Origin of the sequence: Bacillus sp. NEB1478 (assembly GCF_031582965.1) — a bacterium.
Taxonomy (GTDB): Bacteria; Bacillota; Bacilli; order Bacillales; family Fictibacillaceae; genus Fictibacillus.
In genome coordinates this window covers 1-461,373 of record NZ_CP134049.1, presented here as the reverse complement: position 1 = coordinate 461,373, position 461,373 = coordinate 1, and the positions used below count along the sequence as shown (strand labels likewise).

General features: G+C 39.1%; 447 protein-coding genes, 4 tRNA genes, 2 pseudogenes and 4 riboswitches (1 of these 457 only partly in view). Of the genes and pseudogenes, 130 read left to right on the top strand and 323 right to left on the bottom strand.

Annotation, left to right across the window (positions count from 1 at the left end; genetic code table 11):
• From RGB74_RS02260 to RGB74_RS02185, 16 genes are all read right to left on the bottom strand, one after another.
• Nucleotides 1-3,718, bottom strand: partial view of an Ig-like domain-containing protein gene (locus RGB74_RS02260; protein WP_310761370.1) — the 5' portion only. 806 nt of this gene lie to the left of the window's left edge; only the first 3,718 of its 4,524 coding nucleotides appear in the window; the start codon lies at nt 3,716-3,718; its stop codon lies beyond the left edge, outside the window.
• 228 nt (nt 3,719-3,946) lie between these two features.
• A complete protein-coding gene (locus RGB74_RS02255) occupies nt 3,947-5,335 on the bottom strand; it encodes a sugar phosphate nucleotidyltransferase (protein WP_310761369.1) in 1,389 nt (462 codons plus the stop codon).
• A 36-nt stretch (nt 5,336-5,371) separates the two neighbouring features.
• Nucleotides 5,372-6,304, bottom strand: a complete 933-nt coding sequence (locus tag RGB74_RS02250; protein WP_310761368.1) for a GDP-mannose 4,6-dehydratase — start codon at nt 6,302-6,304, stop codon at nt 5,372-5,374.
• 15 nt (nt 6,305-6,319) lie between these two features.
• Nucleotides 6,320-7,291, bottom strand: coding sequence for a GDP-mannose 4,6-dehydratase (gene gmd / locus RGB74_RS02245; RefSeq protein WP_310761367.1), 972 nt, complete (start codon nt 7,289-7,291; stop codon nt 6,320-6,322).
• A gap of 5 nt (nt 7,292-7,296) precedes the next feature.
• On the bottom strand, nt 7,297-8,430 hold the full coding sequence (locus RGB74_RS02240) for a glycosyltransferase family 4 protein (RefSeq protein WP_310761366.1): 1,134 nt from the start codon (nt 8,428-8,430) through the stop codon (nt 7,297-7,299).
• An 11-nt stretch (nt 8,431-8,441) separates the two neighbouring features.
• Complete coding sequence (locus RGB74_RS02235; RefSeq protein WP_310761365.1) at nt 8,442-9,878, bottom strand: oligosaccharide flippase family protein; 1,437 nt, start codon at nt 9,876-9,878, stop codon at nt 8,442-8,444.
• A gap of 11 nt (nt 9,879-9,889) precedes the next feature.
• Entirely contained in the window at nt 9,890-10,912 is a 1,023-nt protein-coding gene (locus tag RGB74_RS02230; protein WP_310761364.1) for a glycosyltransferase family 4 protein, read from the bottom strand.
• Nucleotides 10,884-12,380: an O-antigen ligase family protein gene (locus RGB74_RS02225; RefSeq protein ID WP_310761363.1), complete on the bottom strand. Its 1,497-nt coding sequence runs from the start codon at nt 12,378-12,380 to the stop codon at nt 10,884-10,886. The genes RGB74_RS02230 and RGB74_RS02225 overlap by 29 nt, the downstream gene beginning before the upstream one ends.
• A gap of 31 nt (nt 12,381-12,411) precedes the next feature.
• Complete coding sequence (locus RGB74_RS02220; protein WP_310761362.1) at nt 12,412-13,521, bottom strand: glycosyltransferase family 4 protein; 1,110 nt, start codon at nt 13,519-13,521, stop codon at nt 12,412-12,414.
• A complete protein-coding gene (locus RGB74_RS02215) occupies nt 13,518-14,291 on the bottom strand; it encodes a WecB/TagA/CpsF family glycosyltransferase (protein WP_310761361.1) in 774 nt (257 codons plus the stop codon). Before RGB74_RS02215 ends, RGB74_RS02220 begins: the two co-directional genes overlap by 4 nt.
• Before the next feature lie 22 nt (nt 14,292-14,313).
• A complete protein-coding gene (locus tag RGB74_RS02210; RefSeq protein WP_310761360.1) occupies nt 14,314-15,006 on the bottom strand; it encodes a sugar transferase in 693 nt (230 codons plus the stop codon).
• Nucleotides 15,007-15,033: 27 nt separating this feature from the next.
• Complete coding sequence (locus RGB74_RS02205) at nt 15,034-16,362, bottom strand: UDP-glucose dehydrogenase family protein (RefSeq protein WP_310761359.1); 1,329 nt, start codon at nt 16,360-16,362, stop codon at nt 15,034-15,036.
• Between the two features lie 287 nt (nt 16,363-16,649).
• Complete coding sequence (gene galU, locus RGB74_RS02200; RefSeq protein ID WP_310761358.1) at nt 16,650-17,534, bottom strand: UTP--glucose-1-phosphate uridylyltransferase GalU; 885 nt, start codon at nt 17,532-17,534, stop codon at nt 16,650-16,652.
• Nucleotides 17,535-17,552: 18 nt separating this feature from the next.
• Nucleotides 17,553-18,320, bottom strand: coding sequence for a tyrosine-protein phosphatase (locus tag RGB74_RS02195; RefSeq protein ID WP_310761357.1), 768 nt, complete (start codon nt 18,318-18,320; stop codon nt 17,553-17,555).
• Between the two features lie 158 nt (nt 18,321-18,478).
• Complete coding sequence (locus RGB74_RS02190; RefSeq protein WP_310761356.1) at nt 18,479-19,180, bottom strand: CpsD/CapB family tyrosine-protein kinase; 702 nt, start codon at nt 19,178-19,180, stop codon at nt 18,479-18,481.
• Nucleotides 19,170-19,916, bottom strand: coding sequence for a YveK family protein (locus RGB74_RS02185; RefSeq protein WP_310761355.1), 747 nt, complete (start codon nt 19,914-19,916; stop codon nt 19,170-19,172). The genes RGB74_RS02190 and RGB74_RS02185 overlap by 11 nt, the downstream gene beginning before the upstream one ends.
• Before the next feature lie 234 nt (nt 19,917-20,150).
• On the opposite strand from RGB74_RS02185, the gene RGB74_RS02180 reads away from it, so the two are divergent.
• Nucleotides 20,151-21,044, top strand: a complete 894-nt coding sequence (locus RGB74_RS02180) for an LCP family glycopolymer transferase (RefSeq protein WP_310761354.1) — start codon at nt 20,151-20,153, stop codon at nt 21,042-21,044.
• A 228-nt stretch (nt 21,045-21,272) separates the two neighbouring features.
• Nucleotides 21,273-21,575, top strand: a complete 303-nt coding sequence (locus RGB74_RS02175; protein ID WP_310761353.1) for a DUF3846 domain-containing protein — start codon at nt 21,273-21,275, stop codon at nt 21,573-21,575.
• 40 nt (nt 21,576-21,615) lie between these two features.
• Here the strand turns inward: RGB74_RS02175 and RGB74_RS02170 are convergent, their stop codons facing one another.
• Together RGB74_RS02170 and RGB74_RS02165 are read right to left on the bottom strand one after the other, a co-directional pair.
• On the bottom strand, nt 21,616-22,491 hold the full coding sequence (locus tag RGB74_RS02170; RefSeq protein ID WP_310761352.1) for a hypothetical protein: 876 nt from the start codon (nt 22,489-22,491) through the stop codon (nt 21,616-21,618).
• A gap of 138 nt (nt 22,492-22,629) precedes the next feature.
• A complete protein-coding gene (locus RGB74_RS02165; protein ID WP_310761351.1) occupies nt 22,630-22,932 on the bottom strand; it encodes a hypothetical protein in 303 nt (100 codons plus the stop codon).
• Between the two features lie 333 nt (nt 22,933-23,265).
• Between RGB74_RS02165 and RGB74_RS02160 the strand changes: the two genes are divergently transcribed.
• Nucleotides 23,266-24,132 carry an SDR family oxidoreductase gene (locus tag RGB74_RS02160; RefSeq protein ID WP_310761350.1) on the top strand — a complete coding sequence of 289 codons (867 nt, stop codon included), beginning with the start codon at nt 23,266-23,268 and terminating at the stop codon, nt 24,130-24,132.
• A gap of 144 nt (nt 24,133-24,276) precedes the next feature.
• The gene (locus RGB74_RS02155; protein ID WP_310761349.1) at nt 24,277-25,608 is read left to right on the top strand and encodes an Ig-like domain-containing protein; all 1,332 of its coding nucleotides are present in this window, start codon (nt 24,277-24,279) and stop codon (nt 25,606-25,608) included.
• A gap of 48 nt (nt 25,609-25,656) precedes the next feature.
• On the opposite strand, the gene RGB74_RS02150 is transcribed toward RGB74_RS02155, so the two are convergent.
• The 6 genes from RGB74_RS02150 to RGB74_RS02125 all read right to left on the bottom strand — a co-directional run bounded on the left by RGB74_RS02150 (nt 25,657) and on the right by RGB74_RS02125 (nt 29,564).
• The gene (locus tag RGB74_RS02150; protein WP_310761348.1) at nt 25,657-25,986 is read right to left on the bottom strand and encodes a helix-turn-helix domain-containing protein; all 330 of its coding nucleotides are present in this window, start codon (nt 25,984-25,986) and stop codon (nt 25,657-25,659) included.
• A 17-nt stretch (nt 25,987-26,003) separates the two neighbouring features.
• Complete coding sequence (locus tag RGB74_RS02145; RefSeq protein WP_310761347.1) at nt 26,004-26,618, bottom strand: class D sortase; 615 nt, start codon at nt 26,616-26,618, stop codon at nt 26,004-26,006.
• A gap of 2 nt (nt 26,619-26,620) precedes the next feature.
• Complete coding sequence (locus RGB74_RS02140; RefSeq protein ID WP_310761346.1) at nt 26,621-27,382, bottom strand: LPXTG cell wall anchor domain-containing protein; 762 nt, start codon at nt 27,380-27,382, stop codon at nt 26,621-26,623.
• Between the two features lie 31 nt (nt 27,383-27,413).
• Nucleotides 27,414-28,172: a hypothetical protein gene (locus RGB74_RS02135; RefSeq protein ID WP_310761345.1), complete on the bottom strand. Its 759-nt coding sequence runs from the start codon at nt 28,170-28,172 to the stop codon at nt 27,414-27,416.
• A 63-nt stretch (nt 28,173-28,235) separates the two neighbouring features.
• The gene (locus RGB74_RS02130) at nt 28,236-28,925 is read right to left on the bottom strand and encodes a TasA family protein (protein WP_310761344.1); all 690 of its coding nucleotides are present in this window, start codon (nt 28,923-28,925) and stop codon (nt 28,236-28,238) included.
• A 99-nt stretch (nt 28,926-29,024) separates the two neighbouring features.
• Nucleotides 29,025-29,564 carry a signal peptidase I gene (locus RGB74_RS02125; RefSeq protein WP_310761343.1) on the bottom strand — a complete coding sequence of 180 codons (540 nt, stop codon included), beginning with the start codon at nt 29,562-29,564 and terminating at the stop codon, nt 29,025-29,027.
• A gap of 365 nt (nt 29,565-29,929) precedes the next feature.
• Between RGB74_RS02125 and RGB74_RS02120 the strand changes: the two genes are divergently transcribed.
• Nucleotides 29,930-32,359 carry an immune inhibitor A domain-containing protein gene (locus tag RGB74_RS02120; RefSeq protein ID WP_310761342.1) on the top strand — a complete coding sequence of 810 codons (2,430 nt, stop codon included), beginning with the start codon at nt 29,930-29,932 and terminating at the stop codon, nt 32,357-32,359.
• A gap of 469 nt (nt 32,360-32,828) precedes the next feature.
• A complete protein-coding gene (gene yidC / locus RGB74_RS02115) occupies nt 32,829-33,473 on the top strand; it encodes a membrane protein insertase YidC (protein WP_310761341.1) in 645 nt (214 codons plus the stop codon).
• 362 nt (nt 33,474-33,835) lie between these two features.
• Here yidC and RGB74_RS02110 read toward each other — a convergent pair whose 3' ends face one another.
• From RGB74_RS02110 to RGB74_RS01900, 43 genes are all read right to left on the bottom strand, one after another.
• On the bottom strand, nt 33,836-35,041 hold the full coding sequence (locus RGB74_RS02110) for an acyltransferase family protein (protein ID WP_310761340.1): 1,206 nt from the start codon (nt 35,039-35,041) through the stop codon (nt 33,836-33,838).
• 78 nt (nt 35,042-35,119) lie between these two features.
• A complete protein-coding gene (locus tag RGB74_RS02105; RefSeq protein ID WP_310761339.1) occupies nt 35,120-35,353 on the bottom strand; it encodes a hypothetical protein in 234 nt (77 codons plus the stop codon).
• Nucleotides 35,350-35,478, bottom strand: coding sequence for an anti-repressor SinI family protein (locus tag RGB74_RS02100; RefSeq protein ID WP_310762774.1), 129 nt, complete (start codon nt 35,476-35,478; stop codon nt 35,350-35,352). The genes RGB74_RS02105 and RGB74_RS02100 overlap by 4 nt, the downstream gene beginning before the upstream one ends.
• Before the next feature lie 134 nt (nt 35,479-35,612).
• Nucleotides 35,613-36,701: a nucleotidyltransferase family protein gene (locus tag RGB74_RS02095; protein WP_310761338.1), complete on the bottom strand. Its 1,089-nt coding sequence runs from the start codon at nt 36,699-36,701 to the stop codon at nt 35,613-35,615.
• Nucleotides 36,686-38,527 carry an ABC transporter ATP-binding protein gene (locus tag RGB74_RS02090; protein ID WP_310761337.1) on the bottom strand — a complete coding sequence of 614 codons (1,842 nt, stop codon included), beginning with the start codon at nt 38,525-38,527 and terminating at the stop codon, nt 36,686-36,688. Before RGB74_RS02090 ends, RGB74_RS02095 begins: the two co-directional genes overlap by 16 nt.
• A 19-nt stretch (nt 38,528-38,546) precedes the next feature.
• Complete coding sequence (locus tag RGB74_RS02085; protein ID WP_310761336.1) at nt 38,547-39,002, bottom strand: signal peptidase I; 456 nt, start codon at nt 39,000-39,002, stop codon at nt 38,547-38,549.
• Entirely contained in the window at nt 38,992-39,282 is a 291-nt protein-coding gene (locus RGB74_RS02080) for a PqqD family protein (protein ID WP_310761335.1), read from the bottom strand. Before RGB74_RS02080 ends, RGB74_RS02085 begins: the two co-directional genes overlap by 11 nt.
• The gene (locus tag RGB74_RS02075; protein ID WP_310761334.1) at nt 39,264-40,052 is read right to left on the bottom strand and encodes a nucleoside/nucleotide kinase family protein; all 789 of its coding nucleotides are present in this window, start codon (nt 40,050-40,052) and stop codon (nt 39,264-39,266) included. The genes RGB74_RS02080 and RGB74_RS02075 overlap by 19 nt, the downstream gene beginning before the upstream one ends.
• A 65-nt stretch (nt 40,053-40,117) precedes the next feature.
• Nucleotides 40,118-40,333: a hypothetical protein gene (locus RGB74_RS02070; RefSeq protein ID WP_310761333.1), complete on the bottom strand. Its 216-nt coding sequence runs from the start codon at nt 40,331-40,333 to the stop codon at nt 40,118-40,120.
• A gap of 108 nt (nt 40,334-40,441) precedes the next feature.
• On the bottom strand, nt 40,442-40,870 hold the full coding sequence (locus tag RGB74_RS02065; RefSeq protein ID WP_310761332.1) for a VanZ family protein: 429 nt from the start codon (nt 40,868-40,870) through the stop codon (nt 40,442-40,444).
• Between the two features lie 60 nt (nt 40,871-40,930).
• Nucleotides 40,931-41,278, bottom strand: coding sequence for a helix-turn-helix domain-containing protein (locus tag RGB74_RS02060; RefSeq protein WP_310761331.1), 348 nt, complete (start codon nt 41,276-41,278; stop codon nt 40,931-40,933).
• Nucleotides 41,279-41,360: 82 nt separating this feature from the next.
• Nucleotides 41,361-42,509, bottom strand: coding sequence for a DegT/DnrJ/EryC1/StrS family aminotransferase (locus RGB74_RS02055; RefSeq protein ID WP_310762773.1), 1,149 nt, complete (start codon nt 42,507-42,509; stop codon nt 41,361-41,363).
• A 63-nt stretch (nt 42,510-42,572) separates the two neighbouring features.
• Complete coding sequence (locus tag RGB74_RS02050) at nt 42,573-43,226, bottom strand: acetyltransferase (RefSeq protein ID WP_310761330.1); 654 nt, start codon at nt 43,224-43,226, stop codon at nt 42,573-42,575.
• Between the two features lie 45 nt (nt 43,227-43,271).
• Entirely contained in the window at nt 43,272-43,880 is a 609-nt protein-coding gene (locus RGB74_RS02045) for a sugar transferase (protein WP_310761329.1), read from the bottom strand.
• Between the two features lie 5 nt (nt 43,881-43,885).
• Nucleotides 43,886-44,047 carry a hypothetical protein gene (locus tag RGB74_RS02040; RefSeq protein ID WP_310761328.1) on the bottom strand — a complete coding sequence of 54 codons (162 nt, stop codon included), beginning with the start codon at nt 44,045-44,047 and terminating at the stop codon, nt 43,886-43,888.
• Between the two features lie 82 nt (nt 44,048-44,129).
• Complete coding sequence (locus tag RGB74_RS02035) at nt 44,130-45,917, bottom strand: ABC transporter ATP-binding protein (RefSeq protein WP_310761327.1); 1,788 nt, start codon at nt 45,915-45,917, stop codon at nt 44,130-44,132.
• A gap of 35 nt (nt 45,918-45,952) precedes the next feature.
• The gene (locus RGB74_RS02030) at nt 45,953-46,978 is read right to left on the bottom strand and encodes a glycosyltransferase (RefSeq protein ID WP_310761326.1); all 1,026 of its coding nucleotides are present in this window, start codon (nt 46,976-46,978) and stop codon (nt 45,953-45,955) included.
• A 59-nt stretch (nt 46,979-47,037) separates the two neighbouring features.
• Nucleotides 47,038-48,228 carry a glycosyltransferase gene (locus RGB74_RS02025; RefSeq protein ID WP_310761325.1) on the bottom strand — a complete coding sequence of 397 codons (1,191 nt, stop codon included), beginning with the start codon at nt 48,226-48,228 and terminating at the stop codon, nt 47,038-47,040.
• A 24-nt stretch (nt 48,229-48,252) separates the two neighbouring features.
• Nucleotides 48,253-49,443 carry a glycosyltransferase gene (locus tag RGB74_RS02020; RefSeq protein ID WP_310761324.1) on the bottom strand — a complete coding sequence of 397 codons (1,191 nt, stop codon included), beginning with the start codon at nt 49,441-49,443 and terminating at the stop codon, nt 48,253-48,255.
• 29 nt (nt 49,444-49,472) lie between these two features.
• Nucleotides 49,473-50,930 (bottom strand): hypothetical protein, encoded by a 1,458-nt coding sequence (locus RGB74_RS02015; protein WP_310761323.1) that lies wholly within the window; start codon nt 50,928-50,930, stop codon nt 49,473-49,475.
• Between the two features lie 18 nt (nt 50,931-50,948).
• Nucleotides 50,949-51,989 carry a glycosyltransferase family 2 protein gene (locus tag RGB74_RS02010; RefSeq protein ID WP_310761322.1) on the bottom strand — a complete coding sequence of 347 codons (1,041 nt, stop codon included), beginning with the start codon at nt 51,987-51,989 and terminating at the stop codon, nt 50,949-50,951.
• Nucleotides 51,990-52,002: 13 nt separating this feature from the next.
• Nucleotides 52,003-53,181, bottom strand: a complete 1,179-nt coding sequence (locus tag RGB74_RS02005) for a glycosyltransferase (RefSeq protein WP_310761321.1) — start codon at nt 53,179-53,181, stop codon at nt 52,003-52,005.
• The gene (locus RGB74_RS02000; RefSeq protein ID WP_310761320.1) at nt 53,153-54,307 is read right to left on the bottom strand and encodes a glycosyltransferase family 1 protein; all 1,155 of its coding nucleotides are present in this window, start codon (nt 54,305-54,307) and stop codon (nt 53,153-53,155) included. The genes RGB74_RS02005 and RGB74_RS02000 overlap by 29 nt, the downstream gene beginning before the upstream one ends.
• A gap of 58 nt (nt 54,308-54,365) precedes the next feature.
• Nucleotides 54,366-55,451: an EpsG family protein gene (locus RGB74_RS01995; protein WP_310761319.1), complete on the bottom strand. Its 1,086-nt coding sequence runs from the start codon at nt 55,449-55,451 to the stop codon at nt 54,366-54,368.
• A 22-nt stretch (nt 55,452-55,473) separates the two neighbouring features.
• Nucleotides 55,474-56,358 carry a glycosyltransferase family 2 protein gene (locus RGB74_RS01990; RefSeq protein ID WP_310761318.1) on the bottom strand — a complete coding sequence of 295 codons (885 nt, stop codon included), beginning with the start codon at nt 56,356-56,358 and terminating at the stop codon, nt 55,474-55,476.
• 5 nt (nt 56,359-56,363) lie between these two features.
• Nucleotides 56,364-57,473 (bottom strand): glycosyltransferase family 1 protein, encoded by a 1,110-nt coding sequence (locus RGB74_RS01985; protein ID WP_310761317.1) that lies wholly within the window; start codon nt 57,471-57,473, stop codon nt 56,364-56,366.
• On the bottom strand, nt 57,458-58,609 hold the full coding sequence (locus tag RGB74_RS01980; RefSeq protein WP_310761316.1) for a glycosyltransferase family 4 protein: 1,152 nt from the start codon (nt 58,607-58,609) through the stop codon (nt 57,458-57,460). Before RGB74_RS01980 ends, RGB74_RS01985 begins: the two co-directional genes overlap by 16 nt.
• 61 nt (nt 58,610-58,670) lie before the next feature.
• Nucleotides 58,671-59,555, bottom strand: a complete 885-nt coding sequence (gene galU / locus RGB74_RS01975; protein WP_310761315.1) for a UTP--glucose-1-phosphate uridylyltransferase GalU — start codon at nt 59,553-59,555, stop codon at nt 58,671-58,673.
• 11 nt (nt 59,556-59,566) lie between these two features.
• On the bottom strand, nt 59,567-61,393 hold the full coding sequence (locus RGB74_RS01970; RefSeq protein ID WP_310761314.1) for a polysaccharide biosynthesis protein: 1,827 nt from the start codon (nt 61,391-61,393) through the stop codon (nt 59,567-59,569).
• A 266-nt stretch (nt 61,394-61,659) separates the two neighbouring features.
• Complete coding sequence (locus RGB74_RS01965; protein WP_310761313.1) at nt 61,660-62,346, bottom strand: CpsD/CapB family tyrosine-protein kinase; 687 nt, start codon at nt 62,344-62,346, stop codon at nt 61,660-61,662.
• Nucleotides 62,336-63,067, bottom strand: a complete 732-nt coding sequence (locus RGB74_RS01960; protein WP_310761312.1) for a YveK family protein — start codon at nt 63,065-63,067, stop codon at nt 62,336-62,338. The genes RGB74_RS01965 and RGB74_RS01960 overlap by 11 nt, the downstream gene beginning before the upstream one ends.
• A gap of 193 nt (nt 63,068-63,260) precedes the next feature.
• Nucleotides 63,261-65,057, bottom strand: coding sequence for an ABC transporter ATP-binding protein (locus RGB74_RS01955; protein ID WP_310761311.1), 1,797 nt, complete (start codon nt 65,055-65,057; stop codon nt 63,261-63,263).
• A gap of 2 nt (nt 65,058-65,059) precedes the next feature.
• Nucleotides 65,060-66,256: a nucleotidyltransferase domain-containing protein gene (locus RGB74_RS01950; protein ID WP_310761310.1), complete on the bottom strand. Its 1,197-nt coding sequence runs from the start codon at nt 66,254-66,256 to the stop codon at nt 65,060-65,062.
• An 11-nt stretch (nt 66,257-66,267) separates the two neighbouring features.
• Nucleotides 66,268-66,723 carry a lasso peptide biosynthesis B2 protein gene (locus tag RGB74_RS01945; protein WP_310761309.1) on the bottom strand — a complete coding sequence of 152 codons (456 nt, stop codon included), beginning with the start codon at nt 66,721-66,723 and terminating at the stop codon, nt 66,268-66,270.
• Nucleotides 66,724-66,736: 13 nt separating this feature from the next.
• Nucleotides 66,737-67,030 carry a lasso peptide biosynthesis PqqD family chaperone gene (locus tag RGB74_RS01940; RefSeq protein ID WP_310761308.1) on the bottom strand — a complete coding sequence of 98 codons (294 nt, stop codon included), beginning with the start codon at nt 67,028-67,030 and terminating at the stop codon, nt 66,737-66,739.
• The gene (locus RGB74_RS01935; protein WP_310761307.1) at nt 67,027-67,956 is read right to left on the bottom strand and encodes a phosphoenolpyruvate carboxykinase (ATP); all 930 of its coding nucleotides are present in this window, start codon (nt 67,954-67,956) and stop codon (nt 67,027-67,029) included. Before RGB74_RS01935 ends, RGB74_RS01940 begins: the two co-directional genes overlap by 4 nt.
• 100 nt (nt 67,957-68,056) lie before the next feature.
• Complete coding sequence (locus tag RGB74_RS01930; protein WP_310761306.1) at nt 68,057-70,120, bottom strand: paeninodin family lasso peptide; 2,064 nt, start codon at nt 70,118-70,120, stop codon at nt 68,057-68,059.
• 446 nt (nt 70,121-70,566) lie between these two features.
• The gene (locus tag RGB74_RS01925) at nt 70,567-71,739 is read right to left on the bottom strand and encodes an acyltransferase family protein (RefSeq protein ID WP_396136044.1); all 1,173 of its coding nucleotides are present in this window, start codon (nt 71,737-71,739) and stop codon (nt 70,567-70,569) included.
• Between the two features lie 206 nt (nt 71,740-71,945).
• Nucleotides 71,946-72,371 (bottom strand): hypothetical protein, encoded by a 426-nt coding sequence (locus tag RGB74_RS01920; protein ID WP_310761305.1) that lies wholly within the window; start codon nt 72,369-72,371, stop codon nt 71,946-71,948.
• A gap of 233 nt (nt 72,372-72,604) precedes the next feature.
• Entirely contained in the window at nt 72,605-73,066 is a 462-nt protein-coding gene (locus RGB74_RS01915) for a DUF2569 family protein (RefSeq protein WP_310761304.1), read from the bottom strand.
• A 20-nt stretch (nt 73,067-73,086) separates the two neighbouring features.
• Entirely contained in the window at nt 73,087-73,482 is a 396-nt protein-coding gene (locus tag RGB74_RS01910; protein WP_310761303.1) for a hypothetical protein, read from the bottom strand.
• A gap of 104 nt (nt 73,483-73,586) precedes the next feature.
• A complete protein-coding gene (locus tag RGB74_RS01905) occupies nt 73,587-73,955 on the bottom strand; it encodes a hypothetical protein (protein WP_310761302.1) in 369 nt (122 codons plus the stop codon).
• A gap of 234 nt (nt 73,956-74,189) precedes the next feature.
• Nucleotides 74,190-75,158, bottom strand: coding sequence for an NAD(P)H-dependent flavin oxidoreductase (locus RGB74_RS01900; protein WP_310761301.1), 969 nt, complete (start codon nt 75,156-75,158; stop codon nt 74,190-74,192).
• Nucleotides 75,159-75,359: 201 nt separating this feature from the next.
• Nucleotides 75,360-75,444: riboswitch (cyclic di-GMP riboswitch) on the top strand.
• Between the two features lie 28 nt (nt 75,445-75,472).
• Here RGB74_RS01900 and RGB74_RS01895 point away from each other — a divergent pair.
• The 4 genes from RGB74_RS01895 (at nt 75,473) to RGB74_RS01880 (ending at nt 78,155) form a co-directional block, all read left to right on the top strand.
• On the top strand, nt 75,473-75,625 hold the full coding sequence (locus RGB74_RS01895) for an anti-repressor SinI family protein (protein WP_310761300.1): 153 nt from the start codon (nt 75,473-75,475) through the stop codon (nt 75,623-75,625).
• Nucleotides 75,626-75,694: 69 nt separating this feature from the next.
• Nucleotides 75,695-76,015 (top strand): helix-turn-helix domain-containing protein, encoded by a 321-nt coding sequence (locus RGB74_RS01890; RefSeq protein ID WP_310762771.1) that lies wholly within the window; start codon nt 75,695-75,697, stop codon nt 76,013-76,015.
• A 196-nt stretch (nt 76,016-76,211) separates the two neighbouring features.
• Nucleotides 76,212-76,982 carry an SGNH/GDSL hydrolase family protein gene (locus RGB74_RS01885; RefSeq protein ID WP_310761299.1) on the top strand — a complete coding sequence of 257 codons (771 nt, stop codon included), beginning with the start codon at nt 76,212-76,214 and terminating at the stop codon, nt 76,980-76,982.
• 132 nt (nt 76,983-77,114) lie between these two features.
• On the top strand, nt 77,115-78,155 hold the full coding sequence (locus RGB74_RS01880; protein WP_310761298.1) for an STAS domain-containing protein: 1,041 nt from the start codon (nt 77,115-77,117) through the stop codon (nt 78,153-78,155).
• A gap of 559 nt (nt 78,156-78,714) precedes the next feature.
• Here RGB74_RS01880 and RGB74_RS01875 read toward each other — a convergent pair.
• The 12 genes from RGB74_RS01875 to RGB74_RS01820 all read right to left on the bottom strand — a co-directional run bounded on the left by RGB74_RS01875 (nt 78,715) and on the right by RGB74_RS01820 (nt 90,144).
• Entirely contained in the window at nt 78,715-79,368 is a 654-nt protein-coding gene (locus RGB74_RS01875) for a C40 family peptidase (protein WP_310761297.1), read from the bottom strand.
• A 155-nt stretch (nt 79,369-79,523) separates the two neighbouring features.
• On the bottom strand, nt 79,524-79,997 hold the full coding sequence (locus RGB74_RS01870) for a hypothetical protein (protein WP_310761296.1): 474 nt from the start codon (nt 79,995-79,997) through the stop codon (nt 79,524-79,526).
• 122 nt (nt 79,998-80,119) lie between these two features.
• Nucleotides 80,120-80,572: a GNAT family N-acetyltransferase gene (locus tag RGB74_RS01865; protein WP_310761295.1), complete on the bottom strand. Its 453-nt coding sequence runs from the start codon at nt 80,570-80,572 to the stop codon at nt 80,120-80,122.
• 35 nt (nt 80,573-80,607) lie between these two features.
• Complete coding sequence (locus RGB74_RS01860) at nt 80,608-81,018, bottom strand: GNAT family N-acetyltransferase (RefSeq protein ID WP_310761294.1); 411 nt, start codon at nt 81,016-81,018, stop codon at nt 80,608-80,610.
• A 214-nt stretch (nt 81,019-81,232) separates the two neighbouring features.
• On the bottom strand, nt 81,233-82,786 hold the full coding sequence (locus RGB74_RS01855; RefSeq protein ID WP_310761293.1) for a YndJ family protein: 1,554 nt from the start codon (nt 82,784-82,786) through the stop codon (nt 81,233-81,235).
• On the bottom strand, nt 82,755-83,366 hold the full coding sequence (locus RGB74_RS01850; RefSeq protein WP_310761292.1) for a DUF4166 domain-containing protein: 612 nt from the start codon (nt 83,364-83,366) through the stop codon (nt 82,755-82,757). Before RGB74_RS01850 ends, RGB74_RS01855 begins: the two co-directional genes overlap by 32 nt.
• Complete coding sequence (locus RGB74_RS01845) at nt 83,366-84,280, bottom strand: DoxX-like family protein (RefSeq protein WP_310761291.1); 915 nt, start codon at nt 84,278-84,280, stop codon at nt 83,366-83,368. Before RGB74_RS01845 ends, RGB74_RS01850 begins: the two co-directional genes overlap by 1 nt.
• 399 nt (nt 84,281-84,679) lie before the next feature.
• Nucleotides 84,680-85,393, bottom strand: a complete 714-nt coding sequence (locus tag RGB74_RS01840; RefSeq protein ID WP_310761290.1) for an ABC transporter ATP-binding protein — start codon at nt 85,391-85,393, stop codon at nt 84,680-84,682.
• The gene (locus RGB74_RS01835; protein ID WP_310761289.1) at nt 85,390-86,553 is read right to left on the bottom strand and encodes an ABC transporter permease; all 1,164 of its coding nucleotides are present in this window, start codon (nt 86,551-86,553) and stop codon (nt 85,390-85,392) included. Before RGB74_RS01835 ends, RGB74_RS01840 begins: the two co-directional genes overlap by 4 nt.
• Nucleotides 86,523-87,752: an ABC transporter permease gene (locus RGB74_RS01830; protein WP_310761288.1), complete on the bottom strand. Its 1,230-nt coding sequence runs from the start codon at nt 87,750-87,752 to the stop codon at nt 86,523-86,525. The genes RGB74_RS01835 and RGB74_RS01830 overlap by 31 nt, the downstream gene beginning before the upstream one ends.
• An 85-nt stretch (nt 87,753-87,837) precedes the next feature.
• Nucleotides 87,838-89,472, bottom strand: coding sequence for a DUF6583 family protein (locus RGB74_RS01825; protein ID WP_310761287.1), 1,635 nt, complete (start codon nt 89,470-89,472; stop codon nt 87,838-87,840).
• Nucleotides 89,473-89,643: 171 nt separating this feature from the next.
• Entirely contained in the window at nt 89,644-90,144 is a 501-nt protein-coding gene (locus RGB74_RS01820) for a sigma-70 family RNA polymerase sigma factor (RefSeq protein WP_310761286.1), read from the bottom strand.
• Between the two features lie 363 nt (nt 90,145-90,507).
• On the opposite strand from RGB74_RS01820, the gene RGB74_RS01815 reads away from it, so the two are divergent.
• Both RGB74_RS01815 and RGB74_RS01810 read left to right on the top strand, forming a co-directional pair.
• Nucleotides 90,508-90,726 carry a DUF1659 domain-containing protein gene (locus tag RGB74_RS01815; RefSeq protein WP_310761285.1) on the top strand — a complete coding sequence of 73 codons (219 nt, stop codon included), beginning with the start codon at nt 90,508-90,510 and terminating at the stop codon, nt 90,724-90,726.
• Nucleotides 90,727-90,771: 45 nt separating this feature from the next.
• A complete protein-coding gene (locus RGB74_RS01810; protein ID WP_310761284.1) occupies nt 90,772-90,990 on the top strand; it encodes a DUF2922 domain-containing protein in 219 nt (72 codons plus the stop codon).
• Nucleotides 90,991-91,136: 146 nt separating this feature from the next.
• Here RGB74_RS01810 and RGB74_RS01805 read toward each other — a convergent pair whose 3' ends face one another.
• The 5 genes from RGB74_RS01805 to RGB74_RS01785 are packed head-to-tail and all read right to left on the bottom strand — an operon-like array spanning nt 91,137 to nt 95,118.
• A complete protein-coding gene (locus tag RGB74_RS01805) occupies nt 91,137-91,532 on the bottom strand; it encodes a MaoC family dehydratase (RefSeq protein ID WP_310761283.1) in 396 nt (131 codons plus the stop codon).
• On the bottom strand, nt 91,532-91,912 hold the full coding sequence (locus tag RGB74_RS01800; protein ID WP_310761282.1) for an FAS1-like dehydratase domain-containing protein: 381 nt from the start codon (nt 91,910-91,912) through the stop codon (nt 91,532-91,534). Before RGB74_RS01800 ends, RGB74_RS01805 begins: the two co-directional genes overlap by 1 nt.
• Before the next feature lie 6 nt (nt 91,913-91,918).
• Nucleotides 91,919-93,025, bottom strand: a complete 1,107-nt coding sequence (locus RGB74_RS01795) for an acetyl-CoA C-acyltransferase (protein WP_310761281.1) — start codon at nt 93,023-93,025, stop codon at nt 91,919-91,921.
• Nucleotides 93,025-94,503, bottom strand: coding sequence for an AMP-binding protein (locus tag RGB74_RS01790; protein ID WP_310761280.1), 1,479 nt, complete (start codon nt 94,501-94,503; stop codon nt 93,025-93,027). Before RGB74_RS01790 ends, RGB74_RS01795 begins: the two co-directional genes overlap by 1 nt.
• Nucleotides 94,504-94,545: 42 nt before the next feature.
• Nucleotides 94,546-95,118, bottom strand: coding sequence for a biotin transporter BioY (locus RGB74_RS01785; RefSeq protein WP_310761279.1), 573 nt, complete (start codon nt 95,116-95,118; stop codon nt 94,546-94,548).
• A 187-nt stretch (nt 95,119-95,305) separates the two neighbouring features.
• Here RGB74_RS01785 and RGB74_RS01780 point away from each other — a divergent pair, with 187 nt between their 5' ends.
• The 3 genes from RGB74_RS01780 (at nt 95,306) to RGB74_RS01770 (ending at nt 97,107) form a co-directional block, all read left to right on the top strand.
• Nucleotides 95,306-95,485 carry a hypothetical protein gene (locus RGB74_RS01780; protein WP_310761278.1) on the top strand — a complete coding sequence of 60 codons (180 nt, stop codon included), beginning with the start codon at nt 95,306-95,308 and terminating at the stop codon, nt 95,483-95,485.
• A gap of 146 nt (nt 95,486-95,631) precedes the next feature.
• Nucleotides 95,632-95,772, top strand: coding sequence for a YpzI family protein (locus RGB74_RS01775; protein ID WP_310258910.1), 141 nt, complete (start codon nt 95,632-95,634; stop codon nt 95,770-95,772).
• Between the two features lie 198 nt (nt 95,773-95,970).
• Entirely contained in the window at nt 95,971-97,107 is a 1,137-nt protein-coding gene (locus tag RGB74_RS01770) for a SpoIIE family protein phosphatase (RefSeq protein ID WP_310761277.1), read from the top strand.
• Nucleotides 97,108-97,172: 65 nt separating this feature from the next.
• Here RGB74_RS01770 and RGB74_RS01765 read toward each other — a convergent pair whose 3' ends face one another.
• The 4 genes from RGB74_RS01765 to RGB74_RS01750 all read right to left on the bottom strand — a co-directional run bounded on the left by RGB74_RS01765 (nt 97,173) and on the right by RGB74_RS01750 (nt 101,824).
• Entirely contained in the window at nt 97,173-98,027 is an 855-nt protein-coding gene (locus tag RGB74_RS01765) for a CheR family methyltransferase (RefSeq protein ID WP_310761276.1), read from the bottom strand.
• 18 nt (nt 98,028-98,045) lie between these two features.
• Nucleotides 98,046-100,784, bottom strand: coding sequence for a CHASE3 domain-containing protein (locus RGB74_RS01760; RefSeq protein WP_310761275.1), 2,739 nt, complete (start codon nt 100,782-100,784; stop codon nt 98,046-98,048).
• A 596-nt stretch (nt 100,785-101,380) separates the two neighbouring features.
• Nucleotides 101,381-101,638: a carboxymuconolactone decarboxylase family protein gene (locus tag RGB74_RS01755; protein ID WP_310761274.1), complete on the bottom strand. Its 258-nt coding sequence runs from the start codon at nt 101,636-101,638 to the stop codon at nt 101,381-101,383.
• Nucleotides 101,639-101,644: 6 nt separating this feature from the next.
• A complete protein-coding gene (locus RGB74_RS01750) occupies nt 101,645-101,824 on the bottom strand; it encodes a carboxymuconolactone decarboxylase family protein (protein WP_310761272.1) in 180 nt (59 codons plus the stop codon).
• Between the two features lie 328 nt (nt 101,825-102,152).
• Between RGB74_RS01750 and RGB74_RS01745 the strand changes: the two genes are divergently transcribed.
• The 3 genes from RGB74_RS01745 (at nt 102,153) to RGB74_RS01735 (ending at nt 104,536) form a co-directional block, all read left to right on the top strand.
• Entirely contained in the window at nt 102,153-103,334 is a 1,182-nt protein-coding gene (locus RGB74_RS01745; RefSeq protein WP_310761271.1) for a S8 family peptidase, read from the top strand.
• 115 nt (nt 103,335-103,449) lie between these two features.
• Nucleotides 103,450-103,626 (top strand): hypothetical protein, encoded by a 177-nt coding sequence (locus tag RGB74_RS01740; RefSeq protein ID WP_310761270.1) that lies wholly within the window; start codon nt 103,450-103,452, stop codon nt 103,624-103,626.
• A 53-nt stretch (nt 103,627-103,679) separates the two neighbouring features.
• Nucleotides 103,680-103,783, top strand: a riboswitch (SAM riboswitch).
• A gap of 81 nt (nt 103,784-103,864) precedes the next feature.
• On the top strand, nt 103,865-104,536 hold the full coding sequence (locus tag RGB74_RS01735; RefSeq protein ID WP_310761269.1) for a sulfite oxidase-like oxidoreductase: 672 nt from the start codon (nt 103,865-103,867) through the stop codon (nt 104,534-104,536).
• Between the two features lie 33 nt (nt 104,537-104,569).
• Here RGB74_RS01735 and RGB74_RS01730 read toward each other — a convergent pair whose 3' ends face one another.
• Nucleotides 104,570-104,857, bottom strand: a complete 288-nt coding sequence (locus tag RGB74_RS01730) for a hypothetical protein (RefSeq protein ID WP_310761268.1) — start codon at nt 104,855-104,857, stop codon at nt 104,570-104,572.
• 174 nt (nt 104,858-105,031) lie between these two features.
• On the opposite strand from RGB74_RS01730, the gene RGB74_RS01725 reads away from it, so the two are divergent.
• A complete protein-coding gene (locus RGB74_RS01725; RefSeq protein WP_310761267.1) occupies nt 105,032-105,223 on the top strand; it encodes a hypothetical protein in 192 nt (63 codons plus the stop codon).
• Nucleotides 105,224-105,299: 76 nt separating this feature from the next.
• Here RGB74_RS01725 and RGB74_RS01720 read toward each other — a convergent pair whose 3' ends face one another.
• From RGB74_RS01720 to RGB74_RS01695, 6 genes are all read right to left on the bottom strand, one after another.
• The gene (locus RGB74_RS01720) at nt 105,300-107,225 is read right to left on the bottom strand and encodes a vWA domain-containing protein (protein WP_310761266.1); all 1,926 of its coding nucleotides are present in this window, start codon (nt 107,223-107,225) and stop codon (nt 105,300-105,302) included.
• Between the two features lie 65 nt (nt 107,226-107,290).
• Nucleotides 107,291-108,175 (bottom strand): ATP-binding protein, encoded by an 885-nt coding sequence (locus RGB74_RS01715; protein ID WP_310761265.1) that lies wholly within the window; start codon nt 108,173-108,175, stop codon nt 107,291-107,293.
• Nucleotides 108,176-108,321: 146 nt separating this feature from the next.
• Entirely contained in the window at nt 108,322-108,507 is a 186-nt protein-coding gene (locus RGB74_RS01710; RefSeq protein ID WP_310761264.1) for a hypothetical protein, read from the bottom strand.
• Between the two features lie 16 nt (nt 108,508-108,523).
• Nucleotides 108,524-109,258, bottom strand: a complete 735-nt coding sequence (locus RGB74_RS01705; protein WP_310761263.1) for a YdcF family protein — start codon at nt 109,256-109,258, stop codon at nt 108,524-108,526.
• A 90-nt stretch (nt 109,259-109,348) separates the two neighbouring features.
• Entirely contained in the window at nt 109,349-109,834 is a 486-nt protein-coding gene (locus tag RGB74_RS01700) for a hypothetical protein (RefSeq protein WP_310761262.1), read from the bottom strand.
• A 32-nt stretch (nt 109,835-109,866) separates the two neighbouring features.
• A riboswitch (cyclic di-GMP riboswitch) is annotated at nt 109,867-109,949 on the bottom strand.
• Nucleotides 109,950-110,144: 195 nt separating this feature from the next.
• Nucleotides 110,145-110,819, bottom strand: a complete 675-nt coding sequence (locus RGB74_RS01695) for a spore coat protein (RefSeq protein ID WP_396136007.1) — start codon at nt 110,817-110,819, stop codon at nt 110,145-110,147.
• A gap of 318 nt (nt 110,820-111,137) precedes the next feature.
• Here RGB74_RS01695 and RGB74_RS01690 point away from each other — a divergent pair, with 318 nt between their 5' ends.
• Nucleotides 111,138-111,698, top strand: coding sequence for a transposase (locus RGB74_RS01690; RefSeq protein WP_310761261.1), 561 nt, complete (start codon nt 111,138-111,140; stop codon nt 111,696-111,698).
• Nucleotides 111,699-111,818: 120 nt separating this feature from the next.
• On the opposite strand, the gene RGB74_RS20090 is transcribed toward RGB74_RS01690, so the two are convergent.
• Both RGB74_RS20090 and RGB74_RS20085 read right to left on the bottom strand, forming a co-directional pair.
• Nucleotides 111,819-112,637 (bottom strand): methyl-accepting chemotaxis protein, encoded by an 819-nt coding sequence (locus tag RGB74_RS20090; RefSeq protein ID WP_396136090.1) that lies wholly within the window; start codon nt 112,635-112,637, stop codon nt 111,819-111,821.
• 123 nt (nt 112,638-112,760) lie between these two features.
• Nucleotides 112,761-113,693, bottom strand: a pseudogene (locus RGB74_RS20085) (cache domain-containing protein); the annotation flags it as partial.
• A gap of 353 nt (nt 113,694-114,046) precedes the next feature.
• On the opposite strand from RGB74_RS20085, the gene RGB74_RS01680 reads away from it, so the two are divergent.
• Nucleotides 114,047-114,217, top strand: coding sequence for a Spo0E family sporulation regulatory protein-aspartic acid phosphatase (locus RGB74_RS01680; RefSeq protein WP_310761259.1), 171 nt, complete (start codon nt 114,047-114,049; stop codon nt 114,215-114,217).
• A gap of 124 nt (nt 114,218-114,341) precedes the next feature.
• Here RGB74_RS01680 and RGB74_RS01675 read toward each other — a convergent pair whose 3' ends face one another.
• The gene (locus tag RGB74_RS01675) at nt 114,342-115,292 is read right to left on the bottom strand and encodes a nucleoside hydrolase (RefSeq protein WP_310761258.1); all 951 of its coding nucleotides are present in this window, start codon (nt 115,290-115,292) and stop codon (nt 114,342-114,344) included.
• Nucleotides 115,293-115,367: 75 nt separating this feature from the next.
• Nucleotides 115,368-115,784 carry a thiol-disulfide oxidoreductase DCC family protein gene (locus RGB74_RS01670; protein ID WP_310761257.1) on the bottom strand — a complete coding sequence of 139 codons (417 nt, stop codon included), beginning with the start codon at nt 115,782-115,784 and terminating at the stop codon, nt 115,368-115,370.
• A 163-nt stretch (nt 115,785-115,947) separates the two neighbouring features.
• Here RGB74_RS01670 and RGB74_RS01665 point away from each other — a divergent pair, with 163 nt between their 5' ends.
• The 3 genes from RGB74_RS01665 to RGB74_RS01655 all read left to right on the top strand — a co-directional run bounded on the left by RGB74_RS01665 (nt 115,948) and on the right by RGB74_RS01655 (nt 119,122).
• Nucleotides 115,948-116,643 carry a DUF975 family protein gene (locus tag RGB74_RS01665; protein ID WP_310761256.1) on the top strand — a complete coding sequence of 232 codons (696 nt, stop codon included), beginning with the start codon at nt 115,948-115,950 and terminating at the stop codon, nt 116,641-116,643.
• A gap of 170 nt (nt 116,644-116,813) precedes the next feature.
• On the top strand, nt 116,814-118,421 hold the full coding sequence (locus tag RGB74_RS01660; RefSeq protein ID WP_310761255.1) for a hypothetical protein: 1,608 nt from the start codon (nt 116,814-116,816) through the stop codon (nt 118,419-118,421).
• 5 nt (nt 118,422-118,426) lie between these two features.
• Nucleotides 118,427-119,122: an OmpA/MotB family protein gene (locus RGB74_RS01655; RefSeq protein ID WP_310761254.1), complete on the top strand. Its 696-nt coding sequence runs from the start codon at nt 118,427-118,429 to the stop codon at nt 119,120-119,122.
• A gap of 202 nt (nt 119,123-119,324) precedes the next feature.
• Here RGB74_RS01655 and RGB74_RS01650 read toward each other — a convergent pair whose 3' ends face one another.
• From RGB74_RS01650 to RGB74_RS01595, 12 genes and pseudogenes are all read right to left on the bottom strand, one after another.
• Nucleotides 119,325-120,197 (bottom strand): AraC family transcriptional regulator, encoded by an 873-nt coding sequence (locus tag RGB74_RS01650; RefSeq protein ID WP_310761253.1) that lies wholly within the window; start codon nt 120,195-120,197, stop codon nt 119,325-119,327.
• A 194-nt stretch (nt 120,198-120,391) separates the two neighbouring features.
• Nucleotides 120,392-121,366, bottom strand: a pseudogene (locus RGB74_RS01645) (multidrug resistance efflux transporter family protein).
• A gap of 90 nt (nt 121,367-121,456) precedes the next feature.
• Nucleotides 121,457-121,936: a site-2 protease family protein gene (locus tag RGB74_RS01640; protein WP_310761252.1), complete on the bottom strand. Its 480-nt coding sequence runs from the start codon at nt 121,934-121,936 to the stop codon at nt 121,457-121,459.
• A gap of 369 nt (nt 121,937-122,305) precedes the next feature.
• Complete coding sequence (locus tag RGB74_RS01635) at nt 122,306-122,836, bottom strand: chromate transporter (RefSeq protein ID WP_310761251.1); 531 nt, start codon at nt 122,834-122,836, stop codon at nt 122,306-122,308.
• Nucleotides 122,833-123,420, bottom strand: coding sequence for a chromate transporter (locus RGB74_RS01630; protein ID WP_310761250.1), 588 nt, complete (start codon nt 123,418-123,420; stop codon nt 122,833-122,835). Before RGB74_RS01630 ends, RGB74_RS01635 begins: the two co-directional genes overlap by 4 nt.
• On the bottom strand, nt 123,414-124,985 hold the full coding sequence (locus tag RGB74_RS01625) for a gamma-glutamyltransferase family protein (RefSeq protein ID WP_310762959.1): 1,572 nt from the start codon (nt 124,983-124,985) through the stop codon (nt 123,414-123,416). The genes RGB74_RS01630 and RGB74_RS01625 overlap by 7 nt, the downstream gene beginning before the upstream one ends.
• An 80-nt stretch (nt 124,986-125,065) precedes the next feature.
• Nucleotides 125,066-126,046, bottom strand: a complete 981-nt coding sequence (locus tag RGB74_RS01620) for an ABC transporter ATP-binding protein (protein WP_310761249.1) — start codon at nt 126,044-126,046, stop codon at nt 125,066-125,068.
• Nucleotides 126,018-127,022, bottom strand: coding sequence for an ABC transporter ATP-binding protein (locus RGB74_RS01615; RefSeq protein WP_310761248.1), 1,005 nt, complete (start codon nt 127,020-127,022; stop codon nt 126,018-126,020). Before RGB74_RS01615 ends, RGB74_RS01620 begins: the two co-directional genes overlap by 29 nt.
• Nucleotides 127,023-127,029: 7 nt before the next feature.
• A complete protein-coding gene (locus RGB74_RS01610; protein WP_310761247.1) occupies nt 127,030-128,562 on the bottom strand; it encodes a glutathione ABC transporter substrate-binding protein in 1,533 nt (510 codons plus the stop codon).
• A 20-nt stretch (nt 128,563-128,582) separates the two neighbouring features.
• Nucleotides 128,583-129,479 (bottom strand): ABC transporter permease, encoded by an 897-nt coding sequence (locus tag RGB74_RS01605; protein ID WP_310761246.1) that lies wholly within the window; start codon nt 129,477-129,479, stop codon nt 128,583-128,585.
• A gap of 18 nt (nt 129,480-129,497) precedes the next feature.
• Nucleotides 129,498-130,439: a nickel ABC transporter permease gene (nikB, locus tag RGB74_RS01600; RefSeq protein WP_310761245.1), complete on the bottom strand. Its 942-nt coding sequence runs from the start codon at nt 130,437-130,439 to the stop codon at nt 129,498-129,500.
• Nucleotides 130,440-131,261: 822 nt separating this feature from the next.
• Nucleotides 131,262-132,521, bottom strand: a complete 1,260-nt coding sequence (locus RGB74_RS01595; protein ID WP_310761244.1) for an MDR family MFS transporter — start codon at nt 132,519-132,521, stop codon at nt 131,262-131,264.
• 210 nt (nt 132,522-132,731) lie between these two features.
• On the opposite strand from RGB74_RS01595, the gene RGB74_RS01590 reads away from it, so the two are divergent.
• Nucleotides 132,732-132,995: a hypothetical protein gene (locus RGB74_RS01590; protein ID WP_310761243.1), complete on the top strand. Its 264-nt coding sequence runs from the start codon at nt 132,732-132,734 to the stop codon at nt 132,993-132,995.
• A gap of 51 nt (nt 132,996-133,046) precedes the next feature.
• On the opposite strand, the gene putP is transcribed toward RGB74_RS01590, so the two are convergent.
• The 3 genes from putP to RGB74_RS01575 form a co-directional block, all read right to left on the bottom strand.
• Nucleotides 133,047-134,516 (bottom strand): sodium/proline symporter PutP, encoded by a 1,470-nt coding sequence (gene putP, locus RGB74_RS01585; RefSeq protein WP_310761242.1) that lies wholly within the window; start codon nt 134,514-134,516, stop codon nt 133,047-133,049.
• A gap of 191 nt (nt 134,517-134,707) precedes the next feature.
• Complete coding sequence (locus RGB74_RS01580; protein ID WP_310761241.1) at nt 134,708-135,400, bottom strand: SGNH/GDSL hydrolase family protein; 693 nt, start codon at nt 135,398-135,400, stop codon at nt 134,708-134,710.
• A gap of 18 nt (nt 135,401-135,418) precedes the next feature.
• The gene (locus RGB74_RS01575; protein ID WP_310761240.1) at nt 135,419-135,868 is read right to left on the bottom strand and encodes an Lrp/AsnC family transcriptional regulator; all 450 of its coding nucleotides are present in this window, start codon (nt 135,866-135,868) and stop codon (nt 135,419-135,421) included.
• A 272-nt stretch (nt 135,869-136,140) separates the two neighbouring features.
• Here RGB74_RS01575 and yhfH point away from each other — a divergent pair, with 272 nt between their 5' ends.
• The 3 genes from yhfH to aceA all read left to right on the top strand — a co-directional run bounded on the left by yhfH (nt 136,141) and on the right by aceA (nt 139,330).
• Nucleotides 136,141-136,272: a protein YhfH gene (gene yhfH, locus RGB74_RS01570; protein ID WP_310761239.1), complete on the top strand. Its 132-nt coding sequence runs from the start codon at nt 136,141-136,143 to the stop codon at nt 136,270-136,272.
• A gap of 85 nt (nt 136,273-136,357) precedes the next feature.
• The gene (gene aceB / locus RGB74_RS01565; RefSeq protein ID WP_310761238.1) at nt 136,358-137,947 is read left to right on the top strand and encodes a malate synthase A; all 1,590 of its coding nucleotides are present in this window, start codon (nt 136,358-136,360) and stop codon (nt 137,945-137,947) included.
• A 99-nt stretch (nt 137,948-138,046) separates the two neighbouring features.
• Entirely contained in the window at nt 138,047-139,330 is a 1,284-nt protein-coding gene (gene aceA, locus RGB74_RS01560; protein ID WP_310761237.1) for an isocitrate lyase, read from the top strand.
• Between the two features lie 168 nt (nt 139,331-139,498).
• Here aceA and RGB74_RS01555 read toward each other — a convergent pair whose 3' ends face one another.
• From RGB74_RS01555 to RGB74_RS01545, 3 genes are all read right to left on the bottom strand, one after another.
• Nucleotides 139,499-140,461, bottom strand: coding sequence for an ABC transporter permease (locus tag RGB74_RS01555; RefSeq protein ID WP_310761236.1), 963 nt, complete (start codon nt 140,459-140,461; stop codon nt 139,499-139,501).
• Nucleotides 140,433-141,380, bottom strand: a complete 948-nt coding sequence (locus tag RGB74_RS01550; protein WP_310761235.1) for an ABC transporter ATP-binding protein — start codon at nt 141,378-141,380, stop codon at nt 140,433-140,435. The genes RGB74_RS01555 and RGB74_RS01550 overlap by 29 nt, the downstream gene beginning before the upstream one ends.
• A gap of 102 nt (nt 141,381-141,482) precedes the next feature.
• A complete protein-coding gene (locus RGB74_RS01545) occupies nt 141,483-142,403 on the bottom strand; it encodes a DMT family transporter (RefSeq protein WP_310761234.1) in 921 nt (306 codons plus the stop codon).
• A gap of 211 nt (nt 142,404-142,614) precedes the next feature.
• Here RGB74_RS01545 and RGB74_RS01540 point away from each other — a divergent pair, with 211 nt between their 5' ends.
• The gene (locus tag RGB74_RS01540) at nt 142,615-143,529 is read left to right on the top strand and encodes a DMT family transporter (protein ID WP_310761233.1); all 915 of its coding nucleotides are present in this window, start codon (nt 142,615-142,617) and stop codon (nt 143,527-143,529) included.
• A gap of 279 nt (nt 143,530-143,808) precedes the next feature.
• On the opposite strand, the gene RGB74_RS01535 is transcribed toward RGB74_RS01540, so the two are convergent.
• Nucleotides 143,809-144,825 carry a MoeB/ThiF family adenylyltransferase gene (locus RGB74_RS01535; RefSeq protein ID WP_310761232.1) on the bottom strand — a complete coding sequence of 339 codons (1,017 nt, stop codon included), beginning with the start codon at nt 144,823-144,825 and terminating at the stop codon, nt 143,809-143,811.
• A 115-nt stretch (nt 144,826-144,940) separates the two neighbouring features.
• Here RGB74_RS01535 and RGB74_RS01530 point away from each other — a divergent pair, with 115 nt between their 5' ends.
• Nucleotides 144,941-145,210 (top strand): hypothetical protein, encoded by a 270-nt coding sequence (locus RGB74_RS01530; protein WP_310761231.1) that lies wholly within the window; start codon nt 144,941-144,943, stop codon nt 145,208-145,210.
• Between the two features lie 20 nt (nt 145,211-145,230).
• Here RGB74_RS01530 and RGB74_RS01525 read toward each other — a convergent pair whose 3' ends face one another.
• From RGB74_RS01525 to RGB74_RS01515, 3 genes are all read right to left on the bottom strand, one after another.
• The gene (locus tag RGB74_RS01525) at nt 145,231-146,280 is read right to left on the bottom strand and encodes an ABC transporter permease subunit (RefSeq protein ID WP_310761230.1); all 1,050 of its coding nucleotides are present in this window, start codon (nt 146,278-146,280) and stop codon (nt 145,231-145,233) included.
• Between the two features lies 1 nt (nt 146,281).
• The gene (locus tag RGB74_RS01520; protein WP_310761229.1) at nt 146,282-147,214 is read right to left on the bottom strand and encodes an ABC transporter permease subunit; all 933 of its coding nucleotides are present in this window, start codon (nt 147,212-147,214) and stop codon (nt 146,282-146,284) included.
• A gap of 146 nt (nt 147,215-147,360) precedes the next feature.
• Nucleotides 147,361-151,659, bottom strand: a complete 4,299-nt coding sequence (locus RGB74_RS01515) for a pullulanase X25 domain-containing protein (protein ID WP_396136089.1) — start codon at nt 151,657-151,659, stop codon at nt 147,361-147,363.
• A 316-nt stretch (nt 151,660-151,975) separates the two neighbouring features.
• Nucleotides 151,976-152,062, top strand: a riboswitch (cyclic di-GMP riboswitch).
• A 78-nt stretch (nt 152,063-152,140) separates the two neighbouring features.
• On the opposite strand from RGB74_RS01515, the gene RGB74_RS01510 reads away from it, so the two are divergent.
• The gene (locus RGB74_RS01510) at nt 152,141-153,427 is read left to right on the top strand and encodes a DUF5667 domain-containing protein (RefSeq protein ID WP_310761227.1); all 1,287 of its coding nucleotides are present in this window, start codon (nt 152,141-152,143) and stop codon (nt 153,425-153,427) included.
• Between the two features lie 313 nt (nt 153,428-153,740).
• Here the strand turns inward: RGB74_RS01510 and RGB74_RS01505 are convergent, their stop codons facing one another.
• The 7 genes from RGB74_RS01505 to RGB74_RS01475 all read right to left on the bottom strand — a co-directional run bounded on the left by RGB74_RS01505 (nt 153,741) and on the right by RGB74_RS01475 (nt 162,367).
• A complete protein-coding gene (locus RGB74_RS01505; protein WP_310761226.1) occupies nt 153,741-153,893 on the bottom strand; it encodes a hypothetical protein in 153 nt (50 codons plus the stop codon).
• A 179-nt stretch (nt 153,894-154,072) separates the two neighbouring features.
• On the bottom strand, nt 154,073-155,371 hold the full coding sequence (locus tag RGB74_RS01500) for an extracellular solute-binding protein (RefSeq protein ID WP_310761225.1): 1,299 nt from the start codon (nt 155,369-155,371) through the stop codon (nt 154,073-154,075).
• A gap of 16 nt (nt 155,372-155,387) precedes the next feature.
• Nucleotides 155,388-156,938 (bottom strand): response regulator transcription factor, encoded by a 1,551-nt coding sequence (locus tag RGB74_RS01495; RefSeq protein ID WP_310761224.1) that lies wholly within the window; start codon nt 156,936-156,938, stop codon nt 155,388-155,390.
• A complete protein-coding gene (locus RGB74_RS01490; RefSeq protein ID WP_310761223.1) occupies nt 156,931-158,733 on the bottom strand; it encodes a cache domain-containing sensor histidine kinase in 1,803 nt (600 codons plus the stop codon). The genes RGB74_RS01495 and RGB74_RS01490 overlap by 8 nt, the downstream gene beginning before the upstream one ends.
• Before the next feature lie 24 nt (nt 158,734-158,757).
• A complete protein-coding gene (locus tag RGB74_RS01485) occupies nt 158,758-160,530 on the bottom strand; it encodes a glycoside hydrolase family 66 protein (protein ID WP_310761222.1) in 1,773 nt (590 codons plus the stop codon).
• On the bottom strand, nt 160,527-161,369 hold the full coding sequence (locus tag RGB74_RS01480) for a carbohydrate ABC transporter permease (RefSeq protein WP_310761221.1): 843 nt from the start codon (nt 161,367-161,369) through the stop codon (nt 160,527-160,529). The genes RGB74_RS01485 and RGB74_RS01480 overlap by 4 nt, the downstream gene beginning before the upstream one ends.
• Nucleotides 161,370-161,398: 29 nt before the next feature.
• Entirely contained in the window at nt 161,399-162,367 is a 969-nt protein-coding gene (locus tag RGB74_RS01475) for a carbohydrate ABC transporter permease (protein ID WP_310761220.1), read from the bottom strand.
• Between the two features lie 123 nt (nt 162,368-162,490).
• Between RGB74_RS01475 and RGB74_RS01470 the strand changes: the two genes are divergently transcribed.
• Nucleotides 162,491-162,754 (top strand): hypothetical protein, encoded by a 264-nt coding sequence (locus RGB74_RS01470; protein WP_310761219.1) that lies wholly within the window; start codon nt 162,491-162,493, stop codon nt 162,752-162,754.
• A gap of 61 nt (nt 162,755-162,815) precedes the next feature.
• Here RGB74_RS01470 and RGB74_RS01465 read toward each other — a convergent pair whose 3' ends face one another.
• From RGB74_RS01465 to RGB74_RS01445, 5 genes are all read right to left on the bottom strand, one after another.
• The gene (locus RGB74_RS01465; RefSeq protein ID WP_310761218.1) at nt 162,816-164,093 is read right to left on the bottom strand and encodes an extracellular solute-binding protein; all 1,278 of its coding nucleotides are present in this window, start codon (nt 164,091-164,093) and stop codon (nt 162,816-162,818) included.
• 177 nt (nt 164,094-164,270) lie between these two features.
• Nucleotides 164,271-165,323: a Gfo/Idh/MocA family protein gene (locus RGB74_RS01460; RefSeq protein WP_310761217.1), complete on the bottom strand. Its 1,053-nt coding sequence runs from the start codon at nt 165,321-165,323 to the stop codon at nt 164,271-164,273.
• On the bottom strand, nt 165,320-166,384 hold the full coding sequence (locus RGB74_RS01455; protein WP_310761216.1) for a Gfo/Idh/MocA family protein: 1,065 nt from the start codon (nt 166,382-166,384) through the stop codon (nt 165,320-165,322). The genes RGB74_RS01460 and RGB74_RS01455 overlap by 4 nt, the downstream gene beginning before the upstream one ends.
• A gap of 120 nt (nt 166,385-166,504) precedes the next feature.
• The gene (locus RGB74_RS01450) at nt 166,505-166,993 is read right to left on the bottom strand and encodes a GNAT family N-acetyltransferase (protein ID WP_310761215.1); all 489 of its coding nucleotides are present in this window, start codon (nt 166,991-166,993) and stop codon (nt 166,505-166,507) included.
• Nucleotides 166,994-167,010: 17 nt separating this feature from the next.
• Nucleotides 167,011-167,622, bottom strand: coding sequence for an SGNH/GDSL hydrolase family protein (locus tag RGB74_RS01445; protein WP_310761214.1), 612 nt, complete (start codon nt 167,620-167,622; stop codon nt 167,011-167,013).
• Between the two features lie 140 nt (nt 167,623-167,762).
• Here RGB74_RS01445 and RGB74_RS01440 point away from each other — a divergent pair, with 140 nt between their 5' ends.
• Nucleotides 167,763-168,794, top strand: coding sequence for a class I SAM-dependent methyltransferase (locus RGB74_RS01440; protein WP_310761213.1), 1,032 nt, complete (start codon nt 167,763-167,765; stop codon nt 168,792-168,794).
• A 19-nt stretch (nt 168,795-168,813) separates the two neighbouring features.
• Nucleotides 168,814-169,857 (top strand): hypothetical protein, encoded by a 1,044-nt coding sequence (locus RGB74_RS01435; protein WP_310761212.1) that lies wholly within the window; start codon nt 168,814-168,816, stop codon nt 169,855-169,857.
• A 230-nt stretch (nt 169,858-170,087) separates the two neighbouring features.
• Here the strand turns inward: RGB74_RS01435 and fabZ are convergent, their stop codons facing one another.
• From fabZ to RGB74_RS01415, 4 genes are all read right to left on the bottom strand, one after another.
• Nucleotides 170,088-170,513 (bottom strand): 3-hydroxyacyl-ACP dehydratase FabZ, encoded by a 426-nt coding sequence (gene fabZ / locus RGB74_RS01430; protein ID WP_310761211.1) that lies wholly within the window; start codon nt 170,511-170,513, stop codon nt 170,088-170,090.
• Nucleotides 170,514-170,853: 340 nt separating this feature from the next.
• A complete protein-coding gene (locus tag RGB74_RS01425; RefSeq protein WP_310761210.1) occupies nt 170,854-171,147 on the bottom strand; it encodes a DNA-directed RNA polymerase subunit beta in 294 nt (97 codons plus the stop codon).
• Nucleotides 171,148-171,162: 15 nt separating this feature from the next.
• Complete coding sequence (locus RGB74_RS01420) at nt 171,163-171,975, bottom strand: flagellar hook-basal body protein (protein ID WP_310761209.1); 813 nt, start codon at nt 171,973-171,975, stop codon at nt 171,163-171,165.
• Between the two features lie 11 nt (nt 171,976-171,986).
• Nucleotides 171,987-172,817, bottom strand: a complete 831-nt coding sequence (locus RGB74_RS01415; RefSeq protein ID WP_310761208.1) for a flagellar hook-basal body protein — start codon at nt 172,815-172,817, stop codon at nt 171,987-171,989.
• A 214-nt stretch (nt 172,818-173,031) separates the two neighbouring features.
• Here RGB74_RS01415 and RGB74_RS01410 point away from each other — a divergent pair, with 214 nt between their 5' ends.
• Nucleotides 173,032-174,093: a DmpA family aminopeptidase gene (locus RGB74_RS01410; RefSeq protein WP_310761207.1), complete on the top strand. Its 1,062-nt coding sequence runs from the start codon at nt 173,032-173,034 to the stop codon at nt 174,091-174,093.
• A gap of 198 nt (nt 174,094-174,291) precedes the next feature.
• Here the strand turns inward: RGB74_RS01410 and RGB74_RS01405 are convergent, their stop codons facing one another.
• From RGB74_RS01405 to spoIID, 4 genes are all read right to left on the bottom strand, one after another.
• Nucleotides 174,292-175,293, bottom strand: a complete 1,002-nt coding sequence (locus tag RGB74_RS01405) for a rod shape-determining protein (protein WP_310761206.1) — start codon at nt 175,291-175,293, stop codon at nt 174,292-174,294.
• A 190-nt stretch (nt 175,294-175,483) separates the two neighbouring features.
• Nucleotides 175,484-175,750, bottom strand: coding sequence for a sporulation transcriptional regulator SpoIIID (spoIIID, locus tag RGB74_RS01400; protein WP_026677325.1), 267 nt, complete (start codon nt 175,748-175,750; stop codon nt 175,484-175,486).
• Nucleotides 175,751-176,083: 333 nt separating this feature from the next.
• Nucleotides 176,084-177,034: a stage II sporulation protein SpoIIQ gene (locus tag RGB74_RS01395; RefSeq protein ID WP_310761205.1), complete on the bottom strand. Its 951-nt coding sequence runs from the start codon at nt 177,032-177,034 to the stop codon at nt 176,084-176,086.
• 375 nt (nt 177,035-177,409) lie between these two features.
• A complete protein-coding gene (spoIID, locus tag RGB74_RS01390) occupies nt 177,410-178,438 on the bottom strand; it encodes a stage II sporulation protein D (protein ID WP_310762958.1) in 1,029 nt (342 codons plus the stop codon).
• Between the two features lie 197 nt (nt 178,439-178,635).
• On the opposite strand from spoIID, the gene RGB74_RS01385 reads away from it, so the two are divergent.
• Nucleotides 178,636-179,250: a DUF3298 and DUF4163 domain-containing protein gene (locus tag RGB74_RS01385; RefSeq protein WP_310761203.1), complete on the top strand. Its 615-nt coding sequence runs from the start codon at nt 178,636-178,638 to the stop codon at nt 179,248-179,250.
• 28 nt (nt 179,251-179,278) lie between these two features.
• Entirely contained in the window at nt 179,279-179,833 is a 555-nt protein-coding gene (locus tag RGB74_RS01380; protein WP_310761202.1) for a hypothetical protein, read from the top strand.
• On the opposite strand, the gene RGB74_RS01375 is transcribed toward RGB74_RS01380, so the two are convergent.
• The 16 genes from RGB74_RS01375 to RGB74_RS01300 form a co-directional block, all read right to left on the bottom strand.
• Complete coding sequence (locus tag RGB74_RS01375; protein WP_310761201.1) at nt 179,830-181,500, bottom strand: M4 family metallopeptidase; 1,671 nt, start codon at nt 181,498-181,500, stop codon at nt 179,830-179,832. The genes RGB74_RS01380 and RGB74_RS01375 overlap by 4 nt on opposite strands.
• A gap of 385 nt (nt 181,501-181,885) precedes the next feature.
• Nucleotides 181,886-182,032 (bottom strand): lmo0937 family membrane protein, encoded by a 147-nt coding sequence (locus RGB74_RS01370; RefSeq protein WP_310761200.1) that lies wholly within the window; start codon nt 182,030-182,032, stop codon nt 181,886-181,888.
• 363 nt (nt 182,033-182,395) lie between these two features.
• On the bottom strand, nt 182,396-183,706 hold the full coding sequence (gene murA, locus RGB74_RS01365; protein ID WP_310761199.1) for a UDP-N-acetylglucosamine 1-carboxyvinyltransferase: 1,311 nt from the start codon (nt 183,704-183,706) through the stop codon (nt 182,396-182,398).
• Between the two features lie 30 nt (nt 183,707-183,736).
• Entirely contained in the window at nt 183,737-184,483 is a 747-nt protein-coding gene (locus tag RGB74_RS01360) for a YwmB family TATA-box binding protein (protein ID WP_310761198.1), read from the bottom strand.
• A 106-nt stretch (nt 184,484-184,589) separates the two neighbouring features.
• The gene (locus tag RGB74_RS01355) at nt 184,590-184,823 is read right to left on the bottom strand and encodes a DUF1146 family protein (protein ID WP_310761197.1); all 234 of its coding nucleotides are present in this window, start codon (nt 184,821-184,823) and stop codon (nt 184,590-184,592) included.
• 428 nt (nt 184,824-185,251) lie between these two features.
• Entirely contained in the window at nt 185,252-186,781 is a 1,530-nt protein-coding gene (gene nuoN / locus RGB74_RS01350; protein ID WP_310761196.1) for an NADH-quinone oxidoreductase subunit NuoN, read from the bottom strand.
• 3 nt (nt 186,782-186,784) lie between these two features.
• Nucleotides 186,785-188,305, bottom strand: a complete 1,521-nt coding sequence (locus RGB74_RS01345) for a complex I subunit 4 family protein (RefSeq protein WP_310761195.1) — start codon at nt 188,303-188,305, stop codon at nt 186,785-186,787.
• The gene (nuoL, locus tag RGB74_RS01340; protein ID WP_310761194.1) at nt 188,302-190,182 is read right to left on the bottom strand and encodes an NADH-quinone oxidoreductase subunit L; all 1,881 of its coding nucleotides are present in this window, start codon (nt 190,180-190,182) and stop codon (nt 188,302-188,304) included. The genes RGB74_RS01345 and nuoL overlap by 4 nt, the downstream gene beginning before the upstream one ends.
• A gap of 19 nt (nt 190,183-190,201) precedes the next feature.
• Nucleotides 190,202-190,516 carry an NADH-quinone oxidoreductase subunit NuoK gene (nuoK, locus tag RGB74_RS01335; protein ID WP_310258985.1) on the bottom strand — a complete coding sequence of 105 codons (315 nt, stop codon included), beginning with the start codon at nt 190,514-190,516 and terminating at the stop codon, nt 190,202-190,204.
• Complete coding sequence (locus tag RGB74_RS01330) at nt 190,513-191,028, bottom strand: NADH-quinone oxidoreductase subunit J (protein ID WP_310761193.1); 516 nt, start codon at nt 191,026-191,028, stop codon at nt 190,513-190,515. Before RGB74_RS01330 ends, nuoK begins: the two co-directional genes overlap by 4 nt.
• On the bottom strand, nt 191,025-191,444 hold the full coding sequence (gene nuoI, locus RGB74_RS01325) for an NADH-quinone oxidoreductase subunit NuoI (protein WP_310761192.1): 420 nt from the start codon (nt 191,442-191,444) through the stop codon (nt 191,025-191,027). The genes RGB74_RS01330 and nuoI overlap by 4 nt, the downstream gene beginning before the upstream one ends.
• Nucleotides 191,445-191,719: 275 nt before the next feature.
• Nucleotides 191,720-192,721 (bottom strand): NADH-quinone oxidoreductase subunit NuoH, encoded by a 1,002-nt coding sequence (gene nuoH / locus RGB74_RS01320; RefSeq protein WP_310761191.1) that lies wholly within the window; start codon nt 192,719-192,721, stop codon nt 191,720-191,722.
• Complete coding sequence (locus RGB74_RS01315; RefSeq protein WP_310761190.1) at nt 192,721-193,821, bottom strand: NADH-quinone oxidoreductase subunit D; 1,101 nt, start codon at nt 193,819-193,821, stop codon at nt 192,721-192,723. Before RGB74_RS01315 ends, nuoH begins: the two co-directional genes overlap by 1 nt.
• A gap of 3 nt (nt 193,822-193,824) precedes the next feature.
• On the bottom strand, nt 193,825-195,132 hold the full coding sequence (locus RGB74_RS01310) for an NADH-quinone oxidoreductase subunit C (RefSeq protein WP_310761189.1): 1,308 nt from the start codon (nt 195,130-195,132) through the stop codon (nt 193,825-193,827).
• Nucleotides 195,129-195,644, bottom strand: a complete 516-nt coding sequence (locus RGB74_RS01305; RefSeq protein WP_310761188.1) for a NuoB/complex I 20 kDa subunit family protein — start codon at nt 195,642-195,644, stop codon at nt 195,129-195,131. Before RGB74_RS01305 ends, RGB74_RS01310 begins: the two co-directional genes overlap by 4 nt.
• The gene (locus tag RGB74_RS01300) at nt 195,635-196,009 is read right to left on the bottom strand and encodes an NADH-quinone oxidoreductase subunit A (protein ID WP_310761187.1); all 375 of its coding nucleotides are present in this window, start codon (nt 196,007-196,009) and stop codon (nt 195,635-195,637) included. Before RGB74_RS01300 ends, RGB74_RS01305 begins: the two co-directional genes overlap by 10 nt.
• A gap of 225 nt (nt 196,010-196,234) precedes the next feature.
• Here RGB74_RS01300 and RGB74_RS01295 point away from each other — a divergent pair, with 225 nt between their 5' ends.
• Together RGB74_RS01295 and RGB74_RS01290 are read left to right on the top strand one after the other, a co-directional pair.
• Nucleotides 196,235-196,432 (top strand): hypothetical protein, encoded by a 198-nt coding sequence (locus RGB74_RS01295; RefSeq protein ID WP_310258993.1) that lies wholly within the window; start codon nt 196,235-196,237, stop codon nt 196,430-196,432.
• Between the two features lie 28 nt (nt 196,433-196,460).
• Nucleotides 196,461-196,856 carry a DUF1722 domain-containing protein gene (locus tag RGB74_RS01290; RefSeq protein ID WP_310761186.1) on the top strand — a complete coding sequence of 132 codons (396 nt, stop codon included), beginning with the start codon at nt 196,461-196,463 and terminating at the stop codon, nt 196,854-196,856.
• Between the two features lie 513 nt (nt 196,857-197,369).
• Here the strand turns inward: RGB74_RS01290 and RGB74_RS01285 are convergent.
• From RGB74_RS01285 to RGB74_RS01270, 4 genes are all read right to left on the bottom strand, one after another.
• On the bottom strand, nt 197,370-199,034 hold the full coding sequence (locus RGB74_RS01285; RefSeq protein WP_310761185.1) for a glycerol-3-phosphate dehydrogenase/oxidase: 1,665 nt from the start codon (nt 199,032-199,034) through the stop codon (nt 197,370-197,372).
• Between the two features lie 338 nt (nt 199,035-199,372).
• Nucleotides 199,373-200,869, bottom strand: a complete 1,497-nt coding sequence (gene glpK / locus RGB74_RS01280) for a glycerol kinase GlpK (RefSeq protein WP_310761184.1) — start codon at nt 200,867-200,869, stop codon at nt 199,373-199,375.
• A gap of 21 nt (nt 200,870-200,890) precedes the next feature.
• Nucleotides 200,891-201,718, bottom strand: a complete 828-nt coding sequence (locus tag RGB74_RS01275; protein WP_310761183.1) for an MIP/aquaporin family protein — start codon at nt 201,716-201,718, stop codon at nt 200,891-200,893.
• 212 nt (nt 201,719-201,930) lie between these two features.
• Nucleotides 201,931-202,476 carry a glycerol-3-phosphate responsive antiterminator gene (locus RGB74_RS01270; protein WP_310761182.1) on the bottom strand — a complete coding sequence of 182 codons (546 nt, stop codon included), beginning with the start codon at nt 202,474-202,476 and terminating at the stop codon, nt 201,931-201,933.
• A 610-nt stretch (nt 202,477-203,086) separates the two neighbouring features.
• Here RGB74_RS01270 and RGB74_RS01265 point away from each other — a divergent pair.
• The gene (locus RGB74_RS01265) at nt 203,087-203,311 is read left to right on the top strand and encodes a PASTA domain-containing protein (RefSeq protein ID WP_310761181.1); all 225 of its coding nucleotides are present in this window, start codon (nt 203,087-203,089) and stop codon (nt 203,309-203,311) included.
• Between the two features lie 41 nt (nt 203,312-203,352).
• Nucleotides 203,353-203,568, top strand: coding sequence for a hypothetical protein (locus RGB74_RS01260; protein WP_310761180.1), 216 nt, complete (start codon nt 203,353-203,355; stop codon nt 203,566-203,568).
• A 43-nt stretch (nt 203,569-203,611) separates the two neighbouring features.
• Here the strand turns inward: RGB74_RS01260 and RGB74_RS01255 are convergent, their stop codons facing one another.
• The 10 genes from RGB74_RS01255 to RGB74_RS01210 form a co-directional block, all read right to left on the bottom strand.
• A complete protein-coding gene (locus tag RGB74_RS01255) occupies nt 203,612-204,019 on the bottom strand; it encodes a F0F1 ATP synthase subunit epsilon (RefSeq protein WP_310761179.1) in 408 nt (135 codons plus the stop codon).
• A 22-nt stretch (nt 204,020-204,041) separates the two neighbouring features.
• Entirely contained in the window at nt 204,042-205,430 is a 1,389-nt protein-coding gene (gene atpD / locus RGB74_RS01250) for a F0F1 ATP synthase subunit beta (protein WP_310761178.1), read from the bottom strand.
• Between the two features lie 57 nt (nt 205,431-205,487).
• Nucleotides 205,488-206,342, bottom strand: a complete 855-nt coding sequence (atpG, locus tag RGB74_RS01245; protein ID WP_310761177.1) for an ATP synthase F1 subunit gamma — start codon at nt 206,340-206,342, stop codon at nt 205,488-205,490.
• 245 nt (nt 206,343-206,587) lie between these two features.
• Complete coding sequence (gene atpA / locus RGB74_RS01240) at nt 206,588-208,087, bottom strand: F0F1 ATP synthase subunit alpha (RefSeq protein ID WP_310761176.1); 1,500 nt, start codon at nt 208,085-208,087, stop codon at nt 206,588-206,590.
• A 19-nt stretch (nt 208,088-208,106) separates the two neighbouring features.
• The gene (locus RGB74_RS01235; protein WP_310761175.1) at nt 208,107-208,658 is read right to left on the bottom strand and encodes a F0F1 ATP synthase subunit delta; all 552 of its coding nucleotides are present in this window, start codon (nt 208,656-208,658) and stop codon (nt 208,107-208,109) included.
• Nucleotides 208,655-209,179: a F0F1 ATP synthase subunit B gene (gene atpF, locus RGB74_RS01230; RefSeq protein WP_310761174.1), complete on the bottom strand. Its 525-nt coding sequence runs from the start codon at nt 209,177-209,179 to the stop codon at nt 208,655-208,657. The genes RGB74_RS01235 and atpF overlap by 4 nt, the downstream gene beginning before the upstream one ends.
• Nucleotides 209,180-209,288: 109 nt before the next feature.
• Nucleotides 209,289-209,504: a F0F1 ATP synthase subunit C gene (gene atpE / locus RGB74_RS01225; protein ID WP_310259005.1), complete on the bottom strand. Its 216-nt coding sequence runs from the start codon at nt 209,502-209,504 to the stop codon at nt 209,289-209,291.
• A gap of 84 nt (nt 209,505-209,588) precedes the next feature.
• Complete coding sequence (atpB, locus tag RGB74_RS01220) at nt 209,589-210,299, bottom strand: F0F1 ATP synthase subunit A (protein ID WP_310761173.1); 711 nt, start codon at nt 210,297-210,299, stop codon at nt 209,589-209,591.
• A gap of 6 nt (nt 210,300-210,305) precedes the next feature.
• Nucleotides 210,306-210,692 (bottom strand): ATP synthase subunit I, encoded by a 387-nt coding sequence (locus RGB74_RS01215; protein WP_310761172.1) that lies wholly within the window; start codon nt 210,690-210,692, stop codon nt 210,306-210,308.
• Entirely contained in the window at nt 210,689-210,910 is a 222-nt protein-coding gene (locus tag RGB74_RS01210) for an AtpZ/AtpI family protein (protein WP_310761171.1), read from the bottom strand. The genes RGB74_RS01215 and RGB74_RS01210 overlap by 4 nt, the downstream gene beginning before the upstream one ends.
• 302 nt (nt 210,911-211,212) lie before the next feature.
• On the opposite strand from RGB74_RS01210, the gene RGB74_RS01205 reads away from it, so the two are divergent.
• A complete protein-coding gene (locus RGB74_RS01205) occupies nt 211,213-211,611 on the top strand; it encodes a DUF3889 domain-containing protein (protein ID WP_310761170.1) in 399 nt (132 codons plus the stop codon).
• A 441-nt stretch (nt 211,612-212,052) separates the two neighbouring features.
• Here the strand turns inward: RGB74_RS01205 and upp are convergent, their stop codons facing one another.
• The 3 genes from upp to RGB74_RS01190 form a co-directional block, all read right to left on the bottom strand.
• Nucleotides 212,053-212,682: a uracil phosphoribosyltransferase gene (gene upp / locus RGB74_RS01200; protein ID WP_310259009.1), complete on the bottom strand. Its 630-nt coding sequence runs from the start codon at nt 212,680-212,682 to the stop codon at nt 212,053-212,055.
• Nucleotides 212,683-212,945: 263 nt separating this feature from the next.
• Nucleotides 212,946-213,692, bottom strand: coding sequence for an ABC transporter permease (locus RGB74_RS01195; protein ID WP_310761169.1), 747 nt, complete (start codon nt 213,690-213,692; stop codon nt 212,946-212,948).
• The gene (locus RGB74_RS01190) at nt 213,689-214,606 is read right to left on the bottom strand and encodes an ABC transporter ATP-binding protein (protein ID WP_310761168.1); all 918 of its coding nucleotides are present in this window, start codon (nt 214,604-214,606) and stop codon (nt 213,689-213,691) included. The genes RGB74_RS01195 and RGB74_RS01190 overlap by 4 nt, the downstream gene beginning before the upstream one ends.
• A 226-nt stretch (nt 214,607-214,832) precedes the next feature.
• Between RGB74_RS01190 and RGB74_RS01185 the strand changes: the two genes are divergently transcribed.
• The gene (locus RGB74_RS01185) at nt 214,833-215,930 is read left to right on the top strand and encodes an acyltransferase (RefSeq protein WP_310761167.1); all 1,098 of its coding nucleotides are present in this window, start codon (nt 214,833-214,835) and stop codon (nt 215,928-215,930) included.
• A 259-nt stretch (nt 215,931-216,189) separates the two neighbouring features.
• On the opposite strand, the gene glyA is transcribed toward RGB74_RS01185, so the two are convergent.
• Entirely contained in the window at nt 216,190-217,425 is a 1,236-nt protein-coding gene (gene glyA, locus RGB74_RS01180; protein ID WP_310761166.1) for a serine hydroxymethyltransferase, read from the bottom strand.
• Between the two features lie 199 nt (nt 217,426-217,624).
• Between glyA and RGB74_RS01175 the strand changes: the two genes are divergently transcribed.
• The gene (locus RGB74_RS01175; protein WP_310761165.1) at nt 217,625-218,071 is read left to right on the top strand and encodes a hypothetical protein; all 447 of its coding nucleotides are present in this window, start codon (nt 217,625-217,627) and stop codon (nt 218,069-218,071) included.
• A gap of 11 nt (nt 218,072-218,082) precedes the next feature.
• Here the strand turns inward: RGB74_RS01175 and RGB74_RS01170 are convergent, their stop codons facing one another.
• Nucleotides 218,083-219,624, bottom strand: a complete 1,542-nt coding sequence (locus tag RGB74_RS01170) for a gluconokinase (protein WP_310761164.1) — start codon at nt 219,622-219,624, stop codon at nt 218,083-218,085.
• Nucleotides 219,625-219,902: 278 nt separating this feature from the next.
• On the opposite strand from RGB74_RS01170, the gene RGB74_RS01165 reads away from it, so the two are divergent.
• Complete coding sequence (locus RGB74_RS01165; protein WP_310761163.1) at nt 219,903-220,370, top strand: GNAT family N-acetyltransferase; 468 nt, start codon at nt 219,903-219,905, stop codon at nt 220,368-220,370.
• A 263-nt stretch (nt 220,371-220,633) separates the two neighbouring features.
• On the opposite strand, the gene RGB74_RS01160 is transcribed toward RGB74_RS01165, so the two are convergent.
• The 4 genes from RGB74_RS01160 to RGB74_RS01145 all read right to left on the bottom strand — a co-directional run bounded on the left by RGB74_RS01160 (nt 220,634) and on the right by RGB74_RS01145 (nt 223,103).
• Nucleotides 220,634-221,206, bottom strand: coding sequence for a TIGR01440 family protein (locus RGB74_RS01160; RefSeq protein WP_310761162.1), 573 nt, complete (start codon nt 221,204-221,206; stop codon nt 220,634-220,636).
• Nucleotides 221,207-221,238: 32 nt separating this feature from the next.
• Entirely contained in the window at nt 221,239-221,679 is a 441-nt protein-coding gene (gene rpiB / locus RGB74_RS01155; RefSeq protein WP_310761161.1) for a ribose 5-phosphate isomerase B, read from the bottom strand.
• A 105-nt stretch (nt 221,680-221,784) separates the two neighbouring features.
• On the bottom strand, nt 221,785-222,396 hold the full coding sequence (locus RGB74_RS01150) for a low molecular weight protein arginine phosphatase (protein WP_310761160.1): 612 nt from the start codon (nt 222,394-222,396) through the stop codon (nt 221,785-221,787).
• A gap of 164 nt (nt 222,397-222,560) precedes the next feature.
• On the bottom strand, nt 222,561-223,103 hold the full coding sequence (locus RGB74_RS01145; protein WP_396136088.1) for a manganese efflux pump MntP: 543 nt from the start codon (nt 223,101-223,103) through the stop codon (nt 222,561-222,563).
• 199 nt (nt 223,104-223,302) lie between these two features.
• On the opposite strand from RGB74_RS01145, the gene RGB74_RS01140 reads away from it, so the two are divergent.
• Nucleotides 223,303-225,522 carry a PAS domain S-box protein gene (locus RGB74_RS01140; protein WP_310761159.1) on the top strand — a complete coding sequence of 740 codons (2,220 nt, stop codon included), beginning with the start codon at nt 223,303-223,305 and terminating at the stop codon, nt 225,520-225,522.
• Nucleotides 225,523-225,715: 193 nt separating this feature from the next.
• Here the strand turns inward: RGB74_RS01140 and RGB74_RS01135 are convergent, their stop codons facing one another.
• From RGB74_RS01135 to RGB74_RS01110, 6 genes are all read right to left on the bottom strand, one after another.
• Nucleotides 225,716-226,771, bottom strand: coding sequence for an L-threonylcarbamoyladenylate synthase (locus RGB74_RS01135; protein WP_310761158.1), 1,056 nt, complete (start codon nt 226,769-226,771; stop codon nt 225,716-225,718).
• Nucleotides 226,772-226,893: 122 nt separating this feature from the next.
• Nucleotides 226,894-227,334 (bottom strand): GNAT family N-acetyltransferase, encoded by a 441-nt coding sequence (locus RGB74_RS01130; RefSeq protein WP_310761157.1) that lies wholly within the window; start codon nt 227,332-227,334, stop codon nt 226,894-226,896.
• A 363-nt stretch (nt 227,335-227,697) separates the two neighbouring features.
• On the bottom strand, nt 227,698-228,384 hold the full coding sequence (spoIIR, locus tag RGB74_RS01125) for a stage II sporulation protein R (RefSeq protein ID WP_396136087.1): 687 nt from the start codon (nt 228,382-228,384) through the stop codon (nt 227,698-227,700).
• A gap of 158 nt (nt 228,385-228,542) precedes the next feature.
• A complete protein-coding gene (gene prmC / locus RGB74_RS01120; protein WP_310761155.1) occupies nt 228,543-229,409 on the bottom strand; it encodes a peptide chain release factor N(5)-glutamine methyltransferase in 867 nt (288 codons plus the stop codon).
• 1 nt (nt 229,410) lies between these two features.
• Nucleotides 229,411-230,484: a peptide chain release factor 1 gene (gene prfA / locus RGB74_RS01115; RefSeq protein WP_310761154.1), complete on the bottom strand. Its 1,074-nt coding sequence runs from the start codon at nt 230,482-230,484 to the stop codon at nt 229,411-229,413.
• 110 nt (nt 230,485-230,594) lie between these two features.
• A complete protein-coding gene (locus RGB74_RS01110) occupies nt 230,595-230,900 on the bottom strand; it encodes a winged helix-turn-helix transcriptional regulator (RefSeq protein ID WP_396136086.1) in 306 nt (101 codons plus the stop codon).
• 151 nt (nt 230,901-231,051) lie between these two features.
• On the opposite strand from RGB74_RS01110, the gene RGB74_RS01105 reads away from it, so the two are divergent.
• Entirely contained in the window at nt 231,052-231,339 is a 288-nt protein-coding gene (locus tag RGB74_RS01105; protein ID WP_310761153.1) for a hypothetical protein, read from the top strand.
• A 208-nt stretch (nt 231,340-231,547) separates the two neighbouring features.
• Here the strand turns inward: RGB74_RS01105 and RGB74_RS01100 are convergent, their stop codons facing one another.
• Both RGB74_RS01100 and RGB74_RS01095 read right to left on the bottom strand, forming a co-directional pair.
• Nucleotides 231,548-232,195 carry an MOSC domain-containing protein gene (locus RGB74_RS01100; RefSeq protein WP_310761152.1) on the bottom strand — a complete coding sequence of 216 codons (648 nt, stop codon included), beginning with the start codon at nt 232,193-232,195 and terminating at the stop codon, nt 231,548-231,550.
• 43 nt (nt 232,196-232,238) lie between these two features.
• Nucleotides 232,239-232,565: a hypothetical protein gene (locus tag RGB74_RS01095; protein ID WP_310761151.1), complete on the bottom strand. Its 327-nt coding sequence runs from the start codon at nt 232,563-232,565 to the stop codon at nt 232,239-232,241.
• Between the two features lie 155 nt (nt 232,566-232,720).
• On the opposite strand from RGB74_RS01095, the gene RGB74_RS01090 reads away from it, so the two are divergent.
• Nucleotides 232,721-234,058 (top strand): CoA-disulfide reductase, encoded by a 1,338-nt coding sequence (locus RGB74_RS01090; protein WP_310761150.1) that lies wholly within the window; start codon nt 232,721-232,723, stop codon nt 234,056-234,058.
• Nucleotides 234,059-234,101: 43 nt separating this feature from the next.
• On the opposite strand, the gene RGB74_RS01085 is transcribed toward RGB74_RS01090, so the two are convergent.
• The 9 genes from RGB74_RS01085 to RGB74_RS01045 all read right to left on the bottom strand — a co-directional run bounded on the left by RGB74_RS01085 (nt 234,102) and on the right by RGB74_RS01045 (nt 242,404).
• A complete protein-coding gene (locus RGB74_RS01085) occupies nt 234,102-234,560 on the bottom strand; it encodes a hypothetical protein (RefSeq protein ID WP_310761149.1) in 459 nt (152 codons plus the stop codon).
• Nucleotides 234,561-234,879: 319 nt separating this feature from the next.
• Nucleotides 234,880-235,503 carry a thymidine kinase gene (locus RGB74_RS01080; RefSeq protein WP_310761148.1) on the bottom strand — a complete coding sequence of 208 codons (624 nt, stop codon included), beginning with the start codon at nt 235,501-235,503 and terminating at the stop codon, nt 234,880-234,882.
• 201 nt (nt 235,504-235,704) lie between these two features.
• Nucleotides 235,705-235,950, bottom strand: coding sequence for a type B 50S ribosomal protein L31 (locus RGB74_RS01075; RefSeq protein ID WP_310259883.1), 246 nt, complete (start codon nt 235,948-235,950; stop codon nt 235,705-235,707).
• Between the two features lie 115 nt (nt 235,951-236,065).
• Nucleotides 236,066-237,352, bottom strand: a complete 1,287-nt coding sequence (gene rho, locus RGB74_RS01070) for a transcription termination factor Rho (RefSeq protein WP_310259887.1) — start codon at nt 237,350-237,352, stop codon at nt 236,066-236,068.
• A gap of 239 nt (nt 237,353-237,591) precedes the next feature.
• Nucleotides 237,592-238,560: a class II fructose-bisphosphatase gene (gene glpX / locus RGB74_RS01065; protein WP_310761146.1), complete on the bottom strand. Its 969-nt coding sequence runs from the start codon at nt 238,558-238,560 to the stop codon at nt 237,592-237,594.
• Nucleotides 238,561-238,643: 83 nt separating this feature from the next.
• Nucleotides 238,644-239,936 carry a UDP-N-acetylglucosamine 1-carboxyvinyltransferase gene (locus RGB74_RS01060; RefSeq protein WP_310761145.1) on the bottom strand — a complete coding sequence of 431 codons (1,293 nt, stop codon included), beginning with the start codon at nt 239,934-239,936 and terminating at the stop codon, nt 238,644-238,646.
• A gap of 77 nt (nt 239,937-240,013) precedes the next feature.
• On the bottom strand, nt 240,014-240,664 hold the full coding sequence (fsa, locus tag RGB74_RS01055; protein WP_310761144.1) for a fructose-6-phosphate aldolase: 651 nt from the start codon (nt 240,662-240,664) through the stop codon (nt 240,014-240,016).
• Between the two features lie 259 nt (nt 240,665-240,923).
• On the bottom strand, nt 240,924-241,787 hold the full coding sequence (gene fba, locus RGB74_RS01050; protein ID WP_310761143.1) for a class II fructose-1,6-bisphosphate aldolase: 864 nt from the start codon (nt 241,785-241,787) through the stop codon (nt 240,924-240,926).
• Nucleotides 241,788-242,026: 239 nt separating this feature from the next.
• A complete protein-coding gene (locus tag RGB74_RS01045; protein WP_310762955.1) occupies nt 242,027-242,404 on the bottom strand; it encodes a response regulator in 378 nt (125 codons plus the stop codon).
• Nucleotides 242,405-242,566: 162 nt separating this feature from the next.
• Here RGB74_RS01045 and RGB74_RS01040 point away from each other — a divergent pair, with 162 nt between their 5' ends.
• A complete protein-coding gene (locus tag RGB74_RS01040; protein WP_310761142.1) occupies nt 242,567-243,106 on the top strand; it encodes a DUF2529 family protein in 540 nt (179 codons plus the stop codon).
• Nucleotides 243,107-243,368: 262 nt separating this feature from the next.
• Here the strand turns inward: RGB74_RS01040 and RGB74_RS01035 are convergent, their stop codons facing one another.
• The 10 genes from RGB74_RS01035 to RGB74_RS00990 all read right to left on the bottom strand — a co-directional run bounded on the left by RGB74_RS01035 (nt 243,369) and on the right by RGB74_RS00990 (nt 258,537).
• Nucleotides 243,369-244,970, bottom strand: a complete 1,602-nt coding sequence (locus RGB74_RS01035; protein WP_310761141.1) for a CTP synthase — start codon at nt 244,968-244,970, stop codon at nt 243,369-243,371.
• 351 nt (nt 244,971-245,321) lie between these two features.
• Nucleotides 245,322-245,861: a DNA-directed RNA polymerase subunit delta gene (gene rpoE, locus RGB74_RS01030; protein WP_310761140.1), complete on the bottom strand. Its 540-nt coding sequence runs from the start codon at nt 245,859-245,861 to the stop codon at nt 245,322-245,324.
• 510 nt (nt 245,862-246,371) lie between these two features.
• Nucleotides 246,372-249,635 (bottom strand): fused isobutyryl-CoA mutase/GTPase IcmF, encoded by a 3,264-nt coding sequence (icmF, locus tag RGB74_RS01025; protein ID WP_310761138.1) that lies wholly within the window; start codon nt 249,633-249,635, stop codon nt 246,372-246,374.
• Nucleotides 249,636-249,651: 16 nt separating this feature from the next.
• Nucleotides 249,652-250,275: a TetR/AcrR family transcriptional regulator gene (locus RGB74_RS01020; protein WP_310761137.1), complete on the bottom strand. Its 624-nt coding sequence runs from the start codon at nt 250,273-250,275 to the stop codon at nt 249,652-249,654.
• 9 nt (nt 250,276-250,284) lie between these two features.
• On the bottom strand, nt 250,285-251,241 hold the full coding sequence (gene meaB / locus RGB74_RS01015; protein WP_310761136.1) for a methylmalonyl Co-A mutase-associated GTPase MeaB: 957 nt from the start codon (nt 251,239-251,241) through the stop codon (nt 250,285-250,287).
• Between the two features lie 283 nt (nt 251,242-251,524).
• Nucleotides 251,525-252,664, bottom strand: coding sequence for an acyl-CoA dehydrogenase (locus RGB74_RS01010; protein WP_310761135.1), 1,140 nt, complete (start codon nt 252,662-252,664; stop codon nt 251,525-251,527).
• A 16-nt stretch (nt 252,665-252,680) separates the two neighbouring features.
• Nucleotides 252,681-253,820, bottom strand: a complete 1,140-nt coding sequence (locus tag RGB74_RS01005) for an acyl-CoA dehydrogenase (RefSeq protein WP_310259926.1) — start codon at nt 253,818-253,820, stop codon at nt 252,681-252,683.
• Between the two features lie 424 nt (nt 253,821-254,244).
• Entirely contained in the window at nt 254,245-255,078 is an 834-nt protein-coding gene (locus RGB74_RS01000; RefSeq protein WP_396136085.1) for a 3-hydroxybutyryl-CoA dehydrogenase, read from the bottom strand.
• Between the two features lie 33 nt (nt 255,079-255,111).
• On the bottom strand, nt 255,112-256,293 hold the full coding sequence (locus tag RGB74_RS00995; RefSeq protein WP_310761133.1) for an acetyl-CoA C-acetyltransferase: 1,182 nt from the start codon (nt 256,291-256,293) through the stop codon (nt 255,112-255,114).
• Nucleotides 256,294-256,404: 111 nt separating this feature from the next.
• Complete coding sequence (locus RGB74_RS00990) at nt 256,405-258,537, bottom strand: 4Fe-4S dicluster domain-containing protein (protein WP_310761132.1); 2,133 nt, start codon at nt 258,535-258,537, stop codon at nt 256,405-256,407.
• A gap of 193 nt (nt 258,538-258,730) precedes the next feature.
• Here RGB74_RS00990 and cls point away from each other — a divergent pair, with 193 nt between their 5' ends.
• Both cls and uvsE read left to right on the top strand, forming a co-directional pair.
• The gene (gene cls, locus RGB74_RS00985) at nt 258,731-259,918 is read left to right on the top strand and encodes a cardiolipin synthase (RefSeq protein WP_310761131.1); all 1,188 of its coding nucleotides are present in this window, start codon (nt 258,731-258,733) and stop codon (nt 259,916-259,918) included.
• A 25-nt stretch (nt 259,919-259,943) separates the two neighbouring features.
• Nucleotides 259,944-260,897, top strand: coding sequence for a UV DNA damage repair endonuclease UvsE (gene uvsE, locus RGB74_RS00980; protein ID WP_310761130.1), 954 nt, complete (start codon nt 259,944-259,946; stop codon nt 260,895-260,897).
• Nucleotides 260,898-261,000: 103 nt separating this feature from the next.
• Here the strand turns inward: uvsE and RGB74_RS00975 are convergent, their stop codons facing one another.
• The 4 genes from RGB74_RS00975 to RGB74_RS00960 all read right to left on the bottom strand — a co-directional run bounded on the left by RGB74_RS00975 (nt 261,001) and on the right by RGB74_RS00960 (nt 264,092).
• Nucleotides 261,001-261,171, bottom strand: coding sequence for a DUF1427 family protein (locus RGB74_RS00975; protein ID WP_310761129.1), 171 nt, complete (start codon nt 261,169-261,171; stop codon nt 261,001-261,003).
• A gap of 82 nt (nt 261,172-261,253) precedes the next feature.
• Nucleotides 261,254-261,805, bottom strand: a complete 552-nt coding sequence (locus RGB74_RS00970; RefSeq protein WP_310761128.1) for a DinB family protein — start codon at nt 261,803-261,805, stop codon at nt 261,254-261,256.
• A 178-nt stretch (nt 261,806-261,983) separates the two neighbouring features.
• Nucleotides 261,984-263,654 carry an arginine--tRNA ligase gene (gene argS, locus RGB74_RS00965; RefSeq protein ID WP_310761127.1) on the bottom strand — a complete coding sequence of 557 codons (1,671 nt, stop codon included), beginning with the start codon at nt 263,652-263,654 and terminating at the stop codon, nt 261,984-261,986.
• Nucleotides 263,655-264,092 carry a YwiB family protein gene (locus RGB74_RS00960; RefSeq protein WP_310761126.1) on the bottom strand — a complete coding sequence of 146 codons (438 nt, stop codon included), beginning with the start codon at nt 264,090-264,092 and terminating at the stop codon, nt 263,655-263,657. It abuts the gene before it with no gap.
• Between the two features lie 232 nt (nt 264,093-264,324).
• On the opposite strand from RGB74_RS00960, the gene RGB74_RS00955 reads away from it, so the two are divergent.
• Nucleotides 264,325-265,338 carry an NADP-dependent oxidoreductase gene (locus RGB74_RS00955; protein WP_310761125.1) on the top strand — a complete coding sequence of 338 codons (1,014 nt, stop codon included), beginning with the start codon at nt 264,325-264,327 and terminating at the stop codon, nt 265,336-265,338.
• Nucleotides 265,339-265,554: 216 nt separating this feature from the next.
• Here the strand turns inward: RGB74_RS00955 and RGB74_RS00950 are convergent, their stop codons facing one another.
• Nucleotides 265,555-267,297 carry a PAS domain S-box protein gene (locus RGB74_RS00950; RefSeq protein ID WP_310761124.1) on the bottom strand — a complete coding sequence of 581 codons (1,743 nt, stop codon included), beginning with the start codon at nt 267,295-267,297 and terminating at the stop codon, nt 265,555-265,557.
• A gap of 237 nt (nt 267,298-267,534) precedes the next feature.
• Here RGB74_RS00950 and RGB74_RS00945 point away from each other — a divergent pair, with 237 nt between their 5' ends.
• A complete protein-coding gene (locus RGB74_RS00945; protein WP_310761123.1) occupies nt 267,535-268,158 on the top strand; it encodes an AmiS/UreI family transporter in 624 nt (207 codons plus the stop codon).
• A gap of 525 nt (nt 268,159-268,683) precedes the next feature.
• Here the strand turns inward: RGB74_RS00945 and speB are convergent.
• From speB to RGB74_RS00930, 3 genes are all read right to left on the bottom strand, one after another.
• A complete protein-coding gene (gene speB, locus RGB74_RS00940) occupies nt 268,684-269,556 on the bottom strand; it encodes an agmatinase (RefSeq protein ID WP_310761122.1) in 873 nt (290 codons plus the stop codon).
• Nucleotides 269,557-269,623: 67 nt separating this feature from the next.
• Nucleotides 269,624-270,451 carry a spermidine synthase gene (gene speE, locus RGB74_RS00935; RefSeq protein ID WP_310761121.1) on the bottom strand — a complete coding sequence of 276 codons (828 nt, stop codon included), beginning with the start codon at nt 270,449-270,451 and terminating at the stop codon, nt 269,624-269,626.
• A gap of 599 nt (nt 270,452-271,050) precedes the next feature.
• Entirely contained in the window at nt 271,051-272,337 is a 1,287-nt protein-coding gene (locus tag RGB74_RS00930; protein WP_310761120.1) for an amidohydrolase, read from the bottom strand.
• A gap of 90 nt (nt 272,338-272,427) precedes the next feature.
• Here RGB74_RS00930 and RGB74_RS00925 point away from each other — a divergent pair, with 90 nt between their 5' ends.
• Nucleotides 272,428-274,533, top strand: a complete 2,106-nt coding sequence (locus RGB74_RS00925) for a transglycosylase domain-containing protein (protein WP_396136084.1) — start codon at nt 272,428-272,430, stop codon at nt 274,531-274,533.
• 386 nt (nt 274,534-274,919) lie between these two features.
• On the opposite strand, the gene RGB74_RS00920 is transcribed toward RGB74_RS00925, so the two are convergent.
• Entirely contained in the window at nt 274,920-275,462 is a 543-nt protein-coding gene (locus RGB74_RS00920) for a YwhD family protein (RefSeq protein WP_310761118.1), read from the bottom strand.
• A gap of 392 nt (nt 275,463-275,854) precedes the next feature.
• Between RGB74_RS00920 and RGB74_RS00915 the strand changes: the two genes are divergently transcribed.
• From RGB74_RS00915 to RGB74_RS00900, 4 genes are all read left to right on the top strand, one after another.
• Nucleotides 275,855-277,168 (top strand): NCS2 family permease, encoded by a 1,314-nt coding sequence (locus tag RGB74_RS00915; RefSeq protein WP_310761117.1) that lies wholly within the window; start codon nt 275,855-275,857, stop codon nt 277,166-277,168.
• 99 nt (nt 277,169-277,267) lie between these two features.
• Nucleotides 277,268-277,591, top strand: a complete 324-nt coding sequence (locus RGB74_RS00910; RefSeq protein WP_310761116.1) for an ArsR/SmtB family transcription factor — start codon at nt 277,268-277,270, stop codon at nt 277,589-277,591.
• Nucleotides 277,575-278,027, top strand: coding sequence for an SRPBCC family protein (locus RGB74_RS00905; RefSeq protein WP_310761115.1), 453 nt, complete (start codon nt 277,575-277,577; stop codon nt 278,025-278,027). The genes RGB74_RS00910 and RGB74_RS00905 overlap by 17 nt, the downstream gene beginning before the upstream one ends.
• A gap of 23 nt (nt 278,028-278,050) precedes the next feature.
• The gene (locus RGB74_RS00900; RefSeq protein WP_310761114.1) at nt 278,051-278,446 is read left to right on the top strand and encodes an SRPBCC domain-containing protein; all 396 of its coding nucleotides are present in this window, start codon (nt 278,051-278,053) and stop codon (nt 278,444-278,446) included.
• A 65-nt stretch (nt 278,447-278,511) separates the two neighbouring features.
• On the opposite strand, the gene RGB74_RS00895 is transcribed toward RGB74_RS00900, so the two are convergent.
• The gene (locus RGB74_RS00895; protein WP_310761113.1) at nt 278,512-278,952 is read right to left on the bottom strand and encodes an immunoglobulin-like domain-containing protein; all 441 of its coding nucleotides are present in this window, start codon (nt 278,950-278,952) and stop codon (nt 278,512-278,514) included.
• A gap of 111 nt (nt 278,953-279,063) precedes the next feature.
• Here RGB74_RS00895 and RGB74_RS00890 point away from each other — a divergent pair, with 111 nt between their 5' ends.
• Complete coding sequence (locus tag RGB74_RS00890) at nt 279,064-279,273, top strand: hypothetical protein (protein ID WP_310761112.1); 210 nt, start codon at nt 279,064-279,066, stop codon at nt 279,271-279,273.
• A gap of 53 nt (nt 279,274-279,326) precedes the next feature.
• Here RGB74_RS00890 and RGB74_RS00885 read toward each other — a convergent pair whose 3' ends face one another.
• Together RGB74_RS00885 and RGB74_RS00880 are read right to left on the bottom strand one after the other, a co-directional pair.
• On the bottom strand, nt 279,327-279,752 hold the full coding sequence (locus tag RGB74_RS00885; protein ID WP_396136083.1) for a YwgA family protein: 426 nt from the start codon (nt 279,750-279,752) through the stop codon (nt 279,327-279,329).
• 434 nt (nt 279,753-280,186) lie between these two features.
• On the bottom strand, nt 280,187-281,470 hold the full coding sequence (locus tag RGB74_RS00880) for an HD domain-containing protein (protein ID WP_310761110.1): 1,284 nt from the start codon (nt 281,468-281,470) through the stop codon (nt 280,187-280,189).
• Between the two features lie 312 nt (nt 281,471-281,782).
• On the opposite strand from RGB74_RS00880, the gene RGB74_RS00875 reads away from it, so the two are divergent.
• Both RGB74_RS00875 and RGB74_RS00870 read left to right on the top strand, forming a co-directional pair.
• Nucleotides 281,783-282,583 (top strand): class I SAM-dependent methyltransferase, encoded by an 801-nt coding sequence (locus RGB74_RS00875; protein ID WP_310761109.1) that lies wholly within the window; start codon nt 281,783-281,785, stop codon nt 282,581-282,583.
• Nucleotides 282,580-283,419 (top strand): octanoyl-[GcvH]:protein N-octanoyltransferase, encoded by an 840-nt coding sequence (locus tag RGB74_RS00870; protein ID WP_396136082.1) that lies wholly within the window; start codon nt 282,580-282,582, stop codon nt 283,417-283,419. The genes RGB74_RS00875 and RGB74_RS00870 overlap by 4 nt, the downstream gene beginning before the upstream one ends.
• 274 nt (nt 283,420-283,693) lie before the next feature.
• Here RGB74_RS00870 and pta read toward each other — a convergent pair whose 3' ends face one another.
• Nucleotides 283,694-284,665: a phosphate acetyltransferase gene (gene pta, locus RGB74_RS00865; protein WP_310761107.1), complete on the bottom strand. Its 972-nt coding sequence runs from the start codon at nt 284,663-284,665 to the stop codon at nt 283,694-283,696.
• Between the two features lie 243 nt (nt 284,666-284,908).
• Here pta and RGB74_RS00860 point away from each other — a divergent pair, with 243 nt between their 5' ends.
• The 4 genes from RGB74_RS00860 to gerQ all read left to right on the top strand — a co-directional run bounded on the left by RGB74_RS00860 (nt 284,909) and on the right by gerQ (nt 287,717).
• Nucleotides 284,909-285,688, top strand: coding sequence for a sporulation protein (locus RGB74_RS00860; protein WP_310761106.1), 780 nt, complete (start codon nt 284,909-284,911; stop codon nt 285,686-285,688).
• Nucleotides 285,689-285,766: 78 nt separating this feature from the next.
• Nucleotides 285,767-286,510, top strand: a complete 744-nt coding sequence (gene hemQ / locus RGB74_RS00855; protein WP_310762954.1) for a hydrogen peroxide-dependent heme synthase — start codon at nt 285,767-285,769, stop codon at nt 286,508-286,510.
• Between the two features lie 271 nt (nt 286,511-286,781).
• The gene (locus RGB74_RS00850) at nt 286,782-287,213 is read left to right on the top strand and encodes a cell wall hydrolase (RefSeq protein WP_310761105.1); all 432 of its coding nucleotides are present in this window, start codon (nt 286,782-286,784) and stop codon (nt 287,211-287,213) included.
• Between the two features lie 12 nt (nt 287,214-287,225).
• A complete protein-coding gene (gene gerQ / locus RGB74_RS00845; RefSeq protein WP_310761104.1) occupies nt 287,226-287,717 on the top strand; it encodes a spore coat protein GerQ in 492 nt (163 codons plus the stop codon).
• A 299-nt stretch (nt 287,718-288,016) separates the two neighbouring features.
• On the opposite strand, the gene RGB74_RS00840 is transcribed toward gerQ, so the two are convergent.
• Nucleotides 288,017-288,388, bottom strand: coding sequence for a DUF423 domain-containing protein (locus RGB74_RS00840; RefSeq protein ID WP_310761103.1), 372 nt, complete (start codon nt 288,386-288,388; stop codon nt 288,017-288,019).
• A 115-nt stretch (nt 288,389-288,503) separates the two neighbouring features.
• The gene (locus tag RGB74_RS00835; RefSeq protein ID WP_310761102.1) at nt 288,504-288,731 is read right to left on the bottom strand and encodes a YvrJ family protein; all 228 of its coding nucleotides are present in this window, start codon (nt 288,729-288,731) and stop codon (nt 288,504-288,506) included.
• Nucleotides 288,732-288,944: 213 nt separating this feature from the next.
• Between RGB74_RS00835 and RGB74_RS00830 the strand changes: the two genes are divergently transcribed.
• On the top strand, nt 288,945-289,115 hold the full coding sequence (locus tag RGB74_RS00830) for a hypothetical protein (RefSeq protein WP_310761101.1): 171 nt from the start codon (nt 288,945-288,947) through the stop codon (nt 289,113-289,115).
• A gap of 406 nt (nt 289,116-289,521) precedes the next feature.
• On the opposite strand, the gene RGB74_RS00825 is transcribed toward RGB74_RS00830, so the two are convergent.
• Both RGB74_RS00825 and RGB74_RS00820 read right to left on the bottom strand, forming a co-directional pair.
• Nucleotides 289,522-289,836 carry a YwdI family protein gene (locus RGB74_RS00825; RefSeq protein ID WP_310761100.1) on the bottom strand — a complete coding sequence of 105 codons (315 nt, stop codon included), beginning with the start codon at nt 289,834-289,836 and terminating at the stop codon, nt 289,522-289,524.
• Nucleotides 289,837-290,242: 406 nt separating this feature from the next.
• Complete coding sequence (locus RGB74_RS00820) at nt 290,243-290,473, bottom strand: hypothetical protein (protein ID WP_310761099.1); 231 nt, start codon at nt 290,471-290,473, stop codon at nt 290,243-290,245.
• 360 nt (nt 290,474-290,833) lie between these two features.
• On the opposite strand from RGB74_RS00820, the gene RGB74_RS00815 reads away from it, so the two are divergent.
• On the top strand, nt 290,834-291,388 hold the full coding sequence (locus RGB74_RS00815) for a beta-class carbonic anhydrase (protein ID WP_310761098.1): 555 nt from the start codon (nt 290,834-290,836) through the stop codon (nt 291,386-291,388).
• Between the two features lie 47 nt (nt 291,389-291,435).
• Here RGB74_RS00815 and RGB74_RS00810 read toward each other — a convergent pair whose 3' ends face one another.
• Nucleotides 291,436-293,037 carry a bifunctional metallophosphatase/5'-nucleotidase gene (locus RGB74_RS00810; protein ID WP_310761097.1) on the bottom strand — a complete coding sequence of 534 codons (1,602 nt, stop codon included), beginning with the start codon at nt 293,035-293,037 and terminating at the stop codon, nt 291,436-291,438.
• 237 nt (nt 293,038-293,274) lie between these two features.
• On the opposite strand from RGB74_RS00810, the gene RGB74_RS00805 reads away from it, so the two are divergent.
• Entirely contained in the window at nt 293,275-293,625 is a 351-nt protein-coding gene (locus tag RGB74_RS00805) for a YflT domain-containing protein (RefSeq protein WP_310761096.1), read from the top strand.
• A 166-nt stretch (nt 293,626-293,791) separates the two neighbouring features.
• Nucleotides 293,792-295,003: an NAD(P)/FAD-dependent oxidoreductase gene (locus RGB74_RS00800; RefSeq protein ID WP_310761095.1), complete on the top strand. Its 1,212-nt coding sequence runs from the start codon at nt 293,792-293,794 to the stop codon at nt 295,001-295,003.
• Nucleotides 295,004-295,244: 241 nt separating this feature from the next.
• Here RGB74_RS00800 and RGB74_RS00795 read toward each other — a convergent pair whose 3' ends face one another.
• A complete protein-coding gene (locus RGB74_RS00795; RefSeq protein WP_310761094.1) occupies nt 295,245-296,042 on the bottom strand; it encodes an alpha/beta fold hydrolase in 798 nt (265 codons plus the stop codon).
• A 176-nt stretch (nt 296,043-296,218) separates the two neighbouring features.
• Here RGB74_RS00795 and RGB74_RS00790 point away from each other — a divergent pair, with 176 nt between their 5' ends.
• The gene (locus RGB74_RS00790) at nt 296,219-296,716 is read left to right on the top strand and encodes a YajQ family cyclic di-GMP-binding protein (RefSeq protein ID WP_310761093.1); all 498 of its coding nucleotides are present in this window, start codon (nt 296,219-296,221) and stop codon (nt 296,714-296,716) included.
• Nucleotides 296,717-296,753: 37 nt separating this feature from the next.
• Here the strand turns inward: RGB74_RS00790 and RGB74_RS00785 are convergent, their stop codons facing one another.
• The 4 genes from RGB74_RS00785 to RGB74_RS00770 form a co-directional block, all read right to left on the bottom strand.
• Complete coding sequence (locus tag RGB74_RS00785; RefSeq protein ID WP_310761092.1) at nt 296,754-296,978, bottom strand: hypothetical protein; 225 nt, start codon at nt 296,976-296,978, stop codon at nt 296,754-296,756.
• 123 nt (nt 296,979-297,101) lie between these two features.
• Nucleotides 297,102-297,476, bottom strand: coding sequence for an SLAP domain-containing protein (locus RGB74_RS00780; RefSeq protein WP_310761091.1), 375 nt, complete (start codon nt 297,474-297,476; stop codon nt 297,102-297,104).
• Between the two features lie 196 nt (nt 297,477-297,672).
• Nucleotides 297,673-298,221, bottom strand: coding sequence for a hypothetical protein (locus RGB74_RS00775; protein ID WP_310761090.1), 549 nt, complete (start codon nt 298,219-298,221; stop codon nt 297,673-297,675).
• A gap of 17 nt (nt 298,222-298,238) precedes the next feature.
• Nucleotides 298,239-299,798, bottom strand: coding sequence for a bifunctional metallophosphatase/5'-nucleotidase (locus RGB74_RS00770; protein ID WP_310762953.1), 1,560 nt, complete (start codon nt 299,796-299,798; stop codon nt 298,239-298,241).
• A gap of 174 nt (nt 299,799-299,972) precedes the next feature.
• Here RGB74_RS00770 and RGB74_RS00765 point away from each other — a divergent pair, with 174 nt between their 5' ends.
• From RGB74_RS00765 to RGB74_RS00745, 5 genes are all read left to right on the top strand, one after another.
• On the top strand, nt 299,973-300,902 hold the full coding sequence (locus RGB74_RS00765) for a phosphate/phosphite/phosphonate ABC transporter substrate-binding protein (protein WP_310761089.1): 930 nt from the start codon (nt 299,973-299,975) through the stop codon (nt 300,900-300,902).
• 154 nt (nt 300,903-301,056) lie between these two features.
• A complete protein-coding gene (gene phnC / locus RGB74_RS00760) occupies nt 301,057-301,827 on the top strand; it encodes a phosphonate ABC transporter ATP-binding protein (RefSeq protein ID WP_310761088.1) in 771 nt (256 codons plus the stop codon).
• The gene (gene phnE / locus RGB74_RS00755; protein WP_310761087.1) at nt 301,824-302,645 is read left to right on the top strand and encodes a phosphonate ABC transporter, permease protein PhnE; all 822 of its coding nucleotides are present in this window, start codon (nt 301,824-301,826) and stop codon (nt 302,643-302,645) included. The genes phnC and phnE (RGB74_RS00755) overlap by 4 nt, the downstream gene beginning before the upstream one ends.
• Entirely contained in the window at nt 302,642-303,439 is a 798-nt protein-coding gene (phnE, locus tag RGB74_RS00750; RefSeq protein WP_396136004.1) for a phosphonate ABC transporter, permease protein PhnE, read from the top strand. The genes phnE (RGB74_RS00755) and phnE (RGB74_RS00750) overlap by 4 nt, the downstream gene beginning before the upstream one ends.
• Before the next feature lie 219 nt (nt 303,440-303,658).
• A complete protein-coding gene (locus tag RGB74_RS00745; RefSeq protein ID WP_310761086.1) occupies nt 303,659-305,245 on the top strand; it encodes a hypothetical protein in 1,587 nt (528 codons plus the stop codon).
• Between the two features lie 92 nt (nt 305,246-305,337).
• On the opposite strand, the gene RGB74_RS00740 is transcribed toward RGB74_RS00745, so the two are convergent.
• The 3 genes from RGB74_RS00740 to RGB74_RS00730 all read right to left on the bottom strand — a co-directional run bounded on the left by RGB74_RS00740 (nt 305,338) and on the right by RGB74_RS00730 (nt 308,338).
• Complete coding sequence (locus RGB74_RS00740) at nt 305,338-306,213, bottom strand: NAD(P)-dependent oxidoreductase (protein WP_310761085.1); 876 nt, start codon at nt 306,211-306,213, stop codon at nt 305,338-305,340.
• Between the two features lie 235 nt (nt 306,214-306,448).
• A complete protein-coding gene (locus tag RGB74_RS00735) occupies nt 306,449-306,763 on the bottom strand; it encodes a hypothetical protein (RefSeq protein ID WP_310761084.1) in 315 nt (104 codons plus the stop codon).
• A gap of 225 nt (nt 306,764-306,988) precedes the next feature.
• Nucleotides 306,989-308,338, bottom strand: coding sequence for an MFS transporter (locus tag RGB74_RS00730; protein WP_310761083.1), 1,350 nt, complete (start codon nt 308,336-308,338; stop codon nt 306,989-306,991).
• A gap of 206 nt (nt 308,339-308,544) precedes the next feature.
• On the opposite strand from RGB74_RS00730, the gene RGB74_RS00725 reads away from it, so the two are divergent.
• Entirely contained in the window at nt 308,545-309,168 is a 624-nt protein-coding gene (locus RGB74_RS00725; RefSeq protein ID WP_310761082.1) for an NAD(P)-dependent oxidoreductase, read from the top strand.
• A 350-nt stretch (nt 309,169-309,518) separates the two neighbouring features.
• Here the strand turns inward: RGB74_RS00725 and RGB74_RS00720 are convergent, their stop codons facing one another.
• Nucleotides 309,519-310,052, bottom strand: coding sequence for a DUF420 domain-containing protein (locus RGB74_RS00720; RefSeq protein ID WP_310761081.1), 534 nt, complete (start codon nt 310,050-310,052; stop codon nt 309,519-309,521).
• A gap of 374 nt (nt 310,053-310,426) precedes the next feature.
• Complete coding sequence (locus RGB74_RS00715; protein WP_310761080.1) at nt 310,427-312,130, bottom strand: M3 family oligoendopeptidase; 1,704 nt, start codon at nt 312,128-312,130, stop codon at nt 310,427-310,429.
• A 128-nt stretch (nt 312,131-312,258) separates the two neighbouring features.
• Here RGB74_RS00715 and RGB74_RS00710 point away from each other — a divergent pair, with 128 nt between their 5' ends.
• The 10 genes from RGB74_RS00710 to RGB74_RS00665 all read left to right on the top strand — a co-directional run bounded on the left by RGB74_RS00710 (nt 312,259) and on the right by RGB74_RS00665 (nt 321,571).
• The gene (locus tag RGB74_RS00710; RefSeq protein ID WP_310761079.1) at nt 312,259-313,491 is read left to right on the top strand and encodes a PucR family transcriptional regulator; all 1,233 of its coding nucleotides are present in this window, start codon (nt 312,259-312,261) and stop codon (nt 313,489-313,491) included.
• 139 nt (nt 313,492-313,630) lie between these two features.
• The gene (gene ald / locus RGB74_RS00705; protein ID WP_310761078.1) at nt 313,631-314,761 is read left to right on the top strand and encodes an alanine dehydrogenase; all 1,131 of its coding nucleotides are present in this window, start codon (nt 313,631-313,633) and stop codon (nt 314,759-314,761) included.
• Between the two features lie 540 nt (nt 314,762-315,301).
• Nucleotides 315,302-316,594 carry an ABC transporter substrate-binding protein gene (locus RGB74_RS00700; protein WP_310761077.1) on the top strand — a complete coding sequence of 431 codons (1,293 nt, stop codon included), beginning with the start codon at nt 315,302-315,304 and terminating at the stop codon, nt 316,592-316,594.
• Nucleotides 316,595-316,719: 125 nt separating this feature from the next.
• Nucleotides 316,720-317,628, top strand: coding sequence for a carbohydrate ABC transporter permease (locus RGB74_RS00695; RefSeq protein WP_310762950.1), 909 nt, complete (start codon nt 316,720-316,722; stop codon nt 317,626-317,628).
• 16 nt (nt 317,629-317,644) lie between these two features.
• Complete coding sequence (locus RGB74_RS00690) at nt 317,645-318,457, top strand: carbohydrate ABC transporter permease (protein WP_310761076.1); 813 nt, start codon at nt 317,645-317,647, stop codon at nt 318,455-318,457.
• Between the two features lie 12 nt (nt 318,458-318,469).
• Entirely contained in the window at nt 318,470-319,213 is a 744-nt protein-coding gene (locus RGB74_RS00685; RefSeq protein WP_310761075.1) for an MBL fold metallo-hydrolase, read from the top strand.
• Between the two features lie 115 nt (nt 319,214-319,328).
• Nucleotides 319,329-320,114, top strand: coding sequence for an HAD-IIA family hydrolase (locus RGB74_RS00680; protein ID WP_310761074.1), 786 nt, complete (start codon nt 319,329-319,331; stop codon nt 320,112-320,114).
• 242 nt (nt 320,115-320,356) lie between these two features.
• A complete protein-coding gene (locus tag RGB74_RS00675) occupies nt 320,357-320,839 on the top strand; it encodes a DUF2975 domain-containing protein (protein ID WP_310761073.1) in 483 nt (160 codons plus the stop codon).
• Nucleotides 320,840-320,862: 23 nt separating this feature from the next.
• A complete protein-coding gene (locus tag RGB74_RS00670; RefSeq protein WP_310761072.1) occupies nt 320,863-321,342 on the top strand; it encodes a DUF2975 domain-containing protein in 480 nt (159 codons plus the stop codon).
• 10 nt (nt 321,343-321,352) lie between these two features.
• Nucleotides 321,353-321,571 (top strand): helix-turn-helix domain-containing protein, encoded by a 219-nt coding sequence (locus RGB74_RS00665; RefSeq protein WP_310761071.1) that lies wholly within the window; start codon nt 321,353-321,355, stop codon nt 321,569-321,571.
• 134 nt (nt 321,572-321,705) lie between these two features.
• On the opposite strand, the gene RGB74_RS00660 is transcribed toward RGB74_RS00665, so the two are convergent.
• From RGB74_RS00660 to RGB74_RS00650, 3 genes are all read right to left on the bottom strand, one after another.
• Complete coding sequence (locus RGB74_RS00660; protein ID WP_310761070.1) at nt 321,706-323,061, bottom strand: phage tail protein; 1,356 nt, start codon at nt 323,059-323,061, stop codon at nt 321,706-321,708.
• The gene (locus RGB74_RS00655; protein ID WP_310761069.1) at nt 323,058-323,621 is read right to left on the bottom strand and encodes a lamin tail domain-containing protein; all 564 of its coding nucleotides are present in this window, start codon (nt 323,619-323,621) and stop codon (nt 323,058-323,060) included. The genes RGB74_RS00660 and RGB74_RS00655 overlap by 4 nt, the downstream gene beginning before the upstream one ends.
• 254 nt (nt 323,622-323,875) lie before the next feature.
• Entirely contained in the window at nt 323,876-324,442 is a 567-nt protein-coding gene (locus RGB74_RS00650) for a glycerol-3-phosphate responsive antiterminator (RefSeq protein ID WP_310761068.1), read from the bottom strand.
• A 546-nt stretch (nt 324,443-324,988) separates the two neighbouring features.
• Between RGB74_RS00650 and RGB74_RS00645 the strand changes: the two genes are divergently transcribed.
• Nucleotides 324,989-325,810 carry a glycerophosphodiester phosphodiesterase gene (locus RGB74_RS00645; RefSeq protein ID WP_310761067.1) on the top strand — a complete coding sequence of 274 codons (822 nt, stop codon included), beginning with the start codon at nt 324,989-324,991 and terminating at the stop codon, nt 325,808-325,810.
• Nucleotides 325,811-326,127: 317 nt separating this feature from the next.
• On the opposite strand, the gene RGB74_RS00640 is transcribed toward RGB74_RS00645, so the two are convergent.
• The 3 genes from RGB74_RS00640 to RGB74_RS00630 all read right to left on the bottom strand — a co-directional run bounded on the left by RGB74_RS00640 (nt 326,128) and on the right by RGB74_RS00630 (nt 328,248).
• Complete coding sequence (locus RGB74_RS00640) at nt 326,128-326,628, bottom strand: hypothetical protein (RefSeq protein WP_310761066.1); 501 nt, start codon at nt 326,626-326,628, stop codon at nt 326,128-326,130.
• An 86-nt stretch (nt 326,629-326,714) separates the two neighbouring features.
• Nucleotides 326,715-327,212, bottom strand: coding sequence for a Crp/Fnr family transcriptional regulator (locus RGB74_RS00635; RefSeq protein WP_310761065.1), 498 nt, complete (start codon nt 327,210-327,212; stop codon nt 326,715-326,717).
• A gap of 70 nt (nt 327,213-327,282) precedes the next feature.
• Nucleotides 327,283-328,248 carry a YbgA family protein gene (locus RGB74_RS00630; protein WP_310761064.1) on the bottom strand — a complete coding sequence of 322 codons (966 nt, stop codon included), beginning with the start codon at nt 328,246-328,248 and terminating at the stop codon, nt 327,283-327,285.
• 104 nt (nt 328,249-328,352) lie between these two features.
• Here RGB74_RS00630 and RGB74_RS00625 point away from each other — a divergent pair, with 104 nt between their 5' ends.
• A complete protein-coding gene (locus RGB74_RS00625) occupies nt 328,353-328,820 on the top strand; it encodes an NUDIX hydrolase (protein ID WP_310761063.1) in 468 nt (155 codons plus the stop codon).
• Here the strand turns inward: RGB74_RS00625 and RGB74_RS00620 are convergent, their stop codons facing one another.
• On the bottom strand, nt 328,821-329,693 hold the full coding sequence (locus tag RGB74_RS00620) for a GNAT family N-acetyltransferase (protein ID WP_310761062.1): 873 nt from the start codon (nt 329,691-329,693) through the stop codon (nt 328,821-328,823). It lies immediately after the preceding gene.
• A gap of 154 nt (nt 329,694-329,847) precedes the next feature.
• Here RGB74_RS00620 and RGB74_RS00615 point away from each other — a divergent pair, with 154 nt between their 5' ends.
• Both RGB74_RS00615 and RGB74_RS00610 read left to right on the top strand, forming a co-directional pair.
• The gene (locus RGB74_RS00615; protein WP_310761061.1) at nt 329,848-330,489 is read left to right on the top strand and encodes a PAQR family membrane homeostasis protein TrhA; all 642 of its coding nucleotides are present in this window, start codon (nt 329,848-329,850) and stop codon (nt 330,487-330,489) included.
• A gap of 25 nt (nt 330,490-330,514) precedes the next feature.
• Nucleotides 330,515-330,700, top strand: coding sequence for a DUF6954 family protein (locus RGB74_RS00610; RefSeq protein WP_310761060.1), 186 nt, complete (start codon nt 330,515-330,517; stop codon nt 330,698-330,700).
• Between the two features lie 312 nt (nt 330,701-331,012).
• Here RGB74_RS00610 and RGB74_RS00605 read toward each other — a convergent pair whose 3' ends face one another.
• The 4 genes from RGB74_RS00605 to RGB74_RS00590 form a co-directional block, all read right to left on the bottom strand.
• Nucleotides 331,013-332,116, bottom strand: coding sequence for a M24 family metallopeptidase (locus tag RGB74_RS00605; protein ID WP_310761059.1), 1,104 nt, complete (start codon nt 332,114-332,116; stop codon nt 331,013-331,015).
• A gap of 127 nt (nt 332,117-332,243) precedes the next feature.
• Entirely contained in the window at nt 332,244-333,626 is a 1,383-nt protein-coding gene (locus RGB74_RS00600) for a glycine--tRNA ligase (protein ID WP_310761058.1), read from the bottom strand.
• A gap of 348 nt (nt 333,627-333,974) precedes the next feature.
• Nucleotides 333,975-334,925, bottom strand: a complete 951-nt coding sequence (locus tag RGB74_RS00595; protein ID WP_310761057.1) for a carbohydrate kinase family protein — start codon at nt 334,923-334,925, stop codon at nt 333,975-333,977.
• Nucleotides 334,926-334,953: 28 nt separating this feature from the next.
• A complete protein-coding gene (locus RGB74_RS00590) occupies nt 334,954-335,451 on the bottom strand; it encodes a PTS sugar transporter subunit IIA (protein ID WP_310761056.1) in 498 nt (165 codons plus the stop codon).
• 389 nt (nt 335,452-335,840) lie between these two features.
• On the opposite strand from RGB74_RS00590, the gene RGB74_RS00585 reads away from it, so the two are divergent.
• From RGB74_RS00585 to RGB74_RS00575, 3 genes are all read left to right on the top strand, one after another.
• Nucleotides 335,841-337,565 carry a PTS transporter subunit IIBC gene (locus RGB74_RS00585; RefSeq protein WP_396136002.1) on the top strand — a complete coding sequence of 575 codons (1,725 nt, stop codon included), beginning with the start codon at nt 335,841-335,843 and terminating at the stop codon, nt 337,563-337,565.
• Nucleotides 337,566-337,568: 3 nt separating this feature from the next.
• Nucleotides 337,569-338,372: an endonuclease/exonuclease/phosphatase family protein gene (locus tag RGB74_RS00580; RefSeq protein WP_310761054.1), complete on the top strand. Its 804-nt coding sequence runs from the start codon at nt 337,569-337,571 to the stop codon at nt 338,370-338,372.
• Between the two features lie 66 nt (nt 338,373-338,438).
• The gene (locus RGB74_RS00575) at nt 338,439-340,097 is read left to right on the top strand and encodes a glycoside hydrolase family 13 protein (protein ID WP_310761053.1); all 1,659 of its coding nucleotides are present in this window, start codon (nt 338,439-338,441) and stop codon (nt 340,095-340,097) included.
• Between the two features lie 256 nt (nt 340,098-340,353).
• Here the strand turns inward: RGB74_RS00575 and RGB74_RS00570 are convergent, their stop codons facing one another.
• From RGB74_RS00570 to RGB74_RS00560, 3 genes are all read right to left on the bottom strand, one after another.
• Nucleotides 340,354-340,674, bottom strand: a complete 321-nt coding sequence (locus RGB74_RS00570; RefSeq protein ID WP_310761052.1) for a hypothetical protein — start codon at nt 340,672-340,674, stop codon at nt 340,354-340,356.
• A gap of 31 nt (nt 340,675-340,705) precedes the next feature.
• Entirely contained in the window at nt 340,706-341,503 is a 798-nt protein-coding gene (locus RGB74_RS00565) for an aminoglycoside adenylyltransferase domain-containing protein (RefSeq protein ID WP_310761051.1), read from the bottom strand.
• 197 nt (nt 341,504-341,700) lie between these two features.
• Nucleotides 341,701-342,801, bottom strand: coding sequence for a Delta(10) desaturase DesB (locus tag RGB74_RS00560; RefSeq protein WP_310761050.1), 1,101 nt, complete (start codon nt 342,799-342,801; stop codon nt 341,701-341,703).
• Nucleotides 342,802-343,297: 496 nt separating this feature from the next.
• Here RGB74_RS00560 and RGB74_RS00555 point away from each other — a divergent pair, with 496 nt between their 5' ends.
• Entirely contained in the window at nt 343,298-344,953 is a 1,656-nt protein-coding gene (locus RGB74_RS00555) for a hypothetical protein (RefSeq protein ID WP_310761049.1), read from the top strand.
• 59 nt (nt 344,954-345,012) lie between these two features.
• On the opposite strand, the gene RGB74_RS00550 is transcribed toward RGB74_RS00555, so the two are convergent.
• Both RGB74_RS00550 and proC read right to left on the bottom strand, forming a co-directional pair.
• Nucleotides 345,013-346,128 (bottom strand): DEAD/DEAH box helicase, encoded by a 1,116-nt coding sequence (locus tag RGB74_RS00550; RefSeq protein ID WP_310761048.1) that lies wholly within the window; start codon nt 346,126-346,128, stop codon nt 345,013-345,015.
• A complete protein-coding gene (gene proC / locus RGB74_RS00545) occupies nt 346,128-346,934 on the bottom strand; it encodes a pyrroline-5-carboxylate reductase (RefSeq protein ID WP_310761047.1) in 807 nt (268 codons plus the stop codon). The genes RGB74_RS00550 and proC overlap by 1 nt, the downstream gene beginning before the upstream one ends.
• Before the next feature lie 185 nt (nt 346,935-347,119).
• Between proC and RGB74_RS00540 the strand changes: the two genes are divergently transcribed.
• From RGB74_RS00540 to ade, 6 genes are all read left to right on the top strand, one after another.
• Nucleotides 347,120-347,323: a hypothetical protein gene (locus RGB74_RS00540; RefSeq protein WP_310761046.1), complete on the top strand. Its 204-nt coding sequence runs from the start codon at nt 347,120-347,122 to the stop codon at nt 347,321-347,323.
• A 217-nt stretch (nt 347,324-347,540) separates the two neighbouring features.
• Nucleotides 347,541-348,935: a dipeptidase gene (locus RGB74_RS00535; protein WP_310761045.1), complete on the top strand. Its 1,395-nt coding sequence runs from the start codon at nt 347,541-347,543 to the stop codon at nt 348,933-348,935.
• Between the two features lie 121 nt (nt 348,936-349,056).
• Nucleotides 349,057-349,548 (top strand): hypothetical protein, encoded by a 492-nt coding sequence (locus RGB74_RS00530; protein WP_310761044.1) that lies wholly within the window; start codon nt 349,057-349,059, stop codon nt 349,546-349,548.
• A 15-nt stretch (nt 349,549-349,563) separates the two neighbouring features.
• Nucleotides 349,564-349,740 (top strand): hypothetical protein, encoded by a 177-nt coding sequence (locus RGB74_RS00525; protein ID WP_310260182.1) that lies wholly within the window; start codon nt 349,564-349,566, stop codon nt 349,738-349,740.
• Complete coding sequence (locus RGB74_RS00520; RefSeq protein ID WP_310762948.1) at nt 349,737-349,934, top strand: YwbE family protein; 198 nt, start codon at nt 349,737-349,739, stop codon at nt 349,932-349,934. Before RGB74_RS00525 ends, RGB74_RS00520 begins: the two co-directional genes overlap by 4 nt.
• Nucleotides 349,935-350,207: 273 nt before the next feature.
• Nucleotides 350,208-351,950, top strand: a complete 1,743-nt coding sequence (gene ade / locus RGB74_RS00515; RefSeq protein ID WP_310761043.1) for an adenine deaminase — start codon at nt 350,208-350,210, stop codon at nt 351,948-351,950.
• Between the two features lie 11 nt (nt 351,951-351,961).
• Here ade and RGB74_RS00510 read toward each other — a convergent pair whose 3' ends face one another.
• From RGB74_RS00510 to RGB74_RS00485, 6 genes are all read right to left on the bottom strand, one after another.
• Nucleotides 351,962-352,591 (bottom strand): response regulator transcription factor, encoded by a 630-nt coding sequence (locus tag RGB74_RS00510; RefSeq protein WP_310761042.1) that lies wholly within the window; start codon nt 352,589-352,591, stop codon nt 351,962-351,964.
• Nucleotides 352,588-353,628 (bottom strand): sensor histidine kinase, encoded by a 1,041-nt coding sequence (locus tag RGB74_RS00505; RefSeq protein WP_310761041.1) that lies wholly within the window; start codon nt 353,626-353,628, stop codon nt 352,588-352,590. Before RGB74_RS00505 ends, RGB74_RS00510 begins: the two co-directional genes overlap by 4 nt.
• The gene (gene liaF, locus RGB74_RS00500; protein ID WP_310761040.1) at nt 353,625-354,356 is read right to left on the bottom strand and encodes a cell wall-active antibiotics response protein LiaF; all 732 of its coding nucleotides are present in this window, start codon (nt 354,354-354,356) and stop codon (nt 353,625-353,627) included. The genes RGB74_RS00505 and liaF overlap by 4 nt, the downstream gene beginning before the upstream one ends.
• Before the next feature lie 84 nt (nt 354,357-354,440).
• Nucleotides 354,441-355,085, bottom strand: coding sequence for a PspA/IM30 family protein (locus RGB74_RS00495; RefSeq protein ID WP_310761039.1), 645 nt, complete (start codon nt 355,083-355,085; stop codon nt 354,441-354,443).
• 42 nt (nt 355,086-355,127) lie between these two features.
• Nucleotides 355,128-355,475, bottom strand: coding sequence for a lmo0954 family membrane protein (locus RGB74_RS00490; protein ID WP_310761038.1), 348 nt, complete (start codon nt 355,473-355,475; stop codon nt 355,128-355,130).
• A gap of 420 nt (nt 355,476-355,895) precedes the next feature.
• Nucleotides 355,896-356,375 carry an NUDIX hydrolase gene (locus RGB74_RS00485; protein WP_310761037.1) on the bottom strand — a complete coding sequence of 160 codons (480 nt, stop codon included), beginning with the start codon at nt 356,373-356,375 and terminating at the stop codon, nt 355,896-355,898.
• A gap of 119 nt (nt 356,376-356,494) precedes the next feature.
• On the opposite strand from RGB74_RS00485, the gene RGB74_RS00480 reads away from it, so the two are divergent.
• Nucleotides 356,495-356,971, top strand: a complete 477-nt coding sequence (locus RGB74_RS00480; RefSeq protein WP_310761036.1) for a glutathione peroxidase — start codon at nt 356,495-356,497, stop codon at nt 356,969-356,971.
• Between the two features lie 51 nt (nt 356,972-357,022).
• Here RGB74_RS00480 and RGB74_RS00475 read toward each other — a convergent pair whose 3' ends face one another.
• On the bottom strand, nt 357,023-357,718 hold the full coding sequence (locus RGB74_RS00475) for a pseudouridine synthase (protein WP_310761035.1): 696 nt from the start codon (nt 357,716-357,718) through the stop codon (nt 357,023-357,025).
• A 147-nt stretch (nt 357,719-357,865) separates the two neighbouring features.
• Between RGB74_RS00475 and eis the strand changes: the two genes are divergently transcribed.
• Complete coding sequence (eis, locus tag RGB74_RS00470) at nt 357,866-359,023, top strand: GNAT family N-acetyltransferase (protein WP_310761034.1); 1,158 nt, start codon at nt 357,866-357,868, stop codon at nt 359,021-359,023.
• A gap of 84 nt (nt 359,024-359,107) precedes the next feature.
• Entirely contained in the window at nt 359,108-359,308 is a 201-nt protein-coding gene (locus RGB74_RS00465) for a DUF4025 domain-containing protein (protein ID WP_310761033.1), read from the top strand.
• Nucleotides 359,309-359,695: 387 nt separating this feature from the next.
• Here the strand turns inward: RGB74_RS00465 and RGB74_RS00460 are convergent, their stop codons facing one another.
• Nucleotides 359,696-360,142, bottom strand: a complete 447-nt coding sequence (locus RGB74_RS00460) for a MarR family winged helix-turn-helix transcriptional regulator (RefSeq protein WP_310761032.1) — start codon at nt 360,140-360,142, stop codon at nt 359,696-359,698.
• Between the two features lie 210 nt (nt 360,143-360,352).
• On the opposite strand from RGB74_RS00460, the gene RGB74_RS00455 reads away from it, so the two are divergent.
• The 4 genes from RGB74_RS00455 to RGB74_RS00440 are packed head-to-tail and all read left to right on the top strand — an operon-like array spanning nt 360,353 to nt 363,591.
• Nucleotides 360,353-360,988, top strand: a complete 636-nt coding sequence (locus tag RGB74_RS00455) for a biotin/lipoyl-containing protein (RefSeq protein ID WP_310761031.1) — start codon at nt 360,353-360,355, stop codon at nt 360,986-360,988.
• A gap of 44 nt (nt 360,989-361,032) precedes the next feature.
• Nucleotides 361,033-362,652 carry a DHA2 family efflux MFS transporter permease subunit gene (locus RGB74_RS00450; RefSeq protein ID WP_310761030.1) on the top strand — a complete coding sequence of 540 codons (1,620 nt, stop codon included), beginning with the start codon at nt 361,033-361,035 and terminating at the stop codon, nt 362,650-362,652.
• Between the two features lie 34 nt (nt 362,653-362,686).
• Nucleotides 362,687-363,214, top strand: a complete 528-nt coding sequence (locus RGB74_RS00445; RefSeq protein WP_310761029.1) for an NAD(P)H-dependent oxidoreductase — start codon at nt 362,687-362,689, stop codon at nt 363,212-363,214.
• Nucleotides 363,215-363,225: 11 nt separating this feature from the next.
• Entirely contained in the window at nt 363,226-363,591 is a 366-nt protein-coding gene (locus RGB74_RS00440) for a hypothetical protein (RefSeq protein WP_310761028.1), read from the top strand.
• Nucleotides 363,592-363,975: 384 nt separating this feature from the next.
• Here RGB74_RS00440 and RGB74_RS00435 read toward each other — a convergent pair whose 3' ends face one another.
• Entirely contained in the window at nt 363,976-364,623 is a 648-nt protein-coding gene (locus tag RGB74_RS00435; protein ID WP_310761027.1) for a glycosyltransferase, read from the bottom strand.
• A 188-nt stretch (nt 364,624-364,811) separates the two neighbouring features.
• Here RGB74_RS00435 and RGB74_RS00430 point away from each other — a divergent pair, with 188 nt between their 5' ends.
• The 6 genes from RGB74_RS00430 to RGB74_RS00405 all read left to right on the top strand — a co-directional run bounded on the left by RGB74_RS00430 (nt 364,812) and on the right by RGB74_RS00405 (nt 371,759).
• Nucleotides 364,812-365,822, top strand: a complete 1,011-nt coding sequence (locus RGB74_RS00430; protein ID WP_310761026.1) for a LacI family DNA-binding transcriptional regulator — start codon at nt 364,812-364,814, stop codon at nt 365,820-365,822.
• Nucleotides 365,823-365,972: 150 nt separating this feature from the next.
• Nucleotides 365,973-367,313 (top strand): L-fucose:H+ symporter permease, encoded by a 1,341-nt coding sequence (fucP, locus tag RGB74_RS00425; RefSeq protein ID WP_310761024.1) that lies wholly within the window; start codon nt 365,973-365,975, stop codon nt 367,311-367,313.
• A gap of 81 nt (nt 367,314-367,394) precedes the next feature.
• Nucleotides 367,395-368,408, top strand: a complete 1,014-nt coding sequence (locus RGB74_RS00420; RefSeq protein WP_310761023.1) for an aldose 1-epimerase family protein — start codon at nt 367,395-367,397, stop codon at nt 368,406-368,408.
• A 12-nt stretch (nt 368,409-368,420) separates the two neighbouring features.
• Entirely contained in the window at nt 368,421-369,338 is a 918-nt protein-coding gene (rbsK, locus tag RGB74_RS00415; protein WP_310761022.1) for a ribokinase, read from the top strand.
• Between the two features lie 164 nt (nt 369,339-369,502).
• Nucleotides 369,503-369,625: a hypothetical protein gene (locus RGB74_RS00410; protein WP_310761021.1), complete on the top strand. Its 123-nt coding sequence runs from the start codon at nt 369,503-369,505 to the stop codon at nt 369,623-369,625.
• Nucleotides 369,626-369,878: 253 nt separating this feature from the next.
• Nucleotides 369,879-371,759 (top strand): acyltransferase family protein, encoded by a 1,881-nt coding sequence (locus RGB74_RS00405; RefSeq protein ID WP_310761020.1) that lies wholly within the window; start codon nt 369,879-369,881, stop codon nt 371,757-371,759.
• 638 nt (nt 371,760-372,397) lie between these two features.
• Here the strand turns inward: RGB74_RS00405 and RGB74_RS00400 are convergent.
• The 3 genes from RGB74_RS00400 to RGB74_RS00390 form a co-directional block, all read right to left on the bottom strand.
• The gene (locus tag RGB74_RS00400; RefSeq protein ID WP_310761019.1) at nt 372,398-374,443 is read right to left on the bottom strand and encodes a catalase; all 2,046 of its coding nucleotides are present in this window, start codon (nt 374,441-374,443) and stop codon (nt 372,398-372,400) included.
• Between the two features lie 590 nt (nt 374,444-375,033).
• A complete protein-coding gene (locus RGB74_RS00395) occupies nt 375,034-375,603 on the bottom strand; it encodes a hypothetical protein (RefSeq protein WP_310761018.1) in 570 nt (189 codons plus the stop codon).
• Between the two features lie 16 nt (nt 375,604-375,619).
• Nucleotides 375,620-376,804, bottom strand: a complete 1,185-nt coding sequence (locus RGB74_RS00390) for a ParM/StbA family protein (protein ID WP_310761017.1) — start codon at nt 376,802-376,804, stop codon at nt 375,620-375,622.
• 370 nt (nt 376,805-377,174) lie between these two features.
• Here RGB74_RS00390 and RGB74_RS00385 point away from each other — a divergent pair, with 370 nt between their 5' ends.
• Both RGB74_RS00385 and RGB74_RS00380 read left to right on the top strand, forming a co-directional pair.
• The gene (locus RGB74_RS00385) at nt 377,175-378,740 is read left to right on the top strand and encodes a glycoside hydrolase family 55 protein (protein ID WP_310761016.1); all 1,566 of its coding nucleotides are present in this window, start codon (nt 377,175-377,177) and stop codon (nt 378,738-378,740) included.
• Between the two features lie 178 nt (nt 378,741-378,918).
• A complete protein-coding gene (locus tag RGB74_RS00380) occupies nt 378,919-380,802 on the top strand; it encodes a PhoX family protein (protein ID WP_310761015.1) in 1,884 nt (627 codons plus the stop codon).
• A gap of 50 nt (nt 380,803-380,852) precedes the next feature.
• On the opposite strand, the gene RGB74_RS00375 is transcribed toward RGB74_RS00380, so the two are convergent.
• The 3 genes from RGB74_RS00375 to rlmN all read right to left on the bottom strand — a co-directional run bounded on the left by RGB74_RS00375 (nt 380,853) and on the right by rlmN (nt 385,331).
• The gene (locus RGB74_RS00375; RefSeq protein WP_310761014.1) at nt 380,853-381,398 is read right to left on the bottom strand and encodes a GNAT family N-acetyltransferase; all 546 of its coding nucleotides are present in this window, start codon (nt 381,396-381,398) and stop codon (nt 380,853-380,855) included.
• Between the two features lie 27 nt (nt 381,399-381,425).
• On the bottom strand, nt 381,426-383,387 hold the full coding sequence (locus RGB74_RS00370; protein ID WP_310761013.1) for an endonuclease MutS2: 1,962 nt from the start codon (nt 383,385-383,387) through the stop codon (nt 381,426-381,428).
• An 864-nt stretch (nt 383,388-384,251) separates the two neighbouring features.
• A complete protein-coding gene (rlmN, locus tag RGB74_RS00365) occupies nt 384,252-385,331 on the bottom strand; it encodes a dual-specificity RNA methyltransferase RlmN (protein ID WP_310761012.1) in 1,080 nt (359 codons plus the stop codon).
• Nucleotides 385,332-385,643: 312 nt separating this feature from the next.
• Between rlmN and RGB74_RS00360 the strand changes: the two genes are divergently transcribed.
• Both RGB74_RS00360 and RGB74_RS00355 read left to right on the top strand, forming a co-directional pair.
• Nucleotides 385,644-387,137: a peptide MFS transporter gene (locus RGB74_RS00360; protein WP_310761011.1), complete on the top strand. Its 1,494-nt coding sequence runs from the start codon at nt 385,644-385,646 to the stop codon at nt 387,135-387,137.
• A gap of 718 nt (nt 387,138-387,855) precedes the next feature.
• Complete coding sequence (locus tag RGB74_RS00355) at nt 387,856-388,353, top strand: GNAT family N-acetyltransferase (protein WP_310761010.1); 498 nt, start codon at nt 387,856-387,858, stop codon at nt 388,351-388,353.
• 98 nt (nt 388,354-388,451) lie between these two features.
• Here RGB74_RS00355 and RGB74_RS00350 read toward each other — a convergent pair whose 3' ends face one another.
• A complete protein-coding gene (locus RGB74_RS00350) occupies nt 388,452-388,631 on the bottom strand; it encodes a hypothetical protein (RefSeq protein WP_310761009.1) in 180 nt (59 codons plus the stop codon).
• A gap of 308 nt (nt 388,632-388,939) precedes the next feature.
• A complete protein-coding gene (locus tag RGB74_RS00345; RefSeq protein WP_310761008.1) occupies nt 388,940-390,184 on the bottom strand; it encodes an MFS transporter in 1,245 nt (414 codons plus the stop codon).
• Between the two features lie 203 nt (nt 390,185-390,387).
• Between RGB74_RS00345 and RGB74_RS00340 the strand changes: the two genes are divergently transcribed.
• Both RGB74_RS00340 and RGB74_RS00335 read left to right on the top strand, forming a co-directional pair.
• Nucleotides 390,388-390,807 (top strand): MarR family winged helix-turn-helix transcriptional regulator, encoded by a 420-nt coding sequence (locus RGB74_RS00340; RefSeq protein WP_310761007.1) that lies wholly within the window; start codon nt 390,388-390,390, stop codon nt 390,805-390,807.
• A gap of 25 nt (nt 390,808-390,832) precedes the next feature.
• Complete coding sequence (locus tag RGB74_RS00335; protein ID WP_310761006.1) at nt 390,833-391,636, top strand: DUF817 domain-containing protein; 804 nt, start codon at nt 390,833-390,835, stop codon at nt 391,634-391,636.
• A 377-nt stretch (nt 391,637-392,013) separates the two neighbouring features.
• Here the strand turns inward: RGB74_RS00335 and RGB74_RS00330 are convergent, their stop codons facing one another.
• From RGB74_RS00330 to RGB74_RS00320, 3 genes are all read right to left on the bottom strand, one after another.
• Entirely contained in the window at nt 392,014-393,930 is a 1,917-nt protein-coding gene (locus RGB74_RS00330) for a fructose-specific PTS transporter subunit EIIC (RefSeq protein WP_310761005.1), read from the bottom strand.
• Nucleotides 393,931-394,069: 139 nt separating this feature from the next.
• On the bottom strand, nt 394,070-394,846 hold the full coding sequence (locus RGB74_RS00325; protein ID WP_310761004.1) for a 3-hydroxybutyrate dehydrogenase: 777 nt from the start codon (nt 394,844-394,846) through the stop codon (nt 394,070-394,072).
• A 22-nt stretch (nt 394,847-394,868) separates the two neighbouring features.
• Nucleotides 394,869-396,155: a GntP family permease gene (locus RGB74_RS00320; protein ID WP_310761003.1), complete on the bottom strand. Its 1,287-nt coding sequence runs from the start codon at nt 396,153-396,155 to the stop codon at nt 394,869-394,871.
• Between the two features lie 195 nt (nt 396,156-396,350).
• Here RGB74_RS00320 and RGB74_RS00315 point away from each other — a divergent pair, with 195 nt between their 5' ends.
• Both RGB74_RS00315 and RGB74_RS00310 read left to right on the top strand, forming a co-directional pair.
• A complete protein-coding gene (locus tag RGB74_RS00315) occupies nt 396,351-397,232 on the top strand; it encodes a LysR family transcriptional regulator (RefSeq protein ID WP_310761001.1) in 882 nt (293 codons plus the stop codon).
• Nucleotides 397,233-397,344: 112 nt separating this feature from the next.
• On the top strand, nt 397,345-397,758 hold the full coding sequence (locus RGB74_RS00310; protein WP_310761000.1) for a carboxymuconolactone decarboxylase family protein: 414 nt from the start codon (nt 397,345-397,347) through the stop codon (nt 397,756-397,758).
• 64 nt (nt 397,759-397,822) lie between these two features.
• On the opposite strand, the gene RGB74_RS00305 is transcribed toward RGB74_RS00310, so the two are convergent.
• On the bottom strand, nt 397,823-398,599 hold the full coding sequence (locus RGB74_RS00305) for an isocitrate lyase/PEP mutase family protein (RefSeq protein ID WP_310760999.1): 777 nt from the start codon (nt 398,597-398,599) through the stop codon (nt 397,823-397,825).
• A 191-nt stretch (nt 398,600-398,790) separates the two neighbouring features.
• Nucleotides 398,791-399,132 carry a zinc ribbon domain-containing protein YjdM gene (locus RGB74_RS00300; RefSeq protein ID WP_310760998.1) on the bottom strand — a complete coding sequence of 114 codons (342 nt, stop codon included), beginning with the start codon at nt 399,130-399,132 and terminating at the stop codon, nt 398,791-398,793.
• Between the two features lie 107 nt (nt 399,133-399,239).
• On the opposite strand from RGB74_RS00300, the gene RGB74_RS00295 reads away from it, so the two are divergent.
• Nucleotides 399,240-400,337: a TDT family transporter gene (locus RGB74_RS00295; protein WP_310760997.1), complete on the top strand. Its 1,098-nt coding sequence runs from the start codon at nt 399,240-399,242 to the stop codon at nt 400,335-400,337.
• 135 nt (nt 400,338-400,472) lie between these two features.
• Here RGB74_RS00295 and RGB74_RS00290 read toward each other — a convergent pair whose 3' ends face one another.
• The 8 genes from RGB74_RS00290 to RGB74_RS00255 form a co-directional block, all read right to left on the bottom strand.
• Nucleotides 400,473-401,636, bottom strand: coding sequence for a CaiB/BaiF CoA transferase family protein (locus RGB74_RS00290; protein WP_310760996.1), 1,164 nt, complete (start codon nt 401,634-401,636; stop codon nt 400,473-400,475).
• A 2-nt stretch (nt 401,637-401,638) separates the two neighbouring features.
• Nucleotides 401,639-403,213 (bottom strand): fatty acid--CoA ligase, encoded by a 1,575-nt coding sequence (locus RGB74_RS00285; protein ID WP_310760995.1) that lies wholly within the window; start codon nt 403,211-403,213, stop codon nt 401,639-401,641.
• Nucleotides 403,214-403,258: 45 nt separating this feature from the next.
• Nucleotides 403,259-404,398, bottom strand: a complete 1,140-nt coding sequence (locus tag RGB74_RS00280; RefSeq protein WP_310760994.1) for a thiolase family protein — start codon at nt 404,396-404,398, stop codon at nt 403,259-403,261.
• Nucleotides 404,399-404,420: 22 nt separating this feature from the next.
• Nucleotides 404,421-405,569: an acyl-CoA dehydrogenase family protein gene (locus RGB74_RS00275; protein ID WP_310760993.1), complete on the bottom strand. Its 1,149-nt coding sequence runs from the start codon at nt 405,567-405,569 to the stop codon at nt 404,421-404,423.
• Nucleotides 405,570-405,603: 34 nt separating this feature from the next.
• Entirely contained in the window at nt 405,604-407,130 is a 1,527-nt protein-coding gene (locus tag RGB74_RS00270; RefSeq protein WP_310760992.1) for a long-chain-fatty-acid--CoA ligase, read from the bottom strand.
• Between the two features lie 164 nt (nt 407,131-407,294).
• The gene (locus RGB74_RS00265; protein WP_310760991.1) at nt 407,295-409,355 is read right to left on the bottom strand and encodes a sigma 54-interacting transcriptional regulator; all 2,061 of its coding nucleotides are present in this window, start codon (nt 409,353-409,355) and stop codon (nt 407,295-407,297) included.
• Between the two features lie 283 nt (nt 409,356-409,638).
• Complete coding sequence (locus tag RGB74_RS00260) at nt 409,639-410,406, bottom strand: 3-hydroxyacyl-CoA dehydrogenase (RefSeq protein ID WP_310760990.1); 768 nt, start codon at nt 410,404-410,406, stop codon at nt 409,639-409,641.
• Nucleotides 410,407-410,585: 179 nt separating this feature from the next.
• Nucleotides 410,586-411,470: a radical SAM/SPASM domain-containing protein gene (locus RGB74_RS00255; protein WP_310760989.1), complete on the bottom strand. Its 885-nt coding sequence runs from the start codon at nt 411,468-411,470 to the stop codon at nt 410,586-410,588.
• A 212-nt stretch (nt 411,471-411,682) separates the two neighbouring features.
• On the opposite strand from RGB74_RS00255, the gene RGB74_RS00250 reads away from it, so the two are divergent.
• From RGB74_RS00250 to RGB74_RS00225, 6 genes are all read left to right on the top strand, one after another.
• Nucleotides 411,683-412,873 (top strand): MFS transporter, encoded by a 1,191-nt coding sequence (locus RGB74_RS00250; protein WP_310760988.1) that lies wholly within the window; start codon nt 411,683-411,685, stop codon nt 412,871-412,873.
• A 214-nt stretch (nt 412,874-413,087) separates the two neighbouring features.
• Complete coding sequence (locus tag RGB74_RS00245) at nt 413,088-413,681, top strand: TetR/AcrR family transcriptional regulator (RefSeq protein WP_310760987.1); 594 nt, start codon at nt 413,088-413,090, stop codon at nt 413,679-413,681.
• 50 nt (nt 413,682-413,731) lie between these two features.
• Nucleotides 413,732-414,394, top strand: a complete 663-nt coding sequence (locus tag RGB74_RS00240) for a DJ-1/PfpI family protein (RefSeq protein WP_310760986.1) — start codon at nt 413,732-413,734, stop codon at nt 414,392-414,394.
• A gap of 69 nt (nt 414,395-414,463) precedes the next feature.
• A complete protein-coding gene (locus RGB74_RS00235) occupies nt 414,464-414,886 on the top strand; it encodes an HXXEE domain-containing protein (RefSeq protein ID WP_310760985.1) in 423 nt (140 codons plus the stop codon).
• A 281-nt stretch (nt 414,887-415,167) separates the two neighbouring features.
• Nucleotides 415,168-417,099, top strand: a complete 1,932-nt coding sequence (locus tag RGB74_RS00230; protein WP_310760984.1) for a DUF2075 domain-containing protein — start codon at nt 415,168-415,170, stop codon at nt 417,097-417,099.
• Nucleotides 417,100-417,142: 43 nt separating this feature from the next.
• Entirely contained in the window at nt 417,143-417,469 is a 327-nt protein-coding gene (locus RGB74_RS00225; protein ID WP_310760983.1) for a nucleotide pyrophosphohydrolase, read from the top strand.
• Between the two features lie 479 nt (nt 417,470-417,948).
• On the opposite strand, the gene RGB74_RS00220 is transcribed toward RGB74_RS00225, so the two are convergent.
• From RGB74_RS00220 to RGB74_RS00130, 19 genes are all read right to left on the bottom strand, one after another.
• Nucleotides 417,949-421,170, bottom strand: a complete 3,222-nt coding sequence (locus RGB74_RS00220) for an AAA family ATPase (protein WP_310760982.1) — start codon at nt 421,168-421,170, stop codon at nt 417,949-417,951.
• The gene (locus RGB74_RS00215; RefSeq protein ID WP_310760981.1) at nt 421,167-421,853 is read right to left on the bottom strand and encodes a hypothetical protein; all 687 of its coding nucleotides are present in this window, start codon (nt 421,851-421,853) and stop codon (nt 421,167-421,169) included. The genes RGB74_RS00220 and RGB74_RS00215 overlap by 4 nt, the downstream gene beginning before the upstream one ends.
• Nucleotides 421,816-423,219: a hypothetical protein gene (locus tag RGB74_RS00210; protein ID WP_310760980.1), complete on the bottom strand. Its 1,404-nt coding sequence runs from the start codon at nt 423,217-423,219 to the stop codon at nt 421,816-421,818. The genes RGB74_RS00215 and RGB74_RS00210 overlap by 38 nt, the downstream gene beginning before the upstream one ends.
• Entirely contained in the window at nt 423,186-424,430 is a 1,245-nt protein-coding gene (locus tag RGB74_RS00205; protein WP_310760979.1) for a toprim domain-containing protein, read from the bottom strand. The genes RGB74_RS00210 and RGB74_RS00205 overlap by 34 nt, the downstream gene beginning before the upstream one ends.
• Before the next feature lie 237 nt (nt 424,431-424,667).
• Nucleotides 424,668-425,147: a 23S rRNA (pseudouridine(1915)-N(3))-methyltransferase RlmH gene (rlmH, locus tag RGB74_RS00200; protein ID WP_310760978.1), complete on the bottom strand. Its 480-nt coding sequence runs from the start codon at nt 425,145-425,147 to the stop codon at nt 424,668-424,670.
• A gap of 81 nt (nt 425,148-425,228) precedes the next feature.
• Entirely contained in the window at nt 425,229-425,393 is a 165-nt protein-coding gene (locus tag RGB74_RS00195) for a CxxH/CxxC protein (RefSeq protein ID WP_396136000.1), read from the bottom strand.
• Nucleotides 425,394-425,689: 296 nt separating this feature from the next.
• Nucleotides 425,690-426,889, bottom strand: a complete 1,200-nt coding sequence (locus RGB74_RS00190; RefSeq protein ID WP_310760977.1) for a S1C family serine protease — start codon at nt 426,887-426,889, stop codon at nt 425,690-425,692.
• 159 nt (nt 426,890-427,048) lie between these two features.
• A complete protein-coding gene (locus tag RGB74_RS00185) occupies nt 427,049-427,846 on the bottom strand; it encodes an MBL fold metallo-hydrolase (protein ID WP_310760976.1) in 798 nt (265 codons plus the stop codon).
• 16 nt (nt 427,847-427,862) lie between these two features.
• On the bottom strand, nt 427,863-428,711 hold the full coding sequence (locus RGB74_RS00180) for a two-component system regulatory protein YycI (RefSeq protein ID WP_310760975.1): 849 nt from the start codon (nt 428,709-428,711) through the stop codon (nt 427,863-427,865).
• Nucleotides 428,712-430,127, bottom strand: coding sequence for a YycH family regulatory protein (locus RGB74_RS00175; protein ID WP_310760974.1), 1,416 nt, complete (start codon nt 430,125-430,127; stop codon nt 428,712-428,714).
• Nucleotides 430,124-431,947: a cell wall metabolism sensor histidine kinase WalK gene (gene walK, locus RGB74_RS00170; RefSeq protein WP_310760973.1), complete on the bottom strand. Its 1,824-nt coding sequence runs from the start codon at nt 431,945-431,947 to the stop codon at nt 430,124-430,126. The genes RGB74_RS00175 and walK overlap by 4 nt, the downstream gene beginning before the upstream one ends.
• 5 nt (nt 431,948-431,952) lie before the next feature.
• Complete coding sequence (gene yycF / locus RGB74_RS00165) at nt 431,953-432,657, bottom strand: response regulator YycF (RefSeq protein ID WP_310260385.1); 705 nt, start codon at nt 432,655-432,657, stop codon at nt 431,953-431,955.
• A 195-nt stretch (nt 432,658-432,852) separates the two neighbouring features.
• The gene (locus tag RGB74_RS00160; protein ID WP_310760972.1) at nt 432,853-434,304 is read right to left on the bottom strand and encodes a peptidoglycan DD-metalloendopeptidase family protein; all 1,452 of its coding nucleotides are present in this window, start codon (nt 434,302-434,304) and stop codon (nt 432,853-432,855) included.
• 243 nt (nt 434,305-434,547) lie between these two features.
• Nucleotides 434,548-435,138, bottom strand: a complete 591-nt coding sequence (locus tag RGB74_RS00155; protein ID WP_310760971.1) for a glycerol-3-phosphate acyltransferase — start codon at nt 435,136-435,138, stop codon at nt 434,548-434,550.
• A 304-nt stretch (nt 435,139-435,442) separates the two neighbouring features.
• Nucleotides 435,443-435,518, bottom strand: a tRNA-Phe gene (locus tag RGB74_RS00150).
• Between the two features lie 146 nt (nt 435,519-435,664).
• A tRNA-Asp gene (locus RGB74_RS00145) sits at nt 435,665-435,740 on the bottom strand.
• Between the two features lie 30 nt (nt 435,741-435,770).
• A tRNA-Glu gene (locus RGB74_RS00140) sits at nt 435,771-435,845 on the bottom strand.
• Nucleotides 435,846-435,859: 14 nt separating this feature from the next.
• A tRNA-Lys gene (locus tag RGB74_RS00135) sits at nt 435,860-435,935 on the bottom strand.
• A gap of 634 nt (nt 435,936-436,569) precedes the next feature.
• Nucleotides 436,570-437,856: an adenylosuccinate synthase gene (locus RGB74_RS00130; protein WP_310760970.1), complete on the bottom strand. Its 1,287-nt coding sequence runs from the start codon at nt 437,854-437,856 to the stop codon at nt 436,570-436,572.
• 232 nt (nt 437,857-438,088) lie between these two features.
• Between RGB74_RS00130 and RGB74_RS00125 the strand changes: the two genes are divergently transcribed.
• Nucleotides 438,089-438,493 carry a UPF0158 family protein gene (locus RGB74_RS00125; protein ID WP_310760969.1) on the top strand — a complete coding sequence of 135 codons (405 nt, stop codon included), beginning with the start codon at nt 438,089-438,091 and terminating at the stop codon, nt 438,491-438,493.
• Nucleotides 438,494-438,511: 18 nt separating this feature from the next.
• On the opposite strand, the gene dnaB is transcribed toward RGB74_RS00125, so the two are convergent.
• The 11 genes from dnaB to RGB74_RS00070 all read right to left on the bottom strand — a co-directional run bounded on the left by dnaB (nt 438,512) and on the right by RGB74_RS00070 (nt 449,402).
• Nucleotides 438,512-439,876 (bottom strand): replicative DNA helicase, encoded by a 1,365-nt coding sequence (gene dnaB, locus RGB74_RS00120; RefSeq protein ID WP_310760968.1) that lies wholly within the window; start codon nt 439,874-439,876, stop codon nt 438,512-438,514.
• Between the two features lie 67 nt (nt 439,877-439,943).
• Nucleotides 439,944-440,387, bottom strand: coding sequence for a 50S ribosomal protein L9 (gene rplI, locus RGB74_RS00115; protein WP_310760967.1), 444 nt, complete (start codon nt 440,385-440,387; stop codon nt 439,944-439,946).
• Entirely contained in the window at nt 440,384-442,357 is a 1,974-nt protein-coding gene (locus RGB74_RS00110; protein ID WP_310760966.1) for a DHH family phosphoesterase, read from the bottom strand. Before RGB74_RS00110 ends, rplI begins: the two co-directional genes overlap by 4 nt.
• Before the next feature lie 11 nt (nt 442,358-442,368).
• Complete coding sequence (locus tag RGB74_RS00105; protein ID WP_310760965.1) at nt 442,369-443,313, bottom strand: YybS family protein; 945 nt, start codon at nt 443,311-443,313, stop codon at nt 442,369-442,371.
• A gap of 447 nt (nt 443,314-443,760) precedes the next feature.
• The gene (gene rpsR, locus RGB74_RS00100; RefSeq protein ID WP_310760964.1) at nt 443,761-443,994 is read right to left on the bottom strand and encodes a 30S ribosomal protein S18; all 234 of its coding nucleotides are present in this window, start codon (nt 443,992-443,994) and stop codon (nt 443,761-443,763) included.
• Between the two features lie 65 nt (nt 443,995-444,059).
• Complete coding sequence (gene ssb, locus RGB74_RS00095; RefSeq protein WP_310760963.1) at nt 444,060-444,602, bottom strand: single-stranded DNA-binding protein; 543 nt, start codon at nt 444,600-444,602, stop codon at nt 444,060-444,062.
• 21 nt (nt 444,603-444,623) lie between these two features.
• Nucleotides 444,624-444,914 carry a 30S ribosomal protein S6 gene (gene rpsF / locus RGB74_RS00090; protein WP_310260412.1) on the bottom strand — a complete coding sequence of 97 codons (291 nt, stop codon included), beginning with the start codon at nt 444,912-444,914 and terminating at the stop codon, nt 444,624-444,626.
• Between the two features lie 200 nt (nt 444,915-445,114).
• On the bottom strand, nt 445,115-446,212 hold the full coding sequence (ychF, locus tag RGB74_RS00085; RefSeq protein ID WP_310760962.1) for a redox-regulated ATPase YchF: 1,098 nt from the start codon (nt 446,210-446,212) through the stop codon (nt 445,115-445,117).
• Nucleotides 446,213-446,348: 136 nt separating this feature from the next.
• Nucleotides 446,349-448,352, bottom strand: coding sequence for a molybdopterin-dependent oxidoreductase (locus RGB74_RS00080; RefSeq protein ID WP_310760961.1), 2,004 nt, complete (start codon nt 448,350-448,352; stop codon nt 446,349-446,351).
• 17 nt (nt 448,353-448,369) lie between these two features.
• Nucleotides 448,370-448,570, bottom strand: coding sequence for a DUF951 domain-containing protein (locus RGB74_RS00075; protein ID WP_310760960.1), 201 nt, complete (start codon nt 448,568-448,570; stop codon nt 448,370-448,372).
• 13 nt (nt 448,571-448,583) lie between these two features.
• Nucleotides 448,584-449,402 (bottom strand): mechanosensitive ion channel family protein, encoded by an 819-nt coding sequence (locus RGB74_RS00070; RefSeq protein WP_310762944.1) that lies wholly within the window; start codon nt 449,400-449,402, stop codon nt 448,584-448,586.
• Nucleotides 449,403-449,691: 289 nt separating this feature from the next.
• Here RGB74_RS00070 and yyaC point away from each other — a divergent pair, with 289 nt between their 5' ends.
• A complete protein-coding gene (yyaC, locus tag RGB74_RS00065) occupies nt 449,692-450,324 on the top strand; it encodes a spore protease YyaC (RefSeq protein ID WP_310760959.1) in 633 nt (210 codons plus the stop codon).
• A 199-nt stretch (nt 450,325-450,523) separates the two neighbouring features.
• Here the strand turns inward: yyaC and RGB74_RS00060 are convergent, their stop codons facing one another.
• The 12 genes from RGB74_RS00060 to rpmH form a co-directional block, all read right to left on the bottom strand.
• The gene (locus RGB74_RS00060; RefSeq protein ID WP_310760958.1) at nt 450,524-451,258 is read right to left on the bottom strand and encodes a DUF554 domain-containing protein; all 735 of its coding nucleotides are present in this window, start codon (nt 451,256-451,258) and stop codon (nt 450,524-450,526) included.
• 89 nt (nt 451,259-451,347) lie between these two features.
• Nucleotides 451,348-452,190: a ParB/RepB/Spo0J family partition protein gene (locus RGB74_RS00055; RefSeq protein WP_310760957.1), complete on the bottom strand. Its 843-nt coding sequence runs from the start codon at nt 452,188-452,190 to the stop codon at nt 451,348-451,350.
• Nucleotides 452,171-452,944 (bottom strand): ParA family protein, encoded by a 774-nt coding sequence (locus RGB74_RS00050; protein ID WP_310760956.1) that lies wholly within the window; start codon nt 452,942-452,944, stop codon nt 452,171-452,173. The genes RGB74_RS00055 and RGB74_RS00050 overlap by 20 nt, the downstream gene beginning before the upstream one ends.
• 160 nt (nt 452,945-453,104) lie before the next feature.
• Entirely contained in the window at nt 453,105-453,968 is an 864-nt protein-coding gene (noc, locus tag RGB74_RS00045) for a nucleoid occlusion protein (RefSeq protein ID WP_310760955.1), read from the bottom strand.
• Between the two features lie 129 nt (nt 453,969-454,097).
• The gene (gene rsmG, locus RGB74_RS00040) at nt 454,098-454,814 is read right to left on the bottom strand and encodes a 16S rRNA (guanine(527)-N(7))-methyltransferase RsmG (RefSeq protein ID WP_310760954.1); all 717 of its coding nucleotides are present in this window, start codon (nt 454,812-454,814) and stop codon (nt 454,098-454,100) included.
• Nucleotides 454,815-454,830: 16 nt separating this feature from the next.
• Nucleotides 454,831-456,717: a tRNA uridine-5-carboxymethylaminomethyl(34) synthesis enzyme MnmG gene (gene mnmG / locus RGB74_RS00035; RefSeq protein ID WP_310760953.1), complete on the bottom strand. Its 1,887-nt coding sequence runs from the start codon at nt 456,715-456,717 to the stop codon at nt 454,831-454,833.
• 18 nt (nt 456,718-456,735) lie between these two features.
• Complete coding sequence (gene mnmE / locus RGB74_RS00030) at nt 456,736-458,112, bottom strand: tRNA uridine-5-carboxymethylaminomethyl(34) synthesis GTPase MnmE (RefSeq protein WP_310760952.1); 1,377 nt, start codon at nt 458,110-458,112, stop codon at nt 456,736-456,738.
• 311 nt (nt 458,113-458,423) lie between these two features.
• A complete protein-coding gene (gene jag, locus RGB74_RS00025) occupies nt 458,424-459,056 on the bottom strand; it encodes an RNA-binding cell elongation regulator Jag/EloR (protein WP_310760951.1) in 633 nt (210 codons plus the stop codon).
• Nucleotides 459,053-459,826, bottom strand: coding sequence for a YidC family membrane integrase SpoIIIJ (gene spoIIIJ, locus RGB74_RS00020; RefSeq protein WP_310760950.1), 774 nt, complete (start codon nt 459,824-459,826; stop codon nt 459,053-459,055). Before spoIIIJ ends, jag begins: the two co-directional genes overlap by 4 nt.
• A 37-nt stretch (nt 459,827-459,863) precedes the next feature.
• Nucleotides 459,864-460,091 carry a membrane protein insertion efficiency factor YidD gene (gene yidD, locus RGB74_RS00015; protein ID WP_310760949.1) on the bottom strand — a complete coding sequence of 76 codons (228 nt, stop codon included), beginning with the start codon at nt 460,089-460,091 and terminating at the stop codon, nt 459,864-459,866.
• A gap of 5 nt (nt 460,092-460,096) precedes the next feature.
• On the bottom strand, nt 460,097-460,444 hold the full coding sequence (gene rnpA, locus RGB74_RS00010) for a ribonuclease P protein component (RefSeq protein WP_310760948.1): 348 nt from the start codon (nt 460,442-460,444) through the stop codon (nt 460,097-460,099).
• Between the two features lie 187 nt (nt 460,445-460,631).
• Nucleotides 460,632-460,766, bottom strand: coding sequence for a 50S ribosomal protein L34 (gene rpmH, locus RGB74_RS00005; protein ID WP_007201576.1), 135 nt, complete (start codon nt 460,764-460,766; stop codon nt 460,632-460,634).
• Nucleotides 460,767-461,373 lie beyond the last annotated feature (607 nt).

Here is a 461,373-nt window from a genome sequence, read left to right as displayed (position 1 = left end):
ATAATGCAGTTCCTTCATTAAATGTTACTGTCACGTCTTTATTGTAAGAAGCGTTGTTTGTTACTCCACTAACTGTCGGTGCTGATTTATCGATGACAAAACTCACCGATGTTTGGTTCCCAGCTGCATCCTTAACCACTAGATTATAAGTTCCTTCTGTTTTTACAATGGATCCTGACTTAAACTCAGTTCCATTTAATTTCGCATTGCCTTCATTAAAGGTTATTGTTACTTCTTTATTGTATACACCTTCATTTTCAACGCCACTTACTAATGGAACTGTTTTATCAATTGTAAAGTTGATCGTTGCTTGGTTACCTGCTTTGTCTGTCACAATTAATTTATATATACCTTCATTAGTAACGCTAGTACCTGAAGTAAAGGCATTACCATTAAGGGTAGCCGTTCCGTCATTAAAAGTTAATGTTACATCTTTGTTATAAGAACTATTGTTTGTTACTCCGCTTACTGTTGGCGCAGTTTTATCAATCGTAAAAGTTAAAGTCGTCTGATTTCCGGCTTTATCAGTTACTATTATTATATGCTGACCTTCTTTTGCTACCTTTGATCCAGATACAAAGGCTGTTCCATCTAATGTTATTGATCCTTCATTTACTGATATCATAACATCTTGTTTATATAGTCCTTGATCCTTCACTCCTGTTACTATTGGTGCTGTCTTATCAATTGAGAAGTTTGCTGTAGTTTTGTTCCCGCCAGCATCAATTGCTTCAAAAGCATAACTTCCTTCTGCACTTACAGTAGTTCCATTAATAAATGTTGTACCATTTAACTTAGCAATTCCTTCATTAAAAGTAGGGGAAACATCATGATTATAAGCTTTATTGTTTTCTATACCTTTAACAATTGGAGCCGATTTATCAATGCTAAAGTTTACTGCTTTTTTGTTTCCAGCTAAATCCGTAACCTCTAATGAATATTGTCCTTCATTACTTACAGTTTTTCCTGTCGTAATAACCTCATTGTTCAATTTCGCACTGCCTTCATTAAATGAAATCATAACATCCCGATTATAAACCTTATTATTTTCAACTCCAGAAATTGTTGGAGCTGTTTTGTCTATCCCAAAATTAACTTTCGTAATATTCCCCGCTTCATCCATAACTTGAAGTGTATAACTTCCTTCTGTCACAACCGTAGTACCACTTACAAAAGGATTTCCATTTAATGTCGCTGTTCCTTCATTAAATGTAATCGTTTTATCAGAATTATAGATTCCGTTTTGCTCCACTCCATTTACTTGAGGCGCTATAACGTCTTTTACTTGTATTTCATAATTACTACTTATGTTTCCTTGTTGGTCACTAGCAACAACTGAAATCGTCTTCTGATCTTTCAGGTTAGGTACTTCAACTTCAAAAAGTCCATCTGAATTGATAACTGTAGAATATGATTTATCTTGAAATGTAAAAGTTACAGTTAAATCAGGGTTACCTGATCCTTTTATTACTTTACTGTTATTAGTCACTTCATCCAATTTAAACAGTTGGAAGTTCTTCGTATAAATTTCGGACTTGTTGCCAATCTCATCCTCACCAACAAACTTAAGAACAGATGATTGATCTAGTGTAATCGGTCCACTATATACAGCACTATTGGATGTCGGATCATTTCCGTCCAAGGTATAATAAATCTTACCGTCTTTTGAAAGTGAAAGTTCGATGTATTGTGTGCCTAAATAAATACCTTCTGGTTTATCAATAGATACAACAGGTTGGTCATTGGTATATACTTTATAGTTCTTGTATGTTGTGTTTCCAAATACATCAATAAAAGTAAAAGTAATTTCTTTTCTATCACCAACATAGTAATCAGTGAATCTAAACGTTCCATCACTTCTTACATTTAGTTTTTGGTTATCTAAATAGACATCAACAACCGGTATTGTTGCACCTCGAAGATTTATTTTGCCATCTTCCTTAATTAAAGGAGTGTCATACAATTGAATTGGTACTTCACTCAATGGATAAGTAGTAGCAACCATTGAATAGATTGAATTACTTCCACTTAAAGAAACATCTCCATTAAAGTAAGAGTATCTATAACCCATATAAAAGCTTCTAGCATTAATATAGCCATTTATTTTTAAACCACCATAACTCCTTAAAGCTCCAAGAACATATACATTTCCATTAATCGTTACATTTTGATTGATGGTTAAGATCGCTTGTGGTCCGATATATACATCACCGTTTATTGTTTGATTCGACCATGATTCGTTATTCATGACAAACTTATGTCCTAATGATGTTATCGGTTTTAATACTATAAAATTACCAGAATCCAATCCAATTGATATTGTTGTTTTATTATTGTTTAAATCGGTAATTTCTGCATAGGCAACCTTCCATTCTCCATACTCTGAATCTGATGGAATATAGTAGTTATTTCTAAATAATCCATCTGAATCTTTTGATAGAGTAATCGATTCTGTTTCACCTGATATAGGCTTTACATAATTCACAACAACACTCTTCACTAACGTATCGTCGGATGCGTCAACTGTTATACCTAGATTATCGTTTGTTTCGACTGTTGATTTATCAATATTTATACTATTAAATGTTGGATTTATGTGGTCTTGCGTGTAATCATGAAATGTGAAATTTGTCCCAGCAAACGGCCCCATAAATCTTTCGTAATTACCTGCATTGTCCATCAAATCAAAAAAGTATATTTGCCATTCCCCAGGCTCCATAGATTCTTTCATCGTTATAGAACCTTCATACCCTCCAATAGAAGCATTATACGGTAAATACACCCATTGATCCTTGTGAGTAATAGGAGATTTATAGATTACAGGCAAGGATGAGTTTACTAATCCCGATTCTGTATCCTTAGCTTTAATCGTGATTGTTACCTTATCTCCTACTCTTACATCTGTCTTATCTATATTAATGCCCTCAAGGATAGGCTTGGTAACATCAGTCGTTGTTCCTGTAAGAGTAAAACTACTCCCATCTACTGGGCCCATGATTCTATCGTAATTACCTGCGTTATCCATCAGATCAAAGAAGTATATTTGCCATTCCCCTGACTCCATAGAGTCTTTCATCGTTATGGAACCTTCATACCCACTGATAGAAGCATTATAATGTAAATATACCCATTGGTCCTTGTGAGTTATAGGAGACTTGTAAATTACCGGAACCTCTGATTCTACTATTCCTGACTCTGTATCATGTGCTTTAATCGTAATCGTTACTTGATCTCCAACATTTACATCTGACTTATCTACACTAATTCTATCAAGGATAGGCTTGGTAACATCAGTAGTTGTTCCTGTTAGAGTAAAACTACTCCCAGCTATTGGACCCGTGATTCTATCGTAATTTCCAGCGTTGTCCATCAGATCAAAGAAGTATATTTGCCATTCCCCTGACTCCATAGAGTCTTTCATCATTATGGAACCTTCATACCCACCTATAGATGCATTGTAAGATAAATAAACCCATTGATCTTTGTGAGTAATAGGAGATTTATACACTACAGGTAAGGATGACTCGACTAATCCTGACTCTGTATCATGGGCTTTTATCGTAATTGTTACTGGATCTCCCACTTTTACATTTGTTTTATCTATACTAATACTTTCAAATACAGGTTTTGTAACATCAACCGCAGCGGATATTTTTAAGCCTGAAAATTGTGAGAATATCAAACAGACTAATAAAAACTTTAAGCATTTCTTTTTCATATTGACTCCCCTATTTATACAATCTCTTTTTCTATCAACCTTATATATTATAATTTTTCTATAATTTAAACAGTAGTATCTGTAAAAAATAATATTAATTTGTTTTTGTAATTCTCTTTGATCGCATAACAAACACACCCAGGCTTTGGTTAGCCTGGGTGTGTTAAATAATTCCTACATTTACTAAGATGATTTTATTAATATATTAATTACTACATGTAGGCTCTCTTATCTTACTAAGATTTTTTCAAATTCTAAGATATTCTCTTGGATTTCTTCCCACGTCATATATAAACGGACAATATCTTCTTCAATAAGTTGTGATCCAGTTTGTACTTCAATGAATTCTAAATCTGTAATTGCTCTAACTGCATGTTTATCCCCAGATTTAATTTGCAGGACATCACCAGGTTTAACAAAACGAAGTTTATCATTAATAATAAATTCACCTTCACCTTTAATGATTGTCCAAACCTCATCTCGATAGTCATGTAGCTGATAACTTAAGTTTTTACCAGCAGCTACGCCTATACGTCTTGTTAAAACTTCTTTTCCTTCTTTAAACTTTGTGTAATCTAAAACACGGTACCATCCCCAACGACGCTCTTCATACATTGGACGGTTATTAAACTCACCTACTAATTCTTTTATGCGAGGACTAGCCTCTTTATCGGAAACTAGAATTCCATCTGGACTAACTGCCACTACTAAGTTAGAAACACCTAATACTGTAACTGGAATATCTAATTCATTAATTAAATGGACATTGTTACTATCTTTACTAATAACACCTTTGCCAATTTGGGAGGTAGCCATTTCTTCTGTTAGTGTATTCCAAGTTCCAAGGTCTTTCCAGTATCCCTCGTATGGAAGAACAACAATATTTTTTGTTTTTTCAACGACTTCATAATCAAAACTTATCTTAGGTAATTGATTATATTGTTTTAATAGTTCTTCATATTGAATGGGTAATCCTTTTTGTTCTAGGATAGATATAATATATCCTAATTTAAATGCAAAAACACCACAGTTCCATAATGCACCATTGCTAATTAACTCACTCGCTTTATCTTCAGATGGTTTTTCCGTAAACCGAGCAACTGAAAGAAAATCTTCTCCACTCTCATTAACATCAGGAACAATATAACCATATTTAGAAGAAGGATAAGTAGGTTTAACTCCAATTAATGCTAGCTGAGCGTCACTATCCTTAATGGTTTGCTCTAGATCTTTTATACGATTAAAAAATTGATCATCTACATATGGATCAACTGGTAAGATAGCTACAACTTCACCTAGGTTAGCACCCTTATGGCTATATAGATAAGAAGCGGCTAAAGCAATAGCTGGGAAAGTATCACGTCGACTCGGTTCAATAATTAAGCCAGCTTGATTATCAAGCTGACTTTTAATCATATCTTCTTGTGATTTTCCTGTTGCTATTATTGTAGAATCTTCTAAACCTACATTTTCAATTTGCCCCCAAACCCTTTGAACCATAGATTGCAAGTTATAATCAGTATCCTCTAGTACTTTTAAAAACTGCTTTGAACGTGAATCATTTGATAATGGCCAAAGTCGTTTTCCAGAACCACCAGATAACAAAACTATTTTCATTATGAAAATCCCTCCATATAAAATGAAAAAGCCAGGTTAATTAACCTGACTTCTCCACCAATTTAATGTGTCTTCTAGACTTTCGTTTAAGTTATATTTTTGACTCCAACCGGTTTGTATTTTAAGTTTAGAGGAGTCACCAGCAAACTTCTTAATATTGGAAGGCCTAATTTTTTTTTCATCTTTTTTTATTTTTATTTTCTTGTTCGATAGGCTGATCAATATATTAAGTATACTTTTAATTTCAATAGGTATACCTGAACTAATATTAAAAATTCCAGATTCAATATCTGATTCTATTAATAGTACATATGCTTCTACAATATCTCGAACATCAGTAAAATCTCGAAAACTACTTAAATCTCCTACATTTATCTCAGGTTCTATGAGACCAGCTTCAATCTCAGCAATTTGCGAAGCGAAGTCACTTACTACAAATCCTTTCTTTTGCCCAGGACCAAAGTGATTAAACGGTCTTAAATGTATTAATTTTAGATTTTCTTTTTTCGCAAACTGAAAAGCAATTTGACAACCTAACATTTTACTTGAAGCATAAGGATTTTGAGGGTTACAAATTACCGATTCATTAATTATTTCATTATGCATAGCTGATAACCCGTATTCTTCACTTGACCCCACTGTAATAATTTTTGAATCAGGTACTACTTCACCTACCATTTGCACTAAATTAATAGTTCCAATAGTATTCGTATTAACTGTCTCAGCAGGGTATTTCCATGAATTAGGCACACTACTTTGAGCAGCCAGATGAAATATTACATCTGGTTTTATTTTTTGCAAAGCTTTCTTAATACTGTCTTTAGAAGTGATATCAATTCTAATAGAATTAAAACTATCGTTTAGATATTTTGTTCTATAACCAACAATCACTTCATGATTTCTTTTCAATAATTTAGTTACTAAATGTTCACCTACAAACCCACTTCCACCAGTAACTAAAACTTTCATTTGTTTTTTCACCTTTTATATTTCTTTCTTTATTCTTTCTAAATCTGCATCTACCATCATAGTAATTAATTCATTTAATGAAGTCTTAGCTTCCCATCTTAATTTTTCTTTAGCCTTTGCTGGGTTACCCAATAATACATCAACTTCAGCTGGCCGATAAAATTTAGGGTCGATAACAACATGGTTTTCATAATGTAAACCAACATGCTCAAATGCAATTTTACACATTTCTCTTACAGTCGTTGTTCTTCCAGTGGCTACGACATAGTCATCTGGTTGATCTTGTTGCAACATTAACCACATCGCCTCAACATAATCACCAGCAAATCCCCAATCACGTTTTGCATCAATATTACCTAGTCTTAAATCTTTTTGTAATCCTAATTTTATTCGTGCTACTGCATCAGTCACTTTTCTTGTTACAAATTCAATTCCTCTAAGTGGCGATTCATGATTAAACAATATTCCACTTGATGCATGCATGTTAAAACTTTCCCTATAATTCACAGTAATCCAATGACCATACAATTTAGCAACTCCATATGGACTTCTAGGATAAAATGGAGTAGTTTCTGATTGCATTTCTTCTTGAATAAGTCCGAACATTTCACTTGTAGAAGCTTGATAGAACCTAATTTCTGAATTTGTTAAACGAATAGCTTCTAGTATATTCGTTACTCCAACACCTGTTACTTCAGCAGTTAGTATAGGTTGCTCCCAAGAAGTACCAACAAAACTTTGAGCAGCAAGATTGTATACTTCTACTGCTTTTGAGATATGTAATGCACGAATTAAAGATGTTACATCTGTCATATCACCTTCTAGAAGTTCAACATCATTTTTAATACCTAAATAATCTAGTCGCCAAGAAGTGTCAGTACTCCGCCTAGCCATAACTCCAAATACTTTATATCCCTTTTCTAGTAAAAATTTTGCTAAATACGCCCCATCTTGTCCAGTAATTCCTGTAATTAAAGCAGCTTTCATGTTTTTTATCCTCCAATAGTGATTTTATTATAAACTCTTTTATATTCTTCATTAATTTTGTGAGCAACTTCATTCCAAGAAAAATGAGTTTGTCTTTCTAAACATTTTCTTTGAAGTTCTCTATAATTGTAGCTCTCATTTATCACTCCTAATAATGCTGTTATAAGGCTCTCTTTACTTTTAGGATTAAAATATATAGCTGCATCACCCCCAACTTCAGGTAAAGAAGATGAATTTGATATTATTACTGGTGTCCCACAAGCCATTGCTTCCAATACTGGAAGACCAAAACCTTCGTAAATTGATGGAAATACAAAGTAATCGGATAATGAGTAAAGACTTCTTAATTCATTATCTGATACATAACCTGTAAATATAATTTCAGAATTCATATTATGGGATTGCACCATTTCAAATATCTCACTTTTTCCCCAGGCATTTCTACCTGTAATCACTAATTTATAATTATTTTTATTTTGTTTTTTAAATTCAATAAAGCTTTCAATTAAAAAAACAAGATTTTTCCTTGGTTCGAGACTCCCTACAGTCAAGAAGAAATTAGTTGGTAATTGATATTTTGTTTTAATCTTACTTAATAATATTTTGTTTTTTTCAGGAAAAAAATTTTTAGAAATTGAAATACCTGAGTTAGTGATTTTTTCTTTTTCACCAGGGAACATCTCTTCCAAATCATTTTTTGAGGAATTAGATATTGTTATAATTTTATTTGCAATTTTAATCCCTCTATTAGTTAAAGGTTTCATATAAAGACGGTTTTTTAGTGATAATGTATGGACGTATTTCCACATAGTTGCATCAAATACAGTAAATATAGTATTTTTTTTTACCAATAGGGGAGGTGGAAATGCTGGGAAATGAATTAAATCGGGCTTCAATTTATACGTGATAAAAGGGATCCATATTTGTTCTGTTAATAATTGCGATTTAAAAGGGCTTAATATTGTTTTGAAATTTTTAGGAAACTTAATATCTTTAGGGACTTCATTTCTAAACAATATATAATAAGAATTTTCAGGATTATAATCTAATTGTCCTAAATGTTTTATTAAATTTAAAGTGTAATTTTCTATCCCAGTTATCTTTCGAGCTAAGCTGGTTCCGTCAATGATAATTTTCACATACATACTCCTTAAATATGTTTAACTTTCAATGGTTTTTTAACAAACTTAATTAATTGTACAGACATTTCTTTATTAAAAACTAAAGAAAAAATAATATAAGATAATGTTCCTACTAAGATTAATAATACCAATCTTAATAAAGGGAGCATGCTCAGAGTAAAATATTTTGCAATGTTAAGAACTATCAGCATTCCACACGTGGAATATATAATTTTATTAAAGCTTTTATAAAATGCTAAATTGTTTAATAAGAGTAATTTATTAACCAAATTCAACTTAATGAAATCAAATATTAATGTTCTAAAAAGTATTCCAAAAGAAATTCCTATTAATCCATATTTAGATGTTATAACTATAACTATAAATAATGTAATAAATGAAAACACATTTAACCACATTTCAATTTGCGGCTTGCCTAACCCATTAAAAACAGAACCACCAATTGTACTTATCGAAGTAATTAGTCCAGATAATAATAACAATTTGAGAACGGTAACTGATTGTAACCATTCAGATCCATATAACACTAATATAAAGTCATGAGCAATAACTATTAATCCACTACAAAATGGAAATGAAATAAAAGACACAGCTTTAACAATGTTTATATAAATTTCTTTCACTTTTAATATGTTAGATTTGTTATTAGATATTTCTGGAAATGCGATCTTGTTAAAAGAGCCCGATATATAGTATCTTGCAAGAACACTCCATTGAAATGCAATTGTATATAAACCCAAACTTTTGCTTCCAAGCATTCTCCCTATTAGTAAATAATCTATATTGTTATTAAAATATATAAAAGTTTGAGAGCTTAGAATTTTACTACTATAAGGAATCATATTCTTAAATAAATCAAAATTAAATTTTGTAAAATAAATTAATGATTTCGAAGTTATTAAAAATAATATTGAGCATATAGCTGGTTTTATAACTAATCTTGATGTTATTGCAAATAAGGGACTTCCATGATAAGCAAATATAATAGCTGCAATACTAGAACTAATCTCTCCGATTATTTCAATAATTGTTATTTCCTTAATTTTTTTATACTTTAGAAATAATGCTTTACTTGTAATACCAAAAGAGCCCAAAAATAATCCAACTGAAATTATTTTTATCGTTTTTTCGACTAATTCAATATTGTAAATATTTGAAACTGGAAAAGAAATTATAAAGAGGAGAGTAGATAAAAAAATGGTAAGAAAAACATTAGTCCAGAAAGCTGTTGCAATTTCATTTTGATTTATTTTATTTTTATATATTAGGTATGAATTCACACTTGATTCTTGAAATACCTGAGCTAAAACTGTAAACACTTGGGATATGGCTAATATTCCAAAAATTTCCGGATTTAAAAGTCTTGCTAAAACGACATTGGTTATTAAAAAAACAGATTGGTTTCCTATTAAATTAATAAAAGACCAAATAGAATTTTTAAACATATAGAAATCTCCTAATTATATAATCCTAAGTATATTTTTTTCATCTGATTTCCTATCCTCTCCCAATCTAAGTCTATAATTCTTTTATCAAAAGTACTTTTATCAATTGTCAATTTCATGATTTTTTCCATTGCGTACGATAAACCTCCTATATTATTGAATAACACGGAAGTATTATCATCAAAATATTCTCTAAAAAATGGAGCATCTAATGCAACTATAGGTTTATAAAAGCTTAAAGCAAGAATTGCTGATGAAGATGTCGTAATATTTTTAAAAGGTAAAACTACGGCGTTACAATTATCTAACAAGGTACTTAATTCATCATCAGGAATAAATCTTAGATCTAAATATATATTTTCAGTCCCTAAATATTTATTAAGCTTTTGGTTCATAAAATAATCTGGTTTCCCAGCAATAATTAGAGATATATTATTTTTTTTCTCTTTTAACTTTATAAAACTTTCTAGTAATTCAATTACACCTTTGTATTCTTTAATTGCTCCACAAAATAAAAAGATAAAATTCTTCTCTGGTATATTATATTTTTGTCTAATGTCATACATTGATCTTTCTTGATTGTATAATTCAACATAATTACCTATCGGAATAACCTCAATATGTTTATTTTCTATATTAAACTCATTAATAGCTTCCTTCTTAATGAATTCACCTGCAGTAATAATTAAGTTGGAAATACTAATAATTTTTTTTCTTATAATTTTTTCCATAAACTTATACTTATATTTATGAGGATATAAATTGTGTAGTGTCCATACAATTTTACTTCCCTTAAGTTTCAAAACTGATAATACTAATATTAAAGCTATTGCTTTAAAAGTCATAACCATTAAAGAATTACTTTGATATAGTGAATGAGGCCAATGTAAATGAAGTATTTCATTTTTTTTTATATCTAAAAAATTTCTTTGACGGAAGTTCGTTACATTCACACCATATTTCTCGATAGATGAGGAAAGCATATTATTGTATGGGTTTTCTTTATTAGTTTTTGGAAACATCCAAACTTTCATTTTTATCCTCCTTTGTTTTCTTAAATTCTGCATAAACAGATATTGATAGAGTTAAATAAATAATGAAAAACCAATAAAGTTGTTCTTTATATAAAGTCCAATCAGAGAAATTAAATATAAGTATTGTTACTAAACCAATTAAAATACTGATTGCTTTTAATACCATTTCACCTTTTCCTCTAAACAATATATTTAACATTTTAATTATAGACATTAAAAGAATGATTAAATAAATTATTAAATAGAAAATGCCGTTTTCTGCCCAAAGTAATAAATAGAAATTATGAACTGGCTGTGTAAATGCAAATCCACTATTTCCCTTTAAACTAATATATTCTACATAATTATTAGCCCCTACTCCAAATAAAAAATTCTTGGTGTTCTCGGATATAACAGAAACTGCCAATTCAGAAAGGTAAAGTCTATCATAAAATTGTTTAATAAAATCCGACTCAATTAACCTTGTATATAGGAAAGAATAAATAATATAAATTAAAAATAAAACAGAAAATCCAATTACTAAATTCCGACTAATATTATTAAAACTAAATAGTTTGTTTTTTTTTCTATTTAATAAATAATTTTTTAATGTAAATATTAAAAGAAAAATAATTATCAATAACATTATAGATATTCTAGCGTTTGATAAAATAATTGAGATCGTCGATAGAATAATAGAGAACATTATTAATACTTTAATGTGAAATTTTTTATTTAGTTCTTTTGAGGTATTAGCAATCATAATTGGTATACATAATAATAGAAAAAAAGCATATGATGCGGGATGACCTAATGTACCACTTATTCCCCTCTCGCTTTCATCCACTCCTTTTCTAAAGGGATTAATGTCTTCCCCCAGAAAACTTATACCTAATGGTCCATCTAAATATATTTGCATAAAACCTATAAAAGTTTGCAAAATAATATTTATAACTAAACCTATTGTAATTAAATCCCATATTTCTTCTGTCTTCTTTTGTAAAATAGAAAATAAAAACAGAATAACAAAAAAATATCTAATAACTATATAGAATGGAGATATTTTATTTAGAGAATAAAACGCAGATATTAAAGTTAAAAATAATAATCCAATTAATAAAATCATCTCTAAATTTAATGTGAATCTAAAATTCCCCTTAATAATATTTATAAAAAAAAGGAAACACGTTAATAAATATAATTGATTTATTACAATACTTGTATTTATTCCTCCAATATAATAATTACTATATATAGTAATACTAAAATCAAAAGATAAAGACGAAAAGATTAATATTAATAATATTTTTTCTAAACTATAATTAAGTACGGAATAAAGTATTATAGTAATAAAAATTATCAGACATAGAAGACCATACTTTTTAAAGTAAACAATATAAGGTAATAAACTAAATATAAGAGAGATAAAAAAGACTGTTAATAAAATAAATATTTTTCTGTTAAAAGGGACTTTTGAAATAGAAAACAAAAAATATCACATCCAATACTACTAATAGTTCTTAGATTTCATTATATATATTCATAACTGAATTTACATGTTGACTTATATGAAAATTCTTTTTTGTATACATTATTTTATACTTTTCATCTGTTTGAGTTTTATTTTGTAAAACATTAACAATTGCAATAGCTAGGCTACTAGGGTTAGAACATTCTGCAATAAGTCCACATTTTGGTGAATTAATAATAATTTCTGGTGCACCACCCGAATTTGCCACTACAACTGATGTTCCCATCGCTAACGATTCAATTATAACTCTTCCAAATGGTTCATTTTTTGAATAGTTAACTACTACATCTAAAGATTTCATAATGTTAGGTATGTCTTTTCTTTGACCAAGAAAATATACATTTTCACTTATTTTTAGCTGATTAACCCTGTAATGCAACTCATTTAAATAACCTTTCTCTCCAGTTAAAATTTCATCACCAACAATAATTAATCGAAAATCATCTATATATTTTTTAATTATTGGGATAGCTTCTATCATATGGTGAAAACCTTTCCATCTGTTCAGTCTACCAATCATTCCTATCAATACTGTTTTCTCATCTATATTCAATTCTTTTCTGAGATTAGAAGAAGTTAATTCAAAATTAAAAACTGAAAAATCTATTGCATTAAATATCGTTTGACATTTTCCGGTATGTGGAAATTGTTTTTCTACAGCTTTAGAAATTGTTATTACCTTGTCTGATAAGAAATAAAAAAAAGTTTTAAACATCCTGCTTTTATAAAAATCTCTAACATGCCAAATAGATTTTACACGCGTTATTTTAGCTGATATTAAACCATATATTGCTGAACGATATGTGTTTACATGAACAATATCTATTTTTAATCCTTTGATTATTTTACAAATTTTAATAATATCAACAAGAAATAAAGGGAGTTTTTTTATGCTATCTTGCTCAATATGAATTATTTTTACTTCTTTAAAATTTTTAATATCATTAATGATTTTCTTACTCAATTCACTATTGGTTGGTGAAATTAAGATCGGAATAAATCTTTCATAATCAAGATATTTTATTAAGTAGTAAAGGCTATGCTCAGCTCCACCCATTTCTTTAGCATGATCAATAAATACGATTCGCTTTTTTTTCAATTCATATATTCCTTTCGTTTGCTTATATAATGCCAAATTTCTTTTAAAATAATTATTAAAAAGTATGAATCATTAACGATATACCTTTTGAATAGCCTTTTTGGTTCTCTTAATAATCTGTAAAACCATTCTAAACCGATATTTCTTAAAAGTAATGGTGCCCTATCAATTTCACCGGCCATGAAATCTATTGTAGCGCCAACACCAATATTGACATTAGTAATTAACTTTTCTTTATTCTCATTAATCCAATATTCTTGTTTAGGAGTGCCCAGTGAAACCAACAAGATATTGGCTCCAGAACTATTGATTCTCATTAAAATTTCATCATTTCTTTCGATTGACAAAAGCTCTTCTGGTGAGGGCGAATACAAATCAACTATTTTTAAATCAGGAAATTTACTCAATAGATTTCGTTTTGCTTTTTCTGCTATTCCTTCCGCAGCACCTAATAAAAATATTTTAAAATCATATTCATTTGATTTTCCACAAATTTCATACGATAAATCAACACCTGTAACTCGTTCAGGAATGCTATTTTTTATTAGCTTTGATGACCAAACTATTGGCATGCCATCAGCAACTACAATATCTGCATCTTCAATTACTTTTTTAAATTTTAAATTTTTATTAGCTAATACAACATGGTCTACATTAGCTGTATGAATATGTATTCTTTTATTATTTTTAACTTTATTGTTAATTTCTTCTATAAGTTCTTTCAAAGTTATTCTATTAAAATTTATATTAAATATTTTTGTTGTTTCCAAAGTAAGTCTCCTATTAATAAAATTAATATGCACTATTATCCTTACATAAAATAACTAAAAATGTTTTAAATATTATTTTCAAATCTAATAGTGTATTCCTTTTAGATATATATCTTAAATCTAATTCAACCATCTGTTCGAAACCTATATTATTTCTTCCACTTATCTGCCATAAACCTGTGCAACCAGGAGTAACCAACAGGCGTTGATTATGATAATCAGTATACTGTTCTACTTCTCTAGGAAGTGGAGGTCTTGGACCGACTAAACTCATTTCTCCTTTTAAAACATTCCAAAGTTGGGGTAATTCATCGATGCTAGTTTTACGAATAAGTTTTCCTATTCTGGTAACGCGTGGATCTTCTTTCATTTTAAACATGGCCCCAGAAATTTCATTGTATTTTAATAGTTCTTCTAACTTTATTTCTGCATCTGATACCATCGATCGAAATTTATACATGTTAAACTCTTTACCATGTTTACCTACACGTTTTTGTGAAAAGAATACTTGCCCTTTTGGGTCTTCTAGTTTTATTAATATCGATACAATTATAAATACCAAAGATAATGAGATAAACCCTATAAATGCTCCAAAAATGTCTAAAATTCTTTTTAATATAAGATAAATTCGTGTGTCATTGTCAGATACAAAAGCTTGTTTCTGAGGAGCAGCATGCGTGCTAACAGCTAATTTTCTTTCTGCTACTACTGGCATTTCAAAACCTCCCCTTTAAGATTTTATTTATATAATTCCCACTACTTCTTTCATGTTTACAGTTGGTCTTCCCATCGAATAATATTCAATATTTGATCTGTTAATTGTTTCGATATCAAAACAATTACGACCATCAAAAATAATAGGTTGTTTTAAGTTGGATTCAAAAATATCGAAATTAAATTCTCTAATTTCTGACCACTCAGTAAGGATTAATACTGCATCTGCATCTTTTATTGCATCAATGATGTTAGTTTTAAAAGTAACCTTTGGATCCAAAATTTTCTTTGCATTATCTGTAGCAATTGGATCATAAGCAATAACTTTAGCACCTTGTCTGATTAAATGGTTTGTAATCGGAATCGATGGAGCTTCACGCATATCATCTGTATTAGGTTTAAATGCCAACCCTAGTACAGCAATATGTTTTCCTTCTAAATTCTCAAATCGTTTATGAAGTTTCGTTAATAAAATACTTTGCTGTTTTTTATTTACTTCTATAACACTTCTTAAAAGCTCAAAGTCATATTCAACATTTCCAGCAATTTGAACAAGAGCTTTTGTATCTTTAGGGAAACAAGAGCCACCATAACCGATACCTGCATTTAGAAATTGAGAACCGATTCGTTTATCTTGTCCCATTCCTGTTGCAACATCTTCCACGTTAGCTCCAACTTTCTCGCAAATATTGGATATTTCATTAATAAAGCTAATTTTCGTTGCGAGAAACGCATTAGCTGCATACTTTATCATTTCAGCACTGCGAATATCTGTTTTAAAAATAGGAAGACCAAAAGGTTTATTAATTTCTTCTATTACATTAGCTGCTTCTGGATTTTCAGCACCGATAACGATGCGATCTCCATTGAATGAATCATAGATAGCAGCTCCTTCTCTAAGGAATTCAGGATTTGATACAAGTTCAACCTTCACATCATTTACTAAATGATTTTGAATTGTTTCTTTAATCCAGTGATTCGTTCCTACAGGGACGGTACTTTTTGTAACGGCTACTATATCTCTTACGGCATGTTGAGCGATATTAACAGCTACTTGTTCAACGTATGAAAGATTAGCGGATCCATCTTCCTTTTCAGGTGTTCCTACTGCGATGTAAATGACTTCAGCAGATTGAAAAGCCTCAGAATAATCTGTTGTAAAGTTTAACCGCCCTGCTTCTAAGTTTTTTTTCATTAGTTCTTCAAGACCAGGTTCATAAATAGGAGAGATACCTTGTCTCATTTTGTTTATTTTTTCTATATCAATATCTATACATGTAACGTTATGGCCTATTTCGGATAAACAAGTTCCTGTTACTAATCCAACATACCCAGTGCCTACTACAGCAATTTCCATGCTTTTCAATTGCTCCTTTAATTGTTTGTAATGTTTTTTACATATTTAATACCTAACGAAAAAGCACTTATTAAGTGTTCTTTCATTAGGTATCAAAAGTTCCTTTTTGTTTGTAAAGCGTTTTCATACACTTCATCTTTTGAATTTAAAAATAGAGAGGGGCATTTAACCCCACCTCACACCACACCTTTGACGACTTGCGTCTAAGGTCTAAACTACTTCTTCACCCACAATGTGACCGAGTGCCTCCATTGATATAGGTAAGGAGGCATCACCTTTTAAAACAATTAGATTGTTACTTTAATTTCTTCTAGTAATTTTTCAAGTTCTGGTAACAGTTGACGGCTGATCTCTTTGTCTCTTAATGCGAAATCAATCGTTGTCATAATGAAGCCTAGTTTTTCACCAACATCGTATCTTGTGCCTTCAAAGTTATAAGCGAATACGCGTTGGAAGGTGTTTAATTTCTGGATGGCATCTGTTAACTGAATTTCCCCACCTGCACCTGTTTCTTGTGTTTCAAGGTGAGTGAAGATCTCAGGTGTTAATAAATAACGGCCCATGATTGCAAGGTTAGATGGTGCAGTACCTGGCATTGGTTTTTCTACAAAGTTGTTTACGCCATACAAGTTTCCGATTTGGCTCATCGGATCAATGATTCCATAACGGCTTGTTTGTTCGTCTGGTACTTCTTGAACACCGATGATGGATGAACCTGTATTTTCATATTGTTCAATGAGTTGTTTTAAGCAAGGCTTTTCACCTTGAACGATGTCATCGCCCAGTAATACAGCAAAAGGCTCGTCCCCAATAAATTTTCTTGCACAATATACGGCATGACCCAAACCTTTTGGTTCTTTCTGACGAATATAATGTATATCAGCCATTTTTGAAGTGTGTTGAACTTTTTCTAGCAACTCGAATTTTCCTTTTTCATATAGGTTTTGTTCGAGTTCGAAGGCATGGTCGAAGTGATCTTCGATTGCACGCTTTCCTTTACCCGTTACAATAATAATGTCTTCGATGCCTGATTCGATGGCTTCTTCAACTATGTATTGGATAGTTGGCTTATCCACAATTGGAAGCATTTCTTTAGGCATGGCTTTTGTTGCAGGCAGAAAACGGGTCCCTAATCCCGCTGCCGGTATAATCGCTTTTCTTACTTTTTTCATTTTTAAGATTGTCCCCCTTTAAAAAATCCCTAAAAATTTCTTTTTCTTTATATGTGAAGGCTGTTCGATTAGAACACTTTCGCCTTTCCAAACGAGTTCTGCGTTTTCTTGTAAATAATATCTAGTTTCTGTTCCGAACTGTTTTTGAACAGTTTCATAGGCTTGCGTCAAATTAAAGCTGCGACCCGTTACATTATGGGCATCAGATGCAATAAAGTGACACATGTTTGCTTTGATTAAGTCATGGGAGAAATTCATTATTTTCTTCCCGAAGTTTCCGTTAATGGAGTTGGCTGTCAGCTGTGTGAGTGCACCCGAAATGATAAAATCATATAACTGATCTGGATTTTCGATAATTGCACTATTTCTCTCTGGATGAACAATAATGGGTTGATAGTTTCTAAGGCTAAGTTCATAGAGAATTTCTGCGGCATAAGTTGGGACACTGCTGGAGGGAAATTCAATTAATAAATATTTTGCTATGTGATGTAATGGCATTAATAAACCCCGATCAAGATCCTCAATTAGTTCTTTGTACAAGCGGATCTCTTGTCCGGGTATGATGTCGAGAGGAATATTTCTTTTATGTAATTCCTGATTAAAGTTCTCTACTTCGAATTCAATGCTTGGTTTGTCATTTTCATATCTTCCATTTCGATGATGCGGGGTTGCATATAGATGTGTGATTCCTTCTGCTACAGCAGCCTCTGCCATTTTGATAGCATCTTCCAGTGTCTGTGCCCCATCATCAATTCCCGGTAAAATATGACTATGTATGTCAATCATAAAACTAGTTCCATCCTTTTTAGTGACTATAGAACTAGTACTTCAGAAAACTAGTTCTATAGACTTGATTTTGGAATCATAACGCTATATTACCATAGCTACCATTTTTTACAACAGGGGTATTTTGTCGAATATTGTATTTTTACGTAAAGATATTGCTAATTTTTTCCGTAATAGTAATAATAGTTGTCATTTTGTATTTCTTTGCCGTTTAATACCGTTCCAATGATGTTCGCTTGGGCATGTACCAGTAATTCCTTTGCCTTAACAGCTGCATCTATTTCTGTTTTACCACTCGATACCACTAAGATTACACCATCCACTTTATGTGAAAGTAGTTGACCATCCGTTACAGCCAATACTGGAGGGGTATCAAATAATACATAATCATACATAACACTTGCTTCTTCAATTAAGTTATCCATAGATTTAGAATTAATTAGCTCTGAGGGATTTGGAGGTACAGGACCACTTGGCAGTACATCAAGATCAGGAATATTAGTAGAAACTACAGTATCCTTTAAAGCTACCTGTCTCGTTAATACATTTGTTACTCCATAAATGTTACTTACTTTAAACGTATAATGGACGGTAGGTTTACGAAGATCGCCATCTACAAGAAGAACTCTTTTCCCTTGTTGGGCAAGGACTACCGCTAAGTTTGCTGCAGTGGTCGACTTCCCTTCGCCAGGCCCTGATGAGGTGACCATTAATTTTTTGAAATCCTTATCAATTGAAGCAAATTGAATATTCGTTCGAATTGTTCGGTACTGTTCTGAGATCGGAGACTTCGGATTATTATGTGTAATTAGACTTCTTTGCGTTAAGTCTTGTATATTTTTTCTGAATTTACGACTCAAGGCTTCCACTTCCCATCCGTTTTCTTGCTGCTTTTTTCTGAACCGGTGCTCTCTCATCCTCTGTTGAGATTTTAGGAATTACACCTAAAACCGGTAATTGAAGAATCGCTTGAATATCCTCTTCTGTCTTAATCGTGTTGTCTAGGTACTCCAATAAGAAGGCAAGCCCTACACCTACCATTAATCCAACTACTAAAGCAATTGCGATATTTAAGAGTGGCTTCGGATTAACTGGTGTTGGATTTTCTTTTAGTACAGCCGGTGAAAGAATCTTCACATTATCGACGTTCATGATTTCGGGGATTTTTCCACTAAAAGTTTTAGCGATTTTATTTGCGATATCTACCGCTTCTGCAGGGTCTTCATTTTCAACCGTTAAGTTAAAAACTTGGGCGTTTTGCTCACTATTAACGGTAATTTCTTCATTTAGCCCTTCTACTGATTGGTTAAGGTCTAGATCTTTAATCACATCATTTAATATAGTAGGACTTTTAATAATGACACTATACGTATTAATCATTTCAACATTTGTCCGTACTTGGTTAACGTCAAGAGCAGGCTGCTCACTTGTTTTTTGGTTTACGAGCAGTTGAGTTGAAGCCTGATAAACAGGTGTAAGAACAAAATAAGAGATAATACCGCTGACCGCTGCAGCTATTGCAGTGATCAGAACAATAAGCCTTAACCGTTTTCGAAGTGTAACGGCAATGTCTTTTAAAGAAATCGTTTCTTCCATATATGCCTCCACGTTGCTTTTGTAAGATTTGTAATTTCGATGTATTATAGCATATTTATTTGTAAAAAAAGGGACTATTTTATAATAATTTGAAAAAAATGGTCGTATCGTAATATTATCTAAGCATAATATCGGCAACGTAATGTAAAGTTTAAATTAGAATATTCAATCTTACTATCTTCATGGTATACTCCAACGTAGATGAAAAATTTTACAAAGAAAGAAGCGAATAGGATGAAAAAGTTTTTCCTAGTACTAGGGATAATTGTGGGTATCGCTGTTTTAGGTGTAGGAGGATATGCCTATTACTTATATGATTCGGCGAAAGATGCTGTAAAAGAAATGCATGAAGAAGTGAAAACCGATAAACCAAAGCCTATTGTAAAAGGAACTGACGCAAAACCCATTTCAATTTTGCTGCTTGGTGTCGATGAGCGCCCTGGGGATAGAGGAAGATCGGATACGATTATCGTAAATGTAATCAATCCGAAAAAGGGATCTATGTTAATGTTTAGTATTCCTCGTGACACTCGTACAGAGATCGTTGGTAGAGGAAAAGAAGATAAAATCAATCATTCTTATGCTTTTGGCGGCACCCAAATGGCAATGGATACGGTAGAAAATTTTATCGGTAACCCTATAGACTATTATGTAAAAGTAAATATGGAATCATTTAGAGATATTGTGGATGAGGTTGGCGGTGTCGAGGTTAATAATCCACGTGCATTCGATTACGAAGGTTTTTCGTTCCCTGCTGGTTCTCAGGAGTTAAACGGAACTGAGGCATTAGCTTATTCGCGAATGAGATATCAAGACCCTAAAGGTGATCTAGGCAGAAATGATCGTCAACGCCAAATAATCACGTCTATTATTGACAAAGGTGCGCGTGTATCATCCATTTCAAAGTTTGATAATATCCTAGAGATCTTAAGTGAAAATGTAAAAACAAACATGACGTTTGAAGAAATGAAGGATATTCAGAAAAACTATAAAAACGCCAGGAACAACATAGTATCCACTGAGTTTAAGAGCTCTGGAAAAATGATAGATGGCATCTATTATGGAATGATCTCTGAAACAGAAAAACAAAGAGTACATGATTTAATGAATGAATATCTGCAACAGTAGGTATATTGAACCAGTCTGCATAACGGGCTGGTTTTTTCTATGTTTTTTTACCAAAGTATTTTTATTCATATTTTAGAGTTTTCACTGATGTTCATTATAAAAGATATTTTGTTAAGAAAATGATAATTTTTTAAATATTTCGACATAATCATACAATTTTCACCTGTTTTCTATTATACAGGTCTATGTTACCATGAAAAAGGAACTAATTTTGAAGGAGGTAATTTTTTGTCGACAATATCTGTATTAATGGTTGAACCATCTAAACGTCCAGCCATCGTTTCTATTGAGAATGATTTAAAAACATTCGAAAACATTGTAAACGGACCACTTGATATGCAACCGTTTTATCGATCACCCTTCAAGATAATTTGCAACATTGATAATGGTTATGAACTTACATATGGAAACAAAAAGCCTCAAGACACATTTTTTATCGTTAAACATGACGGAAGTTTCGAAAGCGTAGATCGGATGGATGCTGAAGAGATTAGGGATTATATTAGAGAAAAAATGAAAAAATGGAAGTAATGAAAAGTCTGCCACAACCGTGCTGGCTTTTTTCTTTTGCTCAAACATCTAACCAATTATAGTTTGGCCGTTTTCTATTTCCTCTATTTTCTCTTCGTTTTATTGCACTGAACATTCCCATAAGAGTTCCATAGTAATACTGTATAAAGCTTTTTTTAATCTTACGGTGTTTTAAGTGAAAGACTGTCGTCTTAAATGCGTTAATAACTACAGAAGTCATACTTTCAAGGGGTACATCAAAATTAAGCTTCTTGTGAGCTATTAACGCTTTTCCCCAAAATGTATAAATTTCTACTGCCCGATCAAAAAAGGGTTTAACTGTTTGGATGAAGTTTTGTGGAATTGTATCTGGAACGAAGGTATAATCAAGGTCTTTGTCTTTTATAGAAGATTGATCAGAGGATGTATGGTTATGGACGTCTTTTTCCTGACGTATGTTTAGATCTTTATTTTTTAGATTTAAAGAGAGATTCATAGATTCTCCAGCAAAAACTATGTTTTCATCCTTATCCCCACAAGTGGTTTCAGGTTTTTCCCGTTGTGTCATTTCTGTATCACCCGGTGGTTCAAATTTCTGAAAAACAAAAATATTATGTGCGAATCCCCCACTCGATCGATACGTTTTATGTACCTTTAATATCCCTGCGTTTTTAGCTTTTCTTAACATCCGTATGTAAGTGGATCTTGATACTTTACCTTGTTTCTTCATACAAGCTGTAACGAGTGTATCAATTTTCGCATTGGCTACTCCTGGTACGACAACGCTATATTGACTTAGTACTTCGAATGCTATGAATTCTGATTTTGTAAACAAATCAGGGTGTTGCTGCAGGAACGTCTCCTTATGCTGATTAAATTCCTCTACATCTTTAAATTTGCTTAGATTTTTAAATTGATAAATGTTCCCTGCTCTCAATTTTTCTTCCTCCTTTTATCATTGACTCACCTAGTAAGTCCCTAAAAGGATGCAAAAAGAGCCATTGAGGAAGAAAAATTTATTTTTTTATTCATTGCAACTGATCTCACAAAAGCAGAAAATATTTTTGGGTCTTATTTATTTCCACTTCTTCATCTTTCCTTTTAAATATTCACGTATTTCTTCCGCTTCTTGTCTATCAATACCGTGAAAATCACCATCATGTTTTACAACAAAAAAGCATTCACTAGGTTTTCTTTTTGCATATGAAAGTTCATATCCGTTGTCAACATTAAGTATAATCTTGAAAGGTGAACGGAAGAAAGACTGCATATCAAGTGGTCCTTTAACGATGTTTTCAAACTCTTTAAGATCGTTTTGAATCGTTACGATTGAAGGCTGTTTTTTTGGCTCAACCATTAATACAGAAATAGTAGACATTAAAAGTTCCTCCTTAAGATTACTGCTGATTTTGTAAAAATAATAGTTAAAACCAATTGTTCTTAATAAAGAACGTCGTTACAAAAAAAATTTACTGAACAATAAATCCGGGTAGGATTTCGTTTATAGAACGATTATCACTTTATTGTTCTTTATAACGAATTATATCTATTATAAAATTAACATATATTTGGTAAATGTCAATTTTATTTTGAATTTTTTCCCTTTTTATTTATTCCCTATAATATATTCTTACTGACATGTTTATTCATCTGTGAGTTGGGAATGGTAGATTTAGTAGAAAAATTTTACCAACAAGGAGTGGATATGCACATGTCAAATCAAAGTCATCCAACTGGACAACCCGCACAACATCAAAATCATCAGCCTGGTATTGAATCAGAAATGACTCCACCGCCTCAAACTGAAAATCGAACATATAAAGGAAGCGGAAAATTAGAAAATAAAACAGCCATCGTGACAGGTGGAGACAGCGGAATCGGAAAAGCCGCTACGATTGCTTTCGCCAAAGAAGGTGCGAATGTCGCGATTGTATATTTAGAAGAATCGAGTGACGCAGAGGAAACAAAAAGACTTGTAGAAGCAGAAGGAGTAAAATGCTTACTGTTCGCAGGTGACATTGGTGATGAGTCGTTTTGTCAGCAAATTGTCCGAGATGTTGTAGGATCATTCGGCGGTCTAGATATTCTCGTAAATAATGCAGCTGAACAGCACCCTCAAAAAAACTTTGAAGATATTACAACGGAACAGCTTGAAAAAACGTTCCGAACGAATATTTATTCCATGTTCCATCTGACAAAGGCTGCTTTACCCCACTTAAAACAAGGAAGCAGCATTATAAATACAGCATCCATTACGGCTTACCAAGGACATCCTGAATTGATCGATTACTCTTCCACTAAAGGAGCGATCGTTTCATTTACCCGTGCCTTATCGAACAACTTGGTGAAAAAGGGAATCCGCGTGAACGGAATCGCTCCTGGTCCAATCTGGACACCGCTTATCCCTTCTACTTTCTCGGCCGATCAAGTCGAACAGTTCGGCAAAGATACACCAATGGGACGCCCAGGACAACCAGAAGAACTTGCTCCAGCTTATGTGTATTTAGCAAGTGATGATTCTTCTTATGTATCAGGTCAGGTTATTCATATCAATGGTGGTAAAGTAGTAAACGGATAAATTCACTACTTAATGATTTTGGACTCAACTGTTTTTAGTTGAGTCTTTTTTATGTGGATATATTTAACTCTGAAACCACTTTTTTATTCCATCTTTTTACAATACATGTTAAAATATCCAAGATTACATTACATAGGAGGCATTATGAAAAAGTTAATATCTTTTTGTATAGCTGCGATTTTAATTATTTTACAGTTTTCTAGTTTAAGTGTTTCTGCAAGTGATTTAAAAAGTTCATATCGAAAGGAAGTAACAAGGCAACGAAATATAATGGATCAAAAAACTCACAACCTAATTTCAAATAAAAGCATTACTGCTAATCCATTTTCTGATATAAAGAAAAATGATATTAACTATTTTTATGAAATTGAACCAAATGACACGCTAGAAACAGCTGATAGTATCCCATTTGAAACATTGGCACTTGGGCAATTTCTTACATACGATGATATCGATTATTACAAAGTCGTTGTTCCTTCAAATGGAAATTTGACAGTAGCTGGAACAACAGGTCAATATTCATATATTGACTTAGTTTTTGGATTATTAAATAGTGATGGAGATGTTTTGTTACCAACTGACTCCTATTTTGGAGATAGTGGCTATTTATATAGCTATGAGTTAACTCCTGGTAATTATTACATTTTAGCTTTCGAATATTATGGACTTACTTCAGATGAGGACACATATGGTCTAAAGGCTACTTTTACTAGCAACGATACGACACCTCCTGCAAAACCTGTGATAAACGCTGTCGACAATAATGACACTATGATCACCGGAAAGGCGGAAGCAGGATCTAAAGTGAGCGTTTATCGATCCAGTACTTACATAAACGCCGGTACTGCAGATTCGAGCGGCAAGTTCAGCATTAAAATACCAATTCAAAAAACAGGTACAACACTCTCAGTATACGCAAAGGATGAAGCAGGCAACAAAAGCGCAACGGCAACAACAAAAGTATTAGATAAAACGCCGCCATCAGCACCAACTGTAAACTCGGTTGATGATAACGATACGACCGTTAAAGGTAAAACAGAAGCAAACGCGACGATCTCTGTAAAAAAAGGAACGAGTGTGATTGGTACAGCTAAAGCTAATTCAAAAGGAGAATTCAGCGTTACAATAAAGCCTGTAACAGCAAAAACATCCTTAACTATTACTGCAAAAGACACTGCGGGTAATACAAGTAAAGCCACAACAATAAAGGTACAAGACAAAACAGCACCTAAGATCATTAGCATCTCTCCTGTCGATAATAATGATCAATATGTAAAAGGAAAAACAGAAGCAAATGCTACCGTAACAGTAAAGACCAATTCAAAAGTTCTGGGTTCAGCAACCGCCAATTCAAAGGGTGAATTCTCTGTTAAGATTGCTGCACAGAAAACAAACACAGTTTTATCTGTCACTGCAAAAGATGCGGCTGGAAACACAAGTAAGGCTTCAACGGTCACCGTAAAGAAAGCGAATTAAATACTATCAAAAAAAGCCGTGCAATAAGCGACGGCTTTTTTCTATACTTCAAATCTCTTCTTTTACGGATTGTTTCCATATTTCATAAAAAAGATAATCTCTTATATCGTCTTTATCCAATCCTAGTTCTCTGGCTTGAACTATAAGGTCTACCCACTCTTGATCAAGTCTCTCTGCCTTATAATTTAACAATTGTTCCACAGGAAGCTCCAGCGCTTTAGCAATTTTTTGTATCGTTTGTGCAGAAGGATTTGTTTTAAGGTTTTCAATACTGCTTAAATATCCTTTAGAAATATCTGCTTTGATCGCTAGGTGGGATAAGCTAATTTTTTTATTTAACCGGTGTTTCTTTATCAGTTTCCCAAGTTTTTTCTTCACATTGACGACTTCCTTTTCTATAAAACCTCCTCTTTTTTCAGAACGGCTTTAACGATAAATCGATGGGTAGGATTCTTCATCGGATGACATGTAATCAAGGTAATCATGCTTGCTTTGTTTGTACGCTGGAGAATAGATAGATTCGTAGGTTTTACCAGTTGCTCGTCTGTTATAGCGTAAGTTAGCTTTTTCGTTGTCGTTACGATCTCAATGGTGTCACCTTTCTTCACTTCCATCAAACGATTAAATTGCTTTCCGTACGTATAACTGCGATGAGCAGCAATCGCAGCATTACCAATCTCACCAATAGGAGAAGTGCCTTTAAGATGGCCGGCAGCTGTTTTCATATTTTTGAGAGAGGCTCCTTCAACAATCGGCAAGGTTAGATCGATCTTCTGAATCGATAACTTTCCGATCACGCCATTCTTTATGGACTGAGCGGTTTCAGGAAAACGGTTTTCTAAAAAAACCTGATCTAATTGCTGATAGCTTTGTTGTGCGACTGGGCTTACTGATGATTCCCAATCCTTTAGCAATTGATGTTCTTGATAGGAATAGTACATACTTTTTGCCTTCGGATAGACCATGATTGCTATTCCTAGTACGATTAACAAATACGCTAATCGTTTCATTTTTATCCTCTTTTAAATGACTTTGAATTTGTGTTTTTTCTTACTAACAACAAGCCGAGACCTGCGAGTGATATAAATAGTCCTGAAAGAATCATGGCCATTGGATTTTCTTCACCCGTTTGCGGCAATTTGCCTGAATTGTTTCCTGGTGTCCCACTATCACCTTTAGAAGGCGGCTTCTGACCTGGTGTGTTATTTCCATCATCATTCCCTGGAGTGCCAGGATTGCTGCCATCATCTCCCGGAGGATTACCGCCGTCATCTCCGCCTCCATCCCCAGGAGTGCCGCCATCATCAGAATCTTCCCCTTCCCCTTGAACTTGGAACTTAAATGAAGTTGCTGCATCTTGAAATTCATTACCAGCTTCTTCAGTTAGTCCAATTGAAAAAGTTAGATCCTCATGTTTATGTGCCGAAAGATTTCTTGAATCAATCGTTAAATCACTTAACTTCCCATCATATAATTCCTCGTTTTGCTGCATAACGGTAAGATTTAGTTGATTATATAAAGATTCTCCCGATATATTCTCTGATTTAATTTTGTATTTGATAGCTTGATTACCGGTATTTGTTACGGTCAATGTATAATTTTCAACATAACCTGGACGCATATTTTGAAAATTAAAACTCGCAGGATTAATTTCAATACGATATTGATCCTCGTTAAACGAATAGATTTTATCTGGGTGCACCATAAATGTACTTACTAAAAAAGCAGGAATTAACCCAAATACTATCCTTTTAAGCTTTTTTTTATTAAACAATTAAACCTCCTCCATCCCCTTATAAGATCATTTAACTGGCATCTTCTTTCGTGCTATCAGTATTTGTTATTGCTTCAATCTGATCTTGGGAATCGGATGGTTTGTTTTCATTTTTTACTTTAGAACCTGTATTTGTTGCATCATCAGTTTCTGTATTTGTTGATTGATCACCTTGAACGGCATCTGTTTTTTCACTATTTTGAGCTGGATTTTCTTCATTCGTTGCAGTTTTTTCCGGTTGGTCATTTTCTTTACTTGCTTCAGGCTGAGGGTTCTTTTTTGTCGATGTTGCAGCTTTTTCTTTGTTGTCTGCTACATTCTGTTGAATCGTTACATTCATTTTTTGATGATCTAATGGTATAGATAAGTCCTCATCGATGTAGCCTCCTGGAAACCCTGTAAGATGATAAGTGAGTGAATTACCTTCACAACCTGAAGGAGCTCGTCCGTTAAAATTACTCTTAATCGACTTCCCTGGTTCAAGAGAATTTGTATTGAATGGAATACCAAAAACATTCGTTAGCTTAATAGGAATTTCCATATCAGATATATTTGTAATAGTAATACTGGTTTTCACCTTGCAATTTTTTAAATACTCAACATCACCATATGTAACTTTGAATAAGTCAGATGTTGTTGCGTTCTTAATCGTTCCCTCTGCAGATGTTTTAGAGGTTAACCAGGCATACGTACCATATTTTGAACTCAATATGATTAAGCAGTAGACAGCAAGCAATAGTTTTATCACTACATACCTTTTTTTGTTTCTTCGCTTTCTTTTCAACTCCAAAAGTACACCTCCTACTCACCATTTGTATAAAAAGGCAGCCGGGTTACGACTGCCTCTCATTTTCTATTTCTTCAATTCCATTTGCGGTGCATATTCTGCTCCGTTATATGTTTGTTTTGCTTCTACTTTAAATGTTGCATTATATTGAGCACCTTGGTATTCGTTCCCTGCTGAATCCAATAGTTTTACAGCAAATAAAATATCAATGTTCTCTCCTTCTTTAAGGTTCCAGAACTTCCCGTGACCAAGGTTAATTACCTTGCTCGTATTTGCAGCTCTTGCTAATCCCTTAGCTTCTTCTGCAGAAAGCGTACCACTAACAGCAGTTACTCCTGGGCCCTCATCCATAACTGGATTTGTTACACCTTTTTCAAAACCTTTCTGGAACTTTTCTTTGTAAGCCGCTTCAGTTCCAGCATCAGGTTTTACTGAATATTTGATCGCCATATATCCGACTTTGTATTTTCCAATTGCTGCGTCTTTATCAATAGAATGTGTAAAAGTTGCTCTAAGCTGCTGGTCAAGAGTTCCCGTATTTTCGATTGTTTTCCAGTTGCTGATCAGCATTTGTGAAGGAGCGAATTTTTGATGATTAAAGAGATAGGAATCCATGCCTACAGTCAGTGTCCCGTTCTGGATTGTGCCAGAAGCTTCTTTTACATCCGTGAACCAAGAGTACGTTCCAAAACCAGCAGATACGACCATTGCACCTGCAAGCGCAGTTCCTAATAAAGCTTTTTTTGCCTTTTTCATTTTTGTTCCTCCCGAAAATTTTTATTTTTTACTAGGAATATGTAATACTCCCCCTATCACACAGTTAGAGACCCCACCTCCTCAACAGAATTGTTAAGATCAGACTGCTTTTTGTTTTTCTTTTTTTTCTATGAATCTCGTTAGGAATTCGTAAATCTCTAAAAGCAGATAAGCTAACAATGGAATAAAGATAAGCAGTGTAATACCTAATGGACTGCTTACGAACTTAGACACATAACCTAATTTCGGAAGTGTAAAGGCGAGCTCCCCTACAACATTTTCTGGAGATACATACCCATCATCTTTTACGTTGTTGTAATCACCTTTTGTAACAAAACCTTGATCTGTCACTTCAACCACTCTATGAGTAATGAGTTTATTACTGTTTTCTTTAAAGGTGATGACATCACTAGGTTTAATCTTAGAAACCTCCATTTCCTTAACGAGAACCATATCCCCCGCTGAAAATGCTGGTTTCATAGAGTTGGTGAGAACCGTAAATGGCTTGTAACCAAAAAGAGATGGAATTTTATCCGGATTTTTATCTCCTTGATAGGAGATGTACAAGAGAAAAACAATACTAGATAACATAAAAACAATAGCAACACTAGAAATGATTCTATAAATCATTTTGTTCATTTTAACACACCCTTTTGTTCTTTATAAAGAACTTACAACTATCAATTTACATTACTAGATTATTTCCGTCAACCTATATAAAGAACATTTTATTCGTTAAAATTCGACAAAATCATAACTGTTCTTATCTGTTTCCTTATTAATATAGCCATGATAATTTTTTTGTTCTAAATAATGAAAGATTGTTCTTTTAATTTTTTTCCGAAAATTACAATTAATTCACTTTACAAATGATTGCTAGTTTCGTATTATTCATATTAGAGAACTAATTGTTCTTTATTAAGAACTACATACAAGGGAGTTGATGATGTACTAGTCATTCAATGATAGGGTTAGGAAACTATTGAAAAACAGGAGGAGAAGAAATGGGAAAATGGAGTAAAAAGCTTGGTACTTCCTTGTTGCTAACTAGCCTTTCTATGAGTCTATTAGCACCTGCTACTGTGATGAAGGGGGAAGCAGCTCCTTTGAAAGATTATTCAAAGGCTTCTGCTATTTTAGAATCTGCACCGATTGATCTAAACGTGGTCGATCAGGATCGTTTGGCTAAAGCATTAAAAAAGCAAGGGATTATTAAGAAAAATGCTACTCAAGCTGAAACAGCAAAATCCGTTCAAAAATATATTCAATTAAAGAGCAAGAAGCCGGAAGTAAGCCAATCCACGGCTAAAACTACGAAAGCAAATGGTAAAGATGTCTCCGCCAAATCAAAACAATTCTTAACAGCACAAAAAAGCAAGCTTACTAAGAAGCTTAATGACAGCCATAATGTAACAGCAAAGTCTGGCAGCTCTACTAGCCTTATTGGTGTAGCCCCTGCTAAACAAGCTAAATATAAAGGTGAAGTACGCAAAGATAAGGTTCTAGTTCTTTTGGCTGAGTACTCTGATTTTAAACATAATAACATCGATCAAGAACCAGGATATATGTATTCTAACGACTTCAGCCCTGAACATTATAGAAAAATGTTGTTTGGTAATGAAGACTTTACATTATTTGATGGATCAAAAGTAAAAACGTTTAAACAATATTATGAGGAGCAATCCGGTGGAAGTTATACAGTTGATGGCACTGTAACAAACTGGCTAACTGTTCCTGGCACAGCTAAAGAATACGGTGATGACAACCCTGCAGGGGGACATGATAACCTAGCTCCAAAAGGACCTCGTAATCTTGTTGCTGATGCCCTAAAAGCAGCCGTTGCAAGTGGTCTTCAATTAGCAGATTATGACCACCTTGATATTTATGATCTAGATGGCGATGGCAATATGAACGAACCGGATGGTTTGGTTGACCACTTAATGGTTATCCATGCAGGTGTAGGCCAAGAAGCTGGCGGGGGTAAGCTTGGAAATGACGCTATCTGGTCTCACAGATGGAATCTAGGTGGTATTTACGCAGTTCCTGGTTCTACAGGCGGTCCTTATAATGGTATGATGGGTGCTTTTGATTATACTGTAGAGCCTGAAGATGGAGCAACTGGCGTTTTTGCTCATGAATTCGGACATGATTTAGGTCTTCCTGATGAGTATGACACACAATACACAGGTGATGGAGAGCCTGTAGGGTCTTGGTCCATCATGAGTGGCGGAAGCTGGAACGGTGTTATTGCAGGAACTGAACCAACAAGCTTCTCACCACAAAACAAAGAGTTTTTCCAAAAGACGATGAGCGGAAACTGGGCAAATATCGCTGAAATCGACTATAAGGATATAACGAAGTCCGGAAAAATGATTCAAATCGATCAATCTGTAACAAAATCCAAAAATGCTGGTGTTGTTAAAGTTAACCTTCCTAAAAAAGAAGTAAAAGGGATTGCACCTGCATTTGGCAGCAAATATTACTATAGTACAAAAGGTGATGATCTTCACACTAGTATGAAGACACCTGTATTTGACTTAACAAGTGCGACTTCAGCAAAGTTTGATTATAAAGCGTATTATGATGTTGAATTTGATTATGACTATATGTATATCAGAGCTGTGAAAGAAGATGGAACAAAAGTGTTATTAGATACAATTGGTGATAATGACACTGACGGCGACGCACGAGCTGAGTCTTCTAAAGGGCAATGGGTAGATCGTTCTCATGACCTCTCACAATTTGCGGGTCAAAAGATTTCTTTAGAATTTGAATATGTTACGGATGGCGGTTTAGCTCTAGATGGATTTGCAATGGATAATCTATCACTTAAAGTAAATGGCCAGGAAGTATATTCTGATGATGCTGAAGGAACTCCGACCGTTACACTAAATGGAGCTATCGTTTCTAACGGTATTTCTTTAGTTGACCACTATTACTACATTGAGTGGAGAAATACAGCTGGTTCTGATAAGGCATTACAATCTAGCCGTGGTGTTAAATACGGAACAGGTATGCTTGTATGGTACGGTGATGACAGCTTCACTGATAACTGGGTTGGTGTTCACCCAGGTGAAGGATTCCTTGGAGTAGTAGATTCTCACCCGAAAGCAATTGTTGGTATGCTTAACGGAAAGCCATCTGTTGAAGATTCAACTCGTTATCAAATCGCAGATGCTCCATTCTCATTAGATAAAACAACTCCTTGGTATATAAACTCTCCAAGCAGAGGTATTTTCGATTATAAATCTCAAAATGGTGTACGTGTGTTCAACGACTCATTAATGTACATCGATAATACAGATTATAACGGAACTGCTACTGATGGTGTAATTAACGACGCAGGTAGAAAGTTACCTAAATACGGTCTTAAGTTCACTCTTATGGGTGAAGCGAAAGATAATTCTGCTGGTGTGGTAATGATCAGCAAATAAGTTAAAAAAGAAATTTTAAGAGGCAGTCCAATTGGGCAGCCTCTTATTTTTGTATGTTTATCTCTTTCCTGTTTAAGAGTTTAAAAAATTTTTGTAAAATCTCTTTTTTGAAACCTTTTATTTCCAAAATCGTAATGATATAAAACAATTCAGGGAGATTAAACATGTTAGATTTTCTTACCTATTTTGATCAATTGTTATTCATCACTACCTTACTCAGCCTTTTTATTGGGTTCTACCATACACCTTCTATTATTAAATATTGGAAGCATGACTTTTTACATTCTGGAGAACATTTAACTGATTATAATCTTTCGTCCTGTTTGGTTATTAAGCTTTCTCGTTTAGTACAGGAAAATAAGAATGTGATTTTCACATTTCAAAGGATGAAAGTGAAATACACACCTAATAAAGATCTGGAGGATTGCTGTCCCCTTCTCTAATTAACACAAAAAGAGGAGGAGACAAATTGAAATTTATTGAGACTATTACGCATCCATTCAGTGAATCATTGTATTTTATTGCCAATATTTTTAACGGTAATTATGGTTTAGCGGTGATTGCCATTACGCTAGTCATTCGCCTTGTATTGTTCCCGCTTTTTGTAAAGCAGGCCAAACAGCAAAAAGAGATGCGTGTTAATATGGACGCAATGAAAGCAGAATTAGATATGATCCAGGAGAAGTATAAGGCTAGTAAAAAGCCTGAGGATAAAAAGATGCAGCAAGAGGAAACAATAAATCTTTACAAGAAACATAATATAAATCCTTTATCTATGGGATGTCTTCCGATGCTGATTCAAATTCCGATTGTGACGGGGATGTATCGAGCTGTAGTTGAAACTTCGGCCATATCCAATCACCATTTTTGGATATTTAATTTCGCCCATTCAAGTCTACTATTGGCATGTATCGCCGGGTTGATCTACTATTTTCAAGGGAAATTTGGTCAGGATGCGGCATCAACTCAGTCAAATATGAAATGGATGATGCTGCTATCCCCTATTTCTATCTTTGTATTTTCGATTACAAGTCCTGCAATACTGCCTTTTTATTGGGCGATTAATGGAGTACTTCTTTGTATTCAATCTCTTTTAATAAAAAAAATGATTTAATTAAACTATCACGACCATCTATAAGAAAAGAATTACAAAGTAAATAAGCTGCCTCCTTGAAGTTAGGAGACAGCTTATTTTTCTAAGCATATAATCTAAATCAGAAAGATTAATGGGTTTTCCATACTCTTTCCCAGCAATTATTCTGTTCAATCCATTTAAACACCCTCTTGCAGTTGAAATCGCTGTTTCAAATTTTATTTGATCGTGATGAAGAATTAGAGGCTCGGTATAGTTTTGTTTTATTCTTTATTAAAAACATACATTACCATTTTAAGATGCAAACCTTCATCTGTTTTTTGTTACTTCAAAATTAAAAACAGCCTAATTGACTGTTTTTTTTCGTAGAATATGGCTTCTCTTTAACCGGCAAGATTTTGTTTGTTTCGAACTTGATTTCGATTTGAGTTAGTTTTAACTTCAAGAAATCTTCGTACTCTAAATGTTTGGGCTTCAGTTATTCTCGAAAAGTAAAAGGCAATCATACAAATTAATATAATTAGAAGCATTTCTAAAGCTATTGATCCTAAGTTCGGCTGTAGTCCTGAAAAACCATTTTTAGCAACCCAGTAATAAACTGTATTGATAATAGGGTAATGAATGAGATAAAGACTAAATGAAAACCCGGCTAAACGTCTAGATCCTCCCCCAATCCAATTGAATTCTATGTTTTTGATTCTATTAGACGTAACGTGCAGTAGTGAATATATAAATAAACCAAATACTAACCCGATTAAAAGATCGACAAGAAATAAATTCTCTGTCCACTGATCAGTAAATAATCTCCCCGTCATCACAAGGGGTCTCACAGGCAAAACGACAAGTAATAAAACAAATGATGCAATAGGAACGAATCGATGCTTTAATAGATTCGCTTTTGGCAATAACAGAATAGACGTACCTATTAACCAAATCACAAAATATGTATTCATCCTCATCCCAACTGTAGAGATAATTAAAATTGCTAACGAAAAATAAAAAAACATAACTAATTTCCTTTTTTTACTAAATAAAAGCAGTAAAAGAGTAGGGAACAATATATAGTACCAAAACTCATAATTAAGACTCCACAGAGGAGCATTGGATCCATAAACACCTACATATACGTTTTGCAGAAAAAATAAATTACCAACGAAGTTCTTTAGATTAATATAAGCATTCGTGTAACCTTCGTATTCAAAGAATTTAACAGCAATAATGTCTAAAACTAAAGTAAGTAATAAAGCTGGAACCAATACGACCAATAGTCTTGAAAGCCGGTTTATCAAATAGGTTTTCCATGACCATTTATCGTCGTAAAACGCTTTTAATACAGATCTCGAAATGAATAAGCCACTTAAGACAAAAAAGACGATAACTGCTGGACCACCTAGAATGTTAAGCATGTACAATAAATTGACTAGAATGTTAGGGCTTTCTATGTTACCGTATCCCACAAACAATCTGGAACTTAAGTGTTCCATCACTACTAAGATTGCCGATAATCCGCGAATAAAATCTAAGTAAATTGAAACATTACTGTCTAGTAATTTGTCCACTTTTGAGAAATTGGAATATAATCTTTTCATCTTTCTCCCCTTCATATTTTTCATTTTTTTTTTTAAAAATCCAGTACTATCACTGGGTATTAACATACTACTTAGCGATTATATCGATTGATCAAAATTTGATAGGAGTTCTTTAAAATGATAGTTTTTTACTTTATGCGTACCCCATTTTTTCTCAAGTTCAGAAAGTTTCTTTTTTACATATTGAAAGGAAGCTCTGCCTTGGAACTCATTCTCCAGGTATAGTTCGCAAATATCATTCCCTTTATAAATAATCTTCAATTGATGACCATTTAAGTGGCACATATACACCCCATCACCTAACCGAATCATGATTGCACCTCTCCTGTCTTGAGGAATGCTTGAATTTCTTCTAACGTAATTCCTTGTTCCTTTGCCTGTAAAATAAGTTTCATCCACTCCTGATCAAAACATTCAGCATAACGAACGATGAACATCTTCACTAGTACCTCCAACAAATGTATTTTTTATTCTATGCAAATTCTGATAAGTAATATGACATTTCCGTTCAATATATAGAACGACATGTTAAAAAAATTACACTGCCTATAAATTAGGAACAGTGTATATTTTATGACCAAAACACCTTAAGAATTGTAAACAGCCTTTTTTTATAAAGAATTACATAATTACCGAAAAGGGATGAGCCACTCTTTCTTCCTAACAAAAAGGAAATTTCCTTCTTGGATGGAAAAAACCATAGCTTTAATTCTCTCAAACGATGTCCAAAGGAATCATAACTTAGAAACTGATAATCCAGAAAAGTGGCATACCTTTTTAAAGACCTTTCTTCAGGAATTGCAACTGTTTTTTTATGAATAAAATCAGGAAAAGTTTTAATACTTGTTAAAAAAGGATAACGCTCATATAAAATCGATAATGTTCTAATAAGTCTTCTTTTAGTAAGTTGAATTTCTGCATCATCTATTAATCTTTCATAATTCAACCTATTTGTAAGGACCGTAATCATTTGTACAATGTCAAAATCATACTTGAGACTATCTAAATTATGCCTCCAGCCATGAAGAACAATCATGTAAAATGTATGATAATCTGAAAGTTCTTTCACATATGTACATGTGGACTGGTATGCTTCAGAACTCTTCCAGATCACTTCCAAGTTAATATTTGAAGTGTTTTCATCCACAAGGTTCCAATGTAATTCCACCGCTAGCGGACATGGAGAGTCCGGCAGCTCTTTATAGAAACCACGATTAAAATGAGAAGGAAGCTCATTTTTTTCATGTGAAAAACCTAATTTCCTAATACAAATTGCCGCTTTATCCAAGTCTTTTTTTCGGATTAACAAATCAATATCCGAAGAAAAGCGTGCCCCAATGTCTCCGAAGTATCTTTCTGTGAATAATGGTCCCTTTAATGGAATTACCTCGATTCCTTGATTTTCAAATTCATTTAAAAGTTGACTTGTTTGGTTTTTGATAAAGATATTTTTATAAAATGTATGGGTGTAAATGTCCTTGAGTTTGTTCTGAAAAAATTCAGGAGTTAGATGAAGTTTATTTTGTTTTTTCAGAAGAGAATATACTGTTGCACCTATCGTTAAAAAGTCATTTTGCTGCATAAAGTCTTGGTAATCGCTATCATCTGTCGGCAGTTTCACGTCCTCGTCAAATAATGATTGGATTATGGATTGATCCAAGGCAGATTTTCCCCCTTAACGTAATTCCCTTCGTAAACTTTTAAACGGTTGTTTAACGGCTTACCTTGAAGTTTTCGATATAACCCCTTTGCTTCTATTAATTCTTGATGTGTACCGCTTTGCACGATTTCACCTTTATCAAGAACCATAATGAGATCAGAATCCTGAATAGTAGAAAGACGGTGGGCAATGATTATGGTTGTACGACCTTTCATTAATTGCTTGAGTGCTTTTTGAACGTGATGTTCAGTTTCATTGTCTAAAGCAGACGTTGCTTCATCAAGCAATAGGATCGGAGTATCTTTTAAAATGGCACGAGCAATAGCAATTCGTTGTTTTTGTCCGCCTGACAATTTAATACCCCGCTCACCAATTTCTGTGTCATATCCTTCTGGAAGAGAACAAATAAAATTATGAATATAAGCAGATTTTGCAGCAGTTATTAATTCATTGTCCGTAATACCTGAACGTGCCAGCAACAAATTTTCTCTAATCGTTCCGGCAAATAAATATGTTTCCTGAGGCACATATGAAATGGCACTTCGGAGTTCAGCTATACTTAGCTTTTCAGTTGATACACCATTCAATAGTATTTTGCCTGATTCTGGCTTGTAAAATCCTTGCAAAAGATTGAACAACGTACTTTTTCCTGCTCCGCTAGGACCAACTAGTGCGATTGTTTTATTAGCAGGGATTTCTATCGAAAAATCTCGAAAAACACTTATATTTTCTTCATAGCTGAATGTCACTTTATTTAATGTTATGGATGTACCTTTATCGAAGGATTGATGGAAGGATGGTAATTCATTAGAATCCGGCGGCAACTCCAATATTCTAAATATCCTTTCTAACGCAGATATAGAATGCTGAAAACCTGCCCATTTAGAAGCTATGTCTGTCAAAGGATAAACAAGATGGTGTACCAAATTAATAAAAGTCAGTAACGCTCCCACCGTCATCACTTTTACCGACACAAAATAAGCACCTAATGAGATACTAATTAAATATGAAAGCGAACTTACTAATTGACCTCCCGAACTGAACCACCCTTGAAGTTTTGCATTTTGCAGCTCCAGTCGATAGAGCTGCTCATTTTTATGTGTATGTTTTTCATAAAAACTTTTCTCCATTAGAAACGAACGAATAACAGGTAATCCTTGAAAGATTTCATTCAATATACTATTGATCTGCGCGTATAAATCGTGAATTAACCTGCTATTACGTCTAAGCAGCATGCCGATTCCAATACTTGAAATCATAGCAACAGGCGCAATCATCATACTCAGTAAACACAAAACCCAATTAATTTTGATTAAATAAATAAAAACAGCAACATATATTAAAGGTAGTTTGATAAAGTTAATTAAACTGCTTCCTATTAAACCATCAATACTATGTATGTCATTCGTGAAATGCGATAGCAGTTCGCCAGAATGTACTTTAGAAGTAGAAGCTTCCGGTAAACGCAATATATGATTTAAAAGATGGTTCTTTAGATCTTTTTTAATCGCGTTCGTTGCGACCATGTCACAATAAATACTTAAGAAATTGGAGCCAATACTTATGGATGTCAGCATTATTCCGATAAATGCCAAGTCTTTAATTTGTTCTAGATCCGCATGAACAGCTGCATCTGCAATGTTTCCAAAAAACCATGCAAATCCTAGTATAGATGCAATATCAACACCAAGTAATATAAATAATACAACATAAGATTTCCAATATTTTCTGATAAAAGGAGCCACTAATCGAAAGGTTCTCAAAACATCCTTCATGGATAGGTATGGTTTTATTGCATGGAATAACCCTCTAATTTTTGAAATCATAATCCAGCCCCACGTCCAGTTAATATTGGAAATCTTCCTTCCTGTATGTAACTTTTCGCAAAATCTTAGACATCATTGGAAGGTGAATGATTAATAAGCCCCAAAGATTACTCCAATTATTACTCAAATCTATTGATTTATTTCTTCTTTCGATCATTATCATCTTTCCAATAATTTGATCTGATAAGACAGGTTCATCAAATAGTAGATTTGTATCTCCTTTAAATAGATAAGATACTCGATTGTCTACATGTATCGTTTTAATAAATCTGTGAGCAACCAGTTGATTAGAAGGCATAACAAATAACACTATGTCCCCTTTTTTAATCATCGAAGGATGACAAGCCTTAAAATGACAGATGTCACCTTGTCTAATGAAAGGGAACATGCTTTTTCCGTTGGCGGGAAGAAGTATATTCCCATTTACCTTTACTACTCGTTGAATTAAATCTACCGTAACTTGATTAACTAGCATGTTTCACCAAACCACATTTTATTAACTCAGATAGGAACCTTTCTAAGTCTTGCTGAACCTTTAATTGCGAATCCTCTATATCATATTTCTTTCTTACCGCATCTACTAAAAGATCAATGGTCACTGGTTCAGACAACAAAGACCAGCAAAAGCCCCCTACATGATTTAGTTTTGTTATCGTATGATACTGTGTATCTAGTATAATCAGTTCATCATCTAATAAAGTTACATCACATTGTTTTTGCTGTATAAATGTCTTCATTAAGAGATCATCTCCCAAAATGTATTGTCCTTTTTAAAATGAAGGTCATAGATCGGAACCAGTGTCACCAATTGCTTTAGCATACTAAAAATGCTTTTCATATCTTTAGAACCGTTTGGCCAATAAAATACCTTATCAATGATTTGAATAAATGCATCTGATTGGTTAATCAATATCCTTTGGTTAAGCATCGCCTGATTTAAAAATTGGATACTTTTTAGTGGATAGGATTTTATTTTTTCTCCTAACGGTGTACTGTCACTTCTAAATGGGGAATCAAAGATTGTGATTTTATTTTCTGTGATTTTTACAATTGTCGCTTCATCGGATAAAAGATCACGTGGATTAGATAACATAGCTACAGTCGACTTACCAGCACCAGAGTGTCCAGAGAAAAGATGTGCTCCTTCATTATCAACGACACATGAAGAATGAATTAACAATCCCCAGTTATGATGAACGATAAAAGCACTAAATAAATTCATCAGTGCATGCTTTAAAGCAAGCTCGTTATATGCAGAAATTTCGGCATTTTCAAAGGTGTTATCTACGTTAATTAAGTAATCCGCTCTTTTATAAACAATATGGTTAGATTCTCTCGTTGTGGAAACATTATAATTTACAAATGGAATTCCGTAGCTATCTTTAATAGTCAACTTAATATCTGGGATTTCATTCTGAACACTAATATGATTTAAGAAGTTAGTATGAAGAAATTCCGTAAATGTTGTGTTCTTACAGTGCATATGAAATATGAATTCTCCTATCTTAACAGGGAACAGTCTCATATTTTAAAACCCCTCTATGTCATGTTTAACAGAGTCAAAACTAAGTAACATATAACTCATTTTGTTTACTTATTTCCTTTGCCCTTCCCATTTCCCCCACCATTTCCATTATGAGGTCCAGTATAAGGTGGAAGTGGATAGTTAATACCGCCATTACCAGTCCCAGGATGATCAAGGTTTCCGTGACCTTTATTCCAGCTTTGTGCCGTTTCAAAACGTATTGGCTGATGATGAAGTACCTTAGGCTGCTGGTATTCTGCAGTAGATTCATTTTTTTTCATATCCATATCCCCTTATTATTTTTTTTAAGTACACATTTGTTATATTCATTATATTGTTACTTTCGTTCTTTTTAAAGAACATTTTTTCGACATTAGTCGCCTATCTTTTTATTGATTGATAACGGTTGACATATATTTAAGTTTTCTTCCTAGTTTTGATTTTATTTTGACGAAATAACTTCGGTGAATGATATACCAAACTACTAGAATACCAATTGCGTTCTTAATTAAGTCAAACAATGAAAACGACCTAAATGGTACAAATATTTGGTGAAATTCATCAATGATTCCGTATATCAAGGCTATTAAAAAGCAGAATATTTCTTTATTGTGTGTTAAAAGACCAAAACTTAATAACATTAGTATCAACAACATATATAAAATCCCAAACTCAAAGAGGTGCCCCGCTTCTAAGATTATCCCTAGTAATAAAAGGACCCGCTTATCAACATTTATAGCCAATGTATAGATAGATTCCGGGTTAAAGTAACTAGATTGTAGCCATATGAACCACATATAAAAAATGGGTAGAAGCATCAGACAAAAACGACTTAAAAGGGTAATTATTCTAATACATATCAACTCACTTTTCACTGTTTATTCTTGATTTCCAGCTTCACTTTTCTTCCATTTAATAAATTCTATTAACTCACGATATTCATGAATAATTTCTTTGTTGATTCCTAAACTTTTTAGTTCAACAACAAATTCCACCCACTCTTTTTCTACCTCCATATGCTCACTATCTAATTTATTGCTTAACAGTGCTTTTACCTCTACATCTAAAACAAGTGCAATTTTTTCAACGACTTGAATGGAAGGATTTTTATTTAACCTTCTTTCAATATTACTTAAATACGATTTTGATACTTTTGAGCGATCTGCAAGTTCAGTAAGAGTTATGCCTTTCCGTTTCCGAAGTTCATAAATGTTTTTCCCAATCATATTGTGTTAACCTCTTTTATCATTATTGGGCATTGCTTTTAAGTTCCCTATGTATATAAAAAAATAAGATAAGTTAGATAACCTATCTTATTTCGCTTGCAGTTGATAATAAACTAGAGTCATTTATGATGAGTGCCGATTTTATGCAATTGATAACATGCAGCTGCTCTTTTTTCGTCATATTTGTCCCAGAAGGAAGGCAGATTCCTGTATTAAAAAGTTTTTCTGATACACTATAATTTTTTTCATGTGGAAAATATGCAGCATCTTTGAACAATGGCTGAAGATGTAACGGTTTCCATACCAGTCTGGCTTCAATGTTCTCCTCTGCCAAAGCTATTATCAGATCATTTACCGAGATTCTAGTTATTTTTTCATCAACAGTCATTACAGAAAGCCAACGATTTGAGAAAGTTCCCTCTAATTCTGGCATAAACGAAATGCCCGGCACCTCACTTAATTCTTCCGCATAAAAATCAAAGATATCTCTTTTTTCGAATACTCTTTGTTGTAAAACTTCTAGTTGCCCCCTACCAACTCCAGCAAGAATATTACTCATCCGGTAATTGTACCCCATCTCACTATGCTGGTAATGAACGGCTTCATCCCTTGCTTGTGTTGATAAAAACCTTGCCTTTTTTACAGCTTCATTTTTATTGGAAATCAGCATTCCCCCACCAGAAGTCGTAATGATTTTATTCCCATTAAAAGAGTAAATACCAAACTTTCCAAATGTCCCGCTAGCTTTTCCTTTATATGTAGAACCTAACGATTCAGCAGCATCTTCAATGACAGGAACGCTGTATTCATTACACAAGGATAAAATCTCATCCATTTTTGCACTTTGGCCGTATAAGTTTACAACGATTATTGCTTTCGGCAGCTTTCCTTTTAATTCCGCTTCTTTCAATGCATTTTCAAGAGCTTGTGGTGACATGTTCCACGTATCAGGTTCAGAGTCAATGAACACAGGATCTGCGCCTTGGTAAAGGATCGGATTAGCACTAGCGACAAATGTAAAAGTCGAACAAAAAACTGTATCTCCTTTTTTTACCCCTAACAAAGAAAGAGCAAGATGGATGGCAGCTGTACCAGAACTCAATGCAACTCCTTCACTTGCTCCAACATATGCAGTTAATTCTTTTTCAAAAGCATCAACATTTGGACCTAAAGGGGCGATCCAATTTGTGTGAAACGCTTGTTCAATATACTTCTGCTCATTTCCACTCATATGCGGAGAAGCAAGGTAAATACGTTTTTTGTTTGTATGAGTTTGCACTTCAAAGCCTCCTTATTACAAATATTTTTCTCCAGTTGTTCTTGTTCTAATAACTTTTGCCGGCGCGCCGTATGCAATAACGTTTGATTCAATATCTTTTAAAACCGTTGATCCTGCGCCGATAATGGTGTGCTGTCCAATTTTTACAGAATGAATGATCGATGATCCTAATGAAACTGCTGAATGCTGACCTATTGCAACATTTCCACCTAACGTTACTCCTGGTGCTAACGAAACATAATCTCCTATTCTACAATCATGATCAATTGAAGCTTTCGTATTAATAATGCAATGTTCACCAATTTTACTGTCGCTGTTTATTATCGCTCCTGGCATAACGGCTGTACCTTCACCAAGTTCAACACCTCTTGCTATAATCGAAGTTGGATGAACAGCAGTGATAAAGTTGAATTTTGGATTTATTTCTTTAATTTTTTCAACCATAAGACTTCTAACAAAATTATCACCGATGGCGACTATACCACCAGCTATTTTCGAGTTCGCTTGAAGTGTCGTTTCATCCCCTAATACTTCATATCCAAAAACAATAGTACCCTCAGCAACAAAATGATCAATGAATCCCAATATGTTAAATTCATTGCTTTTTTCGAGGATATCAATGATAACCTTAGCGTGTCCTCCACAACCAAACACGACAATATTTTTCACAGCAACAATCTCCTAACAATAAAGGATAATTATTCATACTCTTCATTACATTTCTTTATGTCTACTTGCAGTCCCATTAAATATGGGCATTGTAACTGAATTACTATTAGATATCCCTTCACTTCTGATTACTTTGTTCAAGGTTAGAAAAAGTATTTTTAAATCTAGTAAAAAGTTTTGGTTCTGTACATACCATAAGTCGAGCTGAAATTTCTCATCCCAAGAAATTGCGTTTCTACCATTAATCTGCGCCCATCCTGTAATACCTGGCCTCACATCATGGCGTTTTTTTTGTTCTTCGGTATATAGCTCCAAATAACTCATCAATAGAGGTCTTGGTCCAACAAGACTGATATCCCCTTTTAGTACATTCAACAATTGGGGGAGTTCATCTAGACTATATTTTCTTAAAAAATGACCAAATGGAGTTAGCCGATCTTCATCAGATAACAGATTTCCAAAACGATCTTTTTGGTCTGTCATGGTTCGGAATTTATATAGATAAAACGGCTTGGCACGGAGTCCAGGCCTTTCCTGTTTAAAGATAATAGGTGACCCAAGCTTGTTTTTTACTAAGATGGCAAGGATGCCAATCACAACAGAAAATATAATCAATAAAACAAGAGAGGTAAATAAATCAAAAGTTCTCTTCACAATTTTTAAGCTCCTAATCTATTAGATGTAATTGAAGCTAAAATCTGTTTTTTTAGTTCATTAATCATATCCATTGCATCTTCAATTAGTAGATTCTCTCCTTGTTGCTGAACATCTATCAAAATTCTTTTTAGTTTTTCTTGAGTCAGTAATTCGAATGAATCCATCTCGATCCCTCTCTTTTTCAAATTAAAGACATAAAAAAAGCATCTTAATTTTTTAAGATACAATGTCTGTAAAACTATATTCTTAATGTGCAATTGTTTTCTGTTCCCGTTTATTATCGATAGATATCAATTTACCTTTATTCATTTTAAATACGATATCACAATTTTCTATCGTACTCAATCTATGAGCGATAATGATCAACGTCTTTTCGCCTTTTAACCCATCAATCGCCTTCATGATTTCTTTTTCGGTTTCATTGTCCAATGCTGACGTCGCTTCATCCATAAATAAGATTTCCGGGTTGTGATACAATGCTCGTGCAATTCCTATCCGTTGACGTTGCCCACCAGAAAGCCTTACTCCTCTTTCCCCGACTTCAGTTTCTAATTGATCAGGAAGAGCTTCAACAAATTCCTTTAGTTGCGCTTGTTCTAGTGCACGCCATACTGCTTCGTCATCAATTTGATTTTCTGCTATTCCAAATGCTACATTCCCCCGTATGGTGTCGTCAGTCAAAAATATAGATTGAGGGATATACCCAATTTTCTGCTGCCATAATGATTTTTGTTCAAATATACTCTTCCCATCAATTAGAACATTTCCTTTTTCAGGCTGAAACAGACCAAGAATGATATCCACTATCGTTGTTTTCCCAGCACCTGATTCACCGATAAATGCAACGGATTTACCAATCGGGATTGTTAAAGAGACATTTTTAGCGGAATAGTCTTTTTGATTAGGGTATCTAAAAGAGACTTCATTTAACTTAATTGAACCTTTGAATGTTTTTTCTCTTTTGTTTATGGATGTTAATACGGAATCTTCTTGAGAAAAAAAGATATTTGAGTTCTTATCTTTGCTAATAAATAGATCTTCATAAACAACATCTAATGCAGGCTGATTGTAACGAATTGTTGTAATCAAGGCTATTATACGTGTAATAGATGGCATTAAACGGAAAGCTGCCATCGTAAATAGTGCCATTGTCGAAATGAGTTGTGAAGTACTCTTTTCTTGAAAAACGATAATTAACATTGTTATAAGTACGATTGATACAAGTATTGTTTCAATAAAAAGTCTCGGAACCTGTTCTAACATTTTCATATAACGACTATTATTCGCCTTAGTTTGGCTGTGCTTGGTGTACGAATTAATAAAAAGATTTTCTCTTCCTGATACTTTAACTTCCTTACTAGCTCCTAATCCTTGATTAACCCATTTAATCATTGATCCATTTACTTTTTGTTGCTCTTTACCTAAAGAAGCTATTTTTTTTCGAAAAGATTTAAAAAACAGAAAAACACTTCCAGATAATAAGATTGCTGAAGTTATTGTTGCCTCAGGAGCCGTTATTAACAGAAGAAATAATATACATGTCGTAACTAAAAGTTCAGTAAAAAGTTGAAAACCTGAAATAATAATACCTTGGAATATTTTAGGGACTTCATCATTTACATTTCTAAGCAGATCTGCTGTATTCCGTTGGAGATGGAAAGTATATGGTTTAATTAAATATTCTTCAAATAACTTTCTGGAGAGCTTAACTTGCTGATTTAGGATAACCTTTAGTTGTGCAAAGTTAAAAAAAAGTAAATAGAAGTTTTTAAATACAAAAATCGCAAGCAAAACCACGACACTAAATACAGTAAATGCTGATGTTGATTGAAAGTTAAAAAGTTTATATATGTAAGACAAAAATTCTTGTTGATGTATTATTTGAGGGTTTGTTACAAGTCCAACAAAAGGAACAATTAATCCTATACCAATCGTTTCAAATAGAGCTGCTGCTACCATCATGAATAATAAGATTATTAATTTTTTTTTTTCTTTTTTATTAAAAAGCAATAGAAGTTTTTTTATTGTGTCCATCATTTATTCACCTTCCACTAAACTAGACATTTTTATTAAAATTTATTTAATAGTAATTGAAATTTATTCTTAGTAAATATGAACTTGTATAATAGCTTTTCGTTTTTGTTAAAACAAAATAACTTTAATATTTTATAATACACGGATGGACATTTATAACATTTAAGATCTTCTTTAAAATGTATATCATTTAAAATCGAAGATATGATTTTGTATTTTTCATTAATAATTAAAGGACTTTGTACTACTTCGTGAATATAAGATAAGGTTACACTTGTATAGTGATTTTTTACATAATTAGTGTATTCTTTGAGCTTGTAACTTTTACATATCTCTATTAAAAGATTTTTATTATCAACAATATAATCGTAAAAGTTTTCTCTGAAAATCTGAGTAAGTGATTCTCTTTTGTGTTTATAGTAATTATATAAGGGCTGTTCTACAAACACTAATCTATTAGTTATTGTTAAAAACTTAAAATTAAGTCTCGCATCTTCACTATGATGCTTATGTTCTTCAAATTTAAAAGAGTCAAATAACGACTTTCTATAAAGTTTATTTACACTTGATACAATACTAAAAGTTTTGTTTTTTAGTATTGATGGAATTATATAATCTTCAATTTCTTTTTTATCAATAACAGAATTGGTATTTTTCCAAATTGATGAAGTAGAATAAGTGTTTGTTTCTACATTTATTGTCTTTATGGGACAAACAACAATATCAGCGTTAAGATCTAACGCATTCTCTAATAACACTTCATACATATTTGGCTCAATAGAATCATCAGGGTCAACAAAAGCTATATACTCCCCCCTTGAAATTTCAATTCCTTTGTTACGTGCTGAAGACACACCTCCATTCTCTTTATGAATAATTTTCACTCTTTTATCTTTTCTTTTGTAATACTCACAAATTCCCCCACAATTGTCTGGAGAACCATCGTTCACAAGGATTAGTTCGAAATCCGAATATGTTTGAGATAGAATTGAATTAATACAATTTGCTAAGTAGCTTTCCACGTTATATATTGGTACAACTATACTTATGACTGGACTCATAGAATCTTCACCTTCTTTTACAAAAATCACAAAATTTTCATTTAGAATGCATCAAATACTTAATCAAAGATTAAACTCATATTTTTATCTTCTATCGAAGTTTTAACACTTTCTTCTAATAGATTGGAAGTGAACTTGTTTCTTAATTTCTGATATGTTAATAGTTTTGATACCGCGTCAAACAATTCATTCTCATCGATGTTAACTATAAGGCCAGTTACTTCATTTTTTATTTGTTCATTTGCGCCATTTACATTAGTTGTTATGATAGGTTTTTTCAATGTTCTAGCTTCAACAAGAGATATACAATAACCCTCGTATCTAGATGGTTGAACATAGATATCACATTGGTCAATAAAAGGATATGGATTTGGATTGGAACCTAACAAAATAAAATGGTTCTGAAGATTATGTGCTGCTATTAATTTTTCATATTCTTCTCGAGAACTTCCTTCCCCTACACAATACCATCTAACGTTATAACCATTTCTTATTAACCGCGCCAAAACTTTTATAGCTAAATCCTGGCCTTTTTCAGGTGTTAATCTTCCTACTGTTAAAATTCTTTCACCCTCAAAATTATCGTTAAATCCAGTTCCTTCTTTTGATTGTTTAAAAAGTTCATTCTTTGATACCATGTTGAAGAAAATGTCTGTTTTCCCTTTAATAGTAGGAACTGTATTAATAAGTTTATTTTTTGCTTCTTTCGAAACAACAAATATTTGGTCAAACTTATTATAAATTTTCGAGGCGAAATGTTTGTTAAATCCCACCTTAGTAATATCAAAATGAATCCACTGAATCTTCTTTTTAGCTTTTATTTTCTTTACAACAAAATAACTTATGAAGTCCATTGGACCTGCATAAGCTACAGCGATATCATATTCATTTTTAAGATCAGGGATATTCTTTAAAAGATATCTAAATAATATGGATCTGTCATTTAAGAGTTTTGAAAACAAAAATAAAAGAGATAAATATAACCCTTTTATAATCTTACCGTTTTTAATTAAATTCAAAGTGATTGTTTTTGGGGGAATATTCAATATCTTTTTAATCTTAGAATACCCCTCAAGATATTTCACATGAACTGTCTCTGGAATTAAATCTAAAAAACCACCATACTTTTCTAACATAAGGATTGTTATGTCATACTCCTCTTTTGGCATCTCGGATATCATGTTTAGTAGTGCTTTTTCAGTACCGCCAACATTCATGTTTATTACCATAAATAATATTTTCTTTTTCATTTTTACTCACTTCCATATTTAAAATTAACCGATTAATTGATAAAATTTCTCGAGCTCCTCTACATTTCCTTTTTTTTCAGATTTCAAGTAATCAACGATATTTTGATATAATTCATTATTTTTTATTAATCTACTAATTGCTTCACACACAGCATCCGCATTCATATCGACAACAAGACCATTCTTTCCATCAATCATTTGATTATAAACAGCATCAAATCTTGTAGTAACAACAGGAATATTTAGCATTCGCGCCTCAGCAATCGCCAGTCCAAAACCTTCAAATTTTGAAGTTTGTACATAAATATCTGAATTTTTAATATAAGGATATGGATTAGATCTAATACCTAATAATTTAAAATGGTCTGAGAGGTTATTTTCTTTAATAAAATCTTCAATTTCCTTTTTTAAAGGACCTATCCCTAAAATATACCACTTGAAATTTATCCCTTTTTCTTTGAGCAATTTACAGGTATTTAAGGCAATATCATAACCCTTTTGATAATCCAATCTTCCAATAGTAAGAATTTTTATTCCATTAAATTTGTCTTGATAGTTTTCTCCTATTTTACTCATTTCAAATATTAATTTTGGATTATTGATATCATAAATAACATCTACTTTATCTTTAAAACTTGGAAATGTTTCTGTGAAAATATCTTTTGTGGAGTCAGATACCGCTATAATTTTATTAAAATTATCATAATATTTCCTTTGGAATTCTTTATCTTGATCATCTAGTCTATAACTAACATTTACCCAAGCAAACTTCTTTTTTGCTTTTACTTTTTCTGCTACATAAAATGTTGGAACACCTTGGGCATAACTAATCGCTATATCATAAAAAATTGAATTTTTTTCAATTACATTAGAAACACTTTCCCAATAAAACCTTGCTTTTTGAACGTTGCGGTACTGTTTTTTTCTAATTTTAGTAGAATATTTTAATCGAGAATAAAGCATTTTAAAATCTAAATTCTTTAATGAATACAGGATAGCTTTTTTCAGATTAAATCTTGTAAATTCAGAGTATTTTATGGGTTTTAATATTGTAACTTCCTTTGGAACCAATTCTTCAAGTAAAGTTCCATGTGCAAAAAGCATTAAATCTACAGAATATAATTTATAGTCAATTAGCGACAAAAGTGTTACTAGACTTTTTTCAGCTCCAGCACAGTTTAAAGAATCAATTACAAATAGTATTTTTTTTTTCATATTAAACAAATCTCCAATATAAAAAATTTTTATAATATATTTTGCTCATAGATTTTCTTAAATTTAAGTTTGATATTTATGATTTTAAATTTCAGAATTTTTAGTTTTTTTATAATATAATAAATCAATAATTCTTTGTTAGCATTGTTGGTCCAGTTTCCTGTGTATTCTTTTATCATTCGAATGTCTTTTTTGCTTAATATTTCTTTTGAACTTTTTTTCATGATTTTAAGTGTAGTAAACTTAATTCCATCATAATAAAAATGGTTTTCAGGATTAAATATAATATCATCAATTGGTTTTCGAAAATGAAGATTATTATTATTTACAAGTCCCTCATAAACAGTAAATTCTTTTTCTAAGTCTGTATATCCATAATAAATAAAACCTAAATTTTCACAATCTCGTATTCCATATGCAGCAAGTACGGCATCAGATACTAAGCAAATTCTTTCAGGATCAATATTTCTGTGTTTTATGAAGTAACTGTAAGTGTTTTTAATCTTTTCAAAGATAAAAAAATCCTTATTAAATTCGGCATTATTTAAAAAATGAATACTATTCTCGTTAAACATCATTTGAGAAAGTCGAATGGTTTCTGAATGGTTACTATTTATATAGAATGAATGTTTACTATAACCATAAAGATTTTCTAGCTCTTTCTTCACCTGTATTAAATTGCTTTTTAAGTCTTTAGGTTCAAAAACAATTACATTTATTGTGCTTTGATCGTTAAAAAAGGATTTAACTGCACTAACATCTTTTTCGACAGTAGTTAATTTACTAAACCATTTATCTTGTTTAAATAAATAGTTTAATAAATTTTTCGGACCATTTTTTATTAATTTAATTTCTTTTTCATAATAAATGGAACCGAATTCTTTAAGAATATCTTTTGCTTTTTCTTTTTTACTGAAAGCTTCTGGGAATAAAATAACGATAAATATATCATGTTTTAATTTACAATATTCATAAGCGATAGCGTCACTCCATTTTGAAAGCAACCCCCTTTTATTAAAAAATTCATAATTGTAACAAATATTACTATCCTTCATCTTAATTACCTTGACTTTTTTCTTGTAAAGAAGTGCCGCAGTTAATCGGTGGGCTCCATCAAGTGGTACACCATTATTACTAATAGGTATAAGTGAAACATTATCATCGAATCCATGTTTTTTTATAGAATCTAATGTGGAATTAAAATTTTTAACGAATGATTTTATTCCTTTTTTACCCGAACCATCATCCTCATCATATCTATTAAAAGTCCAAATATGATCATCATATAGTCTAGTTCCCCAGTTGCTATTCCACTTATTTTCGTAGAATTTACCATATATATACTTTGCCATTATGTCAAATCTACTATGATTTATTATCGTATATGGGTCCGCATCTAATACATTATTAATTTCTTCATTTATGTTTATATGACCTATTCGATTATGGTTTAATTTTTTCGAAACATCACTTTTTAATGTAACCATTTAATTACTCACCACTTTTCACATATAAAAAGTATCTTGTTTTAGTAAAACTGCTTTAGAATTTATTTTATTTACTTTTAATAACTTTTTTAATCCTAGATAAAAGATATTAATGTAAGGATGTAGAGAAAATAGAAATAATTGATTTCTTAAGTTTCTATCGTTTCTTACCGCCTTTTTAAAATTTTTATAATTTAAAAGTACGTATAATTGAATTTCTTTCCTAAAGACCCCCCTTATATCTTTTTTTCTATTTAAAATCAATAAATTATAATGAATTAGACTTGCCTTTAAAATATTTTTATAAGACTCATTAATTAATTGGTTATAATTTTCTTCTATGAAATGATGCCTCTCCTTTAGCCCTGCAATCATATCAAGATTTCGTATTGTGTAAGTGGCAACAATACTGTCGTTTCTTTGGTAATAGTTGTAATACGGTTGTTTTAAAATCAGAAAATTATTTACTCTGTGCATAACTTGATGTGCCCAAAATACATCTTCAAAAAGAACACCCTTTTTAAATGGAATATCTCTGATGATCTCCGTTTTATATAATTTTCCCCAGGCAAAATTTTTCACTTTTTCATTAGTCACTAACTCGTGCATTAATGTTTTCTTATCCAATATTTCAGGGGAAGCATTTTGCGAATCGTATATTCGATCCAGCATAAGCTTATCTTCATAGGCATAATAAAAAGCTGATTGAACGACATCAGCTTCATACGTTATTGCACGATTCACCATGTTTTTTATCATCTCTATTTCTAACCAATCATCACTGTCTACGAACATGGTAAATTCACCAGTTACCTGTTTCATACCATAATTTCTAGCATCCGATAATCCACCGTTTTCTTTATGAATTACCTTTATACGGTTATCTTTAGAGCCATAATCGTCAGCAATCTTACCACAACGATCTGGGGAACCATCATTTACTAAGATGATTTCTAAGTTTGTATACGTTTGATTACGAATACTATCTATACATCTATGAATATATTTTTCTACCTTATAAATAGGGACAACGACACTCACTTTTGTCTCCTCTTCCATTTATTGTCCCCTCCTAAATCAATTCATATAATTTCTGTAATTCATGACTATTATGATAGTTTGTATCAAGACAATTATGCGAAAGCTTTTTTCTAAATTCTTTATCCTTATACATCCGTTCTATTCCATCTGCTATTCCTTCAATTGACATTTCACATATTGATCCATCAAATCCATTCTTTACTTGACTGTTTGCTGTGGCATAATTTGTGATCAGTACTGGTTTGGAAAGAATTTGAGCTTCTCCCACTGTAACAGCTTTCCCTTCATATCGAGATGGTTGCATGTATAAGTCAGCTGCTTTCATGACCGGATATGGATTTAATTGTTTCCCTAAAAGGATGAACTGCTCTTCCAGTTCATTTTGTTTGATTAATTCTTTCAACATTCCTTCATCTCCCCCATATCCAACCACATACCAGACGATATCATCATAACCCCTTTGTTTTAATAACTTTAATGCTTTAACCGCATTATCTATTCCCTTTGCATAGGATAATCGAGCCACTGTTACAATCTTAAACCTTGAATCCTGAAAAATTGGACTATCCACTTTCTCGGCTGCTAGGTTAAGGATAAATTCTGGAGAAGTAATATTTTCAATGACGAGTACCTTATTTTCTAAAGCCTTATATTTGCTTAGAAAAGCGTTTTTGCATTCCTCAGATACTGCCATAATGTAATCAAATTTATTCCACATTTTAAAATCTAACTCTTCATCTGTATCTACTATTGAAAAATCTGTATGTATCCAGGCAATTTTGGTTTTTGCTGAAACTTTCTCTGCAACAAAATAATGCGGCCACAAATAACTGATAGCCATATCGTAGTTCTTTTTTAAACTTGGTAAAAAAGGAAGTGTGTACACCCACATATACTGTAGTTGCTTATAACCGTTTTCAGCAGATTGATTTAAATTTGCTTTATATTTCGCTAACAATCTTGCTAAAGCTATTGGAAGTTTCCCAGATTGCAGTATTTTTCCGATTGGCATTCTAACTGTTTTATAAGCTTTGGATTCTTTCAATAATTTCGCTTGTTTTGGGAGTAAATTCATGAAGTCACCTGTATGACTGTATAACATAAGATCTACTTCATGATTATTATAATCAAAGTTATTTAACATACTGATAAGACTTCTTTCTACTCCACCAACTTCCATGTCATATGAAGCTATTAGCAGTTTTTTCATACTCTTCTCCATCATTCGTTTTATAAAAGTCTAATAAGCGTGATATTCCTTCAGTTAAGGAGTATCCATTATCATCAAAGCATTGAATAATTTTATTTATATCTTTTTCTTTTTTACCTGCTAGTTCCATAATTTTATCTGTCCAAACATTGCTGCCATCTGCTAACGAGAGTTGTGTCACTAAACCCAAATTTAAATCCGCTTCTGGTTGTATGGCTTCTGATACAATACAAGGGATACCACATGCTTGTGCTTCTAAGAGTACGAGTCCTAATCCCTCGTATAAAGACGGAAAAACAAATACATCCATACTATGCAGCATTGTTGTCACGTTTTCTTTTACACCTGCAAATCTAATATTTTCATGTATTCCCTCTTTTTCCGCCTCCTTTTCGATATGATCTCTTAGGTCACCTTCACCAACTAGCAACAATTTAATGTTTGGATCCTTTTTGATTGCACTTTTCAATATTTCTAATAAAAATATGTGATTTTTCGCTTCTATAAACCTGCCGATGTGCCCTATAACTAAAAACTCATCTAGACTTTCTTCATCTTTATATTGTTTAACAGCTCTACTGGAAACATTTAAGAATCGCGAATAATCAATCACATTGGGGAAATAGACATATTTATCACTCAATATGCCTTTCTCTCCAAATAAATATTTTCCAGCACCTTTACTGCATGCGAGCAGATGTGTAGAAAGATGATTTATCATTAATCTCATAAAATGAAAGTAAATCTTTCTTATCATGCTTTTATCATGGTCTAATGTTGTATGAGCATGGGATAGTCTTATTTTCACACCTGCTAATAAAGCAGCGATAATTGCTATCCCACAATGAAAAAGAGTATGAGCGTGGACAGCATGATAAGGACCATGTGTTTTCATCGCATGACAATGTTCCTTTATTGATAGTGTCCGGGATATTCTAATAACCTTGCCACCCAAACTTTTAATTTCCTCATCATAGTGAGCTTCTTTTTGACTATAAGATATAAAATCAAACTGGACTTTCTTTCTATCGATGTTTCTATAAATATTCATTAACATGGTTTCGGTTCCAGCTCTATTCATAGCTCCAACAACATGGAGAATTTTTATAGGTTCATCGTTATTCATAACTATCTCCTTTTAGATCAATTAAATAGCTAACTTCAGACTTTGTTAGTTGATTTATCTACCAAGTTAAGAAATTACTTTTATATACCGTATGCAAACTTATTACATTCTCAAAAAAATAATAAGCGCCATAACAAATTAAAAGACCATAATAAACGAACCTCTCGTCTTGCTTTCTAAATAGCTTCACAATCCAAGAAATTAATATCAGTAAATACAAATCGAAATAGATTGAAAATCTGGCAAAAATCCAGTTCTGAGTTGATATAATCATAAAGACGAGGCCGATTATCGACATATTTACGATATAATCACTTTCCGGAAATATCTCTCGTAGTTTTTTTCTTCCCAAAAACGCGATGAATACTGGAGCAACATTTACAACCACTCTAATAATATTTGCCCCTCCTTCCGCAAAATTTTCGTAATGACTATACTGAGTATCTTGAATGCTTGAAAATAATAACGAGGAAAATTGGTCAAACACGAGGGTTATGGCTACTGAGAAAAAAATAAGCAGCCATGTAGCCTTTGACCATGATTTTGTTCTTGCTAGAAAATATATCGGAATTAAAATAAGTGCACTTTGGTGAAACGTTGATGCAAAAAGAACGATTAAAATGTATTTTTTCCAATTTCCTTCAATAAGATATTTTGTTGCTGTAAAAATGATAGATGCTGCAAAAACTTGCCTGATCCCGTTCATTGAGATTAGAAACAAGCCTCCTGTGATATAGACATAGAGACTTAATTCGAAAATCCTTGAATATTTAAATAAGACTAAAACAATTAATACATTTGTAATAAGTGCCGTCGTAAAAATCATAATCTGGGGATCATCCGAGTACATTTTCAAAAGCATTTGGAGAATCCCAAATCCAATATCTTTCTGGCTCAATATAAAATCCCAAGTAAAATCATTTATTTCATAGATGTGCTTATAAAAATAAGTGTCTCCAATATTGGAACGAAGACCTGAAACAAAGACTAGAGTTAACATAGCCAGGAACATTAATAAACGATTTGGTTTTATAGGCATGTATGTTGAGAAAGGACTCGTACTTACAGAACTAGCAACAGAAAAATATCTGGCAAAAAATGAAAAAATAAAAACTATGGCAAGATTAATCCATAGAATAGTCATTCTTTATTTCCCTTCTTTTAGATCAGACTGTTTTTGTCTTATTCGATATATAAAGATATAATAAAAAACCAAAGGGTATAGCCAATATTGTTAAGTCTTTTCTTGGTGTATCATTAAGAAATTTCCAGTTTTTCATTAATAGATTGCTGGACACAAAGTGGATAGCCTGCCTAAATTTAAATGAGAGACTTGCAAAAGGTAACTTCATGAGCTCTTTACGATAAAAAGCAAAGCCTCTTGGGTTTCTCCGATATTGGTTCATCATATTTAAGGAAGAACCGTCCGGTAAATACTCTACGCAACATAGGACCTCATTCATGAGCAACATGTTAAACTCTTTATCTAGCATGTAATATTTATAAGCTAATCCAACATACTTTTCATTTTCAAATACAGGATATGGATTTTTCTTCGCTAGTTCCGAACGATAAACAAGCTTCTTATCTCCAGTTACACTATGTTTGTTATATAAATCAAATAATGTAGAATGCTTTATATGATCTGGTAACTTTGAGCCAATGATTTGGTTTTCAGTATCGGAATCAAGAGCAATAATTCCACTTACTTGATCACTTCCATACTTATTCCAAAATGTAAGGATTTTTTCAACAGCATCCTCTGGCATATAATCATCGGAATCGATACACACATTTAATTCTGTTTCAATGAGTTCATATGCTGTATTATGTGCGCCATGCATCCCTTGATTCTTCTGCCAATGATAACTAATTTGAATCGCTTTTTCATCGATCCAACTTTGTACCAGATCTTTTGTATCATCTGTAGAACCATCGTCGATTACTAACCAAATAAAGTCTTTACTCGTTTGTTGTTTTAGACTTTCATAACATTTATTTAGGCAATACGCTCGATTAAAGGTAGGCGTGAACACAGTTAATTGCTTCATATGTATTACCTCACCAACTTCAAATACAAATCCTGGGTTAGACTTGCTGCAGTGTTAATATCATATCCATTGTTTTTTAAGGCTGTTTTTGTATGATGATTTCTTAATACTGAGCTCCTTACAGATTTTAATGATGCTTTCCATTTGTTTATACTATTTATTGGTAACCTTTTTACCATTTCCAAGCCCATATCCACCTCACTTGTAATAGTATCTGAGATAAGACATGGAAGACCTGAACATTGAGCTTCTATAAGAGTTACTGGCAAACCCTCATGAAATGAAGGGAAAACAAATACATCAAATGCCTGAAATAAATGATTTACATCATCTCGTACCCCTAAGAACTTCACACAGTCATTGAGATGCAGATCATCTACCTTCTTTTTAATCGCAGGAAGTAAGCTGCCCTCTCCAACTAATAGAAGTATGGATTTATGATTTTCTTTTAATGATTCAGCAAAAATATCAATTAGAAAATGATGATTCTTTTGCTTATTAAATCTCCCTACATGACCAACCACAAAGTAATCTTCGGGTATTCCTAATTCTTTCCTTACTTTTTCCCTTATGTCATTTGAGAATTCAAACTTATTACAATCGATTCCGTTTTTTAATATGAATGCTTCATTCGCATTTTTACGAAAGAGCCAATTTGCTGCTTTCTGTGAACATGCTATCTTGTGAGTAGCACTTTTATTGATTTTATTCCCTGCATACCATTTATAAAGTTTAGCTATACTTCCACCCTCACTATTTGTGTTATGACTATGAGAAACCCTACATGGGATCCCTGCTTTTGCTGCGGATTGGAGAACAAGCCCACTCATCTTATCCATGTGAGAATGTACAATTTTATAGTCTTTATGAGCTTTGAAAAAATAATCTAATGACTTTATATATTTAATGTGTCCGATTTCTGTTACATAAGGAATTCTATAAATTCTTCCGCCTAACCGGGTAATTTCAGAATCAAAGACACCTTTTTTACTTGTTAAAAAATCGAATTGTACTTTCGATCGATCAATATTCCGATAAAGATTCATAATCAGTGTTTCAGCACCACCACGGTTCATGTTTACAACGACGTGCAGAATTCTTATTGGGCTATCCATTCTCTTTTTTCCAACCCTTCCATATAAGCCTTATAAATGGAAATATTCTGTTCAAGCACTTTGTTAACCGTATATTTGTTTTGAATCATCTGGCGTCCTTTTTTCCCAAACGATTGGATCAACATTCTATCTTCAGCAATTCTAATGATTTTTGAAGCTATTTCTTTTGTGTTATCACTCTCTAATACCCAACCGGTTTTATTATTTAGTACTAACTCTTTATGACCTCGATTAAGTGTCGCGATAACCGGCAGTTCACAAGCCATAGCTTCCATAACGTTAACTGGCAATCCTTCACGCAAACTTGATGCCACCGCAAGATCACACATTGGTAAAATCATAGATAAATCCTCTCGATATCCTAAAAAATCAATACATTCCATAACACCAAGACGAGCAGCTAATTTTTTGCATTCCTCTAGTAATGGACCTGTTCCTGCCAGTAAAAGTTTTGCATGTGGTATTTTATCTTTTAATAAAGATATTGCTTGTATTAACATTTGCTGATTTTTGTTCTTATTAAATTCTGCTGCATAGAACATAAGAAAATCATTTTTTTTATAACTGAATTCTCCTCTTAAACTTAGCTTTTGTTCCATACTTACTGGTTTAAAGAGATTCGTATCTACTCCTACACCATGAACATGCTTAATTTGTTCTGCAGAGAATCTATGTTTGCGAGATAAATTGTAATCTTCGTTATTAATTGTAATTAGACAATCTGTAATAGATGATAGAACCCTTTCAATAGGATAGTAGATTAGCCAATTAGCAATAGGTGCTCCTTTATAGAAATGAAAGCCATGTGCCGTATATAAAACTTTCGCACCCTTTTTTCTTGCTTTTCGCGCAGCTAATCGAGTAAGAACTCCTCCCATCGGAGTGTGACAATGGATGATATCAAAATCATTTTCACAAATAATTGATTTAAGAGATTGATATGCTTGAATATTTTTGGGATGAAAAGGCGAACGCTGAATAGAAATGTTATACTTTTTATCCACAAATGGAAGGTTCATCGTTCCTGATGCTGCCACATGAACTTCCCAACCTTGTTCTTTACACCATTTCATTAGTGGTATATGAAAGGCTTTAAAATGATAATCAACAGTCGCACATAACAAAATTTTTTTCATCCTGGCTCATCCTTTATTTTGCATAAAAAATACAGCACGGTTATCATCACCGGCTGTTTGTTTAATTAATATTGATCTGCTCCTTTGTAAGGATTTGTGCGAAGTAATTCAAAAGATCATATTTTAATTCATCCTGCTGAAGTGCAAAATCTATCGTTGTTTGAATATAACCCAGCTTTTCTCCGACATCATACCTCGTTCCTTCAAAGTTATAAGCATAAATGGCTTCGAAATGATTCAGCTCTGCAATTGCATCCGTTAATTGGATCTCACCGCCAGCACCAGGTCTTTGATTGGCTAACAAATCAAAGATTCTTGGATTTAATATATAACGTCCCATAATCGCAATATTAGAAGGTGCTTCATTTTGTTTTGGCTTCTCAACTAAATGATTAACTGAATATAATCGATCTGTTAAGCTTTTCCCGCTCACAATGCCATAGCGAGACACTTGATTATCAGGAACTTCCTGTACTCCAATTATGGATGAACGGTATCGCTCATATTGTTCAATCATTTGCTGTAGACATGGTTTTTCAGCTTTTACGATATCATCGCCAAGCAAGACAGCGAATGGCTCATCTCCTATAAATTTTCGTGCGCACCAAATGGCATGCCCAAGGCCTTTTGGTTCTTTTTGTCTTATATAATGAATATCTACTAGCTTTGATGACTTCTGTACTTCTTCAAGCAATTCTAGCTTTCCCTTTTCTAACAAGTTTTGTTCCAATTCAAACGAATGATCAAAGTGATCTTCAATTGCTCTTTTCCCTTTTCCAGTTACGATAATAATATCTTCAATTCCTGATTGAACAGCCTCTTCAACGATATATTGAATTGTAGGCTTATCAACGATTGGAAGCATTTCTTTAGGCATTGCTTTTGTTGCTGGTAAAAATCGTGTTCCGAGACCCGCTGCTGGAATAATCGCTTTTTTTACTTTCATAGAATTCTCCTTTAGCTTGACAATGTCATTAATGATTCCGACGTTTCTCTTTGGTTAGCTAGTTTTAATAACTTTTCGCGCAACTTTTCTTTGTCCATATCTGGAAAAGTGTTTAATAGTTCTTCAATTTCTTCTATATACAAATGAGATGTTTTTCCGATATAAATTTTTGGATAAATTTGTTCATTGTGTATTTCTTCTTTTTCCAATAATTCTTCAAACAACTTCTCACCAGGTCTAATACCAGTAAATTCAATGTGTATCTCATCAGTGGAATAACCCGATAATTTTATTAGATTCTTGGCAAGGTCTACTATCTTTACTGGCTCTCCCATGTCTAATACAAATATCTCTCCGCCTTTAGCTAATGCTCCTGCTTGAATGACAAGCCGTGAAGCTTCAGGAATCGTCATGAAGTAACGGATCATATCTGGATGTGTAACCGTTACAGGACCGCCTTTTTCAATTTGTTGTTTAAAAAAAGGAATTACGCTTCCTCTGCTGCCTAAGACATTGCCAAACCGAACAGCTACAAATTTCGTCTCACTTTTATTATTTAAATCCTGAATAATCATTTCTGCTAATCGCTTTGTAGCCCCCATCACACTTGTGGGATTAACCGCTTTATCTGAAGAAATCATCACGAATGTTTGAACCCCGCTCCAGCTAGCAGCAGTAGCAGCATTTAATGTTCCAAGTATGTTGTTTTTTAAAGCTTCTTCGGGATTTCGTTCCATTAGCGGTACATGCTTATGTGCAGCAGCATGGTAGACTACATCTGGCCGATATGTATGCATTACATCCATCATTTTCTTAGCATCCTGCAACTCAGCAATTTCAGTAATGAATTGTATATCGCAATCTTTATAAATTTCTTTTAAATTCATTTCAATAGAATAAATGCTATTTTCACCGTGCCCTAAGAGAACTAGTTGCTTTGGTTTAAATTTAGAAATTTGACGGCAAATCTCCGAACCTATTGAACCACCAGCACCTGTTACTAAAACAACCTTATTCGTTACATAATCGGAAATACTTTCAAGATCTAATTCCACTGGATCTCTTCCTAACAAATCTTCAACTCGCACTTCTCTAAACTGGTTTACAGATACTTTTCCGGTTACTAAATCTTCTAGCATTGGGAGTATTTTTGTTTTTGCTTTTGTTTTGGCACATTCCTGGAAAATGATATTTAACTCTTGTTTTCTTAGTGATGGTATGGAAATCACGATATTCTCAATATTCTCTTCTTGAACGATTCCCTCTAATTTCTCAACACCACCGAAAACAGGGATACCATAAATATCAAGATTATGTTTTTTACTATCATCATCAATAAATCCTACTGGCAATAAATCAGACTCTTTATTCTTTAATAATTGCCTTGCTACCATAGTTCCTGCAGAGCCAGCTCCAATAATTAAAGTTCTTTTTCTGTTATCTGCTTTTTTCATAAGAGAATCTCGATATAACCTCCAGCAAAAACGAGAACCTCCGATCAGCAGCATATGAAGAAGCCATGCAACTAAAAGGAGACGAAAGTGTGCTTCTTTTAGTACAAATTGCTGAAATAAACCACCGGCAATGATTGAGCATGTCACTACATTAAATATAATGATAAGTTCACCGACACTTGCATATTCCCAAACCTTTTTATAAAGTTTGAATTTTAGTGCAAAAAAATGATGGCCGAGCATTATCGCCATTGCACTTAATGAGACCATTGGTGTTATGACATGAATATCAGCACTGACTAAAAATAGGCTAAAATAAATGGCTGTTAAGACTATACATGAGTCAATCATTAAAAATAACGACATTCTCTGTTTGTAGGTCATTATTCTCCTCCTTTCTATTACAAGTTTTTTTAAAAAAATTAATTTTTAAAGTTCTTAAAGATATACTCTCTGAAAGAACCGATCTTTAAAAACTTTAAAATAAAAAATGGGCATTCAACCCGTCCTCACATCACACCACCGACGACTAGCGTCTAAGGTCATCCAACCCACAGCATGATCGAGTGCCTGCGTTTTTAACGGTAAGCAGACATCACCGACATAAATTCTTATTATCAAACGAAACGTTCTAAATAAAGAACGTAATGTTAAAAAAAATATTCTTCAAGCCACGAAGTATTCTTTTCGTTCAACACCACACCAATAATATTGGCTTTAGCAACTTCAAGTGCTTTTTGGGTTTTTGCAATTTCTTCGATCTTGGTTACATATTTATTTGTAATTAGAATAACACCATCACTTTTACTAGCAAGAAATCTCGCTTCAGCTGCTTCCAGTACGGAGGGAGCATCTATTAATATGGTGTCGTATATAGATGAGATATTCTCTAACAAATTACTCATATTTTTAGTACCAAGTTCTTCTAATGCACTGGTCCGCGTATCACCGCTTGTTAAAACATCTAAGCCTTCAATATAGGTTTTATGAACTGCATTTTCAAAAGAATGGACTCCTTTGACTACATCTATTAAACCCTTTCTATTCTGTAGTTTAAGAATTGTATGGATAGAAGGGTTTCTAAAATTCGCATCAATGATCAGCACTTTCTCATTACCTTTAACCATGGATATAGCAAGATTGACAAGTGTCGTTGTTTTACCTGCTCCTTTTTTTGGAGATGTAACCAGCAAAATTTTCTTTTCACTTTTTTTTGTAAGAAAAAATAAATTAGTTCGCGTACTTCGATATTGCTCAGCTATATTAGAATAAGGGTTGGAATAGGAAAGCAAACTTCTCATTTTTGCAGCAACAGGATTTCTTTTATTAAATCCCAACTGTTTCACCCCTTACTTTCATTTCTTCAATTTTGTTAATGTCAGTCTTTAAGTTTTTCTTTGTTATTTTTGAAATATTACCTATTACAGGCAATCCAATTAATTCTTCAATATCTTCTTCTTTTTTTACTGTTTCATCTAAAGAATTTAAGAAAAATACCAATCCAATCCCAATAACAATTCCCATTACCATTGAAATAAATAAAAAACGATGTTTATTATCATTAATCGGATATGGATTTTCTTGTGCTTCTTTTAATGATTGAATATCATTAAAATTTAGTATTTTTGAAACTTCCTCTTTAAAAATATTGGCAGTAACATTTGCAATCATAGCTGCATTAGTTGAGTTAGTATCCACAACTGTTATTAAAACAACCTGAGATTCACCAATGTTTTCTACTGAAATCTGTGATGCTAATCCTTCAGGGGATCTAGGAAGCTTTAAATTCGAAATAACCTTTTCCATGATTGCCGGATCTTTTACCATGACCACTAGGGTTTTCATTTGGTCTGCATTAGCCTTGATTAAGAGACGCGTAGAAGATTGATATAAATACGAGGTAGTATATTTATTGTAAATTCCACCGCATACCGTTAATATCATGGCAGATAAAACAACAATCCAGATTTTTCTTTTTAATACTGTAAATATCTCTTTTAAATCAATTTCTTTTACCTTCGACTTATTTTTGTTTACACTTCCATTTTGATCCGTCATAAAAACCACCTTATTAAATATGACTTCATCTCATCTTATAAGAATGTTCTAAATAAAGAACTAAATGAGTAAAAAAAATATTTTGCTGCATAAAAGATTCTTTTATCGACAAAATGATGTAATTTCCATATATAATATCCTTATTATAGTTCTATATAAAGAACAAGTCAACTAAAATAGTTCGTTTTGTTCACTACTTTATGACCATTTGTTTCTCCAGTAAAAAACTGAACGTCTTTTGTTTTTCTTTAGCCAGTACTTTGAAGTTTCCATTTTGTATTACCTGACCATTTTCTAATACAATGATTTGATCTGCGTTACGAATTGTAGATAATCGATGTGCAATTACAATAATAGTCATCTTTCCTTTTAACTTTTCCAAGGCTTCTTGTATTTTTGCTTCATTCTCAGAATCTAAAGCACTGGTAGCTTCATCTAAAATCAATACAGATGGATTCCTTAAAATTGCCCGTGCTAATACAATTCTTTGTCTTTCTCCTCCAGAAAACTTTACACCTCTATCACCAATTAATGTATCGAGACCATTAGTAAGGGTAAACACAAAATCAGCGGATGCAAATTTTAAAGCATTTAACATTTGTTCTTCACTAGCATTTGGATCAATTAATAATAGATTATCTCTTATACTTCCATTAAATAAAAAAGGATCTTGTGGGACATAACTTATAGCTTTCCTTATCGACAATAAGTCTTCTTTTGTAACAAGCTCTCCGTCTATAAGAACTTCACCTTCATTTGGCTGAATAAGTCCCATTAAAATATCGGTCAGTGTACTTTTTCCTGCACCAGATCGTCCTACAATAGCTGTCATCTCATTTGCATTAATTTTTACGTTAATATTCTTTAAATCATACTTTGCTTTAGAGTCATAACTGAAGTTAACATTTTTACACTCTATTTTACGATTAATTTTTTTAGGGATAATTGGGACATTTCTATTTATAATCTGTTCACTTGCCTTTGTACTTTCAGATTGTAAATGTAGCAAAGATTTAAATGCAGGTATACTATTGTATATTTGTTGCAGGTATGTTTGAATACCCATAAACCTTGGCCACAGTCGTGAGAAAATTAGAATGATTAATAATAATTGGGTAGGCTGATCTTGAAAAAGAGTAACTGAAATCATAATAAGAATTGCTATTAAAAAAGCTGACATAATTTTATAAAATAATTGGGAGTTGTTTAATAGTTTAACAAATTGAATTTGTTCCTTTTCAATACTTTCACACCAATTTTTAAGCCATAAGTACCTTGAGGCTTCTAAATTATTACACTTAATATCTTTTATTCCACTAAAATTTTCAGTGAGACCACCTATATAGCTCTTAGATATTTCAGATTTCTTTAAACCTGCTTTTTTAGAATTTTGAAGATTTTTTTTCAAAACATAGGCTAGAATGCCTCCTGTACATAATACAAATGCAGTTATTTTGGGAGATAACCAAAAGGCTATTATCAATTGGATCGCAGTAAATACTATAGAAGTTAGTAATTGTAAAAATAAATTCGTTCCACTCATAACTCTACCAATATCATCGGTCATTACATTAATGAAGTCTGATTTTCTTTTTTTCATGCAAAAAAGCCAATTCGCTTCTAATAATCCTTTATAAGTATTTAATCTAAGCTGGTTGATAAAACGTACATGAATCTTTATATTACGTAGAGCTAAACTACGCTTCAAAATTGCTTGCCCGCTTACTAACATAACAAAAAGGAAAAGTATTATTAACAATGCATAACGATCTGGCAGTGAATCAACTGCATTAAATAACTTATTTAATGTTACAGATGATGTAAAGGTTTGATCGACATCTATTACTTTACTAATCTGCAGCATTGGAACTAATAAAATTAATCCTATTCCTTCTAACATACTTACCAAGGCAATAGCAAATATGTTTATGATAAGTACATTCCCAGTAAACTGGTAAAGCTGTTTAGTAATGTACAATATACTTTTCATTCTTAATCCTCCAAATGAATTGGCTGTATCCTACTACGCGTTTTATTCCATATCCATAAAAAAGGGCGTAAAACAAAATATAAAAAGTGAAGAGATTTAGGTAATGGCAAGATTTCCTTATCTTCTGGATATGGGAAAAGAAAGCTTAAAAGAAATAAAATTTTTTGAGTTTTTGTCTTCATAAAAAATAAATAATCACTGTGATAAACAGAAACAAATTTCGGTACTGGATTTGTGTGTAAATTTACCTTGTTTTCCAAATAAAAAAGAGTTCTATTTGCTAGTTCAATTGAATGATTATTTTTCATTAAATTATTAAATTCTATTTTTATAGGTTTGTTAAGAAGTTCAGAGATTAAAATAAGAATTTGACCTGCAAGTTGCAAAGCGTGATATTTTTTTAAAATTAAAAAAAGCTGAGTTGTATCTAATTTTCTATTTAATATCTTATCAATATCTAATAGCCACCTTAATCTTGACCAGCCATGTCTTGCACCATGAGAAACCAAAAATAAAAAGAGGTCTTCTGATCCTAATGTGTAAATTGGATGAGAAGTTATTGAGCTTTTTCTTTTTCGAGTCCATAATTCATCAAAAGAAGGTTCTTTGCCAGGTCCAGGGTTTAACCTCCAGTGTATTTCTAACTTTACTTTTTTGATTGGATGAAAGTATGTTACATGATGGTGACGCCACTTCCAGTCATTAAGAACTGTTTTTATGTAATCATCCTTAACATACCCCTCTAAATACAATAGCTGATCAACTTTATTTAAATCTTCAATTGGAACAAGAACATCGAGATCACCAGAAGTTCTTAGTGATATATCTCCATATAAATCTGTTGCCAAGAACGGTCCTTTTAGAAAAAGAATACGAATTCCTTTTTCACTTATTTTGATATTTATTTCATTCATCTCCGCAGTTAAATACAACATTTGAAAAGTATTTCTTTTATAATAATTAGATAATCTGGTTATAACGAATGGAGGGATTAGATTTTCATTTACACCTTTTATTTTGGGGTATAGACAGGTATATGTACGATGATGGAGGACTAAGTTAATAAATTCCTCCCAGTCGATTTTTTCGAATTTTTGTCTATCCATTTTATTAATTTCCGTTGCACTTTCTTTTTTTAATAGCACAAATTGCAATTGCAATTCTTTAGAAATATTGGAGAATACATTACAAAATTTCATTGGATCCACCTTCAACTACTAATTTTATTTGCAAATTTCCCAACGACAGTAAACCTGCTCATTCCTTCTGCACCTGAAATATAAAATGGACCACTTCTTAGCCAAGCATGTGCAATTAAATTTCCCTTTTCATCTCTTCCGGTTCCAAAATAAATAGTACTTTCGATCTTACGCCTATTTAACATTTTCATTCCAGCAATAGCTTTTACCATACATTGACTTTCCCAAAAAGTATAACGACTCATGATATGAATAGCTTGAGAAACTTTTTTTAGGATACTCCTGTTGTATTCCTCTACCTCAGTAGATGTCTCTTCCATATAACTGCCTAAATTTGATGAAACTTTTACAAACGGCATTTTTTTCATAAATCGAGCCCACATCAAATATAAATAGGCTTCTATTAGTAAAATCTTCATTTCACGATTAAATAAGTAATAATTACGTATTTTTTTTATTAATCTCATAAAGTAATTCCTACTATCTCTCTTTTTCATTAGAAATCATTATTAAATTCTCTTCCTTTAGTTTTTCAATAAAAGCCACTACCTGGTTCTGGCAATTTAGCTTTTCAATTTCGTATTCATCGGTTAACATTTCTACAAGATTTGTAATTGAATTTACTTTTGCGATTTTATCCCAAATGATTCCTCCCATTGAACCTAAATTATAATATTTACCATTTTTAATACTCATCATTACTTTTTCTCCATCCATATCACTCACAATGTTACCTTCAACTTGTCTAATCAGACTTTCGGATGTTATTTTCATAATAATATTTCCTCCTGATCGTTTATAGAATCTAATATTAGCTCCCTCAATTGATTGGCGGTGAAAGGTGTGGTGGGGCGGTGCATCTGCATTACTTGAATTTCTTTAATAACTTTAAGGCATTCTTTAAAGTGCCAATCAATCAAACCTAACTTAGGGATAAATGAACGACGATATGTATGTTGAAGAAGGATACGCAGTCGTTCAATGCCATATATTTCTCTTAACTGAATTTGCGATCCATCAGTTTTATCTAATTCAATTACACCAGCAAAAGGAATAGGTTTTAAAACAAAATTGGTTACGGGTACTTGATACTTAGTTTCTCTTTCAAACAATGGATTGAATTTCTTATAATCCATTCCAAATTCAATTAAGCTTTGTTGCCAGAGCTTTTGGTGTGGATAAGAAGGTTTAACTATGGGAGTTCCCTCTACAAAAGACACAGGTATAACATCATCACTAATTAATCTAAAACCTTGTTTGATAAAAGATGAAGCAAGAGTAGATTTTCCAGCTCCAGAATGTCCTACAATAGCATAGGCTTTACCATTTATCTCAACTGCACTACCATGTAAAGGGAGAATTTTCCTTTGTAGTAATAATGCTCCAATGCAAGATCCTAATAAATAAAGTCTTATTTTCCCTTCACTAGCCCCATTAAACGGATCGACAATTATTTTGTTTCCGTCTTTCACACAAAAAATTGCTACATTCGGAACTTCAAAAAGTAAAAAATCCTTCTTTATAATTATTTTTTTGTTCGATAACTGATCTCGAAAATCAGAGACATCACAAACAATCTTTATTTCAACAGTATCCTCTTCAAAAATATCCTTTTTAGGAAATAGTTCTGGAAGAGATATCTCACTAATAATATTTAATCCAAATGATTTGTAATGGTACCTATGCATTGTTAATTCCATAAGTTTAGTACCCTCTCATTTCAATTATTTACGTAAAAGCCCCTATACAAAATTAATTAGTATAAGGGCTTTAAACACTTAGGTTAAGTATGAATTCGGTTTAACTTTCATGAAGTTGAACAATTTCATCTTCATCCTCATATGTCGCGTCGACATCTCTTATTCCAGGGCCATTCATTGTCATATTAATATTAAGTACTTCTAACTCTGGAGCTTTCCATTCTTTTTTCATTTTTTCACCTCCTTTCAATGTTTTTAGGAATCGATATACTATGATACTTCTCATTAAAATTCGGAAATGAGGATCTAGAGCAAACTCTTGACGTATTTCATTATTTAGTTTTGTTATTGCAGTTTTAATCACGTCTATATTTAGGTATTGCCGAGATAGCTCATCATTACATAATTGATTAAGTTCTTCTAAAAATAAATTCCACGAAGGAGACATTCTTTGAATTGAATCTACACCTTGTACTCCACGAGTACGTTGATTTAAGCGTACTTTATCAGGAAGAAATCCTTTGGTAGCTTTCCTAATTAATCCACGGTCTAAGCCATCACCGAAAAATTTATCAATAGGAAGTGATAAACAAAATTTTATTACTCTTAAATCATTTGTAGGATCGTGTGACTGCATAGAATGCCTTAAAGAAAGTTTTGTTCCACATGTTCCGGTAACATTCCAAACATTTAATTGTTCAAAATGTTTTAAACGTATGTCATATATATTTTCTTTAAATGAACTATCCATGTTTATTCCCTCTTCATTTAATCTTTCATAGACATTCGTCTTTTTTTCCAGTTCTTTACTAATTAATTTAGGGAACTCATATGGTTTGTTTTTAGAATAAATAGATGGATAGGCTTTGTTAAATATGACTTTTAATATTCTAGATTTTTTTGCTCCTGTATTCACACTATATAAATTCAGTTCACGATACAGCTTAAGCCATTTCATTTTTTTAAATATTTCGGAGTAATAATCCAGTGCCGGTCCCCAAGAAATCGTCGTATTACCTCTTGAGCCAACTAAAAGTACACCTATATTTTTTTTATGCGCAGCATCATAAATACCTTTTATCCATACAGAATTCTCAAAAAATTTATATGGCATTTCCATAATATTTAACCAATTATCAATTTCTGAATAAGGTGATTGATTTTTGAAGTCTAAATATAAATCAGATATATTTCCAGTATAATTTACAATTGCTTTAATATATTCTCTTTCATCAGGTACTCTATGTTTATGGGTCCAATCTATATATTCTGATATTGGAACAAAGCTGAAAGTATGTAATTTTTTATCTATTTTTTTTAGACTTCTGGCACCAATACTAACGACAGACCCTGAATCAAGTCCACCACTCAGTTGTGCTCCAATTTCTTTATGTGACCTTAACCGGGAATTTACTGCTGTATTAAATATTTCTTGAAACGCCTCAATATACTCACTTTCAGATTTATATTTAATCTTTTCATCAACACTTATTGTGCAGTATCTACTTAATGTAACCTTTCCTTTATATACTGTTATAAAATGGGAAGGGGGAATTGATTGTATATCTTTAAATACTGTTGTAAAACCATTTGGGGAATCAATTATATTTGGTATCGCTAAATAATCTGCTATCCAATGATCGTTTAATCTGTTTGATACATAAGGAAGCTGTAAAAGCGGTTCCATTACTGTACAAAATGCAAATAAGTTTAAATCATTATAATAATAAAGTGTACGCGATCCGGAAAAATCCCTTGCTCCAAAAAGTCTATTATTTCTTTCATCCCATATCATAAAAGCAAAGTCTCCAATTAAATACTTTGGAGTATCTTCCTGCCATTTACAGTAAGCTAACAAAATTAATTCACAATCCGTAATCTCATTACGAACTGCCATTGGAACTTTCAGATGCCGAAATAAGTCTTCTCGATTATCTAAAATTACATCACCAGTTATAGCTAATCTTTTTTCATAATCATAAAAGCATTGTTTTTTATTAATGTTTTCTGGCATGATCCATTGTGCTAAACATCCAAAAAAAATTTTATCTTTGGAGTAATTATCTATGCTATCGAAAGGAAATTGTTTCAAACTCTCCAACATTGAATTTCCTTCATAAGAAACTGATTTATTTACATGAAAAACACCAGTAATAGCACTCATATTTTCTCCGCCTTACTCCTTAAAAATTCTTAAAAAAGAATATTTTAGTTAATTTCGTTCTTTATAACGAACGTTATATTTTTAAAATTACCATCATTTTTCAGATATGTCAAAGTTTTTTTGTGTGATTATCTAAATTTTAAAAAGCCCTTTTCTAAAAAATTGTTGCTTCTGGGGCATTTTTGTAATTTGACTCCAATGACAGGTTGATTGGAGTGTAAGGTGCGAGATACAGGATAGGAGCAGCGTGACAGGTGAGACATAGAAGGTAGAACGTGCCAAGATGGCTCACCATAAGCCTCGCGGAAAGCGTGCATCCTGAAACGGAGATCAACTACTTCCAAAAATAACAAAGCTTGCGAAAAACAGGCTTTTAAAAAAAGCCTTGGGTTTTCTACACCAAAGCTCAAACAATGTTTTTTTGTATGTAAACTGTCTTTTCATTTCTAGGAGCTCTGGCGAAGCTTTACAATATCACTCGTTTCTTCATAATCTTGTTTTATTGACTTTGCCCTTGTTAAGAATTTCCCAAGTGTTATTGCAGGTTTTTCGACTAGGTAATACATAATAGTTGAAACAACAAAAGTTCCTAATACTACAACCAAGCAGATAGACCATATAGGTATAACTCTATTTAAAAAATGTATGCATGAGAATAGTACAACCAAATGTGTTAAATACAAACTATATGAAATCTTTCCAATAAAATTTAATATATTATTTCTTAAAATTTTGGACATATGACCTGGTGAAATGGCTAAGACAATTAAAATCATTGCCCCAAAAGAGGTTACCCAAGTATCAATTATTGCTCTATAATATGGATTAAAATCTTGAATAATTATGTTTAATATAAAAGAAGGGTGAGCATAAAGATATAAGACGATTCCAAGTATAAACAAGGAAATTTTTTTAATGCCACTTATATTTAACATTTTATTAATTATGTTTACTCGATATTTTGCAAGTAGCGCTCCTAAAATAAATAAGGAAGTGCAATGAATTGTATAATAAAATTCAGTACCTAAAAAAGGCTTTTTAGCTATTAAAGAAAAAAGAATACTTATCAAGGATAATATTATGGCTAATCCCAGACCTTGTTTTAAATTTGTTTTTATTATTAAAAACATTAATATTGGAAAAACAAGAGAAATTCTTAATTCATGTACTAATGACCAAATTACATTATTTAGATTACTTGTAAATGTACCAATTAATAAAATGTGGTCCTTAATAGAATTACCATTTATTTCAAATGACCAATTCACATTAAACCATTCTGTAAATCCTTCTATTTTTCCTGTATAGAATATTTCTCTACAAATAAATGCAAATATAATTGCAATTATGTACGGAACATAAATTCTAAAAAAACGTTTAATAGCGTATTTTCCATAATTAAAATTCTTGTTAATATAAAAAGGTAATGATAATACAAAGCCACTTAAAACAAAAAATAATGTTACTGCTTCACTCCCTGCAATTACTCCGCGTAGTAATCCAAATTCAAAAATTAATTTCGAAAAAAAAGTTTCATTAAACATTAGATACATATGACCAAAAAATACAGATAAAGAAGCTAATCCCCTCAGTGAGTCTAGTTCGTCATATCTATTGATAAAAATCCCCCCTTTTTATATTCTTTTTAACGAACAAACGATAATTTATTTACGTTTATTTTTTCAAAAACATTACAATTAAAGATAATTTTAGTTCTTTATAAAGAACATGTCAATAGTTGCTATTTATCATATAAATAACTCATCCTAACATCCACTATACAAAAAAGACTGTCGGCCAATGGCCGACAGTCTTTAAACATATACTATTTCGCTGTTTTTCTAAATTTGAATACGAATCCAATAATGAATGACAGAATTGTTGTAACCAATACTGCTGTTGTAAGTGTTGTGATTCCTGAGTTGATTCCTACCGCATTGTACACTTGTACACAAACGCCGAATGGAACTGCAAAGAATAAAAACACCATCCCGAACAAAGCGTTTTTTGTATTATAAAGTGCTGTCTTATGAGCAAAGTCGAGCACTTTCAAACTTAAAATCCAAAATACACTTGCTATTGACCAGAATAGGAGCATGGATGTAATAAATGAAGTAGAAGTCATACCCATAATTCGATCAAGGACAAGGTTCATATTCTCCCAGACCATCACCGTCTGATAAAGTCCTAGTGCAAATAGTGCTGCTAAAAAAACAAATGCGTATTCAAATCCTGATGTATTATTTTTCATCCCCAAATATACTCTCCTTCCCTAATTCCGGTAAACCGAAACATCATTTTCAAATTATTTTACAATATTTTTTCCGAAATTTAAACCCCTTAATTTTTTAAATGTGCTTTTTTGGGGGACAGACCCCACAAAAAGACATATTTATCTTATTTGTTCATTCAGGAAGGACACTCAGTTTGATAACCAAAAAGCAGCCCCTAACCACTTCTGGGTGGTTAGGGGCTGCTTTTACCTTAGTTTACGAATGTATTTTTAACTCGAATGGATTTTGTTGCATATGAGCCCCAGATCAATAGAGCGATTCCTGCCATAAATGTGTTAAAGAAAGCCGGCAGTCCAGTATCTATATCGTCGATAAAAAGTAATGCTAAATCAAATAGTGCAATGGTATATAAGTTAATCTGCAATAATATTAACCATGTTTTCACGAAAGATTTTTTCTTTGAAAAAAATAAATATAATAAAATCACATTAATCACGAGAAGGACAATATTCACAACTAATTCTCCATAAATTAACACTTTTATTAAAGTGGATTCCAATGTATATGATTTTATGGCATCTATTCCCGTGATGATTGAATTGAATTTATCTGGAACTGCTAAAAGTAATCCTACCGCAACTAAAATTAGCCAGCCGCCAAGTCCTTTTAGTTGTTTTTCTTTTACGATTTGCTGAACTGATTTATTCTCCACAAAAATGTCCCCTTAACTTCTTAATTGAAAAGTTCTTCCTTGATGTCCATCTGAATGACGCCTTTTGTATCGATTGCTTGTAATGTTATCATCGACTCTCCTGAATATCCCTGCTCGAAATATCCAATCACAGTTTTAGTATGTAATGTCCCTTTGTCATCTGTATAAAGGAGCTTCATCGTATTTTCTCCAAACTCTTCAGTTGGTGTTACTTTGAGCTTATATTCTTCTTTTGGTTGGATTGAAGGGATTTCAATATCTGACGTTATGTTCTGGTACGTAATTTTCAAATCCGAGATATTCTTATTGGTTTGATTTTTTATTGTGATGTTAAATCCAGGTTGGTCCCTCGAAATGATATAGGCTCCAACAGTTAGAATACTTATAAATAAAACAACAGCTATAACTCTTTTCATCGTTTAACCTCATCATTAAATACTAAAAAAGCAGTGAGACCATAAATAAAATCTACTGCTTTCGTTTTATCCTATAGGTTTTTTAGGTTATCTCTTCTGGAATCCTATCTTATTGCTGGGGAAGCTAACAGTTTTTCGATATGACTCTTTAGAAGATCTGACTTCGTGTAGATCGTTTTTTCAAATTGCTCAATTGTCGTTTGGTTGCCATTGCTTTTGATTCGATCTTTATTAATCATTTCTTCTAGATGATATTTGCTCGTTTGCTCTAAAAGTTTCCCGTTTTCTGTTTGTGTGATAAAAACAAACACATCCATATCCCGATAATTGAGTTCGATCTCGATTCCAATATCTTTATTTTCATATAAGAAGGTGGTCTTCCAGCTCCCATCTGTCGCAATAGGATTTGTAAACCCATAGTTGCTTACAAGAAAAGAAAAGCTTTCTTCTGTTTGTGATGAGAATAAATTCATGATGACACCTCCATTATTTTTAGATTTTAATCAAATCATCTTCTATTGTTACCTATATTTTCTTCCTTTTGTTCATTAATCCTCTTTTGTAATGATTATGTAAAGAGATATTTTATTAATGTGCTTACATCATAGCAAACTATTGTATGCTTTTTCTTAATTTGTTGTGGATAATCTAACAAAATCCCCCATTTCCAGTTTACAAATTCTTGAAATAGGGGATTTGTTTAATAGTTATTTAGAGATTAATAAATCTTTTGTTTCCAGAGCTTCTTTATATTCTACAACAAGTTCTTCAACAACGTTTTTTATGGTAGATATTTTTTTGATGCTTCCCACCCCTTGGCCAGCAGACCAGATATCTTTCCATGCTTTTGCTTTAGATTCTGTGAACGATAGGTCCACTGCATCTTTTTTCTTGAGATTTTCAATATCGAATCCTGCTCTTTGCAAGGATGGAAGAAGATAATTTCCATTAATTCCGCTTATTGCATCTGTGTAAATGAGATCTTCGAGTGTCGATTCAATCAGCATCTGTCGGTATTCTTCACTAGCTGAAGACTCCTCAGTTGCGATGAATCTCGTTCCCATGTACACGAGATCTGCTCCAAGTATTTTCGCTGCAAGAATGTCCTCACCTGTCGAGACCGATCCTGCTAAAACCGTAATGCCATCCCAGAATTCTTTCACAGCTTTTAAGAATGCAAATGGATTGAGTGTACCACCATGTCCCCCTGCCCCGGCACAAACGAGAATAAGTCCGTCTATTCCTGTTTTCGCGGCTTTACGAGCGTGATCTAGAGAGATTACATCAGAAAAAACCAATCCCCCATAACTATGTACGATTGCAGCAACATCTGTAGGATTTCCAAGAGAGGTAATCACAACTGGCGGTTTGTATTTTTGTATTAACTCCAAGTCTTCTTGAAATCTTTTGTTTGTGCGATGAACAATTAAATTGACTCCCCATGGCGCGACTTTTTCAGTCGGATTTTCATTCTGATATTGTTCAAGTTTCTCAGTAATATGAATCATCCAATTTTCAAGGAGTTCTGATGTTCGTGCATTTAATAATGGAAAAGTTCCGATGATACCAGCCTTACAGCTTTCCATCACCATTTCCGGGCTGGAAACTAAAAACATCGGAGCATTTATTACAGGTAATAATAATTGTTTCGACAAATTCGTTGGTAATTTTGACATCAAACTGAACCTCCTCAGAAGATTAACGTTAAAATAGTTTTCCACAGTTATTGTCAGAATCCTTCATATTTAACTCTTTTATGATTCAATAGCCTCAATTTCACCATGAAATATTACATTTTTGTAACAGCCATTTTCTGACAATTTTTTCTTTATCGCTTGTTTATAATCAAATTATATTAGGAAATTCGAACTAATACCTTCAGACAATGGCAAACATTATCGAAAGAGATGGGCGCAAAGCCACGGGTCTAAAGCAAATTGCTATGATCGCCGGGTTACCTGAAAAATCACCTATCTGGAGGGATCTTTTAGTGGAAAACACAGTAACGTTAGATCGTGAGTGGATTGATTTAATGAAAGAAGCTAGAGATCAAGGTTTCACTAAAGAAGAGATTGTTGAATTTTTAAAAAACCCAGTCGCTAAATTAAATGAAGTCTATATGCAGAAAATCGTCAATTCCTAATTATATTTACTTCATCTGTGCAAAAAGTTATAATATAGTCAAATTATTCACAAATGGGGAACGCACATGATGATTGGTGAACGAGTAAAAAAATACCGTATGGAAAAAGGGCTCTCCATAACAGCTTTAGCTGAAAAAGCTGGAGTTGCTAAATCCTACATAAGTGCATTAGAACGAAATATACAACAGAATCCATCCATACAGCTCTTAGAAAAAATCGCTGATGTTCTAAATATTTCAGTTGATCACTTGATTAATCAAGAAGTCGATACAAAGAATTTAGACCACGAGTGGGCAGAGCTTGTAAAGGAAGCTATGGGTTCAGGTGTGAGTAAAGAACAATTTAAAGAATTCCTAGAGTTTAATAAGTGGAAAAATAAACAAAACTAGCCAATAGGTCTCCCTATTGGCTAGTTTTTTTATAATTTTTTTTCTGTTATCGAATATGACGTATTCTGTTGGATTTTCAATGAAAACGTCATTTTAATTTGATTTACATTCTCCTTTATAAAAGGTACGATTATCTTTATAAAGAACGTTTTTGTTCTTAATAAAGACTATGTGTATATAAGGAGGATATTCATTAATGCATTTCGTAAAAAAACAGCTTCCATTACTGCTCTCATTACTATTGTTGTCTTTATTCTTTTCTCCACTTAAAGCAAATGCAGCTACAAACGAGAATAATCACATTACTTATGTAGCTTTAGGCGACTCGTTAGCTGCCGGTGTAACCCCTACTAATTCGCTAGGACTCGGATATCCGCATTATTTAACTGGAATACTTCAACAAGCTAACTATACAGTCACACCTGGTTTTTTTGGAATCCCTGGTTATACAAGCTCTGATGTATTAAATGATCTTACAGTTCCAACTCGACCACTTTATTACCCATTACAAAATGCCATAAAACAAGCTGATATTGTTACGATTGATATTGGAGCAAATGATATCCTCAAAAAACTAACAACTGGTCAACAAGTTAAAAATACGGATATCCAAAAAACAGTAAGTAATTTAACAGCTATTTTGGTAGACATAAAAAAGAAGAATCCTTCTGCAAAGGTTTATGTTATGGGTTATTACAATCCTTTTCCGCATGCTAATTCTTTGTATGCCCCATATGTCCCTACCCTTGTAAGTGTACTCAATAAATATAATCTAATGGCTGAGGGCATCTCAAAATTGTTAAATGCCACATTTGTACCAACAGCAAGTATAATTCAATCAAACTATGTAGTGTATTTAACAAATCCAAATAACATACACTTAAGCCCTGCTGGTTACCAAGCAGTAGCTGCAGAGTTTTTTAAAGCGATTCAATCCAACAAAACAGGGCAAGTCTCTATAAAATGAAAATAATAAATTGTATGCCTTTTCAACCTTGTTGATCAGGCATATTTTTTTATTTTACTTTTGTTTCATTCGTTTCAAAACAGGGTATAGATTTTAGATGTCAATTATTTATGAGTTGTTGGAGGATAATTTATGGATGTGACACCTAAAGATCGATTAAATTCTCAAAAAAGCATAGATGTTGGCGGTTCCTCTTTTTATTGGGATTTAGATCAAGGTACTTTCCAATTTGAAGGCGGAGACGTCATGTTGTTTTGGATTGATTCTGCATTCAAAGTTTTCCTTAGTACGATTGAGGAAATCACTGGTGAAGGTACGGCTGATCTTGTTTTTGAAACTGCTGGTTATCGTACAGGTCTCGTGGTCAGTGATTTTTACAAAAATTCAATTAGAGATATTGCGAAATCCATTGAAGCTCTGCCGAATATCTATATTACGGCCGGTTGGGGAAAAACTTACATAGAAGCTGATATTGAAAAAAAAGAAGCGCTTATTACGATTACGAACAGTTGGGAAACAAAAGTAAAAGCGTCCCAAAACAGTAAACGGATTGGCCGATTTCTTCCTGGTCACTGGGCTGGCGTGTTCACCGGCTTATTCAACACAAACATGTGGTACAAAGTGATTAATGAAGAATGTGATGAAAATAGATTAAAAATTAAAGTGTCCGAGTCAGATATTACACCTAGTGCGAATATTCGTGATCTGATTAAACGTGAAGAACAAAATGAGATTATGAAACTTGAAGCGATGGTTGAAAACAGGACACGTGATCTAACAGATTTAATAAAAGAAATATCATCGCCAATCATTCCGGTGACAGACAATATCGTAGTAATACCGTTGATTGGAAAATACAATGAATTGCGTTCAAGAGATATGCTGGAACATACCCTATCTGCTCTCCCAGATCACCGTGCGCAATTTGTCATTTTAGATTTAACAGGCGTCAAATCGATCGATACAACGATGATCGATATGCTGAATAAATTGGTTTCCTCTGCACGTTTGTTTGGAATGGAAACACTGCTTGTAGGCATCTCACCAGAAATGAGTATAGAGATCACTAAAAATCAATATTGTCTTGGGGAAAGTACTTATTTCCGAAATTTAAAACATGCGATCTATTTTGCTTTTGCTAAAGAAGGCATGCATATACAAGAACCAAAATAGAATGTGGGATAAAAAGAAGCGTCAGTGCAGATTTGCACTGACGCTTCTTTTTTGTCTTTAATTTCAGTTTTGTTGTCCTCCTGAAAAACACAAAAACACCATAAATGTATTTGTATGGGGTCTGTCCCCACCCATTTTTAAAAATACACAGCATTCGTCTATGCAACTCGTCTCTACGTTCATATGATATACAGAAACCGATACACACGTGAGATCGGTTACCATGTTGTGAGGTGAATTTATTAATGTGTTATAAGTGTGGAAATTTTGACCACTGTAAGTTCGACGAAAAGCACGACAAGAAGCATGACAAGAAGCACAAAAAGAAGCACGATAAGAAGCACGACAAATGTGATATGAAAAAGAAAAAGCATGATTGCCATAAATGCGAATCTTCTTCTTCATCTTCCTCATCCTCTTCTAGTTCTGTAGTTATCAAGTGCAAGAAATTTAAAAAGAAGCACCACTGTTGCTGCGATCCTTGGGCGAGACTCTTGTTCTAGGATTAGAAAAGGAGACCGGTTGTTGGATCGATCTCCTTTACTCTTATACTTATAAACTACAAACGTTTAGCCCCGAGATAACGCGGCTTCCAGTATGTGTTACTCATTTCAGCAATACTCACACCCTTAGAGGATGATGCACTAATAAATTTCCCATCACCAATATAGATTCCCACGTGTGAAGCACCTGGTTCATACGTTTCAAAAAAGACTAAATCACCAACACCCAAAGTAGTGACTTTATATCCAATGTTTGCCCACATATCTTTAGCTGTTCTCGGTAAAACAATATTGTGAGATTGCTTAAATACATAGTCCACATAACCTGAGCAGTCAAAACCGCTCGGGTCTGTTCCACCCCATTTATAAGGCGTTCCAAGGTAACGTTTTGCATAATCTACTAAGTAAGCGTTATTAACATTGTAAACTCCTAATTTATTGAAAGTACTGCGTCCGGCAACCCCATCAGCCGTTAACCCTTTTGCACGCTGAAAATTAACAACAGCACTTTTCGTATAAGAACCAAAATAAGAAGTAAACGAACCGCTATATGTAAAATAACCTTTGTCTTTTAACATTGATTGTAACGTTTTTACTTCTGAAACCGTCATTCCTTGATAGAGTGTTTGATCCCCTAAATTAGCAAATGCTTGTACTGGTGATAGTAATAAAGTTGTACCTAAAACCGTTGTTGCTATCCATTTTTTCATATTCTTCCGTAACCCCTTTATATTTCCAAGTAATCTATAATTATCCTACTATATTAAAAAGTGGTTGTGTTTTACACTTGGATTACGAAAAATAGGAATTTAGTCTATCTTGTTTTTATCTTAAAAATATATTAATAGTTTTCTGTTCTAAGAAATTAAAGTGGCATTAAATTCTTTAAACCATAACCCATATACATTTCGACACAATAAAAACCAATTGCCATAAACAATAGCAGTGCCGCACCCTTTATGATGAGTTTATTGTTTGAATTGTTCTTTTTCCGTTTTTGCCATTCATCTGACAAAAGAAAGAACACTGTACAAATAATGCTAAATAACGCTAAGCCTTTAATTAACAACATTGTAAGTACTGCAAAGAATATATGGATAAAAGCTGAACCCATAAAACGATATTTCCCCATTTTTTTAGTTAAAGAGTCAGAAAAAAGCGAGACTGGAATCATATAAACAAAGTTTCCGATCAAGAGAACAATTAATATTATAATGAAAACTGGCCAAAAGTTTTGATCATATGCATCCAAAATAACAATCACAGCATACCAAATACCAAGAAAAAGAAGTGTCGAAAACCAAGCTGCTCTCACTTTTCTAGGAATAGATTTCTCCATGTTTAACTCTCCCTAATCTTTGTTTGTGAATTACTTCACATAACAAATTATACCATATATTTCATTTTGAGTACTTAATAAAAATAGACCTCTCGCTTAAGTGAAGAGGTCTACTATATCCTTTATAAGGTTTTCGCATCCTCTAAGTATTCCTTTGCCGGTGCGGGATGATTATATCTTGCCATGGCCGTTTTATGCTTTCTCAAACCTAGTTTTTCATAAAAGCCTTCTCTGCCAGTAGTGGCCGTTAAATGAATGAAAAAGATGTCTTTAGCCTTTGTTAAAATATCATTCATGAGTTTCTTACCAATGCCCATCCCTTGATACTCTGGATGAACGATGACATCATAAATCGCTCCATAGAAGACACCATCTGTCACTACTCTTCCGCAGCCTATCAATTTTTCATTCTTATAAACGAGAGTCACATGATAACTAGCGTTAAATGCTTTGATTAACTTTTCTTTCGGAAAACCATCCCAATTCACTGCTTTGAATAGCTCTTCAAGTTCAACCCAATCAATGTTGTCTAAATGATTAATAATTGTAATATCAGAAATAATTTTAGTTTCCATAGCCAGTCCTCCTAAACGATTAAACAAATTTTCTTTTAGGCTCGCCTCATCAATTGGCTGCCATTCACTTCTGTAGAAAATCCAAATTTTTCATAATAAGAGGTCAACCGGTTTGGACAATACAATTCGACTCGTTCGACATCCTTTATTAACGGATGATTTAATAGATTTTTCATTAGTATTTTTCCAATTCCATCATTGCGATGGTGTGAATGTGCGATCACATCAAAAATTAATGCTCTAAAGACCGAGTCTGTAATAGCTCTTGCAAATCCAACTAGCTTTCCATCATTCTCATCGATTAGTCCTATGACCACATTGCTGTTTTCCAGCATTTTTTCGATATCCGCCTTTACTCTATGTTGTGTCCACCATTCATTTTTGAAAAGCAGAGTGAGTTCTTCTATTTGATTTTCATCAAATGAACTGATTACTTTATAACCCAAAACTAAGTCCCCCTTATCATCTAAGATAATTTGACATATTTTTCATATTTCCTTTTTATAAAAAGATGTTTTGGTAAACTTCGTTACTATTGAGTAGTTGATTTCCCTCAGTAGTCTCCCACCTTCCACTGCCATCAACTTTTTATCAACGGTTTATTTTCATATATTTTAGAGAACAGCCTTCACAAAAAAAATAAAGACCTCCTAAGGGTCCTTATTTTTGATAAATCTCGTAATCAATCCGCAGAAAAGGTATGCCGAATATTTTCATTTTATGAAGGGCTTTGAGATTCCCTAGCTTTGCTTCTTGGAGGGTAAAGCGCTCTGATAATGGCAGTGCAAAAAGGGTTTTTCCTGCTGCAAAATAAATCCCTACATCTCCCTCTCCTTGGCTCGTAAGGATGAGTGTGCCATTTCTTTCTTGCAGCTGCAAAATACCGATCATTGAAGAAAAAGGCAGTGGAAGTCCAATATTCATGTACGTTTTCCCAGCCGATTCATGCTGCGAATAAATGGCCGCAAATATGATACTACCATTCTCTTTTCGAATCCAGACCCTTGGATTCTCCCTTCCGTCCAGAGAAGAATCAACAGTAAGAATTTCTCCTGTCATTTCAATCTTTTTACTTGAAATCGGCAAGTTTAATTGCTGCATTTTTTTACTCATCCCTTTGTAGCATATTGCAAAGGGCTTAAACCATGCTGACCATTTTACAGAAGCAAATAATTGATATTGATCTGTATGCTCATAAAAATCGACAATTGTTTGTGGCAAAGTTTTTGTATCCACCAAAACACTCAAATCATCCACTAGTCCAGGATGCGTTTTTCCTGTTCCTTTAAGCTTTCCACGAATTCGACTCACTGGAAAAACAGGCTTTTTAAATCTTGTTTCTGGAGGCGCTAAAGCCCAGCCAATCACGCCTATCATGCCAAAAACAACACAGTTCACAAAACCATGAAATGCCAGCATAAATTCAATGGTGACTGGCCAAATTCCAAATGCGTTATTCGCTGCATACAGCATGGAAAATAAAATGGTGACACCTATTGCAACATAAGAAATCCGGATTAATACAGCCTGTAATGTTGTGTCAAAACGGGTACGAACTGCAAGTATAATTAATGTATAAATGGCAGCAATATACAGGGTCACTGAGATTACTTCTAGTAAAGGCCAGAACGTGATTCCGACCGCAACGAGCATTGGTCCTGCTAAAATCACTGAAACAATCCATGGATACCATTTTGAATTTTGTAATCTTCCAAAAAAGCCAAGCGATATGGGCAGCAAACAGGCAGAGTAATGAAAATGAATGGCGGTCAGCCAAGTGATCAAAGGACTAAATCCAGTATCCATTCCTGCAATATACGCAAAAAACCATAACCCTCCTACAAATAAATACATCATCCCGAAATCTATTGAAATTTCTGCCCAGTTTTTAAAACCACGCTGGAGAAATCTCTGAAAGCCGAGAATCGCCACAAAGAAAGTGAAAGCCAGATAAACAAGAGCTAACACAATTTGCCCGGTGTTCGATGGGACTACAAACAAGAAAAAGACAGAGAGCATTGCAATCCAAGTAACAACGATATGTATTTTTGTTATGTTAATTACGAGTTGGAGTATGATCGGCACAAAAATCAACTGAGCCGATGTCAGCATCAGCAAATAGGGTTCCTCAGCTCGCAAAGTGCTTGCTATGAAGAGAATTATTCCGGAAAGTGTGATTGGACTAAAGAGATTCTTCTTTATATTCGCCTTCATACACCATCACCTTCCCTACGATTCGGTTTTGAATATGCACTTGGACCGTATACACGTCCCGGTCATCATCATATCCGTCCTCGACCGTCACAACTCCTTCCAAAATCTTTGGAATCGGTATTTCGAAAGGCCCTAAAATAAAGCGCTGACGACCTGAATGAATCATTTGATGTCCTTCAGCAGTCACTTCAAATTTTAAGTCTGAATAAAAAAGACTGGGCTCTCCTAAGTAATCTTTTACGATTTTCCGCTCCGGATCTATGGTCATAAACGCATTAAAATGACGCGTTACTTTTTCAAAATAAAACGTACGCTCCCAATAGATTTCTGATTCTCCTGTCGGCAAAGTCCTGCACGTATTTTTTACGGTAAAAGGTACATCTTCTCCTGTTTCGGGAAAAAGAAACTGCCAGCGAGTCGCTAATTTCAAAAAAGGCTTCAGCCAGCTTGCACCTGATTCAATTTTCGTCATCTTCCCTGCAGCATAAAAGGGCTTCTCAACAGGAAGTGCGTAGCGTTCTTGCAGTTTAGGGTGCAACTTCTTGAAATCCTCACCTAGAAGGGTTTGGTAGATTGTCATTATGAATCACTCTTTCTCGTTCGTTTGCAGCTCGTCGCTGTAGGCAGATCTTTTGCTAGTAAATAGCCTATTATGGAAAGAATCCACAAGCTGGCGTTGAAAGTTACAGGATTAAACGGATGTGATGAGATTGATGGATCTCCGATTACTGCGCTTATCGTTAACAATGGAAACACAATAATCTGCAGCATGTGTAAATGTGTTTTCTTGCGATAAAATAGCCAGACTAGTCCAAAAATCATTTCCGCAACGCCAATGATTTCAACTGCTTTTACTGCAGCTGCTCCCTTTATGGAGGACAAGCTGGAAAACATGGCGATTTCCTCAGGATGATGGGCAATAATCTTCGGAACAAGTCCTTGATAAAACCAAACAAAGAAAAATAATAAAGTGATAAGGGCACTGCCAAAGAAACGGATGTACTGGGTTCTCGGCGATTCTCCTTTTTCCAGCCAACGTTTCAGCACGTCAAAACTAAGAGCTGTAGCCCAACCCATCATTGGACGGAAAAAGAAATCTAGTAAACTTCCAAACCAGCCATAACGCACATCATAATCATATTGAGTAAGAAAAGTTGTACCTTGATCAGCCGGTATGTACTTCCAATAGCCTCTTCCTTCGGATATGGGCGAGATTTTTTGATTGGTACCAAATTGCAATGAAGAGGTTTTGGAACCATCTTCTTTATTGTGCGTGCCGATACTTTTACCCCAGCCCGCTACTTTCATTCCGAATCCAATTTTCGTTTCGTATAAAAAAGATTGCGGTTCGTCTTCGTTCTCTTTCGGCAAATAGGTAATGGATGAAAAGCGAAGATCCCATTGTTCATGAAGTTCAGGCTTTTGAGACTTATCCCACACTTCTTTAACATCTGCATGTATTGGTATTTCTACATAAATCGATTTATTTTTCATAAAAAGCACCTCTATGTATAAAGTAACATAAATTACCATGGGAAATTGTACAATAAAAAACTTAGCAAATACATTTCTCATCTGGTCATCCACTCTGAGCGTGTGAAGCATGACCAGATAGATGGTAATTGGCGTCGAATGATGTCGGTTCTTGGTTATCCAGAAATTAACGTGGGTATATGGCCATGAGGATAACCATGGATATATGTTTTGCAGGGTCTTATTAAGACTGGAAAAGTTCTAATTTTTTAGGTTTTGAAGATGAAATGGTCCATCTTCTTCCATATTGGTCTTATTTCGGACCGGTTTTTCACCTTTTTTGACTGGAATCTTGCATTTAATTACTAGGTAAGCAATAAAAAAGAAAGACTCCAATTGGCGTCTTCCTTTTCATATATTTCAACCTACAATCGCTCCAAGTGTTTCGGCAAAATTTTTTGATTGTGCGATGGATCCGAATTGGCGGACTTTTTGCTTGGATCCGTAAAAGACCAGCTCGCCGTCTTTTAAAATGAGAAAGGATGTGCAGAGTGACTCAAGCTCTTGTGCGTCATGGCTTGAATAAAGGATCGTCTTGCCTTCATTCCCGAGCTGCCGCAGATCGTTCACAATTTCCTGTTTTGCTGTTATATCAATGCCGACTGTTGGTTCGTCCAATATTAAAATCTCAGGGTTATGCAATAAAGCGACGAGAATATTTAGTTTCCGCTGGTTGCCACCTGACAGATGCTTCACCTTTTTATCGAGGTGTTCTGCCAGTTTCCATTCTTCGCACCGCCTCATCCAGCTTTGCTCTGACTTGCATTTCGCGAGCTTTGCAAAAAAACGTAGATTCTCGCGGGCTGTGAGCTCATGATACAACGCAATTTCCTGCGGAACGTATCCGATTTTTTCGCGAATCTTTTTCATGTCTTTTTTTGCGTCCAAGCCACTGATTTGTATCGTTCCATTTGTCGTTCCCATGATTGTCGCTAAAATCCTTAAAAGTGTGGACTTTCCTGCGCCGTTTGGTCCAACAACGCCGACTGTTTCCCCTTTCTCTATAAAGAAGTTCATCTCTTTCAGCACTTCTTTTTTGCCGAATTTTTTTGTAAGTTGGTTGGCTGCAATCATGCGTTGTCACCTGCCTTTATCGTTGAAAGTCCGAATAGAATGATGCTGATTCCCATAAAAGCTGCTGGAATCAACGGTGTCTCTTGATGCAGTCCAGCCATGATCCAGTATTGCGGCGTCCATTGTGCTGCTTTTTCTAAAAAGATTGTAAGCTCATCACTCGGAAAAAAGGTTCCGCTTAAGAGTGATGTTGAGAGTACCACAAAAAGAGTGATCGCCTGCCATGTCCGGTTAGCTGAGACGAAATAAGCGAACAAGAGGGATAGTGCGTTCAGAAATAATACATATCCGATTAATGCTGTGACAGTTGATGAATTCACGACGAGTTCACCTTTCCACCAGCCAAATCCAATCAGCAAACCAAGCAGTTCTAACTGTAAAATCAAAACGCCGAGCGCGTTCCCGCTCCAATATATGAAAGATGATCTTGCTGTATAAGGAACTCGAAATCGCATGCCCGCATCTCTGTCTTTGATCGGCCAGCTGTTCCATAGAAAACTGAACAGCATCAACAGTAATAGCATGCCAGGCACGTAAATCGATAGTGTTTGATTCTCAACCGTTTCTGCTTTTTCTTTCGTTGCGCCGACTTTATAATCGATCGTCATTAATGGATTGGGTTTCCACTGATTATCGCTGTATTCCCATGCCTCTTTCCACACCGTCTTTTGTTGTGAAGCATTAAGATTCTCGCTTTTTCCGTATGTTTTTATGACTGTACTCGCGCCATAAGAATTACTCGATAGCCGCTTTACTTCACTCGCAAAGTTTTCACGGACTAACCCGTGTGAGACTGAACCTGTGGAAAGCCACATCGTCACGAGTTCGTCTGTGTCATTTTCTTGAATGTGTTCCATAAATCCTTCTGGAATCAGAAATCCGAGTGAAGCATTTTGAGTTTCAATTTCATTTTTCGCTTCAGTTCGGCTAACGGTTTTTACAGAAATGGTAGGATTTTTTCTGATCCTTTCGATGACCAGTTTTGAATAATCAGATACATCCTCATCCACGATGACGACGGGAATTTTACTGTTTTGAGCTGTTTTTTCTACAGACAGGTCTAAGAAACCGAGCAGAAGAACAGGAACAACCAATCCTAACCAGCTCCATGGACTTTGAAGCAATAATTTTATACGTGTAACGGCAATTGTCCAGACCATAGCAACCTCTTCTTCACAATAATTAGGAATAGACCGACTATCCAAGTGATCACGGAAAATCCAACCAAAATTAGGATGGGAGACCATTCAGTCATGCCAATAAACAGCGACCCTATCAAAGCTTGATGCGTATGATGCATGATATTAATAAAACTCATGCTCCGCCAGATTTCAGGCAAGTACGATAATGGCAACAGTGTTCCGCTTGCTGCTGTTATTCCTCCAACCAATAGTAATCCCGCTCCCCATTTTGCTCCGTTTTTTTGAAAAAGCTCCTGACAGAGTGCAAAAAGTGAGCTTACAGCCAAACAATAAGCTACAACGATTCCAATCGCAGACAAACTCCACGTTTTTGTGATGATAAACAGCAGTGTGCATAAAACCAAACTTTGAAAGGCAAGAAGCATAAAGATAGACAGAATATTTCCGAAAAAAATGACGGAAGATCTGACACCTTGCAAAGAAAGCCTGTCTCTTAATGCAGTTTGTTCTCCTCTCGCCGTTAAACTCATGCCAAATAAACCGCCGATCATTAAAAGGATCAGAATGCCAGACAGACTGTAAAACTCCAAGGGCGTAATTCCGCCAAATGCGCTTAGGGTATAAGTTTCATAGATTTTATTTCGATTTAGTGCCTGCAAGGTGAAATCAGGTATAATGACGTCCCGGTATTTTGAAAACTGAGCTGAACTTAAATCCATTTTTCGCAAATAATGAAATACGGTATTTGCTCCGCTTTGCGCAGCTGAAATTAAATTCGCATTACTGACCATCACTTGTCTTAACAATTCCGCTTGAAAAGGCTTGGCTGGATTTCCGATGACGGTAACGGGAATGTTTTTGCCGTTTCGAATTCCTTCTGTAAACCCCTCTGGAACGATTACCATCCCTGCGATCTCATTGTTTGCTAACTGTTTGCTTGCAGCTGCTGGGTCCGTCTTTTGAAACGAAAGAACGCTGCGGATTTCTTTTGAATTTTCGTATTGCTTCATCAATAATTTCGTTTCGAAGGTGTTGTCCTCATCTACGATTGCAACTGCAAATGGCTCTATCCATTGTTTGTCTTGCAATAACGGCTTCAAGCCAAGGTAAGTAATTGAGAGCAGCAGGAGCGGAAACAGCATCATCGCGAAAAGCGGGAACGGCTGCTTCAGCCAGCATTTCATGGTTAAATGGGCAATGAGTAACGTTTGCCTCATAAAATAATTCCTCTCTCTTGTTGTGTTTAAAAAAGGACAAAGATAAGTGAGTTACCTTTATCTCTGTCCTTCTTATTTTTATATATTATAGCCCTTCCATAAACTGAGCGTTTTCACCCATAAACTGCTGGAGGTTGCGCTGGATTTCGGACATTAGGCCCATCATCTCTGCATCACTCATTTCGGCTAAGTTATCTGCTTTTCCTTCTGCAAGTTCAGGGAATTTTAATTTTTTGCCGAATGTTGTTTTCGTTTTAATGGTTAATCCTACATTCAGATCGCCAAGTGAAGGGTCATTTGAAATAAGCCTCACTTTGTAATCGTGATTCGCAAAGTCTTTATCCAGGTTTTGGTCGCCTTTATGCTCAATCTCAAGTGTTCCTTGAGGGATTTGAGCCGGCATGTCTCCTGCTGGAACGAGCTCAGCTGTCCAGTTTGATTTTTCACTTGTTCCTTCACCTTTTACGTGGAATCCGATGCCTTGTGTTGACCCATTTTCATCTGATTCGAATTTTGCTTTAATATCGCGTTTCGTACCTTTTCCCTTTGGTTCACTCGTCATTTTTATATCCACAAGAACTGTTTGCCCTTCTGGACCAGCATTCAAAGTCCACGAAGAGTTGGTAACATCGTCCTTCGTCCAGCTTTCAGTCGCGTAATTCAGCGGAATCACTTCTCCGCCGTTTGCTGCTGCACTCAGTTTCAAATCACGTTTTACTACGTTTTCATCGCTGTCGATCAGCACAACCTGCTTCATTCCTTCTGGGAAAGCTGCCTCTTCTTTCACTGCTCTTTGTGCTTCTTTCAATCCGTTTTTCAGTTCCTTTTTCGTATCTTCTTTACTCATCGTCCCCGGTGCCGGCATCATCGTTCCTGTTGGCAGTCCGCCGGACAAGGAAGCTTGTTCAGCCATGGCATCTAGGAAATCATCATCAGACTCCATTTTCTTTAAGAAGTTCACGATCAAATCTTTTGTTTCTTTTTCAGAAAGGGTCACGGTTAACTGGCGAAGTTTTTCTCCTTTAAAATCAACATCTTCTTTTAGTTTTACATTGTTCTCTTTAATGCTGTCTGCGTACACTTTTGCGTACTCTTTGAACAGATCTTCACGCTCTTCTTCACTTGCTAGGTAACCGTCGTAAGCTTTAAAGAAATTTTCAAGCTTCTCCATTCCAGCATATGCCGGGTCAAACTTTCGCATCACGTCGCCAAACTTTTCGTTTGGAAAATAAACGCGGTTTTTGTACGCTGCAGGTACATTTAATGCTGTTTCTTTATTGTTTTGGTAAAACTCTGCTTTCACAAGGTCTGCGCCGTTTACGGTCAAAGCCATGTCAGCTAAACCCTCTTCTTTTTTCGGGTCATGCTGTGTCGTGAATTTCAGCTCACTCGACTTTAAAATCGAACCAATCATCGCCGCTTCCATTCCGCCTGCTCCCAGCTTATCCGTGTCCATATCTACACTGACACGCGCTTCAGACTTATAGGCTTCTTTCGATTGTTTTTCTTGAAGTGACAGTGCATCCTCAAAGCTTTCGTTTAGCGATTCGTTCAATGTTTTAAACGTGTTCAGCTCTGATTTTAAATACAGTTCACGCGGCGAGAGATCGATAAACATCGCATAAGCAGTAGCACCAATCGCAAGTAATGCGATGATGACGAGCCCGATTATGATCGGACGTTTTTTACTTCCAGGATTCTGATTAACTTGTGTTTCCATCGTTTGGTTGTCCCCCTCTTAGTACATGTATAAGCTTTTCCCTATCAACTTAGTACACTATATTTCTACTTACAATTATGGGTAAAATTAGTAAATTTACCATCACAGATTCTAACTATACCTTAATTAATGAATTATATCCATGAATTCAAGTAGTAAGAAAGTTACAATTTATTTGGTGTTTAAAACCGATCGAAGCTTTTTGATAGCCGCTTTTCGCCATGATTTTACCGCGTAAACGGAAACATCAAACATCTCTGCGATCTCCGCTTCACTCTTCATTTCACATATACGATGGATGACCCAGCGCTGCTGATTTTGGGTGAGGTGAACTAAGTAAAGGTTCAACGATTCATCTTCTAAAAAGGGAATAGTGTCCGTGTGTGAGAGATTTTTAAATACAAAAGATTCATGGGGATCTTGATTATCTTCTTTCTCCAGCCGTCTCATTTCTCCTCTAAATTCTTGTAAAATACGTCCCCTCACTTTAAGAAATGCATATGAAGAGAACTGCCCCTTCTCCGGATCAAATGTTTCATAAGCGTTCCAAAGTCCGAGTAAACCAGCTTGATAGTATTGGTCAAAACGTGACCGTAAATTGTAGTTTCGGATTTGAGATTTAATTAGCGGATCAAACTGAGAGGCAACTTGTTCAAAAGTCATTTCTTTCATCGGATAATGTCCTTTAGGAATGTGCGCACATTCGGGGAATTCCGCGGTAATCCTACTATAGAAATGAAGTAGATATTAAACAAATCAGCATGTTTTAGAAATGATATTGAGCAAACGATCAGAGAGCGGTACTTTTTCCTGACATATGGGATTAGTTATCCACAGATTGAAGATGATATGGAGTATTGCTACACATTTTTGTGGCGGTTTTGAGAAAAACGAGGAAAATAAGGGTGGATTTTCGTGAAAATCGCGTCAATTGTGGATAAGTCTATGAATCTGCCATGTGAAAAATAATCTTTTTTAGCGATGGCTCTTTCTTTCACTTTTCAGGAACTTATAGAGTGAAAGGAGGTGAGGCACATGGCTACAGCAGCTTTAGTCGATTCGTCCATGCGCTTGGAGCTTGATGGCGGTTTAGACGCTGACAACAAACCGGTTGTGAAGTTCAAAAACTTCGCGAACGTAAAAACAGCTTCTACCCCAGACCAGCTTTACGCAGTGGCAACAGCACTTTCTGGTCTTCAGCAATACCCGCTTCTTATGATCAGACGCAATGATTCTTTCGCGATTAACTCTTAATACGAGTGGCGTGAAATGAAAATATAATGGAAAGGAGGGATTTTGATGGCCAAAGTACTTGAACTGCAGTTTCTAAACACTGAGAACAAAACGGTGACCATCCGACTGGATGCTCCTGTTGAACCCGTTGATCCGGCAGCTGTAGAAGCAGCGATGGACACAATTATTGCTCAAAACATCTTCATTTCGTCTGGCGGTGATTACGCAGCGAAAAAAGGTGCGCGCATCGTTGACCGAACTGTGAGCGACATCGTGTTAAGCTAACTTTGATTAAGTAGAGCGACCGCAAAAAAAGGCTGATCCCAATGGGTCAGCCTTTCGTGTGTCGAGCGATTCGGTTTATGATCCATATTTGTGAGATTAAGTTAAAAAAGTCTGTGATTACAAATCAAATGTGTGGAAATAATGAATCACAGCTTGTTTAAGATGATTTTTCCCGTTAATATTTTATCGTTTGAGGAGCTTTTGGCGATTATCTCGATCGTCAGGAGCTCTTTTTCTATTTTTGTGATCGTTCCATGTATGGTGAGCGCTTCTCCAGTAAATACCGGTGAGCGGAAGGTTGTCTCATACTGTTTTACCCAATAGCCTTCATTTAAAATGGGTTCAGCGATTTGAGCGGCAAGTCCCATCGAAAGCATGCCGTGAATAATCGGTGAATGAAACCCCATTTTTTGTGCAGCTTCTTGGTCCAGATGGATTGGATTGTAGTCACCTGACACTTTTGCATAATCCTCAACCATTTCTTTTTTGATCTCTGGAAAGTAAAGCTGCTCTAAGGTTAAGCCCTCTTTTAGGTGCTCCATTATTCCGCCTCCTTTAAAAGAATCGATTTTGCTGTAAAAACGATGTGATTCTCTTCGTTTTTGCCAATAAGCTCTTGGTGCAAAACGAGAAAACGGCGTCTTTTTTCAACCGAAATTAAGGAAACGGTACATTGAAGTGAATCGCCTACCGAGATAGGATGTTCATACGAGAACACTTGTTCTTTATGTATGAATGATTGCTGCTCCAGCCAAGGTACTTTTATATATTGATAAAAAATCATAGGAAAGGCAGGCGGAACAAATTGCGAATCTATTAAAGTTGAACCTTTTGTTGCTTGTAGATAGTTATTTAGAAGTTCATTCGTAACTTTAATCGTCACTGGAGCTGTTTCTGTTCCTTCATATAGTTTGAAATCCATTGATGATCACCCTTTCCTCATGTTTTCAAAAAGCGTTGCGATTCCAAGTCCACCGCCTATTCCTAATGTGGCAATACCATAACGGTCTTCATCTGTCATTTCTCTTAATAACGATGTAACCAAGATGGCTCCAGACGCACCATACGGATGGCCAAATGCGATGGCTCCTCCGCCTTTGTTCAGTTTATCCCAAGGAATATTGAGCTCTTGGGCTGAAGCCACAACTTGGGAGGAGAATGCTTCATTTAATTCAAATACGTCAATCTCCTCAATAACATTGCCGTTTCTTTGTAAAATTGAATTAACAGCAGGAACAGGTCCGATCCCTGGAAGGTTCGGGTCTACACCCGCAGATACACTGTCTATGAATTTTAATTTTGGCAGAAGATGCAGCTCTTTCGCTTTTTCTTCGCTCATCACTAAAACGACGGAAGCTCCATCATTCACACCGCAAGAATTTGCAGCTGTTACGGTTCCGGTCTCTTTGAACGCAGGTCTCGATCGTTTAATAATTCTCTCTAAAGTTGGCATGGGCTTTATCCCTTCATCTCTTAGAGGTGTATCTTTAAAAGGAACAATCTCATTTAAAAATCGTCCTTTTTCGATAGAATGAAGAGTCCTTTTATAGCTTAAGAGGGCATATTCATCTTGCACTTCACGCGTAATTTTGTAGTATTCAGCTACATTCTCAGCCCCGACCCCCATATCTGGATCTCCATTGACATCAGGTGAAAAGCGAGCTCTTTTTGGATAAGTTGAGGTACTGGCAGATTCAACACCGCCCGCAATATAAATATCACCCGCTCCAGATTGGATCAGTCGGCACGCTAAATTGATCGCTTCAAGCCCTGATCCGCATTGTCTGTCTACCGTGAATCCCGGAACTGAAAAGGGAAGTTCTGCCGTTAATGCGGATAATCGTGCCAGGTTTCCACCTGGGCCAACGGTGTTACCTAAGATGACATCAGTGACCATATGAGATGGAATGTTATTTTCTTTTAGAATCGCTCGAATGACTGCTGCTGCAAGGTTTTCAGGCGGAACATCCTTAAAATAACCATCTTTTTTCCCGATTACTGTTCGTTTTGCATCAATAATGACTGCTGTTTTCATCAGTTGAATACTCCTTGGTCGTAGTAATCTTTTATTTTAGTACGTGCTATTTTTCCGCTTTCGGTATAAGGAAATTCTTCTGTAAAAAGAATTTGCCTCGGAACTTTATAAACTGATAAATATTGCCTGCAATAACGCTGGATTTCTTGGGATGATAAGTTTGATCCCTTTTGAAGTTTTACAGCTGCTAAAACTTTTTCACCCCAATAAGCATCTTTTTTTCCGAAAACCACTGCTTCATCGATTCCTGCCATCGAGTGAAGAACATTCTCGATTTCTTCTGGATATACGTTTTGTCCGCCCGTAATCAACATATTGTTTTTTCTTCCGATGATGTAGAGATGCTTGTCCTGATCCCGTTTTGCAAGATCACCGACGGTTAGCCAGCCGTTCTCAGCCCAGACCTCCCTATTAGCATCTGGCCGGTTCAAATAATGTGAAAACAGCATCTCACTTTTAACGTACAGTGTACCGATTTCACCACACGACACTTCACTTCCATCTTCATCACGAATCGATAATTGCACATTATGAAAAGGCTTGCCCACTGATAAAGGATTAAAATCGGTTTTTGTATGATTGATATAACTCACAAAACTAAGTTCTGAAGCTCCGTAAAATTCGATAAGCTCAGTCTTTGGAAACAGCGTATTAATTTTATTTTTCAATCCTGGCTCCCACTTAGCTCCTGATGAAATGATCTTCCTTAATGAACTTGATCGATCATCTGATTTTGTCATTTCGTTCGCAAGTGCTGCAAGCATGGTTGGAACGGCATATACCCCTGTTAACTTTCCTGATTGAATCTCATTAAATGTTTTTCTCGATGAAAACTTCGGCAAGAGTTTAACGGTTCCTCCTAAATACAACGTACTGACCGCAGCATAAAGAAACAGAGAATGTACAAGCGGTCCAGGAACTAATACAACATCTTTTGCAGAAAGTCCGAAGTCTTTTTCACTGCATTCAAAGCTCCTCACCCATGACCGGTGGCTGCGAACGAAACATTTTGGTTTGCCCGTAGAACCTGAAGTAAATCCCATATAAAAAAGGGATTCATCATTGATCGAATGCTTCGTATTTACATGCTGAGCTGCACCCATTTCGGAGTCCAAGATTATGATTTCATTCCAGGAATCGATTTGATTCATTAGTTTTTCAGTTGTTATGATAAGATCCAGGTCACTTTGTATAAGTCTCTCTTGAAGTTCATTTGCCTTCCATTTTGGATCTAGTGGAACCGCAATCCAGCCAGCAGCTATAGCTCCAAAGAAATATTGTAAAAAAGCAATACTGTTTGGCAAAAATAGACCAACCTTGCCTTGATCACCTTTAAAAGACTGTGAAAAGAAAAAGTTTGTCGTATTTTGGACGGTACTATGTAAATTTTGATAAGTTATTTTTTCCTCGCCCATCTGAATTGCAGTTTTCGTTGGATGATTTAGGGCATTTAGTTGTATCGTATCAGTGATGAGCACAAGACTTCCTCCTATAATAAAAAGACTGCCCGAAGGCAATCTTTACTCATTGATTGTTTTGTTTTGTGTATACGAATGATTATTTATCTTCAATCTTTCTCTAACCTTAACTCCAAGTATTGCTGCTATTACTGCTTTAGTCAAATCACCAGGCAAGTATGCTAAAGATGGAATGGCAGCAGCTTTAAAGCTTATGTCCATAATCATTGCCTGAACTGGAATTCCACAAGCATAAACAAAAATAATTCCTGCGATTATATTATATAAAAAGACCTTCCAAACACTTAGCGACTGTCGAGATTTATCAGTTAACCAGCCGATTAAAAATGCTGAGATCGGCCAACTGAACAGATAACCGGCACTCGGTCCAAAAAGAGCGCTCAAGCCGCCTCTTCCGCCAGCGAGTCCTGGGACACCGATTGCAATAATTAATAGGAACACAATCATACTGATTGATCCCAGTCTTGCACCTAAGACGACTCCGGCCAGCATAACACCTAATGTTTGTGCGGTAATCGGAACAGGTGTAAACGGTAAGGCAATTGGAGGCAATAAACCAAGTACAATCATAATTGCTGCAAATAAAGATACATATGTCATTTCTCTTACTGTCATGTATAAAGCACCTCTGTTTTTTAATGTTAACTTATATTAATTTTAAGTTAACATTAAATGCCCTCAATTGGCAATAATTAATCTTTTTCGCTATAATTACTTAACAAATAGAAATTTTGTCGAAATCAAGTATTTCTCTAACAATTATGGTAAAATAGAACAAATTTTATATTTTGGGGGATAAATGATGGAATTTAAAATCGGTGACATTATAGAAACAAATGACGGTTTAAAAGGCGAAATTACATCTTTATTAACAAATACTGCGGTTGTTGATTTTTCTTTAACCGAAGATTTCGAAATACATTTCGAAGATGCTAAACAAGTTGTGCGCCTAAACAACATTAAACAAATTGTAAATGGATAATTTATAGATCAAACTTCAGAACAGCCCTCTTAGTAAAAACAAATAAGAAGGCTGTTTTTCTTTACCCTCAATTTCTTTTACCATACATAAAAACGTCCCTCTTTCTCCATACTATAAGGAAATGATGTAAGAAAGGAGAATTTCAAATGGGTCGAGACAGACAAGAAAAAAAGCTGAAAGAGTCAAGACGTGTAGAATCTGACCGTGATCAAAGCTTGAAATATTCAGGAGCTGCAAAGATGGAAAGTCCAGACGAAGCTCGAGCGCGTAACCACCAAGATCAATAACAACAAAGGGCTGAGTGATGGACACTTCTTGTGTGTAAATCGCCAGCCTTTTTAAATTACATTCTTTATCCAAGTGCACAAAATAGGCGTTTAAATCAAAATTTTGTATAATTAACAAAGTACATACTTGGATTTACGAAGAAGTAATTTTCAGGCTGACTTATCAAAAAGGACAGCCGCTAAGGGGAAAAGCAACAAATGACAATTCTTATGGTTGATGATAATCCTGTAAATTTATTTGTTATAGAAAAAATCTTGAAAAATGCAGGATATGATGACTGTGTTTCCTTATCTTCCGCTCAAAAATTATTCGATTATCTTGGGCATAACGAAAAAGAAATCAATAAAAAATCAGTTGATCTCATCCTACTTGATATTATGATGCCGGAAATCGATGGTGTAGAGGCATGTCGCCAAATACAGCAGATTGATGCTTTTAAGGATATTCCTATTATTTTTATTACAGCTTTAGAAGACTCTAGTAAACTAGCAGATGCTCTGGACGCTGGAGGAATGGATTACGTTACAAAACCAATCAACAAAGTGGAACTTCTTGCCCGTATACGAGTAGCACTCCGCTTGAAATATGAAAAAGACTGGCACGCTGAGCAAGAACAAAAAATTCAAAATGAGCTTGATCTGGCTATGCAAGTTCAAAAAGGTTTATTGAATCCTCCTTTAGAGGAAGAAAACATTACGATTAATATCTCCCATCTGCCTTCTTTTAAGCTTGCCGGTGATATGTATTATTGGCATAAATTCGACGAGCATCGGTATGGTGTGATCCTTTTAGATATGATGGGTCACGGCATTTCTTCATCACTCGTTTGTATGTTTATTTCATCTGTTATGAGGGATACCATTAAAGAACTCGCAGATCCGGAGCTGGTGATTAAAGAGTTAAACCGCTACATGGCACTTCTTCACAATCCTGGAAACGATCATAATTATTATTTTACAGGAATTTATCTTTTGATTGATACGAAAAAGAAAACGGTTGAATATGTAAATGCCGGCCATCCTGAAGGTTATATTTTAGTAGATAATCATTCGCTTCTGCCGATTGAAAGAGGCAGTTACGCCGTAGGATTTTTCGAAAAAATCGATGTGAAGAAATCTATGATTCATTACGAAGATAACATACAGCTTCTTTTGTTTACTGACGGTGTGTTAGAAGCGTTAGGGTCTGATGAAGAAGTTATGATGAGCAAACTTCGGTTACTGGCTTCCGAAAAATGGAGCAATATCCGTTCTCCAATTCATCTTGTTATTCCTGAAGAACATCATTCTGGTCAAGGCGATGATATGTGCATCCTTATGATTCAGGCTAATTAAATAATTCTCACCATGAAAAAAGCAGAATGAATCGGACTCTTGATGAACCCTTTCCATTCTGCTTCTTATTTTTTTTGATAGATTTTCATGCTCTCCACAAACTCAACATACTTATCTGCATTGTTTGCAAATTGAAGCGATTCTTTGTCTCCTAAACCTAAAAAGCCTTTCGGACCCAGGCTTTCATAAAATAGCTCATGCACTTGATTTTGAAGTCCTATCGTAAAATAAATGAGTACGTTGCGGCATAAGATGACATGAAACTCATTAAAGGATTGGTCAGTAACTAAATTGTGCTGAGCAAAGCTGATTTGCTTTAAAATAGATGATTTCAAGTAAGCAAACTGTCCATCCGCGGTATAATAGTCAGAGAAATCTTGTATCCCGCCTGATAGCATATAGTTTTTCGTGTATGTCCGCATTTTATTGATCGAAAAAATACCTTGATTTGCTTTTTTTAGAACAAATTCATTCATATCTGTCGCGTATAACTTCGTTTTAGTTCCTAAGCCTTCTTCTTCCATTAAAATCGCCATCGAATAGACTTCTTCACCAGTTGCGCATCCTGCATGCCATATTCTGATTTCTGGATAGTCTCTTAATTGAGGAACAACTTTTTCCCGAAAGGCTTTAAAGAATTCAGGGTTTCTGAACATTTCTGTTACGTTAATGGAAAGATCATTGAGTACTTTTGTCAAAAATGCTGGTTCATGTATGATTTTATCAAGAACTCGAGAAATGGTTTCAATGTTCTCGATCTTCATTCGATTTTGAATTCTTCTTACGATGGAAGACCGCATATACTGGCGAAAATCAAAGCCAGACATACGGTACAACCCTTCTAACAATAAATCAATCTCAATATTTTCTGTGCTGTCGGTATGGTATTCCTCTTCTGTAAACCGTTCTTTATCATCCATTGAATTGCAATACCTCGCTTATTTCGTCATCCAAACATGCATGACTGAAAATAACTGTTCTAACTTTAACGGCTTACTGATGTAGTCAGATGCTCCTGCCTCTATACACTTTTCACGGTCATTTTTCATGGCTTTTGCCGTTAAGGCGATGATCGGCAGCTCGGAATATTTATTTATTTCTCGAATACGCTGCATCGTTTCATAGCCGTCCATTTCAGGCATCATGATATCCATTAGAATAAGGTCAACTTTTTTCTTTTCATCCAGAACTTGAAGACATTCAATTCCGTTATTAGCGACAAGAATGTTCATGCCTTTACTTTCAAGAGCTGTTTTTAACGCATAAATATTTCGGTTATCGTCATCTGTGATCAAGACCGTTTTCCCCAAAAATACATTTCCTTCATCACTGTCTTCTGGATCTACATTTTCTTCTGTTTCTGTGTTTTGCGGTACTTCTAGAAAAGTAGAACTTGTCTGTTCAATGGTAGAGGCAATTTCTGCAGCAGCATCCGCAAATGTTGCGGTAGAAATACTTTCGTCTGCAATGCTCGGAATGAGCAGAATAAACGTACTGCCTTTTCCTTCTTCACTAACCAGCTGGAGTTTGCCTCCTAGCAGTTTTGCAAATTCATTACTGATCGACAAACCGAGGCCGGTTCCTCCATATTTTCTGATTGTAGCGCCGTCCGCTTGCTGGAAGGCTTCGAAAATAAGACTATGTTTTTCTTGTGAAATACCGATTCCTGTATCTATAATGGCGATTTCAAGCCAATATTCGACTCCGTTGTTTATCGCGTTTGCTGAACGCTTTTGAATGTTAACAGAAACAGAACCTTTCTCAGTGAACTTAAACGCGTTCGAAAGAAGGTTTTTAATAATCTGCTGGAATCTTTTTTCATCGGTTTGGAAGATCATCGGAACATCCGGACTCATGTTAATTTTAAACTCAAGACCTTTTTGATTTGCAACATGTCTGAAATTCCTTTCCATATGGGCAGGGAATTCACTCATATTGACTTCGTTGATCATAACATCTAATTTTCCGGCTTCGACTTTCGAGAGATCTAGAATATCGTTGATCAAGTTTAATAAATCTTGTCCTGATGAGTTAATGACTGTAGCAAATTCTAATTCTTCATCCGATAGTTTGTTGCTTGTGTTTTCAGCAAGCATTTCTGATAGGATTAAGATGCTGTTCAACGGTGTTCTCAGTTCATGTGACATGTTTGCCAGGAATTCTGATTTATATTTGGATCCTATCGTAAGTTGTTTCGCCTTTTCTTCGAGATCTTTTTTAGCCAGTTCAAGCGCTCGTGATTTTTCTTCTGCCTCTTGTGAACGGGATTCAAGCTGTTCGTTGATCATCTGAAGTTCTTCTGACTGCATTTGGAGTTCTTCTGATTGGGTCTGAAGTTCCTCTGATTGTGCTTGCAGCTCCTCTGTCATCGCCTGTGATTCAGACAATAGTCTTGCGATTTCCATGCGGTCTATTACTCTATTGATCGTAAGTCCGAACGTTTCTAGTACCGTTTGAATGAACTTCTTGTGCTGTGATGTGTATTCATTCAGGCTTGCGAGTTCAATAACCGCTACCACTTCATCTTCATGAACAATCGGAGCAATCAAAAGGCTTTTTGGTTTTGCTTCTCCAAGTCCTGAAGAGATCAGTTGATATTCGCCTTCTATTCCATTGATCACTTGTACACGTTTCTCTAGAGCGCACTGTCCGATCACGCCTTGTCCAAGCCTAAAGCTTTCTCTTCCAACATCACTCATCAAGTCGGCAAAGGCCGCTTTCTTCGTAAATTTGATATGTTTTTCTTTTCCTTCACGAATATAAAAGGCACCGAATGATGAATCGGTAATTTTGGCAATGCCAGAGATACATGTATCGGCTAACTGATCTAGTGAGGAAATGCCTTGGTTCATACTGACCACTTCCGTCACACTTGTTTGAAGCCAATCTCTTTGTTGGAAGGTATCGAGCAGTTCGTTTGTAACGTCGCCAAGTTCTTTAATCTCATCATTTGTCTTTACATGGATCCGTTTTGATAGGTCACCGCCATGTGCCATGGCACGAATGGTTTCGACTACGGCCTTTATCGTTTTTATGATAGAGCCAGAAATGATGTATGCAAGAGTGATAGATGCGATAATGACAAATGCTAAAAGGCCCATCAACCCAATTCGAAGGTAGGAGTTTTTATCATTCAGTTTATCTGCGCGCTGTTCAGTTAAAGCTTTCTCTGTGCTTCTAAATGTTTCAAACTGACTTTTAACTTGTTCTACTTCTTCTCTGCCCGGGTCTTTCTTAAAAAATCTCTGAATGCCCTTTGTGTCGCCTTTTTCCTTTAGTGCAATGGATGGTTCCCCTGCAACTGCGACCCAGCGCTTGATGTTATTGTTAATGGTTGCAATGTCTTTTTGCTGCTCGGGGTTGTCCGAAAGAAGCTCATTCAAGTTATTGAAGTCTTTTCTCCATTGAGAGCGTGCTTCATTATAAGGATCCAAGTAATTGCGATCACCTGTAATGATATATCCGCGCTGACCGGTTTCCATTTGTAAAAGATCTTTTTCGATTTGATTCGTTAAGTCTCGTACTGCAAAATCATGCTCTATGATGAAATTTCTTTCTCGCTGCATCGTGTTCAGCTGATCGTTTACAGCAATGATGGCCATGATTAAACAAATGATAATAATAATGTAACCAGTTATAATTTTAGGTCGAATGCCAAATTTAAATTTGTTTCCCATATTCATCCTGCCTTTTTAAAAATATACAATCTGTATTTAATTATACTGTTTGGCCGCTTATATAGATAGTTTTAGAGCATAGAAGAATGTGCTATTTAGACGATTGTACTATTATTTTTATATAAAAATGAAAAAAGAGACTCAAACGGATGCAAAACCTGCATCTGCTTGAGTCTTTTTTGTTTTTATTCATCAACAAGGCGCGAAAATTATATTCAAGTGATACTCAGAGGTCTTCATTTGAGCAGAACGGAGCTATGCTCGGCCACGAAGGGACATAATCTCGCGAAATCCGCAGATAATCTCGCGGATTTTAATTAGAATCTCGCGAATTTAGTCCAATCTCACGGATTTTTTATAAAGTCCCGAGTCGACATGTTCAGACAATTTCTGCACCTAGTTTGATCTTTAAGCCATTAGTGGGACTAGGGAAATTGTTTCATAAAAATGAAGTTGAAATTTAAAATGAATAAATTTCAACAGCTATTATTGAGCAAAACATTCTATACAAATCGGCAATAATGGAAAGGGAAATAAATTGTTTGGGGTCAGTCCCCAATGCTTTTGTTTCTTTGTTTGTGCAATGCTTGTTATTGTTATTTGTTTTGGATGCCCATGGCGATGATGAACCAGTTGGCGCCGTTCTTGCTGCCAATCTGGAAATACAGCGCGATGATTTCTTCCTGAGTAAAATGCTCGGTTAATCGATTGTAAAGGTCATCAGGCAGCTGGCCATGGTACGCCATTGTATGATCTGCCAGTTCTAATGCAAGCTTTTGGCGTTCTGATAGTTCGGTTTCGCCTTTTTTCATAGCATGTTCTTTTGTGGATTCATCCAGAATCCCGTAGTCCATACTTTGTCAGTAGTCACAGCCGTTGTTTGACGCAGATCTCAAACGCAGCATTTCCATCAGTTCAGGTTCGAGTAAATTGTTCAGGGCTTTGTCCATCTGCCCGAACGCCTCAAGAATTTCGGGAGCATTGGCGAGTACTTTTTTAAAAGGTGTTCCTTCCACATCTAATTCAGGTAATCTTGCCATTGTTTTTGTCTCCTCCTTTATTAAATCCTTTTCCTTTTTATCTTATCTCACTTATGGATGATTCCCCATTTTTTTGCTTTGTAAATGCTTTGCTCTTTCCATTTACATTTTCTTCATATAACAAATTATTCTGTAACTTTTTCTTAAGATATTAAAATAGTTGGACGTGTTATGCTTTTGTCATAGATATATAGACTTACAAAATGCTAGAACCTAGTAAATAATTATTATTTTAGGATAATTATAAAGGGTTTTGTCGTATTTTGTTGAATTGGTAAGCCAACCTCGCATCCCTTTGCTTGGTAAATCATCTTGAAGGAGTGATCATATGTTCAAGCGTTTCGTGGCATACGCCGCAGCTTTACCCCTTTTAGTATCTTTAGCTCTCCCGGCTTCCGCTGCAGAGCCACAAGAAAAGGCAGCTTCGTTTTCACCGTCTGTTGATAAACAGACTGCTCCAAAGGAATTAATTGTCCATTTTAAAGATTCGGTAACGAACACTGCCGCTAAAGAGATTGTTTCAAAGAACGGCGGACAGATTACTGATAAATCGGATCACTTTTATGTTGTAAAGGTTAACAGCAGTAGCACAAATGATGCTGTAGAGAAATATGAAAATTTGAACACAGTCGAGTACGCTGAACCTAATGCGACTTTTCACGCAACTTATGTGCCGAATGATCCATTCTACAAGACTCAGCAATATGCACCACAAAAAGTAGCGGCTGAACAGGCATGGGATGTTACACAAAGTTCTTCTTCCGTAAAAATCGCTGTCGTTGATACAGGTGTAGACTACAATCATCCCGATTTAGAGGGAAAAGTTATTAAAGGACATGATTTTGTGGCCGATGACGAAAACCCGATTGATGAAAATGAGCACGGAACGCATGTTGCAGGTATCGCTGCGGCTAACACGAACAACGGCGTTGGTGTGGCAGGTCTCGCTCCAAAGGCTTCTATTTTAGCAGTTCGTGTATTAGATGCGGAAGGCAGCGGCTCATTGGATGATGTAGCACAAGGTATCCGGTATGCTGCAGATCAGGGGGCACAAGTCATCAACTTGAGCCTCGGTGGAAATCTGGGAACAAAAACGCTTGAAGATGCTGTAAACTATGCATGGAATAAAGGTTCTGTCGTGGTTGCAGCTGCTGGTAATTCAGGTGTGGCTCTTCCTAGCTACCCTGCTTATTACGAGAATGCGATCGCTGTTGCAGCGACGGACCAAAACGACCAGAAGGCTTCTTTTTCAAACTTTGGAACGTGGGTTGATATTGCCGCTCCTGGTGTCGATATTTACTCAACGATTCCGCTCAACCGATATGCCAGTTTTTCAGGTACGTCGATGGCATCACCAGTCGTTGCCGGGGTAGCCGGATTGTTGGCTGCACAAGGTAAAAATGCTTCACAAATCCGTTCTGCTTTAGAAAGTACGGCCGATCCTATAACAGGAACAGGCACATTGTTCCAAAATGGACGCGTAAATGCAGCAAAAGCTGTACAACAATAGATCATATTAGACTCCGGAAGTTTTGCAGAATAAAGCTTTCGGAGTTTTTTTGTTTAAATCCTCTTCTTTTTTCCCACACTATGTACAAATACTGCAACTGGAGTGGAGGATTTGTATGTTTGGAAAGAAGAAAGCAAATACAGATGATACAGCACAGTCTCCGGATGCTAGGCAGAGATTGGAACAAAGCGAAGGAAAAGCAGAGGAAAAGTTTATTTATTTTTTATTAATCAGTTTAGCCGTTTTCGGCGCGGTCATTATATATTTAGGAATGGCAAAAGAGTTTAATTGACCGGTTGATTTTTCAGTTCGATATGGGATAATAAGCATAATTTAATGATTGATCTCTTATTGCGAGCAGGCGGAGGGAATTAGCCCGATGAAGCCCGGCAACCACCTTTTACAGGTACGGTGCTACTTCTAACAGTTATCAGACTGAAAGATAAGAGGATGTCGATATGATCGGGTAAGCGTCCTCTTTTTATTTTAAAAAAGGGCGTTTTTTTATTTAAACCTTAGGAGGGTGATGAATGATGGGGCTAAATAAAGCTGACAGAATCAAAAAAATGCGTGTTCCTGAAGTGGATAAAAGTTTAGAAGGAAGACTTCCGCCTGGTCAGGTTTTGACAGAACGATTTCCGATTTTGCATGAAGGGGAAGTTCCCGTTTATGACATGGAAAAATGGACGTTTTCAGTTGAAGGACTTGTGGGGAAAGAAGTCGAATTTTCTTTTGAAGACATTATGAAGATGCCGCAAACAAAAGTGGTCCGCGATATTCATTGTGTAACGCGATGGTCAAGATTCGACAACACGTTTGAAGGAGTAACGTTCAAGGATTTTTTGAAAGGGATCGATGTTGATCCTGCAGCAAAGTTTGTGATGGTTCACGGTGACTATGATTATACGACGAATGTTCCGCTCGAAGATATGCTGCGAGATGACGTTTTACTGGCGCATTCCTTTGAGGGCAAACCACTGACGGAAAAACACGGGTTTCCTCTTCGCCTTGTTGTACCACATCTTTATTTTTGGAAAAGTGCGAAGTGGGTCCGCAAGTTTGAGTTTCTAGCTGAAGATCAGCCCGGCTTTTGGGAACAAAACGATTTTCATATGTATGGTGACCCGTTTAAGGAAGAACGATTTTCTGGCGAAGGGTTCGAGATGCCTGAAGATGAGTGGAAAAAGAAAGATTATGATTGAGAAAACAAAAAACGCTTAGGAGAATGATAGAAACTATTTCCCCCGAAGCGCTTTGATTTCTTTTTTCATTGCAGCAAGCTGGTCTTGTATATCTTTCATCTGGGTTTCTTGTTCTTTTTCTGCTTCTAGCTGCTCAACCCTGTCGATCTGTATTTGTCTCAATACGAGTGCAGCACTTATAGTTGCCAGAAAGTCACCGACTGTTACAAGTGCTGATGCAAGCAGTGCTAATTCTGCAGCGAACGTTTCAGCATCTTTATTGTTGACTAAATAGTCTTCTTCCGCTGCTGCTAATACGGCATCTACAACACGTTGATTCAAAAGGTCCACCCCTTACTTCTCCTTTTTATTACAATATGCGCTATTGGAAATGCGGTGCTGATGGTTAAATTCTTTGTTATGTTTTTTTGTTGGCAAAATTTTGGTTTTTTCGTCATGTTTTCTTTAATGACTAGGTATTTTGTCCGATATAAAAATTAGGGGGAGGTTAGGAAGATGGAAAAATGGCTTTCTTTTCACATACCATTTGATATCATTTCGATTTATATCTTGGTTGCAGCTTTTATTTTAGTTGGAATTTTCACAAGCCTGCTTCGATCTGCCTTGCCAGAGTGGTCGGTCCGAATCGTAAGTTACACGGGGTTTTTTGGTGTGATTTTTGTTTGGCTGAAGCTCTTAGAGTATTAAAATTTCTACATAAAAAAAATGCCCGTGGCCGGTATGGTCATTGGGCATTTTTATATGGTTAAGGCATGAAATAAAACTATATCGCTTTGAAAAGCAGTTTTCTTAGCACCGGCATGAGATAGTCTACAAGTTCTTTTGCGCTAGGTACGACTACGTTTTGCGGTCCGTAAATGTTTTGCATGAGCTTTTCTTCTTCCTCAGATACTTCTCCGTTCGCGATAAACATTCCAATCGTTTCGATTCCAAGCTTCCGTGTTTTCGTAACCGCTTCACGGGTGTCTAACACTCCGTGAGTTTCATAGTCGAAAGCGGCTGGCTCTCCGTCAGAGAATACGAGAAGTATTTTTTGCTGTTCGGGGCGTTTGAGAAGCTCCTCACCCATCCGCCGGATCGAATAGCCGTCACGGTTATCTTCTTGCGGTTCGAGCTGGATGATCGATGCCCCTGTTTGATGAAGTGAACTCCGGTATGAGATGACTTCGTGAAAATAATTCGGCTGATCTGCTGATGTTGCGTCTGCTGCATCTTCCCAAAAACCGACGACTGAATGTGGAATCCTGAGTGCTTTTAGAGTCTCGTGAAATAAGACGATTCCTTTTTGGGTTTCTTCCATCTTGTTAAACATGGAGGCTGAACAGTCTACGAGCAGTGTAAAAGTTGTGTCGAGCTCGTGCTGCGATTCTGTTTTTTTGCGAAAAAGTCTCGGGTTCTTATCGGTTGCAAGACGCGTGAGCTTTTTCCCCAACCGGCCAAAATGCAAATCTTCACGCGGGCTTGTGCGTTTGTGCTCCATTGTTTTCAGGAAGTTTTGCTTTAGCTGTGTGACAAACGGTGCGATTTCCAGTTGAAACGCTTCGTACTGAGCCAATTCTTCTAGAGATGCTGTCTTTGCTGGCACGAAATGCTCGGTTACATTTTTGTTCACTTCACCGTAAGGATAGTTCGCCTTCGAGTCAGATCCAGACTGATCGCTGTCGGATTCGGCATCGTGTTCGTTTTGTGTGTTGAAGTCGTTGTTTTCTGTCGATTGAGCGCTCGTTTGGACAGATCCAAAAACAGCGTCACCGGAGTCGGCTTCCCGTGCCCCTTCTCCTAACAGATCTGTATTCGTTCCTTGATCGAGATCCATTTGTAAAAAAGAATCTTGCGGATCGGATGTTTCGTCATGCCAAGAGGAGTGCTCTTCTTTCTCCTGCTCGTCTTTGTTTTCTTTGTCATCTTCTTTAGTGATGGACTTTTTTGTTTTCGTTTCGTTATTTCGCGTTAAGTCATCGAAATCCTGATTGTTGTTTTCGGCGTCTGATGGCTGCGGTTTGTCGCTAAAACTGCGATACGCCGTCTTCATGTCAGGAAGTTCACTGTGCTCTTTAGTGATTTCGGCCATTTGTAAAATAATTTCCGCGATGTCTTTTGTTGAATGTGCGCTTGTAAGTTTTGTTAAAATCGGCCGTAATTGTTGATAGAGCTGCTGTGTCTGCGGCGGAACAGCGACAAAGCGTTTATTAGCTAAAAGAATGATATGACAAAACAAAGCGTCAAGTTCACGCTTGTTTTGGATGTGTTTTCGGTACTCACGATTGTAGTGAATTTGGAACGTTTCTCTCCGCAATTTAAAAGCACGCGCCATCCCGGGCCGTTTCACCGTGCAGATTTCTTCTAAACGAAAATCTTCAGAGAAAAGAAACACTTGCTTATAAAACTCCCCATGCGGATGATTTTTGAGCTGATCCAGTGTATCCCAGACACAATCGTCATCTGTATGAAATTGTGTGCCGAAGCTGCGTAAATACACGTCTGATTTCCATCCTTCCAGCTGGATCTCACGCGGGTAAGGGTTCCAGAATTGACTGACGTGCACGATGTCCTTATCTCGTTCCAGATTTGAATGGTACGAGAAAGAAACGTCCATCTTTTCTACTTTAGAAAGAGAACGTGAGAGGTCGATCAATTGCATATGAACGAAAGAATCGATCTTTGTGTCTGCAAAAACTAGGAATTTCATCAGGGCGAAACCTCCAAAATCATCGTGGGAAATAAATTGTAGGGGGTCTGACCCCATTTCCCAGCTTACATAAACAGCGTCGCGGCCACGTTGGAAACGAGGGCGCGTTCGCGGGCGTCTTCGAGCTTGTCGGCGATTGCGCGCTGGATGGCGCGCTTCGCCGGCAAGTAGACGGAGAGGTCGGCCGCATCCAGCAGTGCGCGGATGGATGCGGCGTCCTCGGACAGATGGCCGGCTTTCGCCTGACCGATGAGGTCAGACGAAAGCTGGACAAATTGATCCAGAATAGCGTCATCTTTTTGCTGGGACTGAGTTTTCAGCATCTCTTTTAACGTCCCGCCTTGAATATACGGCACTTCTATTACTACAAAACGGTTTTTCAACGCTTCGTTTAAGGGTACCGTACCGATATATCCTTCATTAATCGCAGCAATGACGTTAAATCCAGGATCTGCTTTTATCACTTCACCTGTAAACGGGTTGGCAATCGTACGACGGTAATCGAGCATTCCGTTTAAGATCGGCAGTGTTTCAGGCTTTGCGATGTTGATTTCATCAATATACAGAAAATGTCCGTTGTTCGCCGCTTTAGTAACGGGTCCTGGAATGAATTCAATTTCTTGCTTTCCGTTCCGATAGCTTAATGTTTTGTGCCCTAATAACGCTTCCGCATCTAAATCCACAGAGGCATTGACTTGGTGCAGCGGCTGACCGAAAATACTCGAGAGCAGTTCAGCGAGTTTCGTTTTACCTGAACCAGTAGGACCCTTCAGCAGAACATTTTTTCCTAAGGCAAGGGCGATCACCGCATCTTCAACAAGCGATGTGTCAGGTGCTGTATAGCCAGGCTTTCCGATCAAATCTTTATAAACATCAGGCAAATTTTCTATGCGTTTAGCCGCTTCTTTTTGCAGCTTTTCTTTTATTTCAATTGGGATCTCAAGGTTCATTGTAAATAATCCTTTCCTTCATCTACCACTATTATTTCCACTAATTCCGTTACGTAAATCCTTACACACTTTAACATTGTAAGCTTTTTCAAGGCAAGTGGTTGAACTGCAAAGAAAAACGCTTTGATATACGATATATCAAAACGTCATTCAGTCTGTTCCTTTTTAATTAACTTCACAATATGCGGTTTCGGCTCCCAGCAATTAAACTGGTAGTCTGGCTTAGTATCATATCCAAGCCGCACACAGAAATAACGCATCCCTACAGATGTTTTCTCAGGTTTGAAATTTACACATGTCGCACAGCAATGATATCGATTTTTGTTATTCATGTATGTCACATCCTTCTTAGCGGTCTGTGAAATAGCTCTTGAAAATGGCCATGTACTCTCTTACATGCGCCTGAGGTACGGACGAAATTCTTAGCGGCGACCCTAGACCTTCTGCATCCACTCCTAAGCGCTTAGCGATCATCTTCGTCCGAAAAAGATGAAAATCACTCGTTACGATCAGCACTTTACTGCCAGGATCAATCATTTGTTTCGTATATAATAAGTTTTCGTATGTACTTGTCGCTTTTTCTTCTATCTTTATTCGATCTGGATCCATGCCGTGTTTCACAAGGTAGTTTTTCATAATGAAGCCTTCACTTTCCGTTTTCCGAAAACCGAGACCCCCGCTCACAACAAAATGAAGATCCTTGTGATTTTGAGCATAAGCGAGTGCTTGATCAAGTCGTCCTTTCAATACGGCACCTGGTCTGTTGTTTTTTGTCCCGCCTCCTAATATGAGTACTGTGTCTATTCTATCGGAAACCTTATCGGGATTGGTATTCGCAGATAAGAGAATAAGAGTTTCTAACGTGCCTGCAAAAAGGATGGCCAGTGTTATTATGACCGTTGTCGTTTTTCTGTACTTTTTAAAAAGATTCATCATGGTCTGATACTTGTAAAACAGCAGAAAAAAGAAAACACTAAGCATGAAAAAGACGGCTAATCCCATATCCATGTTGGTCGTTTGGATCAGCATCGCTGCAGCATAAAGAAAAAAGCAGAGACTTAGAAACAAAAATAATTTTTTCATAGTATTAAGCTCCATTACCATTTAATTGAGGTTCCAAATTCTAGTATATCGAAAAATAGAAAAAGAGCGGAGATTTTCCGCTCTTTTGATTTATTTATTAATATCTTGTTTTTTGATCTCTTTTTCGATTTCTTGTGTGATCTGTTTTTTATAGTTTTCAGATGTCGTTGACGCTTCTTTTGTCATTTCTGCTGTCTTTTTATCAACAGCTTCTTGCTTTCTTTGTGTAATCTTTGCTACTTCATCATCGTAATGTTTTTGAAGATCAGATTTCTCTTCTTGAATAATGTCTTTCTTCTTATCGTTCAGCTCTGTTTTTGTTTCTGAAAAAATAGTTTGCACTTTACTGCTTAACCCGCTAAGCAATTCATCTTTTTGAGTTTTCAGCTGATTTTGGATATCATCCTTAAATGTGTAGGCAAGGATTTGTGTGTATAGCTGATCTGCAAGCTCTGGTTTCGCTGCAAATGCCGAAGTAGTCCCTATTGTAAAAGCAGCAACTGTAGCCAATGCTACCTTAGTCCACTTCCGCGCTTTCTTCTTTGTACTAAACTTTTCTTTTCGTGATATTTCCATAAAAAATACCCCTTCCTTTTATCGGTTTGATTAAAAGAAGCGGCCGGTTGCGCTACTAGCTCTGATTATTCCAAGCGCCCAAATAAAGAATAATCTTCACAGCTCCACACTTATTTAATTATTTCCTAATATTAAATTTACCATCAAAGGGATTTGCTGTAAATAGAATTTTGATATACTAGTAAATTAATACAACAAATTTATTTGCATACTTATAGGTGATTTTCTTGCTAAAAAATTATTTAAAGAAGCAAATTTATTCAAAAAACACTTGAGAAAATTAATTCTCAAGCGTTTTAAAGTACTTAAACTATTGCAGTGGCGGCATTGTTTGGGCTTGACCGTATGCATTTATCATTTGTTGCATATCTTGTTGGGCTAATTGTGGCACTTGATAAAAATGCTTTTTGTTTTGCCAAATTGATAATTCGTAAGCCATTTCAATCCAATTTGGTATCCCGTCTGCTAATACACGGCGAAGGACAGGGTTAGTAAGTTCCAAAGTAGCCATCCCTCTCAGGGACGCATTAGACTTTAATGTTCCAAGAATTAAGGAAGAAATCGCTTCATCATTTAACTGAGATGCATTTTGAATTGGAGTTTTAGGCTGTGCAGGACTCAACCCATAAACAAAATCATTTTCTTGAGTCATTTTATAGGTTTGAGTTGGCATAGATGGATCTTTTCCTGTTTGAAAAGCTTGAACACATGCATTATATTCGTTCGTAATATGCTGATAATGACGATCTAACATTGCTTTTAATTCTTGATCCTGGATGTGGTCTCTGCAAAGGATGTACAAGTTTAGTGTGCTGATTGTTCCTCCCAGCATTTCATGAACATCGAACAGTTCGTGTCCACCATGGTTAAATTGTGCAGGCACCTTGCCCGTCTGCATGTTTTGATGCACAAACTCAGAGCTATTAGCATTTTGGGACTGATTATTTTGATTTGGATTAGATTGATTCGGATTAATAGGGTTCATATTCTTACCTCCGTTTTTAGAAATACGGGGTTATTTTGTGTAGATTGAAGTCATATATACAATAAAGGTGCAATTCGCAAAAAAATTTCCGGGGAAATTCGATAAAATGATTCAGCAATATCCCACAATCGACAAATTGAAAGCTGAATTTTTGAAGTAAAATGATGATATTTGAAATTCGTATAATAAAATCGTTTGTATTCAGAAACCGACGGGAAGGTTTACTCAAAAACCGTAAAGGAAATAAATTGTTTGGGGACTGTCCCCATTTCCCAAATCCAGCTAAAAGCCTTACACTAGAATTATTACTGGAAGGAGGTGAATCCCATTTCTAGGACGAAACGTATCTGGTATCCCGATGCTGTTTACCATGTCACCACTCGCGGTAATCGACGAGAACCCCTTTTTTACTCTCATCTCGATTATCATCATTATTTAAAAATACTTAGTCACTGCATTCCTAAGTATTCCGTTAAACTTTTCTCTTATTGCCTCATGCCGAACCACACCCATTTACAAATTCAATGCTGCAAGTCCCCGCCTGGTGATTTCATGAAAGAATTAAGTGAAACTTATGCGATGTATTTTAATAAAAAATATGAACTCACTGGCCATGTCTTTCAAGGTCGATACGGAGCAGAATTAATCGAAGATCGATCTTATCTACTAGACACTAGCCGCTACATCCACATGAACCCTGTTGCTGCAGACCTTGTTATGTACCCTCTTGAATATCCTTGGAGCAGCTACCGTTATTATGCAAGCCAATCCGTATGTTCCTTCTTAGATACCTCATTTATACTTGAACAGTTTCAAAAATCAAAATCACTATATCGAGATTATGTCGAAAGCAGAATAACACCGGTCGTAGAGCAGTAATGGCGTTGTAAAATTACACTCTATCAAATTTATAAAGCTTGTTGTTTCAATGAAAAAGCCGGTTATGTCCTTCTGAAGAAGACAAAACCGGCTTTTTTGTATTTGTCTGGGGTCTGTCCCCTAGATCTTGAATCTCATAACGTGGTCGCGCATTTGTTCTGCATATTGTTCTAGTTGTTCTGCTAGGTGGTTCAGTTGTTCCATGGATGCTGATTGTTGTTCGGTTGAAGCCGAAACTTCCTCTGTGCCAGCCGCTGTTTCTTGCGTGATAGCTAGTATATTTGAGGCGTTTTCCAGTAAAACATCTTTTTGCTTCGTCATTTCTTCAACGGATTCAATGACGTCTTGTAATTTTTCTGAGTTACCATGGATAGCTTTAGAAATCTCTTTAAACGTCTGCTCTGTTTCTTCAACCGCTTCGCCTTGTTCTAAGATCAGTGCTGCAGCTTCCTGAACTTGTCCAACAGTCGATTGTGTAACAGCTTGCATATCACTGATTAATACACTAATTTCTTTTAATGAACCATCTGTTTGTTCTGCTAATTTTCGAACTTCATCCGCAACAACTGCAAATCCTCTTCCAGATTCCCCTGCGCGAGCTGCCTCAATTGCTGCATTCAACGCTAGCAAATTCGTCTGGTTCGCGATTTCACTGATCGTATGGACGATTTCCTGGACACTGCCAGATGTTTCATCCAGTTTTTTAATAGATGTGATCATATCTTTTGTCATTTCAGTAGTGAGTAACGATTTTTCTTTTAAGAACGTTACTTTTTCAACACCTGTTACAGATGCATGATTCATCTGTTGTGTTGCTTTTTCAATGGCTTCTCCCTTTTCCTGCACTTGTGTAATACGATCTGCTAGAACACCTGCCGCTTGAGCATTTCCATCCATTAACTCTGCTTGGTATGAGGAACCCTCTGCTATTTGTTGCATTGTTCTTGAGACTTCGTGGGCAGAAGCTGAATTTTCTTCAGCACTCGCGACAACCGTTTGTGACGCATCAGTTACATGGTCTGTGATTTGTGCCATTTCACCGATCAGCATCCGCATTTGACCTGACATATCTGTAAAGCTATCAGCCAGTTCTCCTATCTCATCTTCTCGATTCATAGAAACTGCTACTTGCAAATTTCCATTTTTCATTTCGTTCATGGCTTCTTTTAATGTGCGAACAGGATTTGTGATTTTTCTTGATACAAAGACTGAGATGACCGCCGCTACAAGAATCGTGATCAAGAGAGCAATACCGATCGGCAACAAAATGACCGATGCTTTCTTTTCAAATTCACTGACTGCAACTGTTCCAGCTAGCTTCCAGCCGGTCGTTTCATTTTGCACGTAGCTGATCACGCGCTTATCTCCGTTAAGTTCAGTTGTTAAAATACCTTGTTCTTGATTCATTTTTTTATAGAAAGATTCATTCGCAGCGCTTTTACCTGCCATTTTCGGATTTGGATGCACCATGTAGGATCCGGAATTATCAAGTAACAGTGCATATCCAGAGTCCCCGATTTTCATATTTTGCATGATTGTCAATATATCACTAACCGCTATATCGATTGCTGCAACACCAACAAATTCCCCGTTATTTTCAATTCCTTTAACAGCCTTGATTACGAGTCTGCCTGTTCCTGTATCGGTAAATGGATCTATCCAAATAACCTTCTCAGGATTTTTCTCGGCTTTTTTGTACCAGTCTGTAAGTGTAAGATCATCTATTTTTGATGCAGGAACCGGGTACATAATTACGTTTTTATCTTTTGAAACAAAATAACTATTCATAATTGATGCGTTAGATACATGATAGTCCTCGAACTTTCTAAGAACATAATCGGGATCATCTCCCGTTTTGTAAAGTTTGATCCATGCATCATCCGCATACGCCAAAACAAATTCAGCATTGTTACTTAAAAAACGATCCAAGGATTGGTTCAAATCTTCCATCCTTGCAGATGTGTCAGCAGATGAATTATTAACCGTTGTTTTCATACTATAAAAATAACCAACACCGCTTATGATCAACCCTGTCATGAATATAAGCAATAAAAAAGGCACCAAAATCTGCCTTTGTAGACTTTTCTTAATCATTTTCTTCCTCCATGTGATAGTTTCTAGGTCAGCAAAAGGTATATCGACATAGTTCTGCAAAGTTTTTAATAAAAAATGCCAAAAATGTCTTTGGAGAAAAGACATTTTTGGCATTACTGTATTTTTATGGGGTCTGTCCCCCTATATGTACAAAAAAATGATAGACTCGACACCAAATATGGTATATAATGTTAGTATAATTTACCGATATTAATAGTGCAGAAGTGGTTATTATATATGAGGGGGTATGGACCATGAGCCGAACCAACGCTCTTGTCTTAACTACAGAGATAGATGCCATTCGCACGACCATGTATGAAGTAAGTAAAAAAGTAGATAATCTTGCTGACCCGCTCCTTGTAAAGCTCAGCCAGATTTTAGATGAGAAACTTAACAAGCTGGATCAAATTAGAGAATGTGCATAATTCTATAAACAATTAACCGGAGATGTCTGCCTGCAATCGGACGCTTCGGTTTTTATTTTGTTATTCTTCATATTGCATTTCAATTAATTGCTCTCACTCTAAATTAATAGTTTTATATAATACATCAATAGCGAAATTTTTCACCTGTCATCGTGCTCATAAAATCGTTGAAAAACTTGGTGTAATCAAAGTCAAACGCGATTCTATGTTTTTTTTCATTCTCTCCGAATTGAACATACTCTCTGATATCTGCAATACTTTGTCCTCTGGCAATCATTTCATCTCTCACTACAATATGGACAGGCAAACGTTTAAACGAAAACATATCTTCCCTGACACTTGCCATTAAGGTGATGGCATCATGAACAGGGCTTCCTAAAATACGAGGGTTCTTTTTTTTATAAAAATCATAATAAAAGTCCAGCAAAGGCTTGATTACCGGTGCTTTCCCTTTATAATCGATATAATTGACCATTTCTGGTGTCACAATTGCACGATCGGTCACATTCAAAGGGATGATCGTTGCATTCTCCGCATACGTGAGAACCACTCTGACTGCTATTGGATCAGCATGAAAATTCGCCTCAGATACGGCTGTTACGTTCCCCGGCACCCAAAAGGCACCACCCATAATGTAGAATGCTTTTACTTTTTTCATTAGAGACTGATATAGAATAAACATTGTTGCAAGCGACGTAAGCCTTCCTACATTCACTATAATGAGTTCATTTTCATATTTATTGATCAAGTTTACAATCTCGAAAAAATTTTCGATTACCCCTTCATAAACGCCAGGTTCTATAGGCCCTAATCCATACTCTCCATGTACTTCTGGATAAAAGATAGGCTGTTCCCCTGTCATGGGCACTTCTGCACCGCCTATAATTTTCACTTCACTCGGAAAATTAAATAATTTAGCTAGATAATGTACATTATTTATCGTTTTTTCTCTTGAGACATTTCCATAGTCAGCGACAACACCGACGATATCAATCTTGTCACTCAAATAGGCGTAGGTCAGTGCTATCGTGTCATCAATTCCCACGTCACCAAAGAACAAGACTTTTAACCCCATAAGAATAGTCCCCTTTTTCTTTTTGTTTTATTTTATTAAGGGGTGTCCTTGTCCTATGAAAATTTGCATACAAAACTATTCTAGGAATCTTTTTCTTAAAGCCGGGGTAGGAATCATGCAGCTCTCTTTTTTTCCAAACCACCGATATCTGTTCTTAGCAATTCTTTTGTATAAAAAATCTCTTAACGGTCGTGGGAACACCAGGAAATTCTTGCTTAAGTTCCATGGGGATCTTAAATATCGAGTGAGCGTCAAGACTGCATCTGACATGAAATAAACCTTACCGTTTTCTATAAAAATGACAGAATCCGTTTGTGCTGTATCAATATGATAGCGCGATAACAATTCTTTTCCCGATTCTGATTGAATCGCCGCAAATTTCAGCTCTTCATTTTTTTCGTGTTTTAGTATGAATTGCACACTTGAATTACATAGGTTGCATACTCCGTCAAAAAGAAGTACTAGGTCATGGCTTTTTTTAACATTCTTCACGTTAACCCCTCCTTTTTTTGCAATTCGCTTTCCAGCATATTACTTACATTTTATACAAGCAGGAGGTTAGAGTAAAACGAATGAATTACCCATAAAATTCACCTTCCAACAATAGGATTAGTAGTATACACTCGAATGTAGAGACAAGGAAAGGTGAAGATCAATGAAAATTAGAGATTTTAAGAAAGAAGCAAGACTACAATTGGAAGGTCAATGGTCTGTTGCAGCAATGGTTACACTCGTGTTCGCTGCGGTTTATGTTGTTCTCCCGATGTTCGTGGAAATAAAGCTAAGCGGCGGATATGAAAATTGGATGTACACAACTGGTAATGAAGATGGGCAGTCTTTAAGCACATTCCTCATTACACTTGTTTTACTTCCATTATCGATCGGTTATTCATGGATGTTTCTGTCAGTTATTCGCATTGGGGAACGAGTTCGATTCTCTGGGCTATTCCAGGCTTTTTCCGAGATCAGCATGTATCTTAAGCTGTTAGGCACCTATTTGCTCATGATGATTTATGTGATTTTATGGACACTTCTTTTCATTATCCCAGGTATTATTAAAGCATTAGCATACTCTCAAACGTACTTTGTTTATAAAGACAATCCGAAAATGGGAATCAATGCGGCGATTACGGAAAGCCGAAAGCTTATGGTCGGATACAAGTGGAAGTTCTTTGTTCTTCAATTAAGCTTTATCGGGTGGGTATTCTTGGGTCTTATCACTTTTGGAATCGGATTCCTCTGGATCTATCCATACATGACCGCGACGTATGCTTCGTTTTATAATGCTTTAGTAGAAAAGAAAAAAGGACTTGAGCCTGTCGATGATGACGGATACGGAAAAGACGAATAATATATAATCGGTCACTGAATTTTTGGAGACGTGAACCCCTGAATTGTCCACCTGAAGTGGACAATTCAGGGGTTTTTGTATTTCTTTGGGGTCAGACCCCATTTCCTAAAATATTTCCCGCAGCTGGGACATATTTATCAGTAAGACGAGACTTCTTGAGGGGTGGCATAATGGATCAGATTACACTCATTGTTGTGGCAGCCATTGGTATTTTAGCTTTTGTAGGCATTGTTGGATATACCCAGACAACCTTTTATTTTCGAAAATGGAGCAGGGAACTGCAGCAGCTGGAAACACATCCTGAGCAGCAGCCTTACTCCCATTGGATTCAGCGAGTTACATCTGATTACAAGCAATTTCACCTTGCAGGTGTCCCGCAGCTGAACACGCAAGCACTAATTGAAAAACATCTATACAATGAAAAAATTCCAGTACTTGGCATATTCAGAGTGCCGGTCGGAAACATCCAGCGTTTTCTCAGCCAGCTTCCGTCCTTCACCATTATTTTAGGTGTACTCGGAACCTTTATCGGACTTACTCTCTCTCTTTTATCGATGCAGGATACGTTAATGACGCTGGGTACACAGCCGGCTGATGCCAATCTTACGCTCAATTCCATCATCTCCTCCTTAACCGCTCCCTTTAAAGGAATGAGCGTCGCCTTTTTTACAAGTATCGCCGGTATTACTGCTGCTCTTTTTCTGAACTTGATTCAGACGGGTTTTTTTTCTCAAGGTTCTTCCCTTTCCTATAAACAAGGGAAACTTTTATCCGATTGCGAAGTGTATTTGGATCATCATTTCAACAGCTTGCTTATCAACGACAAACCGCAGGATTCCGTAGAACGATTGCTAGACCGTCTTGCTGCGCGTGTTGAAAGTTCGTTTGATAAAACACTCGGTGAGTTCGCCTCACAAATGGTGAACTTCACAGCCGGACTTCAAAAAGCCATGGAAGACGTGAACGGTATTTTCGAGGCGCAGCGCCAGCATTCTGAACGTTTTGCCGCTTCAGCCAGTCAGCTGGATCAGTTCGGCAACCGATTTAACGAAACGACGAAGGAACTCGGCACGATCCAAAAGACTGTCGATTCCAGCATTAACGCTCTTGCTCAAAATATTTCAGCTTTCGAGCAGCAGATGAAGGTGGCAAACGAGCGGCATACACAAGGTCAGCAAAAGTTCGAACAGCTCATGCAGCGTTCTGATAAAGTTTTACAAGAATCACAGCGCCGATCTGAAGAACATGCCCAAACGCTGCTTCGCGGCATGCAAGAACAGCTGCAGCACTATCAAACACAGCACGAAAATCTCGAAAACCGGCTCGCGCAAAAACAAGACGAATGGTATTATCGCTATTCCGAAAAGCAGGGCGAATACGGCCGGGCTTCCGCGGACTTCGCTTCGAGTGTGCAGCAGCTTGAAAAAGGATTTTTTGCTGCAGTAGAACATGTTAAGCGGGATTTTACCGACCAAGTACGCAACATCATGGACAGTCAGAGCAGACAGCTCGGAACGATTTTAAACAACTCGCAAAATCAGCACGGACGTGAAGATGATATGCGGGAACTTTCTCGAACTCTCGAAAACTTGTACCAAGGCTTAACACGCAGCATTACTGACAACAACCGCACCCTTTCTGACATGTACCACCTGCTGCAGCGAATCTATCAATCTGCCATGAACCAGCCCTCGCAAGTGATTTATGAATCAAGGGAACCGCGGCAAGCGCAATATGTGGAAGATGATCGAGCTCCGATCATCACTAGGAGACGGTGAGCGGAATGAAGGCGCGGCAATCGTATTTTCATAATGAGGATCAAGAAACAAGTGAGATTTTCTGGCCAAGTTTTACCGATATGATGGCTATGATGGTTCTCGTCATGGTGTTCATTGCGATACTAGCCTATGTCCAGAGTATATACAACGCATATGATCAGGCACAGATCAAGCGCGAACTCGGCCAAGTGGCAGAGGTAAAAAAACACATTTCAGACCTCATTCAAAAACAGCTTGAAGAAAACGTCGGAAAAGATAAGATCATTCGCGGACCAAACAATACTATTTCCGTAGAAGGAAACATCCTTTTCGATACGGGAAGTGCAGACATTTCGGAAAAAGGAAAAAAAGTGCTCAATCCCCTTGCTGATGCACTTGCTGCCATTATCGAGGAAAAGGACATGAGCCAGTACCTCTACATCATTTTAATTGAAGGTCACACAGACTCTGTGCCGTATGACAACTGGTCGCTATCCACCCAGCGTGCGGTAGCAGTCGTTGATTATCTTGGTAAAGCGAATCCGAAACTCGCGAAAAAAGAGTATGCACAGTACTTGGCCGCAACCGGATACAGCGAGTATAAGCCGATCGCAAAAGGAAACACCGTTGAAGCTCTGCAAAAAAACCGCCGCATCTCGTTTCAGATCATATTGGATGACGACAAGTGGCAGAGCAAGCTGAAAGAGATTGTGGATCAATAAAAGTATGACCCAGAAGATCATTCTTTTGGGTCATTTTTCAGCTAACGTGGATATATTTGCTTTGACCGTGGATATACCGAATTGCATCGTTTCAAATCGCCTAACAAAGATAGCTTTTTACATAAAACAGACTTTCCCAAAACAAAAACAGCTCAAAAGTGAATGTTTCTTGCACTTTCAAGCTTGTTTTTTCATTTTTATTTTACTTTTTCATAACTGGTATCCATATTTCACTTTTAAATGTTGGAGAAGTTATATCCTTGTGCTCGTTCCATAGAATTTCCGGTCCTTCTGCCTGCTCAAAGCTTGAAGATGGAAACCATTCTGAGTAGATCCGTCCCCAAACATTCTGCAAAGTATCAGGAAATGGACCGACCGCTTCAAATACTGCCCAATTGGAGGCTGCAACATCCAGCTTTTCGAAGTTTTCAGGACATTCACTTGTCGTTGCTGCACCAATAAAATGATCGAGCTCCCCTTTTTCTTCCATCCGTTCTTCTGAAAAGTTCGTTGAAGCACTGAGTAAGCCCATTGGCTCTATATTTGATAGACTTTTAAGCTGATGTATCTCCTCAGGCTTTAAGTTTTTCCACATTGCCGCAATCTCAGGATTAACTCCTTCAAAAACGATTGGAACCCTTTTTTTGAAGCCCACGATTTTAAATGCTGTTTTCTCAACGATTCGATAATTCATCTCGCTATCCCCTTTTATCGTTAGTTGAAAGGTTAGGCGCGGGAAGGCTTTTAAGGATTGGCCGTTAATTCTAGCTTCTGAAGGTGTGACACCATGCAAACTTTGAAAAGCTTTTGTAAACGAATCAGGCGAGTTGTATCCATACTTGATTGCGGCATCGATCACGCGAACATTACTGTTGTTGAGCTCGAACGCAGCAAGCGTCAGACGCCTCCGCCTGATGTATTCAGACAAGGGAACACCGGCAAGAAAAGAAAACATTCTCTTAAAATGATATTCAGAACAATATGCCAGTCTTGCTGCTTCTTTATAATCCACTTGATCCGTGAGGTTTTCTTCAATATAGCTTAATGCTTCATTTAGCCTTTTAAGCGAATCCATTTACCTAACCTCCTCTCACAACTAGAATATCAGGGGTTTTACTTTATTATCCGATATTCGGTGCCCAAATAAAACGTATAGTTTTATATAAAAAAACGACAAAAAACAACCGCTGCTACGGGCAACGGCTGTTAAAGTTACTATATAAAAAGGGGGGGTAGTACTACTATTCCCAGATAGATATTTTTTAATCATCATTTTGCAAGATTCATAGATTTTTTTTTCACAACTTCTGTTTTTCCGAAATAACTATGCAAAAACATGCCTAACATGATTACCGCAACACCTGTTAATGACAGGAAACTTGGTGTGGCTACGGAAAGCAGCCACATTTCACCTAACAGCACAAAAATGATTTCTGCGGATTGGGTTGCTTCAACACCTGCTAGTTTTACAGGGTCATTGGCGCATAAATCGGTTGCCTGGAAAAAAAGGACGGTTGCAATCACCCCTGAAGATACTGCAACAATTAACGTCTGCCATAACTGACCGGATGTTGGCGGTCCACTTTGAACCTAGCCTGCTGCCGCAAGAACGATCCACCACGGCAGTGATGCGATCGTCATACCAAAAGCACGCTGAAACGCATCCAGCCGCTTGTTTGTCTCTATCATCATCTTCCGGTTTCCGAGCGGATATGCGATTGCTGCGATAATAACGGGAATGACAACATGCAGCCATAATGAGCTGTTTACACCACCCGCGTCATGAAACTGAACAAGCGCAACTCCTGCTAAAATCAGCAAGGAGAATCCCAAACCTTTGAAAGGAATCTTCTGTCGAGTCAATTTTCCTTTTGGTGTTCCTTTGTCATTTCCGTCATAAAAAAACGGTACGAGCAGTGAGCCTGCAACAATTGTAATCTGCCACGTAGAAGCCAAGAGCCATGCCTCTCCAAATCCTGCTGCATATGTAATCGGCGCATAAAAGAGAACAAATCCCACGGAACTCCATAAAAACCATACGCCGAACCTTGACCGTAATTCCTGGAAAACAGGTCTTACATTTCCTCTCATCCATACGATGATCCCTAATAACGGTACCATATAAAAAAAGCGGAGTGCTGCACTCCAATGCCAGCTGCCGCCTGCTAAATCCATGGATCGGTTCAATAAAAAGGTGACTCCAAAGAAAAATGCCGCCGCAATTCCTAATAATATAGGTTTCATGCTGATCCCTCTTCCCCGTTGTAATAAATCACTTTCATTATACAACGAGAACAGTAAAAAGTTGTTTTTAAAGTTGTTGATTTTGCGTAATTATCCAAGTGGATTATTTTCCACAGTTCCTTTTCTGATCACATCCCACGCGGCTTTTCCGTCTGTTGGGTATCCGTTATTTTCAATAGGAATCAATGAAAAGAACATAAAGTAAAAAGAAAAGTATTCAAACTGATATGTAAAAATACCAGCCTCCAGATATCCCGTTTGAACAACCACATTTAACAGAAACATGCTTAATACTGTAAACAATGGACCGCCGAGATAAACGAGTACTAAGTGACGCTTTTTATGATTCTTCAAATTTTCATATTCGCACCAGCCATCCCAAAAATAAACTTTACGAATGTTAAACGCTCCTATTTTTAAGAAACGATTGCCGATCCCAATATGAATCCTAACCTTGCCGCCTGTAATTTTCCCAAAAACCAAATGCCCAGCTTCATGTATGAAAGTAACGATTGGCAATACAAGAAAAAACGAAAAGATAAACTTCACGACATCATCAAAGCCAAACATAGTAATCCCTCCCCCGAAGTCTGGAATTCTATTGCATCTTTAGGGTTAACATTTCCTATATAATGAAGGTTCACACTAGGCTTTTGACCTGTCTTTTTACCAATTTTTTTATTTTTACAAAATTTACATGAAATCATAGAAAATCAAAGGTAATGATTTAAAATAAAAAGCTCAAACTTGATTAATTCCACGGTAAATCCAAATATATCCACAAAAAAAACGGTTTATTTCCACGTTATTTTCAATAATTCCACGTTAATTCGCGAATAACCACGAACCGACATCATTCGACACACTTAAGCCCCAGAGACATCAACGTCCCTCCCTGAAGACAAAAAAAAACAGAACCTCCTCAAAGGTTCTGCTCATTTAAGCTAAGAAAAAAGCGCCATATCCGAGTGATCCGATAATGACAAATACGGGCGAGACTTTCAACCTTTCCATCAGCACGAAACTTGCCGCTGCAAGAAATAGTGTGTGCATCCAGCCAGTTCCTTTATAGGATTCGGCTAAAAACTGATACGCCATAATTCCGAGCAGCACGGCAATGGTGGGTTTCACGTACGTACTCATGTTTTTTACGCGAGGTGAGTCTTTAAATTTATAAACAAGACCTAGGAAAGCGACCATCAGCAATAGGGACGGTGCGACAGAAGCAAAAACACCGACGAACGAACCGAGTACTCCGCCTTCATGGTAGCCAATATAACCCGCCATTTTGGTGGCGATCGGTCCTGGAAGTGCGTTTCCGAGGGCGAGTACTTCTGTAAAATCATTAACGGACAGCCAGTGGTAACGGTCCACAACTTCATTTTCGATGAGAGGAATCGAAGCGGGTCCGCCGCCGTAGCCTAATATGCCTGGCAGAAAAAAGGCGAGAAAGATGTGCCAATAAATCATCCTGTTTTTTCGCCTCCTCGCACTTTTAATGTATCTTTGTTTTTATCTTTTGATGGACTGAACAGCGCGTATAAAAGCAATCCGGCGATAATAATTCCGGGATGGACGCCCAACAGCTGCAATAAAATAAAACCGATCACGACATGGACGAAACTTACTTTGAACCCGAGGCTTTTTTTCGAACTCTGAAAAAACTGCCACGTGAGTACGGCAAGCATGACACCTACAACGGGGACGACGCCTTTTGTCATCCCGATTACCCATGGCTGATCCTTGTATTCACGGAGCGAAGTGAGCAGTACGACCATCAAAATAATCGTCGGCAGAGTCGCTGCGATTACAGCCGACAAGAGACCGAGAACACCTGCTACACGGTATCCGATATAACCTGCCATTTTTGTCGCAATCGGACCTGGCAAAGCATTTGCGAGGGCGAGCACATCACCGAATTCTTCGTCGTTCATCCATTTAAACGTTCTGACGACTTCTTTATGCACGAGCGGAATGGAAGAGGGGCCGCCGCCGTAGCCGAGCATGCCGCTTCGGAAAAAAGCGACAAAAAGATTCCAATTCTTTTTTACCATGCGGCGATTGATCCGTCCGTTCGTGCTTCGGTTCCGCCAGCCAGTACACCTGTCTTCGGATCTCTCCAGATGATCTGTCCTCTTCCGAAATTCCCGGAATCCATCGCAACCTGTACCTCATGCCCTCTTCTTGCTAGTTCGTCTGCGATGTGCGGCGGAACGGAGCGTTCTACCATAACCTTTTTATCCTCGATCCATTGCCAGCGCGGTGCATCAAGTGCTGATTGCGGATTCAGGTGAAAATCGACCACATTCATAATGACTTGGACGTGTCCTTGCGGCTGCATGTAGCCTCCCATCACCCCGAACGGCCCTATTGCTTCATCGCCTTTTGTTAAAAATCCAGGAATGATCGTATGATACGTTCTTTTTCCAGGTTCCAATGCGTTGTCATGATCCGAATCGAGCGAAAAATCGTGGCCTCTGTTTTGCAGCGAAATTCCTGTTCCCGGCACTACGATTCCTGAACCGAATCCCATATAGTTGCTCTGGATGAACGATACCATGTTGCCTTCTTCATCAGCCGCTGCTAGATAGACCGTTCCTCCGCTCGGCGGTAGTCCTGGTTCAGGCTGGATCGCTTCTGTACCGATTAAGTTTCTTCTTTCCACTGAATATTGTTCAGATAAAAGTCCTTCCACAGAAACTCGCATTCTCGCAGAATCGGTTACATATTTTTTGGCATCCACAAATGCCAGCTTAATGGCTTCGATCTGCTTATGGTATGTTTCGGCTGATTCTTTTTCTGTAAAATCAAATCCTTTCAGTGTGTTGAGTGCCATTAACGCCACAATTCCCTGACCGTTCGGCGGAATCTCCCACACATCATACCCACGGTAGTTCACCTTGATCGGATCGACCCACTCGGGGTAAAAACCTGCTAAATCTTCACTCGTTAAAAATCCGCCGTGATTCGCAGACGCTTCACCGATCTTTTGAGCAAGAGCACCACGGTAAAAAGATTCTGCGTTTGTTTTCGCAATTTCTTTTAACGTTTCAGCATGTCCCGGCGAACGCCACAGCTCACCTACTTCAGGAGCACGGCCATCTGGTGCGAATGTTTCAAACCACGCCTTGAATTCCACTCCTTTTAATTCCTTTTTAAAAATTTCATACGCACGCTTCCAGTACTTTCCGAGAATTGGCGTTAAAGGATAGCCTTCTTCCGCATATGAAATGGCTGGTTTCAATACTTCTTCTAACGGAAGTTTTCCAAATCGGCTCGATAACTCTGCCCACGCAGATGGTGCTCCGGGAACCGTCACGGGCACCCAGCCAAATTTCGGAATCTTTTCGTGTCCTGCCTTTTTCACTTCCTCGATCGAAATTCCTTTTGGTGCCGGTCCGCTAGCATTGAGTCCGTGCAGCTTTCCGTCTTTTGTCCAAACAAGAGCAAAAGCGTCTCCGCCGATTCCGTTCGATGTTGGCTCCACAACAGTTAAACAAGCCGCTGTTGCGATAGCTGCATCAATTGCGTTCCCGCCTTTTTTCAGGATATCCAGCCCCGCTTGTGCTGCGAGTGGCTGTGATGTGGCCACCATTCCTTTTTTTGCGTAGACGGTCATCCGCTGAGAACCGTATGGATAGTTTTGTTTATGATATGGAATAGTATGTGTTGATTTTTTTATCGTCTCGTTCAATATTTTCACCTCTCATGACAGGCTATGAAATGGCCCTCGTCGATCTGGCGCCAAGCCGGTCGTTCTGTTGTGCAATGTTCTTTCGCGATCGGGCATCTCGTATGAAACGGACAACCGCTTGGGGGATCTGAAGGACTCGGAAGATCACCAGTCAACCGAATTCTTTCGCGTTTTTTTCCGACTCCGACTACAGGTCTTGGAATGGCCGACAATAATGCTTCTGTATAAGGATGTGTCGGATTACTGTAAAGTTTTTCGACGGGTGCGAGTTCCACCATCTGTCCTAAATACATGACGAGGACTCGGTTACAAAGATGTCTCACCACACCGAGATCGTGGGAAACAAATAGATAGGTTAAATCATGCTTCTGCTGAAGATCTTTTAGCAGTTTAATCACTTGTGCCTGAACGGAAACATCGAGTGCGGAAACGGGTTCATCACACACGATAAAAGAAGGATTGATCGAAATGGCGCGTGCGATCCCGATGCGCTGCCGCTGACCCCCGCTGAACTCATGAGGATAGCGGTCATAATGCTCTTCTTTTAAACCGACTTCTTTTAAAAGATCGATCACCATTTCACGCCGTTTTGAAGCTGGATGATCCGTGTGAATGATAAATGCTTCCTCGATCGCGTCACCAATCCGCTGCTTCGGGTTTAGTGAAGCGTATGGATCCTGAAAGATCATCTGCATCTCTCTTTTAAACGGTTTCAGCTGTCGGGAATTAAACTTGCTGATGTTTTTTCCATTAAAAATGAGTTCACCGTCTGTTAAGGATTCAAGACCTAGGATTGTACGGCCGAGTGTTGATTTACCGCATCCCGATTCACCGACGACACCTAGTGTTTCTCCTTTAAAAATATCGATTGTGATCCCATCGACCGCTTTTACATGGCTCTTTACCGTTTGTAAAATACCGCCTCTTACAGGATAGTGTTTCTTTACATCTTTTACACTATAAAGAACATGCGCGTTTTCCGCCATTCGTCCCCACCTCCTCCTGCAGCCAGCACCGTACATGTTGATGTTGAGAAACTGTAAAACGTTTCGGTGAAGCTGTTACACATTTTTCTGTTGCATATGGACAGCGAGGATGAAAACGGCATCCGCTGATTTCTTCATTTAGCATCGGCATGCTTCCGGCGATCGGTTTTAACTCAAAAAACGGATCGTCCACATTCGGAACAGAAGATAAAAGTCCTTTCGTGTAAGGATGCTGCGGATTGTTGAAAATCTTATCCACCGTTCCTTCTTCAATGACTTCTCCCGCGTACATGACGATCACCCTGTCCGCAATTTCGGCGACAACGCCCATATCATGCGTGATCATGATCATGCTCATATCGAGTTGATCCTTTAAATCGTTTAAGAGATCGATAATTTGTGCTTGGATCGTTACATCGAGTGCAGTCGTTGGTTCATCAGCAATCAACAGTGATGGATTACATGATAAGGCGATCGCAATCATGACACGCTGTCTCATCCCGCCGCTCAGTTCGTGCGGAAACTGCTTCATTCTTGTTTCCGGCGAAGGAATACCGACCATTTTCAACAGTTCGATGCCTCTTTTATGTGCTTTGCTTTTTGAAAGTTTTTGATGAATCATCAACGGTTCACGCAATTGAAAACCAACTGTAAAAACTGGATTAAGTGCAGTCATCGGTTCTTGAAAAATCATCGAAATTTCGTTGCCGCGAAGTTTTCGCAACTCTTCCCGCTTCAGTTTTACGAGATCTTGATTGTTATACTGAATGGATCCATTTGCGATTTTTCCGTTTGACGGCAGAAGCCCCATTAAAGAAAGGGCTGTGATACTTTTACCACAGCCGGATTCTCCTACAATACATAACGTTTCGCCTTTTTGTAAGGAGAAGGAAGCCCCGCGCACTGCCGGGAGGGGACCTTCTGCCGTTTTAAAGGTTGTCACCAGGTTCTGAACGTTCAATAAGGTTTCCTTCATTTCATCCCTACTCTCTATATACGCTGTATAATGACCATTGTCCTGTAGGTTCTATCTCAAATCCTTTAACCGATTTATCGTAAGCTGCTGAAGCTATGCCGTGGTACATCGGCAATACAGGAAGCTGAGTCATTACGTATTCATCCGCTTGGGCTAAAATTTCTTTGCGCTTATCCTGGTCGACAACAGATCGGGATTGTTCGATCAGCTGATCCAGTTTCGGATCTTTATTACGGCTTACGTTTGTTGCACCGATGTTTGCTGAATGAAGTCGAGGGAACAGCAGCTCACTTCCATCGCCTGTTACATTCGACCATCCGGCGATCGTAATATCAAAGTCTCCTTTTTTCGAAACGTCTAAATATGTTCCCCATTCGATCGTTTCAATTTTCGCGTTGATTCCGACTTCTTTTAATTGGGATTGCACGACTTCAGCCATGTTCATATATTGACTCGTGTTTGCTGCAAGAAGCTTAACTTCCTTTTTGTCATAACCGTTTTCTTTCACAAGTTTCTTCGCTTTTTCTTGATCAAAATCAGGTCCTTTGTCGCTCTCTGTGTGTCCGAATACTTTCGGTCCAATAAACGTGTTCGAAAAGACTCCTAGACCATTCAATTTTTTCAGATATCCTTTACGGTTAACGGCATGTGATACCGCTTGTCTGAACGGCAGTTCGTTCATCGGTGCTTTTTCCATGTTAAAAGCTAAGTAATAGACCGGCGTTCCGTCTTTTTTCTGGATGTCGACGTTCTTGATTTTTTCCAGACGAGGCATCAATTCTGGGGCCAAACCGTCGATCAGCTGTACCTTTCCTGTCTGCAGCATCGAAATGGCTGTAGATACTTCAGGAACAACGGTAAACGTGATCTTTTCGAGTTTCGCAGGTTTTTGCCAATACTTATCGTTTCTCACAAGAACAATGTCATCACCGTTCACTTTTTCGGAGAACTTAAATGGTCCAGTTCCAACCGGTTCTTTCATTAAATCTTGTTTTTGATCAGCCGTCGGCGAAACGATCGATGCGTTCGTATGCGTAAGGGCTGCCAGCATTGGTCCGTAAGGCTTTTCTGTTTTCAGCACGACAGTGTAATCGTCCTTTGCTTCAATGGATGTAACAGGTGCTAAAAGTGAAGCACGCGGTGCAGCTGTTTTTGGATCTTTCAGCTTATCAAATGTATATTTAACCGCTTCTGCATTAAATGGGGTGCCATCTTGGAATTTAATATCCTTTTTCAGCTTAATTACCCAAGTGTTCTCATCTGGCGTTTCATAAGATTCCGCAAGGTGAGGTTTGATTTCTCCAGATTTCGCATCACGTACAAAAAGAGTTTCATAAACTTGTTCTATAACAGTTGAGGATACTGAGTCATTTGTTAAGATCGGTGACAGTCCAACAACTTTTGAAGTTGTCGCATATGTGAGTTCCTGTTTCGCATCACCGCCGCTTCCTCCTGATGAAGAATTGCTGCTGCAACCCGTTAAAGCTAAAGACAAAACAAAAAGTACCGTTAGCAAACTAGCAAACCACTTCTTTCCCATGTTATATCCCCCTTGATTAATTATTTATCGAGACTCATACCCTGATCTAAAGCATCTCGGAGTGCATCGCCGACTACGTTGAACGCGAACACAACAAGCATGATCGCAATCCCTGGAACAACGATCATATGAGGCGACGTCCACATAAACTCTTGTCCAGCCGCAATCATAGCTCCCCATTCTGGAGTAGGAGGCTGTGCTCCTAAACCGAGGAAACTTAACGAGGCGGTTGATAGAATAGCAGTCGCCATTCGCATTGTGGCAAACACAATGATCGGTGCCGCGCAGTTTGGCAGTACATGTTTGAACATAATTCGCAGGTCACTTGCCCCCAAGGATTTCATCGCGATAATGTATTCTTGTTTTTTTATAGAAAGGACACTCCCCCTCACGATCCTCGCACATGTTGGAATCGACCAAATGCTGATCGCGAAAACGACATTGACAAGGCTTGTCCCTAAAATCGCGATCACGAGCATCGCCAGCAAAATGCCAGGAAAGGCAAACATTAAATCTACAATTCTCATAATGATGCCATCTAGTTTTCGGTAATAGCCGGACAGTAATCCTAAAAAAATGCCTCCTATTAAACCGAGACTTACAGCACCAATGCCGACGAGCAGCGAAATTCTTGCCCCGTACACAATCCGGCTCCATATATCACGACCATGATTGTCTGTACCGAGCCAATGTCCGTCTGTTCCTGGCGGAAGTTCACTCATTTCCAGGTTTTGCTTGTTTGGATCAACTTGTACGATGACAGGTGCCGCAACCGCCATTACGAGCTGAAAAGCGATAATAACCAACCCTAGTACAGCCATTTTGTTTTTGATGAGCCTTTTCCATGTTTTTAAAAAGAATATTTCTTTCTTTTTCCTTTGTGCCGGTACATGCTGTGTAACGACTTCGGCTGACATGCTATCCCCCCTTTTCGCTTATTCGTAGCTAATTCTCGGATCAATAAAGGCGTACACGATATCTACAATTAAATTGACTAAAACAAACAGCGTCGCCACTAATAGGACAGATCCTTGGACCATCGGGAAATCACGGGCTGATATGGATTCGATCATAAGCCTTCCAACCCCGTTAATCGCAAAAACTGATTCTGTAATGATCGTCCCTCCCAGCAAAAATCCGAAGTTCAAACCGATTACCGTAATAACGGGAATCATGGCGTTTCTAAGGCAATGCATCATGATCACTGCTTTTTCCCGGACTCCCTTTGCTCTTGCTGTTCGTACGTAATCTGCGCGAATCACTTCAAGCATGGCTGATCTGCTCATACGGGCGATCATGGCTGCTGAACCTGTTCCAAGTGTGATCGCTGGCAGGGCAAGCTGTTTCATCCCTTCGATCGTCCAAAAAGGTTCTGTTAATCCCCCAACAGGGAACCATTGCAGATTGACGGCAAAGATTAATATTAAAATCGCACCTAACCAGAAATTTGGAATGGAGATTCCCCCAAGCGCGATGATCGTACTTAGTCCGTCAAACCACGTGTTATGTTTTAATGCTGAGACGATCCCAGCGGTTACACCGATTACGATTGCGACGATAATACTCGCAATGGCCAGATTCAGCGTGTTAGGAAACCTTTGAACAATCGCTTCTGAAACGGATTGTTTCGTTTGATAAGAGAACCCTAAGTCACCTGTGACAACACCTTTAACATATTCGAAATACTGGGTGAGCAGCGGTTTGTTCAAACCAAGGTTTTCTCTGATCGCTTCAACATCGTCCTTTGTTGCGGTCGGACCCCCGATAATACTGGCTGGATCTCCTGGGGCGATGTGCATACTCATAAAAACAATGAATGAAATACCGAGCAATAAGAGCAAAAGCTGTAAAATCCGCCTTATAATCAAACCTGCCAAATCTCCAACCCCCTTCACCTTTTTGTAACTTTTCGATACTAAATAACATAAATACATTCCGTTTGTTAGTTGATTATCAATTTTTGATTAACAAACGTTTTTTAATATTGTTTCTGATTATAAAATATATTCAGAATATTTTCTATACGATTTCCATAACAAATTAAAGTTGGTTCTTTGTTCTTACAAGTAAAGGAAAACCAAGGTTCAAAAGACCTAATAGATGGGGGACAGAGGGGGGGACAGACCCCACTCGTGGACATTTTCACTATTTGTCCATGCTGGATGGACAAACACCAGGTATTTCCTGTTTTGATTGATGAATTGAAGTATGGTGATGCGCGAAACATGTTGAATCGTGTCGGTCCGTGGTTAAATCGAAATTAACGTGGGAATATGGCAAATAACGTGGGAATATTATGCATTTCCGTGGAATTATGTGGATTTACCGTGGATATATGGGGTGGAGGAAGCTTATGTTGCAAATCTTGAGCTTGTTTTTAGGTCAATGGAAGATGGAATTGTCCATCTTCCTCCTTTTTTGCGTTGGATCTGCATTTTTATTGTAATTTCTATCTATTTTAAGAGATTTCGCTGCTTCAAGAGCATATTTAATTGCTTTCAACGGTAAGTTGACCAAGGTGAAGATTAGTTAGCTATCTCACCTTGTCCTTTTTCAGAAAATGAGCATCCTGAAAAGGAGATCAACTGCTCTCACAAACAACAATGATTGCAAAAACAGCACTTTTCACAAAAAAAAAGATGGTCTAAGCCATCTTTTACTTTATTAATCTTGAGTCAAGGCGCTATCCATCAAATAACTCAAGTGGATGAAGTGACTGTGCTTTTTACTCGTTTACCCGTACTGGACTTTTTCACGAACAATCCTGTATACGCTAAAAACATCCCGCACATTATCGTCACTCCAATGTAAACTGACATCATCATCGGCATTAAATAAGCGCCTAGAATAATACTTCCGCGGGCTAAGAAGTCTGCTCCGCTGAATGAAATGTTGGAGAAAGCTGAGTACGATCCTCTTTTATCAGCTGGAATCATGTTGGCTTGTTCGGTGTTCATGACTGGCGAATAGATCAGCTCACCCAATGTCGCGATCAAGCTGAACAGGATGAGAATGTACCATACGTTTGCCGACGTAATGACGGAATAGCCAACTGCGTAAAGTACGAGGCCCAGAAGCAGCACCTTTGGACGGCTGAACCGGTCTGTCCATTTGTTCACGAGAAATGTAAAACAAACGACTAAAAGCATGTTCTCGATGTTAAGTATACTCAGCATCCGCACTCCTACTAAATCAAAACCCCCGATATGTATAGGTTTGAACGACTCTGCAAGGCGTACTCCGATGTAGCTGTTTAATGTAAACTCCGCTGCCATAATAAAGGTCATGCCGATTACGGTTTTTACGAATGGTATGTCTTGAAAAGCAATTTTGTAGTTTTGAATCAAATCGATGATTACGTTCTGATGCTTTTTTTCTAAAAGTTGTTTGTGCTCATCGATCAACCAGATCTTATAGGCGATCGGAAGACTACTAGAAGTTACGGTAAGTAATACAAACAGCTCCATTTGATAGTTTAAGAACAATAATCCGCCTAATGCTGCTCCGATTGCCATTGATAAGTTAACCATCCAGTACTCAATCGCATAGACTGCTTTCCGATTTTCAGGAGTGGTTGAATCAATAATAATGGCATGCATAGCCGGTCTGCCAAGGCTGCTCGTCACGACGAACAACACATAAGCGGAAGCAAACAGCCAGATGAGGTTGTTCTTAGGATACAAACTAAGCGTCATAACAAAAAACATGATGGCACTTAGCCCTGATGTGAGCAGCAATACTTTCTTTCGATTGAAACGGTCTGAAATATAGCCACCGATTAAATTAACAAAAAAACTGACGATAACCGTAAATAATAAAAACGTTCCTGCCCAAACTTTATTCTTTTCCTGCGCGAAAAATAAAGCCATAAAAGGCATTACCGCTGAAGATACAGCCCGGTTAAAAAATGATGTAATCAAACGGACTTTAATGTTTTGCGGGTAATCTTTCCATCTCATATGAAAAACCTCCTCTGCCTAATTAATAGTAAACCAGACTAAGAGAAATAAATATACAAATTTGTTAATACAATCCATTTAAAAAGGACCATTTTATACAGTAAGCCCACACCCTTTTTGTAATTCGACAAAATTTATATCCATAAGATTTCACTCATAATCCAGAGTGTATGGTAATATATGGTTTAAAAAGAAGCGAAGGTGTTGATCATGAAACAATTTTTTTTCTTCAGTTTACTTCTGATTAACTTGATATACGTAGCCGATTTTTTAATGAATTATGGTTTGTTTCCTTTTGGACCCTTATGGTTAGTCATTTTTATTTTTAGTTTCGGTTTATCCATCGTCTATTTATGGCGTTCAAAAAAAGAACCTCATTACAATCCCTATTTATCGATCGCACTTTTAGTCATGAGCTTTAGCTGTATTGGAACTTATTTTTTTCAATACTTTTTAGCTAATCTAATGGGTTGATATCTTGTCACTAAAAAGAACCTCTCTGTATTCAGAAAGGTTCTCATTTTTTTATGAAACTAATCGCTGTGCTTCTTCAAATTCACGGTTGATCTCTGCACTTGGCGCTTTTGTTAAGAGACTGACGACAAATATCGTAATTGTACACGCAATGAATCCTGGAATGATTTCATAAACGTCCGCAAATCTCGGAATCAGCTCCCATACGATAACAGTGATGGCTCCAACCACGATTCCAGCAAACGCCGCCCATTTCGTCATGCGCTTCCAATATAAGCTCAAAATAACGACTGGTCCGAATGCTGCTCCAAATCCAGCCCATGCATATCCAACAAGGTTTAAGATCGTTTCACTCGGATTCAGTGCCATAATAAAAGCAATCACGGAAACGACTAGTACAGCTAAACGGCCGACAAACACAAGCTCCTTGTCGGAAGCTGAACGTTTAACAAACGCTTTATAAAAGTCTTCTGTCAGCGCACTTGAAGTGACTAGCAGCTGAGACGAGATCGTACTCATGACCGCCGCAAGGATCGCCGCTAACAAGAATCCTGTAATGATCGGATGAAACAACACTTCAGATAATAAAATAAAGACTGTTTCCGCTTTCGATGCATCGAGCGGTGTTCCTGCTTGATTGAAATACGCGATTCCCACAAGACCTGTGAACATAGCTCCAACGATCGAAAAGATCATCCAGCCCATGCCGATTCTGCGGGCACTCTTCATGTCTTTAACAGAAGTGATCGCCATAAAACGAACGATAATATGCGGCTGACCAAAATAACCAAGTCCCCACGCAAGTAATGAGATGATTCCGATTAAGCTTGTCCCTTTAAATGCATCTAAAAGTGCCGGACTCACACTTTGGATCTCGTTAAGTGATGCACCCCATCCGCCAACATGCATGATGGTCACAACCGGCACGAGAATTAAAGCTAAAAACATGATAGTTCCCTGAACGAAATCCGTGTAGCTTACTGCTAAAAATCCGCCGAATAATGTATAAATAATAACGACTCCAGCTGTCAGGATCATTCCCCACTGATAGCTCATTCCAAAAGCAGTTTTAAAGAGCTGACCGCCAGCAACCATGCCCGATGATGAGTAAAAAGTAAAAAAGATAATAATAACAAAAGCAGATGTGATTCTTAAAATACGAGATTTGTCCTTAAAGCGATTCTCGAAATAATCCGGAATCGTAATGGAGTTATTTGAAACCTCCGTGTATGTTCTTAAGCGCGGTGCCACAAACAGCCAGTTTAAATAAGCACCTGCACACAATCCGACAACGATCCACCCGCTGCTCAATCCGGACGCATACATTGCCCCGGGCAGCCCCATTAGCAGCCATCCGCTCATATCTGATGCACCGGCACTTAACGCTGTAACCGCAGGACCCAAGTTTCGCCCGCCTAGCATATAATCGGTAAGATTGTTTGTTTTTCGATAAGCATACAACCCAATAAGCACCATGCCGATCATGTAAACGCTGATTGAAAAAATAACACCATAATCCATATTCAGTTTTCCTCCTGCCTTCTCTTGTTGTAAAACGCTTTCAATTTATGAAACTTTCAAACAACTTTTATTATAATCAGGAAAAGCATTAAAGGAAATGGTAGATTTGGATGTTTTTGTTTTTAACACTATTGTTGAATATAAAAAAGCAGCTTTCCAATCTCTGGAATTCTGCTCTCAACAAAACTTTATTAATAGATCTCCATAAACCCTAGGGCGCTATCGGCGATTCTTTCATAACCGCTGTTGATAGGGTGCAAGCCATCATATGTATAGATATCTAAATTTAGTTTGTTTATTCCGCTTAATCGGTATAAATCTAAGACCGGGATGGCGTACATCTCGCCGATTTGTTTGACAGCATCCACATAATCAATCAGCCTATGTCCTGCTTTGTTTATAAAATTCACATCATAGCCTGCATTATCCCGCTGCAATGGCGTCCATAAATAAATTTTTATTGAAGGTTTTTTCATTAAAAGGTCTTCAATCAAACTTCGATAGGCACCAAAAAATGTAGCAGTATCTAAAATTTCATCCCCAACCATACCAAGTGAGCCCAGCGGCACATCAACTCTAAAATCATTCGTACCCGAGAAGATCGTTATCACGTCAACGTCATCAATGATTAGCGTTTTACCAGATACGGTCGTGGAATCTTCATCAACATCAGACATCGTAGCACCTGGACAACCCACATTGCGGTATTCTTTAAATCCGATTTTTTCATGCATGACTGTTTGATAACCTCTAACTAGAGATCCCTCTAAAGTCATTTGATCAAAAGCAGTAATACTGTCGCCGATCGTAAGCCAGATTTTATCATTCCATTTACTTATTGACTGAACTGGTTGTTGAATGATCTCTTTATCGGTTGATTTCATCTCTATACTCCTTAAAAATTACAGTTTCAATCCTGAACGGCTCTTGAATCGTCTTAATAGAATGTGTGATTCTACTCGGGATATCCCTTTGATTCCATATAGCTCGTTGTTGATGAATTTCTCGAGTGACGGAAAATCTTCTACAAGGACGTGCATATGCAGCGTGCTTGGACCTGTCATTTGATAACAGCTTGCCACACTTGGGTTGTTTACGAGTTTTTCAGCTACTTTTACTAGATACGCTGGTTCGCAATCGACTTCGAAAAATGCAGAGACTGTTTTGCCAACTGCTTCAGAATCAATGACAACACTGAACTTTTCAATAATGCCGGCATTCTTCAATTGGTTGACCCGCTCGCGTACAGACACTCTGGAAAGGCTGAGTTCCTTACCGATCTCGGCATACGACATCCTTCCATCCTGTGTGAGAAGCTCTAATATTTTTCGATCTGTATCATCTATCTTCAATACTATCACCACGCCTAATTTGAATGTAATCATTGTAAGCATTATTTTCAAAAAATTCAATAAACCACTGTTTTACCATCTGTTTTATAACAGAAACGGTACATCGCAGTAAAATACTAGAATTATTTGTTTGATCATGTAAAAATAATGGGTCATTTGCCTTAAAAAACGCAAATATTAAAAATAATTATATAACAGCCGTTGCATTTTAATAACTGTTATAATACAATGCTATTAATCAAATCAAAACAAATCCAGGGAGGAATTTAAAAATGAAAAATTATCTAGAATTTTACCGCAACATGCCTAAGAAGACCTGTACAGAATGTGGATGTGAAATCGAAGAACAGCATGAATCTTATCTATATGAATGTGAACGCTGTATTGGAAAACACGAAAGATAAACGTTTTTTTGTTCATGCTGTTATATAACATGATAATTTATCATTAATTGTATCATAACAAATTCTGGAAAGGACTGTTGTATACATGCAAATCGACACCTCATCCCTTACTGTAACAGGGAAAATCACCCCAGCTTTTGAGAAGATCCTAACACCTGGCGCAACTTTATTTTTGAAATCGCTTCATCAAAACTTTAATGCAGCGAGACAAGAATTGCTCGGAAAACGTAAAGAAAAGCAGCAAGAGATTGATTCCGGGGTGCTCCCCACCTTTTTACCTGAAACAGAGCACATAAGAAACAGTGAATGGACGATTGCTCCTATCCCGGATGATCTTCAGGATCGGCGCGTTGAGATAACTGGTCCGGTTGACCGAAAAATGATCGTTAACGCACTGAACTCTGGTGCAAAGGTGTTTATGGCAGACTTGGAAGATTCAAACTCACCAACGTGGGAAAACACGATCGAGGGACAAATCAACCTTAAAGACGCTGTTAACCGCACGATTTCCCTTGAAGGAGCTAACGGCAAAAAGTATGAGCTTAAGGAAAAGACAGCGACTTTAATCGTCAGACCTCGTGGCTGGCATCTTGATGAGAAACATATCTTAGTGGACAACGTACCGATGTCTGGGAGTTTAGTAGATTTTGGATTGTATTTTTACCATAATGCAAAATCATTAATCGAAAGCGGATCCGGTCCCTATTTTTATCTGCCTAAGATGGAAAGTCACCTGGAAGCCCGCCTTTGGAATGATGTTTTCATTTATGCGCAGGAACAACTCGGAATTCCGAGGGGGACGATTAAAGCAACTGTACTCATCGAGACAATCGTTGCAGCTTTTGAGATAGATGAGATTTTATACGAACTTCGCGATCATTCGGCAGGTGTGAACTGCGGCCGCTGGGATTATATTTTCAGCTATATCAAAAAGTTCCGCCATCAGCCTCACGTTATTTTGCCTGATCGTTCTCTCGTGACGATGACTGTCCCATTCATGAGGTCGTATTCGCTGCTTGCGATCAAAACATGCCATAAACGAAATGCACCTGCAATCGGGGGAATGGCTGCACAAATTCCAATTAAAAATGACGAAAAAGCAAACGCGATCGCTTTCGAAAAAGTTCGTGCGGATAAGGAACGGGAAGCAACAGATGGTCATGACGGAACATGGGTTGCCCATCCAGGACTCGTGCCTGTTGCGATGGAAGTGTTCAACCGTGTCATGCCGCAGCCAAATCAAATTGATCGAAAACGGGATGACGTTGTTGTAACTGCTGACGATCTGGTCGCTGTTCCAGAAGGTAACATTACGGAAGAAGGTGTACGTACGAACATAAGTGTCGGCATTCAATACATCGCGTCATGGCTGAGAGGAAAAGGCGCTGCGCCGATCAACAACTTGATGGAAGATGCGGCTACCGCTGAAATTTCACGAGCGCAAGTATGGCAATGGATTCGGCATCCAAAAGGGATTTTAAATGATGGCCGCAAAGTGACATTTGAGATGGTGGAACAGCTGAAGGCAGAAGAAATGCAAAAAATACGGCAAGGGCTGAATGAGGATTCATTCACTAATGGTCGTTTTACTGAAGCTGCTCAGTTATTTGATGAATTGATTAAGAATGATGATTTCCCAGATTTTCTAACGTTAAGAGGCTACGACGTACTTTAAAGAAAACTTGGCTGACGCCATTCATTATCCGGCAGCCCTATTGAGAGATTGAAAAATTTTGCTTTTAAAAAATCATACACTTTAAAGGAGAGATTTTACATGAGTCAATCACGTGTACAAAAGCTGCAAGAAATGTGGGAAAACGAAAGCCGCTGGGAAGGAATCACCCGACCTTACTCTGCTGAAGAGGTTATTCGATTAAGAGGTTCGATCGACATAGAACATTCGCTTGCTAAGTATGGCTCCGAAAAATTCTGGAATCTGCTTCAAACGGAACCATATGTAAACGCTTTAGGTGCTCTAACGGGGAACCAGGCGGTGCAGCAAGCAAAGGCCGGTTTGAAGGCCGTATACTTAAGCGGGTGGCAAGTCGCTGCTGACGCCAACCTTTCTGGAAACATGTATCCTGACCAGAGTCTTTATCCTGCAAACAGTGTGCCATCTGTTGTAAAACGCATCAATTCTGCTCTTCAGCGCGCTGATCAGATCCAGCATCTAGAAGGCGGCAATGAGGTGGATTACTTCCTGCCGATTATCGCCGATGCGGAAGCCGGTTTTGGTGGGCAACTGAATGTTTTTGAGCTGATGAAAGGCATGATCGAATCTGGTGCATCTGCTGTTCACTTTGAAGATCAGCTGTCTTCTGAGAAAAAATGTGGTCACTTAGGCGGTAAAGTCTTATTGCCAACACAGACAGCTGTACGAAACTTAATCTCCGCTCGCCTAGCAGCAGACGTTATGGGTGTTCCGACGATATTGATCGCACGTACGGATGCCGACGCAGCTGACTTAATCACGAGTGACATCGACCCTGAAGACCAGGCGTTCATTACTGGCGAACGTACTGCTGAAGGATTTTATCGAACAAAATCAGGCATCGATCAAGCCATTGCGCGCGGTCTAGCTTATGCTCCATATGCAGATCTCGTTTGGTGCGAAACTTCTGAACCGAACCTAGAGCAAGCTCAGCGATTTGCAGATGCGATACATGAAAAGTTCCCTGGCAAACTGCTGGCTTACAACTGCTCGCCTTCATTTAACTGGAAAAAGAAATTGGATGATGCGACGATCGAGACGTTTCAGCAGCAGATTGCTGAAATGGGTTACAAGTTCCAGTTCGTTACGCTTGCTGGCTTCCACGCCTTGAACCACAGCATGTTCGAGCTGGCAAAAGGATACAAGGCTCGTGGCATGGGCGCTTATTCGGAATTGCAGCAGCGTGAATTCGATAGCGAAGTGGACGGATACACAGCTACCCGCCACCAGCGTGAAGTAGGCACAGGCTTTTTCGACGAGGTATCACAACTCGTTTCAGGAGGAACATCTTCAACAACCGCTTTGAAAGGTTCGACAGAGGAAGATCAATTCCAGCAAGCACAATAGATTGATAGAATAATGAGAGTTTGTATGACTTTCAGTAGCAGATCCTCCGATTCGTAAAACTGCTCATGAAATAGAAAAAGGACAGGAGTACACGTTCTCCTGTCCTTTTGGCGTGGACAAATCAGGGATTTGTCCACGTGTGGGGTCAGACCCCTTCTTTTGTACTACTTATGCCTTCACGTCGCGCTTTTGGAAAACCATAAACGTAATGGCAAGGAAGATTGCTGTATAAATGGCCAGCATGCTGATCGAGAACGGCAGTGATAATCCTTCGATCACCTGGTTTTGACCATCTATTAAATGGGTCAAATCCATGTTTGCAAACAATGAGTAGATGATCCACTTTTTCGCTGCAAGAAGCATGACGATTGTATTTCCGGCAAACATCGTGAACATCGCTACACCGATCGCGACTGAGTTACTCATGAACAAGGTGGAGATCATGAAACACAAAGCTACAACTACTGCTAACTCGATAAACTCGAGTCCAATATTCGTAAACACGTATTCCACGAGTAATTTTTCTTTCATTTGTCCATCAGCATTCACAAAGTATGTTTGATCCATACCGCCAAACCCATAGGCAAGTCCTCCAACGAGCCATGAGGCAGCAATCACGACGATCCACATCACAAAGGCAAAGCCCAGTGTAGCCAGTAGTTTGGATAAAAGAATTTTCCACCGGCTGTATGGTCGGATAAGCAGCATTTTAATGGTTCCTTTTGAAAACTCGCTCGAAACAATGTCACTTGCGACAACGATTACGAACAATCCGATTAATGAAGAAATTGGCGCCATGTCTTTCATGAACTGCCATGTCGTTCCTTCATATGGCGAAATATCATTTTTTATCATGTATTCGTTTTTTTCAATTTCTGTTTCCAAATAGTCAGTATAAGAATCAGGAGCATCATTGTCTGCTTTCTTCATTTCAGCTAGTTCTTTTTTATCGTTGTCAATCTGAACCTGCAGCTCTTGTTTCCAATTGGCGTGATCCGTTTCATCAACGGTTACTTTATCGTAAACCGCAACTCCGATAATAATCAGAACGGGGATCGCCAAGAAAAACCACGTTCTCATTCTGCTGAAAGTTTTAATCCACTCATTTGTTAACAGGGACAGCCATTTCATTCAGATCGCCCCCTTTCTTCGTCATTTCAAGGAATCTTTCTTCCAATGTCTTCGTTTTGCGCAGAATACCGACAACCGGAACTCCTGCCAGCACGAGCTGTTTATTGATCTCTGCAATCACTTTTATATCAGCTGTTTCCACTACAAGCTCATTCCCTGACTCTTCAACCACTAACTCAGGATTCAGATCGGAAAGTACGCGCTTCGCATCAGAAACATCACCATCGATCATGAAATGCACTTTTACATCTGTTTCTTCATGATGTGAAATTTCATCGATTCGTACAAGTTTTCCGTGCTGGATGATTGCCACACGGTCACACATAAGCTGCATTTCAGCTAGAATATGGGAAGAAACGATAACAGACGTGCCGTTGTTTGCGAGCATGCGCAAATAATTCCGAAGATCGTACATTCCTTGTGGATCAAGTCCGTTTGTCGGCTCGTCCAGAATTAAGATGTTCGGCTTATGTAATAGCGCTTGTGCCACGCCAAGACGCTGTCTCATACCGAGTGAATAGGTTTTCACTTTGTCATGAATCGCATAATCTAAATCTACTAACTTAACAACTTCATCTACTCTTTCTTTTGTTACGCCTGGCATGATTCTCGCGTATTGCATCAAGTTTTTGTAGCCTGACATAAAATCATAAAGCTGCGGATTCTCGACGATTGCACCAACGCGTTCCATCGCTTTTTCAAAGTCTTTGCTGACGTTATTGCCGTTCACAATAACATCGCCGTCCGTAATTGAGATCAATCCCACAATCATCCGGATCGTCGTCGTCTTTCCAGCTCCATTCGGACCGAGCAAACCAAAGATCTCCCCTTCTCTCACTGAGAATGAAAGATCATCTACGATCGTTTTGCCTTTGATTGTTTTCGTTAAATTTCTAAGCTCCAACGTATGTTTACTCATGACTCCTCCTAACCAAACTCCAGTATCTTATTTACCTTCTAGTTTACGAACAATAAAGAAATAAAGTTTCATATTTTTGTAAAAAATATCCACTTTTCCAGTTTACGCTTCCTCTCTTAGAACCGCAATCCTCTGTTTCTCTATTTTCGTCAACCGTGTGGAAATATAGACTCCTAGAATCACAAAAATACCGCCTGCCAGCTGATACCAGGCTAGTTTTTCATGAATAAAAAGAACGGCAAAAAAAGCAGCAAACACAGGAATCAAGTTTAAAAAGACCCCCGCTTTGTTCGCTCCGACTCTCGCTACCGCTGTGTTCCAGGACATAAAGGCTACTATCGAAGCAAAAATTCCGGTATACAAAATCGTTAAAACGGAACCTACTGACCAATGGACTGGAGTCGTCGCACTCTCATGGATAAAGAACGGAAGAAGCAAGATGATTCCTAAAACCATACAAACCGCAAATGTACTGAATCCAGGAAGTCTGCCGGCAAACTGTTTGATTAATAAGGAATAGATCCCCCAGCAGATGACCGCTGCGATGACGATCAAGTCTCCGCTATTAAAAGAAAACTTCATTAAAAGAGCGAGCGATCCTTTTGAGAGGATAAAGAGAATTCCTAAAAGCGAAAGAACCGTACCGATGATCTGATTTTTATTCAGCCTCTCTTTTAACACGATAAACGACAACAAGTAAATCACGATTGGTGTTGAAGTATTTACAAGAGATGCGTTGATAGAAGTAGTATAATGAAGGGCAATGTACAATAAAGTGTTAAAACCGGTAATTCCGGTTATTGCCATCAGAATGACGATCGGCCAATACTTTTTTACAGAATCCCATTCTTTTTGAAGCGAGCCCCAAGCAAACGGAAGAAAGATCAGTAAAGCTGTGCACCAGCGAAAAAAAGACAGCGTAAATGGAGGCAGGCTGCTCGTAACCGCTCGTCCAATGACAAAATTCCCTCCCCATAATAAGGTCGCTAAAATAAGCAGTGCATATGGGTTAACCTTTTTCATAGAAGTCTCCACCACTTTTCTAAATGTTTCTCTTACTATATCAATTTCCTGTTGTGACAGAAAAACTTTTGCCTGTTTCAAATAATTTTAGGAAATATGCCTCAATTCCAGCTTTTTTCCTTTAAAATTATTCTCATTGCGTTACAATGGAAAATAAAAATTCATTTACAATAGCCCTCCTATAGAAAAGCTAAAGAAAGAAGATGACACAATGAAAGCCTACCAGACATACATCATTTTGGTGCTCGTCATGATCGCATGGGGATTAAACGTAATAGCAACGAAAATTCTCGTTACGAATTTTTTACCGCTCACCATAACTGGGATCCGTGTATTAACCGCTGGATTAAGTGTATTGCTGCTTCTGGCGATAATAAAAAAAGTCCGCAAGCTATCCCGGAAAGAGTTTTTTTACGTATTTCTCGCGTCCCTTTTTAATGTTGTTGCCCATCACTACTTTTTATCGATTGGATTAAGTGAAACAACAGCCACGCACGGCGGATTAATCATGGGGATGTCGCCGATTCTTACTACTATTTTGGCTATCCTATTTTTAGGAACTCCCTTAACTTTGCTTCGATCACTCGGACTCATTTTAGGATTTACCGGAGCTGCGATCATCGTCCTTCAAGGCAGTGCACTGAATGGCATATCTTTTGGTGATGCCTACATTTTTCTTTGTGCATTGGCTCAAGCTATCAGCTTTATTATGATTAAAAGAGTTTCACATACGCTCGACCCGCGTTTGATGACAGGCTATATGCTTGTGATTGGATCGTTGTTTCTGATCGTGATCAGCTTTTTCGAAGAACCAGGGGGTTATGCAGAACTGGCTGCTGCGACACCAAGCATCTGGCTCATTTTCTTAGGTTCAGCAGTAATCGCAACTGCGATGGGTCACATGATGTACAACGATGCGATGGGGAAAATCGGAGCTGCAGAAGCTTCCATCTTTATCAACTTAAATCCTTTTTTCGCCCTCGTCGGCGCTGCCTTATTCTTAAACGAAACGATTCGTTTCAATCATGTATTAGGATTTTTGCTGATCATATCAGGTGTTCTATTAGGATCAGGGGCCATTGAGGAGTTCAGGAATAGAAGAATACGAAGAAGAGATGCTGCTTAAAGTGAAGCTAACCTGATGATTTTCGGGTTAGCTTTTATTTTTGGAGGCTGGCGTCTTTCTCAGATGGACACCTTTTGTTAAGGAAGTCATTTTTGTTTGATGGTAGTCTTTTTTTGTTTGATGAACCTTAATAATTGTTTGATTGTCACTACTTTTTGTCTGAAGATGACACATTTTTGTTTGATAACATACTTCTTTACTCTAATGTGTTTTTCTCACAAAGAATATACCTGCAAAAAAAACACTCCGGATACAGATCTACTCGGAGTGTTTCATCATTTATCCTAAATATCTATGATAAAGTGTTTTAGCTTCTGCGGTACTTTTTGTGCCATGTATTAATGCGCGCCCGTCTTTGAATAAAACGATTCGGTGTTCGCCGCTCTCAAACGCGAGCAAATACGCATTCCGCTGAACATTCCCTTGTGCGAGCAACGATTTTTCAATTTGTTCTAAATCAATCGTTCTTCCGGCTGCTGGCCGGATCTGTACGGTATCCCGCCCGCACAATACAGCGGCTTTCAGCTCAGAAGATTTTTCTAAATAAGGATATGTTCGGTTTTCGCCACATGAAGGACAATCTGTTTTTTTCGCTTTGTCCATATTCATCTTCATTTGCTGGTTATTCCACAAATCAAAATTGACGATGCCTTTTCTTACGGCGCCAAAATCTTCGACTAAAATTTTTAAAGCCTCTGTTGTTTGATACGCCACCACCATTTGGACAGTTGGGGCGATGATCCCAACGGTGTCACACGTTTGACCGTTCGCAGGAATTTTATCTAATAGACAGTTCAGACACGGACCTTCTCCTGGAAGAATTGTATAGCTAGTTCCAAAACTGCCAACACAAGCGCCATAAATCCATGGAATTCCATACTTTTGCGCCAAGTCATTGATCAGCAAACGTGTCTCAAAATTATCAGTCGCGTCCATGATTAAGTCGATACCTGAAACTAGTTCTTCTGCTTCCTCAATGCCCATATCCATGACATGTGCCTCGATTTCCACATCCGAATTGATTTGAGAAAGTCTGTTCTTGGCGGCTACTACTTTCGGAAGATGATTCTCGGCATCCTGTTCTGTATATAATTGCTGGCGCTGCAGGTTTGTCCAGTCGACATAGTCTCTATCCACCAGCACTAAACGCTTCACACCGGCACGGGTCAGAACTTCAGCACTAGCCGCTCCCAATGCTCCAGCGCCAATGATAAGCACACTCTTTTGACGTATTTTTAATTGCCCCTCTTTACCGATGGGGCTAAATAATTCTTGTCTTGAATATCTCTCGTTCAATCCACACTCAACCCTTCTTAGGACTGCTTTCTTCTATTTTAACAGTGAACGAAGTCTGATATCCAGTAAATTGGGGAATACAAAAGGTGTAGACTTTCATTTAGGAGCTGTTAACATGCGCTATTTTATTAATGTGAACAAAAGTGTGGAAGAAGAGTATGCGAGAATGTTCGTGCATGATCCAGGTAAAAACAACGAGAACGAAGATGAACTCGAAGTCGTAAACAACCTCGATGAACAAGATGCCGGAAAGCCGTACATCTTCCCGAAAAACTTTTTGTTAGAAGTGTCGGAAGAAGACTATGAAAAATATGCAGAAGCCAAGATGACACATCGTGACACAAAGCCCGTTACGGAGTCGATTTTAGAAAAATACCGGAAATAAAAGAAGGGTTGATCCACGGATTAACCCTCTTTTTCTTTTAAAGAAGAAATGTCATGACCTTGTTGAATGAATTGAAAGCCAGTCCTATCTAAATTCGTAATGTTGGCCGCCACAGCTTCCACCTTCACTTGTTTTTGAACATCGATACCATTCACATTATTGATTCCTGCAATAATCAAGTTTACACATAAGATGACGAGTGCAAAAGCAGCAACTGGTCCAAATACCAGCCATGGAGAACTTATGATTTCATTCCAATGAATCGCAATCAAACCGCCCCATTCATTACCAAGCGTGAACGTTTTAAGGATTGGATTTCCGTAATCGTCATAATCCATCACCAATTTCTTCATTCCACCAATAAAAATTTCAAACAGACCTAAATGGGCAAATAATGTTAGCACCTGACCTACTTGCTGGATGAAAACAACAACAATTTTAGGTTTTAGATGTGCAGAGTAGTGTTTAACAATAATCCTTAACCGATTAGCACCTAACAGTTCTGAAGCCTGAATAAACTCGTTTTGTTTTAATTGGTACATTTCATTCACTAAATAAATCGTGATGATCGGAAAAGCCAACAATATAGCGACTGTTGCCAATAGGGTGATTTTCACCGCATCCGAATACGTCCAACTGAATACCACGAGTGCCGGCGCGACTAAGAAATATCCAAACAAGGAGATCGGTGCATAATGATATGCGTCTGATATGCCTTTGAAAAATTGAAAAAAACGTTGTGGAAGCAAATAAATAATGATGCTTGCAAGGATAGAAACGAATACACGAGCTACGCTAATGATTATGGCAAGACCAATCGTATATTTGGCACCTTGTAGAATGCTGTAAATATAATTTTTTCCTTCTAAATCTGAACCGAACGGATATTGGAGAGACGGTTCAAATGGAACATTGTCATAAGGGTATTTATTTTCATCATAAAGGACTTTAACTGGTTCAGGCAGAGTTGGCTCTATAAACGGCTCATAGGCAAAGCTCCCAACCAAGAGCAAGATCAGTACAGTTATGCCAAATAAAAAAGGAGGCTGTTTTATTAATAGTTTGATCACATTATCCTCCTAGTGACTCGTTATTTTTTTTTATCAAAATTTGACCGGTAAGGAAGAAAAAGTAAAATGGAATAAAAACCATAAGCAAAGAGTACGTGATGATATCAGGATTGCGGATGGCGATGCTTTGGACAAATGTCGTAAATCCTCTTAAGTTAAAAATGAATTCTAGCATTAAGAGGTTCGAAAGAGCGAACCAGAAAATGCTTTTAAAATGATTAAAAAACGTAATAATAGAGTTTTTAAAAATATGGCTAATGATTATCGCACTGAATGAAATTCCTTTTGACCTGGCGAATACGACATAGTCTTTCTTTTCTTCGTCTTCAAAGGTTAACAGTAAATATTTTGTGATATAAACTGCTGGAAGAACACTTAAACATATGATAGGAAGAGCATAGGCCGGGTCTCCATAGGAGCTGTAGATATTCAGCAGTCTGAGGTTTGTATGTTTAAAGAACCACATAATCAGTAATTGAAAAAGAAGAATAACAAAAATATCAGGCAATGATTCCACGACTAATAAAATACTTTTAATTCCCTTTTTTGATCTACCACCTAACAGCATTGTTAAATAGACAATCAATATTCCAGCCAAAATCCCCAAAGCCAAAGCACTCACTAAAAATAAAAAGGATTTTAAATAAAGGTGCAGAAACTCAGGAAACAAAGGCAAGTAAGCCCCTTTCTCGTAATATTCCAGGTTCCCCAAATTTGTCATGTTCGTTAAAGTATGTACGATATGATGAAGATAACTTGAAAAATTCAAAGTGAAATTATCATAGAGAAAATTTGCATTATCGATCTTTTGCTGATCAATCAACACTAATATTTTTAGAAGTCTATCATAGTTAAACAAAAGATAAGGCAGCGAACCTATTAAAAAGATTCCTAGTATCGTTAGAGAAAAAGAATAGATTTCACGTTTAAACATTTGTTTACTTCACCCCCTAGTTTCAGGTGTTCGATATATTAACAATTGTAAAATTATAGAAATTTAATGTCAAATTATTTCTGAACATTCAATCTTTTGCAACAAAAAAATGCCCCGAAACCTCGAGGCACCTTTCCTTCTCACATTTAATTCTTAATGATCGTCATTACGATATCCTTCGTATTCTTTCCAATCGCACCGCCATCGTTTTTAAAGATGGTGGTTTTATTTTCTTCTGAAGGCTCGATGTGGATGTTCAGCTTATTCTCGCCATTCGTCAAATTTACGGTAGCGGAGAATGTCATGTCATCGTTGATCGTAACAGGCTGACCATTGATCGTCATCACGCCTTCTTTGATCGCATTTCCTTTTAACGTGATTGTGTCAGATGTTACAGTTTGGCCGTCTGTATGAGATGTAACCACAACCGGCATGTCGATCCATCGTAAGATTTTATCCTGAACCGTCATTTCGTTGCCGCCTTGGTTTGTGACGACAAAATTCATATCCGTTCCAGGTGCACCGTAACCGTAGAGACTGATGTCGTCATCGTTCGAATTGCCAGGCGTGTGATCAGCAAGACCTTCTTGATCCCACGAACTGTTCTTCGCGTACTTATAGGTGATGACTTCCCCTTCTTGTGCTTCAAACGTGTATTCGTAGTCGTTTGTTACAGCACCGCCTCGCGTCATCTTCCATGCTCCAGTGTTCCAGCCATTTTTGCTGCCAGGCATCGTAACGTCCACGCCTTGTGGAGTGTACGCAGGTGCATTCACTTTCATCGTTACTTTTACCATCACAAGGTCAGGTGTAACACTCACAGCGTTCGACTTCACACTGTTTCCTGCTTTATCGTAAATGTGCACTTCGTAAGCGTACGTTTTTCCGTTTGTGACGTTTCGATCTTTGTAATTGATCGCATTTGTATCAAGAAGTTGATCGATCACTTCTCCGTCACGAAAGATCGTAAACAAATATGGCTCGTTCGCTCCATCCACAGTCCATTTCAAGTTCACTTGTCCCGATTCTTGCGCTGGCTGTTCGAGACTAACTGCATTTGCTGGTGCAGTCGTGTCACTTCCTTTTGTGAACGTTACCGAATTGGATTCGCTCGTCACCCATGTTCTGCCGAGATCCGTTGTAAAAGCAAAACGGTATTCATACGTTCCTTCCTTAAATGGAAGGAAAGAGCTGCTGAATTGGTTGGATTGGCCGTTTTGAGCCGTATAGTTTGCAGGGTGGCTTGTCCAGCTTGTTTTACCAGGTTCCTTCACTTGAAGTTCTGCTGTTAACCCTTCCGCTTGATCTTTTTCGGTTTCACCTTTTATAAAAAGATCAGCCGATACGTTTTGTGTTTTCGAAAGATCAATCACACCATTTTCAAGCTTTGTCACATTTGTAATTTCATAGTTTCCAGTCTTCAGCTCAACGTGCGGAATCGCAGCTGTTTTAATTTCTGTTTTCACAGATTCATTGTTATCTTTATCGACTGCTACAACAGCAAAATAATATTTTCGTCCGTTATCTAGCCCGTCGATTTTTACAGAATTCATGCGTGTATCTGTCACTTTTTCATAAAAAGCACCTGAAACCGTCGTTTGGTAGACAGCATAATGTTTGGAGTTGCCCTTCCAAGATAAAGATACGGAATGGCTGCCCTCCGTTACTTTCACATGCTTAACCGCTTTTGGCTGCTTTAGATTTTGTCCCTTGTCTGTAACGAGCATACGTCCACTCATTGCTGGAACCGTAATTGTAAGCTTGCTATTTTTTACAGTGGCATTGTACTTTTCGTTCAGTTGATCAGTAAGTTTTACATTGTTTACGATCAGCTTCTTCACATCAAGTTCTACTGTTTTCTCTTCGTTACCACGGTTTGTGACAACGATTGCTGCATTCTTTTTATCTGTACGCGAATAAGCGAGTACATCATTTTCAGCGTAAAGGTGGTTCAATTCGCCATAGCTGAAAAGGTCATGATAGTCAGTGCGCACTTTTCCGATTGCTTGATAGTGTTTCACAAGATCCTGATCTTCATGACCCCATGGGTAAGTTCTACGGTCATCCGGATCTTTAGACCCTGTTACGCCTGCTTCATCTCCGTAATAAACGGTCGGTGCACCTGCATATCCCATCTGTAAAATACTTGCGAGCTTTAAACGCTTCTTTCCAAGCTCTGAATCGTAATTCGGATCGAGTTCAGCACGCTCGTATGAATCCGTTCCGTTCCCTAGAACGAATGCTGCACGCGGTGTATCATGTGATCCCATTAAGTTCATCAATGCGTAAAAAGCTTCTTGCGGATAGTCTTCAAATACAGCGTTTAGCTGATTTTCGGCACCTTTTGCATTACCGTTCTTCAAGTAATCAATCATCGCTCCGCGGAAACGGTAGTTCATGACCGAGTCGTAAAGATCGCCAAGGAAGTATTCTGATGCATCATCCCAGATCTCGCCTAAGATCAGCGGCTCTTCTTTTTTCCCTGTTTTCAGTTCGTTTCTGAATTCTCTCCAAAACTCTGTATCTACTTCATTCGCTACATCCAAACGCCAGCCGGAAGCACCGCGGTCCAGCCACGATTTTGCGACTGAGTCTTTTTTATACATGATATAGTCTGCGAACGATTTGTTGTTCAGTTCAGAATCATAGTCTACTGCTTCACCTGGAATCGATTTGATTTCAGGCAGTGAGTCAAAGCCCCACCATGCTTGATATTTGTAAACACCGTCCACTTTTTTGTTTTCGATGTTGAACCAGTTTTCAAATCCGTACGGACTGAATTTCTGGCCTTCTTTTATGAATGTATCTTCGGTTTTCTTTTTTGCTTGTGCTTCTGTTAATCCCTGACTGTTCATTAAGTCATAGACGCTTGACCAATATTCGTATGCTCCAACCGTTTCGTACTTGCTGTAGCGGTCAAAGTAGATGGAATCATCCCCGACATGGTTGAACACGCCATCTAAAATAAGATGCATGCCGCGCTTTTTCAGTTCTATTGTAAAAGCTTTAAACTCTGCTGGCGTCCCGAACATCGGATCGATTGCTTTATAATCGGTCGCATCGTATTTATGGTTCGATGAGGCGTTTGCAATTGGGTTCAAATATAACGTGTTAACGCCCAGTGACTGAATGTAGTCGAGCTTCTTCTGAATGCCGGCAATGTCACCGCCGAAAAAGTCATTTGACCAGATCAAGTCGCCATCATAGCCTTCGTTTTCAGCTAATCTCGGGTTATCCGGTAGCTTGCTCCAATCACGGTGCTCGATTGGTTCCGTTCCACGTGCCGTTGTTTTGTCATCATCGTTCTTTTTGTTGCCGTTGAAAAAACGGTCAGGGAAAATTTGATAAACGACCGACTCTTTCATCCAGTCCGGTGTTTTATAAGCTGGGTCATAGACGGTCATTTGGAATAGACCTGCGTTCGTATCGCTAACAGCGCCTTTTCCGCCTTCTTGTGTGTCTTCTCCGTATTCTTTTATCGCATCTCCATCACGTGCTTCAAACTTATACCCGTAAACACCTTTTTCGTCAGGTGTTACAGTTGCTTCCCAAAGCTCGACTTCCTCGCCGTTAATGGTTGTCCAACCGGCGTTCTCCATCTCTTTTACAGTCGTGCTGCCAGAATTGTAGTTTCTAAGGTAGAGCTTAGCTCCCGTCAGATCGCCTTTTTTAGATTGAAGGCGAAGGGTTACGTCTTGACCAGCCTTGATTGCCCCGAATGGTGCACGGTACGCTTCATTCCAGGTGTCATGGAAAAGCTTGTCCCCTTTCACACTTCCGTCTGGCAGACCTGCATCGTAATCTGTGTACACTTCTTTCGTGTCATGGTTGTAGAAGAAAGTGATAGTCGCATCTTTTACAACATTTAAGGCGAAATTGTTTCCAGGATAAGCTGGAGCATCCCAGCTGTTTCCGAGAACGATCTTAAATTCGTATTTCCCTTTTGGAACTTGTGTTGTATATGTGTAAATGTTATCTGTATCTTCATCTTTTAAGAATGCGGTGGACTCACCAGGTGACCATTCACCACCCGCACCGATTGCGGGTTGAATGCTCCCTACAATACGCGGTGTTTGTTCTTGTGGAAGAGGTTCTAGAATCGAAACTTTGTGCGTCGTGTCATCATACACAAATGTCACCTCCTTATCGGAATCGACGGTGAGTTTGTAGTTATCGCCGCCCGCTTTTCCATCCACACCATAGTTCTCATCCCAAGAGCCATTGATAGCGATTTTATATTCATAATTCCCTGCAGGCAATGTCCCTTTCAGCTTGTACTTTCCGTTTGCCTGCCGTTCCATTTTTGTCGCTGTATCAGCCGGGTTCCAATCACCTGAAGCTCCCAGTTCCGATTGCAAATCACCAACGAGTGTGACTGTTCTTTCAGCTGCTGTCGTTTTCGCTGGATGAAATAGTATCGTTGATGCAAACGTTTGCAAAATCATCGTAAAAAGTAAAAGCCACGAAACTGATTTAAATGATTTTCTCTTCCTCACAAAAATCCTCCCTTTAAAGTTGATCCATATTGGAGAAAGCGTTTGCACAAACAAAAAAGATAGCGCTTTCACTCCTATATTATGGCATGTTTTCTTTTAATGGAAAATATGACTTTCGGCTGAGATTTACATTTTTTAATAGGCATCAATTACCATTAAAATGAAATATTTTATAACTCATCTTTTAAGAAAATAGGAAAACGGTTACTTGTTCGACATATTTTTACAGTTTAAAGTGAATTGAATACATTTTATTTGGAACTTAAAAAGATAAAGGCAAACCTATGGAAACATAGCGACGCAAAGCTACAGGGGCTTCTGCACAATTTTGCATTGCCAGCCAGCTGCCGTTTTTCCCGGAGCACACTCCGCCAAACGGCATAAGTGTGTCTTTTTAATTTCATTTTATTTGAGAAAGGGAGAATAAGAAGTGAAGAAGATTTTGAGTTCATTTTTAGCATTAGGATTAGCAACAACATCATTCGGACCCGCCGTTTTCGCGAACACAAACGAAACGACTACTACAGAAACACAGAATGACGAAACAGAAGTAAACGATACAGTTGACACTCCATCAACTGAAGCAAGTGGAACTACAGATGAAAATACATCAGATGATGTGACAGCAGAAGATCCAACAGATGCTGAAGAGCCAGCAGAGGAAACACCAACTGAAGAAGCTCCCGACTTAATTCCTGGAGATTTCTTTTATTTTGTTAAAATCATGATGGAAAAAATCCAGCTCGCTATGACGACCGATGATATGGACCAAGCTAAGCTATTGGCCGATTTCGCCGCTGAACGCATTAAAGAAGCAAACGCCCTTATAAAAGAAGGAAGCTATGATGATGCTGCCAAACTATTAGAGGAAGCGGTCGCACAGCAAGAAGAAGCAGTGAAAAAAGAGGAAGAAGCTGCAAAAGACACAGATTCTGAAGCAAATCCAGAAACAACGACAACGGATGATGAAGCAACAACAAATGATGAAACTGCTGATGAGAATACTTCTAGTGAGGAATCATCCACAAATAATGATGAATCTGCAACTAACGACGAGGAAACAACATCAGACGAAAGCGAAAAACCCGCTACCGAATTAGAGAAAAAATTCTTTCAAAACATCGTGTCGCTAATGGCTGCACTTGAAAAAATCGATAACCCAAAAGCCCAAGAAGCACTGTCTAAAAACATTGCAAAAACTTTTGGAAAACTGGAGAAAAAGATCGCAAAGCATGAAATGAGACACAATAAAAAAGCTGAAGATGAAGATCAAGATAAAGAAGAGGAAACATCAACAGACGTCCCAGCAACAACTGAAACACCTGAAACACCTGAAACAACAGATTCAGAAGAGCCAGTAGTTACGGAGCCGGCTGATGAAATGGATGAAACAGAAGAAGCTCCAGCGCCAGCAATCGCTGTTCCCGTGAAAAAAGTAACGGATCATAAGGACAAAAACGTTTATCCAGTAAAAGATGAGCCTAAAAAGCCTGAAGTTAAAAAAGAACAGCCTAAAAATGTACAGCCAAAGATTGAGAAACCGAAAAAGGCAGAGACTCCGCAACAGCGTAATAAAAAAGATGAGCTCGGTGAAAAGAATCAAGACAAAGATGAACGTGATCACAGTGAAAATCATGATCAAAACAACGATGATCATCAAAAAAATAAAGAAAATCATGATGAAAAAGGTAAAGATCAAGGTAAAAAAGATAAATAATGAGATTATTTTAACTACTCAAAAGTGGATTAAGCCACTTTTGGGTTGTTTTTTGTTATAAAGTGCCTTTTGAAGCTATCATTTTTAATTAATTCCACGGTAATGTCCAATAATTCCACGTTATTTCAATTAATCCCACGTTATTTTCGATATTCCCCGCTTTATTTTCGATAATTCCACGTTATTTTCGATTTAACCACGAGTCGACAACATTCGACTCGCGCAGCTCATGCATAGCTTATCACTAACTCACCTTAAACTTAAAAAACCGGGTCCTCTCTGGTAGGTAGAGGCCCGGCTTCTTTTCAATCTATTATTGAGATGAGTCATCAGATGAACCTTGATCAGTTGAAGATTGTTCTGTTTTTGATTCGTCTTTTTTGTCGTCGTCCTGATTTCCGCATGCAGTAATTAACATAATGGCCATAAGAGATGCTCCGATTTTCGCTAAAAAGATTTTGCTCATTTCTAACTGCTCCCTTCGGATGTTTATTATGATTTAAATGCATGAGTTTCGGGATTTGTCTGTCCCTTGCTCAGAATATATCACGAAAAAACACCGAAAAGACTGAATTTACCAAGTTCTAACGAAGGCTTTACATGCCCTGCATAATATTAACAGACGCTTAACAATTTCTAGAAAAATCATTCACGATTTAACAGCTGATCCATTTCAAAGGCGGCTTTGTTTAAAGTCGTTTGTATATCTTCATCACGATAAATCATGGCTTCCATTGCTTTTGTATAGATGTTTTCCATGCGGGACCAGCTTTTCACTGGCGGCCGTAAGCGTGCATTTTCTAATCCGTCAACATACGCTTTAATATAGGATGTTTTCAATACAGCTGATGAATTGGCTGCCTCTTTATTTGCTGGAAGAATGCCTGATTTAAACATGTGCTGCTGAATTTTTTCATTGGTCATCCACTTCATGAAAGTCCAAGCGGCTTCTTTTTTCTTCGTTCCTTTCATCATAACAAGGTTCTCACCGCCAAGTATGGAGCCTTTCCCTTCTTGATCCAAAGGAAAATGAAATGGAATCGTGACATTCATGAGCTGATCCACTTTATAATAGGAACTCGATAAAACACTATAAAACCACGGGCCGTCTTCTGCCATAAAAGCATGTCCCTGCAAGATGGCGTTCCACGTATCAATTGAACCCGATGGCAAGTCCGGATGAAGCAGTCCGTTTTCGTTCCAGTTCTTTATCGTGGCGACCGCATTAACACTCTCCGGGCTATTTAAATACCCGGATGCTTTCGAGTAATCGCTATTCGTCAGCTTCCCGCCAAGACCCCAGAAATAAGGCAGGCTGTCCCATGCGTTGAGTCCTTTCATTCCAATAAAGCTTTTACCTTTCATATTTTCCGTCAGTTTCAGAAATTGTTCCATCGTTTCTGGCGGTGAATTTACTCCTGCGAGTTTTAAAGAAATTCGATTGTAAATAGCCGCTTTCGTTGTAAGATTTACAGGAATTCCATAGTACAGTCCTTTGTAAAAATTCGTCTCCAGTGCATTAGGAAATAGCGTTTTTTTCTTATCGGTAAAACCTTCAAAATTATCGAGAGGTACTAAAAGTCCAAGGGAAGCAAATTCAGGAACCCAGGCTATGTCCATTCTTACAACATCTGGCGCCTGGTTGGATGAGCCTTTTGAGATGAGGGCTGTCTTTAAATGATCGTTGTAAGGCTGACGGACTGATTCGATCTTGATTGCCGGGTGTTCTTTTTGAAACAGCGGAATCAGTTCCTCTTCAAATACCCTCGTTTCTTCATCACTGTATGTGTGCCAATAAACAACTTTTGTTACTTTATCCTCTTTTTTAAGGGACGAAACGGTTTCGTTGTTTGAAATGATCTGATCCGAACAGCCATTTACGAGAAAAGCTAAACATAGAGAAAGAAATAACATAAAAATTTTCAAAGTTTGCTGTTTAGCCATCCCGCTCATCCTTTTCTTATTTCGTCGTCATCTGTGCTTTTTCCCGATAATCCACTGGACTGTAACCCGTCAGTTTTTTAAATAATTTGCTGAAATATTTTACATCGTTAAAACCTGATTTATAAGCGACCTCATACACTTTTAATGAAGTATTGCCTAAAAGTTCCTCCGCCTTTTTTATTCGCAATGAAATGACATAATCCAGAAAGTTTTGGTTCATGTATTTTTTAAATAGAATACTGAAATAGTTTTTACTGATAAACGTGTAGTCAGCTATTTTTTGCAGCGTGATCTCTGATGTGTAATGTTGTTGGATATAATGGATCGCTTTCTCCATGAGCTGCTGATGGCTCGTGAGTGAATCGAACGAAATGTGATATCCCTCTTCCCATTCCACAATGGTCCTAAATAGCAGTTCTTTCATTTCAGCTAATGATTCCGTTTGAGCAAGTTCATCCACTTTTTGCATCAGTAATGGAATATCTACCTTCCTTTGAAAACGGCTGCTCAGAAGTTCTCCTGCTTCACGCTTTATATCTTCAGGCGGTCTTGTCCCTGCTTCCCAATCTTTAAGCCATTGTTCTTGCAGCATGTTAATTCTCGTTTCATCACTTTCATTCATGGCTTCTTTAAACAAAATCGAAAAATTATTTTTCTCCTGATTGATTTCAAATTTGTTTTCAAAGTGATAAATTTCATCATGGTCAGGGTGATAAAAATGATAGTCACACGCCTCTTTTGCCTGAAGGAAGCACGTCTGAAATTCGTTCATGCATTCTCCAGATTGATAGCCCATCGATAAGGTGATCTCTGTTTCATTTTCCAATTCATTCTTAATGTGGTGAAGCTGTGATTTCATTTCACTTGAATACGGCATCGTAAGAACAACATCCGCGTTGTATAAAGAAAACATGACACCTTCGTCAAAATGTCTATAAAACGTTTCTGCTGCTTCTTCTGACTTCATACTCAAATAGAGATCACCTTTTTTCTCTTCTAAATCTTTTTTGTTGTTTAGCGAGCCATAACACACTGTGTATCCGTCAGGAAAGGAAGTATTCCATTCAGCCTCATCATATTCATACTGTTTTGAAGTGAAAAGCAGCTTTAGTTTTTGTTCGAGCTCTTTTCGATGATACCCTTGCTGATTTTGCTTATATTCGTCTAGATTCTGCTGAATCTTTTGCTCTTGTTCAATCAAATGGGTACATTTTTTTAATAGATTCACTAAATCTTCCGGCTCTAATGTTGGTTTCAGCAAATAATCAACGGCGCCAATTTTAAGGCCTTCTCTCACGTAATCAAAATCGCTGTAACTGCTTACAAAAATGATTTTTAGCGAAGGATGGATCTGCAATGCTTCCCTGGCCAGCTCAATTCCATCCATGATCGGCATTTTAATATCGGTGATTAAGATGTCTGGCCGCTGCTCTTCAAAATATGCCAGTGCTTCCTTTCCATTCGCAAATGCTCCTGTTAATTCAAAGGGTTCACGGTCCCAGGGTATCGATGCTTTCAATCCGTTCCGAATAACTGGTTCATCATCCACTATCATCACTTTATACATGTTCCTCACCCTCCTTGCCCGAATAGAGAAGCAAAGTAATCTTTGTACCCTTTCCTTCTTCGCTCTCAATCAGCATCTCAGATTTTGGGGCGTAATATAAATGAATGCTTTCATGTACGTGTGCAAGACCTATCCCGACGAAACCATGTTGTATGGAATCTTCCATATTTTTCACAAGCTTTAGTTGAGTCGGATCGAATCCTTTGCCGTTATCAGAGATCGTAAACTTCACTGCACTGTCCCATTTCTCTGCCTTAATATGAATCATGCCATCTTTTTCTGTTGGAACAATGCCATGGAAAATCGCATTTTCAACGATAGGCTGTAAAAGCATTCTTGGTATAGTGAAATCGCTAATCTTCTGATCGACTTCAACCGTAATATGAAATTCACGATCGTATCTGATTTGTAAAATAACTAAATATTTTTCAATAATATCTAATTCTTCTGCAACTGAAATAAAATTCCCTTTCTTGCCCATGTTGGCATCCAATAGACGAGTTAAAGCTGTTATTGCTTCATTTGCTTTTTCGTTTTGCTTAAACTGGATCAGCCATTTGATCGTGCTTAATGTGTTAAATAAGAAGTGAGGATTGATTCTGTGTTTGATCGCCCTTAACTCTGCCCGCTGCTTTTTGCTTCGCTCCTCTTCCACAGTTTCCATTAAGTGCTCTACCCGGATAATCATTTTATTGAACTGTTCACTCATGACGCCGATCTCATCAAAGGAAAACACATTCGTTCTAGCTTTTAAATTCCCTTTTCCTACACTTTCCATTTGATTCGTGAGCTGTTTGATCGGGCGTGTTATTTTGCCTGCGATATAAAGTCCCACTAGAATTGCTGCAATCGTCAGCCCTATCGAAGAAAGAAGTATAAGCTGGTGCAGCTCATCCATCTGGTCGGTGATTTCATGGATCGGAACCGTACCTACAATGAGCCAGCCGTTGCTTAACGGCTGCTTCACCCCATAATAATCAGTATCCTTTTGAACGAATTCGAACTCCGCTTTGTTCTCTTCTATGACAGAATGATAAAGCTCTTGATTATCCAGTTTCGTGCCAACCTTAGAAAGATCGGGGTGAATCATGATTTCGCCGTGTTCGTTCACAACAAAAAATTTACCGGTCTTCCCTAGTTTCAATTGATTAATCTTGGCTAAAATGTTCTTGCCGTCCAGATTCACTAAACAATAGCCGATGTTTTCCAGTGTTTGAAAATCCTTTAATACCCGGCCGACAGGAAGAACGATCTCTGTGTTGCTTCCTCCTCCGCTGTATTTGTCTTTTTGCAAGCCCATCCAAACGAGTTCGCCCTCTTTTTCTCGAGCATCCTTCAGCCACTGAAGCTCATTTTTACGTTCATTATCCCATTTATAAAACGAGAATGTACCGCTTCCCCAGCTTGTATTCTCCTCTTTTAGCACGTAGATGATTTTGACGAACGAACTGGAAAAAACATAGTTGTTGAGCTTATCCGTCAAATTTTTGTTGTTTATTTGTCTTTCCAAACCCTTAACATCAGGGTTGCTGTCCATTTTAACGATACTCTGAAGTGACGGGTCTCCGTAGATCAGATCTGAAGTGTCACTGCCAATTGTAAAAATATAAGAGAGGGTGTTTGCTGCTTGTTTCGTAATCTGAAGAGATGATTCGCGGACATTTTGTTTAATGATGGATGAAGATGAATTGTAATATAAAAAACTAAGGAAAAAAGCTGGAATCAAGATGACGACAAGGAATGCTGCGATTAATTTAACCGCAATACTTTGCTTTTGCCACATGTGTCGGATCATCCGTTCCAGCCCCTCTGTTGATTTTTATTTCGCGTATTCTATAACAAGCATATCCCAGTATTTAAGGGATGGTAGAGTTACAGTCATTTTATCATTCTTTTGCTTGAAATCTAGCGAAAGTGGAGAACCCAAATATTGGTCCGGAGAGGCCATCCATACCTTTTCTACTTTTTTATCAGTAAAAATATCCAACTCGATCTCTTTCTTTTCTTTTGGTTCCGCCTGTATGCCTTCATTATCCTGCCAATCCATTGTTGAAGCATCCGAAAAATTGATGAGATGCACGATTTCGTTATTTGCTTTTTCATATGCAGAATAATAGACTTCAACTTTGTTGAACTCAGGAGAGAGTTTCAACGAGTCAGCGCGCACTTCCAATGAAGATGGTTTCACTCCATCTCTCAAGAAATTTTGATATCCTGTCAAAAAGTCATAGTAAGAGATTAATTGTTTCTTTAACTTTTCAGTGATCTCTAATTTTTTGTGCGGAAAATATTCTTTGGAAAGCATGTTCTCTCCAAGTTCAAGATGAGATCCACCCGATGAAAAGATCACTGCGTTCGTTAAAAGGACTGCTGGTGTGTTAAATTCACCTAAGCTATTTGAGAGATCATAGTTCATATAGGCCGCGAGTACCGTATTTTTCTTAAAACCACTGAAGTTATTATTTTGATCGATGATTTGTTTAAGATGGCTGTATTTCGTATAAGGCTCCCAAACTTCTGTATATAAAAAGTCGACAGGCGCTTTCTGGCTGATGTTGATTTGCCCATACTGGTTGACAGCATTCATAACAAGTGGAACGTTTAATTGTTTCTTCGCTTCCTCTAAAAACGAGACATACCCTTCTTCAAGGGAAGTTATTTCTCCATCATAGTTCCAGCGCATTCCTCGGTCGCCTAACTGATCGACATGCCAGCCATCAAAAGGAAGTTTGCTGAACACTTCCTGCTCTTTTTCTATTAAAAAAGATTGCCACTCTTTGTTGGCAGGATCCTGAAGCATAATATTACTTGCCCAAGAATCCGGCAGAGGATGAAAGTCTTGTGTCTCATGGGCTGAATCTTGATAAAGCCCCCATTCCGGCTTCACACCTTCTTTTTCTGCCCCTTCATACGCGCCAAATAATAGATTATAATTCATCGCCTTCATGTTGAATTTGTGGGAAAGATCAATATAGTTTTGAACTGTATCATGTGAAACCGGGCGGTTCGCAATATCTGGCCATTCTTTTTGCAGCGGGCTTCCCTCAGAAGGAAGAGGCTGGTGATGCTTGTATTGCCAGTCGTAAAATTGTATACCGTTTATATGGTACCGGTTTAACCGCTTCATAATTTCTTCCTGTTCTGTTTTGTCCATTGCTTCAAAGTCAGCTAAATAACCATACCGAGGGAATTTAGACCAATCTTCAGAAACATCGACTGCAACATTTACATGATCCACATAATCTTTTCCTTTTTTTAGAAGGACTTCAACCATGTATCCTTTTTCGTTCTGAGCGGGTGGTTTCCACTTCCAGCTGAACGTTTTACCTTTATCCAGTTTCTTCTCTTCTTCTTTTACAATTTTGTTTCCAAATCGATATCGGATCTGCAGTCGCTCACCGCTTAAATCCCGCTTCAGATTGACTTTTAGCAGAACTGTATCACCTGGTTTGTAGACCGCTTTATCGGTTTCAATTGATGATACGTACGTTTTTTGTTCCTTGTTTTCATCCACTTCAACGACTGCACTTTTTGATGAACAGGCCGCCAGCAATATCATCACACCTGCAAACAGCACCAGCTTCTTCATCATCCTTTTACACTTCCTTCATTCAAACCACTTTTCACAAAATGCTTCTGGAAGATGATGTACACCAATACAACCGGAAGCAGTGCAATGATGGAGGCTGCAAAGATCCATGCCCAGTTGCTTGCATGCTGTCCTTGGAACATCATGAGTGCGATCGGCAAAGTTCTCATTGCTTCATCTTTAATGATCGTAAGCGCGACAAAGTACTCATCCCACGTACCTGAAAATGAGAAGATCGCCATCGTTCCAAGTGCCGGTTTTGAAAGCGGCAAGTAAATATTCCAGAAGATACGCCAGTTCCCTCCGCCATCCATGCGGATCGAGTCTTCTAGTTCTTTTGGAATCGTTTCAAAAAACCCACGCAGAAAAAAGGTGGAACCCACGACTCCCCCGCCGATATAAAGCAGCCATAGTCCTGCATATGTGTTTACGAGTCCGAGGCTGTTGATTACTGTGAACTGAGGCACGATTGCCAGTACAACAGGAATCATCATCGTAAAAAGAAACACGCGAAACAGCAGTTCTTTCATCGGAAACTGAAAACGGGCGAACGCATAGGCGGTCATCGCTCCCAAAAATAAACTGCCTACCATCGAAACTCCGGCTATCAATAAACTATTTAAAAAATAACGGAAAAAGTGATTCTTTTCCCAAACCGTTTCATAGTTATCCAGATTAGGTGTTACCGAGAAAACCTCACTAGGACGCGGCAATGTATAGGCGTTATCGACAAAAGTCGTTAAAATCATATAAATAAACGGAATGATGAACACCGCCACACCTAAAATCAAAATCGTGTAAACGACGCTTTTCCAAAACAGACTTGTTTTTGTTGTATACATGTTCGTTCCTCCTTTCTAATGATCAATGGTTAAAAGAATCGCTGTCTTCCGATTTTCTTCTGTTGTGTCCATGTGATCAAGAAGATGGTAAGTCCCATCATGACACCTAATGCTGAAGAATATCCGAATTTAAAATTATTGAAAGCTTCTTTATAGATCATGCTTTGTAAAACTTCTGTTTGTCCGATCGGCCCGCCATTCGTAATAAAGTACACTTGCGGGAAGATATTAAATGCTCCGATTACGAGATTGATCAACACAAAGATTGTGACAGGTCCCAGCAAAGGAATGGTTATGTTTCTGAACAATTTCAGACCATTAGCACCATCAATGCTTGCCGCCTCGTACAGTTCTTTTGGTATACCTTGCAGTGCAGCTAAATAAATTACGATCGTCCATCCAACCGTTTTCCAAATATGAAATGCCCAAATCACGATCATTGCTGTCCATTGATTCTGCAGCCAGCTGATCGGTTCATCTATAACTCCAAGCTTGTTATACAGAAGATAATTAATCAAACCGTTTTCTCCATCCGCAAACAAATAACGGAACAAAAAGGCGACTACGATCCAGGAAGTAATGATCGGTAAATAATAAAGAGTACGGAATGTTATTTTATATTTAATAAATTGCATGTTTATGAGCACCGCAAATACGAGTCCTAATATCCAGTTGATCGGTACGGTTACAACCGTATTTAACAATGTATTTCTGACGGCGTATCTGAATTGTTCATCTTGAAAAGCTTGTTTATAATTCTCAAGACCAACAAAAGGACTATCAGCTCCCGGCATGATGTTGTAGTCTTGAAAACTCATAATAATCCCTTTAATTAAAGGATAGATGACAAAAACAGCGGCTCCGATTAATCCAATAATGATAAAAGGAAACACTTCTCCCCATTGTTTTAATCCTTTTGTGAACGCACTTTTTTCTTTTCGTCCTGGATTTGGAACGGGGTGCTTAAGCTGCTGCGTCTCTGGTTTTGGAATTGCCATTGTTCTCCCCCCTTGTTTTTGGATGGCTGTTTTCGCAATCTTTGTTGCTCTTGGAAGTGGTTGATTTCCGTTACAGGATGCTCGCTTTCCACGGGGCGTGCGGTGAGCCACTGTGGAACATGGATGAAGATCCATATTCGAGGAAGCATGTGTGCTCCTGCGTCTACAAGTAAATCCTGCCGAAAAGGGTTTCCTCGTCGCATGCCTTGCGAGAAGAATACTCAAGTGGCTGGCACGCTCCTCCCGCAGGACAAGGAAGGCTACGGCAGCGATATATCGCACGAAGAAAATGTGATTTTCATTTTCGAGGAGTCTCGCACCTTGCACTCCATTCAACTTTTCAATGAAGAGGATAAACAAGATGCGCCAAAAGCAACAATCTTTTAGAAAACAACCTTTTAGATTGAATAAATGCACCCCACACAATGTGAAGTGCATCTATTGTTCTTTATTTCTTTAGGATGGCTTCACCTTGTTTAGCCGTGTCATCCAATGCTTGCTTTGCAGACATCTTTCCGCGTATTGCTTTTTCAAGATTCAAGTTAAACACTTGTTCAAATTCAGACCATTGAGGAATTGGTGTACGTGGTAATGCCGTTTCGAGCTGGTCCACATATTCTTTTACAAATGGAACTTTTAAAAACTCAGGATCTTGTGCGGCATTCTTGTTCGTTGGAATTAAGCCTGTATCTGCCATTAACTTCTGAGGCTCTTCTGTCAGCATCCATTTTGCAAATGTCCATGCTTCTTCAGGATGTTTCGAGTTGGCAAAGATGACGAGATCTTCCCCTCCGATAACTGAACGGCTTCCCCCAGGTCCTTCAGGAATAAGTCCGCGAACCGTATATTCTAATGGATCTTCTTTTTTCTTTTCTTCATTCATCAGGACACTGTAGAACCAAGGTCCATCATCGAGCATCATATATTCATGTTTTTTGATTCCATCCCATGCACCTGGCTCTCCTCCAAGGATCGTAGGACTTAGGATTCCATCTTTTTTCCATTGGATAAGCTGTTCCAATGCCTTTACACTCTCAGGACTGTTTACATATCCATCAATCTTTGTATAATCTTCGTTCGTTAACTTCCCGCCTAAGCTCCAAAAGTAAGGGAGGACTCCCCATGCATTTGCGCCGCCGATCGTGATTCCGCCTTTAGCACCTGCATCTTTTGCTTTTTTTGCAGCAGCTGCAAGTTCTTCCATCGTTTTTGGTGTTTCAGTTACACCCGCTTTGTCTAATACTTTCTTGTCATAAATCGCAACTTTCGTGTTTGTATTCACCGGAACACCGTAATATTTATCTTCAAACTGGTTCGTAGCTAACGGTCCTTCAAATACTGAGGATTTAACCTCATCAAAACCTTTTAAACTGCTGACATCCTTTAAAGCTCCCATTTTTGCAAACTCAGGTACCCAAATAATGTCCATTCTCATTAGGTCAGGAGCAGCATTTCCAGATACGCCAGCAATGACTTGCTGTTTTAAACCTTCATAAGGCATGCGTGTCAATTTCAACTTAATATTTGGATGTTCTTTTTCAAACAAAGGTTTTATCTTTTCTTTCAAAACCTTTTCTTCTTGATCACTGTAAGTATGCCAATATTCAATCGTTACTTTATCACCTGAACTCTTGTCCGATGTGTTATCAGAAGATGAACAAGCACTTACTAATAGCAATGCCACAATAGATAGTACACCTAATAGTTTTGAAAACAGCTTTTGCATCTTTCACTCCCCCTTTATTGTTACTTTCATTATTCAGAAATTACGCATTATTTGTAACCGCTTTCATTACAAGGATGGTGTACTATCTTCCAAAACCATCCACATCTTTTTTTGATCAATTAAAAAATGGTGTACAATTTCTCTGATTGAAGAGAAAATATACACCATCTTGCTTATCTATTTTTCAATTTTGCTGTAAACAGCCTTTTCAAGAATTTGTTCCATTACGATTTGTGTTGCATGACCGTCATAAAAATCGGGTTGATTGACTGGGACATATGGCTCTGTCATTCGATCTGCCCACTTCCATATTTCGTTTTGTGACGTTAAGCGCCAAGGACGGAAATTTTCTTCACAGTTGCCTTCTTTTACATTCCACACATGCGTCTTTTTCGTCCCATCGTGCACAGTGAGTGAGATGCCAAACTCTGTGGAAAGCAGCTCCATTTTTCCTTTATCACCATAGACATTAATTTTAATTGTTTGCCCATTTCCACCTTGAAACCGAACCCAGCTTGTCTGGAAACTGGCAGGAGCTTGATTTGGAAGCGAGGCTGTAAAAAAGACCGAATCAGGAGCTCTGTCTAAATCATTTGAGATTCTGTTTATAACTTGATAAGAAGCACTTTGCGGCTGTATTGGTCCATCGAATAGATAGTGTGCCAGATCGATAAGGTGCGAGCCTAAGTCAGCCAGCACTCCGCCCCTTCCTCCAAGATGTACATCTCCTCTCCAGCCAGGTGAGGACTTAATTCCATAATCTCCGGAATATTCAAAATCAGCTTCTATAATGGAACCTATTCTTTTATCATTCAAATAATCTTTCATCTGTTTAACAGCAGGGTTTTCACGATAGGTAAAGTTCACAGCATGAACGATGGCTGATTTTTGCACACTTTCTATGATTCTCGCAGATTCTTCAGCATCCATGGCTAGCGGCTTTTCGCATATAACGTGCAAGCCTTTCTTTACGGCCGTTAAAACGATATCTGAATGTGTGTTATTCGGAGTAATAATGCAAATTCCGTCTAATTCTTCTTGGTTGAACATTTCTTCATAAGAAGTATATGTGGCAGGAATGTTATATTTCTCTGCCATCATTTTGGCGTTTTCTCCGTTCTTACTGCATATCGCAATAAGTTTTACTGACGGATGCATTTGAAGAACGGGCAAATACCACAAATCCGCAAACCAGCTCGCTCCTACAACGCCAACATTAACACTGCTCATTTTATTGCCTCACGTTCATTGAACATTTTGGCGCTTTCGATGATTTCATGTAATACTTTTTGGTTCTCATAGCCATCATAAAAGTTCGGACAGTCTTCCTGAGAATTTCCTTTTATTAAATCTATAAAATCTTCCAACTGATTCCGCCTGTAAGTCACTGGCACTTCTACAGTCGTCTTCTCTCTTGTCTTTTGTTCATGATTAAATTGTACGAGGTTTATTTCATCTGGACGTTCACAAGAAAGCTCCATCGTTCCTTCCTCACCAAATAGCGTCACTTCCAGAGCGTTTGAAAAACCAACTGCATTTCGTGTTGTCATGAACTGTCCGACAATATCATGATCGAGCTGCGCAATAAAGGCTGAATAATCATCAACATCTACTTCTTCAAGTTGAGATGGCTGATCGATAGAGGCTCTTTCTTTAACAAATGTTGTGTTTAGGCTTCTTACTTGTTTAAATTCCCCTGCAAAAAACCGCGCAGCATCTATCATGTGTGAACCAAGATCACCGAGTGCACCTGTTCCAGAAAGCGCTTTCTTAAAACGCCATGTTAAAGGAGTTTCCACCGCTGGTATGCCCCAATCTTGTAAATAACGTACGGAAATATGCCTGAGTTTTCCTATTGTATTTTGGTGCAAAAGTTTTTTTGCATAGCGAAACGCAGAAACATAACGATAAGAAAACCCAACCATACATGGAATTGGCTGTTTTTCGTATAAAGACTTAAGATCTTTCGCTTCTTCAAAATTCAGGGTGAACGGTTTTTCTGTCATGATCGGCTTTTGATGCTCAATACAAGAGCTGATAATCCTAGCATGTAAGATGTTTGGAACAATCGAGATTACGGCATCCACTTCTGAATCCCTAATCAGCTCCTCGTAATCTTCATATCTTTTATGCAAAGGGATATCCAGTTTATCGCCAACCGTTTGAAGCTGTTCTTTATTCACATCCGATATGGCACCAACGGATACGTTCTCTAATTGCGACAAAAGGTACATGTGGTGATTCGCCATACCACCCAATCCAATTAAACCTATCGAAATATGACTTTTCATCTCATTCATTCCTCCTTGTATGGTTACCCCCTCTATACAAGAGAAATGATAAAAAACCTTCCCCTTTTCATAAATTTAGTAGAAAAGACACTAAAATCGGATGAAAAAACGAAAGTATAATTATTGTTTTTCAATATCATAATGCATCACATATTGAGGGCCGGCTGGACCGTGTTTGACCTGTCCACGATCTTGAAATCCTGCTTTTTCATACACTTTTTTTGCGGTTTCATTTTTAAAATTTACGGAGAGAATCAGCTCGTTGATTTCCGGGAATTTTTTTGAAACGAACTCGGGAAGCCGAATCATCGCTTCCTTCGCATAGCCTTTTCCCTGTTCTTTATTATTGATGGAGAGCGCGCGCACCACCATCGCATTTGTGTTGGCCGTATAGTCTCTTATGTTTTCTCCTTGATGCAGCACGAAAAAGCCAACTGCCTTCCCGATGGTATTTATAATTACAATGGGATACCGCTCCTGGTCTTCTTCACATTTTCTTATCGCGTCTACCGGCAGCGCTGTAAATTTCTCTTGTTCTAAAGGCAAATAGAAGGAGAGTAAATCTTCATCATAAGTTTGATCGTAAAATGTAAGTGAGCAATTTTTCATATGATATCCCCGATTCCTTATAAAATTTCATTTGCTGCTTTTAACCAAGCGTTCGCCATAAGTTCGTTGCCTAGCACTTTCATATGTACACCATCTGTTGTTAATGCTTTTTCGGGTTCACTTTTCAGATGCGTGATAAAAACAGCGTGTGTTGGAACTAAAACGGCATCAAACTCTTTGGCTAATTTTTGAACGATTCCTACATATGGAATGAGCATTTGGTTGCCTTTTGATTCAGGATTTTCCTCGATAATGGTAGGTTCCATGAGGACGATTTTTGCTTTTGGGTTTGCAGTTGTAAGCTGCGTTAAAAGATCTCTATAAACATGCTCAAATTTTTCAATGTCGACTTGTGGGAGATTTGCTGCATCGAGCTGTCTCCATACGTCGTTGACTCCGATTGAAATCGAAACAAGGTCAGGCGCAAGGTCAATTACGTCCCGCTTCCAACGAAAAGCAAGGTCTGTGATTCGATGGCCGTTCACCCCTTTGTTCATGATCTGTAGGTTTTGGTCGCTTCTTTCAAGATGCTCTTTTATCATCCGCACGTACCCGTTTCCAAGTCGATCAGGGTCTGTATTTTTATTAGAAGCTGTAATGCTGTCTCCGATAAAAATAATTTTTTTCATTTTCGGCTCCTTTTTTAGGGGTCTGTCCCGGGTCAGACCCCTAAATAGTTTTCTTATATTTTAGCATGATGCCGTAAAATTAAAGGGTTTTGCGCACTTTTTTGGAATTAGTAAGGTAAGATCCTTAAGGAGTGAAAAATATGCTTGAAACGGCTGTTAATCGACCTGTAACGCTCGGCCAAACGGAAATGACGCCTTCTTTTCGTATGGATTTGCGTCAATATAATCAGAAAGAGTACAACAAATTTGTAAAAGTAAATACGGTGAATGATTGGTCTCAAGTTTCTTGGAAAAATATCGGCAAGCCTTACGAGGTTACTAGTTTTTCAAAAGAAAAAACGGAGTGGGAAAAGGAGCATGGCGAGATGCTGCCAGTTCATACTTCATGGACGATGTTTAATCAATCGTTTCATGAGTGGTTCATAAAGGATGTCCCCGCTGAAATGGATGCTAAGAAGAGCGCTTTTTTTCATAGTTTAAAAAGCTTTAAACCTTCAGAGGTAAAGGCTGCGCTTGGTGATTATGCGAGGATCCATCTTTGGAATTATGCTCATCGCATTCAAGATGGCATTTGGGATCCTCGAGGAAAACGAGCATTGTTTGAGGGATTGGACGTTCAAAGGCCCCGTATTCTTTTTCTTGGTGCTGCTGAAGGATATGAAGCAATGCAGTTATCAGCAATGTATCCTGGAGGAGAAGTGGTTTTAGTTGATTATGATCCGTTTTGCAGGGATGAGCGCTTTGGTGAGTTTCCTGATTCCTATCCGTTTTTAGGAAAAAATCCAAGCACAGGCGGCGACAAAGTTTATTATAAAGATGATTTTAATATTTCATATGTTGTGGATGATATTCGCAACCTTCCATTTGGCCAAGAATTTGATATTGTTCTGAGTGTCGGCTTGCTCGAACATTTCCCTGACTCGATGAAAGCGGAAGTCGTAGAATGGCACCGGAAGTTTTTAAAACCGGGCGGCTATATCGTGATGACGACACCGCGCGCACAGCTGCGGTCGAAGCTGTACTATGAGATCATGGCTGACGTGATGAACCATACGTACCGCGAGCTGATGACACTTGAACAGATGGGTCTTTATTTATACGAGAACGGATTGGATATTATGAAGCACGGATATATAAAAGTTCATAACGGAATCGTGGCAAAAGCGAAATAAAAAAGTGCAGGTGATACGAATGAAAATTAAAACAGCGCGCGCGGCCGCATCTGATTGGGTGATGCAGTTTGCAAGTGATGAAGCTTGGTTTCGCGGTGCTTATTTTAGCGGATCTACTGTATCTATGCCTTCAAATGCGGAACTGCCTGTTGGATCTGACGTAGACGTTGTGATTGTTACAGCTCTGGACGATCCTCCTCTGAAACTTGGAAAATTTATTTTTCAAGATGCATTAATCGAAGTTACTTACTTGGCTTGGAACCAGTTGAAGTCGGTCGATGAGGTGTTATCATCTTATCATTTAGCTGGAAGCTTTCGCGTTAATACAATTATTGCTGATCCGACTGGTCATTTGAGCAAGCTTCATAAACTCGTATCGCGCCACTTTGCGGAAAAAGTGTGGGTGCGCCGCCGCTGTGAGGATGCTAGAATCAGGGTTGAAAACGGATTGAGCGATTTTGATATTTCTTTACCTTGGCATGATCAAGTGACGAACTGGATGTTCCCTGCTGGGGTTACAACGCATGTCCTTTTAGTGGCGGCGCTAAGGAATCCAACGATCCGCTTGCGCTATCTTGCCGCACGGGAAGTATTGATGGAATATGGATACGAAGATGTATACGCGAAGCTGCTTCATTTATTAGGATGTGCGGATATGAGTGCCGAACGTGTGGAAGAACATCTTGATGCGCTTGAACGAACATTTGATGCAGCAGCCGCCGTTGCGAAGACGCCGTTCTTTTTTAGTTCCGATATTACAGCGGAAGCACGGTCGATCGCGATTGATGGAAGCCGTGAACAAATTCGGAATGGAAATCATCGGGAGGTCGTGTTCTGGATCGTCGCGACATTCGCACGCTGCCATAAAATATTGGCTGTTGATGGGGATGCGGAGCTGCAGCGCGAACTGAATCCTAATTTCGATGCTGTTTTGAGAGACCTTGGCATTACGAGTTCGGATGACTTACTGCGCCGAGGCGAAAAAGTTTTGGAGTTTCTTCCACGATTGTGGGAGACGGCTGAAGGGATTATGCGTAAAAATCCGTGTGTGGCTGCGAAATAGACTAGTTAATAGAGAAATATAGAAGAAAAGAGCTGGCTCAATGTGGTGAACACCATCATGGAGCTGGTTTTTTGTGTTGTAAAAACAGTCTTCAAAACAAGTAAGTAAAAGAAAGAGCCAAAAGTGCATTCACTTTTGGCTCTTTCCCTTTCCTCGGTGTCCAGTGTCCACCCCACAAATACAAACTCTTGGTTTTGTATTTGTCTGGGGTCTGTCCCCCTGTCTGTCTCCTACTTACCTAACGCGAACGTGATTTCCACTTCGCATGCGACTTGACCGTCAACGGTTGCGATGCCTTTACCTTTTCCTATTGATCCGCGTACTCGCGTCATTTCTACTTCCAATCGAAGCTGATCTCCAGGAACGACCTGCTTTTTAAAACGGCAGTTGTCGATGCCTGCAAAGAATGCTAGGCGTCCGCGGTTCTCTTCTTTTTTCAGCATAGCCACTGCACCTACTTGTGCCAAAGCTTCAACGATGAGCACACCAGGCATGACCGGATATTCCGGGAAGTGTCCGTTAAAGAACTCTTCATTAGCTGTTACATTTTTAATTCCGACTGCACGCTGTCCCTCATCTACTTCTAAGATGCGGTCAATCAGCAAAAATGGGTAGCGGTGAGGGATAATTTCTTTAATTTCTTCAATCGTTAACATGGTTCTTCCACCTTTCATCTTCTTCTTTTTTATGTTTTATATAGTTGTTTTGGGTTGTATTTTGTGAATTCTCTTCATTGATTAGTTGATTGGAGAGGAAGGTGCGAGAATCCTCGAAAATGAAAATCTTATTTTCTTCGTGCGATATATCGCTGCCGATGCCTTCCTTGTCCTGCGGGACAGGCGAGCAGCCTGCAACGGAAATCAACTACTTCCAAAACAACATAGCTTATCGATACGCATTATAACTTGGTACTGTTACCTGGTACTAATTCAACGTCAAAAGAAAAACAATGACAGGTGCGAAAAGCATTAAAGCCATTGTTTCCCTATTATATCTTTACATGTCTTTTTCTACAAGGTCGACGATATGCGTCCATGTTTCTTTTTCAAACACATTCATTGGTTTGCCGTCGCCTAGAACGCCATACCCTACCATTGTGCCCACAACAAAACATACGATAATCCCGCATACCAATAGCAGTAACCGCAGCCAAATCGGGAAGCTTCTTTTTCTTCCACTGTTGACCAGCTTCTTTTTCTCGTCACGCGAAGATTTCTCGCGCTCTTGATAACGCTGTGTTTTCGGTTTATTTTCATTTTTATTCATATCTTGAATTTCGTTCGGCATCATATAAACCTACCTCATTTAGCGAAGCCCGTTAACTAACCCCATCATCTGGTCAGCCATTGTAAGAGAACGCGCATTAAATTGATAAGAACGTTGTGTTTGAATCATGTCAGTCATTTCTTTAGAAATATCCACGTTAGATGACTCCAGAACTCCTTGCTGCACAAAGTTTCCTGATCCGGCATTTACTTGCTGAAGCATCTGATTCAACGGGATACCTTGCGGAGCTTGAAAATTTTGCCCAACTGCAAGCATGAGCTGCGGCCGAACAATATTTACGAGTGAAAGCTGCCCTGATTCAACAACTGTTCCATTATTTAACGTTACCGAAACTTGACCATTTTGTCCAATGGAAATTTTCTGGTGGTCAGCTGGAATCGTAATCGGGCCATTTACACCCATTACCCGATTGCCTTCAGATGTTACGAGTTCCATAGAGTCAGGACTATTTGCAGAAGGTGATAAGTAAAACGCACCATTTCTCGTGTATTGTGTACCTTCTGCAGTCTGAATTTGAAAAAACATTCCCGGCTGATTCAGCGCGATATCCAGTGTACGTCCAGTTTGCTGAAGTGTACCAGCATCTAGACTTACAGAAGTAGAAGAAGCGCGTGCACCCGTTCCTAGTCTTATTCCATTAGGAGTCGTACGTCCTTCTTCAGCCTCATTCAGCTGCTTACTTTCAATCTGCTGAACGAGCAGATCGGAAAATTGAACATCGCGTCGTTTATAGCCGTTTGTGTTGCTGTTCGCCATATTATTTGAAATGGTATCGAGCTTTTGCTGAAGCTGCCCCATTGTCACCGCTGCTGAAATCATAGATTGATTCATGAATTTTCCTCCTAGCCTATTCGGCCGACTTCGTTTACTGCTTTTTCCATCGAACGATCATAAGCTTGCAGAACTTTTTGATTTGCTTCAAAGGCACGGTACGCCGTCAGCATATCTGTCATCGTAGATTCTACATTTACATTAGAACGCTCCACAAATCCTTGCTGCAGCTGAAAAGCCGCTCCTGGGTTACCGATCGCGCTCTCTGCAGTTCCGCTGTTCAGCTTGAAAAGTCCGTTTCCTTCTTTTACAAGATTATTAGGGTTTGCTACAAGGGCAACATCGATCTGACCTGCCACCCTTCCGTTATCGAGAACTGTACCATCTTTATTCACTGAAAAATTTTCATTCGTTACGTTGATGCGGTTTCCATCTTTTCCGAGAACATAGTAGCCTTCAGCTGTCACTAAATCGCCTGATGCATCAACGGAAAAATGTCCGTTACGGGTAAAGCGCTCTTCACCATTAACATTTATTCGAAAAAACAATCCGCCTGGTGTGTTCGTTTCAGGATCTAATGGTACTTGGCTTTGTAAAAGCGCGAGATCCGTTTTGATCCCTGTTTCACTAAGATCGCCTTGCAGGAAGTTCGGAGTCGTTTCTTGAACATAGACTCCTGTTCCAAGCCCGACTTGCCCTAGTGAGTAGTTGTTCGGAATGGACTTGCCGTTCATTTTTGTATTTCCCATATGCTGCAGCAGCATTGTAGGAAAAGTGCGCAGACTCGCAGTGTCCGCTTTATATCCAGGTGTATTGGCATTTGCCATATTGTTTGTTAATATCTCTTGTTTGCGCTGCTGTGCCAGCATTCCGGATGCAGCGTTGTAAAAACCTCTTAACATGGAGTATTCCTCCTGTAATCGTAATATGGACACAAAATGTCTCTTCGTAAATATCGACAGTTTTTTACATTCCTTAATACAATTCTGCGAACATTGACGATTTCCTTTTTAAAATGAGGAATTTGTACTAAATTAATGTTCCCATAAAGATTGGCTGCTGCTCATGATAGAATAAAAGAAATCTTTTACCAATTGATTAGAAGGTGATTGCTTTATGTTTCATCAAAAACGAATACGAGATTATGGAGTAAAAATAGGACGCCTTAAAACAGGTCCCTTAAATGCAATTACAGATATAAAAGGCGTTACAGTCGGTCATGTAACACTTAGTGAAGGCGGCATGCAAACGGGAGTTACGGCTATCATTCCCCACCCCGGCAACACCTTTAAGGAAAAATTGATTGCCTCCAGTCATGTCATCAACGGTTTTGGGAAAACCATGGGAACGATTCAAATGCAGGAATTAGGTGTTTTAGAAACGCCGATCATTTTAACGAATACATTAAGTATCGGAACAGCCGCCGACGCATTGATCCAATACATGCTTAAGCATAATCCGGAAATCGGTCGTTCAACCGGAACCGTAAATCCGATTGTTGGAGAATGTAACGACATGCTGCTTAATGATGTCCGCGCTCAATTCGTTAAAAAAGAGCATGTTTTCAAAGCCATTCACAATGCTTCTACTGAATTTTTGGAAGGAAGTGCCGGCGCGGGAACGGGCATGCTTTGTTATTCCTTAAAAGGAGGAATCGGATCTGCATCCAGACGCCTTTCATTTGAACATGGGGAATATACAGTTGGCGTGCTCGTGCTATCTAACTTTGGTATTCTTAGTGATCTTATGATTAACGGCAGAGCGATCGGGCAAGAACTGAAAGAAGCTCTGCTCAGATCTTGGGAGGAAAAAGATAAAGGATCGATTATGATCATCATTGCTACCGATCTGCCGGTTTCAGAACGTCAGCTCAATCGAATCAATAAAAGAGCTGTTGCTGGGTTATCGCGAACAGGATCGATCATCACTCATGGCAGTGGAGAAGTCGTTATTAGTTTTTCAACCGCCACTAAAATTCCTCATAACAAGCCATCTCACTGTTTAACGATCCCAACCATTCATGAGGAAGATATGGACGAGACCTTCCGCGCTGTCGTAGAGTCGGTGGAAGAATCCGTGTTAAATTCATTAGTGACGGCTGCACATGTCATCGGAAGAGATGGGAATGAACGACCTGCGTTTCAAGATCTATTAAAGAAATTTGATATTCATTTGTGAGTTTTTGAAATTGCGCGCGAGAGTCGAATTTTGTCAGTTCGTGGGTTTTATCCCATTTAACGTGGAATTAATCGAATTTATCGTGGATATATGGCCATAACAGCTCACTTAATCAAATTTGGGATCGGATCAAAGCTACATAAACAAAAAACTGGCTAACTCGTGCAAAATCCACACGTTTCAGCCAGTTTCCCTTTATTAAAACACTTTTCTTTTCGCGATTTTATCCATATGTTCAAGCATTAAGCCAGTTCCTTGTGCTACTGCTCTCATTGGCTCTTCTGCAATCAATACAGGTACTTTTAACTCTTCGGCAAATAACTTATCGATTCCGTGAAGGAGGGCTCCTCCGCCAGTCAGCATGATGCCGCGGTCGATGATGTCAGCTGAAAGTTCTGGTGGTGTTTTCTCCAAAACGCTTTTCGCTGCTTGTACAAGGACCATTACAGGCTCCATTAATGCCTTTTGAATCTCTCTTGAATGCACTGTGATCGTGCGCGGCAATCCAGAAACCATGTCGCGTCCGCGGATTTCAAGCTCTTCTTCACGAGCACCAGGATAGACTGTCGCCACGTTCAGCTTAATGTTTTCAGCCGTACGTTCACCGATCAATAGCTTATATTCCTTCTTTATGTACTGAAGAATTTCAGCATCGAACTTGTCCCCTGCCATTTTAATAGAAGAGGAGGTGACAATATCGCCCATACTCAAGACAGCAATATCAGTTGTGCCACCACCGATGTCCACAACCATATTACCGCTCGGCTGGAAGATATCCATCCCCGCCCCGATCGCAGCTACTTTAGGCTCTTCTTCTAAAAAGATATGCTTCGCGCCGCACTTTTGCGCCGCTTCTCTAATGGCTTTTTGCTCAACAGACGTGATGTTAGTCGGTGTGCAGATTAAGATTCTTGGTTTGGCAAACACGCCCTTCACTTTAATTTTGTTAATAAAGTGTTTCAGCATTTGCTCTGTTACTTCAAAATCTGCGATAACGCCGTCTTTCAACGGGCGAATCGCTACGATATTACCTGGTGTACGACCTACCATGCGGCGTGCTTCTTCTCCAACAGCAAGCGCTTTCCCAGTGTTCGTGTCGATCGCGACGACTGATGGTTCATCGAGTACGATCCCTTTTCCTTTTACGTAAATCAGTACATTAGCGGTACCAAGGTCAATTCCAACGTCCCTTGTAAGCATTTTTTTATCCTCCCTGTTAAACAGTCCATACATTATAATGACATTTATAGTAAAAAATCGAAGTTCTATCCAATTTATCATTATAGCATAAGATTGTCGAACAAGGAAAAAAATTGTCAAAAATTCAACAAATAGACGTTTTTACATGGCACTTAACGTTTTTAGTGTCAATTTGCATATACTTGTAGGGTTATTGAACAACTTCCTCTGCGCCTTTTTTATATTTTACGCGCGTTGCTTCTCCACCCCTTAAGTGGCGGATGGACTTATGGTATTCGAGGATTTCTTTTACGTTATTTGCAAGATCTGGATTAATTTCAGGCAGCCGCTCGGTGAGGTCTTTATGCACCGTGCTTTTGGAAACCCCGAATTCTTTTGCGATCATGCGAACTGTCTTTCTTGTCTCCACGATATACCGTCCTATCTTGATGGTTCGCTCTTTGATGTAATCGTGCACACCACTCGCCTCCCTAAAATGGATGTGAGAGATGCGATAGAGACTTGTATGATCAAGCTACGTGACAAGTTTTGTTGTCATCTTCGGCTTATAAGTTACAACATCCATTCCCCTTTTTCCACCGCAGCCATAGTACGATTTCTCACCGCTCACCCTCAATTGAATTGTAGGTTTTGTAACATCTTATTAACCAAGTTTTCGTTATATGCCTAAATCTCAACTGGGACAAGGGGAAATGTCCATTTTCGTGAAAAAACCCACATAATTCCTTGTAAAAAATAAAAAACTGACTCCATTGCGGGATTAACCACATTAGAGTCAGCTTGTCTTTTATTAATCATTTGCACCTGAATCATCTGCAGATGTTTTTGTATCTGATGGTGCAGCGTCACTGTCTTCTGAAGACTGGGATGAAGATTCTTTTTCCATGTTGGCATCTTTGCCATCTTTCCCGCTTTTGCCTTCATCTTTCATGTCTTTGCTGCCTTTATCATCAGCTTTTGGTTCTGCTGGTTTCTTTTCTTCAGCTGGTTTTTGCTCTTTTTGCTCTTCGGCTTTCTTTTCTTCTTGCTTCTTCATTTCCTTACGCTGACTGTTTACGTCGCTCGCAAGCTGTGCAACGGATTGGTTTACAGCCATCATAGGATCAACTGCTTCACCGTCTTTGCGTACTTCAAAATGAGCATGAATTTTTGAATCCTTGTCATATGCATTCTGACCAGCTTGTCCAAGAACCATGCCTTGTTTTACTTGGTCGCCTTCTTTAACAGACGCTGCTGCGAGTGATGAATAGTGTGTTACAACACCTTTGTCATGTTCAACTTCTACTACCCAGCCTAGTGCAGGGTCTTTTGCTACTTTTACAACATTCCCGCTTAAAGCGGCAGTTACGTCAAACGTTTTTCCGTTATCAGCTGCTAGATCCACACCGCGGTTTTGATAGTAGATATTGTTATAGAATACTAGAGCTGCTTCTTGTTCTTCTGCTGTAGAATCACTGCTGAAGAAATCTTTTACCACTTCAACGGCTTCAGGGTCAGCTACTGGCATTTGGAATTTTTCCTTTGTGAGTGAAACAGGTACAGCTGCTCCATTATCTTCTAATGCACTTTTCGGAGTTGTGTTCTCCTTTTCGTTTTTCGCATCGTTTTGATACCATAGAACAGATGTTAAAATGACTGCGGCAAAGCTAAGATAAACTGCAGGATATACCCAACGTTTTTTCATCATCTTCTTACCTTTCATAGAAACTGGTTTTTTTGTTTGTTTTTCTTCTTCTTTCATTTTTCATCACCTCAGCAACAAGTTTGAACAGAATTCTGAAAATATATACTTTAGTGGGAAATTTTTTTGAAAGTTTTTTTCGACATAAAGAAAAACCTTGTTTTGAGAGCTAAAACAGGGCTTTGTTGTGATCCTAAATGGGCATATCCATATTTATTAGTTGTGTATCCACATTTTTTCATCACATATCCATGCTTTTGAAGGACAATCTCACACTTTTAATAGATAATGGCACACTTTTGTCCAACATAAGCACGAACAGACAATATCCGACATACTCACAAAAGAAAAACCGCATCATCCCTCCTGGCACAATGCGGTTTTAAAGAAGGGGGTCTGTCCCGGGACAGACCCCCCTTCTTTTTTACTATTCTTTTATTTTTGATACGCTACTCCTTTGTCCACGAGTGGTTTGTAGTCAGCAATCGCGATTCCTTTATAATAATAGTTTAGTATGTCTTTATACGTCTTTCCTTCTTTCGCCATTCCGTTCGCACCGTACTGGCTCATTCCCACTCCATGGCCGTATCCCTTTGTGGTGATCGTGACTTGCTTGCCTTTTTTCGTCATCTGAAAATCGGTTGACCGGAGTTCTAGCTTCTCTCTTATTTCTTTACCGGTAAACTCCTTTTTACCGATTGTGAATTTACCGATCCGCTTCCCGCTCGTAGACGAAACTACTTTTCCGATCTTCCCATCCTTCGATAATGAAACGCCTAACTTTTCCTCTACCGTTGTTACTGGAACTTGCACCGTCTGTGTGAATTTCGGTGCTTTTTTATCCCATGGGCTTTCGACACTTCTTAAGTAAGGGTACTTATTTTTCCAATAGTCTTCAGAATCGACCGTGAACCCGTTGCTCATTGAGAAAAAACTCGCTTGGATCGGCTGCCCTTCATACGTTAAAATCTGACCTTTTGTTGCGGTAACCGCTTTGACGACTTTTGACAACTTTTCAGCATATTCGTCGCCCCATATGTTTTTGAGTTCTTCGTTTCCTTTATACACTTGATGCATGACCGTATCGGAAACGACCGCTTCTGCTGGCAGGCTATCATCCTTTGACTGAGCGTACATCGTTTTTACAATATACGTTCTCGCTGTCAGGGCTTGTGCTTTTAATGCTTCGAGCTCAAACTCTGCCGGCATCTCACTCGCTACCACACCTGTCACGTATTCTTCAAGTGGAATGTTTTCGACCGTATCGATGGATTTACGAAAGACAGGTACCACAATGTCCGAGTGCGGGATTTCCAAAGCTAGCATTCTCTCAGCTGGTTTAGCCTGGCTTTCTTTCTTCCAATCAGGAGGTGCTGACGAAAATGGCAGGACAAGTATGGCAGGAATGAGGACGATAACAGCAATAAAAATGGCGATGATCCAGAGCAATGGCTTCATTTTCATATTCACTTTTTCGATGCCCTCCTATAACGTTTCTACCATACAACTTATACAAGACAGCTAAGAATTAGAACATGAAAACTAGTATTTTTATTATTTAATTAGGTCTATTATTTTTTTACGAGTTTTGTTTACACGGTGTCTGTTACAAGCCTAACATCGCATAAAATAAATGGATGATCATTAAAGGGGTGACTGTGATGACAAATTTCGAAGCTCCTGTTTTGGTTCAGACACATACGTATTCGCATAATCAAATGAGGATTTATTATCCGCAAATAGACGGGCAGATCAATCCGCGAATTAAGCAGCACGTGAATCAGCAAATCATTCACATGAACCAGCAGCTAGGTGAGATGCAGAATCCTGAGGCAAGACCTGGCATGTATGGAGAGTACGCTGTAAAAACTAATGAAAAAAATATACTGAGCATCGGTTTTAGCAATTATGCTTACACCCCGCATGCCGCACATGGCATGACATACATTAAGTCTCTGACGTGGGATTTGACGACGGGAAGAACGTACAGCTTGAAGGATTTATTTAAAACGAACAGCAATTACGTGCAGGTTCTGAATCAGAACATTAAACAACAAATTAAAAGATTAAACATCTTCACACTCGAACCTTTTAAAAGCATCAATCCGGATCAAGACTTCTATATTGCGGATAAAGCTCTTGTTATTTACTTTCAGTTGTATGATTTAACTGCATATGCTTTTGGGTTTCCGATGTTTGTTATATCTGTATTTGATCTTCAGGACATTATCGATGAGAACGGACCATTAGGAAAAATGGCAGTGAATGGGTTATAAATGAAGTTTATTAAAAATGAGGCAGAATATGAAAGACAAGTTGCTCCGTACCTTTTTTCAAGGCTGTTTTCGTAAACTTTGTTGCTCTTGTAAGTGTTTGATTTCCGTTCCAGGTTGCTCGCTTTCCGCGGGGCGTGCGGTGAGCCACTTGGCACTTTGCACCAGATGTGTCTCACCTGTCCCGCTGCTCCCGCAGGACAAGGAAGGCTTCGGCAGCGATATATCGCACGAAGAAAATGTGATTTTCATTTTCGAGGAGTCTCGCACCTTACACTCCAATCAACTATCTATGATGAAAAGGAACAAATACGATCCAAAAACAACTATCTTTAAGAAAGCTATTTTTAATGATAAAGCTCATTTAATTGATTGTATTGATAATCCTTGGAAGTCAGAAAATCCATTCCCTTTCCTCGGACGAACCGCCAAGTCTCATCGTCGTACCTCCTGTGTGTCCCGGCAGCCTGTTTTTCCGCAGGAGTGTCGCAGTTTTTCTTTGCCATTTCAACAGCGATATTTAAAAGAGCCAATGATGAAAAAAACCCTGATCCGCATTGCACAGATCAGGGCTTTCTTTATTTAGTTTACGCCAACTGCGTCGTAAGATTTTTTCACGGAATTCACTTCTGCTGAAGTAGCGCCGTAAAGGTCAGAGGCTGCTTGTACTAACGCCGCTCTCGCTTGGCTGAAAGTAGAAGAAGCTGTTAAATAAACCGTGTTTGCTCTGTAATAGATCGCTCCTACTTTATCGTTTCCGATACCCGATACTGTTACACCGTAATGTGTGCCGCCAGCAGCCAGCAAGTAGGCTGCCTTATTGATGATACCGCTGTTCGTATGAACGCCGCCGTTGTCACTAGTTCCTGTGTAGCGCTTAGAATAGTGATCTGGATCGCCGTATTTAGTCGGATCACTCATTGAACGAAGGGCATCGTTTGGCGTGTTTGGTGTATAGATATCTTCACCAATCTCGTAATCCGGGTTGTTATTTTTATAGTACTCAACTAGTGTACCGAAAATATCCGAAATTGCTTCGTTTAGAGCACCTGATTCGTTTTGATAAATAAGATCTGAAGAAGTGTCTGTTACCGCATGCGTTAATTCATGGGCAACAACATCCAGACCGCCGGATAAGGAGATGAACGTCGACCCGTCTCCATCGCCGTATACCATTTGTGAACCGTTCCAGAATGCATTGTTATAGTTTCTGCCATAATGAACAGTCGATTTTAGCGCAGCTCCATTATTGTCATAAGAGTTGCGGCCAAATACGTTCTTATAATAGTCGTAAGTTGATCCTGCATAGTAATGTGCATCTACAGCAGCTCTATCATAAGTGGCGTTGAACTGATTATCCGCATCTGCCCAAAGCTTGCCGGGAAGCTGCTGACGATTAGCACCATCGTATGTAAAAATACCGTTGCCTCTCGTATTGTCCTGTAAGTAATACACTCCGCTGGATAACAATGTGTTGAGAGATTTCGTATCTCCTAAAACACCTGTTCCAGATCCCACTGTGTTTGTGCCCACTAATGTTCCACCGCCGCCTCCAGGAGGTGCTTTCGTGCCGCTGCTTGCTTCATCTAAATCATTATAGGAATTTAGGATCTCACCTGTTTTAGCATCTACGAAATAGTTATAGTTCCCTGGTTTCGGAGATAAGAAGTTTAAGTTAACGAGATAAGCGTAATTTGCTTGATCTCCATTTGTATACACCACTAAATCTGAAGTTGGTGTCTTTTCATAATCTGGTGTAAAGCCAAGATCATCAACCGCAATTGTTACTGCTTTTGATGACGGAATCTTTTTACCGAATCCTAACCCAGGCTTGTCCTGCAGATTCGGAATCACAGTTCCTGAGAAAACAACCAGCTCCCCTTTATCATTTACATGAGCGACTTGTGTTGATCCCCAAACCGGTACACCTTTATATGATTGTTGAAGGCGAACCACTTGACGCCCTGATTCATCTTTCGTTACAGATTTTACTACAAATGCATCTTGCGCTTTTTGACTTCCGATCTTAAATGTTTTCGATTCTTTTTGTATATAGGACAAAACTACATCTTTAGCTGATTGACTGGATGCTGCAGTTAATTTTCCTGATACGAATGAAGGTGTACCTGTTACGCTGTTGTACTCTTTTACAGACAAAACATTAAAAGGTGTTTCTGCAGAAGCTTGTCCCCCTGCAAATGGACTCACTGCCAGTCCAAGCGTTAAACCCCATGCAACTAGTTTCTTGTTCATCCTTTAATCCCCTTGCTCCACTGTATATTCTAAGCTTTTTTAAGCCCAGTGAACTTATATTACCACCATTTATATAACTTTCAAACTATTTCAAAAATTTTGATAGTTTAATACTATTTATTCACTGATTTGCTAAAAAATAGGCTTTTAGGGCTAGTTTCGTTCGATATTTGACTAGTGCAATGGGAAGAGTAAAAGCCAATTAACGCGTGGATCTGTAATGATATTTAGGTAAAAAAGAACAAGATAATAAACGTTTCGTTGAAAAACGTCCATTCAAATAAAAAAGCCGGCTTCTCACCCTAAAATTAAGGTGAAAAACCAGCTCAGCCATTCTATAAAAAATTAAAAAACAGCTAACCCTATTAATGGGTTAGCTGCTTCGTCATCTCGACTTCCTGCCTCTAAAAAGGTTGATCAAAAATACAATCAGTGCAATTACGAGAAGGATATGAATAATACCGCCTGCCACTTTAAATACTACACCTAATAACCAAAGTACGACCAGAATTCCGATTATTGTCCAAAGCATGAGTTCGACTTCCTTTCTAATTTGCTTGTATAGAAAATTGGTTTACGGTTATGATTCCCGAACTCGATTTGAAATAAACACAACAGTTTATATAATTGAAAGCTGGCTATGGCCTGTCCCTTTACTTTTTGGTTGATTTTACGGTACGTGTTATTTTATCTGTTACACGAATCCACATTAACGCATGAGTTTGGCACACAAATCTACCAGTTTCGCACATAAACGCATAAGGTGATAATCCAAAGAAAAAAGGTCATTTTTTTAACCGAAAAATTGCGCTCTGATAACAAATGAAAACAAAAAAACCGCCTCGCCAATGGAAATTCCACTTTTTGAGCCGGTTCCTTCTTATATAATAGAATATTATGCTAAATTACTTTTTAATGATTGCTCTTTTGCTGGTTTTGTTTGTACATCTTCATTAACACGCTCGATATCAGCGCCTAATGCTGCTAGTTTTCCTGTAAAATCAACATATCCACGATCAATATGCTTCAATTCAGTAACACGTGTGTAACCGTCTGCGACAAGCCCAGCAAGTACAAGTGCTGCGCCGGCACGAAGATCAGTAGATGCTACTTCTGCACCTTGAAGGTTAACAGGTCCGTTAATTACTGATGAACGGCCTTCGATTTTGATATCCCCGTTCATACGGCGGAATTCTTCCACGTGCATGAAACGATTTTCGAATACAGTTTCCGTAATAACGCTTGTTCCGTTTGCACGAAGCAACAGCGCCATCATTTGAGACTGAAGATCTGTCGGGAACCCTGGGTGTGGCATTGTTTTAATATCAACAGGTTTTAATTCTTCAGGTCCGCGAACACGAAGTCCTTGACCTTCCTCATGAATCATAACACCCATTTCTTCCATTTTGGCAATTAATGGACGTAAATGCTCAGCAATTGCATTCTCGATTAAAACGTCACCTTGTGTGATTGCTGCTGCTACCATATATGTTCCTGCTTCAATACGGTCAGCGATTACTGCGTGCTCTGCGCCTGCAAGTTCTTCGGCACCGACGATACGGATTGTTCCTGTACCTGCACCAATTACGGTTGCGCCCATAGCATTTAAGTAGTTCGCTAAGCAAACAATCTCAGGTTCTTTTGCTGCGTTTTCGATTACTGTCGTTCCTTCTGCAAGTGTTGCTGCCATCATGATATTCTCAGTAGCTCCTACACTTGGGAAGTCCAGATAGATTTTCGCGCCTTGCAATCTGCCATCGATTTTAGCTTCGATAAAGCCATTCCCGATCTTAACGGAAGCACCCATTGCTTCAAAGCCTTTAAGATGCTGGTCAATCGGACGTGATCCGATTGCACATCCGCCTGGTAATGCGATACGGGATAGTCCCACACGCGCAAGCAACGGTCCCATTACTAGGAATGATGCTCTCATTTTTCTTACATATTCAAAAGGTGCCTCTGTTTTCAGTTCGTTTGTAGCATCCACATGGATTTGACCATTTTCAAAGACAACATCAAGATTTAAATAACGTAACACTTCATTGATAGTAAATACATCAGCGAGTGCTGGTACTTCTGTAATCGTACTCTTGCCTTTACTTGCTAAAATGGATGCTGCGATGACAGGAAGTACGGCATTTTTAGCTCCTTCAACTCGTACAGAGCCTTCTAACCGCCTACCACCACGGACAATGATTTTTTCCAACGATATTCCCCTCCGCGTCCAATTTGTATATTAATATTCAGACGTAATTATTGGTGTGCCAATTGTGACAGTAGTTTTACTGCCCATTCCTTCAGTTCTCAACGCCACCTGAAGATTCATTTTATGGTTATGACCAGTGTAAATCGCTTGTTCCCACTGCTCAGTATATGCAGACAGTGACACAAACGTCTCTTCCTTTAGTTCTTCTACAGAAATTCCAGAAAAAGATTGTACCAGCTCATTTGCTTTAAAATACAAATCAACCACCATTTTATCACCGTATGTACCCGTGACACAAGAGAAAATATTGGGATTTCCTCCAATTGAGTCTTTAGTACGGTTATTCATCAAGTGTTTAATTTCTTTCCAATTTTGATTTGTATTTACAAGTCCTTCAACCGCATAAATAAAATACGATTCCATTTGCTGTTTTTGGGGGTAAGTGATAACCGTAACCTTCTCGGTTACTTGCAGGTCGTCGTTTCGTAGCTCTCCGGATAATTTTTCATGTCCAGATGCATCTTCTGAAACCACCCAATTAAATTCAGGCCACTGGCGTTTTAGCTCTTCTGCTTGATTTAAATACCCTAGTCCATTAGAATCAAAACCTAATTTCCCTCTGAAATACATCGTCCATTTGTCAGGCTTTGCACCATCTTTTATTAAAACGTCTATTATATGTGGAATTTCGTTGGTTTTATCGTCTGTTTTCGCATATCCAGAAGTTATCCATATTGTAAGCAAAATTGCTGTAATCGCTAATGTCCATTTTTTCATCCCCGGCACATCCTCTCTATTTCTCATTGTTGCCAAAGAGATGAAGGATATCCGTGGAACTTGTAGTCATATTCCGACAATTCTGTTTACTTATAAGTGAACAAAATCATCCAAATAATTGACTTAAATTCGTGGAAAACTGTAAATACTTTAAAAAGAAATCGCTCACCAGACTCGCTATGCTGATAACAAACAAAATATACAGCACTCGTGCCTGAACGACTTTTCCTTTTCTGATCCATGCATCAAAATTGAAAGCTTGCATAGCCCACCAAACAATAACTAAAAAAATCAAATGTACGATAATATGCAATAAAGCTTCTTGACCTATTTGAACCATGTCGTACAGACCTCCTATTACATATTTCGACAACCTTAATATTAATTCTTTCCTCATATATTAGATAGTTACTTTTTCACTAGTTTTTTGTTATGAAAACGCTTTATTAAACATTGTTCATTTTTTTGTAATAATTGTGGGATGTAGCCCGCTATAAAAGCTGAATTTATCACTTTTTTGAGTTTGAAAATGAGTTTTTTTTGCTGATGTTTCAATGCTCGGTTTGTCGAATTTTGTTGTCTCGTGGTTATTAAGAATAAAAGTGTGGGATTCCACCGAAAAAGTGTGGAATCTCTATAAAAAAGTCTTGGATTAAGAGAAAAAAGTCTGCGATTCCTCATCAAAAGTGTGGGATTAACTTATTTTCAAACAAAAAATTCCCCTGCCATCTCTATCAGACAGGGAAATCCAAGAAAGTATAGTCTTTGTTAATGAACATGCTCTGTGATATCTTCAATTCGCATGAAAAATTCGTTAATATCGAAGTTTCCGTAAAAGAAATTCAATGCGAGATCTGGCATGATGCCGAGTATGACTGTTGAAACAGCACAAAATGCTAAAACCGCTGCCAAGCCCGGAGGAACGGAAATCTTCGCCACTTCCCCGTCACGGAAAAACATAACTGCCATGACATTAAAGTAATACACATAGGAGATCAGTGTTCCTATCATCATAACACCTGCGATCCAGTAATGAGCCGGCTGTCCGCCGAGTGCTCCCATGAAGATTCCAAACTTTCCGACAAACCCTGCAGTGATCGGAATACCGGCAAGCGATAAGAGGAAGATCGTCATCGGTACAGCGAGCCATGGCGACCGCTTGAACAGTGACCGGAACACGCTGATGTCATTGGATTTCGCTTGTGTTGTTAAAACTTGAATAATGGTAAAGGCACCGATATTCATAAACAAGTAAGCCAGCAAGTAGAACCAGATGAGCTCAAACAATAAAGACGAGTTGGATACGAACGGCACTAAAATGTATCCCGCTTGCGCAATAGATGAATAAGCAAACATTCGCTTAATGTTTCGCTGTTTTAAAGCGGTAACGTTACCTACGATCATCGTCACTGCTGCCAGTACCATTACATATGGCTGAACTTGCAGCAATAACGGATCGCCATCGATTCCAGGTGCGGCAATAAATGTGATGATAATGAACCTAAGCAAGATTACAAAGCCAGCTGTTTTTGATACAACACTCAAAAATGCGGTAACTGGAACAGGTGCTCCCTCATATACATCAGGTGCCCACATGTGAAGTGGGGCTGCTGCAATTTTGAAGGTTAACCCGGCAAATGTCATAAAAAATGCGAATACGAGCAGAACCCCATGCTTTAATATTTCTGGATCCTGCATATTTTGTGCAATCAAAAACAAATTTGTTTCTCCGGTCAGACCGAAAACATAACTCATTCCAAACAATGTGATCGCTGTTGCGATTCCGCCTGAAACAACATATTTAAAGGCTGACTCGTTGCTTCTTTTATTGCGTTTCTCAAGCCCTGCCATGATATAAGATGATAGTGAAAGCAATTCGAGACCGACAAATAGTGTGATCATGTCCGCACTCGACGCCATCATCATTGCTCCTAATAATGCAGTCAGAAGCAAATAGTAAAACTCACCTCGATTTTCCTCGATATCATCTTTTTTATAGCTCGATGCCAGAACTAAAACGAGAGCCGTACCAAGGAGCATCAAGATCTTAAAGGCAATGGAAAACGAATCAAGCCGATACGTATCGAACAAAATTGACGTTACTTTGTGATCAAGTTGCATTAAAACAGAAACGAGCGCCGCGATAACACCCGCACCTGCAAGCCACGCGATCGGCTTTCGGCTCGCCTCTTTTTTCATAAAAAGATCGATTACCGATAACAATGTTGCTGTACCTAAAATAATAAATTCTGGAGCCATTGCCCCCCAGTCGAATGATAAAAGCGTATCTAAATCCATCGATTAGCCCCCTAACCCTAGCAGAATAGCATCCAATGCTGGACGGAGCATGTCGCTTAGCCAAGCCGGATAGATTCCGATAAAAAGGATAGCCGCGAGTAAAACAAAGGCCGAAATCCGCTCTGCAGAAGATAAATCAGCAAACTTGGATTGCTGCTCTTTTTCTGTTCCGAACGTGATTGCCAAAACCGCCCTCAACACATATACAGCTGTCAAAATGAGACCTAGCGTTCCGACAGCAGCCAAGATCGGCATCTTATCAAACAATCCTAAAAAGGCCATGAATTCACTGATAAAGCCGCTCATTCCAGGCAAACCTAATGAGGCGAGACCTCCTGCTAAAAGAACACCTGCCAGGATCGGCATGTTTTTCGCCATACCGCCAAACGCGTTTATCTCAGACGTTCCAGCCCGCTCATATAAAGCACCAACTAAGAAAAACAGAAGCGCAGAAATGAGACCGTGTGAGACCACTTGAAAAACCGCTCCGGTTACACCAGCATCATTTAATGCCGCAAGTCCGATCAGCACGATTCCCATGTGCGAGACAGAAGAATATGCGAGAACTCGTTTGATGTCTGTTTGTGTAATCGCTAAAAAAGCGCCGTAAAGCAAGTTGATGACGCCAAACAGCCCGATGACAAAGGCTAACGAATGAAACTCTTTCGGAAACATCCCTGCCCCAAACCTGATCAATCCGTATGCCCCGATTTTTAAAAGGATTCCAGAGTGGATCATTACGATTGCAGGCGGTGCTTGAACGTGCACACGCACCATCCAGCTATGTAACGGAGCAACGGGCAGCTTAACTGCAAATGCGACCAACAACGCGATCAGAATTCCCATTTTGAACGACTTTGTTATAAACATTTGATCCAGCTGAGCTTGAGGCAATGCTAACGTTTCTGCCAGCTTATCAAAATTCATCGTACCCGTCTTCATAAACAGAACCACGAAAACGATCAATAAAATCGCAGATCCTATTCCGTTATAAATTAAAAAGCTGTATGCTGCTTTTTCTTTTTCTAAATAGCCCCAGCGGCCGATCAGGAAAAACATCGGAATCAGCGTGAGTTCAAAGAAAATGAAGAATAAAAATAAGTTTTGAGACGCAAATACCCCAAGCATCCCGACTTCTAAAATGAAAAACAAAATGAAATAGCTTTTCCAGTTTTGCTTGATTGAAAATGAAGCGATAGCCGCGAGCAAACTTACGACCGCTGTCAAAAGAATGAGCACCATTGAAAGCCCATTAATCCCGACTTCATACAAAATCGGATAGCTCACTTCCCCTTTTGACTGAAACACTTCATACGAAATCCAGCGGTACGTCTCTGTCAGCTGAAGGTCAGCACCTTTTATGTCGAATGCCGATAAAGTTACCAATGCCGTACCAAGTACAAACAGTGTCCCTAATACGCCGATCGTTTTGATCGATTTCTCATCGCTTGAAGGTACGAATAAAAGAACGAGTACACCTAATAAAGGGGAGAAAATCAAAATTGTTAACAGCCATGTATTCATGAGAAGTACCCCCCTGTCAATGCCACGATCAGCAATAAAAGGACGATGCCAAAGATTGCAAAAGTTCCATAAGATTGAACTTGACCATCCTGAATGCGTGAGCCAATTTTGCTCAAAGACCGAACGCCAGCAGTTACGGCCGAAACAAGACCTTCAACAACAAAACGGTCGAAAAGAACACCGAGTTTGCTGAGTCCTCGCGTTCCCTTTACAACGGTTTGATCATAGCTTTCATCCACGTACCATTTGTTATATACAACGTCTGAAAGACTCGGCAGTACTCGCGTAAACCAATCTCTGGAGATCGTTTTCTTTTGATAGATCAAATAAGCGAGCAAAATACCTAAAAGAGCCACGCCCGTTGCCACAAATGGGATCCAGACAGGTGCATGATGTTCAGCGTGTGAAAGGTCGACTGGACCCCTCGCCAAGTAATCTGTCAAAAAGGTTCCGAACCATGTTGTATTCAAGTAGCCTGTTAAAATGGCAAGTATGCCGAGCACGATCATCGGAAACGTCATGACACTTGGTGATTCGTGAACATTTTCCATGTTCGAATTTTCTGTTGAACGCGGTTTCCCAATAAAAACAAGGAAGAACAAGCGGAACATATAGAAAGCCGTCATGAATGCTGCGATAACCGCCAGCCAAAACAGTCCATACTTGCCATCTGCATATGTGCTCGCTAATATTTCATCCTTACTGAAAAATCCTGATAAAAGCGGTACTCCTGAAATCGCGAGTGCCCCGATCAAAAAGAGAGGTCCTGTCAATTTCAGTCTTTTCCAAAGCCCGCCCATTTCCTCAATGTTTTGTGTATGTACAGCATGTATAACACTGCCTGCCGCTAAGAACAGCAGCGCTTTAAAGAAAGCATGTGTCGTTAAGTGGAAAACGCCTGCTACATAGCCTGATGCACCAAGTGAAAGCATCATATAGCCTAACTGACTCACAGTGGAATAAGCCAGAACGCGTTTAATGTTTTTTTGCATGAGACCGATTGAAGCTGCAAATATCGCTGTAACCCCGCCCACAACCGCTACAACGGTCAGCGCTGTTGCTGAAGCTTGAAATAATGGGTACATCGTTGCGACTAAGTACACTCCTGCTGCTACCATCGTCGCCGCATGTATGAGTGCGGAAACAGGGGTTGGACCTTCCATTGCGTCAGGCAGCCATGTATGAAGCGGCAGCTGACCGGATTTCCCAATCGCTCCTACAAAAATACAGATCGCTGTTAATGTCAGCATGTTTTGTGCGATTTCTCCATTTTTTACAGAAGCGAATATTTCGTCGTATTCGAAACTGCCAACCTGCCAATATAGCAAAACCATCCCGATAAATAGACCGACGTCACCGATCCTCGTCATGATAAAGGCCTTTTTAGCAGCAGCCTTCGCTTCTGGCTTGAAATAGTAGAACCCGATTAATAGAAATGATCCTAATCCAACAAGCTCCCAAAAGATATATAGCTGCAATAGATTAGGAGAAAGGACTAACCCTAGCATTGCAAATGAAAACAATCCTAAATAAGCGAAAAATACAGGGAAACGCTCGTCTCCGTGCATGTACCCTTTTGAATAGACGTGAACGAGGAAACTGACAAGTGAAACGATGACGAGCATGAGCGCGTTAAGAGGATTCACTTCATATCCCATCGTTATCATTTTTTCTCCTAATTGAAACCAAGTTCCTTCTGCTTTTATCCCGTCGCCCTGCCAAACCGATAAAAAGATTCCGATCGACATAACGAGAGAAAGTCCGGTTAATAGAATGCCGATCCACGCGGTGCTTTCTTTCGCAGATCTTCTAAAAAGCAATAATAGAATGAAGGATAAAAGCGGGAACAACGGTATAAGCCAACTCATCTGCAACATTTTATCGCCATCTCCTCTCCTACCGCTTCATCGTATCCATTTCGTCCACATTTACCGTCTGTCTATTGCGGTAGAGCGCAATTAAGATCGCCAGCCCGACAGCTGCTTCAGCGGCCGCGACCGTTATGGTAAACAAAGCGAAAATTTGTCCCTTTAATCCCGGGAACAAAGAATATTTTGCAAAAGCTACTAGATTAATATTAACGGCATTCAGCATCAATTCGATCGAAATCAAAACGATAACCGCGTTTCGTTTCGTGAGTGCACCGAACAAACCGATACAGAATAAAATCAAGGCAAGCATCAAGTAAGCTGTCAAAGGAACACTGCTCATTTTTTTGCCTCCTTTTCATCGTCGCTGTCCCGTTTTGCGAGAATAATAGCCCCGATCAGAGCCACTAAAAGCAATACGGAAGTCAGTTCAAACGGAATCACATAATGGGAATAGAGCTCCACTCCGATTTTCTTCGTATTATCCACGTGCAGCTCCACATTTTGCTGTCCAAAATCAAGATCTTTAATCTTCCCGTACATGATCAGGAAGAAAAGTCCGATTGTCAGTGCAGTCAGCCACACTTTTAAACGCGGCACTTTCTTTTCTTGTTCCTGATGCTTTGTGAGCATGATCCCAAACAGCATTAGGATGGTTATCGCGCCGGAATAGATCAGAACCTGCACGACCCCAACAAATTCAGCGGACAATGTAATATAAATTCCTGCGATCGCAAGAAACGTAAAAATTAGCGCAACAACCATGTGTACAACATTCGTCAAATTAATGAGAAGAACACCGCCGGCAATGGCTGCAAGCGCGAGCAGGAAAAATGCAATCATTTCACCGGTCATGCTTTGTTCTCCTTTCGAATGTTTTCATCGTTCTCGTCAAGCCACTCCAAATTTTTGAACAGCTCATCACGGCTGTATTCAGCGAGTTCGAACTGGTTGGTCATGACGATTGCTTCTGTCGGACAAACCTCTGTACATAAGTCGCACAAAATACAAATCTCGAAATTAATATCGTACGTATCGATGATTTTTCCCTTTTTAGCCGGGTCCGGATGCGGCTTGCCCGTTAACTGAATGCAGTCTGTCGGACAGATCTGTGCGCATTGGTTACAGACGATGCATTTTTCCGGATAAAACTTTTGAATGCCGCGAAAACGGTCTGGCATGTTGATCGGTACATCCGGATAGCTTGTTGTGACGTTTTGTTTCGTCAGGTTTTTAACGGTATAACCTAATCCTTTTACAAGACCTTTCATTCTCTGATCACGCTCCTTCTGCTTTGGTCTTCCTTTGCAGCTATGAGAGAAGTTGATCTCCGTTCCAGGCTGCTCGCTTTCCGTGGGGCGGGCGGTGAGCCCACTCATTCCGCAGGACAAGGAAAGCTTCGACAGCCATACATCGCACGAAGAAAATGCGATGTTCATTTTCGAGGAGTCTCGCCCTTCCGCTCCTATTAACTTGTCGATGAAGTTTTGAAACCAAACTCTTTTAGTGAAAAGCCTTTTTGAAAAACAAATTTTAAAAGAGTAATCTATAAAAACAGTTCTTTTACAGCCGCACTGACAAAAATATTTAACAGGGCAAGCGGCAGAAGCACTTTCCAAGCGAAGCCCATCAGTTGATCGGCTCGCAGACGAGGCATTGTTCCGCGGATCCAGATCATAAAAAACACGACGATGCTGAACTTTAACCCGAACCAGATCATACCTGGTATAAAACCTAAAAACGGAATCGGGTTCCAGCCGCCTAAAAACAAGACAGTCGTCAGTGACGCCATCGCGAACAGATACACGTACTCTGTCAGCATGAAGAATGCCCAGCGGAAGCCGGAGTATTCAACATGGTATCCCGCTACAAGCTCTGATTCTGCTTCAGGCAAGTCAAACGGAGTACGGTTCAATTCAGCGATCGACGATATTAAAAAGACAATAAAGCCGATCGGTGTTAAAAAGATATAGGCGATATTTTGCTGTCCTTCCACAATATCGTTTAAGTTCAGACTGCCCGCAAATAAAATGACACCGATCACCGAGATGACAAGCGGAATTTCGTATGAGATCATCTGTGCCGCTGAACGCATGCCGCCTAATAATGAATACTTATTGTTAGAAGCCCAACCGCCCATTAAAATACCGATTGTTGATATCCCCGAGATCGCAACATAATACAGCAGACCAACACCAAGATCGGCAAACTGCATGTTCTTTGAAAAAGGAATCGTTGCAAGCACCATGAACGCAGGCGCAAAAGCGAGTACCGGTGCCAAAATAAAGAGCGGACGGTCCGCAAGCTTCGGAATGGTATCTTCTTTTATTAATAATTTAAATACGTCCGCAACCGTCTGAAGCAGTGCGTATTTTCCTCCAACACGGTTTGGTCCGGTACGCATCTGCATGAACCCGAGCACTTTCCGCTCTGCTAAGATAGCATACGTCACAAATCCTAATACCGTCATTAACAGTGCGGCACCAAGCGCGAAAAAGATGGCTACGTGCGTCCAGCCAGGCTGTGCGTGTAAAAGGTCTTCCATCATCAGCCATCAACCTCCCCGAGCACAATGTCAATTCCGCCTAAAATCGTAATCAAGTTGGATATGTTTTCACCGACTAAAAGCTTTGGAAGGATCTGCAGGTTATAAAACGACGGCCTGCGGAACTTTAAGCGGTAAGGCTCTTTCTTTCCTTCAGAAGCGATGTAACAGCCAATTTCTCCACGAGGGGATTCGATTCTGACGAACGCCTCTCCTTTTGGAGGCTTGATGATACGCGGCACTTTCGCCATGACTGGTCCTTCTTCAGGAAACTGTTCTACCGCTTGTTCTAAAATTTTCAGTGACTCTTCAATCTCCTGCATACGGCACTGATAACGCGCCCATGCATCTCCTGTATGAAAGACAGGAACATCAAAATCAAAACGGTTATAAATCGAATAAGGCTCATCTTTTCGAAGATCCCATTGTGTTCCGGTACATCTTAAGTTAGCGCCGCTAAGCGAATAATTCAGCGCCTCTTCCTTCGAATAATAGCCGATTCCTTTTACACGGTTGAGGAAGATCTCATTTCCTGTAACGAGGTCATGATAACCCGCAAGTTCTTCCCTCATATATGGAATAAAATCGCGTACCTTCTCGATCCATCCTTCTGGGGCATCCCATTTCACGCCGCCGACACGCATGTAATTGAATGTCAGGCGTGCACCGCAAATTTCGTTCAGCATATTAATGATGGCTTCACGTTCACGAAACGCGTATAAAAACGGGCTCATTGCACCAATGTCGAGCAAATATGTACCAAACCAAACAAGGTGACTCGCGATTCGTCCAAGTTCCATAACGATGACACGCAAAAATTCTGCACGTTCCGGAATTTCAAGACTCATCATCGTTTCAACAGCATGACAGATCACGTAGTTATTCGTCATCGCAGCTAAATAATCCATCCGGTCTGTGTACGGAATAATCTGCGTGTATTGCAGGTTTTCAGCTATTTTCTCTGTTCCGCGGTGCAAATAACCGATTACAGGTGTCGCTTCAATGATCGTTTCTCCGTCAATTTTGAGTACGATCCGGAAAACACCGTGTGTACTAGGGTGCTGTGGACCTACATTGAGGAGCATTTCTTCTGTCCGGATCATACTTTACACCTCCACGTCGTGCGGTTCATAATCTTTTCGGAGCGGATAGCCCACCCAATCATCTGGCATCATAATGCGCGTCAAATTCGGATGACCTTCAAAGATGATTCCTAATAGATCAAACGTTTCGCGCTCTGGCCAGTTTGCACCCTCCCATAACGGGGTAATGGAATGGGTAGTGGCGCTGTTTCTGTCAATTTTCACTTTTAAAGCGACAGACTGCCGAATTTCATAAGAATAAAGGTGGTTGTACACTTCGAAATGTGTTTCAAAATCGGTGCCGTGCATTTCAGAAAGATAGTCAAAACGCAACTTTTCATTGTTTTTTAAAAGATCTGCTATTTTATAATAGCTCTCTGGTTTCGCGACTAGTGTCGGCACATCTTTTGATAGCTTATTGATATAAGCATCCTCTAAAACATCTGGTCCGAGCTGCTCTTTGATGACTTTTACGTAGGTGTCTAGGATTGGCTGATTAGGTGATGGTTTTTCTGGTTCTGCAGGCTCTTCTGCGGCTGTTTTTGCGTTTGCAGCGGCACGCGCTTTTGCGGCTGCGGCAGCTTTCGCTTTCGCTGCTGCAATGGCTTTCGCTTTTTCATCGTCACCTGCTCCGCCTGCATCTGTAGTTTCTGCTCCGCCTGCTTCTCTCAGCGCTTTTGCTTTAGCAGCAGCGGCGGCCTTTGCTTTTGCGGCTGCAGCAGCTTTCGCCTTAGCGGCAGCTTTTGCTTTTTCGTCGTCTCCTGCACCTGCTTCTTGCACAGGTTCTACTCCGCCTGCATCTCTGAGCATTTTTGCTTTGGCAGCTGCGGCGGCCTTTGCTTTTGCGGCTGCAGCGGCTTTCGCCTTAGCTGCGGCAAGTGCCTTTTGTTTCGCCAGATCATCTGTTTCTTCTGATGGAGCTTCTGCCTGTGAAATTGATTCGGCTTCTTTTTCCGCTTTACGCTGTTTTGCGAGTTCGAGCGCTTTTGCTTTTGCTTCTGCGGCTGCTTTTTTCTTCAGCTCTTCTTTTGTGAGCTCAGGTTCTGATGCTGTCGCTTGTACCTCAGCTTCTTTTTCGGCCTTACGCTGTTTGGCGAGTTCGAGTGCTTTTGCCTTTGCTTCTGCGGCTGCTTTTTTCTTCAGCTCTTCTTTTGTTAGCTCTGGTTCTGGTGCGGAGGCTGTCGCTTGTGCCTCAGCCTCTTTTTCGGCCTTACGCTGTTTCGCGAGCTCGAGCGCCTTTGCTTTTGCTTCTGCGGCTGCTTTCTTTTTTTGCTCTTCTATTGATAAACCGTCATTTGCGATCGGGTTTTGATCATCACGCTCATTTGTCATTCACTCATCACCTTCTTGCCGGTCTTTGCTTCATAACGAATTTTTTCTTGAAGTTTATTGATTCCGTAAATGAGTGCGGCTGGGTTCGGCGGACATCCTGGAATATAAACATCTACAGGAACGATCTGGTCGACCCCTTTTACAACCGCGTAAGATTTTATGTAAGGACCACCTGCTGTCGCGCATGATCCCATTGCGATCACCCATTTTGGTTCTGGCATCTGCTCATACAAACGCTTAAGAACAGGAGCCATTTTTTTCGTTACTGTACCCGAAACGATCATCACATCGGATTGCCTTGGAGATGTCCGGAATATACTGCCGAAACGGTCCAGATCATAATGTGAGGATCCAGTACCCATCATCTCAATCGCACAGCAAGCAAGACCGAACGTCAGCGGCCATAATGAATTACTGCGTGCCCACGCTTTCACTTGTTCGAGTGTGACCATAAATACGTTGCGATCCAGTTCAGCTCGTTCTGCTGCTGTCAGTTCCCATTTTATGTCCATTTAAGCACCTTCTTTTTCCATGCGTATACGAGTCCTAGCGTTAATAGAACAACAAAGATTGCCATTTCCATGAGTGCAAATATTCCAAGCTTGTCATAGGCAACAGCCCATGGATATAGAAATACTGTTTCAACATCGAAGATCACGAACATCAGTGCAAACAAATAATAGCGGACATTAAACTGAACCCAGCTTTGGTGAAAAGGTTCAATCCCGCTTTCGTAAGTGGTGTATTTTTCTTTCGTCGGCTTATAAGGACGCAATAAACGACCTGCTGTCAAAGCAACAACCGGCAGAAGAATCCCTAACAAAAGAAATACGGCCACGATGAGGTAATTGTTTTGATATAGATGATAAAGTTCCATTCTGGCTACCCCCATAAAAACTCAGAATTTTTCAAATTGTGAAACCGCTTTAATTATAACAAATTCCAAATTTTGTGTCGATGAAACCTATTTTAAATCTATTCACTATAAAAAGGTTGTTACCTTATTTTTCTACAGAAAAGTTCACAATCCTGTAAATTCTAAATGGGTTTATTTACAAAAACAGCAGTATGATTAAAGGAAAAAAAGTAAGGGGAGATCTTTATGAATTTATGGTGGATTGCTTATTTTTTAATTGTTGTCATTTCAATAGGCGGTTTAGTGGGAACAATCTTGATTTCCCGCACGCAGGATGAGAAATACAGCAGCTCTACGAAAGAAAATCTCGTACGGCTGACGTCTATTTATGCAGTTTTAATCGTGATTTCATTGATCGCACTTGCTCTTTATGTTTATATGTAAGACAACTGCCTTTAAGGAGTGATTTCTTGTGAAAAAAGAAACCGAATTGCGATGGGCCAGTGAGAAATACGCCATTATGGCAAAGGGTTATGCTTTTTATAAGGACATTCAAAGCAAAATGCGGGACGCTTTGTGTGATGAGGATTATAAAAAAATTCAGCATCTCATCGTAAAATATAGAAATGAGCCATATAACGTAAAAGCGACGGTAAATACACTTGAGCACATCTGGGGCTATTTTAAAAAATCTGCGGCTGAAGAGGACAAAAAACACTTTTTTTCTTTATTGGATCAAATGAAAGACTTAGAAGCTGAATCAATAGATGAAATTCCGTATGAAATGATGCTTTTCCTTCAATATTTGTTAGAAAAATATCCATCTGACTACTTAAACAAATCTACTTTGTCTAGCTACAACGTCTAGCCCCTCGAGGTCAAAAGTTATATGGTCCTGAAGGCAAAAAGCGCCTTCTTAGCCCATCCCCTTTTGCTTGTCGGGGCTGTACCAGCCATTTCCGCATTTCGGATTATTAAAACAAAAGGATGTTCCCCGAATTTGAGCGGGAACATCCTTTTGTTTTTCCCTTCAAGGGCAACATATCCACGGTAATCTTCAATATATCCACAGTCAAACGATTTTTACCCACGTTATTTTCCATAATTCCACGTAAAAATCGAGTTAACCACGAACAGACAAAATCCGACACGTCGTGCAACAAAGTGGAATAGTAGATCTCCGTTTCAGGATGCTCGCTTTCCGCGGGGCGTGCGGTGAGCCACAATGTGCTTTGCACCTACAGGGTCTCACCTGTCACGCTGCTCCCGCAGGAGTCTCACACCTTTCACTTCAATCTACCTGTCAATGAAGAGAAATAACAAAATAATCCCAAAGAAAAAACCTGTATCTCTACAGGTTTTCCCCTTCTCCTTCTTACGCTTACGCTTTCATCGCTTCTATAGACAGTATCAATTGTTCTTCAAATGCTTCTAAATGTTCGCGTTTTTGGTCTTCATTCCAGTTCAATTTGTCTGTCATACAGTTGATGACGCCTTCTTTCCATTTGTAAACGGTGTCGATATCGAAATATAGTGCAGAGATTCGGCGAATTAAAAAGTCTGAAGGCGTAGATGCCATTTCGTAATCCAATGCGTATAAAAGTGAAGCATATAAACTCTTCGGGATGTTATAAGCTTTCGCTTCACCTCCGCGCTCTTTTAAATATCCGTACACGATATCAGTGTTTGTTCCATAGCGCCGAACAAGCTCGCTTGCCTTCGCTTCCTCCAATCCTAAACCTAAGCCTTCTTGCACTTTTGATAGGAAAAAGTCAGCAAAGTTTGCGCTGCCGCCAATTTTACCACCGGACAATTCCATATGCTCTGTTCGGCAGTCGGGGAATTTAGCATTTTCTTCTTCACGAAGCTGATCGCGAACGATATCTACTACTTTTTCAGCCATTTTACGGTATCCTGTAAGCTTGCCTCCTGCAATCGTCAGCAATCCTGACGGCGAATGGAACACTTCATCTTTTCTGGAAATCTCAGATGGTCCCTTTTTCGGTTCATGGATAAGCGGGCGCAAACCTGACCATGATGATTCCACATCGTCACGTGTGATTTTTACGTCAGGGAACATAAAGTGGATCGCATCCAGTACATAATTTAAGTCTTCCTCTGTCATACCAGGGTTTGCAAGGTCTCCCTTATAATCCGTATCCGTTGTTCCTACGTAAGTTTTGCCTGCTCTTGGGATCGCAAACGCCATACGGCCATCTTCTGTATCAAAATAAACCGCTTGTTTTAGAGGGAATCTTGAACCATCAATTACAAGGTGGATACCTTTTGTATGATGAATTTCTTTGCCTGTTTTCGAACGATCCTCTTCACGAAGCAAGTCAACCCATGGTCCTGTCGCATTGACGATTTTCTTCGCATATATCTCATGGTTTTCACCTGTTAATTGATCTTGAACTTTGGCCCCGATTACTTTTTTACCGTCGTAAATAAAGCCCGTTACTTTCGTATAGTTAACAGCTGATGCACCCTGGTGAACGGCTTCTTTCATAATTTCAAGCGTTAATCGGGCATCATCTGTTTTGTACTCTACATAATAGCCGCCGCCTAAAAGACCGCGCTTTTTAAGCAATGGCTCATGCTTTAATGTTTCTGAAGCTGATAGCATTTTCCGGCGTTCTTTTCGTTTTACGCCTGCTAAAAAATCATATACTTTTAAACCGATCGAGGTGGAAAACTTTCCGAAGGTACCATTTTTATAGATGGGTAGAAGCATCCATTCTGGTGTTGTTACGTGTGGCGCATTTTCATAGACAACAGCACGCTCTTTCCCCACTTCTGCTACGAGCTTGATTTCGAACTGCTTTAAGTAGCGCAATCCGCCATGTACAAGTTTCGTTGAACGACTAGAAGTACCTGCTGCAAAATCCTGCATCTCCACAAGTCCTGTCTTCATCCCGCGCGTTTGTGCATCTAACAAAATACCAGCACCTGTAACACCGCCCCCGATTACAAGCAGATCAAGCTTTTCCTGCTTCAAATTCTGTATCGTTTCCTGTCTTTTAAAAGTCGAAAATGCTGATGCCATTTTCTCTTCACTCCTTATCTGTTTAAACCGATCAGTATCATTAGCTACTTATAGTTTTCCCGTAATTGCTTAGGGCAAACAAAACAAAAGAGACCACAAGAACCCCGCATTATTGTACGAGGTTTTGTGGTCTCTCCTAATCTCCAACCGGTCCGTTATTAACTTGTATTTAGTATAACGCACTTACCGTTTATTTCAAGGTTTCTGCCTACTTTTGCACGATCAGTAATCATAACTTGTTTGCAGTGGGAGATGATCGACGCAAAAACGAGTTAAAGTAGATCGTATAAGTGCAGCTAAGACTGGCGGAAAAAGGCTGGGTGCCAGCCAAGTTTTCTTTATTTTTTATATGAAATCGTTGCTTCTACAGCATTTTTCCAGCCGCTATAAAGCTCGTTGCGTTCCTCTTCTTCCATGTTTACGTCGAAATCTTTGTCCACTTTCCACTTTTCTGCAATTTCGTTTCGATCTTCCCAGAAACCTACAGCTAGACCTGCCAAGTAAGCTGCTCCAAGTGCTGTCGTTTCGTTGATTTCAGGACGTTCAACCGGAACGTTTAAAATATCGGCTTGGAACTGCATAAGAAAATCATTTTTAACAGCCCCGCCATCTACTCGCAGTTTTTTAAGTTCGATGCCAGAATCAGCTTCCATCGCTTTTAGTACATCTTTCGTCTGGTAAGCTAATGACTCCAGTGTCGCACGAATGAAATGTTCTTTCTCTGTTCCCCGTGTTAAACCGAAGATTGCACCGCGTGCTTCTGAATCCCAGTATGGTGTTCCTAATCCAACGAACGCCGGTACAACGTATACCCCATCAGTTGATGAAACGCGTTCAGCATACTGTTCACTGTCTGCTGCGTTTTTCAGCATTCGTAATCCGTCACGAAGCCATTGAATCGCAGAACCTGCTACAAAAATACTTCCTTCGAGTGCATATTCTACTTTCCCGTCGATCCCCCATGCGATCGTTGTTAGCAGTCCATGTTTAGAAGGAACCGCTTTTTCACCTGTATTCATGAGCATGAAACAACCTGTTCCGTACGTATTCTTCGCCATTCCCTTTTCATAGCAAGCCTGCCCGAATAATGCTGCTTGCTGGTCTCCTGCGATTCCTGAAATCGGGACGTTTGTGTTGAAAAAATGGTAGTCAATCGTTTCTCCGTATACTTCTGAAGACGATTTTACTTCTGGCAGCATGGATTTTGGTACACCTAGAATATCTAGAAGCTCCTCATCCCATTTCAGGTCGTAAATATTGTACATTAACGTTCGGGATGCATTGGAATAGTCTGTTACGTGCGCCTTACCGCCCGTCAGTTTCCAGATGAGCCACGTATCGATCGTACCAAATAGCAAATCACCGTTTTCCGCTTTTTCTCTTGCTCCATCTACGTTATCCAGAATCCATTTCACTTTTGTCCCTGAAAAATAAGCATCGATCAGCAAACCTGTTTTTTCACGGAATTTGTCGTTGTGCCCTTGCTCTTTCAATTCATCACAGATCCCGGCAGTTTGACGTGATTGCCATACGATCGCATTGTAGACTGGTTTTCCTGTGTTTTTATCCCAAACTACTGTTGTTTCGCGCTGGTTGGTTATTCCGATTGATGCAATTTCTTTCGGATCAGTATCTGTTTTTGAAAGGACTTCTGCCACCACAGCCAAAATTGTCCCCCAGATTTCTTGCGGATTGTGTTCGACCCAGCCTGGCTTAGGAAAATGCTGTGTAAATTCTTTTTGGGAGATTTCAACTACTTCCCCTGCTTTGTTAAATAGTATAGCTCTTGAACTGGTCGTTCCTTGATCGAGTGCAATGATATATTTTTTCTCCATACTAAAACCTCCTCGTGTATTTTAGTTTTCGATTCTATCTCCATGTGGAAGTGCATGCGTTCCTTTTTTCCCTAACATGAAAGTCATTCCTAAAATTCCTAATGAAATAGCTGTCCATATCCAAAAAAGCGAAGTTACTTTTCCTGTGAATACAGCTTGATAAAATAACGCTCCAAAAACTCCGCCAAGCACTGGGCCGACAACTGGAATCCAAGAATACGTCCAGTTTGAACCGCCTTTTCCTGGAATCGGCAAGATAAAATGAGCAATTCTTGGTCCAAGGTCACGTGCAGGATTAATAGCATACCCTGTCGGCCCGCCAAGTGATAGACCGATTGCGACAACTAAGAATCCGACGATCAATGGGTTTAGCCCTTCTGTGAATTTATTCGCTCCGATTGATAAGATTCCTACTAATAAAACGGCTGTCCCTATAAATTCCGATAACAAGTTCGAAAACGTGTGCGGAATCGCTGGGTCTGTTGAAAATACACCAAGCTTAACCGCCGGATCTTCCGTTGCCTTCCAATGCGGCAGGAAATGAAAATAAACAACCATTCCGCCGAGCATACCGCCAATAACTTGTCCGATTATATATTTTGGAACATCACTCCAGGCAAAATCGCCGATAGCAGCCAGTCCTAATGTAACTGCCGGGTTAAGATGTGCACCGCTAAATTTACCTACTGCATACACGGCCATTGCAACTGCAAGCCCCCATGCGAGAGCGACAACGATCCATCCTCCGCCATGAGCTTTAGATTTACTCAATGAAACGTTTGCAACAACACCGCCGCCAAATATGATTAAAATCATTGTACCGATTAATTCACCCATAAATGCAGACATCTCTTCTCCTCCTTATATCCAGACGAAATATATTTTCGTAGTATAGTTTATTTGTAAACGCGATCAAAAAAAACAGAAAGAGACCCAGCAAAAGACACCTATAGTTTAGCTATAAGTTACCTCTTGTGGATCTCCATGTTCTCCGTCACGTTTATGAACTTGTCTCCATTATACCAAGGATGTAAACGTTGTCAAATTATTTTAGAAGAACATTAAATCCAAAGCTGAGGATTTGATGTGGTTACTGCTTCAGCTCCAGCATTAAGCGCTTCAGAAACATTTTCCTTTGTACGAATGAGTCCTCCAGCAATAATCGGAATTTCCGCCTTTTGCCTCACCTCTTTGATTATTTCCGGCATAATGCCTGGCAAAACCTCTAAATAATCTGGCTGAGCACGTTCTATTACTTTGTAACTCGTTTCCAGTGCCAATGAATCGAGTAAAAATAAACGTTGAATAGCAATCATGTTCTTCCTTTTTGCCCGGATTATACAGTTCGACCGGGTTGAGATGATTCCTGCGGGTTTCATTTCCTGTGCTATAAAATCTACTGCGTATTCATTTGCTTTTAGGCCGTTAACCAGATCAAGATGAATTAAAACCTTCTTATTTCTTTCGTTTGCCATACTGATCATAAATTTTAACTGACTAATGTGCGTGTCTAGACAAACGATATATGTATATTTGCTTTTAAGCAGTTTTTCAAAATCTTTCATCTTTCTTGCAGCTGGCAGTATCGATTGTCCATGAAAGCTCATCTTGCTCACTCCTTATCTTCCCTTAACATTGTCTTTTCGATTGGCTATTTTCGCAACCATTGTTGCTCTTGAAAGTGATTGATCTCAGTTAAAGGATGCTCGCTTTCCGCGGGGCGTACGGTATTCGTGGAAGCATGTGTGCTCCTGCGTCTTCAAGCAAATCATTTTTATAGCCTCTTTTTTTATAATTTGATATTAACACATACCAGGAAGAACATTTAATCGAGTATAGCTTATAAAGATATAGCTAATTATCTTGATTTCCCCTACTTTGAAATGAACGTTGTTTTACCTTCCAAGTAGTATCCTCTACTCGGAGAGAATGCAGACGGGGTTGTTACTTTTTGCAAAACCTTAAATAAAAGATGAAGCTGACTCAAAAGTATTTTTGAGCAGCCCTTTTCTATTATCTCTATCATTTTTGAGGTTTACTGTCTTCATTCATGTAATTATCAGGTTTTACGATTCAGCCTTCAAAATGAAACTATTTGAATTTTACATGTTTTTTACTGATATTTGAGCCCTTTTTTTATAAACGTGACAATGATACAAACATCCTTAATAGGACAAGCATTTAATAGAGTATACCTTCTAAATGAGGTGATTTACATTGAATTTTTCTAATAATGTCACTGTTTTATTAGCATTCACAAAGATGTATTCAACAGAATATAAAATTTCGGCACTAAGTGTTATTGGATTCTTAGATAATGAACTTACAGTTGGTATGCCACTCGATGACGCCCTGAAGTATTTAAAAGAAAGTGGCTTTAAAATTAAATGGAGACAAAAGATTGATAAAAACAACGGCAGAATATTATTAATCCGTAGATAGAAAGCAGTTTTCTATCCCTTTTTTTAAAGGAGGTGATTATTATGCCGAAGAGTTATAAAGAGGAACAATATTCTAATAATGGTTCAGCTGCAGCAGCTGCAGCGGCAGCAGCGGCGGCTGGAGATTCTTCAGCGGCGGCGGCAGCAGCGGCTGCGGCTGGAGGTTCTTCAGCGGCAGCATCAGCGGCAGCGGCGGCGGCTGGAGATAATATAAGAGCAGGTTATAAAAAACTTTCTGGTCCTCCACCCCTGGTATAACATAAAAAAAACCTTTCAGTTCTAAGAACTGAAAGGTTTTTAATTAACGCTTTTCTGCTACATCGATACGGTTTACCGCACGTTGTAGTGCAAGCTCTGCACGGACTGAGTCTAGCTCACCTTGTTTGTTGCTTGCAAGACGCTGTTCGGCACGTTCTTTTGCTGCACGTGCACGATCTACCTCGATATCGCCAGCAACTTCAGCAGCTTCTGCTAAAATTGTAACTTTTTCAGGTCGCACTTCAATAAATCCACCGCTAACGGCCACGTATTGTGTTTTCCCGTCAACCTCGTGCACACGCACGGCGCTGATCGTTAAAGGAGCTACAAGAGGGATATGACCTGGAAGAATTCCAAGTTCCCCACTTTTTGCTTTCGCGCTGACCATTTTCGCATTTCCTTCAAACACAGGACCATCAGGGGTTACTACACTGACTTGAATGGTTTTCATTCGGGTATACCCCTTTCAGGCATTAGGCCAAAGTTTTTGCTTTTTCAAGAGCATCCTCAATTGAGCCTACGAGATGGAATGCTGATTCCGGAAGATCATCGTATTTTCCTTCAAGGATTTCTTTGAATCCACGAACTGTATCTTTAACAGGAACGTAAGAACCTTTTTGTCCTGTAAATTGTTCTGCAACGTGGAAGTTTTGAGATAAGAAGAACTGGATACGGCGCGCACGGTGTACAACTAGCTTGTCATCTTCAGAAAGCTCGTCCATACCAAGGATCGCGATAATATCTTGAAGTTCTTTATAACGCTGTAAAGTCGCCTGTACTTTACGAGCTACTTCGTAATGCTCTTCTCCAACGATTTCAGGAGATAGTGCACGTGAAGTTGAAGCCAATGGATCTACCGCCGGATAGATACCCATAGCTGTTAATTTACGCTCAAGGTTAGTCGTTGCATCCAAGTGAGCAAACGCTGTAGCTGGAGCCGGATCCGTATAGTCATCGGCAGGTACATAGATCGCTTGGATAGAAGTTACTGAACCTTTTTTCGTAGATGTGATACGCTCTTGAAGCTGACCCATCTCTGTTGCAAGTGTAGGCTGGTAACCTACCGCTGATGGCATACGGCCAAGAAGGGCAGATACTTCAGAACCTGCTTGCGTGAAACGGAAGATGTTATCTACGAAGAAAAGAACGTCTTGTCCTTCTTCATCACGGAAGAATTCAGCCATTGTCAAACCGGAAAGAGCGATACGTGCACGTGCTCCAGGAGGCTCGTTCATTTGTCCGAATACCATTGCCGTTTTTGCGATAACACCAGAGTCGCTCATCTCGTGGTAAAGGTCATTTCCTTCACGAGTACGTTCACCAACACCAGCGAATACAGAGATACCGCCGTGTTCTTGAGCTATGTTGTTGATTAATTCTTGGATAAGAACTGTTTTACCTACACCCGCACCACCGAAAAGACCGATTTTACCACCTTTTACGTATGGAGCGATTAGGTCAACTACCTTGATTCCTGTTTCAAGAATCTCAGTTTTTGTTGTTAGTTCTTCAAAAGAAGGTGCTGAACGGTGAATCGGGTCGCGGCGAACATCTGCCGGTACAGCTTCACCAAGGTCAATGTGATCTCCTGTTACGTTGAATACACGACCAAGAGTCGGTTGTCCTACAGGTACAGAAATCGGTTTACCGCTGTCTGCGATTTCCATTCCACGAACAAGACCATCCGTTGAATCCATTGCAATTGTACGAACCATGTTATCACCAAGGTGAAGTGCTACTTCTAGTGTCAAATCAACACCCTCAGCGCTAACAGTTAAAGCGTTAAGCAATTCTGGAAGCTGGCCTTCAAACTTTACGTCAACGACCGGTCCAAGAATTTGAGTAATATAGCCTTTATTCATCGGTTTCCCTCCTATCTTACTTTGCACATGATGCACTTTTAAACTTTATTAAAAAGTCTATTCAAGTGCTGCTACACCGCCGACGATTTCCGTAATTTCCTGAGTGATGGCTGCTTGACGCTCACGGTTGTACGAAAGGTTCAATTGGCCGATCAGTTCATTAGCGTTATCCGTTGCATTTCTCATCGCTGTCATACGAGAAGCATGCTCGGCTGCTTTAGCATCCAGTAAAGCACCATAGATCAAGCTTTCTGCATATTGAGGAAGAAGCACTTCGAGGATCTCATCCTCTGATGGTTCATACTCATAAGAAGAACTTGATTTTTTTCCTGAAGCGATATCTGTTAACGGTAAAAGTTTCTTTTCCGTCAGATCGCTCTGAATGGCACTTACATAATGGTTGTAATACATGTAAAGCTCATCAAACGTACCGTCCGCATAAAGACCGACTGCCTTCGATGCGATTGCCTTAATTTCAGCAAAAGATGGCTGATCTGCCACACCTGTGATGCTGTCCAATATAGACATCTTACGGCTTTTGAAAAAGTTTACACCGACTTTACCTACAACGATCAATGCATACTCGTCAGGTGACTTGTGACGCTCTTGAATCGTGCGGTAAACGTGACGCAAAATATTTGAGTTATAAGCCCCTGCCAATCCACGGTCAGCTGTAATGACGAAGTAACCCGTCTTCTTAACCGGTCGTGTTAAAAGCATGGAATGTTTAGCGTTGCTCCCAGATGCAATGCTTCCAACCACTTCCTGGATTTTATCCACGTAAGGGCCGAAAGAACGTGCATTTTGCTCAGCACGGTTTAGCTTTGCGGCTGAAACCATCTCCATTGCTTTTGTGATCTGCATGGTCTTTTTGGTTGAGTCTATTCTTGCTTTTATATCTTTTAATGCCATTCATTTTCACCACCCTTGTAAAGGAAGTTCAAAGAATGCGGAAAACATTGCTGTCGAATTTCTTCGTTGGTTTTGTTTCTCCGGTTCTCATTTAGCTAACTAAAATCCGATCCTCGAAACTTCACCGCCTCGAACTTCTCCGCCCTGTTTGTCCTCTCTTTGAACACCCTCTTAATTTCCAAGCTGGTTGTACGTTCTAAGCAGTAATTTGCAAGAAACATACCTGTTGTTTATTTATAAAAAACTTACGCGAATGTCTTTTTGAACGCTTGAATTGCTGTGTCTAGGCTGTCGTCTTCTGGAAGTTTACCTTTTGTCTTGATTGCATCAAGAACGTCTTTAGAGTTTGCTTCCATGTGTGCGTAAAGTGCTTCTTCAAAGCGGCTTACATCTTCTACAGCTACATCATCAATGTAACCGCGAGTCAATGCGAATAGAATTGCAACTTGGTGTTCAACTTTTAGCGGCTTGTGAAGTCCTTGTTTAAGTACTTCTACTGTACGTGCACCACGGTTAAGTTTTGCTTGAGTTGCTTTATCAAGGTCAGAACCGAATTGAGCAAATGCTTCAAGCTCACGGTATGAAGCAAGATCCAGACGAAGTGTACCAGATACTTTACTCATCGCTTTAATTTGTGCTGCTCCCCCTACACGAGATACGGAGATACCTGCGTTGATCGCCGGACGAACACCGGAGAAGAACAAGTCAGATTGTAAGAAAATCTGTCCGTCTGTGATAGAGATAACGTTTGTCGGGATATAAGCAGATACGTCAGATGCTTGCGTTTCAATGAACGGAAGCGCAGTGATCGATCCGCCGCCTAAGTCGTCATTCAACTTCGCTGCACGCTCTAGTAGACGTGAGTGAAGGTAGAATACGTCCCCTGGATAAGCTTCACGGCCTGGAGGACGACGAAGCAGCAAGGAAAGTTCACGGTATGCAGCAGCTTGCTTAGAAAGATCATCATAAATGATCAAAACGTGCTTGCCGTTCCACATGAACTCTTCAGCCATAGATACTCCAGCATATGGAGCAAGGAACAACATTGGTGCAGGTTGAGAAGCAGATGCTGATACAACGATTGTGTAATCAAGCGCTCCGTGTGAACGAAGTGTTTCTACAACGCCAGCAACTGTTGATTCTTTTTGTCCGATCGCTACATAGATACAGATCATATCTTGATCTTTTTGGTTAAGGATCGTATCGATCGCTACAGCTGTTTTACCTGTTTGACGGTCACCGATGATAAGCTCACGTTGTCCGCGTCCGATTGGCACAAGAGCGTCAATCGCTTTAATACCAGTTTGCAAAGGCTCATGAACGGATTTACGCGCCATTACGCCTGGTGCTTTTTGCTCGATTGGGCGAGTCTTAGTAGTAGCAATTGGACCTTTGCCGTCGATAGGCTGTCCAAGAGGATTAACTACACGGCCAAGAAGCTCTTCACCTACAGGAACTTCCATGATGCGTCCTGTACGTTTTACTTCGTCACCTTCACGAATTTCTTGGTAAGGCCCAAGAATGATGATACCTACGTTGTTTTCTTCAAGGTTTTGGGCCATACCCATTACACCGTTAGAGAATTCAACTAGCTCACCAGCCATTACGTTATCTAATCCATGGGCACGGGCAATACCGTCACCGACCTGGATAACTGTACCCACATCATTAACTTCGATCTCAGACTGATAGTTCTCAATCTGTTTTTTTATTAAAGCACTGATTTCTTCAGCTTTAATGCTCATGAATTTCACCCCTATCCTTCTAGCTTCCGTGCGAAGCTAATTGACGTTCCATTCGATTCAACTTTCCGCTGATACTTCCGTCAAAAATACGGTTACCAATACGGATCTTAACGCCTCCAACAAGTGAAGGGTCAACAATATTATTAATGCGCAATGCTTTTTTACCGACTTTAGCAGCAAATGTTTGCTCCATTCTTGATAGCTCTTCGTCTGTTAAAGGACGAACAGAGTATACTTGTGCGTCAGCAATGCCTTGTGCCTCGTTTGCTAATTCAATGAACTGTGCCGCCATTTCTGTGATAAACAGATAACGGTTGCGATCTACCATTAAGAAGATCGTGTTCATTACAGGTGTCGAAAGTTCAGCCCCAATGCTCTCTTTGATCAATTCTTTCTTTTGACCCTTCGTAACTTTAGGGTGAGATAAAACTTTCTGAAGGTCTGTGTTGCTCTCTAAAACATGTTTCACAACGCGAAGTTCTGCTACTGTTTCTTCGAGTTTCGCAACTCCAGCGACATCAAAAAGTGCTAATGCATAACGTTTTGCTACGATTACTTTATCTTTGCTCATCGAGACTCGCCTACCTCTTGAAGGTATTCGTTAATGAGCTTCTCTTGACTGTTCTCGTCAAGTTCTTTTGCAATCACTTTAGAAGCGATCTTAACGGATAAAGCAGCAACTTCTGTGCGAAGTGTAGCAACCGCTTTTTCTTTTTCAGAAGCAATCTCAGCCAATGCACTTTCCTTCACACGCTCAGATTCTTCACGTGATGCTTTAATAATTGCTTCACCTTGAACTTCGCCTTGTTTTTTCGCATTATCGATAATTGCTTTTGCTTCTTCGCGTGCCTTTTTCAACTCTTCAACTTGCTCTTCAAGATAGCGTTTTGCTTCTTTACGAGAGTTTTCAGCCGCATCAATCTCACTGCTGATATGTGATTGGCGCTCCTTCATGATCCCCATCAACGGGCCCCAAGCGAATTTGCGCAACAATACTAATAGGATTAAAAATGCAGCCAACTGGTAAACGATATCACCTGTGTTCAAGCCTGCGTGTTCACCTGCAGCAGCACCTAGAATTAAGAATTGCACAGCATTTCCTCCTTTCAGTCGTCATACATAAGGAATGGCGAAGGGTAGTCCCATACACGGAAACTTGCTTCGCCATTATAGAAATCATAATAAACAATGCTTATTATGATTATTTAGATCCAAGTGCGATAAACGCAATAACTACACCGATGATTGGAAGTGCTTCAACTAACGCAACCCCGATGAACATTGTTGTTTGAAGAGTACCACGCAGTTCTGGTTGACGAGCGATCCCCTCAACTGTACGACCTACGATTAAACCGTTACCGATACCAGCACCAAGTGCCGCTAGACCTACCGCGATTGCAGCTGCAATAAGATTCATGATAAAATTTCTCCCTTCTGATTCCCCAAAAAATTTTTATGAAAATTCGTTTCTATGTATATAGAAACTTGATATTTCCCAAGATTAATGATCGTGGCTCACTTTGTGCGCCAGATAAACCATTGTCAGCATCGTAAAGATAAATGCCTGGATTGCTCCTACGAAAACGGAGAAACCTTGCCAAACGATCAATGGGAAAATCCCAAGAACGCCCGCAAAAATACCGATTTTCGTTAAGCCGACTAGAAGCCCTAAAAGCATCTCGCCTGCAAAGATGTTTCCGTAAAGACGAAGACCCAGCGTTAATGTGTTCGCAAACTCTTCAATGATCTTTAGCGGGAATAAGAACTTCATTGGTTTGAAGTACTCTGCTCCATATTCTTTGAATCCCTTCATCTTCACACCGTAATAGTGTGAAAGCACCACTACCATAACTGCTAGAGTTAATGTAATAGTCGGGTCTGCAGTAGGTGATTTCCACCATAAGTTTCCATCCACTGCCACTGCAAAAGGTAATCCCAGCATGTTGGCGACAAAAATATACATAATAAGTGTAAGTCCTAAAGCAAGAAAACGTCCGCCTGTTTGCCAGTCCATTGTGCTGTTGATGATTCCTTTTACGAAATCGACTACCCATTCAAGGAAGTTTTGCATTCCACCTGGTCGCATTGACAGAGTTCGAGTAGCCAGTACCGCAATAAGGAAAACAATAACGGATGAAACTGTGATCATCAGTACGTTAGACATGTTAAATGTCAAACCGATAAATTCTTTTGTAACTGCACCATGTTCCATCTATGTTCACCTCTTTTCCTTTGGAGTACGTATAGCAATAGTTAGTGAATCTATTAACATGATAATGTAGATTGAGACCAATCCAATTACCACACTTAATAAATGAAAATGTTCTGGGTATTTCATCGCGATGAGCACCGCTAACCCAGCGAGCATGAGTCTGGAAAGTGAACCGAGCGTCTTCACTTTTCTTTTTTGGATAACCGCTTGTCCAAGTCGTTCGATCTTCGCATACATACTCCATAAGTTATAGAGGCTGAACACAGTACCGAGAGCTAGTCCTAAAAATATCGACTTATAGGGCGTTAACGCATAACCGAGGAAAAAAATTGAGAGTACATACAAAGTGTACTTTATGTATCTAAAGAAAACTGATTTGTACTCATTCATCATTGCCCGTCCCCTGAAAACTTCGATATTAAGCGGATCATTCCGAAAACACCTGTTCCAAGACCTAGAAACAACCCGATGATAAGGAAAAGTGGAGTCGTACCAATGGCTTCATCCAGCCATTTTCCTCCAAAAAGTCCAATTAAAATACAACCAACAAGCTGAGAAAGAATGCCAGTCATTAAAGCCATTGCTTTATAGGGGCGTTTCCCGTTGCTCATAAGGCGGACTCCTTCCAATTCGGAAATAGGTAATATTTTCATCAAGAAAATTTATGAAAAACCCTTGAAATGACAAGAATGTAAACCTTACCATATTCCCTTTGTAAGAATACAATAGTGACATTTCTATGTCAACGACTTACGGGACGGTTTATTAAATAAATTGTGGAAATTTTGTGGCTTGTTTTATTTGTTTATTATTCACTTTGTTTACTATCTTCTTCCATCTTTTGCTTCTATCTGAATAAATAAACCTATTTGATAAATACTTACATTAAATATATGGAAGGAGCTTAGTTATAATGAAGCAGAAAGCAACAATTTTTATGATTATTTTTGCTCTTTTTTTATCCGTGGGCTGTATGAAAAAAGAAGATAAAAAGACTTCAATGCCGAAAAGAGAAAATATGGGTACGTACGATGCCCAAAACAGAAATACACCACTGAACGTTGATACGAATTTAAGCAGAAAAGATTATGCCAAGTGGGGCAAGCTTGCGCTGGAGGAAACAAAAAAAGAGTATCCGAACAGCCGGATCAGCGACTATCAATACGATGTACGCCGAATAGCACCTGATGGAACCATCACCGATTGGTTTGATTTTACGGTTTATCAAAAGAATAGGAAGCATCTCGTAAAAGTCGGAGTTATGCATTCAGAGGACAAGCTTATCGATTATAAGTTTGAAGAAAGAACATAATTGATATGAAAAAAGCTCTAGTTCCGAGTTTGGAATTAGGGCTTTTTTGATGGAAGTAAGATTCATTAGTGATGTTGAGCGAAAAAATGGCTTATTCAAAGCGAAATTTCAGCTCCCGTTATCATAATTCCAGACTTTGTGATGATAATTCCAGATTTTTAGCCGATAATTTCAGATTTAACGCTCATAATTCCACACTTTTAATGAATATGTTCGACAAACCGATGACCACTTCTTACGTAAAAACGATGCGAATATCGCTAGTTTTTTTGTGATGAGTATGAGGATTTTCCGTAATTGAGTCTCTTTCGTATCGAATTGAGTCTCTTCGAAAAGGAATTGAGTCTCTTTTCATCATAATTGAGTCTTTTGACAAATTTCGACAATTTATCTTCAAAATAAAAACCCCTCTGAAAAATATTCCGAGGGGTTTCTTACAATTTATTTTGTTCCGAACAAACGGTCGCCAGCGTCACCTAGGCCAGGAACGATGTATCCGTGGTCGTTTAATTTTTCATCTAATGCTGCTAAGAAAATATCAACATCCGGGTGCTCTTCCTGAATGACTTTTACACCTTCAGGAGCTGCAACTAGGCACATAAGCTTAATGTTCTTTGCACCGCGGTTTTTAATCGATGTGATAGCCGCAGATGCAGATCCGCCTGTTGCTAGCATTGGATCGATTACGATGAAGTCACGCTCTTCTACATCAGTTGGAAGCTTCACGTAATATTCAATCGGTGTTAATGTTTCAGGGTCACGGTACAAACCAACATGTCCAACTTTTGCAGCCGGGATCAGTTTAAGGATTCCGTCAACCATGCCAAGACCCGCTCTAAGGATTGGTACTAGCCCTAATTTTTTTCCGGCGATTGTTTTCATTGTTGCTTCAGCTACTGGCGTTTTCACGGTTACTTCCTGCAATGGAAGGTCACGCGTAATTTCAAATGCCATCAGCCCTGCTACTTCGTCTACAAGCTCGCGAAATTCTTTTGTACCCGTGCGTTCGTCTCGAATGTATGTTAATTTATGCTGAATTAACGGGTGGTCCAGGACGTATACATTACTCATGTTAAAGCACCTCTCCTTTATGTATCTTTTTATTCTTTTCGTTCATTTCTAAAAGCATCTCTAGAATTGTACAGAAAATCATCATCCACTTCAAGCGAAATCAAGATAATATCAATAAAGGTTTAACTCCAAATATTTCATATCAATCACATCTACTACTATACCCCTTTTTTCGGATGGAAATTATAGCCTAGTTTAAGCAAAAAAGAGTATTGGCAGCTCCCAATACTCCAACACCAGCTGTTTTCATCTCTATAGAGACCTTATTCTGCTTTCCCGCTCCATCTAAAAAATTTTGAAGACAGCACGATCGAAACCACTGAGATACACGATAATACGATTACGGGCGTCATGTTTTCCCATATAGGTGATGTGTTCCACGTTGCACGGACTAACTCGATTACATAGTACAAGGGGAGCACCTTAGCGACATACTGAAGAACATCAGGCATCATTTCCAGTGGAAACGTGGCACCTGATAAAAAGAGCATCAAGTTTAAAAAGAGTGAACTGATCGCCGCTGCTGTTCCTACGTTTTTTGCTAATGACGTTAGAAAAAGCGCGAATGGAAAGAATGAGACGATGCTTAAAAAGAGTGCAATCAAAGTACTTCCTAAATAGGCAGGAGCTTTTAGATCAAACATTAGTGCTCCGAAAACAACAAGAACGACTGCCGAAAAACTAAAAATTACCGTTCCTTGGATGGTGTGAGCAAAAAGAATTTTCCATGGTGCGAGCGGAGTAGACTGATATCTTCTAAGAACGCCGGTTTCGCGATAGCCGGCAAGAACGGTACCTAATGTAAAAAAAGCTGTGGTAACAATGTTCACTCCGATCCAAGAAGGAATGTACAAGCTGGCAAAAGATAATCCTCCCATTTCTTGATTATTGAACATCGAGCCAAAGAGCCAAATCATAAGTACAGGAAATAAAAATGTCCAGAAAACCTGCAGTTTATCGCGAAAAAACATTTTCGTTTCAAGTACTGTCAATTGCCATAGTGCCGTCATGCCGATTGCCCTCCCTCCAAATAGTGCACAAACAAGTCATCTAAAGTGCCTCTTTCAAATTTAAAATCCGAAATGTGATAATTCCCTTCTTGTGCTTCTTTAAAAAGATAATACGAACATGTTTGAAGATCCTCCGCATAAATGCGGTAGGAATCCTGATCCCCGTCATGTTCTACTTTTATAATGCCGGCAAGACCCTTCAATTGATCTATTGGAAAATCTGGACTTCGGAAACTTAAGAAATGAATAGATAAATCTTCAACCAGCCTGCCCGGTTCATCCAGCGCACGTAGTTCTCCGTTATAAATCATCGCTACCCGGTCACAAAGTTTTTCTGCTTCTTCCATGTAATGAGTTGTAACGACAATTGTCGTTCCTTCGTCCCGCAATGAACGAATGATGTCCCACATTTCTCTTCTTGCATGCGGATCGAGCCTCATGCTCGGTTCGTCTAGAAATAGGATGTCAGGTCTATGTAGTGTCGCAAGCGCCAATGTTACACGCTGTTTCCATCCACCCGATAAGTCATCAAAGTACGTATTCATTTTTTCTTCAAGTCCTAAAAGTTTAATAATATGATCGTTCGTATTATCTTGATCATAAATCGACCCAAAAAGCTGGATTGCTTCTTTTATCTTCATTTTTTTCTGAATGGATGTTGCTTGAAATTGAACACCGATCCTGTTGTTCAATTTTTTCCGGTCTTTTTCTGGATTCATTCCTAAAACTAAGACTTCCCCTTCGTCCTTTTTGCGGAGTCCCTCTAGAATTTCAATCGTGGTTGTTTTTCCAGCGCCATTTGGCCCGATAATGCCGAATATTTCACCTTTTTTTACAGAAAAAGAAAGATTGTTTACCGCCTTAGTCGATCCGTACATTTTACTTAAGTTTTTGACCGAAATAACTTCTACCATAAACACCACTCCCCCTTTCCTTAATCTTACATTATGCATGAGCACCATTCAAAATTTTCCATTTTTTATTTTCTGATTGTAAAGCTGTTATTAAGGAGCTGTAAAAGATACGATATTCCTTTTATTTACAGCGATTGGACCCTAGTTTTATACAAATCTTCCACGAACGCTATAGAAGCGAAATAATTAAACAGTTTAAATATATGTTTACGGAGAGGATGTAAAGGTGAATACACTAAAAACCAACAAAGAATATTTCAATGAAATTCACTTTTTAAGAGCGTTTGCGTGTATAGGTGTACTTTTTGTGCATATTTCAGCAACCTATTTCACTCAGGCAGGAGAAGTTTTTAACTCGTTTACGTACTTCTTTAATCAGATCGGGCGTTTTGGCACACCAACATTTGCGGTTATCAGTGGATTTTTACTTTTTAATCAAGTGAATAAAAAAGGATTTCACTTTAAGAAGTTTGCGGTTTCTCGGACAACGAAAATCATCATGCCATTTGTCATCTGGAGTATTTTTTATCAATTCGTAACTGTGTTTCTTGTCGGGGCTAAATTACCAGAAGATCCTAAAGTTCTTTTATATAACTTTACAATGGGTGAATCTTTTTACCATCTGTATTTTATGGCGATTGTTGTTCAATTTTATTTCATTTTCCCTATTTTACAGTTCATTCGAAACGGCTATGGCTGGTGGATTGGTTTGCTCGTATCTGCAGCAGTCAGCCTTTACTTTTCAAACGTAACTGAGGTTCCTATCTTTACAGGTATACTTGAACGAGTCATTATCGATAAGGTATTTCTATTACACTGGATTTTTTATTTTATTTTTGGGGGATTCATGGCTTACTATTGGAAGCCTATCTCTCTGTGGTCAAAAAAATACTCACATATACTAGCTCTATCCGTTATTGCTATTTATATTGGAGCAGTAGTTGAATATAAGATGATTGGTTCTGTTTCCTCACAAAGAGAAACGAACCTGATTAACATTCCTTTATTAAGCTTTGCAACGATCGGTTTGTATTATTATTTAGCGAAGTTCGATTGGATAAAAAACTCCCTTCAGACGATCGGACAGTTTTCGATGGGGATTTATTTAATTCATCCTTTTACCTTAATCATGCTAAAAAAGGTTCTTCCTGCTGACGTTTGGCAGACAGAGATGATGCCGATTATGTTCTTTGTCGTCCTTTTCGGAACACTTGCATTCGTGAAAATCATTCAGCAGCTGCCAAATGCTCAATACATTATTCCGATACCTGCTAAAAGAAAAGCAACGGATCAACCTATACAAAGAAAACCAGTTTCTGCTTAGAAACTGGTTTTCTTTAGACTGTTTTCGTAATCTTTGTTGTTCTTGAAAGCAGTTGATTTCCGCGCTGGTTTGCTCGCTTTCCGCGGGGTGTGCGGTGAGCCCATTCGTCGCCATGCGACATTGAATGGTCTCACCTGTCCCACTGATCCCGCTGGAGTCTCGCACCTTGCTCTCCTATCAACTTGTACATGAAGTCTCTTTACACCTATGACATCAAGCAACAATCTTTTAGAAAAAGCCTTTCTTTCTCACATCTATTTTATTCGTAAAGCTTGTATTTTCCTGCTAGTTTTTCTACTCTTGCTTCTGCGTCTTTTAGTACTGTTTCATCTTCAACGTTTTTCAATACAGATGCCATGATAGATGCGATCTCATCCATATCTTCTTCTACAAATCCGCGTGAAGTAACAGCTGCTGTTCCAATACGGATTCCGCTTGTTACAAACGGGCTTTCTTTATCGAATGGAATCGTGTTTTTATTAACCGTGATTCCGATATCATCCAGCGCTCTTTCAGCAACTTTACCAGTTAACGCAAGCTCGCTTACGTTGATCAGAATCAGATGGTTGTCCGTTCCGTCAGAAACGAGTGTCAGTCCTTCTTTTTTCAAAGAATCTGCAAGACGTTTTGCGTTTTTCACGATTTGTTCTGCGTATTGTTTAAACTCATCAGTTAATACTTCACCGAACGATACCGCTTTTGCAGCGATCACGTGCATTAATGGTCCGCCTTGAATTCCTGGAAAGATCGATTTGTCGATTTTTTTCGCGTACTCTTCTTTACATAAAATCATACCGCCGCGGGGTCCGCGAAGTGTTTTATGCGTTGTTGTTGTAACAAAGTCAGCATAAGGCACTGGATTTTGGTGAAGACCAGCTGCAACAAGTCCTGCAATATGAGCCATGTCAACCATTAAGTAAGCTTCAACTTCATCCGCAATTTCACGGAATTTCGCGAAATCGATCGCACGAGGATACGCACTTGCCCCTGCAACGATCATTTTGGGACGATGCTCGAGAGCTTTTTGACGAACATCTTCATAATCAATTAAGTTCTTTTCTTTATCAACACCGTATTCAACAAAATTGTATTGAACACCCGAAAAGTTTACTGCACTTCCGTGAGTTAAGTGGCCGCCGTGAGATAAGTTCATCCCAAGAACAGTATCACCAGGCTCTAGAACTGTGAAATAAACAGCCATGTTTGCTTGAGCGCCTGAGTGCGGCTGCACGTTTGCGTGTTCCGCTCCGAAAATTTTCTTCGCACGGTCTCTTGCAAGGTTCTCTGTCACATCGACATGTTCACATCCGCCATAATAGCGGCGTCCTGGATACCCTTCTGCGTATTTATTCGTTAAAACGGAGCCTTGAGCTTCCATTACGGCTTGGCTTACAAAGTTTTCAGAAGCAATTAATTCTATTTTCGTACGCTGGCGATGCAGTTCGTCCATGATGGATTGATAAACTTCTTGATCAGCTGATTGTAAATGTTTCATTTTTCGCTTCCCCCTCACCTTATGTCTAAAATTTTTTGTGTAACATACGTCTTCTATATTACACATTTCTGCTCCAACTTGTAAGAGTTTTGCGCAATCTTTCACAAACGTTTGAAAATTCATTTTATTTGTATACCTTTTCCATGATATGATGGACTAAACGAGAGAGATAGAAGATTTTAAAGGGGAGTCATACATCATGTTGAAAAAATGGTTTGGAGCAAGTCTCCTTATTTTAGTATTAGCCTTAACGGGTTGCAGTGAGGATAAAGCAAAACCAGAAGAAAAACCGAAGTCTGAGCAAAAAGAAAAAAATACAACAGCCGATAAAATGGAGAAACAGCAAGCAGACGTCATCAAGCACATGAAGAAAACGGCAGTAGTGCTTGATCCAAAAACGCTGGAATCCGATTCAAATGCATACGACAAGAAAATCATTAAAGCAACTGGTACAGTAAGTTCAGAAGCGCAAAAAATGGGTGGCAGCTTTGAATTCAAAGTAGGCGACGCGAAGTATAAGGTTATGAATTTTACGATGGATAATTCTATTGCTCAAGGTGCTGAAATCACGATCTACGGCAATGTAAAAAATGGCAAAGATGCTAAAACGGGATTACCTACCTTAAATGCTACTTATGTAGAATAGAAAAGAGCGGATTATTGTCCGCTCTCTTTTTTATTTTGGAAACGATGGATAATCGGATAAAGCGGCTTGATCGCTTTGGACAAACCTTCATAAATACCGAATAATTCTTCATAGATTTCTTTATTTTCGGGATTTGGCTGAACCGCCTCATATTGCTTCGTTTCTTCCTTCACTTCTTGCAGTTCGCTCGTCAATCCGATTGCAAATCTGCCTAGAAGAACTGCCCCAAGGCACGAGCTCTCTGTATTCTGCGGAATCGATACTTCTTTTTGAAAAACATCTGCCAGGATTTGCTTCCATATAGCCGATTGCGTGAACCCGCCTGTCGCGAAAATTTTTATGTCGTCCGTTTGTGTTTTTACAAGATTGTACACGGAATAGAGATTTAATATCGTACCTTCTAACACTGCCCGAACGAGATGTGCTTTTTTGTGGCGTAAAGTTAATCCAATAAACGATCCTTTCGCCTGCGCATCCCATAAAGGCGCCCGCTCGCCTGTTAAGTGAGGGAGAAACACCAATCCTTCAGCCCCAGGAGGAACTGACTCTGCGTATTCCGATAAAGTTTCATACTCTTCTTCTTCATCAGCTTTTTCTTGTAAATGATCTTTTTCTTGTAAAAGATCATGAACCCATTGAAACGCAATTCCTCCGTTATTGACTGGACCACCGGACACCCAGTGGTTTTCTGTGAGCGGATAACAAAAGGTTCGGCCTTCCTCGTCCAAAAAAGGCTTTTGTGAAGTAGTTCGAATTGCCCCGCTTGTTCCGATCGTAACGGCAATATCTCCAGGGGAAATCGCTCCTACACCGAGATTCGACAACGGACCATCTGTTGCTCCGATGACCACTTTCACGTCAGAGCCGAGACCGCAATCCGCTGCAATACTCTCAGACAACTGTTCCCAAAAATAAGTAGTTGGCTGGATTTCGGGCAGTCTTTCAGCTGTCACACCAGCCATCTTTAAAGATTTTTCATCATACTGCAACGTTTCCATGTTCCACAGCCCAGTTGCTGCGGCTGAAGCATAATCAGTCACCCACTCGCCAAACCAGTGGAAAAGTATGTAATCTTTAATTCCTGCGAACTTAGCAGCCTTTGAAAAAATTTCGGGCTGTTCTTTTTTCAGCCACATTAATTTAAACAACGGAGTCATTGGATGTACGGGCACGCCAGATCTTTTGTATAGTTCAAGGCTTTCGGTACTTGTCTTTTCTTGCATCACATAAGGTTCACTGCGCGTATCTGCCCACGTAATACTATTCGTTAACGGATTCCCTTCCGCATCTACTGCGATTAAGGAGTGCATCGCCGTACTAAACGATATAAAGCCGATACGATTCGCCATATCCGCACTTTTCTTTACGGTTTCTTTCAATGAGTGAAGAACCGCTTCGTAAATTTCATCAGGGTCTTGTTCGGCCGCCCCTGGTTCTTTTGATAACAAAGAATATTTTTTTGAATGGTGTGCAACAGCAGCACCTGATTCATCAAATAAAACAACCTTTGTGCTCGATGTTCCGATATCAATTCCAATTGCATAATCTTTCAAAATGTACTGCCCCTTTCAAACGCTATAAAAAACTTAGCTGACGCAAGGACATTCCTGCTAGTGCACCTAAACTTGTAAATCGTCGCAATCCTTCCTTGTTTCTTAAAGTACAAAAAGAAAATGCGGTCATGTTCTCTATCTCTTATTCTAATCATTAATGCTATAAAGAATCCTAACATAAAAACTAAGGGCATCCGAATTAAAGAGTACCCCATTCCTGTCATAATCCTGTATGCTAGGATTAATAAAAATACCAAATGATAGGAGATGTGTTTCACTTGACCACTTTACAAATCCGCCCTGCTGTGAAAGAAGATCTGGATCAGCTTCGAGCTTTGATGTTTTCGTACATCGTTGATTTTTATAAAAGTAAATGGCCAGATAGTGAAAAGGTTGATGAACTTATTGTTCATCTGTTAGAAAATCCGAGCACCGGCAAACAGTTTGTCGCAGAAACGGAAGACGGAAAGCTAGCCGGATTCGCCACTCTCTATTACTCGTTCAGCACAACGCGAGTGAAGAAAATAGCGATTTTGAACGACCTTTTCGTAGATTCCTCGTTTCGTGGAGAGGGATTGGGCGAGGAGTTGTTTCAGCAAGTGCTGGCTTATACAAAAAATGAAGGTTTTGCTTATATGTCATGGCAGACCGCTGCTGAAAATAAGCCTGCTCAGGCACTTTATAGCAAAATGGGCGGAAAAAACATCAATCCAGAGTGGATTCATTACGAAATTGAACATAATTAGGAATCTTGGCAGCCGCCAAGCCTCTTTTTTTTGTTTGATTGCTCGTATGGGTTAATCAATCCCGCGAAAAATCGTGTTAATCCCACGAATTTTCGGATAATCCCGCGAAAAGGTTACATAATCCCGCGAAAATTTTAATAAATCCGCGAATCGACATTATTCGCCAAAATTCGACACCTGCGCCAACAAAAGATTCGACCCCGCGGGGAAATCCCAACAACTCACAAAAATAAAAAAGCCCTCATCAGGAGGGCTTTTCAAATTTAAAAACACCGTATGTCTTCTTTGCTCGGATAGACTGCGCGTTCGCCGCCGATCAGCTTCGGTCGTGTTTTTGCCAGCGTCACATGGGCTTCGCCGACTTTTTTCACTTCGCTTCTCACAGGAACGGCAACATGCTTGAGGTGCATACCGATAAAGGTGTCACCGATATCTATGCCTGCGTCCGCTTTTATATATTCAACGATTACGGGCTCATTCATATGGTGAAAGGCGTGTGTAGCCAGTGCACCGCCTGCTGAACGAGCGGGAACAACCCGAACCTCATCATAGCCTCTTTTATCTGCTTCCTCACGCTCCATGACGAGAGCGCGGTTTAAATGTTCACAGCATTGAATGGCTAAAGCGACACCTGTTTCTTCTTGGAACGCTACAATACCGCGGTATAGCGCACCTGCTGTGTCCATTGTGCCTGACGTACCAATTCGTTCTCCAATTACTTCGCTCGTACTTGCACCTACCACTAATAATTGTGAAGATCTTAATTGTGCTTGTTTTTGCAAATCATGCAAAACACTCAGGACTTGGTCTTGAATCTGTTGGAGCTCGTCGCTCATTTGTGGTCTTCCTTTCGTTTTTGGGTCAAAAGTTATTGACCTTCATATTGAGAGATTTTGTCCACTCGGCGACCGTGGCGTCCGCCTTCGTATTCAGTTGTCAGCCACACTTTTGCAATTTCTAAAGCGAGACCTGGACCGATGACACGTTCACCCATGGCGAGCACGTTGCTGTCGTTATGCTGTCTCGTTGCCTTTGCACTGAACAGATCATGAACAAGCGCACAGCGGATTCCTTTTACTTTGTTTGCTGCAATACTCATTCCGATTCCCGTTCCGCAAATTAAGATTCCACGATCCGCTTCACCGTTTGCTACTTTTTCAGCTACAGGAATGGCATAGTCGGGATAATCGACAGATGTGCTGCATTCACAGCCAACATCTTCTACTTCCATGCCAAGTTCTTCAATCATGGCGATAATTTCTTTTCGTAATTCGACTCCAGCGTGATCTGAACCTATTGCTACTTTCATGCTGAATAGCACCTGCTCTCTCATCTTTTTTCCATTATATTCTGTCCAGATTGCCTATTCAATGTCATTGCACACCAATTTAGGACAGCCTCATTCGATTATGATTCACTCATGAGTCATATCGTCTTTTTTCACTAATTTTTCAATAAGCGCTTCAATTTCGTCTCTTGTTTCTTTATAAATATCCAGCGGTCCGCCAAAAGGGTCCATGATATCTAGCGACGGGACCGTGTTCTCAAGTGCCATTCGTCTTTCAACGAGTGGTCTGACGGCTTCGGCAAACCCTTTTTTCACGTCTTCACTCTCCGAATCTTTTCCCATAAACTCAAGCTTAATCATCTCAATCTCTGTATACAGCTGATAAATTTCTTCTATCTTCTGCTTCTCATCATCGTCGAGAACGTACTCTTTTAATGTATAAGTCTTATTTACCGCATCTGGCCACTTTCCAACAAGCGCATGTTTGTGGTTCTCCGTCATTGTTAAAATCAAATCTGCCCAGCTGATCAAAAATTCAGAGACACTTTGGGACTGATGGTTTTCTTTAATTTTTCTCTCTTTTAATGCGTGAGAAGCGTTCGAACTCATAACCGCTCCGTTTCCCGCGTACACACCAGCTGATTTTACATGAAACTTCCCTTTGCCTTTTTCACGCAAAAGAGCTTCCGCCATCGGACTTCGGCATGTGTTCCCAGTACAGATAAATAACACATTCATGGGGTGTCACCTCATATTCTAACTTTCCCTATTTTTATGAATAATAACGGATATCTCTAGTATAGTAAAAACGAAATGCTCTGAACCACTATTTTTAAAGTAAACTTGTATGACAGCGTGTCTTTTTTCATCAGACTTAGCTGCACTTACACTTTCTTAGCGTATTAAAACGGCAAAAGAATTTTCATGCCGAATGCCAGCAATATACAGCCGCCGAGTGCCTCACTATACGATCCGAGCCATTTTTGAACTTTTCTTCCCATCATCAGCCCCAGCCAAGTCAACAGCATGCTCATAAATCCAAACATGAAGATCGTGACCCATGTTTTTGCACCGTAAATCCCTAAACTGAGTCCGACTGAAAAACTATCAAGACTTGCACTTAACGCAAATACTAACAGACCAATTCCTACTGGGTGAACAAAAGGTTCGTCGCTTTTGGAAAAAGAAGAACGAATCATGGTCAGTCCCAAAATGACGAGCAAAATGCCCCCAACTACAGCGGCGATACTTCCAAAATGAACCGAGATTTCCTTGCCGATTGTCATACCGCCAAGCGGCATCAGCATGTGGAACAAACCAATTGTGATTCCTATTTTCATAATTTGATTTATCCTAAGTGACAGCATCCCCATACCCAGACCGATCGAAAAGGCATCCATTCCGAGTGCAAAGGACATAAACCATAGTGTCATCCATTCCCCCATCGTCCCCAAAATCGCTTCCACCCCTTTATCGCTCACTACTCTCAGCCTATGCATGTCTTTTTTTAAAAAGACTACAAAAATATACAAGCTGTAGAACGTTTAAGAGATGAAGACTTTCACAGGGCTGAGAAGGGATAAACCGATTGATAGCGTATATAAAATGTATAATAACTTTTCTTCGCTAAAGGGAGGAACGAACATGGTCCATAACGCATCGGCCATTCCGGCAATAGGAGAAAAACCGTGGCAGCTTTCCCCATATAAAACCGGTATTTCCCAACAAAAAAGCATGACTTTCCGCTTCATCAAAAAAGACGGCTCCATCATAATGACGGAGAGTGAAGGAGAACTTTTTGACTTGTTCGGGCTCAAGCAAAAAGAAGTGCTGCAAAAAAAGATTGAAGAAATCTTCCCGCCTGAAATGGCCGATTTTAAAAGAAAGGTATATGAACGGGCATTGAACGGAGAAAGCCTGACGTATGAAAGCGAACTGAACGGCATTCCTTTTTTAGCGGCAATCGGACCGGTCCATAAAAACGGAGTCATCGAAGAGGCTTACGGTTTTTGTGTCGATTTAAGCGACAGGATACGGATTGAAACGCAGCTTGCCGAAAGTGAACAACGCTTCCGTTCCCTAATGGATCATAATATCGATGCCTTGTTTTCATTGGATTTAGACGGGAAATTCACAACCGTTAATCAAGCTTGCACCGAGCTTACAGGCTATGACGAAAAAGAACTGCTGAATATGACTTTCGATCCGCTAATGATGCCTAATCGAAAATCATTGGCGATCGACAATTTTAAAGATGCGCTGCTAGGAAACTCTCAAATGCACGAAGTCCTCATTCGTCAAAAAGGCGGGGGTATTCGTCAAGTTACCTTTACACTCACACCGATCATTGTTCTTAATCAAGTTCATGGAGTTTTCGGGATAGCAAAAGACGTTACCGAAAAACGAGAAGCCGAAAAAGAATTGAGGGAAACAAAAGAATTGCTGGAAGCGGTCATCTATCACTCCAGCGATGCTATTTCTGTCATCCACCTAAAAAATTTCTCGGTAAAATTGAATCCTGCTTTCGAGCAGATCTATGGCTGGTCTGAAAATGACTTAGTCAACCTTTCTTCACATATGCTCCCCGTCGTGCCAGAGGACAAGGCCGCGGAATCAGAACGGCTCATGACAATCGTAAAACATGGAGGCTATGTGAAAGCGGTAGAAACGATCCGTTTAACGAAAAGCGGCAAGCGGATAAATGTCAGTCTTTCGCTTAGCCCGATTTATGACGAAAGCGGCGAGGTTGTTGCCCTGTCCGCGATTTCACGCGATATTACAGATAAAAAGCTAAAAGAAAAAGCGTTAAAAGAAAGTGAAGAAAAGTACCGAATTATAGCGGAAAATACAAACGATTTAATAGGTGTTGTCGACCTAAAAGGAAATGTAAAATATTTTTCTCCTTCTAACCGGCTGCTGCTTGGCTTCGATCCATCCCTTTATGACGGAAAAAGAATTCAAGGATTTTTCCACCCGGAGGATCGGCCAAAAGTAAGAATCGCCATAAATGAAATGGTCAATACACAAAAGCCCGTGAAGTTCGAAGTAAGATGCAAGCATGCTCATGGACACTGGGTAACACTGGAGGCAAACGCGACTCCCATACTAAATGATAATGATCAGCCTGCTTCTTTTGTTGTTGTTGCCCGTGATCTTACTGAGAGGAAAAAGACGGAAGAAATGCTGCGGAAATCCGATAAACTCTCCGTACTCGGCCAGTTAGCTGCTGGTGTTGCTCACGAAATCCGCAATCCACTCACGTCTATTCGAGGATTTTTACAGCTGCTTCAAACAAAAGCGACTGAAAATGAAGAATACTATCAAATCATGCTGTCTGAACTTGATCGAATAAACAGCATTGTCGGTGAATTCATGCTTCTTGCTAAACCGCAAGCGATGAATTTTATGAAAACCGACTTAAGGCTGCTGCTGAATCATGTCATATCAATTCTTGATACCCAAGCCATTTTAACAAATGTGCAGATTCACTTTGAATGTGAATCTGACACCCCTGAAATCTGGTGTGTGGATAACCAAATTAAGCAAGTGTTTGTTAACATGTTGAAAAACGCGATAGAAGCTATGCCAACTGGCGGTTCTGTACATATCAATCTCAAAAAACAGGGAGATCATGTGATTACGTCTTTCAAAGACCACGGCTGCGGAATATCTGAAGAGCGCATTGCCACGTTAGGTGAGCCTTTTTATACAACAAAAGAAAAAGGCACAGGCCTCGGGCTTATGATCTGCTATAAGATTGTTGAAAACCATTACGGCAAAATCTTAATCGATAGTAAAATAGACGAAGGAAGCACTTTTTCCATCATGCTTCCGATCGAAAAAAACAAACCCGCGACAGAATAAATCGCGGGTTTTTCTTCGTTTGGGATTGATGCAGAGCCCAGATCGTCTGACCGCTTATTTTCGGTATGGCGCTCGTATTTCTCGTATGGCGCGTTCAGCGAGTATAAATCTCGCTGAACACGCAGCGATTAATAGAAAAAGGACCCGAAATAGCGCATCTTCTGCACCTTCCTAAGTCCTTTTTCTGAAGTTACTACTCTTTTATCACATTGCCGCCAGCCGATTTTTCTAAACGGTTCATGATCGCCACGCCTACTCCAGTCTTCGGAAAAACCTCTCCAAAAATCTTATCCACACCCGCTTCATTAAACGAACGAAGTGCTTCGTATAAATGCTGAGCTACTGTTTCTGGCTCCGACCGCTTACCGGCAGGGATCACGGCATCTGCCTTATAAGAAGAAACTCTTTCTTCTGTTGTTAATATCCCGATTTTCTTTCCGGCTCGCCTTTCGTTATCCACAAGCTGCTGAATAAATTCCGCAGAACCGTCTACTAAAACAAAGGGTGCATCAGGTGCATAATGTGTATATTTCATACCTGGCGATTTTGGTGCCAGTTCTTTGTTTTCAATTCCCGGATCAACTGCAACGTTTCCGCTGCCAACTACCTTTTCCAAGTCCTCTAAAGTAACTCCGCCAGGTCTTAAGATCGTTACTTTTTCCCCTGTGCACTCTACGACTGTTGACTCTACGCCTACACCAGTAGAACCGCCGTCAACAATTCCTGGTATCCTGCCTTTTAAGTCTTCGTAAACATGGTCAGCTGTTGTTGGACTCGGCTTGCCCGAAAGATTAGCACTTGGCGCAGCAAGTGGTACGCCAGATGCTTCAATTAAAGCTAATGCCACGGGATGATCCGGCATTCTGACGGCAACTGTGGATAACCCTGCCGTAACTTTTTCGCTAACGTGTTTGCCTTTAGGTAATACAATCGTCAACGGTCCCGGCCAGAAGGCGTTCATCAGCATTTCGACCGAGTCAGGAACGGAAGATACAAGTCCATCCAACTGTTTTCGGCTGGATATGTGAACAATTAACGGATTATCGCTCGGTCTTCCTTTCGCTTCAAAAATACGTGAAATCGCCTGATCACTCTCGGCGTTCCCCGCTAATCCATATACGGTTTCTGTAGGTAATGCTATCACTTCATCTTTTTTTATCCACAAGGATGCTTGGATAACTTGTGGATGAGTTGTTAAATTTTTTTCGTTTTTATCCACAAACCAACGTTCAGTTTGGAATGATTTCATGATTTTAACCCTTTCTACTGCTCAGGTTAACCTTATTTCTAAATGGTCTATGCACAAAACTTTTATATCCACAGAGTTATGCACAATTTGTCTTAAAATGTGGACAAGTTGTTGAAAACTCATTATGAATCTAATGCGTATGCTAAAAGCTCTGCTCCTGACGCTGCATTATTTTTTACATGATCCGCATTTTTGATATGTGAAGGTACTTGATCTTTTGGAACGATTTTAAAAGATAAAGCTTCAAACATATGAACGGCTTTTGTAAGCAAGTAAAGAGTCTCGACTCCTTTATCTTTTGAGTATACCAAAATTTTATCGATCAGTTTAAGGAGAAGCGTTTCAGATGAATACTTCTGCTTTAATACAAAGGACCTGAGCAGCCCATCATTTCCGATCCGTTCAAGACCGACTGTCCCGATCGTTTCTCCTTCTCCGCTCACAACAACTAAGTAATTTTCGATGCTGTCTGTAATCCCTTCAGACTGAAGCCCCGCCTTTCCTACGAGCTGCAGCAGATCTTTCGCTTCGTGCCTCATCGCTTGCCTTATAATAATTGTCATCTCAACCTCTCCCTTACTATTGTAGCAGTCAACTGACTGTTTTCTTATTTTTTAAACGCTCTTTTCTAGAAGATTGTTGCTTTGGAACATCTTGTTACTTTTCTCCTTTGACAAGTTGATTGGAGTGCAAGGTGCGAGACTCCTGCGGGACAGGCGGGCAGGTGAGACACTTAAGAGTGAAACGTACGAATGTGGCTCACCGCCTGCCCCGCGGAAAGCGAGCAGCCTGGAACGGAAATCAACCACTTAAAAGACGATCAATGCGAAAACATTCTTTTTAAATGAAAAGAAGGCTTACCTCCAGTTAAGGCTTACCTTCATTTTTTATAATCTATGAAAATAGGGAGGAAGTTATGCAGAGATTTAAGAGAATAGCGAACCGACTGCTTTTACTAGGCTGCTGAATAGTTCTACGACAAAGAATTTCGTTTCGATTTGGTCTGAACTTGAATCTGGCTGATCTTGTGTTTGGTCTGCAGAAGCAACAGCAGCATTATCTGTTTTCCCGTCTTTGTCTTCCTTTACAGCATCACCATTTTCAAAGTCTAAGAAACATAGCGGTGGAAAAAGCACACACCACCAGTTCTTGCCTTCTCCTTCACCAAGCTTGATCAGTACTGCTTCATATTTACCAGCAGGATAAATATATTCACCATAGATTTTAGTAGGAAAAGCAACTTGTCCAAGTTCAACAGAAAACTTTTTATTCACACCCGATTTCGTTATTTCGTTTTGTACGATTTGTTCGATTTCCGGAAGCTGTTTACGGATAATTTTTCGTGCTTCTTTTATATCCGTCAGCTCACCGACCCAAGTAGTAATCTGTGCGTTCACTTCATCTCTAATTTTGCGCTTAAGTTTTTGATCAGCATCTGTATCACTGTTTGCCAAGATTCGAAGTCTGATAGATTCATCTGGAATCTTTACTGAAGCGTTTATTACTGATGCATTCATTGATGCATTTGCTACCTTTGTCTGTGTTTCAAAAAACAAAAATAAAATAGCTAATGGAATTAAAAAATATATAAGAATATGATTGCGTTTTTTCATTTGATTTTTCATTTGTAATTCCTCCCCTTCGCCTCTAACCACAGTTTGGACAGAGGGGGGGAAAAACATACTAGCAAACTATTAAAATCTTTTCTTTCAGATTCGACAGAAATCATTGGGAAATAAAATGGGAAATGGGGTCAGACCCCATTTCCCGATTATTTCCCAATGATCGCAAACACCATGCGGTCTTTGCCGTTTATGTCTTCTTTTACGTATACATCGGCTCCTGGGAAGGTGACTCGCAGCATTTCGGCTACGGTCGAACCTTGCCCTGCTCCTACCTCAAATCCTACAAGGGCTTTTTCTTTCAGGACGAGCGGCAGTTCCTTCATGAACCTTCTGTAAAAGTCGTACCCATCCTTACCGCCGCTTAATGCTCTCATTGGTTCTCTGTCTTTTACAATCGTATCGAGTACAGCAATTTCCTCGTCTGGAATGTAGGGAGGATTTGAAACGACAACATCCAATTTAGCGCCCTGTCCGATGAACGGCTGAAGAAGGTCACCAAGAATAAACGTGACGTCGGCTCCTAAACTGTCCGCATTTTTCGTCGCCACTTCTATCGACTCTTTTGCAATATCGACCGTAAACACATCCAGACGGCGATCTTCCAGTGCAAGTGTTACGGAAATTGCTCCGCTCCCTGTTCCAATATCAGCGAGCTTCACTTCCGTTTCCTCAGAAAAGTGCTCCTGGAGAAGCATCAATGTATGTTCAACTAATTCTTCTGTCTCTGGTCTTGGGATCAGAACTTCTTTGTTCACATGAAACGGCCGGCCGTAAAAGTCTTCTTTTCCTATGATGTACTGAACGGGCTCGCCTTCAACATGCTTCTCGACCGCTGATTGTAACTGCTCCATTTCATGAGAGGTTATCTCATCATGCATGCGCATCATCATATCGGTCCGGCTGATTCCGCCTAATACGTGCCGTACTAACAGCTCTGCCGCAAATGCTTCTCGATTATTTTCAGCTAAAAAAGAAGAAGCCCAAGAGAGGGCTTCGTGTACTTTATGACTCATTTTACGCGTCCGCCTGTGCTTTCATCTTGCTCGTCTGGTCTTCTGTGATGAGTGCTTCAACAAACTCATCCATTTTACCAAGAAGAATTTGATCCAGCTTTTGAATGGTCAGACCGATACGGTGATCTGTAACACGGTTTTGCGGGAAGTTGTACGTACGGATACGCTCTGAACGGTCGCCCGTTCCAACTGCGCTCTTACGTGTTTCATCGTACTCTTTTTGCTTCTCTTGCTGAATTTTATCGTAAACACGTGCACGAAGAACTTTCATCGCTTTATCTTTGTTCTTGATCTGTGATTTTTCATCCTGACACGATACTACTGTACCTGTCGGAATATGCGTTAAACGAACCGCAGACTGAGTCGTGTTAACTGACTGTCCCCCAGGACCAGATGAAGTAAATGTATCAACACGAACATCTTTCTCGTGAATCTCCACTTCCACTTCTTCCGCTTCAGGAAGAACAGCTACTGTTGCTGTTGAAGTATGAATACGTCCGCCTGATTCTGTTGAAGGAACACGCTGAACACGATGTGCGCCGTTCTCGTATTTAAGCTTCGAATAAGCGCCGGCTCCATTAATCATAAAGATAATCTCTTTGTAGCCGCCAAGCTCTGTGTAAGAAGCTTCAATAACTTCAGACTTCCAGCCTTGCATCTCCGCATAACGGCTGTACATACGGTATAGGTCTCCTGCAAACAATGCTGCTTCATCTCCGCCAGCAGCACCGCGCACTTCCACGATAACGTTCTTGTCATCGTTCGGATCTTTTGGAAGCAATAACACTTTCAGCTGAGCCGTGAGCTCTTCGATTTGATCAGATAGACCTGAAATCTCTTCTTTTACCATCGCCGTCATTTCAGCATCAAGCTTTTCTTCAAGCATCATTTTGGCTTCATCCAGCTGCTCTTTTACTTCTTTATACTCACGATACACGGTGACTTGTTCTTGAAGAGAAGATTGCTCTTTCGAATAATCGCGCAGTTTGTTCGTATCATTTATCACTTCAGGATCACTTAATAATTCATTCAATTTGTCGTAACGTGCTTCAATTGTCTCTAAACGTTCTAACATGGTTTTTCACCTCTGTTTTTAATGCATAACATGATAATTATAGTCGTAACAAACCAAACTCTCAATCATTTTCAGGATATTTCCTGCTGCATATACATTCTAACTAATTTTCAGCTGTTTAATTCCACTTTATTAACGTGATTTCTTCCCCATTCACTCATCATGTTTAAAGTAGATTCTAATTCCTCGCCGTAATCGGTTAATGAATATTCGACCTTTAGAGGAACTTGCGCGTAAACCTGGCGGTTGATCAGTCCATCCGCTTCCAATTCTCTTAGCTGCAGGGTTAACGTTTTTTGTGACACTTTTGGTATCAGCTTTTTTAGCTCACCAAACCTTAAGATTTTATTTTGATGCAAATGGCAGAGGATTACGCCTTTCCATTTTCCGCAAACGACATTTAACGTGATTTCAATTGGATGAGAATAATCTTTTTCAACCCAAAACTCCCCTTAGTTTCATTTGGTTGCCTAAGTAACAAAATTGTACCTTCTTGCGTATTGAAACTATATCTTATTATAATTAATTATACTAGAATTGACTATAAAAAATATTGGGGACCTGCCGATGTCTAAAACGATACGAATCGTAAGGAACGGGGAAAACCGGAAAGTTCATCCCGAAGACTTGCCCTGGGTCATACTTCAATTAGAAAAAGGAACGGAAAAAGGTCTAATTGAATCCATCCAGCATTCTTCAACGATTAAAGCTTACCGAAAAGTAGATTACGCTTTTGGTTCAACAATTTTTAGCTGGAATCAGCAAAACGAAGGACAGATCTATTTCGACTATTATCAATTTAAGGTTTTCTGCGAGGACCTGGAATTGCAAGTTCGGTATAGCGAAGTAAGATAACTTGGACTGCCTCGAAGAGCATATTTACATACGAAAGAGCAGACGTTCCAATTGGAATCTGCTCTTTTTTAGTTTTTATTTTTAGTTGTTCGTAAAGTTTGATGCTGCTAAATAGTAGAGCGTTTCAGGATTCGCAGTACGTGAGGTAAGGCTCATTCGCGCTTTGCACCTGCAGGCTCACAAACCAGCGCTCTAATCATCTTCTAAATCAACCCAAACTCTTTTTCAATAACGACTGCCTGAAACTTTCAGCGAGTTCTTTCACTTCAAGTAACTGTTTAATTTTCTCCGTATCTTTTTCAAATCCGTATTTGATCTGGTTCGATTTTGATACTGTAATACCCATCGGATGCTTTTCGATGAGAAACATTTCATCATCTGCCCTAACCAGCCCTTCTTGCAGTACACGAAGGTAATAACCAGTTCTCCCTGTTTGAACGCATTTTTTGATCATATCCGGTCTGTTTAAAATGCAAGCAAGAGTGGAGCACGGCTGTCTTGGCTGTGTGATTTGGACGATTGCTTGCCCCATTTGAAAAACGTCCCCGATACAAGCATCGTCCTCTAGAAAGCCCATAGGTGTTATATTCTCTCCAAAAGATGGGACATGAAGCAGTTTTGCCAGCTGTAATTCCGAATTCCATTTTTCATAATGCTCAAAAGGATAGACACAAACAGCTTGATCCAGACCTCCGTGATGAACGACGTCACCTTGTCCATCGCCTTCAAAATGGGTTTTATGTAAAAATACAGACTCTTGCTGCGGTTTTTTATTATAACCGGTAAAGAAAGTCTGCCCGGAAGCTTCCACATGTACGGGAAGACTGACATTTAACGAAACAACTTTCCCTCTCATCTCAGATCACCTCATCCAAAGCATAGCACACCAGAAAAGGAAATTAATAGGAATAAATGTTTCGGCGCAATGTCTCATAATCCAATCGTTCCTGATTCATCCTAATCGCTTTCGTGAGTTCTTCGATAATCACTTTTTCATCTGTAATCACACTGAATACATAAGGTATGGTTGCAAAATGTCCTAAAAAATGTGTGCAGCCAATATAACGGCGTTGATCTACTTGTTTTTCATTTTTGTATTTAATAATAAAGTTCCCCATGTTCTCATAAACAGGATCTAATGGTTTTTCGTTTAGTTTTTTCAATAATGTATGAATCGGTTGGACAGGTGAATTCCAGTCTGTTCCGTTTGATTTAATTTCTAGCACAGGTCAACACCTCTTTCTACTATTATTGTTCGTTTTACAGACCGGCTTCTTGTTGGTCACTCTTAAAGACGACTTAGATTATTCAAACAAATCGTTACATTTTTGTTTAAGATGGGAATACTATATCGTTAGAAGCAAGAGAAGGAGTTGATCAGATGAAATATTGCATTATTGGAGGAGACGCAGCGGGAATGAGCGCGGCGATGCAGATCGTGCGGAATACAGACAATGCCGACATCACTGTATTGGAAATGGGCGGAATTTATTCATATGGCCAATGCGGACTTCCTTATGTTATCGGCGGCCTCATCCCTTCCACTGATAGACTGATCGCGAGAAGCATCGAAACATTTCGTGAAAAATACGGTATCGATGCCCGAACATATCATGAGGTAAAGGCTGTAAATACAACGTCAAAAACGGTTTCCGGCATTCACACGAAAACGGGAGAATCATTTGAAGTTTCATATGACCAGCTGCTTGTTGCAACTGGTGTTAGAGCAGTCATGCCTAAAAGCTGGACAGGTGTTCATTTAAAAGGGATCTACTCTTTAAAAACGATTCCCGATGCTGAAAATCTTATGGCCGGGTTAAAAAAAGACGTACAAAATGTAACGATTATCGGTGGCGGCTATATCGGACTTGAGATGGCAGAGAACGTGAAGAGGCTCGGAAAAAGTGTGCGTATCATCCAGCGGAGCAAGCAGATTGGCAATCTCTTTGATGAGGACCTAGGACACTTCATACATGAAGAAGCAATCAAACACGGAATCGAACTTTGCTTGGAAGAAGAAGTGCTGGGCTTTAAAGGTGACGACTACGTTCAATTTGTCAAAACGGCAAAGAAGGATTATCCGACGGACCTCGTCATTGTGGCAGTTGGGGTCACACCAAATACGGACTTTCTAAAAGACACGGATATTTCTCTGACCGAAAAAGGGGTCATAACCGTAAACGAACAAATGGAGACAAATGTTAAAAACGTTTATGCTGCTGGAGACTGCGCGACACATTATCATCGAATAAAAAAACAAAATGACCACATTCCATTAGGTACAACAGCGAACAAACAAGGTCGGATCGCAGGGCTAAACATGGCAGGTATCAAAAAACCGTTTAAAGGGATCGTCGGTTCATCGATCATTCAATTTATGGATTTAACGCTCGGAAAAACTGGACTTTCAAATAAGGAAGCTGAAAAACTGGAGATTCCGTATGATGAAATAAAAATTACTGCAAAAAATCATGCAGGCTATTATCCGAACGCAGAAAAATTAGATATAAAATTAACGTACCATAAAGAAACGAAGCAATTGTTAGGCGGTCAAATCATTGGCGGAGAAGGTGTCGATAAACGCATCGATGTGCTTGCTACTGCACTTTATCATGAGATGAAAGTCGACGAGCTCGAAGACTTGGATCTATGCTATTCACCGCCGTATAATGGTTCATGGGATCCTATTCAGCAAGCCGCGCGCAGAATCGGGAAATAATATGGGAAATGGGGTCTGACCCCATTTCCCGTTTTATTTCCCACTAATGATCGATTTTAATGGAATAGTTATACCGCGGAACAGTTGTTTCTACCGCATCCAAAATCTTGCGGTACATAGCTGCTCGCTCCTTTTTCGATACATTGTTTGGTACATTCACGTGTATATGCGCATAATTCCCGTTAATGGTCACCATCTGCGGATTAATTCCCGACACATCTTTAACGGTCCGGCGAATCGTATCCTGGTCATCACCTAAATCAAAACGAGTTGAATTCATCGTTCGATAATCGCTCGGATTCATATTTGTATCGTAGCTGTAATTATACTTTGGTTCATTTTTAGTTAAATGATAGTTAATTACGCCATGACCCAAGAGGTTATCACGCATATTCCGCTTGTTTTCATAAGCGGCAGGCTCTGTTTTATCCTTAAGGGATTGCATTGGAGAACATGCGGTAATCGTGAGTGCCAAAAGTGGAAACAGGAAAGCTTTTTTCATTTAAACCCCTCCCATATCTTTAGAATTTCCGATAAAGGAGGGGATTATTAATAAATTGGTCGGGTTGGGGGACCGAAACCTAGCTTTCGATTAGCTAAAATCACTCCTCGAGCACGTAATCCACCGAGTTCTGCTCATAATCCACCGGAATTTACTCATAATCCACCGAGTTTTTACCATAATCCACCGGAAAAACAGTATATACTCCCGATTCGACAAAAATTCCTAAATTCCGACACACGCATCACCCGCCAAACAAGCACGAGAGCACAAAAAAAAGCCCGGGCGCACCGCTGCTCCCGGACCTAATCTTCATTAATTATTTCCGTCCTTCTTGGCCCTCTACGCCTGAAAGGAGGTTTCTTTTTTTGCCTGGGACTTCATGGCAATGACGGCAGCGCGGTTCGTACGATTCTGAAGCACCGACTAAGATAACCGGATCATCATAAGATGCAGGCTTTCCGTTGATTAAGCGCTGTGTACGGCTCGCTGGAGATCCGCATGACATGCAGATCGCCTGAAGCTTTGTCACATGTTCAGAAAGAGCCATCAATTTAGGAACAGGTCCAAAAGGCTCCCCTTTAAAATCTTGATCCAATCCAGCTACGATTACGCGGAGACCTTGATCTGCAAGCTCTTGGGCAACTGGAATGACATCTTCGTCAAAAAATTGTACTTCATCTATAGCAACCACTTCTGTTTCAGGTGATACATTTTTCAAAATTTCTACAGATCGCCCTACAGGTTCAGCCAGAACGGCTGTTCCATTATGGGAGACAACTGATTCTTCGCTGTATCGATCATCAATAGCCGGCTTGAACACCTGTACTTTTTGTTTCGCATAGGTTGCTCGTCTTACACGGCGAATCAATTCCTCCGACTTGCCAGAGAACATGCTTCCGCAAATCAATTCAATCCAGCCATTTTGTTTCATCACATACATGGCTTGCTCCCCCTTTGTCACAATCTTTCTCTTAGTATGTACTTTTTTGAACCTTTACTAAAGGTTCTGTTTCGGAGCGTTTTACTCCTTTTACGCGTATAAAAAACCCGGTCCATCACAAACAGTTACCGAGTTTAAAAATTCGTTTTTATGAAAGAAAAAAAAGGGCAAGAAAGACCTTGCCCTTTTGCTTGCAACAAATTACTTAAGATTGTATTTCTTCTTAAAGCGATCCACACGTCCACCAACATCAGAGAACTTCTGACGTCCAGTGTAGAACGGGTGAGTATCAGAACTTACATCCACTTTGATTACTGGATATTCGTTACCGTCTTCCCATTTCATAGTCTCGTTTGAGTGCAACGTAGAACCTGAAAGGAAGCTGAATCCGCTTTGAGCATCAACAAAAACAACCTTTTTATAATTCGGATGAATTCCTTGTTTCATGTCAATTTCACTCCTTCTGCCCTGATTCCTTAAGAAACAGAGTTAAATAAACACATAAAGACAGTATAACAGGGACAAACCCCATTTGCAACCACTGTTTAAGACGATTATTCCGTTAGTTTGTAACGGTTTTTACGCGCTTCGTGGTTCCCTTTTTCTCCGATTCAAACAACTCGAAAAATTCTTCGTTATTTTCTGTTTTACGCATACGTTTCATAAATTTATCAACGAAATCAAATGAGTCATCCATCGTTTTACGAATGGACCATAGTGCCTCAAGATGATCTTTTGCAATAAGCATTTCTTCTTTTCTCGTTCCAGATCGGCGAATATCGATCGCTGGGAAGATACGACGTTCAGCAAGCTTACGGTCTAAGTGAAGCTCCATGTTACCTGTACCTTTGAACTCTTCATAAATGACATCATCCATACGTGAACCTGTATCCACTAATGCAGTTGCTAAAATCGTCAAGCTGCCGCCTTCTTCAATGTTACGGGCAGCACCGAAAAATCGCTTAGGACGATGGAAAGCTGCCGGATCGATACCGCCAGAAAGGGTACGTCCGCTTGGCGGGATCACCAAGTTATAAGCACGAGCAAGACGTGTAATACTGTCGAGCAAAATGACAACATCTTTTTTGTGTTCAACCAGTCTCATGGCACGCTCTAAAACAAGCTCTGCCACTTTAATATGGTTTTCAGGCACTTCGTCGAAAGTAGAGCTTACAACATCCCCTTTTACAGAACGCTCGATGTCCGTTACTTCCTCCGGGCGCTCATCGATTAAAAGGACGATCAGTTCAACTTGCGGATTGTTCGTTGTAACACTGTGTGCGATTTCTTTTAAAAGACTCGTCTTCCCTGCTTTTGGCGGGGCAACGATCAAACCACGCTGACCAAAACCAACAGGTGCCATCATATCGATGATACGAGTTGAAATATTGTTACTCGTCGTTTCCATAACCATTTTCTTTTCCGGATAAAGAGCTGTTAGTGCCGGGAAGTGAACGCGTTCCTTTGCTGTCTCAGGATCTTCACCATTTACAGCATTTACTTGTAAAAGACCATAGTAACGCTCATTCTCTTTTGGCGGTCGAACTTTCCCCGAAACTTTATCTCCGTTTCTAAGATCGAATCTGCGGATTTGTGACGCAGATATGTAGATATCCTGAGAACTCGGTGAATAGTTGATCGGTCTTAAAAAACCGAATCCTTCATTAGGAATGATCTCTAAAACACCTTCCATGAACGAATAACCGTCCAATTCTGCCTGTGCTTTTAAAATCGAAAACATTAATTCCCGCTTTGTTAATTTACCGTAATACTGGATATTGAATTGTCTAGCAAGCTCATAAAGCTCTTTCAATTTCTTTGTTTCTAAAGTTGCTAAATCTATCCCCATAGTGACACCACGCTTTTCTATTTTTACTATTTATTTATGTTTTAATAATGAATTGGAATTAAATGTGTTTGTTATTGGAAGGAGACGTTAAGTTAAGGGTTAATAGTGGGTTTGAAGAAAATGAAACATGTAATCATACTTCTTATTTTAACCACAAAAATAGCGTTTAATCAAGTGACATCTTATCTGTAAAAGAGTGGAAAGACCGAACAGATTGTCCGGCCTTTCTACTTATTTATTTAAGGTTTAATAACAAGATCTGGCTTCTTTTGCAGACTGTGTCTACCGTCAATAAAACGAACTGTTCCTGACTTAGCACGCATGACGACTGATTGTGTTGTTCCGATTGATCCGTTGAAACGAACACCTTTTAATAGCTCACCATCTGTTACTCCAGTTGCAGCAAAAATGGCATCGTCCCCTTTTACAAGGTCATCCATATATAGTACACGGTTCACATCTGTGATGCCCATACGCTTGCATCGTTCTAATTCCTCATCGTTCTGAGGAAGCAGCTTACCTTGAAGCTCTCCGCCAAGACACTTTAAGGCAACAGCTGCGATTACACCTTCTGGAGCACCGCCTGACCCGAATAAAATATCAACACCTGTGTCATCGAACGCTGTGTTAATTGCTGCAGCAACATCGCCATCAGAAATGAGTTTGATTCTAGCTCCCGCTTCACGAATATCTTGAATGATCTGAGCATGACGAGGACGGTCAAGTATTACGGCAACTAAGTCTTCAATATTTTTGTTCTTCGCTTCTGCTACCGCTTTTAAATTATCAATAACTGGCGCATTGATATCTACTTTACCGACACTTTCACGGCCTACTGCAATTTTGTCCATATACATATCAGGTGCATGTAGCAGGTTACCGTGGTCAGCGATCGCTAATACGGCAAGTGCATTCCAAGTCCCTGAAGCAACAATGTTCGTTCCTTCTAGTGGATCAACTGCAACGTCCACGCGCGGTCCGTAGCCTGTACCAAGTTTTTCCCCGATATACAGCATCGGAGCTTCATCCATTTCTCCTTCACCAATGACAACTGTTCCTTTCATCGGTACTGTATCAAAAACATTTCTCATAGCGGTTGTTGCTGCGTCATCCGCTTCATCTTTCTTTCCTCTTCCCATCCATCTTGCTGATGCCAAAGCTGCCGCTTCTGTTACACGGACAAGCTCCATTGATAAACTTCTTTCCATCACTTGGTCCCCCTTCCAAATCTAAACCGCTTACAATTATTCTCAAGAAAAATCACCCTTAACAGGTGATTTCTCAATATTCATTATGAGTTCTTTAATTCTTCCAACTCTTCAACGTCCATATTTTCACGCCACACTTTAGCACCAAGACCTTTTAACTTGTCAACTAAAGATTCATAGCCGCGATCGATATGCTCAAGACCAGAGATTTCTGTAACTCCTTCAGCCATCAGTGCTGCGACAACCAGAGCTGCACCTGCTCGAAGATCGGAAGCTTTCACTTTCGCTCCTTCCAGCTTTGCAGGTCCGTTGATGATCGCTGACCGGCCTTCGACTTTCACGTTCGCCCCCATGCGGCGAAGTTCATCAATATGTTTAAAACGTGCACTGTAAATTGTATCCGTTACAATGCTTGTTCCTTCTGAATTGGTTAACAGTGATGTGAATGGCTGCTGAAGATCAGTCGGGAATCCTGGATATACGAGTGTTTTGATATCAACACTTTTTAACGGATCTTTTCCGCGGTAGACAAGAACCTGATCATCCTTCGTTTCAATAAATACACCCATTTCTCTTAATTTTGCGATAAGAGATTCTAAATGAAGCGGGATTACGTTATCCAGCAGTACTTGCTGACCCATTGAAGCAGCTAAAATCATGTACGTTCCTGCTTCAATACGATCTGGGATGATTGAATGACGGCATCCATGTAAACTTTCGACACCATCGATTCTGATTACGTCCGTACCCGCACCTTTAATCTTAGCACCCATACTTGTCAACAATGTCGCTACATCAATGATTTCCGGCTCTTTAGCGGCATTTTCAATGATGGTCTGCCCTTTGGCTCTTACTGCAGCAAGCATAATATTAATGGTCGCTCCAACACTTACAACATCCAGGTAGATTCGTGCACCGACAAGCTCATCAGCACGTAAATAAATCGCGCCCTGCTCGTTCGTTACTTTTGCACCAAGAGCCTCAAAGCCTTTAATGTGCTGATCGATCGGACGAGGTCCAAGGTTGCATCCGCCAGGCAGGCCGATTACAGCTTTTTTGAACCGTCCCAGCATCGCACCCATCAAATAATAAGAAGCGCGAAGCTTTTTGACCTTTCCGTTCGGAAGCGGCATTGCAATCATTTTTTCAGGATTAACCGTAAGAGACTGATTTTCATCAAGGTGAGCTTCCCCTCCGATTTCCTCTAACAAATCACGTAAAATACGCACGTCAGATATGTTAGGTAAACCATCAATGGTAACGGTTGATTCTGCTAGTATTGTAGCGGGGATCAGCGCCACCGCACTGTTTTTTGCACCACTAATTTGGACCGTTCCTTCGAGAGGATAGCCCCCCTCAATCATCAGTTTTTCCATGGTAAACTCCTTTCAGTAAGAGTCACAAATGACATATATATTAGTATTTACCAAAATTTTCTTGTCATGTATGTGAATTATTTATTATTTGCTGCGTTATAATCAGCAAGGAATTTCTCGATTCCTTGATCTGTTAATGGATGCTTCACAAGACCTTTAATGACGTTCGGCGGAATCGTTGCAATATGAGCACCGCGGATCGCTGCTTCTGTCACATGAATAGGATGACGAATTGAAGCCGCAATGATTTCAGTCGGAATCTCATGGATCGCAAAAATTTGCGCCACTTGTGATATAAGCTCCAAGCCATCTTGACCGATATCATCCAGTCTTCCTAAGAATGGTGATACATACGTAGCTCCAGCACGAGCAGCCAGCAACGCTTGATTCGCATTAAAAATAAGCGTAACATTCGTCTTAATGCCCTCGTCAGAGAACGTTTTTACTGCTTTTAACCCGTCCAGTGTCATAGGAACTTTAACTGTAATATTAGGTGCGATCTTCGCAAGTTCGCGTCCCTCTTTTACCATATCTTCATAAGAAGTTCCAATCACCTCGGCACTTACTGAACCCGAAACAAGACTTGTTATTTCTTTTAAACGTTCTGGAAAATCAACGCCTTTTTCTTTTGCAACAAGCGAAGGGTTCGTAGTTACTCCTGATAAAATGCCCAGGTCATAGGCTTCCTTAATATCGTCAATGTTAGCTGTATCGATGAAGAATTTCAAAATAATCACTCCTGTTTTTTTAGGTTATCTCGATCTTTATTATTCTTTTATAAGATGTACTCTTTCATTCACTCGCCGAGTACCTATTTGCAAACACAATACTACATTACGCACACGATTTAAAGTAAAGCAACTGACATTCAGTACGAAAAACATCAGACTGCAAAAATTTACACTCCTATAGTGTAAAGGAAACCGCCTACAATGTATAGGCGGTTTCCTTATAAAGTATAATTTTCAGGTGTAACAAATGAATTGATTACGCTTTGTTTGAAGAACCAAATTCACGCATTTTCCCTTGAACTGTTGTTTGGATCGCATCGCGCGCAGCAGTTAGGTATTTACGAGGATCATATTGGTCCGGATTAGCTGAAATATATTCTTTAACAGCTTTTTGTGAAGAAATTTGGTTTTCCGTATTTACGTTGATTTTCGCAGTCCCTAAAGAGATCGCTTTTTGGATATCTTTAGTTGGAATGCCAGTACCACCATGAAGAACTAAAGGTATACCAGTTAGCTCCATTACTTCTTTCATGCGGTCAAAGCCAAGGTTAGGCTCACCTTTGTAAGGTCCGTGAACAGATCCTAAAGCAGGTGCAAAGCAATCTACTCCAGTTTCACGAACTAGCTGATCGCACTCAGATGGAACAGCGTAAGCAGCTTCAGCATCGTCAACGATTAAATCATCTTCTTGTCCACCGATACGGCCAAGTTCTGCTTCTACAGAAACACCGTGGATGTGTGCAAGCTCAACAACTTTTTTCGTTAATTCAATGTTTTCTTCTAACGGGTGATGAGAACCATCAATCATAACTGATGTAAAACCAGCGTGAATCGCTTCGGCACATTTTTGGAAGCTTGAACCATGGTCTAAGTGAATCGCTACAGGAACAGTTACTTTGTACTCTTCCATAAGTGCTTTTACCATAGCAACAGTAAGCTTAAATCCGCCCATGTAACGAGCAGCACCTTCAGAAACCCCAAGAATTACAGGAGAGTTTTCTTCTTGTGCAGCTTTCAAGATCGCTTGTGTGAACTCAAGGTTGTTCAAGTTAAATTGACCAACTGCATAATTTTCCGCTTTTGCTTTTTCAAGCATTTCCTTCATTGAAACTAAAGGCATGTTACAGTCCTCCTTATGATTTGGCACGAGCAAACCAACTACATTTTTATATTTTTGAAACGTCTACAGCAAAAAGAAGCCATTTTAGTTTACCTTTCATGGCGGCTTGCTAAACATTTCATTTTGCTCATTTTCATTCCTAGTATAGCATACCAATATCGCCGGAAAACCGCAACAAATCAACGTTTTCGGAGTGTAACCGCTACCATTGGCTACATGACTGACTTTTTCTTTTTTTATTAAGAAGGTGTGTTTAAAGGAAGTTCTTTCCTGACTGCTGCCCGTATTTCGTCAATGTCAAAAGGTTTTGCAAAATGAGTGATCGCTCCGAGTTTCATTGCTTCGTGAATCATGTCTAATTCACCATAAGCAGTCATAATGATAACCTGGATCGTCACGTCATGCTTTTTAACACGGCGCAAAATCTCAAGTCCATCCATACCTGGAATTTTCATATCCAAAATAACGAGATCCGGACGGTCCTTCTCTACAATTGACAAAGCCTGTACACCATTTGCTGCTTGGTACGTTTTATAACCTTCCTTTTGAAAAATTTCGTTCAAAAGAATCCTGATGCCATATTGATCGTCGACAATTAATATTTTCGCGCTCATTATTGCTCACCTCATTAAGTTCATTTGTGTATGTAATACCATTCGCTATATTCTAAGATTTTCCTGCTGCTTATCGTGAAATGAATTGTTAAATTAAGTATACTAAATTCATGAGCATATTACCGATAAATAATTGATATTTAAATACTGCAAGGGAGTTTTACAATGTTAAAAATATTTTCAACGCAAGTATCAGGACTGTTAAAATCCATTTCCGACAAAGAAGAACAGCAGATCGAGGAAAGCTCCAGGCTGCTGGCACAATCCATCCTGTCTGACGGAACAGTATATTTTAAAGGCTTTGGTGAAATGGAAGCGGTTGTGAGCGAGGCACTTCTTGGCGAGAATCCTTTTAAAAAAGCCGAAAGATTTCGTAATGATTCGTTGGATGAGCTTCTTCCAGTCGACAGTGTTGTCGTAGCTTCAAGGTTTCAAAATGACGAAGGAGCACTGGCTTTTTGCGAAAGAGTAAAGGAAGTTGCCGATTGCCATGTCATTTTAATCGGCGGATATCAAAAAGAGGAAGTAAATTCGGATATTAAAGCCGATATCGTCATTGATACGAAAGCCGTTCGCGGTCTGGTGCCGCTGGATGACGGATCACGTGTTGGATTTCCATCAGGATTGAGCGCTTTGTTTGTTTATTACGCACTATTTTTGACGACAGAAGAAATTCTTGAAGAATATGAATTGGATGAGGAGTAAGCTTGGCCGCGAGCCAAGCTTTTTTCGTTATAGAAGACAGTTGAAAGCAGGAATCCTCTTGAGACATACATTTTATTTGAAAATGTATTTATGAGAAGAACACTAGGAGCCGTCTTATTAAATATCGATAAAAAAACAGTGTATATCGAAACTTTTCTGTTAGATATCCACCTTTTTAAATGTGATATCGCCAAAAAACAATATAAAATCGACGAGATACAAAAAACCGGCATGCACATTATGCGCACTGCCGGTCTCAATATTAGTTCTTCAATTGTGTTACTGCACCGATAAAATCACGGAATAATGCTTGCGGGCGAGTTGGTCTTGATGTGAATTCCGGGTGGAACTGAGACGCTACAAACCATGGATGATCTGCTAACTCGATGATTTCAACAAGTCTTCCGTCTGGCGAAGTTCCGGAGAATATGAAGCCCGCTTTCTCCATTTGTTCACGATACTCGTTGTTGAACTCGTAACGGTGACGGTGTCTTTCATAAACTACTTCATCATTATAAGCATCGAACGCTTTTGTATCCTCTTTAATTTTACAAGGATACAGACCAAGTCGAAGTGTTCCACCTAGATCTTCAATGTCCTTTTGTTCAGGAAGCAAATCGATTACCGGGAACGGTGTTTCAGGCATAAGTTCTGCAGAATGCGCACCTTCTAAACCAAGAACATTACGCGCAAATTCAACAGAAGCCAGCTGCATGCCTAAGCAGATTCCTAAGAAAGGAATTTTATTTTCACGTGCGTATTGAGTCGCTAAAATCTTTCCTTCTACCCCTCTGTCGCCAAATCCGCCCGGTACTAATATACCGTCAGCGTCTTTCAGCAATTCAGTCACGTTCTCAGGTGTAACTGTTTCAGAGTTGATCCAGTCGATTTCGATATCTGTATCGAAGTTGTAACCCGCATGACGAAGCGCTTCAACAACTGAAATGTACGCATCTTGAAGAGCTACATATTTTCCGACTAATGCAATCTTCACTTTTCCAGAAAGGTTCGTTACCCGCTCGATCAATGCTTTCCATTCGTTCATATCAGGCTCGTGTGTTTCAAGTTTCAAATGCTTGCAAACAAGCTCGTCCATCTTTTGTTCTTGAAGGTCGATCGGCACTTGGTAAAGCGTATCAGCGTCACGTGCTTCGATAACCGCTTTTGGATCGATATCACAGAACAGACCAATTTTGTCCTTCATATCTTGAGGAACTGGGAATTCCGTACGAACAACGATGATGTTCGGCTGAATTCCTAAACTGCGAAGCTCTTTAACACTATGCTGAGTCGGCTTTGTTTTCATTTCACCAGCTGCACGGATGTATGGAATCAGCGTACAGTGGATGTACATAACATTCTCAGAACCAACGTCGCTCTTGATCTGACGAATTGCTTCTAAGAAAGGTAAGCTTTCGATATCCCCTACAGTACCGCCAATTTCTGTGATTACAACGTCTGCATTTGTTTCACGACCAGCACGGAATACACGTTCTTTAATTTCGTTCGTAATGTGCGGGATAACTTGGACCGTTCCACCAAGATATTCGCCGCGGCGCTCTTTTCTAAGTACAGTAGAATAAATCTTACCTGTTGTTACAGAGCTGTATTTGTTCAGGTTAATATCGATAAAACGCTCATAGTGACCTAAATCCAGATCCGTTTCAGCACCATCGTCAGTAACAAAAACTTCACCATGCTGATAAGGACTCATTGTCCCTGGATCAACGTTGATGTATGGATCGAACTTTTGCGTTGTTACTTTTAGACCGCGGTTTTTAAGCAATCGTCCAAGAGAGGCTGCTGTGATCCCTTTTCCTAAAGAAGATACAACCCCGCCTGTTACAAAGATGTACTTTGCCATGATTTATTCCCCCTAATTTTTCTAAAATAAGTATGTGCTTTTAATCCTTTTTCTACTAACATGGGAGTGCCTGATGCACAAAATTTGTAAAAATAAAAAGCAAAAGTGACACTTCCCCTATGGTTAGGGGGCACTTTTGCTCGATTCATCATATCATTTAAATCATTATTTAAATAAGCTACAGGAATAGCCCAAAAATGATATTACCCGACTCCACTCACGGTGTCAAGATGCTAGAAGTAATGCGACCATATTTATCATTGATTTTTTTTACGGAACGAAAGGATATCCCACCGTTCTATAATTCCATATAAAAAACCGGTAATCTGCCATTACCGGTTTAAAACAGTGTTAGAGCTTATCTTCATCCTCGTCTGTATCTTCATCGTCTTCGTCGTCGAAGTCTTCATCGTCGTCTTCGAATTCAAGCTCTTCATCATCATCATCTTCATCATCATCATCGTCGTCACTGTCATCATCAGACAAGTCGTCGTCTTCCTCCACGAACTCGTCATCAGCGTCTATTTCATCAAAGTCTTCATCATCGAAGTCCTCTTCGAAATCATAATCATCTTCAGAAGCTTTTTTGCGTTTTGTCGGTTTATTAGTAGCCCCCAGCTCTTCTTCACTGCTTTCTACAGGGTACCACGTTTTTAATCCCCATTGGTTGTCACCTAATGAAACGAAACGTCCATCAATATTCATATCTGTGTAAAAGTAAGCAATACGAGCTTCAACAGCTGTTTTAGTTAATCCTTTAATTTCAGTAATTTGTTTTACTAAATCATAGAATTGCACAGGTTTCTTTTGATCTTGTAAGATTTCGAATGCGATTTCTACCATAGACATTTCAGAAACTTGCTCTTTCGTATACGTCTTTAAAATAGCCACAGCGGCACTTCCTTTCCTTCTTCTCAACACTCATTTATATCAACACATTGTGCTCATTCTCTAGAAGAATCATACTCTTCATTATAAACAAAATAAAGGATGATTTGCTAGTGTAATCCACTTAAAATTTTATGCAGTGTTTAATTGTTTAATATTCTCTCATTTTATGAATGGTCATATAAAAGATCAAGGTGAACTTGACAGGTTGAATCTAACGTGGAATTATTAGGCATTACTGTGGAATTATTAAAATGAACGTGGATATATAGGACTTTACCGCTGAATTATTGAAATTAACGTGGATATATGGAACTTTACCGTGGAATTAATTAAAAATGAGCGTTTCAAAAGCGTAGAAACAACAAAAACTTTAGGATAGGACGACCTGTTTAACGGCTTTGTCTTGTTTTTCAATGAAATGGCAGCCAAAAGCGGCAAAATGTCTTTAATATAAAAAAAACGGCTCTCAGAGATTAATTTCTCTTTTGAGCCGTTTCCTTTTTAAAAAAACTACATATTTCTGCGGTATTTCCCGCCTACTTCATAAAGAGCACCAGTTATCTGGCCAAGACTAGCGAATTTAACGGTTTCCATCAATTCCTCAAAGATATTGCCGCCGTTAAGTGCAACGGTTTTCAAACGCTGGATCGCCTCAGCTGTCTGATCCTTGTTCGAATTCTGGAATGCATTTAAATTCGTGATTTGCTGTTCTTTCTCTTCTTTCGTTGCGCGAGCAAGCTCCATGTTGAACTCTTCATCTGATGGCTGATTCGGATTCAAGTACGTATTAACACCGATGATTGGAAGTGAACCGTCATGCTTTTTCATTTCATAATACATCGACTCTTCTTGAATCTTTCCGCGCTGGTACTGTGTTTCCATCGCACCTAGCACACCGCCTCTTGTGTTCATTCTTTCAAACTCTTGAAGAACCATTTCTTCTACGAGGTCTGTTAATTCTTCAATGATGAACGAACCTTGAAGAGAGTTTTCGTTACGTGCAAGACCAAGCTCTTTCGTAATGATCATCTGAATCGCCATCGCACGGCGGACCGATTCTTCCGTCGGTGTCGTGATCGCTTCATCGTAAGAGTTCGTATGAAGTGAATTACAGTTATCCTGCAGAGCCATCAGCGCTTGAAGCGTCGTTCTGATGTCGTTAAAGTCGATCTCTTGTGCGTGAAGAGAACGGCCTGACGTTTGAATATGATACTTCAGCTTCTGACTTCGCTCGTTCGCTTTATATTTATCACGCATAACCGTTGCCCAGATTCTTCTCGCTACACGACCGATCACACTGTATTCCGGATCCAGTCCATTAGAGAAGAAGAATGAAAGATTCGGAGCAAATGCATTGATATCCATGCCGCGGCTTAAATAATATTCCACATACGTAAAGCCGTTCGCGAGTGTAAACGCCAGCTGTGTAATCGGATTTGCTCCCGCTTCTGCGATATGATAGCCAGAAATCGAAACCGAGTAATAGTTGCGTACTTCATGGTCAATAAAGTATTGCTGTATGTCGCCCATCATACGAAGTGCAAATTCAGTGGAGAAGATACATGTGTTCTGTCCTTGATCTTCTTTTAAAATATCAGCTTGAACCGTTCCGCGAACAGATGCCAGCGTTTTAGCCTTAATCTCAGCTGCTTCTGCTTCATTCGGCTCACGACCGTTCGTTTCAGCAAAAACTTTCATTTGCTGTTCAACAGCTGTGTTCATAAACATCGCTAGAATGATTGGCGCAGGTCCGTTGATCGTCATCGAAACAGACGTGGAAGGCGCTATCAGGTCAAAGCCGTCATATAGCTTTTTCATATCATCAAGCGTACAGATGCTTACTCCGGATTCTCCAACTTTACCGTAAATATCAGGACGGTGATCCGGATCTTCGCCATAAAGCGTTACAGAGTCAAAAGCTGTACTTAAGCGTTTCGCATCATCGTCTTTAGAAAGATAATGAAAACGGCGGTTCGTTCTTTCAGGTGTTCCTTCACCCGCGAACTGACGCTTCGGATCTTCTCCTTTACGTTTGAACGGGAAAACACCAGCTGTATAAGGGAATGAACCTGGAACATTTTCTTTCATGATCCATTTCACGATTTCTCCCCAGTCTTCAAACTTTGGCAGAGCGACTTTCGGGATATCGAGACCCGATAGACTCTTCGTCGTCAGTTCCGTTACGATCTCTTTATCGCGAATTTTTGTAACAAACTCTTTCCCGCTGTACATTTCTTTCAGCTTCGGCCATTCTTTTAACATTTTTGAAGTCAACGGATGTATTTGTTCTTCTACCTTTTCAAGGGTGTTGTTCAATGAAGATTCTATTTCTTCACCCGCTGCGTTATATTCTTTTACCGTTTCAAGTGTTCCTTTAAGCTGGAATGCTTTTCGTGCAAGCTTCGATTGTTCTTCAACCGTTTCGTGATATTTACGGACCGTTTGAGAAATTTCGTTCAAATATTGAGCACGCTCACCAGGGATGATGACGTTCTTCTTTGCTGTCATCGCCTCAGCAGCTGACTGGATTCCCCAATTCACACCGCTCTTTTCTTCGATTGTTTTCATCAAATGATAGAACAGTACGTTCGTACCGGCATCGTTAAATTGACTTGCGATCGTACCGAACACAGGCATCTCATTCAAGTCTTTATCAAACCAGTTACGAGAGCGCTGATATTGCTTTTTCACATCGCGAAGCGCATCTTCAGAGCCTTTACGCTCAAATTTGTTGATGGCGATCAAGTCTGCATAATCGATCATGTCGATCTTTTCCAGCTGGGAAGGAGCGCCGAATTCACTCGTCATCACATACAACGCAACATCAGAGATTTCAGCAATGCCTGCATCCCCTTGACCGATACCGCTCGTTTCAACAACGATCAAATCGAAATTAGCTGCCTTCGTTACAGCGATTGCGTCTTTAATTGCATCTGAAAGCTCCGACCGTGAACCGCGTGTTGCCAAGCTTCTCATATAAACGCGAGGATGATAGATTGCGTTCATACGGATTCTGTCACCTAAAAGAGCGCCGCCTGTCTTTTGTTTCGTAGGATCAATCGAAATAATCGCGATCGTCTTATCATCACATTCATTTAAGAAACGGCGTACGAGTTCATCCGTAAGTGAACTTTTCCCCGCTCCCCCAGTTCCTGTAATCCCTAAGATAGGTACTTTTTTCTCAAGACCTTTTAAAGCAGATAGTGTCTGTTCAGCCGTTGCTGCAATCTCTTCAGTTGCCTGCTTCGCATTTTCAGCAAGTGTGATCAGACGTGAAACAGAACGCACATCGCGCTCTTGAAGTTTTTCCACTTCGTCAGTTAAAGATGTAACCGTCTGAAAATCACATTCTTCAACCATTACATTGATCATACCTTGAAGGCCAAGCAATCGACCGTCTTCAGGAGAGAAAATACGTGTCACACCATATGCATGAAGTTCCTTGATCTCAGGCGGGATAATAACACCGCCACCGCCGCCAAACACTTTAATATGGCCTGCTCCGCGTTCATTTAAGAGATCGATCATGTACTTAAAATATTCCACGTGCCCGCCTTGGTAAGAAGAGATCGCGATTCCTTGCACATCCTCCTGAATAGCAGCACTCACGACTTCGTCAACCGAACGGTTATGTCCAAGATGAATCACTTCACAGCCATTTGACTGTATGATTCTTCTCATAATGTTGATCGAAGCATCGTGTCCATCAAAAAGACTGGAAGCGGTTACGAAACGCACCGGATTTTTCGGCCGGTAAATGTCTGTCTGGCTCATCGTTTTCATCCTTTCGTTATGCTCCTTTTATGCCGTGAAGCAATTGCTGGAGCTGTAATTGTGTATATTCTTCAATCGTGTACATCTTTTGCAAGGCCCACCGTCTGAACGTCCACATCTGACCGATGATCAAAATGTTATGAGCAGCGGCCTGAATCTCTTTATCGCTTAAATCCAGCTCACCTTCTAAAACGGATTTAGCTAAAAGTTTTTCAAAGATTGCTGTCATCTCTAGTTCTTTTTTCAACACATACGGCAACGCTTCGGCAGATAGAGATTTTGCTTCCTGATACATGACGAGCACCTCATCCTGCATGTCATCCATCACTTTAAAATAAGCCGTGATTGCTCGTTCCACGCCTGTTATTCCGCTGTCATCCTCATTGATATCCTGCTTCAGTCTTGCCTTTACGCCGTCATAGATGCTGTCACAGACGAGATACAAAATATCTTCCTTTGAGCGGATATATTCGTAAAGCGTTCCAATGCTGAATCCTGAAGCTTTTGCAATTTCACGGGTCGTCGTCCTGTGAAATCCGTTCTTTTTAAAAAGGGATACCGCCGCTTTTACCATTTCTTCACGGCGTTTTTGAATTAATTTTTCGTCTTTAACAAGTGAAGGTACTTCTTTTCTTCCCAATGGCCTCCCTCATTTCTCTTCCCTGTCTGCCGGCTGATTTCGTTGTAACAGGATTTGTTCTGCTGCTGTATAAGGGTCTGTAGTGCCATCTTGTAAGTCGGTCAGCCAGGAGAATCCGTTTTTCTGTTCTTGTGCCCAAACTTGCTGGAAAAGTTCATGCTGAACCACTTCCATCACTTCAACTTTTAAATTGGCAAGCTTCCGTTCTGTTCCTTCTCCACTATCTATTAAATACGTTTTGTGAGCTAAGAGTGCATCCCACATCTCTTGTAATCCTATATTTTGTGTAGAAATCGTCTGTACGACAGGCGGTCTGTACGGACTATCATGCTTCACAAGATCGAGCATCGCTTCAATCTCCGCTAATAGCTTCGGTACACCTGGCATATCAGCTTTATTGACGACAAAAAGATCCGCGATTTCCATGATTCCCGCTTTGAACACTTGAACGACATCCCCGCTTCCCGGATTCAGTACAACTGCTACCGAGTCTGCAAGTTTCATAATGTCGAGTTCAGATTGGCCGACTCCTACCGTTTCAATCAGTATCACATCAAAACCATACGCATCCATCAGCCTTACCGTTTCCTTCGTCGACCGGGACAGGCCTCCGAGACTTCCACGTGTCCCCATACTGCGGATGAACACACCCGGATCTGTAAAATGGTCAGCCATTCTTACACGGTCTCCGAGGATCGAGCCGCCGCTAAAAGGACTTGTCGGGTCAACTGCTACGACCGCAACCGTTAATCCTTTTTTGCGAAGAAAGGTAATAAGACGGTTAACGAGTGAGCTTTTCCCGGCACCAGGAGAACCTGTAATACCGATCCAGTGAGCTCCTTTTTGCATCGGATAGATGCTCTTTAGCAGCTCTAGCCGATTAGGACCGTTATTTTCAGCCACTGTGATTGCCTTGGCAAGTGCCCGTTCGTCTTTTTTCTCGAATCTTGCAGCTAATGGATGCATGGTTTCCTCCAGACGTTTTTCGTAAACTTTGTTAGACCTATTAAAATGGGTGGTTGATTTGCGCTTCAGGATGCTCGCTTTCCGCGGGGCAAGCGGTGAGCCACATTCGTACGTTTCACGTATAAGTGTCTCACCTGCCCGCCTGTCCCGCAGGAGTCTCGCACCTTCTACTCCAATCAACTTCAAAGGAGTACTGTCGCAAATATTTCATAGAAAAAACTTTTCACGGAAGAACTGAAAAAAACTTCTTCCTAACATCCCACTCCTAAACCTTGAGCAAAATCTATTTTAAAAGCATCTTAGAAATAACGAGACGCTGAATTTCTTGTGTTCCTTCGTAGATCTGTGTGATTTTCGCATCACGCATGTAACGTTCTACTGGATACTCTTTTGTATACCCGTAACCGCCGAATACTTGCACGGCATCTGTTGTAACTTCCATCGCAATGTCTCCTGCAAAAAGCTTCGACATCGCAGATTCTTTTCCGTATGGAAGACCTTCAGACTCTCTCCAAGCCGCTTGATAAGTTAAAAGTCTTGCTGCTTCTACTTTAGTCGCCATATCGGCAAGCTTGAATCCAATTCCTTGGTTCGCCCCGATGGCTTTCCCAAACTGTTTGCGTTCTTTCGCATAAGTAACGGATGCATCGAGTGCACCTTGCGCGATCCCGACAGCTTGAGCTGCAATTCCATTACGTCCGCCATCAAGTGTCATCATTGCAATTTTGAATCCTTCGCCTTCTTTACCAAGCAAGTTTTCAGCAGGAACACGGCAATCTTCGAAAATGATCTCTAATGTCGGTGATGAACGAATCCCGAGTTTCTTTTCTTTTTTACCAAATGAAAATCCAGGTGTTCCTTTTTCAACGATAAATGCTGAAACGCCTCTTGTTCCTGCTTCAATATCTGTACGCGCAAACACAACATAGATCTCAGCATCGCCAGCGTTCGTGATGAAAATTTTTGATCCATTGATGATGTACTCATCGCCGTCTTTTTTCGCTGTTGTTTTCATATTTCCAGCATCAGAACCTGAACCCGGCTCAGTTAAACCGTATGCTCCGATTTTCTTTCCTTCTGCCATTGGACGAAGGAACTTTTGCTTCTGCTCTTCATTTCCGAATTTGAAGATCGGCCACCCAGCAAGTGATGTATGTGCAGAAAGGGTTACCCCTACTGACGCACAAACGCGTGAAAGTTCTTCTACTGCAATTACGTAGCCAAGAAAATCGCCGCCAATCCCGCCGTACTCTTCAGGCCACGGAATCCCGCAAAGTCCAAGCTCACCCATTTGATCAAAAATCGCACGGTCAAAACGCTCTTCCTCGTCTCTTTCTGCTGCAGTCGGTTCTACTTCGTTCTTCGCAAAATCACGTACCATCTTACGGATCATTTCATGTTCTTCTGATAATAAAAATTGCATAACTATTCTCTCCCTCTTACCCTAGTAGGTGTTTACTGAGTACCATACGCTGAATCTCGCTGGTTCCCTCATAGATCTGACACACTTTCGCATCCCGGAACAATCGCTCAACTGGATATTCCTTCGTGTAGCCATATCCACCGTATATTTGCACGGCTTCGATTGCCGATTTCATTGCCGTTTCTGAAGCATACAATTTAGCCATCGATGCTTCTTTTCCACATGATAAATTGTTTGTTTTCAAATCTGCTGCTCTATACGTTAAAAGTTTAGCCGCCTCCACCGCCGTTGCCATATCCGCCAGCTTAAATGCTAACCCTTGATTTGCACCGATCGGCTTGCCAAACTGTTTTCTTTCTTTTGCATATTTTGTTGCATATTCGAGAGCCGCTTCAGCGATTCCAAGTGATTGTGCCGCGATTCCGATCCGGCCAGTGTCCAAGTTGCTCATCGCGATTCTAAAGCCTTCCCCTTCATTGCCCAGCAAGTTTTCAGCAGGTACACGCGCATCCTCGAAAACGATTTCGCACGTATTCGATCCGTACAGCCCCATTTTTTTCTCTTTTTTTCCTACTGAAAATCCTGGTGTATCTTTGTCTACAATAAAGGCGGAAATGCCGTAGCTTCCTTTATCAGGAGCTGTTGAAGCAAACACGATATACACATCCGCTTCGCCTGCATTCGTGATGAAAATTTTTGAACCGTTCAGCACATAATGATCACCATGTTTTACTGCTCTTGTTTTTAAGCTTGCTGCATCAGAACCTGAACTCGGTTCTGTTAATCCGAACGCACCAAGGTACTCTCCACTCGCTAGCTTAGGAATGTATTTTCTCTTTTGTTCTTCATTTCCAAAATAAAGGATCGGATTCGTTCCAACGCTTGTATGAACTGATAAAATGACACCAACTGTCGCACTGACCTTCGATAACTCGTTGATCGCGATGATGTAGGAGGTGAAATCCATCCCTGCTCCGCCATACTCTTCAGGAATTGGTATCCCCATCAGCCCAAGCTCTGCCATTTTATTGATCAGATGACGCGGAAACTTTTCCGTCTCTTCCATTTCTTCGATAGCCGGTCTAATCTCTTTTTCTGCAAAATCCCGTACCATCTTCTGCATCATCTTTTGCTCTTCCGTAAACACGAGGTTCATGGACTCTCCCCATTTCTCTTTGAAATGCTGAAATGACCGTTTAGCCATGACAAGCACATAACTCTTGACTGAAGACACGCTTTTTGTGTCATAGGGAAAGAGGAATGTGACCTCGAGGGGCTGGTCATTGAAGCTGGACATCTCGAAATGCTGAAGCGGCTCGCCCAAAAGCGACAAGCACATAATCTCCTGACAACGGATACGCTTTTTGTATCCTAGGAGGGAGAGAATGTGACCTCGAGCTTTTAGCCGCTGAAGCTGGATCTATCTATCTTAAGATCCAGCAATATATAACTATTAAAGAGCTTTCCTTCTCAAAAAGACAAAATAGCGTTTTGTCTTTTTGTGGGGTCAGACCCCTTTTGCTCTACATGAGCACCGCAAGGACAAAATTAACGCCGAAATTCGATGTGTATACTAGTTTTTAAGCGTAGGTGTAGAAACCTTTGCCAGACTTCTTACCCAACCATCCAGCTTTAACGTATTTTCTTAAAAGCGGACATGGACGATACTTATCATCACCGAAGCCTTCTTGCAGTGTTTCCATAATGTACAGACATGTGTCGAGTCCGATAAAGTCTGCGAGTGTCAGCGGTCCCATCGGGTGGTTCATTCCGAGTTTCATAATTTCGTCCACTGCTTCTGGTGTTGCTACTCCTTCATAAACCGCGAAAATCGCTTCGTTGATCATCGGCATTAAAATTCGGTTTGAGATGAATCCTGGAAAGTCGTTTACTTCTACAGGTACTTTTTGAAGCTTTTTCGAAACCGCTTCGATCGTTTCATACACATCATCGGCTGTTTGCAGACCACGAATGATTTCTACAAGTTTCATAACCGGTACCGGGTTCATGAAATGCATACCGATTACTTTTTCCGGACGCGCTGTCGCTGCTGCAATTTCTGTGATTGGAAGAGATGATGTGTTTGACGCTAAAATCGTATGATCTGGTGCATATTGGTCCAGCATCTTAAACAATTGTGTTTTTACTTCCATGTTTTCAACGATTGCTTCAATAACAAGGTCAGCTTTAGAGGCATTTTCTAAAGAGACAGAAGAAGTCAGGCGAGAAAGGATTTTTTCTTTTTCCCCCTCTTCCATACGGCCTTTTTCAACTTGACGGTTTAAGTTCTTTTGGATATTTCCGATCCCTTTTTGTACAAATTCCTCTTTAATATCATGCAAAATCACGTCATAACCTGCCATCGCGCATACTTGGGCGATACCTGAACCCATTTGTCCTGCGCCGATCACCATAATTTGTTGAATGCTCACTTCTTTTTACCTCCCTTATTTCACTTCTACTAAGATAGCGTCGCCTTGGCCGCCGCCTGAGCAAATCGATGCGATCCCAAGTCCGCCACCTCGTCTTTTAAGCTCATGTATTAATGTAAGTACGATGCGTGTGCCGCTAGCCCCAATCGGGTGACCGAGTGCAACCGCACCACCGTTTACGTTCACTTTTTCAAGATCAAGACCAGCAAGCTCAGCACTTGTTAATGCTACTGCTGCAAATGCTTCATTGATTTCAAAAAGGTCGATTTCTTCAAGTGATTTTCCTGTTTTCTTCAAAAGTTCTGTAATTACAAGTCCTGGAGTCTTCGGAAAATCTTTCGCTTCAACTGCGATAGCCGTATGTCCTAAAATCGTCGCCATCACTTCTTTGCCTTCTTTAGCTGCTCGTTCCGCACTCATAACAACAACCGCGGCAGCCCCATCATTTACACCAGGTGCATTACCTGCTGTAATCGTGCCATCTTGCGAAAATACTGGACGTAATTTTGCAAGTGATTCTACTGAAGTATCTTTTCGTGGTGACTCATCTCGAGAAACCAGAATCGGATCTCCTTTCCGCTGCGGCACTTCAACCGGAACAATCTCTTCAGCAAAAATGCCGTTTTCGATTGCTTTATTCGCTAAATCATGACTGCGAAACGCCCACTCATCTTGACGCTCACGGGAGATCTCCATCTCTTTCGCTACATCGTTTCCGTAGATCCCCATATGCACGCCAGTAAATGTACAAGTTAATCCGTCATGAACCATCAAGTCTTTTACTGTGCTGTCACCCATACGAAAACCCCAGCGGGCTTTCGGCATAATGTACGGTGCGTTGCTCATCGATTCCATTCCGCCTGCTACAATCACTTCTTCATCACCAGCTCGGATAATTTGATCTGCAAGTGTGATCGAACGAAGTCCTGATGCACAGACTTTGTTAATCGTTTCCGTCTTTGTTTCCCAAGGCAATCCCGCTTTTTGCGCCGCTTGACGTGAAGGAATCTGACCTTGGCCGCCTTGAAGGACACAGCCTAAAATGACTTCATCAACTGATTCAGGTGAAACATTTGCACGGTGAAGTGCTTCTTTAATTGCGATACCGCCAAGATCTGAAGCAGTTAATGTACTTAATCCCCCGCCAAACTTACCAACAGGCGTCCGAGCACCACTGACGATAACTGACTTTGTCATATTAAAACCTCCCAGTGTCATTTAGTAAACGCTTACAAAAACCGAGCGAACGCTCAGTCGACTTCTGTTCATTAGGGAAGCCGCCAGATTTAACTGGCGACTTTTATTCATTTATTGAACCATTTCTTGCTTTTGTGAGCCGAATAATGATTTTTCTAAGATTTCTACTACGTCTAAGGTTTGAACTTGATCTTCTACTTCTTTTGCTTTTGTTCCATCACTCAGCATCGTTAAGCAATAAGGACATCCGCTTCCGATCATGGTTGGGCTAACCGCAAGAGCCTGCTCTGTACGAGCCACGTTCACACGCGATCCTGCTTTTTCTTCCATCCACATCATTCCGCCGCCTGCTCCACAGCACATGCCGTTTTGACGATTTCGATCCATCTCAACGACCTTCACACCTGGAATGGCTTTTAAAATATCGCGCGGTGGTTCGTAAACCTCGTTGTAACGGCCTAAGTAGCATGAATCATGGTACGTGATTGTTTCATTCACTTCATGCTTCGGCTGAATCTTTCCTTCTTTGATCCACTCAGCTAAAAGTTCTGTATGATGATACACTTCTGCTTCCAGACCAAATTCAGGATATTCATTTTTAAACGTGTTATAAGCATGCGGATCAATCGTAATAATTTTCTTCACTTCATGCTTTTTAAACAATTCGATATTCGCATTCGCCATCTCTTGGAACATGAACTCATTCCCAAGGCGGCGAGCTGTATCACCCGAGTTTTTCTCTTTGTTTCCTAAGATCGCGAACGTAATGCCTGCTTCGTTCATGATCTTCGCTAATGAAAGAGCAATCTTTTGCGAACGGTTATCATAAGCACCCATGGAACTTACCCAGAACAGATACTCGAATTCCTCACCCGCTTTTTCTTTCTCTTTAACCGTCGGAATTGTGATTTCTTCTTTTAGTTCGCGCCAGTTTTCGCGCTCTTTTTTCGAGATCCCCCAAGGGTTTCCTTGCTTCTCGATATTTTTAATTGCACGCTGTGCTTCAGGGTCCATTTTACCTTCTGTCAATACGAGGTAACGGCGCATATCGATGATTTTATCAACATGTTCGTTCATAACCGGACATTGATCTTCACAGTTACGGCAAGTCGTACACGCCCAGATTTCTTCTTCTGTCATGACTTCACCGATCATCGCCACATCATAAGAAAGTGCAGATGATCCGTCTGTTGCTGCAGCGGTTTCTTGTGCCCCTTTTCCTCTTGCTTCAAAAGCAATCTGGTTGCCTTTTGTGTTTGAGAAAGCAAAGGCAGGCATCCAAGGTGTACGGGATGTAACAGCCGCACCTTTCTCGGTTAAGTGATCACGCAATTTAACAATCATGTCCATTGGAGAAAGCATCTTTCCTGTTCCGGTAGCCGGACAGACATTTGTACAGCGCCCGCATTCTACACAGGCATATAAATCAACTAATTGCTTTTGATTGAAGTCCTCGATTTTGTTAACGCCGAAAACTTCTTGTGTTTCATCTTCAAAATTAATTGAAGCAAGCTTTCCGACCTTATCTTTTCGGCCCAGCCATACATTCAGAGGACCGGCGATTAAATGTGCATGTTTCGATTGAGGTACATACACAAGGAATGTTAATAAGAATAATAAGTGAATCCACCAAGAGATGTAGAAAAGGACGACCGCGCCTGTTTTCCCTATAAAACCAAGGACAAACGCAAGCCCTGATGCAATAGGTGCTGTCCATTCATACGGCATGTCATGCCAGATGATCTCGGAAGCATTCCCTAATAAAACGGAAAGCATCAGACCACCGATAAATAATAGAACCATCCCTGCTTTGAAACCGCGTTTCAGACGTACGAGCTTTTCCACGTACCTTCTATAAAAAGCCCACACAACCGCAACCATAATCATGAAGGTTACAATTTCCTGAAAAAACGTAAACCCTGGGTAAAGCGGGCCTAGAGGCAAATGAGATCCTGGATTAAGTCCTTTCCAGATAAAATCAATCGCTCCAAACTGGACAAGAATAAATCCGTAAAAGAACATAACGTGTATGATTCCGCTTTTTTTATCTTTCAAAAGCTTCTTTTGTCCAAATACGTTTACTAAAACAGCTTTAATTCTTTCTTGTACTGTGTGATCAAACTCTACTTTTTTCCCCAGCTTGATATATTCGTATCTTGTTTTAACCACATATGCGAATAAATATAGTCCGTAAGCGGTTACAAAAAGAAATGCAAGCCAGTTAGCTATCATTAAGCCGTTCATCCCTTATCTCTCCCTTCCCATCGCTGCAAAACTTTATTCTTTCTCTTTCCATTATTCAAAAAGAAATCAATTTTCTGACATCATTATATCACAAAAAATAAATGAATGAGCATTCAGTCGCCATCATCCTAAAAATTTTTTTCTTTCATGAGGGTATACTAAAAAGAATGTATGTAATGAGGAGGAACCTATTATGTGGATCGTACTGATACTGGCAGTCCTATGCATTTTAGCAGGGATTGATTTTTATTATGGACACAAAAGAATGATCAGTCTGGAAAAACCTCCTTACTGCGCAAAAGGCGACATGCAATTTTTATCAACTGGTTATCATTTGTTTGATGCCTTATTTGAAGATGTTAAAAAAGCCTCTCAATATATACATATGCAATTTTATATCTTTCGCGATGATGAGCTTGGCGATGAACTTTGCCAGCTATTAATTAAAAAGGCTCAACAAGGTGTCGAAGTACGTTTGCTTGTTGACTATTTAGGCAGCAGATCGATAAAAAAACAAACGATCTCTCGCTTAGAACAAGCAGGGGTTCACTTTCAATACAGCAACAAGCCTGGTTTCCCCTATTTCTTATACCGGACTAACCATCGGAACCATCGGAAAGTAACCGTAATCGACGGTGAAATCGGTTTTATTGGCGGTTATAATGTCGGCAATGAATATTTAGGTAAAGACACAAAACTTGGAGACTGGCGTGATTATCATCTCAGACTGAATGGCCCGATTATCGGCGGATTGGAAAGAACATTTATAGATGATTGGAATCTGGCATCAGGTGAGGAAATACAACCGAAATCTTCAAACCAAGAGATGACAGCCTGCCTAAAAAAAGACTATATGCTTGTAGGTTCAAATGGAAAAGCAATCTACCGGTTCTTTTACGAAAAAATACAACGTTCAAGAAAAAGTATTTTAATTGGTTCACCTTACTTCGTTCCGGGTAAAAAGATGAATGAGGCCTTGCTTCGTGCAATCAAAAGAGGCGTTTCCGTAACGCTGCTCGTACCGATGCACCCCGATCATCCTCTTGTACAGGAAGCTTCTTATCGATATTTAGAGCCTCTTCTGCAAGCAGGTGCTGTTATTTATCAATTTCATGAGGGGTTTTATCATTCTAAAGTTTTTATTTTTGATGAAGTGTGGTGTGATATAGGAACAGCCAATTTTGATCTCAGGAGCTTCTTTTTTAATGACGAACTCAACTGTATCATTACGGATAAGAACGATATCCAAGAAGTAAAAAAAGGCATCGAATCCGACCTTGCCCGCTCCGAAAAATTAACATTAAAACGGTTGAAAAAAATGAGGACGTTCTGGGTGCGGCTAAAAGAAGGCATCGCATTTATCATTTCACCGATGCTCTAAACATAGAGATTAGAGGGGGACATACATGATTGTTTCGTTTGGGTTCGTTTCGACGGCCTTAAATATATATGAAGCTTCACCAGCCAAAACGATGACATTTGCAACATATCAAAAACGCGAAAAGAAAGAACGGGAAGCACAGCTGCTTTCGATTACAAAAAACAACCTGCAACGAACATTGCGGGTTCTTCATTATTGTATCGCACACGAACTTCCACTTTATCGGATGTCTTCATCCATCGTTCCATTAGCCACTCACCCTGAAGCGGCATGGAATTTTTTAAAGGAAACCTCTGAAGAGCGGAAAGAAATTGAACACATTGTAAAAAAACATGACTTACGAACAAGCATGCATCCTAATCAGTTCACATTATTCACGAGTCCGCGCAAGGAAGTAACATTGAACGCTGTTAAAGACATGCAATATCATTATGATCTTCTAAAAGGCATGGGGATTGAAGACCGAAGCTACATCAACATTCATGTTGGGGGTGCTTATGGGGATAAAGAGTCTGCCTTAGAACGATTTTATGAAAATATTAAATTGCTGCCGGCTAATGTGAAAAGCCGGATGACACTTGAGAACGATGATAAAACATTCACAACCGAAGAAACATTGGGAGTATGTGAAAAAGAAAATATTCCGATGATGTTTGATTATCATCATTACAAAGCAAATTCTGGTGAAACCCCATTAGAGGAATTATTACCGCGATTTGTACAGACATGGGAAAACACCGGCAGACCGCCTAAAGTCCATCTTTCCTCACCGAAGAACGAAAAAGCGTATAGAAGTCATCACGATTTTGTAAGCTTGGATTATGTCCTTCCGTTTTTTAAAATGGTTTCCAATTTTACAGACAAACTGGACGTTATGATCGCAGCTAAACAAAAAGACCGCGCAGCACTGAAACTCATTGAAGAGCTATCAAGCGTACGCGGTTTTAAGAGGATAAATGGCGGTTCCATTTTGATGTAATTATTTAGGCTGTTTTCTAAAAGAGCGCGATTTTTTAAATTTGTTTTGGGAAAGCGAAATCAGCCACTACTTTTTAATAGCCATAAAGTTTACGAAAACAGTCTTATTTTAAAATATTAGCCGCAATCCAAATGTAAAATTGATAGCCTAAATAAATACCGATGATCCCCATAATCCCCGGAAGAGCTGGAGGAGCAGGAATCGGTAATTTAAACAAGGCGAACACAAAACCGACGAGTGCGCCTGTGATCAAAGATAAAAGGATAATTTTCAAAAGAAATAGCCCCCATACTCATTTAATTAGCAATCTTATTTTATTAATATGGCACGAGCGGATAACATTATCCCTATTATCCTTATGTTTCCTGCGATAGCTTGTAGTATTTTTTTAGCAAACGAATCTGTCCGCAATGAGCGATTTCATCTTCAAAAACATGAAACCACTTAAAGTAATTATTGCTTGGCAGCCCTTCCCACCAAGGTGTCGTCTCATATAGCCAGGAATCTGGAAGCTCTTGAAAAAGATTCAACGTTTTTTCGCGCGTTTTTTTCAAATCTTCTATGTAAAAATCCGCTGTGTTTCCAGAAATGACAGTCGCTGCTTCCCCCAAACTTATTGCGGGTTCAAGTGTTTCTGCATATCGGTCAATCTCTTCTTCAGATAGGTGTGCACCCTCAATGCTTAAATATTGATAGATTTTCTCGACCGCATTGAAATGAGCAAGCAGCATCCCGATTGAGTTGCCTATTCCATTGATTTTGAAGTCCAGCGCTTCAATTGATAAATCCTGAACGTGTCTTATTGTCATTTCTCTCGCATAGTTCATCATACTGATCAAAATGGAAAAGTCTTTCGAATACCCCTCGATCTCATCGATGATATACCGGCTTCTGTTGGACGTATGCATTAAAAAATCCTCCTTTACTCTACTTATGGATTCAAGATAATAGAGAATTTTCCTTTTTTGTGATGGAGTTTGAGTGTATTTTCTGTAACTCGCCCGTATTTTTCGCATAGCGCTCGTATTTCCTCAAACCTCTCCTTTAAATAAGGAAAAAACCTGCCAAATGACAGGTTTTTCATATTTACATACGCTCAGGTGCTTCCACCCCAACAAGGTTCAATGCGTTTTGAATCGTAATTTGAGTTGCTTTCATCAACGCGAAACGCGCTTCTGATTTTGTTTTGTTTTCTGAATCAAGTACACGCTCTGCATTGTAGAAACTGTGAAGTGCAGATGCGAGTTCAAATACATAGTTTGTCACACGGTGCGTTAAAAGCTTATCCGCCGCTTCTGTAACAACCGCAGGGAATTCACCGATCTTCTTCAGCAATTCGAACTCTTTTTCAGAGTCGATTTGTGATAAATCCAGATCCCCCGTATAAGAAAGACCCATTTCTTCACCTTGGCGAAGCATGCTGCAAACACGTGCATGTGCGTATTGCACGTAGAATACTGGGTTTTCGTTCGATTTAGAAACGGCTAAGTCCATATCGAAATCCAGATGAGTATCATTGGAACGCATTGCAAAGAAATAACGAGTTGCGTCAATTCCCACTTCTTCCATCAGTTCACGTAATGTTACAGCTTTACCCGTACGCTTACTCATTCGAACTTTTTCACCGTTTTGGAATAGAGAAACGAGTTGGATGATCATGACATCCAATTGTTCTTTTTCATAGCCTAACGCTTGGATCGCCGCTTTCATACGTGGAATGTATCCATGGTGGTCCGCTCCCCAAATGTTGATCAGCTTATCGAATCCGCGGTCAAACTTATCATTATGATACGCGATATCAGGAGTTAAGTAAGTGAAAGATCCGTCATTTTTAATAAGAACGCGGTTTTTGTCATCCCCGTAATCTGTCGTACGGAACCATGTTGCTCCTTCTTCTTCATAAACAACGTCCTTAGCTTTTAACTTTTCTAATGCAGCATCGATTTTACCATTTTGATAGAGAGAAGTTTCAGAGAACCACACGTCAAAAGGTACACGGAACTCCGCTAAATCGTTCTTAATCTTTTCTAGTTCACGCTTCAAACCGTATTCACGGAAAAAACTGATGCGTTCGCTCTCTTCTTTTTCTAGTAAAGAATCTCCGTATTCCGCAGCTAAGTCTTTACCGAACTGAATGATATCCGCTCCGTGGTAGCCGTCTTCTGGCATGTCTTTATCTTGACCAAGCGCTTGAAAGTACCGTGCTTCAATAGAGAACGCCATATTGTTGATCTGGTTTCCTGCATCGTTAATATAAAACTCTCGGGAAACTTCATAACCCGCAAAATCTAAAATGTTGCAGATCGAGTCACCTACTGCAGCACCGCGTGCATGCCCTAAATGAAGCGTTCCTGTAGGATTAGCAGAAACGAACTCGACTTGTATCTTTTTATTGTTGCCATACTCTGTACGCCCATAATCTTTATCCGCTTTAATAACAGTCGGAACAAGATCTGTTAAATAAGCATTATCCATGTAAAAGTTGATAAAACCAGGACCCGCGATTTCAACTTTTGCAATAGAAGCTTTTGATTTATCAAAGTTTGCAACCAATTCGTCCGCGATCGCACGTGGTGCTTTTTTCGCGATACGTGCAAGCTGCATTGCCATGTTTGTAGCAAAATCACCATGTGCCTTATCTTTCGGTACTTCAAGAACAACTTCTGGAAGCTCTTCTTTTTTAGCAAGTTCTGCTTTTACTGCTGCATTTTCGATTTCGTCTTTTAATAGCTGCTTGACCTGGTCAAGGATATTCATTTATTTTGCCTCCTGAAAATTTATTTTGATCCGATGTTTTCCTGTATGTTCACCTTGAAGAACCAGTTCATACGAGAGGTTCAGTTCCCCTGTCTGTTTTTGCTGGTTCCAGCGAAAATTCATTTGATGTGTGGTCGTTTCCATCCAAAGCTGGCCATATGGGCTGTCGTACATCCCTTTTGTTGTCTGGCCAATCAAATATTTTTGTTTCATAGATACACTGCCTGAGCGAATGATCAGAATTCCAGCGTGCGTTATTTTAATCACATTGTTAACCATTCCTGCACCTTCGATTTCTTCTTTATACTGCAGGTATGTGACATCGCCTTTTTTATAAAGTTTGCCCTCGGTTTCCGTATGATGCTTTTCTTTCTCGCCGCTAAAATGGACTTCTGAGCTTATCGAAAGCGCAACAGACAATTCTGTATCTTGATCCATGCAAACAACACTTCCTTTTTTGTGTATAACCTTGTCTATAACCTATCCATTATAAAAGATTTAACACGTATGCTTCAACCTTCTGAGGCTTTTTTAGAGAAACTATTTAAAATTTATATTCTGATCGAAACCTTTGATGATAAGATGAGTGCTTTTTTTTGGATTAGTGATGAATAAAGCGTATGATTACAACGTGAAGATGAATTTAGATCTAAGGAGGATGAGGATAAAGATGAATAACGAACGAATTTTACTTGTGAGCAGACCAAAAGGAACTCCAGCAATGAGTGATTTCAGATACGAAGAGGCTGAAATACCTGAGCTTAAAGGTGATCAAGTACTCGTAAAAACAATCTATTTATCTGTTGACCCCTATATGAGAGGCCGCATGAATGACACAAAATCATACGTACCTCCATTTGAATTAAATGAAGTAATTTCTGGCGGTGTTGTCGGACAAGTCGTACAGTCTCTTTCAAGTGACTTAGCTGAAGGGGATTTTGTCATCGGCAACCTTCCTTGGCAAAAATATAATATCGTAAACGATATTTCGGTGCGAAAACTCGATCCAAACATCGCTCCACTTTCAGCTAACCTTGGTGTTCTTGGCATGACAGGATTAACGGCTTATTTTGGATTACTGGATATCGGGAAGCCTCAAGAAGGTGAAACAGTTGTCGTGAGCGGAGCTGCAGGTGCAGTTGGTACGATCGTTGGACAAATCGCTAAAATTAAAGGCGCTCGCGTTGTCGGAATCGCAGGATCAGAGGAAAAAACAGCCTATTTGAAGAATGAGCTAGGGTTTGACGAAGCGGTTAACTATAAAACAGAGAATGTGCGTGAAGCTTTAAAAGCCGCTTGTCCTGATGGTGTCGACGTTTATTTTGATAATGTCGGCGGAGAAATCTCTGACGAAGTTCTTAGCCTCCTCAATCACGGTGCTCGTATTCCAATCTGCGGGCAGATCGCTCTTTATAACCTTGAAAAAATGGATGTTGGTCCACGTATTCAAAGTCAGCTTCTGATCAACAGTGCCTTAATGAAAGGTTTCATCGTGAGTGATTATGCTGCTCATTTTGAAGAAGGTGCCATGGAACTCGCAAAATGGCTCATGGAAGGCAAGCTTTCTTACAAAGAAAATATCGTTGAAGGCTTTGAAAACACGATCGATGCATTCCTCGGATTATTTAAAGGTGAAAATACAGGAAAACAGCTAGTAAAAGTAGCTGATCCTGAGAATGTATAACACATTGAGATTGCTTGTATGAGAAAAGACTCAAAAGGTGCTGAAAGACAGCATCCTTTTGAGTCTTTTTTTGTTTGTTGAATGATTTGAGGGAAATAACCCTCTTTTAAAACCAGTAAAAATGAAACGAGTATACATTCATATGTGAAACCAAGAATACACCCTGTACAAATTTAGAATAACGGCAAGGGAAATAAATTGTTTGGGGTCAGACCCCTATGGTAATGGAAGGATCATTTTCACTGTCGTTCCTTCTCCTACTTCACTAGAAAACTCAAGATTTCCTTTGTGCTCTTTCATAATCTTTGAGCTGACCATCAGACCAAGTCCTGTGCCTTTTTCTTTCGTTGTGTAGAATGGCTCACCGATTTTTTCGAGGCACTCAGGCGGGATTCCGCATCCTTCGTCTTTTATTGTAAGCTCAATTTTATTAACAAATACTTCAGCTTTTATATGAATGGTGCCCCCATCTTCCATGGCGTCCATCGCATTTTTCACCAGGTTGATCAGCACTTGCTTCAGCTCGTTCTCTTCTGCCTTAATGAACGGCAATTCCTCGCTTAAATCAATTTCAAATTTTATATCTTGAACAACTGCCTCTGGCTTCAGAAGCGCTTCTACAAAAAGAAGCAGTTCATTTATTGATGTTTCTTTAAACAATTTCGCCTGTGGTTTTGCGAGCAAAAGCAGCTGACTCATGATTTGATCGATTCGACTCAATTCTTTATCCATGATTTTATAATAGTGAGAAGCATCGAGTTCCTCATTTTCTTGTATGAACTGGATAAATCCTTTAAGTGAAGTTAGTGGATTACGGATTTCGTGTGCGACAGATGCAGCAAGCTGACCGACGATCGAAAGCTTATCCGATTGTCTAAGGATCGCTTCTGATTTTTTTCGCTCAGAGATATCCCGGGTAACCCCAATAATTTCTGTTACTTGTCCCTGTTCATCTGCAATACTTTTACAAGAAGTTTCAAGCCACACGTAATGCCCATCTTTATGCAACAGTCTAAACTGAACTATGCAAGAGGAAGGACCATGCATCAGTTGTTCGTGACCTTTCAAAGATGCTTCTTCATCATCTGGATGCAAAATTCCATAGCCGGTTTTCCCGATCATTTCTTCAGGGTCTCTGCCTAGAAGCGCTTTGCAAGCAGGAGAAACATATGTGTACGTTCCATCTGGTTTATGAGTTGTGATCATATCCATCGCATGTTCCGCTAACAGCCTGTACCTCGCTTCACTTTCTTCGAGCAGAACTCTCGATTCAATTTTTTCAGTAACTTCCCGTCCAAAAACGAGGAGGTTTTTCCGTGAACCGTCTGCATTAAAAACCGGAATTTTATACACATCAAAAAAACGAGTTCCCCCGTCTTTTGAAGGAACACATTCATCACATCGAACAATTTCTCTTGCTTGCCAAACTTGTTCATCTGTTTGGATGCAATACTCAAAAACTTCGCGATAGAACGGTCGGATCGCAGCTAAGTCTGCATCGGTCTTTCCAGTAAATGAAAATCCTTGCAAATCAAACAGTTCTCCTACAAATTCGTTCGCGAAAACAAAGCGCCCTTCCCCATCTTTTATTCCTATAAAGTCAGGTACGATATTCATGATTGTTTTTAGCAAAGGCTCATGTGCGGAAGGAGTAATCGCAGGTTGCAGTAAGAATACAAAATAATGATAATTTTCATCTTGAACAGGCAAAGTTCCCTTTTTTATTTCTACAGGAACGACGCCATTTGCAGTCAGCAGCGTGCCTTCCTTATTTTCTCTATGAATCATTAAAAGGTCATGAACCGAACGCCCTGCTGTACAATTTTCTAAACCGCACAACAACTGAAACTTCTTATTCCCAGCTACAATTTGACCATTACGATCAGCAAGAAGTACAGGGTCTGACAAATGATTGATGAAATCATATACAAATTGCATATCTTTTACATTCGCATCCACGTCGATATCCCTCCTTTTTCTTTTATTTTCATAATTTTACTATAGCAAAAAAGCCGGTGAGGCATAACAAAATTCGACAAAAGTTGATAAAATTCATTCAAGATTTATACATTTCAACTTATTTTGCTTCAAATTCCCATTGCTTTCCTTTAAAGCATTCGATATATTTATTATTTGTAAGAGGTCTGACCTCTTTTTGTTTTTCATAAAACTTACCTATTAGTGAGGGATTTTTATATGGGTGCTATTGGATTATTGTTTTCAGGTGGAGCATTATTTTTAAATAGCTTAATGCTGCTTGGAAAAGCGGAAGAAAAAAGTGTCGCGTTTTTTAATATATTGGTCGGACTGCTCCAAGTCATTACTCCAATCTATTTAATAATTACATCCGATCAATCAAATTGGTCGATGTTTAACAATGGAGCCGTCTTTTTGTTTGGTTTTACGTATCTTTATTTAGGAGCGACCATTCTAAAAGGTTTCGATTCTAGCGGACTTGGCTGGTATTCATTGTGGGTGGCCATGATGGCACTCGTTTATGCAGCAGTTTATTACATTCAGGAAAATGATGTTTTGAACACGTTTATTTGGGTGATGTGGGCATTTCTTTGGTTCTTATTCTATCTTTCATCCGCACTTAAAAAACCGTATGAGGCATATATCGGAAAAGTAGCTTTCGTACAATCGTGGGTAACATTAACATTGCCATCCCTTTTCATGCTGCTTGATCTTTGGCAGATCGAGAAGCTTCAGCAGATCTGGATCTATGTATGTGCAGCATCATGCCTATATTTTGCCGTAACAGCCGTTTTGTATTTCAAAACACTGCAAAAAGAAGAAGTACTGCAGGAAATTTTATAACCGGCGTTAAAAAAGGAGACCGATCTCAATACAGATCGGTTTTTTTTATGCTTTGAAGAGCTTTTTTGCTTTATCTCATACTTTAACAATGTAAAAAAGGAAGATTCCAGCCGGAAAACTTCCTTTTATCTTAAACTTTGAATGAAAAAGTCCAATGGTGAGTGACTTGTGATGAAAATCAATAGACTGATTTTCTGCAATAAGTCTGATTAGGTATAAATTGAGTCTGTTTAACCTTGAATTGAGTCTGTTTTTGAAAAATTGAATCTGTTTGCTCCATAAATGAGTCTAATTCAAAAAAATTGGGTCTTTCTACAAATTTCGACATCGTTCACGCGCTTATTTAATCAAACAAAAAATCCCGAAACGCAGCTAAAAAGCCAACGTGCCGGGATTACCTAATTATCTTGTTGATTCAGAGACGAGCAAAACTTGCATGAAGCCTGCGAGTTGCAACGAGTAATCGCAGGAGCAGCGCTTTTACCTTCAGTTAGTAATAGAGGAACGCTTATCAATCAACGAATGTTATTTCACCCAGCCAAGTAAGATCTCACGAAGAAACTTACTTGCTGCGATCGGAGTTTGTTCTGATGAATCGTAGATTGGCGCTACTTCTACTAAATCAGCTCCAATAATGTTGATGTCTGCTTGAGCAATTGCCTGGATCGCTTCCAAAAGCTCTTTTGACGTAATTCCGCCTGCTTCAGCTGTACCTGTTCCAGGTGCTGCTGATGGATCAAGCACATCGATATCAATCGTCACATAAACGTTGCGTCCTTTTAATGTAGGAAGAACTTTTTTCAATGGTTCAGCCACATCAAACTTGTACATGTGCATGCCGCTTGTTTTTGCAAATTCGAACTCTTCGCGCATACCTGAACGGATACCGAATGAATATACGTTTTCTGCTCCAATCAAGTTACACACTTTGCGGATCGGTGTAGAGTGGGAAAGTACTTCTCCTTCATACTGTTCGCGAAGGTCCGCATGTGCGTCAATATGAATAACCACATAGTCATCATATTTTTGCTTTAATGCTTTAAATACAGGCCATGTTACTAGATGCTCTCCGCCAAGACCTAATGGAAACTTGTTGTCGTTCAACAAAGTGGATACGTACTCTTCGATCATATCAAGAGAACGCTGCGGGTTTCCGAACGGCAATGGAATATCTCCAGCATCAAAATAATTAACTTCTTCTAAATGCTTGTCCATGTAAGGACTGTACTCTTCCAGACCAAGAGAAGCTTCGCGGATTCTTGCAGGACCAAAACGGCTGCCAGGGCGGAATGATACTGTCCAGTCCATCGGCATTCCATAAATAACAGCGTCGGCACTTTTATAATCTGGCTTACTTAAAATAAATACATTTCCAGAATAAGCTTCATCAAAACGCATATTCAAACACTCCTTTTAACGTAAAAAATTAAAATGCGGGGAGCTTAAACAAAGCCCCCCTCACCTCTTATTTCAGCAGATCACTTACAAACTTCGGCAGTGCGAATGCAGCTGTATGAAGCTGTGGTGTCCAATATTTTGTTTCGATATCGTGGAAACGCTCAGCAGGCACTTCTAACGGATCGTGTTTCTTTGATCCGATCGTGAACGTCCAAAGTCCGCTTGGGTATGTTGGAATGTTTGCTGTGTAAAGACGTGTGATCGGGAAAATTTCGCTAACATCTTTGAATACTTGAGAGATCAACTCAGGTGTGAACCAAGGGTTGTCCGTTTGAGCAACAAAGATTCCGTCTTCTTTTAACGCTTTAGAGATTCCTTCATAGAATCCTTTTTCGAAAAGCTTAGCAGCTGGTCCAACAGGCTCAGTTGAGTCAACCATGATTACGTCATACATATTTTCGCTTGTCGCGATGTGCATGAAACCATCATCTACTTTTACATCAACACGCGGGTTCTCTAACTCACCAGCGATTTCAGGCAAATACTTTTTAGAGTACTCGATTACTTTTCCATCGATCTCAACAAGCACTGCTTTTTCAACAGATGGGTGCTTAAGCACTTCACGGATAACTCCGCCGTCTCCGCCACCGACAACTAAAACGTTCTTCGGGTTCGGGTGTGTGAAAAGTGGTACGTGCGCTACCATCTCGTGGTATACAAACTCGTCTTTTTGCGTTGTCATAACCATGCCATCAAGGATCAGCATGTTTCCGAATTCTGCCGTTTCAACCATATCCAGCTTTTGAAATTCCGTTTGCTCAGATACGTACGTTTTTTTGATATTCATTGTAATTCCAAAGTTCTCTGTTTGTTTTTCAGTAAACCAAATACTCATATTGGTCTCACTCCTAATCTATATTTGAAATGCCAGGCATCAAAAGTTTCATTTTTTCACAAACAAAATGATTATAGCATTCTCACCCTTAGATTCCAATTTAATTTTTGGTAAAAATACATCTGTGCCTATGAAGACTCTTCAATAACGGTACCCTTCTGCATCGATTCGTATTCGTTTCATGATAAAAATAGGCATTTTACCCTGTTTCTTTAGGATGACTTATGACTTCCCTCAAAAGTGCTATAATGATAATAGCGTCAGAAGGACAGACGGCCGGCGCATTCCCTTTTTAAAACTGGAGCTGAACAACTTGCTGGTTTTGCAGCTTTTCAGTTAAGGGGGGTGATGCCTCTGACGATTTTTGAGGCGTTGATGTTTGCGGTCGCTTTTAGCTCGCTTATCGTTACTGTCCTTACGTCTAAAAATAAATAGGCCTCTGTCATACTCGTAAAGGCGCCCTTAGTCTACTACAGGCTATGCGGTCTGCTTTTCCGGCTCGTGTGTCTTCTGGCGCAAAAATGCCCGTGTTTTTATGCACGGGCGTTTTCTTTTTTAAAATTGTCTGTTTTCACATACTAAAAAGATGGATTCTTGAATTAAGCCCTCGCTAGCAGCTGTTTCGTACGCTCTTTCGCTTCTGCCATCACTTTCTCTTCATCAATCGTTGTCAGTTCACGGCCGCGCATGACGATTTTACCATCAATGATAACCGTATCCACATCTTGTCCCGTTGCCGAGTAAACAAGCAAGTTCACAGGTTCATGGCTAGGCGTTAAATGCAGTTTATTCATATCTATCAAGATGATATCTGCTTTTTTCCCGATCGTTAACGAACCGACGTCTTCCCCAATCCCTAAAATATCTGCGCCGTTTTGTGTTGCCATTGTCAGCACATCATGTGCACTTAAACTAGCAGCATCTTCATACTTCAGCTTTTGGAACCAACTCGCCGCTTTCATCTCGAAAAATAGATCAAGAGAGCTTGCACTGGCAGGTCCGTCCGTTCCTAGACCTACTTTCACACCTGCATCTACTAACCTCTTAACATCGCTTATCCCACAGCCTAATTTGGCGTTGCTCACCGGGTTATGAATGATCCCGCCTTTTATTTTCTCTAACGTTTTGAAATCATCGTCATTAAAATGAACCCCATGAGCGAGCAATACCCGGCGCCCAAAAACGCCTGCGCTCTCCAAATACTCTACAGGTCTCATCTTATATTTTTCTAAAATCATGCGTTCTTCATCTTTCGTTTCAGCGAGATGAATGTGCATCGGAACCTCTTTCGCTTCAGAAAGCTTCACCGCTGCTTTTAAAAAGTCAGGTGGACACATATACGGGGAATGAGGCGCGATCATTGTTGTAATACGTCCGTTTCCTTTTCCGTGCCAGCGATCGATCACATCCGCTGCTTCTTTCAAGCGACCTTCATAATCGTCATCCATCGCGATCAACCCTCTTGCAATAACCGCACGGATTCCTGACACTGCTGCCGCTTCAGCCACTTGGTCCATACCTATGTACATATCCGCGTAAGACGTCGTTCCGCTTTTGATCATTTCAGCCATTGAAATCATAGCACCAGAGTAGCGGTCCTCATCGTTCATCTTCATTTCAAGCGGAAGCATTTTTTCGTTCAGCCATGTCATAAGAGGAACGTCATCACTAAAACAGCGCAGCAGTGACATTGGCGTGTGCTGGTGCCCGTTCACGAGTCCTGGTAACGCCAGCATCCCTTTACCGTCCACCGTCTCTTCCGGCTCATCATAAGAAAAATCTCCAATGTTCTCGATCCGATTTTCACGAACCAATATATCTCCAGACTTCACTTGCCACTTTCCGTTTTCACCGATCTTCATATATTGAATGTTTTGTATAAGCATTACCGTACCTCCTGTCTACCTGCCATTATAGCATTTCGTTTCTTGATTACGTTTAAGAGCCGCACTTTTTCACCATACTATCTAATAAAAATGGCTAATAAAAAACGTTCGGATTATAAGGAGGGTCGGAAGGTGAAGTTTTGGCAGATTATTAAAGAAGCGACAAAAGAACAAAAAATACGCTGGATTAAAAAATGGGGTGCCATCACCTTTGGAAGTTTTGTTTTAGGTTTCATAGGATTGCTGATGCTGGCTAAACTGATGGGTCCCCCAGAACTGCTCGTTCCGCAGACAACGACCCTTTATGCAGCAGACGGTTCGAAAATCGGTGAGATCAACAACAAAGCCCAAAACCGGTATTGGGTTCCCCTGAAAAAAATAGATAAAGATGTAATAGACGCAACCATTTCCATCGAGGATAAAAGCTTCCGCAAGCACCATGGTTTTGATCCGAAAAGAATCGCAGGAGCTCTATTAGCGGATATAAAAGCTGGAGCTAAAGTGCAAGGTGCGAGCACGATCACTCAGCAATATGCACGGAATCTTTTTTTAACGCACGAAAAAACGTGGCGAAGAAAATTTCAAGAAGCCTTTTACACGATGCGTCTGGAGATGAGTTATTCGAAGGATGAGATTTTAGAAGGCTATTTAAATACGATTTATTACGGTCATGGTTCTTATGGAATCCAGTCCGCTGCACGCTATTATTACGGGAAAAACGCCGATGACCTGACGCTTGCTGAAGCAACGATGCTCACTGGCATCCCGAAAGGTCCGAGTTACTACTCTCCTATTTATAATGAAGATCATGCAAAAAAGAGACAAGACATCATCTTAACATCCATGGCGGAAGACGGATTGATAAAAAAAGAGGCTGTCGTTCAAGCTGAAAATGAAAAATTGAACTATGTACGAGAAGAAGATGAAAAAGTCATCGCGGTTGCTCCTTATTTTCAGGACGCTGTCATGCGCACATTGAAAAGCGAGCTCAACATCAACGCCAATTCCATTCAATTCGGCGGACTGAACATTTACACAACATTGGATCCAAACATGCAGGAAGTTGCCGAACATACTGTCGAAAACCGAATTATCGATAATGAAAAAATCCAAACCGCACTCGTTGCGATGGATCCGCGAAATGGAAACGTGAAGGCTCTCATTGGGGGAAGAGATTTTGAGAAAAGCTCGTTCAACCGGGCGATTCAAGCGAAACGTGCTCCCGGTTCAACATTTAAGCCTTTTCTTTATTACACAGCATTAGAACATGGCTACACACCGTCGACACCTATCAAATCAGAACCAACAACGTTCGCGATGGCAGACGGGGTAACAGAATACAAACCGAAAAACTTCAAAAACCGCTACGCCAACGATTTTATTACGATGGCTCAAGCGCTCGCTTTATCCGATAACATTTATGCGGTAAAAACAAATCTATATTTAGGACCTGAGAAACTCGTCAAAACCGCCAAAAAATTCGGCATAAAAAGTCCGCTCGCAAGCATTCCTTCCCTAGCCCTCGGATCAAAAAGTGTAGGTGTGATGGAATTGACGAGTGCATACGGTGTTTTTGCCAATGGCGGAAAGAAAGTCGACCCTGTATTTATAACGAAGATCACCGACTCGAAAGGAAAAGTTCTTTATAAAAAGGACTACAAAAGCGAGCAAGTGATCGATGAAAATAAAGCGTTCGTGATGACCGACCTGTTAACGGGAACATTCGATGAAAAGCTGAACGACTATACGAGTGTAACTGGTTCCAGCATTAATCAATATTTAACGCGGCCGATGGCTGGAAAATCAGGATCGACTCCGTCCGACAGCTGGATGGTCGGCTACACCCCTCAGCTCGTAACAGGCGTTTGGGTCGGATACGATGAAAGCAAAGAGCTTCATGATATTAATGACACGGGCTACTCCAAGCGAATCTGGGCGTATTTTATGGAAGGAGCATTAAAAAACAAACAAATTCTCTCCTTTCACCAGCCAGAAGGAGTCGTTGCGGTCACGATTGATCCGCAGGACGGAAAGCTTGCAACCGAAAGCTGTCCGGTTACTCGCATCTCTTATTACGAAAAAGGAACAGAACCCATCGAATATTGTGACGAACATGGCATTTCAAAGAAAGTAAATGAAAAATTGGAGAAAACTGAAGAGAAAAAAGGATTTTTCAAACGGATTTTCTCTTGGTAAGCTGAAAACCCCTGCCATTTGCTGATCGGCAGGGGTTTTTTATTATGATGAAAGCTTGATTTTTATGTAATTCCATGAAAAATGGTGATAAATCCACGTTATTTGCGATAATTCCACGTTTAGAGCCAATATATCCACATTAATTTCCATAATTCCACACTTATCGCCCATATAACCACGAACCGACATGATTCGACAAACGACAAAACCGCCTAACTTCAAACTTCCCGGACAAAATAAAATGCCCGGAAGCTCTATACAAAGCCCCGGGCACTTTATTGTCCTAGCACATTGTGTGTACAATGCTAACCTTAGTTTAATGGAAGTGCTTTCTTGTCACAAGTTTTTTAAAAAATGTTCAAAAAAGGTTCATAACTTTGCCATTTTTATTCCACTAATGACTTGATTTCTTCTCCAGAACGGCTGAACATATCTTCATCATGCTCTTTTAAGAACTCACCGAGAATGCGTCTTGCATGATCGTCCATGTTCTCAACCATCACACGGCCCTTCATGGATTTGTCCATGCGGTTTACGTGTTCTGGCAAACTTTTATAGCCGCGTCGAGCTTCCTTATCGACCTGCATCTCACAAGCTGTCAGTCCAAAATAATAGGGTCCATTAGCTCCGCGGTTGATCGTTACCCAAACTAGCCAATACAATCTTGGGTTTGGTGTATTTTCACGGTTTGGCGTGAACTTCACTCTTTTTTCGACTTCACTTCTTGCATGCATCGCGCCCATATCGATATAAGCAACTGCGTCCTCCACGTCAACAATTACAGGTGTAACATGATCCAGCGTTAAACTTCCGACACCGTAACCGCCATGTCCATCTGTAGAGTCACCGCTGATGATAGTGAATCCCATGCCCTTTTTCTTTTTATCGCCGTCTTTGGCGTTATCATTGGAATTGAAAAAATCTTTCATACTTCCAGCTCCTCTAAACATTCATTATTAACACGTATTGTATCACAAAATGAAAGAATCTCTCAGTAAGATACATTCTAAAAGGGTGGTTCAAAAGCTTTGTTGCTCTTGTAAGTGGTTGATTTCCGTTCTAGGTTGCTCGCTTTCCGCGGGGCAGGCGGTGAGCCACATTCGTACGTTTCACGTATAAGTGTCTCACCTGCCCGCCTGTCCCGCAGGAGTCTCACACCTTACACTCCAATCAACTTGTCATTGGAGTCAAATTACAAAAATGCCCCAGAAGCAGCAATCTTTTAGAAAAAAGCATTCTAAAATAAGGTTGAATATTTTCCTAAAAACGAATATTATATAACTTGTACTCATAAATCGTTCGTATTTCGGAGGTAAACACAATGCTTTCATCCTTTTTTAAGTTAAATGAACTTGGTACAAATGTAAAAACAGAATTAATTGCCGGTCTTACAACATTTTTAACGATGGTCTATATCGTGATTGTAAACCCGATTATTCTTCACTCTGCTGGTGTACCATTTGATATCGTATTTATTGCAACAATCATCTCAACCGTAGTTGGGACCCTTTGGATGGCCCTTTTTGCCAATTATCCAATCGCCATTGCACCCGGAATGGGATTAAACGCGTATTTTGCATTTTCGGTCGTTGGAAACCATACAAACATTAACTACCAAACCGCTTTTGGCGCCGTTTTTGTTGCCGGTATCTTATTTGTCATCTTATCATTAACACCTTTCCGTTCTAAACTGATCGAGTCGATCCCGGCTAACCTGAAACACGGAATTACAGCGGGTATCGGACTTTTTATCGCGTTTATCGGAATGCGTTTATCAAAAATTATCGTAGCACATCCGGAAAACTTAGTAGCTCTTGGTGATTTGCATTCCCCAACTGTTATGCTGGCACTTGCAGGTCTTGCCATCACATTGATCTTAATGGCTCTTAACGTTAATGGTGCTTTGTTCTTCGGCATGATCATTACGGGAGCAATCGCATACTTTACTGGAATCCTGGAATTTCATAAAATCGTGGCGGCTCCAAAAATGCCGACTGAATTTTTTATTTTTGGTGATCCGATTGCTGCCTTTGCAGACGTGTTCCACTATGGATTATACGCTGTTGTCTTCTCATTCTTGCTAGTCACGATCTTTGACACAACTGGAACGATGGTCGGTGTTGCCGAACAAGCCGGTTTGATGAAAGGAAACAAAATGCCTCGTGCACGACAGGCCCTTCTCGCTGACTCTATTGCAACGACAGTCGGTGCTGCTTTCGGGACAAGCCCGACAAGTGCATACATCGAATCTTCATCAGGTGTAGCTGCAGGCGGACGTTCAGGATTAACTTCCGTTGTTGTTGCCCTATTGTTTGTCGTCTCAGCCTTTTTCGCACCGCTCGTAGGTACGATCTCTGACCTTGCTGCGATTACAGCTCCAACTTTAATCATCGTTGGAAGCTTAATGCTTGGTTCACTTAGCAAAATCAACTGGAACGAGTTAGACGAGGCGTTCCCAGCTTTCTTAATTATTTTAACGATGCCACTCACATCCAGTATCGCGACTGGAATCGCGCTTGGATTCATTTCTTATCCAATTTTAAAAATCGTAAAAGGCAAATGGCGTGAAGTTCCATTCTTAGTGTACTTGTTTGCTGTATTATTCTTATATCAATTAGCGTTCTTACCGCACTAATTCCAAACTGCCCTAAGGAGACTCCTCTCTTTTGGGCAATTTTTTTGAAGTTTTTTAAATTAAGTTGACACTTAATTAAGTGAATGCTAAATTAATACCATGATAGAAAAAATAATTGCATCCTTATCCGTTCCCAGCCGCAGGGAAATATTAAATCTTTTACGTAATGGTGAACGAACATCAACATCTATTGCAGAGCATTTCGACATATCGGCTCCTGCGATCTCCCAGCATTTAAAAGTACTTGAGAGTTCTGGACTGGTCTCTGTTCGAAAATCAGGTACTAAGCGCTATTACAGAATAAGAAAGGAAGGGTTCAAGGATTTAAAAGAATTTGTGGACCAATTTTGGGATGATAGCTTATTGCGCTTAAAAGAAGCCGCAGAAGAGGAGGAAAGAAGAAATAATGAACGGAGATACTAGCAGACTTACAAAAGAAATTTTTATCGAATGTTCACCCAAAACATTATTCTTTTTCTTTATTGAGCCGGATAAAATGGTTCGCTGGATTGGCCAATATGTAATGTTGGAACCGAAGATAGGCGGCAAATATCGGATTGACATCGACGGAAAAAATATCGCATTAGGAGAATATAAAGAAATTAACCCCTATGAAAAAGTAGTCTTAACCTGGGGTTGGGAAGGATTAGAAGTAATGCCCCCAGGATCGAGTACGGTTGAATTTATATTAACCCCTCAAGATAACGGAACGTTGCTTACTTTAAATCATATAGATCTCCCAGTAGAAAAAATGACATCCAATGACCAAGGATGGACTCATTATATGTCCAGACTTCAACGTCTAGCAGAGGGTGAAGATGTTGGCGCCGATCCATGGTCTACACGCAATAAATCGTAACAATATAAACAGGAGGTACTAATATGTCTACAAAAATACAGCAAGAGATCGTATTTGAAACAAGCCGTGATCGTGTTTATCAGGCTCTATTAAACGAACAGCAATTCAGTAAAATGTCTGGAGGCGCACCAACATCCATTGTCGCTGAAGAAGGTGGCAGTTTTTCATGTTTTGGAGGTATGATTTTAGGAAGAACGATTGAACTTGTTCCTAATGAACGTATCGTACAAGCTTGGCGTGCAGCGAACTGGGAACCTGGCGTTTATTCAATCGTCACTTTCGAGTTGAATGAGAGAGGTAACCAAACACTTCTTAAATTCACCCATTCAGGTTTTCCAGAAGGACAAGATAAGCATTTAGCAGCAGGTTGGCATGAGAATTATTGGAATCCGCTTCAAACTCTTTTATCAAAATCTTGATAGAAATAGAATTAAAGATGAAAGACCGGACACCCCGTGTCAAATGGGATGAGCCGGTCTTTTTTTTACTTCTTATCAAACACAACAGCTATATCATGCTTTTTTTCGTCTTCAAAAAAGGTTTTCGTAATGCGGTATGTCCCTGCTTTTTTTTCCTTTAATTCGACGGTCTGTTCATAATCTCCGCCCGCTTTTACTTCGATCATCTGCTCTGTAAACATTTGATCCGCATTCACCTTTTCCCATTTTCCATCTGTCCATTTTTCAATCTTATAAGCGGTTCCTGTACCTACCGTCTTTTCTGAGCCATTTTTCAAGAGCAGCTTCCCTTGATCATCGCTGTCTTCTAGCTTCCATTCAGCTTTAACGCCTGCTTGTTCGGCTGGAATCTCATTTTTCACTTCAAATGACCCGCTATTTTTATCTTCTGTTGACGCAGGTTTATTTCCGCAAGCCGCCAAAAGGACCATTAGACATGATAGGATAATTAACCTTAAATTTTTCATCATGATGCCTCCTTTTGTCATTTAGTCGTAAATTTGTATTCAAAAGTTTCAATTAAGCGCTCGTTTATCTTTGCTAACGAGTGGATATGCTGATAAAAAAGAGGTGTACTCATGAAATTCTGGCTGGCTGTTTATCTCGTTTCGCTCAGTTTACTAGGTCTCGGGATTGGTTTTTATGCAACGAAACTTTATGAAAAGAATATATCCTTAGGATTTATCACTACGCTGTGCGCAATCATCATTCCTTATTCTTTATTCATTTTCAGTGTTTATCTGTATGGACTATACAATCACGGCCACCCGCTGCAGTTTAGATGGTAAACAAAAAACCTGTCCTCTAGCTGGTCTTAATCGCTATCAAACAGGTTTATTTTCTATTGAATTTGGTTTTTCAAGCCGGCAATATAACCGAAAGCCTCTTCCATTTCTTCATCTGTATACTTCTGTTTTGCTTTCACCGTCTGTACTTTTTCTTTAATTTCTTCTTTATCCAGCTTATCAAAATACATAATCGTCGAAACGAGTTCTAAGAAACGTGAAGACTGCTCATTCATCGAACGGACACACGTCCCAAGCATCTCAATTGCGGTTCCATACGTGGAAAGAAGCTTCGATCCTTCTGCGTTTACCTCATAGCGATATTGGTAATAGCCGCTCACCTTTTCTTTCACTTCATGTATGTATCCCATGTTGCAAAGCTCTTCAATCTTCAGCGTCAGCTCTTCTGAATACGGTCCATAAAAGTGGAACTGATACTTTTCTTGAAAAGGAAAATTCAGCTTTTTTGCGATGTACACCATCTTTTGAAGCTTTTTTCGCCCGATCACTTCCCCGGCTTCTTGTATGAGTGTGACAACCTTTAAATGATCCTCAAACACAGCACTTCCCCCTAACATCCTTTTTCGTTCTATTTATTTGGCTTTTTTCGTAAACTTTGGTGTCATTGTAAGCAGTTGATATCTGTTCCAGTTTGCTCGCTTTCCCAGGGGTGTGCGGTGAGCCCACTCGTCGCCTTGCGACATTGAATGGTCTCACCTGTCTATCTACAACGTCTAGCCCCTCGAGGTCAAAAGTTAGATGGTCCTGAAGGCAAAAAGCGCCTTCTTAGCCCATCTCCCTTTTGCTTGTCGGGGCTGTACCAGCCGTTTCCGCTTTTCGAACTGTCACACTAATCCCTAAGGAGTCTCGCAACTTCCTCTCCAATCAACTTAAACATACATGCACGTTAGCCTTTTTATTTATATAAAATGTCTTTAATCTGCTTTTTCAGCGTTTGGTCTTTAATTTTTTCAATTAAATCAAGCGGATAATACAGCTTGTGGTCTGTGCGCCGTTTACCCGAGATCGCTTCCACCACATCAGATTCCCGTGACAGCTCACGAATTTCACCGTTTGGCTTCATCAAATTGATCGGCAATCGTTCTTCTTTCTCACCTGGTCTGTAAAAATCGTACGGCAGATCAGATGATGAATCGATGACTAAATAATATTTCGGGTTAATACCCGCCTGGTCAAAATAACCAGATAACAAATGGCCGTCTGTAAATGAAACCATCTCTGTATATTTAAACAGCTTGCGATTAATAAATCTGTGGCATAAATCTTTTAAAATAGGATCCTCTTCGTCCATCCATGCCTGAAAATAAAAATGAATGGTGCCTTCGTCCAGCGAAATGTAATCTTCTAATGAAACATTTCCTTCAAAGAGTGTTTTAAAATGAGTGATCTCTCTTTTAAACGTGTAGCCTGTTTCGTAAAGCTCTTTCGCCCGATGTAAAATTTTACTCAAAATCACTTCCGCACTTCGCGTAACAGGATGGAAGTAGACTTGCCAGTACATTTGGTAGCGGCTCATAATATAATCCTCAACCGCATGCATACCGCTGGATTTGATCACGACTCCCTCTTCAGTCGGACGCATGACACGCAAAATACGCTCAATATCAAAGTTTCCGTAGCTTACACCTGTAAAATAAGCATCTCGCAGCAAATAATCCATTCTATCCGCATCAATCTGGCTCGAAATCAGACTCACGATCAGCTTGTCCGGATGTGTTTTCGCAATAACTTCCGCAACTTGCTTCGGAAAATCATCTCCCATTTGCATTAGGATCTCATTTACTTCTGTATCGCCCAAAATAATCTCACGGCTGAATTCCTCATGATCGACGCCAAACACTTTTTCAAACGAATGCGAAAAAGGTCCATGTCCCACATCATGAAGGAGTGCAGCAGATAAAACAAGCAATCGCTGCTCGGGATCCCACGTTTGTTTTTCTTGAAAAATATCAATGATTCGCCTTGTAATCTCGTAAACACCAAGAGAATGGCTAAAGCGACTATGCTCTGCTCCATGAAACGTTAAATAGGTCGTACCAAGCTGCCTGATTCTGCGCAGTCTCTGAAATTCCCGTGTGCCGATCAGCCGCCAGATCAGCTCATCTCGAACGTGGATATAGCGGTGAACGGGATCTTTAAACACTTTCTCTTCGTGCATCTTTCCTAATGGTTTAGCCATTGATTTTTTCCCTGCTCCTTCTTACAACATTTATAGGTAAGAGTTCTAGTAAAAAATAAAAATCCCTTCCTCAATCACTTTGCTAAAGAAGGTATTTTCTGCTCGAATTTTGTCATAGATTCTATTAGAGTATACCCATTGTATCGTTTTACTAACTCTTAAAACAACCACTATTTTTTTCTAGCACTTCTCATTTAATATCGGTAAAAAAAGAACAAAATCCACATTTTCTTCCCCTTAAAATTTGGGTTATACTAGATAATGCTTAATACGGAAATGATAGATTTATATAGATTGCAGGAGGAACAAAAGATGGATCAGGAAAGAAGAGAAAGAAATGGACAAGCGTGGAGCAACAGTTCTTACCAGGCATGGGTCAACCGTTTTGGCGCGCCTGAAAAAGCAGTGACCCGCATACAAAAAGATCCAAAACGCCGCTTGCAGCCGCTCGATGCTTATATCGGAGACGTGACGGGTAAAAAGGTCGTAAATTTGCTCGGCTCTCACGGCAGTAAGGCTGTTGCACTGTCATTGCTCGGGGCACATACGACCGTCATCGATATTTCAGAATCAAATGCAGCATATGCACGCGAGCTTGCTGTCGCCGCAAATGTAGACGTCAGATATGTGGTGAATGATATTTTAAATCTGCCAAATGAAGAAATGACCGGCGATTATGATATGGCTTTTATGGAAAACGGAATTCTTCATTATTTCACGGATCTAAATCCCTTTTTCGAAGTGGCAGCAGGATTGCTAAAGCCTGGGGGAAAACTAATTCTTCAAGACTTCCATCCGGTTTCGACTAAGCTCATAGAGTCACAAGGTAAAAGCCAGGCTGTTCGAAAACATAGAGTAGCTGGTGATTATTTTAGCGAAGAGCTAGTTACAATGGATGTCGCCTATTCAAAATTTTTACCTGAGCTGCAATATGCGATTTCAGAGGAACGTGCTCCGTTTCAAGTTCAGATTCGCCAGTGGACGCTTGGTGAAATCATAACGGCAATCGGCAGCCAGAAGTTATGGATCAGGCAGCTCGTCGAAGAACCGCACCCAGATGAGCTCGACCACGGCATCCCGAAATCGTTTATCATCGTTGCGGAGAAATTATAATGACTGCGAATCACTTGCTGCACCAGCCAGTCTGGCGCCTGATCGACCAATCAACGCTCGGTCCAACCTTTGATGCGAGGCAGTCATTTGCGACCGATGATACGTTATGTACATCGATTGGAGGCGGCAGTTCCCCAGCAACAGCACGTACATGGGTGCATCATGATACGATCGTACTCGGCATTCAGGATACCCGCCTTCCTCATTTACTCGACGGAATCCAATTTTTAGAGGAACAGGGCTATCGTGTGATCGTTCGGAACTCTGGCGGACTCGCGGTTGTTTTAGATGAAGGGGTGCTCAATATCTCGTTAATCCTTCCCGAAAAAGAAGGAACAATTGATATTAACCAGGGATACGACACGATGAAAGTACTTGTGGAGCAGCTGCTGGACCCTTATGGAGCAACGTTCGAGGCTTATGAAATTGTGGGGTCTTACTGTCCCGGCAGCTATGATCTTAGTATCGGCGGACAAAAATTTGCTGGCATCTCTCAGCGGCGCATGCGCGGCGGTGTTGCGGTGCAGATCTATTTATGTGTAGACGGGAGCGGTTCACAGCGTGCCACGTTGATCGGTGAATTTTACAAACGCGGGTTAGCTGATGAGACGACGAAGTTTCAATATCCCGAGATTCAGCCTGAAGTAATGGCGAGTCTCGCTGAATTATTAGGAGTTCAGCTGACGGTAGCGGATATTCATGTTCAGCTGATGAACGTCTTGCATAAAAACAGTGAATTATTTTACAGCGGACAGCTTTCTATCGAAGAAAGCGATCTTCTTCCAGCGAATATTAAAAGAATGTGGGATCGGAATGAGAAGGCACTGACTCTATAGGAGGCTGTGTCTTTTTCGTGTGGACACAGTTTCTCCAAAAGAAGATGTTTGTTTAAAAGAGTGCATTTTTTGTTTGAAAGAGGTCCTTTTTTGTTCGATAAACTGCTTTTTTTGTTTAATAAAGGTCAATTTTTGTTTGATTCTTTTAAAATGTGTATTTCTCAAAAAGAATGCCCAATCTTGATAGATGGAAGATTGACCCTCCTTCTTCTTTCACACAAAAAAACCAGCTCAATTGACAGAGCTGGTTCTCATTTTCCAATTTTATAGAGGTTTATAGTGCTTGCATTGCTGTAATCAGCGCTAGTTTATAAACATCTTCAGCGTTACATCCGCGTGATAAGTCGTTTACAGGCATGTTCAATCCTTGGAGGATCGGTCCGATCGCTTCAAATCCGCCAAGGCGCTGAACCATCTTGTAGCCGATGTTCCCTGTTTCTAAGCTCGGGAAGATAAACACGTTCGCCTCTCCTTTTAAAGGAGACTCAGGTGCTTTTTTGCTAGCAACCGACGGCACGAACGCTGCGTCGAATTGAAGTTCGCCATCAAACACAAAGTCAGGATTCATTCCTTTTAATACTTCAAGTGCTTCTACAACTTTTTCTGTCTCAGGAGATACAGCAGATCCTTTAGTCGAGAACGAAAGCAATGCTACTTTTGGATCGATTCCAAAAACACGGGCCGTTTCCGCACTCACCATAGCAGATTCTGCGAGATCTTGAGCTGACGGTGCAATATTGATCGCGCAATCTGCGAACACATATTTTTCATCGCCGCGAACCATTATGAACGCACCAGACGTTTTTTTCACGCCTTCTTTTGTTTTAATAATCTGAAGTGCAGGACGAACGGTATCAGCTGTTGAATGAGCCGCACCACTCACAAGTCCCTGTGCTTTTCCTGTATAAACTAGCATCGTTCCGAAATAGTTGCCATCAAGCAATACTTTGCGCGCTTGTTCTTCCGTTGTCTTTCCTTTACGTCGCTCGACAAGTGCCTCAACTAAAGCATCAAACTCCGTATACTCTGATGGGTTGATCACTTCAACTCCATCAAGAGAAACACCAGTTGAATTGGCTTTTGCCGTAACCTCTTCTTTGTTTCCGATTAGAATCGGCTTTAAGATTTTTTCTGCTGCCAGACGGCTAGTTGCCTCTAGAATTCTTTCATCTGTACCTTCTGGAAAAACGATCGTCGGGTTTTGCTGCTGAACTTTATTTTTCAAATCTATAAATAAATCGCTCATGATATCATCCTCCTAAATACTAATTTTTACGCTACATTTTGCATTCCCTATTAGAGTACTCCTTTTCTATTACCTTTTAAACCTACTGATACAGTTGTAAGCGCTGTATGCAAAAAGTTATTAAATTTTGAATTTTTAAACGCTAATCGTTATTCTCAGCTTATCGGATGAAATTTTTTACATACTTTGAATCTTTTCTTTTTTTCCATCGTAATGATTATCAGAAAATCCTGAGGAGGAATTATGATGTCGTTTGTAAACCGCATGTTAGCAAGTGTAGGAATTGGAGCAGCAAAAGTGGATACGATTTTAGAAAAAGATACGTACTCACCTGGTGAAAAAATTACCGGAACCATAAAGATTGAAGGCGGAAAAGTCGACCAAAACATCGATCACATTTCTTTGTATGTCATGACTGAATTTTATCGGGAAGTTGATGACAAAAAAATTCGTGATACCGCAGCGATCGCTAAAGAGAATGTAGCTTCCTCTCTCACTGTAAAAGCTGGCAGCTCTCAGGAAATCCCGTTTTCCCTAACGCTGCCTTATGATACACCCTATACACTGGGGGCTACTCCTGTTTGGATTAAGACCGGACTCGATATTCAAATGGCAGTTGACCCAACAGACAATGATCAGATTCGTGTACACCCTGACGCAGAAACATCTGCTATTTTTGAATCGATCGAACAGCTTGGGTTCCGTCTTCGCAAAGCATATTGCGGATCTGCACCAAGATACATGCGCCGCAGACTTCCGTTTTTGCAGGAGTTTGAGTACGTACCAACATCAGGTGCTTATGCAGGCAGACTCGATGAACTCGAAGTCATTTTAGTTCCACAGAACGATAGCATCGAACTATTCCTGGAGATCGACAAGCGCGGAAAAGGGTTGTTCGGCATGCTGGAAGAAGCGATGGATATGGACGAAAGAAAAGTCCGAATGACACTGACACGCGACGAACTTCGAAACACAGCGCATGTCCGCAATAAAATTGAGCAAACTCTCCGAACGTTCAGCTAATGTTCATTTTTTGATATGTCCCTATTGTGTTATATTGATAGGGACGTGTTAATTATGAGCAAGGAGTGGACATATACGATGAGTGAAGCAGCGATTACATTAGAAGGCTGGTATTGCCTGCACGATTTCCGTACGATGGATTGGGCCGCTTGGAAAACGCTTTCGAGTGATGCAAGAGAATATGCAATCAATGAGTTTTTAACTTTTCTTGAAAAATGGGAAAATGTAGAGGCAAACAAAGCTGGAAGTCATGCACTATACAGCATTGTCGGCCAAAAAGCTGATTTTATGATGATGCTTTTGCGTCCTACGATGGAAGAATTGAACGAAATCGAGAATGCATTCAACAAAACTGCTTTTGCACAATATACAGTAAAAGCTCATTCTTACGTTTCTGTAGTTGAACTAAGCACATACAATCCGCAAAATGAGAGCGGCGAAATGGATCCGATGATTAAAGCTCGTCTGTTCCCTGAACTGCCAAAGTGGAACCATGTTTGTTTCTATCCGATGGACAAGCGCCGTGACGGTGACGACAACTGGTATATGCTCTCGATGGAAGAACGCAAAAAGATGATGTACTCTCACGGTATGATCGGCCGCGGCTATGCAGGGAAAGTGAAGCAGATCATCACAGGATCAGTCGGCTTCGACGACTGGGAATGGGGCGTAACATTATTCGCGAACGATGTGCTTCAATTTAAAAAATTAGTTTACGAAATGCGCTTTGATGAAGTAAGTGCACGCTACGGCGAATTCGGATCTTTCTTCGTTGGGAACATCCTGAAAAAAGAAGCAGTGCCATCTTTCTTACAAGTGTAATTTAAATAAAAAATGTGAAGCCCTCAAAATAATTCCGATTATTTTGAGGGCTTTTTTTGTTCGTTTTTTTAAATGCGAGAGTAAATCTATGTGAAATAGAGCAAACCCGTAGTGCATTATGAGCAAACGGCTGCGGGAAATAAATTGTTAGGGGTCAGTCCCCTAATTTTTGCTTAGGTGGTCTAGTTTTCCAAAACGGCTCATACACATATATCGAATGTTCTGTTTCCCTGCTTGTACATCAAGACTTTCACATTGAGGGGGAAGAAATTTGGCAGTCATTAAAGCTACAAATAAAGATGTCAGCCTGCTTGCCCGATTAATAAGGGCTGAAGCGGAAGGAGAAGGAGACCTAGGGATGCTTCTCGTTGGAAATACAGGTGTTAACCGGATCCGCGGCAACTGTCTTGATTTCAAAAATATCCGGACGATGCAGCAGATGGTCTTTCAGAAACCTGGAGGATTTGAAGCCACCATTAAAGGTTATTTTTATCAAGGTGCTCGTGAGAATGAGAGAAGATTAGCAAGAAAAGTCATTAACGGTCAGCGTTTTAATCCCGCTCGCAATGCCTTATGGTTTTTTGATCCGAGCGGTGCATGTCCACCCAAATGGTACAATCAGCCGCATTCTGGAAGCTTTAAAGCTCACTGTTTTTATCAGCCGAAACAAAGTGATTGTCCTTCCGTTTTTAGTACCTTTTAAGGAGGTTTATTGATGAGCTATTATAATCCGTATAATCAGAATTACAGAGTGCAAAATGGTATGGGAACGATGGGCCAAATGGGAGGGATGGGCTCCATGGCCGGAATGGGAGTACCTTTAGATATGGCACAAACCCAGCAAGCACCTGGTATGGGTGGAGCCCCGCTTGCCGATATCGGAGCACCTGGCCAGCTGCCTATCGAGCAGTCGTATATCGAAAACATTTTACGTATGAACAAAGGTAAAGTTGCAACCGTTTATATGACGTTCGAGAACAACGAAAAATGGAACGCAAAAGTATTTAAAGGAATCATTGAGGCAGCCGGACGCGACCACATCATTTTAAGTGATCCTCAAACGGGAAAACGATATTTACTATTAATGGTTTACGTAAACTATGTAACGTTTGATGAAGAAATCAATTATAGCTATCCATACAACGGAACACAGCAGCAACAGCAAGGCGGACAATCCGGCCAGATGGCACAATATAGCCCTCGCTGATAAAATCTTTCTTTGTCTAGGTTAGACAGCAATCATACAAAGAGGTTCCTTTCTTTTAGGTAAAGCAACTCTGCCTATTTGGAGGACCTTTTTTCTATTGTTTGATATTGCTCCGTTTACGGTATGTGTTTTTTTATTTTATTACACGTTCGCACACAAAAATCCCCTATTCACTCTCAAAATATCAATGATCACTCACATGCTGATTTTAAGACTTCCAACACAAAAAAAAGAAGCCAAAAACGTGATTTGGCCTCATATTATTAGATTTTTATGATGAAAACATCTGATTCAATTCTTTAAGCTTTTACAACCGAGATAATGAGCAAAATCCAGCCTACAATAAATGCCAGACCTCCTAGTGGTGTGATCGGACCGAAAAATTTCATCCCTGTGTTGGATAGCGCGTATAGACTGCCTGAAAACAAAAGGATTCCGATAAAAAACGACCAACCCGCTCCGTTTAAAAGGGTTGACGCTGGCCATTTCCCAAGCAGCACACCTACTGCCAATAAAGCTAAAGCATGATACATATGATATTGAACACCAGTCTGATAGACGTGCAGCATGTTGCGCTCAGTTAACTTCGCTTCTAAAGCATGTGCCCCAAATGCCCCTAAAATGACAGCGAGCATCGCATTAATGGCTCCTAAAATTAGAAAAAGCTTCATAGTTCCACTCCTGTTTTTCTTTTATCTTACCATTGAAAACCTAGAATCAAAAGCATGCCACAGGATTGTCAAATAAAATTGGCGGACGGCTTGTCCATGATAAAAAAGGCGAACGCTATCTTTTTTTCAGATCACGCTCGCTGTCCAAAACACGGACATATTGATCAATCTTTCGTTCTAGTTCTTCTTTTTCGACCAGTTCTTCATGCAGCTCGCGAATAATCCCCTCTAAGCTTTGAATCCGCTTTTCAAATTGAACGAGCAAATACCCTGCAATAACAATAGGAAAGCCCACATTACCGAGGAGATTTACTAAGTTCAGCCATTCATTTGCTTGATTCATTTCTGATTCACCCCTCTATTTTTATCGAACATATGTTCGTTTTATGTTCGTAAAAATAGTATAAAACGATGGAGGAAAATTTACCATCATTCCTTTTACATATTTTAAAATTGAATCCTTTGACCCATACAAATAGTGGTTTAAAACTTACTTTTAAGTGGAAATAAACAAACTAAGACAGAATCAGAAACTTCAAAAGGAGGATCACACAATATGGAACTCTTTACTACGATGATATATACAATTCTAGGATTAGCTGCTCTTAGTTTAATAGCAACCGCTACTGCAGTTTACTTTTCTAATAAAAAATTGAACGAAAAGATTGAAATCGAAAAACTTAGAGATGAAAGAATGGAAAACAGAAACAGTTACCTTTCGATCTAAAAGCGCCTATATTGGCGCTTTTTTTATTTTCGAGTAGTTGAATTAGTGCAAAGGGGTCAGATGTTGTCGACTCGTGGATATTTAATCAAAAAGTGTGGCAATCTCGAGAAAAAGTGTGGGATTCCTCATGAAATTTCCTGGTATAACCCTATTTAATCTGAATATCACTTATCGAGAACAAAATTTGTTAATCGAATCAGCCTTAATTCCTCTGAAGTAAACACAATTCTGGCGACAGAGTCCCTAACCTAACAAAAATGAGCTTCCATCAAACAAAAAACCATCCATACATAAAAAATGCCCTCCCCCGAGAATGGCACTGGCTACAAAAGGCATTCCAAATGAAAAAAGACTGTCCGAAAGTATCTTTCACTTTGGACCAGTCTTCTTTTTTCTCAAACCCTTTTTAAAAATCAAAAATAGAATCGCCATTTCCGTCTTCTTCTTCATTAGTTTGATCTTCCATATCAAAATCCATCATGGATTTTTTCGGTTTTGCAGAAGTAGCTGTTATCATGCTTTTTGGCTTTTGTACTGGATAGCCAGGAACCCATTCTTTCACTTCCAGATGATCCTCAACACCCGCTTCCAGCATTAATTCACATAAAGCTTGAATTGCTGAAACGTGCTCGCGTAACTTTGGAGAGTTTTCTCCGAGCCGCTTGATCTCCGTGACGTGTTTTTCTATTTTTTTTGCAAACTGTCCAACAGGTATATTCATCTTCCAATCACCACGACTATCTTTTTTTCCTATTCTACCAAACACGATTCAATAAAGAAAACTTGTTTGACACTAATTTTTTATAGTGTCAGCCTTAGTTGCATTTATACTTTATTCCTTTACTTATCACTGAGCAGATAACCACCCTGGTAACAAGCTAAAGTGTAAAAAAATTTGCTAATAATATTCGTATCATGAAACGAAAATAACGCAAAGAAGACAGCTCTCCTAATAGCTGCCTTCTCCCTCCAATATCCGCACATTAACCCCATTAACCAGCACGCTTCCGGTGATCCAGGCCGCAAGCAAGCGCAAGTGAATGTTTTTTATAAAGCTCGTTATCGGTAATAGAAATCCCCCTTTTAATGAAATTTATTTTTCTCAACAAATACACACATATGTTTAGTTACGACGTATCAATCCAGCTGAACATCTGCTTATTTTGGGTACGCTTAACTGCCAAAGCAAAATCTATGACCTTCTCGTTCTTTTCCTGCTTGCCACTCTTGGGAGACACCTTTTTTCCTGCCGCTGGAACAGCATGTCCTGATTTAGGCGCAGAAATTAAGAGAAGATGATTTTTCATAACAGACCCTACTAATAAAAGCATCCATAGAACGTACGTCATAACCTCCATTGCCCCTACCCCTTTCAATTTTAAAAAATAAAAGTTAAAAGTCCAGATCTATTTAAAACCTACTGGCAAGCCTTTAAATTTCTTCCCCCTTTCGAACTTACCAATTTATGTGGTGTTAAGTGTGATTATACGTACCTTATGGTAAAATGTTTGTCACAATCTCGTTTTCTTTTAAAGTTTCTATCAACAAAAAGACAGGTTTACAAACAAAATACTGCAGATTGAGCACACTCTTTTGTATAATGGGATAATAGTCAGTGAATAAGTTAGCGAGTTCAGGCTTATTATGAAAGAAAAAGACGCATGTTTTAATACCATTTTATTTGTAGAAGATATTCTGTAGAAAAGCGGAGGAAAATCATGTCCATACTGAACGAAATATTAGAATATAATCACCAATTTGTTGAAAACAAAGAATACGAACCTTTCTCAACGACGAAATTTCCGGATAAAGGCCTCGTAATTGTATCTTGCATGGATACGCGATTAACTCAACTATTGCCAAATGCGATGAACATTAAAAACGGAGATGTGAAAATTGTAAAATCTGCCGGAGCCGTCATCTCGCATCCGTTCGGCTCGATTATGAGAAGTATCTTAGTTGCCATTTATGAGCTTAAGGCTGAAGAGATCTGTGTTATCGGACATTATGATTGCGGGATGAGCAGTGTTGATCCTGACAAATTCGTGGCTAAAATGAAAGATCGCGGAATTAGCGATGACACGCTCGATACACTGAAATATTCTGGACTCGACCTAAATAACTGGTTAAAAGGATTTGACAATGTCAGTGATTCTGTACAAAAAAGTGTTGATCTAGTAAGAAATCACCCGCTCCTTCCTAAGGGAGTTCTCGTGCACGGGCTTGTTATCGATCCTTCAACAGGTAAGCTGGATGTTGTAGATAAAGGCTGAAAATAAAAAAAGGCAAAGCAGAATCTTCCGCTTTGCTTTTTTTCTTATTATTGATTGATTTTGGTAATACGGCCTTCAACAGCTCCTGTTACTTCTTCACGATTCTTAAAGTAGTTTACAAGTGCATCGAGGTCAGTCACATTGATTGTTTGATTTTTTCCTTCTAATAAAACCGTGTAGCCGTCACCGCCGCCAGCCATGAAGTTGTTCACCGTTAGAGTATACTCAGTACCAGACTCAATTGGTGTTCCATCTGTCTTTGTCATTGAAACTGTGCGTTCTCCTACAGGCTTAGCCATATCATAAACCGCTTTAAGTCCAGAAATCTGAAGAATTTTTTCTTCGCCTGTAGACCATTGTGATTCTAGCAAGGTCTTTATTTGTGCGCCTGTTAACGACATCGTTACGAGGTCATTTCCGAATGGCTGAACTGTAAACAACTCACCCCAAGTTACATCGCCAGGTTCAATAACGGCGCGGATTCCTCCTGGATTCATGAAAGCAAAATCCGTTCCGGTCTGTTCCGTCATGGAATCAGCGATAATGTTTCCAAGTACCGTTTCTCCATTATAAGAGCCTTCACCAGATAAAAGTACCGGAGCTTTCCCTACCACTTCATTAATGATTGGCGCTACTTGCTCTACTGCTTTATTAATGATCGCCGAAACGTTTGCATCCGGTGTCACACCATTTTGATAGGTTGTTACGATTTCTGCTTTTTTCTCAACGATATCTTTTGTACGGCGGTCAATCTTCAAATCTACATCTGAAAAAGCTGTTCCGTAAGAATACGACTCTACTAAAAGTTTCCCGTCTACGATTGCATTAGCACTTCTATGGTTGTGTCCGCCAAACATGACATCAATCTCATCATCAACACCATTTGCCATATCGACTAATTCGCCTGACACTTCATCTCCATTTTGATCAATCGGGTTATGAGCAAGAACGACCATTGCTTTAACACCTTTATGTTTAAGTTCATTTGCTGCTTTATTAATAGCTTCCGTTTCATCCGTAAACTCTACTCCAGCTGTTCCGCTTGGTGTTACGATATCAGGTGTATCCGAATAAACGACTCCGATAAATCCGATTTTTACACCTTTCACCTTTTTAATTACGTACGGAGGCAAGATCGGCTTCTTCGTTTCTTTATCCACAACATTCGCTGCAACATAAGGGAAATCAGCACCTTCAAAGTAACCTGTTTTCGGATTCGATCCACCATAGATCAAGCGCTTTAATTCATCAACGCCTTCATCAAATTCATGGTTTCCTAGAGTTCCTACATCAAAGCCAATCTCGTTCATGATCTCAACAGTCGGTTCATCCTGCAATAATGCAGAAGAAGGCGTACTCGCCCCTACCATATCACCAGCGTGAACAATTAATGTATTTTCATTTTCTGTTTCTCTTTGTTTTAAATAAGCCGCTAAGTAGTCAGCTCGTCCCACTGCCTGTCCAGCTACTTTTCTAGTAACATCAATCTGTCCATGAAAATCATTCACACCCAATAGCTGTACATTTAAGTAATGATTTCCTGTGTGTTTTGGTTTGTGCTCATGATGTGTTTGTCCCTCTGCGTTCACCACTGATCCCCATGGTGTTAACGCCAATGATAACGCTAAAGCTGTTAACGTTTTTTTCATTTTCCCTACTCCCCTATCATTTTAATAAAATCACAAACTCACAATTTCCATTATATAGTCTCTTTTTGCTGATCCATGTAAATTTATTGTGGTTTTTATGTAAAAGAGGAATAAATTACTATGAAAATTAAGACTTTTCTCAAAAATAGTTCTATTCTCATATTCGCAAAGATGTTTAGAAAATAACGATTCAGTGAATACATACTATAACTTCTTATAAAGGAGAGGATCTAACGAATGGGTAAACCAGTAGTACATGAATTTAAATCTCAACAAGAATTGATTGCTGCGGCAACTGATTTAAAAGCGAAAGGTATTCATGAAGACGATCTCTATGTTCTTTCACACGAAAGAGATGACACTCGTGATCTTGCGGATGACGCAGATGTAAACACGATTGGCTTAAAAGAAGAAGGTCTTGGAACGGCGATTTCCAATGTATTTGAGTCCCGGGGTGATGAACTCCGCAAAAAAATGACGGAGATGGGATTATCCGATGTTGAAGCAGATCAATACGAGAAAAAATTGGACATGGGTAAAATCCTGTTGATTGTTCAAGATGGTGACAGAGTTACAAGCATTCCATAAGCTTAAAAACAGAAAGAGCCGCGGAACCCTTACTGCAAAAGGGTTGGCGGCTCTTTTTTTGCTTTTACACTCGATAATTACCATTAATTTAATAAAAATACTATGGTCATCCTAGTTTCTGCACCGGTATTACGGGGAATGAATAGAGGACTAGGAGGAATGAAATATGAATTTGCACAACGGTAACCTATTTTGGCCTACCACATATAGCAATGAAACCCAATACCCAATACTCGATGAAAATATAAACTGTGATTGTTTAATAGTCGGCGGAGGAATGTCCGGAGCGTTGTGCGCTTATCTTTTAAGTAAAGAAACGGATCTCAATGTAGCTTTGATTGATAGAAGATCCCCTGGCTGCGGAAGCTCATCTGCTAATACAGGCCTCCTTCAATTTTCAAGTGATAAAATGCTTCATGAACTTATTGACGAAATCGGCGAACAAGATGCCGTTTATTTTTATAAACTTTGTCAAGAAGCACTCGAACAGCTAACAGATGCTGCTAATGACCTTTCAGAAGATGCAGAATTCAGACCCAGCAAGAGTCTCTATTATGCAAGCACCAGTGAAGACATCCCAAAACTCGTAAAAGAATATGAAGCATTAAAAAAATATGATTTTCCCGTAGAGTTCTATGAACCCGAAGATATCGCCTCCCGCTTTCCCTTTTCAAAAAGGGCAGCTCTTGTAACAAGCGGTGATGCTGATGTTAATCCTTATAAATTTGTTCAGCTGCTTCTAAAAAAAGCTGCAGAAGCTGGTGTAAAAATATATGAACAGACCCCTTTAATCCGGAAAACGAAAAATGTTCATGGCTTCAACTGTGAATCAGAAAAAGGAACCATTCAAGCCCGAAATATCATTTTCGCAACGGGTTATGAAAATGATTTCCTCGCACAGCAATTAGGAGCAGATCTTAACCGCTCTTATGCCATTGCGACAAAGCCTCTTTCCTTAGAATCCTGGTACAAAGAATGGATGATTTGGGAAACTAAGCGCCCCTACTTGTACATGAGAACAACAAAAGACGGAAGAATTGTTGCTGGCGGATTAGATGAAGAAAAATCAGAAGCGCCATTAAATGAAGAGATTATTGCTGAGCGTGGAGAACGTTTGATCCAAAAAATCAAAGAACATTTTCCAGATCTAAATCCTGAACTATCCCATTCATGGTGTGCCACATTTGGTGAATCCCATGATGGAATGCCTTATATCGGTGAACATCCAAACCGGCTCGGTGAATATTATTGTTTAGGATTTGGCGGAAACGGAACTGTCTATAGCATGATGGGAGCTCAGATCATAAGGGACATGATCACAAAAGGTTTTCATCCTGCTTCCCGCCTTTTCACAATCGCTCGTGCGGTAAGCTTGTAAATAACCTCCCCTGTTCCGGACGATAGGAACGGGGGTTTTGTGATGTAAATTGGTTGTTCAACCATTAATTTTGTATTTACTCACACTTTTTTCCTGATTCCTACAATTCCGAAAGAGAATTCCACCTTTTAAACGAGAATCCCACAATTTTTCTCCATAAAATCTCGAACCGACATCCCTCGACATGAATCTTTCTCACTCAAAAAAGCCCCTGAAAAGACAGGGACCTCATTCGATCGTTTTATGAAGCAGTCGGTGCTGCTTTTATTTGTTTTTGAATAAATTGAATGGATTTTTTATTAAAAATCTCTGGCTGATCCACATTACAAACATGACCGCAATCTTTAATCGTCATCAAGTTAGAATGCTTTTTATTACCAATAAACGCTTGGATCGGCGGTAAAAACATATAATCTTCCTCACCCATGATATATAGCGTCGGAATCGGTATTTCTTTCTTTCGCAACGTTTGTAAAAACGGATTGATTTTCAGCGTTAGCTTAAACCAGCGTTTGAATTCGTTCTGACATAACTTTTTTGCTTCCCCAATAAAAAGGGAGCGAGATGCTTCATGTCTTTTCTTCGGCATGATTACCCAGGCAAATAAACTATACAGCCACATATAAGGTATAAATGACTTGCATAGGTTTCCGACCGCAATCAAAAATTGTGAACGGAAATTCATCTTCGTTACTGCCCCGCCAAGTGTCATGGATGCTACACGTTCAGGGTGATGTTCTGCAATCGTCTGAATCAAAATCGTTCCAAGCGAGATACCCACAAAGTGCGCTTGTTTAATCTTCAGATAATCCATAACTTCAATAACGTCCATACTTACTTCTTTAAACGAATATTTTTTCAGCAGAAATTTATCTGATTTCGATTTTCCGTGTCCTCTTAGATCAACAAGCAATATATTAAAGTGCTGCTTAAATTCTTTTAATTGTTTATACCAAATGGATGAACTGCCCCCTGCTCCATGGACAAAAATCACCCATTGATGATTTTTTTCGTGTTTATATGTCTTGTAATGAAGCAATCAGTATTCCTCCTAGTTGACAAGCATCTGTGAAATTCCAGCCTTCATTTTATCATAAAATTTTAAGTTTTGTACGCAATTCTCCGAGAAAGAATGTGGACAAACTGGAAACAGAACTCGATAGTCTTTATACTATAATTATATTAACGTATACAACGCTAGGAGGTTTCAAAAAAATGAGTAAAGAAAGCTCTTTTGATATTGTTTCACAAGTAGATTTATCTGAAGTGGACAATGCCATCAATATTGCAACAAAAGAAATCACAACACGCTACGATTTTAAAGGCAGCAAAAGTGAAATTTCACTTGATAAATCCAGTGAAGAACTTGTTTTAGTGTCAGATGATGAGTACAAACTCGAGCAGCTGAAAGATGTATTAATTACAAAGCTAATCAAGCGCGGTGTTCCTACGAAAAATCTGGATTACGGCAAGATCGAGCAAGCTTCAGGCGGTACTGTCCGTCAGCGAGCGAAACTCGTAACAGGAATTGATAAAGACAACGCTAAAAAAATTAACACACTTATTAAAAATTCCGGTCTAAAAGTTAAAAGCCAGATTCAAGATGATCAAATCCGTGTTACCGGTAAAAACAGAGACGACCTTCAGCAAATCATCTCTGCCGTTCGTGAAGCAAACCTTCCGATCGAAGTGCAATTTATCAACTACCGCTAAAATCAACAAAAAAGCCTCTCATCTAATGGAGGCTTTTTTATATGGATTTTTTTTGATCGGGTGACTGCAATAGTTTCGACTGTTCCAGCTCAAGTCTCATCTTTTGTGTCTCAATAACATAATTGTCATGTTTCAACCGTTCTAACTCTAGTTCATCTTTAATCATTTTATGCTTAAGCTTAGTCTGAGATTGAAAATGACTCGTAATAATAGCGACTAACGGTATCGAGAAAATCATGATGACTGAGATTATTCCTGTCATACTGCTCCCCCTTAACGATAATTAGAATAAAAAACTTACCTAATATACCAATAATAACAAATATATACAGTTAAATATAGAAAAAGAAACCTGCTAATTATATTGATTTAACAGGTAATTCAATCATTTAAATCTCAATTCCCCAGAATCTCCCGTAGGTTTTTCTCCTAAAAAATCTTCAGAGAAAATAAATGTCCATGGCATACTCGTTTGTCCGGGAATTTCTAATGTATAGGCTGAATCTAATTTTGCCAAAATCTTTCCACTCTCTGCATATTCTACTTTTTGATTCCAAAGAGTAAAAGGTTCATTTGAATAATTATTAACTAATACGGTGACTAAGAATTCTTGTTTATGGTTGAAAGCAGTTTTTAATATGACAGCTGTTCGGCATTCTTTTTGATCATGGTTCAAATCAGAAAAAATCTCTTGAATTTCCAGTCTATCTTTTTCTGCTATTGCTTTGTCCCAAGCTTGCTCAAATACTAATTTTTGCATAGCTCATCACCTCTTGGCTACATCATAACATAATCTGACACATGAATTATTTTGGCACACAATCTCATAAAGAAACTTGGCTGACACCAAGCCTTTTACGTCAGCCTTAGTTGCACTTTTACTATCGACTTTGACTTGATACTGCCTTATACTTTCTGATAGAGTAAAGCAAAAAAAGCCGATCATGTCAGCTTTTTTATTCTTCATATATGGAGCTAGCCGCTTTCAGAAGTTTTTCTTTTTCCTTCTTGGTGTCAGACCCTTCTTTAATTAGATACTCCATTTTATGATACAATCCATCTTCTTCCCATATTAATATTGGAAGATCACGGTTTCCGGAAAAATAAGCTTTCGTGCCGTTTTCTAACTCTACTTTTTCTTTCGATGCTTCTTCATCCCCTTGAGGCAGGAAATTTGAGATGCGGTAAGCCAAGTACACATTCTTCCCCTCTTGTCTTGGAAAAAAGACAGTATCGAGCAGAATGTTTCTCTTTTCTCCCCAATCGGAAATTTGATAAGTTGTCAGCACCACTTTAAAAGGAAGCTTTTTCGGCAATTTCATTGAAAAAGGAAGCGCCTTGTCTGCGACCTCTTTTGATACAGGCTCATAATACCTCGGATATTTGCCTTTTGCGTGATCCTGAAGCTTTAACTTTTTATCGTTTAATGTTCCTTCCGAATTGCTTTGACAACCTACAAGAAAGACTATCGCTAAGAAAAAAAGAATCAGACTTTTCCTGTTCAATCGCCCCACCCATTCTTTTATTTATTAGTGGAAGATGGTACTATCACTTTCCAGTTGTCATCACATGCTGCCTTTATCTTGCCTCGTTTTAACAAATAATTCGCCATTAATTCTGAAACATCAGTCGAGAGATCTTTTATGACGGGTTTTCCTTTAAACATCTGATAATCTCCGCCGCCGCCTGCCCGGTAATTGTTCATGACAACACGATAAGTTTCTGTGCCTGTCACTTCTTTCCCTTTATAAGACAGTTCAACGATCCTTTCACCGAAAGGCTTTGATAAATCGATCGTGTAGTGGATGCCCTCCCACATATCGTAATTGTAATGCTGTGGCTTTGGAACCGAAAAATCTGGGTTGACTGTGACTTCTCCAGTTTCTGTAAGTACAAAATAAGAAGCGGAGCGCTCTAATGCTTCCCTCATGTCTTTGCCTGTTATCTCAACCACTTTTAAGGTGTTTGGATAAATGTAATTGGACACGATATCGCGCATCGTTACATGACTGCCGAACCCTTTTGACCGGTTATCAAACAAGGCCGTGCTCGATATATCTACACCGGCTGCATCCATCTGTACTTTGTTAATGAACTCAATCAGCGGATTATCCCTTAATCGGGTTTCCATCGGATTTGTAATTTCCATATTACCTTCTATAAATCCAATCGGCTGATCCAGCCATGTTTGTGTTTTTGCCTCATAGGGTGCTATTAAATCCATGATTTTCTTATCTGGCTCATAACCTTCCGTAGAAAGCAGACTTGATTTCTTTTCAATCACTTTCCATGATGCATTCTCGCTTGTTATTTTTAATTCTACATAACCCACATCAGTTCCTTGTGTACCTGGCTGGACCACCGTAACACCGTTAACTTCAAAATCCTCGATCAAACGATGCTGATGTCCAGTCAAAAGGACGTCGATTCCTTCAACTTCCATACATAACTGGTAGCCTTGATTTTCACCGGTCAACGTTTCAGTCGGTTCCCCTGTCACTAAATCCCTCTCAAAACCGCCATGATAAGAGACGATAATCAAGTCTGCTTTCTCTTTTAAAACAGGAATCCATTTCTTTGCCGTTTCAACTGCATCTAAAAACTGAATCCCTTCAATATGCTCAGGATTTTCCCAGTTCGGGATATAATGGGTCGTTAAACCGAGCACACCCACCTTTAATCCGTTCTCGAAAGTTTTAACGAAGTAAGGCAGTCCAAAAACCGGCTCTCCTGATTTTTGCCAAACGATATTCGCAGACAGCCATGGAAAACGGGATTGCTCTACCGTTTCCTTCAGCAGCGGAAATCCATAATTGAACTCATGGTTGCCGATCACTGCGCCATCGTAATCGAGCTCATTTAGCAAAAGAATCATCGGGTTCGGCAATTCACTGTCCAGTCTTGCGTAATGATAGGTTAGCGGTGTGCCTTGAATCAAGTCTCCGTTATCTATCACTAAACAATTTTGATTCTTCTTTTTTTCTTCTTTTAATAAGGAAGCTGCTTTCGCAAGACCCAATTCAGCTTCTGCATTATTTCCATATGTTAATGGAAGTACGTTTCCATGTACATCACTCGTCATATAAATATGTATCGACTGTTCCACAAAAAATCCCCCTGCTTTCTCTTATCCTCTTATGTCAATTATACTAGTTTCCTATTGTTTTCTCCTTTACAAAATTTTTACTTTGAAATTGATAAATTATGGTATTATGAAAAAGTAAGAAAATTTTACATATTATATGGGGGTTCGACAATGTTTACAAAATTAGCAACAGTCGGCATGTCCGTATTACTTGCCGGGTCAGTTTTAGCCGGATGTAGTTCCGACAAGAAAGAAACATCTGGGAAGACTAGCGAAGCATACGCGCCAAAAGAATTAACGGTGCAATTCGTTCCATCTCAAAACGCGGATACGCTTGAAGCAAAAGCTAAACCGCTTGAGAAATTATTAAAAGACGAGCTGGGGATTAACGTAAAAGTAAGCGTTTCCACAGACTACAACACGATTATCGAAGCAATGAAATCTAAAAAAGTTGATGTAGGGTTCCTTCCTCCAACAGCTTATGTACTAGCTAAAGAAAACAACGCAGCTGATGTTATTCTTCAAGCTCAGCGTTATGGTGTAAATGAAAAAGACGGATCACCTACAGATGAACTAGTTGATAGCTATAAATCTATGATCATCGTAAAAGCTGATTCTGATATTAAAGAACTTAAAGACCTTAAAGGCAAAAAAATGGGCTTCCAAAACGTAACTTCTTCTGCGGGATATGTATGGCCTGCAGTAGAAATGATGAAAGCTGGAGTTGACCCAATGAGTGATGTTGAAACAACAACATTAAAAGGACATGACCAAGCAGTACTTGCTGTTCTTAACGGCGATGTAGACGCTGCTGCAGTATTTGAAGATGCTCGTAACATTGTAAAGGGTGATTATCCAAAAGTATTTGACGATGTTCGTGTACTTTATCGTACTGAGCCAATTCCTAACGACACAATTTCTGTTCGTTCTGATATGAGTGACAAATGGAAAACAAAAATCCAAGAAGCATTCATCAACATCGCGAAAAGCGATGAAGGAAAACAGATCGTTAAGGACATCTACTCTCACGAAGGTTATGTGAAATCAAAGGATAGCAATTTTGACATCGTTCGTGAATACGGTAAAAAAGTATCTGAGTAATCTGAAGCTGCAACCGACAAAACCGCATGAGGATACTTCCTCTTTGCGGTTTTTCTTTGCCTTATCTTTTTCGTGAGAATTGCAGGGAACGGGTGTAATTTTGTCGAAAATTTCTATAATTACACGAATCTAGCAGAAAGTTGGTTACACATACATGATAGAATTTAAAAATGTCTCGAAGGTATACCCGAATGGAACGGTTGGTTTAAATGATATTAATCTTACTATCGAACCTGGCGAATTTGTGGTTATCGTCGGCCTTTCAGGAGCAGGAAAATCGACAATGCTCCGTTCAATTAATCGACTTCACGAAATCACGGATGGTGAAATTGTTATCAATGGACAATCCATCACATATGCTGCAGGGAAAAATTTATTAAAAATCCGCCGCGACATCGGAATGATCTTTCAAAATTTCAACCTAGTAAAACGTTCATCCGTATTAAAAAACGTTCTATCTGGACGTGTAGGCTATCATTCTACATTACGAACAGTTCTTGGCATGTTTCCTAAAGAAGACGTAGACCTTTCACTTCGCGCTTTGGAACGCGTAAATATTTTAGAAAAAGCTTATTCGCGCGCAGACGAACTTTCAGGCGGACAGCAGCAGCGTGTATCCATCGCACGTGCACTTGCTCAAGAAGCAAAAATCATACTTGCAGACGAGCCTGTCGCATCTCTGGATCCATTAACAACTGTTCAAGTAATGGATGATTTACAGCGTATTAACCGTGAACTTGGAATCACAACGATCGTTAACCTCCACTTTATAGATCTCGCCAGACAATATGCGACTCGAATCATTGGACTACGCGCTGGTAAAGTTGTCTTTGATGGTCCTGTATCAGAAGCAACAGATGACAAATTCTCTGAAATCTACGGGCGTGAAATCAGTAAAGACGAGTTATTAGGTGAACCTGTATGATTAACACAGAACTAAATGCTGAAAAAAAGACTCAAAAGCCACTTGGCAGCATTCCTGCACCGCCTAGCAAATTGAAACATTATTTATCTGTACTGATCGTTATCGGCCTCCTTTGGGCGAGTGCTTATAAAACAGATGCAACTTTTGAAGAATTGATCTTAGGATTTCCCGAAATGGGAAAACTTTTTAACGAAATGCTGCCTCCGGACTGGGCTTATTTTGAACCCATCATCGAGCCTATGCTTGAAACAATCCGTATGGCTGTCCTTGGAACAACATTTGGTGCGATTTTAGCCGTACCACTCTCGCTGCTCGCAGCATCAAACGTTGTAAAGAACAAAGTACTTTTTTATCCGACACGTATGTTGCTGAATTTAAACCGTACTATTCCAGATCTATTAACCGCAGCAATATTCGTTTCCATTTTTGGGCTAGGAGCGTTCCCAGGAATTCTGGCTTTAACCTTATTTTCGCTAGGACTCATTTCTAAGCTTTTATATGAAACAATTGAAGCGATTGACAAGGGACCGCTTGAAGCAATGACAGCTGTAGGTGCCAATAAAATTCAATGGATCTTTTTCGGTGTAGTACCGCAAATTTCAGCACACTTTATGTCATATACGCTATATACATTTGAAGTAAACGTGCGTGCTGCTGCTGTCCTAGGACTGGTAGGTGCCGGCGGGATTGGTCACTATTATGAAAAGACACTCGGATTCCTTCAATATGACCGAGTTGCATCAATCATTATTTTCACGCTCGTAATTGTTTTAATCATCGACTATACAAGCACGAAGATACGGGAGAAATTGCTATGAGTACGTATTCAGTTAAACGACCCCCTCGAAAAATATTTTTTAAATTAACTATTTTTGTATTATTGACTGCACTTTATGTTTGGTCTTTTGCCGGAATTGATTTTAACGGCTTTAAAGAGACAGCGGCAATTATCTCAAAAGCTATTATTTCTGGAATTTTTCATCCGGATTGGGATTATGTATATTTGCCAGAAGGAGAAGATCTGCTGAGAGGACTGCTCGATACACTTGCAATTGCTATTCTCGGGACATTCATATCGGCTATTCTTTGTGTTCCTTTTGCTTTTTGGGCAGCAAACAACATCAGCAAGCTCAAGCAAATTTCGGGCACGGGGAAATTCGCATTGAGTGTCGTTCGTACGTTTCCAGAGATCATTATGGCCATCATTTTCATCAAAGCTGTTGGCCCTGGATCATTTGCAGGTGTATTGGCACTCGGACTTCATTCAATCGGTATGCTCGGCAAGCTTTTTTCTGAAGCGATCGAAAACATGGACCTTGGACCAACAGAAGCTTTGCTCGCCACTGGAGCAAATCGTTTTCAAATTCTATGGTTTGCCGTACTTCCGCAAGTATTTCCTGACTTCTTGTCGTATACGCTGTATCGCTTTGAGATCAACGTCCGATCTGCAACGATATTAGGCGTTATTGGTGCGGGCGGTATCGGTACTCCATTAATTTTCGCTTTAACCTCCCGTGACTGGAACCGCGTAGGTATTATCCTGCTTGGAATTGTTGTCATGGTAACACTGATCGATATGATTTCAGGATTTATCCGCAGAAGAATCGTATAGTTAGCTTAGATGATTAACCAGACGTACTGATCATGTGCTGTCTGGTTTTTTCGTGAAATTAACAGAAATTCCGACATTATTTCCAAGGTAATAATATGTTTTTTGATTCATAACTCATCATTATTTGTTAATTTCATATGATTTTGAAACATTTTACAGGGATATCCGTCTAACCTATCGAATACTATTATGTTGTTCTTTTATAAGGGGGGCCTTTCTATGAACATAGATTCGAAAAAAAAGAAAAAGAAAAAACATTCGAGTCGCAATCGTAAAGCTACGTTTCTTCCAATTACAATCGTAATCCTGTTATTCGGCTTAGTAGTTTGGAACAATATTCGCCAAGAAACAAAACTGCCAGCTGAAAACTGGAGCCGATCAATAAGTGTACCGGCTAATTCCAACAGCACGGAGCCGATCGTACATAAGGAAGATGATCAGTATGTCGTTTATACACATCAAAATGACGGAATTAAAAAAACAATATTAGATGAAAAGCTTGATGTAAAAGCAGAAAAAACAATTAATCTGCCAATTGATGAAAGAAGTCACTTTTGGTCAAATGGTGAACAATACGCATTCATTTCAAGCGGTGGAGAATTAATTGTTTCTGAGGGCGGCAAGAATAAGGTTATAGACAAAAACGCAGAATATTTAGCTGCTGCAAAGGACCGTTTTGCTTATTCAAAAGGAAATGAAGTATATGTGTATGATCCAAAGACAAGTGAAAGCAAACTAATCTTTACTGCCAATGAGAGAATAGCTGAACTAACCGGTCAACCGGAATCTTCTTCATTTCTCGCTGTTGCTGGTGAAAAAGTTAAAATGGAATCCTTTTTCCTGCATGATCAAAATGGAAAGTATGATGCTTCAAACATTTTAAGTTATGAAAAATCGAGCACAGACAAAATTTACAACTTCCGTTTTGCAGAATCAAAGGAAAAACTCCATATTATTTACACTTTTTACTCTTCCAAACAAGGAACGAAATCATTTAAAACCTATTATGGAGCTGCACCTCTCTCAGGTTTAAATGAATTATCCTATAAACAGATCTCCTATAAAGATCCAGCTTATAATTACAAATTAGAAAACCCAAAATATCAGGAGCTTTATGTTCAAGATGGTAAACCAGCTGTACTTTTCGCAGCCGCTGGACCTGTTTCGAACAAAAAAAAGGCAGGAAATATTTATAACGCCGTATTGGCAGATGGAAAGTGGACAGCAAACCGAATCAGTACAACAAAAGACTTCTCCTCTTACCCATTAAAAGCAGATGATCAAACGGTGTTCTGGCTTAATGCTAAATCTGTTACTGATTTTCAGGTCTATGCTGCAAGTAAAGACCCAGAAATCATTAAAGAAAGTCAATCCATTCAAAAACAAGATATTTATAGTGCACTTTTTGATGCATGTACAGCTTCTATAATTTCGTTTATTGCGATGACTAACGCATTCGTGTGGGTTGTACCGCCTATCTTATTTTTAGGGATTCTGTATGTTGTAAGAATCGATATGATTGAAGATGAAAAACCATGGGTAAAATGGCTATCCATCGTCTTGTTCATCCTTACTCAGGTATACGTGATCCAATCATTGTTTAATCACCAGTTCTACACATTTGCACCAGACTATTTAACGTTTAAAGGAAGCTCATTTGTAATCCCGGTAGTTGTTTCCATTATTGCGTTATACGTCATGCAAATCGTTAAAAATAAAGATTGGGGACTCTTTGCTCAAGTATCTTATTTTATTGGGGTCACCGTCTTATTTCAGTTGTTCGTAGTAGGAACTTACGTATATTAAACAGCAGCAGCCCGGAAGATGTTTCACAAACATCATCCGGGTGTTTTTGGTTGGAGAGTGAAACCTAATTTCCAAGGAAAAAACCAGGGCAATTACCCCTGGTTTTTTAATCTTTTATATAGCGCATGCGTTCCGCTGTTTTCTTCACCCATTTCAGCAAGCTCTTCATATAGCTTTTTCGTTAGTGACAATCCTGGTGTTACCAATCCCATTTCTTCAGCAGAGTTTAAAGCAATGGTCATATCTTTTATAAAATGTTTCACGTAAAATCCAGGTGCAAAATCTCCTTTTAGCATACGTGGTGCTAAGTTGCTTAACGACCAGCTTCCTGCCGCTCCAGATTCGATACTTTTTAGAACAGTCTCTGGATCAAGCCCCGCTTTTTCTGCATAAAGAATCGCTTCACAAACACCAATCATTCCAGACGCGATCGCGATTTGGTTGCACATTTTTGTATGCTGTCCTGAACCCGCTTTACCTTGATACACAACGTTCGATCCCATTAACGAAAAGACAGTTTTAAGTTCTTCAAATGCTGGTTGATCTCCACCGACCATAATAGATAATCGCGCTTCTTTTGCGCCTATATCGCCACCCGATACAGGTGCATCGAATGCCTGCACGTCTTTTTCGGCTGCGGCAGCTGCTATTTTTTGTGCGAGCTGCGGACTGGAAGTTGTCATATCAATCAAAAAAGAACCTGGTTTTGCATGTGCGACTAATCCTTCTTCGCTCAAGTAGACATGTTCAACATCTGACGGATAACCAACCATTGTAATAATGATGTCTGCATTTTGAGCAATTTCAGCTGGTGAAGATGCCCATTTTGCACCTTGATCGATCAGTTCATCTGCTTTCTCTTTTGTTCGCGTATATACGTATAACGGATAGCCAGCTTTCATTAAATGACCAGCCATGCTTTTCCCCATCACACCAGTTCCGATAAAACCAATTGTTTGCAAAACCAACCCACTCCTTGTTCTATATTTTTATTTAGAGTCCGATATTTTCTCAATAATTCTTTTGATGACCTTATACTATCGCAAATTTAGCCATGAAGTCGAGCGCGACACAAAACTGTTCTTTAGGAGATCGGTTTTTTCTTGTTTAAGGATATATCTATTGCAAAAAGGATGGGATACTTGTGCTAAACACGGCTTTAATAGATTCTTTTTCGTAATCAAAAATAAAAGCCACTGCTTTTTAAGCAATGACTTCTCCCATCAATATACGGTCAATTCTAGAGACTGCATGATCATAATCCATATTTAAACATGTGAGCATGATTAGAATGTCATCTTTCGTATATCGCTTTAGCATATAAAATAATTGCGGTTTTCTCTTTTTAAAAAGAGTCATCATCTCGATGGTCGGCAATGTTCTTCCGATCGGTTTGATTTTTAAAAAAGAGCGAATGTGTGCTGTGAATACCGGGATGGAATCAGGATGATCTGGCTGTGTGTCTAGTAGCTCCTGAAATCTCATTAATGATTCGATCAGTTCCTTATTTCTTTCCACGAAATTTTTCTCTTCCTTTCCCTGTCTGCTGTGAATTAACCCTCCTATAACAATATCGGCGTAATTTGACAAAATTCTACAACTTTTTTAAAGGAAATGGGAAAAGGGGACAGTCCCGGGACTGTCCCCCAACAATTTATTTCCCGCTTTCTTTTCTAGTATTCTCTCAGGGTATTTGCTCAAATTTTCGCCACAAAAGTGTACATTTAAAAATCCACCTGGCAATCAGGTGGATTTTACGCTGTTTTTCTTTATTTTTAAGTAATAGATTACGATGGCGATACACAACAGCGCCGTATAAAAAAGGAACACATTGCGGTAAACGATCGATAAATCTAATCCTTTTTGTCCTTGGATTAACAAACCAGCAACGGCTACTCCCAATGCGCCTCCAAAAAACTGTATCAGCTGAAGCATTCCCATACCTGAACCAACTTCATCTTCATGCAAAATTCTGGAGTTTTCATTCGCTAGACTTGATGTCAAGCTCGAAAACCCAATACTCGTAAACATATAAAAGATGGCTGTTAGATAATACGCTTTTGTCGCAAAAAGACAAAACAAAACGGCTGAAACTAACAAGGAGAAAAGCCCCATCCGCATAACAGGCAGATTTCCAAACCGGTCAATCCACCGTCCTACAAATATGGCAGCAAGTGCGGAAAGCATAGCTCCCGGAAAGATAACAAAACCAATTACAGCCGGCTCTTTATGAAATAAATTAGAAAGCATAACAGGCATCACAAACAAGAAAGCAAAGTGCGTCATAAAAGCAAACAAACCGATAAATAAGATTGATACATATTTAACGTTTTTGAAAAGGTCCACACGGATAAAAGGGTCAATCTTTTTCTTCGAATAAAAAACAAGGCCGGTAAAAAACAAGCCACTTAGACCAAGCAGCAAAAAAGAAAAAGAAGATAAATATAATAGAAAACACGTTACTCCTCCGCCTGTTAAGCATGCACCTGCAACATCAAACGTTCCCGGCCGTCTCGTTTCGGGCGGCAAATATATTTTATAGACAGGCAAAAGCAATAACACAAGTCCTGTTACGATGAAAAGAACATTCCACCCCATCAACTGGGTCAATCCACCACCAATAACTGGACCTAATCCGAACCCGAGCGAGGCAGCGGATGAAATTAAGGACATTGCTTTACCCCGTCTTGAAATCGGGATATAGCGGGTCGCCAGCACCATTCCAAGACCCGGAACTGCTCCTGCTCCCATCGCTTGAACGAGCCTGCTCACTAAAACGAAGATAAAACTATTCGAAAAATACCCGATGATTGAAGCAATCCCAAGTATAATAAGTCCGGTAAATAATAACTTTTTGATAGGAATAAAATCAGATAATCTGCTAAACGTGATGGTCGATAAAGCAAATACGATCGAATAGCCCGATACAATCCAGGAACCCGCTGTAGGACTTAAATCAAATTGTGAAATGACACTTGGCAGGGCGACATTAAACATCGTTGTGTTCATAACCACGAGCCATACCGTTAAACTCCATAACGGAATTACTCTGTTTTCCTGAATGACCCCATACTGTTCTTCACTGCTAGCCACGCTGTCCACCTCTTTTTTGCCAAAATAATATCCCTATCTTACCATGCGCTATACACAAACGGCTTTTATTTTGCTTTGTTTATTTTTCACTTTATTAATTATGATATTTTCATTACTACGATTGCTAAAACAATACATACTAGACATGCTATGATGAATTAAGAGAAATTCATAATATGTACCATATTTAAAAGGAGAATTCTTTCATGAAATTATACATGCTAGGGCTGACAGGAAGAGTTGGAAGTAAAATAGCAGAATACGCTTTAGAAGATGGGATCCATGTTCATGCACTAGTGCGTGATGCGGAAAAAATACCATCCGATTTAACTCAGCAGATCAGCTTTACAAAAGGCAATGTATTACATAAAAATGAAGTTGAAGAATCGCTTAAAGGGTGTGACCTTGTGATAAGTACACTTTCAACGGACGGCGGAAATGTACTTTCTGAAAGCATGCCTATACTTGTTGAGGCGATGAAAAAAGAAGGGATTTCCAGAATTATTACAATCGGAACTGCAGGTATTTTAGAAAGCCGCACAGAACCTGGCGTATTGCGGTACCAATCTTCAGAATCAAAGCGCAAATTAACAAGAGCGGCTGAAGACCATCATAAAGCTTTTACTATTTTAAAAGAAAGCGGTCTAGATTGGACGATCGTTTGCCCTACCTATCTCCCAGATGGAGAAGCAACGGGTGTATACCGGATTGAAAAAGACTTTCTGCCAATAGACGGAACACGCATCACAACTGGCGACACAGCGCACTTCGCCTTTTCTCTGCTAAAGGAATCACGCTTCCTGCAATCAAGAGTCGGAATAGCTTATTAAAATAAAGACTTTTTTCGTAAATGTTGGTGCTATTGAAATTAGTTGATTTCCGCTCCAGGTCGCTCGCTTTCCGCGGGGTGTGCGGTGATCCCGCTGGAGTCTCGCACCTTGCCCTCCAATCAACTTGCACATGAAGATCATTTGAAAAATAATCTAAAAGCAACAATCTTTTATAAAAGAGCGTAAAATAAAGACTATTTTCGTAAATTTCACTGCTATTTGTTGTCGATTTTTCTACTTTCTCTACACTCAGCACTTTTACAAAACTTGCTTAAAACCACAATCTTTTAGAAAACAGCCCAAATAAAAAAGGTTTTGCTGCATTTTCCTAGCAAAACCTTTTGTTTTTATTACGTATAGTAAGGTGAGATCATCAAGTATACAAGTACACCAGTTAGACTTACATACAGCCATAAAGGCATCGTCCAGCGCGCAATTTTACGGTGTTTTTCAACCTGCATGTTTAATCCGCGTGTCACAGTAATTAATGCAAGCGGCACAATTACAATTGCAAGCAGTATGTGAGTGAGCAAAATAAAGAAATAGATATACTTAAGCGGACCTTCACCGCCATATTTTGTGGATTCCGTCAAATAGTGATACGTCACATATGACAGCAAAAAGAGCGTCGTGCTCGTAAATGCTGCAAAGATGAAGCGCTTATGAAGCGTTATGTTTTTCAGCTTAATAAAATAGAGGGCAGCTAATAAAAACACAAACGTAAAGCTGTTAAATATAGCATTCAAGCGCGGAAGCAACGTTACATCGAATGTAATTTCTCCCTCATATTCCGGCAGAAAGAACAATATTGCTACTAAAACGTTGATCGCGATCGATAATCCAATAATTAAAGGTGTATAATTACGCTGTTTCGGTTCAGCCATGATTTTATAACTCCTTCTCTACTAAAAATAAAATAGCAGATCAATTCTCGTTAAACTGCTATTAACAATCTCTCATTATTTTACCACTGTAACCACTATACACAAACCCAATACATACTGAAATCAGCATTCCCAAGCCAAGTGTCATTAATTCTTCAAACATAGAAGAAAACAAATGGGGACTGACCCCAAACAATTTATTTCCCTTAGCCATATTCAAATACATCTCAGGCGGTTTGCTCCATTTCTGCACATGTTTTCTTCCGTTTTCGTTTTCCCCTCTCTACATCAAGATATTTCCCTACATAAAAAGACTCAAAAAGCAGCTAAATTACGCTTTTTGAGTCCTTCGTTTCTTCTTCTATCCTAAAAAATCAGGCTTTGACAAACTTCTTTTCATCAACTGATTCAATAAACTTCTCTACTTCCCCGACAACTGACGCGACGCAGCCTTTTTCAAATGGTGAGATCAATCCAGCTTCTTCTACTAGTTTTGTAAATGGAAGACTTCCTCCTTTTTGGCAAAGAGCGAAGTAGTCTTCCCATGCACGATCGCGGTCTTCCACGGAAAGCTTCCAGAACTGCAGTGCACAGATCTGAGCGAGTGTGTAGTCAATGTAATAAAAAGGCGAACGGAAAATGTGGCCTTGTCTGTGCCAGAACCCTCCGTTTTCTAGGTATTCCAAACCATCAAAATCACGGTGCGGCAAGTACGTTTTCTCTAATGCACTCCACATCTTGCGGCGCTCTGCTGGCGTCGCGTCCGGATTGTCGTAAACAAAATGCTGGAACTCATCCACTGCTACACCGTATGGAATGAACTCAACTGCCCCGGTCAGATGGGAATACAAATATTTTTCAGTATCTTGTTGGAACAGTTCTTCCATCCACGGATACGTTAGAAACTCCATGCTCATTGAATGAATCTCACATGCTTCCAAAGTCGGGAACTGATATTCCGGCACTTCATAACCGCGGCTTGTATACATTTGGAATGCATGACCGATCTCATGCAGCAACACGCGCACATCATTATCTGATCCATTAAAGTTTGTAAAAATAAACGGAGCCTGATAATCGTGAATGAAGGTGCAATATCCGCCAGGCGCCTTGCCTTTTTTGCTCTCTAAATCCATCAGTTCATCTTCAGCCATGTAGTTAAAGAAAGCTCCCGTTTCTGTCGAGAGGCCAGAGAACGCTTTTTTTGCACGTTCAACGATCCAATTTGCATCACCTTGTGGTTTTGGATTGCCAGTTGTAAAACTGAATGGCTCATCATAAAACTTAAACTCATCGAGACCGATTCGTTTTTGCTGCCGCTCTTTTAATTTTGTGCAAAGCGGAACAATGATCTCTTTTACTTGATCACGAAAAACTTTTACATCTGACGCATTATAATCGGTTCTGCCCATTCGGTCATAAGCTAGTTCTGTAAAATTGTTATAGCCTAATTTGTGTGCAATTTTTGTACGCAGCTTCACTAATTCATCGTAGATTGTATCGAAACGTTCTTCATTCGATTTTAAAAATTGATTACCTGCAAAAGCCGCAGCCTTACGAGTTTCACGGTCTGGTGACTGAACATATGGCGCTAACTGTGCCAGGTTAAGCTCTTTTCCGTCAAATTCAATTTTTGCGGACGCCATCACCTTTACATATTCAGAGCTTAATTTATTTTCCTGTTTCAAGTCTTCCAATACATCATCAGAATACGTTTTAACTTTTAATTCTGCTAAACGAAACAGCTGGCTGCCCCATTTTTGTTCCAGCTCAGCTTTGTACGGAGACGCAACAAGAGCTTCATGAAAGGCTGTAACCATCCCTTGATAAACGGGAAGGTTTTCATCCATGAATGCTTGTTCGTCTTTATAAAACACATCTTCTGTATCAATCGTATGACGAATTTTCGCTAATCTTGCCATAGATTCAAAGCTATTTCGCAACGAAACGACTTTTTTCATCGCTTCATTTTGTTCGTCGGCGGATGATGCTTCACGAAAAATTTTCACAGCCTCTTCAAAAGCAGACTTCAAATTATTTATATCCGGTCTTTCATATGTAAACTCACTAAACTTCATTATAATTGCCTCCCAACAATATTTTGTATTTACAAATTCTACATATCGTCCCCAACCCCTTTTTATCCTGTTAACTTTCCTATATTTTGTTAAAATAAAAGTAATAGAATGTGAGGCAGGAGATTCGTATGAAAGATTATCAAACAGACCCTTTTAAAGGGACCTTCGGAAGCCTTGAAAACCTGGCCGATAAAATTAGTGATGTTCTCTCTTGTCCTGTAACGATTGAGGACCAGAACCATCGGCTTCTTGCTTACAGCACACATGAAGATGGCACAGATCCGGCGCGTATCGCAACGATCATCGGCAGACGCGTTCCTGAAAAAGTTGTGAACAGTCTCTGGAAAGACGGCGTTATTCCAAAATTACAAGAAAGTGATGACCCCGTTCGGGTTACTTCTATACAAAAAGTCGGGCTTGGAGACCGGGTAGCTGTTTCCATTCGAAAAAACAGCGAAGTCCTCGGGTATATTTGGGTTCTTGAAGTGGAGAAAAAACTTTCCCCTGACGAGATGGAAATGCTAAAGCTTGCAGCAGTCTCCGCTAAAAGCCAATTACTGCAAATGCAAATCGGTACAAAAAGGAAGGAAGAAAACCGCCAGGAGCTATTTTGGAAAATGCTGACCGGAAACCTTCCAAAAGAAGAATTAATAGTAGAGAAACTGCATGAGTTAAATATATTGCCCGTTTTACCGGCATCCGTTTTTATACTGCAGCTTCAAGAAGAGATTACACCGTCATTGGAAAAAGACATTTTATACATTGCAGCAGTCAACCAAAAAATCAATGTCCTTTTATCAGCAGCTGACAGCAACCAAATGCTATTGTTAGCTTCACCTGTCGGTAAAGAACCTTCATTAGATCTAGCAAAATCTTTTGTTGAATCCTTTTTCACACATATGAAAGAACGTTTTTCTGTTTCAGATGTAAAAGCAGCGTATGGCAGCCTCGTTACTTCTTTTACACAAGTTGAGAAAAGCTATAAAGAAGCTTCAACTGTTTTAGCTGTACAGGAAAAGCTTGGTGGAGAAACCTTATCGCTGAACGGTTATCACGAGCTTGGGATTTATCAATTTTTAGACAGCATTTATGAAAAACAACAAAGACAAGGTTATCAAAACGAAATGCTCGCAAAACTGCAGCATTATGACCGCCTTCATAAAACCGAGCTATACTACACGCTCGAAACGTATTTAACAATGGATGAAAACTTAAACAAAGCAGCGGATGTACTCCACATCCATATGAATACACTCCTCTACCGGCTGAAACGAATCAGCGAAATCACGAACATTGATCTGAAAAGCCCTCATCAAAAGATCATGATCTATCTGGATTTTAAATTAAATAGAATATTTTAGGACTTGCATTTGTGAATATTCACAAATGCTTTTTTCCATTTTTTGATTTCCTAACAATGAAATACGTCTCTTCCCCTTTTATACTGAAATCACAATTGAAAACGCAATCAACAGTTTATTTATATAGGAGGATTCACAAATGATTATTGGAGTTCCAGCAGAAATTAAAAACAACGAAAACCGCGTAGCGATTACGCCATCTGGTGTTGTAACATTAACAGCTTCAGGCCACAAAGTATTAGTCGAAAACAACGCAGGTGTCGGCAGCGGATTTACAAACGAAGATTATGCAGCAGCAGGAGCAGAAATCGTAGCAGAAGCAAAAGACGCTTGGGCAGCAGAAATGGTAATGAAGGTTAAAGAACCTTTAGAATCTGAGTACAAGTATTTCCGTTCAGACCTCATTCTTTTCACTTACCTTCACCTTGCAGCTGAGCCAGCATTGGCAAAAGCTCTTACTGAGAGTGGCGTAACAGCAATCGCTTATGAAACAGTTGAATTCAACCGCACACTTCCGCTTCTTACACCTATGAGTGAAGTAGCTGGACGTATGTCTGCACAAATCGGTGCACAATTCCTTGAAAAGCCTAAGGGCGGAAAAGGAATCCTGCTTGCAGGTGTACCTGGAGTTCGCCGTGGTAAAGTTACAATCATCGGTGGTGGTGTTGTTGGAACGAACGCAGCAAAAGTGGCAATCGGACTTGGCGCTGACGTTACAATCATCGACTTGAGCCCAGACCGTCTTCGTCAATTAGATGATATTTTCGGTAACAGCATCCAAACGTTGATGTCTAACCCGTTAAACATCGCTCAAGCAGTGGCTGAATCTGATCTTGTTATCGGAGCAGTTCTTATCCCGGGGGCAAAAGCACCTAAACTAGTAACAGAAGAAATGATCAAAGCAATGACTCCAGGTTCTGTAATTGTTGACGTTGCGATCGACCAAGGCGGAATCTTTGAAACTGTAGACCGCATCACAACTCATGACAACCCAACTTACGACAAGCACGGTGTTGTTCACTATGCTGTAGCTAACATGCCTGGTGCAGTTCCGCGTACTTCTACAATCGCACTTACGAATGCAACAGTACCTTACGCACTGCAAATTGCGAACAAAGGTGCTCAAAAAGCAATCGCTGAAAATGCATCTCTTAGATCTGGACTTAACACTGCTAGCGGATTTGTAACATATGAAGCAGTAGCAATAGACCTTGGCTATGATTATGTAACAGCTGAAATCGCTCTAGAAAAAGCAGTTCAAACTGTATAATTACACGATTTTCAACCTCCCTGTCTGCCAGGGAGGTTTTTTTAGGCTTTTTTCTAAAAGATATTTGCTTTCAAATCTCATTTATCTTGTCATCATTGACAGTTAATCTGAGTGTAAGGTGCGTGCCAACCACTTGAAATTCTTCTCGCAAGGCATGCGACGAGTAATCCTGGTTCGAGAGGATTTGCTTGTAGACGCAGGAGCACAATACATCCTTGAACACATTGTGGCTCACCGCTTGCCCGCGGAAAGCGAGCAACCTGGAACGGAAATTAACCACCTTCATAAGCAACAAAGTTTACGAAAACAGCCTTTATTTTATATATTTTGTAAGCGCATACAAAAAATGATTGCTAACTAGAAATAATTGTTTTATTATTATAAATAATCAAATAATTTACAGGACATTTATTGTCTTGGGGTAGAGATGAAGAGAACCCTGTGATCAATAAAGTGTATTACGTTGTTGTAATACGTTTTATTGTTCATGGGGATTTATTTATTTTATTTATAAAACCATTTATTAAGGAGGAGTTATGGATGAAAAAGTTGTTCTCATTGTTAACTGCTTTGCTGCTTGTATTTCTTGCAGCTTGTAGCAGCGGTACAAGTAATGGCAATGGAGGGTCCAAAAAGGATGTCACAGAAATAGACTTCTATTTCCCTGTTGCTGTCGGTGGAGATGTTGCTAAAATTGTGGACAATTTAGTGGCAGACTTCGAAAAGGAAAATCCTGATATCAAAGTTAACGCCAGATATGGGGGCAGTTATTCCGAAACAATGACTCAGGTAATGGCTGCGGTCCAAGGCGGAAATCCTCCTGAATTAGCGGTGTTGTTTTCTATCGATCTATTTACGCTCCGGGAGAATGATGTCATTGAAGAAATGACGCCATTATTTGATAAAAAATATTTTGATGATTTTTATGATGCTTTTATGGCAAATTCAAAAGTTGGCGATAAAGTTTGGAGCCTTCCATTTCAAAGAAGCACAATCGTCCTTTACTACAACAAAGACGCTTTCAAAAAGGCAGGACTTAATCCTGATGCTCCTCCAAAAACATGGGATGAGCTAGTCGATTACGGCAAGAAATTAACAGTGAATGGCGGAAAAGATCAATGGGGGCTGGAGATTCCAAGTACTGGTTATCAATATTGGATGACTCAAGCACTAGCTTTGCAAACAGAGAAAAACATCATGTCCGAGGATGGCAAGAAAACGTATTTTAATGCGCCATATACGAAAGAAGCTTTGCAATTTTACCTGGATTTAAGCAAAAAGCACAAAGTAATGCCTGAAGGAGCAATCGAATGGGCTACGGTTCCATCTGATTTCTTAAGCGGAAGAACGGCCATGATGTATCACACCACCGGAAACTTAACAAATGTTAAAGCGAATGCTGATTTTGACTTTGGAGTAGCCTACCTCCCTGCAAATAATCAATACGGTTCCCCGACTGGCGGAGGAAATATTTATATGTTTAAAGGGGTACCAAAAGAAAATAAAAAAGCAGCCATTAAGTTCATGAAGTTTTTGACAGAACCTGAGCGCGTAGCACAATGGTCGATCGACACAGGATATGTAGCTACGAGAAAGTCAGCTTATGAAACAGATAAGCTAAAAAAATATGTAACTGATTTCCCGCAAGCCGTTATCGCACGCGAGCAGCTGGAATACGCAGATAGTGAACTGGCAACCTATCAAAACGGTGAAGTCCAAAAAATATTCAACGATGCCATCCAGGCTGTATTAACTGGAAAAAGCAGTGTGGATGAAAGTTTAGATAAAGCCCAGAAAGACGCTGAAAAAGTTTTAGAGCCTTTTCAAGACTAAATAAAAAGGAAGAAGCATAGAGAAGCTCAAATGAACGATAAATTTGGGCTTCTCCCTTCATCAAGGGATAGGGGGTTGTCATAACAATTATGGATAACACACCAAGAACGTATAAAAAAAATATTATGCTGGATCATGCCCCATTAACAAAGGATAAAAAAAAGTTTCGTCCTGGTTTTAAGCAGAATATATTTGCTTATTTATTATTACTGCCTTCTTTTATCTTCCTGTCATTATTTACATTTTATCCGACGCTTAAATCCGTTTATTTAAGCTTTTACAGCGGTCCGATGACCAGGCTTAAATTTTCAGGTATGGATCAGTACAAAGAAGTCTTAACAGATGAAATCTTTAGAAAAGTGATCATGAATAACATCATTTTTATCATCGGGACTGTTCCAGCCAGTTTGTTTTTAGCTATGTATCTAGCGATTTGGTTGAATAAAAAAATGGCTGGCAGCGCATTGCTTAGAACCTCTTTCTTTTATCCAACAATCATTCCATTGATCGCAGTGGCCAACATCTGGCTTTTTATCTATACACCACAATACGGTCTTCTCGCTAAGTTTTTGCAGGGATTAGGGGCACATGGACCAAACTGGTTAGGTGATCAAAGCACAGTCATGATCGCCATGATACTAATGATCATTTGGAAAGATACAGGTTTCTATATGATTTTTTATTTAGCCGGACTGCAAAATTTGCCGAAAGATGTTTATGAGTCTGCCATGATTGAAGGAGCTAAACCTTTTCAGATGTTCCGTTATATCACCTTTCCTTTATTAATGCCGACTACTCTTTTCGTCATGATAGTAGCCATCACAAATGCTTTTAAAAACGTAGATCACCTATACATCATGACAAAAGGCGGACCTGATAATGCCAGTAACCTTTTGCTTTATCATATTTATGAAGCAGCCTTTACGAATTGGGACCTAGGTAAAGCAGCCGTTTTAACTGTCGTTCTAATCGCCGTTCTATTAAGTATTACCGCATTCAATTATTTGTTCTTAGATAAAAAAATCCATTACTAGGAAAGGAGGGATTTCATTGTATAAAAAGCTTAATTACCTCTTCATCATTCTTTTAGGAATCATATTCTTTATTCCTTTGTTCTGGGTACTCATTACTTCCTTTTCAACGAGTAAAGAAGTGATCGGAAACTCTTTTCCGCTTTGGGTTTCTCATCCAACTCTACAAAACTATAAAGATGCCTGGCATGTCGCCCCATTCCTAACCTATTACTTAAATACTTTTATTATTGTTTTCGGAATTTTAATCGTTCAATTATTTACGATTACTTTGGGTGCATATGCTTTTGCAAGATTAAATTTTAAAGGGAAAAATGTATTGTTTCTCTTATTTTTACTTCAATTGATGATCCAGCCTGAAATCCTTCTCTTTCCAAACTATCAGATTATGAGTCAGTTAGGCTTAGTAAATACGAAGCTTGCCGTAATGCTCCCTTATTGGGCATCAGCGTTTGGGGTGTTTTTATTAAGACAAACATTTAAGCAAGTTCCTTATGACTTAGACGAAGCGTCTAAAATCGATGGCTGCAAATGGTGGCAGACATTATGGCACGTCTACGTTCCATCTGCCAAACCCACCTATCTCGCTTTTGCATTAGTTTCAGTCAGTCATCACTGGAGCAACTTCATGTGGCCGTTAATTATTACAAACTCTGATGAAAACCGTCCATTAACGGTCGGTTTAGCTTTATTTGCCCAATCTTACGAAACAGGAGCTCAATGGGGCATGGTAACAGCCGGAACCGTAATGGTTATCTTCCCGTTACTTATAGCATTTTTTATCTTCCAAAAACAGTTCGTATCCAGCTTTATGCATTCTGGGATTAAATAGGCGGTGGTTTGAATGGACATACATTTTCTAGGTACGGGCAGTGCCTATCCTGGCATTGAACGGGACAATACGTCAATTTGTTTTTCTCATAATAACTTTCATGTTCTCGTCGACGTAAGCGGAAATCCCTGCAGAAAACTGAAACAGCTCAACGTGGAATTAGAATACCTTGACGCCATCATCTTCACCCATTTTCACATTGACCATATTTATGGACTGCCTTCTTTATTATGGGGGATGTGGCTGGAAAACAGGCAAAAGCCGCTCACCGTTTATTGTGATGAAAGGAATAAAGAAAAACTCGACAGCTGGTTAGACACGATGGGTATCGATGATTGGGGAATAAAATTTTCGATCCATATCAGAACATTCAATGGTGATCGAAACGAAAAACTGCTAACAGATACCGATATGTGTATTTCCTGCTTTCCGGCACTCCATTCTGTACCAACTGTTGGACTGGAAATAAAAGCGGATCATCAACTGGTGGTTTATTCGGCAGACAGTAAAATCAATGCACACATCCAATCCTATAAACATATTGATGTACTAATTCATGAAGCGACCACAGCTAAGAAGCATGATCCCAATCATACCAGCTTAACTGAAATTGCCGAATCCTATGAACTAAACGCTATTGATAAAGTGATTTTAGTTCATTTAAGTGATCAGGAACCATATGATGAGGAACTCACTCGTTTAAATACAAAAGGTAAAATTCAAAAAGCAGAAGAAATGATGAGCATTAAACTATAACCAAATATGAACAAGGATGGAGAACAGGAGAATCCCTTGGGCAATGAATAATCCAATTAAGTTGGATTATTCGTCAAGCTCAAGGGATTATTTTTTTCCTGAGATGGAGGAAGATATGAAGGATATCAAAGGCTATATTTTTGACTTGGATGGAACGATTTATCTCGGAAATCAATTAATTAAAGATGCTGATATGGTGATTAAAAGTCTTCAACATGAAGGGAAACAAATTTTGTTTTTGACGAATAAAACCATTGAATCCAGGCAGAAATACGTAGAAAAGCTCAGGAACTTTAATATTCATGTGACGTTAGACAATATCTTGAATCCAACGATAACCTTAATCAACTATTTGAAAAGACACCACCCTAGGGCCAAACTTTATATCATCGGCGAGCAGATTATTAAAGATGAAATTTATCGTGAAGGATTTGTAGCAGCTCAAAAGCCAGAGGAAACAGATATCGTCATTATTTCATGGGATAGAAGCTTTCATTATGACCATCTGAACTTTGCTTACCAGGCGGTTAAAAATGGAGCTATTACAATCGCAACGAACCCAGATCGAACATGTCCAGTAGAGTTCGGAGAGGTTCCGGATTGTGCAGGTATGATCGGAGCATTGGAAGGGGTTACCGGGAAAAAGATCGATATTCAAATTGGGAAGCCATCTATAGTAACGGTAGAAGCCGCGATCAATATCCTTAACCTTCCTCCAGAACAATGCATCATGATCGGGGACCGGCTTGAAACGGATATTAAAATGGGACTTGATGCAGGGATGAAAACCGCCCTCGTATTGTCAGGGGTTACACAGACTGACGATGTTCTAACTTCTGAATGGCAGCCTGATTATGTCTTTTCATCAGTCAAAGGCATATTATTCAACAAAGTTGTTTAATGAAAAGAACAAAATATAAAAAGAGAACGGATATTTTTTTAATGGGTTGAAATGCAAAATTTAATTCCACAATATATTTTAAGCGTGAATTCACATGTGAATTCACTTTTTTTATTGCCTTTTGTAATTACATACATATTGCAATACAATAATCATATAATAAAAAACAATATTAATTTATTGTAAAACGATAAATTAATATGATAAAATCATCTTGTCATTAAATAAGTGAGGTGTTTTAAATGGATTTTAAACAATCTTCAACCACTTTCTTAAAGGTAATAATTTTTCTAATTGGAATTGCAGTGCTTGCCGTGTGTATCTTTTTGTTGCCTGAAGCAGCCAGAAGAGACGCGATAGAGCGTCCAGGTGATTATTCGCTATATCCACTTTTGGTATGTGCATATGGAATATGTATTACCTTTTCTGCAGCGTTGTATCAAGTATTTAAACTTTTAACCTATATCGAAAAGAACAATGTTTTCTCTGAGTTATCTCTTCAATCTTTGAATGTAATAAAAAAATGCGCTTTTACTGTCATTTTCTTTATTTTGGCAGCAATCGTTTATTTAAGGGTGCATGCTCAATTCACAGGTGATGATGCAGCAGGTCCAATATCTCTGGGGCTAATGGGAGTTTTAGCAACAAGTGTCGTCATAGCTTTTGTGGCCGTTCTTCAAAAACCAATAAAGAATATCTTGGACTCACAGCCAAAAAACAATTAACATTTATATGAGAGGTGTTTTTTATGAAGATAGCAACCACATTATTTATGAAGATAGCTGTTATTCTCATTGGAATTCCGGTTCTCGCTTTGTGCATCTTTCTGGTTCCTGAACTGGCAGATGCGGTATCGGATTACTTAGGAGTTCATTCCATAAAATATATCATTTTCATCCTTTTATATGGAGGGGCATTACCTTTTTACTTCGCCCTTTATCAAACTTTTAAACTGTTAAGTTATATTGACAAGAACATTGCTTTCTCTGAATTGTCTGTTCGAGCTTTAATGAGAATCAAATACTGCGCTATTTCCATTTGTAGTTTGCATGTCTTAGGTTTGCCGCTCTACTATCTCGTGGCAGAAAAAGACGATGCCCCAGGTCTCATATTTGTTGGAATGATCATTCCTTTTGCTTCGTTGGTTATCGCCGTTTTTGCTGCTGTTCTCCAAAGACTTTTGCAAGAAGCGATTAATATAAAATCAGAAAATGATTTAACGGTCTGAGGTGGAGAATATGGCCATTATTATTAATATTGATGTGATGCTGGCAAAACGAAAAATGAGTGTAACAGAGCTTTCGGAGCGGGTTGGCATAACTATGGCGAATCTTTCCATTCTGAAAAATGGGAAAGCAAAAGCCGTTCGTTTTTCAACATTAGAAGCAATATGCAAGACTTTAGATTGTCAGCCAGGGGATATTTTGGAGTACAAAAGCGACGATGACACTCAATAAAAACAGATAACAACTTTTATTTAACCAATGGGATTAGATAGTGAAATGAGATAAAGGGATAGCGATTAAGCTATCCCTCCTCTGTGTTTATTATTGTTATTTAATCCGAGAATTCCCTTCACCTTTTTTCATAATCAATCCATTTGTTTATCATCTTTCATTAGCGTTTTTAAATCTATTTTAAGCATCCGATCCATCGGATAAGTAGTCGTATACCGATACTTATTTGCACCAGATTCAAAAAGGACATAAAGTTCTTTTTTCACCGTTACAATTCCCTCTGGCATAGGTATTGCCGCTATACTTTCACGAGGTTTAGAAGTTGCACCATCGAGGAACCATAGTGGAACCTCTTTTCCATTTACCACAACACTACTATGAGGCTCTTCTTTTAAAGGATGTTCATAGCGATACAAGACGCTGTCATTCCCTCTTCCATAAGAAGTACTTAGAGCGATACCCATTTTCTGAACAATGGCACCCTGGACTTTATCCGTAGTCGATAATACGTAATCAGGCGTTGCTGTTTTTGCCGGATCCCCATTCCATTGATCCTTCGAAAGATTATCGTTATTTCGCTCAAGATCGTAACCTACCATCCAAGCATATTGCATAACACCATCCCGGTTTACGATGTGATGAGATGGATCTGTCGGATAATCGTTCGCCTCGTAAAATTCTCCGACCCATAAAATACCTTCATCATACACATTGTAAGCAGCTTCTACTGGAAGCGGAATTTGGTTAATAAAATTGATTTCCGCATTATTATCAGCATTAACAACATCACTGATTTTCAGCTGATACAAGAATTGTTCTGAGGCTATCCAAATATGGTCTCTACTGACCGTAATCCCGCCAGCATGACCCGTGTAAGGTGTGCCGTCTTCGTTATATAACAAGACAGATTTAATTAATTTTTCACTAGTAGCATCCGTTATGGTCAACGTTCCAGGTCTGCCGTCATCTAAATAATTAACGGTGATCAGCCAGTCCTTTTTCTTATAATACGTAATTCCCTGCGGGACAATATCTTGAGCCAATCCTGGAATAACGGGTCCATCTTCACTTATGTCCCAAAGTTCCTGATATTTTGGATCTTTGACGTGAGGTGATCGTTCTTCCTGCGTAATGATTTGATGAGACGGCCGTACAACAGCCGGGACTGATTTCTCAGATACATTTCCTGAAGTATCTTCTGCCGACATTTGAATCACGTAATCTCGGTTACCCATAAGACCAGAAACAGTAAATTCATTTTTGGAAGGATCCACTGAATATTCCAGCACTCCATCCTTATAAATATGATAACGATAAATGTCAGCGTCTTTATTCAAATCCCACTTTACTAAAAATTCACCTGCTCCAGCCTTTGCTTGAATATTAGACGGAACTGCTGGAGTCACGTTATCAGACACTGGTCTTGCAGGCGCTTGTCCTGGAACAATCCAACCTGGTGTCGGATTCGCACCGCCACCTAGCTTTCTCATCGTTGTGCTCCCGTTTTGCGGATATCCGAATTCAACTGATTTTTCAAAAGAACATCAGCACCGGTATAAACCACTTTTATGACTTCAATTCCTTGTGGATTTAATAGTTTAATCGTTTGTCCGCCATTCACAATCCCTGGAACATTATCTAGCATTCTTATTTGGTTTTCATTCATATACTTACTTTTGTATGAAGAAAAATAGTTGTGATTGAAAGCTTCTAGACTAATTGGCTGAACCTGTGATGTTCTTGTCCAAAAAAGATGTGTCGACCATGGTTCAATAATAAGTGGATCAGAAATAACAGCATTCATATTTCCTGATTGGATACGATACCCTTTTAAATCAATCGGCTGATCGCTATTATTATAGATTTCCAAATACTCAAAAGCATCGCTGCCCGCATAATTATCCGTGTTCGGAATGATTTCTGTAATGAGCAGTGATGGAACACCTTCTAAAGCGCTGGTTTTTGGAGCTGGAGCAAATGAAAAAACACAACCCATCACGAGTACAAGTGTAGCTGCATACACAATAAAATTTTGAGATCTCGCTTTCATTTTTTCCTCCTTGAATAGAAAGTTTTCTTTCCAAACATGATCCTGCACTTTCCAAAAAACAATAAAACCCCATGACGATTAACTGTATTACTAATACGTAATACACATTAATGTCACAGGGTTCTCCGCTTCTCTACCTGAAGACTATATTTGTTTTATGGAATTAAATTACGATTTAATCATATTATAATAGATTAAAGAATTCAATATATTTTTATAATTTTCAGATTATTTATAACTAATTCTTTAACAAATTATAACTCTAAATTCCACAATTTTGGATCACCAGATGAAATAGCCAACGCCCCTGCTTTAAGACCGTTCAGGATTTCTTCTTTATTACTGATCAATCCTCCGGCAATAATCGGCAAATTTGTCAGTCTTGTTAATTCATCAATTACTGAAGGCATTAAGCCGGGCAATACTTCAATGGCATCGGGTTTGCAATTATGAGCAATTTCTATTCCTCTTTTCAATGCATTTCGATCAATGAGAAACAATCGCTGAATCGTCATTAACCCTTCTTCTTTCGCATACTTAATTAGGTTGCTTTTTGTTGTAATAATCCCCATCGGTTTCCAAATCTTCGCTATGTATGTAATCGCACTCTTCGTATTTGAAAGTCCTTCAATAAAATCAAGATGCACAAATGTCATTTTGCCAGCTGCTTTTAATTGGTCTATATACCCTTTCCCCGTAATGATATCTCCGGTCAAAACAAATGTGATATTTGCAGTCGCCTTAATTGCGCATTCAATGTCTTTTTCATTTTTAATTGAGGAAATCACTTGTGATTGGACTATATCTACAATATTAGGCATCGCTATTCTCCCTCATATATTTATAGACTGATAATCCTGTATTCCACAATTTTCGATAAATCCCTGTGTTTCTTCTCAAAATTTAACAAGAATAACCTCTTGGAGGCTGATTTTATGGATTATGTTTTATTTTCCGGGAAATTTTTTGTCGAAAAATTGGATAAGACCTATTAAAGGGCTTTTTTCACTAGCTTTAAGTGGTTGATTTTTTCGCAGTATGCGATGACCGTCCACCACGTAAAAAAAAACAGGCATTTTTTGTTGTGTTGAACAAGCTCTGCACCAAATGTCCCATATCCTATATTAATTTTCCTCATTCTTTATGCCTCGGCCTTCTTAACATCATTCACAAAATATTAAAGGTGTCTTAAAGTCAGCTGTAATTGTTAATATTCGTGCGCATATAGGCCTTTCATTCTTTAAAATAACCATGATGATCTGACCATTCCGTATCCATTTACTTTTGCTAGCATTATTGATGTGGGTTCTGATTGTTTGCATGAGGCAATCAGGATGACCACAAACCAATAAAAGGGGATGGATTTGATGATCATCAAGAATGCAGCTTTTGCTTCGGTCTTATCTGTTGGTATTATGGGAACTTTATTTGCTAATCCAAGTATTGCTTATGAACCATCTAACCAAGTAGAAACGGTAGCTCATCGTGGTGCTTCGGGCTATGCTCCAGAAAATACGATGGCAGCTTTTCAAAAAAGTGTAGATATGAAAGCTGATTATATTGAACTTGATGTTCAGGAAACAAAAGACGGAAAGCTTGTTGTTATTCATGATGTTACTTTAGATCGAACAACAAACGGAACGGGATATGTAAAAGATCATACTTTACAAGAAATCCGCCAGCTGGATGCGGGGAGTTCTTTTTCATCAAAATATGCTGGTGAAAAAGTGCCAACCTTTGAAGAGGTGCTTGATAAATTTCGGGGCAAAACAGGAATACTTATCGAATTGAAGGCAACTTATTATTATCCTGATATCGAACAAAAAGTAGCCAAAGCATTAAAAGAACGCCAAATGGATTTACCGAAAAACAGCCAGATTATCATCCAGTCCTTTGAATTTGATGCTGTTAAAAAAATGGACGAGCTTCTGCCAGCTGTACCTGATGGAGTTCTCACTGGCAATTCCGCTGACCTTACAGATGAAAAACTCGCAGAGATCTCAGCATATGCGGAATATGTGAATCCGTATCAAGGATTAATCAACCCCCCAATCGTGAAGAAAGTTCATGATATGGGCATGGGTGTTATGGGATGGACAGTACGAAAGCAAGAAGAAGTACAACCCCTTATAGATGCAAATGTAGATGCTATCATTACAAATTATCCGGATTATGTTCCTTCACATTAACTATATAGGCTGTTTTCGTAACTATTGTTGCTCTTAGAAGTGATTGGTTTCCGTTCCAGGTTGCTCGCTTTCCACGGGGCGTGCGGTGAGCCACCTTGGCGCTTTGCACCAAAATTGTCTCACCTGTCCCGCTTTTCCCGAAGGAGTCTCTCACCTTGCACTCCAATCAACTTGTCAATGAAGACTCTTTAGGAAAGTGATCTAATACCTTCAATCTTTTAGAAAAGTGGTTGATCTCCGTTCCAACCTTTTATCAACAGTTTGCTTTCATCAAATAGAAGTGCTGCAGTCTAATTTACGGCTGCAGCACTTTTATGTTATTGATGTTGTGCAATGATCTCATCTAGCTTAGCTACTTTTTCTTTTAGCTTATTATTGATTTTTTCATTGATTACCAGTGATTGTTCTATTTTCTCAGAAACAAGTTTCGTATCTTTCGCCTTCATCGCTTCTCTCATGGCTTTTCTTGTTTCATGTGATTCTTTTCTTAATGCTCTTAAATCTTCATGGATTTGTTTCATATCTTGTCTGAATGCTGCTTTTCCATTCTTTTTGTTTAAAGCACCGCTTTTATTTTCCTTCATATGAAGATCAAATAACTTGTCCTTCTTTTGAACAATCTGTTTTTTTAGTTCAAGCTGCTCGATTTTAAGCTGGTTTGCTTTATGAATATTCTCTTGAAAATTTTCTATTGTTTTGAATTTCATTTCTTTTTTCTCAGCAGCTATCTTCACATTCTGTTCTGTCTGTGCTGAAACGATGACAGTACCTCCTGTAACCATTGCGAATGCTATTGCTAATACGATTAACTTTTTCATAACTTTCACTCCTTTTAGGTTTGATATTATCATTTGTAAAAGTTGCGAAAATCTTGCGTTCACATGTATGTAAATTCTTTGACAATCTAATTCATCTTTTTAAGTACCCGATTTACAGTCTCTCGTCTCAATCCTACAAACTGGCCAATTTCTTCTTGGGTCAGCACCTTTTCAACAGAAACATCCGGAAAATAGCTCGAAAACCATTTTTGAAGTTTTAGCACTTTACCCTCAGGTGTCAGTGTAGACATTTGATTGATTCTTTGCTGCATCATTCGCAGTTTGTTCTCTAGAAGGTGTGCAACTTCCTTATACATTTTTGGATCCTCATCCAGTGACTTATACCAGTGATCCGGTTCTATTTTTTCAACTTCTGACGGGAGCAAAGCTATTGCCGATCCATTGTACTCTTTTGGGCTCGTTAACGAATGATGCGGTATGACTTCACCTGGTACAATTAAATTTAAGAGCACCTGGCTTCCATCTTCATGAATGCGTATGATTTTTAATAATCCCTTTTCCAGTCTGAATAAAGGCCCTTCTTCTCCTTGACGAAATAAGGTTTCTCCTTTTGTTAGGAACATGAAAAACTCTCTCCCTTTTGTGCGGAATTACTCTTATTGTACAGCATCACACAATGGAAGAAAGCTATGATTAATAATCTCTTCCCTTACCTGAATCCGAAATTTCCAAGAGAACTTCTGGATAAGGCTGAAAAAAGGTTTGCTGCAACAGCTGCTCGTCTTCAAAACGAATGGCGTGGGACTTTAAAAGAGTAGTAATACTTGAGAATGGTTCTTTTTTTTCACTGTATTTTTGCAATAAATCCTGAAAAAATTGAACTTCATTTGGAGACAGCCTCGACTCAAATCTTTTTAATATTTCTTTTGCCACATTCCGGTTCGAATCATTCCGTGCAGCACGGTTAAAAACTTTATGCAGAGCTTTAGAATAGAGGTCAACGGTTTTGCGGTCACTATTTTCTTTTGTGTTAAGTAAGATTCGATCCATCACCTTTAAAGTAGGTCTGCTATATGCCATCAATAAATAATAATTTTTATCGTGAAACTCCTGAACTGCTTTTAACCCTTTTGGGAGCTCCCTTCTGAATGAAGCTAACGTGAACAACTTTGTATAAAATCGGTCACGAATCGTGAAATTATTCAATCGTCCTTCTTCTTCGACCGCTAATTGTGAAAAACGGTCAGCTACTTTTCCGCCGAACAAACCACTTGTATTCCCTATCGCTGGACCCTTTTCAGTCGAGGCATACACTCTTACTTCTTTTATGCCGCATGATGGCGAACGCGTTTTTAATATGAATCCATCTGTATCGCTTACAGCAGATAAATATTGATCGGTAAATGAATGCATATCGCCCGTTACATCTCGCCCGGTTGAAGGCTGAATCAACAAGTGTTCATCACCCTTTTTGACGATACGAATCGTTTCCCGAGGTGTGCCGAGCCCTATTTCCACTTCAGGACAAACAGGTACAAAGTCTACATGATTCATTAGTTTTTTTATCACATCATTATAAATAATATCACCGTTATATCGGCATGCCTCAAACTCTAAACATTTACTAACGACGACTCGCGGTCTAGCATACACTTCCATTTGCCAAGCTCCCTTTTACTATTTTTTTTTATCATTCTGTCCATTTACACGTGAATTTTTATCATGAATTCTGTAAAATGTTGGGTAACGAGAGGGGAGATCGTATGGCTTATTATGAAGAATTGCGCAAACATGTCGGAAGCTCACCACTCATTTTACCTGGTTCAGTCGTAATTATAACGAACGAGAAAGATGAGATCTTATTGCAGCATCGAAGAGATGGAGGCTGGGGACTGCCTGGCGGATTGATGGAGCTTGGTGAAAGCTTTGAAGAAACAGCAAAGCGCGAAGTAAAAGAAGAGACCGGACTCGATATCGATGATTTAGCACAACTGCACGTATACTCGGGTGCTGACCATTATTTACAGGCTCCGAATGGTGATGAAATGTACTGTGTAACAGCTGTTTATACAGCTGGTAAAGTGAATGGCGAATTATCGATTGATGAGGATGAATCTTATGAATTTCGCTATTTTGCATCAGACCAGCTTCCAGAGGGTTTATTAAAAGGGGCTCGTAAATACATTGCTTTATTTCTTGAACATAAAGAAAAGAACAGAACGAACCGGTAATTAGGCCGGTTTCTCTGTTCCATTTTGATTAAACTTCAATTCGATATAGTCACATACCGGAACATATCCGATGTTTTGATAGATTTTATTAGAGGTTGGATTGGCGAGATCCGTATACAATGTGCAAAATTCATAACCTTCTTTTAAAAGACGATCGCTCAACGCAGCTACAAGTGCACTCGCATAGCCTTTTCCTCTCCACTCTTTAGGCGTATAAACAAGGTTAACAGACACGCCTCTTATATTCGGTCTCGCTTTTGCTGCCATTGAAACAGCCCGCCCCCCTTCTTCCCATATGAAAAGAGAGCCATTCTCTATTCTTGCTTTTGCCAATTCTTCTGCTTCCGTTCTGGTAAGGATCTGGCTCGTTACTGCGGTCATATCTTTCACCCAATCCGTTAAAAAAACCAAGTCATCTGCTGTCGCCTGTCGCAGTTTACCATTACTTGCAGCAGGCTGTATGACCGACTTCAGTGTATAGAGTCTGAGATCCATGAGTACTTTTTCTTCTAAACTATTCTTTTTCGTCCATTGTTCAGAAAAAGCTTTGCCTACCATTTTCGGAGATACGATTTTATGGATTGCATAATCTTCTTTTATTAAATAGTCAATGAGATAAGGAACGGCAGCGATACCCTCTGCTTCCTCTTTTTCAAGCAACAGCATCGCATACGGCGGGACGAGCATTGCCGCCAGCATAATCTTCCCGTTCTCTTTCACTGTGGCTAAGAACGGTTCTTCTTCTTTCCATTCTTTATCTTTAAAACGTATTGTATTTCCAAGCATGATTGCCGCTCTATCCTCTTGGCTGAGCAAAAAGGTTTCTGCATCTTCATAAAAAGCAGTTATCGATGAATACCGTGTAACTTTCATAAAAATGACCCTCTCTTTTTTTCTTTCTATAGATTGGTATATTTCAATTTTTTACAAATTGATTCCTTCTTTTCACATAATCTTAATGGCATTATTTGAATAAAGCGTGTGGATTTCTGCTATACTTGCGATAACGTAAAGGAAGGTGATCGGAATGGGTACACATGTATTTTCGAAGCGGGAAGAGATTGCAAATGCCATTACTCATGGACTTGGCGTTTTATTAAGTGTTGCCGTAACTTCTATTTTGCTTGTGTTTGCTGTCTGGAAAGGAACAGCAGTTCATATCGTAAGTTTCGCTGTATTTGGCGGGACAATGCTTTTACTATATACGGCTTCAACGCTCGTGCACGCTTTTCCTCAAGGCAAAGTGAAAGATCTATTTGAGATTATGGATCATGCCGCTATCTATTTATTTATCGCAGGAACATATACACCGATTGTGCTGATTGTCGTAGGCGGTGTGTTAGGATGGACGTTGTTTGGCACCGTTTGGGGATTGGCACTATTCGGAGTTTTATTTAAAGCCTTTTTCACGAAAAAATTTGTTGTATTATCTACGCTCGGTTATGTTGCAATGGGCTGGCTGATCACATTTGCTTTTCAAGACATATCTGCTAATATGCCTGCAGCAGGAATTCACTTACTTATAGCCGGTGGAATTATTTACACGTTAGGCAGTATATTTTATGTATGGCGCAGCTTTCCGTTCCACCACGCCGTTTGGCACGTATTCGTATTAGCCGGAAGCATCGCACATTTCCTTATGATGTTTTATGTGTTGCCTCTTTCCTAGAATGATTTTTAAGGGGTGATAAAAAATGAAAATCGTACTGCGGATCGTTTTTGGTATTGCCTTTTTGCTGGTAGCTTTCTTCGGCCTCGGACCCGTGCTATTTGCAGATGGCGGAGCAGGAGAACGGATCGTGACATTAATTGTTGTTTTCATTATGTTTATTTTGTTGTACATCATTTATAAATGGGCGATAAAAAAGAGCAGAGATTAGATCTGCTCTTTTTTTTAGGAGAAAAGGTAATTCATACGTAAAACTCCTTAATGAGGAGTTTTTTTCATTTATAAATGTAACAGGTTGTTGTCGAATTTGGTCGACTCGGGAGTATCTGACCAAAACTCGTTGGATTATGACAATTTTCCGTTGGATTATAGCGTTTTCTCGTTGGATTAAGGGCTAAACTCGTTGGATTATCATCGCGAGCACTCATTATTCAAACCATTCCGTGTAGAATTCCACTCAAACATTGCAAAAATGAAAACGAACTTCCTCAAAACAGAGGAAGTTCGATCATAATCACAATTTTTATTTAATAATCTGCAATTCTTTTGGGTATTTCGTCAATGTTTCGTATCCGTTTTCTGTTACGACTACATCGTCTTCAATTCGAACGCCACCGATGTCATCGATATAGATGCCAGGCTCGATCGTGTACGTCATCCCTGCACGCAAAACACCGTCGTTATTATCACTCATAGACGGGAATTCGTGAACATCGATACCAAGGCCATGTCCAATTCTATGCGGGAAGTTTTCGCCGTAACCTGCTTCAGTAATATGATTGCGTGCAACCACATCAAGATCACCGATACGCGTTCCTGGTTTAGAAGCTTCAAGAGCTTTCAATTGCGCCTGAAGGACCGTATCGTAAATTTCACGACGTTTTTCATCCAGATCACCAAATGCTACAGTACGCGTGATATCTGAGCAATAACCATCTAAAACTACACCTAAGTCAAAAAGAACAAAATCGCCATGCTGCAGCTTTCTTAAACCAGGCTTACCATGCGGCTGCCCAGCCTTCTCTCCAAACAGCACCATTGTCGAGAACGACATTTGGCTGATGCCTTTTTTCTTCAGTTCGTACTCGATTTTCGCGAGTACTTCCATCTCCGTTACGCCTTCTTTAAGCGCCGCAACACCTACTTCAACGCCATAATCGGCTAGCTTTGCCGCTTTACGCAGCGTTTCAAGCTCACTCTCTTCTTTAATGAGTCGGAGTTCGTTCAGCAGCTCTTCAGCTCCAACTAACTTAGCACCCGTAAACATGCCAGCCAGCTTTTCTCCGCGTGCATATGGAAGTGTTTCTTTTTCTACGGCAACAGAAGAAGCTGAATTTACACCGCGGCTTTCTAATGCCTCCTGCACTTTTACCCAAGGATCTTCAGAATCACTGTATCCAACGATGTCATATGTCCAGCCGGCACCTTTTGCTTGCGAGCGCTCCATTCCAGGACAAACCATAAATGGCTCACCATCAGGAAGTACAACAACGCCTAACACACGTTCATGAGGATCTGTAAATAGTCCTGACAAATAGAATACGTTTGCTGTCGTATGGATGAATGCAAATGTATGACTCTCTTGCTGCAGCCAGTTCTTTACCTTTTGAATACGTCCTTCGTTCATCTGTATACCTCCAACTAAAAGCCATTGTTCGGCCAGAATATTTTCTCTACCTATCCATTGTAAAAGAAATACGCTTAAAAAAACAGAAACACACATCGCTTTCATCGCAATGTGTGCCTCTTTTTGATTAAAATTGTACTTTTTCTTCAATAAAGCTCTTAAGGTCTGCAATCTTTACACGCGTTTGTTCCATCGTGTCACGGTCACGAACTGTAACCATGCCGTCTTCTTTTGAATCAAAGTCGTAGGTGATACAGAACGGTGTACCGATCTCATCCTGACGGCGGTAACGTTTACCGATCGATCCCGTTTCATCGTAATCAACCATAAAGTCTTTCGCTAGTGAACCAAACACTTCCGTTGCTTCTTCAGATAGCTTTTTAGATAATGGCAAAATTGCTGCTTTAAATGGAGCAAGTGCGGGATGCAGGTGCATGACCGTTCTGCTCGTGCCGTCTTCTAGCTCTTCGTCTTCATAAGCATCAATCAAGAATGCTAATGTTACGCGGTCAGCACCTAATGAAGGCTCGATGCAATAAGGAACATAGCGGTCGTTCGTTTCTTGATCGATATAGTTAAAGTCTTCACCGGAGAATTCCATGTGGCGCTTCAAGTCAAAGTCAGTTCGGGATGCTACACCCCAAAGCTCGCCCCAGCCGAACGGGAATTTGTATTCAAAGTCCGTCGTCGCATTTGAGTAATGAGAAAGCTCATCTTCATTGTGGTCACGAAGACGAAGGTTTTCATCTGTCATACCTAGTGACTTCAGCCATTTTTCAGCAGTATCTTTCCAATAGTTGAACCACTCAATTTCCTCGCATGGCTTACAGAAAAACTCAAGCTCCATTTGTTCGAATTCACGTGTACGGAACGTGAAGTTACCTGGCGTGATTTCGTTACGGAAGCTTTTTCCGATTTGTGCAATACCGAACGGAAGCTTTTTGCGCATCGTACGCTGAACGTTTTTGAAGTTTACGAAAATACCTTGTGCTGTTTCAGGACGCATGTAGATTTCGTTTGAGCTGGATTCTGTTACACCTTGGTGTGTCTTGAACATCAAGTTGAACTGGCGGATGCTTGTAAAGTCATGGCTGCCGCATTCCGGACAAGCGATATTGTATTCTTTAACGAGTTCTTCCATCTTTTCGAATGGAAGACCATCTACGATAATTTCTTTTCCTTCTTTTTCAGCAGCATCTTCAATCAATTTATCAGCACGGTGGCGCGCTTTACAGTTTTTGCAATCCATCATCGGATCATTGAAGTTACCGATGTGGCCAGATGCTTCCCATGTGCGAGGGTTCATCAGAATCGCTGCATCTAGACCTACGTTATAAGGAGATTCTTGTACAAACTTCTTCCACCAAGCTTTTTTCACGTTGTTCTTTAACTCAACACCTAGAGGACCGTAATCCCATGTATTCGCAAGACCGCCGTAAATTTCAGATCCCGGAAATACAAAACCGCGGTGTTTCGCATGATTTGTGATTGTTTCCATGTTTTTGGACATTTTTTATTCCTCCCATTTTGGTTTTTGCCTTTATGGAAAGGGTTTTTTATAGAAATAAAAAACTCCCGTCCCAAGGCTCGATTGGCCAGGGACGAGAGTTATAGCTCCCGCGGTTCCACCCTAGTTGATCCGTTAGAAAAATAACGAATCCTCTTTTCATAAAGCAGCTCCAGATTGCCGTTTCACCCATGTCTCTTACCAGGCTTCCACCGCCCCTGGCTCGCTTTAAAGAGTTGCATACAGTTACTATTCATCTTTCATGGCTGCATATTCGTTTATATAATAAAGTAATATTACCAAAAAATAAAAACGTTAGTCAAAAGATTTTCGTATTATATGTGTAAATCTTTATTTTGGTGCAAGCTCTTGCTGAATTTGTTCTAAAGTCGGAAGTGCTGTCATTGCACCTTTAACTGATACGGCAAGCCCGCCGGACACACTTGCAAACTGTGCCATTTCACACGCTTTTTCAAGTGTTAAATCTTTGAGTTCACCATTATACGCGTTCAATCCGTATAATATGCCCGAAACATAAGCATCCCCAGCACCGGTCGTATCAATGGCTCCCGTTGTTTTTGCAGGAATATACTCGCCGCCATCTTTTGTTACAGTATAGCTTCCGTCCTCGCCTAATGTAATGAAAAGGAGCGGAATATCGTATTGCTGAAGAATTTTAATGCCTTCTTCTACCTTTTTAAGTCCTGTGATAAACTCGAGCTCTTCTTCAGAAATTTTCACAATATCCGCATGAGGCAGCATCGAAAGAATTCTTTCACGAGCTAATGCAGGTGTTTTCCATAGAGAAAGCCTTAAGTTAGGGTCATATGAAACCCACATACCGTTCTTACGGGCAAGTTTTACCGCTTTTTCAGTTGCACTTTTTGAAGGATCATCAATAAGTGAAATCGATCCGAAATGCAAAATTTTATGCTCTTGGAACAAGCTCGGCTGCACTTCTTTTTCATCCAAAAAACGGTCTGCACTCGGGCTGATATAGAAATCAAATTCCCGCTCGCCGTTTTCAGATAAAGTCACAAATACTGCACCTGTCCGCACATGATCAGTTTTGTACATATGAAATGTGTTTACGCCATATCCTTTTAGCGTATCAATCATAAAACGGCCAAGTACATCATCGCCGACCTTCCCTAAAAAAGTAGATGGACAGCCGAGTCTTGCCAGTCCAACTGCCACATTAGCGGGTGCACCGCCTGGACTTTTTTGATACGTCATATTCGTTTCATCCGTCGGGATAAAATCAACGAGGGCTTCACCTAGCGATATGACTCCCTGTTTCATGAAACTCCCCCCTTTTTTAAAGGATAAATTATTTCATTTTCAGCTGCAGCAGAGAGGTTTCACCTTTAACTGCTTCAGAAGCTGCACGCTTGTCCAATGATTCAACCGCATCACCGTTTGTAATCACAATCGGCGTAATCGTGCTGGATGCTTTTTCTTTGATTAAATCAATATCAAAGGTTAACAGTCTATCGCCTGCCTTGACTTTGTCACCCACATTTACGTAGCCTTCAAAGCCTTCACCATTCATGCTCACTGTTTCTAAGCCCACATGAATAAGAATTTCTGCACCGGTTTCAGATTTGATGCCGATCGCATGTTTCGTATGAAAGAACTGCACAATTTCTCCATCAACAGGTGAAACGACAGTACCCTCAGATGGTTCGATCGCGATTCCGTCTCCCATCATTTTCTGTGCAAAGGTTGGATCTGGAACTTCTTCTATCGGAACAATTTTCCCCGTTACTGGAGCAACTACGGTTTCTTCTTTTTTCACTTCTTTTTTCCCAAATAATTTATTAAACATGAATCAACACTCACCTTTCTAATTCTATACTTGTTAATTTACACCTGTCCGGTTGCTTTAAAACATTTTAATTAAAAGTAATGCTAGCGTAATCATAAAGTCAAACGGTATGCCTAATACCAAAATGATCAGTTCGTATTTTTTTCCTATTAAATGTGGATTTATGATTTGTTTTTTCTGAAGTAACCAACTATTTTTGTGGGAACCCTCTTATTAATTCTGGAAATCTGCCTAAATGAGGTGATCTGTCCAATATTTAATCATCTTTTTTAGAATAACGCTTGTAAATGTAACCGTTTTATTTTACAATCACTTCATGCAAACGATTGCACCGTACTTGTCTATACAAATTTATAAGCATTTGGAACATTTATCTTGCAATCTTATGAATGCGATTTCAAAACACCGAAGAAAGATATATACTAAAGGAGGAAATCGTTTTGAAACAACGTAAAAAACTCATTTCGTTTGATTTTTGGCAAAAGCTTGGAAAAGCGCTGCTCGTAGTAGTAGCAGTTATGCCCGCTGCCGGTTTAATGATATCACTAGGTAAGGTTATCGCCATGACGGCAGATGACATTGTATTTGTGCAAGCGATTGCCCGTGTAATGGAAGATATCGGATGGGCGATCATCACAAACCTTCACATCTTGTTCGCTGTAGCCATCGGTGGTTCATGGGCAAAAGAACGTGCTGGCGGTGCGTTTGCCGCAGTTATCGCCTTTATTCTGATCAACCGAATCACAGGTGCTATTTTCGGAGTAAACAGTGCCATGATGCTCGAAGAAGGAGCAAAAGTTAAATCTCTTTTTGGGGAAAGACTTATTGTTGGTGATTACTTTACATCTGTACTTGGTGCTCCGGCTCTAAACATGGGTGTATTTATCGGAATCATTTCTGGTTTCCTTGGTGCAGTACTTTTCAATAAATACTATAACTACAACAAGCTACCTAATGCACTAGCATTCTTTAACGGAAAGCGCTTTGTACCCTTTGCCGTTATTTTATGGTCCGTGATCACAGCTTTAGTTCTTGCAATTGTTTGGCCGTTCATTCAGTCGGCTCTAAATGATTTCGGACGCTGGATTGCCACATCACGAAATACAGCTCCGGTTATTGCACCGTTTGTTTTTGGTACACTGGAGCGTCTGCTATTGCCGTTCGGACTTCACCACATGCTGACAGTACCGATCAATTACACAGGACTCGGTGGAACTTATCAGATCATGACAGGTTCCGGAGCTGGTTCATCAGTTGCCGGTCAAGATCCCTTATGGCTTGCATGGATTAATGATTTAAACAATTTCCGTGCTGCTGGAGATACAGCATCTTATAACGCTTTATTAAATGATGTTGTACCTGCTCGTTTTAAAATGGGACAAGTCGTCCTTTCAACTGCTTCACTTGTCGCGATAGCTCTTGCCATGTACATGAATGTTGATAAAGATAAGCGTACAAAATATAAATCTATGTTTTTATCTGCTGCACTTGCTGTCTTTTTGACTGGGGTAACAGAACCGATCGAGTTTATGTTCATGTTTGCAGCACCTCTTCTTTATGTGGTGTATGCAATCACGACTGGTCTTGCATTTGCAGTAGCTGACTTGATTCACGTTCGTGTTCACGCATTTGGTTTTATCGAATTATTAACTCGTACACCCTTGCTCGTTAAAGCAGGGTTGACACGCGACTTAATTAACTTTGCTTTCACATGCATTGTATTTTTCGGACTAAACTTTTCAATCTTTTATGTATTGATTAAAAAGTTTAACTTGCCGACTCCTGGACGTGCAGGGAACTATATCGAAACAACCGAAGCTGATTCTGCTTCAGCTCCTGCTCAAAACGAAGCTGCTGCAGGACTAGGACTGGATAATTCTCAAGCTTCTGCAATCATTGGCCTTTTAGGCGGATCAGCAAACATTGAAGACGTTGACGCATGTATGACTCGTCTGCGTATAACGGTTAAAGATATTAATAATGTTGCGGCCGAAAAAGAATGGAAAGAAAACGGAGCACTTGGTCTTATCCTTAAAGATAGAGGAGTTCAAGCGATTTACGGACCAAAAGCCGACGTATTAAAATCTGATATTCAAGATCGTTTGGAGATGTAATCCATGAAACTATTAACGTTGAATGTCCATGGCTGGCAAGAAGAAAACCAGATGGAGAAGCTTCAAAACCTCGCTCGCGACATTGCTAGTGAGCGTTACGATGTAATCGCGCTTCAAGAAGTCATGCAATCGATTGACGCTCCTGTTGTAAAAGGGAATATTAAAGAAGATAACTATGCGTTAGTGCTTATTCAGCTTTTACAAGAACACGGTGTTCACGATTACGATTTTGTCTGGGACATGGCGCATTATGGTTTTGTTACGTATGAAGAAGGACTGGCTATCTTAAGCCGTCACCCTATTCACTCTCATAAAAGCTTTTTTGTAACTGAACTGCAGGATATGAACATCTGGAAGACTCGAAAAATCGTGCAGGCAAACATCTCTTATCAAGAAAAAGAACTTCACTTTTTTTCCGGTCACTTCGGCTGGTGGAATGATGAGGTTGCACCTTTTAAAGAACAGATTGATGCATTCTTTAAACAAGTTCCTGAAGATGGCTTGTCATTCTTGATGGGAGATCTAAACAACGACGCAAACGTAAGAGGCGAAGGCTTCGATTATGTAAAAGTGAACGGATTTTCTGATACGTACGAAATGGCTGAGGAAAAAGATGATGGCATTACGATCAAAGGGGCAATTGCCGGCTGGAACCAGAACGGCACTGAAGACGGCCGCAGAATCGATTACATCTTAAGCAATCAGCCACTAAACGTTCAGTATTCATTAGTTCGTTTTAACGGAAAAGAAACACCGGTCGTATCCGATCATGCCGGTGTCACAGTGAAAATAGATTTAGAAAACTAGGAGACTATGGGGAGCCATAACGCGGCCTTCCCTCCCCTGTTATAAAGAAACGATGGAGGTAACATTATGGAAAGAGTTTGGTGGAAAGAAGCCGTTGGCTATCAAATATACCCTCGCAGCTTCCAAGATTCAAACGGAGACGGAATCGGTGATTTAAAAGGAATCATACAGCGTCTGGATTACATTAAGGATCTAGGAATCGATGTGATCTGGATCTGCCCGATGTACAAGTCACCAAATGATGATAATGGATATGATATTTCGGATTATCAAGACATTATGGAAGACTTCGGTACGATGGAAGATTTCGATGCGTTATTAAACGAAGTGCATAAGCGCGATATGAAGCTCATCATCGACCTTGTTTTGAATCACACGAGTGACGAGCACCAGTGGTTCATCGAATCACGTTCATCTAAAGACAATCCGAAGCGTGACTGGTACATTTGGAAAGACGGCAAAGACGGTAAAGAGCCAAACAACTGGGAAAGCATCTTTTCAGGCTCTGCTTGGGAATATGATGAAAAAACAGACCAGTATTACCTTCACGTTTTCTCCACTAAACAGCCTGATGTGAACTGGGAAAATCCTGAAGTACGCGACGCTCTTTACGATACGGTTAACTGGTGGCTAGATAAAGGCATCGATGGATTCCGAATTGATGCGATCAGTCATATTAAAAAACGTCCCGGTTTCCCTGATATGCCGAATCCAAAGAAAGAGAAGTATGTCTCTTCCTTCGATATGCACATGAACCAAAAAGGAATCCATACATTCCTCCAAGAGTTCAAAGACCGCACATATGCCAACTACGATGTGATGACGGTTGGTGAAGCGAACGGTGTAAAAATTGACGAAGCTGACCTTTGGGTAGGCAAAGAAAATGGAAAGATGGACATGATCTTCCAATTCGAACATTTAGGTCTATGGGATGCTGAAACAAATCCTGATTTAAATATCGTAGAATTGAAGAAAGTGCTGACCCGCTGGCAAAAAGGTCTTGAAAAAGAAGGCTGGAATGCCCTTTTCATCGAAAATCATGACAAACCTCGAGTTGTTTCCACTTGGGGGAACGATGATGAGTTCTGGTATGAGAGCGCAACAAGCATGGGTGCAATGTACTTCCTTATGCAAGGTACACCATTCATTTATCAAGGTCAGGAAATCGGGATGACAAACGTTCAGTTTGAATCGATCGACGACTATGATGATGTTGCGGTTAAAAACATGTACCGCATCAAGCGTGAGGAAGGCGTGCCGCACGAAGACATCATGGCCGTAATCTGGGCTTCATCCCGTGACAACAGCCGTACACCGATGCAGTGGAACAGCGATGTTAATGCTGGCTTCTCAGCTGCTGTTCCATGGATGAAAGTAAATCCAAATTATATTGAAATAAACGTAGAAAAGCAGGAAAAGGATGAAAAATCGATCCTGAACTTCTACAAAAAGATGATTTCCTTGAAGAAAGAAAACGAGATTTTCACGTATGGACCATATGATTTACTGCTTGAAGAAGATAAGCAAATCTATGCTTACACACGTACATTAGGTGAAGAAAAAGTTGTTGTAATCACGAACTTGTCAAAAAGTGAAGCAACGTTTGAATCAGAGCTTATCTTAAATTCAGATAAATTGCTGCTGGCGAACTTAGACACAAAAGCACACGATAATGCAACAAGCATCACACTTCAGCCTTACGAAGCACGTGTTTATCGCGTTTAATAGTTAAGAAATAGTGAAAGTTGGCTCGATACAGGTGCAATCCTGGACAGAGTCAGCTTTTTTTATGTTTATTACGTTTGTTTTTAATTGGAGTTTCTCTGTTTAGAAGATTGAGTGTGAAAATGGAAATTCGAGAGTGGAAACATGAATTTGAGTGCGAGAAAAGTATTTTTTAGTGGAATCATGTTACATATAAAAGAACACGTACCGTAAATATTTCCAATAAAAAAACTGCCACAATCGTGACAGTCTCGCATTATAACGGAAGTTTCTTTTCATAAGTAAAATAGGAATACAGCCGGGTTAAAACAATCAGCACACAAACTACTGTAATTCCTGCAGTTATCTTCGTAAATAAAGGGATCCAGGCAAGAAGAAACGCAACAATCGCAGTAAAGTTTCCAGAAAATCCGTTAATTGGAGTATTGCTAACAAAAAAGGTCGCTGCTCCTTTCAACGAGTTCGCATAACACGCAGAATGATAAGGTCTCATTTTAAAATACGCCCAAACTGTGACCAAATCGTCTCGATGTTTAATCGGCATTAAACAACTCTCACAATACATTTCTTCCTTCATTTTTATCCCCCAGCCTCAAACTTTTTTATTATTACGTTTTTTCAAGTTTATAAGTTTCATTACAAAACGAAATAATGTACGTCAAAAAGCGTTTCATGTCTTCCCTTCGAATCGCTTTTGAATGATAGTACGACTCTGATTCAGGATTTGTTCTTATCCGTGACCCCTCTAATAGTATCGGGTGATACAGTGATGGTAATAGAGGTAAGGTCTTTGCGACTGCTTCTGTCTTGCTGAAAATGGTTTTGTGTTTTAAAGACAAGAGGATTCTGCACACAGTTATTACACAAAATTCAATCCAGTCATCATAAAAGAAACACATGTCTCGTTCTAATTTTTCGTTCCAGTATGTATTTAAGTTATCATTCAGCGTGTTTTCAACATCGCTCCACTGCACATTTAAATTTAGCGCGGCAATAGGCTCTCCGTACACGACAATTCCTTTTTTCTGGAGAAGCCACCAAGTAATATTATTCAAATCATAATGCCCGCTATGCATTTTTCCTTCTGCATAAAACGGATATTGTGCTAGTTCATGATTATGCTTTCCGATCTGATCAACCGTTAAGTAGCAACCATCCATTTTCTCCCCATAACGATTGGAATTGCTTCTTAAGTGAACAAACTTCAGCAGCTCCTCATCCCGCTTACTAATCTTATCATTTAACACCGTTATAAAATCAATATCACTCTTATCTGGATCAAACGCGCCAAGAGCAAGAGAACCATATAGATAGATACCATGAATCCGATCTGCAGGCATGACCTCTAATAAAAATGCGGTGTAAAGCTCTAAATATTCGCGTACATCGTCTCGTAAATGTTCCATCCTATCCCCCTTCCCTTTAATTATAAAGAAAACTGACAATAAAATGGGAAAAGGTTTTTTTGAGGTTCGTAAACTTTGCTGATATGGAGTCGTTGATTATTGTTTTCCGGCTGCCACGCTACTAGTCCAGGAGTCTAAAACATCCGCCCTCAATTCAACTAGAAACCAGCTTTTTATAAAAACAAAAAGCATCCAAATTAATGGATGCTTTTCGGCTCTTGGTTTGGAGTTTCGATTTCTTGATCGCGTTCACCTTTTTGGTAAGTGATGCGATTTGGATTAAGTCCATGTCCAAGTGATTGGTAAACGTTGCCCGGTGCCGGATCAACAAATTGATGATTGTTCATATAAATACGCGGCGTTTTCCACAGCGTTACGAGAGCTTGCCAGTGAGGCATTTCGTGATAACGCTCAGGCCACATTTCTTTAATATATTTTTTCACGAGCGGATAATATTTCGGACTCATTCCAGGGAACAAATGATGTTCCGTATGATAAGAAAAGTTGAAATGCAGTACATCCACCCATTTTGGTACCGTAACCGTTAAGCTGTTTGCCAGTGGATCGTTCACATCCGTAATCGGATTTAAGCGGTGATTCGTTGAAATGTAGCTCATGACGATTGCATTTGCAATCAAGAGCGGAATTAATACCGCAAAGAACCACTTAACAGGACCTAGCCAAATTAACAAACCAATCCAAGTTGCCCATGGCAATAACAGCTGGATCCAAACTGATGGTCGTTTGCTCGGCTTAAATTCTTTTATAAAACGTTTAAACATGAATAGTCCATGCGTCGTAAACGAAATCGATAAAAATGCAAAACTTACGATTGAACGCATCCACATCGGAAGCTTGTACACCTTTTGCAAGAACGAATTGTGTGACAAGTTTTCCAGTGTCGGCCATGCATCAGGGTCTTTCTCATCATGCTGTGTGTGCACGTGATGAGTCGTGTTATGCCATTTGCGCCATAGCTTCGGTCCAACACTTAACGGCCAAAAAGCAACAGCGCCTAAAAAGTCACGCAGCCACGGCTTGCGAATAACCGTTCCGTGCAGGATTTCATGTCCTAAAAAGCCCATTCCAGCAAAACATGTTCCTAAAATGATCGCAATTCCAATTCCTAATCCAGGATGTAAATTATTTAATAAGCCGATTACTAAAATACCGGCGATAGCTATCAATAAATATGCTAATCCTCCCCATAACCGTGATGGTACTGGCTTGAATGCCTCTTTTGGCAATTTGGGAGCGATTTTGGCTGCATACCAGCCAAAAGATTGTAAGTCTTTCAAATGCCCAACTCCTCTCAATCTAACTCTTCCGACTTGTTGTACTTGTCCATCGTAACAGGCTTTATTTTATGAAGCAACCATTTTTAATACCAGGTAATAATAGTTGGTATAATCTACCCAAGTTTAAAACAGGGGAGGGACTGACCCCAAACAATTTATTTCCAGTATGGTTTTCCATTTTATTTTTTGGGTTTTTCACTGTAATTTATACATGAATTTTGCTATTTTCCTATTTTCGTTTTCACAGCTTAAAAATATTTCCTAGGCGCTATTGGATAAATCAAAAAAAAAATAATTTGTTCATTCATAAAATGCACAGGTAAAAAAATAAGTATAGCACTTTCCAAAAAATGTAACATTATACCTAAGACAAACTCCCTGTTTTCTTTTTAATCAATAATGGACATTTTATAGACGTGTCCACTCTTGTTAACTATTAACATAAAACACAAAATATTGAAAAAAATGTGTTCAAAATTTTGAGGGAGGATTGTATATGAAAAGAACCGGTTTTTTTATTCTTATCACTTCAATCATGTTAAGCCTTTTCACCGGATTTACATTTTCTAAGCCTGCTTCTGCAGAGGAAGGTGATCCAGGAAAAATTCTCGCTGATTATGCAGGAGAAATCAGAGAAACTTCACCCCGCGCAGACGGCATTTATCACATTGACACACCTAGATCTATAGAAAAAATGAAGGAATTGAATATTAACACTTACTATTATCTCGTCTGGCATGAAAGAACGGATTGGGATGATCTGAGAAATGAGTTTCTTCCCGCAGCTAAAGCAGCGGGGATTAATGTGGTTGTTTACCTTGTACCGCCAACGGAATCAACGGGAGAGCGAAAATCTTATCCCTATATGACTGATTACCTTGCATGGTCACGTGCAATTGCAGAACTATCTGTTCAATATTCAAATTTAATCGGCTGGGCTATCGATGACTTTAACCACAACTTGAATACATACACACCAGAATATATGGCTCAGATGAAAGAAATATCCGAAGCTATTAACCCAAAACTCTTTTTCACTCCACAAATGTATACTGATTCATTAACAGAATCTTTCCTCCAAACAAGAGGAGAATATATTGACGGAGTTGTTCTTGCTTTCAGAGACGGAATCTACCGCAATACCCAAGTTTACGAAACCGCCCAAGCGCAAATTGACAGTTCATTTAATTTGTTAAGTCAATACAACCTGAAATTATATTGGATGCTATATGCTTCCCAGCTCTCCAGAACCCCGGCAAATCCGTCCGCAGACTATGTTAGAGAAGTCATACAGATTGCTTTGGATAACATGAAGCAAGGAAAAGTTGAAGGCGTCATCACATACGTTTTAAAGAAAAACTTTGAACCTGAGCCTGACGATGATAAATCATTTAATGACAAAGGTTACCTAAACTTTTTTATTGGTCTTGGTGTACCAAGTACAGCCGGAAGCTACACACAGGCTACCCAAAGAGTACAAGTAGACAGACAGGCCGGCAGTTATTTGTTGACTTTCCAGACGATGGACCATGGACCGAACGTTTTTGGTTATCATAAAAAGCAGCTACTAATTGATGGACAGGTCGTTTGGGAACAGGACACCTCTGAGATTGTTACCGATATGCTTTGGGATACGGTTACTGTCGACTTGACCCCTTATCTGGAAGGTAAATCAAAGGCTGATCTTACCTTCAGATTGTATGAAAACAAAGGAGTAAGTAATTACTGGACATATGCAGGATTTGATGCGCTTGAATCAACAGGGTTTTCCATATTAAACAACAATTTTACGGACAGCAGCGAATGGGAGTTTTCTTCCAACTACGCCGGCATAATCGGGGAAATTCTGCAATATGATGAACAGCGAAGTTTAAGGGCTTATGAGAATACAACTGCATCTTATCTGACATATGCCCTCTACCTTTCAATCTATGGGGCACAATTCGAACCAGAAATAAAAAAGGAATTGCTTTTTAAAGCCGAAAAATCCATGGAACTTTACTTCTCCGAGAATAACGATGCTGCTATAAAAGAACTTAACAACATGAAAAAGAAAATCAGCGGCTATACTGGTGAGTATCTTCCTGAAAACCTTGCTGAAAAATGGAATGCTATGATTGACAGGCTTATTCAGCTGTATAGCAGCAACTAATAACTAAAAACGGCCCAATGCAGTTATGCTGGGCCGTTTTCCTTTTTTTATCTTTTCTATTAAAACATATCAAGCTCTAATGTTCTCAGCGTCTGCTCCGTGTCTCTTTCAATGATCTGCAATAGCTTCCGGTCTTTTGGGGCAACAAATGTTACCGCCAAACCTTTTCCGCCTGCTCTTCCTGTTCTTCCAATCCGGTGGATATAGCTCTCTGAATCAAGTGCGATGTCATAGTTAAACACATGAGTGACACCCTCTACATCCAGTCCGCGTGCCGCTACATCTGTTGCGACTAGAAATTGAATCTCACCCTCACGAAACCGCATCATCACGTCTTCCCTTTTTGCTTGTGACAAATCTCCATGAAGTTCATCACTGTTATAGCCCATCGTCTGCAGCGCTTCATTCAGCTTGCTGACACGCCTTTTCGTCCGGCAAAAGATGATCGCTAAATACGGACGAAGCAGCCGAATAGAGCGAACTAAATCATTTTGCTTCCCTCGATCCGTCGTCACCACTACCCTCTGGCGAATTTCTTTTAACGTAATCCGTTTTGTTTTGATTTGGATGTCTTTCGGATTTTTCGTATACGTTTCAGCCAGTTTCCTCACTTCATCAGGCATCGTCGCTGAAAAAAGCAAGGTCTGCCTAGTCTCTGGAACTTGATCCATAATATCTTCAATATCGTCTAAGAATCCGATATGAAGCATCTGATCCGCTTCATCCAACACAAACGTGGATACTTCTGAAAAATCAATCGTCTCCCGTCTGATATGATCTAGAATTCTTCCGGGTGTTCCCACAACAAGATGTACTTTCCCTTGCAGTTTGTGCATTTGCGCAATTACATCTTGTCCGCCATATACAGCAAGCACATGGATTTCACCAAGTGATTCCGTTAACTTTCGCACCTCAGCTGTGATCTGAATCGCAAGTTCTCTGGTAGGGGCTACAATCAGCCCTTGAATTGCATCTTTTTCAGGATCTATTTTTTGCAGAATAGGCAGTACGAAAGCAAGCGTCTTTCCTGTTCCCGTCTGCGCCTGACCAACGATATCCTGTCCTTCTAAAATGAGCGGAATTGTTTCTTTTTGAATAGGTGTCGGTTCAGCAATTCCGTACTGCATTAACAAATCTGAAAAAGCAGCACTCACTCCCAAATCTTGAAAACTCATTATTTTTTCCCCAATTCTTTAACTTTCTCTGTGCAGCTTTCCATAGCAGCGAGTATTGCCCCGCGAAAACGCTCTTGTTCAAGCGTTGAAACAGCTGCGATCGTTGCGCCGCCTGGTGAAGTGACTTGATCCTTCAACTCACCTGGATGTTTGCCTGTTTCTAATACCATCTGTGCAGCGCCTAACACAGCCTGCGCTGCCAGTTGATAAGATTGATCTCTTGATAGCCCTTGACTTACTCCGCCATCTGCCATCGCTTCAATCATCATGTACACATAAGCAGGTGACGATCCGCTAATGGCCGGAATCGCATCCATCAATGACTCAGAAATGAATTCCACTTTTCCAAAACTGCTTAGCAAACTTTCAACGAGTTTCTGCTCATCATCTGTTACTTCAGTGTTCAAAGATACAGCTGTCATTCCTTTACCAACAAGGGATGGTGTGTTAGGCATCGTACGCACGACCTTCATTTTTTTACCGAACGCTTTCTCAACATCTCCGGTCGTAATACCTGCTGCAATCGTAACGATGATTGCGTCTGATTTGATATCTTTCTTAATTTCCTCAATAACTTCTATGTAACTGTATGGAGCAACAGCTAAGAACAAGACGTCCGCCGAACGCGCTACCTCATTATTAGAAACTGCTTCAATTCCAAACTCCTGTTTCGCTAATGCTTTTGACTTTTCCGTACGCATACTCACATAGATTTGTTCTGGCTTAACTAAACGAGAGTGGAGCATCCCGCCTGCCATTGCTTGTGCCATTTTCCCAAAACCAATAAAACCGATTTGTATATCCATTTTCTACACTTCTTTCTATCTATACTTTTATAAAGGGAATGATGTCGTCATATCGAATATCTTTAACTGTAGCTTTACCTTAAGTAAACCACAAATGCATAAGGTGTGTGAAATCCATGGACAAGTTCACATTAGAAGGTTGGCATCGCAAACAGGCAGTAGAAAATTTTAATAAAACGTAGGATTTGATCGAAAAAGAAAATCGTACAAAAGAAGAAGATCCCGAAATGATCCATACGGCACATGCTTCCCGTTTTCATTGGGGAATAGCTGGCAGTCCATTAAATTTAGCACGCGGAGAATGGCAGATTTCAAGAGTCTATTCCATTTTAGACATGGGCGACTCAGCATTATTGCATGCTGAGCATTCATTAGATCTTTGCCTTTGAAAACGGGTTTGCTGATTTTGACTTAGCTTTCGCTTATGAAGCTGCAGCACGCACTCATATGGTCAGTGACAACAAAATGAAAACAGAAGAATTCTTCGTCCTTGCTTTAAAAGCATCAGAACATATTACAAAAAAAGAAGACACAGATTATTTCCTTTCAGAGCTGAACTCTATTAAAATTGAAAGTAAAGCGTAACGTACATAAGGAGGACTAAAAATGACGGATAAAATTACAAGCTATTTGAAGAAGAACCGTGATAATCATTTAAAAGAACTGACGAACTGGCTTGCTGTTCCGAGCGTCAGTGCACTGCCTGAGCATAAAGAAGATGTTCGTAAAGGTGCAGAATGGATCGCAGACGAACTGACTAAAATCGGTATGGATAACGTAAAAGTCTATGAAACAGAGGGCCATCCTGTTGTTTATGGAGATTGGCTAAAAGCGGAAGGAAAGCCGACCGTTTTAGTGTATGGCCACTATGACGTTCAGCCCGTTGATCCGGTCGAACTATGGGAAACGCCTCCGTTTGAAGCAACGGTTCGCGATAACAAGCTCTATGCACGCGGCGCGTCAGATGATAAAGGGCAGACGTTCATGCATTTAAAAGTGTTACAAGCCATACTAGAAAGCGAAGGCACACTTCCACTCAACTTCAAGTTCTGTATCGAAGGTGAAGAAGAGATCGGAAGCCCAAGCCTTCCAAAGTTCATCGAAAACAATAAAGAGCTCTTAGCAGCTGACGTACTTGTGATCTCTGATACAGGTATGCTGGACCGCGGAAAACCAGCGATTTGCTACGGCCTGCGTGGAATGTGTGCAATGCAGGTTGATGTGACAGGACCAAACAGTGACCTTCACTCCGGGCTATACGGCGGTGCCGTTCAAAATCCGCTTCACGCTATTACCGAGCTTCTGCAATCATTCCGTGACGACAACGGCCGTATTTTAGTAGACGGCTTTTATGATAATGTTCAAGACTTAACTGAAGAAGAAAGAGAAGCGTTCCGCGCCCTTCCGTTAACCGAAGAATCTTTGAAACACCAATTAGGAGTAAAAGAACTTACAGGGGAAGAAGGCTATACTCACATCGAACGCACATGGGCTCGACCGACATTAGAGCTTAATGGCGTTTGGGGCGGCTTCCAAGGTGAAGGCGTTAAAACAGTTATCCCGGCAAAAGCGCATGCGAAAATCAGCTGCCGCCTTGTGCCAAACCAAGATCCAGACGAGATCATCGAAAAAGTTAAAAAACATATCGACAAGCATAAACCAGTCGGAGTGGAAGTCACAGTTACTCTTTTTGATAAAGGCGCTCCGTACGTAACACCATTCGATCACCCTGCCATCCAAGCGGCAGCCCGTTCGTACGAAAAAGTATACGGTGTTCCGACTGCCTTTACGCGCGGCGGCGGCTCAATTCCGATTGTGGCGACGTTCGATCAAATATTAAATATCCCTGTTGTATTAATGGGCTTCGGTCTTTCAACAGAAAACTTCCATGCACCAAACGAACACTTCCATCTCGAGAACTTCGACCAGGGGATGCTAACACTGGCTGACTATTGGTTTGAGCTCGAAAGATCACTCAAAAAAGAATCAACAGTACGTTAAATAAGACATCAGAGAACATCAGACAAAATTCTGGTGTTCTTTTTTAAAAGGTCATTTTTGTTTCCAACCTACTGTGTGATATAATCAACCAATCACAACAATAGAAACGGAGAGTATAAAAATGCTTTCATTTGAAGATAAAATGGCTTTAATTCAAGAAAATTTTCCAGAGTTAGAAATGCGTGAGGTTTCACTCGGCCGAGTAAACTATCATTACGAAGAAAGTGTACAAGAGAAGAAAACAGTTGTTTACCACCTTCACCCGAACGGAAATGGCTTTGTTTATGGAGGACACCTACCAAAAAGCGTGAAGAACGAAAAAGGGTATGTAAACATTCGTGATTATGAAGCGGAAGAATTAATCGCTTTAATTCAAGAATCAATGGAATTCCTTTCAAAACGCCACGGCTGGCAGCAGCCGAAAAAAGAACAAACAGATGACGAGCGCCGCGAAGAGCTTTGGTTCAGCCACAGCCACGAAGAAATCAAACTCGTTGGAGAAGATGAAATGTGGTTCATTTTTGACGAAGATGATGCCCTTGAAGCTGCATTTGAAACGTATGCAGAAGCTGAAGCATATCTAAAGGAATCAGGATTTAAGAAAAGAAAATAAATTGAGGTGATACCGATGGCAGAGGAGAAAAAGAAACTAAGTTTTCAAGAAATCGCTAAGCAGCGTCTTGCGGAAAAGAAAGCCCAGCAATCAGGCGGCGGGTTTCAAAAAGGACCTGTAAAAGTGGCAAATCAGATGAAAAACCAGCAAACGAAAAAAGCGAACAACCAAGCTAGAAGAACAGGTGTATAATGCATCGCAAGCGTTCGAATATTACACCTGGCCTTTCCGTAAACGTTATTTTAAAAGCTGACCAGCGATCTGGCAAAAAGACAAAAGGAATCGTGAAGGACATCCTGACAAACTCACCGAATCACCCTCACGGAATCAAAGTTAGATTGCAGGATGGACAAGTCGGCCGCGTTATTGATATTTTAAGTGAATAATCACACCAACTCCCTGTCCAAGTCTTGGATCTGGGAGTTTTTTTAGGCGATTCCCACACTTTTAGGCGACAATTCCAGATTTACAGTTGTTCATCCCACATTTATTTCAACAATTCCACACTATCCTCGGACATAACCACGAGTCTACAAAGTTCGACACCACACATCCTCACCACTTCACCAACTTCAAAATCAAGATTCCTTATTAATGGTTTCTTTTTAACGCTATTACATACTATAAAACAAAACGCTGCGTAAAAAGGAGACTACATAATGGACCAAGATCGTCTAAAGAGACGGATTGATGTAAGTTCAAAACGCATACCTGCTGATCTCGTCATCAAAAACGGAAAGATTATTGATGTATATAATCTTGCAATTTTAAAAGGAGATATTGCAGTTGTTGACGGATATTTTGCGGGAATCGGAGAGTTTGAAGGACATCAAACCATTGATGCGAAAGGACGTTATATATGTCCAGCTTTCATCGATGGACACGTTCATATTGAATCGTCTATGGTCACGCCTGCCGAATTTTGCAAAGTACTTCTTTCTCATGGTGTAACCACTGTTATAACAGACCCGCACGAAATCGGAAATGTATCAGGAAATGAAGGTATATCATTTATGCTGCAGCAATCAGAGAGTTTGCCACTGGATGTTCGTGTGATGCTCCCTTCATCTGTACCTGCGACACCTTTTGAAAATTCAGGAGCGGAACTCACTGCTCAAGATCTTAATTCTTTCTATAAACACCCGCGTGTTTTAGGTCTTGCAGAAGTTATGGATTATCCAGCTGTCTTGAACGGCAATTCAGATATGCTCGCTAAAATCATTTCTGCAGCAAAACAGGCGTCGTCTATTGATGGACATGGAGCAGGTCTGGATTCAACTGGTTTAAACGTGTACAGATCCGCCCTAATTACGACAGATCACGAATGCACAACAGCTGAAGAAGCATTAGACCGCATCCGCCGCGGCATGTACGTTTTAATTCGGGAAGGCTCGGTAGCGAAAGACTTAAAGCCTCTTATAAAAGCAGTAACTCCTTCGAACGCACGCCGATTTCTGTTTTGTACGGATGATAAACATTTGGATGACCTTGTAGCGGAAGGCAGTGTTGATCATAATGTGAGGCTTGCTATTTCTGAAGGCATCTCCCCTCTTCAAGCGATACAGATGGCTTCATTGAACGCCGCAGAATGTTACGGATTACATGATAAAGGAGCAATCTCACCTGGGCTGCAGGCAGACTTTCTTTTACTTGAAGACTTGGAGACGATCCAAATCAGTGATGTGTTTGTATCAGGAAGGTGTGTTGCTTCGAACGGTGATTTTATCGTGAAGCTTAAAGGTGCAGCAAAACCCACCTCATCCCTCATGAAATCTGTAAATTTCCTTCCAGTAAAGGCAGGAGACTTACGTATAAAGGTTGATGATGGAGAATCTTTTCATGTGATAGAAATCATTCCAAATCAGCTGATAACGAAGAAAAAAATCATAACAGCAAGCGTACAAAACGGTGTATTTCAGCCATCAATCACAGAAGATTTGTTGAAAATGGCAGTCATAGAACGCCATAATCGAACTGGAAATATCGGACTAGGAGTTGTGAAGGGACTTTTATTAAAAACAGGAGCAATTGCATCAACGGTTGCCCATGATTCACACAATCTAGTTGTTGCTGGAACAAACGATGAGGATATGCTGACAGCGATTGAAGCGATAAATGACATGCAAGGCGGGTACGTGATCGTAAAGAATTGTAAAGTCCTCGCATCTGTCCCGCTCCCCATTGCTGGATTGATGGCAGATCGTTCTTTTGAGATCGTGAACGACGAAATCATTACACTGAAACAAAAATTAAGCGACCTTGATTTTAAAGGGAATTTCGATCCTTTTCTAACTTTGTCGTTCTTAACCCTGCCGGTTATTCCTGAAATAAAATTGACGGACTTAGGGTTATTTGATTTTCACGCGTTTCAGCATATTTCTATAAAAGCCGAAAATAAGTGAGCTGTATTATCCTAGACAAGGGAATGGTGAAACGCGTAGATCACCGCTTGTGTACGGTCTTGAACATCCAGTTTACTTAAAATATTACTCACATGAACCTTTACTGTTTTTAGAGCGATAAAAAGCTCATCCGCGATTTCTTGATTCGTTTTCCCTTTTGTCATCAACAATAAAATTTCCATCTCGCGTGCAGTCAGTTCTTCATGCGGCTCTCGTATTTGTTTTTGTCTCATCTTGCTCATCATCTTACCCGTCACTTCAGGCTCGAGAACCGATTTTCCGTGAAACGTATCTCGAACAGCTTGTGCGATATCACTTGCCTTAGATGTTTTGAGCATATAGCTCGCCGCTCCGGCTTCTAGAGCAGGATACACTTTTTCATCATCCAAAAAGCTTGTTACGACAATGATTTTTGCTTCTGGCCAAGAATGTGTGATCTGTCTTGTTGCTTCAATCCCATCCATTTCATCCATCACAAGGTCCATCAAAATGATATCTGGCTTTAACTCAAGTGCCCGTTCAACGGCAACCCTTCCATTCTCTGCTTCACCCGTTACTTCGATATCCGGCTGGGCTGAAAGGTAGGCAGAAACCCCAATCCGAACCATTTCGTGATCATCTACTAACAATACTTTGATCATGCTTTATCCTCTCCTGCTGATAAAATAGGAACTTTCACTTCAAGACGAGTACCTTCACCTGGTAAACTTACGATTTTAAGCGTACCTCCAATTTCAGCTGCTCGCTCATGCATATTCTGCAATCCGTAGGAGCCCGCTTTTTCTTGATTCAGCACAAAACCAACACCATCATCTTCTATCCGCAGAATGATAAGATCGTCTCTTTGCACTAGTAAAATTTGCGCTTGATTCGCTTTCGCATGCCGAAGAATATTGGAAACCGATTCTTGTAAAATACGAAACAGATGATCTTCTACCCCTTTATCAAGCGGGATCGTTTCAATTTTCCATTTCAGTTCGATCGGAACTTTTTGAAGCAGCTCTTGCAGCAGTTCTTCCATTCCTTTTTGAAGTGACTTTCCGTTTAATGCTGCAGGACGAAGATGCAGCAAAAGTGCTCTCATTTCTAACTGTGTTTGATGTATTGTTTCTTCAACCATTTTTAATTGCTTTGATTCACGGGTCTCGGTTTCCTCTCGAACTTCGTTGATCGCAGAAAGAATCATGCTGGCTGCAAATAGCTGCTGAGAAACGGAGTCATGCAGTTCCCTAGCTAGACGGTGCCTTTCTTGCGAGATAATTTCTTGAATCCGCTTTTCCTGGTCGACTGCTTTTTCAGTTGCCATCTTCTGAGACTGGCGGATTTTTTCCCCGAGCTGACGCTGAATTCCTTCTATGCGTTTTGTGATTGCTCGCAGTTCAAGACCGGATAATTCTTTTATATTGACTTGCCTTCCATCTTCAATAGACTTTAATGTCTGATCAATCATGTTTAATTGTTTTCGAGAAGAAATCCCTGAATTTAATCCGAAAAAGGCGCCTAGAATAAACACAAAGAATGGAATGACGAACGCGAGCGGAAAATCTAATAAACTTTCTTTTAATAAAAATGTCCAGTCATCAATCGGAAAGAGGAAATAAACGATAGATCCTAATAAGACAAGGATACCAAACGCTAATATAAGGCTGGAAAGCATGTGACGCAGAACGGTACTCATACCCGTTTCACCTCCAGACTTCCTGCTATTAAGCTTGTCATGATCTTCAGTTTTTTCTCAGATTCTATATAATTTTTTGTACGAAAAAACATATTCTGATTAAACATCTTTGGATCATGATGCTCAAATATTGTCGTATTGCCCGCTATTCCTGAATGGCTAACGGCTATTTCAATTTCATAAGGGATTAATATGGAAATGTTTCCGATCAACCCTCTTATGAATATAACTGATTCCCCATGCGGCAGAATGGTCTGGCTTAAATCAATTACTGTATCACCAACACCGCATTGTATGTTGATGTCACTCCATTCATAAACATGGTCAGCCGTCTGTTGCTGTCCAAATCCTATATTTTTCAATAGGGGTTTTTTAATAAAAAGTTCTTCCGTTGAATCCGTTGTTGATTTTTCTAATTGAGGATTTATCACAATGGGATTTTGTTTTGATTGATAAAATTGAACAATGATATAAAGAATGATAGCCACTAACAAAAATTTAAACGCATATAAATTGAGGATGCTGATTAATAGAATAAGCATTCCTGCCCAAAACATTAACTTTCCAAGGCGTTTCGGCATTTTTTTGCGTCCAAAATAAATAAGTGCTGCACTGAATAAGACAGTGAACACGATACCTTCTCCATTAAAACTGGCTTCTAAAAGCAGCAATACACAGGAAATCAGAAGCATCCAGCTGATAAAATCGTTTTTCTTTTTTATAGGCATTCGCATTCACTCTCTTCTAAGTTTCATAGGTAAAAGGCGCAGTGAATGCGCCTCGTTTTCTATTTAATCGTATCACATACTGGGTTAAACGGTAGTAGATGTTTCTTCTTTTTTCCAATCTTTTTCTAGTTTCGCTAACTTTGCTTCCATCGTGCTCGCATGGTATTCTGCATTCACTTTTTGCTCCAGGCGGTCCATGTAATTCTCAAGTTCCTCAAAACGAAATACGGAATTTTTTAGAGAGTTAGAAGGTTCTAATACACGGTCCATTTTTTTATGAGCTCTTGCTACGTTCTCTCGGCCCATTAATTCCATTCGCTTAATTTCCATATCTTTTAATTTATGTTTCATCTGCTCATATTTTTGTTCGAGCTCCGTTAAGTCCTTTTCAGCTGTTGCTGCAGATTCTTTTAGCAAACGAGCACGAGCTTCATGCTGTTCTTTATCCTGGATAGCAAATTGGTAAAGTTCTTGTTCATTTGCTTGCTGAGCCAGTTCTGCTTGACGGGTACGCATTGCTGCTTTTTCTTCCGCTTCTTTTCTCTCACGGTCAAACTGATCTTTCAAAAGCTGCTGACGCTCCACTAGCTTACGAGTTTTATTTACTTCTTGCTCACACTGTCTTAAATATTGATTCAATAGAGATAATGGATTTTTTGATTCTTTTTGATCCAGTACTTCGTGAAAATCCGCCGCGATTGTGTTTTTAATTCTTTCTAATAAATTCATTTTTGGTAGCTCCTTTTTTCTTTTTTAAATTGAACAAGTTACTTAGCTGTTTTTTAACTTCGACCATTCTCTTTCAAAATTTGTGAATGGGTCGTTGTCATGTGGCTCATGGATTGATTCTTTGTTGTTCCATTTTTTGTACACGATATATAATACATAAATGGCAACTGCCCCTAAAATCGCTGGCAGGTTCGCAACAGAGATGCATAATCCAACAACCGCAAGAGCTCCCCACCAAAATTTCTTTCCTCCTGTTTCAGCACGGGTACATTTCTTAAATCCGTAATACATAACAGCAAGACCAATCGCAAGTCCGACCATCGGACCTAAGTTCGCCATCAGCACGATTGCTGCAATTCCTCCAATAATAAGCAAGCCTAATTTTTTCATAAGTGGCTTCCTCCTTTCGTACTCTTAGCTTACCTCGATTCAAAGAAGCTCAAAACTGACCTTGGCTGTATTTTCCAATAAGACCTGAGGCTTAGTAGGGGTCAGACCCGGGGTCTGACCCCCTACAAAAACAAATCACCTATTTGTTCACCTCACATGGACACTCGCTCAAGCGGTACTTGGATAAGCACTATATGTGATATGTTTTCCGATAAAATATTTCATCATTTAGGAAAATGCAATTTCAAGAGTGAAAACAGTATTTTTGTGTGGAATCATGTAATAAACCAAAGAACACTTATCGTAAAAATGCTCCAATCAATAAAAAAAGGCTATCTCTAAAGTGTCGTCTTAAGAACAACCTTTTGGACAGCCTCTTTTAAACTTCAATTCATCATTATTTAATAACCATTTGACTGGTTAAACTCTCTGCCATTCGCTCACAAAGAAGTAATCCGATTCTAGTGAACCAGAAAGCAGCTTATTTTTCACAATCGTCGGGTTTAAATCATAATCATTCAGCATTTGAAGCGGCACCCATTTAAATACAAGACGATCTGCTTCTTCTACAGTAAACTCTTTCCCGTCATGAAAGGGCAGAATTTGTTCTGCTTTCACGCTAAAATAAAGTCCAATTTCATGAATCTCTTTTTGATTGTATGTAAAAAAGTTTTCCACTGTCCACAGATGGCGAGTTACATCCACTTTTAATGCTAACTCTTCTTGCATTTCCCGCTTTAAACTAGACTTCGCATCCTCTCCAAGCTTAACTCTGCCGCCTGGCAAAGACCAATGCGTTTCTCGTTTAGAACGGTGTATTAGAACATGATTATTTTCGATGAAAACACCGGCCGTACGGTAATTAAAGACCTTATGTTCCACATGAAACACTACATCCATTTATGGTATCCCCCTTTTTAGTCACCTAATTTTACCATTTTGAGCAGTATGTATGAAAGCGCTGACGATACAAGGTATGATAAAGTTGTAAAACATATATAAAAAAGGAGACGTAACACATGTCTATTTATGATATCCCCGTACAAACGATTAAAGGAGAAGAAAAAACGCTGGATCCCTATAAAGGAAAAGTGATGCTAATTGTCAATACAGCGAGCAAATGCGGTTTTACACCTCAGTACGATGGTCTTCAGTCTCTTTATGAAAAATACAATGACAAAGGACTTGCTGTACTTGGATTTCCTTGCAACCAGTTTGGTGCACAAGAACCTGGAACAAGCGATGAAATTCAAGAGTTTTGCCAATTGAATTTTGGAGTAAACTTTCCGTTGTTTGCAAAAGTGGACGTTAATGGGGAGAACGCACATCCCTTATTCAAACTTGTAACAAAAGAAGCTCCTGGATTGTTAGGCTCAAAGGCGATTAAATGGAATTTCACAAAGTTTCTGGTAGATCGAGAAGGTAATGTAGTTAAAAGGTTCGCCCCTACAGATAAACCAGAAACGATTGAAAAACACATTCAAGAATTGCTTTAAGAAAAAAAGCTGTTCAAAGTGGCATTTCTTTGAGCAGCTTTTATATCATTTTTATTTATTTGCTAGCTGAAGCTTTAGTTCTTCTACTTCTTGTTTCTCCAGTTCTCTCCAGCTCCCGATCTGTAACTCACCAAGCCAAATGTTCATAATCCTTATTCGTTCTAACTTTTCAACTTCATAACCTAATGTTTTGCACATTCTTCTTATTTGACGGTTCAATCCTTGCGTTAAGGTGATACGAAAAACATATTTGCTCACCTTACCCGTTTTAGCAGTTTTCGTCACCGTATCTAATATCGCAACTCCATCCGCCATTTTATCAAGAAAAAGATCTGTGACCGGTTGATCTACCGTTACTTCATACTCTTTTTCATGACCGTAATCTGCCTGCGAAATGCGGTTAGCCAACTCTCCATCATTCGTCAGCAATAGTAAACCTTGCGAATCTTTATCTAAGCGCCCTACCGGAAAAATCCTCTCTGCTGATGGAACTGCATCAAATATATTGCCTTCAATCTCTGGGTTTGACGTACAGATGATTCCGACCGGTTTATGATAAGCGATATAAATCATCATTTGTTTCGTTGGTATGGATTTGTTATCGATCAACACAGTATCTCCATCTTCCACAACCGAATCTTTATTACATAAATGTCCGTTTATTGTGATGCGGCCCGCTTGGATGAGACGCTGCGTTTCCCTTCTCGAACAGAAACCAGTTAAACTGATATATTTTTGAATCCTCATTTTAACCTCTATATTTTTATATGGATTTGTAAAATTTGATTTTAGCTTACCACGGATTAGACATTTCATGAGATAAATTCATACATTTCACTTCCCTCCATTCAACCATAACCTGTAAAATAAAGGAATCAAGGGAGGGTGTCGGCAATGATCATAAGAAAACTTTCAGAAAATGAATTAGACCGAGCAATACAGCTATCAGAGTATGCTTTTCAATACAAAGTAAAACAAGAAGACCTTGAAAAGCGATATGAAATGCTTAATAGGCACGAAATTTGGGGAGAGTTTGAAGAGGACGATGAACTTATCTCTAAACTGCACATTCTTTCACTAGAGACAAACATTGAGGATCAGCGCTTCTCTATGGGCGGAATTGCAGGAGTGGCTACATGGCCTGAACACCGGCGCAAAGGCTCTGTCACACGATTATTGAAGCAAGCTTTACAGATCATGAAAGAAAATGGACAAACCATCAGTTTGCTTCATCCCTTTAACATTGAATTTTATCGCCGGTTTGGGTGGGAACTTACAGCATCTGTTAACAAATACACCCTTGAAAAAAACGACCTGTTTCGATATTCAGATGTCCCTGGAAAAGTAATTCGTTTAAGCAAATCAGATGGAAACGCTCTATTAAATACCGTTTATGAACAATGGTTTAAGAAATATAACCACTTGCTCATTCGTCCTGACTATTGGTGGGACAATCATGTATTTACGGAAGGATATAACCGAATTTTATATTGTGATGAACATGGTGAACCACAAGGATATTTATGCTGTAAAGCGGCAGAGAGATTATTGGACGTTCAGGAATTTGTTTATGTTACGGAGACTGCTAGACGCGCACTTTGGAACTTCATTGCGCAGCATGATTCGATGGTCGATAAAATAAAAATCGTAGCTCCGTCATCTGACCAGCTTCCCTTTTTGTTGAGGAATCCAAGAATTCAGCAGGAAACCTATCCGTATTTTATGGCAAGAATTGTTGATGTGGAAGGCTTTTTGAAACAATATCCATTTAATGAAACTGGCGATTCTTTCACTCTTTCCGTGAAAGATGAAAAAGCCGAGTGGAACAACGGTACAATAACAGTCAGTCCAGAAGCTATTTCTTTCGACCGAGAAACATCCAGCGGTGGTGATCTTCAACTCGACATCCAAACACTGACTGTTGTTTTACTCGGGGCACAAAAACCAGCATTTTTATACGAATGCGGCGAACTAAAGGGCAATTTTGAAAAATTAAAGATCCTTGAAAAAATCATTACGAAGCATTCAACAGCATTTATTGATTTCTTTTAAATATATAAATGTTTAGGTAAGCACCTAAAGGGAATTCTATTATAGACCATCATTTAAATAGGTAAATCACTAGGAGGTCTAAAAATGGATAAACAAAAAGAAAAAGATACACAGACGAAAAAGTCAGAAAAAGTAGCTGAAAACAATTACGAACCTGATAAGAAAAAGGATTCGGATACGCAAAAAGACTTAGAAACCGTTCATGAACAAATTAATGATACATTTAATCAAGGTACAATAGACGAAAAAGAGAAACAAAAAAAGAAAGATGATAAAAAGAAATAATATAAAAGTTAAAAGAACCTGCTCTTAAAATGATCAGGTTCTCCCTTGCTGCACCAAAGATTAAAAAGAATATAAAAATGCTAACCATGACGAGGATGACCCAAAAGACGAATATCTTTTCGGTCATTTTTTTGTTGGAAATCGGATCATTAACAGTAACGTGGAATTATTGAAATTAACGTGGATATATTTGGCTTTACCGTGGAATTAGATAAAAATGATAGCTTAAAAAGATGAAACACCATGGATTTATAAGCTTTTGACGAGCAGTCTAGAAGTCCTGTCCCGTTTTTCAATAAAATGACGGCAAAGGTGGGAAAATGGTCTTTAAAATAGCAAAAAACGACTCAATAGATTAATTTCCTTTTGAGTCGTCTTCTTGTTAAATTAATCTCTCTCAATTCCTGACTCTATTTTTTTTAATAAGCGGATGTATTCATTTTGTTCTTCCTTTGTCAGTATTGAAAGCATTTTCGCCCAAAATTGATTATTTTTTTCAACAATAGCAGAAATCAATGAATCACCTTCCTCTGACAACTTGATCCAGACTACCCTGCGATCCTTTTCATCACGATATCGGCATATTAAACCTACGTCCTCGAGCTGGTTCAGCAGCGTTGTTGCAGCTCCGGAAGTCAACCCCATTGTATTTGAAATATCAACAACCATACACTTCTGCTTATTAAATAGATATTTTAGCACTGAATACTTTGTAGCGGTTAATTGATAGGGAAAAGTTTTAATTTGTTTTGAAATAAATAATCTATTTGATCGAAAAATCGTATCCTTAATATGGTCAAGCAACTCGATCTGAGTTTGTAATTCACTGTCCATTAAAAAATCTCCTTTATGCAATCCATTCACAAATTTATTTCTTTTTTTGTTGTGCAATACAACTAGTTTGTGTTAATGTATTCTCTTGTATAATACCTTTATCATAAAGTATCTTTGCGATAAAGTGAACATTTCTTAAAGGTGGTACCATTCTTTAACTGTTGCTGTACCATACACTTAACAATATTAATAATTAAGGAGGACAACTAAATGTCTAGAGGTCGTTTAATCATTACCAACATCATCGCATTTATCGTAGTACTTGCTCTTGTTGCAGGAGGAACTTACTACTATATACAAAACAGTAACTATGTATCCACAGATAACGCTAAAGTAACAGGTGATTTATTCAGTATCACCGCTCCTGCAAACGGAAAACTATCCGACTGGAACATTGAAGAAGGAAAGACAGTGAAGAAAGCTGATCAAATCGGTACCATTTCCGGTGAAAAAACAGCTGAAATCGTTTCTCCTGCAGATGGAACGATAATTAAGAAGCAAGCAAACACAGATCAAATGGTTCAAGCGGGCCAGACTCTTGCCAGTGAAGTAAACATGGATGCGCTCTATGTAATAGCCAACATTAAAGAAGATGAGATAAAAGACATTCACGAAGGTGACCAAGTGGACATTACCGTTGACGGTGATGAAAACACTGTACTTGACGGAAATGTTGAAAAAATCGGTTATGCTACAAACTCACTATTCTCATTAATGCCTAAGTCAAATGATGACGCCAACTACACAAAGGTAACTCAAACGGTACCAGTAAAAATTTCAATCACAAATTCAACAGACAAAGTATTGCCAGGTATGAACGCAGAAGTGAAAATTTCTAAAAAATAATCATCGTTTAGAGCCCTTACTTTCTAGAAAGGAGGAAGACATAAATGACAAACGAATTTCAAAAGCCGCAAGATTCACATGATATAACACGATATATTCCTTTATTGGTCATACTGATGATTGGATTGTTCCTTGCCATCTTGAACCAGACGTTATTAAATGTAGCGATTCCTCATTTAATTACGGAATTCGGAGTTTCAGCAAATACGGCTCAATGGTTATTGACAGGATATATGCTGGTAAATGGGGCACTTATTCCATTGTCACCTTTTTTGATTGAACGTTTCGCGGTCCGCCGTCTATTTTTGTTTGCTATGTTCTGCTTCACACTTGGTTCATTAATCTGCGGAATAGCAACAGGATTCCCTGTAATGCTGATCGGACGTTTGATCCAAGCCATTGGCGGAGGAGTACTCGCACCACTTGTCATGACGATCATTATCTTTATATTCCCTCCTGAAATCAGAGGGAAGGGAATGGGGATTTTCGGTCTTGCCATGATGTTTGCACCAGCGGTAGGTCCTACTCTTTCGGGATGGGTCGTACAAAACTATGACTGGCACCTTCTCTTTACAGGTATGGTTCCACTGGGAGGAATCGTACTGATCTTTGCCTTTTTCAGCTTGAAAGATATTCAGCCTCCTAAAAAGGTTAAAGTTGACGGATTGTCTGTGTTTACGTCCCTTGCAGGAATGTCGCTTCTTCTCTATGGATTCAGCGAAGCAGGCAACGATGGCTGGGATGATCTTATTGTTCTTTCAACAATGATTACAGGTGCGTTCCTTCTTATCATATTTACGATCAGACAGCTTCGTATTGAAAAACCGCTGCTTGATATGCGGATTTTTAATTACGGAATATTCTCCTTATCAGCGATTATTAACATTGTATTGACCATCAGCTTATTTTCAGGCATGTTTTTGCTTCCAATCTACCTGCAGTCACTCCGCGGGTATTCTCCTCTGGATTCAGGGCTGCTATTGCTGCCGGGTGCAATCATCATGCTGATCATGTCGCCTGTTTCAGGAATTCTGTTTGATAAAGTGGGACCACGTCCTCTTGCGATCTTCGGGATGGCGATTACAACGGTGACCACTTATTTATTTACTAGACTGACAATGGAAACGCCATTCTCGTTCATTGTAGTGATTTACATGTTTCGTATGTTTGGAATGTCATTCTTAATGATGCCAATCATGACTGCCGGCTTAAACCAGCTCCCGAAGCATTTGAGCAGCCATGGAACGTCTATGTCCAATACACTGCGACAAGTCTCAGGTTCAATCGGTATCAGTCTGATTACGACGATCTTTACAAACCGTACCACTTTTCACATGAATGAAATGCAAACGTCCATGAATACGGCGGATCCATTCTTTATGAACTCATTTAATGAATTTGTTCAAAAAATAGCTATGAGCCTGCATCTTCCTTTGGCTCAAGCTCAGCAGCAAGCAGCAAAGATCCTGTTCGGTAAAGCAAGTCAGCAATCCAGTGTATATGGCATTAATGATGCCTTTATCTGGGCAACCGTCATTTCTGCAATTGGTCTCATTTTGAGCTTTTTTCTTAGAGATGTTCGGAAAGACAAGGCAAAAGCAGCTGCAGCAACACCACAGAAAGATGAAGTTCTTTTGCTGCCATCGCCTAAAAATGTATCCTAACACGTAACTCTACAAAGATTTGGAGGAAAGTTTCATGAAAATATGTATTGTCTACGATAGTGAAGGCGGTCATACAAAAGCACTTGCAGAGTCCATCGCAGCTGGAGCACAGATCGTGAACGGAGCTGAAGTCTACCTCCAGCATGTAGATGAAGCAGATGTTTATACCCTTCCAGAAATGGATGCGATTATCTGGGGATGCCCCGGACATTTCGGCACCATCAGTTCAGGATTAAAAAGCTGGATTGATAAGCTTGGCTATCTATGGGCTGAAGGAAAGCTGATTAACAAAGTAGGCGCTGTATTCTGTACAACAGCCACAACTCATGGTGGTTTGGAAGCTACTCTCTTAAACCTGATTACTCCAATGCTGCACCAAGGTATGATCATTGCGGGACTTCCAGGAAATGTCCCTGAAAACGCGCTGTACGGATCTTATTATGGCGTTGGCATAACTTGTCCGATAGAAGCGGATGAATTTATTACCGAAGACGACCAAGCTCTTGGACGTGCATTGGGAGAGCGGGTAGCAAAAGTAGCACAGCAATTTACGAAACGGTAGGTGATGAATCAATGATCGGCATATTACTTTTTGTAGTCGCCGTGATTATCATTGCAGTCTTGATTGTAATTAACACGCGGGCACTTTCTGCTAAAAGCAGAGGCACGAAGCTTGCTGATGAAGAGATAATGTCTCATGATTCAGTTTCAGAAGAACCGGTAACAGAAGCTTCACGAAAAGGAGAAGCAGAGACAGTCCAAGAAAAAGCGACTGAAAAAGACCCGAACACGATGGACGACCAAGAATACCGAAATGCTCTGAAACGGCTAAAATCAGCACAGCCCGCCTCAGCAGAAGAAAAACCAAAAACAAATTCAATGAAAGACGACGATTACCGTAACGCACTGAAATCAATGAATGAAAAGCGCGATCACTAAGATAAATAAATAATAAGTAATAAGTGGCAACGCATAAAAACTCGGGACATCTTCTTCATCGCAATTACTTGATTGCGACTTGGCTTTTACTCATTCAGATATGTGCGCTTTATATGTTCAATAAGGAAGCCAAAACAGAGGTTTTGGTTTCTTTTTCTGTTTGGAAGTGTCAGATTAGTCGAAAAAGTGGTTTATGTGACTTCATGAGATGTTAATGTGGGTTCGTGAGTTGTTTATGGGGCTTCACATCATTTTTATGTGGCGTCAAGAGTGTTTTATGGGGATTCGTGTTTCAACTAAAAAAAGGCATAATCAATAATAAGGAGAGAGGCTGCAGCCAGCCCCTTTCCTTTTCCAAGTTTTCAGCATCCGTGTGAGTTTATTTTATCTAAACTTTCTCGGAAACTGTTTCATGATTCCATTCGTAATCTCGTCTGCTAAAACCATGATGTGTTTTTCTCCTGCATCAAATGCTTTGATTTCGCCTTCCCAATCCCCTTTAAGCCTTGCCGCTACTTGGTCTGTTAAAAGCTTCAAATGCATGTAAAGCAAGTCTTTCATCTTCTTCTCTTTCCAGTTTGGATTGATTTTGCTCATGAATTTTGCGATATCATCAGCATTTCTATACCAATCTGCATTCAGCTTGTGAGCACTTGCTTGATCACCTTTTTTCAATGCATCCACTAACTTTCCAGCAATGACAATATGCTCTGTTAGAAGCTTTGATAACTGATTTCCTGTAGCATCACCATAAAAAGGTTTGATTGTATTTCCGATGTCCACTTGGTTTTGCAGCAGTCGTTTTAAGTTGGCATCTTTATCTTTTAGGTCTCCTAATGCGCTCACTACATAACTTTTTGTCCAAAAGACATGGTTCTTCCATTCTCTTCTTTGTTCAGAATATAAATCAATCGCGTTCTGGCTGAAACATTGCCCTTGTGCCCTCTGCTGTGCTTCTGCTTGATGCGGTATAATGAGCAGTGGAAAGCTGATTACGAATACCATCAGCAAGCCTATTATTTTATTTTTCATCGTCATACTCCTTTGCTATTTTTTTATACTTCATTTGTAGTTTGGATATTTCGTTACATTTCATTCTTTTTTCTGAAATAACGTTTTTTTGAAAGCGCATACAAAAAATCCTTGCATTCATGCTCAATCGGTGTTAACTTATTTCCAAGCAATAAAAATCTAAACGTTTACATTTAGGGGAATAGACTATGGAATCAAAACCAAATATTCAGGCGGTAGCAAAACTTGCCAATGTTTCCATTGCAACTGTTTCAAGAGTCATTAATAATCAGGGAGGCGTCAGAAAGAAAACAGAAGACAGAATCCAAAAAGCAATTAATGAACTTGGCTACATTCGGAACGCTGCAGCTAGAACCATGAAAAAGAAAGAAACAAAGACAGTCGGAGTCATTGTTCCGGATATAAAGAACCCTTTTTTCCCTATCGTAATGGCGGGTATTGAACAAAAAGCACGTGAAAAAGGTTATTTTACAATACTCAGCAGTACAAGTGAATCTCAGGTGGTCGAAGAAGAAATCGTTAAAAACTTCATAGAACGCGGTGTGGATGGTGTGATCATTACGACGGCTAACGAAGACAGTGACCATCTTAAGGTACTTGAAAATCAAAGAATACCTATTGTAGCCGTTGACAGAAGCATTCAAAATTTAAATGTGGATACGGTCTTAGTCGACAATGAAAAAGGCACATATCAAGCGGTACAGCATTTGATTCTTCAAGGTCATAAAAAAATTGCAATTATTTGTGGTCCTTTAAACACGACACCTGCATTCAAGAGATTAATCGGATACAAAAAAGCGCTAGATGATTATGGTATTCCGTTTAATGAACAATATGTCATTCACGGGGATTTTCAAGAACAAAGCGGTTATGAAGGAACAAAAGAACTCTTTTCATTAGATGAGCGGCCAACAGCCATCTTCTCATCAAACAACTTAATGTCGATCGGTTCTGTCAAAGCTCTGCAAGACTTAAACTGGATACTCGGTAAAGAAGTTTCATTTATTGGTTTTGATGACATTGATATCGCTACTTTTATGAACCCAAAACTGACTGTTGTCGCACGGCCAATGAATACGCTTGGAGAATTAGCTTTCCAGCTGCTGCATGAACGGATTTCCTTTAAAGGAAACGTCCCAAAGCGGGAATACATGCTATCACCCGAATTAAAAATTAGAGATTCCTGCAGGCTAACTTAATGCCTGCAAGCAACTGTCAATTTTTCTAAACGTTTACATTTTTTAATATTCAGAATTCTAATAAATTTACTATGTCAGGATTTACTATTCAATCCATATAAAAACATTTTTGAAAGCGCTTAACTAACGAGAATAAAGGAGATGTCTACTATGAAAAACCTGATCCAATTGCCTGATGGATATTTGAACAAAACCCCTATCTTCCAGTTCATTTTACTATCCTTTCTATTCCCTTTATGGGCTGCAGCAGCAAGCTTAAATGATATTCTTATCACACAATTCAAACATGTATTTGAACTAAGTGATTTTGCGAGCGCTTTAGTCCAAAGTGCGTTCTACGGCGGATATTTTCTAATTGCGATTCCTGCTTCAATCATAATAAAAAAGACCACCTACAAATTAGGGATCATTATCGGATTAATTTTTTATATCGCAGGCTGTGCTCTATTTTTCCCAGCTTCGCACATTGCAACGTATACCATGTTTTTGTTCGCGTTGTTCTCAATTGCAATCGGCTTAGGATTTCTGGAGACTGCTGCTAATACGTACAGTTCCATGATCGGACCGCGTAAATTTTCGATTCTCCGGTTAAATATCAGTCAAACATTCCACCCGATCGGAGCAATCGCAGGAATTCTTTTAGGGAAATACCTTGTTTTCCAAGAAGGGGCTAACTTAGAGGCACAGATGGCGAACATGTCCCCTGCAGAGGCAAAAGCATTCGGACTGGAGATGCTGCAGCATACTCTACAGCCATATAAATACATGATTTTCGTACTCATCGTAGTTCTTATTTTATTTATCATTACGAAGTTCCCTGCATGTAAACCGACAAATAGCGCAGGGGAACAAGAATCACCGAGTATAAAAGAAACATTGCATCACCTTGGTTCCAACAAACGTTACCGTAAAGGAATTATTGCTCAGTTCTTATATGTTGGATTGCAAGTTACAGTCTGGTCCTTTACGATTCGTCTTGCACTGAACTTGGATTCTACACTTAACGAACGTAATGCATCGAACTTTATGATTTACAGTTTTATTGCTTATTTCGCTGGTAAGTTCATAGCCAATTTCTTGATGACCCGGTTCTCACCGTCTAAAGTATTATTCTTATATTCGGTTATCGGCGCTTTGCTATTGTTCTACGTTTCCTTTGTACCAAATATGACAGCGGTGTACGGGGCCATAGCTGTAAGTGTATTGATGGGACCTTGCTGGCCGACGATTTATGCAGAAACACTCGAAGTAATTAAAGACAAAAAATATACAGAGATGGCTGGTGCCATACTCGTAATGGCAATCATTGGCGGTGCAGTCGTTCCTGCTATCCACGGTGTCGTTTCGGACATGCTCGGATCATTGCAAACAGCGTTTATCGTACCTGCAGCATGTTTCATTTATATTGCTTACTACTTCTATAACGAAATGAAAAATCAGCAAAGTGTTAAAGAATCAGTTCCAGAAGCTACAAATTTAAAAGCTCAATAAATAATGATAAAGATCATTTGGGCAGTGCAAGATTAACATCCATTGTACTGCCCTTTTGTTCATGCAGAAAGGATGCTTCATATGACCGGAACTATAAAATTACAGCGTGATTTTTTCAAAGACAACAAAAATGTAATTTTCAGCAACGATGATTTTTCCATTACCTTGTTTAAATACTCATCTGGGATTGAAGCTATTGAACTCTTGAACTCACGCGGTAAAATGACAGTGCTTCCCTATTATGGTCAAATGATTTGGGATCTTGAATTCGATCAAGTCGATTTAAAAATGAAAAATATGTTCCAGGAGCCTAAGAAGGCAGATGATATAACCGGTACGTACGGTTGTTTCGCATTCCATTCAGGCTTAATTCGCAATGGCTGCCCAGCACCCAAAGATGATCATCCCCTGCATGGTGAAATGCCATGTGCGGATATGGATCATGCTTGGCTGGAAGTTGCAAATGACCATGTAAAGATTTGCGGATCTACTGAATATGTTATGGGATTTGGGCATCATTACATGGCAAAACCAAGCGTTAAGATGTATGCCAAGGAAACATACATTGAAATGAATATGGAAGTAGAAAATCTTGCTGCAACCAATATGCCGCTTCAATATATGTGTCATACAAATTATGCTTATTTAGATCAAGGTGAATTCAAACAAAATATACCGGTTGATGCTTTTGCGCTTAGGGAATCGATTCCAGAACATGTGAATCCTACTGAAAAATGGCTGTCATACAATTCCGCCCTTCGTAACGGTGAAGCCAGCCTTGAAAAACTGGATCAGCCTGAAATGTATGATCCTGAAATTGTCTTCTTTGCCGATAAACTTAACCAATATGGCGAGCAAGCCGAATTTGAAATCACTTCACCGGACGGAACTGCATTTTTCACAAGCTTTTCAACAGCAGAGTTGAATTATGCAACAAGATGGATTCTTCACAATCCAGATCAGCAGGTTGCAGCGTTTGTACTTCCGGCAACGTGCCGTCCAGAAGGATTTCTGGCAGCTAAGAAAACTGATACACTGATAACATTAAAACCAGGTGAAAAAAGATCATTTACAGTAGTAACGGGTAAGAAATAAGGAGGAAGCAGCATGGATATCGCAATTGTAGGTTCTAATATGGTAGATCTTATTTCATATATTGATAAAATGCCTAAAGAAGGTGAAACATTAGAGGCACCTGACTTTGAAATTGGCTGTGGCGGAAAAGGGGCCAACCAGGCAGTAGCAGCTGCTAAGCTAGGTTCAAAAGTTATGATGGTAACAAAAGTCGGCGATGATTTGTTCGCTGATAACACAATCCAAAATTTGAAAAATTTCGGAATAGATACAGAGTTCACGAACAAAGTTCCAGGTACATCGAGTGGAGTTGCGCCAATCTTTGTTGACCCAGAATCCAAAAACCGTATTCTGATCATTAAGGGAGCTAACAAGCACTTGTCTCCTGAAGATGTCGACCGAGCAGCAGAAAAACTAAAGAAATGCTCATTGATTGTACTTCAGCTTGAAATTCCGCTTCCAACGATCTATCGAGCCATTGAATTTGGAAATGAACACGGCATTCCAGTGATAATGAATCCCGCTCCCGCTTCAAAAGAATTAGATTTTGAATACGTTCGCAGATGCGATTTCTTCATTCCGAACGAAAGTGAATTAGAAACATTAACAGAAATGCCCGTTGAAAACGAAGAGCAAATTCAAACAGCTGCCTTAAAACTCGTAGAACAAGGAGTAAAAAACGTAATCGTCACGATGGGCAGCCGAGGCGTGATGTGGGTAACCAAAGATCATGTACAAACAGTTTCTTCACATAAGGTAGATGCAATTGATACGACTGGCGCAGGAGACGCATTTATCGGCTGCTTCTCACATTACTACGTACAAGATGGAGATGTGCTTCAAGCGATGAAAATGGCAACAGCATTCGCTGCACTTAGTGTAACAAAACGCGGAACGCAAACCTCCTATCCAACTTTAGAACAAACAGAATCTTTTACTAAAGTAAAATAATATTCTTTGCCTTTAAGACCGAAAACTCCATTCGGTCTTTTTATTTGGCTGTTTTCTAAAAGATTGTTGCTTTCAAATCTCTTTTTTATTGTCTTCTTAGATGGTTGATTGGAGTGGAAGGTGCGAGACTCCTGCGGGACAGGCGGGCAGGTGAGACACTTAACGTGAAACGTCCGAATGTGGCTCACCGCTTGCCCCGCGGAAAGCGAGCAACCTGGAACGGAAATCAAATACTTTCAAAAGCAACAATGAATACGAAAACAGCCTTTTATTTTTCCCGCTTATAGGTCGGATGGATTATTTCTTTTGAAAGTGTAAATATGTGTGACAAAAGTGGTGTCGATGACGACTACTATAGTTGGAACATTATACCGAAAATTGGAACTAAAATTACTTTTTTAATAAATTTTTATTTTCTCCTTGCTTGCATAGAATCTAGTTCTTTATAGTGAATAGGTATATAAGAGAAAGTAAAAAGTTTATTCCTAAAATAGAACATTTTACTAACCGGGAATCGCATAGACTATTGGAGGAATTTGTATGTCAGGAAAGTCAGGTCTTCGTTACATACCTGGATTAGATGGACTGCGGGCATTTGCAGTGCTCTCCGTAATCGCATACCATTTTAATTTCAGCTGGGCTTCAGGTGGATTTCTTGGTGTGGACTTCTTTTTTGTATTATCCGGCTATTTAATTACATCGATAATACTTCCGTTAAAAGGAAACGAAATCACATTAGATCCGCGGGATTTCTGGATGGGCCGCATACGCCGTTTATTACCCGCTTCCTTTATCATGATTATCGCCACCGTCATCTGGGTCGTGCTTTTTAACCGTGAGCTGCTCAGCACTGTTCGCGGTGATGCTATATCAGCCTTTTTTTATATAACGAACTGGTGGTATATCTTTCATGACGTATCTTATTTTGATAGTTTTGGTTCACCGTCACCTATTAAAAATTTATGGTCTTTAGCGATTGAAGAACAATTTTATATCCTATGGCCGATCGTGCTCATTACCGGGCTTCGCCTATTTAAACGAAGAGGCCGTTTTTCTATATTCGTTTTCGCTGCCATACTTGCTTCTGCCTGGCTCATGAGTACTTTATATCAGCCTGGAGCAGATCCCAGCCGTGTATACTATGGAACAGATACACGCTCATTCGAACTCATGATAGGGTGCTGGCTCGCTCTTCTATGGCCGATGAAACGGCTCTCTACGAAAGAATTGCCTTTCAGTACTAGAAGTTTTTTAAATGGGCTCAGCATTTTATCTTTTGCACTTTTTATAATATCTGTCTCCTATTTTGACGAGTTCCAGCCATTTATTTATAAAGGCGGCATGCTGTTGTTCTGTTTAAACGCAGCCGTCCTAATCGCATGTATTTGTCATCCCAGCAGTTACTTAGGCGTCCTGCTTGGCAAAAAACCGCTAAATTGGATCGGTACTCGTTCATATGGAATTTATTTGTGGCACTATCCCGTTATCGTGCTAAGCACACCTGTTCAAGAAATCGGGAATCCCGTATACTGGCGAGTCGGACTGCAACTAGCCTTGACGTTTATAATTGCAGATCTTTCCTATCGGTTTATCGAAACACCTATTCGTAAACACGGCTTTAAAGGATTTTTCCAAAAATACTTTTCTATTAATCACATAAACAGTCTTCCTGCAACGGTTGTTTCCCTCCCTGCTCTAATAGTTTTCATTGGAGGTATAACAGGCGTTATCGACGGCAAAAGTCAAAGCGAAGCAGCCAGTACACATCCTACTCAAATAAAAATAAGCAGTAGCCAGCAGTCTGTAAAAAATAATGAAACAGACAATTCCCATTCTTCTTCTTCAACTAAAGATAATGAGGATGACAAGATCATAGATCAAATTAAAGAACATGACGCTAAAAACAAATCTGAGGTCAATAATAAAGGTCCAGAAGGTGGTGCAACAGCACCTGCGAAGACTTATAACAACGTATTGGCCATTGGAGACTCTGTAATGCTTGATATTGCATCGAGATTACAGAAAACACACACTAAGATCACTATTGATGGAAAAGTCGGCAGACAGCTTTCTGAAGCCTTACAATTCGCACCAGATTACGCTAATTTTAATCAGCCGAATAAAGCTGTCATTATTGAATTGGGAACAAACGGATACTTTACGGAAGACCAATTGAATACTCTGCTGAACAATTTTTCAAAAGCCGATATTTATTTAGTGAATACACGCGTTCCAAGATCATGGGAAAGCAAAGTAAATACGTTATTGCTTGAAAAAACAAAAAAAAAAGACAATATTACACTCGTAGATTGGCATAGTGAATCAATTAAACATCCAGAATACTTCGGTTCTGACGGAGTCCACTTAGGTTCAAGAGGGAAAGATGCCCTCACAAACCTTATTAATAAGGCGATGAAATAATGAAAGCCCCTTGGCTGCAAGGGGCTTTTTATTTTTGATTCTGGGCAGTATTACGGTACGTGTCCTTAAATCTGTTACACGATTCCATATAAAACCATAATGAATCCACATATTTCTGTAACTTCACCACATAAAGCACTTTTACCATATTCCAAAGCAAATAAAAAGATCCGATTCGAAAGTTTTAATAACTTTTGAACCAGACCTTCTTCATTTTCCTTTTATTAATGGCTCTTTTCTAAAAGATTGTTGCTACAGAGAGATTTTTAAAAGTTCTTCATTGAATAGTTAATTGGAGTGGAAGGGTGAGACTCCTCGAAAATGAAAAATCGCATTTTCTTCGTGCGATGTAACGCTGTTGAAGCTTTCCTTGTCCTGCGGTACGTGTGGGACAGTCCGAAAAGCGGAAGCGGCTTGTTCAGCCCCGACAAGCAAAAGGAAAGGGGCTAAGAAGGCGCTTTTTGCCTTCAGGACACTTTCACTTTTGACCTCGAGGGGCTAGCCGCTGCAGCTAGACAGGTGAGACACTTAAAAGTGAAACGTACGAATGTGGCTCACCGCCCGCCCCGCGGAAAGCGAGCCACTGCAACGGAAATTAACCTCTTTCAAAAGCAACAAAGTTTACGAAAACAGCCTTATTAATTTATTTGTCGATCCCAGTGACGGTGTTCTGAAATTGCTTCAGCAAAATCTTTGGCGAATTGTTTCATATCGTCACCACTCACAACTCCCGGTTGATCAACTAACCCTTCTTCTTTCAGCCATACTGATCCTTCGTGTGTGCCGCCGATTGGCTTATAGTGTGAATAAGCTTCATTCACAAAATATAAAGCGTCTTGTTTGAACTTGTTATTCACATCGCTATCACCAATTAAATAGATAGCGTCAAAGAGAACAGATGAAGCGGTAAGAAACGTATGCATCACTTCATGCTCATTACCATCTGAGCTCTCTCTTTTTCCTAGCTTGTCGCTGATCAGCTCAGCCTGAATTCCTTCATTTTTCAACGCATTCAAGACAACCGCAGCTTCTCCATCAACATTGTGCCCGACAATGATACCGACTTTGCGCGTATTCGGTTTTTTCACTGTGTTTAATTGGCTAAGAGCTGGAGAAGATTTCTCAACATTAGATCCCAGACCTTTAGGCGGAGTTGCATCGATTGCTTCTGCAAACGCTGCAGCTAATTCTAAGCTCACGTTTTCAAACATGTCCACAACTTGCTGCTGAACTGATTTGCTTTTAACTTTTCCTAATTCAAAGCTGAATGCATCCTTTAAATGCTGCTTCTCAGGCTCGCTCATACTGTTCCAAAAAAGGGTAGCTTGGGAGAAATGGTCTTTAAAGCTTTCACTTCTGCTGCGCACTTTTCTCCCTTCTACTTTTTCTTGATAGTGTACATATCCGCCTTCTTCCTCTGATGCAGGGGCAGGAGTATTAGCTGCGAGAGAATTTTTATGATAGCTCACTTGACCTTTATTAATGGTTTGACGAGAGATGCCATCACGCTGATTATTATGGAACGGACAAACAGGTCGGTTGATCGGCAGTTCATGGAAATTAGGGCCGCCGAGTCGTGATAGCTGTGTGTCAGTGTATGAAAATAAACGTCCTTGCAGTAACGGATCATTCGAAAAATCAATTCCTGGCACGACATGTCCAGGATGGAATGCTACTTGCTCTGTTTCGGCAAAAACGTTATCTACATTGCGATTCAATGTCATCTTCCCAACAATCTTTACCGGTACATCTTCTTCTGGCCAGAGTTTCGTGGGGTCCAGAATATCAAAATCAAATTTAAATTCATCTTCTTCTGGAATCAGCTGAAGACCTAATTCATATTCAGGATAATCACCTTTATCAATGGATTCCCATAAATCCCGACGGTGAAAATCAGGGTCTTTACCTGAAATTTTTTGCGCTTCATCCCATACTAATGAATGTGTGCCTAGGACTGGCTTCCAATGAAACTTAACAAAATGAGCTTTGCCTTCGTCGTTAACAAGACGGAATGTATGAACGCCAAAACCTTCCATCATGCGGAAACTTCTTGGAATGGCCCGATCTGACATCGCCCACATAACCATATGTGCTGATTCCTGATTGTTTGCTACGAAATCCCAAAACGTATCATGGGCACTTGCGGCTTGCGGCATTTCATTATGCGGCTCTGGTTTAAGTGCGTGAACTAAATCTGGAAACTTAATCGCATCTTGTATAAAAAAAACGGGGATGTTGTTCCCTACTAGATCGTAGTTACCCTCGTCCGTATAAAACTTTGTCGCAAAACCGCGAGCATCACGTACGGTTTCAGCAGACCCTCTAGAACCTGCGACCGTTGAGAAACGTACAAATGTAGGAGTCTTTTTAGAAGTATCCTGCAGAAAGTTCGCTTTCGTAAAGTCTTTTAAACTCTCATATAATTCAAACTCTCCATGAGCTGCAAATCCTCTTGCATGCACGATCCGCTCTGGAATACGCTCATGATCAAAGTGTGTCATTTTTTCGCGAAAGTGGAAGTCTTCCATCAATGTTGGTCCACGTTCACCGGCTTTTAAGGAGAACTCATCTTCAGAAACTTTAAGTCCTTGATTTGTCGTCAGTTTTTTTCCTGCATCCTCTGCACGAAATTGCTCCAGCTGTTCATCTTTACGATTTCCGTCTGCATTGTGTTTTTCGGCCATTCCATCTTCCTCCTTGTAGGTTGTATGCAATATATACCTCTTATACCGTTCCCTACTGAAAGATAGGACAAACGACAATCTTTTAAAAATACTTATTTCTAAAAGATTGTTGTTTACCCACTCCGAACATGTGAGGAATGACCATCTAGATGGTGGAACATCGAATTGGTGTCGAATGATGTCGGTTCGTGGTTATCCAGAAATTAACGTGGATATATGGCCGTTTAACGTGGAATTATTTGAATTAACGTGGATATATTGAGGATGACCGTGGATATATGGTTTGCATGGTCTTATTAAGGCTGAAAAAGTTTTAATTTATTAGGTTTTGAAGATGGAATGGTCCAACTTCCTCCATATTGGTCTTGTTTAGGACCGGTTTTTCACCTTTTTTGACTGAAATCTTGCTTTTAATTCCCAAATTGGTTTGGTAATCGCTTATGACGAGATAGCACCACTTTTGCATCTGTTACTACTCATATCGTTCTCCAAAAAATGATACGCATATGTTAATAAATATATCCTCAGATCTAGTTTTTTATAATTTCCTAAACAATAAAAAAGCCGGGATTTCTCCCGGCTTTTGGTCGTTACTTATTCATATGTGCCAGGAAATCTCCTAGCAGATCTTCCATTTCTCTTTCTTCGAGTTCTTCTTCTGAGTCTGATGCTGTTTCTTCGTGTTTCACTTGATTCCAGTCAAACTCACTTAAATCATCATCGAGGGGATCATTCGTTTGAACTTCTTCTGTGAACTGAGGCTCTTTCGATTGTTCCATCTCTTCTTGTAGATACAGTGCTTGATCAATATCTGTCGAATTACTGTTTAAGGACGTTAGCAATGAGGCTGTCCGAACAGGGTTTGTGATCAACTGATAAATAATACTGCCTAGCAATGCCTCAGAATGTTCGTGCTTCAGCCAATCTCTTTGAATCTTGCTAAGCTGTTTTGGAAGGGGGATCGTAATCGTCTCTCTTTCTTTGTGAAGAGATTGTCCGACTCCCTGCATGACATACTCTGATATTTTGCTAGAGAAATTTCTTCTTTCTGTTTCTTTCAGTTTTTGAAGCTGCTTAATGACATGATCAGGTGTGTCGGAAGGAATACGAAATGCGATTGTTTTCCCTCTCGTAATTTCGTTTGCAGCCTTTTTATCCATTTCATCACCTTATTTATTAAGCTTTAACAGCTTTTTTCTCTTTATCCTCAACTTTTTCATCTTTAGTTGTTCTCTTTAGGTGATCGGAAATAAGTTTGTAATAAGCATTTGCCATCATCCAGATGCTTTCTTTTTCATCTTCAAAAAAGTCGATGTTGTAGCCATCTAGATTGTTGTTCAATGTTTTAATGTAATCCTTTAAGAGAGCAGAGCCGCCGCCGACAAAATAACAGATTTCTGTTTGAGAATTTTTTGCCCAAACATTACGAAGCAATCGGTATTGTTTCTTAGCCAGGTCTACTAAAATACGGTCTGTAATATCATGAACGCTTGTACGGCTTCCGCGCACCATGATGTGGTTACGGTTCGTTTTCTTCGTTACGATGTCAACTACATCAAGTCTGCTGTCTAATTCTACACCATGCTTGGAGCGAATCTCTTCTCGTATTTGTTCTAATGCTTCAGACACACCAAGGTTAAAGCCTTGTGCTTTATCGTCATCTACATTGCGGTTGCGGATCACTGCGATATCCGTAGAAAGTCCGCCAATATCTTGAATAAGAACTTGCTTATCAATTAAGTCTTTGTTCGTGATCTTCAAGTCATTATCCATTACAAGGTTAATAAATGCTGCAAAACCTTCCGGATATACTTTCACTTCCTCGAACTTCAAGTTTACTTTAATACCTTGATACTTCGGTGTTACAAGGAATTCTACTTGGTGAACAGATCCTAATAGCTTAGAACGGTAACCTGCATCTTTTCCTTCCTTTACTTCGCGAAGGGGGAGGCCAGTACCAAGTACATAGCTTGAATCGATAACGTTGTTTTTCTTAGGGAAAATATCAGCGTTCTCTTCTTTTACAGCATCCAGTGCTAGGGCTGTAAATAGCATGATTAACGTTTGATCTTCTTCTGACTTGCTGCTGCCTGGATCAAGTTCAGTTGAGTTATCACTTTTTGTAGCAAGCTCTCCAACTCGGTAAATTGCGTTATTTTCCTTTAAGGCAGGGGAGTGTACTTTAATATGTATACCTTCTAATGGATCTTTGCTGTCTAACTCCTCAATACCGATTACCGGACGGTCTTCAATATCTCGTGCAATGACATTTGGTATGTTTAGTTCGTTTTCTAATTTTCCAAAAATCCCTTTTAATGAATCGTTCCCAACATCTACGGCTGCAATTCTTGATTTACTCATGAGCATGCATCCCTTCTTTGTTTTATAGTTTATGTTTTTTTACTATATAAATAGAGTAGAGGGAAATGAAAGATTTAACAATGCTTTTCTTTCGTTTTAACAAAATTGTAAACATGCAAACAAAGCTGTAAACAAAGTCGTCCAGAACTCAAAAACACTGATACACCAACGTGTAAACGTTTTTGTAAACTTGCAAACTTAAATGCAAACAATTGCAAACATTTTTGTAAACTTGTAAGCATATTTGTTTGCAATCCATTTTATTTCCATCCCCCCTCCCCTGCTCTCTTAATTTTACAGATTATATTTTTATAGAAAGGGAAAGATTTAATGATAAATACATCGATATGTTAAGTTGAGGTGTTTGAAAATGATTCAATTAAATAAAAATCACGATCCCAAAACAAATGATGCAATCATTAAAGAATTGCTTCAAAACAAAATATCATTAAAGGAAATCCTTAAAGAAACAGATCTGCTTTTTAAAGGGAACTGCACAAAATTACCGCTTATAAGTAAGAAGTTATTTTCATTTTCAGAATGGCTGAGTTTTAGTTTTAAAAGATTTTTAGTTAAAAAAGCGGATTATTTTGATGTAGAATCTACACAGCTTTTTATCGATTCCAACGATCAAGTGTTTCCTGAATGGATAGGCATATTAGATAAAGAATATAAGAATTTGCTGAAAAACATACAAAGAGAAGTAAATGTAATTGAATATGGTGCTAAAGGAGATGGGATTACAGACGATACAGAAGCATTTGAGAAAGCAATAGGAAAAGGAAGTGTTATCGTTCGTGTCCCTAAAGGAATTTACCTTGTAAAAGGACTAAAATTGCCTTCGTATACAAGCATATTAGGGGAAGGAAAAGGGGTAACGACAATAAAACTGCACGATGGTGCTCCTGTTGGGCAATGGCTGTTAACAAACAAAAACCATATACGCGGCAATCGCAACATCCTCGTGGAAAACATGACTTTAGATTGGAATGTCGAACGTCTAAGGGATATCAAGAAAACAAGCTCAGGTAATAACCGCTCCAGCTGTCTTACGTTTGCAAATGTAACGTATGGGTGGGCAAAAGGGGTAGAAGCTATCAATCCTGGCTTGCACTGCTTTGATATTTCATCCTCTATCTATACATACTTTGGTGATGGAACACGGTCGCGAAGAGGCAGCAAATATATTTGGTTAGACGATCTTACAGGATTTGGTTTTGGTGACGATGGAATTACTACCCATCATAGTGACTACATTTTCATATCTAATTCTCATATGTGTGACCCTAGCGGAAGATCTCATCAAAAAGGTTTCTCTAACTCCAATGGTTTTGAAATTGATGATGGATCACGGAATGTTTGGCTATTAAATAATTCCTCCACACGCTGCTTTGGCGGGATTGAAGTAAAAGCTCACCATAATGCGTCAGCTGCAGCAAATGTCCATATCATTGGTCATTTGTCCGTAAACGATAATCGTGCATATAACTTCCGGCATATCGGTCATCACAAAGGCACTGAGCCTGAGTCAAAAACCGCTTACCACATTTCAGCTACTAATATTGTTGCTATAGCTCCAGTTGTAACTGATCTCTACAAGGGCTCTGAACCTCGTGGAATGGTTATATCAGGCTACAAAAATGTCTTGATTAACAGGTTCCTATTACTTGGTGACCCTTCCTATGACTTTCAAACAAATCCGCTCATTGCCATACAATACCGGGCAAGGAATGTTTCCTTATTTAACGTAACTGTGAAGGACTTTCATAATAGCGGCGCATCCATTAAAGTTTTTGGTGGAAGTCAGCGGGCAGATGATATATTGATTCAAAATGTTGTTTCCTATTTATCTACTCCCCCGGTTGAAATCGGTTCAAATGTTGTGAATGCTGCAGTAGATAATATAGTCCAGAAAACAACTCCCCTATTTATTTAAAACTAAAAAAATGCCCTTTAAAAGAGAGAACCTTGCAAAAAGTTCTCTCTTTTTTCTATTGTTATCGAACGGTAATCGTAAATTTACTAATCCTCAATAATCATCAGCATAACTTTAACACTAGCTTAAAATTGGGATGTTTATATATAAGAGTACGATAATTTTAGGAGGTTTGAATATGAAACGAAAAGTTACAGTTGGCTTATCTTTAGCATTACTATCCTCATTTTCATTAACAGCATTCGCCCATTCAGGGTCTGATCATGATAAACAAATACAAAAAGTAGAATTCAATTCAATGAAAGCACCTTCTACTATTGAAGATATGGTTAAAACATATACAACTTCAACAGTAAAAGTTACGTATAATGACGGCAGTGTAAAGGAAAAGCCGCTTAATTATAATCAGCTTTTTCTTTCAAAAGATAAAATTGTTGATAATAAAGGTGAAAAAATCCCAGCTGGAACACCAATTGATGTAAATGGAGACCCGATTGTCGATAATAGTGTTCCCGATAAACCATCTTATTACCTATCAGATGCCCCGGATTCTAACAGTTTAATCAAAATGGGAGATGAATTATATATGATCTCTCATTATGAATATGATTCAAAAAATAACGCGGGTGAAGAAGTTAAAGGACTTCCTGCTTCCATGACACTAACTAAGCTTGATCGTGATGAAAAAACAGGCAAGCTTACAGTTAACAACTCTAAGAAAATTGATTTTGCTAATGTAAATGGTCTTTGGACTCCATGTAATGGATCTACAACTGACTGGGGTACACACTTAGGGTCTGAAGAATACGAACCAGATGCTCGTGCATTTGAAGATAAGACTTCAGATGCTTATAAAGAAGTAACAAACTATGCAAATCATTATTTTAAAGATCAGTCTAAAGCAAACCCATATTACTATGGCTGGATTCCGGAAATTTCAGTATCTAAAGACGGTCAGCCATCCGTTGAAAAACATTACAGCACTGGCCGATTCTCACACGAAATGATGCAAGTGCTGCCTGATAATAAAACTGCCCTATTTGGTGACGATGGCGGTAACACAATGATGTTTATGTATGTGGCTGATAAAAAAGAAGATTTCTCTTCTGGTACACTTTATGCAGCAAAATTTGATCAAAAAAGTACTGAAAATGGCGGTTCTGGTGACCTGAAATGGATCAAACTTGGACATGCTTTAGATAAAGAAGTAGAAACTATAATTAATAGCGGCATCAAATTTAGTGATATTTTTGAAACAGCAGACGAACCAACTGAAGGTTTCACTGCAATTAAGACAAACTCAAGCAAAAATGTAGAGTATTTAAAAGTAAAACCTGGGATGGAAAAAGCAGCAGCCTTCTTAGAATCACGCCGTTATGGAGCCATTTTAGGCGCTACTTCTGAATTTAATAAGATGGAAGGTCTCACGGTTAACAAAGAAGACAAAAAAGCTTATATGGCTATTTCTTACCAAGAAAAAAGTATGGAAAAACAAGAAGGCAGCATTCAAGACGATATTCAGCTTCCAAAGCGTAAATCTGGTGTTACCTATGAACTTAATTTAGATGGAAATCAAAAAGACAAAGATGGTCTTCCTATCCTAAGTAAATATGTGGCTTCCAATATGCACGGATTTGTAGTTGGAGAAGATCTAAAGAAAGCAGACGCATACGGCAACACAGCAGATCCAAACAAAGTAGCAAACCCAGACAACCTTAGCTATTCTAAAGATCTAAACACATTGTTTATCGGAGAAGACAGTGACATGCATACAAATAACTTTGTATGGGCTTATAACCTGGATACAAAGAAACTTTCCCGCATTTTATCTGTCCCTGTCGGAGCTGAAGCGACAGGACTAAGATCAGTAGATACTGTCAAAGATTCTCGATATCTCTTAAGCAACTATCAGCACCCTGGTGAAGATATCAGTGAAAAAGAAATTACTGCTGTAGATAAAAAGAAGCTTGAAGAAGAAATGCAAGAGAAAATCGGTATCATGGAAACTGGTGGTGTCGGCTATATTGACGGTCTTCCTGGTGAAAAAGTGACAAAAAAATAGCAGCTTTCAGAATAAATGAAGAAGGTGCCCAGATCATAGGGCACCTTTTTTTAATGCAAATGTTTTTCTAATTGGATATCTAAAGGTTCTTTTGCAAGAATGATAAGGTTAATTTCTGTTGCTAATATACATCCTAATCTTTTATAAAAGGCTTGTGTTTCAACGGAAGGATGAGCTGCGATATATAGTTTGTCAGCCCCTAGCTTCTCGGCTTCTAAACAACAGTAGTGAAATAGTTTTTTTCCTATTCCCATACCCCTCACTTCATTGGATACATGAATATAAGGGAGTTCAACATATTGATATATCGAACCAAACAGCATCCCTTCGACGTTTGCAAAGCCTATTAAACGACTATCTTCAAAAGCGCCGATAACTGCGCCGTTCCCCGCAATGCATTGCTTTAAGGAATCAATAACATCTTCCTTCTTATTATCATCCCAACGATCAATGAAATAGTCTTCTTTCTGTTCCAGAGCATCTTTATTTAGAAATAAAACACGCTTTGTCTCTTGATAGCGGTTAAAATGCTTTAAGAGGTTCGGAGTGAGATCTTCCATGTTTAAGACACTATAATTTACATTGCCTTTTCCCATAATCACCATCCACGCCCCGTTGAGTTTTTATTGCTGATTTTCCCTTTTAATCGAAAGTCCTTCCACATGCCGCTTTGTCATAAGCTTATCTTTTTTCCGATTCTCTTTCGTTTCAAAAACAATATCCAGATCATAGTTGTCTGGGTAGAGCATCTTGCTTTCAATGTGAAGTTTAAGGCGTTTTTTGTGAATAAGTACCTTTTCACCGTTTACTAAAACACGATACTCACCTTGATTATTCTCAGTTTCTTGGATAATTCCTGCAGTTTTTAGACTCGTAACAATTACGCGGTCACCGATTTGAAAGATATCATTCGTCATTGTTTGTGATTGTGCTTGTTGAATAGCAGGTTTTTTTATTTTCGATATTGCTTTCTCTCTCAATAGGAACAAATTTTCTTGTTCAGCTGTGGATAAATGAAATGTTTCACGGTTATCCACATGTTGATAATCTATATTTTTATGATAAGTTATTGCTTTTGCCCTCTGAATAACCGCCTCATCCATTCCCAGCTTCATAGCAATAGCAAAAGCCTGGCTGTTTCCCGCTTTTCCAATAGTTAATCGATACAAAGGCTGAAGAGTATCCAAATCAAATTCCATTGATCCGTTCTCGAATCCAGGTGTGAGGTCTGCAAACTCTTTTAATTCACTGTAATGAGTAGTTGCAAGAATCATTGAGCCTTTGCTGAATAACTTCTCGAGAATGGACACTGCGAGCCCCATTCCTTCTGCTGGGTCTGTGCCTGCTCCAAGCTCATCTAAAATGACTAAATCCTCTGGACCAGCCTGTTTTAAGATCGAAATGATGTTCGTTATATGGGATGAGAATGTACTTAGCGACTGCTCAATGCTTTGCCCATCACCAATATCAACAAATATTTGCCGGAATACAGCAAATTCACTTCCTTCACCAACAGGCACATGCAAACCTGATTGCACCATTAACGTTAAAAGACCGACCGTTTTAATTGCAACTGTCTTTCCACCTGTATTTGGTCCTGTAATCACAAGCGCTTGATAATCCTTGCCTAAGCGAAATGTTAATGGTACGCATTTATCCCCCAAAAGTGGATGTCTGCCAGATTGGATCACAATTCTATTTTCGTTGTTTATCTGAACGGTTTTTCCATCAATCGCTCTGCTGAATTTCGCTTTTGCAAAAATAAAATCGTAGTGTGCCATAGCTTCTATCGTAATACTGATTTCCCGCTCATATCCAGCAACCATGCCTGTAAGCATACTTAACACAATCGAAATTTCAATTTCTTCTTCTGCTTTTAACATACTCATTTCTGTTTGCAGCTTACGTACATCTTCCGGTTCGATATAAACTGTTGCTCCACTCGATGAACTGTCCAGAATTTGGCCATCAATATTCCGTTTAAATTTACTTTTAACAGGAATGACATAACGTCCATCTCTCATGGAAATCATTTGTTCCTGCATCATGTCACGATAGGTTGATGACTTGAGAATATGATCTAGTTTTGATTTAATTCTCTCTTCCACAACAGTGATTTTTTTGCGGATTTTTAATAAAGCTTTACTCGCATGATCATCCACTTTGCCATTACGAATACAGCGTGATATTTCATCCTTTAAGTCGTTAAGATCAAACATGGAATATGCATAGTTCACAATAGCTGGAGCTAAATAGGCTTTATCATTCATAAAGCGCTGCATCCTATATACATTTTCCAAAAGCCCATATATGAGTGAAAGCTGTTCTGGTGTTAAATTTAATCCTTTTTGAGGTATCTTAAGCACTTGTTCAAGACCGTTCAGGTTAGCAATTGGTATACTTGAGCTTTTTTCAAGAATATTTCGTGCTTCAGATGTTTCCTTCAGCCAATTTTCAATCACAGAAAGATGCGTAGAAGGTTCAAGCTTTTCAATTGTTTCTTTCGTTATATGATTTATAGCGTAATTGTTTAGAAGTTCTTTGATTTTGTTATATTCCAACATGTTTGTTGTATGAATGTTCAATGGTAAAGCCTCCAAATTTTTATTTGTATAGTCGTTTAAATGACACTCTATTTTGAAAGATTGATTTTTAAATAAGTGATTATCCCTCCTCTAACAGAGGCCAGGAATATGCCAAATAAAAAAGGGCAGAAATGAACATGTCATTTCCGCCCTTATAATAGACTTCACCCTTTTAAAAAAATGCATAAAAAAACGGCTCTATAAGAAGAGTCCGGCAGCATCAAGGGGATAATTATGATGGCTTGTATTCTGACCGCTGTTCTTAACTAATGAATGGCATCAAAAGGGCATAACAAATAAACGGCTACCCGTTATAAAAATTTCCTTTCGATTGCCTGTATCCAATTTGTTTTAGTTAAGAACGCTCACGCTCACAAACACACCATCCTTTCCATTGATTACCTTTATATTATGTAATTAATTGACAATTGTCAATTGAATAGGTTGTTTTCGCAATCTTAATTGCTCTTGGGAGTGGTTGATTTCCGCGGGGCGTGCGGTGAGCCTCCTCGGCGCTTTGCACCTGTGGGGTCTCACCTGTCTAGCTCCAACGTCTAGCCCCTCAAGGTCAAAAGTTAGATGGTCTTGAAGGCAAAAAGCGCCTTCTTAGCCCATTTCCCTTTGCTTGTCGGGGCTGCACCAGCCGTTTCCGCATTTCGGACTGTCCCGCTTTTCCCGCAGGACAAGGAAAACTTCAGCAGCGTTACATCGCACGAAGAAAATATGATTTTCATTTTCGAGGAGTCTCACACCTTGCTCTACAATCAACTTTTCAATGGAAAGAATGAACAACATGAGTCAAAAGCAACAATCTTTTAGAAAACAGCCATAAAAAAGACCGATCGGCTAAAATCGGTCTTTTTCTTATGAATTTAAGGATATTCCTTTGTCTTTCTTAATTTGTTTACTTCTTAACTGCCCGCACGCTGCGTCAATATCCGTTCCGTGTTCCTGGCGGATCTTGCAGTTGATTCCTTGTTTTTTGAGCGTATCGTAAAACGCTAAAACCGTCTCCTGTGTACTTCTTTGATACTGACTGTGCTCATCTACCGGATTGTAAGGTATGAGATTGATGTAAACTCGATTCTTAATATCTGCAAAAAGTTCACCTAACTGAATGGCTTCCTCAACATGGTCATTCACATCTTTTAACAAAATGTATTCGATCGTGATTCGACGGTTCGTTTTATCGATGTAATAACGCATAGCATCCATCAATTGTTCCAGTGGAAATGCACGATTGATCTTCATGATCTGAGTACGCAGTTCATTATTTGGAGCATGTAATGAAATAGCGAGGTTAACTCTTTGTGAAGTATCTGCAAATTCATAGATTTTGTCTACAATCCCGCTCGTAGATACAGTAATATGTTTGGTCCCGATTGCAAGCCCTTTTGCATCAACCATGATATTTAAAAAGTCATTCATATTATCAAAGTTATCGAACGGTTCTCCAATCCCCATAACAACGATGTGGCTGACCTTTTCACCATCTCCCTTTTGATCGAGATGATGCTGGACATTCATAATTTGTTCTACTATTTCACCGCTTGATAAATCACGGGTCTTTTTTAACAATCCGCTTGCACAAAAACTGCAGCCGATATTACAGCCGACTTGAGTAGTTACACAAACAGATAAACCGTATTTATGTTTCATCAAGACCGTTTCGATCAAATTGCCGTCCTGCAATTTAAACAGAAATTTGACTGTTCCATCAGAAGCTTCCTGTTTTACATGTTCTGTTAAAGTTTGTATCACAAAATTCTCTTCTAATAATGCCACACACTCTTGATTCACTTCTGTCATTTCAGAAAAATGAGTTACGCGTTTTCTATATAACAGCTCCCATACTTGGGTCGCACGAAATTTTTTATGTCCACGTTCCAGCAGCCATGCTGATAATTGCTCAAACGTTAATCCATATATGGAATGTTTCATCATTTTTAAAACCTTCTTTCAAGCCCTTTTGGTACCTCTCTATACTACTTAAAACTCCGTCATTTCACAACGATATCATAAATTTTTTTACATTCCTTAAGATAGGACATTTTCTTTAGAAAATCTGCATTTTTTGTCGAATTTTACGTACTTTTTTAATGTATTTTTATCAAATTTATAAGACATTATACCCATTATGGATGCGTTTACCATTTACGAATAATAAATAACCTGTAATAATAAATATGCCAAAAACTTTTGACAACGTTAAATATTTCAAAGTATTATGTTTAAAGAATGAAGGAGGTCGTTGGTATGTCAACGCAAAATAGACAGAAAATTGTGGATAGTGTACCTCAAAAAGGGTTCTTTGGTCACCCTAAAGGTTTGTTCACACTTTTCTTTACTGAGTTTTGGGAGCGCTTTTCTTACTATGGAATGAGAGCCATCCTTATTTACTACATGTACTACGAAGTTTCAAAAGGTGGTTTAGGTCTTGATGAACAAACCGCATTAGCTATCATGTCTATTTATGGTTCACTTGTATATATGTCTGGAGTTATTGGCGGCTGGTTAGCTGATAGAGTTTTTGGTACATCGAAATCCCTATTCTATGGCGGAATTTTGATAATGTTTGGTCATATTGTGCTTTCTTTCCCAGGAAGTATAACAATGCTATTTGTCTCTATGGTACTGATCGTTCTTGGTACTGGTATGTTAAAACCTAACGTTTCAAGCGTTGTAGGTGATATGTACAGCCCTGAAGATACTCGTCGTGATGCTGGTTTCAGTATTTTCTATATGGGTATCAACCTTGGTGCATTCCTTTCTCCACTAGTAGTTGGAACGGTTGGAATGAAATACAGCTTCCACTTAGGATTCGGTATTGCCGCATTAGGTATGTTACTTGGTCTTACAGTGTTCGTTTTAACGAAAAAGAAAAATCTTGGTTTAGCTGGTACTTATGTTCCAAATCCATTATCTCCAGCTGAAAAGAAAAAAGTTGGAACCATTGTTGGTATTGTTGTAGTAGTATTAGGTGCTATTTTAGCTTATACAATCCCAGCTGGTATTTTCACATTAGATGTGTTTGTTAATCTTGTAGGTATTTTTGGTATCTTGATTCCAACAATTTATTTCGTTGTAATGTACCGCAGTCCAAAAACAACTGCAACTGAACGCTCAAGAGTAATCGCTTATATCCCATTGTTTATTGCTGCTGTTATGTTCTGGGCGATTCAAGAACAAGGATCAACTATTCTTGCTTCTTATGCGGACAAGCGTACACAACTAGACTTTGCAGGGATTCATATTTCACCAGCTTGGTTCCAGTCATTGAACCCGCTATTTATTATTACATTAGCACCTGTATTCGCTTGGATGTGGGTGAAGCTTGGAAACCGTCAGCCGACGATTCCAAAGAAATTCGCTCTAAGCTTGCTGTTTGCAGGATTGTCATTCCTAGTTATTCTTCTACCAGCTTACTTTGGCGGAGACAACACACTAGTAAATCCTTTATGGCTTGTTCTTAGTTACTTCATCGTAGTTATCGGGGAGCTATTATTATCACCAGTTGGACTTTCTGCAACAACTAAGCTTGCTCCGGCAGCTTTCTCTGCACAAACAATGAGCTTATGGTTCTTAGCAAGTGCAGGAGCACAAGCACTTAATGCACAGCTTGTTAGATTCTACACACCTGCTAACGAAATGGCTTATTTCGGGTCAATTGGTGGAGCAGCAATCGTTCTAAGTTTAATCCTTTTCGTTCTTGCTCCAAAGATTCAGGGAGCTATGAAGGGCATTCGCTAATCTATTTAAAACCAAAACCATTGACATGTTTCATGTCAATGGTTTTTTTGTGTTCCTATTCGTTCAATCATGGCATGGCAGAGGTAGACTGGTCAGCTTATGCCGCGGCTCGTCGGTTGTTGATAAATTAATAAATGTGCTTCATTCTCTAAACGAAGACGTTTCACATATTGTGTAGGTGTTTCACCCACTATTCTTTAAACGTACGCTGAAAATGATAGGGAGAGTAAGTGGAGACTTTTGCTAAGTTCTCAAGCGTAAGTTATTCCTCTAAATGTTGTTCTATGTAATCGAGCACCTTAAAAATGTGTATGCGTCCATTTTTTAAAACAATTGTTTGTCCAAACATTTTAGACAAGCTTACGTAAGATATAGAAGAGAAGAGGATGTTTGATATATTCTCTTTTCTAGTTTCTCACAAAGGGGGGAACTATCTTGTTAACTGGAATGCACCATTGGTTATCTTCTAAGAAAAAGAAGAAAAAGAAGAAAAAGAAGAAAAAGAAAAAACATGATTCCTGATTCGAAACCTGTATAGTGTGAAAAACAAAAAAAACCGGGGCTTCCTCCGGTTTTTCCTTTACATAATTCAATGTCTTCAATGGAAAATTTTCCCCATCTGGATATCTATCCAAACAAATTCGGACAACCCTCATATATTATTAGAAAGGGGAATCAATCATTGTCTACCCTTTGTTAATGTTAAGGGGGAATATCATTGTATATTCGAAATAGGATTCCTGGCGAAGATGATCCTTATTTAATTGATATGGTTGTTGATAATTTCAAGGTGAAAAAAGAAACGATTCGGGCTATATTAAAACACGCAAATGAAGTTCTTATTGTTTGTGATGAAGACGATCAAATCGCAGGCTTTGTATCCTATCGCTTTAGATTAGGCGATATGGTGTATGTCGATTATGTTGTTCTCGATGACAAACATCAAGGAAAAGGAATAGCGAGCTCTTTTCTGCCGGTCTTTGAGAAGCATTTATTAAACCAAGGTATACGAAAAGTCTTCGGAACAGTAGATGAGGACAACCGGGAAGCACTACGACTCTTTTTACGTTGGGGATTTAATGTTATGGGACAATTAGGATCAAGTATTATCATAGAAAAACAGCTAACTTCACATTATGAAAAAAATGGACAACCTGTCGCTAAAGAAAATAATGTAAAAAGGCTCAATACGCCTCCAATACTTGGTGGTCGTTAAGAATTCTAATTAACTTTCATCTAAAAACACCTTATCCAGCTTACAGGATAAGGTGTTCTTTCATTCGTTTTATAATTTTTTTAATAAAGCTTGTCTTATCAATCTGCAGATTCAGATGAGTCCGTTCTTCTTCTTAGTTTCTTTGGTGGGCGGCAAATTTCACAATCACAATCGAAAAATGATTTATGCGGATTATTGATGCTGCATTCACGCGTATGATCCTGTTTTGGACAGCTGCAGTCACTGTGAGATAAACCACAAAGCGGGCAATCACTCAATTCATATCACCCCCTGTTTCTCCATCTTCTATTCTATGAAAGGAACCTTCATATGGATACTTAATTAAATAGATTCCTTATAAATTTGAGTAATAGAAAGGTCATAAATTTGTTGTTTTATAAACAATAAGGTCAATAAGCTCAAGAAAGTGAAAATTTGAGGAACGGACGCGTATTTACAAAATAAATGAGTACCGCAGAAGCAAAACCGACGATGAGATTCGGCGCTTATCAATAACAAAAAAGCTGACTCTAAGGCATTTTTTTTATTCCTTTGGCCAGCTTCTATAATTATTTCATATATTAAATCAATGTCCTGCTCCAATTTCATCCACATGCTTTACGTGCTTTTCATTCATCATTATAAAGACGACTGATAGTAAAACAAACCCTGCACCAACGAAGAATGGCACATGCGGATTGAAAATTTCCGAGAGTTTTCCTGCCATAAACGGTGCGACTGCTCCACCTAAGAAACGCAAGAAACTATAAGCTGCAGATGCAGTAGAACGTTCAACTGGTGCTGCATTCATTACGGCTGTTGTAATCAGTGTGTTGTTGTTGCCTAACATTGCCCCTGCCAAAATAACAGCTGCAATTACAACCCATTGTGTAGAAGTCCAGATTCCCATAACAGCTAAAAGCACAGCGAATAAAAAAAGCATGATACAAATAGATTTTATCGTTCCAAAACGAAGTTGAAGCATTGGTGCCATGAATACCGAAGTAACCGCTAGCAAGATTCCCCATCCTAAGAATACAAACCCTAAACCATGCTCATCTAAATTCATCACAAATGGAGAATAGGCTAACAATGTAAAGAAGCCAAAATTATAAAGAGCTGCTGTGATACCAAACACGAACAATGAACGGTGTTTCAGTGCACGAAACGGATCAAGCAATGACGATTTTGTTTTTGCTGTATTCGTTGGTTTCTGCGCTGGCATTAAAACAGAGAGTCCGATAAATGCAATGACCATAAGTGTCGCTACTCCCAAAAATGGTCCTCTCCAAGTCATTGCACCTAACCATCCTCCTAAAAGCGGGCCCACAGAAATTCCGAGCCCGATCGCTGCTTCGTACAGGATGATGGCTCTTGCTGTTCCACTTTTAGACAGAGATACGATCGCCGCTAATGCTGTGGCAACAAACAATGCGTTTCCAAGGCCCCAGCCCCCTCTAAGTGATACAAGCGTCCATATATCGTTGGAAAGACCTCCAAGCGCTGAAAAAACAGCAATAATTAAGATACCAGAAAGCAGTGTCCATTTTATTCCGATTCTCCCTGAGATCCAGCCTGTAATAAGCATTGCTATTGCCATTACTGCGTTATAGCTCGTAAAAAGCAAGGTTACTTCACTGTGAGATGCGTCTAACTGTTCGGCTAGTGCCGGGAGGATTGGATCAACTAGACCGATTCCCATAAAAGCAATGATACAAGCAAAAAAGACAGCCCACACCGCTTTTGGCTGTTTAAGCAGACTTGCCTCGTCCTCTACAAGGGATGCAGGCTGTTCCTCTGCATGTGCTGCATTTTGAGATAAAGATGACATAATAAAATTACCCCTTTTCATATAAAGAATTTATTTATTTTATTCACTTTATTTATTATTGTATGATACAACTATAATATTGTATGATACAACTGCATGTTATGTCAACATTAAAAATTAAATAAAAAGACAGTGAATTGACAATTCTTTTCGATAAGCTATCATGCTATATAGAAAGTATTTTGTGAGGTGTATGTTTTACAATGAATGCAAAATCAATAGAAACGATACAATTTGAAATGGCTACCCTAGTTCGTTATATAACTTCTGTCTCATCCGATAAAAATGGAAAGCTTGACCGATCAGGATACCTTTTACTGCATCGTTTAGCCTCTCAAGGTCCCACTGGAGTCAAGACATTAGCGAACGAATTCCATCTGGACATTTCAACGGTAAGCAGACAAGCGTCCTCTCTTGAACAAAAGGGATATGCATCTCGAATTCCTGATCCAACTGACCGCAGAGCTTACTCTTACCAAATCACGGAAATCGGTATAAAAGAATTAGCTGCTTATAAAAAGGAACGAATAGCCAAAGTGGAGAATTTACTTAATGGATGGTCTGAAGAAGAATGTGAGATGTTTGGACAGCTGCTGAAAAAGTTTAACAGCTCTTTTAGCTAATATACGGAAAAGGTGATTTTCTTTCATGAAAGCCTTGTTTCAATTCGCTTATTTACAGGCATTATCGTGCATTTTCCCTGTTATCATCTTTTTAACATTAGCCGTATCGAAGTTTTATCCCGTCCCATTTCTGCCCCGGTATGACTTCATTCTTTTGATATGTCTCATTTCACAAGCTTTTATGTTATTGGCAAAACTAGAGACCGTTGATGAACTGAAAGTCATTTGCATGTTTCACGTAATTGGACTCGCATTAGAACTTTTTAAAGTACATATGGGTTCCTGGAACTATCCAGAAGAAGGATATAGCAAGTTTTATGGGGTTCCTCTCTACAGCGGTTTTATGTATGCAAGCGTGGCAAGTTATATCTGTCAGAGCTGGCGCCGGTTAAATCTGCAGATTAAAGGATGGCCGTTACCTGTATATGTCTACAGTATCTGTATTTTAATCTACCTTAATTTTTTTACACATCACTTTCTCTTTGATTCAAGATGGATCCTTATCTTTCTTCTTTTTCCTACTTTTTATAAAACAGTCGTTTATTACGAAATAAATAAAAAAGTCTATAAGATGCCGATCATACTTTCCTATCTGCTTATTGGATTCTTTATTTGGATTGCCGAAAATATCAGTACCTTTTTTGGAGCGTGGCAATATCCAAATCAAGAAAAAACATGGTCATTCGTTCATCTCGGGAAAATAAGCTCCTGGTTCCTGCTGGTGATCATCAGCATTATTATTGTGGCTCAGCTGAAAAGAATTAAAGAAAATCAAACCGACGATTACCCATTGCCTTTCGATCATAAGAGCGAACTGACTCAAAAGTGAAAATAACCACTTTTGAGTTTATTTTATGGCTATTTTCGAAATCATTGTTGCTCTTAGAAGTGGTTGATTTCCGTTCCAGGTTCTCACTTTCCGTGAGGGATAAGGTGAGCTTGCTAATTGCACCTACTGTGTCTAATCTGACCCGCTGGTCCTAGCCTGAGTCTCAAATCTTGCACTGCAATCAACTTGTCAATGAAGGCTCTTTAAAAAACAGACTAAAAGTAACACTCTTTTAGGAAAGAGAATTGGTGCAGGAAAACCTGCATGCCAGCCCTGAGCTCATGAACGCTTTACGAAAAGAAAAATGGCCCGTTGTAAAATATGATTGAGTAAAGCTAAAAGAAGGATACCGATCATTTTCGGTATCCACTCATTTTTTACTCTATTTCTTTTAAAAGCTCATAAGCTTCTTGTTTCGTATTCACTTTTAACAATTTTTCTCTAAAACTTTCATCCATAAGTTTTCGTGACAGCATCTGCAGGATTTTTAAATGCTCATTTCCTTCACTCTTTTTAGGAACCGCAATCATAAATATCAATTTTGCTTCTGTTCCGTCTAAGCTGTTCCAGTCCACTCCATCCCGCTTTATACCGAACACAACAGCCGGTTTTTTAACAGCATTTGTTTTACCATGCGGTATTGCTATATTCATTCCGATTCCTGTAGTGCTCTCATTTTCTCGGTCCAGAATAGCTTGTTTAAATGCTTCCTTGGAATTTAATAAACGAGCAGCATCTATTTTTCCAATCATTTCATCCACTACTTGGTCACGTGTTTCTCCCGATAGATCAATATCAATCAGGTCAAGGGAAGTGATGTCAGTAAGCTTCTGAATCTCTTGTTCCTTTTTGAATGTTTCATGTGGAACATTTTGCTTTTTCTCTTCATTTACAGGCTCGTCTTCAGTCTCAACGTCCTTTTTAAGTACATGAATCATAGCTGCTGTCACAAGGACTCCTGCAATTACTGCAATAAAGAACATCAGCACATGATCTACAGCACCTAATACAGCAACAATTGGTCCGCCGTGAGCTACTCTGTCCCCTACATTTCCCAGCATGGCTATGACTGATCCCGTCATGGAACCGACCATAATACTCGGTATAACACGCAATGGATCTTGTGCTGCAAACGGAATAGCACCTTCTGTAATTCCAAATAACCCCATTGTGAAAGCTGCTTTTCCAGCTTCCCGTTCAGTCTGCCGGAATTTTCTTTTACTCAAGAAAGTAGCTGCACCCATTCCGATAGGAGGGATGCAAATCGCGGCTGCAATAGGACCCATGATTTCGTAGTTTCCTTCTCCAATCATGGCAGACCCAAACAGAAAGGCTACTTTATTCACAGGCCCCCCCATATCAAAGGAAATCATTGCGCCTAAAATCAGGGCTAATAACAAAGAACTGCTGCCCTGCATGCCAGCTAACCATGTTGTCAGCACCTCAAACACTTTAGCTACAGGTGCACCAATAACAAAGATAAATGCTAATCCAACAATAAGTGATGACAATACCGGAATGATAATAATCGGCATAATCGGCTGAACAGCACTTGGTACTTTTAACTTCTTTATCGCTAATGCAACATAACCGGCAAGGAAACCGGCGATAATTCCTCCCAGAAAACCAGCTCCCGCTTCACTTCCATAAAAGCTTCCGGTCGCTGCAATATACCCGCCGATGATTCCCGGAGCCAGTCCTGGACGATCAGCGATACTATAAGAAATGAACCCTGCTAAAATCGGAATCATGAACGTAAAGGACGCGCCTCCGATCATCTCAATCTTTTTCCAGAACGAGTCATCTGGTATGACGATGCCACCTGGCGTTTTGTCTCCGCCCAGCGTAAGTGCGATCGCGATTAAAAGTCCGCCAACAACAATAAAAGGAATCATATACGAGACGCCATTCATGAGATGCCGGTAGATCGGATTTTCCTTTTTATCTTTTTTATTATCATAAGAAGCCCCTGAGTTCGATTGATAAACAGGAACATCACCATCCATTATTTGCTGAATAAGATGTTCAGGTTTTCTAATTCCCTCTTGAACACCCGTCACCAGCAGTTTTTTTCCATTGAATCGATCTTTATTTACTGTTTTATCAGCAGCAATGATGATACCGTCCGCTTCTTGAATGTCCTTTTCCGAAAACTCATTCTCTACCCCTATAGAACCTTGAGTTTCAATCTTCATCTGAACGCCTAAACGGTCCGCTGCTTTTTGAATATTTTCTGCCGCCATGTAAGTATGGGCAATTCCATTTGGACAAGATGTTATCGCTAAAATTTTCATAAAATCCTCCTTGAACTCGGATAGTGGAAGCGTTTAAAAATCTCCTTTCCATAAGCATTCGTATTTTAATAAAGATTTCTGAAAACAAAAAGAGTACAGGTTTATTTAACCTATACTCTCTTTGCCAGTCCTATTAATATTATTGAGCTGTATAACCGCCATCGATGACGATGGCTTGTCCTGTTACACTTTTCGCTTTATCGCTTGATAAGAACATTGCATAATCCGCGATCTCACTTACGTCCAATAAACGTTTTTGTGGAACTAATGGATAAATAACCTCTTCAAGTACTTTTTCTAAAGAAACGTTTCTTGTTTTCGCTAGATCTTCCATCTGACCGCGTACTAACGGTGTGTCTACATATCCAGGGCAAAGAGCGTTAACTGTAACGCCATGTGCAGCTGATTCTAATGCCGCCACCTTCGTAAGACCGATAACACCGTGTTTTGCACTGTTGTACGCCGCTTTACCAGCAAAACCAATTAATCCGTTGATGGAAGAAACATTGATGATACGTCCGAAAGATTGCTTCTTCATGATTGGAAGTACATGCTTTGTCGCGATGAATGGAGCAGTAAGCATGATTTTGATCATCAATTCAAATTTCGCTGTAGGAAATTCTTCGATTGGAGATACATGCTGAAGACCAGCATTGTTGATCAAAACGTCGATTCGGCCATATTTTTCATGTGCTGTCTCAATCATATTTTTGATATCTTCTTCACTTGTTACATCTGCTTTAAGACCCATTGCTTCAAAGCCAAGTGTTCTAAGGCCTTCAGCAGCTTTTTCGACACCTTCAGCATTTAAATCAGTAAGAACAACTTTGCTTCCGTTTTCAGCAAACATTTTTCCGATTTCAAAACCAATACCACTAGCAGAACCTGTAATCACTACTACTTTATTTTCAACCATTTCGAAACACTCCTTCTGTTTTTTAGATAATCCCTATACTAGCCATAATAATTCCAACAATTACTGCAATTGTTGGAATAACAAGACCAACCATAAATACATCCTTGTAACAGTCCTTGTGAGTGACTTTCGTTACTGCAAGGAGAGTCAACAATGCCCCATTGTGCGGAAGTATAGACGCACCTGAAGCGACAGAAGCCATTCGGTGGAAGGCTTCTGGACTAATACCAGTTGATTGTGCTAAATCATAATACGTGCCGCCCAAAGCTTGTAATGCTATACCCATTCCGCCTGAAGCAGATCCGGTAATCATTGCCAAAATCTGAATAACCAAAGACTCTGAAACAAGAGGATTGCTCGAAATACCTAACAGCATTTTTGTGATATGGGCAAACTCGGGAACACTTGTTACTACTGCACCAAACCCAACGGCAGCACTTGTGTTCATTATAGCCATTACCGAACCTTTTCCGCCTTCGTTAATGGATCCAATGAACTTTTTGTATTGCTTCACATTTATTAAAAGGATGGCCGCGATCCCTGCTAATAAAGACGGAATCGGCTCTAATTTAAATAAGTTCAGCAAAATAACTACAATCGCTAGTGGTGCAAGAGAAAGAATCCAGTTTGGTAATTTCTCATTCTCAGTACTTTCTTTTTCTTCTCCTGTATCCGCTTCTTTAAAATGAATACCCGCAGCCGTCATCTTCTTCTCTCTAAACGTGAGCCAGAAATAACCGCCCACCGCCATAATTAAAGTAGCTGCGATTCCAATAAAAGAACCTGCCATCGGTGTGGTTTTAAACGAATTCATAGGAATCAAGTTCTGAATCTGCGGTGTCCCAGGAACTGCCGTCATCGTGAAGGTGAATGCCCCTAAAACGATTGTCGGAGCAATCAGCGTTCTGGAAATATTCGCTTTCTTAAATAACGCTACTGCGATCGGATAAATGGCAAACACAACGACGAACAGGCTGACACCGCCATATGTTAGAACAGCTGATGCAACCAATACGCCTAATATTGCACGCTTTTCTCCGATAAACTTAGTAATTTGAAAAGCAACCGATTTAGCAGCACCCGTATCCTCCATGAGCTTTCCAAAGACCGCTCCAAGCAAGAAAATTGGGAACCATTGTTTTGCAAAGTTCACAAAACCGGTCATATACGTATTTGTATATGCATCCATGAGATCAAGGCCGCTCAACATCGCAACTATCCCAGCTACGATTGGTGCCACCCAAATGATAGACCATCCCAAGTAAGCAAAGAACATAAGAAGTGCTAGACCTATCAAGATACTAACCAATGATGTATCCTCCTTTTAAAACGAAGAGTCCGCTTACAACTTTTCGCGTTTCACAATTTCGAAATAAATAACGAATAAAAAATAGTTTCTTTTTACGAAAAGAAATTTTACTCTTATGTTTTAAATAAGTAAAATGAATTAAAACTATAAGTAGTATGCAATAAAGTTATAGGAAGAGATGGGAGCTTTTTTACAATGGATATACGTCAATTAACTTATTTTAACGAGGTAGCAAAATACAAAAGTTTTACTAAGGCATCTAATGTTCTTCATTTATCCCAGCCGACACTGAGCAAAATGGTAAGGAGCTTAGAAGGTGAATTGGATATTGAGCTCATCGACCGATCTGCAAGGCAAATCGAATTGACTGAAGCTGGTGAGATTGTTTATGAGCAAGGAAAAATGATTTTAGAGTCATTGGATAACTTGTCTGCCAATCTATATGATCTTATGAATCTAAAGAAAGGGAAGATTAAGATCGGGATACCTCCGTTGATCGGTTTTTTATTTTTTCCCCGGATTATTAAAGAATTCAAAAAGCAGTACCCGAATATTCAATTACATCTTATTGAGCACGGAGCAAACAAGGTTGAGCAAGAAGTCAGTGATGGTTTACTGGACCTTGGAGTGGTTGTTCTGCCGATGGACGAAGGAGAATTTGATATCGTTTCTTTTATTTCAGAGCAGCTCATGCTCTTTGTTCATGTTTCTCATCCTTTATCAGAAAAGGAAAACGTGGAAATGAAGGATCTACAAAAAGAGTCCTTTATCCTTTTTAGTGAGGGGTACGCACTGCATGACCGGATCATCCAGGAATGTTCCAATGCCGGATTCATCCCGCAGATTGCTTATGAAAGCTCTCAATGGGATTTTATTAGTGAAATGATTGCAGAAAACCTAGGTGTTTCTATTTTCCCTGAATCGATTGAAAAAAGAGTAGATAAAACCATCATCAAAGCTATACCGATAGTAAACCCAATCCTTCCTTATAAACTCGGAGTCATCAAAAAGAAAGGAAAGTACGTGTCATACGCAACACGTGAATTTATAAGGATGCTTCCACAGTTTCCAAAATAATTAATTATAACTAAATTGCATAGTTTGAATAAGTTATATGTATTTTACGCATGATAAAACCTGGGTTATAGTGGTTCCTAAGACGAAATAAATTTATTAGGAGGCGCTATTAATGGAGAATAACCGATATAAAAACGGCCTGGATAAATTAATGGAATACACTTTAACAGATAACAACGACATCTCTACACACTTGAAAATATCAGAGGATCTGGAAGATATAGCACCAGATGTAGCCAAGTACATTATTGAGTTTGCATACGGCGAGATCTACTCGCGCGCGGGATTAACAAATAAACAGCGTGCACTGGTTACAATCTCTTCCCTTGTCACACAAGGAACTGAGCCGCAGCTCGAACTTCATATTAATACAGGTTTGACAGCAGGCTTAACAAAAGAGGAAATCGTTGAAAGCATTACTCACTTAATTCCATACACAGGGTTTCCGAGAGTATTGAATGCCTTAACTGTTGCGAAGAAAGTTTTTACGATGAGAAAAGAAGGAGATGTTCCTAAAGCTCACTAATCGAACAAAGAAAGAAGAAGCCTGTTTGAATAACATGGCTTCTTTTTTTAATGAAGATTGCTTTTTAAACAACTGTTTCGTATAGATGTGAAGTATCCTTCATCTCCAATAAATGTGCTGCACTTTTTTCCATAACAGCAATGACTTTATCAGATAACGCATTGCCAAAGCTAAAACGCTTAACGCCTAATTCTTTTAGTTTTTTACCATTTGTAAGTCCGGGCAATGATAAAACATTTAGAGGGACTTTAAACGCTTGAACCATTTCATGAATCTCCTCGTAATCGGTTAAACCAGGAACAAAGATACCACTTGCCCCGCTCTCAATGTAAGCTTTTGCTCGTATAATCGTTTCCTCAAATGGAGCTTCTCTTTGAAAATATGTATCAATTCTTGCATTAACATAGAAATCCTTAAAACCGTGATGATCAAGAGAGGACCTTATTTTTGATAAAAGATCAGCGTGTACAGCTATCTCTTTCAAACCTTTTTGCTGCTTCATTGAATCTTCAATATTAATACCAGCTACACCAATGTCAGCCGTTCTTAAAACGTTCTGAACAATGGTTTCTGCGCTTTCTCCATAACCTGCTTCTATATCAGCAGAAACAGGGATTTTCACATGAGTTGCAATGGTTTTAATAATATCTAAATGTCTATTAAAATCAATCAATTCTCCATCTGCAAAACCTAGTGAGTTTGCAATTCCCCAACTCGTTGTACCTATTGCTTTGAATCCCATTTTTTCAAGAGTTAATGCCGACAATAAATCCCATGCATTTCCTAACATTAATATTTCTTCTGAATTGTGAAGCCTATTAAATTCCTGAATTTTGTTCATTTTAACCCCTCCAATATTTGTTACCTTATTTTAACAAGAGGGGAATGGTCTTTTCGTCCTCAATCTTGCTCTTATAGTCTGTTAAAAGGAGGCTCAACTATTTCCAAAAGCAACAAAGATTGAGAAAAAATAGCCCAAAAAAAGAAGCTGCGATAAGCTTCTTTAGTACGTACGATAAGATTAAAGTGTAATTATATCTTTTTAACAAACTCCGATTTTAACTTCATGGCACCGAAACCATCGATTTTACATTCAATATCATGATCCCCGTCAACTAAACGAATTCCTTTTACTTTAGTACCAATCTTAATAACGGATGAAGTTCCTTTTACTTTAAGGTCTTTGATTACAGATATAGAATCGCCATCATTTAAGACATTTCCATTGGAATCTTTAACGATTTTCTGATCGCTGCCCGTTTCTACATCTGTTTCTGAACTCCACTCATGCGCACATTCAGGACAAACAAAAAGGCTTCCATCCTCATATGTGTATTCGGATTTGCACTTTGGGCAGTTTGGTAAGTTAGACATTATTTATTTCCTCCGTTTTTATTAACGAAATTAGATCATTCATTAATCATTTTGTATTTGGTGCATATGGTATACTTTTTATGAATCTTATAGTGTTGGTGATTGAAATGCCTTATTTATTTTTACTGATCATTCTTTCCGTTTGTCTTGTTATCTTTATCACTTTGAAAAAAATTCATGTTAAAACCTCTTCAATGGCTGCAGTCATGTCTTTAGGGATTATGATTCAAGGGGTTTTATTAAACTACTTTGGAAAACCATTTTTTCTAAGTGTTTTTGGTAAATTATTAAGCATTATAAATCTAGCTTTGTGGCTCGCTTTTATTTTATCTTTTTTTATGGTTTACGCTGGCGGAAAGTTTAAGGAGTTACATTATTCCGATCGAATAAATCGTTTTGGAATAGGAACATGGATTGCAGGAACGTCCATTAGTACGATTTTGATTTATAAACAGTTTAATCATTTGAGTTTTATCCCTCAAATCATAACATATGTAGATATTGGCATGTGGGTCGTTTATATGTGCTTTTGCTTATATACATTTATTGAGATCTTCCGGACGAAATTATTCAGCAAGGTACATGGCATTCTTCTTTTAACAACAGTCAGCACACAATCTATCGTTCTTGTATCAAATACTGTTTTTGATACATTTCCCTCTCAGTTAAATATTCTATTTCTTATAATCGGGTTTTGTTTTTATTTTATTGGTATCCTCTTTATTTTATATAGATACTGCAAGAATTCTTGGTCAATTGAATTCGATTGGAACAATACAAACTGTATATTACATGGCGCTTTGTCGATCTCTGGAATCGCTTGTATCATTACAGATCTAGTCAATGACAATATCATTGAATGTCTTTGGTTATCAGCATTGATTATTTTTTTATTCGTTGAATCCATTGAGATTTATCGACTCATTAAGCGTATCCAAAAATACGGATTAAAAAGAGGGCTTTTCATTTATGATGTAACTCAATGGGCAAGAATTTTCACATTTGCTATGTTTTATACTTTTACATCTTCCATCAAGACCCATTTAGAAGTGATCGTTTTTTTAAAAAAGGAAATTGTTCATTTCGGTATATGGTTTGTGATTTCTCTGCTGTTTATTGAACTCTTACTTTGCTTATCTTTTAACATTCGAACTTATTTTATAAAAGATAATCGTAATGAAAATGAAGTAACCTCCCACTTTTAATGGAAGATTACTTTTTTGTTTCTATCACTTATGAGTCGTTTTAATATTTTCGAAAGAATTGTTAAATCAATCGAATCAGCTGGAATAAAAGAGAAGAAGCCGGAGTTTTGATTCACCCTGGCTTCTTTTTAAATATCAAATAATTCCTGCTTCTCTCCAGAATGAGAGCTCACTGGTTGAGACGTTAAGCAGTTCTTTTAGTATCTCTTCCGTATGTTCTCCCTTTTCCGGAGAAGGGACCAATTCCTCTGCCCCGATCCCACTGTGCATCCTTACATAACCGTTTGCATTTATCTGTCCTTTTTCCAAGAAATAAGGGTGTCTTGAAAGTTCTTCTGCTTCAAGAACAGGAACCAGACAGCAATCTGTCTTAATGCCAAATTCAGTCCACTCCTCCAGACTTCTGCTCCTGAATAATTCAGTCATTTCTTTATAAACGGGATAATCAGACGAAATGCTCTTAAACTGAAAAGGGATCCAGTCCAGTCTACCAACACCATGGCAAAAATTACTCCAAAATTTTGCCTCTAATGCTCCGAGACTTACAAACCGCCTATCACTTGTTTCATAGAGTGCGTATGAAACGGTATTCCCATTTAAAACCTCGATTCCATTGCCAATGCCCGATTCTTTTTCAACCAAAACATGATTGACCATAAACGTGGCCATTACTTCCGTTATAGAAATAGAATGATAGCTTCCTTTACCGGTTAATGCGCGTGAGACCAAGCCTGCTAAAATCCGTTCGTTGGCAGCTATACCACCAATAAAGTCAGCAAACGTATTGGAAGGATGAATCGGACGGCCATTATCATCTTTCAGTTGGGCAAGCGCCCCGCTTAACGCCAAATAATTAATATCATGACTACCGAGTTCGCTCAGCATACCATCCTGACCAAACCCTGAAATAGAGCAATAAATCATTTTCGGATTTACTTCCATAATGTGCTCATAGCCAAGGCCGAGTTTTTTCATCACACCCGGGCGGAAACTTTCAATCAGCACATCTGACTCGCGAGCAAGTCGAAGGGCAATTTCCCTGCCTGATTCTTGTTTCAGGTTAAATGTTATACTCTTTTTTCCACGGTTATTTGCTTCAAACACAATTGCTTTATTATTGCTTTTGGGACCTGCAGTTCGGGCAGGATCGCCGGAAGGGGGTTCGACTTTGATGACTTCTGCTCCCATTTCTGCAAGTCTGAGAGATGCGAAGGGACCCGGCAAATAATGGCTGAAATCAAGAATGCGAACCCCTTTGAGTAACTTGCTTTGGAGCTGCTCAGTATTTTCAGTAAGCATATTTAAACCGCTCCCGGTCCTGGTACTGACAAATTCTCCAACTGTTTACGAAGTATGAATTTTTGAATTTTACCGCTCGCATTTCGCGGAAGCGCCTCAAGAAATACATATTTACGAGGACGTTTATAGTTAGCGATCTGGTCACTGCTTTTGCACCACTCATCAAGTTCTTCTTCTGAGAGAGAGCTCTCTTTTTTTACAACAAACGCTGTTACTGTTTCCCCCCATCTGTCATCCGGCTGCCCGACAACCGCCGCATCGAGGACACCAATATGTGCATGCAGAATATCTTCTACCTCTCGCGGATAAATATTTTCTCCGCCAGATATAATCATATCGTCCACCCGGTCCTTCACCCACAAGTAGCCATCTTCATCCAGAAAGCCGATATCGCCAGAATGATACCACCCCTTGTATAAAGCTTTTTCTGATGCCTCTTCTCTTCGAAAGTACCCTGACATCATACAAGGTCCCTTCACGATAATTTCACCCGTTTCCCCTGACGGCATTATATCGTTAGGATCAGAAGGACCGTTTTCATTTGGACGGACTATACGGATTTCGTGGTTCAAACAAGCCTGTCCGGCTGAGCCTGCTTTTGTCAGCTGATCTTTTTCTCCAAGAAAAGTAATAGCAGGACCCATTTCAGTCATTCCATACGCTTGCACAAGCGATATTCCCAATTGATCGTGGCAGGCATGAACGAGTGCAGGAGCCATTGGAGCTGCACCGTACAAACCAATCTTCAGGCTTTTTATGTCATATTGCTTTAAATCCTCCTGCAAAAGCATGTTCCACATTGTTGGAGCTGCAAAAAGCTTTGTGATCCTTTCTCCTTCTATAAGGCTGAGCACCTTTTTCGGTTCAAATTGATGCAATATGACGTTGCTCGCTCCGACATGAATCCTTGGCAAAAAGGCACAATGCAGTTCAGCACAATGAAACATCGGTGCTGTTACAAGCCCCACATCATAGGAATCAAGCCTTGTTGCTCCAATAATAATTAAACTTTGTTCAACAATCTCTCGATGGGAATGGAGCACACCTTTTGGTCTTCCTGTTGTCCCGCTCGTATACATGATGGCGTATAGATCATCTTCATCAACGGAGACGTTAGGGGGTTCCACAGGTGCCCGTGACACTTTCTGCTGGTAACTCATGGCGTAATCAGGAGTTTCATCGTCTATATACCAAAAAGAAGTGCCCGAAAAGCGGTCTTTGATTGCTTTGACAGTCGGTTCCAAGGCTTTTTCAAATAAAACGACCTTCGGGGCTGCATCCTGAAGAATAAAAGCCACCTCTTCTGCCGTCAGCCGGAAATTGATAGGATTAAAAACAGCTCCGATTTTCGTGCAGGCAAAAAATGCTGTTGCGAGTTCTTCGGTATTAAACAAAAAAGTCGAAACACGGTCTCCCTTAGTCACCCCTTCTATAGCGAGTGCATTGGCAAGCTTATTGACTTCTGTGTTCCATTCTCGGTAGGACAAGCGCAAATTCTTTCTGACATCATAGATCGCCTCTTTGTTAGGAAATTTCTGCACGGTCAAATCAAAAATTCTGCCAATCGTTGTCCCCATGTTAATCCCTCCGATATAGATAGATTTACAACATTCCTGTACACATCAGTCCAGCCGTTCAATAATCGTCGCATTTGCCATGCCGTGACCTTCGCACATGGTCTGCAAACCAAATCTGCCGCCGGTCCGTTCTAGCTCGTGCATCAGTGTTACCATCAGCCTCGAACCGCTTCCTCCTAGCGGATGACCGAGTGCAATGGCACCGCCATTCGGATTCAGTTTCTTTGGATCTGCACCCGTTTCTTTTAGCCAGGCAAGTGCAACGGACGCGAACGCCTCGTTCACCTCAAAAATATCAATTTCTTCAATCGTGAGACCCGACTTTTCCAGTGCCTTTCGTGTCGCTGGAATTGGCCCCGTCAACATCAGTGTTGGATCAGATCCAACGACAACTCGGGTATGGACCTTGAATCGCGGCTTAAGCTCTAGTTCCTCTGCTTTTTCCCTGCTCATCAAAAGTATTGCTGAAGCACCATCACTGATTTGGCTGGCATTCCCCGCATGAATAACACCATTCTCGGTGAACGCAGGTTTTAGATTTCCAAGCGCTTCGAGTGAGGTTTCTTGGCGAGGCCCAGAATCTGTGTTAAATACGTTTCCACCTGCAAGCTGAATAGGAAGGATCTCCCTTTTAAAATAACCCTCCGCCTGTGCACGCAAAGCTTTTTCATGACTTTCAAGCGAAAACTGATCAAGATCTTTTCGTGTGAAGCCATATTTTTCAGCAATCCGCTCTGCCGACAACCCTTGATGGATGACTTCATATCGTTCCTTAAGGGCAGGGCTAAAAGCCGTTCCTTGATAATTAGAACCCATTGGTACACGCGACATGCTTTCCACTCCGCCTGCAATAACAATGTCCATATCTCCGGATAAAATGGCTTGTGCCGCAAAATGGACAGCTTGCTGGCTCGATCCGCATTGACGGTCAATTGTCGTTCCTGGCACTTCGATCGGCAAACCGGCAATCAATGCAGACACCCTTGCAATGTCCCCGGCTTGTTCGCCTGACTGAGTAACACAGCCCAGGATAACGTCTTCGATTAATTTAGGATCTATACCTGAACGGTTCACCAGCTCCTTTAAAACGACAGCTGCCAGATCATCCGGACGAATATCCTTTAAAGCACCATTCCTTCTACCTGTTGCTGTCCTTATACCATCAACAATAACTGCTTCTCTCATCTGCTTTTTCCTCACTTTCTGCTTACTGCAATCCCAGATTTTTCGCGATGATGACTTTCATAATCTCATTTGTCCCGGCGTAGATGCTCGCAACCGGAATGTCCCTGTATCTTCTCGCAATCTCGTATTCTTCCATGTATCCATAGCCGCCATGAAGCTGCATGCACTCTGCAGCAATTCTTTTTGCCGCGTCTGTCAGCTTCCATTTAGCCATCGAAACCTTCGTCACGATATTTTCACCTGCTATATGGTCGGTGATTAAGGAATCTAGGAAAGCTCTACCCATCTCGATTTCAGTAGCGATTTCTGCCAGCTTGAATTGTGTATTCTGAAATTGACTTACAGGGCGTCCAAACGCCTCTCTGCTTTTCACATAGTCGAGTGTCAGCTTGAACATTTCCTCTGCCGCTGCTTGTGCTGCAATAGCCACAACAAGCCTTTCCTGCTGCAGTTTCTCCATCAAATAGACGAAGCCCTTCCCTTCTTCCCCTAGGAGGTTATCCTTATGAACCTTGCAATCTTCGAAAATAAGCTCTGCTGTATCCTGACAATGAAGCCCTACCTTATCGAGCTTTCTTCCTCTTGAAAAACCAGGTGTGTCCCGCTCCACGACTATCAAACTAACTCCTTTATGCTTCGGCTGCGCGTTAAGATCGGTTTTGCATGCCACAATAACGAGATCCGAATGGATGCCATTTGTAATAAACGTCTTTTGACCGTTAAGAATATAATGGTTTCCTTCAAGTTTCGCTGTCGTTTTGATGCCCGCAAGATCAGACCCTGTTCCCGGTTCTGTCATCGCAATAGCGGTAATGATTTCTCCTGTCACACAGCGCGGAAGCCAGCGTTTTTTTTGCTCTTCTGTTCCATAAGCCGTGATATACGGTACGACGATATCGTTGTGCAATCCAATTCCTACAAGCCCTGAACCAACCCGCTCCAGCTCCTCATTAATAACTGCTGAAAAGCCCCAGTCTACTTCGCTCCCGCCGTACTTTTCATCGATATCAGGACATAGAAAACCTTGTTCCCCCATTTTTCTCCAAAAATTACGAGGGATCATTCTGTTTTGTTCCCATTCGTCATAAAAAGGATAAGCTTCTTTTTCTAAAAACTTTCTTAAAGATTTTCGGAATATCTCATGATCATCCGTTATAAAAGAACGCTTCAATTCTGTCACCCTCCCAAAGCTGTTTTTTAATAATCTATGATTTTGTGAGTTCATTCATCTTTTCTCGCAGCTGATATTTTAGTATTTTTCCTGATGCATTACGTGGAAGCTGCTGTTCGATGAAAATACGTCTCGGTACTTTATAGCCTGCGAGCCGCTGACGGCAAAAGCTTTTTAGTTCCTGCTCGTCAATCTGAGCACCTTCCTTCAATACAATGACAGCAGTGACTGCTTCTCCCCACACTTCATCAGGCAAGCCGATGATCGCCGCATCGAGAATGGCTGGATGCTCATAAAGAAGAACTTCTACCTCTGCGGAATATACATTCTCCCCGCCTGAGATAATCATGTCTTTTTTTCGGTCGACAAGTGTGATATACCCTTCCTCGTCCACAGTTGCCAAATCACCTGTGTAAAGCCAGCCATTTTTTAATGCTGTTTTAGTTTCTTCCGTTTTTTTATAATATTCCTTCATAATTGTTTCTCCGCGGAGGATAAATTCCCCAACAGTGCCGGGTGCGATATCTTCCCCATTTTCATAAACGACACGCGCCTCAGTCAGGAAACCCGCCTTACCGCTCTTGCCAAGATGCTGTTCATGTCCTTTTGGATCGAGTAAAATACCACCAGGACCAGCTTCTGTCAGCCCGCAAAGGTTATAAAACTGATTTGTTTTAAATGCTGAAATACTTTTACGGACAAGTTCTGGCGGCATTGGAGCGGCACCATATCCGCATCTCCTGATGGACGACAAATCAAAATCTGACACATTGGGAACCTGCAGCATGAAATTATACATGGCAGGCACAGCGAAAAGATGGGTAATCTTGTGTTCTTGAATGGCTTCTAGTGCTTTCAATGGATGAAAGTCCCGGTGAATAAAATGACTGCCGCCTAGGATGACGCCTGCGATCATAAACAGGTTCAGCTGTGCCGAATGAAATAATGGGGCTAAGTGGAGGAAGCGTTCATCCTTTTTTAACTCCATATTCACGAGCATGGTGAGGCTGACTTTGAAAATCCTGTCATGATCAAACAGCGCTCCCTTTGGTCTTCCAGTCGTCCCTGAGGTATATAGGATTTCCAGATCATCACTTTCCGAAATATCTACAGCCGGTTCATCCTCATGGTTCGAAAGGATTTGATCGTACGCCAGACTCTCATCCATTGATGGAGTTCCCGCTACAATGATGGATTGTACGCCTGTTCCTTCTTTTGCATTAATTACGGTCTCTTCAAATTCGCTGTCACATATTACGAGGAGAGTGTCAGACTGATTAAAAATATACTGAATTTCACTCGCAGCAAGTCTGAAATTAACGGGCACCACAACTGCTCCGATTTTTGCGGCAGCAAAAAAAGAAATCATAAAATAGTCGGAGTTCTTCATAAAAAGGGCAATCTTCTCCCCTTTTTTAACGCCGAGACTTATTAATCCATGTGCAAGCTTGTTTACGGACCGATTCAGTTCCCCATATGTATATGTCCGCCCTTCACATTCAACCGCAAACCTCTCAGGAAAATTTCGTGCGTTCTGAGCTAAAAAACCGCCGATATGCATTTTCCATCCCCCTCACATAAATTCATTCCTTATTTTTTATGCAATAATTGTGCCAACTTGCCCTTAACGAAAAATAAATACTGCCGGCTCTTTTTACATGATTGGTTGTTTAGTTGTTTGACAGACAAATAAAAAAGTGTCCCGAATATGGACACTTTTACACACTATTGAAGTTGATATTTTCTAATTTTTTCGTATAGACCGGATCTGCTTATTCCTAACATACGAGCAGCCTTTGATTTATTGCCCTTCACCTGCTCCAGTGCTTTTTTTATCGTTTCCAGCTCAGCGTTTTCAACGAGCGTAATCGAACGATCGGGTTTCTTTTCAGGCAGCGTGTTCAGCAAGTAATCAGGCAAATCCTCGAGTTGTATTTTGCCGTTTTCAGCAAAAGTCATCGCCCGCTCCAATATATTTTTCAGTTCGCGTACATTACCCGGCCATTCATAATGAAATAGCGCTTCTTTCACGTCATCTTCTAAGCCAGTTATGGAGGTGCCAAGCATTTGGTTCAGTTCTTCCATCAGTTTTTTTATTAAAAAAGGAATGTTTTCACGCCTTTTCCTTAGTGGAGGAACTTGCAGTGAAATGACATTTAAACGGTAATATAGATCCTCCCTGAACGTTCCGTCACTCACCATCTCTTCTAAATGGCGGTTCGTAGCGGCAATGATTCTTACGTCCACATGGATTTTTTTTGTTCCTCCAACCCTGTAAAACTCCCGCTCCTGCAGCACCCTTAAAAGCTTAGCTTGAAGTGCCACAGACATGTCTCCAATTTCATCAAGAAACAGCGTTCCTCCATTTGCGAGATCAAACTTTCCGATTTTGCCCTTTTGCCTCGCACCTGTAAAAGCCCCTTCCTCATAGCCAAAAAACTCTGATTCGAGCAGCTCCTCTGGTATGGCAGCACAGTTGACAATCACGAATTTACCGTTGCATCTGGCACTGCTATTATGGATCGCATGAGCAAAAAGCTCTTTTCCAGTCCCGCTTTCCCCCCGAATAAGCACGGTTGAACGCCCCTTTGCTGCCTTTGCAGCACTTCCTTTCAGCTTTTCCATATACGGGTCTGCGCTCCAAATATGATCCCATGTAAACCGGGCCGATTCTGATTGATTGTATTGCTGGTGATAATAGTTCGCCTTATGTTCGGCCCGCTGCAGCTTTTTAAACAGTTCACTGACTTCATTCAGCTGCCTGAACATCACTTTCCCTAAAGCACCTATAACCTTATCTCCTTCTTTGATCGGGATGCGCTGGACGATATATTTAATGCCTTTCATCTCCATCAATTCGCTGATCTCTGCAGCGTGTGTTTTGTACACTCTGTTTAATTGTATGTGTGGCACTATTTTATTGACAGGTTTCCCAAGCAAGTCCTTTTCCTGTAGGTTGAATAGATCCAAAAACGGAGGACTCACCATTTGGATACGTTCATGTTCATCCGTCATGATGATGCCGTCATAGGCAAATTCAAGTGCCGTTTCCAGCGATTTTTTCAGCGTTTTGACCGTTTGCAGTTCTGATGCCATCTTTTCAATTTCGGACGTATCTCTAAAAAGAACGATGTAACCTTTTCCTTGTTCGCTGGAATGATAAGAGGAGACGGTTGCAACGGTTTTTACAGCTCCAGCTGCAAACGAAATGATTTCGTCTTCTCCAGAAAATATCGTTTTTAACTCTGTAAAAACGGTGTCCGCTTTCTTCCTGACAATATTCTCTTCTTTTATCCCAGTCATATCCTGTAATTTAGGATTCATGAAAAAGATTCTTCTATCTTGATCAGTCAGCATAACACCTAAATTGGAATGTTCCAAAATAGTCTCCAGCTGATTTTTTAAGGAATTTACTGAATCAAGCAGTGACATCACCATATCGGTTTTTGTTAAAATGCCTGCTACAGTCCCATCTTCATTCAAGACGACTCCCGTTCCGACTTTACTGGATTTTACTCTAATCTCGATCTCATCAGCAGGTGTATGAATCTCAATCGTTTCAACATGACGCTTTATGTATGTGCCTATGGCTGTCGATAAATCACATCCATCTGTTAACATCCGGAACAGACAGCTTCTTGTAAAAACACCGACTGGCTGTCTTTTTTCATTCATCACAGGAAGAAGGTTCCACTTTTTTTGATACATCAGCTCAATTGCTTTCAACAATGTGATTTCTTCTGTGACTAAAAAATCAATTTCCGTCATGATGTCTCTAAGTTCCACGTCACCCACCTCCATATCACTGCTTTTATTTTACCAATGTTTTTTGAATTTTCTAACTCTATTCAATAAAATTGTAGATTGTGGTCATAATCCAACGAGTTTTACACTTAATTCAACGGGTTTTTGCAATAATCCAACGAGAAGTTGTAATAATCCAACGAGTTTTCTTCATAAACTCCCGAGTCGACAAAAAAATACAAATTTCGATAAGTTCCACAACATAAAAAAACATGACCCCAATATTTAAGAGTCATGCTGTCAAATATATTCTTAAATAAAGAGCTTATCTCGGCTGCATTCGTATTGCACCATCGAGCCGGATGGTCTCTCCATTTAGCATTGGGTTCTCTACAATACTCTGTACGAGTTGAGCGTATTCTTCCGGAAAACCCAATCGAGAAGGGAAAGGAACCATCTTCCCTAGTGATATACGCGCCTCTTCAGGCAGCATTTCAAACATTGGTGTATGAAAAAGTCCTGGTGCTATTGTCATCACCCGCACGCCAAATCTGGCAAACTCCCTTGCAAGCGGAAGTGTCAGCCCGACAACTCCGCCTTTTGATGCGCTATAGGCAGCCTGGCCAATCTGCCCTTCAAATGCAGCCACAGAAGCCGTATTAACAATAACGCCTCTTTCACCATTTGCATTTTCCGAGTTTTGCATCATACTTTCTGCGGCGAGGCGGCAAACATTAAACGTACCGATCAGGTTGACTGAAATTACTTTCGAAAAAAGATCCAGACTGTGCATCCCTTTTTTTCCAAGCACTTTTTCAGCAATACCGATTCCAGCACAGTTTACCGCGGCATTAATAGAACCCATCTGATTGATTGCTGCATCGATTGATTTCTTTACACTTTCTTCGTTCGTCACATCCGTTTTCACAAAAGAAACAGCTGAACCAAGCTCATTTGCTAAACTTTTTCCACGCTCTTCAGAAAGGTCAAAAATAACTGCCTGACCGCCATTTTCAATAATTCTCCTGATTGTTGCCTCCCCAAGTCCAGAAGCGCCGCCTGTTACAATAGCCTTACACTCTTGAATGTTCATCATCATCCCTCCCACCTGACAAAGATGCAAGTTTTGTGCCAATAGAAAAAGACAGGATTAGCCCTGCCCTTCATGTCTAGTGTATGAACATCTTATTCGAATGCTGACCAAAAAATGAACATGTTTTCAAGTTTAAAAGGAGAGATTCCGCCTTAATTCAAACTAATTTAAGTAACTATTTATTTTCCAAACCTTTTGCGATAACCGCATTTCCTGCATAATTCCTCTACCGCTTCTCTTCGTGAAAACCCATCTACAAGGTTATTTGCTCGATCGCCTTCGATAATATCAGCAAAGTGAGCATCATTAATATTTCCAAGGTTAATAACACCTTCACCGTCTAAACAGCAAGGGATAACCGTTCCATTTGCCAAAATACCCGCTTGATTTCGAAGACCATAACAGAACCCTTTTCCATCATCTTCTTCCTCATGCAGTGCAGGCCACTTAAACTCATAATCCTGATTGATGAAGATACGGTCAGCAAGTTTAATGCCGCTTCCTGGAGTAATCTTTTCCTCAATTTTATAATCTAGGCTAAATTCATTTTCAATGATTTCGAGCAGTTCGCGATTTCGCTGTTTTTCAAGGTTCGTAGCATTGTCAGGCGTGAGGTTCCATAGCCTTAGTGAAACAATCAGCTCTGATTGACTCGTTGCTTCTTTAATAAAAGAAAGAACGCTCCTCACATAGCCTTCCTTATCCGTAGAACTCGTACCGACATGGCCATCAAAGCTATGAAGGGAAAAATTCATCTGTCTAAGTGCTGGTTTGTTTAATAATTTGTGTCTATTTTTATTAATCAGTGTTCCATTGGTCGTAATATTAACTTTAAATCCTTTTTCATGACTTAAATCTAATAACTGATCTATTTTAGGATGCAGCAGCGGCTCACCTTTTACATGCAAATATATAAAATCTGTATGAGGTTTGATCTGGTCCAACCTCTTAGAAAAATCCTCTAAAGAAATGAACTGTTTCTGCCGTTCAGTGGGCGGGCAGAAATGACATGCGAGATTACATATGCTTGTGATCTCTAAGTAAAACTTCTTAAATTTTTTCAATCGTATATCCTCACTTCTATAACTACTTAGAACTGGATGAATTATTGTTCTGTCCCTATTACAGCACAATTTTTTATAAATGGGAATGTGTATATTTGTGAAATCAAGACCAAAGTCTGCTGGGAAAACAAGGATTTTCCTCTTAAAATTTTTTTGTGGTATGATATTTAAATTGCTTATATTTATTCCCTGCATCTAGAAAAGAGGTATTTATGCACGACACAGAATTATCCAAACGGCATTGGCTGCTTATCTCAACCCTTACTTTACTAACATTTGTACTCGGGACTAGCGAATTTGTTATCGTCGGAATCTTAACCGATATTTCCTCTGGTCTTCATATTACTAACGCAAAAGCTGGTACGCTTGTTTCAGCGTTTGCTATTACTTTTGCCATTGCCACACCAATCGTGATGTCAGCAACAAGTCATTTTCCAAAGCGAAAATGGATGTTGTTTTTAATAGGAGCGTTCATCATCCTGAATGCTTTATGTGTGATTTCAACGAGCTATACCATACTTCTTTCACTTCGGATGGTAACCGCCATTGTGACAGGAGTCTTAATCTCTCTTGCTATGATCGTTGCAAGTGAAACGATGCCACCTGAGAAACGTGGACTTGCGATTTCATTTGTTTTCGGTGGTTTTACAATGGCAAATGTTGTTGGCGTACCGATTGGCACAGTTATCGCTGAATGGTACGGCTGGAATGCAACCTTTATGTTAACAACCGTATTTGGTGTTATCGCCTTTTTGGCCTCTTACTTTCAATTGCCACATATGAAAAGTCAGCATCGCAGTTCGATGCGTGATCAATTTTCTTTGTTGACACACCCGCGGATTTTAATGGCATTTTTCATTCCTTCTCTTGGATTTGGAGCGACCTATGCGGTGTTTACGTATCTTGTTCCGATTCTAAAAGAAATGGAAGCACCAAGCCGTTCAATTAGTTTGATTTTGTTTGCCTATGGATTCATTTCCATCTTCAGCAACATTCTCGCTGGAAAAATCGCCAGTCACAATGCGATCGGCCGGCTTCGGTTTGTTTTTCTTGTACAAGCAATCGTTTTGTTCACTTTGTATTGGACGACAAATCATTTTATTATTGGATTGGTTAACATTGGCTTGATGTCGTTAATGGCTATCCTATTAACAACTTCTACCCAGCTTTATCTGATAGATCTTGCCGGTATTTATCAGCCGCAAGCAAAAGGACTCGCAGCTTCACTCATGCCAGTCGCAAGCAATGTCGGCATCGCCTTTGGTTCAGCATTAGGCGGAATGGTTTACCATCAAGGAAATTTAATGAATGTAACATGGGTCGGTGGTTTGGTTGCAATCTGTGCAAGTCTTCTCACTTTCCTAAGTCATCGTTTGGATAAAAAACAATTGAAAACTGCATAGATAATAAAAGAAAAAAGTATCCAGAACGGTGTATTGTTCTGGGTACTTTTTTATGAATGACGAATAAGTGATTATAGTTTACTTTTAATACGATTTACCGTGATATATCTATATGAGTTTTTTAAAAAAAATGAATAGGATAAAACTATTGACTAATTTTTACAATCGAATTACCATAAAAGAGAACGTTCGGTTTCAAAAGTGAGGTTTTTTTATGAGTAAAGGAAAAGAAACTAGAAAAATGATTTTAAGAAAATCAGCAGTAATCTTTAATCAGCAAGGGTTCACGGGATCTTCTATGTCAGATATTATGAATGCTACTGGTCTTGAAAAAGGAGGGATTTACAGGCACTTTAAGAATAAAGATGAACTAGCATTGGAAGCTTTTGAGTATGCTATTGGTGTGTTACGAGATAGATATAGAGCAGCGATAGCTGGAAACAAGTCAGCTGAGGACAAGTTAATCTCAGTGTTATCTGTGTATTCTAATATTGATAAAGAACCACCACTTGAGGGAGGATGCCCTCTTTTAAACACAGCTATCGACACAGATGATACACATCCACTTTTACACAAAAGAGCTCAAGAGGCAATGAATGAATGGTTAAGATTCTTAAAATCTATACTTAAAGAGGGTATTGTATCTGGTGAGTTTAGACCGGATCTAAATATTGAGGATGCTGCAATTTTTTTATCCTCAGCCTTCGAGGGAAATATTATGATGGGGAAATTGTTTAATAATAGTGTTTATGTCCAAAAATATATAAATCAATTAAAACAATATATAGAGTTATGCATCAAAAAATAATTTTTTAACCAAAAGAGACCGTTCGGTTTTTATTTAGAGGAGGGATAAATATGATAAAAACGCAATGGAATGTAGGGATACTACTTTATGAGGGTGTGGATGTACTTGATTATGCAGGTCCATATGAAGTATTTACTCTTTCTGTTTACGAGGAAAAAGATGTACCACAGTTACTAATGAAAGGCTTCAATAAAAAAGAAAAGCCCTTTATTGTTAAAACATTCTCACAATTCGGAGACCTTATTACATCCAATAATGGTCTAAAAGTCAAACCTGACTATAGTTTTGAAAATGTTGATGATCAATTTGATATAGTGATTGTACCAGGAGGGCCCTTATTCTCAATTAAAGAGGTTGCTAAAAATAAAGAGATCCTCAATTGGATTTCCGATTTTCATAAGTCAGGTAAAATGGTTGCTTCAGTTTGTTCAGGTGCAATTTTATTAGCAGAATCTGGCTTATTATCTGGTAAGAAGGCAACAACACATTGGTTTGCAGTTGATTATATGAAATCTAAATATGAAGAAATTGAAATTGTGAAAAATACTCGTTTTGTGGATCAAGGTAATATTTTGACATCTGCAGGAGTGTCTGCTGGAATTGATATGTCACTATACATAGTAGAAAAGTTAATGGGAGAAGAGGTTGCACGAATAACTGCTCGTACAGAGGATTACCCGTATTGGTCCGAAACTAAAAGAGACAAAAAATAAGGCTTTGTGATACTCAAAAAATGGTTTTCTAAAATATAAAATCATTTTATAAGCGAGGAGAAATGAATAGTGTTCACTCTCGAGTTATATAATGCACTTTGGTTATTTGTTGTAATATTTATGTTACATGATTTTGAGGAAATTATAGTTGTTGAAAAGTGGTCTATGAGAACCGAAAGTAAAATAAAAGATACAAACAGCTGGATGATAAAACAAGTTTGGAAGTTTTGGAATATTAATTCCTATTCATTTGCTAAAAGAGATGTTTTTATTTTTTTAACAATATCAACTATAACTTTTATTAAGAATATTACTTTAGATAGTTCATGGAGTTCTACACTATATCTTTCTTTTTTAATATTTGTATTAGTACACAATATCGCCCACATCTTACAAACCTTCTTACTAAAGACATATACACCAGGTCTCTATACTTCTATTTTATTAGTAAGCCCCTATACGATTTATTTATTAATTCGTCTATTATCCTAATATTATTGTGTGAATTGAGACAAACTTAAAAATAATACGATACAAGTGTAAACTCAATTCTTAAAAATAGATAATAGTGTGTTAACTAGACTAACGGTGAGATTTAATACAACATGTACGGTCCTACTGTCTACTGCTTCCTTTAAAGTAAGAGTGATATCTAATCCTATATACTCTATTAATAAAATTAATTTACATATTTTTGAATCTATTTCTTCTACTACCTCTTACAATAAGTGATAAAATATATTCACTAGACTCCCTAATGAGGTGACACCAACTTGATCATTTACGAAGCGACAAAAACTGAATTTATTTCAGATGTTACGAACGAGCTCCTCGTTGAACGTCTTTACGAGTCATATCAAAAGAAAATTGGTCGGACTTCTAAAAGTGAAATTAACTCTTGGGAGAATTCACTCCATCGCATGTCGAATGTCATGCAGGATAAGGAGATTCCTGATGATACATCTGTTGCTATAGAATTTAAGATTCCTAATACTTCTAAACGAGTGGATTTCTTGATAGCGGGGCATGACGGCATTCAGGATCATGTTGTAATTGTTGAATTGAAACAGTGGTCAAAGGTTGAAAAGGTAACCTCTAAGGATGCGCTTGTGTCTACCTATCTTGGAGGAAGTGAGCGAACCGTAACACATCCTTCTTATCAGGCATGGTCATATGCAGCTTTGATTCAAGATTTTAACCAGAACGTACAAGATCAGCATATTGTGTTGAATCCATGTGCCTATTTACATAATTATCGAAAGTTAGAAAATGACCCGCTGATGGATCCCCATTACGTGGAGCATCTTGATAAAGCACCTGTTTTTGCAAAAGGTGAAATTCAGAGATTAAGAGATTTTATAAAAAAGTACGTTCGTTACGGTGACCGTAACCAATTGATCTATCAGATTGAGCATGGTAAAATTCGCCCATCCAAGTCCTTACAAGATTCTCTTGCAAGCTTGCTTAAAGGGAACCAAGAGTTTGTACTTATTGATGAGCAGAAGGTATTTTATGAAGATGCCTATCATTTAGCTCTCGAGAGTATTAAAACAAGTAAGAAGAGAGTAATGGTAATCGAGGGCGGACCGGGAACTGGAAAATCTGTGATGGCTGTAAACCTTCTTGTGAATCTTATCAATCAAGGTTTAACTGCACTATATGTTTCAAAGAATTCAGCCCCACGTAATGTTTATGCTTCTAAACTGAAAGGGACGATCAAGAAAACACAGATTGATAACCTGTTTAAAGGATCCGGAAGTTTTTATGAATCCGAAAAGAATGAATTTGACGTGCTAATAATCGATGAAGCACACCGTTTGAATGAAAAGTCAGGACTATTCAGCAACCTAGGAGAAAATCAAATAAAAGAAGTGATCAATTCTTCTAAATTCACCATTTTCTTTATTGATGAAAATCAAAAGGTCACATTAAAAGATATCGGAAGTATTGATTTAATTAAAAAGTTTGCCAAAGAGTTAGATACCGAACTGATTCAGGGCAAACTCGTTTCGCAATTCCGCTGTGACGGATCTGATGCGTATATTGCCTGGTTGGATGACGTCCTTCAAATCAGGGAAACGGCTAACGCAAACGACCGTGGGGTGGATTATGACTTCAGGGTATTCGAGGACCCGAATAAGATGCTTAAAGAAATTGAAGAGCTGAATAAGAAAAACAACAAAGCACGCATGCTGGCTGGCTACTGTTGGGAGTGGCCGAAAAATGGCCGGACGAATTCACTCCATAAGGACATTGAGATCCCGGAGCACAATTTTAGTATCAGCTGGAATCTCTCTGACAGCATCTGGGCAATTGAACAGGATTCTGTTTCTGAAGCAGGCTGCATTCATACCTCTCAAGGACTTGAATTTGATTATGTCGGTGTTATCATTGGACCTGACCTTAGCCTTAAGGATGACCAGGTTATTACAGACTACACGAAACGCGCTAAAACCGATCAGTCCCTTAAAGGAATTAAAACAATGGCAAAAGAAAATCCGGAAAAAGCTCATGCTCTAGCGGAACAAATTATAAGAAATACATACCGAACGCTTATGACTAGAGGACAGAAGGGATGCTTTATCTTCTGTACAGATCCAGAATTAAATGAATATTTCAGAGAACGGCTGAACAAATCTGTTGTTTATGAAAACTTGTCACCTAGTCAGGCAGTGGTGGCTGCGGAAGATCGAAGTAAGTATTAAAGGTAGGTTCAAAACAAAGACAACTTACAAAAGGATGAGCAACATGAATGAAATTAAACAGCTAATGAACGCAATCAATGAATTTAGAGATGCAAGAGGATGGGGACCATATCACAATCCAAAAGACCTTGCCATCTCCCTTTCTATCGAAGCTGCTGAACTCCTGGAAGATTTTCAGTGGATTAGCAGTGAAGAAGCTATTGAGAAAAACATTGAAAACATTAAAGAAGAAATTGCTGATGTATTTATTTACGGACTTATGCTCTGCAGTGAGTTAGATTTGGATGTCGAGACAATTATTAAGGATAAGATTGAAAAGAATGGGTTGAAATACCCTATTTCTGATACAAATGGTAGAGATCAGGGATAAATAAGTGTTATTTATTCACTAATAGAAACTCAGAAAAATTAGAGAAAAGTAATTCTCCTTCTTCATATATATGGGAAGAACGAGACCCGTCCCCGTGCTTTTAAACAGGAGAATGAAGCGAAAGGAATCTCGTGTCGACATTGTAGGTATTAAGATCAATCTCAGAATTTCTCGCTCTTCGCAGAAGAATATTCACAAAATGACAAAAAAAGTTTGTACCCGACTTTATCGCAGCTTGGGTAAAAGTAATGACACAAATCGTTTAGATGTTAAACAAACAAATAAATAACCAAAGCGCACCTTATCATAATGTTTGATGCAATTTATTTGCTTCATAAGGATAAGGTGCTTTTTTGAAACTAAAATGAGAGAGTTTTTTTCAAATGGCTAGAAAGGTTTATAAAAAACTTACCTATTTGTGATTCATGTTCATTTTAGCCTGCAATTGTTATAATATGGTGAAAATCTTCCCTATACTTTCATCTGGGTGCATTATTCAACAAACGTTCTACCCTTACACCTTTTACTTTGCTTTCCGGTATCAGCGGGTCATGCGAGACAACGTGAACGATGGAAAATTCATTATAATAGGCATCATCATGCGACTTTGGTGAAAGAATAATTAATTTTCGCTTTAGTTCTTTCGCATAAAGCTGGAATACTTTTGCTTTCCTTTCTTCATCCAGAGCACTATCAAATTCATCCAGCACAATAAATCCAGGTCGGTTAGAAAGACTTTGCAGCAATGCAAGTGCAAATAACAGGGAACTCAGTGATTCTTCCCCGCCTGATACACCTTTACCGACACGTCCTCCTCTTGCCTTTACACTAACATCTTCCATAGTACCTCGATGTCCTGCTTTCCTCGCCTTAATATAAAGTTTAAAATGTATACGGCCACGGCGATCCTGTACTTTTTCATGCTCAATCTGACCCTCAAATTGAAAAAGTCCAATATAAGTCTGGAACAAATTACGTATGTTCAAAACATTTTGATTAATTGTTGTATCCAAACGATCTTCTAGATTTTGTGCACGAAGTTCATTTTCTTCTAATAAATATGTGGCACGTTCAAGATCTTCCTGCTTACGGTCAAATTCTATTTTTAGCATATTATAATTCTGCACTGCTTCTTGGTTAATGCCTGCTTGCGTTCGAGCTAAATTAAAATGAATTTCAGCTTCTCCTCGATTTTGTTCTAATTGAGCACGGGAAATTTGCATAATAGATTCTTTTTCTGCTTCTTCATACCATTCAGGAATCAGAGCGCGTAACTCTTCTAGAGCTTGTTCATTTTTAATTAATGATTGTGTACACAAGTCAATATCATCACTTTTAACCACTATTTGTCGATGCACTTGTTCATGTGTCCGATTCATTTTGATTAAGTTATCATCAACCTCCATTAAAATACGTTCCATTTTCTTCCGACTATTTTTGAGTTCATCTAGCTCATCATTCATGTCTTTTCGAATTCGGCGAATACGGTCAATGTTACGCTCAAACTCAGCTGCATCTTTCTCTAACTGTTGCAGACGTTCAAATTTTTTCGCTTGTTCTCCAAGCTGTGCATATATGTCAACGTCCTTCTGATGTTCCCGCTGTTCTACAAGAGCCTGTTGGTGTCTCCCATGCGTTGATTCTTGTTCTTGCTCTAAATGTTCTCCCTGATTCTTTATCAAATTAAGCTGTTTCTCTATATTTGTAATATATTCAAGGCGTTCATGTTGCTTAGATTGGGTGAGTGAAAAAGCTTCTGCCTCTTTCACTTGTTGAATAATGCTGTGCAGCTCCTGCATATCAGCAATATCTGCGTCATATTTTGCTTTATACTTTACATTCCTTTCAATCACCTGTTTACGCTCACGAATGACAGTCTCTTTCCTCTTTTCAACTGCCTTCTCGCTTAATATGTAAGCATCAGACTCCTGTGGACCACGTATTCCTCGATCGTCTATCAGTTGTTTTTGACGAATGGATGGAAAGTTCCCACTAAAAAATTGATCAATCCACCATAACACACGCGATGCAAGATTTTGTTCTTCTAAAGATAATCCTTGCTTAGTTAGCAATTGTAGTTCTGGCAAAGAGGTTACTAGACGGTCTGGCACAAGTGTCTTTAGTGAAACATGATATAAATCGTTAGGTACTTGAATCGGCTTGGCATCATAAAAAATTGTATACTTGATTGAGTTAAGTTTATCTTCTGCCTCAATTGATGCATCCGGCTCAAGTTCTACCAATTCTCTCAGTGTGAAACCTCGAATTCCTTGTTGAGTTAATTGTTTGAGCGATTGCTGCTGACGTGGCGATTCAATTCGCCTTGTATTAAGCAAATTTAATTCTGTATCAAGCTGTTTCTCTCTTTCCTTCAGTGTGTTTATTTGGTTAAAGAGCTGAGTAGTTTGTATTTTAAATTCATTAATACGTTGCTGTACATGATAGGTACTCGTATAACGGGTAAGTAAAGAATTATAACGAGTAAAGTTCTTTTTCCATTGCTCGCTCTCTTGCTCAAGTTTAATTTTATCTTCCATCAATTTGTTTTTTTTATCTTCAAGTTGTTTTTTTTCAGTCGACAAATTTATTAGTTTTTGTTCAGATGTTGACACTGTTAAAGTTGCTGTCCTTAAGCGTTGATTCGTTTCCTCTTGGTCATACCGCAAGTACCGTGCTTTTCCACTTAAATCAGCAAGTTCATCCTTTAATATATCTAATTCTTCCTCACTCGTCCTTTTCGCTTCACGAACCTTCTCTAAACGATTTTCTTCCTCATCTAAACGCTTTTGTAATTCATCTTCTTCTATTATTATAGATTGCAACCTTTCCTTCTCTATCTCTTCTTTGTGCAACAATTCTTCCTGCTCTTCTAATAGCGTTTCAGCATCATACAAAAGGGATTCTCTATGGTTAATCATCTCCGCTCTTTCAAGTTGATTAAGCGTCTGAAGAGATCGTGTCGCCATTACGAGTTTTGTTCCATTGCTTTTTAATCTTTGTTGGTTATCAATAAAAAGATCTAGTTCATTTTTTGCAAAAGAGAGTTTATGCTGATGGTTCCTTTGGTCCTGTGTCGCTGCTATCAGCGATTCTCGGGCATCTCTTACTTGCTCTAGACTTTCTTCCCATGCACGCTGTGTTTGATCAATTCCGTGCATTTCACTAAAAATTCGAAAGCGTTCTTCAGGTGTCATTACAGCAAACTGATTTACCTCTTGTTGATACCAAATAAGATAAAACTTGTCTGGCTGGATTTTATACTTAAGCTGAAGATCTTCGTGATATTGCGTAAAGTTTTGTTTGTTAATGTCTCCAGATCGGTACGTTTTTGTAATTGCTAAATCATTTTCTGTCTCACCTTCTGCAATACTATAAACCCGCTTAATCGGTTGTCCTAATTCTTGTTCGATTTTAAGCGTAAACTCAATCCAAAGTGGACCATCAATACGTGAGGTACCTTCGTTTTTAAATAGCAACGAAATCGTTGCTCGCCATGTTTCATTCAGGGACAAATTGCGAGATTTAAGTCCTTCAATATCTACTTTTCCAGAGTAGAGTACTGCACCCAGACAAAAGCTAATAGTTGATTTACCGGCTCCATTTGGACCGGTAATTAAAACATGATTAGTTGCTGAGTAGAACCGTAAATTAGTCGGTCTATAATCACGAATTCCACTAAACTTTAGTTGCTGGGGTATCATATCATCCCCTCCCCAATAAATAAATTGTAGCGCTTGAAAAACTTTAACACATCCTCTTTCGAAAGTTGTGTAGAATGGCTGAATTCTACCGCTCTTCGTAAAAATGAATCAGAAAAAAGATTGGCACCAATGGTTGTTATTTGGTATGCAGGATCTGTAGTCGAGAACTCATAGTCTGAGATAGCACCGATTTTTTTTAATATAGATATATTTACAGAAATTTGTCGAGTCCCTTTTAATACTTCATGACCAAACGCTTGCAAAAGCTGGCTCATTAGTGTGTATTCATGTTGAAGAACTTCTTGTTGATAAAAAACAAATAGCAAGATTGCCAGTGACTCAGAGCTAAGCGTAGTGCGTGCGTCTCGAGCTGAAACGCGAATCATAATAACAACTTGATCACGCTTCTCATCATAAATAAGCTTATAATAGCGCCCAACAGCTTGGTTAACTCGGTTTAAAAAAGATGTGAAATACGCATCATCTGCCGTAACACCTAATTGTTTCTCCACTTCTTTGCGTGGAAGTCCAAAGTTCCCCTCCCTTAACGTTGCACTGGATGAAAATAAAATTGACATGAATGCCTGTTCTTCTCGTGTTGACAGTACCGCTCCTAAATGACTAAGAGCCGTGAGCGAATGGTCACTACGTTCGTTTTCGTGCGGTTGTTTTTCTGTCTCCATCGTTTATCCACTCCCACTCTTTTTCGTATGAGCTAACTGAATCTTTTGGCGTTGTCTCAATTCGTTTGTTTCCTTCCAATGCCGCAATTCCTAATAGGCCACGAATAGCATCGCCCCAACCTGATGATGAGGTTTCAATAATTAGTTCTTCAATCTCTGCTTCTTTGGTTTCTAAATATTTTTCAATTTGATCCGTTTGGACAGTTGCTTTTGTTAACACCCAAGATGCCTCACCAATCGTACCTTCAAGTGAGTAACCTTCTACTTCATCTAAAACATATTCTATTTCCTCATCGGGTAGTGTTAGATCCTTAACTTTAGGTTCGTATGTTTCGAGATGATAAATCCCTTTTTGAATGTCTGCACAACCAATTGGAGCAGCCATTTTTACTGGTATCCATAACCCATCTATCGCTTCATCCTTGTATTGTCCCTGTTCCATAAAACTAAGCAGTTGGTAAGCATTTGGTATTTCTGATTCCATTGGCGGGCTGTACATTTGCTGAATGAAAGCACGTACTTTTTCAGGGGATATTACCGTTGTAATAGGAGTTTGTTGCATTGTCATAAATCTCAAATATTTATTAATCATGCCCAGAGATAAACTCGTTCCTTCTGCAAGCGCAGAGGTGCCTTTTTGAACATATATCCGTAAGATAAGACTTTCTTCAATTGTTTGAAATTGATTAAGTCTTTCCTGCATTTTTACATCAAGCTCTTCCATTAAATTGTGGATCATTTCAAGCTGTGGTAAAGCATTGCGATCTGCAAGTAATTCTAGTTCCCGTTCTTTTAATATAAATAATGCCTCTTCAACATTCCGAATCATACTAGCAATTTTGTTACCACCTGAAATTCCATGATCATCGTATGCCACACTTATTTCCGCGTCTCGACGTGCTTGGAAGAGTGATCGGCCAATCTCGTCTTCGGTATAATATGCCATCGAATCGTTAGCTAAACGTATCAGTGCATCCATCATTCGTTTGCCAACGTCCAACATTTTAATAGACCGTTTCTGTTTTGCTATCCAATTATTTTTCGATAAGATATTTATAATTTGTTCTATTCGTTTTTTTGTTGGTGGTTCACGGTCATGTCCATAAATATTTAGGTAGCGATAATATAATGTTTCTGCATTTTCAATTGGCTCACCTAAACCAAGGGCTTCCTCATTAATCATTTGTATGATACGGATAAAGCGCAACATTTCTAGAGGTGCATCAAATACTGCTTCTGAACCTAAATCTCGCATTACTCCTGCAAGCGTAATTAAATCCCGCATAGATCGCATTAACTCCGCGGATGTATCATCCCCTTTAAAAATCGAAATCAGAGATTTTTTTGATTCATCCACTTCTCCCATATCAGTACACCTCCTAACTGTTGCTCCTGTTCAAAATAATGATCTTTAGTTTCTTCCTGAAACCAAGCATCATAAGTTTTTAACGAATAAAATACCCTTTTACCCCCAATAATTTTAAATGGAATGCTATTAATAATAGATACCAAAGTGTGAGATATTTGCATTCCATCTGGATCAGCGTCTGTCCAAATGATTACTTCTTTTATGTTGGATTTACACAACTGAGTAATGAGCGAACGGTGAGCTGATCGGACATGTCCATCTACAGCCAATACAAAAGAATTACTCTTCTGCAAGAAACTTGTCTCTATCGCCATTCTAGTAAGTACAGCTCTATTTTCTACGAGCCAAAGCGTACTAGCAGATGTACAGAAATCATCGATACCTAGTGCAAGGTCCGTAACTGCATGCACCGAGCCATAGTTATATGTAGCATACGTTCCCATAAGTGGACCGGTAAAGTAAACTGGAATTAAACGTCCCAAACTTACTAAGCCTAGACTACTTACCGGAGCCTCCGCCCATGTCTCTAATGTTGAAAGAATATCCTCTCTTTGACGATCGAACACTTTTGAGCCGCCAATTTTGTTATATAGTGTAGCACCTATTTCTTTAAAGTCGACATACGATTGTTTCCTACGCAACTTATACAGTCCTGATAAAAAAGCGGCTAGTTTTAATTGGAAGTTACTTATCCTTTCAGTGAAAAAAAGTGGTTGTTCTGCTTTTTTTGCAAATGCTCGAACCCGTTCATGAAAAATAACCGGGAAGCCTTCAACAGGAGTTTCAGTGCTACTTTTTAGGAAGCTGTATGTGTTTATGAAATTTTGATGTATTTCCTGATTTTTTTTCTGTTGCTTCTCTTCCTCTAAAGCATATAAACCAGGACCCATTCGAAAATTTTCTTTAACTGGTGTCCGTTCATCCTTGTCAAAACGGACATCTCGAATAAGCCATCCTTTCCGTACCCACTCCAAAAGAAGATCTTCATTAAACGGAAGCTTTTTTATTGTTTTCGGGTTGAGTTTAAACTGTTTTAGTAGATCATCTGGTTCACCTGACCACTTATCAGCAGCAGTAATCACCGCTATTTTCCGATAACGTCGAGTTGATTGTTTAACAATATACCACCGCATCGGCTCTTTTGATTTCTCTAATAGCTCGCCTTTCTTACATACAAACCTCTGGAGAAACTCTTCTGTCGACAACATTTTAAAAACTCCATTCAATAGAATTTTTATTTATCTTTTGAAGTTTCTGTACAATGTACATTGTATTTATTACGAACTACATTGACTAAGAATGTTTGAAAAAGTAGATTATTAATTCTATATTACCAAATTTTAGAATAAAATTTACCACTATCGCATAAAAAAATAAGGCATTAACGACATTTAAAACATTAGTGTCGCTGCCTCATTTTATAATACTATTTACTAAGTTTAACTTTACTTATGGTATGGTTCTCCCCTATTAATCCGAAACGCTCGATAAATTTGCTCAACCAGCACCAGTTTCATCAGCTGATGCGGATACGTAATCTTCCCGAATGAGATCTTTTCGTTCGCCCGCTTCATCACAGCTTCACTTAATCCCAATGACCCTCCGATAACAAACGCGACTTTGCTTTTTCCATATGTAGCGAGTTTATCGAGATTATTCGCTAAGTCCTCAGATGATACTGCCTTTCCTTCAATCGCCATTGCGACAACATGAACATCTTGACCGATTTTGGCTAAAATGCGTTCTCCTTCTGCATCTTTCACCATGATCATCTCTGAATCACTTAATGTTTCAGGAGCTTTTTCATCGGGAACTTCAATAACTTCCACTTTGGCATATGGTCCAAGCCTTTTTAAATATTCGTCAATTCCTTGTTTTAAATATTTTTCTTTTAGTTTCCCTACAGAAACAATTGATATATTCACCTGTTGAAAACTCCTTCTTCGACAAAGTTATGCACAAAAGTTATCCACATATACACATTTACCTCTAGATATTGTAGGCGTTCATATGTTCGATACTTTATATGTACCTACCTTATCACAATATTCACAAGTTGTTGATAACCCGTCATTGTCTGTTAATAACTCGACAATTGGAGCTGTTTCGTACTCATCCACAATCACGTCTATCGCAAGCTCTGCGTGCTCTTTGCAGCAAATAATCACCATTTTACAAATCTCCTTACTTATCCACAATTCTCTCCCTAACACTAACGGAAACTGTCTCTTCTGTAAACAATTTCCCCATATAAAAAGTTGTCCACATGTGGGGAGGGAAAATTCTAAAATCGTTACATATTGTACCCCAGAAACTAAAATAACGACAAAATTCGCAGTTTCTCACTTCATTCGCTTTTTGTGAAGCAGCCCAGTCAGTTGATAAAGAAGTTTTATTGGAACGGAAATTAACTATCTAAGGAGTACAAAAAAAAACAGGAGAAACATTCCCCCTGTCTCAGCATGTATTATGTTTGTTTCCCTAATTCTACAGTTGCGGTTTTCTTTTTACCATCACGGTAGTACGTAACTTCAACTTTATCACCGATCTTTGTTTTCGTGTAAAGGAACTTACGAAGTGCGATCGGATCCGTAATTTTTTCTCCGTCCATTTCTGTGATAACATCCATTTCCTTAATCCCCGCTCTTGCAGCTGGTGATGTCGGTGTCACTTCCATAACGACGATTCCTTTTTCAACATCCTTTGGAAGCTTCAATGTTTGTTCACGATGGTAAGTACTTACTTGAGTAAGCGGTATGATGTTAACCCCTAAGAAAGGTCTGCGTACTTCACCATATCTCTCAAGATCTGCAATGATGGGTTTCGCCACATCTGACGGTATCGCAAATCCAATACCTTCTACTTCTTGCTGAGCAATTTTAGAAGAGTTGATTCCAATTACCTGACCGGCGATATTTATAAGTGCTCCACCACTGTTACCTGGGTTAATGGCGGCGTCAGTTTGAATAACTTCTGCCTGCCAATCTGGATTGCCATCTTGATCTAAATCAACAGGAATCGAACGGTCTGCGCTTGAAACGATTCCTTCCGTAACAGATCCAGGGAAGTTTCCTAACGGGTTCCCAATGGCAATAGCTGGTTCTCCGCGCTTCAAATCCCCGGATGTTCCAAACTCAGCAACATCCTTAATTTTGCTTCCATCAATCTCAACCACAGCCAAATCCATTAACGGATCCGTACCGCGAAGTGTTCCTTTTAGCTTTGTTCCATCACTTAAAGTAATTTCAAGCTGGCTGGCATCTTCAACGACGTGGTTATTTGTTACGACATATGCTTTGTTGCCTTCTTTTTTATAGATGACACCAGATCCGGAACCTGCCGGCTGCTGGCTCCAAAAGTCTGTCTGCTGAATGTTCACGACCTCTACAACAGCATCTGAAGCTTTTTCAACCGCACCCGTAACATCGGTAGCGAGATCCACATCTATATTTTTTTCGATCGTATTATTTCCGCCTATGCCGCTTTCATTCCCATTTGAAGGGTATAAATTATCAGGCAGAACACCCGCGGCACCTAATGCAGGTATTAAAAATAATACGACCAAACCGCCAATGATGGCTCCTAGTAAAGCTGGTAGAAATTTTCCGCCGCCACGGTTTCCTTTTTGTTTAGATGAAGATTCATAATCATCATCATAATATCCCATCTTGCTCATCACCGTTCCTTTCAACAATCAAGTATACGAATTATTCATAACCCATTATAAGTATTTCATCCTAAATTTATGGACATTTTGGGTTATTTTTCATAATTTCCCACACTTATTGTTATTTCCTGAAACGGTTTCCTTTAAACGGAGTAGTTATTAAACAACGACTAATCTAGTTGGCTGACTCGCGTCTGTATCATGCAGAATAACTTGATCTTTCGTCGAGATGCCGTGAGTTTGCAGCGTTTGTTCCACTGAAAGACGTGCGATGTCTTTCATATTGTTATCTTTGCTTAAATGAGCCAAATAAATATTTTTTGTTTCTTGGCCGATTACATCTGCAAGGGCATGTCCGCAATCTTCATTGGAAATATGGCCATGATCTCCTAATATACGTCTTTTGATGTTCCACGGATAACGTCCCATCATAAGCATGTTAATATCATGATTTGACTCAATAACAAGAGAATGGCTGTCACGGATAATCCCCTTCATCCGATCGCTTACATAACCTGTATCCGTCATTAGAGCTAGTTTCCGTCCATTGTGATGAAAGACATAAAACATCGGTTCTGCTGCATCATGAGAAACACCAAATGACTCAACGTCTAAGTCATTGAATGTTTTTACAGTTTCCATTTGAAATTCAAACTTTTGCTCTGTTGCAACTTCGCCAATTAAACCGTTCATGGCATTCCACGTATTACGGTTTGCATAAATAGGCAGTTTAAACTTTCGCGCTAAAACTCCGAGCCCTTTTATATGATCACTATGCTCGTGAGTCACTAATATCCCGTCAATATCGCCGATTTCCCCCACAGCTGCTTTTTCAAAAAGAATCTGCATTTGCTTTGCACTTAAACCCGCATCGACGAGCAGGCGTGTTTTTTCTGTTTCTACGTAAATGGCATTTCCCGTACTGCCACTTGCCAGAACACTGAATTTTAAACTCATAACTGCATGTTCCTTTCTAATCTTGCTCCCCAGATAAAACTTGAATGGAACTGTCTGTTGCATTAACTAAGTATTGCCCGTCCTCTGTCTCAATCAGCCAGGTTGGAGCGTATACTTGAGAATCACCAACTAAGACGAGACTGAAAAACCCAAGCCTAATATCCTGAACATGGTCACCGGTTGTTAAATGGGCCGTATCTAATAGCCTTCCCAGCGCTTTTTTAGGTGAAATGATTTCTTGCGACTCTCCTTGAGTGTAGATAACCAGATAGGTCTGTGTGTATTCCTTTAAGTTCCCTTTATCATCCAGAATAAATTTCACCATACCATTAGGTGCTTCATAATCGGACTTGTTTTCTTTGGTTTCTTCAAAATTTTTCGTATCAAAAAATATTTGTTTGTTCAGATACGTTTGGTTGAACCAAACGATATTTTTCTCTTTATCCCATTTATAAAACGTGTATTCCTTACCGCGGTTAACGTTTTCTTCTAGAAATTTAGTAAGGGAAGCAATCAAATCTTTTGAATCCTTTTTAGGAAGATCCATCGGTTTCGTTAATGTATAACTTAAAGTAATATCTGTACTGCTGTCTTTATCAAGTTTAATTTCTTTCGATTTATACGCTGTTTTCTCTTCTGGTGTAAATTTATACCGCTGTGCACTTATAAGCGTTTGTTCTGGTTTGTATTTTGGTAATTTATCTTCATAAGTAACCTTGTTGTTTGCCAAAATTTCTTCCAGGGGCTGTTCAGACAGTCTAGCAATTTTGTTTATATCATTTTTTTGGTAGAGCTGATAGCCTAAAAAGAGATTTAAGACGAGAAACGTAAGGATAAAAATGCTTTTTGTTTTCTTCCAATCCAATTAATATCCTTCCTCTCCATCACTTTTAAATAATGGCAGCCAGCCTTTATTTAGATAGTTTATGAACCAACGAGGTTCGAGTCTGTAAATATGCGGTTCAGCCTGTCTTTCCATCGTATAGCCGATCCGAACGTCCTGGATATAGTTATCGTTATAATCTTCACTTAATTCTTGCTTAACCTTTTCCCCGGATTCTATCTTAACTTTTTCCAGTAATCCATCATTAGGATGCAAATTTTTCGCTAAATCAAGTTGAATCATTGATCGTTCATATTTTTTCAGCTCGTTATCATCCCATTCCAGATTCATCTGGACATCTTGATCTAATACAGGCAAATTGTTTACATATAGCCAGAAGCCTGCTGAATCTTGTGAAAGATTTGATAGTATATAAGAATTTCCCCAGCCGGCATGTGTATTAATGTAGTCTATAGACTGAAAAAGAGGGGAACTATTTGTTGAATTATTTAAGTTATAACTAGCAAAGTTTGTATAGGTGAAACGATTTTCCATTTGTTTAATAACCATTGCTGAAGTCCCATCCGTAAAAGTAGTTTCATTTTGATCTGATACACTTTTAACGGCTAATGGATCTTTAAATAAAGCTTTCTTGTACTTTTCATACGTATCTTCGGTAATTGCTTGTGATATATAAGTGAGTCGGTTGAGGTTTATTTGTTTTTTCGGAAAATATAACCTATTCTTTAAATTGTTTCTTCCTTCTACTGCGTTGTCCTTAACATCATAAGAAAGATAGGGTACAAATCCTCCATTTTCAATTGCCTTGTCTATATCGTTTATCATACTGTTAAGACTAAGAGAAGAAGTAACCTTCTGCTTTTTCTTTAGGTTGTATGATACTAGATATCCCTCAACATTTTCAGAGCCTTGATAGAGAAATAAACGGTCTACATTTTGCGGTTTGCTTGCACTTACTTCAGCATCAAAAGAAAATACTTCTTTATAAATTTCCTGAGGCATGCCGAATGGATAAATGATTTCAATATACTCATTATTCTTCATATCTTTTAACGGGAAGTTCCTTGGATCAAACGATGTCGGTGTTCTCTGACTTGAATCAAAGGAAAATTTAGCGTTTTTGATTTGATCGTGAAATTTTTTAATCATATCATTTGCTTCAAGTCCATAAAGCTTTTCACCTTTATGGTAGATAACCTGAGTAGGATAGACGACATCAGAAAGTTCCTTTTGATCTTCCACATCTACTTGCTGTTTTTTTAATGTGCGTGCATCCTGCAGTGCTGGATAACTTGGTTTAAACGTCCAAAGACTCCAAGTTAAAACAAGGCTTAAAACGATTAAAACAGTAAGAACAACTGATTTAATCAGTTCATTGTTCTCCTTGAAGTATGTGATAATTTTTCGCGTATGTGTAATCCATTTTAACCAATTCATAGCTGTACTCCCCTGCCCTTTTGCAAAGGAAGAGTAAAATGAATGGTTGTTCCTTGTCCCCATTCACTTTCTGCCCAAATATCTCCACCATGTGCAAGGACGATTTCCTTCGCGATTGCCAACCCAAGTCCTGTTCCTCCGATATCTCTAGAACGTGCTTTATCAACACGGAAGAAGCGGTCGAATATTTTGGAAACGTTGTTCTTTGGTATTCCGACACCTTGATCAGAGATGCTGATTTTTACTTTTCTGCCTGTAACAGCAGCTGAAAACGTAATTTTACCGCCCTCTGGTGAATATTTCATCGCGTTTGAAATGATATTATCCAAAACTTGGGTCATTTTATCCGTATCGATTTGAACTCGGATCACGCTGTCAGGCAACGAACGAGTCAGCTCGATATTTTCTTTTTCAAGCATATCAAAACGATCGATAATACCATTAAAAAATGAAATGAAATCGATCTCCCGGAAATTAAAACGATAATCTTTGCTATCCATCTTTGAAAGCTGGAGCAAATCAGTAACGAGCCTGATCATGCGCTCTGTTTCATTCTGTGTGACTTCCAAAAACCGCGGTGCGATATTTTCATCTTGCCAAGCACCTTCTGCAAGTGCCTCTAGATAACTTCTCATCGTTGTTAAAGGTGTTCTTAGCTCATGTGAAACGTTAAAAACAAACTCACGCCGCTCATTGTCGATTTGTTCTTGCTCTGTAACATCATGCAATACACAAATAAGACCATTGATTGGTCCGTCATCTTTTTGTATCGTTGAAAAGTTTGCTCTAACGACATAATGAAGATCATCGGTACTGAAATCGAGGAGCATTGATTCATACTCGTTGTAAAGCTCTTCCCATGTGTAGTCTGTATTCAATCGCAGCAGTTCCAATAGTGATGTTCCAAGAGCATTCTGACGGGAGATATTCAGCATCTCTTCTGCTCTGTCATTCATGAGGATGATTGCACCATCCCGATCAGTCGCAATCACACCATCGGTCATATATGTTAAGACAGAACGGAGCTTCCTTCTTTCACTTTCTGTAATCGCTGTTGCTTCCTGCAGCTTTTTTGTCAGGTTATTGAACGTCATAGCCAGCTGGCCAATTTCGTCATCACCATAAAGCTGAACTTTACGAGAGAAATCTCCTCTTGCCATTACAAGAGCTTGTTTTCTCATATCTGCCATAGGTCTTGTTATTGTTCGCGCTAAAAAGACCCCGAGAAGACCTGTAATAATCAGTGCGATTACAGTTCCCGTGACTAAAATGTTGTTAATGCGCTGAATCTGCTTAAAAATTCCTTCGATAGAAGCTTCTAAGTAAATAGCTCCTAGTATCTCATTGTTATTATCATTTATGATCGGTTTTGCAAGAACCATGACACGCTCTCCTTCTGTGGAAAGCATGATCTCATCGTCCGTTGTTCCTTCAAGAGCCAGCTTAATTTTAGGGTTGAAACTGATCTGTCCCTTTAGTTTAGGTATGTTGCTGGCAAGAACGATACCTTCTTTATCCAAAACCTGAATCTCTTTTTCTTGAAATTCTTCGTTAATAAGCGCTTGAACTTCATCATTAAGACTTGGTTTATTTTCATCCGCTTTTTCTTTATAGCCTTTTCTGTCTTTCATTTTTTGCTCAACATTAAACTCTAGTAAATTCACTCTGTCGTACAAGGACTTCGTAAAGTTTTGCCGCAGGTCACTTTCTAAGTTATTAATAAAATAGACACTGATGACCTGCATAGCAATTAAAATGAGCAAAACATAAATCAATACAAATTTAACATGTATTGATTTAAAAAAATTGACTTTATCCATGATGTTTACTCCTGGTCAGGATTTCTTAAATAGTACCCCACTCCGCGTCTAGTGATGATCCATAACGGATGACTCGGGTTATCTTCCACTTTTTCACGAAGGCGTCTTACGGTAACATCGACTGTTCGTACATCACCAAAATAATCATATCCCCAAACGGTCTGCAGAAGGTGCTCACGAGTCATCACTTGTCCGATATGTTTTGCCAAATAATGAAGCAATTCAAATTCTCGGTGTGTCAGCTCGATTGTCTCTCCGCGTTTCGTCACGATATACGCGTCAGGATGGATGGTTAAGGAACCAATCGTAATCTCATTGTTCTCATCCACTTCACGCTCAGATTCCTGCTGGTGACGGCGAAGATTCGCTTTAACACGCGCAATTAATTCACGTGTGCTGAAAGGCTTTGTCACATAATCATCTGCTCCAAGCTCTAAACCAAGTACTTTATCAATCTCAGAATCCTTAGCTGTAAGCATGATAATCGGCATATCATACTTTTTGCGGATTTCACGGCATACTTCCATCCCATCTTTTAATGGAAGCATGATATCGAGCAAGATCATGTCTGGCTTTTCTTTTTCGACTTTATCTAGTGCATTGATTCCATCGTATGCACAAAGAACAGTGAAACCCTCTTTTTCCAGGTTAAACTGCAGTATATCAGCAATTGGTTTTTCGTCATCTACAACGAGTATTTTCTTATCCATTGAAACGCTCCTTTTTTCGGAAACTCTATTTTAATGTATAGCAGCATTAATTTTTAAATATTGTAGTAAGAATAAGTTGGTTACTATTATTTTATCACAGTTGAATCTTTCTCCATAATACCAGCAATACCTTCTATTTGAGGTATAAAAAAACCTTCCGGGAACAGTTCCCAGAAGGCAATATTCTGCATTAGCCTATAAATAGCTTTCAGGATTTACTAAAGCTCCATTTTTATATACTTCAAAGTGAAGGTGAACGCCTGTCACATCACCTGTTGCACCCATGACACCAATGTTGGATCCTTTTTGTACAACATCTCCAACAGAAACAGAAAGAGAGCTCATATGTGAATAAGTCGTTCTCATTCCGTTATTATGATCAATAATGACTCTATTACCGTAATCTCCATCCCATCCTGCAAAGACAACCTTTCCGTTGTCGGCCGCACGAATGGCTTTGTTAGAAGGACGAGCAATATCGATTCCCTTGTGCGGTCTGCCCCAGCGCATGCCTTTATGGCTTGAAATGTAGCCTCCAACAGCTGGCCAAGAGAGTTTCCCAGTACCTTTTGAAGGAATCACCTTCGTTCCGACCTTAACGATCTCTGTAACCGGATCTTTTACTTGTTCTTGCTTCAATACATCATTCTGCAAGGTTTTCCCGGCAGCATTTCTCGTTGTGAACGTTATATCTAAAAGTCCGTTCTGACCTTTTTGAATCGTTTTTGTTTCGCCTTTTTCCATCGTGCTGTCATCTTGTTTTTCGACTGAGAAAGGAATAACTCGTTGTGCTCGGAATGCTTCATAAACAAGCACTTCTGTGAATGGTTCCTTCTCTTGAATAATTACTTCATCACCTTCACGGATTACAGAAGTTAAAATCAGCTTAGGGTTTAATGTGAAAAATTGTTCCATCGTCATATGGTAGTTTTGAGCGATCGATTCTAACGTTTCACCATTTTGAATGATGTGCTCTTTCTTTCTAAGTCTTCCCTCTTTTAGACGGCTGATCGCTTCATCAACTGAAACCAGTTCTTTAACTGATGTTTGTGCTTTTCGAACATATACTGGATTTGAAAAGTCTACATCGATCACTTTGCTTTCACCAGGCTTCAGTTCAGGTACTTCGATTTTTTTATTTTCGGCTTTTGCTTGTTCAATTGCATCCATATCTTCTTTTGAAACATGCTCAAGTTTCATTTGTAAAAGGATATCTTCTGCCTCTTTTTCACTAGATACATAGGCAACCGTTTGTCCGCCAGTCACAATACTGTACGCATCTAAGGAAACAGATAAAGATTGTGCCAATGCTTCTTGTGCTGCTTCATTATCAAACTCTGGTCTAAACATTCTATCAGGCTTCAGTTCGATCGATTGATTAATGGTATAAGCAAAATCACCATTATTTGCTTTTGCGTCCTCCATCAGGTTTTCTATTGCATGATCAACGACACTTCTTTCACGAACTGTTCCTATTTTCTTTCCATCTACATAAACATGAAAAACAGTCTTAATTAACTCGTTATTATCATGGTGTGCGTATGTTACCGATGTTTTCATCGTAAGTGTTAATAGAGCTACAACTGCAGCCATTAGTAATGGCATCATTATTTTTTTAAATCTTTCAGTGGTCTTTCGATTATTCACTTTTCTATTTCCCCCTAAAGATCCTCTGCTACAACTCAACTGTGTCTATTGTCCTATGACAATTTCCTCCGTATTTATCCTTTTGTATCCTAACATACTCAATTTACATTTGTCAGAAATTCTCGGTTTTTGTAATGTAACTGTAAAAAATGTCATAACAAAGGTTTTATCATCCATAGGACAAAAAAAGAACAGGTCTCCATAACGGAAACCTGCTCATAGATCTTCAATTTATAATCACTTTTATTCTTTCAACATGATTCTTTCTTTAATATCCTCTTTTTGAACGTAGACGACTATTAAACTGATTGGTATGAGAATGAGAGTTTCGAGCCACTGCTTCTCAAACAGCCAATAAAAGAACGGCGCTAATGCAAAGGCGAATAACCCCGCAACAGTAAGGCTTCTTTTGATTGAATAAAATAATAGAAATGCCACTCCCACTAAAACGGCGGACAGCCAATGAAATATAAGTAATCCCCCAATAAATGAGGCAACACCTTTCCCGCCATGAAACTTTAGAAGAACAGGATAAAGATGCCCGATGATCACCGCCAAAAATCCGAGTAATTGAATGTAAGGAGGATAACCGAGATGTATAGCAGCCCAAACCACCGCTCCAGCTTTTAGCAGGTCACCTGTCAGCGTAAGAAGAAATCCTGCCGGTCCAAGGACTCTGCCCGCATTGCGCGCCCCTATATTTCCGCTTCCCTCGTTTCGTAAATCGACCCCTTTTAACATTTTCGCGACTAGAAATCCCGTCATGAGACCCCCGGCTAAATAACTTAATAAAAGATAAAGACCCCACTGTAACTCTTCCATCTGTATGATCATCTACCTTCCTCATCCCTATCTACTTTCAATATATTCTAATGCAGTTTCACAGAACCCTGTTACGCTAAGAAAAAATGTTTCTACTATGACTATATTCAGGTTGTCCGTACTTTTATGAATAAGATTTAAATAAAAGGAAATTCCGCTGGATCCGAGCCTATCTTTTATTTAGGAACAAAGTCGAAATTAAGTAGTAAAAAACTTGCGTTGATCAATTTTTTCTCATTTACCCCAATCTTGGATATAAAAAAATGCATGCCACTAAGGGCATGCAAGATTGTGTGTAAGGATTGTAAAAGTAAAATGGTGGCTCGAGACGGAATCGAACCGCCGACACGAGGATTTTCAGTCCTCTGCTCTACCGACTGAGCTATCGAGCCAAGAAGTATTATTTTGGTACCTATTTAATTACTGTGTCTCTTCCTCTACAGGTTATTTCTATGATGTGTATCCGTCGAGACAACTCGCAGCTTAATCGTGCTGTATCGCTCGTAGCTATCGAGCCAATTTTGAAACGAAATAAAAATGGCGGACCCGACCGGGGTCGAACCGGCGATCTCCTGCGTGACAGGCAGGCATGTTAACCACTACACCACGAGTCCATTGAAAAAAGGTTTTTATTAAAAATTGAATGGTGACCCGTACGGGATTCGAACCCGTGTTACCGCCGTGAAAGGGCGGTGTCTTAACCGCTTGACCAACGGGCCACTTTTAAAAAAAGTGGTGAGCCATGAAGGATTCGAACCTTCGACCCTCTGATTAAAAGTCAGATGCTCTACCAACTGAGCTAATGGCTCTTGCTAAATGTGTCCGTCGGTCCCCTGTCTCTTCCTCTAAAAGAAATGACTGCCGGTGTATCCGTCGAGACAACTCGTAGTTCATTCACGAGAAGTATCGCTCGTAACTGAGCTAATGGCTCTTGCTAAAAACATTGTCGTTTTTTCACGACAAGTGTTACTTTACCATGATATGAAAGCTTTGGCAATACGTTTTTGTTTTATTTTTTTCAAAAATTTTTAATTTGGATACTTTCGACTTGTAAACGAGCTTCAATTTGTCGAAATCATTAATTCAATTAAGTTATTGGATATTACTGTGAGATTCCGTCTGGTTTCTGTGGGATTATTTTATACGTGTATCAATTTTCCCGCTTGGTATGAACAAAATATGATTTTGTCCATATAGAGTAAACATTCCCGGACGTACAACTCACAAATCGAACAATTTATTTTGTTTATCGACGTTTTTGGTTCACTTATTGAAAGATTCTCATCCGATATCGAAACTTTACTCCGATTTATCGCCACTTTCCAACCAAATATCGACTACTCGCCATAATTCGACACACATGACCAACTCTTTCACACTCCGCTAAACCCACAAACATAAAAAAGGAAAGCTGACTCATCTGAGTCAGCTCCTTATTAAAAATTAAGCAAATACGCCTCTTACCATGTTTGTTTGTGCACGGTCTGGTCCTACTGAAAAGATTGAAAGCGGAATACCTGTTACTTGGGAAATACGCTCTACATAGTGACGTGCGTTTTCCGGAAGTTCACTCAAGTCCTTCACGCCTGTAATATCTTCCGTCCAGCCTGGCATTTCTTCGTATACCGGCTCACATTGTGCCAGCACTTTAAGGCTTGCCGGGAACTCTTTGATTAGCTCGCCATTGTATTTGTATGCCACACAAATTTTCAATGTTTCAATGCCTGTAAGAACATCGATTGAGTTCAATGACAAATCTGTAATTCCTGAAACACGGCGGGCATGTCCGACAACAACAGCGTCAAACCAGCCAACACGGCGTGGACGTCCAGTTGTTGTTCCGTATTCACGGCCAACTTCACGAATTTGGTTACCGATTTCGTCGTGAAGTTCTGTTGGGAAAGGACCATCACCAACACGTGTTGTATATGCTTTAGATACACCAACTACGTGATTGATTTTAGAAGGACCTACACCAGAACCAATCGTTACTCCACCTGCAATTGGGTTGGAGGAAGTTACGAACGGATATGTTCCTTGGTCGATATCTAGCATTACACCTTGTGCACCTTCAAAAAGGACACGGCGTCCATCATCCAGAGCATCATTTAAAACTACAGAAGTATCGACTACATATTTTTTAATCTGTTGTCCATATTCATAGTACTCATCTAGAATTTCTTCTTTTGTAAAACCTTCAGATTCGTAAATGCGGTCAAAAAGGCGGTTCTTTTCAGCTAAGTTGCGCTCCAGCTTTTCTTCGAATACTTCACGGTCTAACAAATCAGCGATACGGATACCGATACGTGCCGCTTTATCCATGTATGCAGGTCCAATTCCTTTTTTCGTCGTACCGATCTTATTGGCACCCTTGCTTTCTTCTTCTAAAATATCTTGACGAAGATGATAAGGAAGAATGACATGAGCACGGTTAGAAATACGAAGGTTTTCTGTACTTACATTATGTCCGTGAAGATAAGCAAGCTCTTCAAGCACAGCTTTCGGATCAACTACCATTCCGTTTCCGATTACACAAATTTTATCGTTGTAAAAGATTCCTGATGGAATTAAGTGAAGTTTATATTTTGTACCTTCAAACACAATCGTATGGCCAGCGTTATTTCCACCTTGATATCTAGCTACTACTTCAGCTCTTTCAGAGAGAAAATCAGTAATTTTACCTTTACCTTCGTCTCCCCATTGTGTTCCAACAACTACTACAGATGACATGGTCGCACCTCCATGAAATTAAAGATTGACGAGTTCATCGTCTAATCTTGAAAAACCATGCTTAGTTTAGCAATTTTTAAACGGAAAGTCAATGAAAAACACGAACATTACAACTATATTACTTATTTTTGTTCGTGAAAATATTTACAGGATATTTACAATCGCATAGTCAGAAGATCCATTTTTCTATCGTATCCTGTAGTATTCACCTTGTTTAGGAGGTATCATTCTTATGTTTATTGAAAAATTGATGGTTGCTTATATGGACGATGCGGCAAACCATATTTATTATTTAGATAGAAATGATCAAGTTATTTTACTTGATGCGATTGAGCCAGGCGGATTGCCTAACCTGGAGTTTTTAGATTTAGAGGAACCTGATCGTTTTTTAGAACTCCCTAAAGTGATGAGTGTTGAGACTTTCAGCTGGATGGTTGAATTTGAAAGCCAGAACCAAAATCATGAATTATTGCATGCTCTTAATAAAAATAATCCTTTTGAAGTGTTTACCGATACAATCGACCACTTAAATCTAACGGAAAAATGGCGTGCGTTTCAGCAAGAAAAAGTAAGGCATCGAATTGAAAGCTGGTTAACCGAATATAATCTTTTAGAACTAGAAAAGCAGCTGGATTAATCTCCAGCTGCTTTTTCTTTACGCTCCTGGCGGTATGGCCGTTTCATCATGACGCCTGTCCAGGTTAACGAATTTGTTATATTCTTTTACGAATGCCAGCTCAACCGTACCTGTCGGACCATTACGCTGCTTAGCAATAATAATTTCAATGATGTTCTTCGCTTCTGTTTCTTTATCATAATAATCATCACGATAAAGGAAGGCGACGATATCGGCATCCTGCTCGATAGAACCGGATTCACGAATATCAGACATCATCGGGCGCTTATCCTGACGGGATTCAACACCACGTGAGAGCTGAGAAAGAGCGATAACAGGCACTTCCAGCTCACGAGCGAGGGCTTTAAGTGAACGGGAGATCTCCGAAACCTCCTGCTGGCGGTTTTCGCCAGACTTTCCGCTCCCCATAATAAGCTGCAAGTAATCGATCAAAATCATACCTAACCCTTTTTCCTGCTTCAAACGGCGGCATTTTGCACGAATATCATTGATTCGGATACCTGGTGTATCATCAATGTAAATACCGGCAGCAGATAAGCTTCCCATCGCCATCGTCAGCTTCTGCCAGTCTTCAGCCTGCAAAGACCCTGTACGAAGACGCTGTGCATCAAGGTTGCCTTCCGCACAAAGCATACGCATGACTAGCTGTTCAGCTCCCATCTCGAGACTGAATATCGCAACATTTTCATCTGTCTTCGTCGCAACGTTTTGGGCAATGTTCAAGGCGAATGCCGTTTTACCAACAGACGGACGGGCAGCAACGATAATTAGATCGTTTCTTTGGAAACCAGCTGTCATTCTGTCTAAGTCATTAAAGCCTGTTGGAATGCCTGTAATATCACCTTTTCTGTTATGAAGAGCTTCAATGTTGTCGTAGGCATGGACGAGAACATCCTTGATGGCCGTGAATGCACTTGTGTTCTTACGGTTAGAAACTTCTAAAATCGATTTTTCTGCTTCGTTTAAAATCGCTTCAACTTCTTCTTCCCTTGCATAACTGTTTGCCGTAATATCAGTTGCTGTCCGAATCAAACGGCGCAGCAGTGATTTTTCTTCAACAATTTTGCTGTAGTACTCGACGTTTGCCGCAGTTGGTGAACTGTCAGCAAGTTCCGTTAAAAAGGACAAACCTCCGACCTCATCGAGCTGGTTTTTATCCTGAAGCTCTGATGTTACCGTAATCAGATCGACCGGTTCACCCTTTGCATTGAGCTCTAGCATGACGCGATAAATTCTTTGGTGGGTCGCTCGATAAAAATCTTCCGGCAATAAAATTTCAGAGGCTGTAATCAGCGCTTCTGCCTCTAAAAAGATAGATCCTAAAACCGCTTGTTCCGCTTCAATGTTCTGCGGCGGAATGCGGTCTGCAAATAAATCACTCATCTAATGGTCCTCCTCTCTATCGTTATTTGTTTAATAGACGTTGAAAAAACCGGGAGAACCCGGCTTTTTATTCTTCAGTGACGTGTACTTTTACCGTTCCCGTTACTTGGGAGTGAAGCTTTACAGGTACATTTGTGTAGCCAAGTGCTTTTATCGGATCGGCAAGTTCGATTTTTCGCTTGTCGATTTTAATTCCTTGTTCTTTAAGACCATCGGCAATTTGTTTACTCGTTACAGATCCGAAAACACGTCCGCCATCACCGGTTTTCGTCTTGATTGTAATTGTCATTTCTGCCAATTTATTTTTTAATGCTTCTGCTTCTTCAAGTTGTTCTTGCTGTTTCTTTTCTTCACTTTTTTGCTGGCCTTTAAGAGTAGCCATTGCAGAAGAAGTTGCTTCTGACGCTAAGTTTTTTGGAAAAAGAAAATTGCGTGCATAGCCTTCAGAAACGTTTTTAACTTCTCCTTTTTTACCTTTGCCTTTTACATCTTGAAGAAAAATTACTTTCATTCTTCTTCTCCCCCTTCTAAATACTCGTCAATGATCAGTTTTAATTGTCTTTCAGCTTCATCAATATTGCTGTTCTCAATCTGACAGGCCGCATTTGTAAGGTGTCCTCCACCTTCAAGTTTTTCCATGATCATTTGAACATTGATATCCCCTAGAGAACGTGCACTGATGCTTACTTTGCCATCTATCCGGTTTGAGATAACAAAAGATGCTGAGACGCCATTCATCGATAATAAAATGTCAGCTGCCTGAGCGATGACTACTTGGTTATAGGCATCTTCAGGAGTGCTCTTCGTAATGACAATCCCTTTTTTATAAATTTGAGCGTTTTCGATAAGCTTCGAACGCCTTGTATATGTGTTCAAATCTTCTTTTAGAAACTTTTGAACGAGTATGGTGTCTGCCCCATGTGCTCTTAAGTAAGAGGCGGCATCAAACGTGCGTGAACCCGTTCTTAGTGTAAAGCTTTTCGTGTCTACGATAATTCCCGCCAATAGCGCAGTCGCTTCAAGCATACGCATTTTTAAGCGTTTAGGCTGGTATTCGAGCAGTTCTGTAACAAGTTCAGCTGTTGAGGAGGCATATGGCTCCATGTAAACGAGTACGGGATCTTTAATAAACTCTTCCCCGCGCCGATGATGGTCGATCACGACGATATGATCCAGTTTCGCTAATAGCTTCTCTTCTATAACCATAGAAGGTTTATGTGTATCAACAACAACTAGCAGTGTGTCTCTAGATGCGATCTCGAGTGCTTCTTCTGGTGTAATAAAATACTTCCAGACAGATTCCGTTTCTTTGATCTCATCCATCAGACGCTGAACGCCGATGTCAATATCAGCCTGATCTAAAACGACATAGCCTTCTTTTCCGTTCACTTGGGCTACTTTTAATATCCCGATAGCAGAACCAATTGCATCCATATCCGGATTTTTATGTCCCATGATCATCACTTTGTCGCTGTCTGACACTAGTTCACTCAGCGCATGTGAAATAACCCTAGCACGTACACGGGTACGCTTCTCAACTGGGTTTGTTTTACCGCCATAAAAACGGACTTTACCGCTCGTCTGTTTGATCGCAACTTGGTCACCACCGCGTCCCAGCGCCAAATCAAGGCTGGATTGAGAGAGCTGGCCAAGCTCAGGAAGTGATGATGTTCCTGCAGCTACACCAATGCTCAGCGTAAGCGAAATATTTTGCTTTGCGGTAGACTCTCTTACTTCATCAAGAACACTGAATTTATTTTTCTCCAGCTCATTTAATATGCGCTGGTTAAATACAGCGAGAAACCGCTCTGATGATGTTCTTTTAAGAAAGATGCCATGCTGGTTCGCCCATTCATTCAGTACAGATGTTACTTTTGAGTTAATCACTGAACGGAATTGATCATCTAAGCCTTGAGTAACTTCTTCATAGTTGTCGAGAAAGATGACAGCCATCACCGTTTGCTCTTCATCATATAGCCGTTCTAGATCCAGCTGTTCCGTCACATCGAAAAAGTAGAGTAGGCGTTCATCTTTTTTAAAGTTAACTTGGAATTTATGTGCATTGATTTTAATGATTTCTTCCTTCGCATCACTTTTGATATGAGGAATCAATTCTTCTGAAACATGGTTTAACGAATGCCCGATAAAGGATTCTTCTTCAATAAGCGCACCCATATATGGATTAGCCCATTCAATTTTAAAATCCTCGTCATATAAAATGATTCCGATCGGCATTTCCATCAACGCTTCTTCGCCTACTTTTTTCAAACGATGAGAAAGCGTAGATATATAGTCACCTAGTTCTTCCTGAAAACTCGCTTCAGCCTTCATGGAATAATAAGAAATAACCCCTAAAATAACAAAGCCTGCTACTCCTAAAATCCATTGAAAATAAGTAAGTATGCTCACGAGTATGACAGAAATGACAAATAAGGCGATGACGGGATAACCATGCCACCGTTTTAACAAAAACTTTGGCATACTTTCAGCTCCTACTGTTTTGGTTTCATCCGTTTCTTTATATTAAATCCTAAGTCAATTATACCTAAGAATTTCACGACTTCCAGAGGTATCGGCAGGAAAGAATTTAACAGAAAAAGGAGAATAATTAACAATACGATTCTTTTTCTTTTCCAGTTTTTTATCCAGGCATAATAAAAAATAAGTGTAAAACCTTGAATAATCAGTACAAACGATAATAGCATATACAGATTAATCGTCACAATATATAATGCAGTACCTTTATCAGGCGTACTAAATGTTAATATGATTGCTACAATATAATACCACAAAAATGATTTTGGTAAATTCCACTCCCGAAATGGCGGGAATGATGGAATGTCATAACGAAGTCTTTTCATTAACATCTTGGCTGCCAGATGTGTGATAAAAGCAATCGCAACTGCTCCAGCTATTATATACGTAGGGAGCATCATTGGTAAAAGTTCAGCCTGATCTTTTAGCTTTTCGATCTGGGCTGGATCTTGTCCACTTGCTCTATAAAACTCTTCAGCCGTTTCTATGGCACTTTGAAACTGTTTTTTTAGCTCTGAAACAAAGTTGATTCCCATAAATACTTTGGCTACAACCACCGTAAGGAGCATATTTACAATTCCTGATAAACTTCCGCCAAGCAGTACAGCAAAAGCTGTTTTTTTCCTTCTATAAAGCTCACCCATTATTATTCCAGTCATACCAGAGAAAAGGGTTGAGATAATACCGTTTAATCCCGCAAATGCTAAGGAAACACCAAACGTTACTGCCCATAAGAGCAACCCTGCCTTAAGATTGTGCCGATAAATATAAATAATAAACGGCAGCGGCAGTACAAAAAACGAAAGCAAGCTAAAAAACGGTATGTACATACTAAATAAAAAAAGAAGGGTATATATGCCAGCAACTACGGCACCCTCGACCAATACTTTTGTATTGCGCATGATTCACCTCATCAATGTCTTCATATGTTCTAATTGTAGTAACATCACCGCATGAATTCAACTTTAAACGCTATATTTTTATCATTGACGTAGTTTTTTAGATATAAACAAAATACGAGTAAACACAGACTGTAATAAAAAAAGAACAGCATTGAGCTGTTACTATCTCACAATGATTCATTTTCTTCCGGCCTGCCGTTCCAATCGTTAATAGACGACCTTCGTCAGTTTATGTCTGGTTTTGTCAACTCGCCATTATATTAAAATTTTCGCGGGATTATGGAGATTTTTCGTGGGATTATAACCGGAATTCGCGGGGGGAATTCAAATTCTCGCGGGATATCATTAAGTAAGAAACTAAATAGGCAAAAAGAAGCCTCAAATAGCACTTCTTCAAAACAAAAAAAACGCATCAAGGAATTCCTTGGTGCGCTTTAACTTTTGATCTTATTCAGATACATATGGTAACAAAGCCATGAAACGCGAGCGTTTGATCGCACGAGTTAATTGACGTTGATATTTAGCAGATGTACCAGTTACACGACGAGGAAGAATCTTACCGCGCTCAGAAATGAAACGCTTTAAAAGATCAGTGTCCTTGTAGTCGATGTAAGTGATTTTGTTTACAGTGAAGAAACAAACCTTACGACGCTTTTGGCGTCCACCACGACGTCCAGCCATAGATGGTCCCCTCCTTTAATTTTTTTTAGATTTATATATTCCGATTCATTGTTTACTTAAGTTGTTTAGAATGGCAGATCGTCATCAGAAATGTCGATCGGTGTGCCATCATTTGCAAACGGGTCATCGTTGAAGTTATTGCGTTTTGGATTCTGCTGTTGCTGCTGTCCTCCAAATCCGTTGTCACTTCCATAGCTGCGGTTCTGATTTTGTTGGCCAAATCCGCGGTCATTTGATGGTCCACCAAAGTTGTTGCCGCCTTGATACTGCTGGCCTCCAGCATTAGCATTTTTCGGTTCTAGGAACTGAACGCTCTCTGCCATTACTTCAGTAACATACACTCTTTGACCCTGATTGTTCTCGTAAGAACGTGTTTGCATACGTCCATCTACTCCGGCAAGTGATCCTTTTTTAAGGAAATTTGCCACGTTTTCAGCGGGCTTTCGCCAAACGACACAGTTAATAAAATCTGCTTCGCGCTCACCTTGCTGATTCGAAAAAGGCCGATTGACTGCAAGTGTGAAATTAGCTACTGCCACACCGTTTGGAGTGTACTTTAATTCTGGGTCTTTTGTTAAACGTCCCACCAGTACTACACGATTTAGCATTCAGAACCACTCCTTAAAGGATTAATTTCTTTCGTCTACGATTGTCATGAAACGAAGAACATCTTCGTTGATTTTCATAAGACGGTCGAATTCATTAATCGCTTCATTTGGAGCGTTAACATCCAATAGCGTGTAATATCCATCGCGGAAGTCATTGATTTCGTAAGCTAAACGCTTCTTACCCATTTCCTTTTCGTTCGCGATCTCCGCACCGTTATCAGTTAGGATGCTTTTCGCACGCTCTTTCGTTGCTTTAAGAGCTTCCTCTTCAATATTCGGACGGACGATGTACATGATTTCGTACTTTTTCATTCCGTTCACCTCCTTTTGGTCTAAGCGGCCCAAAACCTGTGTTTTAGGCAAGGAGAAAATCATCAAAAATCAATATATGTTGACAATTAACTCACAATAAAGAATTATACCAAAACACTCTGTATAAAACAAGCTAACTTTAAAAATAAGCATAAAAAAGAGGAAAAACTGTAGCTTTCCCTCCGATAATTGCTATTTTTTTATACGTTAAAGCGGAAATGTACAACATCTCCATCTTTCATTTCGTATTCCTTACCTTCAAGGCGCACTTTACCTTTTTCTTTTGCTGAAGCCATATTTCCAGCAGCCATTAGATCATCATAAGCTACGATTTCGGCACGAATAAAGCCTCTTTCGAAGTCAGTATGAATGATTCCAGCACAGGCAGGAGCTTTCATCCCTTTACGGAACGTCCATGCACGAACTTCCTGAACACCTGCTGTAAAATAAGTAGCTAATCCTAGTAATGAATAAGAAGCACGGATTAACTTATCAAGACCGGCTTCCTCAATCCCAAGTTCATTTAAGAAAGCTAACTTTTCTTCGCCATCCAGTTCTGCGATTTCTTCTTCTACTTTTGCGCAGATTACGATAACTTCGGCATTTTCACGTGCTGCATATTCTTTAACCGCTTCAACATGTTCATTTGTACCTTCTAACAGCTCTTCTTCGCTCACGTTTGCTACATAAAGAATCGGTTTCATTGTAAGCAGGTGCATACCGTGAACGATTTTCTTTTCTTCCGTTTCCAGTTCAACACTGCGTGCTGGAAGTTCTTGCATTAAAGCTTCTTTAATCTTAGTAAGAACAGCAAATTCTGCTATCGCTTCTTTATCTTTAGATTTTGCAAGCTTCTCTACACGTACGATTCTTTTATCAACAGATTCGATGTCAGCAAAAATAAGCTCCAGGTTAATAACTTCAATATCATCGATCGGATTAACTTTTCCATGAACATGCGTGATATTTTCATCATCAAAACAGCGAACAACTTGTAAAATCGCATCAGTTTGACGAATGTGAGACAAGAATTTATTCCCGAGTCCTTCACCTTTGCTCGCGCCTTTTACGATTCCGGCAATGTCCGTGAATTCAAATGTTGTAGGTACAACCTTTTTAGGCTGTACAAGCTCTGTTAGTTTTTGAAGACGGTGATCAGGCACTTCTACAATTCCGACGTTCGGGTCGATCGTACAGAATGGATAGTTTGCTGATTCTGCACCAGCTTGTGTAATTGCGTTAAATAATGTTGATTTACCAACGTTCGGCAAACCGACAATTCCGGTTGTAAGAGCCATGTTTACTTCACTCCTCTAGTTTATATAAAGCTTGGTTGCACCAAGACTTAAAATCTGAAAAAAATATCCTTCCCAATTATAGGTTTTATCCCTATAAAAAACAAGAAGAACCGGGTTGAATGTGCCGGTTCCTCTGTTATAGGCATTTTATATCCACTTTGCAGTCATAAAATGTACTTCCCTGTCCGATATCAGATTCTCTGCTTGGAGTCAGTGTATTAACACTTCCGCCAAACTTACGCCATTGACCTTCGTCCACATTGATCACATTATCATGAGAATGCTTTAAAATCTTTGCTTTCCCTTGAATACTTCCCCTGTCATTGTAGATCTCCACATCAGAACCTTCCGAGATTCCTTTTGAGAAGGCGATTTTTTCAGAAACTTGAATCGATATGGACTGAAGACTTTCTATCAGCTGATAACTTTGGGAGTGATTGGAACGCAACGGATGTATCGTTAAAAGCTGATATGGATACCGTTTAACCAAATCCTCTGCATTTTCCATACTCTCTTGGGGATATGACAGCTGAATTCTTCCATCGTTAAATCCTTCTTTAATCGCTTTTAGCGAGGTGAATTCGTATTTCCCGCTTGGTGTTTGAAATTTCTTGTCCGCCCAAGGAACAGATGTAACCGGCAATTCTAAGAACTGTTCTGTTTTAAGCTTTTCGAGTGTAATTCCATGTTCTGAAAGAGATGACAGCCCCATTTCCAAATACTCATCCCTCGAGTAATGAAAATCTTCTCCAAACCCTAGCCTTTCAGCGAGCAGCGTCCAAATTTCCAAGTCAGATTTAGCCTTGCCTTTAGGAGGCACTAGTTTCCGTCCATAATTGATAAACTGATGATACATGGAGGCATAATAAATATCTTCTTCCTCAAAAACAGTCGTACACGGTAAAAAATAGTCAGCAATCTCTGCCGAGTCGGTCATATACTGATCCACTACAACAACGGCAGGTACGGAGGTGAAGGCATCTTTTACTACATTTGTGTCAGGTACTTGTGTGAGGGGATTGCTTCTCGTAATAAACAGTACTTCAACTGGAATATCATGAGCTTTTAAAATGTCTTCCGCTTGGTTCATCCGGGTAAACTGGCGTACTTCTTTTCGACGATCCGGCATTGTTAAACGTTCTTTATTAAAACTCTCTCCAACCGCTAAATTTCCATAGCTGCATCCTCCACCGGAAATACCGACATTGCCGCTTACAGCAGAAAGAGCATCAATTAACCGAATAGTATTACCGCCATTTTGGTATCTCTGCATACCAAGGCCAAGAAACGTAGAAGTCGGTCCGCTCGAAAAGACCTCGGCTAATTCTTGCAATGTTTCACGTGAAACATCTGTAGCCCGCACAACTTCCTCAATTGAAACACTTGAAATGAGCTCTTTTAAATCTTCAAAACCATGCGTATACAAACGAATAAATTCAGCATCTTCCCATTCATTTTCTAAAATGATTTTTATGATTCCAAGGGCAAGCCATCCATCCATGCCAGGTTTGATCGGAACATAGCGGTCTGAAAGTTTTGCTGTTGTATGGTAAATAGGATCAATAACGGTAATCGGAACACCTTTTTTCTTTATCTTTTGTAGCCTTGTAAAAAGATGCATATTTGTGCTGGCTGCATTCCTGCCCCAAATCACAATCTGCCGGCTATTTTCAATATCGTCAGGAGCATGACTATAGGAATTACCAAAATCCCACTGCTGAGCGGCGATTCCCGCTCCCCAGCATAAACTGCCTACTACTTCTGTTAAACCGCCAAAGCAATTAAAAAAGCGCTGGTCTAAACATTTTAAAAGTCCATTATTGGAATAGTCATGTGAGTGCATGACAGAGACAGGACCGTACTTTTCTTTTGCCTCAGTCATTTTCATAGCAATTTCATCAAGAGCCGTATCCCACTCAATCTCAATCCATTCCCCATTTACCTTTTTGAGTGGATGAACAATACGCTGCTGAGAATTCGTCCTCTCAGCTAACAGGCGTCCCCTGACGCAAATTTTTCCTTTGGTTATTGGGTGATCCTCATTGCCTTCAACCTTTTTAACCGTTTCCTGATCGATGTGTACGTGAAAGCTGCATGCGTCCCAGCAATTTAAAGGGCATGCCGAAACCACCTTCTCCATCTAAAGCACCTCCTGACTTACGCCTCCCCGTTAGAAATCAGCACTTTTTTCATTTTTTTAGAAAACTCTGCACGAGTCAGCATCACACTGTGCTGACAACCCATGCATTTTATACGGATATCTGCACCCATACGGATGATCTTCCAGCGGTTCGTACCGCATGGATGCTGCTTTTTCATTTCTACTTCATCGTTTAAATGGAATTCCTTTTGCTGCACGGTCAGCCCTCCGTTATAGTTTTTCTTTTGGCGATTTATCTTTTTGATAGGTTACCATCTTAGGGTATGGGATATCGATACCTGCTTTATCCAGTTCAAGTTTTAAAATTTTCCTAAGTTCCCTGGCAATTTTAAAGTGTGTCATTGGAAGAACTTCAGCTGCAACGCGAATGACGATTTCTGATGCACCCGCTCCCAGCATTTGAACGCCAAGCACTTCAGGATCCTTCACCATTTCAGGGAAATTCGGCTTCACTTTTGCAACTACTTCTTGAATGATGTTCTGTGCTTTATCAATATCTTCTTCATAGGCGATACTCACATCAACTACTGCCATGCTGTTATGAATAGAGAAATTCGTAACTTCTGTGATAGACGAATTCGGCAGAATATGTAATTCTCCTGTCCAGCTCTTAATTTTAGTTGTCCTTAGACCAATTTCTTCAACCGTTCCTTCAAAGCCAATAATTCTAACATAATCACCGACCGAAAATTGATTTTCAAAGATGATAAAGAATCCTGTGATAATATCTCTAACCAGGTTTTGAGCGCCGAACCCAATCGCTAGACCGACAACTCCAGCTCCGGCAAGAATCGCTTTAATATCCACTCCAAACTCATCTAATATAGTCAGAAATGCCATAAAATAAATGACATACGATGTTATATTGTTAAGGAGTCTGTATAGCGTATTTTCTCTACGTTCACTTAAGCGCAAAGGAGATTTTAGTCTTACTTTAAAAATGTTTGTAATGGCTGCTTTAACTACATACTTAATGATAATTACTAAAATGATAATGCTCAAAATCTTTAACCCTTTTGTAGCAATCATTTCCCACCATTCTTTATTTGAAAATATTGTTACTGCTTGCTCAGCAGCTTCAACTGGATTTTCCAAGGCAGCTTCCATCCTCTCTTTGATTATGAAATTATTTAATCAGCTTTTACATAGAAATTCAATGTTACATCTAAAAACTTGTATGAAAAATTTATTCGGTTAATAGCAACGCTTTAACGGGTATAGTGTCTTAACAAAAGTCTGTGATTATTCTATTCTACCATGTATAGGAAAACTAATTCCTCCGTATACTAAGTAGTACCACTATAAAGGAGAGGATGTTATGTTCCTCAAACGGAAGCTTGGATTAGGGAAACCTGTTCAATATAAAATGCACCATGAAAACAAGGAAGCTTCACTTCAAATTACAGAGCAAATATTGTCCATGCTTCCGGAAGCAATCCGCCAGCCGATTGTTATAGTTTGCATTGGAACTGACAGATCAACAGGTGATGCATTAGGCCCGCTGGTAGGAGCAAAACTTCATAACAAAGATACATTTCCGTTTTTTGTTTACGGTACACTAGACGACCCGGTTCACGCAGTCAATTTGGAAGAAAAGCTGAAATGGATTAACACGGAACACCCAGGAGCTTTTATTATTGGAATTGATGCTTGTCTGGGCCGGCTAAACCACGTAGGGATGATTTCGATCGGTGATGGCCCTGTAAAACCAGGAGCAGGTGTGAACAAACAGCTTCCGCCAGTAGGTGATATGCATATAACCGGAATCGTGAACGTGAGTGGATTTATGGAATATTTTGTTTTGCAGAACACCCGGCTCAGCATCGTGATGAAGATGGCTGACTTAATCGCCGACTCTCTTCATATGGCTTGTCTGCGAAAGAAAATACAACAAAAAAATATGCTGCATAAAACAGAAACCCGTCCCGCTGATATATATAAAATACAATAACAAAACAGCCGCTCTTATCCTAATGATAACAGCGGCTGTTTTCGCATACTTTGTTGCTCACGGAAGTGGTTGATTTCCGTTACAAGATGCTCGTTTCCCGCGGGGCAAGGAACGCTTCGGCAGCATTATATCGCACGAAGAAAATGTGAAGTTCGTTTTCGAGAAGTCCCGCAAAACACAATCTTTTAGAAAACAGCTTTTAAAATAACCCCTGTGAAAAAGAAAGAATACGATCCCATTTTTCTACGATGAAAACAAGAATTGTTGTAATGATTAATCCTGGCAGAAGATTTGCTACTCGAATTTGTGTTACTCCCAGCAAGTTCAATCCGATCGCTACAATCATGATTCCGCCTGTTCCTGTAATTTCTACGATTAGCGCATCCATGAGTTCCTTAGAAACAAAACGGTCGATTTGTGTTGCTAGTAAAGCGATAACACCTTGATACAAAATGACAGGAATTGCCGAAAACATTACTCCGATTCCAAGTGCTGATGTAAAAAGTATCGCACAAAAGCCATCGATCAATGCCTTTGTGTAAAGGACATCATGCTGATGGCGCAAGCCGCTGTCCAATGCTCCTACTATAGACATCGCTCCAACCACAAACACGAGTGTCGCCGTTACAAAACCTGTAGCTACAGATCCTTGATCCTGTTTGCCTACTTTTGTTTCGAGCCATTTCCCGATATGGTTTAACTTCCCCTCTAAATCCCACCATTCGCCTAATGCTCCACCAACAGCAACACTTGCAATGACGATTAGAAATTGCTCACTTTTCAAACCCATTCCAATTCCTAAAATACAAACCGCTAATGCCATCGCTTGTAAAATCGTATTTTTGATCTTTTCGGATATGTTTGACCAAAATAATCCTAAGAAGCTTCCAAAAATGATGGCAATACCGTTCACAATTGTTCCTAACAATGACATATCTCTGTCTCCTATCCCTATCGTTTGCCATTCTAGTTTGATTTGCTTTTCCGTGTAAAAAAGAAAACCACCCTGTTAGATGGTTTTCCTTACTGCTCTAAAATTTCTAAAATACGCTCTAAGTCATCCTGTGAAAAGAATTCGATCTCAATCTTTCCTTTTCGTTTCGTTTTCTTAATCGTTACAGCTGTGCCTAAACGATCACGCAATGACGATTCTTTTTCTTGTAAAAATACATTATTTTCGCTTGTTTTCTTTTTTGTTCCACGTGAAACATTCCGGTTAATGTCCTGGATAAGTTTTTCAAGCTGTCTAACATTTAAACCATTCTCCATGGTCTTTTGAACCAATTGCTGCATCTTGGTTTTTTTCTTTAATCCTAGTAAAGCCCGTCCATGTCCCATTGAGATTTGGCCGTTAGACAATAGCTCCAGAACAGGTTTCGGCAACTGCAGCAGACGGATATGGTTTGCAATATGCGGTCGGCTTTTTCCGACTCTTACGGATAGTTCTTCTTGTGTCACTTTTAAGTGATCAATCAGCTTTTGGTAAGCTTGTCCTTCTTCTACGGGGTTTAAGTCCTCGCGTTGAAGATTTTCAATCAAAGCGACTTCCATCATCTTTTGCTCTGTATAATCTTTAACTATGACGGGAATGGTTTTCAAGCCTGCTTGAGATGCCGCACGATATCTTCTCTCTCCAAGCACAATCTCATAACCTTTTATACTTTTCCGAACAACGATTGGCTGCAAAATTCCATGTTCTAAAATCGAATCTTTTAACTCATCAATTGCTTTCGGATCAAATACTTTTCGCGGCTGATATGGATTGGGTCTTAATTCTTTAATACTAACTTCCATAACTTCTGCTTCTTCATTGGCTTCTGTCTGCGGAAGCAACGCCTGAAGCCCTTTACCTAACCCTTTCACCAATGCCAATCACTTCCTTCGCAAAGTCTAAATAAACATCTGCACCCCGGGATTTCGGATCATAAATAATAATCGGCTTTCCATGGCTCGGCGCTTCTGAGAGTCTGACGTTTCTCGGTATAATGGTTTCATATACTTTATCTTGAAAATACTTCTTCACTTCTTCGATTACTTGAATGCCTAAATTAGTACGGGCATCGAGCATCGTGAGAAGAACCCCGTCAATCATTAAATCAGTATTTAGATGTTTTTGAACAAGCCGTACTGTATTCAATAGCTGGCTTAAGCCTTCTAGGGCATAATACTCACATTGAACGGGAATGATTACTGAATCTGATGCAGTCAATGAGTTAATCGTCAACAGCCCCAGTGATGGCGGGCAATCTATAATGATATAATCATAACCGGAACTTACTTGGTCTAAAGCTCTTTTCAAACGAACTTCACGGGAAATCGTTGGAACGAGCTCAATCTCCGCTCCAGCGAGTTGAATCGTTGAAGGGAGTATATGTAAACCTTCACAGATAGTTTCCACAATAACATCTTTAACTTCTGCATCTTCTACAAGAACATTATAGATGCATTGATCTATATCTCCTTTATCTACGCCAACACCACTTGTGGCATTGCCTTGAGGATCTATGTCTACTAACAATACCTTTTTTCCGAAATATGCTAAGCATGCACCAAGGTTGACTGACGTTGTCGTTTTTCCGACACCGCCTTTCTGGTTGGCTACTGCAATGATCTTCGCCACTTTGTCACCTACCTCACTTTATGAACAATCAATTATCTATTATTCTATCATGAAGATTTTAAAATGACTTCTTGAAATAAGGAAAAAAAGAGTTTTTTTCTTTAAGTTCATTTAAAAGCCAATTAAAAACCACCCGCTAAAAAACGGATGGCTTTTCGTTCTACTTTTTAGGAATACGAATCGTAAATTGATAAAATTCCTCATGTTCTTCTTCTTCAGTATCAATGGATAGACCGCTTTGTACAACCATATCTACAGATTGTCTGACCGTATTGATTGCCAAACGCATATCTTTACTAAAAGATTTGCGGCGCGCCTGCGGCTTTTTCTCCGCCGTTTCCGCTTCAATCAATTTCTTAACGCGATCTTCCGTTTGTTTTACATTTAATTGTTTCTCAAGAATCTCATTTAAAATGAACTCCATTTTCTCTGGAGTTTTTAAAATGATCAATGCACGTGCATGCCGCTCAGTAATTTTCTTTTGCAGCAACGCATCCTGGATAGCCTGAGGAAGCTTTAACAATCGAAGCTTGTTAGCTATCGTTGATTGTCCTTTCCCGAGCTTTTGAGCTAACCCCTCTTGAGTCAATCCATGGAGCTCCAGAAGCTTTGCGTAGGCCATCGCTTCTTCAATGGCGGTTAACTCTTCACGCTGCAGGTTCTCAATCAATGCAACAGACGCTGTCTGTGAATCATCCATGTCTTTTACGATCGCCGGAATCGTTTCCCAGCCTAGTTTTTGCACAGCTCTCCATCTTCGCTCCCCAGCGATCAATTCAAATTGTTCTTCCCCGTATGCACGGACAACAATAGGTTGAATAATCCCATGTGCTTCAATGGTCTGTGCTAATTCCCCTATTCGTTCATCTATAAAAACTGTTCGAGGCTGAAACCGGTTGGGAGTAATCTGTTGAACCGGAATCTGAAGTACTTCTTCGTTGTCGTTTTTTTCAGCTGGTTCTGGATCTAAGGTTTGCTGGCTCTTTTCGCCGATGCCGAATAAACGTGAAAAAGGATGCTTCATGCGAATACACCACCTTTAGTAATCTGCCTGTTAACTAATTCTTCCCACTAGTCCTAATATCCTGCAAGTCTGTAAAAATCTTTCTTTTTATGTACCAGCCGCGTTTCACGTGAAACACGGCATTCTAGACTACTGGATGGGTGACTTGTTAGGTGTTCCCGGTTTACGCGGGAATTTCTTAGGTGTTTCTTTGACTTTATCGATAATAACGATATTGCGTTCACTTTCTTCAATAGGCAATAAAAACGAATGCACGTCTTTTATTTTTCCGCCTAGAAGTTTAACAGCCTTCTCTCCATCTTTAACTTCTTCAGGCAGATTCGCACCTTTCATGGCTAAAAAATGCCCATTCTTCTTTACAAGAGGAAGACAAAGCTCTGACAATACGGAAAGTCTCGCAACTGCTCTTGCCATTACTAGATCAAATTGTTCACGGAATTCCGGCCGGTGAGCAAAAGTTTCAGCCCGATCGTGATGCATAGTAACATGTTTTAATCCTAGTTCATTAACTACATGCTGTAAGAAACCGATTCGTTTATTCAATGAGTCTACTACGGTTAAACGAATTTCAGGGAAACATATTTTAAGCGGAATTGCAGGGAAACCAGCTCCTGCTCCCACATCGCATACGGTGATATCTTGCTGAAAGTTAAAGTGAAATCCTGCTGTTACGGAATCGTAGAAATGTTTTAAATACACTTCTTCTTTTTCTGTAATCGCAGTTAGATTCATTTTTTCATTCCATTCAACTAGCAATTCGTAATACGTTTCAAATTGTTTCAGCTGTTGCTCAGATAACACGATCCCTTTTTCATCCAGGGATGATTGAAACATGTCGATATTCATTATTTTGCGTTCCCCCTTAACGGGCAATCTTCGCCAGTTTTCCTTGTTCTAAATAAATCAGCAGAATGGAGATATCTGCAGGATTTACACCTGATACTCTAGATGCCTGACCAACAGAAAGCGGGCGAACTTCACTCAACTTTTGTTTCGCTTCAGTTGCTAATCCGTTGATGGCCATATAATCAAGATCAACAGGAAGCTTTTTGTCTTCCATCTTTCGCATACGTTCCACTTGAGCGAGCTGCTTATCGATATAACCAGCATATTTCACCTGAATCTCGACCTGCTCAGAAACCGTTTCACTCAATAAAGTATCTGCAGGTGCTAACTTCTGAATCACCGGATAAGTGATTTCAGGACGCTTTAATAAAGAAGAAGCAGACATTGGTTCTTTTAATGGTGTCGACTGAGCTTCTGCAAGTGCCTTCTGTACTTCATCAGATGGCTTGATGGCAATATGTTCAAGACGCTCGATTTCTTTTGCGACTTGTCCCTTTTTCTCTTCGAACTTTTCATAGCGTTCTTGAGAAATCAAACCGATATCATAACCTTTTTTCGTTAAACGCAAGTCTGCATTATCATGTCTTAACAATAGACGGTATTCTGCTCTTGATGTTAATAGACGATAAGGCTCATTCGTTCCTTTTGTAATAAGATCATCGATTAGCACACCAATATATGCTTCAGATCTGTCCAGGATAAGAGGATCCTTTTCCTGTACTTTTAATGCAGCGTTGATTCCAGCCATAAGGCCTTGTCCTGAAGCTTCTTCATATCCGCTCGTTCCATTTAGCTGCCCCGCAGTAAACAGCCCATTTACAAGTTTCGTTTCAAGTGACGGCCATAATTGGGTCGGTACGATCGCATCATATTCGATTGCGTATCCAGCACGCATCAGCTCTGCCTTCTCCAGCCCTGGAATCGTTGAAAGAATTTTCTTCTGCACATCTTCCGGCAAGCTGGTTGATAGACCTTGAACATAAACTTCTTCTGTATTTCTGCCTTCTGGCTCTAAGAAAATCTGGTGTCTTGGCTTATCGTTAAAGCGAACAATCTTATCTTCAATCGATGGACAGTACCTTGGACCCGTTCCTTCAATCATTCCAGAATACATCGGTGATCGATGCAGGTTGCTGTTGATAAGCTGATGTGTTTCATCACCCGTATATGTCAGCCAGCATGGAAGCTGGTCTGTTATATACTCCGTTGTCTCGTAAGAAAATGCGCGCGGCACGTCATCCCCCGGCTGAATTTCTGTTTTAGAGTAATCGATTGTTTTACTGTTCACACGCGGCGGTGTTCCCGTTTTGAAACGGACCATTTCAAATCCTAGTTCTTGAAGATGATACGATAAATTAATGGATGGAGCCATATTGTTCGGTCCGCTTTCGTAAGCAAGTTCCCCAATGATGATCTTTCCTCTTAAATACGTACCTGTCGTTAACACAACAGATTTTGCTGCATACTCCGCGCCGGTTTTTGTAATAACACCTTTACAAACACCATCTTCAACAATCAGGCGTTCAACCATTCCTTGACGGAGGGTTAGATTTTTCGTATTTTCCATCGTTTTTTTCATTTCATGCTGATATAAATATTTGTCAGCTTGTGCACGCAAAGCGCGTACTGCAGGACCTTTACCTGTATTCAACATCCGCATTTGAATATGTGTTTTATCGATGTTCCGTGCCATTTCACCACCGAGAGCGTCCACTTCCCGTACCACAATTCCTTTAGCAGGACCGCCTACTGATGGGTTACATGGCATGTAAGCAATTGTGTCTAAATTTAAAGTGAGACACAGTGTTTTTGCGCCCATTCTGGCTGAAGCCAGAGCCGCTTCTACACCAGCGTGACCTGCACCCACCACAATGACATCATATGAACCTGCTTCATATCCCATGTGAATAACCTCCTTTTCTTATTTTCCTAAACAAAATTGTGAGAACAATTGATCGATCAGGCTTTCTGATACCGTATCTCCTACAATCTCTCCAAGTATCTCCCACGTTCTTGTAATATCGATTTGTACCATATCAATCGGCAAGTCGGCTTCTATTCCGCCAAGCGCTTCGTCAATATGATGGATGGATTGCTGCAATAAAGCGATGTGCCGTGAGTTAGAAACGTATGTTAAATCCTGTGCTTCTATACCTCCTTCAAAAAAGAGGCTTGCAATAGCTTGCTCTAATTCGTCAATACCTTCTTCTTTTATTAATGAAGTGGAAATGACAGGAGCGTTTTCTGCTAAAGTTCTTACTTTATCTATGTCTAAATGTGGCTGGAGGTCTGTTTTATTAATGATGATAATCTTATCAAGCCCTTTTGCGGCAAGAAATAAGTTTTCATCTTCAATTGATAATGGTTCATTTCCGTTTAGAACAAGCAAAATCAAATCAGCCTCTTTTAAGACTTTTCTTGATTTTTCAACACCGATTCGTTCCACTATATCTTCGGTTTCCCGTATTCCAGCCGTGTCAACTAATCGTAAAGGGACTCCTCTAACATTGACATACTCTTCAATGACATCACGCGTCGTTCCCGCGATATCGGTAACAATCGCTTTATTCTCATGAACGAGTGCATTCATTAAGGAAGATTTTCCGACGTTTGGTCTTCCGATAATCGCCGTTGAAAGCCCTTCACGGAGTATTTTCCCTTGCTGTGCGGTTTGTAAAATAGATTCTACTTCTTTTTTTACAAGCAGCAGATTTTTATTTAAAAGAGTATGCGTCATTTCTTCCGCATCGTACTCTGGATAATCGATGTTCACTTCAACATGTGCAATGGTTTCTAAAAGCGTCTGTCTAAGTTTGCTCACTAATGATGAAAGTCTTCCTTCCATCTGATTGAGCGCCACATTCATGGCACGATCTGTTTTTGCCCGAATAAGATCCATGACCGCTTCCGCTTGTGATAAATCAATTCGTCCATTCAAAAAGGCTCGTTTTGTAAACTCACCTGGCTCAGCTAATCTTGCTCCTTGCTGCAGAATGAGCTGAAGAACCCGGTTCACAGAAACAAGTCCTCCGTGGCAATTAATCTCCACCACATCTTCACGGGTAAAAGTCCGCGGTGCACGCATCACGCTTACCATCACTTCTTCAACAGCTTTTTCCGTTTTCGGATCAACGAGTTTTCCATAATGAATAGTGTGTGTATCAACATCTAGAAGCGCTTTTGTCCCTTTATAAACTTGATCAGCTATTTGGATTGCTTCTGGTCCGCTTAAACGAACAATAGCAATAGCTCCTTCTCCCATTGGGGTCGAAATAGCTGTAATTGTGTCATATTCCATTGTCTTTCACCCCGGCTTTCCTTATAACGCTCTATATAAATTATCCTTTAGTATGACCTTAATCGGCAGCTGTGATAATGGATTATTAAGAAAACTTAGCTGGCGGTTCAACTAGTCTTTAGTCAGATCTCAGTTATAACTATTACGATCAATAAAAATCGGCTTCTATATCAATAATCATCTTATTTGATAAGTTATATTTTCGCATTTTGCTAAAAATGGACATAAATATCCACAATAAAAAATAGTGTATCGCATTATGAGCCCAGAGTAAACAAAAAGCCCCAGAGGAATACCTCTGAAGCTTCACTTTATTTTCTGATTGATACCGTCGGACGGATCACCACTTTGCGGAATGGTTCTACTCCTTCAGACGTTGTTTCTACATCTCGGTTTTCTTTCAATGCTAAGTGAATAACTTTACGTTCATTTGATGGCATAGGTTCAAGCGCAAAACTCTTTTTCGTATTATATACTTTTTGAGCGGAATGCAGTGCTAACCTTTCTAGCGATTCCTGTCTTCTGCTGCGATAGTTTTCAGCATCAAGTACAATTTTTACATGCTTGCTTGAAGGATCTGAATTGGCAACCATATTCGTTAAAAGCTGAAGAGCGTTTAGCGTCTGCCCGCGTTTACCGATCAAGATGGCAATTTTTTCTCCGGATAATTCCAGAACAAGAAGATCATTCTCCTGCCGCTCGGTAATGGTAACGGGTACCCCCATTTTGGATGTAACATCCTGAAGGTAGTCTATCGCGGTCTTAACAGGATCAGCTTTCACTGTAACTTCAACAACTGCAGGCTTCTGTCCGAGGCCAAAAAAACCTTTTTTGGATTCTTCAACAATTGTAACTTCCACTTGATCTTTTGAAGTCTGAAGTTGTTCTAGCGCTGATGATACTGCTTCTTCAACCGTTCTCCCTGTTACCTGTACCTTTTTCACTTTTTAGCTCCCCCATCAACTTGTTTTTCATCTTTTTTCATTGGGGCCGTAATAAAATACGTTTGTGCAATCATGAAAATGTTACCGATCACCCAATATAATGATAATGCAGCTGGGAATTTTAATGCAAAAACAACAATCATAACTGGCATGATGTATAAGAGCATCTTCATTTGCGGATTTGGATTATCCATACCGCCGATCATAATTTTTTGCTGCAGGAACGTTGTGATACCTGCAAGAATCGGCAATGCATAATAAGGATCTGCAACTCCAAGGTCAAACCAAAGGAAATTATGATGCTTAATTTCTTCAGTACGCATAATTGCGTGGTAGAAACCTAGAAGGATCGGCATTTGAATCAGTAAAGGCAAACACCCTGCTAATGGGTTTACACCATTCTTTTGGAATAGAGCCATTGTTTCCTGTTGAAGCTTTTGCTGGCTGTTTGCATCTTTTGATTTGTATTTTTCACGCAGTTTTTGAAGTTCAGGCTGAACGGCTTGCATAGCTTTTGAACTGCGAGTCTGTTGAATCATTAATGGTAATAAAGCTGTACGGATGAGCAATGTAACGAGTATGATCGCCAGTCCGTAGTTTTGACCAAACAAATCAGCTACATAAGTAATTAACCATGATAATGGATAAACAAAATATTGGTCCCAAATTCCCGTGCTGTCAGCTGTGATGGGAGTCTTCATATTCCCACAACCTGATAGGACAGCCATGAGTGCGAAAAGGGCAATCATTAAACCTATTTTCTTACGCACACTCTTATCCTCCTTAAGATCGTAAACTTACTTTCAATTATTTATTGTCTCTTTTTTCTGGTACGAGGTCAACGCCACCTGGATGAAAAGGATGACATTTTAAAATTCGTACGGTAGTCAGCCACATTCCCTTTATCACTCCGTGGCGGCTAAAGGCCTCGATACCATAATAGGAACATGTCGGATAAAAGCGACAAGAAGGCGGCGTTAAAGGAGAAATCCAAAGTTGATAAAATCGGATTATTCCTATAAAAAAGGATTTCATTGAACTTACACCTTCTTTTTTAATACGTTAGCCCTGTTTAAAACATGAAGTAAGCTTTTTTCCATTTCGTGAAAATCCATATTTGCAGTAGGTATTCTTGCAATAACGACATAATCCCTGCTGGCGAGCAGCTGCTCACTATATTTATAAAAGATTTCTTTAACCGATCGTTTGATTCGATTTCTCGTTACTGCTTTTCCTACCTTTTTGCTCACAGAAAGACCGATTCGAAATACATCTTGGTCTTCTTTTTTTAATGTATATATTACAAATTGGCGATTAGCCGTTGATTTTCCTTTTTTAAAGACTTCTTGAAATTCCTCATTTTTTTTGATGCGCTGTTCTTTCTTCATTCAATTTAACACTCCATAAATTTCAGCAATCACATTCCTCTTCTAATCGATCTTCCTCAGTATCGGTAAATTTTTGTCATGTAAAACATTCTTCACTCAAAAAACCGTTTACAATAGGATTTTTAATCAATTTTAAAGCGAGCGGAATTGTGCCATAAAAGCAAAAAAGACCACTGATGTCAGTGGCCTATGCAGATAACACTTTTCTTCCCTTTTGACGACGGCGAGCAAGAACTTTACGACCGTTCTTAGTAGCCATGCGAGCACGGAAACCATGTACCTTCTTACGCTTACGGTTGTTCGGTTGGAATGTAGGTTTCATATATTACACCTCCCTGAGGATATATCTTATAAAAGACAGTCTAATAAAGTATAAAGACTTGCTATATCTTTTGTCAAGATGGATTTAAAAAAGTTTCAAAGAAGTCCTCGATCTGCTGCACTATCCTTTTTTATTCTTCATTTTTGCTTTTGATATAGAAATGAAATTTATTTTTAGCCTGTGGACATCTTTTTCGACACGATTTTCATTATCCACACCATTTATCGACAACTTTTACACAAAATCTAGTGTTGTGGACAACTACTTTACACAAGGTATGGGCGTTGTGGATAAGTGACAATCATCCGTTGCCAAGCTTACTTTTTTTTGATATGCTTGTTGTGTTTTAACTCGTTAATAACATATAAGGATTATAAAGTTATACACATGCTGTGGATAAAGTTGTGGACAGTTTGATTTTCCTGTTCAAAAGGTTGTCCACACATTTGCTTTTACTGTACATAATCCTATTATCTACTATAATAATAGTCATTCGCATAACATGTGGATTTTTATTTTTATTCATCTGTATTCATTACGTGTACAAAAGTTGAACAACAGGGAGAACTCCTGCTGAAATAGGATGAATTTAAAGGATAAGGGGGGT

Excerpts from the sequence above, each read along its gene's own strand:
- RGB74_RS00840 (WP_310761103.1), bottom strand. The coding sequence starts at position 288,388 with ATGAAGCTTTTTCTAATTTTAGGAGCCATTAATGCGATGCTCGCTGTC.
- RGB74_RS01590 (WP_310761243.1), top strand. The coding sequence starts at position 132,732 with ATGAAACAATTTTTTTTCTTCAGTTTACTTCTGATTAACTTGATATAC.
- RGB74_RS00880 (WP_310761110.1), bottom strand. The coding sequence starts at position 281,470 with ATGGCTAAACCATTAGGAAAGATGCACGAAGAGAAAGTGTTTAAAGAT.
- gerQ (WP_310761104.1), top strand. The coding sequence starts at position 287,226 with ATGAGCTATTATAATCCGTATAATCAGAATTACAGAGTGCAAAATGGT.
- RGB74_RS01640 (WP_310761252.1), bottom strand. The coding sequence starts at position 121,936 with ATGTTTGGCTTTGATGATGTCGTGAAGTTTATCTTTTCGTTTTTTCTT.
- RGB74_RS01410 (WP_310761207.1), top strand. The coding sequence starts at position 173,032 with ATGTTTCATCAAAAACGAATACGAGATTATGGAGTAAAAATAGGACGC.
- RGB74_RS00610 (WP_310761060.1), top strand. The coding sequence starts at position 330,515 with ATGAAAATCGTACTGCGGATCGTTTTTGGTATTGCCTTTTTGCTGGTA.
- RGB74_RS01805 (WP_310761283.1), bottom strand. The coding sequence starts at position 91,532 with ATGGAGCACCTAAAAGAGGGCTTAACCTTAGAGCAGCTTTACTTTCCA.
- RGB74_RS01315 (WP_310761190.1), bottom strand. The coding sequence starts at position 193,821 with ATGATCCGGACAGAAGAAATGCTCCTCAATGTAGGTCCACAGCACCCT.
- RGB74_RS01270 (WP_310761182.1), bottom strand. The coding sequence starts at position 202,476 with ATGAGCTTTCATGGACAATCGATACTGCCAGCTGCAAGAAAGATGAAA.
- proC (WP_310761047.1), bottom strand. The coding sequence starts at position 346,934 with ATGGATATACAAATCGGTTTTATTGGTTTTGGGAAAATGGCACAAGCA.
- RGB74_RS00920 (WP_310761118.1), bottom strand. The coding sequence starts at position 275,462 with ATGAAAGATTTTTTCAATTCCAATGATAACGCCAAAGACGGCGATAAA.
- RGB74_RS00105 (WP_310760965.1), bottom strand. The coding sequence starts at position 443,313 with ATGCGCAATACAAAAGTATTGGTCGAGGGTGCCGTAGTTGCTGGCATA.
- RGB74_RS02205 (WP_310761359.1), bottom strand. The coding sequence starts at position 16,362 with ATGGAAATTGCTGTAGTAGGCACTGGGTATGTTGGATTAGTAACAGGA.
- RGB74_RS01480 (WP_310761221.1), bottom strand. The coding sequence starts at position 161,369 with ATGTATACAACAAAAACAAGTCTGTTTTGGAAAAGCGTCGTTTACACG.
- RGB74_RS00125 (WP_310760969.1), top strand. The coding sequence starts at position 438,089 with ATGTTTATTGAAAAATTGATGGTTGCTTATATGGACGATGCGGCAAAC.
- rpsF (WP_310260412.1), bottom strand. The coding sequence starts at position 444,914 with ATGAAAAAGTACGAAATCATGTACATCGTCCGTCCGAATATTGAAGAG.
- RGB74_RS01835 (WP_310761289.1), bottom strand. The coding sequence starts at position 86,553 with ATGGTCTGGACAATTGCCGTTACACGTATAAAATTATTGCTTCAAAGT.
- RGB74_RS01630 (WP_310761250.1), bottom strand. The coding sequence starts at position 123,420 with ATGGTAAAAAAGAATTGGAATCTTTTTGTCGCTTTTTTCCGAAGCGGC.
- RGB74_RS02085 (WP_310761336.1), bottom strand. The coding sequence starts at position 39,002 with ATGCTAGTTAATCAAGTTACGGTAGATTTAATTCAACGAGTAGTAAAG.
- pta (WP_310761107.1), bottom strand. The coding sequence starts at position 284,665 with ATGAGCGATTTATTTATAGATTTGAAAAATAAAGTTCAGCAGCAAAAC.
- RGB74_RS00860 (WP_310761106.1), top strand. The coding sequence starts at position 284,909 with ATGATGTCGTTTGTAAACCGCATGTTAGCAAGTGTAGGAATTGGAGCA.
- ald (WP_310761078.1), top strand. The coding sequence starts at position 313,631 with ATGATTATTGGAGTTCCAGCAGAAATTAAAAACAACGAAAACCGCGTA.
- hemQ (WP_310762954.1), top strand. The coding sequence starts at position 285,767 with ATGAGTGAAGCAGCGATTACATTAGAAGGCTGGTATTGCCTGCACGAT.
- RGB74_RS01305 (WP_310761188.1), bottom strand. The coding sequence starts at position 195,644 with ATGGACATAAAATGGGAACTGACAGCAGCAGAACGAGCTGAACTGGAT.
- RGB74_RS00720 (WP_310761081.1), bottom strand. The coding sequence starts at position 310,052 with ATGGCTGAACCGAAACAGCGTAATTATACACCTTTAATTATTGGATTA.
- RGB74_RS00710 (WP_310761079.1), top strand. The coding sequence starts at position 312,259 with ATGAAAGATTATCAAACAGACCCTTTTAAAGGGACCTTCGGAAGCCTT.
- RGB74_RS00290 (WP_310760996.1), bottom strand. The coding sequence starts at position 401,636 with ATGCTTACTGAAAATACTGAGCAGCTCCAAAGCAAGTTACTCAAAGGG.
- RGB74_RS01760 (WP_310761275.1), bottom strand. The coding sequence starts at position 100,784 with ATGGGAAACAAATTTAAATTTGGCATTCGACCTAAAATTATAACTGGT.
- RGB74_RS02255 (WP_310761369.1), bottom strand. The coding sequence starts at position 5,335 with ATGAAAATAGTTTTGTTATCTGGTGGTTCTGGAAAACGACTTTGGCCA.
- RGB74_RS01885 (WP_310761299.1), top strand. The coding sequence starts at position 76,212 with ATGCATTTCGTAAAAAAACAGCTTCCATTACTGCTCTCATTACTATTG.
- RGB74_RS02180 (WP_310761354.1), top strand. The coding sequence starts at position 20,151 with ATGAAAAAGTTTTTCCTAGTACTAGGGATAATTGTGGGTATCGCTGTT.
- RGB74_RS01845 (WP_310761291.1), bottom strand. The coding sequence starts at position 84,280 with ATGAAAAATAAATCGATTTATGTAGAAATACCAATACATGCAGATGTT.
- RGB74_RS02110 (WP_310761340.1), bottom strand. The coding sequence starts at position 35,041 with ATGAAAAGATTATATTCCAATTTCTCAAAAGTGGACAAATTACTAGAC.
- RGB74_RS00640 (WP_310761066.1), bottom strand. The coding sequence starts at position 326,628 with ATGAAAAAGTTAATCGTATTAGCAATAGCATTCGCAATGGTTACAGGA.
- rplI (WP_310760967.1), bottom strand. The coding sequence starts at position 440,387 with ATGAAAGTAATTTTTCTTCAAGATGTAAAAGGCAAAGGTAAAAAAGGA.
- RGB74_RS02210 (WP_310761360.1), bottom strand. The coding sequence starts at position 15,006 with ATGCCAGTAGTAGCAGAAAGAAAATTAGCTGTTAGCACGCATGCTGCT.
- RGB74_RS01555 (WP_310761236.1), bottom strand. The coding sequence starts at position 140,461 with ATGAAATGGCTGTCCCTGTTAACAAATGAGTGGATTAAAACTTTCAGC.
- RGB74_RS01800 (WP_310761282.1), bottom strand. The coding sequence starts at position 91,912 with ATGGATTTCAAACTATATGAAGGAACAGAAACAGCTCCAGTGACGATT.
- RGB74_RS00245 (WP_310760987.1), top strand. The coding sequence starts at position 413,088 with ATGAGTAAAGGAAAAGAAACTAGAAAAATGATTTTAAGAAAATCAGCA.
- RGB74_RS02055 (WP_310762773.1), bottom strand. The coding sequence starts at position 42,509 with ATGAGTGGAAATGAGCAGAAGTATATTGAACAAGCGTTTCACACAAAT.
- RGB74_RS00615 (WP_310761061.1), top strand. The coding sequence starts at position 329,848 with ATGGGTACACATGTATTTTCGAAGCGGGAAGAGATTGCAAATGCCATT.
- RGB74_RS01130 (WP_310761157.1), bottom strand. The coding sequence starts at position 227,334 with ATGACAATTATTATAAGGCAAGCGATGAGGCACGAAGCGAAAGATCTG.
- RGB74_RS01090 (WP_310761150.1), top strand. The coding sequence starts at position 232,721 with ATGAAATATTGCATTATTGGAGGAGACGCAGCGGGAATGAGCGCGGCG.
- nuoI (WP_310761192.1), bottom strand. The coding sequence starts at position 191,444 with ATGAAAGGTCTTGTAAAAGGATTAGGTTATACCGTTAAAAACCTGACG.
- RGB74_RS01140 (WP_310761159.1), top strand. The coding sequence starts at position 223,303 with ATGGTCCATAACGCATCGGCCATTCCGGCAATAGGAGAAAAACCGTGG.
- RGB74_RS01195 (WP_310761169.1), bottom strand. The coding sequence starts at position 213,692 with ATGACGGCACTATGGCAATTGACAGTACTTGAAACGAAAATGTTTTTT.
- RGB74_RS00435 (WP_310761027.1), bottom strand. The coding sequence starts at position 364,623 with ATGAAAAATAAAATAATAGGCTTGCTGATGGTATTCGTAATCAGCTTT.
- RGB74_RS02185 (WP_310761355.1), bottom strand. The coding sequence starts at position 19,916 with ATGGAAGAAACGATTTCTTTAAAAGACATTGCCGTTACACTTCGAAAA.
- gmd (WP_310761367.1), bottom strand. The coding sequence starts at position 7,291 with ATGAAAGCTGCTTTAATTACAGGAATTACTGGACAAGATGGGGCGTAT.
- RGB74_RS01920 (WP_310761305.1), bottom strand. The coding sequence starts at position 72,371 with ATGAAAAATAATACATCAGGATTTGAATACGCATTTGTTTTTTTAGCA.
- RGB74_RS01010 (WP_310761135.1), bottom strand. The coding sequence starts at position 252,664 with ATGCAATTTTTATTATCAGAAGAACATGAAATGATCCGTAAGATGGTA.
- RGB74_RS00815 (WP_310761098.1), top strand. The coding sequence starts at position 290,834 with ATGTCCATACTGAACGAAATATTAGAATATAATCACCAATTTGTTGAA.
- ychF (WP_310760962.1), bottom strand. The coding sequence starts at position 446,212 with ATGGCTCTTACAACCGGAATTGTCGGTTTGCCGAACGTTGGTAAATCA.
- RGB74_RS01990 (WP_310761318.1), bottom strand. The coding sequence starts at position 56,358 with ATGAAGCAATTAACTGTGTTCACGCCTACCTTTAATCGAGCGTATTGC.
- RGB74_RS00315 (WP_310761001.1), top strand. The coding sequence starts at position 396,351 with ATGGATATACGTCAATTAACTTATTTTAACGAGGTAGCAAAATACAAA.
- RGB74_RS00190 (WP_310760977.1), bottom strand. The coding sequence starts at position 426,889 with ATGGGATATTATGATGATGATTATGAATCTTCATCTAAACAAAAAGGA.
- RGB74_RS00345 (WP_310761008.1), bottom strand. The coding sequence starts at position 390,184 with ATGTCATCTTTATCTCAAAATGCAGCACATGCAGAGGAACAGCCTGCA.
- RGB74_RS00835 (WP_310761102.1), bottom strand. The coding sequence starts at position 288,731 with ATGAATCAAGCAAATGAATGGCTGAACTTAGTAAATCTCCTCGGTAAT.
- RGB74_RS02165 (WP_310761351.1), bottom strand. The coding sequence starts at position 22,932 with ATGTCTACTATTTCTGTATTAATGGTTGAGCCAAAAAAACAGCCTTCA.
- RGB74_RS01605 (WP_310761246.1), bottom strand. The coding sequence starts at position 129,479 with ATGTCAGCCGAAGTCGTTACACAGCATGTACCGGCACAAAGGAAAAAG.
- rho (WP_310259887.1), bottom strand. The coding sequence starts at position 237,352 with ATGGGGATAGATTTAGCAACTTTAGAAACAAAGAAATTGAAAGAGCTT.
- mnmG (WP_310760953.1), bottom strand. The coding sequence starts at position 456,717 with ATGGGATATGAAGCAGGTTCATATGATGTCATTGTGGTGGGTGCAGGT.
- RGB74_RS01160 (WP_310761162.1), bottom strand. The coding sequence starts at position 221,206 with ATGAGCGACGAGCTCCAACAGATTCAAGACCAAGTCCTGAGTGTTTTG.
- phnE (WP_310761087.1), top strand. The coding sequence starts at position 301,824 with ATGATTAACACAGAACTAAATGCTGAAAAAAAGACTCAAAAGCCACTT.
- phnE (WP_396136004.1), top strand. The coding sequence starts at position 302,642 with ATGAGTACGTATTCAGTTAAACGACCCCCTCGAAAAATATTTTTTAAA.
- RGB74_RS01610 (WP_310761247.1), bottom strand. The coding sequence starts at position 128,562 with ATGGGAAAGAAGTGGTTTGCTAGTTTGCTAACGGTACTTTTTGTTTTG.
- RGB74_RS01355 (WP_310761197.1), bottom strand. The coding sequence starts at position 184,823 with ATGGTTCAAATAGGTCAAGAAGCTTTATTGCATATTATCGTACATTTG.
- RGB74_RS01995 (WP_310761319.1), bottom strand. The coding sequence starts at position 55,451 with ATGACTATTCTATGGATTAATCTTGCCATAGTTTTTATTTTTTCATTT.
- meaB (WP_310761136.1), bottom strand. The coding sequence starts at position 251,241 with ATGCATCCATTAGCTGCAAGATTCGAGAAAAAAGACGAACGGGCACTT.
- RGB74_RS02160 (WP_310761350.1), top strand. The coding sequence starts at position 23,266 with ATGTCAAATCAAAGTCATCCAACTGGACAACCCGCACAACATCAAAAT.
- RGB74_RS01300 (WP_310761187.1), bottom strand. The coding sequence starts at position 196,009 with ATGGAACTTTATCATCTATATCAAAACAATTACCTCATCGTGGCCGTA.
- atpD (WP_310761178.1), bottom strand. The coding sequence starts at position 205,430 with ATGAATAAAGGCTATATTACTCAAATTCTTGGACCGGTCGTTGACGTA.
- RGB74_RS00155 (WP_310760971.1), bottom strand. The coding sequence starts at position 435,138 with ATGATCATACAGATGGAAGAGTTACAGTGGGGTCTTTATCTTTTATTA.
- RGB74_RS01850 (WP_310761292.1), bottom strand. The coding sequence starts at position 83,366 with ATGACAATCTACCAAACCCTTCTAGGTGAGGATTTCAAGAAGTTGCAC.
- RGB74_RS01635 (WP_310761251.1), bottom strand. The coding sequence starts at position 122,836 with ATGATTTATTGGCACATCTTTCTCGCCTTTTTTCTGCCAGGCATATTA.
- nuoH (WP_310761191.1), bottom strand. The coding sequence starts at position 192,721 with ATGATGGAAGACCTTTTACACGCACAGCCTGGCTGGACGCACGTAGCC.
- atpG (WP_310761177.1), bottom strand. The coding sequence starts at position 206,342 with ATGGCATTAAAAGATATAAAAGCAAGAATAGACTCAACCAAAAAGACC.
- RGB74_RS01840 (WP_310761290.1), bottom strand. The coding sequence starts at position 85,393 with ATGATTGCAGCCAACCAACTTACAAAAAAATTCGGCAAAAAAGAAGTG.
- yhfH (WP_310761239.1), top strand. The coding sequence starts at position 136,141 with ATGAAAAATTATCTAGAATTTTACCGCAACATGCCTAAGAAGACCTGT.
- RGB74_RS00595 (WP_310761057.1), bottom strand. The coding sequence starts at position 334,925 with ATGAAACAGGGAGTCATATCGCTAGGTGAAGCCCTCGTTGATTTTATC.
- RGB74_RS00820 (WP_310761099.1), bottom strand. The coding sequence starts at position 290,473 with ATGGAGGTTATGACGTACGTTCTATGGATGCTTTTATTAGTAGGGTCT.
- eis (WP_310761034.1), top strand. The coding sequence starts at position 357,866 with ATGATCATAAGAAAACTTTCAGAAAATGAATTAGACCGAGCAATACAG.
- RGB74_RS01540 (WP_310761233.1), top strand. The coding sequence starts at position 142,615 with ATGAAAGCCTACCAGACATACATCATTTTGGTGCTCGTCATGATCGCA.
- RGB74_RS01530 (WP_310761231.1), top strand. The coding sequence starts at position 144,941 with ATGCGCTATTTTATTAATGTGAACAAAAGTGTGGAAGAAGAGTATGCG.
- RGB74_RS00625 (WP_310761063.1), top strand. The coding sequence starts at position 328,353 with ATGGCTTATTATGAAGAATTGCGCAAACATGTCGGAAGCTCACCACTC.
- RGB74_RS02230 (WP_310761364.1), bottom strand. The coding sequence starts at position 10,912 with ATGAAAGTTTGGATGTTTCCAAAAACTAATAAAGAAAACCCATACAAT.
- RGB74_RS02010 (WP_310761322.1), bottom strand. The coding sequence starts at position 51,989 with ATGGAAGAGGAGACAAAAGTGAGTGTCGTTGTCCCTATTTATAAGGTA.
- RGB74_RS02100 (WP_310762774.1), bottom strand. The coding sequence starts at position 35,478 with ATGTTCATCGTTCGTTATGCTGAATGTTTTGATCAGGAGTGGATGAAA.
- RGB74_RS01955 (WP_310761311.1), bottom strand. The coding sequence starts at position 65,057 with ATGAAAAGTATATTGTACATTACTAAACAGCTTTACCAGTTTACTGGG.
- RGB74_RS01735 (WP_310761269.1), top strand. The coding sequence starts at position 103,865 with ATGATGGGGCTAAATAAAGCTGACAGAATCAAAAAAATGCGTGTTCCT.
- RGB74_RS01450 (WP_310761215.1), bottom strand. The coding sequence starts at position 166,993 with ATGAAAAATTGCTCACTTACATTTTACGATCAAACTTATGATGAAGAT.
- RGB74_RS01550 (WP_310761235.1), bottom strand. The coding sequence starts at position 141,380 with ATGAGTAAACATACGTTGGAGCTTAGAAATTTAACGAAAACAATCAAA.
- RGB74_RS00440 (WP_310761028.1), top strand. The coding sequence starts at position 363,226 with ATGATCGGCATATTACTTTTTGTAGTCGCCGTGATTATCATTGCAGTC.
- RGB74_RS00490 (WP_310761038.1), bottom strand. The coding sequence starts at position 355,475 with ATGAAAAAATTAGGCTTGCTTATTATTGGAGGAATTGCAGCAATCGTG.
- RGB74_RS00220 (WP_310760982.1), bottom strand. The coding sequence starts at position 421,170 with ATGATACCCCAGCAACTAAAGTTTAGTGGAATTCGTGATTATAGACCG.
- RGB74_RS02005 (WP_310761321.1), bottom strand. The coding sequence starts at position 53,181 with ATGAAAAAACTGCTAATAGCTTCATATGACATGGAAGTTGGTGGAGTA.
- RGB74_RS02020 (WP_310761324.1), bottom strand. The coding sequence starts at position 49,443 with ATGAAAAAAAAAATACTATTTGTAATTGATTCTTTAAACTGTGCTGGA.
- cls (WP_310761131.1), top strand. The coding sequence starts at position 258,731 with ATGTGGATCGTACTGATACTGGCAGTCCTATGCATTTTAGCAGGGATT.
- RGB74_RS01420 (WP_310761209.1), bottom strand. The coding sequence starts at position 171,975 with ATGAATCAATCTATGATTTCAGCAGCGGTGACAATGGGGCAGCTTCAG.
- RGB74_RS01435 (WP_310761212.1), top strand. The coding sequence starts at position 168,814 with ATGAAAATTAAAACAGCGCGCGCGGCCGCATCTGATTGGGTGATGCAG.
- RGB74_RS02070 (WP_310761333.1), bottom strand. The coding sequence starts at position 40,333 with ATGAAAAAAAATGAATCTACTGCAGAATACCAGCAGCCTAAGGTACTT.
- RGB74_RS01380 (WP_310761202.1), top strand. The coding sequence starts at position 179,279 with ATGAAAGACAAGTTGCTCCGTACCTTTTTTCAAGGCTGTTTTCGTAAA.
- upp (WP_310259009.1), bottom strand. The coding sequence starts at position 212,682 with ATGAGTAATGTATACGTCCTGGACCACCCGTTAATTCAGCATAAATTA.
- RGB74_RS00620 (WP_310761062.1), bottom strand. The coding sequence starts at position 329,693 with ATGAAAGTTACACGGTATTCATCGATAACTGCTTTTTATGAAGATGCA.
- RGB74_RS01500 (WP_310761225.1), bottom strand. The coding sequence starts at position 155,371 with ATGGCTAAACAGCAAACTTTGAAAATTTTTATGTTATTTCTTTCTCTA.
- RGB74_RS01370 (WP_310761200.1), bottom strand. The coding sequence starts at position 182,032 with ATGCTTTGGACAATAATCGGAATTCTGGTCGTACTTTGGTTATTAGGT.
- RGB74_RS00800 (WP_310761095.1), top strand. The coding sequence starts at position 293,792 with ATGAATTTGCACAACGGTAACCTATTTTGGCCTACCACATATAGCAAT.
- RGB74_RS00060 (WP_310760958.1), bottom strand. The coding sequence starts at position 451,258 with ATGTCATTGTTAGGAACAATTGTGAACGGTATTGCCATCATTTTTGGA.
- RGB74_RS01820 (WP_310761286.1), bottom strand. The coding sequence starts at position 90,144 with ATGAAAGAAATGACTTTTGAACAAGTTGCCTCTCAGTTTGATCCGCTA.
- putP (WP_310761242.1), bottom strand. The coding sequence starts at position 134,516 with ATGGATTATGGTGTTATTTTTTCAATCAGCGTTTACATGATCGGCATG.
- RGB74_RS01970 (WP_310761314.1), bottom strand. The coding sequence starts at position 61,393 with ATGACCTACAAACAGAGAATGTCGTTATTTTTAATGATTGACTCATGT.
- RGB74_RS00260 (WP_310760990.1), bottom strand. The coding sequence starts at position 410,406 with ATGAACATTCAAGAGTGTAAGGCTATTGTAACAGGCGGCGCTTCTGGA.
- fucP (WP_310761024.1), top strand. The coding sequence starts at position 365,973 with ATGAAAAACCTGATCCAATTGCCTGATGGATATTTGAACAAAACCCCT.
- rlmN (WP_310761012.1), bottom strand. The coding sequence starts at position 385,331 with ATGATGAAACATTCCATATATGGATTAACGTTTGAGCAATTATCAGCA.
- RGB74_RS00310 (WP_310761000.1), top strand. The coding sequence starts at position 397,345 with ATGGAGAATAACCGATATAAAAACGGCCTGGATAAATTAATGGAATAC.
- RGB74_RS01515 (WP_396136089.1), bottom strand. The coding sequence starts at position 151,659 with ATGATTTTGCAAACGTTTGCATCAACGATACTATTTCATCCAGCGAAA.
- spoIID (WP_310762958.1), bottom strand. The coding sequence starts at position 178,438 with ATGAAAATGAAGCCATTGCTCTGGATCATCGCCATTTTTATTGCTGTT.
- glyA (WP_310761166.1), bottom strand. The coding sequence starts at position 217,425 with ATGAAACATTTACAATCAGCTGATCAAGAAGTTTATCAATCCATCATG.
- RGB74_RS02065 (WP_310761332.1), bottom strand. The coding sequence starts at position 40,870 with ATGCTTCTACCCATTTTTTATATGTGGTTCATATGGCTACAATCTAGT.
- RGB74_RS00780 (WP_310761091.1), bottom strand. The coding sequence starts at position 297,476 with ATGCAAAAATTAGTATTTGAGCAAGCTTGGGACAAAGCAATAGCAGAA.
- RGB74_RS00390 (WP_310761017.1), bottom strand. The coding sequence starts at position 376,804 with ATGAGTAAATCAAGAATTGCAGCCGTAGATGTTGGGAACGATTCATTA.
- RGB74_RS00645 (WP_310761067.1), top strand. The coding sequence starts at position 324,989 with ATGATCATCAAGAATGCAGCTTTTGCTTCGGTCTTATCTGTTGGTATT.
- RGB74_RS01260 (WP_310761180.1), top strand. The coding sequence starts at position 203,353 with ATGCCGAAGAGTTATAAAGAGGAACAATATTCTAATAATGGTTCAGCT.
- RGB74_RS02195 (WP_310761357.1), bottom strand. The coding sequence starts at position 18,320 with ATGATTGACATACATAGTCATATTTTACCGGGAATTGATGATGGGGCA.
- RGB74_RS01865 (WP_310761295.1), bottom strand. The coding sequence starts at position 80,572 with ATGGAAACTAAAATTATTTCTGATATTACAATTATTAATCATTTAGAC.
- RGB74_RS00300 (WP_310760998.1), bottom strand. The coding sequence starts at position 399,132 with ATGTCTAACTTACCAAACTGCCCAAAGTGCAAATCCGAATACACATAT.
- RGB74_RS01375 (WP_310761201.1), bottom strand. The coding sequence starts at position 181,500 with ATGAACAAGAAACTAGTTGCATGGGGTTTAACGCTTGGACTGGCAGTG.
- RGB74_RS02015 (WP_310761323.1), bottom strand. The coding sequence starts at position 50,930 with ATGGTTACATTAAAAAGTGATGTTTCGAAAAAATTAAACCATAATCGA.
- mnmE (WP_310760952.1), bottom strand. The coding sequence starts at position 458,112 with ATGGAATATGACACAATTACAGCTATTTCGACCCCAATGGGAGAAGGA.
- RGB74_RS00590 (WP_310761056.1), bottom strand. The coding sequence starts at position 335,451 with ATGTTTAATAAATTATTTGGGAAAAAAGAAGTGAAAAAAGAAGAAACC.
- RGB74_RS00990 (WP_310761132.1), bottom strand. The coding sequence starts at position 258,537 with ATGAACGGCTTAATGATAGCTAACTGGCTTGCATTTCTTTTTGTAACC.
- RGB74_RS00905 (WP_310761115.1), top strand. The coding sequence starts at position 277,575 with ATGAACGGAGATACTAGCAGACTTACAAAAGAAATTTTTATCGAATGT.
- RGB74_RS01815 (WP_310761285.1), top strand. The coding sequence starts at position 90,508 with ATGGCTACAGCAGCTTTAGTCGATTCGTCCATGCGCTTGGAGCTTGAT.
- RGB74_RS00925 (WP_396136084.1), top strand. The coding sequence starts at position 272,428 with ATGGCTAATAAAAAACGTTCGGATTATAAGGAGGGTCGGAAGGTGAAG.
- rnpA (WP_310760948.1), bottom strand. The coding sequence starts at position 460,444 with ATGAAGAAAGAACAGCGCATCAAAAAAAATGAGGAATTTCAAGAAGTC.
- RGB74_RS02125 (WP_310761343.1), bottom strand. The coding sequence starts at position 29,564 with ATGAACAAAATGATTTATAGAATCATTTCTAGTGTTGCTATTGTTTTT.
- RGB74_RS01700 (WP_310761262.1), bottom strand. The coding sequence starts at position 109,834 with ATGGAAATATCACGAAAAGAAAAGTTTAGTACAAAGAAGAAAGCGCGG.
- RGB74_RS01655 (WP_310761254.1), top strand. The coding sequence starts at position 118,427 with ATGAAGGCGCGGCAATCGTATTTTCATAATGAGGATCAAGAAACAAGT.
- RGB74_RS01665 (WP_310761256.1), top strand. The coding sequence starts at position 115,948 with ATGAAAATTAGAGATTTTAAGAAAGAAGCAAGACTACAATTGGAAGGT.
- RGB74_RS00550 (WP_310761048.1), bottom strand. The coding sequence starts at position 346,128 with ATGAGTTTTCAAGATTTGGGAGTGAGTGCTGCTTTTTCAGATTTGTTA.
- RGB74_RS00895 (WP_310761113.1), bottom strand. The coding sequence starts at position 278,952 with ATGAAAAATTTAAGGTTAATTATCCTATCATGTCTAATGGTCCTTTTG.
- glpX (WP_310761146.1), bottom strand. The coding sequence starts at position 238,560 with ATGGAAAGAAGTTTATCAATGGAGCTTGTCCGTGTAACAGAAGCGGCA.
- RGB74_RS01725 (WP_310761267.1), top strand. The coding sequence starts at position 105,032 with ATGGAAAAATGGCTTTCTTTTCACATACCATTTGATATCATTTCGATT.
- aceB (WP_310761238.1), top strand. The coding sequence starts at position 136,358 with ATGCAAATCGACACCTCATCCCTTACTGTAACAGGGAAAATCACCCCA.
- RGB74_RS01870 (WP_310761296.1), bottom strand. The coding sequence starts at position 79,997 with ATGGAGAAATCTATTCCTAGAAAAGTGAGAGCAGCTTGGTTTTCGACA.
- glpK (WP_310761184.1), bottom strand. The coding sequence starts at position 200,869 with ATGGAGAAAAAATATATCATTGCACTCGATCAAGGAACGACCAGTTCA.
- RGB74_RS00675 (WP_310761073.1), top strand. The coding sequence starts at position 320,357 with ATGGATTTTAAACAATCTTCAACCACTTTCTTAAAGGTAATAATTTTT.
- RGB74_RS00335 (WP_310761006.1), top strand. The coding sequence starts at position 390,833 with ATGAAAGCCTTGTTTCAATTCGCTTATTTACAGGCATTATCGTGCATT.
- RGB74_RS01205 (WP_310761170.1), top strand. The coding sequence starts at position 211,213 with ATGAAGCAGAAAGCAACAATTTTTATGATTATTTTTGCTCTTTTTTTA.
- RGB74_RS01770 (WP_310761277.1), top strand. The coding sequence starts at position 95,971 with ATGACAATTCTTATGGTTGATGATAATCCTGTAAATTTATTTGTTATA.
- RGB74_RS01855 (WP_310761293.1), bottom strand. The coding sequence starts at position 82,786 with ATGAAGGCGAATATAAAGAAGAATCTCTTTAGTCCAATCACACTTTCC.
- RGB74_RS02120 (WP_310761342.1), top strand. The coding sequence starts at position 29,930 with ATGGGAAAATGGAGTAAAAAGCTTGGTACTTCCTTGTTGCTAACTAGC.
- RGB74_RS01080 (WP_310761148.1), bottom strand. The coding sequence starts at position 235,503 with ATGTATGTGATGAAACAAAATGGCTGGATTGAATTGATTTGCGGAAGC.
- RGB74_RS00680 (WP_310761074.1), top strand. The coding sequence starts at position 319,329 with ATGAAGGATATCAAAGGCTATATTTTTGACTTGGATGGAACGATTTAT.
- RGB74_RS01455 (WP_310761216.1), bottom strand. The coding sequence starts at position 166,384 with ATGAAAAGTCATATTTCGATAGGTTTAATTGGATTGGGTGGTATGGCG.
- RGB74_RS00240 (WP_310760986.1), top strand. The coding sequence starts at position 413,732 with ATGATAAAAACGCAATGGAATGTAGGGATACTACTTTATGAGGGTGTG.
- RGB74_RS00375 (WP_310761014.1), bottom strand. The coding sequence starts at position 381,398 with ATGGGAAAAGGCAATGTAAATTATAGTGTCTTAAACATGGAAGATCTC.
- RGB74_RS00915 (WP_310761117.1), top strand. The coding sequence starts at position 275,855 with ATGCTTTCATCCTTTTTTAAGTTAAATGAACTTGGTACAAATGTAAAA.
- RGB74_RS00715 (WP_310761080.1), bottom strand. The coding sequence starts at position 312,130 with ATGAAGTTTAGTGAGTTTACATATGAAAGACCGGATATAAATAATTTG.
- RGB74_RS01750 (WP_310761272.1), bottom strand. The coding sequence starts at position 101,824 with ATGGCAAGATTACCTGAATTAGATGTGGAAGGAACACCTTTTAAAAAA.
- RGB74_RS00825 (WP_310761100.1), bottom strand. The coding sequence starts at position 289,836 with ATGAATATACCTGTTGGACAGTTTGCAAAAAAAATAGAAAAACACGTC.
- RGB74_RS00405 (WP_310761020.1), top strand. The coding sequence starts at position 369,879 with ATGTCAGGAAAGTCAGGTCTTCGTTACATACCTGGATTAGATGGACTG.
- RGB74_RS00970 (WP_310761128.1), bottom strand. The coding sequence starts at position 261,805 with ATGCATACGTCCAACAGAAGCCGGTATATCATCGATGAGATCGAGGGG.
- RGB74_RS01680 (WP_310761259.1), top strand. The coding sequence starts at position 114,047 with ATGAGCCGAACCAACGCTCTTGTCTTAACTACAGAGATAGATGCCATT.
- RGB74_RS01005 (WP_310259926.1), bottom strand. The coding sequence starts at position 253,820 with ATGAACCTCGTGTTTACGGAAGAGCAAAAGATGATGCAGAAGATGGTA.
- RGB74_RS01825 (WP_310761287.1), bottom strand. The coding sequence starts at position 89,472 with ATGGAAACACAAGTTAATCAGAATCCTGGAAGTAAAAAACGTCCGATC.
- atpB (WP_310761173.1), bottom strand. The coding sequence starts at position 210,299 with ATGGAACATGGTGCAGTTACAAAAGAATTTATCGGTTTGACATTTAAC.
- RGB74_RS01405 (WP_310761206.1), bottom strand. The coding sequence starts at position 175,293 with ATGCTTACAAGGGACGTTGGAATTGACCTTGGTACCGCTAATGTACTG.
- RGB74_RS20090 (WP_396136090.1), bottom strand. The coding sequence starts at position 112,637 with ATGCAACAAATAGCAGAGGGTTCCTCATACCAAGCAGAGTTAATGGAT.
- RGB74_RS00295 (WP_310760997.1), top strand. The coding sequence starts at position 399,240 with ATGCCTTATTTATTTTTACTGATCATTCTTTCCGTTTGTCTTGTTATC.
- RGB74_RS01620 (WP_310761249.1), bottom strand. The coding sequence starts at position 126,046 with ATGGCGGAAAACGCGCATGTTCTTTATAGTGTAAAAGATGTAAAGAAA.
- RGB74_RS01745 (WP_310761271.1), top strand. The coding sequence starts at position 102,153 with ATGTTCAAGCGTTTCGTGGCATACGCCGCAGCTTTACCCCTTTTAGTA.
- RGB74_RS01960 (WP_310761312.1), bottom strand. The coding sequence starts at position 63,067 with ATGACGGATCAAAATGGAAGTGTAAACAAAAATAAGTCGAAGGTAAAA.
- RGB74_RS01705 (WP_310761263.1), bottom strand. The coding sequence starts at position 109,258 with ATGAAAAAATTATTTTTGTTTCTAAGTCTCTGCTTTTTTCTTTATGCT.
- RGB74_RS01880 (WP_310761298.1), top strand. The coding sequence starts at position 77,115 with ATGGATGTGACACCTAAAGATCGATTAAATTCTCAAAAAAGCATAGAT.
- RGB74_RS00770 (WP_310762953.1), bottom strand. The coding sequence starts at position 299,798 with ATGACGAGTGATGTACATGGAAACGTACTTCCATTAACATATGGAAAT.
- RGB74_RS01505 (WP_310761226.1), bottom strand. The coding sequence starts at position 153,893 with ATGAGCAAAATCTTTTTAGCGAAAATCGGAGCATCTCTTATGGCCATT.
- RGB74_RS00205 (WP_310760979.1), bottom strand. The coding sequence starts at position 424,430 with ATGTTGTCGACAGAAGAGTTTCTCCAGAGGTTTGTATGTAAGAAAGGC.
- RGB74_RS02035 (WP_310761327.1), bottom strand. The coding sequence starts at position 45,917 with ATGGACACAATAAAAAAACTTCTATTGCTTTTTAATAAAAAAGAAAAA.
- rsmG (WP_310760954.1), bottom strand. The coding sequence starts at position 454,814 with ATGAATATCGACATGTTTCAATCATCCCTGGATGAAAAAGGGATCGTG.
- RGB74_RS01545 (WP_310761234.1), bottom strand. The coding sequence starts at position 142,403 with ATGAAAAAGGTTAACCCATATGCACTGCTTATTTTAGCGACCTTATTA.
- RGB74_RS00655 (WP_310761069.1), bottom strand. The coding sequence starts at position 323,621 with ATGAAAGCGAGATCTCAAAATTTTATTGTGTATGCAGCTACACTTGTA.
- icmF (WP_310761138.1), bottom strand. The coding sequence starts at position 249,635 with ATGAGCCAGACAGACATTTACCGGCCGAAAAATCCGGTGCGTTTCGTA.
- RGB74_RS01040 (WP_310761142.1), top strand. The coding sequence starts at position 242,567 with ATGTTAAAAATATTTTCAACGCAAGTATCAGGACTGTTAAAATCCATT.
- RGB74_RS00195 (WP_396136000.1), bottom strand. The coding sequence starts at position 425,393 with ATGGTGATTATTTGCTGCAAAGAGCACGCAGAGCTTGCGATAGACGTG.
- prmC (WP_310761155.1), bottom strand. The coding sequence starts at position 229,409 with ATGAGTCATAAAGTACACGAAGCCCTCTCTTGGGCTTCTTCTTTTTTA.
- RGB74_RS02130 (WP_310761344.1), bottom strand. The coding sequence starts at position 28,925 with ATGAAAAAGGCAAAAAAAGCTTTATTAGGAACTGCGCTTGCAGGTGCA.
- RGB74_RS00360 (WP_310761011.1), top strand. The coding sequence starts at position 385,644 with ATGTCAACGCAAAATAGACAGAAAATTGTGGATAGTGTACCTCAAAAA.
- RGB74_RS00900 (WP_310761114.1), top strand. The coding sequence starts at position 278,051 with ATGTCTACAAAAATACAGCAAGAGATCGTATTTGAAACAAGCCGTGAT.
- RGB74_RS01190 (WP_310761168.1), bottom strand. The coding sequence starts at position 214,606 with ATGGTAGAAGTTATTTCGGTCAAAAACTTAAGTAAAATGTACGGATCG.
- nuoN (WP_310761196.1), bottom strand. The coding sequence starts at position 186,781 with ATGGATTTAGATACGCTTTTATCATTCGACTGGGGGGCAATGGCTCCA.
- RGB74_RS00510 (WP_310761042.1), bottom strand. The coding sequence starts at position 352,591 with ATGATCAAAGTATTGTTAGTAGATGATCACGAAATGGTTCGGATTGGG.
- prfA (WP_310761154.1), bottom strand. The coding sequence starts at position 230,484 with ATGTTAGAACGTTTAGAGACAATTGAAGCACGTTACGACAAATTGAAT.
- RGB74_RS01945 (WP_310761309.1), bottom strand. The coding sequence starts at position 66,723 with ATGAGATTAATAAAAAAAATACGTAATTATTACTTATTTAATCGTGAA.
- RGB74_RS01345 (WP_310761195.1), bottom strand. The coding sequence starts at position 188,305 with ATGAATACATGGCTGTTAACAATTTTGATTTTCTCCCCTTTATTAGGT.
- RGB74_RS01490 (WP_310761223.1), bottom strand. The coding sequence starts at position 158,733 with ATGATCCGACACATGTGGCAAAAGCAAAGTATTGCGGTTAAATTAATC.
- RGB74_RS00555 (WP_310761049.1), top strand. The coding sequence starts at position 343,298 with ATGAAAAGAACCGGTTTTTTTATTCTTATCACTTCAATCATGTTAAGC.
- RGB74_RS00600 (WP_310761058.1), bottom strand. The coding sequence starts at position 333,626 with ATGTCCAAAAACATGGAAACAATCACAAATCATGCGAAACACCGCGGT.
- RGB74_RS00570 (WP_310761052.1), bottom strand. The coding sequence starts at position 340,674 with ATGAAGGAAGAAATGTATTGTGAGAGTTGTTTAATGCCGATTAAACAT.
- RGB74_RS01775 (WP_310258910.1), top strand. The coding sequence starts at position 95,632 with ATGGGTCGAGACAGACAAGAAAAAAAGCTGAAAGAGTCAAGACGTGTA.
- RGB74_RS00270 (WP_310760992.1), bottom strand. The coding sequence starts at position 407,130 with ATGCATATCGGCGGTTTTTTAGCTCAGAACGCACGAAATTTTCCTGAG.
- RGB74_RS00960 (WP_310761126.1), bottom strand. The coding sequence starts at position 264,092 with ATGGATCAAGATACAGAATTGTCTGTTGCGCTTTCGATAAGCTCAGAA.
- RGB74_RS02250 (WP_310761368.1), bottom strand. The coding sequence starts at position 6,304 with ATGAAAGTTTTAGTTACTGGTGGAAGTGGGTTTGTAGGTGAACATTTA.
- RGB74_RS00480 (WP_310761036.1), top strand. The coding sequence starts at position 356,495 with ATGTCTATTTATGATATCCCCGTACAAACGATTAAAGGAGAAGAAAAA.
- RGB74_RS00810 (WP_310761097.1), bottom strand. The coding sequence starts at position 293,037 with ATGAAAAAAACGTTAACAGCTTTAGCGTTATCATTGGCGTTAACACCA.
- RGB74_RS01295 (WP_310258993.1), top strand. The coding sequence starts at position 196,235 with ATGAATTTATGGTGGATTGCTTATTTTTTAATTGTTGTCATTTCAATA.
- RGB74_RS02025 (WP_310761325.1), bottom strand. The coding sequence starts at position 48,228 with ATGAAAAAGAAAATATTATTTATGGTAATAAACATGAATGTTGGCGGT.
- galU (WP_310761358.1), bottom strand. The coding sequence starts at position 17,534 with ATGAAAAAAGTAAGAAAAGCGATTATACCGGCAGCGGGATTAGGGACC.
- RGB74_RS01755 (WP_310761274.1), bottom strand. The coding sequence starts at position 101,638 with ATGGACTACGGGATTCTGGATGAATCCACAAAAGAACATGCTATGAAA.
- RGB74_RS01675 (WP_310761258.1), bottom strand. The coding sequence starts at position 115,292 with ATGGGGTTAAAAGTCTTGTTCTTTGGTGACGTGGGAATTGATGACACG.
- fabZ (WP_310761211.1), bottom strand. The coding sequence starts at position 170,513 with ATGTTAACGATTGAAGAAATTAAAGAAATTATCCCTCACCGCTACCCA.
- RGB74_RS00430 (WP_310761026.1), top strand. The coding sequence starts at position 364,812 with ATGGAATCAAAACCAAATATTCAGGCGGTAGCAAAACTTGCCAATGTT.
- rpmH (WP_007201576.1), bottom strand. The coding sequence starts at position 460,766 with ATGAAACCTACATTCCAACCGAACAACCGTAAGCGTAAGAAGGTACAT.
- RGB74_RS01495 (WP_310761224.1), bottom strand. The coding sequence starts at position 156,938 with ATGTATAAAGTGATGATAGTGGATGATGAACCAGTTATTCGGAACGGA.
- RGB74_RS01285 (WP_310761185.1), bottom strand. The coding sequence starts at position 199,034 with ATGGCATCAGCATTTTCGACTTTTAAAAGACAGGAAACGATACAGAAT.
- RGB74_RS00280 (WP_310760994.1), bottom strand. The coding sequence starts at position 404,398 with ATGAGAGAAGCAGTTATTGTTGATGGTATAAGGACAGCAACAGGTAGA.
- RGB74_RS01035 (WP_310761141.1), bottom strand. The coding sequence starts at position 244,970 with ATGGCAAAGTACATCTTTGTAACAGGCGGGGTTGTATCTTCTTTAGGA.
- ade (WP_310761043.1), top strand. The coding sequence starts at position 350,208 with ATGGACCAAGATCGTCTAAAGAGACGGATTGATGTAAGTTCAAAACGC.
- yidD (WP_310760949.1), bottom strand. The coding sequence starts at position 460,091 with ATGAAATCCTTTTTTATAGGAATAATCCGATTTTATCAACTTTGGATT.
- RGB74_RS00285 (WP_310760995.1), bottom strand. The coding sequence starts at position 403,213 with ATGGGGACAACGATTGGCAGAATTTTTGATTTGACCGTGCAGAAATTT.
- RGB74_RS01830 (WP_310761288.1), bottom strand. The coding sequence starts at position 87,752 with ATGAGGCAAACGTTACTCATTGCCCATTTAACCATGAAATGCTGGCTG.
- fba (WP_310761143.1), bottom strand. The coding sequence starts at position 241,787 with ATGCCTTTAGTTTCAATGAAGGAAATGCTTGAAAAAGCAAAAGCGGAA.
- atpA (WP_310761176.1), bottom strand. The coding sequence starts at position 208,087 with ATGAGCATTAAAGCTGAAGAAATCAGTGCTTTAATAAAAAAACAGATT.
- rbsK (WP_310761022.1), top strand. The coding sequence starts at position 368,421 with ATGGATATCGCAATTGTAGGTTCTAATATGGTAGATCTTATTTCATAT.
- rpsR (WP_310760964.1), bottom strand. The coding sequence starts at position 443,994 with ATGGCTGGACGTCGTGGTGGACGCCAAAAGCGTCGTAAGGTTTGTTTC.
- RGB74_RS01935 (WP_310761307.1), bottom strand. The coding sequence starts at position 67,956 with ATGGAATTAACAATGCATAGGTACCATTACAAATCATTTGGATTAAAT.
- RGB74_RS01465 (WP_310761218.1), bottom strand. The coding sequence starts at position 164,093 with ATGCAAAAGCTGTTTTCAAAACTATTAGGTGTACTATCTATTGTGGCA.
- RGB74_RS00765 (WP_310761089.1), top strand. The coding sequence starts at position 299,973 with ATGTTTACAAAATTAGCAACAGTCGGCATGTCCGTATTACTTGCCGGG.
- RGB74_RS01940 (WP_310761308.1), bottom strand. The coding sequence starts at position 67,030 with ATGAAAATAACATCCGAAAGTCTGATTAGACAAGTTGAAGGTAACATT.
- RGB74_RS01330 (WP_310761193.1), bottom strand. The coding sequence starts at position 191,028 with ATGACCGGTGAAATGATTGCATTTTTCCTGCTCGCGCTTGCAGCCATT.
- RGB74_RS00955 (WP_310761125.1), top strand. The coding sequence starts at position 264,325 with ATGAATAACGAACGAATTTTACTTGTGAGCAGACCAAAAGGAACTCCA.
- yycF (WP_310260385.1), bottom strand. The coding sequence starts at position 432,657 with ATGGATAAGAAAATACTCGTTGTAGATGACGAAAAACCAATTGCTGAT.
- RGB74_RS01715 (WP_310761265.1), bottom strand. The coding sequence starts at position 108,175 with ATGAACCTTGAGATCCCAATTGAAATAAAAGAAAAGCTGCAAAAAGAA.
- RGB74_RS00885 (WP_396136083.1), bottom strand. The coding sequence starts at position 279,752 with ATGGTGTACATCGCAAAAAAGCTGAATTTTCCTTTTCAAGAAAAGTAT.
- speB (WP_310761122.1), bottom strand. The coding sequence starts at position 269,556 with ATGCGTTTTGATGAAGCTTATTCTGGAAATGTATTTATTTTAAGTAAG.
- RGB74_RS00455 (WP_310761031.1), top strand. The coding sequence starts at position 360,353 with ATGTCTAGAGGTCGTTTAATCATTACCAACATCATCGCATTTATCGTA.
- RGB74_RS00110 (WP_310760966.1), bottom strand. The coding sequence starts at position 442,357 with ATGCCAAAGTTTTTGTTAAAACGGTGGCATGGTTATCCCGTCATCGCC.
- RGB74_RS01720 (WP_310761266.1), bottom strand. The coding sequence starts at position 107,225 with ATGAAATTCCTAGTTTTTGCAGACACAAAGATCGATTCTTTCGTTCAT.
- RGB74_RS02155 (WP_310761349.1), top strand. The coding sequence starts at position 24,277 with ATGAAAAAGTTAATATCTTTTTGTATAGCTGCGATTTTAATTATTTTA.
- RGB74_RS01085 (WP_310761149.1), bottom strand. The coding sequence starts at position 234,560 with ATGAAAAAAGCTTTCCTGTTTCCACTTTTGGCACTCACGATTACCGCA.
- RGB74_RS01395 (WP_310761205.1), bottom strand. The coding sequence starts at position 177,034 with ATGAAAGAAGAAGAAAAACAAACAAAAAAACCAGTTTCTATGAAAGGT.
- RGB74_RS01360 (WP_310761198.1), bottom strand. The coding sequence starts at position 184,483 with ATGAAAAAATGGACATTAGCGATTACAGCAATTTTGCTTACAATATGG.
- RGB74_RS00325 (WP_310761004.1), bottom strand. The coding sequence starts at position 394,846 with ATGGTTGAAAATAAAGTAGTAGTGATTACAGGTTCTGCTAGTGGTATT.
- RGB74_RS00330 (WP_310761005.1), bottom strand. The coding sequence starts at position 393,930 with ATGAAAATTTTAGCGATAACATCTTGTCCAAATGGAATTGCCCATACT.
- RGB74_RS00585 (WP_396136002.1), top strand. The coding sequence starts at position 335,841 with ATGCGATTTCAAAACACCGAAGAAAGATATATACTAAAGGAGGAAATC.
- walK (WP_310760973.1), bottom strand. The coding sequence starts at position 431,947 with ATGGATAAAGTCAATTTTTTTAAATCAATACATGTTAAATTTGTATTG.
- RGB74_RS01810 (WP_310761284.1), top strand. The coding sequence starts at position 90,772 with ATGGCCAAAGTACTTGAACTGCAGTTTCTAAACACTGAGAACAAAACG.
- RGB74_RS00445 (WP_310761029.1), top strand. The coding sequence starts at position 362,687 with ATGAAAATATGTATTGTCTACGATAGTGAAGGCGGTCATACAAAAGCA.
- RGB74_RS01985 (WP_310761317.1), bottom strand. The coding sequence starts at position 57,473 with ATGGATAGCCCAATAAGAATTCTGCACGTCGTTGTAAACATGAACCGT.
- RGB74_RS01780 (WP_310761278.1), top strand. The coding sequence starts at position 95,306 with ATGGAATTTAAAATCGGTGACATTATAGAAACAAATGACGGTTTAAAA.
- RGB74_RS01930 (WP_310761306.1), bottom strand. The coding sequence starts at position 70,120 with ATGAGTGCTATTACTGGTGTTTTTCATGTAAATAAATCAGTTTCTTAT.
- RGB74_RS00790 (WP_310761093.1), top strand. The coding sequence starts at position 296,219 with ATGAGTAAAGAAAGCTCTTTTGATATTGTTTCACAAGTAGATTTATCT.
- galU (WP_310761315.1), bottom strand. The coding sequence starts at position 59,555 with ATGAAAGTAAAAAAAGCGATTATTCCAGCAGCGGGTCTCGGAACACGA.
- RGB74_RS00130 (WP_310760970.1), bottom strand. The coding sequence starts at position 437,856 with ATGTCATCTGTAGTAGTTGTTGGAACACAATGGGGAGACGAAGGTAAA.
- RGB74_RS01980 (WP_310761316.1), bottom strand. The coding sequence starts at position 58,609 with ATGAAAAAAATTTTGTTATGTGCGACTGTTGATTATCATTTTAAAGCC.
- RGB74_RS01415 (WP_310761208.1), bottom strand. The coding sequence starts at position 172,817 with ATGTTAAGAGGTTTTTACAACGCTGCATCCGGAATGCTGGCACAGCAG.
- liaF (WP_310761040.1), bottom strand. The coding sequence starts at position 354,356 with ATGCCTATAAAAAAGAAAAACGATTTTATCAGCTGGATGCTTCTGATT.
- noc (WP_310760955.1), bottom strand. The coding sequence starts at position 453,968 with ATGAAGCATCCTTTTTCACGTTTATTCGGCATCGGCGAAAAGAGCCAG.
- RGB74_RS00225 (WP_310760983.1), top strand. The coding sequence starts at position 417,143 with ATGAATGAAATTAAACAGCTAATGAACGCAATCAATGAATTTAGAGAT.
- RGB74_RS01310 (WP_310761189.1), bottom strand. The coding sequence starts at position 195,132 with ATGACAAATGAGCGTGATGATCAAAACCCGATCGCAAATGACGGTTTA.
- RGB74_RS00535 (WP_310761045.1), top strand. The coding sequence starts at position 347,541 with ATGACGGATAAAATTACAAGCTATTTGAAGAAGAACCGTGATAATCAT.
- RGB74_RS00630 (WP_310761064.1), bottom strand. The coding sequence starts at position 328,248 with ATGGAAGTGTATGCTAGACCGCGAGTCGTCGTTAGTAAATGTTTAGAG.
- RGB74_RS01795 (WP_310761281.1), bottom strand. The coding sequence starts at position 93,025 with ATGAAAACAGCAGTCATTATTGATGCAAAACGAACAGTAATCGGGAAA.
- RGB74_RS01710 (WP_310761264.1), bottom strand. The coding sequence starts at position 108,507 with ATGAATAACAAAAATCGATATCATTGCTGTGCGACATGTGTAAATTTC.
- RGB74_RS00380 (WP_310761015.1), top strand. The coding sequence starts at position 378,919 with ATGAAACGAAAAGTTACAGTTGGCTTATCTTTAGCATTACTATCCTCA.
- RGB74_RS01440 (WP_310761213.1), top strand. The coding sequence starts at position 167,763 with ATGCTTGAAACGGCTGTTAATCGACCTGTAACGCTCGGCCAAACGGAA.
- RGB74_RS00635 (WP_310761065.1), bottom strand. The coding sequence starts at position 327,212 with ATGTTCCTAACAAAAGGAGAAACCTTATTTCGTCAAGGAGAAGAAGGG.
- RGB74_RS02090 (WP_310761337.1), bottom strand. The coding sequence starts at position 38,527 with ATGATTTCAAAAATTAGAGGGTTATTCCATGCAATAAAACCATACCTA.
- RGB74_RS01060 (WP_310761145.1), bottom strand. The coding sequence starts at position 239,936 with ATGGAAAAACTGATGATTGAGGGGGGCTATCCTCTCGAAGGAACGGTC.
- RGB74_RS00930 (WP_310761120.1), bottom strand. The coding sequence starts at position 272,337 with ATGCTTATACAAAACATTCAATATATGAAGATCGGTGAAAACGGAAAG.
- RGB74_RS01625 (WP_310762959.1), bottom strand. The coding sequence starts at position 124,985 with ATGACCGTCTACGCAAAAAAAGGAATGGTGGCCACATCACAGCCACTC.
- atpE (WP_310259005.1), bottom strand. The coding sequence starts at position 209,504 with ATGAATCTTATTGCAGCTGCAATCGCGGTAGGTCTAGCGGCACTTGGT.
- RGB74_RS01650 (WP_310761253.1), bottom strand. The coding sequence starts at position 120,197 with ATGGATTCGCTTAAAAGGCTAAATGAAGCATTAAGCTATATTGAAGAA.
- RGB74_RS00485 (WP_310761037.1), bottom strand. The coding sequence starts at position 356,375 with ATGGATGTAGTGTTTCATGTGGAACATAAGGTCTTTAATTACCGTACG.
- RGB74_RS02060 (WP_310761331.1), bottom strand. The coding sequence starts at position 41,278 with ATGATTGGGAAAAACATTTATGAACTTCGGAAACGGAAAGGCATAACT.
- RGB74_RS00665 (WP_310761071.1), top strand. The coding sequence starts at position 321,353 with ATGGCCATTATTATTAATATTGATGTGATGCTGGCAAAACGAAAAATG.
- RGB74_RS01765 (WP_310761276.1), bottom strand. The coding sequence starts at position 98,027 with ATGGATGATAAAGAACGGTTTACAGAAGAGGAATACCATACCGACAGC.
- RGB74_RS00565 (WP_310761051.1), bottom strand. The coding sequence starts at position 341,503 with ATGGAACATTTACGAGACGATGTACGCGAATATTTAGAGCTTTACACC.
- RGB74_RS00875 (WP_310761109.1), top strand. The coding sequence starts at position 281,783 with ATGGATCAGGAAAGAAGAGAAAGAAATGGACAAGCGTGGAGCAACAGT.
- RGB74_RS01910 (WP_310761303.1), bottom strand. The coding sequence starts at position 73,482 with ATGAAAAGAGTTATAGCTGTTGTTTTATTTATAAGTATTCTAACTGTT.
- RGB74_RS00605 (WP_310761059.1), bottom strand. The coding sequence starts at position 332,116 with ATGAACGAAGGACGTATTCAAAAGGTAAAGAACTGGCTGCAGCAAGAG.
- RGB74_RS00080 (WP_310760961.1), bottom strand. The coding sequence starts at position 448,352 with ATGGAGAAGGTGGTTTCGGCATGCCCTTTAAATTGCTGGGACGCATGC.
- uvsE (WP_310761130.1), top strand. The coding sequence starts at position 259,944 with ATGATTGTTTCGTTTGGGTTCGTTTCGACGGCCTTAAATATATATGAA.
- RGB74_RS02145 (WP_310761347.1), bottom strand. The coding sequence starts at position 26,618 with ATGAAACGATTAGCGTATTTGTTAATCGTACTAGGAATAGCAATCATG.
- RGB74_RS01000 (WP_396136085.1), bottom strand. The coding sequence starts at position 255,078 with ATGGTGATCGGCGCAGGACAAATGGGTTCAGGTATCGCCCAAGTATGC.
- RGB74_RS01660 (WP_310761255.1), top strand. The coding sequence starts at position 116,814 with ATGGATCAGATTACACTCATTGTTGTGGCAGCCATTGGTATTTTAGCT.
- spoIIR (WP_396136087.1), bottom strand. The coding sequence starts at position 228,384 with ATGAAAAAACGCAATCATATTCTTATATATTTTTTAATTCCATTAGCT.
- RGB74_RS00805 (WP_310761096.1), top strand. The coding sequence starts at position 293,275 with ATGGGTAAACCAGTAGTACATGAATTTAAATCTCAACAAGAATTGATT.
- RGB74_RS01875 (WP_310761297.1), bottom strand. The coding sequence starts at position 79,368 with ATGAAAAAATGGATAGCAACAACGGTTTTAGGTACAACTTTATTACTA.
- RGB74_RS01175 (WP_310761165.1), top strand. The coding sequence starts at position 217,625 with ATGTTGAAAAAATGGTTTGGAGCAAGTCTCCTTATTTTAGTATTAGCC.
- RGB74_RS01210 (WP_310761171.1), bottom strand. The coding sequence starts at position 210,910 with ATGAGCAACGGGAAACGCCCCTATAAAGCAATGGCTTTAATGACTGGC.
- RGB74_RS00995 (WP_310761133.1), bottom strand. The coding sequence starts at position 256,293 with ATGACAAAGTCAGTTATCGTCAGTGGTGCTCGGACGCCTGTTGGTAAG.
- nuoL (WP_310761194.1), bottom strand. The coding sequence starts at position 190,182 with ATGTTGCAGATGAGTTGGCTTATACCGTTGTTCCCGCTTTTATCCTTC.
- RGB74_RS00650 (WP_310761068.1), bottom strand. The coding sequence starts at position 324,442 with ATGCCTAATATTGTAGATATAGTCCAATCACAAGTGATTTCCTCAATT.
- RGB74_RS02105 (WP_310761339.1), bottom strand. The coding sequence starts at position 35,353 with ATGATTCGGTTAGGTGATGGGGTGTATATGTGCCACTTAAATGGTCAT.
- RGB74_RS00580 (WP_310761054.1), top strand. The coding sequence starts at position 337,569 with ATGAAACTATTAACGTTGAATGTCCATGGCTGGCAAGAAGAAAACCAG.
- RGB74_RS00685 (WP_310761075.1), top strand. The coding sequence starts at position 318,470 with ATGGACATACATTTTCTAGGTACGGGCAGTGCCTATCCTGGCATTGAA.
- RGB74_RS01900 (WP_310761301.1), bottom strand. The coding sequence starts at position 75,158 with ATGTCAAAATTACCAACGAATTTGTCGAAACAATTATTATTACCTGTA.
- ssb (WP_310760963.1), bottom strand. The coding sequence starts at position 444,602 with ATGCTAAATCGTGTAGTACTGGTGGGACGTTTAACAAAAGACCCAGAA.
- RGB74_RS00890 (WP_310761112.1), top strand. The coding sequence starts at position 279,064 with ATGAAATTCTGGCTGGCTGTTTATCTCGTTTCGCTCAGTTTACTAGGT.
- aceA (WP_310761237.1), top strand. The coding sequence starts at position 138,047 with ATGAGTCAATCACGTGTACAAAAGCTGCAAGAAATGTGGGAAAACGAA.
- RGB74_RS00785 (WP_310761092.1), bottom strand. The coding sequence starts at position 296,978 with ATGACAGGAATAATCTCAGTCATCATGATTTTCTCGATACCGTTAGTC.
- RGB74_RS02075 (WP_310761334.1), bottom strand. The coding sequence starts at position 40,052 with ATGAGACTGTTCCCTGTTAAGATAGGAGAATTCATATTTCATATGCAC.
- RGB74_RS01475 (WP_310761220.1), bottom strand. The coding sequence starts at position 162,367 with ATGGCAATTCCAAAACCAGAGACGCAGCAGCTTAAGCACCCCGTTCCA.
- RGB74_RS01905 (WP_310761302.1), bottom strand. The coding sequence starts at position 73,955 with ATGAATTTATTCTCATCACAAACAGAAGAAAGCTTTTCTTTTCTTGTA.
- RGB74_RS02000 (WP_310761320.1), bottom strand. The coding sequence starts at position 54,307 with ATGAATAACGATGAACCTATAAAAATTCTCCATGTTGTTGGAGCTATG.
- RGB74_RS00530 (WP_310761044.1), top strand. The coding sequence starts at position 349,057 with ATGCTTTCATTTGAAGATAAAATGGCTTTAATTCAAGAAAATTTTCCA.
- RGB74_RS02040 (WP_310761328.1), bottom strand. The coding sequence starts at position 44,047 with ATGGATTCATTCGAATTACTGACTCAAGAAAAACTAAAAAGAATTTTG.
- RGB74_RS00700 (WP_310761077.1), top strand. The coding sequence starts at position 315,302 with ATGAAAAAGTTGTTCTCATTGTTAACTGCTTTGCTGCTTGTATTTCTT.
- nuoK (WP_310258985.1), bottom strand. The coding sequence starts at position 190,516 with ATGAGCAGTGTTCCTTTGACAGCTTACTTGATGCTTGCCTTGATTTTA.
- RGB74_RS00660 (WP_310761070.1), bottom strand. The coding sequence starts at position 323,061 with ATGAGAAAGCTAGGTGGCGGTGCGAATCCGACACCAGGTTGGATTGTT.
- RGB74_RS00070 (WP_310762944.1), bottom strand. The coding sequence starts at position 449,402 with ATGATTGCTACAAAAGGGTTAAAGATTTTGAGCATTATCATTTTAGTA.
- RGB74_RS00450 (WP_310761030.1), top strand. The coding sequence starts at position 361,033 with ATGACAAACGAATTTCAAAAGCCGCAAGATTCACATGATATAACACGA.
- RGB74_RS00420 (WP_310761023.1), top strand. The coding sequence starts at position 367,395 with ATGACCGGAACTATAAAATTACAGCGTGATTTTTTCAAAGACAACAAA.
- dnaB (WP_310760968.1), bottom strand. The coding sequence starts at position 439,876 with ATGAGTGATTTATTTGCAGACCGCATTCCGCCGCAGAACATTGAAGCG.
- RGB74_RS00725 (WP_310761082.1), top strand. The coding sequence starts at position 308,545 with ATGAAATTATACATGCTAGGGCTGACAGGAAGAGTTGGAAGTAAAATA.
- phnC (WP_310761088.1), top strand. The coding sequence starts at position 301,057 with ATGATAGAATTTAAAAATGTCTCGAAGGTATACCCGAATGGAACGGTT.
- RGB74_RS00385 (WP_310761016.1), top strand. The coding sequence starts at position 377,175 with ATGATTCAATTAAATAAAAATCACGATCCCAAAACAAATGATGCAATC.
- RGB74_RS00745 (WP_310761086.1), top strand. The coding sequence starts at position 303,659 with ATGAACATAGATTCGAAAAAAAAGAAAAAGAAAAAACATTCGAGTCGC.
- RGB74_RS00945 (WP_310761123.1), top strand. The coding sequence starts at position 267,535 with ATGGGTGCTATTGGATTATTGTTTTCAGGTGGAGCATTATTTTTAAAT.
- RGB74_RS01460 (WP_310761217.1), bottom strand. The coding sequence starts at position 165,323 with ATGAGCAGTGTTAATGTTGGCGTTGTAGGAGCGAGCTGGTTTGCGGAT.
- RGB74_RS01075 (WP_310259883.1), bottom strand. The coding sequence starts at position 235,950 with ATGAAACAAGGAATTCATCCGAATTATAAAAAGGTTGTTTTTGTTGAT.
- RGB74_RS02030 (WP_310761326.1), bottom strand. The coding sequence starts at position 46,978 with ATGAGTCCAGTCATAAGTATAGTTGTACCAATATATAACGTGGAAAGC.
- RGB74_RS01950 (WP_310761310.1), bottom strand. The coding sequence starts at position 66,256 with ATGAAATTTTGTAATGTATTCTCCAATATTTCTAAAGAATTGCAATTG.
- RGB74_RS00175 (WP_310760974.1), bottom strand. The coding sequence starts at position 430,127 with ATGAATTGGTTAAAATGGATTACACATACGCGAAAAATTATCACATAC.
- RGB74_RS00830 (WP_310761101.1), top strand. The coding sequence starts at position 288,945 with ATGGAACTCTTTACTACGATGATATATACAATTCTAGGATTAGCTGCT.
- RGB74_RS02235 (WP_310761365.1), bottom strand. The coding sequence starts at position 9,878 with ATGTTTAAAAATTCTATTTGGTCTTTTATTAATTTAATAGGAAACCAA.
- RGB74_RS00475 (WP_310761035.1), bottom strand. The coding sequence starts at position 357,718 with ATGAGGATTCAAAAATATATCAGTTTAACTGGTTTCTGTTCGAGAAGG.
- RGB74_RS01100 (WP_310761152.1), bottom strand. The coding sequence starts at position 232,195 with ATGAGAGGGAAAGTTGTTTCGTTAAATGTCAGTCTTCCCGTACATGTG.
- RGB74_RS01615 (WP_310761248.1), bottom strand. The coding sequence starts at position 127,022 with ATGAAGGAAACCTTATTGAACGTTCAGAACCTGGTGACAACCTTTAAA.
- RGB74_RS00250 (WP_310760988.1), top strand. The coding sequence starts at position 411,683 with ATGCACGACACAGAATTATCCAAACGGCATTGGCTGCTTATCTCAACC.
- RGB74_RS00525 (WP_310260182.1), top strand. The coding sequence starts at position 349,564 with ATGGCAGAGGAGAAAAAGAAACTAAGTTTTCAAGAAATCGCTAAGCAG.
- RGB74_RS01695 (WP_396136007.1), bottom strand. The coding sequence starts at position 110,819 with ATGAACCCTATTAATCCGAATCAATCTAATCCAAATCAAAATAATCAG.
- RGB74_RS01470 (WP_310761219.1), top strand. The coding sequence starts at position 162,491 with ATGAAGATCCATATTCGAGGAAGCATGTGTGCTCCTGCGTCTACAAGT.
- RGB74_RS01150 (WP_310761160.1), bottom strand. The coding sequence starts at position 222,396 with ATGAATGTGTTATTTATCTGTACTGGGAACACATGCCGAAGTCCGATG.
- RGB74_RS01425 (WP_310761210.1), bottom strand. The coding sequence starts at position 171,147 with ATGATGCCGAACGAAATTCAAGATATGAATAAAAATGAAAATAAACCG.
- RGB74_RS00575 (WP_310761053.1), top strand. The coding sequence starts at position 338,439 with ATGGAAAGAGTTTGGTGGAAAGAAGCCGTTGGCTATCAAATATACCCT.
- RGB74_RS01890 (WP_310762771.1), top strand. The coding sequence starts at position 75,695 with ATGATTGGTGAACGAGTAAAAAAATACCGTATGGAAAAAGGGCTCTCC.
- RGB74_RS01785 (WP_310761279.1), bottom strand. The coding sequence starts at position 95,118 with ATGACAGTAAGAGAAATGACATATGTATCTTTATTTGCAGCAATTATG.
- RGB74_RS00395 (WP_310761018.1), bottom strand. The coding sequence starts at position 375,603 with ATGGATAAAAAGGCTGCAAACGAAATTACGAGAGGGAAAACAATCGCA.
- RGB74_RS01235 (WP_310761175.1), bottom strand. The coding sequence starts at position 208,658 with ATGAGCAAAGATAAAGTAATCGTAGCAAAACGTTATGCATTAGCACTT.
- RGB74_RS01135 (WP_310761158.1), bottom strand. The coding sequence starts at position 226,771 with ATGAAATCATTCCAAACTGAACGTTGGTTTGTGGATAAAAACGAAAAA.
- RGB74_RS00695 (WP_310762950.1), top strand. The coding sequence starts at position 316,720 with ATGCTGGATCATGCCCCATTAACAAAGGATAAAAAAAAGTTTCGTCCT.
- RGB74_RS01580 (WP_310761241.1), bottom strand. The coding sequence starts at position 135,400 with ATGAAATCAACCGATAAAGAGATCATTCAACAACCAGTTCAGTCAATA.
- RGB74_RS00910 (WP_310761116.1), top strand. The coding sequence starts at position 277,268 with ATGATAGAAAAAATAATTGCATCCTTATCCGTTCCCAGCCGCAGGGAA.
- RGB74_RS01215 (WP_310761172.1), bottom strand. The coding sequence starts at position 210,692 with ATGATGAATGAGTACAAATCAGTTTTCTTTAGATACATAAAGTACACT.
- RGB74_RS01145 (WP_396136088.1), bottom strand. The coding sequence starts at position 223,103 with ATGGGGGAATGGATGACACTATGGTTTATGTCCTTTGCACTCGGAATG.
- argS (WP_310761127.1), bottom strand. The coding sequence starts at position 263,654 with ATGAATATCCTTGACCAGGTCAAGCAGCTATTAAAAGACGAAATCGAA.
- RGB74_RS01445 (WP_310761214.1), bottom strand. The coding sequence starts at position 167,622 with ATGAAAAAAATTATTTTTATCGGAGACAGCATTACAGCTTCTAATAAA.
- RGB74_RS01520 (WP_310761229.1), bottom strand. The coding sequence starts at position 147,214 with ATGTTTAAACGTGAAATCTATTCTTTTTCTCTAACGATACTAGGAATC.
- speE (WP_310761121.1), bottom strand. The coding sequence starts at position 270,451 with ATGAGTATTTGGTTTACTGAAAAACAAACAGAGAACTTTGGAATTACA.
- RGB74_RS01385 (WP_310761203.1), top strand. The coding sequence starts at position 178,636 with ATGACAAATTTCGAAGCTCCTGTTTTGGTTCAGACACATACGTATTCG.
- RGB74_RS00305 (WP_310760999.1), bottom strand. The coding sequence starts at position 398,599 with ATGAACAAAATTCAGGAATTTAATAGGCTTCACAATTCAGAAGAAATA.
- RGB74_RS00495 (WP_310761039.1), bottom strand. The coding sequence starts at position 355,085 with ATGAATTTATTAGAAAGAATTAAAAACACAATCGCGGCGGATTTTCAC.
- RGB74_RS00670 (WP_310761072.1), top strand. The coding sequence starts at position 320,863 with ATGAAGATAGCAACCACATTATTTATGAAGATAGCTGTTATTCTCATT.
- rpiB (WP_310761161.1), bottom strand. The coding sequence starts at position 221,679 with ATGAAAGTAGCAATAGGTTCAGATCACGCTGGAGTCGAATTACGAAAA.
- RGB74_RS00215 (WP_310760981.1), bottom strand. The coding sequence starts at position 421,853 with ATGGAGACAGAAAAACAACCGCACGAAAACGAACGTAGTGACCATTCG.
- RGB74_RS00505 (WP_310761041.1), bottom strand. The coding sequence starts at position 353,628 with ATGAGTACCGTTCTGCGTCACATGCTTTCCAGCCTTATATTAGCGTTT.
- RGB74_RS00185 (WP_310760976.1), bottom strand. The coding sequence starts at position 427,846 with ATGAGTTTAAAATTCAGTGTTCTGGCAAGTGGCAGTACGGGAAATGCC.
- RGB74_RS01105 (WP_310761153.1), top strand. The coding sequence starts at position 231,052 with ATGTCTAAAACGATACGAATCGTAAGGAACGGGGAAAACCGGAAAGTT.
- yyaC (WP_310760959.1), top strand. The coding sequence starts at position 449,692 with ATGTTCCTCAAACGGAAGCTTGGATTAGGGAAACCTGTTCAATATAAA.
- RGB74_RS01255 (WP_310761179.1), bottom strand. The coding sequence starts at position 204,019 with ATGAAAACCATTCAAGTCAGTGTAGTAACCCCTGATGGTCCTGTGTTT.
- RGB74_RS01740 (WP_310761270.1), top strand. The coding sequence starts at position 103,450 with ATGTTTGGAAAGAAGAAAGCAAATACAGATGATACAGCACAGTCTCCG.
- RGB74_RS00210 (WP_310760980.1), bottom strand. The coding sequence starts at position 423,219 with ATGGGAGAAGTGGATGAATCAAAAAAATCTCTGATTTCGATTTTTAAA.
- RGB74_RS00465 (WP_310761033.1), top strand. The coding sequence starts at position 359,108 with ATGGATAAACAAAAAGAAAAAGATACACAGACGAAAAAGTCAGAAAAA.
- RGB74_RS01275 (WP_310761183.1), bottom strand. The coding sequence starts at position 201,718 with ATGTCTGCATTTATGGGTGAATTAATCGGTACAATGATTTTAATCATA.
- RGB74_RS00400 (WP_310761019.1), bottom strand. The coding sequence starts at position 374,443 with ATGGCCGAAAAACACAATGCAGACGGAAATCGTAAAGATGAACAGCTG.
- RGB74_RS00340 (WP_310761007.1), top strand. The coding sequence starts at position 390,388 with ATGAATGCAAAATCAATAGAAACGATACAATTTGAAATGGCTACCCTA.
- RGB74_RS01595 (WP_310761244.1), bottom strand. The coding sequence starts at position 132,521 with ATGAGATGGAAAGATTACCCGCAAAACATTAAAGTCCGTTTGATTACA.
- RGB74_RS01485 (WP_310761222.1), bottom strand. The coding sequence starts at position 160,530 with ATGATGAAGAAGCTGGTGCTGTTTGCAGGTGTGATGATATTGCTGGCG.
- RGB74_RS00460 (WP_310761032.1), bottom strand. The coding sequence starts at position 360,142 with ATGGACAGTGAATTACAAACTCAGATCGAGTTGCTTGACCATATTAAG.